The organism is Pedobacter alluvionis (assembly GCF_003664035.1).
GTDB lineage: Bacteria > Bacteroidota > Bacteroidia > Sphingobacteriales > Sphingobacteriaceae > Pedobacter > Pedobacter alluvionis.
Genome location: NZ_RCCK01000015.1, coordinates 1 through 443,026 on the forward strand (window position 1 = coordinate 1; position 443,026 = coordinate 443,026).

373 protein-coding genes, 4 tRNA genes, 2 rRNA genes and 1 pseudogene are annotated in these 443,026 nt (G+C 38.4%); 217 read left to right on the forward strand and 163 right to left on the reverse strand.

The features are described 5' to 3' along the window. Both rrf (BCL90_RS26320) and rrf (BCL90_RS22065) read left to right on the forward strand, forming a co-directional pair. Positions 1-74: ribosomal RNA gene (rrf, locus tag BCL90_RS26320) — 5S ribosomal RNA — on the forward strand; the annotation flags it as partial. A 178-nt stretch (positions 75-252) separates the two neighbouring features. Continuing rightward, positions 253-364 (forward strand): 5S ribosomal RNA (gene rrf, locus BCL90_RS22065). A 451-nt stretch (positions 365-815) separates the two neighbouring features. Here rrf (BCL90_RS22065) and rlmN read toward each other — a convergent pair. The 6 genes from rlmN to BCL90_RS22095 all read right to left on the reverse strand — a co-directional run bounded on the left by rlmN (position 816) and on the right by BCL90_RS22095 (position 4,928). Beyond that, positions 816-1,871, reverse strand: a complete 1,056-nt coding sequence (gene rlmN, locus BCL90_RS22070) for a 23S rRNA (adenine(2503)-C(2))-methyltransferase RlmN (RefSeq protein WP_121287348.1) — start codon at positions 1,869-1,871, stop codon at positions 816-818. A gap of 90 nt (positions 1,872-1,961) precedes the next feature. Beyond that, on the reverse strand, positions 1,962-2,936 hold the full coding sequence (gene rluF / locus BCL90_RS22075) for a 23S rRNA pseudouridine(2604) synthase RluF (RefSeq protein WP_121287350.1): 975 nt from the start codon (positions 2,934-2,936) through the stop codon (positions 1,962-1,964). A 27-nt stretch (positions 2,937-2,963) separates the two neighbouring features. Continuing rightward, complete coding sequence (locus BCL90_RS22080) at positions 2,964-3,218, reverse strand: hypothetical protein (protein WP_121287352.1); 255 nt, start codon at positions 3,216-3,218, stop codon at positions 2,964-2,966. Continuing rightward, positions 3,200-3,487 (reverse strand): NADPH-dependent FMN reductase, encoded by a 288-nt coding sequence (locus tag BCL90_RS22085; RefSeq protein WP_121287354.1) that lies wholly within the window; start codon positions 3,485-3,487, stop codon positions 3,200-3,202. The genes BCL90_RS22080 and BCL90_RS22085 overlap by 19 nt, the downstream gene beginning before the upstream one ends. A gap of 118 nt (positions 3,488-3,605) precedes the next feature. Next, positions 3,606-4,142, reverse strand: coding sequence for a DinB family protein (locus BCL90_RS22090; RefSeq protein WP_244095117.1), 537 nt, complete (start codon positions 4,140-4,142; stop codon positions 3,606-3,608). A 96-nt stretch (positions 4,143-4,238) separates the two neighbouring features. Next, positions 4,239-4,928, reverse strand: a complete 690-nt coding sequence (locus BCL90_RS22095) for a helix-turn-helix transcriptional regulator (RefSeq protein WP_121287358.1) — start codon at positions 4,926-4,928, stop codon at positions 4,239-4,241. A 132-nt stretch (positions 4,929-5,060) separates the two neighbouring features. Between BCL90_RS22095 and BCL90_RS22100 the strand changes: the two genes are divergently transcribed. Further along, positions 5,061-7,538 carry a hybrid sensor histidine kinase/response regulator gene (locus BCL90_RS22100; protein WP_121287359.1) on the forward strand — a complete coding sequence of 826 codons (2,478 nt, stop codon included), beginning with the start codon at positions 5,061-5,063 and terminating at the stop codon, positions 7,536-7,538. Here the strand turns inward: BCL90_RS22100 and BCL90_RS22105 are convergent, their stop codons facing one another. The 5 genes from BCL90_RS22105 to BCL90_RS22125 all read right to left on the reverse strand — a co-directional run bounded on the left by BCL90_RS22105 (position 7,539) and on the right by BCL90_RS22125 (position 10,435). Beyond that, positions 7,539-8,870 carry a sigma-54-dependent transcriptional regulator gene (locus BCL90_RS22105; RefSeq protein WP_121287361.1) on the reverse strand — a complete coding sequence of 444 codons (1,332 nt, stop codon included), beginning with the start codon at positions 8,868-8,870 and terminating at the stop codon, positions 7,539-7,541. 69 nt (positions 8,871-8,939) lie between these two features. After that, positions 8,940-9,254: a hypothetical protein gene (locus BCL90_RS22110; protein ID WP_057931901.1), complete on the reverse strand. Its 315-nt coding sequence runs from the start codon at positions 9,252-9,254 to the stop codon at positions 8,940-8,942. Between the two features lie 79 nt (positions 9,255-9,333). Continuing rightward, positions 9,334-9,648, reverse strand: coding sequence for a hypothetical protein (locus tag BCL90_RS22115; protein WP_121287363.1), 315 nt, complete (start codon positions 9,646-9,648; stop codon positions 9,334-9,336). 79 nt (positions 9,649-9,727) lie between these two features. After that, entirely contained in the window at positions 9,728-10,039 is a 312-nt protein-coding gene (locus tag BCL90_RS22120) for a hypothetical protein (protein WP_121287365.1), read from the reverse strand. 81 nt (positions 10,040-10,120) lie between these two features. Then, positions 10,121-10,435, reverse strand: a complete 315-nt coding sequence (locus tag BCL90_RS22125) for a hypothetical protein (RefSeq protein ID WP_121287367.1) — start codon at positions 10,433-10,435, stop codon at positions 10,121-10,123. Positions 10,436-10,823: 388 nt separating this feature from the next. Here BCL90_RS22125 and BCL90_RS22130 point away from each other — a divergent pair. The 4 genes from BCL90_RS22130 (at position 10,824) to BCL90_RS22145 (ending at position 14,525) form a co-directional block, all read left to right on the forward strand. After that, positions 10,824-10,896 (forward strand) — tRNA-Thr (locus BCL90_RS22130). A 121-nt stretch (positions 10,897-11,017) separates the two neighbouring features. Next, positions 11,018-12,184, forward strand: coding sequence for an amidohydrolase family protein (locus BCL90_RS22135; protein ID WP_121287370.1), 1,167 nt, complete (start codon positions 11,018-11,020; stop codon positions 12,182-12,184). Between the two features lie 218 nt (positions 12,185-12,402). Beyond that, the gene (locus BCL90_RS22140; RefSeq protein WP_121287372.1) at positions 12,403-13,524 is read left to right on the forward strand and encodes a Fic family protein; all 1,122 of its coding nucleotides are present in this window, start codon (positions 12,403-12,405) and stop codon (positions 13,522-13,524) included. 44 nt (positions 13,525-13,568) lie between these two features. Further along, positions 13,569-14,525 carry an NAD(P)H-dependent flavin oxidoreductase gene (locus BCL90_RS22145; RefSeq protein WP_121287374.1) on the forward strand — a complete coding sequence of 319 codons (957 nt, stop codon included), beginning with the start codon at positions 13,569-13,571 and terminating at the stop codon, positions 14,523-14,525. Between the two features lie 82 nt (positions 14,526-14,607). On the opposite strand, the gene BCL90_RS22150 is transcribed toward BCL90_RS22145, so the two are convergent. From BCL90_RS22150 to BCL90_RS22160, 3 genes are all read right to left on the reverse strand, one after another. Further along, entirely contained in the window at positions 14,608-15,762 is a 1,155-nt protein-coding gene (locus tag BCL90_RS22150; RefSeq protein ID WP_121287375.1) for an acyltransferase family protein, read from the reverse strand. A gap of 117 nt (positions 15,763-15,879) precedes the next feature. Then, a complete protein-coding gene (locus BCL90_RS22155) occupies positions 15,880-16,794 on the reverse strand; it encodes a LytTR family DNA-binding domain-containing protein (protein WP_121287377.1) in 915 nt (304 codons plus the stop codon). Between the two features lie 325 nt (positions 16,795-17,119). Continuing rightward, positions 17,120-17,485: a hypothetical protein gene (locus BCL90_RS22160; RefSeq protein WP_121287379.1), complete on the reverse strand. Its 366-nt coding sequence runs from the start codon at positions 17,483-17,485 to the stop codon at positions 17,120-17,122. A 370-nt stretch (positions 17,486-17,855) separates the two neighbouring features. Here BCL90_RS22160 and BCL90_RS22165 point away from each other — a divergent pair, with 370 nt between their 5' ends. The 20 genes from BCL90_RS22165 (at position 17,856) to feoB (ending at position 49,560) form a co-directional block, all read left to right on the forward strand. Continuing rightward, positions 17,856-18,128 (forward strand): acylphosphatase, encoded by a 273-nt coding sequence (locus tag BCL90_RS22165; RefSeq protein ID WP_121287381.1) that lies wholly within the window; start codon positions 17,856-17,858, stop codon positions 18,126-18,128. 76 nt (positions 18,129-18,204) lie between these two features. Next, positions 18,205-19,686, forward strand: coding sequence for a lipopolysaccharide biosynthesis protein (locus BCL90_RS22170; RefSeq protein WP_121287383.1), 1,482 nt, complete (start codon positions 18,205-18,207; stop codon positions 19,684-19,686). A 79-nt stretch (positions 19,687-19,765) separates the two neighbouring features. After that, positions 19,766-20,197, forward strand: a complete 432-nt coding sequence (dut, locus tag BCL90_RS22175) for a dUTP diphosphatase (protein ID WP_121287385.1) — start codon at positions 19,766-19,768, stop codon at positions 20,195-20,197. Positions 20,198-20,257: 60 nt separating this feature from the next. Further along, positions 20,258-21,955 carry a tetratricopeptide repeat protein gene (locus tag BCL90_RS22180; protein WP_121287387.1) on the forward strand — a complete coding sequence of 566 codons (1,698 nt, stop codon included), beginning with the start codon at positions 20,258-20,260 and terminating at the stop codon, positions 21,953-21,955. Continuing rightward, complete coding sequence (locus tag BCL90_RS22185; protein WP_121287389.1) at positions 21,933-22,724, forward strand: DUF4292 domain-containing protein; 792 nt, start codon at positions 21,933-21,935, stop codon at positions 22,722-22,724. Before BCL90_RS22180 ends, BCL90_RS22185 begins: the two co-directional genes overlap by 23 nt. A 181-nt stretch (positions 22,725-22,905) precedes the next feature. Then, entirely contained in the window at positions 22,906-24,201 is a 1,296-nt protein-coding gene (locus BCL90_RS22190) for a murein hydrolase activator EnvC family protein (protein WP_121287391.1), read from the forward strand. A 47-nt stretch (positions 24,202-24,248) separates the two neighbouring features. Beyond that, complete coding sequence (locus tag BCL90_RS22195) at positions 24,249-24,608, forward strand: Sec-independent protein translocase subunit TatA/TatB (RefSeq protein WP_121287392.1); 360 nt, start codon at positions 24,249-24,251, stop codon at positions 24,606-24,608. A gap of 11 nt (positions 24,609-24,619) precedes the next feature. Continuing rightward, positions 24,620-24,820, forward strand: coding sequence for a Sec-independent protein translocase subunit TatA/TatB (locus tag BCL90_RS22200; RefSeq protein WP_029287719.1), 201 nt, complete (start codon positions 24,620-24,622; stop codon positions 24,818-24,820). Between the two features lie 18 nt (positions 24,821-24,838). Continuing rightward, positions 24,839-26,257, forward strand: a complete 1,419-nt coding sequence (gene gatA, locus BCL90_RS22205) for an Asp-tRNA(Asn)/Glu-tRNA(Gln) amidotransferase subunit GatA (protein WP_121287394.1) — start codon at positions 24,839-24,841, stop codon at positions 26,255-26,257. Between the two features lie 206 nt (positions 26,258-26,463). Further along, a complete protein-coding gene (locus BCL90_RS22210; RefSeq protein WP_121287396.1) occupies positions 26,464-27,867 on the forward strand; it encodes a lytic transglycosylase domain-containing protein in 1,404 nt (467 codons plus the stop codon). Between the two features lie 185 nt (positions 27,868-28,052). Then, positions 28,053-30,374, forward strand: a complete 2,322-nt coding sequence (locus BCL90_RS22215; protein WP_121287398.1) for an NADP-dependent malic enzyme — start codon at positions 28,053-28,055, stop codon at positions 30,372-30,374. Between the two features lie 6 nt (positions 30,375-30,380). Beyond that, positions 30,381-30,965: a Holliday junction branch migration protein RuvA gene (ruvA, locus tag BCL90_RS22220; protein ID WP_121287400.1), complete on the forward strand. Its 585-nt coding sequence runs from the start codon at positions 30,381-30,383 to the stop codon at positions 30,963-30,965. An 11-nt stretch (positions 30,966-30,976) separates the two neighbouring features. After that, entirely contained in the window at positions 30,977-38,176 is a 7,200-nt protein-coding gene (sov, locus tag BCL90_RS22225) for a T9SS outer membrane translocon Sov/SprA (protein WP_121287402.1), read from the forward strand. A 219-nt stretch (positions 38,177-38,395) separates the two neighbouring features. Next, entirely contained in the window at positions 38,396-38,776 is a 381-nt protein-coding gene (gene gcvH / locus BCL90_RS22230) for a glycine cleavage system protein GcvH (protein ID WP_121287404.1), read from the forward strand. 10 nt (positions 38,777-38,786) lie between these two features. Beyond that, positions 38,787-39,188 carry a VanZ family protein gene (locus BCL90_RS22235; protein ID WP_121287405.1) on the forward strand — a complete coding sequence of 134 codons (402 nt, stop codon included), beginning with the start codon at positions 38,787-38,789 and terminating at the stop codon, positions 39,186-39,188. Between the two features lie 262 nt (positions 39,189-39,450). Next, a complete protein-coding gene (locus BCL90_RS22240) occupies positions 39,451-42,258 on the forward strand; it encodes an outer membrane beta-barrel protein (protein ID WP_121287407.1) in 2,808 nt (935 codons plus the stop codon). A gap of 274 nt (positions 42,259-42,532) precedes the next feature. Then, entirely contained in the window at positions 42,533-45,268 is a 2,736-nt protein-coding gene (locus BCL90_RS22245; RefSeq protein WP_121287409.1) for a TonB-dependent receptor domain-containing protein, read from the forward strand. Between the two features lie 338 nt (positions 45,269-45,606). Further along, positions 45,607-47,094, forward strand: a complete 1,488-nt coding sequence (locus BCL90_RS22250) for an alpha/beta hydrolase-fold protein (RefSeq protein WP_121287411.1) — start codon at positions 45,607-45,609, stop codon at positions 47,092-47,094. A gap of 130 nt (positions 47,095-47,224) precedes the next feature. Next, positions 47,225-47,440 carry a FeoA family protein gene (locus BCL90_RS22255; RefSeq protein ID WP_055913318.1) on the forward strand — a complete coding sequence of 72 codons (216 nt, stop codon included), beginning with the start codon at positions 47,225-47,227 and terminating at the stop codon, positions 47,438-47,440. A gap of 11 nt (positions 47,441-47,451) precedes the next feature. After that, on the forward strand, positions 47,452-49,560 hold the full coding sequence (feoB, locus tag BCL90_RS22260; protein ID WP_121287413.1) for a ferrous iron transport protein B: 2,109 nt from the start codon (positions 47,452-47,454) through the stop codon (positions 49,558-49,560). A 537-nt stretch (positions 49,561-50,097) separates the two neighbouring features. Here the strand turns inward: feoB and BCL90_RS22265 are convergent. Then, positions 50,098-50,574 (reverse strand): Lrp/AsnC ligand binding domain-containing protein, encoded by a 477-nt coding sequence (locus BCL90_RS22265; RefSeq protein ID WP_025145395.1) that lies wholly within the window; start codon positions 50,572-50,574, stop codon positions 50,098-50,100. Between the two features lie 345 nt (positions 50,575-50,919). Here BCL90_RS22265 and BCL90_RS25820 point away from each other — a divergent pair. After that, positions 50,920-51,064, forward strand: a tRNA-Asp gene (locus tag BCL90_RS25820). Between the two features lie 136 nt (positions 51,065-51,200). Further along, entirely contained in the window at positions 51,201-52,214 is a 1,014-nt protein-coding gene (locus BCL90_RS22270; protein ID WP_121287826.1) for a LacI family DNA-binding transcriptional regulator, read from the forward strand. Positions 52,215-52,272: 58 nt separating this feature from the next. Here the strand turns inward: BCL90_RS22270 and frr are convergent, their stop codons facing one another. From frr to pnuC, 13 genes and pseudogenes are all read right to left on the reverse strand, one after another. Beyond that, the gene (frr, locus tag BCL90_RS22275) at positions 52,273-52,836 is read right to left on the reverse strand and encodes a ribosome recycling factor (protein WP_121287415.1); all 564 of its coding nucleotides are present in this window, start codon (positions 52,834-52,836) and stop codon (positions 52,273-52,275) included. A 39-nt stretch (positions 52,837-52,875) separates the two neighbouring features. Then, the gene (pyrH, locus tag BCL90_RS22280) at positions 52,876-53,580 is read right to left on the reverse strand and encodes a UMP kinase (RefSeq protein WP_086548079.1); all 705 of its coding nucleotides are present in this window, start codon (positions 53,578-53,580) and stop codon (positions 52,876-52,878) included. A gap of 132 nt (positions 53,581-53,712) precedes the next feature. Next, a complete protein-coding gene (locus BCL90_RS22285) occupies positions 53,713-55,338 on the reverse strand; it encodes a hypothetical protein (RefSeq protein ID WP_208529911.1) in 1,626 nt (541 codons plus the stop codon). Positions 55,339-55,484: 146 nt separating this feature from the next. Next, entirely contained in the window at positions 55,485-58,757 is a 3,273-nt protein-coding gene (locus BCL90_RS22290; protein ID WP_121287417.1) for a TonB-dependent receptor, read from the reverse strand. Between the two features lie 55 nt (positions 58,758-58,812). Further along, entirely contained in the window at positions 58,813-59,775 is a 963-nt protein-coding gene (locus BCL90_RS22295) for an MBL fold metallo-hydrolase (RefSeq protein WP_121287419.1), read from the reverse strand. A 9-nt stretch (positions 59,776-59,784) separates the two neighbouring features. After that, positions 59,785-60,876, reverse strand: a complete 1,092-nt coding sequence (gene nagA / locus BCL90_RS22300; protein ID WP_121287421.1) for an N-acetylglucosamine-6-phosphate deacetylase — start codon at positions 60,874-60,876, stop codon at positions 59,785-59,787. Between the two features lie 400 nt (positions 60,877-61,276). Then, entirely contained in the window at positions 61,277-62,122 is an 846-nt protein-coding gene (gene tsf, locus BCL90_RS22305) for a translation elongation factor Ts (RefSeq protein WP_121287423.1), read from the reverse strand. A gap of 129 nt (positions 62,123-62,251) precedes the next feature. Then, the gene (gene rpsB / locus BCL90_RS22310; protein ID WP_121287425.1) at positions 62,252-63,112 is read right to left on the reverse strand and encodes a 30S ribosomal protein S2; all 861 of its coding nucleotides are present in this window, start codon (positions 63,110-63,112) and stop codon (positions 62,252-62,254) included. An 18-nt stretch (positions 63,113-63,130) separates the two neighbouring features. Then, positions 63,131-63,517 (reverse strand): 30S ribosomal protein S9, encoded by a 387-nt coding sequence (rpsI, locus tag BCL90_RS22315; protein WP_025145383.1) that lies wholly within the window; start codon positions 63,515-63,517, stop codon positions 63,131-63,133. A 3-nt stretch (positions 63,518-63,520) separates the two neighbouring features. Beyond that, a complete protein-coding gene (gene rplM / locus BCL90_RS22320) occupies positions 63,521-63,964 on the reverse strand; it encodes a 50S ribosomal protein L13 (protein ID WP_116248884.1) in 444 nt (147 codons plus the stop codon). Positions 63,965-64,450: 486 nt separating this feature from the next. After that, a pseudogene (locus BCL90_RS26305) lies at positions 64,451-64,960 on the reverse strand (ORF6N domain-containing protein). 40 nt (positions 64,961-65,000) lie between these two features. Further along, entirely contained in the window at positions 65,001-65,966 is a 966-nt protein-coding gene (locus BCL90_RS22330) for an AAA family ATPase (protein ID WP_121287427.1), read from the reverse strand. Further along, a complete protein-coding gene (gene pnuC, locus BCL90_RS22335) occupies positions 65,963-66,574 on the reverse strand; it encodes a nicotinamide riboside transporter PnuC (protein ID WP_244095120.1) in 612 nt (203 codons plus the stop codon). The genes BCL90_RS22330 and pnuC overlap by 4 nt, the downstream gene beginning before the upstream one ends. A gap of 200 nt (positions 66,575-66,774) precedes the next feature. On the opposite strand from pnuC, the gene BCL90_RS22340 reads away from it, so the two are divergent. Further along, entirely contained in the window at positions 66,775-67,854 is a 1,080-nt protein-coding gene (locus BCL90_RS22340; protein WP_121287431.1) for a mechanosensitive ion channel family protein, read from the forward strand. A gap of 381 nt (positions 67,855-68,235) precedes the next feature. Continuing rightward, on the forward strand, positions 68,236-68,691 hold the full coding sequence (locus BCL90_RS22345) for a hypothetical protein (protein WP_121287433.1): 456 nt from the start codon (positions 68,236-68,238) through the stop codon (positions 68,689-68,691). A gap of 71 nt (positions 68,692-68,762) precedes the next feature. Here the strand turns inward: BCL90_RS22345 and BCL90_RS22350 are convergent, their stop codons facing one another. From BCL90_RS22350 to BCL90_RS22375, 6 genes are all read right to left on the reverse strand, one after another. Next, positions 68,763-71,054: a Tex family protein gene (locus BCL90_RS22350; protein WP_121287435.1), complete on the reverse strand. Its 2,292-nt coding sequence runs from the start codon at positions 71,052-71,054 to the stop codon at positions 68,763-68,765. A gap of 61 nt (positions 71,055-71,115) precedes the next feature. Continuing rightward, positions 71,116-72,519 carry a DUF4419 domain-containing protein gene (locus BCL90_RS22355; protein ID WP_121287437.1) on the reverse strand — a complete coding sequence of 468 codons (1,404 nt, stop codon included), beginning with the start codon at positions 72,517-72,519 and terminating at the stop codon, positions 71,116-71,118. 100 nt (positions 72,520-72,619) lie between these two features. Continuing rightward, a complete protein-coding gene (locus BCL90_RS22360) occupies positions 72,620-72,994 on the reverse strand; it encodes an iron chaperone (protein WP_121287439.1) in 375 nt (124 codons plus the stop codon). Between the two features lie 43 nt (positions 72,995-73,037). Beyond that, positions 73,038-73,610 carry a pentapeptide repeat-containing protein gene (locus BCL90_RS22365; RefSeq protein ID WP_121287441.1) on the reverse strand — a complete coding sequence of 191 codons (573 nt, stop codon included), beginning with the start codon at positions 73,608-73,610 and terminating at the stop codon, positions 73,038-73,040. Between the two features lie 432 nt (positions 73,611-74,042). Further along, positions 74,043-75,029 (reverse strand): pyruvate dehydrogenase complex E1 component subunit beta, encoded by a 987-nt coding sequence (locus BCL90_RS22370; RefSeq protein ID WP_121287443.1) that lies wholly within the window; start codon positions 75,027-75,029, stop codon positions 74,043-74,045. A 254-nt stretch (positions 75,030-75,283) separates the two neighbouring features. Continuing rightward, positions 75,284-75,841, reverse strand: coding sequence for a GNAT family N-acetyltransferase (locus BCL90_RS22375; RefSeq protein ID WP_121287445.1), 558 nt, complete (start codon positions 75,839-75,841; stop codon positions 75,284-75,286). A gap of 194 nt (positions 75,842-76,035) precedes the next feature. Here BCL90_RS22375 and BCL90_RS22380 point away from each other — a divergent pair, with 194 nt between their 5' ends. After that, positions 76,036-77,157 carry an ATP-binding protein gene (locus tag BCL90_RS22380; RefSeq protein ID WP_121287447.1) on the forward strand — a complete coding sequence of 374 codons (1,122 nt, stop codon included), beginning with the start codon at positions 76,036-76,038 and terminating at the stop codon, positions 77,155-77,157. A 105-nt stretch (positions 77,158-77,262) separates the two neighbouring features. Here BCL90_RS22380 and BCL90_RS22385 read toward each other — a convergent pair whose 3' ends face one another. The 4 genes from BCL90_RS22385 to BCL90_RS22400 all read right to left on the reverse strand — a co-directional run bounded on the left by BCL90_RS22385 (position 77,263) and on the right by BCL90_RS22400 (position 85,091). After that, the gene (locus BCL90_RS22385) at positions 77,263-80,118 is read right to left on the reverse strand and encodes a PD-(D/E)XK nuclease family protein (protein ID WP_121287827.1); all 2,856 of its coding nucleotides are present in this window, start codon (positions 80,116-80,118) and stop codon (positions 77,263-77,265) included. Positions 80,119-80,125: 7 nt separating this feature from the next. Beyond that, entirely contained in the window at positions 80,126-83,344 is a 3,219-nt protein-coding gene (locus tag BCL90_RS22390; RefSeq protein ID WP_121287449.1) for a UvrD-helicase domain-containing protein, read from the reverse strand. A gap of 128 nt (positions 83,345-83,472) precedes the next feature. Next, positions 83,473-84,276 (reverse strand): tRNA threonylcarbamoyladenosine dehydratase, encoded by an 804-nt coding sequence (locus tag BCL90_RS22395; RefSeq protein ID WP_121287451.1) that lies wholly within the window; start codon positions 84,274-84,276, stop codon positions 83,473-83,475. Positions 84,277-84,437: 161 nt separating this feature from the next. Continuing rightward, entirely contained in the window at positions 84,438-85,091 is a 654-nt protein-coding gene (locus tag BCL90_RS22400; RefSeq protein WP_121287453.1) for a TatD family hydrolase, read from the reverse strand. A 202-nt stretch (positions 85,092-85,293) separates the two neighbouring features. On the opposite strand from BCL90_RS22400, the gene BCL90_RS22405 reads away from it, so the two are divergent. Beyond that, a complete protein-coding gene (locus BCL90_RS22405; protein WP_121287455.1) occupies positions 85,294-85,827 on the forward strand; it encodes a thioredoxin family protein in 534 nt (177 codons plus the stop codon). A gap of 86 nt (positions 85,828-85,913) precedes the next feature. On the opposite strand, the gene BCL90_RS22410 is transcribed toward BCL90_RS22405, so the two are convergent. The 6 genes from BCL90_RS22410 to BCL90_RS22435 all read right to left on the reverse strand — a co-directional run bounded on the left by BCL90_RS22410 (position 85,914) and on the right by BCL90_RS22435 (position 90,584). After that, the gene (locus tag BCL90_RS22410) at positions 85,914-86,123 is read right to left on the reverse strand and encodes a hypothetical protein (RefSeq protein ID WP_121287457.1); all 210 of its coding nucleotides are present in this window, start codon (positions 86,121-86,123) and stop codon (positions 85,914-85,916) included. 203 nt (positions 86,124-86,326) lie between these two features. Next, complete coding sequence (locus BCL90_RS22415; RefSeq protein WP_121287459.1) at positions 86,327-88,027, reverse strand: glycoside hydrolase family 3 protein; 1,701 nt, start codon at positions 88,025-88,027, stop codon at positions 86,327-86,329. A gap of 136 nt (positions 88,028-88,163) precedes the next feature. Beyond that, positions 88,164-88,766, reverse strand: a complete 603-nt coding sequence (gene nadD, locus BCL90_RS22420) for a nicotinate (nicotinamide) nucleotide adenylyltransferase (RefSeq protein WP_121287461.1) — start codon at positions 88,764-88,766, stop codon at positions 88,164-88,166. 101 nt (positions 88,767-88,867) lie between these two features. Further along, positions 88,868-89,059, reverse strand: a complete 192-nt coding sequence (gene vapB, locus BCL90_RS22425; protein ID WP_121287463.1) for a type II toxin-antitoxin system VapB family antitoxin — start codon at positions 89,057-89,059, stop codon at positions 88,868-88,870. A gap of 36 nt (positions 89,060-89,095) precedes the next feature. Next, positions 89,096-89,662, reverse strand: coding sequence for a guanylate kinase (gmk, locus tag BCL90_RS22430; RefSeq protein ID WP_121287465.1), 567 nt, complete (start codon positions 89,660-89,662; stop codon positions 89,096-89,098). 58 nt (positions 89,663-89,720) lie between these two features. Beyond that, positions 89,721-90,584 (reverse strand): YicC/YloC family endoribonuclease, encoded by an 864-nt coding sequence (locus BCL90_RS22435; protein WP_121287467.1) that lies wholly within the window; start codon positions 90,582-90,584, stop codon positions 89,721-89,723. Between the two features lie 567 nt (positions 90,585-91,151). Between BCL90_RS22435 and BCL90_RS22440 the strand changes: the two genes are divergently transcribed. From BCL90_RS22440 to BCL90_RS22450, 3 genes are read left to right on the forward strand one after another with little or no spacing between them, the layout of a single operon-like run. Further along, positions 91,152-91,865 carry a hypothetical protein gene (locus BCL90_RS22440; RefSeq protein ID WP_121287469.1) on the forward strand — a complete coding sequence of 238 codons (714 nt, stop codon included), beginning with the start codon at positions 91,152-91,154 and terminating at the stop codon, positions 91,863-91,865. Positions 91,866-91,868: 3 nt separating this feature from the next. After that, a complete protein-coding gene (locus tag BCL90_RS22445) occupies positions 91,869-92,585 on the forward strand; it encodes a hypothetical protein (RefSeq protein ID WP_121287471.1) in 717 nt (238 codons plus the stop codon). A 6-nt stretch (positions 92,586-92,591) separates the two neighbouring features. Beyond that, positions 92,592-93,302, forward strand: coding sequence for a hypothetical protein (locus BCL90_RS22450; RefSeq protein ID WP_121287473.1), 711 nt, complete (start codon positions 92,592-92,594; stop codon positions 93,300-93,302). Positions 93,303-93,526: 224 nt separating this feature from the next. Here the strand turns inward: BCL90_RS22450 and rnc are convergent, their stop codons facing one another. From rnc to BCL90_RS22465, 3 genes are all read right to left on the reverse strand, one after another. Next, positions 93,527-94,255 carry a ribonuclease III gene (gene rnc / locus BCL90_RS22455; RefSeq protein WP_121287475.1) on the reverse strand — a complete coding sequence of 243 codons (729 nt, stop codon included), beginning with the start codon at positions 94,253-94,255 and terminating at the stop codon, positions 93,527-93,529. A 95-nt stretch (positions 94,256-94,350) separates the two neighbouring features. Beyond that, on the reverse strand, positions 94,351-95,604 hold the full coding sequence (gene fabF / locus BCL90_RS22460; protein ID WP_121287478.1) for a beta-ketoacyl-ACP synthase II: 1,254 nt from the start codon (positions 95,602-95,604) through the stop codon (positions 94,351-94,353). 21 nt (positions 95,605-95,625) lie between these two features. Next, entirely contained in the window at positions 95,626-95,862 is a 237-nt protein-coding gene (locus BCL90_RS22465; protein WP_008508386.1) for an acyl carrier protein, read from the reverse strand. 158 nt (positions 95,863-96,020) lie between these two features. Here BCL90_RS22465 and BCL90_RS22470 point away from each other — a divergent pair, with 158 nt between their 5' ends. The 9 genes from BCL90_RS22470 to BCL90_RS22520 all read left to right on the forward strand — a co-directional run bounded on the left by BCL90_RS22470 (position 96,021) and on the right by BCL90_RS22520 (position 109,803). Further along, positions 96,021-96,440 (forward strand): IPExxxVDY family protein, encoded by a 420-nt coding sequence (locus BCL90_RS22470; RefSeq protein ID WP_121287480.1) that lies wholly within the window; start codon positions 96,021-96,023, stop codon positions 96,438-96,440. 147 nt (positions 96,441-96,587) lie between these two features. After that, complete coding sequence (gene pyk, locus BCL90_RS22475) at positions 96,588-98,018, forward strand: pyruvate kinase (protein WP_121287482.1); 1,431 nt, start codon at positions 96,588-96,590, stop codon at positions 98,016-98,018. Between the two features lie 89 nt (positions 98,019-98,107). Continuing rightward, positions 98,108-98,192 (forward strand) — tRNA-Ser (locus BCL90_RS22480). Between the two features lie 949 nt (positions 98,193-99,141). Then, complete coding sequence (locus BCL90_RS22490; RefSeq protein WP_121287484.1) at positions 99,142-100,203, forward strand: helix-turn-helix domain-containing protein; 1,062 nt, start codon at positions 99,142-99,144, stop codon at positions 100,201-100,203. A gap of 209 nt (positions 100,204-100,412) precedes the next feature. Next, positions 100,413-100,982, forward strand: coding sequence for a hypothetical protein (locus BCL90_RS22495; protein WP_121287486.1), 570 nt, complete (start codon positions 100,413-100,415; stop codon positions 100,980-100,982). 1,102 nt (positions 100,983-102,084) lie between these two features. Continuing rightward, complete coding sequence (locus BCL90_RS22505) at positions 102,085-104,220, forward strand: S9 family peptidase (RefSeq protein ID WP_244095122.1); 2,136 nt, start codon at positions 102,085-102,087, stop codon at positions 104,218-104,220. A gap of 554 nt (positions 104,221-104,774) precedes the next feature. Continuing rightward, entirely contained in the window at positions 104,775-105,140 is a 366-nt protein-coding gene (locus tag BCL90_RS22510) for a hypothetical protein (protein ID WP_121287491.1), read from the forward strand. A gap of 109 nt (positions 105,141-105,249) precedes the next feature. Then, positions 105,250-108,276 carry a SusC/RagA family TonB-linked outer membrane protein gene (locus tag BCL90_RS22515; RefSeq protein WP_244095123.1) on the forward strand — a complete coding sequence of 1,009 codons (3,027 nt, stop codon included), beginning with the start codon at positions 105,250-105,252 and terminating at the stop codon, positions 108,274-108,276. Between the two features lie 18 nt (positions 108,277-108,294). Beyond that, positions 108,295-109,803 (forward strand): RagB/SusD family nutrient uptake outer membrane protein, encoded by a 1,509-nt coding sequence (locus BCL90_RS22520; RefSeq protein WP_121287495.1) that lies wholly within the window; start codon positions 108,295-108,297, stop codon positions 109,801-109,803. Positions 109,804-109,933: 130 nt separating this feature from the next. On the opposite strand, the gene treF is transcribed toward BCL90_RS22520, so the two are convergent. Further along, positions 109,934-111,544, reverse strand: a complete 1,611-nt coding sequence (gene treF, locus BCL90_RS22525; RefSeq protein ID WP_244095124.1) for an alpha,alpha-trehalase TreF — start codon at positions 111,542-111,544, stop codon at positions 109,934-109,936. 103 nt (positions 111,545-111,647) lie between these two features. Here treF and BCL90_RS22530 point away from each other — a divergent pair, with 103 nt between their 5' ends. Continuing rightward, complete coding sequence (locus BCL90_RS22530) at positions 111,648-112,319, forward strand: NAD-dependent epimerase/dehydratase family protein (protein WP_121287830.1); 672 nt, start codon at positions 111,648-111,650, stop codon at positions 112,317-112,319. An 89-nt stretch (positions 112,320-112,408) separates the two neighbouring features. Here the strand turns inward: BCL90_RS22530 and BCL90_RS22535 are convergent, their stop codons facing one another. Beyond that, positions 112,409-113,167, reverse strand: coding sequence for a M57 family metalloprotease (locus BCL90_RS22535; protein WP_121287497.1), 759 nt, complete (start codon positions 113,165-113,167; stop codon positions 112,409-112,411). A 306-nt stretch (positions 113,168-113,473) separates the two neighbouring features. On the opposite strand from BCL90_RS22535, the gene BCL90_RS22540 reads away from it, so the two are divergent. Further along, positions 113,474-113,791 (forward strand): hypothetical protein, encoded by a 318-nt coding sequence (locus tag BCL90_RS22540; RefSeq protein WP_121287499.1) that lies wholly within the window; start codon positions 113,474-113,476, stop codon positions 113,789-113,791. 270 nt (positions 113,792-114,061) lie between these two features. Here BCL90_RS22540 and BCL90_RS22545 read toward each other — a convergent pair whose 3' ends face one another. Continuing rightward, positions 114,062-114,241, reverse strand: a complete 180-nt coding sequence (locus BCL90_RS22545; protein WP_090765130.1) for a hypothetical protein — start codon at positions 114,239-114,241, stop codon at positions 114,062-114,064. Positions 114,242-114,497: 256 nt separating this feature from the next. Next, the gene (locus tag BCL90_RS22550; protein ID WP_121287502.1) at positions 114,498-115,199 is read right to left on the reverse strand and encodes an SAM-dependent methyltransferase; all 702 of its coding nucleotides are present in this window, start codon (positions 115,197-115,199) and stop codon (positions 114,498-114,500) included. Between the two features lie 278 nt (positions 115,200-115,477). Between BCL90_RS22550 and BCL90_RS22555 the strand changes: the two genes are divergently transcribed. Next, positions 115,478-117,127, forward strand: coding sequence for a DUF6600 domain-containing protein (locus BCL90_RS22555; protein WP_121287504.1), 1,650 nt, complete (start codon positions 115,478-115,480; stop codon positions 117,125-117,127). Positions 117,128-117,387: 260 nt separating this feature from the next. Here BCL90_RS22555 and BCL90_RS22560 read toward each other — a convergent pair whose 3' ends face one another. After that, a complete protein-coding gene (locus tag BCL90_RS22560; protein ID WP_166792247.1) occupies positions 117,388-118,032 on the reverse strand; it encodes an HAD family hydrolase in 645 nt (214 codons plus the stop codon). 79 nt (positions 118,033-118,111) lie between these two features. Here BCL90_RS22560 and BCL90_RS22565 point away from each other — a divergent pair, with 79 nt between their 5' ends. The 3 genes from BCL90_RS22565 (at position 118,112) to BCL90_RS22575 (ending at position 120,782) form a co-directional block, all read left to right on the forward strand. After that, a complete protein-coding gene (locus BCL90_RS22565) occupies positions 118,112-118,339 on the forward strand; it encodes a YtxH domain-containing protein (protein ID WP_121287508.1) in 228 nt (75 codons plus the stop codon). 63 nt (positions 118,340-118,402) lie between these two features. Continuing rightward, positions 118,403-119,818, forward strand: coding sequence for an MBL fold metallo-hydrolase RNA specificity domain-containing protein (locus tag BCL90_RS22570; RefSeq protein WP_121287510.1), 1,416 nt, complete (start codon positions 118,403-118,405; stop codon positions 119,816-119,818). Between the two features lie 223 nt (positions 119,819-120,041). Further along, the gene (locus BCL90_RS22575; protein ID WP_317126843.1) at positions 120,042-120,782 is read left to right on the forward strand and encodes a class I SAM-dependent methyltransferase; all 741 of its coding nucleotides are present in this window, start codon (positions 120,042-120,044) and stop codon (positions 120,780-120,782) included. 90 nt (positions 120,783-120,872) lie between these two features. On the opposite strand, the gene BCL90_RS22580 is transcribed toward BCL90_RS22575, so the two are convergent. The 6 genes from BCL90_RS22580 to BCL90_RS22610 form a co-directional block, all read right to left on the reverse strand. Next, the gene (locus BCL90_RS22580) at positions 120,873-122,012 is read right to left on the reverse strand and encodes a M28 family metallopeptidase (RefSeq protein ID WP_121287514.1); all 1,140 of its coding nucleotides are present in this window, start codon (positions 122,010-122,012) and stop codon (positions 120,873-120,875) included. Between the two features lie 566 nt (positions 122,013-122,578). Then, the gene (locus BCL90_RS22590; RefSeq protein WP_121287518.1) at positions 122,579-123,517 is read right to left on the reverse strand and encodes a DUF6607 family protein; all 939 of its coding nucleotides are present in this window, start codon (positions 123,515-123,517) and stop codon (positions 122,579-122,581) included. 23 nt (positions 123,518-123,540) lie between these two features. Continuing rightward, positions 123,541-124,746: a PepSY-associated TM helix domain-containing protein gene (locus tag BCL90_RS22595; RefSeq protein ID WP_121287520.1), complete on the reverse strand. Its 1,206-nt coding sequence runs from the start codon at positions 124,744-124,746 to the stop codon at positions 123,541-123,543. Positions 124,747-124,818: 72 nt separating this feature from the next. After that, positions 124,819-125,529: a DUF4198 domain-containing protein gene (locus BCL90_RS22600; protein WP_121287522.1), complete on the reverse strand. Its 711-nt coding sequence runs from the start codon at positions 125,527-125,529 to the stop codon at positions 124,819-124,821. Positions 125,530-125,595: 66 nt separating this feature from the next. Further along, positions 125,596-128,013, reverse strand: coding sequence for a TonB-dependent receptor (locus BCL90_RS22605; protein ID WP_121287524.1), 2,418 nt, complete (start codon positions 128,011-128,013; stop codon positions 125,596-125,598). A gap of 24 nt (positions 128,014-128,037) precedes the next feature. Further along, a complete protein-coding gene (locus BCL90_RS22610) occupies positions 128,038-130,476 on the reverse strand; it encodes a TonB-dependent receptor (RefSeq protein WP_121287526.1) in 2,439 nt (812 codons plus the stop codon). Positions 130,477-130,886: 410 nt separating this feature from the next. Between BCL90_RS22610 and BCL90_RS22615 the strand changes: the two genes are divergently transcribed. The 7 genes from BCL90_RS22615 to BCL90_RS22645 all read left to right on the forward strand — a co-directional run bounded on the left by BCL90_RS22615 (position 130,887) and on the right by BCL90_RS22645 (position 140,127). Continuing rightward, entirely contained in the window at positions 130,887-131,357 is a 471-nt protein-coding gene (locus tag BCL90_RS22615; RefSeq protein WP_134380739.1) for a hypothetical protein, read from the forward strand. 9 nt (positions 131,358-131,366) lie between these two features. Next, positions 131,367-132,593: a DUF4221 family protein gene (locus BCL90_RS22620; protein ID WP_121287530.1), complete on the forward strand. Its 1,227-nt coding sequence runs from the start codon at positions 131,367-131,369 to the stop codon at positions 132,591-132,593. A 59-nt stretch (positions 132,594-132,652) separates the two neighbouring features. Beyond that, positions 132,653-133,060 carry a hypothetical protein gene (locus tag BCL90_RS22625; protein WP_134380742.1) on the forward strand — a complete coding sequence of 136 codons (408 nt, stop codon included), beginning with the start codon at positions 132,653-132,655 and terminating at the stop codon, positions 133,058-133,060. Between the two features lie 610 nt (positions 133,061-133,670). Continuing rightward, on the forward strand, positions 133,671-136,880 hold the full coding sequence (locus tag BCL90_RS22630) for a SusC/RagA family TonB-linked outer membrane protein (protein WP_121287534.1): 3,210 nt from the start codon (positions 133,671-133,673) through the stop codon (positions 136,878-136,880). A gap of 12 nt (positions 136,881-136,892) precedes the next feature. Continuing rightward, positions 136,893-138,410, forward strand: a complete 1,518-nt coding sequence (locus tag BCL90_RS22635; RefSeq protein WP_121287536.1) for a RagB/SusD family nutrient uptake outer membrane protein — start codon at positions 136,893-136,895, stop codon at positions 138,408-138,410. A 29-nt stretch (positions 138,411-138,439) separates the two neighbouring features. Continuing rightward, the gene (locus BCL90_RS22640) at positions 138,440-139,126 is read left to right on the forward strand and encodes a hypothetical protein (RefSeq protein WP_121287538.1); all 687 of its coding nucleotides are present in this window, start codon (positions 138,440-138,442) and stop codon (positions 139,124-139,126) included. 17 nt (positions 139,127-139,143) lie between these two features. Further along, positions 139,144-140,127 (forward strand): DUF5007 domain-containing protein, encoded by a 984-nt coding sequence (locus BCL90_RS22645; protein WP_121287540.1) that lies wholly within the window; start codon positions 139,144-139,146, stop codon positions 140,125-140,127. 113 nt (positions 140,128-140,240) lie between these two features. Here the strand turns inward: BCL90_RS22645 and BCL90_RS22650 are convergent, their stop codons facing one another. Further along, positions 140,241-140,942 carry a DUF4397 domain-containing protein gene (locus BCL90_RS22650; protein ID WP_121287542.1) on the reverse strand — a complete coding sequence of 234 codons (702 nt, stop codon included), beginning with the start codon at positions 140,940-140,942 and terminating at the stop codon, positions 140,241-140,243. Between the two features lie 570 nt (positions 140,943-141,512). On the opposite strand from BCL90_RS22650, the gene BCL90_RS22655 reads away from it, so the two are divergent. From BCL90_RS22655 to BCL90_RS22740, 18 genes are all read left to right on the forward strand, one after another. Then, positions 141,513-142,214, forward strand: coding sequence for a GNAT family N-acetyltransferase (locus BCL90_RS22655; protein WP_121287544.1), 702 nt, complete (start codon positions 141,513-141,515; stop codon positions 142,212-142,214). Between the two features lies 1 nt (position 142,215). Then, positions 142,216-143,406: an argininosuccinate synthase gene (gene argG / locus BCL90_RS22660; protein WP_121287546.1), complete on the forward strand. Its 1,191-nt coding sequence runs from the start codon at positions 142,216-142,218 to the stop codon at positions 143,404-143,406. A gap of 83 nt (positions 143,407-143,489) precedes the next feature. Further along, on the forward strand, positions 143,490-143,840 hold the full coding sequence (locus tag BCL90_RS22665; protein WP_121287548.1) for a cupin domain-containing protein: 351 nt from the start codon (positions 143,490-143,492) through the stop codon (positions 143,838-143,840). Further along, positions 143,833-144,303, forward strand: coding sequence for a GNAT family N-acetyltransferase (locus BCL90_RS22670; protein ID WP_244095125.1), 471 nt, complete (start codon positions 143,833-143,835; stop codon positions 144,301-144,303). The genes BCL90_RS22665 and BCL90_RS22670 overlap by 8 nt, the downstream gene beginning before the upstream one ends. Before the next feature lie 2 nt (positions 144,304-144,305). Further along, positions 144,306-145,289, forward strand: coding sequence for an N-acetyl-gamma-glutamyl-phosphate reductase (gene argC, locus BCL90_RS22675; RefSeq protein WP_121287552.1), 984 nt, complete (start codon positions 144,306-144,308; stop codon positions 145,287-145,289). Positions 145,290-145,359: 70 nt separating this feature from the next. Then, positions 145,360-145,716, forward strand: coding sequence for a four helix bundle protein (locus BCL90_RS22680; protein ID WP_121287554.1), 357 nt, complete (start codon positions 145,360-145,362; stop codon positions 145,714-145,716). Positions 145,717-145,810: 94 nt separating this feature from the next. Further along, positions 145,811-146,941, forward strand: coding sequence for an aspartate aminotransferase family protein (locus tag BCL90_RS22685; protein WP_121287556.1), 1,131 nt, complete (start codon positions 145,811-145,813; stop codon positions 146,939-146,941). 209 nt (positions 146,942-147,150) lie between these two features. Beyond that, entirely contained in the window at positions 147,151-148,122 is a 972-nt protein-coding gene (locus tag BCL90_RS22690) for a Rossmann-fold NAD(P)-binding domain-containing protein (RefSeq protein ID WP_121287558.1), read from the forward strand. A gap of 13 nt (positions 148,123-148,135) precedes the next feature. Then, on the forward strand, positions 148,136-148,615 hold the full coding sequence (locus tag BCL90_RS22695) for a DUF1016 N-terminal domain-containing protein (RefSeq protein WP_121287560.1): 480 nt from the start codon (positions 148,136-148,138) through the stop codon (positions 148,613-148,615). Between the two features lie 45 nt (positions 148,616-148,660). Further along, positions 148,661-149,491 carry an acetylglutamate kinase gene (argB, locus tag BCL90_RS22700; RefSeq protein ID WP_121287562.1) on the forward strand — a complete coding sequence of 277 codons (831 nt, stop codon included), beginning with the start codon at positions 148,661-148,663 and terminating at the stop codon, positions 149,489-149,491. Between the two features lie 487 nt (positions 149,492-149,978). After that, positions 149,979-150,791 carry a pyrroline-5-carboxylate reductase gene (gene proC, locus BCL90_RS22705; RefSeq protein WP_121287564.1) on the forward strand — a complete coding sequence of 271 codons (813 nt, stop codon included), beginning with the start codon at positions 149,979-149,981 and terminating at the stop codon, positions 150,789-150,791. Between the two features lie 87 nt (positions 150,792-150,878). Then, positions 150,879-151,946 (forward strand): M20 family metallo-hydrolase, encoded by a 1,068-nt coding sequence (locus BCL90_RS22710; protein WP_121287566.1) that lies wholly within the window; start codon positions 150,879-150,881, stop codon positions 151,944-151,946. A 173-nt stretch (positions 151,947-152,119) separates the two neighbouring features. Next, positions 152,120-153,451: an argininosuccinate lyase gene (argH, locus tag BCL90_RS22715; RefSeq protein WP_121287568.1), complete on the forward strand. Its 1,332-nt coding sequence runs from the start codon at positions 152,120-152,122 to the stop codon at positions 153,449-153,451. 20 nt (positions 153,452-153,471) lie between these two features. Next, entirely contained in the window at positions 153,472-153,660 is a 189-nt protein-coding gene (locus tag BCL90_RS22720) for a hypothetical protein (RefSeq protein WP_121287570.1), read from the forward strand. Next, positions 153,660-153,992: a type II toxin-antitoxin system RelE/ParE family toxin gene (locus tag BCL90_RS22725; protein WP_121287572.1), complete on the forward strand. Its 333-nt coding sequence runs from the start codon at positions 153,660-153,662 to the stop codon at positions 153,990-153,992. Before BCL90_RS22720 ends, BCL90_RS22725 begins: the two co-directional genes overlap by 1 nt. A 105-nt stretch (positions 153,993-154,097) precedes the next feature. Next, on the forward strand, positions 154,098-155,351 hold the full coding sequence (locus tag BCL90_RS22730; RefSeq protein WP_121287574.1) for a pyridoxal phosphate-dependent aminotransferase: 1,254 nt from the start codon (positions 154,098-154,100) through the stop codon (positions 155,349-155,351). A gap of 137 nt (positions 155,352-155,488) precedes the next feature. Beyond that, positions 155,489-155,695 (forward strand): DUF2683 family protein, encoded by a 207-nt coding sequence (locus tag BCL90_RS22735; RefSeq protein WP_121287576.1) that lies wholly within the window; start codon positions 155,489-155,491, stop codon positions 155,693-155,695. Then, a complete protein-coding gene (locus tag BCL90_RS22740) occupies positions 155,695-155,988 on the forward strand; it encodes a type II toxin-antitoxin system RelE/ParE family toxin (RefSeq protein ID WP_121287578.1) in 294 nt (97 codons plus the stop codon). The genes BCL90_RS22735 and BCL90_RS22740 overlap by 1 nt, the downstream gene beginning before the upstream one ends. Positions 155,989-156,099: 111 nt before the next feature. Here BCL90_RS22740 and BCL90_RS22745 read toward each other — a convergent pair whose 3' ends face one another. The 3 genes from BCL90_RS22745 to BCL90_RS22755 form a co-directional block, all read right to left on the reverse strand. Beyond that, complete coding sequence (locus BCL90_RS22745) at positions 156,100-157,524, reverse strand: RtcB family protein (protein ID WP_121287580.1); 1,425 nt, start codon at positions 157,522-157,524, stop codon at positions 156,100-156,102. Positions 157,525-157,556: 32 nt separating this feature from the next. After that, positions 157,557-158,294 carry a hypothetical protein gene (locus BCL90_RS22750; protein WP_134380745.1) on the reverse strand — a complete coding sequence of 246 codons (738 nt, stop codon included), beginning with the start codon at positions 158,292-158,294 and terminating at the stop codon, positions 157,557-157,559. 89 nt (positions 158,295-158,383) lie between these two features. Then, positions 158,384-159,481: a slipin family protein gene (locus BCL90_RS22755; RefSeq protein ID WP_121287584.1), complete on the reverse strand. Its 1,098-nt coding sequence runs from the start codon at positions 159,479-159,481 to the stop codon at positions 158,384-158,386. A gap of 1,025 nt (positions 159,482-160,506) precedes the next feature. Here BCL90_RS22755 and BCL90_RS22760 point away from each other — a divergent pair. Further along, positions 160,507-161,538, forward strand: coding sequence for a helix-turn-helix transcriptional regulator (locus tag BCL90_RS22760; RefSeq protein WP_121287586.1), 1,032 nt, complete (start codon positions 160,507-160,509; stop codon positions 161,536-161,538). A gap of 35 nt (positions 161,539-161,573) precedes the next feature. Here the strand turns inward: BCL90_RS22760 and BCL90_RS22765 are convergent, their stop codons facing one another. Both BCL90_RS22765 and BCL90_RS22770 read right to left on the reverse strand, forming a co-directional pair. Further along, entirely contained in the window at positions 161,574-162,548 is a 975-nt protein-coding gene (locus BCL90_RS22765) for a thiol-activated cytolysin family protein (protein ID WP_121287589.1), read from the reverse strand. A gap of 159 nt (positions 162,549-162,707) precedes the next feature. Next, a complete protein-coding gene (locus tag BCL90_RS22770; RefSeq protein ID WP_121287591.1) occupies positions 162,708-164,291 on the reverse strand; it encodes a peptide chain release factor 3 in 1,584 nt (527 codons plus the stop codon). 831 nt (positions 164,292-165,122) lie between these two features. Between BCL90_RS22770 and BCL90_RS26155 the strand changes: the two genes are divergently transcribed. From BCL90_RS26155 to BCL90_RS22785, 3 genes are all read left to right on the forward strand, one after another. Continuing rightward, the gene (locus tag BCL90_RS26155) at positions 165,123-167,390 is read left to right on the forward strand and encodes a helix-turn-helix domain-containing protein (RefSeq protein ID WP_121287593.1); all 2,268 of its coding nucleotides are present in this window, start codon (positions 165,123-165,125) and stop codon (positions 167,388-167,390) included. A gap of 43 nt (positions 167,391-167,433) precedes the next feature. Next, entirely contained in the window at positions 167,434-167,841 is a 408-nt protein-coding gene (locus BCL90_RS22780; protein WP_121287595.1) for a GxxExxY protein, read from the forward strand. A 78-nt stretch (positions 167,842-167,919) separates the two neighbouring features. Continuing rightward, positions 167,920-168,528: a SprT-like domain-containing protein gene (locus BCL90_RS22785; protein ID WP_208529913.1), complete on the forward strand. Its 609-nt coding sequence runs from the start codon at positions 167,920-167,922 to the stop codon at positions 168,526-168,528. Positions 168,529-168,683: 155 nt separating this feature from the next. On the opposite strand, the gene ade is transcribed toward BCL90_RS22785, so the two are convergent. The 16 genes from ade to pdxA all read right to left on the reverse strand — a co-directional run bounded on the left by ade (position 168,684) and on the right by pdxA (position 186,327). Then, positions 168,684-170,321: an adenine deaminase gene (gene ade / locus BCL90_RS22790; RefSeq protein WP_121287599.1), complete on the reverse strand. Its 1,638-nt coding sequence runs from the start codon at positions 170,319-170,321 to the stop codon at positions 168,684-168,686. Positions 170,322-170,414: 93 nt separating this feature from the next. Continuing rightward, the gene (locus BCL90_RS22795) at positions 170,415-172,391 is read right to left on the reverse strand and encodes an alpha-ketoacid dehydrogenase subunit alpha/beta (protein ID WP_121287601.1); all 1,977 of its coding nucleotides are present in this window, start codon (positions 172,389-172,391) and stop codon (positions 170,415-170,417) included. A gap of 44 nt (positions 172,392-172,435) precedes the next feature. Then, entirely contained in the window at positions 172,436-173,824 is a 1,389-nt protein-coding gene (locus BCL90_RS22800; RefSeq protein WP_121287831.1) for a LutB/LldF family L-lactate oxidation iron-sulfur protein, read from the reverse strand. Positions 173,825-173,956: 132 nt separating this feature from the next. Then, positions 173,957-174,163 carry a type II toxin-antitoxin system VapB family antitoxin gene (gene vapB / locus BCL90_RS22805; protein ID WP_121287603.1) on the reverse strand — a complete coding sequence of 69 codons (207 nt, stop codon included), beginning with the start codon at positions 174,161-174,163 and terminating at the stop codon, positions 173,957-173,959. A gap of 107 nt (positions 174,164-174,270) precedes the next feature. Continuing rightward, complete coding sequence (locus BCL90_RS22810; RefSeq protein WP_121287605.1) at positions 174,271-175,905, reverse strand: M28 family peptidase; 1,635 nt, start codon at positions 175,903-175,905, stop codon at positions 174,271-174,273. A gap of 27 nt (positions 175,906-175,932) precedes the next feature. Continuing rightward, the gene (gene rpiB / locus BCL90_RS22815; RefSeq protein WP_121287607.1) at positions 175,933-176,370 is read right to left on the reverse strand and encodes a ribose 5-phosphate isomerase B; all 438 of its coding nucleotides are present in this window, start codon (positions 176,368-176,370) and stop codon (positions 175,933-175,935) included. 45 nt (positions 176,371-176,415) lie between these two features. Beyond that, the gene (gene tatC / locus BCL90_RS22820) at positions 176,416-177,297 is read right to left on the reverse strand and encodes a twin-arginine translocase subunit TatC (RefSeq protein WP_121287609.1); all 882 of its coding nucleotides are present in this window, start codon (positions 177,295-177,297) and stop codon (positions 176,416-176,418) included. A gap of 318 nt (positions 177,298-177,615) precedes the next feature. After that, the gene (accC, locus tag BCL90_RS22825; protein ID WP_121287611.1) at positions 177,616-178,956 is read right to left on the reverse strand and encodes an acetyl-CoA carboxylase biotin carboxylase subunit; all 1,341 of its coding nucleotides are present in this window, start codon (positions 178,954-178,956) and stop codon (positions 177,616-177,618) included. 217 nt (positions 178,957-179,173) lie between these two features. Continuing rightward, the gene (gene accB, locus BCL90_RS22830) at positions 179,174-179,650 is read right to left on the reverse strand and encodes an acetyl-CoA carboxylase biotin carboxyl carrier protein (protein WP_121287613.1); all 477 of its coding nucleotides are present in this window, start codon (positions 179,648-179,650) and stop codon (positions 179,174-179,176) included. A 116-nt stretch (positions 179,651-179,766) separates the two neighbouring features. Continuing rightward, the gene (locus BCL90_RS22835; RefSeq protein WP_121287615.1) at positions 179,767-180,765 is read right to left on the reverse strand and encodes a beta-ketoacyl-ACP synthase III; all 999 of its coding nucleotides are present in this window, start codon (positions 180,763-180,765) and stop codon (positions 179,767-179,769) included. An 18-nt stretch (positions 180,766-180,783) separates the two neighbouring features. Then, a complete protein-coding gene (gene plsX, locus BCL90_RS22840; RefSeq protein ID WP_121287617.1) occupies positions 180,784-181,722 on the reverse strand; it encodes a phosphate acyltransferase PlsX in 939 nt (312 codons plus the stop codon). A 101-nt stretch (positions 181,723-181,823) separates the two neighbouring features. Next, positions 181,824-182,015 carry a 50S ribosomal protein L32 gene (gene rpmF, locus BCL90_RS22845; protein WP_025143959.1) on the reverse strand — a complete coding sequence of 64 codons (192 nt, stop codon included), beginning with the start codon at positions 182,013-182,015 and terminating at the stop codon, positions 181,824-181,826. A gap of 15 nt (positions 182,016-182,030) precedes the next feature. Then, a complete protein-coding gene (locus BCL90_RS22850) occupies positions 182,031-182,561 on the reverse strand; it encodes a YceD family protein (RefSeq protein WP_121287619.1) in 531 nt (176 codons plus the stop codon). 159 nt (positions 182,562-182,720) lie between these two features. Beyond that, a complete protein-coding gene (locus BCL90_RS22855) occupies positions 182,721-183,560 on the reverse strand; it encodes a sulfurtransferase (protein WP_121287621.1) in 840 nt (279 codons plus the stop codon). 198 nt (positions 183,561-183,758) lie between these two features. Next, positions 183,759-184,931, reverse strand: coding sequence for an MFS transporter (locus BCL90_RS22865; protein ID WP_121287625.1), 1,173 nt, complete (start codon positions 184,929-184,931; stop codon positions 183,759-183,761). 316 nt (positions 184,932-185,247) lie between these two features. Further along, positions 185,248-186,327 carry a 4-hydroxythreonine-4-phosphate dehydrogenase PdxA gene (gene pdxA, locus BCL90_RS22870; protein ID WP_121287627.1) on the reverse strand — a complete coding sequence of 360 codons (1,080 nt, stop codon included), beginning with the start codon at positions 186,325-186,327 and terminating at the stop codon, positions 185,248-185,250. 172 nt (positions 186,328-186,499) lie between these two features. Between pdxA and rsmA the strand changes: the two genes are divergently transcribed. Both rsmA and BCL90_RS22880 read left to right on the forward strand, forming a co-directional pair. After that, positions 186,500-187,285, forward strand: coding sequence for a 16S rRNA (adenine(1518)-N(6)/adenine(1519)-N(6))-dimethyltransferase RsmA (rsmA, locus tag BCL90_RS22875; protein ID WP_121287629.1), 786 nt, complete (start codon positions 186,500-186,502; stop codon positions 187,283-187,285). A gap of 194 nt (positions 187,286-187,479) precedes the next feature. After that, positions 187,480-188,079 carry a thioredoxin family protein gene (locus BCL90_RS22880; RefSeq protein WP_121287630.1) on the forward strand — a complete coding sequence of 200 codons (600 nt, stop codon included), beginning with the start codon at positions 187,480-187,482 and terminating at the stop codon, positions 188,077-188,079. A 132-nt stretch (positions 188,080-188,211) separates the two neighbouring features. Here the strand turns inward: BCL90_RS22880 and BCL90_RS22885 are convergent, their stop codons facing one another. Then, positions 188,212-188,493, reverse strand: a complete 282-nt coding sequence (locus tag BCL90_RS22885; protein WP_029274160.1) for an ATP-dependent Clp protease adaptor ClpS — start codon at positions 188,491-188,493, stop codon at positions 188,212-188,214. Positions 188,494-188,663: 170 nt separating this feature from the next. On the opposite strand from BCL90_RS22885, the gene BCL90_RS22890 reads away from it, so the two are divergent. Then, positions 188,664-189,710, forward strand: coding sequence for a 3-oxoacyl-ACP synthase III family protein (locus BCL90_RS22890; protein ID WP_121287632.1), 1,047 nt, complete (start codon positions 188,664-188,666; stop codon positions 189,708-189,710). Positions 189,711-190,142: 432 nt separating this feature from the next. Then, complete coding sequence (locus BCL90_RS22895; RefSeq protein WP_121287633.1) at positions 190,143-190,703, forward strand: DUF4256 domain-containing protein; 561 nt, start codon at positions 190,143-190,145, stop codon at positions 190,701-190,703. Positions 190,704-190,710: 7 nt separating this feature from the next. Here the strand turns inward: BCL90_RS22895 and BCL90_RS22900 are convergent, their stop codons facing one another. After that, entirely contained in the window at positions 190,711-191,211 is a 501-nt protein-coding gene (locus tag BCL90_RS22900; protein WP_121287634.1) for a GNAT family N-acetyltransferase, read from the reverse strand. A gap of 345 nt (positions 191,212-191,556) precedes the next feature. Between BCL90_RS22900 and BCL90_RS22905 the strand changes: the two genes are divergently transcribed. The 12 genes from BCL90_RS22905 to BCL90_RS22960 all read left to right on the forward strand — a co-directional run bounded on the left by BCL90_RS22905 (position 191,557) and on the right by BCL90_RS22960 (position 207,344). Further along, positions 191,557-194,814, forward strand: coding sequence for a TonB-dependent receptor (locus BCL90_RS22905; protein WP_121287635.1), 3,258 nt, complete (start codon positions 191,557-191,559; stop codon positions 194,812-194,814). 212 nt (positions 194,815-195,026) lie between these two features. Continuing rightward, positions 195,027-195,185 carry a hypothetical protein gene (locus BCL90_RS25830; RefSeq protein ID WP_166792248.1) on the forward strand — a complete coding sequence of 53 codons (159 nt, stop codon included), beginning with the start codon at positions 195,027-195,029 and terminating at the stop codon, positions 195,183-195,185. Positions 195,186-195,782: 597 nt separating this feature from the next. Beyond that, positions 195,783-195,859: transfer RNA gene (locus BCL90_RS22910), tRNA-Asn, on the forward strand. A 1,087-nt stretch (positions 195,860-196,946) separates the two neighbouring features. Beyond that, entirely contained in the window at positions 196,947-198,065 is a 1,119-nt protein-coding gene (locus tag BCL90_RS22920) for a TlpA disulfide reductase family protein (RefSeq protein ID WP_166792249.1), read from the forward strand. Between the two features lie 114 nt (positions 198,066-198,179). Continuing rightward, positions 198,180-198,770, forward strand: a complete 591-nt coding sequence (locus BCL90_RS22925) for an RNA polymerase sigma factor (RefSeq protein ID WP_121287638.1) — start codon at positions 198,180-198,182, stop codon at positions 198,768-198,770. A 144-nt stretch (positions 198,771-198,914) separates the two neighbouring features. After that, positions 198,915-200,090: a FecR family protein gene (locus BCL90_RS22930; RefSeq protein WP_121287639.1), complete on the forward strand. Its 1,176-nt coding sequence runs from the start codon at positions 198,915-198,917 to the stop codon at positions 200,088-200,090. Positions 200,091-200,355: 265 nt separating this feature from the next. Continuing rightward, on the forward strand, positions 200,356-203,847 hold the full coding sequence (locus tag BCL90_RS22935; protein ID WP_166792250.1) for a SusC/RagA family TonB-linked outer membrane protein: 3,492 nt from the start codon (positions 200,356-200,358) through the stop codon (positions 203,845-203,847). Positions 203,848-203,868: 21 nt separating this feature from the next. Then, entirely contained in the window at positions 203,869-205,353 is a 1,485-nt protein-coding gene (locus BCL90_RS22940; RefSeq protein WP_121287641.1) for a RagB/SusD family nutrient uptake outer membrane protein, read from the forward strand. Positions 205,354-205,429: 76 nt separating this feature from the next. After that, entirely contained in the window at positions 205,430-206,140 is a 711-nt protein-coding gene (locus BCL90_RS22945) for a DUF4369 domain-containing protein (protein WP_121287642.1), read from the forward strand. A 9-nt stretch (positions 206,141-206,149) separates the two neighbouring features. Then, a complete protein-coding gene (locus tag BCL90_RS22950) occupies positions 206,150-206,668 on the forward strand; it encodes a TlpA family protein disulfide reductase (RefSeq protein ID WP_121287643.1) in 519 nt (172 codons plus the stop codon). Between the two features lie 71 nt (positions 206,669-206,739). Next, positions 206,740-206,871 carry a hypothetical protein gene (locus BCL90_RS26125; RefSeq protein WP_262707555.1) on the forward strand — a complete coding sequence of 44 codons (132 nt, stop codon included), beginning with the start codon at positions 206,740-206,742 and terminating at the stop codon, positions 206,869-206,871. A 20-nt stretch (positions 206,872-206,891) separates the two neighbouring features. Continuing rightward, a complete protein-coding gene (locus BCL90_RS22960) occupies positions 206,892-207,344 on the forward strand; it encodes a protein-disulfide reductase DsbD domain-containing protein (RefSeq protein WP_121287645.1) in 453 nt (150 codons plus the stop codon). A 244-nt stretch (positions 207,345-207,588) separates the two neighbouring features. On the opposite strand, the gene BCL90_RS22965 is transcribed toward BCL90_RS22960, so the two are convergent. The 5 genes from BCL90_RS22965 to BCL90_RS22985 form a co-directional block, all read right to left on the reverse strand. Further along, positions 207,589-208,137, reverse strand: coding sequence for a hypothetical protein (locus BCL90_RS22965; protein WP_121287646.1), 549 nt, complete (start codon positions 208,135-208,137; stop codon positions 207,589-207,591). Positions 208,138-208,551: 414 nt separating this feature from the next. Continuing rightward, the gene (locus BCL90_RS22970) at positions 208,552-209,415 is read right to left on the reverse strand and encodes a helix-turn-helix domain-containing protein (RefSeq protein ID WP_121287647.1); all 864 of its coding nucleotides are present in this window, start codon (positions 209,413-209,415) and stop codon (positions 208,552-208,554) included. A 330-nt stretch (positions 209,416-209,745) separates the two neighbouring features. Beyond that, the gene (locus BCL90_RS22975) at positions 209,746-211,044 is read right to left on the reverse strand and encodes a TolC family protein (RefSeq protein WP_166792251.1); all 1,299 of its coding nucleotides are present in this window, start codon (positions 211,042-211,044) and stop codon (positions 209,746-209,748) included. A gap of 10 nt (positions 211,045-211,054) precedes the next feature. Next, positions 211,055-214,186 (reverse strand): efflux RND transporter permease subunit, encoded by a 3,132-nt coding sequence (locus tag BCL90_RS22980; protein ID WP_208529914.1) that lies wholly within the window; start codon positions 214,184-214,186, stop codon positions 211,055-211,057. 59 nt (positions 214,187-214,245) lie between these two features. Beyond that, positions 214,246-215,277 carry an efflux RND transporter periplasmic adaptor subunit gene (locus tag BCL90_RS22985; protein WP_121287649.1) on the reverse strand — a complete coding sequence of 344 codons (1,032 nt, stop codon included), beginning with the start codon at positions 215,275-215,277 and terminating at the stop codon, positions 214,246-214,248. Positions 215,278-215,657: 380 nt separating this feature from the next. On the opposite strand from BCL90_RS22985, the gene BCL90_RS22990 reads away from it, so the two are divergent. The 8 genes from BCL90_RS22990 to BCL90_RS23025 all read left to right on the forward strand — a co-directional run bounded on the left by BCL90_RS22990 (position 215,658) and on the right by BCL90_RS23025 (position 224,487). Next, on the forward strand, positions 215,658-216,518 hold the full coding sequence (locus BCL90_RS22990; protein ID WP_121287650.1) for an AraC family transcriptional regulator: 861 nt from the start codon (positions 215,658-215,660) through the stop codon (positions 216,516-216,518). A 131-nt stretch (positions 216,519-216,649) separates the two neighbouring features. Then, complete coding sequence (locus BCL90_RS22995; protein WP_121287651.1) at positions 216,650-217,072, forward strand: hypothetical protein; 423 nt, start codon at positions 216,650-216,652, stop codon at positions 217,070-217,072. Positions 217,073-217,173: 101 nt separating this feature from the next. Beyond that, positions 217,174-218,040, forward strand: a complete 867-nt coding sequence (locus tag BCL90_RS23000) for an AraC family transcriptional regulator (protein ID WP_166792252.1) — start codon at positions 217,174-217,176, stop codon at positions 218,038-218,040. Positions 218,041-218,136: 96 nt separating this feature from the next. Then, positions 218,137-219,012: a cation diffusion facilitator family transporter gene (locus tag BCL90_RS23005; RefSeq protein ID WP_166792253.1), complete on the forward strand. Its 876-nt coding sequence runs from the start codon at positions 218,137-218,139 to the stop codon at positions 219,010-219,012. Between the two features lie 11 nt (positions 219,013-219,023). Next, the gene (locus BCL90_RS23010; RefSeq protein WP_166792254.1) at positions 219,024-219,521 is read left to right on the forward strand and encodes a Fur family transcriptional regulator; all 498 of its coding nucleotides are present in this window, start codon (positions 219,024-219,026) and stop codon (positions 219,519-219,521) included. A gap of 376 nt (positions 219,522-219,897) precedes the next feature. After that, positions 219,898-222,276: a TonB-dependent receptor gene (locus BCL90_RS23015; protein WP_244095126.1), complete on the forward strand. Its 2,379-nt coding sequence runs from the start codon at positions 219,898-219,900 to the stop codon at positions 222,274-222,276. A 45-nt stretch (positions 222,277-222,321) separates the two neighbouring features. Then, the gene (locus tag BCL90_RS23020) at positions 222,322-223,536 is read left to right on the forward strand and encodes a DUF4374 domain-containing protein (protein ID WP_121287656.1); all 1,215 of its coding nucleotides are present in this window, start codon (positions 222,322-222,324) and stop codon (positions 223,534-223,536) included. A gap of 21 nt (positions 223,537-223,557) precedes the next feature. Next, a complete protein-coding gene (locus BCL90_RS23025; RefSeq protein WP_166792255.1) occupies positions 223,558-224,487 on the forward strand; it encodes a siderophore ABC transporter substrate-binding protein in 930 nt (309 codons plus the stop codon). Between the two features lie 1,042 nt (positions 224,488-225,529). On the opposite strand, the gene galB is transcribed toward BCL90_RS23025, so the two are convergent. Next, positions 225,530-227,953, reverse strand: a complete 2,424-nt coding sequence (gene galB / locus BCL90_RS23030) for a beta-galactosidase GalB (RefSeq protein ID WP_121287658.1) — start codon at positions 227,951-227,953, stop codon at positions 225,530-225,532. Between the two features lie 334 nt (positions 227,954-228,287). Here galB and BCL90_RS23035 point away from each other — a divergent pair, with 334 nt between their 5' ends. Then, positions 228,288-228,740 carry a hypothetical protein gene (locus BCL90_RS23035; RefSeq protein ID WP_121287659.1) on the forward strand — a complete coding sequence of 151 codons (453 nt, stop codon included), beginning with the start codon at positions 228,288-228,290 and terminating at the stop codon, positions 228,738-228,740. A gap of 488 nt (positions 228,741-229,228) precedes the next feature. Here BCL90_RS23035 and BCL90_RS23040 read toward each other — a convergent pair whose 3' ends face one another. The 14 genes from BCL90_RS23040 to BCL90_RS23110 all read right to left on the reverse strand — a co-directional run bounded on the left by BCL90_RS23040 (position 229,229) and on the right by BCL90_RS23110 (position 246,151). Next, a complete protein-coding gene (locus BCL90_RS23040) occupies positions 229,229-229,534 on the reverse strand; it encodes a hypothetical protein (protein ID WP_166792256.1) in 306 nt (101 codons plus the stop codon). 477 nt (positions 229,535-230,011) lie between these two features. Further along, positions 230,012-231,226, reverse strand: a complete 1,215-nt coding sequence (locus BCL90_RS23050) for a hypothetical protein (protein WP_121287662.1) — start codon at positions 231,224-231,226, stop codon at positions 230,012-230,014. Positions 231,227-231,354: 128 nt separating this feature from the next. Next, on the reverse strand, positions 231,355-231,672 hold the full coding sequence (locus BCL90_RS23055) for a hypothetical protein (RefSeq protein ID WP_121287663.1): 318 nt from the start codon (positions 231,670-231,672) through the stop codon (positions 231,355-231,357). A 147-nt stretch (positions 231,673-231,819) separates the two neighbouring features. Continuing rightward, positions 231,820-232,401 (reverse strand): Crp/Fnr family transcriptional regulator, encoded by a 582-nt coding sequence (locus BCL90_RS23060; RefSeq protein ID WP_121287664.1) that lies wholly within the window; start codon positions 232,399-232,401, stop codon positions 231,820-231,822. A 259-nt stretch (positions 232,402-232,660) separates the two neighbouring features. After that, the gene (locus BCL90_RS23065; RefSeq protein ID WP_121287665.1) at positions 232,661-233,560 is read right to left on the reverse strand and encodes a S1 family peptidase; all 900 of its coding nucleotides are present in this window, start codon (positions 233,558-233,560) and stop codon (positions 232,661-232,663) included. Between the two features lie 10 nt (positions 233,561-233,570). Continuing rightward, positions 233,571-234,662, reverse strand: a complete 1,092-nt coding sequence (locus tag BCL90_RS23070; protein WP_121287666.1) for a thioredoxin family protein — start codon at positions 234,660-234,662, stop codon at positions 233,571-233,573. An 18-nt stretch (positions 234,663-234,680) separates the two neighbouring features. After that, positions 234,681-236,027: a TlpA family protein disulfide reductase gene (locus BCL90_RS23075; RefSeq protein ID WP_121287667.1), complete on the reverse strand. Its 1,347-nt coding sequence runs from the start codon at positions 236,025-236,027 to the stop codon at positions 234,681-234,683. A 57-nt stretch (positions 236,028-236,084) separates the two neighbouring features. Then, on the reverse strand, positions 236,085-237,002 hold the full coding sequence (locus tag BCL90_RS23080; RefSeq protein ID WP_121287668.1) for a hypothetical protein: 918 nt from the start codon (positions 237,000-237,002) through the stop codon (positions 236,085-236,087). Between the two features lie 11 nt (positions 237,003-237,013). Further along, entirely contained in the window at positions 237,014-238,594 is a 1,581-nt protein-coding gene (locus BCL90_RS23085) for a RagB/SusD family nutrient uptake outer membrane protein (protein ID WP_121287669.1), read from the reverse strand. Between the two features lie 11 nt (positions 238,595-238,605). Then, complete coding sequence (locus tag BCL90_RS23090; RefSeq protein WP_121287670.1) at positions 238,606-242,265, reverse strand: SusC/RagA family TonB-linked outer membrane protein; 3,660 nt, start codon at positions 242,263-242,265, stop codon at positions 238,606-238,608. Between the two features lie 133 nt (positions 242,266-242,398). Further along, the gene (locus BCL90_RS23095) at positions 242,399-243,556 is read right to left on the reverse strand and encodes a FecR family protein (protein WP_121287671.1); all 1,158 of its coding nucleotides are present in this window, start codon (positions 243,554-243,556) and stop codon (positions 242,399-242,401) included. Positions 243,557-243,624: 68 nt separating this feature from the next. Continuing rightward, positions 243,625-244,218, reverse strand: coding sequence for an RNA polymerase sigma factor (locus BCL90_RS23100; protein ID WP_166792257.1), 594 nt, complete (start codon positions 244,216-244,218; stop codon positions 243,625-243,627). 677 nt (positions 244,219-244,895) lie between these two features. Then, positions 244,896-245,309: a VOC family protein gene (locus tag BCL90_RS23105; RefSeq protein ID WP_121287673.1), complete on the reverse strand. Its 414-nt coding sequence runs from the start codon at positions 245,307-245,309 to the stop codon at positions 244,896-244,898. A gap of 227 nt (positions 245,310-245,536) precedes the next feature. Beyond that, positions 245,537-246,151 carry a hypothetical protein gene (locus BCL90_RS23110; protein WP_121287674.1) on the reverse strand — a complete coding sequence of 205 codons (615 nt, stop codon included), beginning with the start codon at positions 246,149-246,151 and terminating at the stop codon, positions 245,537-245,539. Positions 246,152-246,464: 313 nt separating this feature from the next. On the opposite strand from BCL90_RS23110, the gene BCL90_RS23115 reads away from it, so the two are divergent. The 16 genes from BCL90_RS23115 to BCL90_RS23195 all read left to right on the forward strand — a co-directional run bounded on the left by BCL90_RS23115 (position 246,465) and on the right by BCL90_RS23195 (position 273,244). Further along, positions 246,465-247,469, forward strand: a complete 1,005-nt coding sequence (locus BCL90_RS23115; protein WP_134380748.1) for a sensor histidine kinase — start codon at positions 246,465-246,467, stop codon at positions 247,467-247,469. Next, positions 247,466-248,158: a LytR/AlgR family response regulator transcription factor gene (locus BCL90_RS23120; RefSeq protein ID WP_121287676.1), complete on the forward strand. Its 693-nt coding sequence runs from the start codon at positions 247,466-247,468 to the stop codon at positions 248,156-248,158. Before BCL90_RS23115 ends, BCL90_RS23120 begins: the two co-directional genes overlap by 4 nt. A 17-nt stretch (positions 248,159-248,175) precedes the next feature. Further along, entirely contained in the window at positions 248,176-249,933 is a 1,758-nt protein-coding gene (locus tag BCL90_RS23125) for a CocE/NonD family hydrolase (protein WP_121287677.1), read from the forward strand. Positions 249,934-250,524: 591 nt separating this feature from the next. Further along, positions 250,525-252,060 (forward strand): SulP family inorganic anion transporter, encoded by a 1,536-nt coding sequence (locus tag BCL90_RS23135; protein ID WP_121287679.1) that lies wholly within the window; start codon positions 250,525-250,527, stop codon positions 252,058-252,060. A gap of 589 nt (positions 252,061-252,649) precedes the next feature. Continuing rightward, positions 252,650-255,595, forward strand: coding sequence for a SusC/RagA family TonB-linked outer membrane protein (locus tag BCL90_RS23140; RefSeq protein ID WP_244095127.1), 2,946 nt, complete (start codon positions 252,650-252,652; stop codon positions 255,593-255,595). Positions 255,596-255,629: 34 nt separating this feature from the next. After that, positions 255,630-257,147, forward strand: coding sequence for a RagB/SusD family nutrient uptake outer membrane protein (locus tag BCL90_RS23145; RefSeq protein WP_244095128.1), 1,518 nt, complete (start codon positions 255,630-255,632; stop codon positions 257,145-257,147). Between the two features lie 11 nt (positions 257,148-257,158). Then, the gene (locus tag BCL90_RS23150; protein WP_244095129.1) at positions 257,159-258,268 is read left to right on the forward strand and encodes a discoidin domain-containing protein; all 1,110 of its coding nucleotides are present in this window, start codon (positions 257,159-257,161) and stop codon (positions 258,266-258,268) included. A gap of 36 nt (positions 258,269-258,304) precedes the next feature. Further along, a complete protein-coding gene (locus BCL90_RS23155) occupies positions 258,305-259,396 on the forward strand; it encodes a DUF5007 domain-containing protein (RefSeq protein ID WP_121287681.1) in 1,092 nt (363 codons plus the stop codon). A gap of 21 nt (positions 259,397-259,417) precedes the next feature. Further along, on the forward strand, positions 259,418-262,564 hold the full coding sequence (locus BCL90_RS23160; protein ID WP_121287682.1) for a SusC/RagA family TonB-linked outer membrane protein: 3,147 nt from the start codon (positions 259,418-259,420) through the stop codon (positions 262,562-262,564). 11 nt (positions 262,565-262,575) lie between these two features. Beyond that, complete coding sequence (locus tag BCL90_RS23165; RefSeq protein ID WP_121287683.1) at positions 262,576-264,096, forward strand: RagB/SusD family nutrient uptake outer membrane protein; 1,521 nt, start codon at positions 262,576-262,578, stop codon at positions 264,094-264,096. Positions 264,097-264,115: 19 nt separating this feature from the next. Beyond that, positions 264,116-264,856: a class I SAM-dependent methyltransferase gene (locus BCL90_RS23170; protein ID WP_134380751.1), complete on the forward strand. Its 741-nt coding sequence runs from the start codon at positions 264,116-264,118 to the stop codon at positions 264,854-264,856. A 34-nt stretch (positions 264,857-264,890) separates the two neighbouring features. Next, positions 264,891-266,510: a DUF5008 domain-containing protein gene (locus BCL90_RS23175; RefSeq protein WP_121287685.1), complete on the forward strand. Its 1,620-nt coding sequence runs from the start codon at positions 264,891-264,893 to the stop codon at positions 266,508-266,510. 36 nt (positions 266,511-266,546) lie between these two features. Further along, positions 266,547-268,244: a DUF4983 domain-containing protein gene (locus BCL90_RS23180; RefSeq protein WP_166792259.1), complete on the forward strand. Its 1,698-nt coding sequence runs from the start codon at positions 266,547-266,549 to the stop codon at positions 268,242-268,244. A 31-nt stretch (positions 268,245-268,275) separates the two neighbouring features. After that, positions 268,276-269,712 (forward strand): PA14 domain-containing protein, encoded by a 1,437-nt coding sequence (locus BCL90_RS23185; protein WP_121287687.1) that lies wholly within the window; start codon positions 268,276-268,278, stop codon positions 269,710-269,712. Between the two features lie 13 nt (positions 269,713-269,725). Then, positions 269,726-270,559, forward strand: a complete 834-nt coding sequence (locus BCL90_RS23190) for a PKD domain-containing protein (protein ID WP_121287688.1) — start codon at positions 269,726-269,728, stop codon at positions 270,557-270,559. Between the two features lie 210 nt (positions 270,560-270,769). Further along, complete coding sequence (locus tag BCL90_RS23195; RefSeq protein ID WP_121287689.1) at positions 270,770-273,244, forward strand: glutaminase family protein; 2,475 nt, start codon at positions 270,770-270,772, stop codon at positions 273,242-273,244. Positions 273,245-273,969: 725 nt separating this feature from the next. Here the strand turns inward: BCL90_RS23195 and dinB are convergent. Next, positions 273,970-275,070: a DNA polymerase IV gene (gene dinB, locus BCL90_RS23200; protein WP_121287690.1), complete on the reverse strand. Its 1,101-nt coding sequence runs from the start codon at positions 275,068-275,070 to the stop codon at positions 273,970-273,972. Between the two features lie 238 nt (positions 275,071-275,308). Continuing rightward, positions 275,309-275,668 (reverse strand): response regulator, encoded by a 360-nt coding sequence (locus tag BCL90_RS23205; RefSeq protein ID WP_121287691.1) that lies wholly within the window; start codon positions 275,666-275,668, stop codon positions 275,309-275,311. A 287-nt stretch (positions 275,669-275,955) separates the two neighbouring features. Here BCL90_RS23205 and BCL90_RS23210 point away from each other — a divergent pair, with 287 nt between their 5' ends. From BCL90_RS23210 to BCL90_RS23265, 12 genes are all read left to right on the forward strand, one after another. Beyond that, positions 275,956-276,969: a LacI family DNA-binding transcriptional regulator gene (locus BCL90_RS23210; protein WP_121287692.1), complete on the forward strand. Its 1,014-nt coding sequence runs from the start codon at positions 275,956-275,958 to the stop codon at positions 276,967-276,969. A 433-nt stretch (positions 276,970-277,402) separates the two neighbouring features. Continuing rightward, complete coding sequence (locus tag BCL90_RS23215; RefSeq protein ID WP_121287693.1) at positions 277,403-280,390, forward strand: SusC/RagA family TonB-linked outer membrane protein; 2,988 nt, start codon at positions 277,403-277,405, stop codon at positions 280,388-280,390. Positions 280,391-280,405: 15 nt separating this feature from the next. Beyond that, positions 280,406-281,989: a RagB/SusD family nutrient uptake outer membrane protein gene (locus BCL90_RS23220; RefSeq protein WP_121287694.1), complete on the forward strand. Its 1,584-nt coding sequence runs from the start codon at positions 280,406-280,408 to the stop codon at positions 281,987-281,989. Between the two features lie 17 nt (positions 281,990-282,006). Then, on the forward strand, positions 282,007-283,017 hold the full coding sequence (locus BCL90_RS23225) for a SusE domain-containing protein (RefSeq protein WP_121287695.1): 1,011 nt from the start codon (positions 282,007-282,009) through the stop codon (positions 283,015-283,017). A 73-nt stretch (positions 283,018-283,090) separates the two neighbouring features. Beyond that, on the forward strand, positions 283,091-285,028 hold the full coding sequence (locus BCL90_RS23230; RefSeq protein WP_121287835.1) for a glycoside hydrolase family 13 protein: 1,938 nt from the start codon (positions 283,091-283,093) through the stop codon (positions 285,026-285,028). Positions 285,029-285,116: 88 nt separating this feature from the next. Next, entirely contained in the window at positions 285,117-285,815 is a 699-nt protein-coding gene (gene pgmB / locus BCL90_RS23235) for a beta-phosphoglucomutase (protein ID WP_121287696.1), read from the forward strand. Positions 285,816-285,916: 101 nt separating this feature from the next. Continuing rightward, positions 285,917-288,235: a glycoside hydrolase family 65 protein gene (locus BCL90_RS23240; RefSeq protein WP_121287697.1), complete on the forward strand. Its 2,319-nt coding sequence runs from the start codon at positions 285,917-285,919 to the stop codon at positions 288,233-288,235. After that, positions 288,232-290,076 carry an alpha-amylase family protein gene (locus BCL90_RS23245; RefSeq protein WP_121287698.1) on the forward strand — a complete coding sequence of 615 codons (1,845 nt, stop codon included), beginning with the start codon at positions 288,232-288,234 and terminating at the stop codon, positions 290,074-290,076. The genes BCL90_RS23240 and BCL90_RS23245 overlap by 4 nt, the downstream gene beginning before the upstream one ends. Positions 290,077-290,309: 233 nt before the next feature. Further along, the gene (locus tag BCL90_RS23250; RefSeq protein ID WP_121287699.1) at positions 290,310-291,686 is read left to right on the forward strand and encodes an MFS transporter; all 1,377 of its coding nucleotides are present in this window, start codon (positions 290,310-290,312) and stop codon (positions 291,684-291,686) included. A gap of 104 nt (positions 291,687-291,790) precedes the next feature. Continuing rightward, on the forward strand, positions 291,791-292,030 hold the full coding sequence (locus BCL90_RS23255) for a hypothetical protein (protein ID WP_121287700.1): 240 nt from the start codon (positions 291,791-291,793) through the stop codon (positions 292,028-292,030). Positions 292,031-292,249: 219 nt separating this feature from the next. Continuing rightward, positions 292,250-293,809 carry a S10 family peptidase gene (locus BCL90_RS23260; RefSeq protein ID WP_121287701.1) on the forward strand — a complete coding sequence of 520 codons (1,560 nt, stop codon included), beginning with the start codon at positions 292,250-292,252 and terminating at the stop codon, positions 293,807-293,809. Between the two features lie 587 nt (positions 293,810-294,396). Next, positions 294,397-295,359 (forward strand): acetyl-CoA carboxylase carboxyltransferase subunit alpha, encoded by a 963-nt coding sequence (locus BCL90_RS23265; RefSeq protein WP_121287702.1) that lies wholly within the window; start codon positions 294,397-294,399, stop codon positions 295,357-295,359. A 288-nt stretch (positions 295,360-295,647) separates the two neighbouring features. Here the strand turns inward: BCL90_RS23265 and BCL90_RS23270 are convergent, their stop codons facing one another. After that, positions 295,648-298,686: a glycosyltransferase family 117 protein gene (locus BCL90_RS23270; RefSeq protein ID WP_121287703.1), complete on the reverse strand. Its 3,039-nt coding sequence runs from the start codon at positions 298,684-298,686 to the stop codon at positions 295,648-295,650. Between the two features lie 216 nt (positions 298,687-298,902). Then, positions 298,903-301,929 carry a glycosyltransferase family 117 protein gene (locus tag BCL90_RS23275; protein ID WP_121287704.1) on the reverse strand — a complete coding sequence of 1,009 codons (3,027 nt, stop codon included), beginning with the start codon at positions 301,927-301,929 and terminating at the stop codon, positions 298,903-298,905. Between the two features lie 370 nt (positions 301,930-302,299). Between BCL90_RS23275 and BCL90_RS23285 the strand changes: the two genes are divergently transcribed. From BCL90_RS23285 to BCL90_RS26130, 4 genes are all read left to right on the forward strand, one after another. Beyond that, positions 302,300-303,241 (forward strand): ribose-phosphate pyrophosphokinase, encoded by a 942-nt coding sequence (locus BCL90_RS23285; RefSeq protein WP_029278327.1) that lies wholly within the window; start codon positions 302,300-302,302, stop codon positions 303,239-303,241. Between the two features lie 126 nt (positions 303,242-303,367). Further along, a complete protein-coding gene (locus tag BCL90_RS23290; RefSeq protein WP_121287705.1) occupies positions 303,368-303,952 on the forward strand; it encodes a 50S ribosomal protein L25/general stress protein Ctc in 585 nt (194 codons plus the stop codon). 206 nt (positions 303,953-304,158) lie between these two features. Further along, positions 304,159-304,719 (forward strand): aminoacyl-tRNA hydrolase, encoded by a 561-nt coding sequence (pth, locus tag BCL90_RS23295; protein ID WP_121287706.1) that lies wholly within the window; start codon positions 304,159-304,161, stop codon positions 304,717-304,719. A 469-nt stretch (positions 304,720-305,188) separates the two neighbouring features. Further along, positions 305,189-305,320: a hypothetical protein gene (locus tag BCL90_RS26130; RefSeq protein WP_262707557.1), complete on the forward strand. Its 132-nt coding sequence runs from the start codon at positions 305,189-305,191 to the stop codon at positions 305,318-305,320. A gap of 157 nt (positions 305,321-305,477) precedes the next feature. On the opposite strand, the gene BCL90_RS23300 is transcribed toward BCL90_RS26130, so the two are convergent. Further along, a complete protein-coding gene (locus BCL90_RS23300; protein WP_121287707.1) occupies positions 305,478-306,143 on the reverse strand; it encodes a tetratricopeptide repeat protein in 666 nt (221 codons plus the stop codon). 123 nt (positions 306,144-306,266) lie between these two features. Continuing rightward, a complete protein-coding gene (locus tag BCL90_RS23305; RefSeq protein ID WP_121287708.1) occupies positions 306,267-306,674 on the reverse strand; it encodes a hypothetical protein in 408 nt (135 codons plus the stop codon). Positions 306,675-306,779: 105 nt separating this feature from the next. On the opposite strand from BCL90_RS23305, the gene recF reads away from it, so the two are divergent. Both recF and BCL90_RS23315 read left to right on the forward strand, forming a co-directional pair. Next, positions 306,780-307,883 (forward strand): DNA replication/repair protein RecF, encoded by a 1,104-nt coding sequence (recF, locus tag BCL90_RS23310; RefSeq protein WP_121287709.1) that lies wholly within the window; start codon positions 306,780-306,782, stop codon positions 307,881-307,883. Continuing rightward, positions 307,876-308,166, forward strand: a complete 291-nt coding sequence (locus BCL90_RS23315) for a DUF721 domain-containing protein (RefSeq protein ID WP_121287710.1) — start codon at positions 307,876-307,878, stop codon at positions 308,164-308,166. Before recF ends, BCL90_RS23315 begins: the two co-directional genes overlap by 8 nt. A 98-nt stretch (positions 308,167-308,264) precedes the next feature. On the opposite strand, the gene BCL90_RS23320 is transcribed toward BCL90_RS23315, so the two are convergent. From BCL90_RS23320 to BCL90_RS23330, 3 genes are all read right to left on the reverse strand, one after another. Further along, entirely contained in the window at positions 308,265-308,438 is a 174-nt protein-coding gene (locus BCL90_RS23320; protein WP_244095130.1) for a hypothetical protein, read from the reverse strand. Positions 308,439-308,707: 269 nt separating this feature from the next. Next, a complete protein-coding gene (locus BCL90_RS23325; protein WP_121287712.1) occupies positions 308,708-309,478 on the reverse strand; it encodes an FKBP-type peptidyl-prolyl cis-trans isomerase in 771 nt (256 codons plus the stop codon). A 134-nt stretch (positions 309,479-309,612) separates the two neighbouring features. Next, positions 309,613-310,032 carry a nucleoside-diphosphate kinase gene (locus BCL90_RS23330; protein ID WP_025144153.1) on the reverse strand — a complete coding sequence of 140 codons (420 nt, stop codon included), beginning with the start codon at positions 310,030-310,032 and terminating at the stop codon, positions 309,613-309,615. A gap of 245 nt (positions 310,033-310,277) precedes the next feature. Here BCL90_RS23330 and BCL90_RS23335 point away from each other — a divergent pair, with 245 nt between their 5' ends. The 3 genes from BCL90_RS23335 to BCL90_RS23345 all read left to right on the forward strand — a co-directional run bounded on the left by BCL90_RS23335 (position 310,278) and on the right by BCL90_RS23345 (position 313,496). After that, positions 310,278-311,288 carry a DHH family phosphoesterase gene (locus tag BCL90_RS23335; protein WP_121287713.1) on the forward strand — a complete coding sequence of 337 codons (1,011 nt, stop codon included), beginning with the start codon at positions 310,278-310,280 and terminating at the stop codon, positions 311,286-311,288. Positions 311,289-311,334: 46 nt separating this feature from the next. Further along, on the forward strand, positions 311,335-312,330 hold the full coding sequence (locus BCL90_RS23340) for an FKBP-type peptidyl-prolyl cis-trans isomerase (protein ID WP_121287714.1): 996 nt from the start codon (positions 311,335-311,337) through the stop codon (positions 312,328-312,330). A gap of 197 nt (positions 312,331-312,527) precedes the next feature. After that, a complete protein-coding gene (locus BCL90_RS23345) occupies positions 312,528-313,496 on the forward strand; it encodes an FKBP-type peptidyl-prolyl cis-trans isomerase (RefSeq protein WP_121287715.1) in 969 nt (322 codons plus the stop codon). 294 nt (positions 313,497-313,790) lie between these two features. On the opposite strand, the gene BCL90_RS23350 is transcribed toward BCL90_RS23345, so the two are convergent. The 8 genes from BCL90_RS23350 to eat form a co-directional block, all read right to left on the reverse strand. Beyond that, positions 313,791-314,261, reverse strand: a complete 471-nt coding sequence (locus BCL90_RS23350; protein ID WP_121287716.1) for a CYTH domain-containing protein — start codon at positions 314,259-314,261, stop codon at positions 313,791-313,793. 50 nt (positions 314,262-314,311) lie between these two features. Next, a complete protein-coding gene (locus BCL90_RS23355) occupies positions 314,312-316,261 on the reverse strand; it encodes a beta-N-acetylhexosaminidase (RefSeq protein WP_121287717.1) in 1,950 nt (649 codons plus the stop codon). Between the two features lie 949 nt (positions 316,262-317,210). Next, positions 317,211-317,600, reverse strand: a complete 390-nt coding sequence (locus tag BCL90_RS23360; protein ID WP_121287718.1) for a SpoIIAA family protein — start codon at positions 317,598-317,600, stop codon at positions 317,211-317,213. A 3-nt stretch (positions 317,601-317,603) separates the two neighbouring features. Beyond that, positions 317,604-318,968: an aldehyde dehydrogenase family protein gene (locus BCL90_RS23365; protein ID WP_121287719.1), complete on the reverse strand. Its 1,365-nt coding sequence runs from the start codon at positions 318,966-318,968 to the stop codon at positions 317,604-317,606. 28 nt (positions 318,969-318,996) lie between these two features. Next, positions 318,997-319,716: a gamma-glutamyl-gamma-aminobutyrate hydrolase family protein gene (locus BCL90_RS23370; RefSeq protein WP_121287720.1), complete on the reverse strand. Its 720-nt coding sequence runs from the start codon at positions 319,714-319,716 to the stop codon at positions 318,997-318,999. 109 nt (positions 319,717-319,825) lie between these two features. Continuing rightward, entirely contained in the window at positions 319,826-320,974 is a 1,149-nt protein-coding gene (locus tag BCL90_RS23375; protein ID WP_121287721.1) for an iron-containing alcohol dehydrogenase, read from the reverse strand. 84 nt (positions 320,975-321,058) lie between these two features. Continuing rightward, complete coding sequence (locus BCL90_RS23380) at positions 321,059-322,420, reverse strand: glutamine synthetase family protein (RefSeq protein ID WP_121287722.1); 1,362 nt, start codon at positions 322,418-322,420, stop codon at positions 321,059-321,061. Next, entirely contained in the window at positions 322,420-323,733 is a 1,314-nt protein-coding gene (gene eat, locus BCL90_RS23385) for an ethanolamine permease (RefSeq protein WP_121287723.1), read from the reverse strand. The genes BCL90_RS23380 and eat overlap by 1 nt, the downstream gene beginning before the upstream one ends. A 252-nt stretch (positions 323,734-323,985) precedes the next feature. Here eat and BCL90_RS23390 point away from each other — a divergent pair, with 252 nt between their 5' ends. Further along, the gene (locus tag BCL90_RS23390) at positions 323,986-326,016 is read left to right on the forward strand and encodes a M48 family metallopeptidase (protein WP_166792260.1); all 2,031 of its coding nucleotides are present in this window, start codon (positions 323,986-323,988) and stop codon (positions 326,014-326,016) included. Positions 326,017-326,053: 37 nt separating this feature from the next. Here BCL90_RS23390 and yiaA read toward each other — a convergent pair whose 3' ends face one another. Beyond that, positions 326,054-326,461: an inner membrane protein YiaA gene (gene yiaA / locus BCL90_RS23395; RefSeq protein ID WP_121287725.1), complete on the reverse strand. Its 408-nt coding sequence runs from the start codon at positions 326,459-326,461 to the stop codon at positions 326,054-326,056. Positions 326,462-326,782: 321 nt separating this feature from the next. On the opposite strand from yiaA, the gene BCL90_RS23400 reads away from it, so the two are divergent. Together BCL90_RS23400 and BCL90_RS23405 are read left to right on the forward strand one after the other, a co-directional pair. Beyond that, the gene (locus BCL90_RS23400; RefSeq protein ID WP_244095131.1) at positions 326,783-328,279 is read left to right on the forward strand and encodes an NAD(P)H-hydrate dehydratase; all 1,497 of its coding nucleotides are present in this window, start codon (positions 326,783-326,785) and stop codon (positions 328,277-328,279) included. A 128-nt stretch (positions 328,280-328,407) separates the two neighbouring features. Beyond that, positions 328,408-329,109, forward strand: coding sequence for an AIM24 family protein (locus tag BCL90_RS23405; RefSeq protein ID WP_121287726.1), 702 nt, complete (start codon positions 328,408-328,410; stop codon positions 329,107-329,109). Positions 329,110-330,274: 1,165 nt separating this feature from the next. Here the strand turns inward: BCL90_RS23405 and BCL90_RS23410 are convergent. The 4 genes from BCL90_RS23410 to BCL90_RS23425 form a co-directional block, all read right to left on the reverse strand. Continuing rightward, positions 330,275-331,132: an anti-sigma factor gene (locus BCL90_RS23410; RefSeq protein WP_121287727.1), complete on the reverse strand. Its 858-nt coding sequence runs from the start codon at positions 331,130-331,132 to the stop codon at positions 330,275-330,277. A gap of 2 nt (positions 331,133-331,134) precedes the next feature. Further along, the gene (locus BCL90_RS23415) at positions 331,135-331,686 is read right to left on the reverse strand and encodes an RNA polymerase sigma factor (protein ID WP_121287728.1); all 552 of its coding nucleotides are present in this window, start codon (positions 331,684-331,686) and stop codon (positions 331,135-331,137) included. 114 nt (positions 331,687-331,800) lie between these two features. Continuing rightward, on the reverse strand, positions 331,801-332,694 hold the full coding sequence (lipA, locus tag BCL90_RS23420) for a lipoyl synthase (protein WP_025144173.1): 894 nt from the start codon (positions 332,692-332,694) through the stop codon (positions 331,801-331,803). Positions 332,695-332,885: 191 nt separating this feature from the next. Beyond that, a complete protein-coding gene (locus BCL90_RS23425; protein ID WP_121287729.1) occupies positions 332,886-333,317 on the reverse strand; it encodes a GNAT family N-acetyltransferase in 432 nt (143 codons plus the stop codon). A 438-nt stretch (positions 333,318-333,755) separates the two neighbouring features. On the opposite strand from BCL90_RS23425, the gene cysS reads away from it, so the two are divergent. From cysS to BCL90_RS23450, 5 genes are all read left to right on the forward strand, one after another. Then, positions 333,756-335,216 (forward strand): cysteine--tRNA ligase, encoded by a 1,461-nt coding sequence (cysS, locus tag BCL90_RS23430; protein ID WP_121287730.1) that lies wholly within the window; start codon positions 333,756-333,758, stop codon positions 335,214-335,216. 44 nt (positions 335,217-335,260) lie between these two features. Next, positions 335,261-335,941 (forward strand): aspartate/glutamate racemase family protein, encoded by a 681-nt coding sequence (locus tag BCL90_RS23435; RefSeq protein ID WP_121287731.1) that lies wholly within the window; start codon positions 335,261-335,263, stop codon positions 335,939-335,941. Positions 335,942-336,079: 138 nt separating this feature from the next. After that, on the forward strand, positions 336,080-337,060 hold the full coding sequence (locus BCL90_RS23440; protein WP_121287732.1) for a M28 family peptidase: 981 nt from the start codon (positions 336,080-336,082) through the stop codon (positions 337,058-337,060). An 89-nt stretch (positions 337,061-337,149) separates the two neighbouring features. Further along, positions 337,150-338,007: a nuclear transport factor 2 family protein gene (locus BCL90_RS23445; RefSeq protein WP_121287733.1), complete on the forward strand. Its 858-nt coding sequence runs from the start codon at positions 337,150-337,152 to the stop codon at positions 338,005-338,007. Between the two features lie 233 nt (positions 338,008-338,240). Then, positions 338,241-339,128 carry a glycerophosphodiester phosphodiesterase family protein gene (locus BCL90_RS23450; protein WP_121287734.1) on the forward strand — a complete coding sequence of 296 codons (888 nt, stop codon included), beginning with the start codon at positions 338,241-338,243 and terminating at the stop codon, positions 339,126-339,128. A gap of 68 nt (positions 339,129-339,196) precedes the next feature. On the opposite strand, the gene BCL90_RS23455 is transcribed toward BCL90_RS23450, so the two are convergent. The 5 genes from BCL90_RS23455 to BCL90_RS23480 all read right to left on the reverse strand — a co-directional run bounded on the left by BCL90_RS23455 (position 339,197) and on the right by BCL90_RS23480 (position 343,685). Next, the gene (locus BCL90_RS23455) at positions 339,197-339,385 is read right to left on the reverse strand and encodes a hypothetical protein (RefSeq protein WP_090502258.1); all 189 of its coding nucleotides are present in this window, start codon (positions 339,383-339,385) and stop codon (positions 339,197-339,199) included. A gap of 144 nt (positions 339,386-339,529) precedes the next feature. After that, positions 339,530-340,048, reverse strand: coding sequence for a hypothetical protein (locus BCL90_RS23460; protein WP_121287735.1), 519 nt, complete (start codon positions 340,046-340,048; stop codon positions 339,530-339,532). A gap of 731 nt (positions 340,049-340,779) precedes the next feature. Further along, entirely contained in the window at positions 340,780-341,742 is a 963-nt protein-coding gene (locus BCL90_RS23470; protein ID WP_121287736.1) for an AAA family ATPase, read from the reverse strand. 5 nt (positions 341,743-341,747) lie between these two features. Then, the gene (locus BCL90_RS23475) at positions 341,748-343,106 is read right to left on the reverse strand and encodes a peptidylprolyl isomerase (protein ID WP_121287737.1); all 1,359 of its coding nucleotides are present in this window, start codon (positions 343,104-343,106) and stop codon (positions 341,748-341,750) included. 54 nt (positions 343,107-343,160) lie between these two features. Beyond that, a complete protein-coding gene (locus BCL90_RS23480) occupies positions 343,161-343,685 on the reverse strand; it encodes a hypothetical protein (RefSeq protein WP_244095132.1) in 525 nt (174 codons plus the stop codon). Between the two features lie 167 nt (positions 343,686-343,852). Between BCL90_RS23480 and BCL90_RS23485 the strand changes: the two genes are divergently transcribed. Continuing rightward, a complete protein-coding gene (locus tag BCL90_RS23485; protein WP_121287739.1) occupies positions 343,853-344,506 on the forward strand; it encodes a hypothetical protein in 654 nt (217 codons plus the stop codon). 115 nt (positions 344,507-344,621) lie between these two features. Then, positions 344,622-345,200 (forward strand): non-canonical purine NTP diphosphatase, encoded by a 579-nt coding sequence (locus BCL90_RS23490; RefSeq protein WP_121287740.1) that lies wholly within the window; start codon positions 344,622-344,624, stop codon positions 345,198-345,200. Here the strand turns inward: BCL90_RS23490 and BCL90_RS23495 are convergent. From BCL90_RS23495 to BCL90_RS23510, 4 genes are all read right to left on the reverse strand, one after another. Next, positions 345,195-345,497, reverse strand: a complete 303-nt coding sequence (locus BCL90_RS23495) for a type II toxin-antitoxin system RelE/ParE family toxin (RefSeq protein ID WP_121287741.1) — start codon at positions 345,495-345,497, stop codon at positions 345,195-345,197. The two genes, BCL90_RS23490 and BCL90_RS23495, sit on opposite strands and share 6 nt — an antisense overlap. Next, positions 345,497-345,718: a hypothetical protein gene (locus tag BCL90_RS23500; RefSeq protein ID WP_121287742.1), complete on the reverse strand. Its 222-nt coding sequence runs from the start codon at positions 345,716-345,718 to the stop codon at positions 345,497-345,499. Before BCL90_RS23500 ends, BCL90_RS23495 begins: the two co-directional genes overlap by 1 nt. Before the next feature lie 37 nt (positions 345,719-345,755). Continuing rightward, the gene (locus BCL90_RS23505) at positions 345,756-348,206 is read right to left on the reverse strand and encodes an OstA-like protein (RefSeq protein WP_121287743.1); all 2,451 of its coding nucleotides are present in this window, start codon (positions 348,204-348,206) and stop codon (positions 345,756-345,758) included. 102 nt (positions 348,207-348,308) lie between these two features. After that, the gene (locus BCL90_RS23510; RefSeq protein ID WP_121287744.1) at positions 348,309-348,620 is read right to left on the reverse strand and encodes a hypothetical protein; all 312 of its coding nucleotides are present in this window, start codon (positions 348,618-348,620) and stop codon (positions 348,309-348,311) included. Here BCL90_RS23510 and tilS point away from each other — a divergent pair. The 4 genes from tilS to BCL90_RS23530 all read left to right on the forward strand — a co-directional run bounded on the left by tilS (position 348,610) and on the right by BCL90_RS23530 (position 352,471). Then, positions 348,610-349,941 carry a tRNA lysidine(34) synthetase TilS gene (gene tilS / locus BCL90_RS23515; protein WP_121287745.1) on the forward strand — a complete coding sequence of 444 codons (1,332 nt, stop codon included), beginning with the start codon at positions 348,610-348,612 and terminating at the stop codon, positions 349,939-349,941. The genes BCL90_RS23510 and tilS overlap by 11 nt on opposite strands. Then, complete coding sequence (locus BCL90_RS23520) at positions 349,942-350,430, forward strand: hypothetical protein (RefSeq protein WP_029282618.1); 489 nt, start codon at positions 349,942-349,944, stop codon at positions 350,428-350,430. A gap of 189 nt (positions 350,431-350,619) precedes the next feature. Continuing rightward, entirely contained in the window at positions 350,620-351,762 is a 1,143-nt protein-coding gene (bshA, locus tag BCL90_RS23525; RefSeq protein WP_121287746.1) for an N-acetyl-alpha-D-glucosaminyl L-malate synthase BshA, read from the forward strand. Between the two features lie 262 nt (positions 351,763-352,024). Next, complete coding sequence (locus BCL90_RS23530; RefSeq protein WP_029279950.1) at positions 352,025-352,471, forward strand: KTSC domain-containing protein; 447 nt, start codon at positions 352,025-352,027, stop codon at positions 352,469-352,471. A gap of 285 nt (positions 352,472-352,756) precedes the next feature. On the opposite strand, the gene BCL90_RS23535 is transcribed toward BCL90_RS23530, so the two are convergent. The 4 genes from BCL90_RS23535 to BCL90_RS23550 form a co-directional block, all read right to left on the reverse strand. Then, positions 352,757-353,488 (reverse strand): phytanoyl-CoA dioxygenase family protein, encoded by a 732-nt coding sequence (locus tag BCL90_RS23535; protein ID WP_121287747.1) that lies wholly within the window; start codon positions 353,486-353,488, stop codon positions 352,757-352,759. A 4-nt stretch (positions 353,489-353,492) separates the two neighbouring features. Further along, positions 353,493-353,987, reverse strand: coding sequence for an SRPBCC family protein (locus tag BCL90_RS23540; RefSeq protein WP_121287748.1), 495 nt, complete (start codon positions 353,985-353,987; stop codon positions 353,493-353,495). An 18-nt stretch (positions 353,988-354,005) separates the two neighbouring features. After that, positions 354,006-355,115 (reverse strand): lactonase family protein, encoded by a 1,110-nt coding sequence (locus BCL90_RS23545; protein WP_121287749.1) that lies wholly within the window; start codon positions 355,113-355,115, stop codon positions 354,006-354,008. Between the two features lie 287 nt (positions 355,116-355,402). Next, positions 355,403-356,986, reverse strand: coding sequence for a pseudouridine synthase (locus BCL90_RS23550; protein WP_121287750.1), 1,584 nt, complete (start codon positions 356,984-356,986; stop codon positions 355,403-355,405). A 263-nt stretch (positions 356,987-357,249) separates the two neighbouring features. Between BCL90_RS23550 and BCL90_RS23555 the strand changes: the two genes are divergently transcribed. Then, positions 357,250-358,032: a lytic transglycosylase domain-containing protein gene (locus BCL90_RS23555; RefSeq protein ID WP_121287751.1), complete on the forward strand. Its 783-nt coding sequence runs from the start codon at positions 357,250-357,252 to the stop codon at positions 358,030-358,032. Between the two features lie 349 nt (positions 358,033-358,381). Further along, the gene (locus BCL90_RS23560) at positions 358,382-359,422 is read left to right on the forward strand and encodes a ferredoxin--NADP reductase (RefSeq protein WP_121287752.1); all 1,041 of its coding nucleotides are present in this window, start codon (positions 358,382-358,384) and stop codon (positions 359,420-359,422) included. 242 nt (positions 359,423-359,664) lie between these two features. Here BCL90_RS23560 and BCL90_RS23565 read toward each other — a convergent pair whose 3' ends face one another. Beyond that, the gene (locus BCL90_RS23565) at positions 359,665-359,901 is read right to left on the reverse strand and encodes a hypothetical protein (protein ID WP_208529916.1); all 237 of its coding nucleotides are present in this window, start codon (positions 359,899-359,901) and stop codon (positions 359,665-359,667) included. A 206-nt stretch (positions 359,902-360,107) separates the two neighbouring features. Here BCL90_RS23565 and BCL90_RS23570 point away from each other — a divergent pair, with 206 nt between their 5' ends. The 6 genes from BCL90_RS23570 to BCL90_RS23595 all read left to right on the forward strand — a co-directional run bounded on the left by BCL90_RS23570 (position 360,108) and on the right by BCL90_RS23595 (position 369,250). Further along, positions 360,108-361,067: a hypothetical protein gene (locus BCL90_RS23570; protein WP_121287753.1), complete on the forward strand. Its 960-nt coding sequence runs from the start codon at positions 360,108-360,110 to the stop codon at positions 361,065-361,067. A gap of 112 nt (positions 361,068-361,179) precedes the next feature. Beyond that, positions 361,180-364,104: an excinuclease ABC subunit UvrA gene (gene uvrA, locus BCL90_RS23575; protein ID WP_121287754.1), complete on the forward strand. Its 2,925-nt coding sequence runs from the start codon at positions 361,180-361,182 to the stop codon at positions 364,102-364,104. Between the two features lie 77 nt (positions 364,105-364,181). After that, the gene (locus BCL90_RS23580) at positions 364,182-364,949 is read left to right on the forward strand and encodes a TatD family hydrolase (RefSeq protein ID WP_121287755.1); all 768 of its coding nucleotides are present in this window, start codon (positions 364,182-364,184) and stop codon (positions 364,947-364,949) included. 424 nt (positions 364,950-365,373) lie between these two features. After that, positions 365,374-366,393, forward strand: coding sequence for an asparaginase (locus BCL90_RS23585; RefSeq protein WP_121287756.1), 1,020 nt, complete (start codon positions 365,374-365,376; stop codon positions 366,391-366,393). A gap of 373 nt (positions 366,394-366,766) precedes the next feature. After that, positions 366,767-368,179, forward strand: coding sequence for an MBL fold metallo-hydrolase (locus BCL90_RS23590; protein ID WP_121287757.1), 1,413 nt, complete (start codon positions 366,767-366,769; stop codon positions 368,177-368,179). 105 nt (positions 368,180-368,284) lie between these two features. After that, positions 368,285-369,250 (forward strand): YpdA family putative bacillithiol disulfide reductase, encoded by a 966-nt coding sequence (locus BCL90_RS23595; protein ID WP_121287758.1) that lies wholly within the window; start codon positions 368,285-368,287, stop codon positions 369,248-369,250. A 207-nt stretch (positions 369,251-369,457) separates the two neighbouring features. On the opposite strand, the gene BCL90_RS23600 is transcribed toward BCL90_RS23595, so the two are convergent. Further along, positions 369,458-370,450: an alpha/beta hydrolase gene (locus BCL90_RS23600; RefSeq protein WP_121287759.1), complete on the reverse strand. Its 993-nt coding sequence runs from the start codon at positions 370,448-370,450 to the stop codon at positions 369,458-369,460. Positions 370,451-370,740: 290 nt separating this feature from the next. Between BCL90_RS23600 and BCL90_RS23605 the strand changes: the two genes are divergently transcribed. From BCL90_RS23605 to BCL90_RS23615, 3 genes are all read left to right on the forward strand, one after another. Beyond that, positions 370,741-371,712 (forward strand): polyprenyl synthetase family protein, encoded by a 972-nt coding sequence (locus tag BCL90_RS23605; protein WP_121287837.1) that lies wholly within the window; start codon positions 370,741-370,743, stop codon positions 371,710-371,712. Further along, positions 371,712-372,767 (forward strand): TerC family protein, encoded by a 1,056-nt coding sequence (locus BCL90_RS23610; RefSeq protein ID WP_121287760.1) that lies wholly within the window; start codon positions 371,712-371,714, stop codon positions 372,765-372,767. The genes BCL90_RS23605 and BCL90_RS23610 overlap by 1 nt, the downstream gene beginning before the upstream one ends. A 188-nt stretch (positions 372,768-372,955) precedes the next feature. Beyond that, complete coding sequence (locus BCL90_RS23615) at positions 372,956-374,404, forward strand: M20/M25/M40 family metallo-hydrolase (RefSeq protein WP_121287761.1); 1,449 nt, start codon at positions 372,956-372,958, stop codon at positions 374,402-374,404. 220 nt (positions 374,405-374,624) lie between these two features. Here the strand turns inward: BCL90_RS23615 and BCL90_RS23620 are convergent, their stop codons facing one another. Beyond that, the gene (locus BCL90_RS23620) at positions 374,625-375,053 is read right to left on the reverse strand and encodes a CBS domain-containing protein (RefSeq protein ID WP_121287762.1); all 429 of its coding nucleotides are present in this window, start codon (positions 375,051-375,053) and stop codon (positions 374,625-374,627) included. A 418-nt stretch (positions 375,054-375,471) separates the two neighbouring features. On the opposite strand from BCL90_RS23620, the gene ahcY reads away from it, so the two are divergent. Both ahcY and BCL90_RS23630 read left to right on the forward strand, forming a co-directional pair. Then, positions 375,472-376,788 (forward strand): adenosylhomocysteinase, encoded by a 1,317-nt coding sequence (gene ahcY, locus BCL90_RS23625; RefSeq protein WP_121287763.1) that lies wholly within the window; start codon positions 375,472-375,474, stop codon positions 376,786-376,788. Between the two features lie 309 nt (positions 376,789-377,097). Further along, complete coding sequence (locus BCL90_RS23630; RefSeq protein WP_121287764.1) at positions 377,098-377,439, forward strand: DUF6370 family protein; 342 nt, start codon at positions 377,098-377,100, stop codon at positions 377,437-377,439. A gap of 169 nt (positions 377,440-377,608) precedes the next feature. Here BCL90_RS23630 and BCL90_RS23635 read toward each other — a convergent pair whose 3' ends face one another. Next, a complete protein-coding gene (locus tag BCL90_RS23635) occupies positions 377,609-378,589 on the reverse strand; it encodes a polysaccharide deacetylase family protein (RefSeq protein WP_121287765.1) in 981 nt (326 codons plus the stop codon). Positions 378,590-378,649: 60 nt separating this feature from the next. On the opposite strand from BCL90_RS23635, the gene BCL90_RS26135 reads away from it, so the two are divergent. Continuing rightward, positions 378,650-378,772, forward strand: coding sequence for a hypothetical protein (locus BCL90_RS26135; RefSeq protein ID WP_255512138.1), 123 nt, complete (start codon positions 378,650-378,652; stop codon positions 378,770-378,772). A gap of 123 nt (positions 378,773-378,895) precedes the next feature. Here BCL90_RS26135 and BCL90_RS23640 read toward each other — a convergent pair whose 3' ends face one another. Both BCL90_RS23640 and BCL90_RS23645 read right to left on the reverse strand, forming a co-directional pair. After that, entirely contained in the window at positions 378,896-379,276 is a 381-nt protein-coding gene (locus BCL90_RS23640) for a GtrA family protein (RefSeq protein WP_121287766.1), read from the reverse strand. 1 nt (position 379,277) lies between these two features. Further along, positions 379,278-380,918, reverse strand: a complete 1,641-nt coding sequence (locus tag BCL90_RS23645) for an ArnT family glycosyltransferase (protein WP_121287767.1) — start codon at positions 380,916-380,918, stop codon at positions 379,278-379,280. 83 nt (positions 380,919-381,001) lie between these two features. Between BCL90_RS23645 and BCL90_RS23650 the strand changes: the two genes are divergently transcribed. From BCL90_RS23650 to BCL90_RS23660, 3 genes are all read left to right on the forward strand, one after another. After that, on the forward strand, positions 381,002-381,718 hold the full coding sequence (locus BCL90_RS23650) for a pyridoxine 5'-phosphate synthase (protein WP_121287768.1): 717 nt from the start codon (positions 381,002-381,004) through the stop codon (positions 381,716-381,718). A gap of 128 nt (positions 381,719-381,846) precedes the next feature. Next, positions 381,847-382,743: an EamA family transporter gene (locus BCL90_RS23655; RefSeq protein WP_121287769.1), complete on the forward strand. Its 897-nt coding sequence runs from the start codon at positions 381,847-381,849 to the stop codon at positions 382,741-382,743. 115 nt (positions 382,744-382,858) lie between these two features. Beyond that, positions 382,859-383,422 (forward strand): hypothetical protein, encoded by a 564-nt coding sequence (locus BCL90_RS23660; protein ID WP_121287770.1) that lies wholly within the window; start codon positions 382,859-382,861, stop codon positions 383,420-383,422. 297 nt (positions 383,423-383,719) lie between these two features. Here the strand turns inward: BCL90_RS23660 and BCL90_RS23665 are convergent, their stop codons facing one another. Then, positions 383,720-384,571, reverse strand: a complete 852-nt coding sequence (locus tag BCL90_RS23665) for a hypothetical protein (protein ID WP_121287771.1) — start codon at positions 384,569-384,571, stop codon at positions 383,720-383,722. Positions 384,572-384,918: 347 nt separating this feature from the next. On the opposite strand from BCL90_RS23665, the gene gcvP reads away from it, so the two are divergent. From gcvP to BCL90_RS23680, 3 genes are all read left to right on the forward strand, one after another. After that, positions 384,919-387,795 carry an aminomethyl-transferring glycine dehydrogenase gene (gcvP, locus tag BCL90_RS23670; RefSeq protein WP_121287772.1) on the forward strand — a complete coding sequence of 959 codons (2,877 nt, stop codon included), beginning with the start codon at positions 384,919-384,921 and terminating at the stop codon, positions 387,793-387,795. Positions 387,796-388,271: 476 nt separating this feature from the next. Continuing rightward, the gene (locus BCL90_RS23675) at positions 388,272-388,484 is read left to right on the forward strand and encodes a helix-turn-helix transcriptional regulator (RefSeq protein WP_121287773.1); all 213 of its coding nucleotides are present in this window, start codon (positions 388,272-388,274) and stop codon (positions 388,482-388,484) included. A 242-nt stretch (positions 388,485-388,726) separates the two neighbouring features. After that, a complete protein-coding gene (locus BCL90_RS23680; RefSeq protein ID WP_121287774.1) occupies positions 388,727-389,314 on the forward strand; it encodes a YceI family protein in 588 nt (195 codons plus the stop codon). A 438-nt stretch (positions 389,315-389,752) separates the two neighbouring features. Here the strand turns inward: BCL90_RS23680 and BCL90_RS23685 are convergent, their stop codons facing one another. Continuing rightward, positions 389,753-390,520, reverse strand: a complete 768-nt coding sequence (locus BCL90_RS23685) for an MBL fold metallo-hydrolase (RefSeq protein WP_208529917.1) — start codon at positions 390,518-390,520, stop codon at positions 389,753-389,755. A 279-nt stretch (positions 390,521-390,799) separates the two neighbouring features. Between BCL90_RS23685 and recJ the strand changes: the two genes are divergently transcribed. The 10 genes from recJ (at position 390,800) to BCL90_RS23735 (ending at position 398,964) form a co-directional block, all read left to right on the forward strand. After that, positions 390,800-392,500, forward strand: a complete 1,701-nt coding sequence (gene recJ, locus BCL90_RS23690; protein WP_121287776.1) for a single-stranded-DNA-specific exonuclease RecJ — start codon at positions 390,800-390,802, stop codon at positions 392,498-392,500. An 82-nt stretch (positions 392,501-392,582) separates the two neighbouring features. Continuing rightward, the gene (gene lptB / locus BCL90_RS23695; protein WP_090502159.1) at positions 392,583-393,323 is read left to right on the forward strand and encodes an LPS export ABC transporter ATP-binding protein; all 741 of its coding nucleotides are present in this window, start codon (positions 392,583-392,585) and stop codon (positions 393,321-393,323) included. Between the two features lie 168 nt (positions 393,324-393,491). Further along, positions 393,492-395,009, forward strand: a complete 1,518-nt coding sequence (locus tag BCL90_RS23700; protein WP_121287777.1) for a GH3 auxin-responsive promoter family protein — start codon at positions 393,492-393,494, stop codon at positions 395,007-395,009. Positions 395,010-395,266: 257 nt separating this feature from the next. Then, positions 395,267-395,671 carry a hypothetical protein gene (locus BCL90_RS23705; RefSeq protein ID WP_121287778.1) on the forward strand — a complete coding sequence of 135 codons (405 nt, stop codon included), beginning with the start codon at positions 395,267-395,269 and terminating at the stop codon, positions 395,669-395,671. Next, positions 395,672-396,298: a DUF2306 domain-containing protein gene (locus BCL90_RS23710; RefSeq protein ID WP_244095133.1), complete on the forward strand. Its 627-nt coding sequence runs from the start codon at positions 395,672-395,674 to the stop codon at positions 396,296-396,298. 17 nt (positions 396,299-396,315) lie between these two features. After that, positions 396,316-397,200 (forward strand): YARHG domain-containing protein, encoded by an 885-nt coding sequence (locus tag BCL90_RS23715; RefSeq protein WP_121287779.1) that lies wholly within the window; start codon positions 396,316-396,318, stop codon positions 397,198-397,200. A 17-nt stretch (positions 397,201-397,217) separates the two neighbouring features. Beyond that, positions 397,218-397,646, forward strand: coding sequence for a YkvA family protein (locus tag BCL90_RS23720; protein WP_121287780.1), 429 nt, complete (start codon positions 397,218-397,220; stop codon positions 397,644-397,646). Continuing rightward, positions 397,630-397,950 (forward strand): DUF2752 domain-containing protein, encoded by a 321-nt coding sequence (locus tag BCL90_RS23725; protein WP_121287781.1) that lies wholly within the window; start codon positions 397,630-397,632, stop codon positions 397,948-397,950. Before BCL90_RS23720 ends, BCL90_RS23725 begins: the two co-directional genes overlap by 17 nt. 8 nt (positions 397,951-397,958) lie before the next feature. Further along, complete coding sequence (locus BCL90_RS25950) at positions 397,959-398,456, forward strand: CCC motif membrane protein (protein ID WP_207908514.1); 498 nt, start codon at positions 397,959-397,961, stop codon at positions 398,454-398,456. Positions 398,457-398,553: 97 nt separating this feature from the next. After that, complete coding sequence (locus tag BCL90_RS23735; RefSeq protein WP_121287782.1) at positions 398,554-398,964, forward strand: BrxA/BrxB family bacilliredoxin; 411 nt, start codon at positions 398,554-398,556, stop codon at positions 398,962-398,964. Between the two features lie 329 nt (positions 398,965-399,293). Here BCL90_RS23735 and cdaA read toward each other — a convergent pair whose 3' ends face one another. Then, the gene (cdaA, locus tag BCL90_RS23740; RefSeq protein WP_121287783.1) at positions 399,294-400,085 is read right to left on the reverse strand and encodes a diadenylate cyclase CdaA; all 792 of its coding nucleotides are present in this window, start codon (positions 400,083-400,085) and stop codon (positions 399,294-399,296) included. 119 nt (positions 400,086-400,204) lie between these two features. Next, positions 400,205-401,056: a dihydropteroate synthase gene (gene folP / locus BCL90_RS23745; RefSeq protein WP_121287784.1), complete on the reverse strand. Its 852-nt coding sequence runs from the start codon at positions 401,054-401,056 to the stop codon at positions 400,205-400,207. 99 nt (positions 401,057-401,155) lie between these two features. Between folP and BCL90_RS23750 the strand changes: the two genes are divergently transcribed. From BCL90_RS23750 to BCL90_RS23770, 5 genes are read left to right on the forward strand one after another with little or no spacing between them, the layout of a single operon-like run. After that, positions 401,156-401,701, forward strand: a complete 546-nt coding sequence (locus tag BCL90_RS23750; RefSeq protein WP_121287840.1) for a DUF1599 domain-containing protein — start codon at positions 401,156-401,158, stop codon at positions 401,699-401,701. A gap of 32 nt (positions 401,702-401,733) precedes the next feature. Then, positions 401,734-402,885 (forward strand): BT_3928 family protein, encoded by a 1,152-nt coding sequence (locus BCL90_RS23755; RefSeq protein ID WP_121287785.1) that lies wholly within the window; start codon positions 401,734-401,736, stop codon positions 402,883-402,885. A 2-nt stretch (positions 402,886-402,887) separates the two neighbouring features. Further along, positions 402,888-403,943 (forward strand): ABC transporter permease, encoded by a 1,056-nt coding sequence (locus tag BCL90_RS23760; RefSeq protein ID WP_121287786.1) that lies wholly within the window; start codon positions 402,888-402,890, stop codon positions 403,941-403,943. Between the two features lie 3 nt (positions 403,944-403,946). Then, positions 403,947-404,393 carry a DinB family protein gene (locus tag BCL90_RS23765; RefSeq protein ID WP_121287787.1) on the forward strand — a complete coding sequence of 149 codons (447 nt, stop codon included), beginning with the start codon at positions 403,947-403,949 and terminating at the stop codon, positions 404,391-404,393. 20 nt (positions 404,394-404,413) lie between these two features. Next, positions 404,414-404,917, forward strand: a complete 504-nt coding sequence (locus tag BCL90_RS23770) for a shikimate kinase (protein ID WP_121287788.1) — start codon at positions 404,414-404,416, stop codon at positions 404,915-404,917. Positions 404,918-405,163: 246 nt separating this feature from the next. Here BCL90_RS23770 and crtD read toward each other — a convergent pair whose 3' ends face one another. Then, positions 405,164-406,651, reverse strand: coding sequence for a 1-hydroxycarotenoid 3,4-desaturase CrtD (crtD, locus tag BCL90_RS23775; RefSeq protein WP_121287789.1), 1,488 nt, complete (start codon positions 406,649-406,651; stop codon positions 405,164-405,166). 39 nt (positions 406,652-406,690) lie between these two features. On the opposite strand from crtD, the gene BCL90_RS23780 reads away from it, so the two are divergent. Then, positions 406,691-407,026: a virulence RhuM family protein gene (locus BCL90_RS23780; protein WP_121287790.1), complete on the forward strand. Its 336-nt coding sequence runs from the start codon at positions 406,691-406,693 to the stop codon at positions 407,024-407,026. Between the two features lie 325 nt (positions 407,027-407,351). Here BCL90_RS23780 and BCL90_RS25845 read toward each other — a convergent pair whose 3' ends face one another. Further along, a complete protein-coding gene (locus tag BCL90_RS25845) occupies positions 407,352-407,618 on the reverse strand; it encodes a hypothetical protein (RefSeq protein ID WP_134380754.1) in 267 nt (88 codons plus the stop codon). A gap of 306 nt (positions 407,619-407,924) precedes the next feature. On the opposite strand from BCL90_RS25845, the gene BCL90_RS23785 reads away from it, so the two are divergent. The 4 genes from BCL90_RS23785 (at position 407,925) to BCL90_RS23800 (ending at position 411,494) form a co-directional block, all read left to right on the forward strand. Beyond that, entirely contained in the window at positions 407,925-408,986 is a 1,062-nt protein-coding gene (locus tag BCL90_RS23785) for a serine hydrolase domain-containing protein (protein ID WP_166792262.1), read from the forward strand. A 301-nt stretch (positions 408,987-409,287) separates the two neighbouring features. Continuing rightward, complete coding sequence (locus tag BCL90_RS23790) at positions 409,288-409,398, forward strand: hypothetical protein (protein WP_025145553.1); 111 nt, start codon at positions 409,288-409,290, stop codon at positions 409,396-409,398. Between the two features lie 172 nt (positions 409,399-409,570). Then, positions 409,571-410,980, forward strand: a complete 1,410-nt coding sequence (gene rlmD / locus BCL90_RS23795; RefSeq protein WP_121287792.1) for a 23S rRNA (uracil(1939)-C(5))-methyltransferase RlmD — start codon at positions 409,571-409,573, stop codon at positions 410,978-410,980. Positions 410,981-411,080: 100 nt separating this feature from the next. Continuing rightward, positions 411,081-411,494, forward strand: coding sequence for a hypothetical protein (locus tag BCL90_RS23800; protein ID WP_121287793.1), 414 nt, complete (start codon positions 411,081-411,083; stop codon positions 411,492-411,494). Between the two features lie 14 nt (positions 411,495-411,508). Here BCL90_RS23800 and BCL90_RS23805 read toward each other — a convergent pair whose 3' ends face one another. The 3 genes from BCL90_RS23805 to BCL90_RS23815 all read right to left on the reverse strand — a co-directional run bounded on the left by BCL90_RS23805 (position 411,509) and on the right by BCL90_RS23815 (position 415,491). After that, positions 411,509-413,185, reverse strand: coding sequence for a serine hydrolase domain-containing protein (locus tag BCL90_RS23805; protein WP_166792263.1), 1,677 nt, complete (start codon positions 413,183-413,185; stop codon positions 411,509-411,511). A gap of 121 nt (positions 413,186-413,306) precedes the next feature. After that, positions 413,307-414,011: a head GIN domain-containing protein gene (locus BCL90_RS23810; RefSeq protein ID WP_121287795.1), complete on the reverse strand. Its 705-nt coding sequence runs from the start codon at positions 414,009-414,011 to the stop codon at positions 413,307-413,309. A gap of 175 nt (positions 414,012-414,186) precedes the next feature. Then, entirely contained in the window at positions 414,187-415,491 is a 1,305-nt protein-coding gene (locus tag BCL90_RS23815; RefSeq protein WP_166792264.1) for a serine hydrolase, read from the reverse strand. Between the two features lie 222 nt (positions 415,492-415,713). On the opposite strand from BCL90_RS23815, the gene BCL90_RS23820 reads away from it, so the two are divergent. Next, entirely contained in the window at positions 415,714-416,220 is a 507-nt protein-coding gene (locus tag BCL90_RS23820) for a phosphoribosyltransferase family protein (protein ID WP_090502125.1), read from the forward strand. A gap of 253 nt (positions 416,221-416,473) precedes the next feature. Here BCL90_RS23820 and BCL90_RS23825 read toward each other — a convergent pair whose 3' ends face one another. Continuing rightward, positions 416,474-417,019 (reverse strand): REP-associated tyrosine transposase, encoded by a 546-nt coding sequence (locus BCL90_RS23825; RefSeq protein ID WP_121287797.1) that lies wholly within the window; start codon positions 417,017-417,019, stop codon positions 416,474-416,476. 371 nt (positions 417,020-417,390) lie between these two features. On the opposite strand from BCL90_RS23825, the gene BCL90_RS23830 reads away from it, so the two are divergent. From BCL90_RS23830 to BCL90_RS23865, 8 genes are all read left to right on the forward strand, one after another. Then, positions 417,391-418,014: a 1-acyl-sn-glycerol-3-phosphate acyltransferase gene (locus BCL90_RS23830; RefSeq protein ID WP_121287798.1), complete on the forward strand. Its 624-nt coding sequence runs from the start codon at positions 417,391-417,393 to the stop codon at positions 418,012-418,014. Further along, positions 418,011-419,108, forward strand: coding sequence for a glycosyltransferase (locus BCL90_RS23835; RefSeq protein WP_121287799.1), 1,098 nt, complete (start codon positions 418,011-418,013; stop codon positions 419,106-419,108). The genes BCL90_RS23830 and BCL90_RS23835 overlap by 4 nt, the downstream gene beginning before the upstream one ends. Beyond that, positions 419,078-419,752, forward strand: a complete 675-nt coding sequence (locus BCL90_RS23840; RefSeq protein WP_121287800.1) for a carotenoid biosynthesis protein — start codon at positions 419,078-419,080, stop codon at positions 419,750-419,752. The genes BCL90_RS23835 and BCL90_RS23840 overlap by 31 nt, the downstream gene beginning before the upstream one ends. Before the next feature lie 12 nt (positions 419,753-419,764). Continuing rightward, positions 419,765-420,613, forward strand: a complete 849-nt coding sequence (locus BCL90_RS23845) for a 4-hydroxy-3-methylbut-2-enyl diphosphate reductase (protein WP_121287801.1) — start codon at positions 419,765-419,767, stop codon at positions 420,611-420,613. A 37-nt stretch (positions 420,614-420,650) separates the two neighbouring features. Continuing rightward, a complete protein-coding gene (locus tag BCL90_RS23850) occupies positions 420,651-421,193 on the forward strand; it encodes an isochorismatase family protein (protein ID WP_121287802.1) in 543 nt (180 codons plus the stop codon). Between the two features lie 49 nt (positions 421,194-421,242). Then, a complete protein-coding gene (locus BCL90_RS23855; protein WP_244095134.1) occupies positions 421,243-421,917 on the forward strand; it encodes a fatty acid desaturase in 675 nt (224 codons plus the stop codon). A gap of 428 nt (positions 421,918-422,345) precedes the next feature. Further along, positions 422,346-423,356: a ferrochelatase gene (hemH, locus tag BCL90_RS23860; protein WP_121287804.1), complete on the forward strand. Its 1,011-nt coding sequence runs from the start codon at positions 422,346-422,348 to the stop codon at positions 423,354-423,356. Positions 423,357-423,370: 14 nt separating this feature from the next. Next, on the forward strand, positions 423,371-423,877 hold the full coding sequence (locus BCL90_RS23865) for a gluconokinase (RefSeq protein ID WP_121287805.1): 507 nt from the start codon (positions 423,371-423,373) through the stop codon (positions 423,875-423,877). Here the strand turns inward: BCL90_RS23865 and BCL90_RS23870 are convergent. Further along, positions 423,855-425,087, reverse strand: a complete 1,233-nt coding sequence (locus tag BCL90_RS23870) for a 3-deoxy-D-manno-octulosonic acid transferase (RefSeq protein WP_121287806.1) — start codon at positions 425,085-425,087, stop codon at positions 423,855-423,857. The genes BCL90_RS23865 and BCL90_RS23870 overlap by 23 nt on opposite strands. 274 nt (positions 425,088-425,361) lie before the next feature. On the opposite strand from BCL90_RS23870, the gene galE reads away from it, so the two are divergent. Genes galE through BCL90_RS23890 form a run of 4 tightly spaced genes read left to right on the forward strand, consistent with a single transcriptional unit; the run spans position 425,362 to position 427,892 of the window. After that, the gene (galE, locus tag BCL90_RS23875) at positions 425,362-426,384 is read left to right on the forward strand and encodes a UDP-glucose 4-epimerase GalE (protein WP_121287807.1); all 1,023 of its coding nucleotides are present in this window, start codon (positions 425,362-425,364) and stop codon (positions 426,382-426,384) included. Then, on the forward strand, positions 426,385-426,942 hold the full coding sequence (locus tag BCL90_RS23880; RefSeq protein WP_121287808.1) for a hypothetical protein: 558 nt from the start codon (positions 426,385-426,387) through the stop codon (positions 426,940-426,942). Positions 426,943-426,958: 16 nt separating this feature from the next. Next, positions 426,959-427,147, forward strand: a complete 189-nt coding sequence (locus BCL90_RS23885; RefSeq protein WP_121287809.1) for a hypothetical protein — start codon at positions 426,959-426,961, stop codon at positions 427,145-427,147. A 7-nt stretch (positions 427,148-427,154) separates the two neighbouring features. Next, positions 427,155-427,892: a tyrosine-protein phosphatase gene (locus tag BCL90_RS23890; RefSeq protein WP_121287810.1), complete on the forward strand. Its 738-nt coding sequence runs from the start codon at positions 427,155-427,157 to the stop codon at positions 427,890-427,892. A gap of 166 nt (positions 427,893-428,058) precedes the next feature. On the opposite strand, the gene BCL90_RS23895 is transcribed toward BCL90_RS23890, so the two are convergent. Both BCL90_RS23895 and BCL90_RS23900 read right to left on the reverse strand, forming a co-directional pair. After that, positions 428,059-429,288, reverse strand: coding sequence for an ABC transporter permease (locus tag BCL90_RS23895; RefSeq protein ID WP_121287811.1), 1,230 nt, complete (start codon positions 429,286-429,288; stop codon positions 428,059-428,061). 102 nt (positions 429,289-429,390) lie between these two features. After that, positions 429,391-429,744: a HesB/IscA family protein gene (locus BCL90_RS23900; protein ID WP_121287812.1), complete on the reverse strand. Its 354-nt coding sequence runs from the start codon at positions 429,742-429,744 to the stop codon at positions 429,391-429,393. A 91-nt stretch (positions 429,745-429,835) separates the two neighbouring features. Here BCL90_RS23900 and BCL90_RS23905 point away from each other — a divergent pair, with 91 nt between their 5' ends. The 3 genes from BCL90_RS23905 (at position 429,836) to dnaA (ending at position 434,052) form a co-directional block, all read left to right on the forward strand. Further along, positions 429,836-430,366, forward strand: a complete 531-nt coding sequence (locus BCL90_RS23905) for a DUF7935 family protein (protein ID WP_121287813.1) — start codon at positions 429,836-429,838, stop codon at positions 430,364-430,366. Positions 430,367-430,519: 153 nt separating this feature from the next. Next, positions 430,520-432,067 carry an acyl-CoA mutase large subunit family protein gene (locus BCL90_RS23910; protein ID WP_121287814.1) on the forward strand — a complete coding sequence of 516 codons (1,548 nt, stop codon included), beginning with the start codon at positions 430,520-430,522 and terminating at the stop codon, positions 432,065-432,067. A gap of 554 nt (positions 432,068-432,621) precedes the next feature. Then, positions 432,622-434,052 (forward strand): chromosomal replication initiator protein DnaA, encoded by a 1,431-nt coding sequence (dnaA, locus tag BCL90_RS23915; protein ID WP_121287815.1) that lies wholly within the window; start codon positions 432,622-432,624, stop codon positions 434,050-434,052. 158 nt (positions 434,053-434,210) lie between these two features. Here the strand turns inward: dnaA and BCL90_RS23920 are convergent, their stop codons facing one another. The 5 genes from BCL90_RS23920 to BCL90_RS23940 form a co-directional block, all read right to left on the reverse strand. Then, positions 434,211-434,759 (reverse strand): NUDIX hydrolase, encoded by a 549-nt coding sequence (locus BCL90_RS23920; RefSeq protein WP_208529919.1) that lies wholly within the window; start codon positions 434,757-434,759, stop codon positions 434,211-434,213. Positions 434,760-434,801: 42 nt separating this feature from the next. After that, complete coding sequence (locus BCL90_RS23925; RefSeq protein WP_121287816.1) at positions 434,802-435,191, reverse strand: hypothetical protein; 390 nt, start codon at positions 435,189-435,191, stop codon at positions 434,802-434,804. Between the two features lie 177 nt (positions 435,192-435,368). Continuing rightward, positions 435,369-436,145 carry a TPM domain-containing protein gene (locus BCL90_RS23930; protein WP_121287817.1) on the reverse strand — a complete coding sequence of 259 codons (777 nt, stop codon included), beginning with the start codon at positions 436,143-436,145 and terminating at the stop codon, positions 435,369-435,371. Between the two features lie 3 nt (positions 436,146-436,148). Next, positions 436,149-436,592 carry a TPM domain-containing protein gene (locus BCL90_RS23935; RefSeq protein WP_121287818.1) on the reverse strand — a complete coding sequence of 148 codons (444 nt, stop codon included), beginning with the start codon at positions 436,590-436,592 and terminating at the stop codon, positions 436,149-436,151. A gap of 82 nt (positions 436,593-436,674) precedes the next feature. Continuing rightward, a complete protein-coding gene (locus BCL90_RS23940) occupies positions 436,675-437,256 on the reverse strand; it encodes a LemA family protein (RefSeq protein WP_121287819.1) in 582 nt (193 codons plus the stop codon). 605 nt (positions 437,257-437,861) lie between these two features. On the opposite strand from BCL90_RS23940, the gene BCL90_RS23950 reads away from it, so the two are divergent. Genes BCL90_RS23950 through BCL90_RS23960 form a run of 3 tightly spaced genes read left to right on the forward strand, consistent with a single transcriptional unit; the run spans position 437,862 to position 440,280 of the window. Then, complete coding sequence (locus tag BCL90_RS23950; protein WP_121287821.1) at positions 437,862-439,403, forward strand: NAD(P)/FAD-dependent oxidoreductase; 1,542 nt, start codon at positions 437,862-437,864, stop codon at positions 439,401-439,403. 33 nt (positions 439,404-439,436) lie between these two features. Then, positions 439,437-439,904, forward strand: coding sequence for a DinB family protein (locus BCL90_RS23955; protein WP_121287822.1), 468 nt, complete (start codon positions 439,437-439,439; stop codon positions 439,902-439,904). Between the two features lie 16 nt (positions 439,905-439,920). Then, positions 439,921-440,280, forward strand: coding sequence for a CoA-binding protein (locus BCL90_RS23960; protein ID WP_121287823.1), 360 nt, complete (start codon positions 439,921-439,923; stop codon positions 440,278-440,280). Here BCL90_RS23960 and BCL90_RS23965 read toward each other — a convergent pair. After that, positions 440,277-441,386, reverse strand: a complete 1,110-nt coding sequence (locus BCL90_RS23965; RefSeq protein WP_121287824.1) for an acyloxyacyl hydrolase — start codon at positions 441,384-441,386, stop codon at positions 440,277-440,279. The two genes, BCL90_RS23960 and BCL90_RS23965, sit on opposite strands and share 4 nt — an antisense overlap. Beyond that, positions 441,386-442,342, reverse strand: a complete 957-nt coding sequence (locus BCL90_RS23970; RefSeq protein ID WP_166792265.1) for a lipid A deacylase LpxR family protein — start codon at positions 442,340-442,342, stop codon at positions 441,386-441,388. The genes BCL90_RS23965 and BCL90_RS23970 overlap by 1 nt, the downstream gene beginning before the upstream one ends. Positions 442,343-442,488: 146 nt before the next feature. On the opposite strand from BCL90_RS23970, the gene BCL90_RS26140 reads away from it, so the two are divergent. Both BCL90_RS26140 and BCL90_RS25455 read left to right on the forward strand, forming a co-directional pair. After that, positions 442,489-442,614 carry a hypothetical protein gene (locus tag BCL90_RS26140; RefSeq protein WP_262707559.1) on the forward strand — a complete coding sequence of 42 codons (126 nt, stop codon included), beginning with the start codon at positions 442,489-442,491 and terminating at the stop codon, positions 442,612-442,614. A 161-nt stretch (positions 442,615-442,775) separates the two neighbouring features. Further along, on the forward strand, positions 442,776-442,955 hold the full coding sequence (locus BCL90_RS25455; protein WP_134380757.1) for a hypothetical protein: 180 nt from the start codon (positions 442,776-442,778) through the stop codon (positions 442,953-442,955). Positions 442,956-443,026: the final 71 nt, after the last annotated feature.

Consider the following 443,026-nt stretch of genomic DNA (forward strand, 5'->3'; position numbering starts at 1 on the left):
CCGAACAGAGAAGTTAAGCCCACCAGAGCCGATGGTACTGCGGTAACACGTGGGAGAGTAGGTCGGTGCCAGATCTTAAAAAGAAACCCCTCAACAGAAATGTTGAAGGGTTTTCTTGGTTATATACAAGGCCTTGTGTTTTAAGGCCAGCGAAATTGAAATACTGAAAGGCTAAAAGCTGAGAGACCAAAGACCAAAGGCGTATTACGCTTTAGTCTTTAAGCTTTCTTCTTTAGTCTTGAATGAAAATATTCAGGTGCCTATATCGGTGGTGTCCACCTCTTCCCATTCCGAACAGAGAAGTTAAGCCCACCAGAGCCGATGGTACTGCGGTAACACGTGGGAGAGTAGGTCGGTGCCAGATCTTAAAAGAAACCCTTCAGCAGAAATGTTGAAGGGTTTTCTTGGTTTAAAGGCGTTTGAATTACAGTATTTCCTGGCGTTAAAAAGTGGTTCAGATAATTTCAATCCTATATCTTAATGTTCTTAATCTCTTAATGGTAAAGGGATCCATAACTTTTTCTCGCCATTAAGGAGTTAAGCAAGGTTAAGGGTTTGTTCCCGCAGATCACGCTGATCTTCGCAGAGGCCATTCCATCATCCGTTTTACATCTTACTTGTTTTTTCTTCTTCTTCCCCAGCTTAAATAGCCCTGATGGAAGCGGTATCCCTTTTGGGAAAAGATTGATTGCTTATGTTAGAATGGTTTTCCAAAAGGATTGAGCGTACAGCAGGACCGAACGCAACCTAAATGCACAGGAAACTGCGCTCCAAAAAATGAAAGAGATTGTATTAAGAATATTATAGTAGAGGGCTTAAGCGTTCGCTTCTTCCTTAACGGCCAATTGCCCGCAAGCTGCATCAATATCTTTACCACGGCTACGGCGGATATTGGTATTAATCCCCTGGCTTTTTAAATAATTAGAAAAAGCATCGATCTTATCGCCTTCTGCATTGGTAAAATCGGCGAAAGAAATGGGGTTGTATTCGATCAGGTTTACTTTGCAGGGTATATGTTTACAGAATTTAGCTAAATCCATTGCATCAGAGATTTCATCATTAAAGTGATTAAAAACAATGTATTCGTAAGTTACCGGATTTTTCGTTTTTGCAAAATAGTATTTAAGTGCATCTGCCAATGCTTTTAACGAGTTCGCTTCATTAATGGGCATAATCTCATTACGCTTTTTATCATCAGCAGCATGCAGGGATAATGCAAGATTAAATTTCGCACCATCATCACCTAATTTCTTGATCATTTTAGCAATACCGGCAGTAGAAACTGTAATACGCTTGTAGCTCATGTTTAAGCCATCAGGAGCGGTAATGCGCTCAATCGACTTCAATACATTGGCATAATTTAACAGCGGCTCTCCCATACCCATATACACAATATTGGTAAGGGGATTGTTATAATTCTGCTTCGCTTGTTTATCAATTAATACTACCTGGTCATAAATCTCATCAGCGTTTAAATTACGCTTACGGTCCATATAGCCGGTTGCACAAAACTTACAGGTTAAACTGCAGCCAACCTGCGAACTCACACAAGCAGTCATGCGATCTTCCAGGGGAATTAAAACCCCCTCTACAATATTACCATCTGCTAATCTGAATGTATTTTTAATAGTATGGTCGTTACTGAACTGAGAGTTGTTAACCTGAACGGCATTAATGGCGAAAGAATCGTCTAAAGCCTTGCGAAGATCTTTAGATAGATTACTCATCTGCTCGAAACTCGTAGCCGATTTTTCCCAAAGCCACTGATATATCTGCTTTGCCCTGAATGCAGGCTGTTGCATCGCTACAAGGTGTTGTTGCAATTGGGGAAGATCTAATGCACGGATATCGGTTTTTTTTGCTGTTACCATTTGTTGCAAAGGTACTTAAAAAAGGTGTAAGGCAGAAAGGTAGAAGGTTGAGGGTGCTTGCAAGGTGCCAAATTTTACAATTAATTAGCTTTATCTTCCTCTGCCTCTAGCGTTTGGCTTACTTACAGGCTTACCTTTTGATGGTTTAGAATTTCTATTTGTGCTATTACTTTTGCCAGTAGGTTTTGATCCTGAGTGACCTGTCGGTTTTTTGCCTGAAGATTTTTGACCTGAAGATTTCGGTTTGAATGCTTTTTGGGGCTGTTCTTCTCTAAGTTCATGGATTTCCTCCCAGGCATTGGTTTTTTTCTTGCTGGCGCTCTTTGTTTTGGGTTTAGCTTCAGAAGACGAATGTTCGACACTTTTGGTAATCGCTTTCATCTCTTCTTCGGTAAGTTCCCTAAATTCTCCCGTTGGGATACCTTTAAGGCTAATATTCATGATGCGTGTTCGCTCTAGTTTGGTTACTTCGTAACCAAAATGCTCACACATTCTTCTAATTTGCCTGTTTAATCCTTGAATTAATATGATATTGAAAACAAAGGTACTGATCTGGCGTACTTTGCACTTGCGAGTATTTACGCCTAAGATTGGAACTCCGTTACTCATTTCGAAAATAAAATCTTCGGTAATGGGTTTATTAACGGTAACCAAGTATTCCTTTTCGTGTTTATTCCCTGCCCTTAAAATTTTGTTAACAATATCTCCATTGTTAGTGAGGAAAATCAGTCCTGACGAATCTTTATCTAATCGGCCAATGGGGAATATCCTTTCACTGTGGTTGACATAATCTACAATATTATCGCGGATACTACCTTCTGTAGTGCTGGTAATCCCGACAGGCTTGTTAAAGGCCAATAGGATGAAATTACTTTCTTCTTTTGGTTCGATATTATGGCCGTTAACCATCACTTTATCTCCTGCCAAAACCTGATCGCCAACTTTAGCCCTTTTTCCATTGATGAAAACTGTACCCTTTTCGATATAACGGTCTGCTTCACGGCGTGAACATAATCCGCTTTCGCTGATGAATTTATTTAAACGGGTGGCAGAATTATTGTTCATGCTGCAATTTTACGGAAATAAATTGTGTTATCCATTCTCAACAGTAGCAACAAATGCATTAACAGTACTTTTAAGCTTTGTTAAAGTTTCGTGATCTGTAATTTCTGCATCAGGATTAATCTTCGCTTTTGCAAATGAGATAAGCTGAGGCGATACCCTCGCTTCAATTACGGTTAAAATATCTATTATGGACTGATAGGCTTTCTCGCCCTGAGTTGAAGCAACAAGTGCTAAAACTGGTTTGCCCGAAAATGATGCTGAGCTTACCGTCCAATCAAGCAAGGTTTTTTAATGAGCCTGGTAAGCCCATTGCGTATTCTGGTGTAGAGATAAATGATTCCATCTGCTTTTTTGATGGTTGAGCGAAGCGCTTCAACAGCCTGTGGTGGATTTTCCTGGTCTAAATCAGGATTGAAATGTGGAATGAACGCGATGGATGAAAAGTTGATTACCTCGAACTCTTTGCTCAAAAGCCTTGAGATAGCAGTGATGTAAAGTGCATTGGTTGATACTGCTTTCGTGCTTCCGGAGATTGCCAATATTTTTTTCATTGTTAAAAGTAGCAAAGCACAGATTGAAAATTAAGGTCGTGTGGTAATCGCGAAGTCATTTCAAAACAGGCTATCGAAGTGCAGCAGGTTTCGATAGCTTATTCTGAATGATTAAAAACTAAAAATTTTGGTCATCTGCACTTGGTCCGTAACTGCCAGGGATAGGAATATCAAGTAATCTTAAATAAACGCCCAGCTGTGCCCTGTGGTGACTGGTTTGGCTAAGTGAATGGCGGATGGTTTCATATTTAGAATAATCGGCCAAAACCTGTTTGCCCATACTCAATACCCAGCGGCCATTTAAATCTTGCTCCGTTGCTTTTTCTAATTCTGCTTTTCCCAGCGCATAATTTTTCTCCAGGATTTTAACCAGATCATCCGCATTTTCTACAGGTTGTTCTACATAAGGTGCTGTTTCAAAATCCAGTCCCTCAGTAGTTAAAGCCATTGAAACCCAGCTCGGCAAATCGGCAATATGAACGGCGAGCGATTTCATTTTCATACTTTTTTCGTGCGGTGCCCAGTCAAATTTTTCTACCGGTACAATAGCCAGGAATTTTTTTGTCGTATTAAATTCATCTGCTAATTCTTTCAATAATAATTTAATAATGTCCATATTTTTCAGGTTTGTTTTTTCTATTGTGTGTAATTCCATAAGTAATAGGTTAGCGATGCTCATGATTTTTGGTGTTTGTTTACACAAAGGAAATATTGGTCACTGACAACCCTATGGCAGCGTAAAAATATTTTTTTAATAAGTTACAGGAAGCAGATGCATGTAATCGCTCAGCGGCATGTGCTGCATTTTTTTAAAAGGAATGCCCAGGTTTTTAAGGCAGATAATCCGGGTAAGATTAAAATCACGGTATTCATTCCGGTAATGGCACCAGGCAATTAAATGCCAGCTAAAAGCATAGAAAATTAGCCCGATTGGCTCTACTTCTCTTTTGCTTATCTCGTCTTTATTGTTTTTATAATCGAGCTCGATCAGGTTTTTTTCAGCAATAGCGTGTTGAATAAGCGACAGGTACTCGAAGTTAAAATTTAGCCTTTTCGGGATTTGCAATTTAATATGCTGATTTAAGGTTTCGAGTTTTTCTTTCTGACCCGTTTTTAATACTGCCTTTACTTTGGTCAAAGCTGAAGAATAATGCATGCGAATAGAATTGTCAGCAAATCCATTCACTAAACTTTCAACCAGCAGCAGCGCATTGGCTTCGTCCATATTAAAAGAAACAGGCGGCAGAAAATAGCCTTGCACCAGGTAATAACCCTTATGCTGCTCAAAACTTACCGGTATCCCTTGTTCGCCCAATGCTTTAATATCACGATAAACTGTGCGTATGCTCATGTTAAATCTTTCTGCAATTTTTTCTGCGGTAATGTATTTTCTAGATTGAAGCAGAGTTAAAATTCCGAAAAGTCGGTCGATACGATTCATAGTTTGTTTTTTGAGGTGATTAAAATTAAAGTTTTTTAATCTATTTTTCTTGTGGTACGTTATTTGTAAATGATAAACAGATACCAATTATAAACCGTTATTATAATGGTTTAAGGTAATAATCTGAATTAAATGGCGGCTGTTATTCAAAAGCGTTTCTTCCGGGCAATAAAAAGTAAAGTGATCATAGGTTTTCTGTTCGCCTGTTTTGCGCTGCTATTGGCATGGGGTATCAGCAAGTTTGCTTTTACCAGGATGCTGAATACTGTGGAAGAAATTTCTGCGCCAAACGACCGGTTAAGGATCGTTAATGATCTTTCGCATAAGATAGCCAGGTTGGATCAATTGCAACGTGATGAAGCTTTTAATAAACAGGGCACCTATAGCTTTCTTAAGGAATCACGTAAATTAAGATCAAGTTTAGATACGCTGCGTAAATTATATCGTGGAGACTCTGCGCAATTGTCGAGGATAAAATCGATCAAAAATTTACTTTCCGATCGCGATAAACAATTTGTGAACTACCTTAAAGTAAGGGAAACACTGGTAAATACCAAATCTTTCTCTGACGAGGTTCAGAAGCTGAATGAGCTGGTGGCTACACGCAGCAGGCAAACAGATAGCGCAGTATTAACTACCGAAACGACCACATCAACCACTACGGTTGCACCTGAAGAAGAACAAAAATCGAGGGGTTTCCTGAGTAAACTTTTTGGGAAAAAGAAATCCGATGTTTATAAAATCATCAACGAAGAATTTAAGGTTAAGCGCGATACTTTAAACGCAAAGGCAGAAGATAGTATTATGAAAAGTATGACGGGTTCGTTAAAAAATATCGAACTGGAGCAACGTCAGAAAAGCCAGAAATTTTTAAAAAGGGAGGCTGAATTATCAAGTGCAAGTAATGCCTTAACAGCTAAAATGCTGCAGATTTTAAGGGAGGTTGAAGGCGAAGCGGTAGCCCAGGTAGATTTGAATGGTATACAGGCTAAAGAAGTGGTTAACGATGGAATTACGCAGATCACCACAATTATCATTATCTTTTTTCTGTTAACGGTTATTCTGCTGTATTTAATTTTAGCAGATATCACCAAAAGCAACAGGTATAGAAAGGCTTTGGAGCTGGCTAAAGATGAAGCAGAATACCATGGTAAAGCGAAGCAGCGGTTCCTTTCAAATATGAGCCACGAGATCAGAACCCCGCTACAGTCTATTTTAGGCTACGCCGAACTGATTACCCAGCAGGATGTGCCCAATAAAAAAGATGTAGATGCCATCTATCAGTCTTCCATCCATTTACTTCAGATTGTTAACGAGGTATTAGATTATAACCGGATTATTTCAGGAGAGTTTAGCTTCAATAATCAGGTATTTAATATCAAAAAAGCCCTAGATGAAGTAGTTTCAGTAATGCGGCCATTGGCGGAACAGAAATCACTTCAATTAAATACAGCACTTGATCTTGCCGATTTGGAGTTTGTAAAGGGGGATGCTTTTAGACTAAAGCAAATTTTATTTAACTTATTGGGTAACGCTGTAAAATTTACCCTTAAAGGTGAAATTAAACTTGCTGTATCTTACAAAAAACAAGGTGAGGATCTGCATTTTCATTTTAACATAAAGGATACCGGAATAGGGTTTGATGAAAAAGATATTCCTAAAATATTTAATGAATTTGAGCAGATAGAATCTCCTGAAAAATATATTATTAACCCGGCCGGTACAGGTTTGGGCCTGCCTATTGTTAAATCTTTGATTGAAACTCAGGGAGGAAGAATTTATGTGAAAAGTAAACCGGGCATTGGTACCACATTTAATATTTACATGAAATATGAAAATACCACTGAGCGTGTAAATGATGCTTTAGATTTAGAGCACTATGCAATTGTAAACCCGGGAACGGTTTGGGTGATTGATGATGATAAACTAATTCTCGATTTATGTGGAATGATTTTTCAAAAAAACAAAATCCCTTATAGGAGTTTTACCCAGGTAGCAAATATTTTAAATACTGAACCGGACCCCGATTTAAGGTATGTTTTGGTTGATATGCGTATGCCTGAAATGACAGGTTTCGAACTTTGCCATTTATTAAAAAAGAAACTGCCGCAAAATATTAAATTCTATGCCATCACTGCACAGGTTTTGCCCGAAGAGCGTGAGATGGTTTTGAGTGAGGGTTTTGATGGTTTAATTATGAAACCGTTTAGGGCGGTCGATATCCTATCTATATTTGATAAAACAGAAGTATTAATAGAGCAACCCGAATTTGATTTTTCTTCCATAGAAAAAATGACTTTTGGCGATCAGGAGATGCTAGAAAAAATCTTAAACCGCTTTAAGCAAGATTCGATCGATGATGCTGCCGAACTCAAAAAACACCTTGACGAAAATGACCAGGATAAAAGCAGGTTATTGGTTCATCGCCTTGCAGGGCGTACGGCACAGATGGGTTCGAAGACATTGGCCAATGCCTTTAGAGTTTTAGAAATAGAAATAGCCGAAAAAGGGTTAACGGAGAACACTAAATCTGAAGTGCTGTTACAGATCAGAAAGCTGAATAATTTAATTGCCTTTATGGAAAAAATGGACTATGCTAATGCCGGGTAACTACTCTATCCTGTAACGTTCCATTTTGGCATAGAGTGTTTTACGGTCAATGTTTAAGATTTTAGCAGCTTTTGATTTGTTATGCCTTACTTTGATTAACGTTTCTGTAATCAATGCTTTTTCATTCTGTTCGTTAACTGCTTTCAGATCAGATGAATTGCCTGGAGCTGATTGCTGATGGACAGAAATCATCATTTCATCAGGTAATGCACTAATCTGGGCAATATCGCCCGGGCTCAATAAAACCATTCGTTTAATTACATTGCTAAGTTCGCGCAGGTTTCCTGGCCAATCATAGCTCAACAACAATGCTTTCGCTTCAGCAGATACACTTTTAACATTCCGGTCTAAATCGCGGTTTGATAACTGTATAAAGTGATTGATAAACAGTTCTAAATCTCCACCCCTCTCTCTCAACGGCGGAAGCTGGATTTTGAATTCATTTAAACGATGATATAAATCTTCTCTAAATTCTCCCTGTTGCATGCTGTTGGCCAGATCATCATTGGTAGCCGTGATGATGCGAACATTAACTGGAATCTGTTTGGTACTACCTAAAGGCTGGATTATCCTTTCCTGTAAAGCCCTAAGCAATTTAATCTGCACTTCGTAACTCAGGTTACCCACTTCATCTAAAAATAACGTTCCTCCATTGGCAGCCTCAAATTGACCTTTTTTGTCATTCAGCGCCCCTGTAAACGCCCCTTTTACGTGACCGAATAATTCGCTCGCAGCTAAATCTTTTGATAAAGCACCGCAATCTATGGCAACGAAAGGTTTATCAGCACGTTTACTCTGTTGATGCAGGGTTCTGGCAGCAAATTCTTTCCCTGTGCCGCTTTCACCCTGTATAATTACCGACATGTCTGTAGGAGCTACCAAATTAATGTGTTCATACAGTTTATCTGCAATTGCACTTTTCCCTTTTATAAAATCGCTGTTTATTTCTTTTGGTTCAACACTTTTTAAATCCTTTTTAGTTAAAGAATTTTTGATCACCATTAATAACTCATCTGGATTAACTGGCTTGGTAATGTAATCAAACGCACCCAATTGGATAGATTTTACCGCTGTGCGGACATCATTAAAACTGGTCATGATGATTACTGGAATGGAAAGACCGAGATCACGAAGATGAGTAAGCACTTCAAATCCGGTTCCGTCTGGCAGGCGGTAATCGATTAAAAGTAAATCGAATGTATTGGTTTCAACTTGCTTAAATGATTGTTTTACTTGGGTTACGAGGGTAATTTCGTGACCGTTTTTGGTTAAAAAACCATCAAGTAATTGAGCAAATGTGGTATCGTCTTCTAAAATCAGGATTCTCGCCATGTAACAAAAATAAGAAAAGCCGGACATAATCCGGCTTTCTTATCATAGGTAGATGTAATTATTTGGGTTTTATTGTACGGGCTTACCGTCTTTATCAATTTTAACAGAACCAGTTTCTGCTTCTTTTTTAACATTAATCAAGTAATATTCCTTTGTTCCTTCTTTAACAGACCAGGCTTCTGTAGCGGTCCATCCTTTGTAGGCATCAGATTTTAATGCTGTTGTAACCGGGGCTGGAAGTTCTTCCAATTTAACCGGAGTTTTCACTGCACTGTCCTGAACTGCAACAATAGCAGCATTTTTAATTGTATTTACTTCACTTGCCTGTACTGCTGAGAATCCTGCAAAAGCTAAGAACGCAGCTGATAAAATTAATTTTTTCATGGTATATATATTTTTAGTGATGCGCAACCCGAAGGCTGCGCTTATATTGATTATGCCTGTATGGCGTATTTATTTCTGATTATTGAACTGGTTTACCGTCTTTATCAAATTTAAGTGAACCTGTTTCTGCTTCTTTTTTAACATTTACTAAATAATACTCTTTAGTACCTTCTTTAACTGTGAAAGCTTCAGTTGCTGTCCAACCTTTGTAGGTGTCAGATTTTAATGCTGTTGTAATCGGTTCAGGAAGCTCTTCCAATTTAATTGGCGTTTTTACTGCACTATCTTGAACTGCAACAATTGCAGCGTTTTTAATTGTATTTACTTCACTTGCCTGTACTGCTGAGAATCCTGCAAAAGCTAAGAACGCAGCTGATAAAATTAATTTTTTCATGGTATATATATTTTTAGTGATGCGCAACCCGAAGGCTGCGCTTATATTGATTATGCCTGTATGGCGTATCTATTTTAAATTATTGAACTGGTTTACCGTCTTTATCAAATTTAAGTGAACCTGTTTCTGTTTCTTTTTTAACATTTACTAAATAATACTCTTTAGTACCTTCTTTAACAGAGAAAGCTTCAGTTGCTGTCCAACCTTTGTAGGTGTCAGATTTTAATGCTGTTGTAATCGGCTCAGGAAGTTCTTCCAATTTAACTGGCGTTTTCACTGCACTATCTTGAACTGCAACAATTGCAGCATTTTTGATTGTATTTACTTCGTTTGCTTGTACTGCTGTGAATCCTGCGAATGCTAAAGTAGCGGCTAAAATGATCTTTTTCATGATGTTATGTTTTAAATATGATTGGTAACTTTCGTTACTGTTTAAATACTTGTTAATTATGTAGCGTTAATTTTGTATTGATTATTGAACTGGTTTACCGTCTTTATCGATTTTTACCGAACCGGTTTCAGTTTCTTTTTTTACGTTAATTAAATAATACTCTTTAGTACCTTCTTTAACCGACCAAGCTTCTGTAGCGGTCCAGCCTTTGTAGGCATCAGATTTTAATGCGGTTGTTACTGGCTCAGGAAGTTCTTCCAATTTAACCGGAGTTTTCACTGCGCTATCTTGAACTGCAACAATTGCATTAGTTTTAAAATCGTTTACTTCACTTGCTTTTACTGTTGAGAATCCTGCTAATGCTAATACTGTAGCTGCTAAAACGAACTTTTTCATAGTATATATTTTAAAATTTAATTTGTGTAACAATACTTGCTAATGTTTCATAATAGTGCCAAACGTAATTTTTTATTTAAATAATTGATTTACAGTTTTTTAATGTTGTGCCAAAGTTTTGATGTTGTGGAGTTTGTCCACACTTTGTGGTGAATGACTACAAGTTTTGCGGCCATTTGTTATTACTCGGTAGTGTGCTGTTGTTCTTTTGCAGTCAAATGTTCCCATCTGACGGATTTTAAAAATCCTTTGGAGTGGAATTTCAAACTATTGCAACAAAAGAGTTCCTTTAGCTGTCAGATGGTAACATCTGACAGCACGTCGGGAAAAAAATAAATTTGAGTTTTTAAAAATAAATTTTTTTTTCTATCATTGCAGCCCGATTAAAGCCTCCTTAGCTCAGCTGGTAGAGCAACTGACTTGTAATCAGTAGGTCATTGGTTCGATTCCGATAGGAGGCTCTTTTCTTTCTCACATTCTAACCTCTTTAGAATAGTAATTTTCAAAAATGATTTTATTGTCAAAATAGGGTAGCCATAGAAAAACATTTCATTTGCTCCGCTTATTCCGCTAATTTGCGATATGTTAAAATATTTTTCAGCTGATTGGATTTTTCCTGTTTCATCTCCACCAATCAAAAACGGAGTGGTAGTTGTAAATTCAGATGGCGAAATTGAAGAAGTGTTAACCAGGGAACATGCCGAAAACCTTGATTTGGATATCATAAAGTATAAAGGGGCAATCGTTCCAGGCTTTATTAATACTCATTGCCATTTAGAATTATCGCACATGTTGAATCAAATCCCTGCGCAAACGGGTTTGGTAGAATTTGTACAACATATAATTAAAAGTAGACAGGGTGATATAGCGGAGATTAAACAGGCAATGTATGCGGCCGACCAGGAAATGTTCGAAAACGGGATTGTAGCCGTTGGCGATATTTCCAATCAAATTTCATCTAAAGAAGTCAAAGAGAAGAGTAAAATCTATTACCACACCTTTATAGAGGCCATGGGTTTTAATCCTGATAGGGCCGTTGCCATAATGGATAATGTGAAGAGAATTAAACATGATTTTAAACCTCTAAAAACATCTATTGTTCCGCATGCGCCTTATTCAGTATCTTCAGAATTGTTCGAATTGATTAAAGGGGAAGCCGAAAAGGATAATACCTTTATTAGTGTTCACAATCAGGAAACCAAAGATGAAAATACTTTTTTCGAAAATAAAACAGGTGGATTTTTGGACCTCTATCAATTTTTAGGACTGGACATCACTTTCTGCGAGCCAACCCATAAAACATCATTACAGAGTTGGCTACCTTATATTAATAAACAGAAAACTTTATTGGTGCACAATACCGTTTCAAACAAAGCCGACATTACATTTGCGAAATTGAATAACCCGAATTTATACTGGTGCCTTTGCCCTCAGGCCAATTTGTATATCGAAAATGCTTTACCTGATGTTGATCTGTTAATGGATGAAAACGTAAAGATTACCTTGGGAACAGACAGTTTGGCCAGCAACCATCAACTTAATATTCTATCAGAAATGCTCACCTTGCAAAAATGTAAACAGGTTTCTTTTGAAAAACTGTTGAGTTGGGCAACAATAAACGGAGCCGAATTTTTGGAGCTTGATCAACAAATTGGAACAATAGAGGTTGGTAAAAAGCCAGGGTTGAATTTAATCCAGCTATCCGTTGATTTTAAAATTGAAAGCGACCAAGCAAAGCGGTTAATTTAATAGTACTTGATATACGTGTTATCTCTTTTGTCCGCCTTAAAAAGTGCCTTTTTTAAGGTATGATATGGTCTTGTCGAAAACTTTAATGTCATTTAATTTTCATACATTAAAAATGCTAATTTTTAATGTATGAAATGTTAGTTTCAATTCGTTTAATGCGATTTTGTGCTTTGACATTAAAATTTTAAAATTTTAATGTCAAAGTGCTATATTTGAAAATGGCAATTATGATAAACCCGGATCGTACGAAACCCTGGAATTCACTTCCTGAGCTACCGATTGATCAAAATATCTATCTTGACGTTGATATTCTTTTGCAACTCGGCAATAGCAAAGCGGCCCTGGCACGTTTGCAGGGAAGGAGTATTGCAATTCCAAATCAGGGCTTGCTGATTAATTCGATAAGTTTGCAAGAGGCCAAAGCATCTAGCGCAATTGAAAATATTTTCACTACAGATGATGAACTTTATAAAGCATGTAGTGAAGAAAATGTTGGACAAGTAAATGGACCTGCAAAGGAAATTCTCTACTATAGAGAGGCATTATGGGAAGGCCATCAATATCTTCAGGAAGATAGAGCTATTGATATAGAATACTTTGTGAAGATGTACCGCATTGTTAGTCAATTCAATGATAGCATTCGGCCTCCAGTTGCTCAGGTTGTAATTAAAGAAGGAGGAAGTGGGCCTAACGCAGGAAAAGTGTTTTATACCCCTCCAAGAGGCGCAGGGATAATTGAAGCCAAAATGAATAATTTGATAACGTTTCTTAATGATGAGGTTAATTTTCCATTAGATCCATTACTTAAGATGGCCATTGGCCATTATCAATTCGAAGCAATACATCCATTTAGGGATGGCAACGGTAGAACAGGAAGGATTTTTAATATAAATTATCTAACAAAAAAAGGGTTGCTCGACTATCCGATACTTTTTCTGAGTAAATATATTATGCAAAATAAAGAAGAGTACTATGCTGGACTCGCAGGGATTACTCAGCGGGGAAGTTGGAAAAACTGGTTACTTTATATGCTTAAAGCAGTTGAAGTAACAGCAAATATTACCTATGATAAAATCAACGACATTATTACAGCTAAAGAAGCAATTATGGAGGCAGTTATGGCAGATACAGATATTCAGCGACCTGATTCCTTAATAAGTTCAATTTTTACTCAACCTTTTACCCGGGTTCAGCATTTAGTTAAAGCTGGTATTTACTCAGAAAATACTGCAAGAAAATATCTAGATCTACTAACAAAGATGGGGGTTCTTGAAAAGAGGACCGTTGGTAAAGGGCATTATTTTCTTAATTTAGAATTGTACAGAATACTCTCAGAATAATAGATGCTTCTGATTTGCCAACCATTTGTAAAGTAAATTTCCTCATGAATCCAATCTGTAAACTTTTCAATATTAAATACCCGATTATTCAGGCTGGAATGGTTTGGTGCAGTGGCTGGAGACTGGCTTCAGCGGTTTCTAATGCAGGTGGCCTGGGCATTATTGGAGCAGGCTCAATGTATCCTGAAGTCTTAAGATCGCATATTCAAAAATGCAAATTGGCAACTCACCAGCCATTTGGTGTCAATATTCCATTGCTTTATCCTAATATTCAGGAAATTATAGATGTAGTAATTGAAGAGAAGGTAAAAATTGTATTTTCTTCTGCCGGTAACCCTGCAACATGGACTAGTTTTTTAAAAGAAAAAGGTGTTACCGTGGTTCATGTAATTGCGAATACAAAATTTGCCATAAAAGCTCAGGAAGCCGGTGTTGATGCAATTGTTGCCGAAGGCTTTGAGGCGGGTGGGCATAACGGGAGGGAAGAAACTACCACCATGTGTTTAATCCCGATAATAAAAGAGGCTGTAAAAATTCCGGTAATCGCAGCTGGTGGCATCGGGAGTGGTAAAGCCATGCTGGCTGCTTTTGCCCTAGGTGCTGATGCTGTTCAAATCGGTTCAGCTTTTGCCGTGGCTGAAGAATCGTCTGCTCATCCGGCTTTTAAGCATAAAATTATTGCCGCTAATGAGGGCGATACTAAACTAGCGATGAAAAAACTGGTACCGGTAAGATTACTGAAGAATGAATTTGCCGATGCTATTGCCAATGCTGAAGCGGATGGAGCAAGCCGGAATGAACTGGCTGATCTTTTGGGCCATGCCAGGGCCAAACTGGGAATGTTTGAAGGCGATATGGAAAATGGTGAACTCGAAATCGGTCAGGTTTCGGCAATGCTGAAAGAAATTAGGCCTGCAAGCGTTATCCTTGAAGAAATATGGCAGGAATTCAAAGTAAAAATAGCCGAGCTAATACAACTGCAAAATAAATTGGATATTTAAATCAACATAGCATTTTGCAATTACAAGGCTTATATCACACATCTAAGCTATTTCAAATGCCTCTCTGTTTCCAGCCTGGTGATCAGATAATCCTTTTTACACCAGGAATTATTAGCATAATTGAGCCTAATAAAAAGCTTCCCATTACTATAAATGGGGACAGAACTAAAAATTTGATAGCCGGATCTGCCAACCAGTATTTAAATGTAAGAGAAACTCCTGTAATTACCAATGGATGGAAAATATAAGTCGAAAAGGCACATCTGGATAGTTTACTCAATAATGGCGATGATTGATTCCACGAATTTTTGCCCAAGCTCAATAATGCTGTCAGAATCGAAAATCCTATGCATTGCTCCCAAACAGCATAAAGCAGCGATTGCCAGTGAAAACCGCCTGAATACCAGGTGATAGGCATATTTAGCTTAGCCCTGATTAGAAAGAACAAAGGAAAAAACAACAAACCTATCCATGCAGATCGCTTGAGGCTTTTACCGGTTTTTACAGATAAACCATTAAACCATTGATTTTTATATGCCAATAAACCTATAATAAACATAACAATGTATTGTGGAAAGTGGCCTAGCTGAAATCCAAATGGTTTAAGGACCCAACCAACCGGAAATACAATCCTAACTAAAAAGGTGAGAACCCCCAATAAAACAGCAAAAAGTAAAATAGTGCCAGTACCAGGTGCTGGTATAGGATTTTTAAATTTAATGGTAATGAGGTGTTTCGCCCCAACATAAAGTAGTGTAAACAGCAATAGGGCAGCAACAAACCAAAGTACTCCAAAATCAATCCAGCTGTGGTAGCCTGAAAGATATTGCAGATAGGTAATGTGATTACCCTCTGAAAAATAATAAACGAGGTAACTTAGTAATGGTGACAGCACAAAAGAATAAAACAACAATGGGGTGCCGAGCCTGATGAGGCGGTCTCCTAAAAATTGCCAGCTGCCTTTTCTATCATAAGATGGTGCCGTAAAGTATCCCGCCAGTAGGAAAAAAAAGCCCATAAAAAACGATTGGTTTAAGCTTACAAAAATTGTTGATGGTACAATGGCAGCCATTTGGGTTGTTTTTTCGGTATAGTACCATCCACCTGGAGCGCAATACACGATAATAGTATGATGTAATATGACCAACGCCGTTAGAAATACCTTAAGGTTATCAATATAAAATAGTTTGCTGGCTTTTTCTGGAGTGATTTGTTGAAGTAATATTTTTGGTGACATAACAGATGTGTTTCTTGGTTGATCAGGTTTGGTTAACCCAGTACTTACGCAAACATACAATGGAAACGACGTAGCTTATTGTCGATGTTACCAGCAGCAAATCTTTGTGATTAACAACTAGGCTAGGTGCTTTGGGGGAGGAAGGAGTTCTTGGTAAAGTGCATTAAACGCAATAAGCTGCGACCTTGAAACGGGTACCTGATCAACAGTATGATCAAAGGAAAGCATGTAGCCCTGCGAGTTTCCCGTGACGTTTTTTATATAATGCATGTTTATCAGGAAGGTTCTGTGGCAGCGGAAGAAATTACGATTTGGTAAAAGCTGTGATTCAAATTGTGTCAAGGAAATTCTTTTTAGTTCTATATTTAGTCGGTTATTATTGCAAGTTGTTATGTTGATGTAATTCCCTTCTGCTTTAGCAAAAAGTAAATCGTTTAGATCTAAGCTGAAATCATCTTGCCTGACTTGGGTTTTGATGTGAATTAAGGTATTGGTCGTATTATTTTCTAATTGAGGAGGTAGCGGTGTAAACTGGAAAATTAGGGAAGAGTCTTTTTTTGAATCAAAATAGAATATCGCCTGCCTCATAAAAAAGTACAAAAGTATACCTGCTACAAAACAGTTTCTCACTTCTTCCCATAAATAACGCCATGTCCAATTATTTGGATTTAAGTAAATCAGATCGCGGATCAGGAAATTACATATCCCTGTGGAAAGAAGTAAAATGCCAATATGTGCGTATTCCCATATCAAAGACCAGCTTTCATTTTCAGAATCCTTGGCCCGTAAATGATTTAATGCAGTAAAATAAAAATACAGGATTATTGCAGGCAATAATGCATGGAAGCAGCATATTATAATATAGTTAACTTTCTGTTGCGATGTACTAACCTCAAAAGGCTTCAGGAGGATTAAAAATCCGAGGATAACACCAAAAATAACGGAAACGGTTTTAAAAAGATTTTTCTTGCAGTAGCGATTTGGGTAATCAATTTCTTTAAATAAATGCTTTCGGTTGAAATAAATCTTCATTGTCAAAGTCCGTTTTCAGACTCATCAAATTTATGGAATTTTATGTAAGGTAGATTTGAGAAGGGGTAAAAGCTTCAATTGGTGAAGGACTTCATTTATTAAAATACTTAAAATAATGGATAATTGATCTGGGAATTGGCATATCAGGCTCGAAATGTTTGTTTGTACAAAGTGGTTTTGTGCAATATACTGATCGTGTAAATAAGGCCAAGTCGAAAATAGGTAATTGTAAACTTAGATCTTGGGGCAAATGGTTGATTGGTATTGTTGTCGTTTATTTGAATGACATATATGCGATAACAACAGCTTGCTTTACCTTTCAAAATTAGCGGTACTGTACTTTTTCAAGTAAAGAAACAGTGTGTGAGAGGTTTTGGATTATTTTATCCTTAAGTTCGATGGTTTTATTTTTCTCACTTAGCAGGCTTTTAAGCCTTTTGATCTCTTCTGTTGATGATTGTGTTTCCTTTTTACTGAGCTCGGAAAATAATTTACCCTTTTCGTAATAGCTGAAAAAATTGTAGCCCAGTATTTCACTCACATTGGCCAGCAAGGAAACATCAAGGGTAGAACTATTGATGATTTCCTGCGCCTTGATTTTGCTAATGGCCATCTTTTCTGCAAAGATGGAAACAGGAATCTCTTTGGTTTTCATTTCCTTCCAGATCATCAATCCTATATGTACACTCATTATCATCTCCGTTTTAAAATTCAAATTACCTAAATCTTAGCCTATTCCGGAAAAATTAGTGTTAATGATAACCAGTCTAATTATAGTTTTTGGTTTTGCAGATAATTCACCTGTTTTTTTATAAAGATTCTGATTGTAAAAAGCAAAGCCAGTATGCAAAAGAGTATTGGCAAATAGTTTCAACTTTATTTATAATTCATACCCGCAGACGGGGTAGTTCTAAGATAAAACGTGATGGATTTTATAATACTTAGCCGAATAATCTCCTATAGCTTCGTTAAGTCAGTTCGGTGCCATTATTCATGTATTAAAGAATTGTGATAATTCATTTACCTTTGCACCGTTAAACATTTCAACTTTACAACAATAAATGAAACACATCAATATAAAAGTAACAGGTAAAGTGCAGGGCGTTGGCTTTAGAGAAACGACTAAAATTATCGCCAACCAAATGATGGTAAATGGTTTTGTAAGGAACGAAAAAGACGGATCTGTTTATATAGAAGCAGAAGGTGAAGAAATCTTTTTGGAGGAATTTGTAAACTGGTGCAATGAAGGGCCGGACCGCTCACGTGTAGAAAATGTAGAGGTAAGCGATGGCGAAGTGAAAAACTATCGTAATTTTGAAATCTTTAAAAAGTAACAAGTATTCTGTATCAAGTAGCAAGATCGCTATCCTTGTATAATCTTGATACCTGATACTTTTATCTCGATACTAAATGTCTGTATATAAAAAGTTTCTTGGGCAAACCATGATTTATGGTATCAGTACCATTTTTTCGCGGTTGTTCAATTTTATTTTAACGCCTGTTTACACGGGTGTTTTCGCTCCTGGTGTTTATGGTGTTTTTACCAAAATGTTCAGTTATGTGTCCATCATCAATCCAATATTGGCTTTTGGGATGGAAACTACCTTTTTCAGGTATTTAAATAAACATGAAGATCGGAAGCAGGAAGTGTACAACAACAGCTTTTTGGTAATCGCTTTTATATCAACCCTATTTTTAATCACCGCATTAATTTTTTCCGATTACCTGGCCAGGTATACTTTAGATGGAAACATCGCCGAATTGGCCGATCAAAAATCTTACATACATTATTTCGCATGGATTTTATTTGTAGATGCCATCAGTGTAATTCCATTTGCCAAATTAAGGGCCGATGGAAAGCCATTTAAATATAGCTTAATCAAGTTTCTCAACATAGGCACATTTGTGGGCTTAAATCTGGTCTTCATTTACGTGATCCCATTCCTCATCAAGCACGATATAATGAGCGGATGGTTTACTTCATGGTATAAAGTCCGGTGGGTGGGTTATGTATTCGTAGCCAATTTAATCGCTAGTATTGTTACGCTACTCATGCTGATTCCACAGTTTTTAGAAATCCAGTTTAAGTTTAGTAAAAGCTTATTTAATAATATGCTGGGCTATAGCTGGCCTGTTCTGGTGGCCAATTTATCGTTTATTATCAATGAAAATTTAGACAAAATTTTATTGGGTAAATACCTGCCGGAAAGTATTGCCAATCATGATGTTGGTATTTATGGAGCCGTATGTAAGCTGGCCATCTTCATTAGTATTTTTAATACGGCTTTTAGGTTAGGTGCCGAACCATTTTTCTTTAGCCATGCTAAAAATGCAAATGCAAAACAAACTTACGCCAACATTTTATATTACTTTGTACTCGCTTTATCCATCCTTTTTGTAGGCTTAACAGCCAATATAGAAATCATCAAATATTTTATCAATTCAAGGTACTGGGTGGGGCTCAACGCAGTACCATTTTTGTTGTTCGGTTATGTTTGTTTAGGTATTTATATGAATTTATCAGTCTGGTACCGTTTATCTGATCAAACCAGGTACGGCTTATATATTTCTTTGGTTGGCGCTGTTTTCACCATCATCATGAACATTATCCTGATTCCTAAATTCAGTTATATGGGCTCAGCATGGGTATCAATGTTTGCCTATCTCATCATTATGGTTATTTCTTATGTACTTGGACAAAAGCATTACCCCATACCTTATAAACTCAAAGCAATGAGTGTCTATATATTGGTTTCTATTGTTATGGTGTACTTATCTTTTTGGGTTTTTAAACGCAATATTTATATTGGAAACGGAATTTTGGTGCTATTTCTCCTGGGTATTTTCTATTTTGAGAAGAATAATGTAATGAAAATGCTGAAGAAGGGTTAAAAAATATTTATAGGGTAATGGTACATGGCCATTAACTATGAACTATTAACCATCAACATAAAGCATCAACTATAAAAAAATGGAAATAAAAATTATCAATACATCCGAACATCCTCTTCCACAATATGAAACTGCACATGCGGCAGGAATGGATTTAAGGGCAGCCATCACAGAAGAGATAATCCTTAAGCCTTTACAGCGCCTATTGGTGCCAACGGGTTTGTTTATTGAATTGCCAATTGGTTATGAAGCGCAGATCAGGCCAAGAAGCGGCCTGGCCTATAAGCACGGTATTAGCATTGTAAATTCACCAGGCACAATTGATGCCGATTACCGTGGCGAAATAAAAGTTTTATTGGTAAATTTATCAGATACAGATTTTAAAATTGTTGACGGCGATAGGATTGCCCAAATGGTAGTGGCCAAACACGAAACTGTGAGCTGGCAGCCTGTTACAGAACTAGGCGAAACAGCACGCGGCGAAGGTGGTTACGGACATACAGGGAAATAGTCCACAGTCTTAAGTCAAAAGTCCTTAGGTTGGAGTGAATTATTTGGATTGATAAATGAGATGAAATACAAATTACATTTTCTTGTTGGCGCTACTTTATTGAGCTTCCAGGTTTTTGGGCAGGGAACGGGTATGCCGGTTGTCAATCGCGACAGCAATATGGTAAAGCAATTGTTTTTTGCAGGCCTGCGGGAGAAAATGTCTGAAAATTATGTCGTTGCTGCTACCAATTTTAATAAAATTATTGGGTTGGACCCTACTAACCATGCTGCCTATTTTGAACTGGCCAATGCAGACCTGCGTTTAGATAAACTCCCGGAAGCTGAACAGCACATCAAACAGGCAATTAAAATAAATACTGGTAATTTGTGGTACTGGCGTTTACTTGGAGAGATCTATAAACGCACCAATAAAATGCCCGAACTGATTGAGGTATTTAACCAGTTGATCCGTCTCGATCCTGAAAATGATGCCTATTATTTTGACAAAGCCAATGCGCAGTTTTTAGCCAATCAGTTAGATGCAGCAAAAAAGACTTATGATGAAATACAGGTTAAATTCGGCGATTCAAGAGATCTGACGAATGCCAGAAAACGTTTTCAGGCAAATGGAAATGCTACAGAAAGTGATATTGTAAAATTATTGGAAGGCAACCAGGCCGATGTAAAGAACTATTTATATGCTGCAGGCTTGCTTTTGCAGAAGGGAAATGATCCGGAAGCATTAAAGGTGTTAACCAAAGCACAGCAGTTGGAACCCAATAATTTTGAGATTAACCTGGCTTTGGCTGATATTTACCGCAAGCAGAAAAACGACCAGGCCGCATTTTCTTCCTTAAAATTGGCATTTGAAAGCAGTGAAATGCCGCTTAGCGAAAAATTGAAGATCATCGCTGCACTTTTTCCTAATCTTAACCAGGCCCTTGTAGCCAAAAATGTAACTGAACTGAGTAAACTGGTAGCCGAAAAAAATCCCGCTGATGCAAAGGCATTGGCGCTTTATGGCGATGTGCTTTATCAGCAGAATAACCTCAAAGAAGCATTGGCTCAATATCAGGCTGCTTTAAAACTTAACGAACAGGTTTATGTCGTTTGGGAACAGGTAATCAATATTCAAACCCTGCTAGGGCAATATGAGGAAGCGATAAAGGTTAGCGATGAGGCTTTAAGCATATATCCCAATCAGGCCAGCTTATATTATTATGTAGCTTACGCACTATTTAAAACCGGTAAATATGAGCCTGCTCAAAACCATTTGAAAACGTCCTTACAGCTGGATGTGGATAATACAAGCCTGCAGGCGCAAATTTATGCACTTCAGGGCGATATCTACATCAATCAGAATAATTTTCCCCTGGCTAAAACAGCTTTCGAAAAAGCCATATCATTGGAGCCCGATAATTACCTCATTATGAATAACTACGCCTTCTATCTGGCGTTAAGAAATGACGAGCTAACAAAAGCGGCGAAATATGCGGAAACAGCTGCCAATGCAATGCCCAATAATCCCTCAATTGCAGATACTTATGCCTTCATTCTGTTTAAGCAGCAAAAGTACGACCTGGCAAAAACCTGGATCGAAAAGGCTTTGCAAAACAATAGCAGTAAAAATGGTGTTTATCTGGAGCGATATGGCGATATACTTTTTATGAAAGGTGAAAAGGATGCTGCATTAATCCAATGGCAAAAAGCAAAAGAGGCCGGAAACGGATCAGAAGTATTAATTAAAAAGATAAATGAAAAGAAATATTTTAAATAGTGCAGTCCTGTTAGGAGCTGTAATTTTTGTTTCAGCATGTAAACCTAAAAAAGAAATTGTGGTGGCTCCCCCTACCAAAACGGAAACCAAAACAGATAATTCTAAAGCAGAAGCCTTAACCTTATTAAATAGCAAACAACTTAAATTTAATACACTTTCTTTAAAAGCAAAAGCAACTTTAGATATTGGCGGCGATGCAAATGACGTTACCATGAATTTCAAAATGAAAGACAAGGAAACCATTTGGGTAAGCATTACGGCCTTGGGTGGAATGGCAGAGGTAGCGAGGGCTTTGATTACGCCTGATAGCATCAAGATCATGAACCGGATAAAAAGCGAATACCTCAAAAAGCCGTTTAGTTATATTTACAATTTTACCAACAAACAGGTGAATTTTAATACGCTCCAGGCCATTTTAACGGGTAATGCGATGGGTGAGTTTTTAACCGCACAATCGGATGTTAAGCAGGAAAATGGTGTTTGGGTTGTTTCTGGAAGTAAATCGGAGTTAGATTACAAACTGCTTTTTAACACGCTGTTCAAAGTATCTGAAACTAATTTAAATGATGTTAGAAACGGACAGGCATTAAAAGTTGCTTATACGGATTATCAAAAATTAAACGAATCTTTATTTCCCAGTGCCCTGCAGATCAAAACGCTATCTAAAGCAAAAAAAATAAATATCGACCTTCAATTTGTAAAAATTGATGGCAATGTTCCTGTCGATTTTCCGTTTAATGTACCAAAGAGATTTACGGTAGTAAAATAACACTTCAATTACAGTTAAATGTAATGGTTTGCCAAATGGATCTGCTGCATTGCAACAGTCTGTTTGGCAATCTTTGTATTATATGAAGATTAAGTGAAGACGGTTCTGTAATAAGTGATTATGACCTTAGTATCTCAATTTTAAATACTTTTTACTGTAAAATTTTTATACTTTTGGCTTAATGAAGCTACAAAAACTCCTATTTATCCTTTTTTTAAGCGTGTTAACTCTTTCGGCAGTTGCACAAACTGAAAGCCAGCTCAGAAGGAAAAAAGAAGCTATCCAACGTGAAATCGAACAGCTTCAAAAGAATTTGAATAAAACTGCCAGTGGTAAAAAGCTTACTATACAGCAGATTAATACCATCAATGCCCAGATTAGGTTGCGCCAGGATAAAATTGGTACGATTAACTCTGAAATAAAAAATCTGGATAACCAAATCTCTCAGAACACAAATACCGTACATACATTACAAGGTCAGTTAGGCGATCTTAAAAAAGAGTATGCGGGCATGATCCGATTTGCCCAGCGCAACAGAAATTCGTACGATAAAATGATGTTCATTTTTGCAGCGAAGGATTTTAACCAGGCATATAAAAGGATTAAATATTTACAGCAGTTTAGCCAATACCGAAAAAAACAGGCTGGATACATTGAAAATACACAACAGGACCTGAACGGCAAGATTAAAGTTTTGGATAAAACGCTTAGGGAAAAAAGTGATTTATTAAAGGAACAGGAAAGAGAACGTGAACGTTTAGGTAAAGATAAAAGTGAACAATCTGTCGTGTTGAAGAAACTCAGCAAGGACGAAAAACAGTATAAGCAAGACATTACCAGCCGTAAAAAACAGCAGGCGCAGATAGACAGGGCCATTAGAGCAGCAATCCAGCGGGCTATTGAAGAAGCGAGAAGAAAGGCTGCCGAAGAGGCCAGAAGAAAAGCGGCTGAAGAAGCAAGGATTGCGGCAGCAAAAGCCAAGGCAGAAAATAAACCGGTACCAACTGCTCCGGCTGCACCTGCAGCCAAAGCGAAATCAACTGGAGAATTGCTTACCGCAACACCAGAGGCAGCGAGATTGTCGGCAGGTTTTGAAAATAACAGGGGAAGGTTACCTTGGCCTGTAGCTACAGGAACAATAACAGAAAGGTTTGGTATGCATAAAATAGACCAGGCAAGTTATACCAACGACGGGGTAGACATTACTACTACCGATGGGGCACCGGTTAGGGCTGTGTTTGCAGGTAAGGTTGCTGCAGTTCAGGTAATGATGGGCAGAACGGTGGTTTTAATTAACCACGGTGAATACTTTACAGTATATCAGAACCTGAGATCGGTTAGCGTGAGTGTAGGTAATTCTGTAGATACCAAACAAACCATTGGGGTTGTTGCCAATACTGGTGATGATGCGGTTCTGAAGTTTCAGATCAGAAGGGGACAGGCAGCATTAAACCCTGAAGCCTGGATTAGTAAATAAACTTAAGACAAGTTAAAATGTCTATATTTGTATAAATTATATTAGTGATGTATCAAGGCACGTTATTAGAGTTTTTAAATATGGGTGGATCGGAGATCGTACTCATTTTAGTGGTAGTTCTATTGTTGTTCGGAGGTAAAAAATTACCTGAACTTGCAAGGGGATTAGGGAAAGGGATCAGAGAATTCAAAGATGCCTCTGATGGTGTTAAGCGTGAAATCCATAGGAATATAAATGCAATGGATTTAGATAAAGAAGAAGCAGAAGAAACAGCGGTAAACCATAGTCAACGCCATCATCCAGCAGAAGAGCCTTCTGTTGATGAAAAGGTTGAGTCAAGTGTGCCACATATCGATTTGGCAAAGCCTACGGACGAAAAAATTATAACTGACAAAGAAAAAGTTTAAACAAAAAGGTTATGTTAAATACAACAATAGCAGCAATGCTTGGAACACCAGAAATTATCATTATTGCGGTAGTGGTATTGTTATTATTTGGTGGTAAAAAAATTCCTGAACTGATGAGAGGTTTAGGTAAAGGTGTTAAAGAATTTAAAGATGGTAAAGATGGCGTTGATGGTGAGCAAGTAGATCCGTCTAACCGTGATAAAACTGTTTAATTGCAATAATTTTTAGTTTTGAAGAAATACAGCTCTCTTAAGGAGATTCAAACACTCATTTCGCAAAAGCAATTAACTTTACCCGATTTATTAGCTTATTATTTTAAGCAAATTGAACAAAATGAACACCTCAATGCATTTAATGAGGTGTTTTTTTTATCGGCCGAAGTTCAGGCGAAAGCGATACAGCAGAAAATAGAAGATGGTACTGCGGGTAAACTCGCTGGGATGGTAATTGGTATTAAGGATAATATTTGTTATGAAGGCCATATCGTTACGGCATCATCAAAGATGCTCGAAGGCTTTGTATCTCCATATTCTTCTACAGTTGTGCAACGTTTGTTACAGGAAGATGCCGTTATTATCGGCCGCTTAAACTGTGATGAATTCGCTATGGGCGGCTCCAATGAAACGTCATATTATGGGGTTGCTAAAAATGCGGCAAATCCCGAACTTGTTCCGGGTGGATCTTCAGGCGGCTCTGCTGTTGCCGTTCAGGCCGATATGTGTTTGTCTGCCCTGGGTACCGATACTGGTGGTTCGGTAAGACAACCGGCTGCTTTTTGTGGACAAATAGGACTTAAACCGACCTACGGACGTATTTCAAGGTATGGCGTTATTGCTTATGCTTCCTCTTTCGATCAGGTTGGTCCCATTACATCTTCAGTAGAAGATGCTGCTTTGCTCTTACAGGTTTTAGCTGGTGCTGACGATTATGATTCTACAGTTTCTCCTGTTGCAGTACCCGATTATCCTGCCCATTTGAATGAGCGTAAAAAACAAAAAATAGCAGTATTAAAGGAAACTATTGAGAGCGAAGCCCTTAATCCCGAAATCAAATCTGCTATTTTAAAATCAATCGAACAGCTTAAGGCTGATGGTCACTCTGTTGAGTATGTTTCTTTTGATCTGTTGGATTATCTGGTTCCTGCCTATTATATTTTAACAACGGCCGAAGCTTCTTCCAACCTTTCGCGTTATGATGGTGTTCATTACGGACATCGTAATATGGAAGCAAAATCCCTGAATGAACTTTATAAATTATCGCGTGCCGAAGGCTTTGGCGAAGAAGTAAAACGCCGCATCCTTTTGGGTACTTTTGTTTTAAGTGCAGGGTATTACGATGCATATTATCAAAAAGCACAACAGGTTCGTCGATTGATTAGAGAAAAAATGGATCTTCTGTTTCAGGATTACGATCTTATTCTGTCTCCTGTGGCGCCAACAGCAGCTTTTAAAATTGGTGATCATGTTCAGGATGCAATTGTGATGTACATGGCCGATATTTTTACCGTATTACCTTCTTTAAGCGGCAATCCGGCAATTGCTTTGCCAATAGGCAATAATGCGGCAGGTTTACCGTTAAGTATACAATTTACAGCCAAACATTTTGAGGAAGATAAGCTTCTGGCTTTTTCTCAGGCATTTTTATCATAGTTTTATCGTCATTGCGGGTTACGAAGCAATTTTAATGCAAAAGGCATTATAGTAAGTATGGCAATGGCATTTTATTAACTGTTTTCCAGGCGTAGTCTGGAAGGTTCGTAGATTGTTAACTTTCCTTATTGTGGGAGAAAAAGGAATCTGTTTAAAGGTTTGTGAAAACACAAACTACGGTTAATGAAAATTTGAACCAATAGCCCATGATTAAAAAATTACTTTTTGCTTCAATTTGTGCTTGTTTAGGATACGTTTCTTCCTCTTCTGCGCAACAAACACTCAAACTGGATAGTCTTCCGAAGATTTATAACAACATCTTTATCAATACCGATACTGTAGCTGTACCAGTTGTTTCTGAAAACCCATTAACCATGGGACAGAACTTTATCTACAAGCTCAGGCTGGATTCTATTGCTAAAACGGTACCCCTTCCATACAACGAATACGTTCAGCAGTATATCGATATTTATGCCAAGCGCAAAGATATGTTCGGTAAAATGATCGGCTTATCAAGTTATTACTTTCCGATTTTTGATAAGGCTTTAAAAGACTATAACATTCCGCAGGAAATAAAATATTTAACTATCGTCGAATCGCAGATGAATCCGCATGCGATTTCGAGAGTAGGGGCAACGGGTATCTGGCAGTTTATGTTTGGTACTGGAAAGGCCTATGGGCTTAAGATGGATAATTTTGTAGATGAGCGCAAAGACCCTATCCAGGCCAGTTATGCTGCGGCAGCCTATTTTAGAGATGCTTTTGAAGAACTTGGCGATTGGTTGTTGGCCATTGCTGCTTATAACTGCGGAAAAGGGAACGTTAATCGTGCTATTGAAAAAGCTGGATCAAGGGATTTTTGGGTAATCAGACAGTTTTTGCCTAAGGAAACCAGAAACTATGTACCGGCATTTATTGCTGCGGTTTATGTGATGAACTATTCCCACAAACATCAGATTACGGCACAGGCTTCGAACATGTTCTTAAAAACTGATACCGTTCAAACTACCCGTTTTGTTTCGCTATCTACACTTGCAAAAGTGTTGAATATTGATGAGACGGCGATTATAGCCTTAAATCCATCCTACAAGAAAAAGATTGTAAACGGTACAGATGATGAGCCAAAGCGTATTGTAATGCCAAAGTTAAGGGATATCGACTATGCCGGTATTTATGATGTGTTAAACAATCAGGAAGTGGATGTAAACATGAAAGTGGTGGCTGCCAGTACCGACGATGTAAGGGATTTAAGAAAGAAAAAAACTAAAAGTATAGCTACATCGGCTGTAGTTTATCATAAAGTTACCTCAGGACAAAGTTTAACAGCCATTGCCGAAAAATATGGTGTAGAAGTACAGGATTTAAGGGTTTGGAACGGTTTAAAAAGCAAAACGCTGGTGCCAGGACAAAGATTAAAGATCTACGCCAAAAGCCGTACGCCATTAAAAGTACCACCATCATTTTTAAGTTACAAGGTTAAAACCGGCGATACCCTGTCTGAAATTGCAGAGAAATTTGAGGGTGCAACCGTTCAAAGTATCAGAAGAGACAACCGTTTATCAAAAGCAGGGTTGCAAGTTGGAATGATATTGAAGATTACTAAGGGATAATACCTTAAACTGAACCATGATTTCTTATTGGTCAAGTATTCTGAAATCGCCTGGTAACAATTGGTTTAATCTATTTGGCGTTACCAGCAGATTAGTTTCGCATCTGGTTTAATTTATGAACAGCTTTTTATTTTAAGCCTCATAAAAAGAATTGTACCTTTGCGGCGTCACTAATAAGTTACTTAATGAGTAATACGAATAGAAAGCAAGATGCGTTGGATTACCACTCGCAGGGCCGTCCCGGAAAGATACAAGTAGTACCTACTAAACCAACAACATCGCAAAGGGATTTAACCCTGGCATACTCTCCAGGAGTTGCAGAGCCTTGTTTAAAAATAGCAAATAATACAGAGGATGTTTACAAATATACCGCTAAAGGTAATTTAGTTGCAGTAATCAGTAACGGAACAGCCGTTTTGGGGCTGGGCAACATCGGTCCTGAAGCAAGTAAACCGGTAATGGAAGGCAAAGGTCTTCTATTTAAAATATTCTCCGACATCGATGTATTTGATTTGGAACTGGATACCGAAAATGTAGATGATTTTGTAAAAATCGTTAAAGCTTTGGAGCCAACTTTTGGGGGGATTAATCTGGAAGATATTAAGGCCCCGGAGTGTTTTGAGATTGAACGCCGTTTAAAACAGGAGATGAATATTCCTGTAATGCACGATGATCAACATGGAACAGCCATTATTTCTGGTGCAGCATTATTAAATGCCTGCGAAATTCAAAAAAAGAAAATAGATAAAATCCAGGTTGTGGTGAGTGGTGCTGGTGCTGCTGCAGTTTCCTGCTCTAAAATGTACCTGAGTTTAGGGGTTAAAAAAGAGAATTTGGTGATGTTCGATATCAATGGATTAATTGATATCCACCGTACCGATCTGGATGATATCCGCATGAGCTTTGCGACCACCAGAAAAGGTATTTCTAATATCGGGGAGGCCATGAAAGGGGCTGATGTTTTTATTGGACTTTCAGCAGCAAATGTCATTTCTCCGGATATGTTGGTGGGGATGGCCAAAAACCCAATTGTTTTCGCAATGGCGAATCCAAATCCTGAAATTGCCTATGAAGTGGCAATTAAAACCCGTAAGGATCTGATCATGGCGACAGGTCGTTCTGATTATCCGAACCAGGTGAATAATGTACTGGGTTTTCCTTACATTTTCCGTGGAGCGCTTGATGTTAGGGCAACCAGTATCAATGAAGCCATGAAAATTGCTGCGGTAAGGGCAATTGCCGAACTGGCTAAAAAATCGGTTCCAGAAGCCGTTAACCTGGCCTATAATGCGCGTAATTTAAAATTTGGGCGTGATTATATCATTCCAAAACCTGTTGATTTCAGGTTAATTACCGAAGTATCAACTGCAGTAGCAAAAGCTGCAATTGAAAGTGGCGTAGCCAGAAAAATTATTACCGATTGGGATGCCTACAATGAAGAATTAAGGAAACGTTTAGGTTTGGATGATGCCATCATGAGGGCGGTAACGACCAAAGCGAAGATGGATCCTAAACGTGTGGTATTTGCAGAGGCTGATAACTATAAAATTTTAAAAGCTGCCCAGATTGTAAAAGATGAAAATATCGCCATTCCCATTCTTTTGGGGAATAAAGAGAAGATACAAGCCATTATTGATGAGCATGCGCTTGAACTTGGGGGAGTAGAGATCATCGATCAGATGCAGAATCCTGAAAAAACCCAGCAATACGCAGAAGCACTTTTCAAAAAACGCCAACGCAAGGGAGTTTCTTCGATGCGTGATGCTACAAAACTATTGAGAGACCGTAACTATTATGGCGCTTCGATGGTTGAATTTGGCGAGGCCGATGCCATGATTTCTGGTCTGACCAAAAATTATGGTGCTACTATTAAACCTGCCCTGCAGGTGATCGGTGTAGAACCAGGCGTTAAGCGCGTTGCAGGTATGTACATGATGATGACCAAAAAAGGTCCTGTTTTCTTTGGCGATACCACTGTAAACGTAGATCCAACTGCAGAAGAGCTGGTTGATATCACGCTGTTGATTGATAAATCTGTTAAACAGTTTAACATCAAACCGCGTATTGCCTTATTATCATATTCAAACTTTGGTTCTAACGATGGGGTAACCCCAAACAAAGTAAGGGAAACGGTAAGGCTTCTTCACCAAAATCACCCTGAAATTGTGGTAGATGGAGAAATGCAGGGAAACTTTGCAATCAACAACGAACTATTACAAGATAATTTCCCATTTAGCACTTTGGCAGATGCCCCGGCCAACACTTTAGTGTTTCCAAATCTGGAGGCGGGAAACATTGCATACAAATTGTTACAAGAGCTTGGTGGTGCCGAAGCAGTTGGTCCGATCCTGTTAGGATTGAATAAACCTGTTCATATTGTTCAATTAGGTAGTTCTGTACGTGAAATCGTTAATATGGTTACCATAGCTGTTGTAGATGTGCAGGCAAAAGAAGAAATTGCAACATCGAAACGAAAAGGTATATTTGGAAAAACAACTAAAAAGTAATATTACATGTACGCCTATATTGATGGTAGATTGACATTTAAAAACCCAGCCTATGTTGTGGTTGAAGCCGGAGGTATAGGCTATCATATAAACATTTCATTAAATACATACAGCGCTTTAGGCGATGCAGAAAGGTGCAAATTATATACCTGGCTGCATGTAAAAGAAGATGCACATACATTATACGGCTTCGCTGATGAAGGCGAACGCCGTTTATTTTTACATTTAATTTCGGTATCGGGTATCGGACCTAATACGGGCAGGATGATTTTATCCTCCATTACCCCCGTTGAGATTCAAACTGCAATTGTTAAGGCGGATTTGCCACTCATACAGCGGATTAAGGGTTTAGGTGCAAAAACCGCACAACGCCTGGTTTTGGAACTGCAGGATAAGTTAAAAAAAGAAGGTGCTGACTCATTAATTTCTATGCCTCAGTACAATACTGTTAAAGATGAGGCGTTATCAGCATTGGTAATGCTCGGATTCGCCAAACAAACCGCCGAAAAAACTATAGATCAGATATTAAAAGTGACAGAGGGAAGTCTTTCGGTAGAGCAACTAATTAAACAAGCTTTGAAAACTTTATAGATTTAACGCCTTTGAATAGAATATCTAGATTTCTGTTTCTCATTCCTCTTTTTTTAATTGCTTCTCAAACCACTTATGCTCAAGTTGTTCCAGGCAAAACGGATACTATTACCCCAAAAAACAATTTTAGTCTACGGGAAAAAGAACGTTTAGGGCTTAGTCCGGCAGTTAATCCATTTTATCCATCACCTGGTAATTTAAAGCGTGTTGTAGAATACGATGCAAAAAACAGGCGTTATGTTGTTAAAGAACTCATCGGCGAAAACTTCGTTCTCAACACCCAATACCTTACCATTGATGAGTACCAAAGGCTGGTAAACAGTGAAATAAAAAGGGGTAACTGGCGTAGCATTTCTAATGCTGAAGTGAGCGACTATAGAAGCACCGGTATTATTCCGCAGATTCAGGTAAACAGTAAAGCCTTTGAAAAACTATTTGGAGGCACAACGATTGATATTCAGCCGCGTGGTGAGGCCGAGCTTACTTTTTTAGGAAGGGTAAATAAAAATGAAAACCCGCTTTTTAACGAAAGACAAAGGGTACAAACCAATTTTGATTTTAACCAAAGGATCCAGATGGACCTGGTTGGAAATATTGGAACCAAGCTAAAAATAAAAAGTAACTATAATACAGAAGCGCAGTTTGATTTTGAAAACCAAATCAAACTGGATTATACAGGCGGTGTAGATGACATTATTCAAAAAATAGAAGCCGGGAATGTGAGTTTGCCTTTAAATACCTCATTGATTACTGGAACACAGGCACTTTTTGGGATAAAAACACAGCTAAAATTCGGGCGTTTAAACGTAACGAGTGTTTATACCCAACAAAAATCTCAATCCAGAGAGATTAAAATTACCAATGGGGCACAGCAAAATACCACTACGGTAAATATCGATAGCTACGAAGCCAATAAACATTATTTCCTGTCGCAATATTTTAGAAATAACTATAACAAAAACCTGGCTAACGCACCAATTATTACCTCTCCGATCCAGATTACCAAAATTGAGGTTTGGATTACCAATAAAGCAGGAAATACCACCGACTCCAGAGATGTATTGGGTTTGATGGATTTGGGTGAAAACGTTCCTTTTAACAATAATTTAATTACCGGAGGTACTTCTGGTCTGCCGGCAGGAACTACCGCTACTGGTTTTCCACAGCAATCAAACAACTTGATCTCGCAATTAAATGCTTATCAGGGTGGTGCTATCAGGCAGACAAATTCTAATGCTGTTCTTTCTTTCTTCCAAACAACGCCAGCTAACAGTAGCAATACCGATAATTTTGCTAAATTGGTTTATGCTAGAAAGTTAACAGATCGCGAATTTACTTTTCAGCCACAACTGGGTTATTTATCGTTAAATAATCCGCTAAATGCCGACGAAGTTTTAGCAGTTGCCTATCGCTATACCTATAACGGGGTGGAGTATCAGGTGGGTGAGTTTTCTACCGATGTTTCTTTTGATGCGGCTAATCCAAAAGTACTTTATGCCAAATTACTAAAGAACGAAACCACTAAGATCCAGCTTCCAACATGGGATCTGATGATGAAAAATATTTACTCTATCGGCGGATATCAGATCAGCAGTCAGAATTTTAAACTTGATATTTACCGTATCGATAACGAAACAGGGGTGGACAATCCGGTAATGACAGAAGGTCAGAATACCGCTAATAAACAGTGGATTGCCCTGACCGAATTCGATCGCTTAAATCAGCAGAATGAGCGGAGACCAGATGGAGTTTTCGATTTTGTAGCTGCAAATAATGCTTTTGGTTCTTATTCTACGGCAAGTAATGCTAACCAGGCCAGTATGTTTGGTGTAGGTAGCAATGGGCAAACCTCATTGGTTACCAATACCAATTCGGGTTATATCACTATCGATCCGGCAAACGGGAGGATTATTTTTCCTGTGATTGAACCCTTTGGTAAAGATTTGGCTGCAAAGTTTTTGCCGGGCGAACAGGCATTGATCAATAAATATACGTTTACTGCACTTTACGATTCAACACAAACCATCGCGAGGCAGCTGTTTCAAAACCAAAACAGGTATACCATTAAGGTAAATTACCAGTCTGATATTTCTTCTGAGTTCAGCTTAAACGCCATTAATGTTCCGGAAGGATCGGTAAAGGTTTTTGCAGGAACAATGCCGCTGACCGAAGGAGTAGATTTTACGGTCGATTATCAGGGTGGACGTGTAAGTATCATCAACCAGGCACTTTTGGTATCTGGTCAACCCATTAGAATCACCACAGAAAATAGTGAAACCTTTGGTCTGCAACAGCGGTCGCTTTTCGGAACCCGTTTAGATTATCGTGTAAACAATAAACTAAACCTGGGGGGTACGATTATGAACCTGACCGAAAAACCTTTAACCCAAAAGGTAAACATCGGCGAAGAACCCATCTCGAATACCATTTGGGGAGCAGATATTAACTATAGTTCACCTTCGCGGTTTTTAACAAAACTGGTTGATAAACTTCCTTTCATTTCAACTAAAGCACCGTCAAGTGTAACGTTTTACGGTGAATTTGCTCAACTGATACCAGGTCACCCAAGGGCGCTGAATTTTGCCGGTAGTAAAAACGGGGTAAGTTATTTAGATGATTTTGAAGCATCGAGATCGGTAATCGATTTAAAGAGTGCCATTGCCTGGCAGCTGTCTGGTACGCCACAGCTTTTCTCAGAGTTTGATAAATCCAATGATTTATCTTATGGTTACAATAGGGCAAGAATTGCATTTTATAACATCGACCCAACTTTTTATAATTCTGCGGCATCTACCACTCCGACCAATATCAGGGGCAACCAGGGAGAACTTTCCAATCACTATGTGAGAGAGGTAATTGAGCAGGAGGTTTTTCCTTTTAAGGAAACGGCAACCGGGCAGGCCTTAAACCTTACCACTTTGGATGTAGCCTTTTATCCAACCGTTAGGGGACCTTATAATTTCCGTACCACTGATTTTAGGCCAGATGGAAGTTTGTTGCAACCCAGAAATAATTGGGGAGGTTTTCAGCGAAAGATTGAAACAAACGATTTTGAAGCGCTAAATGTTGGCTTTATCGAATTTTGGGTAATGGACCCATTTATTTATAAGCCAAATTCGGCAGGTGGAGATATCTATTTCAATCTGGGAAATATTTCGGAAGATATTCTTAAAGATGGAAGAAAATCTTTAGAAAATGGTTTGCCTGCAACAAACGATCCGGGCAAATACGATGAAACCGTTTGGGGACGCGTGCCGAAATTACAACCCGTTGTGCAGGCTTTCGATAACAATGCCAATTCTCGCAGAGCACAGGATGTAGGTTTGGACGGATTATCTGATGCTGATGAAAAAGTAAAATTTGCTTCAGCAATTACTCAGATCAAATCGCAGCTAAATGCAACAGCTTCAACTGCTCTTGATGCCGATCCATCATCAGATAATTATACTTATTTCAGGGGCCCGGCATTAGATCAGATTAATGCAGGTATTCTTAAACGCTATGAAAAATATAACGGAACTGAAGGGAACTCTAAAACTTCGCAGCAATCGCAGGAAGAATTAGGGCTTGAAAATTCTGCTTCCACTTCTTTACCCGATGGGGAAGACATCAACCGCGATAATAACATGACGCAAAGTGATGAGTATTTTCAGTATAAAGTGTCGATGCGCCCGGGAGATTTAAATGTTGGACAGAATTTTATTACAGATAAAGTAACCTCGCAGGTAAAACTGGCCAATGGAAATACGCAGGCCGTTTCATGGTATCAGTTCAGAATCCCGATTAGCGAGTACCAGGATCGGGTAGGTGGTATTCAGGATTTTAAATCTATCCGTTTCTTTAGGATGTTTATGACCAATTTTGCTGATACTGCTGTAATGCGTTTCGCGAAGTTACAATTGATCCGCGGGGAATGGAGAGGGTACAATGCTTTGAACCAGGCCGCACAAGTAATCATCGATCCATCTTTGCCTGCACTTACACCTGATAATTCTACTATTGAAGTATCAACAGTAAACATTGAAGAAAATGGAAAACGGTCACCAATTCCTTATGTTACCCCTCCAGGCATTCTCCGCGAACGCGACTATAGCAATTATCGTGGCGACACGCGTTTAAATGAGCAATCACTATCCGTTATCGTAAAATCGTTAAGAGATGGTTATGGTAGGGCTGCATTTAAAACAGCTTACAGCGATTTCAGATCTTACAAACACTTGGAAATGTTTATTCATGCCGAGGCGGTTAATAACCAGATTTTAAATGATAATGACGTCGCTGCATTCTTAAGAATCGGAACCGATAACCAGGATAATTATTATGAATATGTAATCCCGTTAAAGGTAACCAATCCAGGTACAAGCGATCCTGATGCCATTTGGCCGGAAGCCAACAGAATGGATATTGATTTAATTCTTTTTCAAAATGCAAAGTTAGCCCGTAACGTTGCCAGGCAAGCTAACGGACAACCATGGCCTACAAATGTACCATTTACCTATACCGACGGAACGAGAACAATCATCGTTAAAGGGCAACCTGATATGAGCAAAGTTAGGGTATATATGGTGGGTGTTAAAAATCCGCTCCGTGCCGCCAATGATGAACGTAATGATGATGGCCTTGATAAAAATGCGCTGGTTTGGTTTAACGAATTAAGATTAACTGAATTCGACGAAAGAGGTGGTTGGGCAGCTACCGGAAGATTGAACTTAAAATTAGCCGATTTTGCCGATGTAAATATTTCCGGAAGTAAATCTACCATCGGTTTTGGATCTATTGATTCGAAAGTGAGCGAGCGGAACCGTGCAGATAATGTATTGCTTGATGTTTCTTCTGCAATGGAATTAGGCAAGTTTTTGCCGCAAAAATCAGGCGTGAAAATTCCGATGTTTGTGAGTTACTCTAAACAGGTTTCTACTCCGCAATACAATCCAAGGACACCAGATATTGAGCTTAAAAATGCCTTGGAGCAATCTACAAAAGAACAAAAAGATTCGATTTTAAATTTTGCACAGGATTATACCGTTCGAAGAGGGATAAACTTTACCAATGTTAGAAAAGAACGGACCAATAACAATAAACCTGTCCGCCTTTGGGATATTGAGAATTTTGCGGCAAGTTATGCTTATACCCAATATAATCATCGCGATTTTATTAATCAAAGCAGTATTCAGAATACCTATAGGGCATCGTTGCAGTACAGCTATAGTAAAGAAGCGAAAACGATAGCGCCGTTTGAAAAGATCATAAAATCCAACATGCTGGCCTTATTAAAGGATTTTAACTTCAGTATTTTTCCAAGTGCGATTAATTTCAGGATTGATGTAGACCGCTTATATTCAGAAAATACCTTACGGAATAACGATCCGAATAACACCATCGGGCTTTACCAGAGTGGTTATGGTACTACCTTTAACAAAAACTTTACCATGAGCCGGGTTTATGGTATCGCATGGAACCTTACCCGTTCGCTACAGTTAGATTTTAATGCCACAAATTATTCGATCATTGATGAACCGGATGGACGAATTGACGGCATGAAACGCGATACTGTTTGGCAAAACTTAAAACGCTTGGGACGTACAACCGATTATAACCACAATTTAAACGTTACCTATAATTTACCAATTGATAAAATACCAGGGCTAAACTGGGTTACTGTAAAAACCCGTTATGGTACCAACTTTAACTGGCAAACGGAACCGCTTTCTACCTTACTGGATCCCAATATTAACTTGGGTAATACCGTACAAAACAGCAGGACTGTACAGGTTAATCCAACGTTAAACCTGACTACGTTGTACAACAAATTTGGCTTTATCAGGAATGCTGGTAATGATCAGGACGGTAGTAAAGTGAAGAACTTTTTTGTCAACATTTTAACCAGTTTAAAAAACGTTAATGCCAGTTTCGTACAAACTAAAGGTATTTTTCTCCCGGGTTATTTGCCAACCACGAAGTATTTCGGTATCGACAATGCAACGGGCGCACCAGGTTTAGGTTTTGCATTTGGTAGTCAGCGGGATATCAGGGATATGGCCCTGAATAATGGCTGGTTAACAACCGATACTTTACAGAACCAATTGTATGTAAATACTTTAAGAGAGGATTTTCAATTTACCGGTTTACTAGAGCCTTTTAGAGATCTACGGATTACGTTAAAAGCCAATAAAGCACAAACAAGAAACTTTTCTACAAATTTCAGATACGTGGCCAGCGTATCCTCGTTCGAGAATCTGAGTGCAATTACCACGGGAGATTATAGCGTATCGTACATCGCTTTGGGTACGGCATTTAAAGAAAGCAACTCTACCGTTATTTCAGGACTATTTAATCAGTTTATGGCCAATAGGATAATTATTTCCAGAAGGCTGGGCGCTGAAAATCCAAATTCGGGAGGCATCAATGGAGGTTATGCTGATGGTTACAGTAAGGAGAGCCAGGACGTAATTATCTCTGCTTTTATGGCTGCTTATTCAGGTAAAGATGCAGATAAAACCAAAATGAATGCTTTCCCTAAAATACCGCTTCCAAACTGGAGTTTCACTTATAGCGGTTTGACACGTATTCCTTTTATCGCCGATAAGTTTTCATCTGTCGATATCCGTCATGGCTATCGTTCGGCCTATAATATTAATGGCTTTAATTCATTATTGCGTTACCAGGAAACTAATGGTGCCGTGAGTAGTAGGGATGTAAATAATAACTTTTTACCAGAATACCAGTTTGCTCAGGTAACCATTTCAGAATATTTTTCTCCCTTGGTTGGCGTTGATACGAGGTTTAAAAATAACCTGACCGCTTCTTTCGAATTAAACCGCTCACGTTTGTTGGGACTTAGCTTATCAAACAGTCAGTTAGCACAATTATCAGAAAATAACATGGTTTTGGGATTGGGTTACCGTACCAACAAATTCCGTTTCCCGTTCGGATGGTTTAAAAGCCTGAAAATGGATAACAATATGGATTTTAAGTTAGATGTAGCTATCCGCGATAATAAAACGGTGATTTACCGTGCCGATGTTACCGAAGCTGAGGTTTCTTCAGGGGCAAAAAACATTACGCTTAGGCCAAGTGTAGATTATGTGTTAAACCAGAAGTTTAATGTCAAGTTATTTTACGATTCGAATATTACCAAACCTTATACCTCACAAACTTTTAATACCTCATTTAGTAATTTCGGTTTTAGTTTAAGGTTTACACTGAATTAATAAATAAGTGGCTTAGACAGGTAGAGCCTGATTGGTAAGCTATGAACGAAAAGCAGGAGTGAATCTTTTATGGAAGTTAATTTGCCAGGCATTGCGATATGTGAAAGTAAATCGTATTTTTGGAGTGTAAACGATAGAAATGCTTAAATTTTTGCAGCTATGCCTGCAAGCCTGATAAAGCAACGAACTTAAATAACTTATTTCAAAACATATAAAATAATGAATTTTCCATCAGAATTAAAGTACACTAAAGACCACGAGTGGGTTAGAGTTGAAGGTAATGAAGCTTATATTGGCGTAACTGATTTTGCGCAACGCGAATTGGGTGATATCGTTTATGTTGATATTAACACTGTAGGTAGCGAGGTAGCTAAAGAAGAAGTTTTTGGTACTGTAGAAGCTGTTAAAACGGTATCTGATTTATATATGCCAGTTACCGGAACAGTATTGGAAGTTAATGCTGAATTAAACGATAACCCAGAATTGGTTAACTCTGATCCTTATGGACAAGGATGGATGGTAAAAGTATCTTTAGCTGATTTAGCTGAAGTAGATGGTTTATTAACAGCAGCAGCTTACCAGGAATTGGTAGGAGCCTAATCTTAATATTTTGTACAAAACACTAAAACAGCAAAAGTGGGCCATTCTTTGGACAGTTGTTGTTTTGGTGTTTTGTAATATGCACATTTCCGATTCCGTTGGAAAAAGTGGCTTTTTCTTTGAAGGTTTTGATAAGATGACCCATATGGGCTTTTTCTTTGTTTTATCTATCCTACTTTTCTATGGTAAAATAAAATATCAGCATACCTACGCTTTCAGCACCCTAACCATTTTTAAGGTTTTACTGGTCAGCGCCATCATCGGCGGCGGAATTGAACTATTACAATGGAAAGTTTTTACCTATCGCTCTGCAGAATGGTGGGATTTTGGCTGTGATATGTTAGGCGCATCAATGGCAGTTTTTAGTTATGTATTGCTCCATAAGTTAAACTTCAATGATAAGAAAAGTTAGTATCATCTGTGTTGTAATCGCGGCTATAGGTTTAAGCGGCTGCAGTATTTTTAAAAAGAACTGTAATTGCCCGAAAGTGTATTATAACAGCTATCCTTCGACGCAAAAATAATCCTCTTACTGATCAATCTTCCTGTTTGATCTGATTACCTTCCTCAGGCTGTATTTAAAATGTTACCAAGCTTTTAACACACCTTAACAAACCTTTCTGCTTTTCTACAGTCTGATAGCTTAGTTTATATTATAATATCTAATTTTTTTGATGAAAAGAAACGTTCAGCGGGCAATATTCATTGTTCTTCTATTTTGTGGTTACATCGCCCAGGCTCAAAATACTGGTTCGATAAGCGGAAAAGTAATTAACGCGAAAGATAAAAAGCCGGTTGATTTTGCTACAATCGCAATTAAGAGTTTAAAAGATTCCAGTGTTGTGGCATCTGGTCAAACCAATCCTGATGGGAGTTTTAGCTTCAAGGCCATAGCTCCGGGTAAGTATAGGATTTATTCCGCCTTTTTAGGTTTAAAAACAGCAACCAAAGATATAGAAGTGGCTAAGGCAGCAGTAAATGCCGGCGAAATTGCCATGGGTGATGATGGAGTTGACTTAAATACAGTTAACGTGACCGCTACTATCCCGATTGTGGTAAAGAAAGATACTTTAGAGTTTGATGCCAAATCGATTAAAGTGCGCGAAAATGCCGTGGTAGAAGATCTCTTGAAAAAGGTGCCAGGGGTTGAGGTAGCAAAAGATGGTAGTGTTAAAGCCCAGGGCGAAACCATTACCAAAGTAAAGATTGATGGTAAAGAATTTTTTGGCAATGATCCATTATTGGCGACTAAAAATCTTCCGGCTGATATGGTTGATAAGATCCAGGTAATTGATGAACTTTCTGAACAGGCCCAGTTTACCGGTATTGATGATGGAACAAGAAACAAGATCTTAAACATCACTACTAAAAATGGCATGAAACATGGTTATTTTGGTAACAGTACAGTAGGTTATGGTTCTAACGATCGTTATGATGCCAGCTTGAACGTAAACAAATTTGATGATGATAGGCAGATTAGCTTTATTGGTCAGTTTAACAATGTGAATAAGCAGAACTTTGGCCAGGGTGGGGGTGTAGGTAATGGATTTGGAGGTGGTGGCGGAGGCCGTGGTGGATTTGGTGGTGGAGGTGGAGCAAGTTCAGGCGGCGGAAATGGTGGGATCACCACGACCAATGCAGCAGGTTTAAACTTTGCCGACACCTATAAAGACGGCACCCAGTTTCAGGCCAGTTATTTCTTTAATAAAGCAATTTCTGAAAATATCCAGAACTCCAACACCCAAAACCTTGCAGGAGGTACGAATAACATAGCTGAAGCTATAAATAATACTTCCAACAGGATTAACCATCGCTTCAATTTCATGGTCGATACCAAGATAAATCCATCTTTGTCTATTAAAATACAGCCCAACGTGGCTTATACCGAAACAGATGGGAGCAATTTGAATGAATATACGAGAACGCTTGATGATGGCTCAACCGTTGGTACGCAGCGCAATACGACAACTTCTACTACGCCTACAATGAGTAATAATTTATTAATCCGCAAAAGTTTTAAGCGGAGAGGTCGCACACTTTCCTTAAATGTAAATACAAATATAAATGATAACGACGGTACGAACCTTAACTACAGGAACGACAAAATTACGGAGGGAATAACAACAAGAGACACCATTACCAATCAGTTGAATAATACAAACAGCCATTCCATAAATAATACCACAAGGCTTGTTTATACTGAACCAATAAATAAAACCCTAAGCGTAGAGGTTAACTATCAGAATGGTTATTCAAATAGCGATTCGCATAGAGATGTGTTTAACTATAATCCACTCACCATGCAATTTGATGTGATAGATGATGAGTTTTCAAATATTTATAATAACCGTACATTAACCAATGCGGCCGGGCTAAGCCTCACCACAACTGAGAAAAAATACAACTGGAATATCGGCGTGGCCGCACAACAAACCAACAGGGTAAATACCAATTTAACCACAGGTTTAAAACGTATGCAGAATTTTATCAATATTACGCCATCAGCGCAGTTCAGGTATAATTTTAGTAACCGGAAACGTTTGTTTGTTAACTATAGAGGCTCTACCTCACAACCAAGTATCGATCAGATCCAGCCGATTCCGGATAATACTAACTCCCAAACACGTTATGTTGGTAATCCGGCATTAAAACCTTCATTCAATAACCAGTTGAGGATCAACTTTAATAATTTTAATATTGAAAGCGGCCGGTTTTTCTTTGCGGGTTTAAATCTTACTCAAACCTTTAATGCCATTGGAAATACTGTAGTGCCTTTATCAGGTGGTGTTCAACAGGTAAGTTACATCAATGTGGATGGCGTTTATGCTGGTAATGCCAATGCCACTTGGTCCTTACCATTAATGGCAGAGCGTAAGCTAACGCTGAACATTTCTGGAAACGGCTCGTATAACAGAAATGTGAATTTTATTGCAGGACAAGGAATTTCCGATCTGGTAAAAAATGTAACCAATAGTTATACCATTTCAAACGGGTATAAATTGGTAACCAACGTTGATAAATTCGATTTAACTGGAGGTATAACCGGAAGCTATACCAATTCTACGTTTTCTGCAAGGCCATCATCCAATACGCAGTATTATACCATCAATCCAAGTTTTGATGTCAGTTATGTATTGCCAGCCAATATCAGGTTAGCAATAGATATCGATTATTTCAGGAATTTTGGTGGTGGTGATTTATTTAACCAGGAATACACCATTCTTAATCCTTACATCAGCCGTCAGTTTTTTAAAAACAGAGGTACATTTAAATTTTCTATAAATGATGCACTTAACCAGAACACCGGTGTAAGCAGAACTGCTACCGGGACTTCGATAGTTGATTTAACTACCAATGTATTAAGACGTTATTATATGTTCTCATTCACCTACTCGTTAACGCGTATAGGTGGTAGAAACATAAGTGGCGATATGCAGATGCCAGGCCAACGCGGTAATGGTGGTGGTCGCCCAAGAATGTAATACTTGCTGTAATCTATCATTCTTCGATATATCGTCATTTCGACCGTAGTGGAGAAATCTAAAAGGATGCTTAAGATTTCTCCATTTCGTTGCAATCCAGTCGAAATGACGATTTTACTTTAGAAAGTTCCGGTTTATCCGGGACTTTTCTTTTATTGCCACAGTGTTTTATGATTAAATGTACAATTGACATTTATGTATTTCAAATGTTACCCAAGGCAAATAAACCTTTATAAAAGTATGCTGTCTCTATGTTATAAGGCAAACTAACCGAATGAAACACATTTTTACGCTCCTTCTTATTTTATCATCTTTTTATGTTTATGCCCAGAAAACGGGTTCAGTTAATGGAAGGGTTATTCAATCAAAGGATAAAAAACCAATTGATTATGCTTCTTTGGCTGTTAGAAATCTGGCAGACTCGAGCATGGTAGGCGCTGTAAGTACCACAGAAGATGGGAAGTTTGTTTTTAAAGATTTAAAACCTGGTGCTTACAGGTTGTACGCTGCATTTTTGGGCTTAAAAAATACCACTAAAGATTTTACCATCTCAGCAGATAAACCTGATGTCATCCTGGGCGATATTGTTTTAGAAGGAGGAGCAATCGATCTTCAAACGGTAGATATTAAAGCAGAAATTCCACCAATTGTGGTAAAAAAGGATACGCTTGAGTTTAATGCAAGTTCCTTTAAAGTAGTAGAGAATGCTGTAGTAGAAGATTTGTTAAAGAAATTGCCAGGAGTAGAGGTAGATAAAGCCGGTACAGTAAAAGCCCAGGGCGAAACCATTACCAAAGTTAAGGTAGACGGAAAAGAGTTTTTTGGGAATGATCCTTTACTGGCCACTAAAAACCTGCCTGCCGATATGATCGATAAAATTCAGATTATCGATGAGCTTTCCGATCAGGCACAGTTTACCGGAATTGATGATGGCTCAAGAACCAAAATCATCAATATCACCACCAGAAAGGAAAAGAAAAACGGCTATTTCGGGAACAGTTCTGGAGGTTATGGATCTAACGATCATTACGATGTAAATGCAAACATTAATCATTTTAATCAGGATAAACGATTGAGTGTAATTGCCCAGTTCAATAATGTAAATAAACAAAATTTTGGTGGCGGCCTGGGCGGTAGCAATGGCGGTCTTGGTGGAATTACCGATACCAAAGCCGGTGGATTTAATTTCTCGGATGTGTATGCAGACCAGACGGAAGTGAATTTGAGTTATTTTGTGAATAAATCTGATAACCTGACCCTCAGGAACAGCGTAACCCAAAACCTGTTGGGCGATGTAACAACGATTTTTAATAATAACCAGACCAATACTTCCGATCGTTTAAACCACCGCTTAAACTTTATGATCGATACCAAAATCGATTCGCTAACCTCACTTAAAGTACAACCCAATTTAAGTTATACTGATAACGAGAGTTTAAACAATAGTATATATACCCGCGATTTTGGCACCTATAACACAAGCGGAACACAGCGATTAACCAATCACAATACAGCGCCCGCCATCAGTAATAATATTTTGTTGCGTAAAAAGTTTATGCGCCGCGGAAGAACATTGTCGCTTAATTTTAATACGAACATTAATAATAATGACGCTGATAATTATAATTACAATTCCGAAACGCGTGAAAAAGACAGTGTTAAAACGGTAAAGATTATTAACCAGCTCAATGATCAGGTAAGCGAATCTATTAGTCAAAATACCCGGTTGGTTTATACAGAGCCTCTAAATAAAACCCTGAGCCTTGAGTTTAATTACCAGAACGGCTATAGCCATAATACTTCTGATCGTTTTACTTACGACTTTAACCCGGCTACGCTGAACTATGATTTGTTAAATGATTCATTAAGTAACGTTTACGAAAATACCACCTTAACCAATACAGCTGGTTTCAGTTTTAATAAAATAGCCAAAAAATACAACTGGAATGTGGGGGTGGCCGTTCAGAATACCGATCGTAAAAACAATAATATTACCCAGGGATTCGTATTAAAACAGAACGTATTTAACTATACACCTTCTGCCATGTTCAGGTATAATTTTAGCAATAGCAAGCGTTTGGTCTTCAATTATCGGGGTAGTACCAATCAGCCTACCATACAACAATTGCAGCCCATTCCCAATAATACCAATACACAAAGTATCCCACTGGGAAATCCCAATTTAAAACCCGAATTTAACAATACCCTGCGTATTGCATACAACACTTTTACTGTTGGAAAAAACACGTCGTTATTTGTTAATATAAACCTGACCCAGACTTCCAATAAAATTGCAAATAGCAGCAGTTTAATCGAAAGCGGGGTTAACCAGGGTAAATTTGCAGTACTGCCCGTAAACGTAAGTGGTGTTTACTCTGGTTCGCTATCCTCCTCATTAAGTTTGCCCATCATGGCAGAAAATAAGCTTAATTTTCACATCAACATCAGTAGCAACTATGATCGGGATGTAAATTTTACCAATACCTTGAAAAATATCACCAATAGCTGGTCGATTAACAATGGTTACCGTTTGGTTTCCAATTTGGATAAGCTCGATTTAACCGCAGGTGTTAGTGCCTCAATTAACCGGGCAACTTACTCGGTTCAACCTAATTCTAATACGCGCTATTATACTTTTAGTCCCAATATCAGTATCAGCTATATGTTTCCCGGCGATATCCGCTGGTCAGTAGATGCAGATTACAACCAGAACACAGGTAGGGGAGAGAATTTCGATACCCACTTTACTTTAGTTAATTCGTACCTGAGTAAACAATTTTTTAAAAACCGTGGCACTTTCAAAGCTGCTGTAAACGATTTGCTGAACGAAAATCAGGGTGTAAGTCGTACGGCCAACAACAACACGATCCGTGATGAAAGCTACAACGTATTGCAACGTTATTTTATGTTTTCTTTTACCTATTCTTTAAACCGTATGGGTGGTAAAAACCGCATAAGAGGAAGCGAGGAAGGCGGCAGAGGCCGTGGTGGCGGTAGGCAGAGAAATTAAATCATAGCAAGTTAATATTAATTTTCTGTAGCGTCGGGATATGCCTTTTGTTGCAAGTAAGTAGCCAGAGCCTTTCAAAGCGCTAGATAAAACCACCAGATTTTTTTGTCATGTTGTAAGTGCTGGGTTTAATAGACGCCATTGAATAAGTCGCATAATCGAACCAATAAAAAGCCTTAACTAATGGCCATGCTGATTATTGATAACTCCTTTGTAAACCATTCTGTCGCTCGCTTTATTAGATTATAATCAACCGCTGCTAGACGGGATTTATTTGAATTTTATTCATACCTTAAAGGCTTAAACAAGCTCATTAACAATCATATTAGTCTCGCAAAATGTTAAGCATTATACGTGTGTTTATTGTGTCTATATCCTTATTTATAGGGTGCGTACATGCACAATCTAATTTTAATCAAAAAGATTCAATTTTTTCTTCTTCATTGCAGGAGACACGTAAGATCGAGGTTATATTACCAAAAAATTATGATGCAAAAATCAAAGATGTATATGATGTTCTCTATGTTCTTGATGGAGAATGGTATACAGAATTACTTCCTAATGCTTATAACTTTGCAAAATCAGCTGGTTTTGTGCCAAATACCATTATAGTTTTAATTCCTAACATTTATATCAAAGGTATTAATCAAAGAAATCGTGATTTTGAGCCTTTCAACAAAAATAATGGTGCCGGTTATGCAGCCTTTTTATCCTTCTTAGAAAAGGAACTTTTTATATTTATAGATAAACAATATCCTAATAGTGGTAAAAGGAGCCTATTAGGGAGTTCTCTTGGTGGATTATTTACTGTTTATACTTTCTTAACAAATCCTGATATTTTTAAGGCTTATCTTGCTTGTGACCCAAATTTAGATTGGAATGAAGAATACCTGTCAAAATTGGCCGTCAAAAGGTTGCCAGAATTTAAAAATAAAAAAAGTATTTTATTCATTGCCACTAATGACTATTCTTTTAAAGCCAACGGTGGATATAATTTTAGACAAACTTTAACCGCAAAAGCTCCAGAATCTTTACACTGGCAGGTAAATACATATCAAAATGAAACACACTACAGTTTACAATATAAAGCCTTCTACGATGCTTTGAGATATAGCTATTCAGGATTTTGCCTTGAAAAGTTCGATTTGATCCCCAAAGATGCGCTTATCGAGCTAAATAAACCACTTAGATTATATATTTCTAATAAAAATCCTACGGTTCGTTTTACTATAGATGGAAAAGAGCCAACTATGAAATCTTCAAGGTTATCACCAGATGAGTCTATTGTTATTAACCGAAAAACTATTGTAAAAGTTAAAAATTTAGCTACTCGTGAGCAATATGCTGATTCAATGAATTTGTTTTTTAATCTAACCGATCGTAGTAAAGAAATGAAAACTGAACAAATGGGAGATACTTCAACGGTTCATTTTGTTTCTCTGGGAATGTGGATGGAGCTGCCATCATTAAAAAATATTGAATCCATATCTTCCACACAAACAGATAGCATTAATACTAAAGCCAATAATTACACAAGTAAAATTTATTTCACCAGGAAAAAAATTAAAGTAAACCAAGATGGTTATTACGTTTTTGTTGCAGATGCTCCTGATGGATCAAGACTTTATTTAGGGGATAAGTTGCTTATAAATCATCCAGGTAAGCCCAAATTTGGAATACAAAGTTTTGCGGTGTATTTAAAACGAGGTTATTATACTGTAAAATCGCAATTATTGCAAATAGGAGACGCAAAAAAACCGATATTAAGGGTATTTAAAACTACAAAACTGAACGACAAGTGGTGGGAAAATGAAATACAATTATAGCTCCAGTGAATAACAGCATATCGCATTATGCCTTATCCTGAATGAAGGTTTCAAGTAAATTGACTGAGATATGGGATTTGGTTATTTGGAATAAATCTAAAGAAAGGTTAACTTGCACCAAATTTAGCACATGAAGCTGTCGCACCTAAAAGTTGGAGAAAAAGGAACAATTGTAGCTTTTACAGATTTAGATATGTCTGTAAAGTTAATGGAGATGGGTTGTTTGCCAGGTGAGGTGGTAGAGGTAGAGCGTTTTGCTCCTCTGGGCGACCCTATGGCAATCCGTGTAGCTGGTTATCAGCTTTGCTTGCGTAAAAGCGAAGCCGATGTTATCATTATACAATAAATAAGCTGGGTTTGGATATTAAAGTTGCGTTAGTTGGTAATCCCAATACAGGTAAATCTACTTTATTTAATCGTTTAACAGGGTTAAATCAAAAAATTGGAAATTTCCCAGGCATCACTGTCGATAAGAAAACAGGTTTTACAAAACTTGCTGATGGTAAAGAAGCAGAGATTATTGATTTACCAGGAACATATAGCTTATATCCGAAAAGTGCTGATGAAAGCATCGTTTTTCAGGTGCTTGCCGATAAAAAAAACAATAGCCATCCTGATGTTATTGTGCTCATTGCCGATGCTTCTAATTTAAAGCGCAATATGCTTTTATATTCGCAAGTAGCAGATTTAGGTATCCCAATGATTTTGGCCCTGAACATGATAGACCTTTCTACGAAGCAGGGGATTGAGATTAATCTGGATAAACTGGCTGAAAAACTGGGCATTCAGGTGGTTTCCATTTCCGCAAGAAACAATATCGGAATTGATAAACTGAAACAGGCCATTGCCAATACAAATAAAATTGCCACACAGTTTCAGGATATTGATGTGAATTTTCTGGCTCCGGAAGCGATTAACGCCATAAAATCGAAGCTAAATTCTGACAACGATTATTATGCGCTGCAGGTACTGCATCAGCATGAACACTTAACTTTCTTTACCGAAAAGGAACAAGAAGAAATTGAACAGATAGAACAATCTCACCATTTCGAATCTTCGAAGGTTCAGGCCGCAGAAACTATAGCCAGGTATAAACAGCTCAGCACGATTTTATCTGATGTGGTTATTGACAGGGGGACAGAAAAGAAATTTTCTTTCAGTGATAAATTAGATGCTATTCTAACCCATAAAATATGGGGATTTGCCATTTTCCTGCTTATTCTTTTTGTAATTTTTAATGCCATATTTGCCTGGTCTTCCTATCCAATGGACTGGATTGAGACTGGTTTTGGTTTTATTACCAGCGTTGGGCACGAATATTTGCCGGCAGGCATGCTTACTGATTTGTTATTGGATGGTATAATTGCAGGTTTAGGTGGTATTTTTGTTTTTATTCCACAGATTGCAATTCTATTCGCATTCATATCCATTTTAGAAGATACAGGTTATATGGCCCGTGTTACCTTTATGATGGATAAAATTATGAGCAAGGTTGGCCTTAACGGTAAATCGGTAGTACCGATGATCGGTGGTTTAGCCTGTGCTGTTCCATCTATTATGGCTGCCCGGAATATCGAAAACTGGAAGGATAGAATGATTACCATTATGGTTACCCCATTGGTAAGCTGCTCGGCAAGGCTTCCGGTATATATCCTGATTATTTCCTTAATTATCCCTTCGCAAACGGTTTTTGGCGTTTTTAACTTACAGGGCTTAGCATTGATGGTAATGTACCTGGTGGGCATTCTTGCTGCGGTATTGGTGGCCTGGGTAATGAAATTCATTATCAAAACCAAAGAAAGATCTTATTTCATCATGGAACTTCCGGTGTACCGCATGCCAAGATGGAAAAATGTGTTTTATACCATGTACGAAAAATCGAAAACATTTGTTTTTGAAGCCGGTAAGGTTATCATCGCCATTTCGATTATTCTTTGGGTAATGGCCTCTTTCGGACCCGGAGACCGTTTTGAAAGTATTGATAAAAAATACGAATCTGTTCTAACTGATACGACAAAAAATACAGATCATATTAAAGCCCTGGTGGCTACCGAGAAATTGGAAAACTCCTATGTGGGTATTCTTGGTCATTGGATCGAGCCTGCTATCCGCCCTTTGGGTTACGACTGGAAGATTGGTATTGGTTTAATTACCTCGTTTGCTGCCCGCGAAGCCTTTGTGGGTACAATGGCCACTATTTATAGTGTTGATGGAGGTGATGAAGATACCTCGACCATTAGAGAACGCATGTCGGCTTCGGTTAATAACCGCACTGGTTTGCCTGTTTACACTTTTGCTACAGGTATTTCTTTAATGCTTTTTTATGCTTTTGCTATGCAATGTATGAGCACAGTCGCTATAGTTTACCGCGAAACCAAAGGCTGGAAATGGCCGGTAATCCAATTGGCTTACATGACGGCTATGGCCTATGTTGCCGCGCTGGTTGCTTATCAGCTATTAAAATAAGAATTTCGTCATTTCGAGCGGAGTGCAACGCAGTCGAGAAATCTATCGATAGCTCTCTCGACTAAATGTAAATTTCACTGGAGCTTAGAAGGCGACTATATTAGTAGCGTAACTCTAGCGTTTGTCACCCCTGAGCGTATTCGAAGGGCCTCGTTATAATATAATTATTAAGATTAGGAGAGCAAGGCCTGTATAATTATTTGAGTTGCTCCCGCTTTCCGTTTTACTTATCCCGATGAAATATCGGGATTGCGTGTTCACTGCAATCGGGTCTAGGTGGCCAATAGGTGATACTATTTAATGGCTGGGTGTTTAGCTGCACAAATCTTTGTTTCTAAACCCGGTAGTAGCGGCAGCCCCAGATTCTTCATCGGGGCTATAGCGAATAACGGGGCTGCTGTTCCCGAAACCCTACTGAACGTTCATTTTCCAATAAATCACTAAAGGTTTTTACCATATAAGACATATAAGGTCATCCAGGCTCAGGTGTGATTACACAGATTGAGGCCTTTCACCTTTAATCTTTAATCTTTCCGCTTACCCTAATTCAATCTGCCGCTTGATGCTTTCCTCTAATGATATTAAAGTCTCCGTACGTTGAATACCGTTCACGGCCTGTATTTCTTCGTTTAAAACATGGCGTAAATGATTGGTGTCTCTGCAAATAATTTTGGCAAACATACTGTAGGCACCGGTAGTATAATGCAATTCTACCACCTCTTTAATTTTGCTCAATTGCGCAACTGCATCTTTATACTGGATTCCTTTCTCCAGGTAAATGCCCAAAAAGGCGCAAATATCATATCCGGCCTTTTGCGGATCAATGATGAGATGAGAGCCCTTAATAATGCCCATTTCCTGCAGTTTCTTCATTCTGACGTGTATCGTTCCACCTGAAACAATGAGGTCTTTAGCGATTTCTGTATAGGGTTTAGTGGCATCCTGCATCAATTGCTTCAGTATATCGATGTCGAGGTTGTCAATTTCTAAATTGGAATTGTCTTTTTTAAGCATATTTTTGAATTATGATAAGCGAATTTACAAATATTTATCAATATTATAAAAATTAAATTAAATGTTTAAAATATTTGCAAGGTATTGGTTGTTCCTTTACATTTGTATCAAGCAATTAACAAAAAGGAAACGTTCTTTCAGAATTGCATAACATAATGTAGGGTGGTGAAACAGGCAGACACACCTCCTTGTCTCGGTGGCGGAGAATAATGGGAATATACCGGTTTCGGTACTAACCACTCCTTGAAGGTTCGATTCCTTCCCCTACAGCGGCTTTAGTCCTAAGTCAAGAGTCGATAGTCTTTAGTAGACTTACGACTGCAGACTTTGGACTAAGGACTATAATGTTGGGTGGTGAAATTGGCAGACACGCCTCCTTGTCTCGGTGGTGGGGAATAATGGGACAAACGCAGTTTATTGGGTTGACCACAAATTAATTTTTTGAACTGTAGCTAACTACCCCTTGAAGGTTCGACTCCTTCCCCAACAGCATTTTTTATGAATAATAAGTTAGTTAATTGAGCAATCCTGGATAGGTTGCTCTTTTTCTTTTTAAGGCCTTTACATTTTAATAGATATATTCCTATATTACCAGTTCAATTTATTCTAACTGTGTAATGCCTGTAATGAAAAAACGAGTATCCATAAAAGATATCGCTAAACAATTAAATATTTCCATTACAACCGTATCGTTTGTAATTAATGGGAAAGCAAGAGAAAAAAATATCAGCGAATCGCTTACCAAAAAAGTTTTAGAACTGGTTGCTGAATTAAATTATCAGCCCAATACCCTTGCTACAAGTTTAAGAACAGGCAAAACAAAAATTATAGGTTTTTTGGTTGATGACATTTCTGAACCTTTTTTCTCTGGTATTGCACGCCAAATTGATGAAATTGCTTCGAGTCTTGGTTATAAAATCCTTTTTAGCAGCACCAGAAACGATACTGAGAAGGCAATAGAACTGTTGCAGATTTTTAAAGACAGGCATGTTGATGGCTATATTATGGCTTTGCCTGAAGGATTGGAAGAAGAAGTTAAAAAATTGATTCAAACAGATGCTCCGGTAGTACTTTTCGATCGGTATGTACCGGATGTTAAAACAGATTATGTAATAATTGATAATTTAAACAGTACCTACGAAGCTACTGAACACCTCATTGAAAATAATTACAAAAAAATAGGGTTTGTAACCATTGATACCTTACAGCAACAGATGGTAGACCGTTTGGCTGGTTACGAAAGTGCTGTTGAAAAATATAACCTGCCGGTAATTGTCAAGAAGATAAAATATGTAAACTCTGCTGAATCAATTGAGGAGATGATCAAGTTTTTTAAAGAGAAACAACTTGATGCGGTAGTTTTTGCGGCTAACTATATTTGCCTGGATGGTTTAAGAACTTTTAGAAAATTAGGTATTCAGATCCATAAAGATATAGCTGTTGTTTCTTTTGATGATTTCGAAATCCTGGAGTTTTGTGAGCCTCCGGTTACGGCAATTGCACAGCCTCTTGAAGCCATTGCAGAAAACGTAATGAAAATTTTAATAAACAAGCTTAAAAGAGCTGGAAAGCCTGTTGAAAACATGCAAGTATCGTTACCTACCATCTTAAACGTTAGAGGCTCAAGCGCAAAGAAATAAAGCAATAAAAAAGGGAATAGATTAAGTCTATTCCCGCTCTGATTGTATTTTGTACAGATTAAACTGTCATTACATCTTTTTCTTTAGCTTCGGCATGTTTGTCAACCTTGATGATATAGGCATCGGTTAATTTTTGTACTTCGCCTTCACCGGTTTTAATCTCGTCATCAGAAACACCTTCACCTTTCAGTTTTTGGATTTTGGTATTGGCATCCTTACGGATGTTACGAACGGTAATGCGGCCTCTTTCGGCTTCCTCCTTAACTTTTTTCACGAGGTCTTTTCTCCGCTCTTCTGTTAAAGGTGGTACAACCAGGCGGATAACAATACCATCATTTTGCGGATTGATACCAATATTAGCTACCTGAATAGCTTTTTCGATTGCAGTTAAAAGTGATTTTTCCCAGGGTTGGATTACGATTGTTCTGGCATCAGGTGTATTAATACTGGATACTTGTGATAGTGCTGTAGCTGCGCCATAATAATCTACGAAAATACCATCCAACATTCCAGCTGATGCTTTTCCAGCTCTGATTTTAGTTAATTCAGATTCACAATGATCGATTGCTCTATCCATTGCAGATTGAGCATCCATTAATTGTAATTGTATGAGGTCGTTCATAATTGTGTGTATTTCTACAAAAATAATAATTTTTATTCCTTATTTAACCAGGGTTCCAATAGGTTCGCCATTAGCGATTTTCATGAAATTGCCATGTTTGTTCATATCAAACACAATAATCGGCACTTGGTTTTCTTCGCAAAGGGTAAAGGCTGTCATATCCATTACATTAAGGCCTTTATCATAAACTTCTCTGAAAGAAATTTCTTCGTATTTAGTGGCTAACGGATCTTTTTCAGGATCTGCAGTATAAATTCCATCAACACGTGTTCCTTTTAAAACAACATCAGCTTTGATTTCGATAGCACGTAAAGCTGCAGCAGAATCGGTGGTGAAGTATGGGTTTCCGGTTCCTGCACCAAAAATAACCACACGGCCTTTTTCTAAATGCCGAACAGCTCTTCTGCGAATAAATGGTTCGCAAATCTGTTCCATTTTAATGGCAGTAAGTAAACGTGTTTTAATACCCACTTTTTCTAACGCATCTTGCAAGGCCATAGAGTTGATAACTGTTGCCAACATGCCCATATAATCGGCCTGTGCCCTGTCCATCCCACTTTTTTCTGCGCTTAAGCCCCTAAAAATATTCCCTCCTCCAATTACGATTGCGATTTCTAAACCTTTATCGTGTACAGCTTTGATATCTTCAGCGTATTGTTTAACGCGTTCATTATCAATTCCATATTGTTTGTCGCCCATTAGCGATTCTCCGCTAAGCTTTAATAGGATGCGTTTGTATTTCATGACCTCAAAAATATTAACAATTTTTTACTTACGGGCTATCGTTTTAATATTTGATGTAAATATTTAATTAGGTTGGGTATATAAATAAAAAAAGGCGATATGAATATATCGCCCTTTCTGTTATTGGATTAATTATTGCGCTTTAGCAAGCCATAATGATGCATTTAAATGCAAAGCCGGATGGGAGGTATATCCAGATGGCACATCACCAGACCAACCATTAAATAAATTATCGTTTGTATCACCTGTTCCGTCATCAGAGGGTGAACTATCGCCAACAAAGGCTACCCTTCCACTTCCATAAGTCGAAATTAATGCCATTACACCATTATTACTTCCTAATGTGCTGCTCATTCTCCAAAATAATCCTTGTACTGTGGAATTTTGTGTTGGAAACAGGGTTGCCGTTGTACCATTATAGAAAGCTAATTTTGACGCATTTCCTGCAGCACCATTTAAAATCAGATTGGCACTGGTACTTGTTCCGGAGTAAACTTTTGTACTTGGTTTTTCGCTAATGTCAACATAATCTACATTAAAGCCGAAAGGTTTGTTGTTGTTAATGCCATTGTTGCTCATTAAATCATTCCAAACTCTTGGCGAATCGTAACCATCGCCATCTCTGTCTGAAGGATTGTAACCATTCGCATCTGTTCCGGCTGTACTTGCAGCAGTATGATCGGCCACCATCATTAAACCGCCGCCATTGGCCACAAAATTCATAATTGCCGTTTTTTCAGCGGCTGTAAATAATTTATTCGGTTCAATAACCACGTAAACATCGTAATTTTTTAAATCCTGAGGATTAGAGGTATTACCATAAGTAATGGCAGTACCACCTGGCAAAGTTTCTACCAGCTCGCCACGTTTTACCAATTCTACAGCCCAGGCAGACATGGCACCTTTCCAGTAGGTTTCAGGAGTTGAAGCAGTTATGCCGGTATAGGAAGGAGTAGGGAATCTTTGTGCTTTAAGTTCAACAGAGGTTCCTCCTTGATAACCTGGAACGCTTTCGGTCCCATCTGCATCTATCTGCCAATCGGCACTACCTGCATTTTCCAGTTTTGAAGCATCAAATAAAAACTTCTTACCCGTAAGTACAGGATTTGTACCTGGATCGGTACCACCGCCGTTATCATTAATGGTAATATCGTCAAAGTTAATTCTGTTTGAAGCACCAGAAAGTTTTCTGATTTCTAAACGGATATTTCCGGTAAGATTTAGGTTGAAAGATTGTGTTTGTAAGGTTGATGTGCTGGTTATATTGCTGCCCGACTGAGTCCAGCTACTTCCACCATTGGTTGAATACCATAAGCCCCATTGACTAGCGGCATCTGTGCCGTAAGTAGCATGTTGAACGCTTACTGTATTAATGCCGCTTGTAAGATCAAACTGCATAGTAATTTTCCCTGAGTTACGGATACGGGCAGACCACGAACCATTTTTTTTATCTGCAGCAAGATTTCCAATTAACGCGTCGAAAAAATTCCATGATTTTCCATTTAGTGTAATGTCATCTCCGCCCGCTGAGCCGGAAGGAGAAACATCATAAGCTGTTTTAGGACTGGTTGAACCTACTTCAAAGTTCTCTAAAGTTTGTGCCGTAAGTGTAGCATTCGAAGCATTGAAGGCTGATAATTTTGCTTTAGCTAAAGCGTTTGGGCTGGTTTCATTTTCTTGTTTTTTACAAGCGCTAAAGCTTAATAATGTAGCAAACGCTATTAAAGCGAAGCCCGTTAATTTAAATTGTTTTTTCATATTATTGGTAGATTGAAGATATTTAAACCTACTTTAATTATGTTAAGCAGCTGTTGCCTTCTTGTTACATTTACGTTATCCCTTTTTATAAAAAATGGCTGAATCGTTATCCAATCCAGCCATTTTTATTTTTTAATTCTAAAAAATTATTGATTAAACCTATATCTTAATCCGAATTGGATTCTCCAACGGGCAGTTTCATCAATATTGCTTGAAAATGTATTAACCAAAGGCACGCTGTTATCCGCATTTAAGTAAGGGAAAGAAAATGTAGGTTTACCCGATGTTGCATCCACTCCTTTAAAGTTAAGAAGTCCGTTAGCCCTGTTGGCAAATTTTGGAACTCCCCAGGTTTTATTAATCATATTCCCGAAATTGAAAATATCAAAAGTAAGTTGAAGAGAATGCTTTTTACCTTTCAGGTTTGCGAATAAATCTTGTGCCAGTCGAATATCAAGCGTACCGATTACATTACCAACAAGACCATTTCTTTCTGCATACTGACCTCTTTTTTTGTTCAGGTAATTGTCTTGGCTGATATAGCTGTTTAATTGACCCCAAAGCTGGTCAGGTGTACGGGTATCGCCAGCATTTTCTGGTACCAAAACAATATCAGATTTATTAGCCGGAACATAAATCAAATCGTTCCCGCTCAAACCATCATTGTTTAAGTCGTTTCCATAAGTATAAGAATATCTGAAACCATCTTGTAGTTGATAGAACATAGAGAATGTTGTACCTAAGTGGTTAATGTATTCTTTTCTATAAACAACAGAGGCAATGAAGCGGTTTTTAACCATATAGCTAGAATAAGAAAGTGCATCTGTATTCGGGCTGCCAGAAACCTGACGGTCTCTCCACATACTTTGGGCAATAGAACCACCATCATTAACTGATCTCGAATCGGTATAAGTATAACCTGCGGTTGCAAAAAGACCACCTGCAAACTCTTTCGATAATGTTCCTGTAATTGCTAAACTATGGCCTTTATTGGTATTGGTCATTACAATTGCATCAGAAATGTTTGGGTTTGCCGGAGTAGGGGTTGCTGACCCGTAAATTCTTGAACTGGTGTATCTCGGACGGTTATCAGCGCCTTTTAAAAGGGTATATGCCGAAGTGTTTAAATTCACATTGCGGAAATAAACAGAATTAATATCTTTTGAGTATAAGGCTTCGATTGTTCCGGTTACACCGCCAGGCAATTTCTGGTCAACCGCTAAATTAGAACGCCAAACTTGCATAAATTTAAAATCCTGTTGGGTTACAGCAAGATTGTAAGCTGTATTGTTTGCTGCTGTAGCTTTATTTACATTTCTATAAGCATCAACGTTGGGGGTAAATGGTCTGTTGGTTGGGTTATTAATCGATTCAGAACCAAATTGAACACCGTTATTGCTGGCCTGGTTAGATATCCAAACCAATGGAGGTCTTCCGGTAAACAGCCCTGTACCACCTCTTACCTGTGTTTTTCCGGCATGGTTTACATCCCAGTTAAAGCCTAAACGTGGCGACCATAAAATAGAACTTTTAGGAAATCTGCCCACATCAATTTTTTGATCATTTTCGAAAGTCAACTTTTCTACATTTGGATTGCTTAGTGAAGCTGGTGAAGAAACGCTGGTTAAATCGGCACGTAAGCCAAGCGTTAATTTTAACTCATCGTTAACCGTAAAAGCATCCTGAGCGTACAAGCCATACATATTCGACTGGATTTCTGCATAAGGAAATGATCCATCAGGCATAACCGAGTATTGAACCTGGTATTTGGTTGCATTTGATACGCCATTATTGGCGCTGTTATAAAAATCGGCAAGGCTGTTAAAGGTATAGGCACCATAATAGTTAGGAGCGAAACCGTTAAGCGTTCTGTAGCCTTCGTAATTTGCGCCCAATGTTATTTCATGGCGGCCCGCATAGATATTAAAGTTATCTGTAATCTGGTAAACCTTAGTTTTTAACGTGTTAAAGGCAGTAAAAGGTTCGTAGCCGAAAGCAGTATACGAACTTCCATCAGGATTCATAATATCAACAAGTGGAAAAGGCTTGTTACCCTTTGATTCTCTGAAATCGTTCATGCTATTGTAACCAACTGTTAATTGATTAGAGAATTTATTGTTAAAACGTGTTCTGAACTCAAGGTTAACGTTATCCATATTGTTGTTTATGCCATATCCTGCCGATTGGAAAGGAAGCCCCAGCTGTGATGGCTGACGGTTATTTTTAGGAGCACCACTATTACTTGGTAAAATATCCTTATAAGATCTGAAATAGAAATATTTTAAACTTAAAGTATTTTTATCATCAATATTATAGTCTAATTTGGCAGATAGTTTATCGCTCCTGGTTTTTAAGGCATAATTTTCGTAAGCCCCTGGATCGTAGCCAAGCGTTTGTAAAAAAGAACCTAACTTATCTAAGTCTTCGCCTTTTGCCTGAGATATATTTGGTCCCGTGCTTCCAGCCCTTGAAGCTGAAAATCCAGTTCCCGGATCTGATCTTCTTTCCAATTCTCCGCTGGCAAAAAAGAATAATTTATTTTTAATAATCGGTCCGCCTAAGGTAAAGCCATAACCTTTAAGGCTAAAATTGGTTACCGGCACTTTTAATCCAGCATAATTGTAATCACTTACCAGGTCCTGGTCTCTGTAGTAAGTATTTAAAGAGCCCTGAAATTCATTTGTACCACTTCTGGTTACTGCATTTATTGCAGCACCTGTAAAACCACTTTGACGAATATCGTATGGAGCAATGTTTACTGTAATTTCTTCGAAGGCATCCATGTTAATCGGTTGAGAACTTGTTTGACTTCCAATGGTACCCTGTAAGCCGAATGCATTATTAAACAGCGCTCCATCAACCGTAAAATTGTTGGCCAGGTTACTTCTTCCTGCAATACTTGGGCTACCAAACTGTAAAGAGAACTGAGGGGTAAGCTTTACGAAATCGGTAAAGCTCCTATTTAAAGTTGGCAAATTTTGTATTGCTGTTCTCGAAATATTCTGCGATGCACCTGTTCTTCCCGAGTTAAAAACTTTACTTTGTTTTCCTGATACCGTAACTTCTGATAAATTACTGGCGTCTTCACTTAAGGATACATTTAAAGTAGAACTTTGGCCAAGGGCCAATTTTTCAATACGTTGTGTTTGATTTTTAAAACCAATAAAAGAAACGGTAATGGAATAAGGACCACCAATACGCATCGCTGGTAAATTATAACGGCCGTCCGATCTGGTAGAAGTGGCATATCTCGAACCTGATGGTTCGTGTATGGCAATCACTGTAGCCCCGCTAATTGGTCCTTTAGTATCGACAACCATTCCATTTATAGAGGCAGTTGTTTCATTTTGTGCAACAGCATCTATTTTTAAGAATATTAAAAGTAGAAATGTTGTAAATAGAAGTAAAGTTTTTTTCATGAGTAATTTTTAAGCAAAAATACTCCGACTTACTATAGCTAATGTTGTATTTATATTAATTAATTGTTAACAGTTTTCCTTGCTTAGGAAATATTAAGTTTAAATCAAGTGTATTTTCTGTAAGTAATTGATGTTTTATTTTTTCGGCACTATGTTGCGGAGGTTTAATATGGGTTACAATGAAAGAAACTTTTTTAATGGTATCACCATCCGTTAAGCTTTTAAGTTTGCCAATTTCACTAAAAAAAAGCTTTGGTGTAAGGTGCCCGAATAATTGTTTATCGGGCTGTTCGTTCGGGAAAGAAACCTCTAAAAAGATGGCTTTTAGCTGGCCGGCATTAATCAGCGGTGCTATATTTTGCCACAGGCTGGCGAGTTTATCTGATTTTTCAACTTCATCAGCGCCAGTATCTCCCAGATAAAGAACATAACTATCATTGTGGCTGATTAGAAAAGCAGTACTTTTATAAGGATTGCCATGGCTCAGTTCAAAGGCTTTTACTTTCATTTCTGTGCCTTCAAGAGGATAAGTATTGCCTTCAATCAATGGGAAATACGTATACTTTTTTAGCTGTGGTTTTTCACCTTCGTTGGCAAAATTAGCCCAGGCGTCCCAGGTAAAATATTTATCCCTTAAAATATTCAGGACAGATGGCAGGCCGTAGATGTTTTTGGATGTATCTGCGGGCGAATTGATGATCAGGCCAGCTAAATGGTCTAAATGTCCATGAGATATCAGATAACCTTTAATCTGCTTACGCTGTATCTCTTCGCTATTGCCCTTTAGTGATTTAAAATCGATTGCTTTTTGGATGCCTGCGTTTATTGTACCCGCATCAAGGCAAACATATTTGTCGCTTCCTTTTGGTGTTATCATGTACGATGATAAATTGCTCTCATCATCGCCGCCTTTTACACCAAGTGGAATGATGGTAAATGCAGACCCCTTTTCCTGCGCCCTAGAATTATCAGCACACATGAATAGAAAAATAATTACTGGAAGAATTCTGTTAAACATATTGGTTGATTATATCGTTTTACCCTTAAAAATAATCTCTTTTAAATTTAGCGCATCATCAAGCACGACTAAATTTGCCTGCTCACCAGCTGCGATATTTGCTGTTAAGTTTTCAATTCCGATTAGTTTGGCAGGATAACTTGTTCCCATTTTAATTGCATCATTTAAGCTGATGCCACAGTGTGTTACACAGTTTTTAACAGCTTTTAACATGGTTAAAGATGAACCAGAAAGCGTTCCATCAGGCATTACATATTTATTTCCTTTTTGGATATGCTGATAAGGACCAGTTGAACAGGCCGTAACGGCATCGGTGATGAGGAATAAACGCTCTTTTAATAGTTTCTGCGCAAATTTAACCACCTCAAAATCTACATGTTGCCCATCGGCGATAATACTGGCCATCGCCTTAGCGTGACTAAAAACAGCTGTGGGTATTCCAGATTCCCGATGGTGGATGGGGCTCATGGCATTAAAGAGGTGGGTAGTGGTTTGGATGCCTTTATTATACGCCGCAGTAGCTTCCTCAAAAGTTGCATTGCTATGTCCTAATGAAACCACAACACCTTGATCTAGTAAGTATTGTATTACCTCATCATCCTGGATTTCCGGTGCTATTGTCATCAATTTAATTACACCATCTCCAAAATCGATTAATTTCTTAATTTCGTTTAAGGATGCCTTTCGCACAAAGGCAGGTACGTGCGCGCCTAAACGTTTTGGATTTAAAAATGGACCTTCTAAGTGCAAACCCAGGCAATTCCTGGCTATTGAGCGATGTGCTTTAGCTACTTTGATACATTCATTAAAAACTTCGGGAGAGTTTGTTGCCATGCAGGCCAAAAAACCAGTCGTTCCTTTTTTGAGCAGGTCATCTTCTATAATGCTTAACGATTCGATGCTTGGCTCGGCAGAAAATAACCTGTCGCCTGCTCCATAAATCTGCAGATCTATAAAACCTGGAACAACAATCGAATGGCTGGTTTCTTTATGATCACTTTCTTTAATAGCTGAAATGATATCACCATCGATAATGATGTCTTGGTTCTTTTTTAAATCGTTGCCCTGAAAATAGGAGGTGTTGGAAATTACTTTAGGCATATCAAACGTTGAGTAAATTTAATCTTAAACGGTCAAAGTTAAATATTGTGACTATATATTTGGATAATAAGATGAAATAACCAAATGAATGAAAGTCAGCCCGGTAGAAGAAGTTTTTTAAAGCCGAGTGCGGCTACTTTGAGCGCTCCAAAATGATGCATGTTGACCGAAACACTGTACCCCAAACTGTTCGAACCTTGTTGACTCAGGAAAAAGGTTGGAAGTAGGGAAATGCAATCGTCATGCTGACCTGTAGCGCAGCAGAAAGCTAAGCGGTAAATTATTTAGCATCATTCTCAATAAATTAGACCCTGAAAATTTCAGGGAGACGAACAAGAATATAAAGGCATAAAAAAAGCTCCTGATTTTCACCAGGAGCTTTTAATTATTTTAGAAATGCTTATGCACCTAATTGTACACGTTTGAAAGCAGATACTGTTAAACCTTTAGAAGTGTTATCTAAATATTTACGCACATCCATAGAGCTATCTTTAACAAACTCCTGGTTTAATAAAGTACTGTCTTTGTAAAATTTATTCAATTTACCAGCAGCGATTTTCTCAACCATTTCCTCTGGTTTACCTTCTTGACGGATAACGTCTTTAGCAATCTCGATTTCACGTTCAATTGTAGCGGGATCAACACCGTCTTTATCAACAGCAACTGGGTTCATTGCAGCAATTTGCATTGCAACATCTTTACCAGCTTCAGTAATATCTGCGCCATTAGTGTTTTCAAATACCACTAAAACACCCATTTTACCATTAGAGTGGATATAAGAAACGATTTTTTCACCAGATACATTTGCGTACTCCTGAATAACGATTTTCTCTCCGATTTTACCGGTTAGTTCAGTTATTGTTTCGGCAACTGTACGTCCATCTTCCAAAGTAATCGCTGATAATTCTTCAGCAGAAGCAGGATTGTTGGCAACTGCTGCAGCTAAAACGGCCTGAGCTAGATTACGGAAATCTTCAACTTTAGAAACTGGTTCAGTTTCACAAGCTAAAGCAACTAATTTACCATTAGTTCCATCAGCTGAAATATTGATTGATACCAGACCTTCAGAAGTAGCATTACCAGAACGAGCGGCAGATACTTTTTGACCTTTTTTGCGCAACAAATCAACAGCAGCTTCGAAATCGCCATTAGCTTCAACTAAAGCTTTTTTGCAATCCATCATACCAGCGCCAGTTTGTTGGCGTAATTTGTTTACATCTGCGGCAGTAATTTGTACTGTAGACATTTTATTTCTTTTTTTAAATTTTACAATCTTGTTATAACAATTACAGGTTACAAGTTACAAGCGCTAAGTTAAACTCATGTTAAGCCAACTTAAAACCTGAAACCAGTAACCTGCAATTAAAAAATATTACTATTCTTCTGTTTTAGTTTCTTCTGATGAAGGAGCTTCAACTTCCGCTTCAGCAGTTGCCTTTTTAGTTGTTGGTCTTTTTTCACCAGCTCCTCTTGGCTCTTTTGCTTCAGGAGCATCAGCTGCAACTTTTGCTGCTACTGCTTCTTTTTCAGCCTCATCATCTTTTTCGCGTTTACGCTCATCTAAACCTTCTTCAATAGCTTTGATAATTACATCAGTAATTAAAGAGATTGATTTTGTAGCATCATCATTCGCTGGAATAGGGAAATCGATGTTAGAAGGATCAGAGTTAGTATCAACCATCGCAAAAGTAGGGATGTTTAATTTTAACGCTTCAGTAACTGCAATATGTTCTTTCTTAACATCAATTAAGAATAAAGCTGCAGGTAAACGGTTTAAATCAGCGATACCACCTAAAAGTGATTCTAATTTAATACGCTCACGTTGAATCATTAAACGCTCTTTTTTAGATAAGATCGAATAAGTACCGTCTTTAGTCATTTTATCGATGTTAGACATCTTTTTGATTGACTTACGAACAGTAGCAAAGTTAGTTAACATACCACCTAACCAACGTTCAGTTACGAAAGGCATGTTTACTTTTTTAGCTTGTTCAGCTACGATTCCTTTTGCTTGTTTTTTTGTTGAAACAAACAATACTTTACGTCCTGATTTTACGATTTGTTTAATCGCCGCCGCAGCTTCTTCAGTTTTAGTTAAAGTTTTATTTAAATCTATAATGTGAATTCCATTACGCTCCATGAAAATATAAGGAGCCATTTTTGGATTCCATTTACGGGTAAGGTGACCAAAGTGTACACCTGCATCCAATAAGTCTTGATAAGTTGTTCTTGCCATTGTCTTTGCCTCCTGTGATTAACGTTTACTGAATTGGAATTTCTTACGGGCTTTAGCACGTCCTGGTTTCTTACGCTCAACCATACGGTTATCACGTGTCATTAAACCTTTAGCACGTAAAGCAGGTTTTTTCTCCGCATCTAGTTCAACAATCGCTTTAGCAATAGCCAAACGAACAGCTTCTGCTTGTCCTTTTACTCCACCACCTTGTACATTTACAGTGATATCATAACGGCCGGTAAGTTCAGAAACTTCTAAACTTTGGTTTACGATATATTGCAAAGGTAAAGTAGGGAAATATACTTTGTGATCTTTACCGTTAACGGTAATTGCGCCAGCACCATCTTTTAAGTAGATGCGTGCAACAGCTGTTTTTCTTCTTCCTGAAGTGTTAGTAACTGACATTTCTTAAAGTTTAATGGTTTTTGGAGATTGAGCCGAATGCGGATGAGTTTCACCAGCATACACAAAAAGATTGGTATACAATTTTTTGCCCAATTTAGTTTTCGGTAACATACCACGTACCGCTTTCTCGATTACACGTTGAGGGTGTTTCGCCATTAACTCTTTAGGAGAAATAAAACGTTGACCACCTGGATAACCAGTATAAGAAACATATTGCTTTTCGCTGAATTTGTTTCCTGTCAATTTAACCTTGTCTGCATTGATAACAATTACGTTATCTCCGCAATCTACGTGTGGGGTGTACTCAGGCTTGTTTTTACCACGGATGATCATAGCGATCTTCGATGACAAGCGCCCCAAAATCTCGCCTTGCGCATCAACAACAATCCACTGTTTGTTAACAGTTTTCGCATTGGCCGAGACAGTTTTGTAACTTAACGTATTCACTTGCTTGTATTTAATTTATTAAACAATTTATTATTCCCATTAAATTTGGGACTGCAAAGATAGATAGAATACTTTTATTATCAAATAGTTGATTGAAAATAGTTTTGCATTTTTACCTCGCGATCGTCATGCTGAATTTATTTAAGCATCTAATATGCCGTATCGTTTTTGAGGTTGTGAAAAACAAAACCAGAAATTCTTTGATTGGTTCCAGCCGGGCTTACACTAAATCTTTTAAGTAGGTTTTGTCATTCTGAGGTACGAAGAATCTGTTTCATCGGTTGCAGATTCTTCGTACCTCAGAATGACATAGTAAATGAAGCCGTTGCAAATTTGAAAAGATGCCGCTGCAATCCGTTTAGAAATTTAAGTATAATGATAAACTTACGGCGCCATTTCTCTGGTCAATCTTGAGGTTGCTATTTGTGACTTCAAGATTTTTAATGTTCATTAAAATTATAAATCATCAGGCATGTAGCCAATTCTCTACCTTGGTCCAATTTTCTTATCGATAAGTCTATCCAGGTAGGTAAAAACCAACTCGATATTTTTATCATGATTATTCAACGTCTTTTTAATTTCTTCTATTTCAAGCTTGAACTCGCCATTATCAACAATAAATTGACGGATACGGGAGAAAATTCTTACAATTTGAATATTCACTTGAATCGCTGGCTTACTATTCAATACACTCGATAGCATTAATATGCCATGTTCGGTAAAAACATTGGGTAAATAAGTCCTTCCACCTCTTTTAGCTTTTGAGGTCACAATTTGTGACCTCAAAGATTCCCATTATTCACCGGTCAGTTGGAACATGAAATCATCGGGAAAACGTTCTATGTTTCGGCGGATACTTTGATTTAAAACCTTAGTCTCTACACCATAAAGCTCTGCCAGGTCACTATCGAGCATCACTTTGAGGCCCCTTAGCTCGTAAATTTTATTAACTACAGTATTGTCAGGGATGATAGGAAGCACTTGTTTAGCTGTCATATCATTTTGAATTGAATCTAAAGATAAAAAAATGATTTATTTAAACCAAAATCGAATCTATAATTTTCCTGATCTTTTCTTCCCGAGTTTTATAATCCCCGCTGATCTGAATGTAGGCTATTCCACGCTTTTCAAGCTCACTCTTAAACAGATTAAACATTTCAAGCCGCCTATCTCCAAAATCACGGAGATGATCAGCAACCCATTCCACATCAATATCCAATAGGAAATATAAATCATAACAGATTTCTTTTTCAAGATCATTCAGGATCTGTGGAATTTCGTTCAGGTAATATTGCGAATAAATTTTTGTGGTAATTAAATCGGTATCACAGAAAACAAGCTTGTTGGCGCTGTTTGTTTTTTCCTTAACTCTTTCGGTTTGTGCTGTCCCGATTTTGATAATGTCATCAATTGTGATATCGTTCGAGTCGATTAATTCGCGCGCAACTTCTGGAACAAAGGTCGTTTGATAGTGTAAGGCCATTTTTTCAGCCATGGTCGATTTTCCTGTACTCTCTGGTCCATAGAAACAAATTTTCTTTACAAAATATGGGCGGACTTCTTTTGGAATAAATTCCCAATATTGAAAAGGATGATTCCTGATTAGGGTTGCCGAAACGGGGATTGATTTTCTCGGCTCGTCAAATAAGCTGTGTTCAGCTTTTAAATTGAAGGCAAATGGTGCTCCATAAAACTCGGAGCTAAAAAGAATATCAATTTTTGGATATACCTCCTGCATCCTGATTGCCCAAATATTTGTCCTTTCATTCAATGGCAGTGTTTCATCATCGAAATCATCAGGTATAAGAGCGGGTTTGACCTTGGATTGATCCTTAAAAATCTCTTTGATCCATTCAAAACGTAAAACAGGATTAATCTTGTCCGCAGGAGTGAAACTCATTGATACAATCAGTTCGTCGCATTGCGAAGCCGCAAAATTAATAAGCGCAATATGCCCATTATGAATGGGCATAAATTTGCCAATCACTAAACCTCTTTTCATGCCGTTTTAGCGTAGCTTCTATATTCTTTTATCCAATGCCACAATGCAAAAGCAGCAATAATGGTGAAAATGAAATATTCGACCCCCATAAACTTGATGCCTTTTAAGAAGTACAGGTAAGTGGCTACAATATCTATAATCAGCCAGATAATCCAACATTCTACTCTTTTCTGGATCATTAGAAAAGTCGTGATCACACTCATCACAAAAATAAAAGAATCAATAAAAGGATAAGCGCTGGGTAAATTAAATAATAGCGGCAACCAGTTATGAAGTTGACTGGCCAATGTACCCATTAATAATGTGCCAATAATACCAATAACCAATAAAATTAAAAATTGCCTTACAGGCATAAAGCTGATTTTGAGTTCTTTATTTTTATCTTCTTCTCCAGGCTTTGGATTTGTCCATCGCCACCAGCCCATGATGTTGGTTATAAAAAAGAAAACCATTAAAAACATATCGGGATAAAGCTGGCTTTGATAATATAGAAAGGCTGATAAGAATACATTGACAATACCCATGGGCCAACTCCAAACGCTGGCTTTTGCTGAAAGTATAACGGAAATAATCCCGGTAATTACAGCAAAAAATTCTAAATAGCTCATTTTATAGCCAAGGACTGTGAAAAATATACTATGGGTATCGAAAAAATCCATCTTTTTCTTTTTTTGAAATCTACAAAATGCTAATGTAAATAATTTTATTTGTGGCAATTGGTTTTCTATTGGCAAACAATCCAAAAATATAGCTGTTATAAGAACATCTAATGGCTAATCGCCGTATTTATTAACCAGCAGATTCTTTTATGCAATTTCTCGATCAGGTTTTCGGTTACCCTATCCCTTTGTTTTTTAAGAACCTAATCATTGGTTTGATAGCGGTATCTCTTGGTATTTTAATCAAGTTTGTCATTCACAAAACTTTTATCCTGCTTTCGCGTTGGTGGGATTTTATCATTATAAAATCTACAGTAAAGCATTTGAGGAGGCCTGTAGCTATTTTTATTCCCCTGTTGTTCCTTAACTTCTCCTTAACGCTGATGGAGATGGCGCCAACATATCGTCTTCCTATGGCCAAAATATTAGAAATTGCCCTGACCATTACTTTTGCGCTTATTTTGGTAAGGGCGATTAACGTTTTGGAAGATTATTTCTATCTTAAATATGATCTAAACAAAGAAAACAACCTGAAAGAGCGCAAAATCAGAACGCAGTTGGAGTTTGTTAGAAAGTTTATTGTTTCGCTTATTATTTTAATTACTGCTGCTATTATTTTATTGAGTTTTGAAAGTATGCGTAAAATCGGGGCGGGGCTCCTTACCGGAGTTGGAATAGGCGGGATTATCATCGGTTTTGCAGCGCAAAAATCGCTTGGGAATTTATTAGCAGGTTTCCAGATTGCCTTTACCCAGCCGATCAGGATTGATGATGTTGTAATTGTAGAAGGCGAATGGGGTAAGGTAGAAGAAATTACCCTAACGTATGTGGTAATCAATATTTGGGATCAACGACGGTTAATTCTGCCAATTACTTATTTTATCGAAAAGCCCTTCCAAAACTGGACGCGTGTTTCGGCTGATTTGCTTGGAACGGTATTTTTATATCTTGACTATACCATCCCAATCGAACCGATGAGGCAGGAATTAACCCGGCTTTTAAATGCTGATCCGCTTTGGGATAAGCGCGTAAATGTAGTACAAGTTACAGACAGCACAAAAGATGGTGTTATTGAAGTGCGTTTTTTAATGAGTGCTTCAAGTTCTTCCAGGGCTTTTGATTTACGTTGCCATGTAAGAGAAGCGATGATTGCTTTTATCCAGAATAATTATCCTGATAGTTTACCTAAAACAAGATTACAACATCGGGATAAGTTAGCGGGTTTGTAGTTTTACAAGCTAAGACTAAATAAGTTATTTCCTCTGGTCACTATTTTCAGAAGCTAAAAGGTAGATTTTACCTTTAAGAGTTTAATATTTCAGAAAGTGACCCGCAAACTGTCCGAGAATTAAAAGCAGATGGTTTAAAGGTTTTTAATCGGAGAACGTTCTGAAACCTGATCATCCCGATGCTGCGATAAGGGAATTTGTGTCGCAGATATAGGCCTCTTAACGGGATAATTTTTAGCATACCAGCTATCAAAACAAATAAAGCATTCTAAAACTACCTAAAAACAGGTAGTTCTTTTTACCCGAAATATAGTATTTTAAGTATAACAACAGGTTTTGGCATTTTTTTGGTTCTTGTAATAATAAAACAACTAAAAATCTATGAAAAACAGATCAAAATTATTATCTCTTGCGCTTATTCTGACGTTATTATTCTCTTGTAAAAAAGATTCAGACACTACTCCTGCAACAAGCGGTAAAACTGCAAAGTTTACCATCACCGCAAACGGTGTGAATTCATCTGATGACTACGTTTCTTTCGTGATTGTAGGTGGTGATACTAAAGGCACTAAAACCATCTGGAAGGTAAATGGCGTGACCAGAAATAATGAAGCCGCTATTTCTTTAGGGAAAGACGATTTCACTGGAAGTACCAAAACCTATGTAATTGAGACTGTATTACCAGTTGATGTAATTACTACCAGCGTGCAGTGCATTAACTTTAATGCCAGTTATCAAATCAGCTATAAAGCGGAGATAGATGGCAAAGTGATCACCAATGATGATGGTGTTACAGTAGATGTTAATAAAGATTATACCCATCAATTCGACTATTAATCGCTCATAATTAAATCCCCGTACTGAACGGCACAGGCCAAGCTCTGTGTCGTTCAGTAACTATGGAATTACTATTTGAACATTCCTTTTAGTTTTGCTAATTTCTCTTGTAAATCGCCATCCGCATCTTTTGGCTCATTACGAGGCTTGAAGTTTTGTTTATTGTTGTTCGATTTGAAATCTGGCTTAGGTTTCTGCTCCCTGGACTCCCGACTGCGGACTTCCGACTTCGGATTAACTTCTGTTTTCATTGATAAGGAAATCCGTTTGCGGGCAGCATCAACTTCCATTACCGTTACTTCTACTTTTTGATGTACTTTAACAATGTCATTTGGGTTCGCTACAAAACGATTTGCAAGTTGACTGGTATGCACCAAACCATCCTGATGGACACCAATGTCTACAAAGGCACCGAAATTGGTAATGTTGGTTACAATTCCAGGAAGTTTCATACCCACTCTTAAATCGGCAATTTCATTTACACCATCAGTAAAACTAAAAGCCTCAAATTGCTCTCTCGGGTCGCGACCCGGTTTAGCCAATTCCTTTAAAATATCATTCAAAGTTGGCAGACCGATTTCATCTGTAACATATTGTTGTGGCTTAATCTGCTTTTGCAACTGTGTATCTTTCATTAAAGCAGAAACGGTAGTGCCAAGATCTTTTGCCATTTTATCTACTACCGCATAACGTTCAGGGTGAACACCACTGGTATCTAAAACATTTTCCGCATTACGGATACGTAAGAAACCTGCCGCCTGTTCGTAAGCCTTGTCGCCTAAACGAGGTACTTTTTTCAAGCTTTCACGGTTTTTAAAAGCACCGTTTGTATTGCGGTAATCAACAATATTTTGCGCTAAAGTAGGGCCTAAGCCAGAAACGTAGGCCAGGATTTGTTTTGAGGCGGTATTTAATTCTACACCTACAGCATTTACCGCACTGACTACGGTGTCATCTAAACTTGCCTGTAATTTATTTTGATCAACATCGTGCTGGTATTGACCAACGCCGATAGATTTTGGGTCGATTTTCACCAATTCGGCCAATGGATCCATTAAACGGCGACCGATTGAAACTGCTCCACGCACGGTAATGTCCTGGGTAGGAAATTCCTCTCTGGCTACTTCCGATGCTGAATAAATCGAAGCGCCACTTTCGTTAACCATTACTATTGTAATGTGCGGTAAATTCAATGCCCTAACAAATGTTTCGGTTTCTCTACCTGCAGTTCCATTGCCTATTGCAATGGCTTCAACATTATGTTTTTCACAAAGCTGTTGGATCGTAAATTCGGCATTTTTAACATTTCCTTGTCCGGTATGCGGATAAATGGCAGTGTTTTCTAACAACTGGCCTTGTTTATCTAAACAAACCACTTTACAGCCAGTACGGAAACCAGGATCGATTGCCAATACATTTTTTTGCCCCATTGGAGCTGCCAACAACAATTGACGTGCATTTTCGGCAAAAACCCGGATGGCTTCCTCATCTGCTTTTTGTTTGGTGAAAACCCGAAGTTCGGTTTCCATAGCTGGTTCCAACAAGCGTTTATAACCATCTTCTAAAGCTTGCTGAACTTGCTTTGAAGCGGTATTATTGCCTAAAATAAACTGGTTCTCTAAAATTGCAATGGCATCTTCTGCTGGTGGAAGTGCATCTAATCTTAAAATCAGTTCCTTTTCGCCACGGCGCATAGCCAAAACACGGTGTGATGCAGCTGTTTTAACCGGCTCGCTCCATTCAAAATAATCTTTATATTTAATGCCTTCTTCTTCTTTTCCTTTAATCACTTCTGATTTAAAAACAGCTTTTTCCTGAAAATAAGTACGCATTTTAGTGCGCGCATCAGCATTTTCAGAAATCATCTCGGCAATAATATCCCTTGCGCCAGCTAAGGCATCATCAAATGAGTTTACTCCCTTTTCGACATTGACAAATTTGCCTGCTTCAGCATTTAAGTCAAAAGTATTCTGTTCAAATATCTGCAGGGCCAAAGGTTCTAATCCTTTTTCTTTTGCAACCGAGGCACGTGTTTTACGCTTAGGTTTAAACGGGAGATAAATGTCTTCTAAGAGTGAAATGGTTTCTGCTTCGTTGATCTTTTTTTCCAGTTCCGGTGTTAGCTTACCAAGTTCGGTCATCGATTTTAAAATCGCTTCACGGCGTTTATCTAAATCGCGCAATTGTAAAACCCGATCGCGGATTGCTGCTACCTCAACTTCGTCTAAACTGCCCGTCGCCTCCTTACGGTAGCGCGATATAAAGGGTACTGTTGCACCTTCATCTAACAAATTTATGGTTGCTGTTACTTGCTTTTCTGCAACTTTTAATTCGGCTGCAATTATTTTATGGTAGGTTAACATATCCTAAAGGTAAAAATTAAAAGAAGCAAAGCTAATCAGGATTTGCGGGATTTAATTATTTTTAGAATGAAGTTATCCACCGAAATTTGTGAGTAAGTTTTTGAAAAGGGGAATGATTACCTTTACTGCGTTCGATCATTTTTCCATTTATAACCAGCCAGCTATTGGGGAAGAGCTTTATAAGCCTTTGCTTTTCAGCTTCTGTAATCTGTCCGATAAGTTCTAATCTTCCAATCTGAATTTTACCCAGCTCGTCGGGAACAGCAACGTTTTTAGTGAATTTGATCCTCAGCGTGCCTATGCTTTTTAATGTATAAAGCTCTTTTGGAATTTCGTTAATGTTACTCATTGAAAGATCACCGGCGCTGGTTTTATTGCTGAAAACAGAAGTTTCGGATGGTGCACTGTCTTTATTTACTATAGCCCAGCTCATTTCCGGTTTCATAGTGAAATCTTTGCTGTTTTGAGATAAACCGATAAATCCTGCCCAAATTTCCATGTTATGTTTTGTATGAGCTTGCGCATTTTCCAGAATAAAAGGAACTTTTACAATCTCTGAAGCCAGATTGTTTACACTGGTAATTGGTTTTAAATCTGTTTTGTTTCCTTCTTTTGTATAAGGGAACAATTTTACGATCCAACCGTCGATTGTATTTGTCGTTCCACATTTCTTTTCCGTATGGTACTTTACCATGTTCATCCAGAAATTCTTATTCACTTTTCCTTTCTTAGCCGCTATAATTTCTTCTATGATCGGAATGAGTTCGCTTGTCCACCAGTCTAATTTGTAACGGGAGAGATATTTTGTTTTCTCCAATAATTTTTTCCAATCTCTATTTGTGCCTTCGATGGTGATTTTTGGGATGCCGCAGCCAATAATAATCACCTTAAATTCGAAATAAGATTTTACGGTTTCCATAATCGTAACCTGGCTCACAATCTTTGAGGTAGGGGTGGTGGTGCTGAAATCGGAAGTTAAAATGCCGACTAGTTTTTTGCCGGTATAATCATTAATCTGCTCATTAAACTGCGGAAAAATTGAAGCCCAATCGGATTTTGGTTCACCAAGTGCGATTTTATCAGAAACGACGGTTAAGGTTTTCCTGCCTTCAAAGTCGACCATTTGCGACCTAAGTTCTTCCGCATTTTGAGTGATATGCCTGGCAAAACCCTGATTGATGAGCAACCAGAAAATATCAGGAGAGATCACAAATGGCCTGTGATCTATATATGAATTTAAAATACCTGTTAAAAAAGGATGCTCTCCATAATAAACCAAACTGTCGGGTAGATTTTCGACGTTTTTTTCAACATCCGACTTAAGCACTTTAAGTATTTCCTGGGTGGGAACAACAGGAATAAGCTTTGCTGGTTTAGAAAGTGTTTCAATTTCTATAACTGTTGCTTTCTGGCAAAATGATTTGGTAGAAATAAAAATGGTTAGCAGTAAAAGTATTTTTTTCATCTGGTTGGCGTCGATTTATGAAGGTTTTATTAAATCGATGCTTTTTTAAACTGTTTTCCATAAAATACAACTCCATTTCTCAGGTGGAAAACCAGAAATATTATGATTTTTTCTTTTTGGCTTTCTCCAAATCTCTTTCTGCTTTAAATTTGGTGATTCTGGTGATCAGATCCAGGGGCAAAGGTTTGTCTAAAGGAAACCGGACAGCCCCTTTACTCCATTTATATCGGGCAAATTCTTCTTTAAATGCTTCAATTCCTGAACCGGTTGGATAAAATCCAATATGTTTAGTATAACATGCAAAGTAAACCAGTACCGTGTTTTGTTTAAAGGCAGGCATGCCATAACTGATTATTTCTTTGGCTTCAGGTACGGCTTTGTTTATAGTTTCACGGATTTGCTGTAACAGTTTTTGTGTTTCAACAGGGAAAGTCGCAATGTATTGATCGATGTTCTCTGGTTTTGGCTGTTCCATATCAGTCGCTTTTATAAGCTGAATTTACAAAATTTATCAGAAGTTATTCGCTGATTAGGATGTCGTGTTTATGCAATAAGCCAGCAAGGCCGGATTTTGAAAATTTTGCTTTTTTGATCCTGTTGTTATCAGGGTCTATGGAGTAATTGTAGGCCGTTTTAAAATCTGCCTTTTCTAGTATTGTTCTATCAAAAGTAGCATTTAATAAATCGCAATTGCATAATACTGCGCTGCTTAAGTCACATTCAGAGAAGTCGACTTCATGTAACTGTGAGTTTTTGAAACTGGTTTTTTTTAATTTTAATTTATAAAACGAGGAATGATCTAATTTGCAGTTGGTAAAACTAAATGCGAGGCCGAAATCGTTACAGTTATCAAACCTTAAACCAAGCATTTTACAATCCTGGAAATCAGCATCGATAAAGGACGTTTTTGTTAAACCCGCCAAACTTAAATTGCAGGAAATGAATTGACAGTCTAAAAATTTTACACCGCTTAAATCTGAACTGGAGAAATCGCAATTGATGAATTTACAGTTTTCATATTCTGCTTTTGGAAGTGAGCGTATGGTAAAATCAGTCTTTTCGAAGATTTGATCGGCTATGTATTCAGGCATGAACTGGAATTTAGGTTTAGCGAAGATAAAATAATTGTATGGTTTTTTGGCTCTAAGCAAGAAAATGCATTGTTTTTCTTGTGCAGAAATGGGATAACTGGACCCGGCAAAAGTGGAGATATTTTTTGATTAGCAGCACCTTAAATATACTGTCATGCTGAGGTACGAAGCATCTGTTTCATAGCAGCAGATGCTTCGTGCCTCAGCATGACATTTCGTTAAAAAGATTGCAATGAATGCCTGTGCTGGTGGAACCAAATAATTACTAATGTTAATTTCAATAATTATTTACTAAAATTATAAGATACTTATTTTACGACACCGCGCCCTTCGGACTCCTTTCTGAAAGAGGGGAATAAAAAAAATCCCCCAAATTGCTTTGGAGGATTTATATGTTTTGGTCTTCGGCTAAACTAAGACTACAATTTGTAATTACTTTTTAACGTACATTACTTCTTTTACCGCTTTAACTACACGCTCTGCATTTGGTAAGCTTGCTGCAATTAAAGTTGGTGAATATGGAAGTGGAACATCTGCACAAGTGATACGTAAAACCGGTGCATCTAAATAATCGAATGCATGTTTTTGTACCATGAAAGCAATCTCTCCGGAAAGAGATGCCAATGGCCAGGCCTCTTCTACCACAACCAAACGGTTTGTTTTTTTAACGGATGCAATAATGGTATCATAATCGATAGGACGTACAGTACGTAAATCAATAACTTCTACATTAATCCCTTCTTTAGTTAACTCTTCTACCGCAGGGTTTACAACACGTGTTAACATTTTACCAAAAGTTACGATGGTTACATCAGTACCTTCTTTAGTTACTTTAGCTTTACCAAGTTCGATATAGTATTCCTCTGCAGGAACATCACCTTTATCACCGTACATTACTTCAGATTCCATGAAAATAACCGGATCCTGATCTATAATTGATTGTTTTAATAATCCTTTTGCATCGTAAGGTGTAGCTGGAACTACTACTTTTAGTCCTGGTGTATTTGCAAACCAGTTTTCGAAGTTTTGAGAGTGTTGTGCACCTAATTGACCTGCGTTACCTGTTGGGCCGCGGAAAACCATAGGGCATGAGAACTGACCACCACTCATTGATAAAATTTTAGCAGCTCCATTGATAATCTGATCGATAGCTACTAATGAGAAGTTAAAGGTCATAAATTCCACAATTGGAATAAGGCCTGCTGTTGCTGCACCAGTTGCAATACCTGCGAAACCTAATTCGGCAATCGGGGTATCGATAATGCGTTTCGCACCAAATTCATCAAGCATACCCTGACTTACTTTGTACGCACCGTTATATTCTGCTACTTCTTCACCTAATAAAAAAACGCGGTCATCTTTACGCATTTCTTCGCTCATGGCTTCGCGTAGTGCTTCTCTAAATTGGATTTCTCTCATTGTAAATTTTAATAACGGTGGCAAATATAATTATTAATCGCTTTGAAACCAAAGGCTATAATAGCTATGTTTTGTAATAATTATAGGTAATTCTGTTAATTATTTAGCCTTTTTGAAGCGGTGTTTTTTGTTTATTTGTCAAAAGAAGAAATAATATTGGGCGATTGTGTTTTTGATAAGCTTATTGTATCAAAGCTTTTGCTTTTTCCGAAATATCTTTATCAAAAACATTTGGTTCCGATTATAATCTAAACTTAATGATTAGGATTTAATAATCCATAAATTTCACTATCAAGAAATTGGCCCCTAAAATAATAATCCTGTTTAAACAGGGCCTCTTTTACAAAGCCATGTTTGAGCAGCATCTGTCTTGAAGCATCGTTTTCTACATTAATGTTTGCACTGATGGTATGCAAATTCACTTCTTCGAAACCAAAAGCAATTGATTTTTTCAGTGCTTCGGAAATAATTCCTTGTCGCCAATAATTTGGGTGCAGCATGTAACCGATCTCGGCACGGTGGTTGGCAAAATCGGTGCGCCAATAACCAACAGAACCGATCATTTCTTTGGGATTTTCTTTTAAAGCAATTACCCAGGCCAGGTTATCTCCATTTTCATAACCATTTCTGAAACGGGATATAAAGTCTTTGATCTCGAAAATGTCTTTGGGTCTTTCCCTGTCGATGTATTTCATTACCGTTTCGTTGGTACGCATGGCAAAAAGTGCTTCGGCATCAGCAAGATCATGTTCTCGGAGGATTAAACGTTCGGTTTCAAGAACCGGGAATTTTGTGAAATTTAAGGTTAGCATTTTTAAAGATAAGCTTAGAGATAAAGGCAATTTTTTTTTGCAACGAAAATTATAAATGTCTTTTATTTATTAAATAACATATTCTTTTATTATCACTGATTTTACATTTGAATTAAATTAATTTATTCCCCAAATATAGCTATTTTTAGGGATTGTATTCCCTGAAAATAGCTATATTTGGGGAATTGAGGTTTATGATTAAAAGAGCATTACAGCCAACTTTAGAAAGCAAGGTTGATTTTAAAAAAGCAATAGTTGTACTTGGTCCAAGACAGGCAGGTAAAACTACGTTGATTAATAAAATCGCTGGCTCTTTAACTAGTGATTATCTCTACATCAATGGAGATGACCCTGGCGTAAGACTATTATGGAACAATCCAACACAAGCCTTTATTAATACTTTTATCGGCGAGGCTAAGGTTGTTGTATTTGATGAGGCACAGCGACTTGAAAATATAGGTTTAACTGCAAAGATGATCATTGACGCTAACAAAGATGTTCAGCTCTTCATATCTGGTTCTTCAGCGTTGGAAATTGCAAGTCAGATTAATGAACCTCTTACAGGTCGTAAGTGGGAGTACAGATTATATCCTTTGTCTTGGCGGGAATTGAAGGATCAATATTCCTTTGCCAAAATTCACCCACGTTTGGAGGATTTTTTGATAACTGGCATGTATCCTGACGTAATTAATCATAGCGAAAATGCGATAGAAATATTAAATAATCTTGCTGGAAGTTATCTATATAAGGATATTTTAGAAGCGGGTGGTATTCGTCGACCGGATGCGCTTTTAAAACTTTTGCAGGCCCTTGCCTGGCAGGTTGGAAATGAGGTTTCTTATAATGAGCTTGCCCAAACTGTAGGTATTGACAAGGCAACGGTTAACAATTACATAGATCTGCTTGAAAAATCATTTGTGGTCTTTCGCTTAAATCCTTTGGCTCGAAATTTAAGAAATGAGATTAGCTCTTCCCGGAAAATCTATTTTTATGATAATGGGATCAGAAACAGCATCATTAATAATTTTTCGCCGATTGCTCAACGTAATGATATCGGTGCCTTGTGGGAAAACTTTATTATAAGTGAACGGAAAAAAAAACTGGCCTATAGTGGCTTTTATGGCAATACTTATTTTTGGCGAACCGTAAGTAAAACAGAAATAGATTATATTGAGGAACAGGATAACAAAATAACAGTTTTTGAGCTAAAATGGAATCCTAAAGTAAAAGTAAAGTTTCCTAATGCTTTTATGGGAAAATATGTTCCTGAGGTAGCACATATTATCAATAGGGATAATTACTGGGAATTTTTATAAACCAGCATGCCATTTAAAAATATCCCCTTATTTAAATAAACTACTTACGTTCCTGCCAGTAAGATGTTGAAAAAAGTTCTATTTAGACAATTTTTTTGCTTTTAATTATTTCCCAAATAAAGTTTTATAAATAGAGTATTTGTAGTTATCCTCAACTGCGCTGGCCAAAAAATAAGGCGCTTCAAAAAGTTCGGTCAGTTTTTTTCTTAATTCGGAAAGAAATTCTGGTTTGATTTCTTCTAAATAGGCTCCCGATAGATTTTGCCTGCCCGATTTAAACCAAACGCCATCTGCGCTCATGGTTTTTACTACATATAAATTTGGCTCTACAAAACTTTTGCCCGAAAATTGTTCGTAAGCATAAGTATATAATAAGGTTTGGATCAACGCTTTATTAATATGTTTGCCGTCAGAGTTGAATAACTCTGGAATATCTTTAAAAGTTAACTTGTCACTACCGGTTTTATAATCAATAATTTTAGTAACGCCGTCTTTAACATCAACACGATCGATAAAGCCAAAAATTTTAACGCTGGCTTCATTCCCTCTTAACGGAAAACTGATTTCAGCCTCTACCTTTTGTTCCAGACTAATAATATTAAAAGGGGTTTGTGCTTCATCCTGATTTAAAATGATATTCACATACGCATCTACAATGGATAAAATAACCTTTTGCATGCCTTTGTATTCCATTATCATATCTGGATTTTTGAACATCACAGCATTAAAGGCTTTTTGTATCAGATTAGGAATCTGTTTGCGTTTCTCTTTAATACGTTCGGCAGTAATTTCAGCAGACCTTAAATCCTCGTAAAAATACTCCATCACTTTGTGCAGGATTGAACCAATTTCGTTGGCCTCTACCACTGCACTGATCTCTTTAGGTTCCTTAATACCTGCAATATAATTGAAAAAGAAATCTATCGGGTTGGAAATGTATTGAGTGAGTGCCGAAGGCGAAAGTACCTTCTTTTTATCAAGGTATTTTTGAAGTGTTTCCTGGATAAAGGCATTATTGGTCTTTTCGATCTTTACTTCTTTAAAAGGCTCGGTTTTTACCTCCAGATTAAGTTCATTATAGGCAAAATCGAAACCGCTTTCGTACTCAAGCTGCTTTAAAATTCTGCTGGCTTCACCTGAAGTAGATTCGTCGGTTAGGCTGTTATAGACAAAATTGATATTCTTTGCTCGTTGTAATAGACGGTACACCATGTATGAGGAAATGGCGTCAAGATTTTCAAGAACAGGAAGGCCGTAAACACGACGGATGGAATCGGGAATAAAACTATTGCCAATGGATGATTTTGGAATAATACCTTCATTAAAGCCTAAAATTACCACCTTATCAAAGTTTAAATTCCGGGTTTCAAGTAATCCCATCACCTGAATGCCATTCAGCGGATCGCCTGAAAGCGGTACAGCGATGGCCTGAAGCGATTTTTGGACGAGGTAAATTACAAAAGGGATTTCTTCTTTACCGATGTGGTTACTAAAGGTATCGTGCAAACGGTTTAACTCCTGTATGGTTTTTACAAACAGTTCTGCATCGATTTTTTTAAGTGTTTTTGCATTTGATAACCGGGTTAACACATAATCCAGTACATCCAGTAAATTAGTAACCACATGCTGCGGATCATCGATTTTCTTATAAAAAGTTTCAAACAGTCCGCTTTGCCTTAACAGGCGTTTATGATCGATCTCCACTTTGTTTTCTTCCAACAGTGCGGTTAAAATTTTATCCCGCATTTTCTGGGTAAGGCCAGTTAAAGGATGCGTTAAAAAAGCTTCTACATTTTTATAACTTACTTTGTCCCGCTGTAAAATTTCCAGCTGACTCCCTAACCATAAATCAACCAGGCCAAAAATACTTGAGGTTGATAAAGCAAAACCCATGGTTACGTTGAGGTCGATTTCTTTTCCATTCAGGTTAGTTGGAATCGTTTGTAGCGTGGGGATCAACAGGTTTTCATCTGCCAAAACTACTACTGTTTTCCCAATAGTTTCGGCTGCTGTATAATCTTCCTCTAAAATATTGTTCAGGATTTTGGCCTGTGCAGATTGTCCCTGAACCTTAAAAACATTGACCTGGTGTGGGACAGATTTCATTAAACTTTCCTGTCCTGCAAATTCATTTTTCAATCCAAGCTGGTTGATGTTTTTACGTAAAAACAAACCTGCTTCCTGCGAAACATCATCTAAATAATAGGTATCGGCATCAAAATAAAATAATGCCTTTTCAGCATCTTGTAGCTGGGTAAATATTTTAGCCTCGGCCCTGCTTAATGCATTAAACCCCACAAAAATGATCTTACCTTTATTGAAATTCGAAATAAATTCCTGGTGATTCGTAATATCATCAGCCAGATGGCGGTAAACGGAACCATTAGTTAAATATCCCTGTTCTTTGAGCGTTGCATGGAATTTATGGTAAAGTTTGGGCATCCTTCGCCACATCTTGATGAAAAGCTCCTGTTGTTTTTTATGTTTTCCTTCTGAATAGGAAGTCCAGAACTGGGAAAGAAATTCATATTGTTCCGGACTTAAATAATCGAAATCCTTGTTTATAACCGATATATCTTCCAGATCGCGGTATAATTTTTCAGCATCAACCAGATCGGCATCAATCTGATTAAAATCGCTTAAGATGATCTTTGCTAAGGGAAAAAATTTGTGACTTGATATGTTTTCGAGCTTCTCTTCGGCGAGCAGTTGGTTATAAATTCGGTGAAGGGTAAAAAACTGCAGGTAAAAATCTGCTATTTTATAACTGGTAGAACTGGCAAAGAATTCCTGTATGGTAAAAAATGACGGACTGAAAAATGGTTTCCCGATGATATCAGCAAAGTGTTTCTGCAAATACGCAGATGGACGTTTGTTGTTGAAAACGATCGCACAGTTTTCCAGCTGATTTCCAAACCGGGCAACTAAATCTTCGGCAACTTCCTGTAAAAATGGTTTCATCTGCATATTATACTAATTTCAATTTGCCTTTAACTGCGTAGAAAAGATAGGTTTTGATATTCTGATAACCCATTTCACTAAGTAAGGTTCTGTAATTATTTACCTGTTCAATGTGTTTATCGCTTTCTTCCAAAGTAAATTTATAATCAAGGATAATTACTTCATCGGCGTTGATCAATACCCGATCAGGACGGTGTAGTTTTCCATTGGCGTCAATAATATTTTTTTCTACAATGCTTTCGCTTGCGTTAGCAAAAATGGCCTGCAGTTCGGGATTGTTCAATACTTCCAGTGCAGAATCGGTTAATTTCTGCTTTTCTTCTTCTTTGATAATGCCCTGCAAAACCAGGTTTGTGGTGTAATCTTCTACTTCATTTGTATTACTTGCACTGGCTAGAATATCGTGTAATAAGGATCCCTTTCTGCCTGATTTTTCAATGTTAACCAGGTGTTTTAAATGTTTTTCTGCTGAGGGAACATAAAGTTCCGATAAACGGGTTGTGGTTGGATAACTAGTTAAGTTGATGAAATTCGAATCTTCCGCCTTACTTTCAACAATTACAGGTTCTACAATTTCGTACACACCGTTTTCATCAAACTGCTCATCAAAAGTGAAATTGATTACATCACCCATGTTGGATAATTTCAATTCCTTTTTAGCCATTGTAGCAATGTATAGATAATCTTTGGATCGTGTGGTAGCCACATAAAGCATGTTGAGCGCATCCATATTATTATAAAGAAGCTCTTCGTAATATGCCTTTGCAATTGCCGAATCAGCCAATGCTTCATTGTATTTTAAAGGAATGCCTTTCAATTCTTTATAAACCGTTTCTTCTGATGAAACCCAAAAAGTGCTATTGGGTTTACCTTTAATTTCCCAGTTGCAAAAAGGTACAAAAACGGCCCTAAAGGCTAAACCTTTTGATTTGTGGATAGTAATAATCTGTATCGCATCAGCACCTTCAGGCGATGGTAATGATTTTTTAATGCCGTCTTCTTCCCACCAGGTTAAAAATGAAATGATGCCCTTTTCGCCAAGTTTTGCAGCAGAAGCTGTCAGATCTCTAAATGCAAGTAAATAGGGAAGGTTGGCAGTTAAGTTTTTCAACCTATAACTTTCAATTAATATCTCTACAAGCTCGGGAAGTGGAAATTGTAGCCAACTTTGCCAGTTTTCGCATAGCTCAACCGGTAAAACCGTGGTAAGTGTACTTAAAGGTTTATTGCTAAGGTTTAGGTAATAATTGGCATCAATCTCTTTTTCGTGCAGAGAATGATAAAGTGCAATACAATTTGCTTTATATAATGCTGTTTGTGCTTCTAAACCAATAAGTACTTTTAAAGTGTTAATAATGAGCTGTATGGCTGAGTTGTTGGAAATCAATAATGCATCGCCAGACAAAACGGGCAAGCTATGTTCCATTAATTTTTTAACAGTTAATAAAGCTTCGCTGTTCGAACGAACTAAAATGGCAATATCTTTTAGCGCATACTGCTGTTCGTTTTTGAGGTAATTTATTTCTTCAACAATATCATCTAAGGCTATATCTCTAAAAACAGTTTCTGTAAACCGGGCTTCATGAGGTGCATGATCTTTACCAAACTTTTTAATCTTAATCGTTCCTCCTTTTAAGGTATTGGTAGCAAAGTTTTGGGTAGAGCCACCGTAAATATCGGTAATAATTTGTTGGTAGTGTTGTTCTTGCCACCAATTGGAAATGCTTTCGGGTTTGGTCGCCAGGTTTTCGTTCAGTTCGTTCTGCAACGTTAATGGGATAGCCTTATAAAGAAAATTATTGAAAGTGATGATGTTTTCAGCACTCCTGTAATTTTCTTCTAAACTTTCTTCCAATACATTTTCAGCACCGACATCTAACTTGGCATGTTTATGCAGAATGTTCCAATCTCCATTGCGCCAGCGGTAAATAGACTGTTTTGTGTCGCCAACAATCAAGTGATCAATTAAATCCTGACTAGGCGTAGCCATCGCATTTGTCAAGAGCGATTTAAAACTTCCCCACTGACTGGTAGAAGTATCCTGAAATTCATCGAATAAAAAATTGCGGTAGCGGTTGCCGACTTTCTCCCAGATAAAAGAAGGATTGTCGCCGGCATCTTCTGTAATTCCGGATATCAGTTTTTGTGCATCACTGATCAGCAGGTTATCATTTTCGGCCCGGTATTCTTTCAATAACACAGCGATTTCCTGCATCAACCTTAAATAATAAAGGTTTTTATTAAAAGCGATAGCCAAACTGTAGTTCGGTAAATGCGTTAAATAATGCGCTTTTAACTTTTGCAGTATCGGATTTACCGTGTCATAAGCTTCAGGAAAATTTGCATTCTTTTGAAACCATTCCTCAGGCTCATCAATTAAATTGAAAAGTGGTTCAATCTTTGAAAAATCGCCCCTGGCAACCAGAATAATTTTAGCCAGCGGACTTCTAGATTTCCCTTTTAGGTGTTCAGTTTCTACCCCGATTACATTTAAAGCTTCGTTGGCTTCTGTTGCCAGCGAAACCAGTTCATCTTCAAAGTTCTTGATTTCTGCCTTGGTAATACTGATGTATTTTTTAAATAACTCGTCGATGTTTTCTAAACCTAAAGCGCTAACCGCATCTTCAAAAATCTGGAAACGTTCCGAAAATATTTCGCCGATCAGGTTATAGAGTTCGAATTTATAATTCCAGCTTTTATTGTCGCTGATACGTTCTATGGCCAGGTCGATAATCCATTGCAAAAGTTGTTTATTATGATCTAAAGCTTCATCCAGTTTATTTACGAGATCGTCTTTCACCTTATCATAATTCATTTCTAAATTATAATCGGCATTAAGGCCCAGTTCGAAAGCAAAACCCCGAATTACTTTTTGCACAAAACCATCAATGGTGCTCACCGAAAAACGGCTGTAATCGTGCAAAATTTTGCGATAAATTTTGTCTGCTTTAAACTGCAGTTCCTGAGGACTTAATATCGGATAGGCGAGTAAAATGATTTTCCGATAATCTTCGATTTTTTTTGATGGATTGCCCTTTGCCAACCCTAACAATACCTCTAAAATCCGGGTTTTCATTTCCTCCGTGGCCTTGTTGGTAAAGGTTACCGCTAAAATTTCGCGGTATTTATTGTCGCCGCTGAAAAGCAACGTGAGATAATGTGCAGTTAAACTGAACGTTTTACCAGAACCTGCGGAGGCTTGAAGAATTTTGAGGGGTTGGGGCATATTGTTTTTCTAATTCCCTCCTTTGGAGGGGGGGTACCCATAGGGCGGGGTGGCTACTATAGACTCATTATTATTTTACCCTAACTTACAACAATTTAAAATCTGCACGAAATCAGGATATCAATAATTTAACTTCTATTTGGATTTTTATTTTTCCTTTTATTAAGTGTTTTATGACTGATCCTTGCCGGACGTTCGGCCATTTCGATGGGCAGGCCGAGCAAATCGCGGATCACCACCGATGCACATGCACCACCAAATGCTGCGGGCAGATAAGAAACTGTGCCATAAGCAGAACGTTTGAAATTACTTCCATCCGTCATAATCATAGAATTTTTATCCATTTCTTCTGTAGAAAAAACTGCCTTTATTTTTGCTGCGTTAGGAAGTTTATTCAACCTTTTGCGCACATAACTTGCGAATACACATTGATAAGTATCAGGAAGAAGTGTAATTCTCAACCGTGTTGGATCCATTTTACCACCAGCACCCATCGAACTCACGATTGGAATGTTTTTTTCTAATGCAGTTCCCAACAAAGTAATTTTAGGCATCACACTATCAATACAATCCATAATGTAATCGAATTTCGATTCTAAAATTTCCCTGCATTTTTCAGGCGTTAGGAAGGTATTTACCACATGAAGCTTTAATTCAGGGTTAATAGCAAGTAAACGTTCCTGCATAATTGCGGCTTTACTTACACCATGATTGGTTGCCAAAGCGGGTAGCTGCCTGTTTCGGTTGGTTGGATCTACCACGTCACCATCAACAATAGTCATTTCTCCAATTCCTGAGCGGCAAATAAATTCGGCAGCAAAAGAACCCACTCCACCTAAACCGATTACCAAAACATGTTTCGATTGGAGTTTATCTATTCCATCATTCCCAAGAAGAAGGGCAGAGCGTGAAAGCCAGCTAACATCAGACATATCAATTTTTATATTAGCCACAGATGAAAAGGATGAACACAGATTTTCGGTTTTTGCCTGTATTGATCTGTGCTAATCTGTGGTTAGTTTTTTACTACATTTTGTCACGGAGACAAGGATTAACGCGGAAATATTTTCTCACGTGGTTTCTATCTCAGTGGTTAACTTTTTAAGTTGTTCCAGTCTGCAAAAATACGAGCTTTAAGTTCATCAACTGTACATTTTTTTAAAATGGCTGCGGCCTGGTAAATTTCTTCAATCGAAATATCAGCATCATCTGTTTCCAGGAAAAAATTATTGGTACTTTGAATCAGTTTAGCTGCACCAGAATTCTCTTTTAAAGCGGCAATTCCAAAAGATAAAAGGAATCCTTTATCTAATAATTGTTTGCCAAGCTCTTCGTTTTTATTAAAGCCGTGAATAACCATGGGCGCTTTAACTTTTAATCGTTCTTTAATGGCAATTAACTCTGAAAAGCATTTAACACAGTGTAAAATCAGTGGTTTATTGATTTTTTCTGCCAATTCGATTTGTTTTTCTAGGATAATGAGTTGATTTTCCAGATTTTCACCCCTTAACCGATCTAAGCCACACTCTCCAATCTGTTTTACATTTGTTTGATTCGCCACAACCTTCAGGTATTTCATCTGCAGTTCCAGGTGATCAATTTTCGCAAACCAGGGATGAAGTCCAACAGAAATTGGCTTGGTTTTGGGCATCGCTAAAAAGATATCGCTGGTTAACGACAAACTTTGAATGCTGATTACCCCAGGCTGGGTGGCAACTTTGTGGGTATGTACGTCTAAAAAATCCATTACAAGGTAAAGATAAGTAAAAATGGAGATGGAAAATGTGAGACGGATGAGGCGAAATTGTTCATAGATCATGGTTGGAGGCCATTGGGCATAAAACCATCAACTAGAATAGCTATTGAATATGGATAATATGTAAAGAATTTGCTAATCATCTACAAAATTGCTAGCCTTTATTACATTTGATTATTATTCATCGAAAATCATGAAAAAATTAATCATTTTATTAACTGCCGTGCTGATTTCGACTGCGGCATTTAGTCAGGCGAAAAAAGAAGGCGTTCATATTTATAACCCACAGGCCAATGCCAGGGCGGAAATTGCTGCTGCTGTTGCAAAAGCTGCTAAAGAAAATAAACATGTTTTATTGCAGGTTGGAGGCAATTGGTGTACATGGTGCATCGCGTTCCATAACCTGGTTGACAGCACCGCTACATTGAAAAAATACATCAACAATAATTTTGAAACCGTTTTGGTTAATTACAGTCCCGAGAATAAAAACGAAAGCATTTTGGCTAGCCTGGGTTACCCACAACGTTTTGGTTTTCCCGTATTTTTAATTTTAGACGGCAAAGGAAAAGTATTACATATTGAAAATTCTTCTTATTTAGAAACGGATGAAGTTGCGGCCAATGGTAAAAAGAAAGTTGGACATGACGTTAAAAAAATTACTTCATTTTTAAAGGGCTGGACCACAACGGCGGTAAATCCTGAAACTTATAAGCTAAAGGCTAAGTAGGTTTAAGGTAACAGGTGTAGGGTTTATGTAAACCTGGCAAGAACATAAAAAGCCGTTCTGATGTAAAAATCGGAACGGCTTTCTTGTTAATCGTTTAGCTCATCTTCGTCTACTTTATCATCGAGGTTTAGTTCATAAGAGGCTCTGGAAGCTTCATCAGCTTGCTCCAGTAGGTCTTTATCATGCTCAATACTGGCATCATCGCCACTAATTTCGTTGATATTTTCTACGTCGTCTTCTCTGCGTAAAGCATCGTTTGGATCATTTGAATAATTGTCGTCTTCTGGATCTATCATAACATTGAAGTTTTATCATTAAATAATCGTTTTGAAAGCGAAATTGTTTTGGGAAAAGGCTGAAAAGCATAAGTCCAAAGACTAAAGAAAAGTATATTCCTTGCAAATTTACGCATCCTTGGCTAACATGCCTGTTCTTTTAAAGATTCTTCGCTGCGCTCAGAATGAAAATGTTAAGCCCTCTTTTTTAGAAGAGGGAGGGGTTAAAGACCTTCCCCAAATTTATAAAATGGAGCAACACTTACTGGTAATTTACCTGTTGGTACTAATCTATTATTAATTACTGCTGCTGCAGAAATCTGCATGAAATCTTCTTTCTGATAGGCTACCACTAAACCTTTGCTATTTTCTAGTCCAGATAAGCCAGCGAGGTTATATGGATTTGCAAACAAGGCAAAAACAGCATTTTTAGCTGATAATTCTTTAATAAAATTCTTTACACCTGCATTTAGAGGCATGTTATTAGCAGGTCTTGATCTGTTATCGTGAATGCCTACAATCACCTGATCAAATGCGCCGATTTCACGGGCAATGTTCGAAATCTGTGTGGCACTGGCATCTTTATCCAATACATAATAAACAGAGTTGTAATATCCTTTCGAAACCTCTTTTTGGAAAGTGGTAACCGAAGGCACGCCAATGCTGATAATGGCCGTTCTTCTGATCGGGATGAGGCGTTTGATATAATCTTTACCTTTTAACAGCGTTACTGATGCATTGGCCAGTTCCTGTACCAAAGCATTGCTTGTGTTGCGGTTTACACCAGCAACAATACCTTGGGTTACGATGGTATCGCGCTTGGCTAAGCCAGCCCAATATTTTGCAGTTAGGATCTTACGTACACTTTGATCAATTTCGGCCATACTTACGCGATTCTGCCTTACAGCTTTACGCACCAGTTTGATGGCTCTATCGCTATTTTCTGATAGTTCTATGATGTCGTTACCGGCAATAATGCCCATTAAATCAGCTTCGCCATCTTTAAAGTATTTTACCACACCTTTCATATCCATTGCATCCGAAATGATCAGCCCTTTAAAACCTAATTTCTGCTTTAAAATACCCGTTACAATCGGCTTGGAAAGTGTAGAAGGTAAATTTGGCGTGTTATCTAATGAGGGAATGTTCATGTGTGCAATCATTACTCCCGAAGCACCTTGTTTAATCAGCTCTTTAAAAGGATACATTTCTAAAGTATCCAGGCGTGTAGCGGAGAAAGTAAGCTGCGGTAAATCATAATGCGAATCTACATCAGTATCGCCATGACCAGGGAAATGTTTCAACGTGGTTAATAAACCACCATCCTGCATGCCTTTCATATAAGCGGCAACCTTATTGGCCACATTATATTTGTTTTCGCCGAAAGAACGGTAATTGATTACGGGGTTTTTAGGGTTATTATTGATATCTGCATCAGGAGCTAAATTCATCTGCATCCCCATCCGCTTGTAATCTTTGGCCACTTCAAGACCCATTTTATACAATAACTCTTTGTTTTGAATGGCACCCAAAGTCATTTGATAAGGATAAGAAATGGTACTATCCAAACGCATGCCCAAGCCCCATTCTCCATCGTTTGCTACAATAAGTGGCACTCTACTTAGTTTCTGATAGGCATTGGTGGCTAAAACTTGTCGGCCAGGACCTCCCTGAAAAAAGATCACTCCGCCCAATTGTTCTTTTTTAATTACCTGACCAACAGAATCGGTATATTTTTTCCCCAGATTGGTATGTGCCCTAACGAAGAACATCTGCGCAATACGCTCTCTGCGATTAAGTCTGTTAAAAACCGAATCAACCCATTTCGGTTGGTTGGCCAATAATTCTAAATAGGTTTTTTGTTGCGCACTTACAGAAAATGCAGTGCCGAAAAGGGCAATAAGTATAAATAAATTTTTTCTCACGTGTTTGTTGTATCAGCCGCTAAATTAATCATCAAAAGGTGAATTAAACAAAAACCAATCCAAGTAATCGATTTAATACAATATGTTGTAAGTTGTTGCTTTTAGCTGTGGTAAAGTTTAGAATTATTGATGTCCGTTATTTGTACATTCCTTTTCCTTCGATGAAATCGATCACCTTATCGGGTAGGAAAAATTGGATATTCTTTTTCTCCTTTATGGCCTTGCGGATAAAGGTGGAGGATATTTCCATTAAAGGGGTATTGGTAAAAGTAATTGCAGGATGGTTTTCCCATTCGCTAACATTTGCTCCAGGACGGGGATACACATAAATCTGGTAGTTTTTTAACAATACTTCGTAGTTTTTCCATTTTTTAAATGAAACAAGGTTATCGGCACCCATAATCAATACAAATTCTTTTTCAGGGTATTTTTCGTGGAGATAAATAAGTGTATCAATAGTGTAAGAAGGTTGCGGTAATGAAAATTCAATATCACTTACGCGGATATGTTCTGCATTTTCAGTAGCCAGTTTGGCCATTTCCAAGCGATCATACATATTGGTTAAACCACTTTTATCTTTCAAAGGGTTATGGGGAGATACCACCAGCCATATTTCATCAAGTGTCGTGTGGTTGGCCATGTAATTGGCAATAATTAAATGCCCGGTATGGATGGGGTTATATGAACCAAAGAAAAGACCAGTTTTCAGTTTATAATTTTCAGTATTATTGATCGTCATTGCGAGGCTGTGTTGAGGGAGCCGAAGCAATCTACCTGTAAAAGATTGCTTCACCCTTATACGCTTTTCCATCGCTGCAGTTCGCAATGACGGATTTATTTTTAAATCAAATTTAATGGTTCATCAAAATCAGCATTCATTTTAAAGAAATCTTTGGCATAGCCAAATTGTCTTTCTTTCAGTTTCTTACTGTCTTTCGACTTTTTCTTTAGGGATGAGACAAAATCAGACACTTGCTTCTTCAAGTCTGAAGGCAATGAAGATATTTGGCTATATAATTGAATATCAGTCATCACTCAAATATAAAGATTTCTACTTTCTTTAGAAAACTATTTCTTCAAAAAATCTCCGACCAACTTCTCCGCTTCTGCACAAGCTGTACTCAGATCGTAATTTTTTAAAATCACATCAAACTTATCTGCATAAAGCAGTTCTTTTTCAGCTTTAATAAAACGTTCCTGTAATTTCTCCGGACTATCTGTTCCGCGACCACTTAAACGTTCTTTTAAAACATCTAGTGAGGGTGGTTGAACAAAAATGGCTAAAGCATCTTCTTCATATTTTCTTTTCAAACGGATACCGCCTTCTACATCAATATCGAAAATCACATGTTTTCCATCATTCCAGATACGCTCGATTTCGGAGCGTAAGGTGCCATAAAAAGTTCCGTTATAAACCTCTTCAAACTCCACAAATTCCTGGCGGGCTACTTTGTGTAAAAACTCTTCCTTGCTAATAAAATAATAATCGTTTTCATGTGTTTCAGCACCTCTCAATTCGCGGGTAGTCGCAGAAATAGAGAAGCTCAGCTCAGGAAATTTCGTTAATAAATGATGTACTATAGTGGTTTTACCTGCTCCTGATGGTGCCGAAAATATGATTAATTTGCCTTGCATTTTTTAAAGTTTTGCGATTGGCGTCTGGCGTTAAGCGCTTGTCGCTTTCCGCCTAACGCTACAACACATTCAGTAATTGTTCTTTTATCTTCTCTAATTCTTCTTTCATACCTACAACAAACTGTTGCATTTGGGCATCATTTGCTTTTGCTCCCATAGTATTAATCTCACGTCCAATTTCCTGAGAAATGAACCCCATTTTTTTACCATTTGCCTCTTTGCTTGCCAAAGTTTGCAAGAAATAATCGCAGTGGCTTTTTAAACGTGTTTTTTCTTCAGTGATGTCGATTTTATCGATGTAATAAATCAATTCCTGTTCGAAACGGTTCTGATCGATATTTACTTTGCCTACGGCATCGTCTAAAAACTGAGTAAATTTATCGCGGATTGCAGTAATCCTTTTAGGTTCTAATTCCTCAACTGATTTGAAATATGAAAGAATGTTTTTAATTCTCAGTTCTAAATCGGCTTTTAAAACTGAGCCTTCATCTTCTCTGAATTTGTTAAAATTAGCCAAAGCCGAGTTGAAAATCTGAAATAAATTGTTCCACTCATCTTCACTTACACTTTCTTCCTTGTAACTGATTACATCAGGAAAAGTTAATGCAGTTTGCAACAAGTTACTGCTGTCAGCCCCTAATTCGTTGTTAACGGCAATAAGCTGTTTGTAGTAATGACTTAATAGTGCGGTATTGATGGTCGCACCTGTAACTTCGCCATTGGTGCGTTCTACATTGATGCTTAAACTTACTTTTCCTCTTTCGATATCTTTACTACAGATGTTGCGCAGAATCAACTCTTTATCAGAAAAAGCTTTAGGATATTTTAAATTCAGCTCCAGAAATTTACTGTTGAGCGATTTGATTTCGACACTATACTTTGCGTTTGCATAATCGGCTGTTGCTAAGCCGTATCCTGTCATGGATTTTATCATGCGCAAAGATAGGGTTTTAAGCCGAAAGGAGAAATAATAATGGGAAAGGAGCGGAGCTATAGCTCGTATAATAAAACATTTTTTATTTAGAAAATCAGCGTTTAGTGTTTCTTTGAGAAATTGCAGCCCCGCTTTATGCTTTATCCCAATGTCATTAAGTTAAGGGTTTTTAGCCACAGATGAGCACAGATAAACACGGATTTTCATATCTGTGCGTGCATCCTTCCTATCTGTGATTAAATTATTTTCTTATGCCTAATGTCTTAACTTAATGACATTGCACTTTACACCGATGAAAAATCTGGATGCCCGCTGCATCCGATAGTTATCAATCGGGTTATGTACAATGTGGAGTAGTTTTTGGCAGGAGCCTGTTACCTACAGGGTATAGAACCTTTGTCCATAAATTAGGGAAAACGATAAGCATGAGCATCAAGAATATAATGCCGAATACAGTAGATAAAATCCGCCAATAATTTTCTCATAGGCATTAACGTTTCTTTAACAGTTTGCAAGGTTAACAAATGTTAATTTTACAAAAAATATCTTATAGATATGAAAGCATTTTTGATCATGTTATCACTTTCATTGCTATTGTTCATTTTACCTAAAAAAACGCTCGCTCAAATTACATCAGCAAAAGGAGTTATTTTAGAAAAAGGAACCCAGATCCGTATTGCTTTAGCTGTAGTGACCAATATTAATAATAAACAAGCTGTAGGAAGTAACGATATGGGGTTCTTTCAGGTAAAAGCCAAACCAGGCGATACCCTATTGATTACAAAAAGGCATTTCGATAATATTTATGTGGTCGTGCCTGGCAATCAGGATTTGGTTATTAACTTGGTTAGAGCCGATATGCTGCTGGATGATGTAACAATTAAGGCAGAAAACAAACAACAAAACCTATCAGCTGTTAGGTTAGAACACCGTAAGAAAACTTATTTTTATGGTAAAAAGAAAAACCCGCTTTATTATGTGCGTTACCCGTTGGCTGCAATAATGGAGCTGTTTAGCACAGAACGGAAAAATGCAAAACGTTTTGATCGTTATTATGATAACGAGACAAAAGAGTTAGAAATAGACCGGTTTTTCAATGTTAGTCTGGTTAAAAACAACACCAGTTTAACAGGAAAGCAAATGAATAAGTTTATGTTAGATTATAGACCGAAGCATAAACAGATTAAAAACTGGAACACCTACGATGCAGCTGATTACATCAAAAGATCTGCAAAACAGTATTTAGATACTTTAAACACCTCATTATAATAAATGAAATATTTAAAATCTATTCTGTTACTCATTATTTTATTGCAAGGCTTAGCCGTCACGGCACAGGATTTTGTGCTGAAAGGTGTCGTGATTGAAAAAGGTTCAAATGTGCGGATTGCTCTGGCCAGTATTACGAACATCCGCAGTAAGACGGGCGCAACCAGTAACGATATTGGCATATTTCAGTTAAATGCCCGGATTGGAGATACACTGTTCATTCAAAAAAGAAATCTGAATGAGCAAAAAATAGTGGTTAAAACAAATGATGACCTGGTTGTTTATCTGATCAGGGGAAGTACCATGCTAGATGAGGTTACAGTTAAAGGGCAGACCAAAAAACAAGAAATGGAGAGCATAAAAATAGACCTTAGAAGAAATGGTTCATTTTATGCCGGTAAACCACCATTAATTCTGCTAAACCCATTTGGAGGAAATCCGATAACATTTTTTTATGAGCTTTTTGGAAAAACGCCAACCAGAGCACGTAATTTTAACCGTTATTATAAAAAAGAGCTAAGTTTGATCGAGGTAGACAAATTTTTCAATAAAAGTTTGGTGACGAATAATACTTCCTTAACCGGGAAAGATCTGGACAAGTTTTTGCTTGATTATTACCCAACACGCAGCATGACTCTTAATTGGAGCAATTACGATGCTGTTAAATATATCAAAGAATCGGCTAAGAAATATACAGATACTTTGAAACACACAAATTAACACACCATGAAAAATTTTAAATTTTCCGTTATACTCTTCGTTTTTACCTCAGTCAGTTTCTTCGCAAACGCGCAGGATTTTATTGCGAAAGGTGTGGTAATCGAAAAAGGTTCAAATATCAGAATTGCATTATCAGAAATTACAAACCTGCGGACGGGAATAGGTGTAGGAAGCAATGATATTGGTCTGTTTCAGTTAAAAGCGAGAATCGGCGATACGTTGCTGGTAATTAAACGCGACCTAATCGATCAGCGTGTGGTAGTAAACAGCGAAAAAGATCTGGTAGTTTACCTGGTTAGAGGAAGTACCACCCTGGATGATGTAACTATCAGGGGAAATACCAAAAAACAGGATTTGGATGAAATTAAGCAGGAGTTTAAAAACAAGGGGGTTTACAACGGCGGAAAAACAACGGTTTTGTCTGCCATATTTAGCCCCTTAAATGCTTTGTATAACCTCCTTGGTAGCGATCCTAAAAATGCACGGAGATTTGGCAGGTATGCCGATAATGAAATCAAGCAATCGCAGATTGATGTGTATTTTAATCAGAGCATTATTAAAAACAATACAGAGTTAAGAGGCGATACCTTAGAAAAGTACATGCTAAACTGCCGGCCTGAATTTGATAAAGCGCAATACTGGAACAGTTACGATTATATTAAATACATTAAAGAATCATCAAAGAAATTTACAGATACGCTGGGGAAAGGAAAGTAGGGATTAGCCCTGAGTTTTGAGTTGGGCATTTGGAGTCGCGGATGTTGATTGAAGATAAAATGTCGATATGTCTGAGATCAGGTATCTGATGTTTAAGCTGTGAAGAACAATTCAATAATTTAGTCAATAGGCAATTAATCAACTATCCTGACAATTTAAACAATCCCAGCAATTAAGTTTAAGATCGTAAACAGATAAACTAATGGCAAGTGACCAGTGAAATTTTATATACTCAATGTTTCGCAAGCTTTTTCAGCTGCTAATTTTTCAGCGTTTTTCTTATTGTAATCTCTTCCAGTACCCACTTTTTCGCCTTCTACTACCGCGCTAATGGTAAATAGTTTGGCACTTTCGCCTTCACCATTTTCTGCCAGTTCGAACAATACATCCTTACCATGGCGTTGGCACCACTCAATTAATTTACTTTTAAAATTGGTTTCAGTAAGTTCAAGGGTATGAATATCGATATGTGGTTTTACAATTCTGCGCAATAAAAATTCTTTGGTAAAATTGTACCCTTTATCCATATAAATGGCACCTATAATGGCTTCAAAAGCATCGCCCAACATCGAATTGTGTTTGGTTTGTATACTAACCGATCGTTGATCAAACTGAATAAGTTTATCAAAACCAATTTTTTTCGCCAGCTGGTTTAAATTAGCCCGGTTTACAATCTTCGAGCGCATTTCGGTTAAAAAACCTTCTTCTTTATAGGGGTAATGTTTAAAAAGCAGCTCTGCTATTACCGAACCCAGGACAGCATCGCCTAAAAATTCCAGGCGCTCGTTGCTGCTCCTGCTTCCATTTTTTAGGATTTTTGCTGCAGAACGATGCCTGAACGCCATTTTATAGAGCGTAACATTGCCTGGAACAAAACCTAAAATGTTTTTCAGCTTTTTAACAAACTCCTTTTCAGGAGAGAGATAAAGTTTATATAATTTTAATATCGGCATTAAATAAATAACACAATTAACGGCTAATCAGCATATTTAACTAAGTTATCTATTTTTAATTAGCATACAAAATTATATAGCAGTGCTGTTCTAAATTAATCTTCGTATTTCTTGAAAATAACAGAAGCATTATGGCCACCAAAACCGAATGTATTACTTAAAGCAGCTCTAACAGTACGTTTTTGTGCTTTGTTAAAAGTAAAATTCAATTTAGGATCAAATGCAGGATCATCTGTAAAGTGATTGATTGTTGGAGGAACAATGTCATTTTTAACAGAAAGAATTGCTGCAATAGCCTCAATAGCTCCGGCAGCACCCAAAAGGTGGCCAGTCATTGATTTGGTTGAGCTGATGTTTAAACGATAAGCATCCTCACCAAATAATGTACCAATGGCTTTGGTTTCACTAATATCACCTAGTGGTGTAGAAGTGCCGTGTACATTGATATAATCTATATCAGCAGTTGTTAAACCAGCATCTTTCAGTGCATTAGTCATTACCATTCTAGCGCCCAAACCTTCAGGATGAGGTGCTGTGATGTGATTTGCATCTGCACTCATTCCACCGCCTACAAGTTCTGCATAAATTTTTGCACCCCTTGCTTTTGCATGTTCAAGTTCTTCTAAAATAATGGTTCCTGCACCTTCACCAGCTACGAAGCCATCACGGTCTTTATCAAAAGGGCGTGATGCCGTTGCCGGATCTTCATTACGTGTTGATAATGCGTGCATGGCATTAAAACCACCCATACCTGCCTCATTGATGATTGCTTCAGAACCACCACTGATAATTACATCAGCCATACCCAAACGGATATAGTTGAATGCATCTATCATTGCGTTTGTTGAAGAAGCACATGCCGAAACAGTTGCAAAATTTGGCCCACGCAGGCCGTATTTGATTGAAATATGCCCTGGGGCAATGTCCACGATCATTTTAGGGATAAAAAATGGATTGTATCTTGGCGTACCATCTCCTTTGGCGAAATTCGAAATCTCATCCAAAAAAGTTTTCAATCCACCTATGCCCGCGCCCCATATTACTCCGATCCGGTTGGTATCTAATTTTTCAAAATCAAAACCACCATCTTTCACAGCTTCATCTGTTGCTACAAGAGCATATTGTACAAACGGATCTAGCTTGCGGGCTTCTTTTTTCTCCAGAAAATCTTCAGGATTAAAATTTTTAACCTCACATGCGAATTTGGTCTTGAACTTTTCAGTGTCAAAACCCTTAATAGGAGCAGCGCCACTCACCCCGTTAGTCAATCCTTCCCAAAAATCAGGAACATTATTGCCTATAGGAGTGAGCGCACCCAACCCTGTTACTACTACTCTTTTTAATTCCATTTATACTGAAAAAGCGTAATTCTATTTAACGTTTTTTTCCAAATAAGCAATCGCCTGGCCAACTGTACCGATGGTTTCAGCCTGATCATCAGGAATAGCTACATTGAATTCTTTTTCAAATTCCATAATCAACTCTACGGTATCTAAAGAATCTGCACCTAAATCGTTGGTGAATGAAGCCTCTGGCGTAACTTCGCTTTCGTCAACACCTAGTTTTTCTACGATAATAGCCTTAACTCTTGAAGCAATATCAGACATAATTTTATAATTTAATGGTTAAATAATTCTGTGCAAAGAAAAATAAATTCTTACAATTTTCAAATGTTTTTATTTCGATACGTAATTTTGGTACCTCAATAACACAGCGAATATAGAATTAGTTTTTTAATTTCGTTCTGTAAATAATTTATTTCGCTTTGAATAAGACTTACCTAAAACTTACCTTAGACCTTGATTTTATACTAATTGCGATCACAGCACCCCTAAAAGACTATGTGCTTTGCCACAAAATTAATACCCGGTTAAATACACAATTTGAAAAAATAGAAGACCACGAAATATTTTTTAATATCGACGAACCGGCCTGGTCTTTCTCTAAATACTACTTTTTTGTAGAGCAAGGTGAGGTAGAATACTACTTAATTTGCAATAAAAGCAGCGATGGTTTTCTAATTCCGGAGATGAGCAAAGTTGATTTTTTTATTATTATTAAAGAATTTATTGATAAGGAAGATTTGGATTATTTAATTAATGGATTGAATAAACTGCCTGATATACAGGTGGCTGCAAAGATAGATCCGACTAAATTAAAGAACCGTGAGAATTTGGTAATATAAAAATTATATACATGGTGTATTAAATACACTATATTTGACGGTTACAAACAAAGAACAAAAAAACAAAATATATAAAATTTAATGCAGTTTGATTATTTTAGATAATAATTTGCTTTCTTAAACTGCATTGCTAAAATCAATTAATAAATGAAACCTTTTCATTCGAGAACTAAAATTGTTGCCACGCTTGGGCCTGCATCAGCAAAACCAGATGTATTATATAGTATGTTTAACGCAGGTTTAGACGTTTGCCGTCTAAATTTTTCACACGGATCACAGGCAGATCATCAAGCGGTTTTGGATACTATCCGCGATTTAAATAAAAAATACGAATATAATGTAGGTATTCTTGCCGATTTACAGGGACCTAAAATCCGTATTGGTTTAGTGAAAGAAGGTGGTATTAACCTGATTAATGGAAAAACTACCGTGATTACCACTACCGAATGTGTAGGTAACGAAGAACGGATTTACATCACTTATCAAAGCTTTCCTCAGGATGTTCAGGCTGGTGAAATTATTCTTTTGGATGATGGAAAGCTTCAAATGAAAGTAATTTCTACCAACTTAAAGGATGAAGTAGTTTGCGAGATTGTTCATGGTGGTATTTTAACTTCAAGAAAAGGTGTTAACCTGCCAAATACTAAGGTTTCTATTCCTTCTTTAACTCCGGAAGACCGCGAAAACTTAGAATTTGTACTGGAAAACGATGTAGAATGGATCGGTTTATCTTTCGTGCGTAAGGCTGATGACATTATCGAACTTAAAAAGATTATTGCGGAGCGTGGCAAAACTGCCCGTGTAATTGCTAAAATAGAAAAACCGGAAGCTATCGCTAACATTGATGAAATTATCGCTGTTTCTGATGGTATTATGGTTGCCCGTGGTGATTTAGGTGTTGAATGTCCGATGGAAGAAGTTCCATTGTTACAAAAAATGATTGTTGCTAAATGTAGAGCAGCTTCTAAACCAGTAATTGTGGCTACCCAGATGTTAGAAAGTATGATCACTACACCCCGGCCAACACGTGCAGAGGTAAATGATGTAGCTAACTCTGTTCTGGATGGTGCTGATGCGGTAATGTTAAGTGGAGAAACTTCAGTTGGTGAATTCCCGCTGATTGTTATCGAAACCATGCAAAAAATTATCCAGAACATTGAGCAAAACAATTATCCTTTCAATCCTGATAAGTTTTTAAAACCAAAATCACCATCTTTCTTAAGCGACGCGATTTGCGATTCGGCTTGTTTCTTAGCGAAACAGACCAATGCCGTAGGTATTGTGTCGATGACTTTAAGCGGTTATACTGCTTTCGAAATTTCGAGTCACCGTCCGGAGGCTTTAACCTTTATTTTTACCAGTAACAGGGCCTTATTAAATGCAGTAAGTTTGCTTTGGGGCGTTAGAGGTTTCTACTACGATAAATGGGAAAGCACCGATAACACCATTATTGAGGTGAACGAATTCTTAAAAAGCAAAAAAATGGTTAAACAAGGCGATATCGTAATCAATACCGCTGCTATTCCGATGGAAGCAAAAGGAAAGACCAATATGTTAAAAATTACAGTTATAGATTAGTTTTTCTAACATCATACGTAAAATGCTCCCGATTTTTAACCGGGAGCATTTTTTTTATCAATAAAAAATATACTTTTGCAATCCAACACGGAGAGGTGTCAGAGTGGTCGATCGAGCACGCTTGGAAAGCGTGTGTACTGCAAGGTACCGCGGGTTCGAATCCCGCCCTCTCCGCAAATGTATAATCAAAATAGACAAAAATGATTTAGACTTTATGTTTAAGGCTTTTGGCGGCACTTTCAATTAAGGCTTTTAGGCAGGGTGAGGGTTTTGATGCGTTGTATGATATATACAGAAACGGGTATTTTTAGCTGCCTTCTATTGGAAAAATTAAGTTTTCGTCTGATTTTTAATTAGTTTGGTTGTTAAACGATTTATTCATTATTACCGGGCAATAATAATCGTCTTCTTTATCATTTCTCAAAATTTTGCTTCTTTTTTTTCTGATTTCCTCTCTGCATGATTCCTTAGATAGGAAATTGTTAGTGGCCTGATTGTATTTAAAATCTGATCATTTCCCAAGAATGTGCAAATTCAAGGTAAAATAATATTTATGCTTTATTATTTTAATTTAATGTAATCAATTTAGTAAGTTTTATTTGATTATATTTATGAAGGCTATTGATCGTTATCAACAATTTCTTTGATATAAGTCAATATCTATTTGTCTTTTATTGACAACCTTTGAGAATAACTATCATTAAAACTGAGTTAACCAAATGGATAGTCTAAAGAAAATAGCTCCACATCAAAAAAATAAGTTATCAAATGCGCGCCAGTCAAGATAGACAGATAGTCTTTAACTCCGATTTTTAGCCTACCCCGTCAAAGACACTTCTCAATGGAGTTAAATGCCCAAATTTTCACATCAAAAGTGCATATTGTAGGCCTGCAATGTTAGATTGTCTAAAGTCGTTTAAAGAAGTCCTATCATCACGCCAGGCTTATTAAAGTGAGTTGTTTTGATACTGAAAGGAGTAGTTCTGTTAGGATTTTACCAATTCAAAGGAACTTTGCTGTCGTCGGCAAAAAAAAAGCTCTTCATCAGGTAGTTTTGATCAGTAATAAACAATCACCGATATCGCAAAGTGATTGGCGGTCAAAAGATAAAAAAATATATTGAATGGAAGGATCCAAGATATTGATTATTCTCAAAGATTCTGGGCTAAGGTCCAAAATTTCAGACATACTGCTGTTCAGTAAGTATGTAGTTGAATTAACCGATAGTGGAAAGCAAGCGATGGAGATAGTTAAAAGCCACCGTGTCGACTTAATTATCTGTGGAATTGAGTTATATGGAATTGATGGATATGGGGTGGTGAGGATGTTAAACAAATTTGTGGACACTGCTGGGATTGGGCTGATTATGTTATTAGAAACTGGGGATCAGGCCGCATTACGAAGGGCAATGGAAATCGGTGCAGATGGTTATCTGTCAACTAGTTTTGATGATGCTGAACTTTTGAACCAGGTGGAGGTAAGGTTAAAGAAAAAGAGATTTCAGCAAGAACTTTTTTTAAAACAGCATTTTCAGGAAAGAAGCATGATCGAATCCAGCAACGAAATGTTTTGGCTGGATGAGAAATTAGACCGGCTGAAGGCTCGCTTCTTTAGAAAGAACCAGACTATTTATTATCAGGGGGAACATCAGTCAGGTCTTTACTATCTGGTATCTGGCAATGTTAAGACATTTATCTCAGATAGCTCAGGAAATCTCTTAATCACCGACATCTATGGGCCTGGGGAGTATTTTGGACTTCAGGATTTTGCTCTTGGTTCTCATGCTTTTCACACCTCAAAGGCGATATCAGACGCTGAAGTTATCGCAATTCCACTGAAAGATGTTAATGAGCTTATCGTTGAATATCCGGATATACTAAGAGTTTTTGTTAAAAAACTTGCAAAGTCGGTAAGGGATATGGAAGAAAAGGCAATGGCACTTGCTCATGCCTCGGTGCGAGAGCGGGTGGCGGCTGCCATTATCAGACTTGCAAAGCAGGGGAAGAACTCTTCAGATAAAATTCGTGTCAGTCTCCCCAGAGCTGATCTGGCAAATATCGTTGGCATAGCTTCAGAGACTTTGAGTAGAATCCTTAGTGATTTTGTAAGGGATGGACTGATAGAAAAGGATGGGAATGACATTCTTCTTAATAGTATAGAGAAACTTCGGAAAGTAAATAGGTAGTAAAATCATGATGTATTTACAGGTTTTAATCAAAATTTTCCAGGCAGGTATAATTCTGAAAAAAATCAAGGTTTCAATTGTCGACGGTCATGTTATCACCTTTGCCAGATAAGGAACTTAGATTAATTGACTTAAAGCCCCATAGATATTGAAAGGCAAGAGAATTGTTTTTGCAGTTGTTGAGCATATTAACAGATAGGTTAAATACAATGAAAATAAAATCAATAAAAGAAATTAAATTATTCCTCAATTTTTTTCTGCCAATTATAAACAATACCAACCGCCATGCATTACGTTATGTTTTCAGGCATTCTATCTTTGAAGAGATTCCGAGCGGTAATAAAATTTCCGTAGATACCTTTTTTGGTTATTCAGATAGCTTTATTCTCGTATTACAGGGATTTGTGAGTGGATATATTCTTGAATGTCCGATGCCAAGACGTGATGTTTGGTTGGGAGTATCCGGTAGTGTATACTTTAACGAAAGCGTGGTAAACGAAGCTAAGGGATTCAATCTTGAGGCTCTGGAAGATTCCTGGGTATTGATAATACCCCGCAAAGAACTTGAAAAGGGCTGTGATGATTACCCAATACTAAACCGCCTTTTTAGTCATTTGCTATTTCCAAATGCAATAAGAGATCTCAACAGCATAACACTGCTCTCTAAACTGGATGGCTCCGCAAACAAGTTAAGGTATTTCAAAACGATTTACCCTAAGGTCTGGAAGCAGGTGCCTGAAAGGATTTATAGAACTTACCTCATTCAGCCAGACTTTTAGTCGTGAGTCTGGAAAAAGCAAATTTGATTCTTTATACGCCATGACAATTTTACTTTGTTAATGGCTATTAACATAACCTGAATACTTCCAGTAATCGATATATCTAATATGACCCGGCTATTCCTTACTTATCTTTTTTTATACATAGTGTTTTTGGCTTCACTAAATTTTTATGGAGAGTTACATTATTTCCGAAGTTTTAAAATCGACATTCTAGGTTTCGCCGACACCATTGATCTTTTGATCTCTGAAAGGGTTTTCTCCATAACAAAAGAATTAGCAATTTCGTTTTTAATGCCCTTAGTTATTTGTTTGATATTTATTGGCTGCAGTTGGGCTAAAGACACATGCTCTGAACGGATTTTTAGAAATTTATGCTTAATTATCGGACTTGTTCCATTTATACTTTTTTTCTGCTTTTCCTTTCAGTCTGATTTTGAAAAGATTTTAGTTCCATTCCTTATTACCTTGGTGTTATTCTTGTTTTTGTGGATTGTTTTATTTCATGTAAGGCTATTTCAACTGAAATGTGTTTGCATACACCTATTTTTGAGCTCATGTATTTTTGTGGGATTTTTTAAAATTGCCAGTATTGACAGGCATATCAGCACCAAAATGACTTCAACAAAAGTATCTCTGCCATTTAATGATATGGTTACGGCTGAATTTTACAAACACTCGATTTTTTTGGGAAGTACTGAGGAATTTGATTTTTATTACGATATAAGTAATGGAAGGGGAATAATTGAACCAAAAAGCAATATGTAGCCAGGAGTTTTGTGCAGCATCTTTTTTGATATCACTTGTCCACATTGTAACCGGAATGAGAGTTCGGTTGTCGAACATCTGGATTCATATTGCTTGTATTTCAAATAAATTTTAATGATCAATATTGTTGTTATCGCTAAATTACCAATGTTTTCTTAGGCAACATATAGTTAAAAAGAGAAATTGTAGATTAGTATCAGGTCGGGTGTCCAAAAGTCTGAAGTAATTTGTCTGGCTATTTACGCTTTCCTCCAAGCCTTATGCCCATTTTGTATCACGATTAATACCAGTCGTTTGCCAAAACAGTATTATTTTTATCGCAAGATTAACTAACATGATGAATAAATATTGGCTTACCGTAACGGCTTGTACTTTGGCCATTACAGCAAATGCTCAACAGAAAGCTTTAACCGTTAAAGATTACGAAAGAGCGGAAAGTTTTATGAGCTATAACACAGCAAAGTATATCGACCATGCCAACGTACAGCCGAACTGGCTCGAAGGCGATAAATTTTGGTATAGCACAAAAAACAATGGTGCCGAACAGACTTTTCTGGTAGATCCTGCAAAAAAAACCAAAACAGCCACTACGGATTATAAAGGTGGCGAAATGCCATCGCGACGCATGAGTGGCGGCAACGAGGTGTTATCTCCAGATAGAAAAAAAGCGATTTTAATTAAAGATTATAATCTTTTTGTGAAAGATGTGGCCTCTGGCAAATTAACACAGCTCACCACCGATGGCATTAAAGACTATGGTTATGCTACTGATAACGCAGGTTGGAAACACAGTGATGCCCCAATTTTACGTTGGTCGCCCGATTCAAAAAAGATAGCGACCTTTCAGCAAGATCAAAGAAATTCACAAGATATGTACCTCGTAACTACTAATGTGGGTGCACCGGAACTAAAAGCCTGGAAATATCCCTTGCCTGGTGATAAGCAGATTGCAACCATCCGTAGAGTGGTTATCGATGTAGAAAACCCGAAGGTAATTTCGCTTAACATTCCTGCAGATCAACATCGGGCAACTTTGAGTGATGATATATCAAGCAGTGGTACTTTTGACGATATCGACTGGAAAGCAGATGGATCGGAAGTTGCTTTCGTGTCGACTTCACGAGATCATAAAAACGAAAAGTTCCGTATTGCCAATACCACAACAGGTGCTGTCCGCGAAGTTTTTGAAGAAACAGTAAAAACACAGTACGAATCTGGGCAGGGTGCCATCAACTGGCGTTATCTTCCTGCTTCAAAAGAAATCATCTGGTATTCGGAAAGAGATAACTGGGGACATTTGTATTTATACGATTCAAGTAAGGGAAAATTGAAAAACCAGATTACTAAAGGCGATTTCGTAGTTTCTCGTTTGATTAAAGTTGATGAAAAGGCACGTACACTTTACTTTTCTGCAAACGGACGTGAGAAAGGAAATCCTTATTTCAGTTACCTGTATAAAATTGGTTTCGACGGAAAAAATTTAACCAACCTCACTCCTGAAGTAGGAAATCATATTGTATCACTATCTCCTTCAGAAAAATATTTTATCGATAGCTATTCGCAGCCTGATGTACCAACAGTTACCGTTTTGAGAAGCATTGACGGAAAACTGATCAATACTTTAGAAAAAACAGATGTTTCGAGATTAATCGCTACAGGTTGGAAAGCGCCAACTCCGGTTTCGGTGAAAGCCAAAGATGGTAAAACCGATATTTATGGTCTGGTTTTTACACCAACAAAAATGGATGCCAACCAAAAATATCCCGTTATCGATTATATTTATCCTGGTCCACAGGGTGGTAGTGTAGGCAGCTGGGCATTTGCAGCTTCGCGTGGCGATAACCAGGCCCTGGCCGAACTGGGTTTTATTGTTGTGGTAATAGAGGGAACCAGTAACCCCGACCGCTCTAAAAGTTTCCACGATATGAGCTATGGCAACATGGCAGAGAACACCTTGCCTGATCAGATTGCGGCCATCAGACAACTTTCAGCAAAATATCCTATCGATACGACAAAAGTAGGTATTTGGGGGCATTCTGGCGGTGGTTTTGCTACTGCTGCGGCAATGTTCCGTTATCCGGATTTCTTTAAAGTGGGTATTTCTGAATCAGGAAACCACGACAACAGAAATTACGAGGACGATTGGGGCGAACGCTATAACGGCCTGGTAGAAAATTCAGATTACGAAGCTCAGGCGAATCAAAATTATGCTAAAAATTTAAAAGGTAAATTGATGCTGGTTCATGGATTGATGGATGATAACGTGCCACCATACAATACGTTATTGGTAGTAGAGGCGCTTGAAAAAGCAAACAAATCATTCGATCTCGTTATTTTTCCAAACAGTGCACATGGTTACGGTGCTTACTCACCTTATATGATGCGCCGCCGCTGGGATTACTTTGTACAAAACCTTTTAGGTGCAGAACCACCTAAAGATTACCAGATGAAAGGCCCAACAGCAAGATAATTTTTTTGAGGCTATATGTAACTACATATAGCCTCAATGTTTTTTAACATCACCCAAATCCGCTCCCCACTAAAACAGATTCTTCAGTTATGTTTTCATGAAACAAAATTTCTGAAATATAACCATCGCCTTTTAAAGGGCCATTTATAAGTTAAATGCTCAATTAAAGAGATTATCCCAAATCCCCTCAATTAGGCCAATTGGCATACTCTCCTTTCCCAATCATCTATTAATAGATATTTCTCAAATTGTAGTTTTAAATAGTTCTATATATATCGTTTAACTGTTTTTTCCGCTAAAAACAGGTGTCTTGTTGCAATCCCTACATCAGTTTCTTGCGGGCCGTAAGGAATAAATTATGCGATTTATAGCTACTAATAATTTAAATTTTATGGTTTTATATGATTTATGAGTTATATTCATACTATAAATTTGACATTTCGGGTAAGTTTAACTGCTCGCTTTTGACGATTAATCATTACTAACCTGGTACTAAACTAAATGACAATAGCTTTGGATCCATTATATGGACCGGACTTATTGTATCAAAAATTATGGGACAACAAGAACTGTTTATCATTTTATATCCCCCATTCTATGTCGTTACCGGACAGCTGCAGATCATAGCCAGAAATATAGTATATACAAAAACAAAAATACCAGCCTGGCAGAAAGATGCCATAATTTATTGCCTTAACAAGATAAGTTTTAAACGCCATCGAAATTGTGTTAACGATTACCATAATATGTTCGCTGAGGCCTATTCGACCATAAATAGGGATAAATATGAGTTAAAAACAGCTTATTGTTTTGATGTCATAAATGTCGGGAACGATCCCAGAAATTTTGAACTACCCAATCAAGAGCGGGCATTTATCAATGGAGTTGTTCATTGGCACCAGTTATCAATTGCAGGATAATCAAGTAAATATCAATATAAAACTGAAAACCATGAAAAAGAGTCCGCCCTAAGTTCCAGTACTAAAAGCTCTTAAAAACCTAATTTCTAACCAATTATAATAAATCACTATGAACATCACTTTACCAGGCAATTGGTCTGTTTTGTCTTTGAAACAGAAATTGTATTCACTAAAGAAACTCATCAGTTTAAGTCTCTTAATCTTTTTATCCAGTATGGCAGCCTTTGCCCAGATCACTGTAAAAGGTATGATATACGATACTGATAAAACGCCTTTAGCCGGCGCAACCTTGCAAATAACGGGTACAAACACCAGAACGCAAAGCGATGCAGAGGGTAAGTACCAGATCACTGCCCCAAACGGAACAAGCCGGCTAACGGTAAGCTTTGTAGGTTACGAATCGCAAACAGTAAGTATCAACAATCAAACCCTGCTTAACATTACCTTAAGTTCGCTCAATAACCTCGACGCTGTTGTGATTATCGGTTATGCATCCGTGAGAAAAAATGATTTAACAGGTGCCGCAACAACCGTATCGGCCAAAGATTTTAATAAAGGCCCGCTAAATGCGCCCGATCAATTGATACAGGGTAAAGTTGCAGGTGTACAGATGATCAATAACAGTGGACAACCAGGTGGTGCCTCTACTGTTCGGATAAGGGGTAATTCTGCCATTACCGGAACAGGGCAGCCCCTTTATGTAGTAGATGGGGTAGCACTTGACGGAAGATCGGCGAGGCCATCAACAAGTGCGGGTATCGGTACAGCACCTGATGGCAATCCTTTAAACTTTATCAATCCGGCCGATATCGAGTCGATGGAGATATTGAAAGATGCATCGGCTACGGCAATTTATGGTTCGCGTGCTGCCTATGGTGTGGTTTTAATTACTACTAAAAGAGGAAAATCTGGTGAGACTAAAATCGATGTAAGTGCATCTGCAGGCGTAAGTAACATTGCAAGGCGGGTTGATGTTTTAACGGGTGATGAATACCGTGCAGCACTGCAGAAATACAGTCTTACAACCGGTGATTTCGGGAGCAGCGTTGACGCTTTGGATGCAATTACCAGAACAGCGTATAACCAAAATTACTCAATTGGTATTAGTGGCGGTACCAATGGTAATACTTTTCGTGTTTCACTTGGCTACCAGGATCAACAGGGGATCATCAAAACAACCGATTTTAAAAAATACAGTGCTGGCTTTAATGGTAATTTCAAATTTCTGGAAAGTAAAAAGCTGGGAGTGGACATTAACATGATCAGCAACCAGTACCTGGAAAGTGTAGCGCCAATTACCACCGATGCGGGGTTTACAGGAAGCTTAATTTCGCAGGCATTATCTTGGAATCCCACCCAATCTTTCTATAATCCCGATGGCAGTTTATTTATAGATTACGGTTCTACCACCATCAATCCTTTAGCTGCCCTGGCTGCAAATAACGATAAATCGAAAGTGTCTACCATTTTGGGCAGCGTTTCTCCATATTACAAAATTACGCCCTGGTTAGAGTACCGCATGCTTGCCAGTGTAAATTATAGCACAGGTATCAGAAGGGCATCTACCAGGAGTACTTTAAACCTGCAGGGCATCCAACCATCCGGAACCTTTCTTGGCGGTTATGCCAGCTACTCCAACAACGAATTGATTACCCAACAGTTTACCAATACCTTAAACTTTAATAAAGAAATTGCAAGCAAGCTAAACCTGAACGCGATTTTAGGTTATGAGTATTCAAACTTTATCAACAAAGGGGCAACCAATACTGCAACTGGTTTTGGCGATATCGCTGCCGATTATACGGATGCTTTTCAAACCACGGCACCAGCTAACCGTACATTTTCTACCTTTAATAACCCTGCAACAGAATTACAATCTTATTTTGCAAGGGCAATTTTTAATTATGATAACAGGTATATCTTAACTGCCACTTTCAGGGCAGATGGTTCTACCAAATTTGGTAAATCTAACCGTTATGGTTATTTCCCTTCTTTTGCCGCAGCCTGGGATATCAGAAAGGAAAGTTTCATGTCTGATATCCAATGGTTAGATCAGTTAAAATTACGTTTAGGTTATGGTAAAACAGGTAATCAGGACTTTCCATCTGGTTCTGCACAGCTCCGTTACGATTTTGGAAATGCGAACGGTTCGCCTATCCTAACGCCAATCAATAATGAAAATGCAGATTTAAAGTGGCAATCGGATAAACAGGCCAACGTGGGTATAGACTTCGGACTGTTTAAAAACAGGTTAACGGGATCAATAGATTATTTTAATAAAAAAACCAACGATTTATTGTTCCCGCAAATTGCATTTTCTCCTGCAGTTGGTGGTAATGTGCCTACCTGGGTAAATTTACCGGGCCAGATCATCAATAAGGGATTGGAGTTAACTTTAAATGGTACAATTATCGATAAAGATAACTTTACATGGTCTTTAGGCGGTAATGCCACTTTTATCAACAATAAAGTTCAGAACATAAATGGCATTATTAAAACAGGTTCGCTAAACGGCCAGGGTTTAAGTGGTGTCACAACCGAAGTGATCCAAAATGGTTTACCACTTTTTGCCATGGTTACCCGCCAGTATAATGGTTTGGATGCGAGTGGCTTTTCGCAATATACCGATGATGGCTTTACCGCTTATTATGTAGGTAATCCCAATCCGAAAGTGATTTTAGGTTTAAGTACCAATTTAAGGTATAAGAAATTCTCGTTCACGGCAAACTTTAATGGTTCATTTGGTCAGGATATTTACAATAACACCGCAAATTCTGTATTGGCTATTTCCAACCTTGGTGCCCAGCGGAATATTTCTGCCGCCTTGGTTAACGCACCTATTCAAGAGTCGCTTGCAAATCCAATTGCGGCTTCATCAAGGTATATCGAAAAAGGTAATTACCTAAAGTTGGCCAATGCCACCCTTAACTACAATATCGGGAATATCGGTAAATCAATAAAATCTTTAAACGTTTATGTTAACGGCCAAAACCTATTTGTAATTACAAAATACACCGGTTTTGATCCAGAGGTGAATGTAAACAAAGGTGTTAGCGGGGTTCCTTCTGCCGGGATAGATTATACAGCTTACCCAACAGCAAGGACCTTCAATTTTGGTGTTAATTTTTCCCTTTAATCTTTTAACTATAATAACATGAAAAATAAATATATTTTCAGTTTCGCTGTGGTTGCCCTAAGTTTTTCAGGCTGTACCAAGCTGGATGAAAACCTGAATGGCCAGGTTGGTAGTGGAGCAGTATCATCAAATAATGTTGCCGGGGTATTGGGTGCCACATACGCCGCAATGATCGGTCCTTACCAGGCACCATGGAATTGGGCCGCTTTGCAGGAAGTAACGTCTGACGAAATTATAGTGCCCACACGTGCAGGCGATTGGGACGATAATGGGGCATGGCGTGCATTACATTTACATAAATGGGCACCAGATCATGCCCGGATTTCGGACGTGTTCAGAGATTTAAATAGTATTTCTTATGTGGCTACAAGTGTTTTAAATGCAAGTCCAAATGCAGGGCAGGCCGCGCAGGCGCGTTTTTTACGTGCATTTGCCCAATTTTCTGTGCTTGATGGCTGGGGGCAGGTGCCTTATAGGGATCCCGGTGAAGGCGTTACCAAACCATCCCGTGTAAGAAATGCAGCAGATGAAATTACCTACCTCATTAGCGAGTTAACGGCAATCATTCCCGATCTGCCTGCCGGACCCGCAAATGTTGCCAATAAAAATGCGGCCAGAACACTTTTAATGAAACTTTATCTTAACAAAGGAGCTTTCCTGAATCGCAATACACCAACTTTTGATGCTGCAGATATGGCCAGGGTAATTTCGCTTGCCGATGAAATAGCAGCCGGAGGTTATGTACTCACGCCAAACTACTTCGATAATTTCGCTCCTACGAATGATCTGCTTTCAACTGAAAACATTTTTACCGCACAAAATTTAGGTGGTGTAAATGGCAGCGATCTGGATGGTCAGTGGAAATGTACCACACACTATAACCAGGACCCGAGTGGTTACAACGGTTTTTCGACACTATCAAACTTCTATGCAAAATTTGAAGCTGATGATAAACGAAGAGGCGGATCTTATGCTGGCCAAACCAATGTTGCAGGTGTTAGGGTAGGGTTTTTGGTTGGTCAACAGGTAAATCAGAATGGGGTGGCTTTAAAAGATAGAAAAGGCAATCCATTGGCATTTACGCCAGAGGTAAGCATTATAGAAAGAGACCCTAACCATTTGGAAGTGGCAGGTATCCGCGTGATCAAATACCCAATTGACTATGCGAATGCAGGTTCAAGAAAACCGGACAACGACTGGGTTTATTTCCGTTATGCCGACGTATTATTGATGAAAGCCGAAGCCCTGTTAAGAACATCGCAGCCAGCAGCTGCCTTAACCATTGTAAATTCGATCAGAACGGTTAGAGGTGCTTCAATTTTACCAAATTTAACATTGGATATATTACTGGATGAGCGTGGCCGTGAGTTATATTGGGAAAGTTTTAGGAGACAGGATTTAATCCGTTTTGGTAAATTCCTTGCTGCATGGCAAGAAAAACCGGCAAGTGAGGCTAAATACTTACTTTTTCCTATTCCCGATAATCAGCTTGGTAATCCAAATCTTATACAAAATCCAGGATATTAAAATTTAGCAGACACCGAGGGGGCCGAACCGTTAACAGGCTAATTATTTCTGTTAAGGGTTCGGCCTCTTTTTTATTAAAACCGATTGTATTCATCAAAATGGATGAGAAGAGGAATTCTCATCTCAATAGTTATTTTTTCATCAGTTTTAAAAGTACACCATTTGTCCAGCCAAAACCATCCTGTAGCGGATATTCGCCACCACCACCTTTACTATCCGTTTCTACCACATTATACTTTTCCATTAATTTTCCGGTTTCTTTAAATACCGAAATATTAAGGCTTATCCACCTTGTACTTATGGTATCGGCCAGTTTATCATAGCCATAATTGCGCAACCCCATAATACTGATATATTGCAGCGGTGCCCAAGCATTTGGTGCATCCCACTGTTGTTTTGTTGTGGTTAAGGTTGTAATTAAACCACCGGTTTTAAAAAAATCCTTTGCTAACTTCTCTTTAACAGCTTTCGCCTGTGCGTTTGTTGCCAGCTTAAAATAAAGAGGAAAAGCTGCTGCAAGCGTAAGCTGATTGGATAAAGAGCGTTTTTTCCAGTTATAGTCGGTAAAAAAGCCCTGGTTTTTGTTCCAGAAATATTTAAGGATAGCTGCCTTACGCTTAACTGCCTTTTTGGCAAATACTGCGGCCTTTGCATTATTGCCTGCCTCTTTGTTTGCCGCCGAAATTGTAGTTTCCAGATTGTATAATAATGTATTTAAATCAACAGGAAGCAGATCTGTAGTAATAATCTGGCTATAGTTTTTACCGTCGGCAAACCACCTGCTGCTAAAATCCCAACCCGATTCTGCAGCAGAACGTACATTTCTCAGAAATGTGGATGGAACTTGCTTTGTTGATTTTGCTGCTTCAAAATCTTCCCTGTACGATTCTTCACGTGGCTGATCGCTGGCATCGTAATAGCGGTTTAAAATGGTGCCATCTGTTAATCTTACCAGATGGTTAATGGCTTTTCCATTACCTATATTACTGGCACCTTTCATCCAGAAATTGTACTCTTTCTCCAATGCATCCCTATAATCCCGAAGTTTTACATCCTTACTATGCTGGGTTAGCAATTGAACCATAGCAGCAAAAAACGGAGGTTGCGAGCGTGTTAAGTAATACGTTCGGTTCCCATTCGGGATAAAACCGTATTTATTGATGAGGAAGGCAAAATTATCAACCATATCTTTTATGGTTTCTGTTTTATCTGCCTTTTGCAGGCCCAACATGGTGAAATAAGAATCCCAATAATAAACCTCCCTAAAACGGCCACCCGGAACAATGTAGGATTTTGGTAATGTCAGTAACGAAGTTTGATAAGAGGAAACTGTATCCGGATTTCTTTTTAAAACCGTCCACAGCGTGTCTAAATGTTTTTCGATACCTGCTTTGATATCCGAATGGTAAGCTGCGTGATGGTTTTCAGGCAGGATAAAGTATTCGCTTACAAATGCCTTTAAATCAAAATTTTTGTCTTTTTTGTGCGTGATATAAGCGTTCATGATTTCTGAAGGCTTCCTTTTTGGGATCGCATCCACGAAAGATTTACTATCAGGATAAATTCCTGCCATCTGAACTTGCTCAAATAAATTAGGATAGGTTTGCCTCGGACTCAATTCCTGTTGTGCAAATAACTGACAGGAAATGAATAATAAGCAAGGAAGCATCATTATTTTAATGCAAGAAAGGTTCTGACTCTTCATGTGGCTGGTGTTCTTAAAAATAATTAATTTAATCATAAAAATATCTCTTTTTTGGCATAACCAGGTGAAAAGAATCTATCTGGATCTCATTAGCAAACAAAGATTAACTTACATTCGTTTTAATATTAAACAGACTTCCATGGGAAAAACCAGAGATCAAAATAATGTTATCATTACCGGTGCTACCGGAATGGTTGGTGAAGGGGTATTGATGCGGTGCTTAAATAGCCCTGAAATAGATGGGGTTTTAGTCATTAATCGCAAACCTTCTGGCTATAGCCATGCAAAGCTGAAAGAGATTATCCACGCTGATTTTTTCGATTTCTCGGCGATAGAAAGTCAGTTAAAAGGCTATAATGCCTGTTTCTTCTGTTTAGGCATTACTTCAGTAGGTGCTGATCAGGAAACCTATTATAAAATGACTTATACACTTACCATGCATGTTGCGCAAACATTAAGCAAACTCAATAGCGATATGACTTTTTGTTATGTTTCTGGTGGAGGAACCAATGCGCATAGCCGTTTAAAATGGGCACAGGTAAAAGGCAAAACGGAAAGCGATTTAACAAAATTACCTTTCGAACAGGTTTTTAATTTCCGTCCGGGTTTTATTAAACCATTGCCAGGTCAGAAATATGCACATAAATTTTATACCTATATCAATTGGTTATTTCCGCTTGGAAGGGCTATTTATCCAGGTGGATTTTGCACGATGGCTGAACTGGGCGATGCGATGATCAATACTTTGAGCCACACTAATGAGCGGCGGATTTTAGAAGGAAAAGACATTATTGCCTTATCAAAAGAATAAGCCCGGGTGCTACAATGGGCTCCCGGGCTTAATTAATTATCAGCACCTTCCAGATCGGTTTAGGTTTATTTAGTTGTTTTTAGCAAATTTTAATATAATACAGCGGTAGCATTTTTATCTTTTTGTGATAATACTGTAGCACCTGAGCCACATTGGCCACCATTCATAAGTGATAGGGCATCTGTTCCGGTAACACCAGGAACATTAGTAGCAGTAGATTCGCCCTGAGCTGCCCAATTGGTATGTCTGAAAGAAATACAGTGACCGAATTCATGGCATATTGTTCTGGCACGTTGTGCAAAAGAATTACCGGCAATATAATTTTTATTGATTTTAACCAAAGCACCTGCACTTCCTCCCGAAGGGAACTGTCCCTGGCCGCAAACACCATTTCCTAAATTTTCATTTTTGATCAGAATGTCATAAGGTGCTGTTCTTACAACGCTAAAGCGTAAGGTCGAATTTGGAACAGCATTCCATTGCGCAATGGCACTATTGATCTCACTGCTCATTGAGGTCATAGATGCATCTACAAAAATCCTGATATTCAATTTTTTCGTTGCATTTACGATACTTCCGGTGTAATACTGTTCGGTTTTTAGCCCCGTATTAGCAGGGATTTCCATGTTTTTAGGAAATATAATATCTTCCTCAACAACATATTCATTTCCATTATCAACAATACTCGATTCGGGGAAGCCTAAATTTTTAATGTGCTGTAAAACCTTATCGGTATTTTTTACAGTTTCTTGTGGTTCTGATGTTAATGTTTCCTGGTTTTTTTTACATGCTGCAATTACTACTGCAACCATCGCTACGATCGCGATTCTTTTTAGGTTTTTTTTCATGGGATATTGGTTAGTTAATCCTTAAGAGCTGATAAACAAATGTAAAAGAACGTGTTACATTATTTTTTACCTGTCGGATAATTTTACACCAAGACTTAATCAATATGCTTTGTAATGTTTTAAAGTTGTATTTGTATTTAAAAATTTACACAAACAGTCTATTTTATGTGTTGTTTCTTGATTTAAATAAGAGTTTTGAAGAAAAAAATAGTTAATTCCATATTGCTCACCAATTAAAAAAGGGTACTACCAGTTTATTCTTCTTACCTTACCAAATTATGGCCAAGAAGGCCCAAATTTTATAGTATGCAAAATGAGAGTATAGCCTTACAGGCGAAAGTGTTTTTATATCATTTAAATAATGCTAACAACGAAAATGGTTTTCGGGCTTCAGAATCGTGGATATTTAGCCAGGTAAGTGAGCAGGGAAAGGCCGCAATCGAGCATGATTTCTTTCCTACAGTTTCTGTTCATGTAGATTCGAAAAAGATACATGATTTTACAGCCAGTGTATTATCGCAGCTTAAAGAGCAGCCCAAAATTAATGTGCCCAATCTTAATGTTAGTATCCAAACCGGGTCTGAATATTTTATTGCCTTTTCTCCTGACAGGGTGATTAGATAAGATTGGTATTGTGCAAAGTAGATTAGCGTATTCTTTTAAAGAATATATCTTCAATTGCAGGAAATTTAGCTAGTGAATAATATTTTCAGCTAAGTTTTTACGCTACCATAACATTGTCAGTGAGCTGTGTTTAGTTTGTTAACTAAAACAGAAAAGATAAGATATAGGAACAATTATTCGCAGAAACAAAGGAAGAAACTTCTCTTGTGGATTAGGGATTTATGATTAACAAAAAAGGTGATGATCTTGAAAGACCATCACCTTTTTTCATTATTTCTTATTATCGTATTTCCGCTGATTGTCCTTGTTCGAAGTCTGATCAGATCGTTGTCCGCCACCGTTGGTAATGCCCTGGATTTTTTTATCGGTTTTAACATCATGATTTGCCCGATCTGCTATTGAACTGCCCTGAACTGTGGGGTTGTTTTTTGGTGTGCCCGTATTTTTCATAATTATAAAATTTAGTGAATAATATTACAGAACGCTACATTAACAACCAATCTGGTGCGGGATATGTTTTGATTTTTTTGAGTTATTGTACTTCGATTAGTAGTCATTTCGAACAGAATGCATTTCAGCTGAGAAATCTAAGAAGAATAGATCTCTCCATTTCGCTACGCTTCAGTCGAGATGACGACGATTTGAAAGGCATATGTGACCAATGTCAATCACCAATGAACCAATGGCTACTGAATGAATGAACAACTTAGTACAATAAAAATATAGTTGGCTGTTTATGCAGGTCTATTTCCTCTTTTCGCCAGTTGTAAACACTTTGGGTTTTAATAAATTCATCTGTTGCAGTAAGGTTGCTGGCTACACATACCTGTGTATTGGGCTTGCAACTTTTCAGCACTTCTTCAAAAAGCTGGTTATTGCGGAAAGGTGTTTCGATGAATATCTGTGTTTGTTTGTAGCGGCTGGCCGATAAATCTAAATCTTTAATCCTTTTGGTGCGCTGCTCTTTATCGATTGGCAAATAACCCCAAAAGGCGAAACTTTGTCCGTTAAAACCCGATGCCATTAAGGCCAGTAAAATCGAGCTAGGCCCTACTAATGGTACCACTTTAATACCGCGTTTATGTGCTTCGGCAACAATATCGGCTCCTGGATCGGCAATGCCAGGGCACCCCGCTTCGCTCATCAAACCTACATCTTTACCCGCATTAAGCTCCGCAAAAAACTGACCTAAATCGGTGCGGTTATGTTTACCGTAATCGTGTACGATCAGATCTTTTTGAGGGGTTTTTAGTCCAGCCTCCTTTAAAAACTTACGGGCTGTTTTACTGTTTTCGACAATGTAGGTATCAATCTGGTTAATGGTATCAACCAAATAAGGAGTAAACGTTTTGTGTGCTACCTCTTCAGCCAATGGTACGGGAATAAGGTATAAAGTGCCTTTTTGCATGCTACAAAAATACTCACAATAAATAGAATTTAAGTTCTAAAGTTTGCTGTATTAGCAATATAATCTCTTTTGTAAGCAAAGGTGTAGCAAATTTTATTTCTAACTGACTAATTTTCTGCACAATTAAACTTCACTTAAAACGTTAAATATTAGTTAAATATGCCCTGCAACGCAATATTTGAAGGAAAACGCTAAAACTATGCTTGCATATTAAACCTTCTTTAATTTTGGTTCTCTAATTGATACACACACATTAGGTTATTAAAATAAACACACAAATGAAAACACTGAAATCTACGGCACTTGTGCTGGGGCTCTTTGCGCTCCTTGCCGGAACCACAACCCTTGTCAGGGCACAAGACTATCAAAACGATTACCAGAATGATGGTTACAGTACTGGCAACATCTCTTTACAGACTTTTTACGACGAACTTTCGCCCTATGGTACCTGGATTCAGGATCCACAATATGGTTATGTTTGGCGACCAGATGTAGATCAAAACGAATTTCGCCCATATTACACAAACGGGCGTTGGGCAATGACAGAATATGGCAATACCTGGGTTTCTAATTACGATTGGGGCTGGGCACCTTTCCACTATGGCCGTTGGGTAATTAACAGTTACAGGCAGTGGATCTGGTTACCTGATACCAATTGGGGACCAGCCTGGGTAGATTGGAGAAGTGGTGATGGTTATTACGGATGGGCGCCTATGGCACCAAGTATCAGTATTAATTTAAGCTTTGGCCGCCGTTATGCGGTACCGGAATTTTGCTGGAACTTTATTCCACAACGTAATATTTATATCAATACTTTCCCAAGATATGATTACGGTCGCAATAATGTATACATCCGCAACACCACAATCATCAATAATACTTATGTATATAATAGAAGAACTTATTATGGCGGTCCAAGGGTTGAAGATATCAGACGTGCAACCAATAGAGATGTAACAGTTTACCGTTATGCACAAAGTTCAAGACCGGGCGCAAGCAGGGTTGGTGGTAGAGAGGTTTCTATTTACAGACCAAGACCTGAACGTAATGCGGTAGATAATCGTAATGCTGCACCAAGAAGATTTGAACAAGGTAATGCTGGTATTAGCAGAGGCGGAAGAAACGAAGGGTATACCAATCGCGATCAAAGAGGCGGTAATCCAGGCAATAACGACAACCGTTTTGGATCTAGAGATAATCGTACTTCTACACAACCAGATAGAAATAATAACAATCAGCCAAATAACAGGGGCGAGGCTTATAACAGGGATGCAAACGGACGTATTAGTCGTGGTGGCACTAACGGAATTGATAACGGGAACAGGCAGGAAAATGCAAATCGTGGCCAGGATCAACAACGTTTAGATCAGATCAGACAACAGCGTAATCAAGATCGCATGAGCACAGATCAACAACGTAACCAACGTAATATGCAGCCACAACAGCCAGTCCAGAATGATCAGCAACGCGCTCAAATGGATCAACAAAGAGCACAACGTAATGAACAGATGCAACAGCAACGTGCGCAACAAGTGCAGCAGCAACAGCAGGAAAGAACCCAACGCGATGCACAGGCTCAACAGCAACGTAACGAGCAAATGCAACAGCAGCGTGTGCAACAAGCCCAGCAGCAACAGCAAGAAAGGACTCAACGCGATGCTCAAGCTCAGCAACAGCGTAATGAGCAAATGCAACAGCAGCGTGTGCAACAAGCCCAGCAGCAACAACAAGAAAGAGCACAACGCGATGCACAGGCTCAACAGCAACGTGCCCAGCAAGCGCAACAAGAGCGTGCACAACGTGATGCTCAGGCTCAACAACAAAGAGCTCAGCAGCAGCAACAAAGACAAGAACAAAGAAGAGAAGCTCCACCACAACAAAGAGGTGGTGGTGAAAGTGGAAGACCATCAAGAGGTGGCAGAGGATAAATGGAAAGTCCCGATGAAAATCGGGACTTTTTTATTGATGAACTTTTATAAAGTGTGCTTAGGTGCCTAAGGTGGTCATAACAATTGGGGAAACTGTTTAGTAATATCTGGTTTTTAACTATTTCATTTTAATGTTGACCACCTGAGTCACCTTAGAACATTTAAGCTTTTTAAGTGCAATCGTCATCCTTAGAATACAGCTTAATGAGGGATTTATATAAGTTAGCTTCGATATTTAGATTTCTCGGCTACGTTGCACTTCACTCGACAGGACGTAACGAAGCTTGCCCCGCTGCTATATGCAAATTACTCAAATCATTCCCCCTAAAAGTGCTTTCGGCATTTGGGTGCAGGTTTTCAGGATCGAGTAAAAAAGTAGTTATTCCCAGTTCCAGTCCGAATTTAATTTCCGATTCGGCATCATCGCCAATAATTAAAATGTCATTTTTGTCAAGGTGATGCTGATCGATCAATTTTTCAAAAGTTTTTTTCTTGTTAGCTATAGAAACATCAACTACATGCACTTCTTCAAAATCATCTGCGATGCCCAGCATCTTTACTTTTGAAAGCTGTTGTTTTGGAAAACCGGCCGTTACAATAAATTTCCGTCCGATTAAACTTTTGATGTGGTGATAATCGTCGCTCGGCTTTAAAGGCTTGGTTACTTCTCTGTTTTGGAGATAAGAAATCACGTCAGGCATTACTTCTTCTTTAAAACCGTATTTTTTAGCCACTTTCAGAAAAGGCGTTTTTAACATTTCCTGCTTGGCAAGTTGAAAATCTTCTTTGCTGATTCCTAAATCCATACTTTCCAAGAAACGGTATAATTCGCCCATCAACTGTTCTTCGTTCGCTTTGGTAAAATAAATGGTATTGTCCAGGTCTATAAAAAATATTCGCTTCATTGTGGATTGGTTTTTGTAAGATGAAAAAAATAAAAACACCTGTGGGTTAAATATGTTTAATAAGTAAATCACTAAGATCATGAAAAAAGAGACAAAAATTATAGTAGGCGTATTAGCCGGAGCAGCATTAGGAGCAACCATCGCATTGGCATTATCGTCAGATTCGACCAGCGATCTGAAAAGTAAAGTATCAGATTTTTTTGCTGATCTTTTAGATGCTTCTAAAGATAAATTAGCAGGTTTGGCAGATAAAGCCACAAGCGTTGCAGATAAGGTTAAAGATAAAGTAGCAGAAATAAATGCATAACGAATTGGAAGTGCCGGAAATATCCGGCATTTTTATTCTATATATTTTCTAACCAACATCTTGATGAACATTGCTTTTCATGGTGCCGCCCGTACGGTTACGGGGAGTAAGCACCTTATTACCTTAAAAAACGGTACCCGGATATTATTAGATTGTGGCTTATTCCAGGGAATGGGTCATGTTACCGATAAATTAAACGATTACTTTGGTTTCGATGCCAAAAAAGTTACTTATCTCGTTTTATCACACGCCCATATTGATCATTGCGGTTTATTACCCAAATTGATTGCCGAAGGTTTTGAAGGTAAGATTTTCTGTACCCCGGCCACTATGGATCTTGCCCGCATTTTAATGATGGATTCTGCCAAAATCCAGATGCAGGACGCTGAATATGCAAACCGCCACCTCCGCAACGGCGAAGAAATGGAAGAAGCACTTTATACAGAAGAAGATGTTATCAAAACACTTAGTCTGATGAAGATTGTGGAGTATGAAGAAGATTTTGAAATTGAACAGGAAATACGCTTGAAATTTACAGATGCTGGTCATATTTTGGGCAGTGCTGCAGTACACCTTACCATTACGGAAGAGGGAAAACCAACCCGGATTACTTTCTCTGGCGATGTTGGTCGTTATGGTGACCTGCTTTTAAAAAGTCCCCAGCAGTTTGACCAGGCCGATTACATCTTAATGGAGTCAACCTACGGCGATTCGCTACATAAAGATCTCGATCCGATCGAAGATCTGCTTTTGGAAATCATTAATAATACCTGCAAAGTAAAAAAAGGTAAAGTAATTATTCCGGCTTTTGCTGTTGGCCGTACACAGGAACTGCTTTATGCTTTAAACGGATTGGAACTAAAAGGTAAATTACCTGATGTTCCTTACTATGTAGATAGTCCGTTATCATCAAAAGCAACCGAAATTCTTAAGAATCACCCAGAAGTGTATAATAATGGGGTTAAAGAAACCTTAAAAATAGACCATGATGTGTTTGGATTTAAGGGCTTGCGCTTTATTGAGAGTGTGGAGGAATCGAAAGCTTTAAATGAAGATCCAAGGCCATCTGTAATTATTTCGGCATCGGGTATGGCGGAGGCTGGTCGGGTAAAGCACCACATCAGAAACAATATTAGTAACCAGAAAAATACGATTTTAATGGTGGGTTATTGTGAGCCAAATTCACTCGGTGGCAGGTTAATTGCCGGACAAAAAGTTGTTGAAATTTTCCGTGATGAATATGATGTTAAAGCTGAAGTACAATTGATAAAATCGATGAGTGCACATGGCGATTATGAGGATTTATTACAGTTTTTATCTTGCCAGGATCCGGCGAAAGTGAAACAATTGTTTCTGGTTCATGGGGAGTATGAGGTGCAACAGCATTTTGCCACGAGGTTAAAAGATAATGGTTTTAAACATGTAGCCATACCAGAATACCATCAAGTGTTTGAGTTTGGAGTAACTATATTTTTTTAGCTTTATTTTTAAGAATTAAGCGTTGGTCTGGATTTGAGACCCATACCCTTATCCTCCATTTCAGTTTGATTTTATTAGGATTACAAATCCTTAGCTCTTTTAGACGGGATTGCAAATCCCGACCAGCAGCGTAACGATTAAGCGTTGGTCTGGATTTATAATCCAGACCGTTGTTTGATTCTCTTAGTCGGGATTACAAATCCCGACCAGCACAATGCACAGCATGGCCATTTTCCATCTTACCTCATACCTCTTCCATTTTCCCTATCTTTGCCCCATGGATGTTTTTGGTAAAGCGCTAACAGATATTTATAGAACGGGAGAGGCAGAAACTCTTTGGCTGCACAATTCGTATGGTGAGCCAGAAGAAATGCCATTAGAATTTTTCTTTCGTGATGATGAAGATATGCCTGTTTTAGAACTTCAGGCTTTGCATTTATGTAGTGGCAAGGTGTTGGATATTGGTGCTGGTGTAGGTAGTCATGCATTGCTTCTACAAGCATTTAATATTGATGTTACGGCTATTGATATTTCTGAAGCAGCAGTGAACATTATGAAAGACCGTGGTGTGAAAAAAGCATTCGTACAGGATGTTTTTACCTATGAGGAGAAATTCGATACCATTATTATGCTGATGAACGGTATCGGTTTAACAGGAAATTTGCCCGGTTTTAAAGATTTTCTGATCAAGTTAAAAGACCTGATCAATCCTGAAGGGCAGGTAATTTTCGATTCTTCTGATATTGCTTATTTATATGAAGATATGCCCAAGCCGCAAAACCAATACTATGGTGAAGTATCTTACCAGTATGAATATAAGGGAGAAAAAGGGAATTGGTTCAACTGGATTTATATAGATGAGGAAACTATCAAACGTACCGCTAAAGAAACAGGATGGGACACAGAAATGATTTTTGATGATGGAGAAGATCAGTATTTGGTAAAGCTAACTTTAAAGGCATAATCAAAAAAACTAATTCTTTAGGTGTTAAAAATGCTTTAGGCTTCTGCAGATACTAAAAGAGAAATTACATGGACTAGTCATAAAGGGCAGCTATTCCATCAGTTTTTGATTAAAGCCAACAATTAATTTGAACAGATCTTTGTACTTGGTAAGGGGTAATGTTTCAGGTTTATCGAATACATCGTGGTAGGCAGAGGGGCCACCCTGGGTATAAATGAAAAATGCTGGAACACCTTTTTCAGTAAAGAAATAATGATCACTGTTGGCTGCTTTACCTCTCGGGTTTATTTTTGAGATATACAGATTTTTATTGTTAATGGCGTTGAGCATAGCAAATGCTTTAGGGTAAACAGATGCATTAACCACGGTCATCCCGGCTTCGCCAGTTCCAACCAGATCGAGGTTAAGGAGGAATTTTATATTACTTAAAGGAACCAAAGGGTTCTCTACAAAATATCTTGATCCTAATAATCCGGCTTCTTCAGCTGCAAAACAGATGAAACCAATGGAGTAGGGTTGAGGATGGGCAGCATAATATTTGGCTAAACTTAATAGGGTAGCCACGCCAGCCGCGTTATCATTTGCTCCAGGGAAAAAGGTATCAGCCCCCATACCACCCAGATGGTCGTAATGTGCGGTAATGATTAAAATGGAATCGGGAAATTTAGTGCCCTTTACTAAACCGCAAACGTTTGCCGCCTCAAAGTTAGGAATGAATTTGTTTTCAATATCAACACTGATTTTTTTTGGTATTGCGGTAAAATTCTTTTTATTTAGCTGGATGGTGGTTACTTCTCCAACTTCAGTAGCTACTGACCAGGTTAATTTATCTTTTAGTGAAACATTTAATGAAGGTGTAGCCTGGTAATTAAGACTATCAATCGGAGTTAAACGTGTCGTTTGTTTAATACCCGGACTCTCATTATTTACAATGAAATCTTTACCCGGAACAAGTTTTTGTCCATTGATGGCTACCATCATTTTTCCCGGGAAGGTGTTTACAGGGAAATTAAAAGGCTGCGGATAAGAATTACCCATTGGCAGCAGACCAATTTTTTGATATTCTACCGCAAGATATTCTGCTGCTTTTTTCATCCCATCTTTGGTATAACCTCTACCCCATAATTCTTTTGAGGTAAGGGTATTTACTACATTTCTGGTATAGGTAGAATCTTGAGCGAAACTGTACTTTAAAAATAGAAAAAATACAATTAAGAAGAAAAATCTCATATCAAATATTGAATCGTATTGGGGTATTACTCTGTTTTGGGTAATTGTTTTGGTTGATCAAACAACCTGAAAATAGCATATGAAAGCGGAATAATAAGTGTTATGGTAATTTCCTTTGCCTGGAAGTTAAAATTTAAAAATAGAATTGACAATGCACATAGTGTCCAAACAATACCAGCAGCCAGAAAATAGTTTTTAAAAAAGTTCATGAGATTAACATTAGATATTTGCTAAATATAGAGCATAATTGAGATTTTTACAAGCCTTCTGGCTTTATGATAGGTAAAACATGCTTATAAAGCTCGACTAACATGGTGTGTTTAGCACCAAGAATTACTAGACCTAAGTTAATAAACCTGATCAAGCGTAAAGCCCGGAACGAGGCACGTGAGGACTTGCAGCGATAGCAGGACTTTAGCAACCGAAGTGTGCCAGACTTTGATTTTCATATTAATATTACCTACACACCCAAGTGATAAGGCATGGTTAAACATAAAATGGTTGACAGTTAACAGACCATTGCCGTTAACCATCAACCATCAACCATTCGTTATAATTTGACTGCTTTACTTTACCAAATAAGGCTGTAAAGCGGTTTTAATTTTTTCTTTGTTCTGGTTTGCTGACCATTTTTCTTTAATAGATTGATCGCCCAAGCTAAAAAGTGTTTCGTAAAGCAACTTGCCATTGGCCATGGTTTGTACTTTGAAGGTGTTTTGAGATCCGATGATATCTGTCCAAACGCCACGTACATCAGCCCAGTAAGATTTTTGGCTGTCCCACCATTTTTGTGCATTGGCAAAAGTTTTAGGGTCTATTTTCGTAAATTCCTCATAACCTTTTTCAACGGCTAAAAGTTTATCGCCACTGGCAGAGCGCACAATTTTTTTATTGTCCTGCTCAAACATCCAACCATCTTTAGTAATGGTTATTCTGCTGCCGCGGTTTAATACATTGTAATCTTTACGTACAGTAGATTCTCTTCTCGGAAGTGGAGAATCGGTTTCGCTAGACCAGGAATCGTGACCGCCAACATGGCTCCAGGTACCGTAACCCTGGTAACGTGGACTATCATCAACCTGATACACTTTTTGGGTCCATTTGCCTTTTACATCTGCTGGTGTTAAATTGCCTTTTTTCCATGCATTACCTTCTGTATAAAGCATAATGTTGGTGTCTTCATAAGTCCAGTCCTGACGCCAGTGTTTAATAACCGTAGTATCGTTAATGGCCAGCATGTGTTGTATCACAATTCTTTTAGGCTCATCAACAATAATTTCGGCCCATTCGTTGCCATGGCTTTCGTAAGGTTTGCTGAATTTGTAATTTGGATCAGGTGCGGTTACTTCGCCATAATTGAAATTCACCTCATAAAAACCGGCTAAAGATTTTATTGCTTTCCGATCCTTCTCTAGCTTTTCTTCCGGCGAGTCAACTTTTGTTTGCGCATTAGCATTAAGGGTAATTAAACCGCTTAAGACTAAAAATAGATTTAAAAATTTCATGTTTATTATTAATTAGGATGTACTTATTTTTCCGCCATTGCGGGATTTTTTTTCTTTTTTCCTTTTCCCCACCAGATAATAAATCCGGTTATAGGTAAACTTGCTGCAATAAGACTGGCGAAAAATGCCATTATTTTTCCGGGAAGGCCTAAAATAGCTCCAACGTGGATATCGTAGTTCATGCCAATTACAGTTTCACCTCCGTTTTTTTCTGATTGGTTTGTTCTATGTAATAATTTGCCCGAGTACTGATCGAACTGTAAAATATCATAATTCCAGTAAGTTTCTTCACCACGGTAACCTGTGGCATAAATAGTTGCTGTCCCGCCTCCCGCTGGTGACATACCAATACGATCTTCGTTTTTAAAAATCTTTTTGGCCTGATCAAAGGCAATATTGAATGGAACGGCATTACTGGTTTTTGTTGAGTCAGATTTTATTTCTACCACTTTTGGTGGGGTAGTGGTTCCTGATGCGACAACATAAACTGCTCCCTGAAACCATTGAAAAGCCCACACCAAGCCCGTTAAAGCCAGCATCAGGCATATAATCATGACATAAAAACCCAGTACATTGTGCATGTCGTAATTAATACGTTTAAATTTGGCTTTCCATTTTACTTTAAAACTCTTATCAAAGTTTGATTTCTTGAGATTTTTAGGCCACCACATTACCATACCTGAAATGAGCAGGAACACAAAAATAAAAGTAGACCAACCGATAACCTGTTGACCAATGGGATGATTGATCAGCAAACTCCAATGAATCATTTTAACCACTGCAAAAAAATCATATTTATGATCGGCCACCAGTGTTACTTTTCCTGTGTAAGGATTTACCAGTACCAGATCGTAATAATCAACTGAATCGAAGTACCAGAAGGCTTTAGGATTACCAGCTTTATAAGTGCCAAATTCCCATGCCCTCTCCGGCGCTTTATAAGTAGAAATAAAATCAATTTTCTTTTTATTTCCCAATGCTTTTTCAGCATTGGTTTTCAGCAAACTTAATGGCAAGGTTTTAAGGTTTGATGGCACATCAACAAAATATGCTTTGCGGTGAATCAACTCAGTAATTTCCTTTTGAAAAACATATATACATCCGGTAATGCCCAACATCAATACGATCAGGCCCGATACGATACCTAACCACAGGTGCAGCCAGTCACTAATCCGTCGTAGTCGCGATTTTTTGTTCTTTGATTTTATTGATGTTTTTGTTAGTGTCATTAGCAAGCTGAATAAAAGAACCAATTAGGCTTTTTCGAGACGAATTGGCTTTAAATTTTGTAAAATTTACGACTACTTAACCTCAGTAGTATAAGTCACTAAATGCCAAACTTTGTCGTAATCTTTTCCATTTAATTTTCCAGGTGTTTTATCTTCTGTAAAGGCTTCCAGGAAATAGTTTCCTTTTTGTTCTGGCTTGAAAGTGAATTTTCCTTCTGCATCGGTTTCGGTAGGCTGTGCTTTTCTTTCAGCATTTACAACCGTTAACTTCTGCTTTGCAAAAGGTGTTTTGTTGTAAATTACCTGATGAATTGATGTTTCGCCTACACTTAAAGAATGTTTATCTGGTCTGATGGTTAGTGCTGCGGTAGCTGGGAAAGCGGTGTTAATTTTTGCGTTTCCTACGGCAACATCTGCAAAAGCATAATATTCAATTTTAGCTTTCTCATAAATGTCAGCAACTTCATGAACCACAGAAAGTTTATAAGTGCCTTCCTGATCTGGAGTGAAGCTTGCTTTAAAGAAACTTACATCGGCAGCAGTAGCTAAAACTTTCGTTGTTCCGTTTGGAGCAGTTAGAGCCAGTTTAAATTCTTTTAAGTTGCTAAACCATTTTGCGGCAGAATCAGGTTCGTTGCTTTCGTATTCTCCGAAGAAAACTTTCACTTCCTGTGCTTTCCCTTTTTTGCCTGTTGAAGCTGTTTCTATCCATAAAGCATGTGCAAATGCACTCGAAATGCTAAGGGCTAGAAATAAAAATAGTAATGAGATTTTAGTTTTCATGTTTTCTGGTTGGGTTTTAAAACCAGGAGAAATTGATCTGATCCAGCTTCTCCTGATTAATTTAATTTAAAATTTATAGGCTACGCTTACTCTGTAGTTTCTTGGTGCTTCGGCCTGCCATGAGTAAACCGGTTGGTTGTAAGTTGGGGCGTTCCAATAGTTGGTATAATACGCTCCGCTGTATAAATACTTATCCAAAATGTTAAATGCATTTGCCGTGACTTTTATTTTTTTATTCGACCAGAATAAACCTCCATCAAGTTTAAAATAGTCGGGAAGATTTTCATTTGCATTTTCTCCACTGTAGGTGCCAACAGCCCTGTCGACAAGATAGGTAAAGCCTCCTGAGATGCCGAATCCTTTAAGCACTCCGTTCTGTAATGAGTAGGTTAACCATGCGTTAGTGGTATGTTTTGAAAAACCCGGTACCACCTGACCAACAAAAACGCCTTCAACTCCATCTGCTACCTTTGTTACTTTCGCATCGGTATAGGCATAGTTTGCAATTAAGTTTAATCCTTTGGCCAATTCGCCACGAACATCAAACTCTACGCCCTGTGCTCTTTTTTCGCCAATTACGATGCTAAAAGTTTCTCCTGCCTTATTGGTAGGATCCCCGGTAATCTCGTTTTGTTTGGTAATCCTGTAAAGGGATAGGGTGGTGTTCCAACGGCCATCAAACCAGTCTTTTTTGATGCCAAATTCTTTATTGTTACCGGTAATGGGTTTTGCGGTACCACCATCGCGGAAAAAGCCGGTTTGTGGAGTAAAGGCTTCGTCATAAACCGCGTAAACAGAGGTGTTTTTATCAACTGATACACTTAAACCTACCCTTGGGGTAACATGCTTTGCTTTATCTGCCGGGCTTCCGTATGCCGATTGGTTAACATAGGTATAACGGCCTGCAAGGGTTAAACGAAGAATGTTATCGAAAAATCCTAATTCATCCTGCACATAACCACTCAGGTATTTTTGATCCATTAAACCGCCTGCTGCAATTGCCCTTTCTTCTAAAGGAGTAACACGGTCGAAATTTGGATACCCGTTTGATGGAAAGCCATAATCAGGGTTATATACATTAAATGGAGAACTGGCCAGGTCTAAATCGTGAGATTGACCCCAATCGGCTATATAATTTTTCTTACCCCCATCAAAACCAGCTAAAATCCGGTGTGTAATACCGCCGGTTTTAACCGTTCCGTTCACAAACAACTGTGCTAATTTCATGCTGCTTTCAGCATCCCATATCCCAACATTACGAATGATGGTGCCATTTGGATATACCGCCGATGGCCATGAGCTTGAGCCATTTTGTAAATATTTATAATAAGCTGTCTGAGCAGTTAATTTCCAATTTTGACCTAGTTGTTGTGTTAGGTTCAATGTTATACTATGATCGTTGATTCGGGTAGGTTGTACCCCAGGTTGCGTTAAGGTAAATTCTCTTGGTAAGCTGGCATACCCGGCGGTATTAAAAATGTAATAAGAACCCACTTCAGTCATTTTTGCATTTTGCAAAGTATATTCTGCTGTTAGTTTAGTGCTTGGCGTGATCTGATAGCTCAGTACAGGTGCAAAACTGTAACGGTCATTTTTTTCGTATGGCCTGAAGGATGCCTTATTTTGTGCAGCAGCATTTAGCCGGAATAAGAATTTGCCATCTGCTGTTAGCTTATGGTCAAGATCAATTGTTGTACGGTATAAATCGAAGCTTCCGGCAGTAAACGAAACCTCTCCCTGGTTTAAACCAGTAGGCTTTTTGGTTACCACATTATACATTCCGCTTGGATCGCCATTGCCCAGCATAAATCCGGCAGGACCTTTAACAAACTCAATATGGTCAACAAAACTCATGTCTTCCGTCAGCGGTCCCCAGGAAGAAGAAACTACATTAAAACCATTACGCATGGCCTGAATTTGCGATCCGCGCATTAAAATATTGGTGTACATATCTCCCCAGTGTTCAAGGCGAACTGCACCACTTACATTTCTAATCAATCCATCACTCATGCTAATAATCTGCTGGTCTTTAAGGATTTGATTACTTACGATCTGAATGTTTTGTGGTGCCTCCAGTAATGGCTCGTTTAACCTAAGTGTAGCAGAAGGTAAACTCACTTTGTATTTTTGATTAATACCTGCTATTGTAATTTCCTCCAGCGCCTGATCATTTTCTTTCAAAACGAAATCGATAACTTTTGTTTCTCCTGCAGCGATTGTAACGCTTTTTTCTGAGGCATCGATACCAACTGCAGAAGCTTTAATTGTATAAGTACCGGCTTTAACACGGTGAATGGTATATAAACCATTATCATCTGATGTAGTGCCTTGACCCTTGCCCTTTAATCCAATTGAAATATAGGCCGCTGGTTTTCCGTTAGAAGTGGTAACCTTTCCCTTTATTGTTCCAAATTGTTGTGCAAATGAAAATAAGCTAAAGAGAGAGAGTAAGAACGTTAAGCCAATAGGTTTAATTTTATTCATTTTTTAATTTTATTGTTGTTTTTATTAAAATTTATAAGTCATGCTACCGGTAAAGGTTCTTAAATCCTGTGGATTCATTGTGCTGTAGCCTGTCCAGTATTTTTGGTTGGTAAAGTTGTCTACTTTGGCACCAATCCTGAATCTTGGGTGATCATAGAATACTGATGCATTAAAGACTTCGTAAGCTGGCAATATAAATACACCCTGACTTACGCTGTTTACAATTTTGTTATTGCTGGCGTAGTTACCACCGGCACCTAAACCAAAGCCTCTTAGCGAACCTGCAGCAAATTTATAACTGATCCATAAGTTTGCGGAGTATGGCGAAGCTGAATAAGCATCTCGTCTTCCTTCAACATCCGCAGAAGCATTTTGTAAGTGGTTATCGTTATAGGCAAAACCTGCAATAATGTTTAAACCATTTAAAGGATTGGCTACAATTTCGGCTTCTACACCTTTGCTGATTTTGTTACCATCCTGGATTTGAGCATTGGGGTTACTGGCATCTTGATTATAACCCCTTACAATATCTTTTACTTTGATGTAATAATAAGATACCGATCCTGTCAGCCTACCATTAAACAGGTTGCTTTTAACACCGCCTTCTATCTGATTAGCTTGCTCTGGCCTAAACGCATCACCTTTATAATCTATGCCGTTAATGTTGTTAAAGCCGTTTTGGTAGTTAGCAAATAACGATAACTGATCTTTGATCGGTTGAAATACCAAACCGAATTTTGGCGAGAAAACGGTCTGTTTATAGGCACCCACTGGTGCAGCACCCGCTCGGTTTGAATTTCCTTTGTTATCAAAACGGTCTACCCTTAAAGCCGCCAAAGCAATTAACCTGTCTGTTAAATTAATCACATCAGAAGCATAAGCACTGTAAGTGTTCGATTTAAAATTAACCGGATATTTAGAATAAGCATTAGCTGCATAAAAAGCAGCTAAATTATGCTCGGTGAAATTATTATAGTTGGCGCCGGTTCCGTTTTTGTTGGTTAGATCGAAAGTATCGATCGAGTAAAATAACTGATCAGAATTTTGGCGTAAATAATCCAAGCCCAAAACTAGTCTGTTCTTGATTGAGCCCAGGTTAAAAGTACCATTAAAGTTTTGTTGGATTTCGTAAGTATAAGCCTTACTGTTGTCGGTAGATTGATCTGCCCTTGATATTAAATCGGCACCGGGAGCAGCTGTTGGATTGCCCAGTGGAGGATAATTGTTTGGAACTAAGAACAGATAAGTACCACGGCCGTTAGAAAAACTATAGCTTGATGAAAAACTGGTGTGTGATGACCAGTTGTCGTTAAATTTATAATTGGCCTGGCCAAAGAAATTTGAGCTATTGTATTTTTGCTTCATCGCATCACCGGTGAAGGATTTATCGTAAGGTATGCCAGATTGATCAGCCCGATCAAATCCCAGGTCTTTTACCGGGAAATAGAAGAATACAAATGGTTTTAAGGTGTTTTTACCATTTGCAATTTCGGCATCAAAAGTGAAATCTAACTTATCGTTTACCTTGTAGGCTAAACTTGGTGCAACAAAGAAACCCCTGTCGAATACGTTTTGCTGAAAAGAGCCTTTGTAATTGTAAGAAGCGTTTATACGTGCGTAAATGTGGTTGGCTTTATCAACCGGGAAATTGAAATCGGTACTAACCCTGTTTAAATCATAGCTGCCAGCCGAATAGGTTACCTCTCCGCCCAATCCTTCAAAAGGTTTTTTGGTGATGCGGTTAATCAAACCTCCGTAAGAAGTTAGCGTACTGCCGAATAAGGTTGCAGAGGGACCTTTAATTACTTCAACACTTTCAATGTTTGCCGCATCGTTACGGCTGGTTACGTTACCTGCAATTCCGTTTCTCAGTTTCGATTGAACAATAAAGCCCCTTGATGCATAGTATGCGCCACCGTCACCTCCACGGCCGGTTGATTCCCACATCTTTTGGATTCCTACTGCGTTACGTGTTGCATCGTCGACCGAGAATATCAATTGGTCGTTAAATGTTTCTTTAGTAATGGTGGTATAAACCTGTGGGTTTTCTAAATTGCTTATCGGCATTTTAGATACGTAATCACTCTTTTGAGCGCCATATTTATTGGCTTTACCTTTATTGATATTGACCTCGCTAAGCTGATTGGAATTTTGGCTGATCACAAAATCAATTGTTTTGTTTTCTCCTGGGGTTATTATAACTGATTTTTCTATACTCTGAATGCCAACACCTGATGCACGAATGATGTAAGAACCTGGTTTAACTCTTTGTATTTCGAAGATACCTTTATCATTGGTAACATTTCCAAGGCCTTTCCCTTTTAAACCTACCGAGATATAAGCAGCTGGTTTTCCATCAGAAGTGGTAACTGTACCGCTAATGGTCGAAAACTGCTGGGCGAAGGAAATTATGCTGGTAAAGGTTAATAGAAATGTTAAACTGGATAGTTTGATTTTAAACATGGTAATATTTATTTGGATTAATTCTAAACAGTTGCAAAATAACGTTAGAAAATCGTATAATCCAAATTATTTTGAACTATTCTAAATAAGAGGGTGGTTTAAAATTCAGAGGTATGGATCTGATACTATCTTTAAACTTTGGAATGAAAATATGTAACTTTTATGGTTCATAAAAATACAGCTGTCAAGTTACTAAGCTTGTAGTATATTAAAATTATTTTTGGTTAAAATACTGTGATTAATTGTTAAAATGTGGGCATAAAATATGGATATATGTGTGTTTATTTGTTTTATTAGCTTGGTTAATATAGAAATTATTTACAACTCTAAATTAAAAATGCTAAGCATCTACACGAATTAATTATCCCAATTAATTAAAGGTATTAATATGTTCTCCTAATTAAAGTTTTATGAAACTGAAATCTATTATTTTGCTTCTCTCAATGATTATTGTATTCTTTTCATGTAAAAAAGAAAATGATGTGAATTACAAAGTTACAGAAGCAGTATCACTGTTCCAAAACACGAAATCACTTGATAAGGTTGCTAGTGGCACTACTGGGAACTATGTGAAAGATTGTCCAGGTGGTTATGCAGGCTGTGGGGCTACGGCTGGGATTCCTTGTCTTCCACCTCAAGAGCCATGTAAACCGCCAACACAACCTATATTGCGCTTATATCCTTGTCCTGGATCAAATACTATGGGTTGTAAGTCTGGTATTCAATCAGGTTTTACTTGCACAAGTCAGCAATCATGCCCAGGAGAAAACCATCCTATACCATGCAATTTTGGAAGTATCGCTTTTGGTTGTTTTCCCGGATCACCGGCCGGCGGACCAAGTTGCGGCACATTAGTTAATTGTCAAACGCCACCAGACTAAATAATTTTTATGTTTAAATATTTATTGTTTGTCTTTTGCCTATTCTGTTTTATCTGTATTTGTTTCATTTCTTGTAAAAACAGTGATCAAGATAAATACATAATTAAATCAAAATTCGCAGAAGATGCATTGGAGTATGAAGTAAAATTAGATTCTATCCATATACCTATAAAGCAAGAGGATGTTAGTATATATTTTACATATACTCAATACAGTGAAAATAATGTAGATTACCTTTTAGGATATAGTCCAACAACGTCCAGCATCGATGTTTTCGACTTAACAAACAGGACCGTGCATAAGCGGTTGAGCCTGCTAAGTGAAAATTTGTCATTTAAAAATCTAGATAAGAAAGATTTAGACAAGAGTAGAAGTGTAACTGATATAAGTATTATTAACTTTAATTCTATAATACTAAATTATGGAAATGATAGATTAATCATTATAGATACAAATCTTCGGAAAAAGCAAGAAATTTCATTATATGGTATCTCAGTTAAAAATAATATGCCAGGGAGGCTAATTTCTTATAGTCATGAGTTTAAAATGTTTTTTTACGATGGTCAGCTTATACTGAATCAAGTATATTACGATTTTGACTGGGTCAAGAAGGTGCCAGCTTTTGCTTCTCTAAATTTACTTAATGGAAATTTGCATTTTTTGCCAATTTCATATTCTGATTATTTGTATAAGATTAAAGGTAGCGCGGGTTTCCTAACATCGATCGTTACAAGTGAACATCAAAAAACTGGATTTTTAACATATAGTTATTTATATGAATCAAATATTTACCAGTATGACCCAAAAAATTCTACAATTACTAGTTTTGGAGCTACTCCTTCAAAGGGTAAGAATATCGTGGATTCAATATCGTATATTAATGGAGATGACCCAAAAAAATGGGTGACTCATCATATTGAAAATAGTCAGTTTTTTAATGTGATGTATGATCAATATAGACATGTCTATTATCGGTTCAGTTTGCGGAATATAATTCAAAAGGATGGTAAATATTTTAAGACCATTTTAGATAAACCATTAGTTTTAATGATTTTTAATGAAAAATTTGAAATTATTAAAGAAATTGAATTACCAATGTATAAATATTCCCCAAATACATGGTTTATAACCAAAGAAGGTTTATTTATCTCTCCGACACATCGAAAAAATAAATTTATTGATCCTTTACATTTAAGATTTGATATCATAAAAGTTTATAAAAATAAGTCATCATGAGGAGGTATTTTATTATTCTAATCGTTTTTTTTACAATTACTTCATGTTACAAGCATAAAGTGTCAGAAGAAGAAGAACACCTCAATATGTATTTCAAAGAAAAGCAAAACATAGATTTATCAAAATTGGATAATTATTTTATTATTGTGATATCAGGTAATTGCGGATCTTGTACTGAAAAAACGATCAAATTCTTAAAACAATTGGGGAACAAACGGGATACTAAATTTAGTGATTATAAGAAAATTGTAGTAATCCCTAGTAATAATGCCGAAGTTTTAGATTCAATAAAAAATTCTAATATCCAATTCATTGTAGACGAAGGATTTGAAATGGAGAAATTCGGAGTTAACTTTCAACGCAATGCTTTCTTTGAATTTAAGAACTCAAGACTATTTTATAAGGATTGGTTATACCTTGATAATGTTGATAGTATTGCAAAAAAGTATGGATATCCTCTTAAATAATATATAGTTATTACACGATTAATAAGTAGGCTTATTTTAGCTTATCAAATTAATTTCTTTTACTCTTATATTATGGATAAATTTGATATCCATTTATTCTTTGTCTAAACTATTTTTCTATAGATCCTTTTAGAATCGCTTAACAAGCATAATTTAGATATCGTTTAATCATTATAATTTTTGGATTAAAAATATAACATCCTATTTAAGCAAATTGCGTTATAGCTTAGATAGGAAAAAATTATATGCGCTTATCTAAAATTTGATTTATAGTGATTGATGTATTAAAAAGTTAGTTTAACGTTTTAGCTGCATTCTCCGAAGATTTTCCTCGATATTTCTTTATTAAAATCTATCTGCTACGTAATTAGTTTCCACTATTCTAAAAAGGGCTGAAAATGTGACTTTATTTGATTTAAATATGCCGTTTGGTGCAATAGCGCCATGTTTTAAATTGCAAAAGTCAGGTGTTGAAGAGTTAAATGTTAATTAATGTTAATTTTTTAAGTTAAAATATGGTTTTAGTTAGCTAAAAAGTAGCTAAATACGAGGTAAAAATGTTGATACTTTTAGATTATAGTCAAACCAACTAACTACTAACTAATCATCAATGGAAAAAACTTCTACAAAACATTGCTATGTGAAATTTTTAACGGCAACATTATTTTATCTACTCATCCCCTGGCTGGCCTTCGCCCAGAAAACCATTAAGGGAACAGTTGTAGATCAAACCAACAAACCCATACCGGGGGTTTCGATCATCGAAAAAGGTACAAAGAATGGTACCGCAACCAATGCTGATGGAAAATTTACCTTGACGGTACAAAAAGATAACGCGATAATCATGGCCAGGATTGTAGGTTATCGTTCACTGGAAAAACCAGCATCCGCAAGCGGTACATTAAACTTTTCTCTGGAAGAGGATAATAATACACTGAATGAAGTGGTTACGATCGGTTATCAAAAAATTACCAGAAAAAAAACTACAGCTGCGATTTCCAGCATTTCAGGTAAGGAACTGGCCAACTTACCTGCGGCAAGTTTTGATCAGTTGTTGCAAGGTCGTTTGTCCGGAGTAAACGTTCAAAACTTTACTGGTCAGCCGGGGGTGGCGCCTACAGTATCAGTAAGGGGTAACTCTACAGGTAGCACAGGTTATGATCAATATAATGTAGTGAGATCACCGCTTTATGTGGTAGATGGTGTTCCTCAATCATCTGACGATTATGTTCCGCCAGGAACCGGTACAGGAACCAACTACATGGCCGGACTCAATCCGAGTGATATTGAATCTATTGACGTATTAAAGGATGCTTCAGCAGCAGCTATTTATGGTTCAAGAGCAGCCAATGGTGTAATTTTAATTACTACAAAAAAAGGTGTTGGCGGTGATACAAAAGTAAGTTTTAACTCATATTACGGTATGGTGCAACGCCCTAACCTAAGGCAGGCTACCATGGGGACTACAGAACGCAGGCAAAAAATGGAGGTGCTTCAAAGACAGCTTAGTTACGATCAGCGTGTGCAACTGCCTTATATACTCACAGATAGCTTAAATCCGGCTTTTAATGGCCATACCGATTGGCAGGATTTATTTTTTCAGACCGGTAAAATAAACGATAATAACCTGAGTATAAGCGGTGGTAGCGATAATGGAACAACTTATCGCTTTAGTGGAGGTTATTACAATGAAGATGGTATTGTAAAAGGAACGGGATATACACGTTACACCACACGCTTAAACCTTACCTCAAGAGCAATGAATAAAAAATTGATGATCAACCCAATATTTTATTATTCAAGTTCCAGCAGGGGTAGAGGAAATGAAGATCCAAACGATCCTTCCAAGCCTACTAAAATTGGTTCCGGGAATTTACCTTCCTCGCTTTTCAGCATATCTCCGGAAAAATTGGATTATTATGTAAGTAAAGATGGTGAAAACCTAAATAAAAATGTGGCAAACCAGTTTGGTGTAAATCTGAATTTATCCTATGAGTTTAATAAAAATTTCACTCTAAATTCACAATCTTCTTACACTAATGACAACACCCGTAGAGATGTGAGCATGAGTAATTTGCTGAACAGTGGTTTTGGCAACAGTTCTTCCAGCTTCTCTTCGAGTGCCATGGGCTTGAGAACATCGAATTATCTGGCGTATAATGGTTCTATCAAAAAACATTCTTTTAGTGCGGTAGCCGGTCAGGACATTGAGTATAATTTGTTTCAAACTACCCAGGCCAGTGGCTACGGTGGTGCATCAGATAATATTCAGACGGTTACGGGTTTTAAACAGGAGAATATTTTCGGATTTTCAAGTTATGCGGCACATGGACTGGTAGCTTATTATGGTCGTTTTAATTATGATTATGATGGCAAGTATCTTTTATCCGGAACGATACGGACGGATGGTTCATCTGGTTTTGGTGAAAATAATAAATATGGGGTGTTTCCTTCCATTTCAGCAGGCTGGCTTCTTTCAGAAGAAAATTTTATGAAAAACTTATCCAATAACCCTTTCACACTAATTAAAATTAGAGGAAGTTATGGGGCCACAGGTAACGAAGATCGCAGAAATGCTTATGTACAATACAACCGCTATCTTGTAAATAATGGTGGATTTGAGGGAAATGGGACTGCTAACGGTGTGTTCTACGGCATTTCGGGAGCTACTTCTTACAACGGTGTTACCGCTATCACTCCTAATTTTGTAAATGGTGTAGCACAAAAGGATTTAAGCTGGGAGAAATCGACCCAATGGAATATCGGTACCGATCTGGAAATTGACAACGGAAGGTACGCTATTTCATTCGATGTGTACAATAAAGAAGTAAAACAAAAGCTTTTTAATGTTGATTTGCCGGTTACATCAGGTTATAACAGTGCCTACACCAATGCTTTTGCAGTACGTAATGCCGGTATGGATTTAACTTTAACTGCTAATCCTATCCGCAAGGAATTCAAATGGTTTAGTACTTTAAATATTTCTTACGTTAAAAACCAAATCATGAGTTTACCCAATGGTGGCCGTGATATTATTTTGAGTGGAGATCGTTTTGATAAAAACCACGTGCTTTCTGTAGGTAGTCCAATCAATGCTTTCTATTTATATCGTACAAAAGGCGTATTTTCTACTTCAGCAGATATTCCTCAGAATCCTTATACGGGAGAACTATATAGAAATAGTAACGGAACGTTTAATGCAGGAGATTTTTATCTTGCTGATTTGGATGGAGATTATTTTCTGGATGTTTTTAACGATGGTATTAATCCGGATAAAGCTCCAATTGGCGATCCTAACCCACGTTTTACCGGTGGTTGGACCAATAACTTCTCTTACAAAAACTTTAGCTTAAGTATTTTTGTCAACTTCACATTTAAACGTGACGTACTAAATCTATTTGATTCAGATCGTTTTGCAAATTCTCAGGCTGGTGGAGCAGTAAACAATTTTGCCTACTTCTCAACACCGGATTTGGATCGCTTGAATATCTGGAGAAACCCTGGAGATCAGGCTGAATATGCGAAGTTCGATTTGGGTACTTATCGTTACTACTACACAGGCGCACAAACCTTCTTCCTGGAAAAAGGTGGTTATGCAAGGATCAGAAGCATCAATCTTGGTTATGATTTTAGCCCTAAACTTGTAAGGAAATTGGGTTTAAGTCAGCTGAAATTATACGCAATTGCTGATAACGTATATATGTTCCAGCAATCAAAAAAATTACCAGATGCGGAAGCTGTAAATGGGTACGGGGAGTATAATGGAACTGGATATCCTATCCCAAGAAAATATACTTTAGGTGTACAAGTTCAATTTTAATATCGTCAATAAATGAAAAATATAATCACAAAAATCGGTGTACTTATTACAATAGCTACGATGGTTACCGTAAGTTCCTGTAAAAAGTTATTGTATGAAGAACCTAAAGATGCACCTTATGAGCAAACATTCTGGCAATCATCCAGGGACGTGAGAAGTGCCATCGCCGGTAATTATGCAATAATGCGTAGTGCTATTACCAGTAAAAACAATCGTTATTTTATGTATGGTGATGCTGTTGCCAAAAACTATTTTACGATACAATATGGAGGAGACGGCTTAGAAGGGATTCAGGGCGGCGATTTTACCTTTCAATACAATATCAATACGCTGGCAAATTATACCTTGTACTATAAAAGTATTGCCATGTCTAATCTGATTTTGAAGAAAGTTAATGCTATGAGCGATGCGCAGTTGTCAACTGAAGACGATCCTGCTCAATTCAGAAATTCGGCGATTGGTCAGGCATATTTCCTTCGTGCATTAAGTTACTTTATGATGATAAGGGTATGGGGTGATGTACCGTTGGTTACAGAGGTTTATGAAGATCCGATCAATGCGCCTCAATTGCCAAGAAGTCCGAAAGCTGAGATCATGAAATTGATTGAAAATGATTGCCACAAAGCTATTAATCTGTTAAGCTGGAATTATGAGAATACTGGAGATGCAAAAGTTACTGCAAATAAAGGTTCGGTATATGCCCTTTTAGCGCATTTGTACCTTTGGAGAGCAACAATGTCTGATGTTTCAGTTGATGCCCCTAATTTGACGGATGTAAATAATGCTGATACGACCATAAATACATTAATTAATAAAGGAGGTTATGCTTTAACAGATACGGCTAATTATAAAAATACTTTTGTTGGTCGATCTTCAGAAGGAATATTTGAAATTAACATTAGTGAGAATACATTAGAAGGTTCTAATAGTTCTATAGGATCGTATTTTTTAAATGAGAATTATATTAAAGGTTATGGAAACAACCCACGTTTTTATACCAATCCTTCGTATCTTAAAGATCATTTCGAAACAACTACCGATATACGTTATAAAAAGGGCTTTGACTTAACTAATCCGGATAAGCCAATGAGTGTAAAATACAGTAATGTAACGTACAGAAATCCTGGACAGAAGTTAAACCCTTATCTGAGTAATAACATTATCATTTTCAGATTGAGCGATATGAAACTGCTTAAGGCAGAGATTGCACTTTACAAAAATGATGCGGCTACAGCAGCTGGTATTATTAATGATTTCAGAAAAAGAAATGACCCAAATCCGGTATTAATTCCTGCTGGGAGCTCTGTAGATCAGGTAATGGATGAATATGCTTATGAGCGTGGTAAAGAAATGTACCTGGAAGGGCATCTGTTTTATGATTTGCTTAGGACCAGAAGATATACCCTCATTGTGGATTGGCTTACAGAAAGCAGGTTCAGAAGAGAAGGTTTTTACTGGCCTGTAGATCCTGCATTGTTTAGAAACAATACCTTATTGAAACAAACACCATATTGGTTGGGGAAAGTATAAGTTGTTTTTATTAGAGATTAAAAAAAAATATGAAAAATAATATATTAGTATATCTTTCATTACTATTACTGGCGCTAACGGCTTGTAAAAAAAATGATTATAAAAGGGATGGCGGCCCAAGTGATCCCAAAGTAAACTTAAGTACTTACGATTACTTAAAGTCTAACCGCAATTTCGATTCCTTAGTGAAAGTGATAGACAGGGCAGGTTTAAAAGAAGCTGTAAATGGTGATGTAACCTTTTTTGCAACAACAAATTACGGAATAGCAGAGTATGTAAAAGCCAAAAAATATCAGAAATCGATCGAACTTGGAGAGGAAAATTTTGATTTTGGTATCAAAGACATTCCAGTACAGGAACTGAATGATTCGTTGAAGACCTATTTATTTGCGGGTAAGATCAACAGAGACCAGATGACAGTTGGTGGTAAACTTTACAATAGTTTATTGGGGACTGTTCCAAATGTTCAATACATGATTAAATTGAGACGTTCTTACGACTACACAGAGATTGTTAATTATGTAGATTATGTAACTTATACTAAAGTAATCGGAACCCGTGATGATAAGGAAACAGATCAAAGTGCTATTCCCGACTCAGAAAAAGACAAGGCTGTGGATTGCCAGACATCAGGAATCATAACAACCACTGGCATTGTCCATGTATTAAATGGATATCACAGGCTGTTTTTTAATGCACAATCGTTGGGCAATTAATTTAATCGCAATTAATTATGAAAATTAGATATATTTTAGGCTTGTTACTCTTATCATTAAGTGTAATAGCATGTAAAAAAATAGTAAATGGCTTTCTAAGTGATTCCATTCGATATAAAGACAACAATATTTACGCAAAGAGAGGATTGCCTCTTTTTCAATCAGATAGAATTAATGCAGATGGTTCTACGCCACCGTTTACCTATAAATTGCTCAATTTGAGAAACGAAGATGGTTCCCCTGCACCAGCAGAGTTCTCTAAAGAATACGAAATCACTGTTTTTAAAACTGGCGCCAATTTTGATCCTGAAACTGATGTAACCCTGGAGTTGTTGAATAAGAAAAGAGAGGTAGTTAAAAAGAAACCAATGGAGTTTAATGAATTGAGTGGTCAGCTTACCTTTAACAAAGCGTCTGGTTTCTTACCCTTGGGAAGATATGTATATGATGTAGAAATGACGAATGGTACTGGTACTAAGTTGTTTCCTAAGCTAGCGACTATTAACGTGGTGGAGCCCACAATAGATGATTTATTCGAAATTACTGATAATGTTTCTAATGCATTTGATGATGTTACTGGTGTAGCAACACTCATGAAAAGGCCAACCATTACCTGTACAAAAATTTCATCTGCAGGTGCAAGAGCTATATTGAAAATGGTAGATAAGAACGGAAAAGTATTTAATCCGAAAGCAGGAGAAATCATACAAAGAGGTGATCGACCGGTTTTTGAAAACTATGCAAAGTTTAACCCGGTTATCAAAACGGATACAGCAATGATCTGTGATTTTGAATTAGCGCCTTTTCCACTTACAAAATATGTAACACCAACAACAGATTGGGGATTTTTAATGTATTACCGTATTCCAAGCCAATTTGTAACTGTTGATGGTTTTCCTTCATCGCCAGGTTTTTCTGTAAACCCAAGGTGGTCTTGGAGACTTAAAATGGAAGGTACTTATATTGTAGAAGTTAAATTCCCTGATGTAACTAAAAAATAGAGAAGAATACCATTTTCCTGAAAGGAAGATAGTTCCTATTTAATACAACTAAAAACGGCAATTTTCGATTTGAAAATTGCCGTTTTTATGAAAGGCGAATACTACAAATTATTTTATTTGATCGGAATAACCTGTAAACTTAGTGGTCGTTCTGTATCATTTGCAGGTGCTACCAAACCACCACAAATAATGTCATAATGATACCCTGCTGTAAAACTGGTACTCTCGGAAGTAGCTTTAACTGCTCCCGATGAAGTTTCTTTTGCATCCAATGTGTAAGTTCCGGCATCTACAGCAATAAAACCACTTGCGTTTTTGTAGGTTTTATTGGTAACCAGCATGGTCGTTGCGCTGGTTTTTGCCAGATCCAGAGCAGGGGCATCAGGCGATAAGTTAATAAAACGGATGTAAGCTTTATCAGTTGATGGGATAGAAAGGTCATCACTAATGGTATAAACATCCAATGCAGCAGGTTTATTAATCAAATAAGAAGAGTAATAGGTGCTTGCATTCAAGGTAATCGTTTTGGTTAATAAGCTCTCGGTACTGCTGGCCGTTGTAAATTTTAAACTGTAAGCTTCAGGTGCGTAGGAAACATAATTAACCGTGCCTCCAAATGGTAAAGCTGCTGAATTAACCATATTACCGTTAAAATAAGCATTGTATGTTGCCAAAGATGGTGATGCATTGATTATCCTTAAATAAGAGATGATAGGATCGGCAGTTTCGGTTTTTTTACATGAAGTTAGTGCTGTGAAAGCAATTAGAACAAATAAAGTGATCGGTTTGAAATGAAATGTGGTAAAATTCTTCATTGGTTTAAATTTTATTTAATATTTAAGGAGTACCCATAAAACGAAATTCAGATCGCATTCGCGACAGGCATGTAAATATTGGATTTAAGCGGCATAGAAGGTTGTTAAATGTTGTTAAGCAGATGTTAAATGTTATCACCTGTTTTTAACAATGTTAAAAATAGCGCGGGTATCTATAACTGAAAAGTTTAATATCCGAATGTTTTAGCTTTATAAGCAGCTTGTTTAAGTCAGATTAGTTCAATAAAACCAAAAGCTTAACATAAAAAAATCACTATATTATTGTGTAACTCGATTTTTATTTAAACCTTTGCACCTCAATAGAGTTAAAGCCGTTTTAATACGCAAGAAATGATTAAACAGATTTTACATAAACTTTCAGTTTCCTCAACACAAATGGTGTCTGGGAAAGGTTTGTTTATTAATCATTTTCAACCCGTATTTTATTGTCCCACAAGCCGGCAAAATTTCACTCCACGTATTTAGTACCTACGCTAAACGTAACGAGGAATTGATCCTCTCTAAAAACCCAATTAACAAGAATACTTATAATTTTTCGTTAGAAAACGAATGGATATTAACGAATTTATAGTGCAGGTTGCACTTCCTGAACATCGTGTATTTGCAGAAGAAATAGTAACCGAGATGGCCGAATCGGCAAAAGCTCGCGGAACAGGCATTGCTAAGCGTTCGCCTGAATACATTTCCAATAAAATGCAAGAAGGTAAATCGGTTATTGCTTTCAACAAAGATGGTTCATGGGCAGGATTTTGCTATATCGAAACCTGGAGCCACGGCCAGTTTGTAGCCAATAGTGGTTTGGTAGTAAGCCCTAAATACCGTAAAGCCGGATTAGCAAAAGCCATTAAAAATGAAATTTTCGGTTTATCAAGAAAGTTGTATCCCAAGGCAAAAATCTTTGGTTTAACGACTGGTTTAGCGGTAATGAAAATAAATTCAGACCTGGGTTACGAACCAGTAACTTACAGCGAACTTACCCAGGATGAAGAGTTTTGGAAAGGCTGCCAGAGTTGCGTAAACTTCGAAATTTTAAAAATGAAAGAACGTAAAAACTGCATGTGTACTGCCATGCTTTACGATCCGGCTGAGAAAAAACACGAAGTAGCCAAGCAATTTGCCGAAGAACTGCAAAAGAAACCCAAATTATACGAGCGCTTTATGCGCATTAAACAACGTTTAGTTGTTAAACCTAAGCCCAAAACAGGCTTAAAAGCCCTTTTATTTTTATTTACCTTTTTATTTAATAAATAGCATGAAAAAAGTTGTTTTAGCATTTAGCGGAGGATTGGATACCTCATTTTGTTGTATTTACCTGGCACAGGATCGCGGATTAGAAGTTCACTCGGTAATCGTAAACACCGGTGGTTTCTCTGATGAAGAATTGCAGGAAATAGAGAAAAGAGCCTATGCTTTGGGCGTAAAATCGCATGCTGTTGTAGATGAAACTGAAAGTTATTATGAAGGTTGTATTAAATACCTGGTTTTTGGTAACGTATTAAAAAATGCAACTTATCCATTATCTGTTAGTGCAGAGCGCGTAAGCCAGGCTACTGCAATTGCCAATTATGTGAAAAAAATTGGTGCAGATTATGTGGCTCATGGTAGTACAGGTGCAGGTAACGACCAGGTACGTTTCGATATGATTTTCAATATCCTTATTCCAGAGGTAGAAATCATTACGCCAATCAGAGATTTAAAATTATCCCGCGAAGCAGAAATTGAATATTTAGCACAACATGGGGTAGAATATAGCGCTGAAAAAGCAAGATACTCGATAAACAAAGGTTTATGGGGAACTTCAGTAGGAGGAAAAGAAACTTTAACTTCTCATGAAACGTTGCCGGAAAGTGCCTGGCCAACCCAGGTTTCTGAAACCGAATCGCGTAAAATTGAACTTACTTTCGAAAAAGGTGAACTGGTAGCGATTGATGGTGAAACATTGGCACCTGTAAGGGCAATTCAAAAATTACAGGCCATTGCTCAACCTTTTGGCATTGGTCGTGATATCCACGTGGGTGATACCATCATTGGTATTAAAGGTCGCGTAGGTTTTGAGGCTGCTGGCCCCATTATCATTATCAAAGCTCACCATACGTTAGAAAAACATACCTTAACCAAATGGCAGTTAAGCTGGAAAGAACAATTATCATCTTTCTATGGTAACTGGTTACACGAAGGTCAGTTTCACGATCCGATTATGCGGAATATTGAGGCTTTTTTAGCTGATACCCAAAAATTTGTGAGTGGTAAAGTGTTTGTAGAGTTGTTGCCGTACCGTTTCCAGATTATTGGTATTGAATCTAACCACGATTTAATGAGCAATAAGTTCGGTAGCTACGGCGAAATGAACAACGCCTGGAGCGGAGAAGATGTTAAAGGTTTCTCTAAAATATTCGGTAACCAGGTAATGATCTGGCACAAGGTGAATGGTGAAGAAGCCTAGTTTTATGTAAGATGTATGATGGAAGAGGTAAAATGTAAGTTTTATCCTCTCTTGATACTTGGTACTAACTAATTGATACTTAAATGAGCGAAATCCTTTCAAAAGATAATTGTTTAAGCCACTATAAATGGGGCGATAACTGTGACGGATGGAATTTTGTAAGCAAACCTGAGGCAGTAATTAAACAGGAGTTAATGCCTGCTCAAACTGCTGAGAAATTACATTTTCATACTTATGCAGAACAATTTTTCTTCATATTAAAAGGACAGGCGACATTTTTAATCGAAGCTGAAACATTTACTGTTGATACCAAAAAAGGTTTACAGATTAAAGCTGGCGATAAACATAAAATTATGAATAGTGGTGTTGATGATTTAGAATTTATTCTTTTCTCCTATCCATCAACCCAAAACGACAGAACTGATTGTGAATAATATAACGATAAAACAAATAGGATTAACAGAAGCTCATTTTGTAGTTGGCCTGTTTAACCAATATCGCATGTTTTATAACCAGTTTTCGGATATCGGGATGGCTAAGGCTTTCATTGATGAACGTTTGCAGCATAACGAATCTATCATATTTTTAGCCGTTGATCAAGATACAGAACAACCAGTTGGTTTCACACAGTTATATCCTAAATACTCATCGGTAAGGTTAATTAAAAACTGGATTTTGAACGATCTGTATGTTAATGAAGCTTACCGCAAACAGGGCATAGGCGAAAAATTAATTAAAACCGCCATGGATTTTGCCAAAGCCAATGGATCTACGTTTGTACAATTGGAAACTGCTGTAGATAATTATACCGCACAGCATTTGTATGAGAACATAGGCTTTGTAAAACAGGCAAACGACGAAGATTTTTTTCTTTATAAAATAGTACTAAACTCATAGTGATGAATAAAATTAAAGCAGGAATAATTGGCGGAGCGGGTTACACTGGCGGCGAAATGCTGCGTATTTTGGTTAACCATCCAAATGTTGAAATTGCTTTCGTAAATAGCACAAGTAACGCCGGAAACCTGATCTCAGATGTACATACTGACTTGATCGGTGATACAGATTTAAGATTTGTAAGCGATATTCCACAAGATATTGACGTATTGTTTTTATGCGTTGGCCATGGTGATGCTAAGAAGTTTTTGGCTGCTAACCCAATCAACGAAAGCATTAAAATTATAGATTTATCTCAGGATTTTAGGTTACATGAAAAAGTTAAATTCGAAAACCGCGAATTTGTTTATGGATTGCCAGAACTGAACCGTGATAAAATTAAAGCAGCTAAAAATATTGCAAACCCTGGTTGTTTTGCAACTTGTATCCAATTGGGCTTGTTGCCATTGGCCGCTAAAGGGTTAATTCGAAATGAGGTTCACATCAATGCTACTACCGGATCTACCGGTGCGGGACAGAGTTTATCTACTACTTCGCACTTCAGCTGGAGAAATAATAACCTTTCTGTTTATAAGGCTTTTGAGCATCAGCATTTAAACGAAATCAGCGAGAGTTTGTTGCAGTTGCAACCCTCACTATCTGAAGCTTTAAATTTTATCCCACAGCGTGGTGCATTTACCAGAGGTATTTTAGCTGCCATGTACCTGGAAAGTGATTTAAGTTTAGAAGAAGCGCAAAACATTTACGAAGACTATTATAGTGCTCATCCCTTTACACATGTAAGCCGGAAAAACATCGATTTAAAACAGGTTGTAAATACCAACAAGGCATTGGTACATATCGAAAAACATGGTGGTAAATTATTTATCATTAGTATTATTGATAACCTGTTAAAAGGCGCCAGCGGACAAGCGGTTCAGAATATGAACTTAATGTTCGGCTTGGATGAAACAGCGGGACTTAAGTTAAAGGCCGCCAACTTTTAGGCAGAAGAGACCAAAGCTGAAAGACTAAAGTCTAAAGCGAAGGTAGCATGAAGAATAACTAAAACATCAAATGAGAGACTATCAAAAATTAGACGTTTGGAAAAAATCACATTTAATGGTTTTACATGTCTATAAATTTATTTTGCCCGATTTTCCTGCTCATGAGAAATATGATTTGCAAAGTCAGGTAAAAAGGGCGGCTTATTCTGTTCCCTTAAATATTGTTGAAGGAGCAGGGCGGCGGACCGAAAATGATTTTGCTCACTTTCTTGACAATGCATTGGGCTCAGTACAAGAAATGGAATATGCTTGTTTTCTTGCAAAAGATTTAGATTATCTTGAAGAAAGCAAATATTTAGAAATTTATAAAATGGCTGGTGAAGTTAAAGCAATGTTAATTGGCTTAATTAAACACCTTCGACAATAACCAAGATTAAATGCTATTGGATTTTGGCTTACTGCTATGTGAAATGTTACAGGAAGCTTTGGTCTTTGGTCTTTAGTCTTTAACCTTATTAAATATGCAACTATTCGACGTTTACCCACTTAATGATATAGAAATTACTAAAGCAGCCGGCAGCAATGTTTGGGATGCTAACGGACAACAATATTTAGATTTATATGGCGGTCATGCTGTAATTTCAATCGGGCATACTAACCCGCATTATGTAAACCGTTTAACTGATCAGTTAAATAAAGTTGGTTTTTATTCAAATTCAGTAAAAATTCCTTTGCAGGTACAACTGGCACAGAAACTGGGCGAAGTATCAGGCAAAAAAGATTTCCAATTGTTCCTATGTAATTCGGGAGCTGAGGCAAATGAAAATGCTTTAAAACTGGCTTCATTTTACAATGGAAGAAAAAAGGTAATTGCTTTTACAGGCGCTTTCCACGGACGTACCTCTTTAGCGGTTGCCGTAACCGACAATCCTAAAATTGTAGCACCGGTTAATCAAAATGAAAATGTAATCTTTTTACCTTTCAATAATGAAGTTGCTTTAGAAGAAACTTTCAAATCACAGGGTAATGATATTTCTGCTGTTATTATTGAAGGTATTCAAGGTGTTGGCGGCATTAAAGAAGCCTCTAAAAGTTTCCTGCAAAAAATACGTTCGCTTTGTGATGAATATAATGCAGTTTATATTGCCGATAGTGTACAGTGCGGTTACGGACGTACCGGGTCGTTTTACTCGCATGATTACTCGGGAGTTGAAGCAGATGTGTATACGATGGCAAAAGGAATGGGTAATGGATTTCCGGTAGCGGGAATCTCAATTGCACCGAAATTTAAACCTTGGCATGGAGAGTTAGGTACAACTTTTGGTGGTAACCATTTAGCGTGCGCCGCGGCTTTAGCTGTTTTGGAAGTGATGGAAAAAGATAACCTGATCAAAAATGCTGAAGAAGTTGGGAACTATCTGCTTACTGAATTAAAGAAATTTGAGCAGGTGAAAGAAGTTCGTGGACGTGGGCTAATGATCGGTATCGAATTGCCAGAAGAACTTGCCCATGTTAAAAAGGAGCTTTTGTTTAAGCATTTTATTTTTACTGGTGAGGCAAAACCCAACGTTATCCGTTTATTGCCAGCATTAAATTTAACTAAAGCACATGCTGATGAGTTTTTGGCAGCTTTTAAACAATTGGTAAAATAATAAAGAACCACTCATTGCGGAGAATCGCTTATCTGGCTTAAGGCAAGTTATTTTCGCTATGAAAAATTATAATAATGAAGTTAAGGCAATGCTTATAGGCTTGCTGAAACGGTTACGACCATAAACTGATTAAAGTTTAGACTTTGCATCCTGTTTTAAACCTCACAGGAAGCTATGGTGTTTAAGCTTTAGTCTTTAAGCTTTACAAAATGAAACTTTTCACTTCCGTACACGATGTTCCAAACATCAAGCAATTTGTAACTGATGCATTGGCATTGAAGGCTAATCCTTATGCACACCAGGATTTAGGTAAGAACAAAACCTTGGGTTTAGTTTTTATGAACCCCAGTTTACGTACCCGTTTAAGTACGCAAAAAGCGGCCCTAAACCTGGGTATGAATGTGATGGTAATGAACATGGATAAAGAAGGTTGGGCGTTAGAAACGCAGGATGGAGTGGTAATGAATGGTTCTACCGTTGAGCATATTCGTGAAGCTGCTGCGGTAATGGGCCAGTATTGCGATATTTTGGGCTTGCGTTCTTTTCCAAAACTGAATAACCGTGAAGAGGATTATAGCGAAGATTTCTTCAATAAATTTGTGAAATATTGTGCAGTACCTGTGGTGAGTTTAGAAAGCGCAACACGTCACCCTTTACAAAGCTTCGCCGATATTATTACCATTCACGAAACCTGGACAAAGAAACCTGATGGCCGAAAACCTAAAGTAGTTTTAGCCTGGGCACCCCACGTTAAGGCATTACCTCAGGCGGTACCAAATTCTTTTGCAGAGTGGATGTGCAAAGCCCAGGCAGAAGGTATGATCGATTTTACCATTGCGCAACCTGAGGGTTACGAGCTTTCGGAAGATTTTACACCAAATGCCGATATTCAATATAATTTAGAAGAAGCTTTGGCCGGAGCGGATTACGTGTATGTGAAAAACTGGAGCAGTTATAAAGAATACGGTAAAGTATTAACTTACCCAGATGGCTGGATGATGAACAACGAAAAGTTGAAATTTACCAACGATGCCAAAGTAATGCACTGTTTACCGGTTCGTCGTGATCTGGAATTATCATCAGAAATTTTAGATGGACCAAACTCCTTAGTAATACATGAGGCCGGCAACCGTTTATGGGCAGCACAGGCGGTAATAAAAGCGATGCTGGAAAAGTTGTAATTATTATTACTAAATGAATAAGCCAATAAAAAGTATAATATCAGATTTTGAGCAGGTCATTTTGCTTATTACTGAAGCCCGGAATAGGTTCTACAGTAAAGCAAATGCAGAACTCGTAATGTTATATTTTAGTGTTGGACAAATTGTTTCCGAAAAAGTTGCGAACGGCAAATGGGGTGATGGAACTGTAGATGACTTAGCTAATTATATTGCTGAGAAACAACCTTTGTTAAAAGGATTTAACCGTCGTGGACTTTATAGAATGAAACAATTTTATGAAGTTTATAGTGATAAGGAAATCGTGACAACATTGTTGGCACAATTTCAAGATGCTGATAATGAGTTTGGTAAATTTGTGACAACAGTGTTGACACAAATACCGTGGTCTTCTCATTTACACATTTTAAACAAAACCAAAACTATAGAGGAAAAGCTATTTTATATCCATACTTCCTTCGCCTTGGTTCGTGTCCTCACGAACCGAAATTATTAACTATTAATAGGTTCGTGGAGACACGAACTATGGTAACAATAAAGTATGAAACAACTCACAATCATAAAAATCGGTGGAAATGTAATCGATAATTCAGAAAACCTTCATCAGTTTTTGCTGGACTTTACTGCATTGCCGGGAGATAAAATTCTGGTACACGGTGGAGGTAAAATTGCAACTGAACTGGGCGAATCTTTAGGCATTGAAGCCAAAATGGTTGAGGGCAGAAGAATCACGGATATCGAAACACTTCGGATTGTAACTATGGTTTATGCCGGTTTGATCAATAAAAATATGGTTGCCCAGTTACAGGCTAAAGGTAGCAATGCCATTGGTTTAAGTGGTGCTGATGGTAATGTGATCAAAGCAAAAAAAAGGCCGGTTAGTACCAAAACTTATGGTGCAGATGCTGGACCAATGGCAGGAGCTTTAATTGATTATGGCTTTGTGGGCGATCTGGATGAAAATTCTGTTTCTTCAACAACTTTAGATAGTTTGCTGAAGGCCGGATTGGTTCCTGTTTTATGTGCCATTACACACGACGGTGCTACACAACTTTTAAATACCAATGCTGATACTATTGCATCTTCTGTTGCGGTGGCCATGTCTGCTTTATACGAAACACGTTTGGTATATTGCTTTGAGAAAAAAGGTGTGCTTAAAGATGTGAATGATAACGGTTCTGTAGTGAGAGAAATCAAAGCTGATGAATTTGAGGGTTTAAAAGCAGATGGAACGGTGCAGGGTGGAATGATCCCAAAATTACACAATGCTTTTGAAGCAATTAAAAAAGGAGTTTCGGCAGTATACATCGGTAAAGCCGATGAACTTTCTGAACTTGCAGAGGGCACATTTGGAACCAAGATGCTGAAATAAGGTGGAAGAGGTTAAAGGTAGGAAGGCTGAGGGTGTAAGGTTTTTGGCGAGGTGTATAAACTCATCGCTAAAAGATTTTAACCAAGATACAAAGACACCGAATTGCATTGTAATTCTTTGTTTTGCTAGGTTTATGAATGTAGATTTATAGGCATTTAGAGGGGGAAAAGAAACCAATTAACCACTGCTTATGCAAACTAAACCTAATAGAAACGGAAATACTTTTTATGTTCAAAACGAGAAAGATTACTACGTTGTTCCTCCTCGCAATGACGATAAATAGATGGAATGGCTGAAGTTAAAAAAGATTGAAATGAATAGCAGGACTGAAACATCAATAGAATTACTGAAATTGCTTTTCAAAAACCGCAGAAAGAAATATAAATCTGCGTAATCATGTAATCTGTGTAATCAACCCGCAGGAAAAGAAAATGAATTTTTGTAATCAAGTAATCTGTGCAATCAAACCGCAGGAAAATTAGTAATCATGACAAAAAAAATAGCCATAATTGGTAGCGGAAATATTGGTTTATCTTTAGCAAAAGGTTTGGTGAAGGCCGACTTTGCTCAAGCAGGCGACATTACGCTTACCCGTAGAAATACCGATCATTTAAAATCATTTGCAGAAGCGGGTTTTAATATCAGCAATAACAATAAACAAGCCGTTGTTGATGCTGATGTTGTAATTTTAGCCGTTCTACCCCAACAATTAAATACGGTTTTAGACGAAATTCAGCCTTCAATTATTCCCGCTAAACATTTGGTTATTTCGGTAATTTCGGGTGTAAGCTGCGCTGCAGTTAGGGAAAAATTGGGCGAAAATGTTGAAGTGATTCGTGTAATGCCGAATACGGCAATTGCCATCGGGCAATCCATGACTTGTATGGCCAGCGATAATGCTTCAGCAGAGCATATTGCAGATGTGACGAAAATGTTTGAAACGGTTGGTTCTGTTGTTAGAATTAATGAAGATTTAATGACTTCTGCAACGGCATTATGTGCTTGTGGGATCGCATTTTTCTTAAGGGCAATCAGAGCCGCATCACAAGGTGGCGTTGAAATTGGTTTCCATGCCGATGAGGCTTTGAAAATGGCCGTTCAAACGGCTAAAGGAGCAGCCGATTTGCTTTTATTGCACGGAACACACCCGGAATCAGAAATAGATAAGGTAACTTCGCCGAAAGGTTGTACCATTGCCGGCTTAAACGAAATGGAACACAATGGTTTTAGTTCCTCATTAATAAAGGGTATTAAACTTTCAGCTTTAAAAGCAGGAAATTTATACACTAAAGAGAGCTGAAAGCGGAAAGACCAAAGCTAAAAGCAATAAAAAGTAGCAAGTTTGAGATGAAATTGTCTTGATACTTGCTACTAATTACTTGATACTATGTTACTAGAAAATATACAAAAAGAAAGTCTGGATTTATTGCGACAGTTGATCCGTATCCAGTCTTTTAGTAAAGAAGAAGATCGGACGGCGAATTTAATTGCCCAGTTTTTGGAGGAGAGAGGGGTTAAGACCCAGCGTAAAATGAACAACGTCTGGGCCTATAACAAACATTTCGATGCGGCTAAACCGACTTTACTTTTAAACTCGCATCACGATACGGTAAAGCCTAATTCAGGGTATACCCGCGATCCTTATGATGCTGCAATTGAAGGCGATAAATTATTTGGTTTGGGCAGTAATGATGCAGGTGGTTGCCTGGTTTCGTTAATTGGTACATTTTTATACTACTACGCGCACGAAAATTTAAAATATAACATCTGTTTGGCCGCAACGGCGGAAGAAGAGATTTCTGGTAACAATGGATTAGAATTGGTTCTGCCCGATTTAGGTGAGCTTGAGTTTGGTATCGTTGGTGAACCAACAGAAATGAATTTAGCCATTGCTGAACGGGGTTTGCTGGTCTTGGATTGCGTATCGCATGGTAAAGCGGGGCATGCTGCCCGTGAAGAAGGCGAAAATGCCATTTACAAAGCATTAAAAGATATCGAATGGTTCAGAAATTATCAGTTTCCTAAAGTATCTGAGGTTTTTGGTCCGTTGAAAATGACGGTAACGATTATTAATGCAGGTTCGCAACATAATGTTGTACCTGCAAACTGTACTTTCACAGTTGATGTACGTGTAACCGATGCTTACACCAACGAAGAAGTTTTAGAAATTATTCGGGCAAATGTTGATTGCGATGTTACCCCACGTTCTATTCGCTTAAAACCATCGTCGATTGATAAAAACCACCCGGTCGTTCAGGCTGGTGTTGCTTTGGGAAGAACCACTTATGGTTCGCCAACTACATCCGATCAAGCTTTGTTGGATATTCCTTCAGTAAAATGTGGGCCGGGTTTTTCTGGCCGCTCGCACATGGCTGATGAGTTTTTATATGTACGCGAGGTTGCAGAAGGCGTTGAAGGATATATTAACATGTTGAAACCAGTAATTCAAGGTTAAACTAAACTAAAGCATCATTGCGAGGCACGAAGCAATCTAATTTGCAAATGTTAAGCTTTGAGTTTTAAAACCAAAAGGATTGCTTCGTACCCTGTAATAACGGAGTTGAATTATAAAAGAGCTTTGTGTGCTTTGCGAAAAACTTAGCGCCCTTCGCGGTTAAATAGATTATAATGAAGATTTGGCAAAAAAATATTGATGTAAATCAGTTTGTAGAAAGTTTTACGGTAGGTAAAGACCGTGAACTCGATCTGCAAATGGCAAAGTTCGATGTGCTGGGCTCGCTGGCACATACTGAAATGTTGGAAACGATAAATTTGCTTACGGCAGATGAATTAAAAACCATTCAGCAGGAACTTAAAAACATTTACGCTGAAATTGAAGCCGGTAATTTTACTATCGAAGACAGTGTAGAAGATGTACACTCGCAGGTAGAATGGCTGCTTACCCAACGCATTGGCGAGGCAGGCAAAAAAATTCACAGTGGCCGTTCGCGTAATGATCAGGTTTTGGTTGATTTAAAATTGTTCTTTAGAGCCTGTATCGAAGATATGGTTAACCAAACTTCAACTTTGTTTAACCAATTGATAGAGCTGAGCAATACACATAAAGACAAATTAGTACCGGGTTATACGCATTTGCAGATTGCCATGCCATCATCTTTCGGTTTGTGGTTCGGTGCTTATGCCGAAAGCCTCGCAGATGATATGGAACTGATGCTTGCCGCCTGGAAAATCACCAATAAAAATCCCTTGGGTTCTGCTGCGGGTTATGGCTCATCATTTCCGCTAAACAGAACTTTAACAACCGAATTATTGGGCTTTGAAAGTTTAAACTACAATGTGGTTTATGCACAGATGGGCCGTGGCAAAACCGAAAGGATTTTGGCGCAGGCGATGAGTGCTGTAGCTGCAACGCTAGCTAAAATGGCGATGGATGTTTGTTTATTCATCAATCAGAATTTTGGCTTCATCAGTTTTCCGGCAGAACTTACCACAGGTTCGAGCATTATGCCGCACAAAAAAAATCCGGATGTTTTCGAGCTGATCCGTTCGCGTTGTAATAAAATTCAGGCTTTGCCAAATGAAATAGCCATGATGATTACCAATTTGCCGTCGGGTTATCACCGCGATTTACAACTGTTAAAAGAAAATTTGTTCCCGGCGATTACTTCTTTAAACGAATGTTTAGAAATCGCCACTTTTATGTTCCAGAACATCACCATTAAGGATGATATTTTGAAAGATAAAAAATATGATTACCTGTTTAGCGTTGAAGTAGTGAACGACCTGGCGTTGCAAGGTGTTCCATTCAGAGAGGCTTATAAAATTGTTGGTGAACAGATAGAAAATGGTACTTTTGCTCCATCTGGCCAGATACATCATACACACGAAGGGAGCATTGGCAACCTTTGTAATGAGCAAATTGCTGCAGCAATGCAGGATGTTTTATCGCAATTTGGTTTTGGGAAGGTGAATAAAGCAATAGAAGATTTGGTTAAATAAATTTTGCTAATTTTGTAATTATGACAACTTTAACAATAGAAATTAAAGATAAAGACGCAGGTTTCGTAAAAGAGTTCCTAAGCAAAATTGGCGCTAAAGTTAAAGTAGAACCAACAAGTCAGATTACTTCTGAAATTGCACAAGCCCTCAACGAAATTAAGGAGATGCAGCAAGGAAAACGGAAGCCTTTAGGTTTAAAAGATATTTGATGGCTAATGAGGTTATCTATTCCGCCGTTTTTATCAAAAAAGCCAAAATTTACAAAAAGAAATATCTTTCTTTAGTAGACGATCTCTACGAACTGGAAGAAAAACTTTTGGAAAATCCTGAACAGGGAAATGATCTGGGCGCAGGTTTGTACAAAATTAGACTTGCTGTAAAAAGCAAAGGAAAAGGTAAAAGCGGAGGATTTAGGATAATAACTTATTTAGTTTCAAATACTGCTGATGGTATCATTATCAATATGCTTACCCTATATGATAAATCAGAAGAAAGCACTATTGATAAAAAAGAACTTCAGAAAATAATTAAAGCCTTATAAATCTGCTAATAGCAGTTTTAATATATATGAAACCATCATGATATCCACAAGGAATAATTGACAAATCATGATCGTTTCGTCACCAGAGAAATAAAATATAAACAAATGAAAGTTTCAGTATTGGCCAGTTCATTAATCGGCTCAGAAATTATAAAAATTGGAAACGAGGTTAACGAAATGAAGCGCAAAGGCGCTTCAATCGCCAACTTAACCATCGGCGATTTTGATGCAAACATTTACCCAATTCCAACCGAATTAAAGGCTGGAATCGTTGATGCTTACAATGCCAACCAAACCAATTATCCACCAGCTGACGGTGTTTTGCCTTTACGCGAAACGGTGTCAGAATTATTGAAGGATAGATTTGGATTGGAGTACAACACCAATAGCATTTTAGTTTCTGGTGGTTCGCGCCCTTTAATTTATGCTACTTATCTGGCGTTAGTTGATCCGGGAGATACCGTGGTTTTTCCTGCTCCATCCTGGAACAACAACCATTATTCTCATTTAACATCTGCCAAAACCATCGCAGTAGAAACCGATGCTGCGCATAATTTTATGCCAACAGCTGTGCAATTGAAACCGCATTTAAAGGGAGCAACTTTATTGGCTTTATGTTCGCCATTAAATCCAACCGGAACCATGTTCGATGCTGATTCGCTGGCTGAAATCTGTGATGCGGTATTAGCAGAAAATGCTTCGCGTGGTGCCGATGAAAAGCCATTGTACATGATGTACGATCAGATTTATTCGCTTTTAACTTTCGGAAAAGAGCATGTAAATCCAGTTTCTTTGCGCCCGGAGATGAGACCATTTACCGTTTTTGTTGATGGCAGTTCGAAATGTTTAGCTGCAACGGGTGTGCGTGTGGGTTGGGGTTTTGGTCCGGAGGATATTATCAATAGAATGAAAGCTTTGGTTGGACACATGGGTGCCTGGGCGCCAAAAGCAGAGCAGGTTGCCATGTCTAATTATTTTAACGATAAAGCACAGGTTGATACTTTTTTAACCAGCTTTAAAGCACAAATCCAGGATAGCTTAAATGCACTTTATAATGGTTTTAATGAATTAAAAGCTGAGGGTTTTAATGTTGATGCTGTAGAACCAATGGGTGCTATTTATCTGACCATTAAAATCGATTATATCGGAAAAACTACTGAAGATGGTCAGCTTTTAAAAGACAGTGCGGATGTTAATTTCTACCTGATCAAAGAAGCAGGAGCAGCTTTGGTACCTTTCTCTGCTTTCGGAAATGAAGACAGTATGCCTTGGTTCAGGGCATCAGTAGGGGCTTGTACTTTACAAGATATTAAAGATATGTTACCAAGGATTAAAACCGCTCTGAGTAAATTGAAATAAGATTATAATTATATCAGAAAACCTCTTCAGTTGGTTTGAAGAGGTTTTTTGTTTAAATCTTTTGCTAAACACTATTTATTTTGATGGGGTTATTTAATAATCTTTAAATTTGTACATTAGTTTAAAATCACATTGATATGGAAACTTACCTTGTACACCCGGATAAAATACAAGAAAAGGCTTTAAAGGCATTTCTTAAAGCTTTTGATGTTCCTTATGAAATAAAAAAGAACGATGCCTTGCCTGAGCATGTTAAGTCAGGAATAAGGCAAGGACAAGATGATATCAAAGCAGGAAAAAGCTTTTCTTTAGCAGAATTTAAAGAGAAAATCTCTACAATCTAATGGCGCCTCTGCCTGTAGTCATATCAGAAACAGCATTAAAAACTTTTGAGTCAATATGTGCTCAGATAAATGAAAGACTGGGGACAAAAGCATTAAGTGATTTTAAAAAGAATACCATTAAAACATTGGAGTTAATTGGCAATTCGCCATTCATCTATAAAGAGACTGAATTTGATCCTAATATCCGACAAGGATTAATTAAAAAGCTTTCTTCTGTGTTTTATGAGGTTAAACCCGATAGGATTGAAGTTCTTTTCTTTTGGGACAATAGGCAAGAACCGATGTTTTTCTAATTTTTTTATTCGAAATAACATAAAAACCTCGCAGGTTTTAAAACCAACGAGGTTAATTTAGAATTTTGACTAAGGACTAAGGACTAAGGACTAAGGACTCAACACTCCCAACTAATCCTCCCTGCTTCCATCATCAGCCATCCTCACCATTTTAGGCTCAAATTTGGCCACAACATCAACGAGTTCAGTTTGTGCCGCCATTACTTTGTTAATGTCTTTATAGGCCATTGGTGCCTCATCTAAGCCGGCTCCAATTAAAGTAACATTGTGATCCTTTAAAATGGCTTTCATATCCGATTTCGTAATTGATTGAATCGCTTTGGTTCGGCTCATTTGTCTACCCGCACCATGTGATGCTGAATTGATCGAGCTCATTTCACCTTTTCCCCTAACCAGAAATCCTGGGGCTGTCATACTGCCGGGGATAATCCCCATTACGCCTTTACCAGCCGGTGTAGCTCCTTTACGGTGAACAATCACTTCTTCACCATTAAACATTTCTTTCCAGGCAAAATTATGGTGGTTTTCTACTTTGGCCAAAACTTTAGCACCAATGGCTTTAGTCAACCTTTTATGGATCACTTCATGACAGGCAGAAGCATAATCACCAGCTAAATTCATGGCAATCCAATACTCTTGTCCCTCGGCAGAATTTAAATCCAAATAAGCCAGGTTTGCAGCCTCTTTAGGAAGTTTACAGATATCTTTTGCCAGCTTGGTATAATGTCCTGCAACAGTAGCACCAAATCCACGGGAACCAGAGTGGGTTAATAAAGCCACATAACGGCCCTTATCGATATTTAAAATCTCGTCACGTTCTGAGAAATCAATAATTCCCCATTCTACAAAATGGTTACCCCCACCTGAAGTACCCAATTGTGCCCAGGCTTTTCCGTGTAAGTTTTTAAGAAAAGGAGTGGAATTGAAAGCTTCGTTTTCTAAAACCTCATGATCAGCTTTTTCATTACCTGTAAAATTTTGACCTGCACCAAATTTGGTAAAGGCAATCAATTCGCGTTTGTACATTGCATCCTTCCCGAAATAATGTTTCTCTGGAATATCGAAAATACTCAAAGCCATTCGGCAACCGATATCTACCCCAACACCGTAGGGGATAATCGCATTTCTGGTAGCCAATACGCCGCCGATGGGCAAACCATAACCTTGGTGGGCATCAGGCATTAATGCACCTGCTACCGTAACTGGTAATTTCATGGCAATATTCATTTGGTTTCTTGCCCCTTCTTCAATGTAATCAGGGCCAAATACCGCGTAGGGTTTTACATGGTTTAACAGTTTGATAGTTTCATCTTTTGGTGCATTGGCTTCTTCAATCACAGCAGTTGCAAGTGGGTTTAATACTTCGTCATCCAAAAAACTTTCCGGATAATCTTTTACTTTTTTAAATAAGGCCAATAATTCTTTTTCTTCGATCTCCGTGAAATTTTCTTTCAGGATGTCTAAAGCTAAGCCTACTATTTTTCCTTCTGTATAACCTATTTCGATCAGGTTATTACCTGTTATGTTGTTGTTCATTGTTAATTTTGTTTATTTTCAGAAATCTTTAATCACAACCCTCTACATAATGTATCTCTGGTCATAGAATGAATACAATTAAAATAGAAAGCAACTTCTTTCAATGCATCTCTTACGTCTGATAAAACATTTTCCTCGTGCTTAAATGCTTCTATAATATTATCTTCATCATCAACAAAAAGAGTAGTAAAAGATTCACTATTTGTATCTGATTTTTGTCTTTTAATTTCTTCTACGAATGATTGTAAATTTTGGGAGGGATTGAACTTTTGCATTGTAAATTTCTTATTATCATAAAGAGCATTTTTAGTTATTGGATAACGAAAATATGCGCTATCTTGATCGTACTTTGTAATGATTGCTAGCAATTCAGTAACTCTAACAGTTTCTATCCATTCTCCTCTAGGCGCAAGCTTGTTTAGTGTTTCGATATTAGTTAATAATATTTTATTTAACCAATATTCATAAAGTTCGTTTACATGGTGACAAGTATAAAGCTTTTTCCATTTTCCTTTGCTAAAAATCTCTGGATGATCGCTATCAAAAGGCACAGTTCCGTATTCTATTTTTAGTGTTTTATGAAAAATAACGATTATTGATTTTAAATATAATTCAATAGCATGCCTGTAAAGGAAATTTTGAGGCATTTCAGCTTGCTGTGTAACATTATAATATTCAAATGGATTGGTGGTTAAATGCTCTGCACTTTTATAATATGCGTTAGCAGTTATTCCAAATCCTTTATCAAGATGATGTTCTATAGGGTTCATTAAGTATTGCATGCTTTCTTATAATTATTGTTCCTTAATTAATCCCCCGCAGGCAACATTCACCTGACCGAGGGGTTTCTAAATTTAGTTTATTTTACGAAGATCTGTTTCAATTGATCTACAATTTGTCCACTGCCAGATAAGCTGATGTTATTGATTTTCTCCGCGATTTTCTCAACGTATTCCATCTCTTTCAACTTATACAACATGGCATTGTCTTCCATTAATTTAGCGGTGTTCAGCAAACTTCTGGTAGAGGCCGTTTCTTCTCTTCGGGTAATGATATTGGCTTGTGCCCTTTTTTCGGCAACCAAAACCTGGTTCATAATCTCCTTAACGTCACCAGGTAAAACAATATCTTTAACACCACAGTTCGTTAATTTTACACCCAGGTTTTCAACCTTATCCAAGGTGATGGCCATTACCATTTCGGCAATTTTTTCTTTGCTTTCCATCAATTCGTCAAAAGTCATAAGGCCAATAGATTCTCTTAACGCTAATTGCATGGTGATATACAATTGTTTTTCGAATTCTTTGTTCTCCAATAAGGCTTTGATGATGTCATCAACTTTATATTGAGTGCTGAAATTCACCCTCAATTGTGCTTTATCTTTGGTTAAGATTTCTTGTCCGATGATTTCCATATTCAATTGCCTCATATCGGTTTTTAAAACTTGAATGGTGGTACTGTTTTTCCAGTAAACATAGTTTCCCGCCTCCAATATACTTTCAAATTTACCATCGATAAATAACAAGGCCTTTTCGAAAGATTCTACCTTATAGGCCCTGATGTAATTTAATAAGGGGGCTTTCTCCAACAAGTTTTTATCAATTGCTTGGTCAATATTAATGTTACTGATGTCTACCTTAACAAAATCATATGTTGACAAACCTTTCCAGATGGCATGTCTGCCAGCGGTTAAAACAGATTTGAAATTTTTGTTTTGATAAACCAAGACCAATTCGTTGTCGGCAACGCTTACTAAGTGAATCAAATTCACAAAATCAGCATTTTCCAGCAAAATATCCAATTCGGCAACTGAGTAGTAGTACTCTTTAGCCATATCGTATAATGTCATACTTTCGCTAAAACCTAACCAGTAAGTTCCAGCTGTTAAAACGTTTTTTAATTTTCCTTTTTTAAACACCAATCCAACATAATTGGTGTTAATAGTTACTCTTTTCATGTTTTTTGATGTTAAGATTTATAATTATTTGATTTTTCTTTACAAAGCATTGCAAAAGCGCATTCATTTGTTTCTTGCGGAAGTAAGAAGAATCATGATGTTTTTAAGAATGAAATCAAGCTTTATTAAGTAGGTAAATCCGAGGATTTAAATAAATTTTTCGGCGAGATTTGATTTTAAATCAGCTCTTTCATCGTTTTTACTCACAAAGCAAAAGGCAAATTGCGTTTCAGATTTATCAAAAATCTTAAAGCCGAATGCGGTTTTACAATGCTGTTCTTTCGAGCGATTTTAAAAGTTGCTCCTCTTTTTGTTTTGGAGTTTAAGTCCTAAACGCTTACCAATTAGCTATTCCAAGTGACGGTTGGAAGCAGGATTCGAACCTGCATGGTTTGGTTGTTATTCTACCCCTGAATTATTCCGATTGCTCGGAAGTGGGATTCGAACCCACGACACACAACGTGTTTAGACAGTCTATCATAATTCTTGTCAGCATATTCTACGCAAATTGCCCGAATACTTTGGGGCTATTCTGAAACCCACAACAATGGATAAGTTTTATTTAGTATTGCCATTCCGATTATTCATCGGAATTTCATTATATATATATTGATTTACCTAAACTGTTTAATTGCTGCCATTAACCCTATTCCGCATATCCGGAACAGGGGCTTCATATTTTGCTGTTCTAATTGATCAGCATGGCGGAGAGCGCGTATTATTGAAACAGTTTAATTGTATTGTAAATCAGTTATTTATTATTGATATTTTTCAAAGAACTCAATTATCGACTGGCGACATTACAAAGATGCCACTACCACTACGCGGCTGATTTGCGTAGTAAAATTTATTTTTCCTATAATGAATCAATTGGCTGATAATTAGGGTGATAATTTTAACTTTTCCATTATGTTATTTCTTTTATCCTCCAATTACGCAGTTGTGTTGCGTAGATGATAAATGCTTTGCTATATTTAATTAAGTTTTCCATCTGATTTTTAGCTTGAAATGGAAATTGATTAAAAATGGCAGTAAATAAATTAGCACTGATTAGGTATAAAACCATCGACGATTGTTTAAAAAATCGTTTCCGTAAATGGACATTGGAGGACCTTATAGAAAAAGTGTCTACAACCCTGTATGAACTCGAAGGCATTACCTCAGGAGTAAGCAAGCGGACCATCCAGGCGGATATTCAACTGATGCGAAGTGACAAATTAGGATATAATGCACCAATCGTAGTGAAAGATAAACGCTTTTATGCTTACGAGGATCCAGCATTCAGTATAACCAAAGCACCTATCAATAACGCTGATGTAGATAAGATGAAAGAAATTGTTGGTGTACTGAAGCAATTTAATGCTTTTAATTATTTCGACGAAATGAGCGATATGATTGCCCGTTTGGAAAATAACCTCTACAAATCAACCAAACAAAGCGGTAATAACATCCAGTTGGAAAGTAATAAGTTGGTAAAAGGATTGGAATGTATTCCACCATTGTACCAGGCGGTTTTAAATAAGCGTTCGTTATTGATTGAATATAAATCGTTCAAGGCGCAACAATCGCAACAGGGGATTTATTTTCCGTATCTGTTAAAAGAGTACAGAAACAGATGGTTTTTGATCTGTAAAGCAAAAAAAAGAGCAGGAATCTTAAACTTAGCTTTAGATCGAATCATAGAATTTCAGGAATTACCCAACGAAGAATTCATTGCTTACCAGGGGGTAGATTTCGACCGCTATTACGATGATTTAATCGGGGTAACCAAAAATGAAAGCGACCGGGCTCAAAAAGTCATTCTGGAATTTACCAATGACCATGCACCTTATGTGGTTACCAAGCCTTTACATTCTTCGCAAGTGGTGTTAAGTAAAAACGACAAAACAACAACGTTTAGGATTGATGTGGTTTTGAACTATGAACTGGAGCGTGAAATTTTAGGCTTTGGTGAGTGTGTTAAGGTGCTTTCCCCAAGATTGTTGATTTCGAAAATTAAAAGAAGATTGGCGCAAACTTATAAGCAATATGAAATAGAAAAAAATGCAGACGCTTAAATATTAGCTCCTAAACCTGGCCAATTGACGCATTACTAGTGAATCATATTAACCTTTACTTCATGTTCAAACAAACTGAAATTCTTTACCGAGCGCAGTGAGTATGAAACAGGATAAGAAATGGCTGTATTATTAAAGATTTCAAATTCTTTTGTTACAGCTTTTATTTCGTCTAAAGTATTAGCAGTCTTGATAAAAGACTTTTCGCTTCCTCCCCTGGCATAAAAAGTAACTTTTGCTGTGCTTAAAGATTGAATTTGTGCAGATGTTAACTCCTGTTTTAAAAGCACGGCTTTTAGTGCAGTTTTTAATATTGCATAATCGGTATCGGCTTCTGCTAAAATCAAGGTATTATTGCCATACTTAACACTATTGATATATGCACTATTAGTGGTGTTTATCTTCTCTACATCCGCTATTGATATTAATTCACTTTTAGTGGGTAGGTTCATGTCGAGCGAAAACTTAACATTATTGGAGAAAAAATATACAGCGTGTTTTTTGGTGATCCTTGTAGATGTTTTAATTCCAATTTTTTCAAATATTGAATTTACATCATCATTGTTCGATAAATAATATTTTAGTACGTTGTAATCCTTAAACTCATCTTCTGAATAGGCCGAGCTTTCATTATTGTTTTTAATCTGTAAGTTTTTGGCATAAGCAATAATTTTTTCGAAAGATGGAATATCATTAAAGATTTTATTGCCCTCACCAACAAGAGAAGTTGAAGCAGTAATGGGCAATGGCGTATACTTATCTTTTAAAGAAACCAATTTAAGATCATTCCCATTCTCTGTAATGGTGAAGATTGCTCCTGGAAAAACTTGTGTTACGTTACCATCATCAACAATAAAGGAATCGAATTTCCAGGTTAGCAATTCTGTTTTATCTATTTCGGTAGGGATGATGACAGGCTCAGGAACTGGTAACGGACCGTTGTTTTTTTTACAGGAAACAGCAAGTAAAAGCGTAGAGACAATCAAAAAGTAATTTATTTTATTTTTCATTCAAGGTAAGTGTAAATGCCCGAATCTACATAGTTTTTAGATTCGGAAAGTTGTTTTTAGGTTATGATTGTGTTCCCATTGCGTAAACAAATAAACCTTGCTGGTTTTGAAAAACCAGCAAGGTTTATTTGTTATTAAAAGCCTTACGGCAGTTTGGGATTAGCTCTTAAACTCGCTCGTTTTATGGAATTCGATATCAGGATAATCCTGTTTTGTTAAATTAATCATATACTCACTATCGGCCAGATAAACCGGATTGGCTTCTTTATCAAAACCGATATGCTGTTGTTTACGTTTCACAAATTCATCCAGTTTCTTTCTGTCGGTAGAGGTTACCCAGCTCGAACGTGTATAACTCAAGGTACGGAAACGACATTTTGCACCATACTCATGCTCTAACCTGAAATTGATTACCTCAAACTGAAGCTCACCAACTGCACCAATCACTTTTCGGTTTCCAGGTTGCATAACAAATAACTGTGCAACTCCTTCATCGGTTAGCTGTTCAATACCCTTTTCCAACTGTTTGGTACGCATTGGGTCCATATTTTCTACTTCTTTGAAGATAGATGGAGAGAAACTAGGGATTCCTTTAAACTGCAGTTTTTCACCTTCGGTTAAAGTATCGCCAATTTTAAAGTTGCCACTATCGTATAAACCCACTACGTCGCCCGGCCAGGCCTCTTCAACAATACTTTTTTCGTTAGCCATAAAATCCATCGGATTAGAGAATTTTAATTTCTTATCCTGACGGGTATGGTAATAGAATTTATTGCGTTCAAACTTGCCGGAACAGATCCTTAAGAAAGCAATTCTGTCGCGGTGTTTTGGGTCTAAGTTGGCGTGGATCTTAAACACAAATCCACTGAAATTTTTCTCATCTACCAGTACATCACGTTCTTCCGCTTCTCTATGACGTGGACTTGGCGCAATATCGATAAATGTATCTAGAAGTTCTTTTATCCCGAAGTTGTTAATCGCACTGCCAAAAAATACGGGTGCAACCAAACCATCGGTATATAAATCTTTATCAATTTTGCCGTAAATGCCGTCAACGAGTTCCACGTCGTCTTTCAACGTATTGATCTCGTTTTCTTTTAAATAATTCAATAAAGATGGATCATTTAAATCGCTTGCCGCCACAACCGAATCGGTTACTTTAGTTTTGTCGGAATTGAATAAATTTAAATGTTTGTTGTAAATGCTGTAAACGCCTTTAAAAGTATGTCCTTGGCCAATTGGCCATGAAAGCGGGCATAGGCTGATGTTTAGTTTTTCTTCAATTTCATCCAATAAATCGTAAGCCTCTTTACCTTCACGGTCCATTTTGTTGATGAAAATGATTACCGGAGTATTACGCATCCGGCAAACCGACATCAGTTTTTCAGTCTGTTCCTCCACACCCTTTACACAGTCTACCACCAAAATCACACTATCCACTGCCGATAAAGTTCTGTAAGTATCTTCCGCGAAATCCTTGTGACCAGGCGTATCCAGAATGTTAATACGTTTGCCGCTATATTCGAAACCCATCACCGAAGTTGCTACCGAGATCCCACGTTGCTTTTCAATCTCCATAAAATCGGAAGTATTACTCTGGTTCGCTTTATTCCTTTTTACCGCACCAGCAGTGTTAATGGCACCACCAAAAAGCAGAAATTTTTCTGTCAGCGTGGTTTTACCTGCATCGGGGTGACTAATAATGGCAAAGGTTTTACGTTTTTCTATTTCAGGGTTAAGCATAATAAAATTTTGGGTGTAAAAGATGATGAAACCTGGTTAAAGGAATTTAACAGCGATAAGATTTGAATATTGTTGTTTCATCAGGACGCAAAGATAATAAAAAGCTTTATCATTAATTGTTAGGTTGTTGTATTGTTTTATATTTGAGGTGAATAGATTTAAAGAATGATTTGGAAAAGTAGTGACAGTTGTTCTTTCGTTATTGCAGTCCTGCCATACACTATAATCCGACCTTTCTTCCTTCTTTGTGACCCCATCTTTTTAAGGCGTTACGCTAGCTTGCTTTGAAAGTAAACAGGTTTTACCGAAGAACGCCCGTCAATCCCAAGAGCCGGGAAATCAAAAAAACAGTAGCAAGACAGTACAAATGGCACTATCAAACCTCAAACGCAGTGGTTTTGTGTTTCATGTTTTCAAAACCTTTCACCTCCCCCGTAACTAACAAAACAAAGTGCCACTGTTTTTTGATGTGCATGGGATTGTGCAAAAGGCTCATTGCTGGATTGACAAAGCGCTTTGGGTACTTTGGCGCTCCAAAGTACCATGCCTCCGCGGCGTAGAGCGGCAGAAAAATATTAATTACTTGTGTCCACACGATAGAATTTTACATCGGGAGCTGCCGTTCCTGTCCCTTAGGTTTAGGTTGCTTCTGCAGTAATTCTATTAAGGTTTTTTATTTCGCTAATCAAGAAATTATTGATTAAATAAAGTTGGTGACCAAAAAATATCCACTTAAAATTAAAATTTCTCATCAATCATTCTTTAGTTTTGTGCTAAAATGTTTAGCTTTATTCGTCCCTCCGTTTATTGCTAACTAAAATTTTACTGCCGATGCCTACTTTGGAAGAAACTTCTATGCCCGCAGAAATTGCGGCTAAATTTGTTAATTATACCTCGAAACATGTTTTTTTGACCGGAAAAGCCGGAACAGGTAAAACAACTTTTTTGCGGAAACTGATCCAGCTTACGCATAAAAAGGCTTTAATTGTGGCGCCTACGGGTATTGCAGCCATTAATGCTGCTGGAGTAACTATCCACTCGCTTTTTCAGCTTCCTTTTGGAGCATTTTTCCCTGATGCTGCGGGAGCGCTGATTAACGAAAATATTAATTTCAACTTTAATACGCCCAAAACTTTAGTAAAACACTTAAACATGCAGGGCAATAAACGCCGCATGTTGCAGGAACTGGAATTGCTGGTAATCGACGAGGTGAGTATGCTACGTGCCGATATGCTCGATGCCATCGATTTCGCTTTGCGTTATGTACGGCGGAACAGGAACCTACCGTTCGGCGGAGTACAACTATTGTTTATCGGCGATCTGCACCAGTTGCCACCCGTGGTGAAAAATGATGAATGGCGCATTATGGCCAAATTTTATAAAAGCATTTATTTCTTCGATGCCTTGGCCCTGCAGGATAATCCACCGGTTTATATCGAACTGGATAAAATTTACCGTCAGGATGATTCGGTTTTTATTGATCTGCTGAACAACCTGCGAAACAATAAAATTACTGCTGAAGATACCGCATTGCTCAGGCAACATTTTAAGCAGGATTTTAAACCTTCTGCCGATGAAAATTACATCACTTTAACCACCCATAACAATAAAGCAGATAACATTAACCGTGAAAGGTTGACCCAACTGAAAACAAAATCATATTTTTTCGAAGCAAAAGTTCAGGGAGAGTTTAATGAATATGCTTATCCAAATGATAAAAGTTTAGAGCTAAAGGTTGGCGCGCAGGTAATGTTTATTAAAAATGATATGACAGCCGAGAAAAGGTATTACAACGGTAAAATCGGTGTGGTACATCATATCGAAAAAGATGTAATTGAAATTGAATTACCAGAGGATAAGGTTGTAATCCAGATTTCGCCCTACACCTGGGAGAACGTAAAATATAAACTGGACGAAGCAACCAACGAGATCAAAGAAAATGTTGCCGGTTCATTTATCCAATATCCCATTAAACTGGCCTGGGCCATCACCGTGCATAAAAGTCAGGGTTTGACTTTCGATAAGGCCATTATTGATGTAGGTGATGCTTTTGCACCTGGTCAGGCTTATGTGGCCTTGTCGCGTTTACGCTCATTAAAGGGTTTGGTTTTAACTTCTCATCTTCGCGATAGTGGTTTGCAACAGGATCAGAATGTACATTACTTTTCTAAAACAAAACAACCTTCGGAAGTACTGAACGAGCAGATTAGCATAGAAAGTTATACGTTTATCCGCAGTTATCTGCTTGCTGCATTCGATCTGAACCTGATCCGCTACTACTTAAAAGAACACCGTCAGACCTTTGATAAAAGCGAAAAATCGGCCAAACAAAGGCACGAAGAGTGGACCGATACTGTTTATACGGATTTTCAAAAAATTACTGCTACGGCCGATACATTCGTTAATCAGCTGAAAAATCTTTTCGCACAGCAAACCGAACATACTTTATTTAATGTATCGAAAAGAGTAGAGGCTGCCTTAAAATATTTTAATCCACTGGTTAGAGAGATTTCAGACCGTTTTCTGGCTCAAATCGAAGTGATAAAAGAAGAAAAGCAAATTAAAACCTATGTTACAGAGCTGTTAGAACTCGAAATTTTAGTGTATGAGCAATTGAAAAAAATGCATAAAAGTAAGGCATTGTTGCAGGCGCTCATTGCGGGGAAAGAATTTAGCAAAGCAGATACCGATGCGCTGTTAAATACGGTTGAAAGAAACAACCAACTCCAAAAAGCAATCCAGTTAAAAGGAGAAACACTTAAGGTGAAATCAGCAGCTGAGAAGAAGAAAAAAGAGCCAAAAATCGACACAAAGCTGGTCAGCTTCGAACTTTATGAGCAGGGCAAAACCATTGAAGAAATTGCAAAGGAGCGAGGCTTTTCTGTTGGTACAATTGAAGGCCATTTAGCCTATTATGTTTCTACACAACAATTAGACGTGACTAAACTGGTAAAAGCCAATAAGATCAGAAACATCAGTGATGCGGTGGAAAGCCAAAAAACAAAGTCGATGGCTACGATAAGGGAGTTTTTGGGGAAAGATTACTCATTCGGCGAGATCAAGCTCGTATTGGCATCGTTGTTCCCGTCGGAGGAATAGGTTTATGCATTAACCATATAAGACATATAAGAACATATTAGCCATGGTGAATAAAGAATATCTAAAGTCGTTAATTTATAAAATTAACGGAGCAGCAATTGAAGTTCATAAAACACTTGGACCAGGTTTATTGGAAAGTGTTTATCATAAATGTTTGAAACATGAAATGGATATTCGTGGAATAAGTTACAAATCTGAAATGTTAGTGCCGGTTTACTATAAGGAAATTTTAGTTGAGGCAGAATTATGGTGTGATTTGTTTGTGGAAAATAGTGTAGTTGTTGAGTTAAAGGCTGTCGAGAGGATATTGCCTATCCATGAAGCACAAATTTTAACCTATATGAAACTTTTAAACGTACCAATGGGATTGATAATTAATTTCAACTGTTTGAATATTTATGAAAGCGGACAAAAAACATATGTAAATGACCTCTACAGATTTTTACATTAGCATCGTATCTGTAATCTCAAATGCTCTTATATGTCTTATATGGTTAAAAAGATTTAGCAAATTGTTACCTTAGCAATCGTGGAGAAAGTTAAAGTTTTAGCGCAGTATATGCCAGAACCAGCGGCACCGCTAATTGCCAAGTGGATTGATTATTTTCAGTGCGAATTTAAAATCGCTAAAACCCGTTCTACCAAACTGGGCGATTACCGCCATCCTTATCAGGGCAAAGGGCATCGCATTTCGGTTAATTTTAACCTGAATCATTATGCTTTCCTGGTTACTACTGTCCACGAATTTGCACATTTACTCACCTGGAACGATTTTAAAAATAAAGTAAAACCACATGGATCAGAATGGAAAAAGAATTTCCAACGGATGATGGTTCCCTTTTTTGAGCTGAATATCTTTCCAGATGATATTCATAAAGCAATTGATAATTATATGTCTAATCCGGCGGCCTCGAGCTGTTCTGATCTACACTTATCACGTGCCTTAAAAAAATACGACAGTAATAAAACGGAGACTTTGCATTTAGAGCAGCTTCCCATTAATACCAATTTTAAAATTAAAGATGGCAGACGTTTTACCAAAGGCGAGCAAATTAGGAAACGGTACCGTTGTGTTTGTTTAGATGATAAGGGGTTGTATCTGTTTAATCCTTTGGCCGAGGTTTTTGTGGTAGAATAAGATTAATTTGCTGTCATTCTGAATGCAATGAAGAATCTTTTGCAACATAGCTCTGCAATTACATTTTGCGTTTGAAGATACCTTAGATAATTAGGTTAACGCCATTTGAAGTGTCAATAGTAAACAGATTCTTCGCTGCGCTCAGGACAAATCAGCTACACAAACTTAAACTCATCGCCATCAAATAAGCCTTTATCGCTTAACTTTAATCGTGGGATCACCAATAAAGCCATAAAAGAAAGTGTCATGAAGGGAGCAAGTAAAGTAGAACCTAAATCTTTCGCAAACTGATCTATTAAGGTATAGCTTTCCGCAACTTTATAACCATTATGGTTGCTCATTAAGCCTGCTACCGGTAAAGCTAAAACTTCTTGTTTTCCATTCCCCAGTGCCACTACACCACCGGTTTCATTAATCACCAGATTTACGGCTTCACAGATGCTTTTATCATCTATGCCAACCGCAATAATGTTATGACTATCATGTGCAACACTTGAGGCAATTGCGCCATGTTTTAAACCAAAGTTTTTTACGAAGGATATTGCAATAGGAGCATCATGATAACGGTTTACGACTACTATTTTCAAAACATCGTTTTCCAGATCACTAATGATATTCTGATTTAGAACTTTCGGTTTGGAAGATATTCTGTTCGTAATCAATTGCCCGTCTAACGCTTCAATAACTGGAATTTCTTTTTGTCCGGTGAATGGATAAACAAAATCTTCTTCCTTTTTCAAACTGCAATCGAAATGATTTACGGATTGGCGATCTTCTATGTGTTTTACCCAATCTCCAACTGTTTTGCCATTTTCGGCAAGCAACAGTCCATCAATATAGGTTTGTTTAATTTTGAAGTTTTTTAGATCCTCGATTATAATAAAATCTGCCGGATCGTTATGTTGTAATGTTCCAACATCTAATTTATAGTGACGAATAGGATTGATGCAGGCAGCTTGTAGTATATTGAAAATATCAATTCCCTTTTCTACTGCTCTTGCACAAAGCTGATTGATGTGGCTTTCTACTAAACTGTCGGGATGTTTATCATCACTGCAAAACATCATCATTTCTGGCCAATCGTTCAGCAAATGGATCAGTGCTTCAAAATTTTTTGCTGCACTTCCTTCACGGATGAGGATTTTCATGCCACGTTGCAATTTATCCAGCGCTTCTTCGGAAGTAAAACATTCGTGATCAGTAGAAATTCCAGCATCTATATATTGCTGAACCATATCACCGCGTAAACCCGGAGCATGCCCATCAACAGGTTTACCGAGCGCGTGAGCCGCAGCAATCTTTTTCAAAACCTCTTCATCTTTATAAAGTACGCCGGGGAAATTCATCATTTCGCTCAGGTATTTTATTTCCGGACGCTCTAAAAGTGATTTTACATCATCATGATCCAATTCAGCTCCTGCGGTTTCAAAAATGGTAGCAGGGACACAGCTTGGAGCGCCAAAATTGAATTTAAAAGGAACGGTATTTCCGTTTTCGATCATAAATTCAACGCCTTTCATACCACATACGTTGGCAATTTCGTGTGGATCGCTGATCGTAGAAACCGTTCCATGAACAACCGCTAATCGTGCAAATTCACTTGGAATTAACATACTGCTTTCGATGTGCACATGGCTATCGATAAAACCTGGTGAGATAAAATGTACTCCTTCTTTCTGTTCAGAAATTTTTGAGATAGATTTTATTTTTCCATCTTCAATCTCTACCTCGCCAAAGAAAATATTCTGCTTTGTGATGTTGATGATATTCCCTTCGACTTTGAAATTGCTCATGCTGTTTATATAAATTAGCCACGGAAACACGGATTGGCACTGAATTAATAATTAATGTTCTCTGCGATTTCTGTGTCTCCGTGGCAAAGCTATTTAATATTTCAATAATTTATCAATCGTTTCTGCTAATCTTGCTTTAGCCAAAAAATCTTCTTCTAATACTTTATTCATTGGAATGGCGGTATCCAAACTTGCACAGCGCATTACCGGGGCATCCAGATGCGAAAAGCAATGTTCTCCAATCCAGGCAGATAGTTCGGCGCCAAAACCATTTGTTAACGTATCTTCATGCAAAATTAAAACCCTTCCTGTTGCTTTAACCGCTGTCCTTACAGCTTCTTTATCCCATGGTTGGAGCGTGCGCAGATCAATTAAGGTTGCCTCACTTTCTGGATATTGCTTCAGGTAATCTAACGCCCAGTGTACACCTAATCCATAGGTAATGATCGCAAACTTGCTTCCTTCGGCAAGTGTGACTGCTTTACCGATTTCTGTAGTGTAATAGCCATCCGGAACAGGAGCTGTTAAACTTCGGTAGAGGTATTTATGCTCAAAATATAATACAGGATTTGGATCTTCAATCGCCGCCAATAGCAAACCTTTTGCATCTTCAGGGAAAGCCGGATAAACGATTTTAAGTCCGGGGGTTTTCGTAAACCAGGCTTCATTACTTTGCGAGTGGAATGGCCCGGCACCCGTACCTGCACCTGTAGGCATACGCACCACTACATCAGCCTTTTCGCCCCAACGGTAATGCGTTTTGGCCAGGTTGTTTACAATCTGATTAAAGCCTACCGTCACAAAATCTGCAAATTGCATCTCTACCACAGCTTTATAACCATTTATGGATAGGCCCAAGCCTGCACCCACGATGGCTGATTCGCAAATAGGCGTATTACGCACTCTGCCTTTGCCATATTTAGCGGTAAAGCCATCTGTAATTTTAAAAGCCCCGCCATAATCGGCAATATCCTGCCCCATTAAAACCAGGTTAGGATACTTTTGCATGGCTAAATCAAGTGCATCGCTGATGGTATCTAAATATCGTTTTTCGGTTGAAGATTCATTGGCTTGAGTAACCTGTTGCGTATAAGGGAAATACATATCGGCTTCCTCCTGATCTGCATTAGCCTCTGGTTCAGCTTCATTAAATGCTTCTTCAACTTCCAGTTCAATATCTCTTTTAATTTGAATTTTAATGTCGATAATCGTATCAGAAGTTAAAATACCCTGCTCAATTAAATAGGTTTCGTAATTACTTAGCGGATCTTTCTTTTCCCACTCATCAAAAAGTTCTTGCGGAACATATTTAGTTCCGGATGCTTCTTCATGACCACGCATCCTGAAAGTTAGGCACTCTACCAAAACGGGTCTGGGATCTTTTCTGATTTCCTTCGCCAGTTGATCAATGGTATTATAAACTTCCAAAATATTATTTCCATCTATCTGAATGCCTTCCACGCCGTAACCAATGGCTTTATCCACCAGGTTTTTACATCTGAACTGCTCAGTTTTTGGAGTGGAAAGGCCATAACCATTATTTTCGATCAGAAAAATAACAGGCAGATTCCAAACTGCCGCAACATTTACTGCTTCGTGGAAATCGCCTTCACTGGTTGCCCCTTCTCCGGTGTAAACTAATGTGGCGTGCTGTTTGTTCGCTAAAACATTAGCCAAAGCAATGCCATCAGCCAAGGCCATCTGTGGGCCAAGGTGGGAAATCATCCCCACAATTTTATAATCTTGTGTGCCGAAATGAAAAGAGCGGTCGCGGCCTTTGGTGAAGCCGGTAATTTTGCCCTGCCATTGGGCCATTAATTTTTTTAAAGGAATATCGCGGGAGGTAAAAACGCCCAGATTGCGATGCATAGGCAAAATATACTCGTCGCTTTGCATGGCTAAGGTGCTGCCAACCGCAATGGCTTCCTGGCCAATGCCCGAAAACCATTTGCCAATTCTACCTTGACGCAGCAGCTTGAGCATTTTGTCTTCAACCATCCGGGGGTAAAGCAATCTTTTGTATAAATTCAATAAGAATTTGTCGTCTTTATCACCTCTGTTAAATTGCATATCTGGTTATTTTGACTAGTGACTCTGGACTCTGGACTCAGGACTCAGGACTCCCGACTTTTCTTCAGCTCTTCCCACTGTTTAGCAAAAGATTTATCGGCAACTTTAGGCATCTCCCGGTATTTGCCCCAGCTTTTTTTGAAAAAACTTTTGAGCATAAAGTTTTTAAACTTTCCACCGAAGAAATCCATCCATTTGCGTTTTTGCATCATTTTGCTGAACATGCTCCAGCCAATTTCTTCTTTTTTGCCATTTTCGTGACCTGCAGCGGCATCTCTACGGTTAAGTAAGAGCATTTTATGAATATCGATTTTTACCGGGCAAACCTCCGAGCATTTACCGCAAAGACTGGAAGCATAACTTAAGTGTTTAAACTCTTCCATGCCCTTTAAATGAGGCGTAATTACCGAGCCGATTGGGCCACTATAGGTGGTGTTATAAGTATGACCGCCAATGTTTTTATAAACCGGGCAAGCATTTAAACAGGCACCACAACGGATGCAGTATAAGCCTTGTCTCTGGTCTTTTTGTGCCAATAAATTGGTGCGGCCATTATCTAATAAAATCACATACATTTCCTCAGGTCCATCCGTTTCATTTGCTTGGCGTGGACCACTTAAAATGGTATTATAAACCGTTAAGTTTTGTCCGGTTCCATGCGATGCCAGTAAAGGCCAGAACAGATCAAGATCTGCCATAGAAGGAATTACCTTTTCGATACCTACGATAGCAATGTGGATTTTAGGAAAAGTAGTACTTAAACGTGCGTTACCTTCGTTTTCCGTTAAGGCGATACTTCCGGTATCGGCAATTAGGAAATTCCCGCCACTAATGCCAATATCAGCATTCAGGTATTTGTCGCGAAGTAATTCTCTTGCTTTTTGTACCAGCTGCGGAGGAGTGGCATCGATAGGCGTGCCAAATTTATCGTGAAATAACTGCGCTATATCTGTTGCACTTAGGTGCATGGCTGGGGTAACAATATGGTATGGCGCCTGACCAAGCAATTGAACAATATACTCACCCAGATCACTTTCTAAAGATTCGATGTTGTTCTTTTCCAGGAAATCGTTTAGATGGATTTCCTCGGTGGTCATCGATTTTGATTTGATAACTGTTTTGCCGTTGTTTCTTTTGATGATATTGAGGATTTCCTGTTGGGCTTCTTCAGCATCATTGGCCCAGATTACCTTACCGCCACGGCGTTGAAAATTTGATTCGAACTCGGGTAAGAACTTATCAAGATTTTCCATCACACGCCATTTAATTACATGCGCCTTTTTTTTCGAGGCTTCGAGGTTTTCGAATTTTGATAAACCGCGTTCAACTGCCGCATTGTATTTACCAATATTATAATTTATGGTTTTACGGTGCGGTAAATCGAAAGCTTTCTCATCAGACTTCTCTAAAAATTCCTCGGCAGTTTTCATCAATGGCAATTTCATTATAGGGGTAACGAAGAATAGCTGCTTTTAGTTTCAGGCTACTCTGTTAAAAACCAAAGATAGGAAACCCTGTTGAGTTTATTTTTGGAAAATTGAAAATTGACTATCAGGCAATTATTTTTATTGCATATAATCCTTGAAATCATCCAATGGTGCATTAAAATCATCACTCATCTTCCCCTTAAGTAAACCGAGTTTTCTGGGGCTATTTTCCTCATCTTTTTTATTTACTTTCTTTTGTAAAATAAAATCAATAAAGTCTTCTACCTCTTGCTGGTACGCAACAGGGATCATTTTAATTTTTTTTAAAATATTCAACTGATCCATAAACACGCTTTTATCAAAAATAACATTTTAATCTTGAAATATAAAGTTGCAAATCACTGTGCATAAAAAAAGTCCCGGTGTAAAACCGGGACCATATATTTTAATCATTATTTCTTTGGATTTCCTTTTCCGTCCATATCTACTGCCGGGCGTTTAGCTCTGTTAGCCAGTTCCCATGCAGTAAAGTAGGTTAGCTTTGCTCTTTTAGCCAAAAGTGGGAAGTTAATTTTGCTTACTTCATCACCAGGTTTGTGGTAGTCTTGTTGTAACATGCCATCATAATAGAAGATGATCGGAATGCCTAATTTAGCAAAGTTATAATGATCTGAACGGTAATAGATCTGCTCAGGGTCTTTTGGATCATCATATTTATAATCCAGTTTCATTTTTGTATAAGTCGCATTAACCTGCTCGCTTAAATTAGCCAGATCGCTGCTTAACATTCTAGAACCCACTGAGTAAATGTAGTTTGCCGAATCTGGTGTACCCAAATACTCTTCACCAGTACGGCCAATCATATCGGTATTTAAATCAGCAATGGTGTTGGCCACCGGGAAAACAGGATGCTCAGAGTACCATTCAGAACCCCAAAGGCCTTTTTCTTCTCCAACTACCGTCATAAATAAGATACTGCGTTTAGCACCCTTACCTGCTTTTTTGGCGTCGGTAAAGGCTTTTGCCATTAATAATACACCAGTAGTACCCGATCCATCGTCATCTGCCCCATTGTTTATTTTGTCTTTTGCGTTTGGATCAGTTTCTAAACCAATATGATCGTAGTGACCAGTTAAAATTAATACTTCTTTTTTAAGTACCGGATCAGAACCTTCTAAATAACCCAAAACATTTTCACACCTAACTGATGCCTCATTTTTAGCGGCACTTGCTGAAAAAGGAACATCTACTATTTGCGAAGCAGGGGTAAGGCTTTCCGTAATTTTCTTTTGCAAATCGACTACGGTAGTATTGGCTGATTTTAACAGATCGTTTGCCAATGCTACAGAGATTGAAATGCGCGGAATTTCATTTTGCTTCTGAGCCTCAATAGCTGCATTGGTTTTTACCATTACACGACCATTATTTTGAGCTTGTTTGCTATTTTCGGTAATTCTATCAACACTTGGATCGATCAGGATAATGGCTTTAACATTATTCTCTGCGAAATATTTTGCTCTTCCTTCCAACATAGCGCGGTAAGCTGCCCTGTCAATTCTGGTACCTGGTTTAATAGTCGGATCGCCGCCGTTAAACATCATGACTACTTTGCCTTTAATATCAGTTCCGGCAAAATCGTTGTAATTGTCTTTTTTGATTCCGTAACCAATAAATACAATCTGATCGGTAGAAAAAGTGAAACCCTTATCGCTGATTAAGCTTGGTAAAACGATATAATCCTTCTGGTATTCTTTCGGCTGACCGTTAACCGTTACATGGCTCTCTTTTAGCGTAACATTAACAAGGTCGATCTTTTGGAAATAGCTGCCATTTACAGGTGCTTTTAGGCCTAAAGATTTGAAATAGTCCCGGATATAATCTGCTGCCATCCAGGCACCTTTAGTACCTGTTTCGCGGCCTTCATATTCATCAGAAGCCAATACAGAAAGGTGTTTGTAAGCATTTTCCGGACTAATCGCCTTGCTGAATTTTATGGCATCCTTATTCGGTATAAGGGGCTTTATTTGGCTAAAGCAACTTGCGGAAACAAGTGATACCAAACCAAGGGTTAAAAACTTTTTGTTCATTATGATAATAGTTAGTTGAGTTTGTTGTTAACACGAAATTTTTTCAACCCTGTTCTGATGGCGACCGCCTTCAAATTCAGTGGCTAAAAAAGTTGTCGTTATTTCTTTTGCCAGTTCTTCTGAAACAAACCTTGCTGGAATACACAACACATTGGCATTATTATGCTTGCGTACCAAAGAGGCAACTTCATTTTCCCAGCATAAACCTGCTCTGATATGCTGATGTTTGTTCGCGGTGATGGCTACACCGTTTGCCGATCCACAAAGTAAAATACCATAGGTAAATTCTCCACTTTCAACAGCGCTGGCAACAGGATGTGCAAAATCAGGATAATCAACAGAATTTTCTGAGTAAGTACCAAAATCTTTTACTTCGTAATCCTGTAAAAAATCTTTTAATATTTCTTTGTATTCAAACCCAGCGTGATCCGCTCCAATAGCAATTTTAATTTTTGTATCAGACATTGTCAAATTTATGGAGAATTATAAAATCTATTCGTAATGTTTTTGTTAGTTAGCGTAGAAAGCAGCATCAGCCTTTTTCTTCTTTTTTTCGATGTAGGCCGATACAAAAATACTCAGCTCATAAAGCAAGAACAATGGCGTAGCTACAATCAGCATCGTCATAATATCAGGTGTTGGCGTAACAATAGCAGCAATAATTAGAATAATAACCGCGGCATACCTTCTGCTCGATCTCATTAGCTTTGGCGTCATCAATCCAAGTTTCGAAAGGATGAAAATAATAACGGGAAGTTCGAAGATAATACCTGTGCCTAAAGTTAAAGTTGCCACAGATGACAGATATGAGTCGACTGTGAAGGTATTTTTGATTTCGGCACTTACGGTATAACCCGTTAAGAAGTTAACCGATAGTGGACATACTACAAAGTATCCGAAAAAGATACCAATAATGAAAAGTACCGAAGCGAAGAATACAAATCCACTTGCTGATTTGCGCTCATTTTCGTGTAGTGCTGGCTTAATAAAACGCCAGATTTCCCATAATAAATAAGGGAAACCCACCACAATACCACACATTACACAAACATTTAATTGTAGGTTAAACTGTCCAGCCATTTCGGTATTAATAATTTCACCATTGATCTTGGTGATGCACATATCCTTACCCAATGATGGAAAATGCTCTACCAGTTTACACATCATGCGGTAGGTCCAGAAATCTGGTTTTTTAGGGCCAAAGATTATTTTATCAAGGATTTCCTCGTTAAAATAAAAAGCGATACCCGTAAAAACGGCAATGGCAATTACGGCTCTGATTAAATGTTTACGGAGAACATCCAGGTGATCGAAGAAAGACATTTCTGCCTCTAATGTGGTGCTCTTTTGCCCGATAGCTTTTGTAAGTAGATTTTTTTTAGTGTCGCTCATGTTGAAAACAAAAATACCATTCTATTTGAATAGAATGGTATTTACGTGTTAAATATAGAAATAGTTTATATTATTATGAGAAATGCTTTAATATATAGTGTAGATCAATATGTTAATTATTTATAATGTCCTCTTAGGGAATGAATTTTAATAATTTGCTCAGCTTCCATAACCTGATAGATAATTCTGTGCAATTTATCCTCCTTGATCACATCCCTTTCCATAATTCATTTACTGAAATAATTCTAAAATTTTTAATAAAGAAAAATCCCATTCTGTTTTACCAAAATGGGATTTAAATTTTTATAATCGTTTATATTATTCTGTGAATTCAAACGTTTCCATAAACTTAGTGGTGAAGTTTCCTGCCCTGAAGTTAGGATCTTTCATCAATTGTAAATGGAAAGGAATGGTCGTTTTAATACCTTCAATTACGAATTCGCTTAATGCACGCTCCATCGTACAAATAGCCTCTTCTCTCGTCTGCGCTACACAGATCAACTTGGCGATCATTGAATCGTAGTTAGAAGGAATCGAATATCCTGCATAAACATGCGTGTCAACACGAACACCATGGCCACCCGGAGAGTGGAAATTAGTAATTCTACCTGGTGAAGGACGGAAGTTGTTCGCTGGATCTTCTGCATTGATACGACACTCAATGGCATGCATTTCCGGCGTATAGTTTTTGCCCGAAATCGGGATTCCCGCAGCAACTTTAATTTGTTCTTTAATTAAATCGAAGTTGATTACCTCTTCAGTAACCGGGTGCTCTACCTGGATACGGGTATTCATTTCCATGAAGTAGAAATTACGGTGTTTATCAACCAAAAATTCGATGGTACCTGCTCCTTCATAATTTACAGCCATAGCGCCTTTAATGGCGGCTTCACCCATTCTAACACGAAGTTCATCGGTCATAAATGGAGAAGGAGATTCCTCAACCAATTTCTGGTGGCGACGTTGAATTGAACAATCGCGTTCCGATAAGTGGCAGGCTTTACCAAACTGGTCTCCTATAATCTGGATTTCAATGTGGCGTGGATCTTCAATGTATTTTTCTAAATATAAACCATCATTACCAAAAGCAGCACCAGATTCCTGACGTGCACTATCCCAGGCATTTTCGAAATCTTCATCTTTCCAAACTACCCGCATACCACGACCACCACCACCGGCAGTTGCTTTTAGGATGACAGGGTAGCCCATTTCATTGGCGATTGAAATACCTTCTTTAACACTGTTAAGTAAGCCTTCAGATCCCGGGATGGTTGGAACACCCGCAATTTTCATGGTTTCTTTTGCCGAAGCTTTATCGCCCATGCCATTAATCTGCTCTGGGGTAGCACCAATAAATTTGATGTTGTACTCGCGGCAAATGTTAGAAAACTTAGCGTTTTCTGATAAAAAACCATAACCTGGGTGTATGGCATCGGCGTTAGTTAATTCTGCAGCCGAGATAATATTTGGGATATTTAAATAAGAATCTTTACTAGGTGGGGGGCCAATACAAACAGCCTCATCAGCAAAACGTACATGTAAACTCTCGCGATCTGCGGTAGAGTAAACAGCAACCGTTTTGATGCCCATTTCCTTACAGGTACGGATAATACGCAAAGCGATTTCACCCCTGTTGGCAATTAGTATTTTTTTAAACATAATTTTTTAATTGATGATTACACCGATGATATGATTACACTGATCATTTAGCGTAATGTAAACCGATATAATCAAATTTTAAATTAAATGCCATGGTTCGTGTCGCCACGAACCATTTATATTTTTCAGTTTGTTAAATGCAAAACTGAAGATCATCATAATTTTACGGTATTCCGGTCAGTGAGCACACAGACCGAGGCGTAAGTTAACGTTATTATTAAATAGGTTCTACTAAAAATAACGGTTGGTCGTATTCTACAGGTGATGCATTATCAACCAATATTTTGACAATACGGCCTGAAACTTCACTTTCAATCTCGTTAAAAAGTTTCATTGCCTCAATAATACAAACTACTTTACCTGTGCTAACCTCATCGCCAACGTTAACAAACATTGGTTTTTCCGGACTAGCTGAACGATAGAAAGTACCGATCATTGGGGATTTAATAGTAATGTATTTTGAAGTGTCTTCTGCAGCAGGTACAGCAGGTGTTGCTGCATTTGGAGCAGTAGGAGCTGTTGCAACAGGGGCAGCAGCCTGTACAAGCGGAGCTTGCGGTACGGTAGCATGCACAACTGTTGGTGCCTGGTTTGTTTTGATCGTGATTTTGAAGTTTTCCTGCTCAATAGCAACTTCATTTACTCCAGAACGAGAAACAAATTTAATCAGTTCCTGTATTTGTTTGATATCCATTTTTTAGGCTTTTATGTAAAAAATAGTGTTTATTGAATTAACTAAGTTATACTTTTTTTGTTTTATTTTTTATCTGAGTCATCTATGACATCTGACTCCCGACTAAAGACTTCTGACTAATTTGTATCGTAAGCCCATTTAAGGTACACTGAACCCCAGGTAAAGCCGCCACCGAATGCAGCTAAAACGATGTTGTCACCTTTTTTTAACCTGCTTTCCCATTCCCATAAACATAAAGGAATAGTTCCGTTGGTTGTATTTCCGTAACGTTCGATGTTGATCATCACCTTATCCGTTGTAACGCCCATGCGGTTTGCAGTAGCGTCAATAATGCGTTTGTTGGCCTGGTGCGGTACTAACCATGCCACATCATCAGCGGTCAGGCCATTGCGTTCCATAATTTCGGCAGCTACATCAGCCATATTGGTTACGGCAAATTTAAATACCGTTGGTCCTTCCTGGTGTGCAAAATGCTCTCTGGCATCAATGGACTCGTGTGTTGCAGGTTTAACCGAACCACCAGCTTTCATGCCTAAGAAATCTCTACCCGAACCATCTGTTCTTAAAATAGAATCCTGAATGCCCAATCCTTCTTCATTTGGTTCTAATAGAGCACAACCACAACCATCACCAAAAATGATGCAGGTTGTACGGTCTTCATAGTTAATAATTGACGACATTTTATCGCCACCAACTACTAAAACTTTTTTATGTCTACCTGATTCGATGAATGATGCACCTGTAGCAAGTCCGAAAATAAAGCCCGAACAAGCGGCCTGTAAATCATATCCCCATGCGTTTTTAGCTCCGATTTTATCTGCTAAAACGTTTGCTGTTGCAGGGAAAGTAAAATCAGGAGTAGTGGTGCAAAAGATAATCAGTTCAATTTCACTTGCATCAATTCCCCTCTTTTTAAGTAAGCCATTTACAGCATGAACAGCCATATCAGAAGTACCTAAACCTTCTCCCTTTAAAATTCTACGTTCTTTAATTCCCGTTCTGCTGGTAATCCATTCATCCGAAGTATCAACCATGGTTTCTAACTCTGTGTTTGTAAGCACATAGTCGGGAACGTAACCATTTACTGCTGTAATAGCAGCGTGAATTTTACTCATTTTAAGAATTTTAATAAATTATTTAAATGCCATTCTAATTTTTTCTACCAATCCGGTAGTAATCATTTCCCTGGATTGGAGAACCATATTTTTAACAGCTAGCGGACTGGAAATCCCATGTCCGATAACAACGGGAGCGTTAACACCCAGAACCGGGCTTCCACCGTATTGTTCATAGTTAAAACGATCGAAGAACTCATCTTTAAGTCCTTTTTTGATGGTAAGTACGTAAAACGATTCTGCTAATTTTAGCATTATATTTCCGGTAAAACCATCGCAAACAATCACATCGGCTTTATCATTAAATAAATCCCTACCTTCCACATTTCCAACAAAGTTGAACAGGCTGGTTTCTTTCATTAACGGGAAAGTAGCCATGCTTAGCATATTTCCTTTTTCATCTTCTTCGCCAATATTTATCAGGGCAACTTTCGGGTCATTGATCTGCAACAAATTTTCTGCATATAAACTGCCCAAAACGCCAAATTGTAATAAAATATCAGGTTTACAGTCGGCATTTGCACCTACATCTAACAGTAAGCCAGTGCCGCCTTTAATTTTTGGAAGAATTGTACATAAACAAGGTCGGATAATGCCGGGAATTGTTTTAACGCTAAAGACTGCGCCAACCAACATGGCTCCAGAGTTACCAGCACTTGCGAAAGAATCGATTTTACCTTCTTTTAAAAGGTTAAAACCAACAGCTATGCTCGAATTCGGTTTCTGAACGATTGCTTTGGTGGGATGTTCGCCCATACCAATTACTTCATCAGTATGAACGTATTCAAAATGATCTGGATTAAAACCTTCTTCTGCAAGAATGGGTTTAATCTGTTCGGTATCGCCAATAAGAACTAAATGCTCTCCAGCGTTAAGCGATTGATGAGCAGCTATTGCTCCCAAAACAATTGCTTTGGGAGCATAGTCTCCGCCCATTATGTCGAGGCCTATTTTCATAGAAAAAATCTGTTTGTGTTAAGTCAGGTGTAATCCTGAATTTTTCAGTTGACTAAGGTATGACTAAAGCCGCTGAAAACACAAACAATTTTTTAAGAAAATTACCCTATCTGAGTATTTTCGATAACCAGTTTGCCGTTGTAGTATAAGTTACCATCAACGTTGTAAGCACGGTGAGGTACGTGGATAGCACCTGTTGCCGAGCATGTTGCTAAAGAAGGAGTAACAGCTTTATAGTGCGTTCTTCTTTTATTTTTTCTCTGTTTCGAGATTTTCCGTTTTGGATGTGCCATTGCTGTATAATCTAATTATTTTTTTAACTTATTAAGGGCTTCCCAACGTGGGTCGCTTGTTTGTTCATTTTCTTCAGCCTGCTTTTGGATAGATAACTGATTTAAGCGATCAATCATTTCCTGATCGCAATCTTTACCTGCCTGTTCGCAGTTTTTGATATAAGGTACCGCTACGTTAATCATTTCGTATAAAGGGCCCGATATATCAATCTCGGTATCTTTACGGCTTAATGAGATAATTTCTTCATCATCACTTTCCATTTCGGCTTCTGCAAACTTTACGATCTGACGTTCGTAAAGATTTACCGGGAATGAAAATTCAGATAAACATTTATCGCAATCTAAATTTACGGTACCAATAACTTTGAATTTTAGAAGCAACATGGTCTCTTGTTTATCAAGTTCCAAGTCTACTTTTAAATTTCCACTTTTAATTAACGAATACTCAAATGCATTAAAAAAGGTGTCATCAAGCTCATAATCAAACTGATGGGTTCCCAATTTTAATCCGGTAAACGGTAATGAAAATTGTTTTAGTGGGTTCAAAGTACTGTAAAATTTTAGCCTGCAAATGTAGGGATAAAAAAATTAGATTAAAAATATTTTTTAAAAATTGTTGGCGTTAATCGGACAGGTTTTCAGAAAGTTAATCCAAATACTGAGAGACCTTACAGGTTTTCGAAACCTGTAAGGTCTGTAAGATGGCTAGTTTGCCAAAACCATTTCCTTATTACTCCTGCTCCATTCACTCCATGAGCCTACATAAAGTTTTGGAATAGGCAGGCCTGCATAATCCATAGCCAGTAGCGTATGGCAGGCGGTAATGCCCGAGCCACAGTGAACAATTACATTTTCGGGTTTTACATGGGCAAGAGCTTCTTCGTATTTTTCTTTCAATATTTCGGGGGACAGGAAAGTACCGTTTGCGTCTAAATTTTCGGTATAAGGAATATTTGCCGCACCAGGAATGTGGCCTGCAATTAAGTCAATAGGCTCGGTTAGACCAGCAAAACGGTTGGCATCACGTACGTCAATCACAATGTAATCGTCGGTTTTGGCTACTTGTTCCACTTCGTTGATATCTGATAACGGTAAGTTCCATACTGTGATTTCATATTTTTCGACAGATTTTGGGATTTCTACTTTATCAGTGGTTGGGAAACCTGCTTTAACAGCCGCCTGAAATCCGCCATCAATTACCTGTACTTTTTCATGACCAATAGCTCTTAGCATCCACCAAAGCCTTGCCGCTGCGTTACCGCCGTTTTTATCATCGTAAACAATAACATGACTATGCTTTGTAACTCCGAGTTTTTGCAATACGGAGGAAAACTGTTCTGAAGTTGGTAAAGGATGACGTCCGCCAATTGCAAAATCGCCAATGTTGGCTAAATCACTGTTTACATCAGCAAAAAGTGCACCTGCCAAATGTTGTTCATCGTATCTCGGTTTTGAGCCTGCACTGGCATCTATAATTACGATTTCGTCATCCTGGTTTAACCAGGTTAATTCTTCGGGTTTTATAATTGGGGATAGTGATTTCATTTTATTTTTTTTATTATTCTTGCAATTATAGTAAGGATGGTTCCAATAATCAAAACAGGAAGCCATAAAACAATTGAGTATTCTCCTAGATCTTTTAAAATGAAGCTTAAGTCTCCCTTGTAGCTAAATAATGAGATGCCGTAAATAAACATTATAATGCCAATTATAATTAAGGATATTCCAAATTTTAAAAGCATGTTATTTTGTTTTTAATGCCCACAATCCCAAAACTGGGCCAACAGCTAAAACCATATAAAGATAATGCGAATTCATCTCTTTAGCTAAAAGATTAATCACCTGGATGCTAATAATCGTAATGGCAAAGCCGATACAATTGACCAGTGTTAACGAAGTACCTCTCAGACTTTCTGGTGCATGCTTGGCAATTAAGGAAGAAAATAGTGGCGAATCGGCCGTTCCGGCCAAACCCCAGCAAAATAAAAAGATAAGAAAAGGATAAACAGAACTGCTGAATAGAAAAAGCGGCGAGAGGAGACAGCATAACCCCGAAATGGAAAGGGCAATGGTGGCAACTCGTTTTACACCAAATTTTTGTGAGAGCAAACCACCGATCATGCAAGATAAACCTCCGGATGCGATAATTAAGAACGAAAACAGCGGTACATTTAAAGTTGCCTGTGCATGTTTAGTATTGTAAAGCAGCAGCATGCCGGGTAAAAAAGCCCAAAAGGTATAAAGTTCCCACATGTGCCCGAAATAGCCGAAAGCAGCAGATCGAAAATCGGGATTTTTAAAGCCGTTAAAACAAGAACGGAAATCAAATTTTTGTCCGGCAGTTCTAAATGGACCGTTTGGCACAAATAATAAAATAGCAATTGCTCCAGTTAGAGATAAACCCGAAGTAGCAAATATTACATATTGCCAGGCAAAATTTGCTGTAAATGTTTTTAATAAATGAGGGAAAGCAGTACCCAAAACCAAAGCACCAACTAAAAAACCTAATGATTTTCCCAGCCCATCTTTAAAGTAATCGGATGCTATTTTCATGCCGACAGGGTAAATTCCAGCCAGCATAAAACCAGTTAAAAAGCGAAAAAGCAGTAATAAATAGACATCGGGTAGTTCTAAACAGACACCAAGATTAAACAAGGCAGCTGCAATTCCACAGATAAAGAACACTTTTGAGGGTGAAAAAATATCAGAAATGGCAAAAAAGGCAAATACTAAAGTTCCGCTAATAAAACCGAACTGCACCATACTGGTGAGATTGGCCAAAAGGTTGGTTTCAGTTGGGAAGTTTTTAACAATGTCGGGTAATACCGCATTGCCAGCAAACCACAAAGACGTACAGAGAAACTGCGCAATGACAATTGTAGGGAGAATGGAATTGGTTTTTTTAGTGCCGCTCATTTTTAATTTGATGCACAATTTTAACTAAAATAAACCTGATTGGACGAAAAGCCCCAATTCTTCATTGGGCTTGTAGGAAAAGCAGGACTTTCGGAACCGATGGAACACAAGGCCTTGCTTTGCAAAAAAAAATGTAACCACCTAAGCCACCTTAGTCCACCTGAGTTTAATGCATCTTTGGTCTTTCAGCTTTAGTCTTTCTACTCCTTTTAAGTCCGGGGTCGGGTGTCCGAAGACATGGTTATTATATCCTAACTTTTTTTTGCTTTGGTCTTTCAGCTAACCTTCCACCTTTCTACCCTCAACCTTCTACCCCTTAAGAAGCATCATCTTTAATGTCAAACTGTGTTTCAACCACTTTTCCACCTGTGCGTAATTGGTTGCTCAGCATTTCCTCTTGTTCGCGACGGTTTTTTACAATGTGGATGGCTGAAAACAAAGCCTCGGTAAATGAAGTGGAATCCGCTAAATCTTTACCTGCAATATCGTAGCCTGTTCCATGGTCTGGAGAGGTACGCACGAAGTTTAATCCAGCGGTATAGTTTACGCCATTGTGAAAAGCTAATGTTTTAAAAGGAATTAAACCCTGATCGTGGTACATGGCTAAAACGGCATCAAACTGTTTGTAGCTGCCATTGCCGAAAAAGCCATCAGCAGGGTATGGTCCAAAACAAACAATGCCTTTATCGTAGGCTTCCTGAATGGCTGGTGTAATAATCTCAGCCTCTTCGGCGCCTAATAAACCATTGTCGCTGGCGTGTGGATTTAAACCCAGAACGGCAATTTTTGGTTTTTCTATCCAGAAATCTTTTTTCAGACTTTCATTAATCAGCTTTAATTTACTGATGATTTTCTCTTTTGTAATCGAGGTTGGAACATCTTTTACAGGAATGTGGCCAGTAACCACACCAACCCTTAAATTTTCGCTGATCAAAAACATCAGCACATCTTTACTTCCGCTTTTTTCCTGAAGATATTCTGTATGTCCCGGAAAAGCAAAAGTTTCTGATTGAATGTTGTGTTTATTGATTGGCGCAGTAACCAAGGCATCGATATCGCCGTTTACCAGATCGGCTGTTGCGCGCTCCAGTGATAAAAGGGCATATTTTCCGCCTGTAGCCGTAACCTGACCCAATTCGATTTTTACATCTTCTTCCCAGCAATTAATCATGTTTGCCTTTTTTGGCAGTGCCTGGTTGGCATGGTTAACTACATTAAAACTGAAATCGCCCAAATTATTCGCTTTTCTGTGAAAAGATGAAACCTTGGTGTGGCCATAAACAATTGGAGTGCAATAATTTAAAATAGCAGGGTTGGATAATGTTTTAATGATTACCTCTAAACCTATGCCGTTTACGTCGCCTATACTGATACCAATTTTAAGTTTATCGCTCATAATTACTGGAAAATTTTAGCGCAAATTACTGATTTTCGTTTAAAGACTTTAAAAAAAATGAAACCTCAAAGAACAGAGATTGATTCGCAAAGAAATAATAAGTCTATCTTTGCGTTCATAGCGCCGAATCTTAGCACCCTTTGCGGTTAAAATATTCGATTAATTTTAAGGTATGAGTTTAGTAAAAGCGAAAAAACATTTAGGGCAACATTTTTTAACCGATAAAGGCATTGCCAACCGCATTGTAGAGGCTTTGGTAAATACCAATAAATATAATCAGGTTTTAGAGGTTGGGCCGGGAATGGGAATTCTATCTGATTTTTTGCTGCAGCGTACAGACCTGGAGACCTATCTTATTGATATAGATACAGAATCTTTCCATTTTTTAAATGAAAAATATCCTCAGCTTGGCGATCGGTTGATTAATGGCGATTTTCTGAAACTTGATTTCGATGCTATTTTTCCTGGCCAGTTCGCCATTATCGGTAACTTTCCATATAATATCTCATCACAGATTTTATTTAAAATATTAGACAACCGCAACAAGGTTGTAGAAATGGTTGGGATGTTTCAGAAGGAAGTAGCCCAACGTTGTGCCTCGCCTGCAGGAACCAAAGACTATGGGATTTTAAGTGTATTTCTTCAGGCCTATTATAAAATTGAATACCTGTTTACGGTTAAACCAGGTACATTTAACCCACCGCCAAAAGTACACTCTGCAGTGATCCGTTTAACCAGAAATGAGGTGGAGACTTTAGAATGTGATGAAAAATTATTCTGGCGTGTGGTTAAGGCAGGTTTCAACCAAAGGAGAAAAACTTTGCGTAATGCTGTTTCTGCAGTGATGCCTAAAGATAAAATGGACGATCACATCTACTTCGAGAAACGTGCCGAGCAGCTAACCGTAGCAGATTTTGTGGCACTAACACAGCATCTGAGTAAGTTGATGCAAGCTTAGCGATTTTTTTGTCATGTTGAAGCACGAAGCATCTGTTTCATCGGATGCAGATGCTTCGTGCCTCAGCATGACAGGAGTGAAAAAATATCACTGTAATCCTAAAATCTGTGTAATTATCCGCGAAGCGATTCTTGCAAATCCGTGATTATTTTCATTGAATTTCTCCTTTCCTTTGCGACATAATTTTAAACATCATGGTTAATTACAGCGAAATTTTCAGCGAGCAAGGTATGGATTATCAAACCTATCGTGCATTGATTGATCAACTTCTGTTAGAGGGAAAAGCTACAGGTGATGTAACTTACGATTTGCACTATACTAAAATGAATGTGCAAAGAATGAGTCGTGTGGATAAAACAGTTAGCTTAACTGATGAGTTGACTTCAACCATTGATCATCTTAAAGAAAATTATAAATTTTTAGTGATTACTGAGGGATGGTGTGGCGATGCCGCCCAGATTGTTCCGGTATTCAATAAAATTGCTACTGCATCATTAGGTAAAATTGATTTGAAGTTTGTGCTTAGAGATAAAAATTTTCCCTTAATTGATGCGCATTTAACTAATGGAGGACGAGCAATTCCTGTTCTTTTAATTTTAAATGAAACTGGCGATAAAGTTCTGGTGAGTTGGGGTCCAAGACCACAAATTTTGCAGGAACTTTTAAAAGAATGGAGAAAAGAAAGTACTGAAATGCCAGTTTTAGCGGAAAAACTTCATGGCTGGTACGCTAAAGATAAAACACAGACTACACAGGCCGGGTTAAATGAGCTTTTGAAAAGATTAGGGAGTTAATTTTACAGAATAAGTCGTCATCTCGACTGTAGTGAAGCGAAATGGAGAGACCTGCCTAGATAGATTTCTCGACTGCGTTGCACTCCGCTCGAAATGACGTTGTTGCGAGGATTGTTCGTGCAAGAAGTAGCCTTAATCAACAGAAACAGTTAAGCCTTCTTGCTGTAAAATTTTACGATAAACTTCCATTTCGGTAAATGAGCCTTCTAAAACCGGACATTTCCCATCATTATGCACTTTCCAGGCAATTTTTTCAGCCTGCGATTCGTTATAATCAAGATATTTCATCATGCAATAAATCACATGATCAAAAGTATTGATATCATCATTCCACAAAATAAGGCGATGTACAGTTTTTAGGGAAGTTAAAATTTCTTCGAGCGTAAAGGTCTCTTCTTTGGTTTCTGTAGACATGGTGCAAAAATAACTATTTTTATGGAAGATGTAATATGTTAAATGGAAGATGGTTGTGATTATTTTGGACTATAGAAGTAGACTTTTTGGCCTTTGCATCACATTTTCCATCTTACCTCATACATCTTACATCCCTTTTAATACATTTGTTAACCAAATAATATACGAGTATGCACCAGTCTAAAATAGCCGGAATAGGTTACTACGTTCCGAAAAATGTATATACCAACGATGATTTAAGCCGTTTTATGGATACCAACGATGCGTGGATCCAGGAGCGTACCGGTATTAAAGAGCGTCGCTTTGCCGATCGCAACGAGGAAACCACGACTACAATGGGCATTGAAGCAGCAAAAATCGCAATCGAAAGAGCGGGAATTACCGCCAGAGATGTAGATTTTATTGTTTTTGCTACGTTAAGTCCGGATTATTATTTTCCGGGTTGTGGCGTGTTGTTGCAGCGTGAAATGGGCATGGGCGAGATTGGTGCTTTGGATATCCGGAATCAATGTTCGGGTTTTGTTTATGCACTTTCGGTGGCTGATCAGTTTGTAAAAACGGGCATGTATAAAAATGTTTTGGTAGTGGGAAGCGAAAAACACTCATTTGCGATGGATTTCGAAACCCGGAGCCGTAATGTATCAGTGATTTTCGGTGATGGTGCAGGAGCTGTGGTATTGCAGCCTACAGATGAACCGGGGAAAGGGATTTTAAGTACACATTTACATAGTGATGGCGCTGATGCCGAAATTCTGGCTATGTATTATCCAGGTTCCCATGCCAATAAATGGTTGAAAGATAAACCTGCCTATCCTGAACAGGAACTTGGCGGTTTGTTTATGACACAGGAAATTTTAGAAAGTGGTGCTGCTTTGCCTTACATGGATGGGCCATCGGTTTTCAAAAAGGCAGTGGTGAAATTTCCTGAAGTAATTAAAGAAGCTTTAGCTGCAAATAATTTAACAGAAAAAGATATTGATATGTTAGTACCTCATCAGGCAAACTTGCGTATCAGTCAGTATGTACAGCAGTTGTTGGGCTTAAACGACGACCAGGTTTTTAATAATATCCAGAAGTATGGCAATACTACAGCGGCTTCTGTTCCTATTGCCTTATGCGAAGCCTGGGAAGCAGGTAAAATTAAAGATGGCGATCTGGTTTGCCTTGCAGCATTCGGATCGGGCTTTACCTGGGCTAGTGCACTGATTAGGTGGTAGGATTGGGGAGCTCGAATTTTGGTTGATGATACACTAATTCAGTTTAAAAAGTAAAGTTGGATTAGGAGATTTGAACAAATATAAGCTTATACGGTCCCTATTTTTCCTTTAGTTTTTATTGAAAATGAGTGGTTTTGTGGTTCTTGGATGGCTTTAGTCCCGCCATTCGCTGTAGCTCCGATAGAAAAAATCGGAGGCTGCCGCTGTTGTCGGGTTTAGGAACAAGGGTTGGTGCACCCTGCAACCTCAAAAATGAAAGACTGTTTTAGCCTATTAGCCCCGGTTGAAGCGTTACCCTGCAGCAACGAGGTACGAGGAAGCGAAGCGTAAAAGCAAAAAACGGGAAGAAGCTTTTTGTTTATTACAAGCCTTGCGCTCCAAATATAAATTGGTATTTTTAAAACTAAGAAACTATTCGATTGAAGCTATAATATGAGCAAAAAAGAACTATCTGTAGCACAAACGCATGAATTGCTGAATACATTGAAAACCCGTTTCGAGAAAAACATGGAGCGTCATAAAGGTATCGAATGGGATAAAGTACAGGCAAAACTGGAAGCGAATGCTGACAAACTCTGGGTACTTGATGAAATGGAAGTAACCGGGGGCGAACCCGACATTGTGGATTATGATGAAAAAACAGGCGAATATATTTTTTACGATTGTTCGGCAGAGAGTCCTAAAGGCCGTAGGAGTATTTGTTATGATTTGGAAGGACTAGAATCAAGAAAGGAGCATCAGCCAGAAAATAATGCTATTGATATGGCTGCTGCAATGGGTATTGAGCTGTTAACAGAAGAGCAATATCGCTTTTTGCAGCAACTCGGCCGGTTCGATACGAAAACATCCAGTTGGATTGTTACTCCTCCCGGAATCAGAAAATTAGGAGGTGCTCTTTTTGGTGATCGGCGCTACGATCATGTTTTTGTGTACCACAATGGCGCACAATCGTATTATGCTGCAAGGGCATTTCGTGGTTTGTTAAGCGTGTAACTAAGGGTTACAACAGTTTTTGATAACAAAAGAAACGTAGTCCGGGGCGCTTGGCCAGGTTAATTTCGCCACTAAACTGATAACCAAGTTTTGGGAAAAGCGCTTGTGTGGCCATATTTTTACTGTTGGTGTCTACTCTTAAGATGGAGATTCCCGAAGCTTTTGCTACCTGCTCGGCCTGGTTCATCAAAGCTTTGGCAATGCCCTTGCCCTGGCAATCCGGATCTACGGCTAAACGGTGCGTAACAATGGCTTTTTCCGTAATGTCCCAACCAGCATCGGCATATTCGGGATCCTGATCTGTCGTAATTGCTGAAATACCAACAATTTCATCTTCCATTTCAACTACCCATAGCTGGCCAATCGTAATATCGTTGGTAAATACTTCAGGGTTCGGATAATCATCTCCCCACTGAAAATTTCCTGCAGCACGCATCAAGGGCACAACCTTGCGTACAAGTTGCATAATTAGTGGTATATCTTCTGTAACGGCTAATCTTATTGTCATGGATACAAAGATAATAGATGGGTTTATTCGTTCAGTTGTTTGTTGGTCATTTGTTTGTTTGTATCATTTTAGGGAGTTTGAGTGGCCGTCAACTGAAAATTGGCTTCAGACCTCCGACTAAAGACTTCGGACTTTTTAAATCTTCACCAAATCTTCATCTTTCAATCTGATATTTGAGCATATTGCTCTTCATCATATTCCGGCTTCCAAAAAGCTGTTAAGGAATTGTTTTTCTATTGTTTAATTCTGATTTTCAAATTGTTAAGTTAATGTTAAACTTAATTTAATATTAATATTGAGTTAATATTAAGACTGTTGTTTTGTGCCAAAATAAAATAACAGAAAATGAAATCACGTATACTATCGCTAGTAAGTATTCTTGTACTCCTGGTCACGTTTGCGCAGGCGCAGGTTACAACGTCTAGTATTAATGGAAAGATTAAGGATAACAAAGGTATCATCCCTGGTGCAACCATCGTTATGGTACACGTTCCTACAGGAACAGTATCCAAAGGTTCGTCAAACGAATCCGGGCTTTACCGTATTGGCAACTTAAATCCTGGTGGACCATACAAAATCACCGTAACTTTTGTAGGTTATAGTCCAGTAGTAAAAGAAAACATTTATTTAACTCTTGGCTCAGACCTAAAACTTGATCTGGATCTTCAGGAGCAGGGCAATCAACTGGCCGATGTAAGTATTAAGGGCCAAAAGGGCGGAACAAAATCTGGTGCAGGTACCAGTATTGGCGAAGGTCAGATTAAAACCTTACCTACCATGAACCGCAGTTTGCAGGATGTTACCCGTGTAACGCCTCAAGGCAGTAAAGATAATACCTTTGGCGGTACTAACTTCAGGTATAACAACGTAACCATTGATGGTGCGGTTAACAACGATGCCATTGGTTTCAGTCCCTCATTGGGTGGCCAGAGCGGAAGTTCAGGCATGCCGGGAAGTAGTACACGTACCAACCCGGTTTCGCTTGATGCGATCCAGGATGTGACCGTTTTACTTTCTCCTTACGATGTTAAAGTAGGTAACTTTTTAGGTGGTAGTATTAATGCTGTTACGCGTGGTGGTACCAACGAGGTAGTAGGATCGGTTTATGGTTATGGCCGTAACGCTTCATTGATCGGTAGAAATAAAATCGGCGATAATGCAAAAGAGCCTTCTGCCTTTCACGATTATCAAACCGGTTTCCGTGTTGGTTTCCCGATTATAAAAGATAAGTTATTCTTCTTTACCAACGAGGAGATTACCCGCCGTCAGGACCCTGTTATTTTAGGTGCAGGTTCTCCGCAGGGTATTATTTCATTGTCTCAGGCCCAACAAATTTCAGATCGCATGAAAAATGCTTATGGTTTAGATGCTGGTGCTTATGGTGATTATAATATCTACTCTCAGTCTAATAAGTTTTTTAATCGATTAGATTGGAACATCAGTGAAAGTACACAGTTAACCATCAGAAACAATACCATCGTTTCAAAGGCTACTAACTTAGAAAGAGACCAGTCTAACTTCAGGTTTGGTGGTATTGATTTTAAACAGAATAACAACCAATCGTCTACCGTTGCCGATCTGAAAACCCGTTTCGGAAATTCAGCTACAAATAACCTGATTTTAGGTTACTCAACTGTACACGATTTCCGTACACCTCTTTCTGATCCTGCTATCCCACAAATTGAAATTGGCTCTAGTGGTGGTACTATTTTCCTAGGTACAGATAGAGAAGCAAGTATTTTTAATATGAAGCAAAATACTTTTGAGCTAACGGATAACTATTCATTCAGCAAAGGCATACATAATTTTACAGTAGGTACCCACAATGAATTTTATAAAATCAATTATGGTTTTGTGAATTCCTGGAACGGTAGGGTAGCTTATGATAGTGTTGATGACTTCTTAAACAACAAGCCAAAAAGGGTACGCACAAGTTTTGATTATGCTGATAATACCCGCGATAATATTATTGCGAATCCGACAGCTAAATTCAATGTTAATCTTTATAGTGCTTACGGGCAGGATGAAATGCGTTTGAGCGATAAATTTAAACTGACATTAGGTTTGCGTTTCGATATGGCTGATTTACCAACCATGCCAACTTTGAGTAGTAAAACAACTAACTCACCAGTTGATCCTAACTATGGTACAACATATACCTATACCCAACCTTCAAACATTAATAATAAGTTTTTAAATAAAGTTCAGATTTCACCAAGATTAGGTTTTAATTTCGATGCATTGGGTGATCAAAGTTTGATTATACGCGGTGGTAGTGGTTTATTTACCAGTCGTGTACCTTTTGCCTGGTTAGGTTATGCGTATTACAATAATGGTGTAAACTATGGTTCTTATGATCTTAAACCTGCAACAGGAAACAAGGTTGTGACGCAAGTACCGGGTAGCGATCCAATTAAAGATGCATTAGGTGGAAATGGCGAAGCAGGGTACGCAGCTAAACAAGGCGTAAACATTAACGATGCAAATGGCGCAACACAAGTAGATTTAGTGGATAATAATTTTAAAATGCCAAAAGCATGGAGAAGTAACCTGGGCTTTGATTTCAAAACACAGGATAACTGGAAATTTACTGTAGAGGGTATTTATAGCAAGGTTATTAAGGATGTTGCTTTTCAGCAAATTAACTATGTAGATAATCCAAAATACATGGTTTATGATACACAGCAGCAACAACCAATTTATAGTACATCTTCTGGAGCGTACGGAAATGGAAAGATTAATAACAAGTATACAAATGCTTATTTATTATCAAATACCGATCAGGGATATAAATATTCCTTAACAGGACAGGTGAGTAAATCTTTACCGTTTGGTTTAGATGTAATGGTGGCTTATACTTATGGTCAGTCAAAAGATATTGCAAATGGTATCCGGAACTCGATGGAATCTAACTGGCAGTTAAACCAGGCGCTTAACCCAAATAACCCAGGTTTGGCTTATTCTAACTTCGATATCCGCAACAGGATTATCTCTACCATCAATTATAGGTTAGATTGGGCTAAAAATGGTAAATACGTCTCTAACTTCTCTTTGTTCTTCAGTGGACAATCAGGTTCTCCTTATTCATTGGGTTTGGTGAACAGTACAATCAATGGAACCGGACAAACCGTAAGTTTAATGTATGTTCCGGCAGCTGGCGAAACACAGAAATTTTTTGCCAATACAGCAGATGGAATTGCACAGGCAGCAGCGTTTGATAGCTACGTCAATAGTGATAAATACCTAAGCAGCCGTCGTGGCAATTTTACAGAACGTAATGGCGCACGTACCCCTTGGAATGTTCAGGCTGATTTCCGTTTCTCTCAGGATATTCAGGTTGCAAAAGGAAAACATCCACACGTACTTACTTTAACTTACGATATCATTAACCTCACTAATTTGCTAAATAAAGATTGGGGTATTCAGTATTTTTCTCCTAATACATTCAACTCGATGGCTAGTATGGGTATCAAAGTTGGAACTGGGGGAACACCAACTGCTTACCCGGTTTATACTTTTGCACAAAAAGATGTAACCTCTTATTCAAAAGATTTCTTTGCCTCACGTTACCAGATGCAGTTGGGAGCGAGATATAGTTTCTAATCTTTTTTTAAACTAATATATAGCGGTCTGGCCTAAATAAGGTCAGGCCGTTTTTTATTTAGTGGTCGGTCGCCACCCTGATTTGACAGCTATCGGATCAGCATGACGCATCTTTTTTAGGTAAAACCAATTAAACCTTTACTATGCTCTGTCCGTCAAAATAAAACACAGTATAAAGCTTGAATTTATTTTTCAATTTAAAAGGTTACGTTATGAAAAGGATTGTAAATGTATTGCTCTTGTTGGTTATGGCGGTTAATTTTAGTGCATGCGTAGTAAGCGCGCGTGTACCAAGGGCACATTGGGTACGTGGGCATTATAATGTTGGCCCTTATGGTGGTCGGTATTGGGTGCCAGGACATTACCGTTAAGCAAATTATTACCATCGCCGCCATAAAAATATGACGGCGATTTGTTTTATAGCCTTGCCATAAAATGTGAACACATAATTTAAGCGATTGCTGATTTAGATTACAGGAATAGAAATGATGCATTAGGGTGCTATTAATCCCCAATTTAGCATATAAAACGAGATCACTTTACAGATCAGCGTTAAATTAAAGAAAGACGTAAAGCGTTGGGCATTACTGTTTAAACGTTTAAAGATAAAGCAGAGGTTAGTAAAGATCTGATTTTCTGGATTGAAAACATCAACACTACCCATCTTTAATGGTGCTGATGGATATTATTAAAAGTTTTCAGATAGGGTCTAAACAGCTTTTTTTAAGGGCATTAATTTTTATAAAGATGGTACAATAGATTGTAAATCTTAATTTTTAAAGGTTTGATATTCAGTTTTAAACATGTAAAACAGTCCTCCGCTGTAAAGGAAGGATTGTTTTCTTAAATAATAATTGAATTAATTTTTGCATAAATAGTTTAAAAGCGCTAATATTGCACTCCCAAAACGAGCAATGGTATTTAGCTGCAAAGTGTAAATAACCGCCGTTTTAGGAAACGACCAGTACTCCTTCTTAGCTCAGCTGGTTAGAGCATCTGACTGTTAATCAGAGGGTCGCTGGTTCGAGCCCAGCAGAGGGAGCCAAAACCCACGACGAAAGTTGTGGGTTTTTTGCGTTTAGGGCTGGGCGAGAAGTTTATCTTGAGCGCACACGAAGGGAGCCCAGCAGAGGGAGCAAAGATTTTCAAGTCTGAAAATCACATAAAAACCCCATTTCTAGCGATGGAATGGAGTTTTTTATTTTCATAACAAGAAGTTTCTTACTCCAACTTGTCTTTCAATAGCCAAATAATGTTAAGTTTTACAGGAAAAACTGTCGAATTTAACGTATGACTTTTACAAATATTTAACAAAGAAAATCCCGCGATTTAGGACTTCCGGTATCCGTAAACGCATTTTTTTTCAAGTTAAATTGGCAACAGTTGATGCAAAAATCTACTTTCACCATTACAAAAATGATGGTAAGTGCAATGTAAAGATCAGAATTTACCACAAAAACCAGCAGAGGTTCATCGAAACGACACACATTCTCTGCGACAAACAGTTAAAAAGGCATCCCGAAAACAAGCGGGAGTTCTTAGTCAAAGATCAGTTTTTTAAAACACTGATCAATTCCGAATTGGACAGCTGTAGATTGGCCATTAGCAACCTTTTAAGCGTGTTTTTGGCCAAACACAGAGTAGAAGACTCATAATCTTTTGGTCTATAAGTTTGTCAGGTTTTTCTGTTAAACTTGACGATTTTCGATGAGAAATTAATACTCATGTCAGATCTGGGTGCTATTGAATTGAGGGCCATTTGTTGACAATATTTATTAATCTGAAAGAATTGAATCTGTGATATTTGAAAAATATAGATTAATTGCCAGAAGCCTTTTTAATGATGATGGGGTAACCTAATAGACAAACATTTTCATGGAAAAGAAATCGAACAAAATGCGCTCGGCATTTTAGGAATAATACGCAGGGTAATACTTCAAAATGTTTATGCCTCTGTAAAACATTTTTAATTTTTTATATCCCGATTTTTCAACTGTTACGTCTTTATGAAATATAAACCTGAGCTTGCTTTCAACGAATTAATGGTTTAGCAGACAATCCGTAATCGATATAACCAGGCGAAAGGCGATTTAAACTACCATTCGCCAGGAAAATAAATGAAAATAAATACAATGAGACAATACAGCATACTAGCCATTTTAGTCCTCACTTTAAATCTAGCATCCGCACAGGATAAATCCTATCTGGTTCACGGAACAGTTAATGGTGCAATTAAGGATGGAAAAAAAATATATTCTTACTATGTCAACGGACAGGATGTGGTAATGGATTCTACAACGGTAGTAAATGGGGCTTACACTTTGAAAGGTACAGTTCCCGGCCAGGTCCTTCTTCATCTTGGAGGACGCAGACTTGGAGGTGATGCCAAGATATTCGTTAGTCCATCATCAAAAATTGAGGTAATCCATAACAAAACCTTAAAAGATGTGACCGCTTCAGGGTCATTATCTAATACAGAATACAATAAAGTGCGAACGGCATTGAATGTTTATTATAAGCAAATGGAGGATTTTGATGTGTTGAATATCGCCGCCAGAAAAGCTAAAGATACCGCCAGGGTTAAGTCGATACGGGCTGACAGTAAAAAGGTTTATGATAGTATGATCGAGGAGGTCTATCCAAATTACATCAAACGCAATACAAATTCCCCAATTGCGCTCGCTATGCTTGATGAATATCTGGGCGGTAGTGTAGATGCAGGCAAACTGGAACCATTATTTCTTCCGCTTTCCAAACAAATCAAGAGCACTCCGGAAGGAAAGCGATGGGCAGAAATATTGCGCAGATCAAACACGACCGCGCTGGGAAAAAAAGCACCGGATTTCGTACAAACTGATACGGCCTCTAATCCTATAAAGCTTTCATCATTTAGAGGTAAGTATGTATTAGTTGATTTCTGGGCAAGCTGGTGCGGGCCATGTAGAGCTGAAAATCCGAATGTTTTACGAGCCTACCAAAAACTTAAGGATAAAAAATTTACTGTTATTGGCGTATCGATAGACGATAATAAAAGTGCCTGGCTTAAGGCTATAAAACAAGACAGAATGCCTTGGACGCAAGTTAGCGACCTCAAGGGAAAAAAGAATGAGGCCGCAATCTTATATGGTGTAGATGCCATTCCTCAAAATTGGTTACTAGATCCAAACGGTATTGTTTTGGGAATTAATCTTCGGGGAGCGCATCTGACTGAGCAGATCGAAAAACTAATTGAAACAGCCAAGACCAAATAAGAGCAATAGAATAACATAAGAAAAAATGAATTTTTGGATAATGCGATCTCCCCTTAAGCCATTTAGTGCACATTCTTTTTCAATTTGTATATTTGGCAAAAGTATACGTCGAAAATGGCAATCAAGCCCCTTCCTAACGAAAAAGATTTGCTGCAAAGAATTGCGGAAGGGGATGACCGGGCCTTTGTTGAACTATTCCATGCTTATCATGAGCCCTTGGCGAAGTATGTGTACACACTTTTAGAGTCAGTGCAAATGTGTGAGGAGATTGTGCAAGATGTTTTCGTAAAGATTTGGGAAAACAGGGAAGCGCTCCCGAAGTTGGACAAGTTCACGTCTTATTTATTTATCCTGACAAGAAATTACACTATAAATTGCCTCAGAAAGATTATAAAGGACAGAAAGCACGGACAGTTATATGTAGATGATATTCTTCATTCGGGTGATGATACAGGCATGTTCAAGTTGGACGACGAATATCAAGATGTCCTCAATCGTGCAGTTGCACAGCTTCCGCAATCTCAACAAAAAGTACTTATGCTGAGACAGCAAGGATTAAAGACCAGAGAAATTGCTGAACAAATGGGTATATCTACCGACTCGGTCAAAAAATACCAACAATGGGCAGCCAGTTCGGTTTCTAAGTTCATCAAATCACATACCGCCTTAGGAGTTTTATTGGCTATCATCAAATATCAGCAATAATTGTTCACTCATTTTGTGCTGAATTTCGATTATAAATAAATTTCATTATTTTTTTCAAATTCTATATCCCGATTTTGAAATCTATGTGTCTTTAAAGGAGAGTGGACTTGGGTTACTTAGGTCTTCAATTAGAATAGAAAAAAAGTGGACGAAAGACTAAATTATTTATTCAGGAAGCAGTTAGCTGACGAATGCTCTACGCAAGAGCGGCAGGAATTAATCCTGTTGCTTGCCGACCAGGGCAATGATCTTCAGGCCAAGGATCTGTTAAAGGATTATTGGGAAACATTTGATGAAACAATTCACCCAAGCGTGTTCGAAAGCGGTCAAGGAGATCGGATGATAAATAATATATTAACAGATTACGTTTATACCACATCGAAACCAGTAAAAACCTTTAGCCTTTGGCCACGCATTGCAATTGCTGCCGCAGTTATGATTGTGGTTTCTATTGCAGGACTTTATTTCTATAATAATAACAAGTCTGAACAGGTTGTTTCTAATTTAGGGCAGAACATTTTTCCTGCTAATAATGGAGCTACCCTTACTTTGGCTAACGGAAAAAAAATTAACCTTTCGGGTGCAGGTAGTGGGGAACTTGCAAAAGAGGGCAGTGTTATCATAACTAAAACCGCAAATGGGAAATTGATTTATCAGGTTAGTGGGGAAACAAATCAAGCTAATTCCATAAATACGATATCTACCCCTAAAGGAGAAACTTACCAGGTGGGTTTGCCCGACGGTTCTATGGTTTGGCTTAACGCTGCTTCTTCATTAACCTATTCAGCTAAACTGGTAGTTGATGGTAAACGGAGCGTGAAACTTGATGGCGAAGCTTATTTTGAGGTAGCAAAAGATAGGCGTCATCCATTTGTGGTACAAAGTAAAGGGCAAGAAGTGGAGGTTTTGGGTACACATTTCAATATTAACTCTTATGCTGATGAGCCTAATGTGTCAACGACATTATTAGAAGGTTCCGTTCAGGTGAGCAGTGGGAAAGATCAAAAGAAAATCAAACCTGGAGAGCAAGCAACTTCTAATGGTGCAGCGATTGCAGTCGCACCAGCGAATGTAGAGCAAGTTGTAAGTTGGACAAAAGGAGATTTTCATTTAAATCATGTGAATTTCAAAACAGCAATGCGGGAAATTGCCAGATGGTATGATGTGGAGGTTATTTACGACGCCTCTGTGCCAAATGACATGGTATCTGGCGGATGGATATCAAGAGATCAACCACTTTCGGCAGTTCTGAGATCTATCGAATCCTCAGGTCTTGTTAAGTTTAAAGTGAAGGATCGAAAAATTTACGTCACGCAATAATATAGAACCAAATCAATCAACTATATCAATAACCTAAAACCAAACCAACATGAAGAAAAATCTACAAAATCAGACTTAGAAACAGAAAAAACCAGCCCTAACATTGTTAGCACTGGTTCAGCTTGGAATTAACTTATCGTTTATCACAGCATCCTTCTCCGTCGAAAGTTGGGGATGTCTGTAAAACCAACCTAAACAAATGTATAGAATTTATACTATATGTACAGCTGTTTCTAAACCTCTGTATTCAAAAATTATGCTAATTATGCGATTAACTACCGTTATACTTCTAGCATCTCTCTTACAGGTCAGTGCAGCAACATTTGGCCAGAAAGTTACGCTAAACAAAAAAAATGCCCCGTTAGAATCTGTATTACGAGAGATCAGAACTCAAACTGGTTATGACTTCTTTTACGATGCTAAAATCCTTCCTAAGGATAAAAAAATTGATGTTGCCGTAAAAGATGCGACTATCGATGAAGTACTAAGATCTATTTTAACAGGTATCCCGCTTAGTTATACGATTGATGGTACAATTATCTCCATAAAAAAGCCTGAAGAGCCTTCGTTTATAGAAAGGCTTCGTTCCAAATTTGCAGAGATTGATGTCCGGGGACGAGTTGTCGACGAAAATGGAAATCCAATGCAAGGGGCTTCAATCTCCCTCAAAATCAACCCTAGAAAAGCAGTCACAAATGAAAAAGGAGAATTCTATCTACAGGGTATTGATGAAAAAGAGATTATCATTATTGTTTTTGTAGGTTACGAACCAATTGAAGTAGCTGCTAAACGGGATATTGGAACCATCCGACTAGTTCCGTCAAATACCGAACTTTCCGGAGTAGAAGTTAAATATAATACTGGCTATCAGCAGGTGTCCAGAGATCGCAGCGCCGGATCATTTGCTAAGCCTGATTTAAAAGTGATGCTAAATAGAACAAGTACAGCCAATATCATTACGCGACTTGAAGGTTTAGTTCCCGGTTTAACTACCCGGGGGCCTGCGGGCGTATTAGTCCGTGGACAAAGTTCACTTAATGCAGGGACAGCCCCTTTGATAGTAATTGATGGGATTGAGTTCGATGGAACTATTGATCAGTTAACCAGGTTGAATGCCCAGGATGTAGAAGACATTAACATTCTTAAGGACGCTACTTCTGCTTCGATTTGGGGAGCAAAAGCAGCCAACGGGGTTATCGTAATTACCACAAAAAAAGGTAAGGCAGGTGATAAACTAAAAATCGACTATGATGGTTATTTCGCCTTTCAGGGTCGGCCAGATCTTGATTATGTTCAAAGACTAAATTCTCAGCAGTTTATCTCCGTAGCTCGCGAACTGTTTCCACAATATTATCCAACTAATAGTAGATACACCGGAGTTACTTCAGTTTTTAATAGCCTTCCCCATCTGCAGATCCAATATGATCTTGTTAGAAAAAAAATTACAAAGGGACAGGCTGATTTCAAATTGGACAGTTTAGCTAACCTGTCAAATACGAATCAGATTGCCGATCTGTTTGTTCGTGACGCGTCTTCGCTAAACCAAACAATTTCAGTTTCCGGTGGCGGCAAAGCACACACTTTTTATGGATCTTTAAATCATATCGGAACCCAAAATAATACTCCTGGCACACAGAACAATCAATATAAAATAAATTTAAACAACAATTTTGTCTTTGGTAAACGGATTACAGCTTCTGTTAATGCCGATTTAACAAATAGTGTTGTAAGAACTGGAAATACGTATAATCCAAACCGTACAATTGTTCCCTATCAAATGTTTCAGGATGCTAATGGTAATCCTTTAAACGTTAATTATTTAGGTAGTTTACCGAACGGTAACGCATTTCCAGATTCGCTCAGGACTATTTATCAATCAAGAAGCAGACTCGATTTGAATTACAACCCTGTTCTGGAGCAAGATAGAGCATATAGTACAATTAATGGCTTATATGCCAGGTTGGTAGGTAGCGTCAACGTAAATATTCTAAAAGGACTTGATTTTCAGGGCACATATGGTTACAACGTTAGTAATGTAAACACAAGAGATGTGCTCAATGAGAATAGTTACGCTATGAGGATGCAGGTAATGCAATTCACAGTGGCCGCTAATCCTACAGTAACACCAGTTTATAATATACCTGCCATTGGCGGAAGATTAAATACGTCGACAAATACCTCAAATGCATGGACATTAAGGAATCAATTGGTTTATAACCGAGATTGGAATAAACACCAGTTATCAATAATGGCCGGTCAACAGGCAACCAGTAGTACGCCAGTAAGTACTACAGCCGTGTATTATGGATGGGATGACCAACTTCAAACTTCAAGGCCGGTAGATTTGGCTAGATTGGCGGCAGGAGTTAGTGGTGCTATAGCGGGAACCGCTACACTTGCTGGAAATAATGTTGGCGGTGGAGAGGGACGGGTTGCCAGAACCACTTCTTACTTCGCTAACCTCGGTTATACTTTTGATAGAAAATATACGCTAAACGCAAGTTGGAGAATTGATGAAAGTAATTTGTTCGGAAGGGATAAATCCGCACAGAACAGACCTGTATATAGTGTCGGTGGTAAATGGGCTCTGGGTAGAGAAAATTTTATGAAGCTGGTGAATTGGTTAGATCAACTTGATTTCCGTTTAACCTATGGTATTACCGGAAATGCACCAACAGTTGGGGCTGCGGCATCTTATGATATTTTAACAGCATCAAATGATGTGAACTATGTTACGGGCGCAGGATTTTTATTGTCATCGCCAGCTAATTCCAAGCTAACCTGGGAAGGAACCAAAGTGTTCAATGCGGGGATAGATTTTGCTATATTTAAAAATAGATTGAGCGGATCTATAGAAGGCTACATTAAAAAGACGCAAGATCTGATCGGCGACCTGTCTACCTCACCATTTACTGGTTACGAATTTGTTATTGGCAACTATGGCAATCTCGAGAATAAAGGGATTGATATCGGCCTGAATTCCAATAATATCAGGACCAGGGATTTCACGTGGAGCAGTGGCTTTACCTTTAGCTATAATAAAAATAAGCTAACACAATTGCGTGGAAACGCACCTGCAACTGGTGCTGCTTTGGTGAGTACCAACAGACTTGTTGGCTATCCGTTAAATACCCGTTTTGCTTATAATTACGGGGGCTTGAATTCGGTTGGTGATCCACAGTTTATACGAGCTGATGGAAGTATGTCTGCAGCAATTAATGTTGCCACACCTGATGATATCCTTTATATGGGAACTTCGCAACCCGTTTGGTCTGGCGGCTTACAAAATAGTTTTAGATACAAATCTATTGAATTAAGCGCAAGTATTATCTACAATGGGGGTTACGTAGTACGTAGCAACGTCAATCCGACTACCAACGAACAGGTAATTGCAACCAATAACTTGCAATTAGGATTCTTAGACCGTTGGAAAGTTCCTGGCGATGAGCTCAGAACAGATATTCCCAGATATGCACCGTCTGCAGCGATTGCCAATGCCCGTAATTTAAGTTACTATATCAGCTCTCAGCAGTTTTTTTTAGATGGTGCTTACGCTAAGCTTCGAGATGTGACGCTAGCTTACAGCCTTCCTCAAACAGTGGCGAAACACATCAATGCTCAGGCAATTTCCTTTAGGATTCAAGTAAATAACATATTGCTGTGGACCGCAAATGGTCAAGGTATGGACCCGGAATTTACAGGAACCATTCGCGACGCTCAAGGTACGGTAAGTTTAGGTGCTCATATTACCTTTTAATTATTAATAAAATTGATAGATATGAAAATTTTCAAAAAATATATAATAGGGTCATTATTGCTTTTTTCGATTTTATCGCAGGTTTCCTGTAAAAAGGAATTTTTAGAAATTATACCCAAAGGGCAAACGATTGCCGTTACTACCGGAGATTATGAAAAGATCTTGAATGCTAATTTCATTGCAACCAGCTTCGAGCCCAGTGTATATAGGGGAGACGAGATGGCTGGATTAAATCCCTTTTTTAACAATTTGAGTGGAGCTGTTTTACTCCGTCAACAGCGTTTGTTTAGATATGAAGACCGGGTCTATGATAATGATCAACTACCAAATGAAATTACAAACGTAAACGGCTATATCCGCAAACTTTATCTCTTCAATAAAGTAATCAATGAAGTAATGGATTCGAAAGAGGGTACGGAAGGACAAAAGCTGGCATTATTGGCTGAAGCGAAAGTAGGCAGGGCAATTTGTAATTTCATGTTCCTTTCTGATTTTACGAAACCCTATAATGCTACAACGTCCGGTACTGATCTGGGAATTCCAAATCTAACTTCGGCAGATGTTAACCAAAAAGATTTTGAACGTGGAACTTTACAGGAAGGTTATAATCTGGTGATTAAGGATTTAACCGATGCCCTGCCTAATTTGGGAGCAATTACGCATCGTCGTAAAATTTCCAAACTAGTGGCTGAATTTTATCTTTCCAGGGTTTACATGGCCATGAACAATTACACTGCAGCTAGGCCGCATATAGATGCTGCTTTCATAGAAATTGCAAAAACAACAATTCCACTGGGGTTTTACGACTTTACAGTAGTATTAAATCCTGATAACCAGACTGCACCCGGTTCATGGTTTCCTGATAGCGGATTTGGCCTTGACAATGAGCCGCTAGCAGCTAACAATACGGAAGTAATTTATAATATAACGGCTGGATGGCGCCAGCTTTCAGCTATTGATGCATTCGTTTTTAGCCCGCAAACGGCCAGCTTGTATACTTCAACCGACCGACGGCTAAGTTTATTTACGCCTTTTCAAATATCCACGACTTCGCCTAAGCCGCTCGGGATGAGGCGAAGAGCGTCCTTTTTTGATGGAGTTAACGTGGGCCCTTCGCTTCCTGATATGTATTTAATGCGTGCTGAAATAAAAGCGAGGGCGAATGATTTAGCAGGTGCTGTGGCAGATTTGGAAGTCCTTAGAGCAAAAAGAATTGCAGGAACTGCATTCAAAGTCCCTGCAAATGTGGGATCTGATCAGCAGGCGTTGGTGCGGTTTATTTTAGATGAACGTATTAGAGAATTTGCCATTACTGGCCTTCGTTGGTTAGATATGCGTCGCTTGTCTCAGGATCCGATTTACAACAACCATGTTGATTATACGCACGAAATTTATAATGCCGATGGAACTGTGGCATCCACCTACGAGCTTAAACCAGAAAGATTTGTGTTGAAGTTTGGCGAGCGGATGCTTAATGAAAGTAATGGCCTGATAGATAATCCATAATAGTGTGCTGACGAACTGCAATCCTAATTGCGGTTCGTCTAAATTGATTAAATTTTGACTGATTAACAATATATAAATGAAATACTTCATATTAAACGCTCTACTGTTTTCTACACTTTTTGTCAGTGCACAAGAACTAGAGTTTACGGGGAAGCTTATTGGTTTGCAAAACAATACAAAAGTAATTTTGAGCGACCTGCGGTCCAGGCCATCTGGAAAAAGATTTCATGATACAGCATCGGTGAGCAACGGTGTATTTAAGTTTAAAACAGTACTACCTGGTGCCGGAACATACGCACTTCGGGTAGCACTTATAGGGCAAAACCCTGAGCATCGCAAACTATATCTCGATGGAGGGAAAGTGCAGTTACAGGGAAAGCGTGGTGAGCTAAAAAAAGCAAAAGTATCAAGTGATGCGCCTTACATGATGGATTATATCCTATTTACTGAGTTGATGGAAAGCCAGGATGTTTTTGCGAGAAAAAAATTACTTATTGATACTTCTATGATGCGTATGGCCGAAACAGGATCTTACGATGGACTTCTCAAAGCACCGGGTCTTTTAGATCGAATGATGAAGGTAGAAAAAGAAGCTAAGGCTAAAGAGACCGAGCTCGCGAAGAAATGGTTGGTAGAAAACCCAAACTCCGATATTAATGCCTATATCATAAAAACTTATTTGCGGAGTAAAATCAATGAAAGCCCAGTTAAGGAAGCTATAATCAAACTCAGTCCTGCTGCTCGCAGATCTTTTCCCGGAATAATTTTAACAAGTACATCAAAATAAAGACAAACTATGAAAGCAAAATTAGCAATTACATTAATTGTAGTTTCGTTCGCAAGTCATCTGTACGGGCAATCAAAAACAAATGCCACTGTCAAGGAAAAGTCGGACCTTTCGATAGGAGGATTAGCAATAGGAACAAAAGCGCCAGCTATTAACGCCGTAGAATGGCTATCTGAAGTTCCGGATTTCACTGGAAAGTTTGTTGTACTAGATTTCTGGGGCACAAGTTGCAAGCCTTGTATTTCTGGCTTTGCCCACGTTAACGAACTTCATCGAAAGTATAAAAACAAAGCAGTCTTTATAGCGGCCACAACAGATGAATCTGCAGAAGAAATTTATGCATTTGATGGTCCACCAGTTGAGTTTTATAGCATGATGCAAAAGCCGAGCACCTGGAAAGATTTTAATATTCAGGGCATTCCCCAGATGATTGTAATTGATCCCAAAGGAATCGTTCGATTTTCTGGAAATGGAATTGATGTGAATGATAAAATGCTTCTTGATCTTTTTGCGAAATACGGCAAGTAATAACAATTAGGAAAATGAGCCATACGAAGCTTACAATACAAGCAACTCCCACTAAAATTTTTTTAGATTCAATGAGCAATATCAGGTTTTATGGTGTGGGTTACGCAGGTTTTACAGATAGAGATTACTGTAAGTTAAAAGCTATGTTAGAATTCCCGAAACTAGAGGTAATACAACACAAACCGGAAAATAAAAACGATTAATTTAAGGTAAAAACAAATACATGAGAAAGATATTATTCTTATGGTGTATATCTATGGTATACATTTCTAATGCCCATAGCCAGATATTAGAACCTGTAAAGTGGAGCTATTCGGCTAAAAAGACGAGTGGTACAACAGCTATTATTTACATCAAGGCAACAATTGACAAGGGCTGGCATTTATATTCACAAACGCCTAGTGATGGCGGCCCCACTGCAACACAGTTTACATTTTTTACATCAAAGAGCTTTAGTAAAATTGGTAAAACAATAGAGCCAAAACCAATTACGAAGTTTGAGCCTGCATTTTTTATGGAGATAAGCTATTTTGAAAATTCCGTTATATTTCAGCAAAAGGTGATGCTATTGGCTAAAGATGTTGTAATCAAATGTAATGTAGAATTTATGGCATGTAATGACAAAAAGTGTCTTCCACCCTCGGTAAAAGAATTTCGCGTTCCCGTAAAACGCTAAACGAGTCGAAAGCAAGTCCGTCACCTTCAATTTGCTCTAACAACTGCCTATTACCGCAGTAAAGGTATTGTTGGCTCTAGACGAATCTCAAGCAAACAACAACATGAATAAGCTAAAACTGGGCCTACCCGGTGTTTTTTGTCTTATCTTCTTTAATGGATATAGTAAAGGTAACCCAGAAGCTAAAAAAATCGAGGACTAATCACCAATTGTATAAACAAAGCGATAGAAAAGATATTTGTGCTCAAGCGTTACTTATTTGATCGGTACAGCTATCCTTTTCGATGGGCCTGAAAACAATCACATGTGCCAGTTCTTTTTTATCAGCATAAGCGAACTTTACTTTCATATTGTAATATATCTTTTCATCAAGGAACTTTACCGCGTACTGCTCTCTAAGTTGTGGTCTATTGATAATACCCATCGAAAGGCCCATATATTGCTCGGCAGTCTGATCAAACTTATTATTTACTGCAATAATTTTCATTTTGCACATTAGGCGACAGGCAAAATCCTCAGAAGGAATGGCCCTGAAATATTGGTCTGTATGATAGTATAATAATCTTTCCCGTTTATATGCTGCTGGAGAAAGATAGATTGCAACCAGATGGGCGTAACTTAAAATTTCACGCTGAAATTCTGCTGTTAAGATAAAATCCTTTTTAAGCTGCGGTATGGGGCTGGAAAAAATTGAGAAGGGCAACGTTGACTTATTGTTTAATGCTTTGGTAAAGATCTGGCTCAACCAGCCTGAACTAATAGTGTCGGCATCCTGTTTAAAATTGTTGTTCATGGTTGATTAATGATTTAGAATTGGCAATGATACAGTTGGAAATGAGTGATTTTAATCAAAAAATTACGGAACTGTCAAAAATGGTGTCTCAACCATATTTATAGAAAACTGAAGTGTAGCGTTTTTACATCTAGACAGACAGACTATGGATTGTTTTTCCATTCCTCAATAAAAACCGTTACTTAGCTGCAAATGGTTTCTAATGAATATTTCCTACAAGGACAGTGGCGGTGCGTAATTCATACCATTTTTTGGACTAATTGATTGAAATTTGATTTTTTTTCGAAAATTCTAATTAAATGAGGATTGCAATATTGTATTGGTGCTATTGCAATTTCTCGGCAAAAACTGTAACAAATACGTACGGAGCAAAAGCGCAAAGATCTACAAGCATCACCAAAAAAGCATGGATATCTATCGAACGGAACTCCCCCGAAAGGAACCCGGAGATTGTCCGGATGTCTTATTGAAGACACGATGAAAATAGCTATAGTCGTTGAATCCCAATCGGTCTGCGACTTCTTTCAAGGGTAGGTTCGAATAGACCATTAGCCGCTGGGCTTCCTTGATCACTTCCCCATGTATTAAATCTGTTACGGAAAACCCTGTCACTCTTTTTACCACATCGTTGAGATAACCGGTGGTGATGTTCATTTCAGAGGCAAAATCGGATGGCTTTTTCATGACAGTATCCCGTCGTAACAGTTGCCAAAATGTTTTGGCAATTTCTTTATGCCGTGGTGAATACTCAATGAGTTCCTTGTTTTCCTTTAATTCATATACCGAGGAAATCTGATAAACATAAGCCATAAGCAATGCCTGTATGGTTTGTTTTCTAAAAATATCTGTTCTCCCTTCATGATAGACCGTATTCATAGTATCAAGCATATTTCTTATTAGTGCTGCCTGACTGGTGGACAGATTCATTGGTATCGTTTCGGACAGGAATTGGTCGAGCAATGTTCTGGCTTGTTCACTGATAAGCGCATGCTCAAAAAAGAGCACCCATCCCAGGCAATCTTTTTTTGACAATAACTGAAGTACCTGCCCCGGATAGGATAGGAACAAAGTATTTTCCTTGAGGGTCACTTTGTTGAAATCGATCAGAAATTCCATCTCTCCGTTTTCGAGCAGGATACAGAAATAATGGCCATGTCTATGCGGAAGCGAAATATCGTGTGGCGTCACTAAAGATTCTTCAGGTTCAATTTTCACGATGTTCATTCCTGAAACAGATTCGGTGACCGAATGGGTCGGAATCTTCTTGTTTTTAGCCATTTCTATCGATCTTAATTGTCTGTAACAAATGCTGATTTTGTGAATATGCAAATATACTTTATGGTACGATCTTTCCGTCAGTAATAACCCGGTCAAAGTTAGATGTTTCCATTGGGAAACCAGACGGCGAACAGTAGTGATGTCCAATGCTATAAACAGCTGTCTAAGCTCCCATTCTGTTATGCCGCCAGGCAATGTAAATGCCTGGCGGTTCGTTTCAGGGAAACATTAAATATAATGATAATTTATTGTTTCCTGTTAATGCTTTTCCCTGGTATGGATCGTTTTTTCGGTATTTACATGGCATATATTATTTAGACAATATTGACTTTAGCGTTCTATTGAACCAGTTGCTTTCTGGTATGCGGCCGCATCAATTTTATATTGAACCTTTGCTTCCAGCAGGTTACTCTTTGCCTGCTGCCAGATTGTTAGTGCTTCCAATACGTCCTTGCCTACGATCGTTCCGGCCTTGAAACGGTCGTTACTTAGTTTAAGGTTTTCCTCTGCCTGGCTTAGTGATAAATCAGAAAGTCCTATCCGTTTTACACTCTGGCCAAGTTGCAAAAATGCTTGCTGTACTTCAAGAGTAACCTGTTCTTCCCGTTCCTTTAACTGATAGCGTTGTGAGGAAACTTTGAACTGTTGCTCCTGTATTTTTTTTCTTTTTCTACCCCAGTCGAAAACAGGAATATTTATGTTAAGCATACTGTAATATGAAGCCATGAAATTATCTTTATTAGTGGGATTGATCCCGCTTTTGCCAAAGGCTGTTATCCCGTTCAATGCCAGACTCACACCAGGCCTAAGATCAGCCGCCAACATTTTTTGTTGCAGCTCTTCTGTCGATACCGACGTTTGAAGGATCTTTATTTCCGAACGATTGGTTGGCGCCTTTTGCATCGGGGAATTATCTATTACAGTATTTATTGGCGCGTCCAGGAAATCCGCAACTGTAAAACCCGTGCTGTCTGTCAATCCCGTAACCTGGGCCAGGTATAGCTTGGCCATGGTCAGGTTGTCCTCTGCACGTGAGATGTCAAGCTCGTTTGCATTTTGTTGTACCTGAGCCTGCAGTACGTCATTTTTATAGGTAGTCCCGGCAGTGAAATGGTTATTGAGGTCGGTATAAAGGGCAGCCAATTGTTTTTTAGTTTGCAGGGCGAGTTTGATCCGTTCCATGGCAGATACCACCAGCCAATAGGCTCTTTCGGTGGTGAAGAGCACCTCAGTTGTAACAAGAACTTTCTGCTCCTGCTGTATCTCTACACCATTTGCTGCAATCTCCTTGCCAAGCCTAACCTTGCCACCTGTATAGATTGGCTGAGTGATCCCCAGGCCAGAGCTTAGCCCATATTCAGGAATAATAGTATTTAATGGTTTCCCGAAATAAAAACCGGTTATCGAGCCATCCACGGAGGGCCTGCCACCAACATCCTGTTGTGCCTTTTGCGCCCTTGCAGCATTGATGTCTTCCATTGCCGCCTTGATGTTATTGTTCCTTTCCAGGGCCATCTGCCTGCAGCGTTCCAGTGTCAGAACCTGCTGCGCCCTTGTTATTTGCGGGAGTACGAAGCCGATAAACAGCAGGGGCATATAGGCTAATATTTTCTTTATCTTGAATTTCATTTTATTATTTTTAATGATGTGCCGGTTTATACTGTATGTGTTCATCTGCATCAGGTTGTCCATCTTCTTCGTGTGCCTTTACCGGTTTGATGAATTTATAATAAAGCACCGGAACAATGAAAAGCGTCATGACCATAGAAACGATCACACCGACAGCCAGCACACTGCCAAGTGGTGCCCACATTGGTGATTGGCTTGCGATCATCGGTATAAGGCCAATGGCAGCAGCAGAAGAGGTAAGGAAGATTGGGCGCATTCTTCTTTTTGCAGCAGATAAGGCAGCGGCCTTTATTGTATAACCATGTTCAAGTATGAGCTCATCTGTATAATCCACCAGAATAATACCGTTGCGGACCACGATACCCATCAGGCTGATGATTCCCATGAATGCAAAGAAGCCCATAGAGTTGCCCGTTAGATACAGTCCCAGCATGGCACCCAAAAGACTCAGCGGAAAGGTGGAAAGTACGATTAGTACTTTGCCCATGCTCTTGAACTGGAATAATAGCACCAGAAAGATCATGATCAGACTGATCATAAGGGAGGTACCCATATCAGGTCCACTCTCCTGGGAGGCTTCGTCTTCTCCACCATAACTGATCCTGATGCCTTCGGGCAGCTTCAATTTGTCTATTTGAGGACGTATTGACGCGATAATGGCACTGGCCTTTACACCCATCTGTGATTCTGAGGAAACAGTAAGGGTACGCAGCCCATTTCGGTGAGCAATAGCACCGGTGTGCCAGGATGGCTGAAGGTCAACTACCTCTTTCAGTGGTATCTTGGTATTGTATCTGGAGGTGAGGCTCAACTGTTCCAGAGAGCCAAAGTCCGATCTGTTGCTGGCATCCAGTCGCAGTAGTATATCTACAGGTTTGTCTCCTTCCCATAATCTGGATACCGGGTAACCGTTTATTTCGGCACCCAGGGTTTGGGTAATCAGCGCCTTACTGATGCCGAGCCTGCTAGCCTGGTCTTCCTTGATGCGCGCATTGATACCGAAATAGTCACGTTGGTAATCTGTCCTGATCCAGTTTGTACCCTTAGCGTTGGATAGGATGGCCTTGACCTGAAGTGCAACTTTTTTCTGGTCGGCCAAATCCTCACCGATGATACGTATCTCGACTGGTGCCGGCTGTTCTTTGATCGATAACTGGCGTACGCGCACATAACCATTCGGCAGGAAGTTCCCGAATTTCCTGAGATATTCTTTGATCATCTCTTCAGTTGCATCTTCACTTACCGTATTGATGAAGATCTGCGCATAGTTTTCTCTGGCTGGTTCCGGTGCATAGGTCGAATAGAAACGCGGCGAGGATGTGCCAATAAAACTTGCGGTCGTCACGATACGTTTATCCCCCTTTATAGCAGCCTCAACCTTTTGGACCGCTTTCTCCGTTTCAAGGACACTGGTTCCATTCTGCATCCATAATTCGAGGTTGAACTGGTTCCTTTCTACGATGGGAAAGAACTCGGTTTGTACATGTCCACCGATAAAGAAAGCAAGGAAGACTGAAAGAACCCCTGCTGTCAGCGTACTTTTTGGCCAGTACATACAGAATTCCACGGCCTTGTTATATCCGTCTTGTAAACGATCCAGTATATTCTTTTTTAAAGGACGTTCACTCATCTTGTGTTTGAGCCCCTTCTTCAAAAAGATATAACACAGGTAAGGAGTCAGGAAAATTGCCACCAAAAATGACGCGGTTAGTGCTACACCGATGGCAACAGGCAGTGCCTGGATGAATTCTTTCGACATGCCATGCAGGCAGATCGCTAGCGGGGCAAAGGCAAAGATAATGGCCGCCGTGGCTGTAAATACGGGCACCATTAACTGGGTAGCACTTTGCCAGGCAGCTGTCCATGAAGCTACACCCTCATCAAGCTTTTCGATATAATTATCTACAATAACGATGGCATCGTCTACAACCATACCCAGTACAATAATTAATGCTGCAAGCGTAACCTGGTGTAGTTCAATGCCGATTATGTTAAGCACAGCAAATGTAATCGCTATAGAAACAGGTGCCGCAATGGCAGAGATCGCGGCAACACGTAGTGGCAGCAGCAGCATTACAACCAATATCACGGATAGGATGGCGATGCCAAACTCCAACATGAAATGGCCAAGGCGCTCTTTGACCACCGTAGGCTGGTCCACAATTGTCTTTACACTGACATCACCAGGAAGGTTGCTTCTTATTTCAGCGACCTTTTGCTCCAGTTGCTTCCCCAGTTCCACGATGTTGCTTCCAGGCTGCATTTCCACAGTCAGCATCATCACATCGTTGTTGCCAACTTTGATCTTGTTTTTGAGTTCCTCATAACGGCGTTCGATCCTGGCTACATCTTTTAGCCTTACCACGATTCCCGCAGGTGTACTGTATATGATCTGGTCGCCGATAGCAGTTTCGTTTTTGAAACGACTGCCTGCAAAAATAGGTATCTTGCTCGCTTCCAGGGTAAGGTCGCCAGTAACCTGGGTCACATTTTGCGCCTGTAAAACCGTTGCTATAGTATGCAGGTCAAAACCATACTGCCGTAACTTTTCATCCTGTACCGTGATGTATATCTGTTGCCGCTGTCCGCCATAACGTTTGATCTTGGACACTGCCGGTATCGTTTTGATACCATCCTCCAACCGGTCAAGATATTTTTCAATATCGGCATAAGAGCGCCCTGGGGCAGTGACGGTTATCATCTGGGCGACCACATCTCCAAAATCACTGTTGACTATGGGACCAAGTACCCCCTCGGGTAGTACGCCCCTCATATTCATGTTGAGGCCATGCTGCAAGGTACTCCAGAACTTTTTAGTGTCTTTTACATTGTCGTTCAACTCCGCGGTAATGATCACCTGACCTTCCTTCGTTTCAGACTTGGTCTTACTTTTTCTGATTTCCTCGAAACTAAAAAGATATTGCTCTATTTTGTTGGTCACTTCTTTCTCCATCTGGATCTCATCTGCTCCAGGGTAGGCAGCTATGACAAGCGCTTGCCGGACAGTAATCCTGGGATCTTCGCTACGGGGCATGGTAAATAGGGCAATGACACCTGCCATAACCAGTATTGCTGTTATTGCTAACGTTATCTGAGGATAACGCATAGCCGCCTCGATAACATTTATTCTTCTTTTCTTCATTTTAATGAGCTACAATTGATGTGAACTGGTGAATATGTCCTTGTTGTATCCGATAATTTTTAAAGGTCAACTTTCTGGCCGTCTTTGATATTGTCCTGACCTGACACGATGATACGATCGCCGGCCTGAAGCCCGTTGGTCACCAGAATGGAACGATCTGATAATCCCCCTGTGCCGATACGTTTACGGATCGCCCTGTTCTGGCCGTTCACTGTGAAAACATAGGCAAGGTTGTCGGCGTCGTGTACAACTGATTCTATTGGGATGGTAATTGCGTTGGTCTTGCGGGAAGTGCCGATACTGATATCAGCAATCATTCCCGGCAACAATGTGCCCTTTGGATTATCAAGCCTTATCTTGACGGAAAAGGTTTTTGATGCTGGATCTGCAAGCGGATTGATGATGGTGATACTACCGTTGAGCTGCTGGTTCAGTGTCGGGATAGTAATCTTTGCGGTCATCCCGTTTTTCATTGCACCCACTTCGCTTTCCGGTACGGAAATCCTCGCATAGACCTGATCCGTCCTGACAATAGTAAACGCTGGGACACCCGGTGCGGCAGCGCTCCCTTTTTCGATCATTTTTGCTGCGATGATACCGGTCATAGGTGAATAGAGCCTGCTGTCGGCAATATGCTTTTCGTTTATCCCTTTGTTGGCCTTAGCCTGGGCTAGTCTGGTCTTGATATCCATATAGTCCTTTTCCGGAAGGCTGCCTTTTTTATATAGCTCATCGAACCTTCTGTATAGATCTTCGGTCTGTTCAAGGCCAGCTTTAGCTATGGATAACGCGTAGGTATATTCCGTAGCATCAATACCGGCCAACAGCTGGCCTTTAAGTACGTGCTGTCCTTCGTTTACCATGATTCGGTTGACGGTTCCGGCTACAGAAAAGCCAACCTGAGCGGTGTTGTCTGGTTCGATTGTTCCCGAATAGCTTAGCGTTTGCTGGCTGCCGATTGAAGCTACAGTCTTGACTGTTACTTTGGCAGGGATTGTCGTTTGCTTTAACTCGTTTTTTTGTGTACAACCAAATAGAGTAATCAGTCCGGCAGACAACATCCCCAGGCAGGCATGGTTTGTAATTTTCATTTTGTGATTTGATTAATTAAAATTTTATAGCAGATTTTCATCCCGGCAATCAAGTATTGTTAAGCTTTGCAGGGGAAGCGGGTTTAAAAAAAATGCTGTTTTGACCCGGGCAAAGGTCATGTTTGATTTTGTAAGATTTGGTGATAATCACGGGCATTCTATGGACGAATCACGTTTTTTTTATACCTGGTGGAGATAAGGATTACACATCAGGGAGTATAAATCATAGGTATGACAGGGTTTCAGTCGACTGGGAAGGGAGGGAGAATTAGGTTGGGTGCGGTAAAGAAGCATACGGACGACCGACAGATTTTGGATCGTCTGGTATAATGAATAAATAACAAAATCGAAAAAACTATCTTTGTGTAGTGATTAGAAAAATGAGTAAAAAGACAACATCCATCCCTGTACATTCTTTGCCCAAAGAATATCAGGAAGATTTTGTTTTTAAACAAGTAACGCCTGACGATTTAAATGCCCTTAATGAAACAGAACATGCACACAGGCACGATTATCATATCTTTTCGTTAGTACGAACAGGAACTTTCCATATTGAAATCGATTTTGAGCAGTATCAAATACAAGCACCTGCGGTACTTTACATTCATCCCAGCCAGATTCATCGCATCATAAAGATTGAAAAAGCGGACGTTTTTCTTCTTGGAATGAATAGTGAGAACCTGAATCCCGATTATTTAAGAAAATTGGAACAAGTTATTCTACATGCAAGGTCATTGCCGGTAAAATCCGCTATTTATACAATTTTAGACCAAACCCTCATCTTATGTGCAAGCCTTTTTGAACGGAAAACAGACAAATTATATGCTTCCGTACTAAAAGATTGCTTTAATGCTTTTGTAGGTTTGATAGTTTCACAGTATCTGGAGCAAATAGAGGGTACAGACAACCTTTCACGTTATGACATCCTTACCAAAAAATTTAAACTATTATTGGAACGAGATTTTATCCTGATTAAACAACCCTCGGATTATGCTGACGCCCTGAATATCTCTACATCTTACCTTAATGAATGCGTCCGCAATGCCACAGGATTACCCGTTTCCCATCATATCCATCAACGCATCATTTTAGAGGCCAAACGATTACTTTATTATTCCGATAAATCGGTTAAAGAAATCGCGGCCGAATTGGGTTACGACGATTACCCCTACTTTTGCCGGATTTTTGCTAAGATAACAGGAACAACGGCTTTGGCCTTTCGAAACAAAATAACTCATTAGGGAATAAATAGCGTTCTCCACAATATACATTTTGTGCAAAACCGCTATTCGTCCAATACAAACACCGTTTCGTCTATCTTTCACTATTTATATTCATTCTAAATTTGTAATCAGTTAGAGATTATAAAATTATGATTATAGACGATTCAAAATTCCCGGTTGTTTTTGTGAACTTTCAGCACAGCCACTCAGTAGATGAAGCCCATGGCCACGAGGGTGGCATTGCGGCATTTACCCGCCTTTTCGAGCGGAAAAAACCTTTTGTGATGATCAGCACCGGTGAGACACCCGAAGAAAAGCACAAACCTTCACGGGAGGAAACCAAACAGGTAAATGCCTGGAGGAAAATCCATAAGGAAGACCTCAAATATACAAAGGCGACCATACAGGTTGAGCCGAGCATAGTAAAGCGTATGGGTATGAGACTTTTTTCAAATGTATATGAGAAATTTTGGAGAAATCCACTTCTTTTTGCCGAAACAAAAGCAAAAGCAATTGAAAAGGCCGAACAAATACTAAGGGAAGTTTCTACCGGCAAATCGGAAGCAATATAACTTTTGTTTAAATGGAAAGAGCAGCAAAATGGGTACCCAATGCGATGAAGACTTTTATGATTTCCTAAATGCCAGTGAGGACGATAACGAAGGAATTGAAGATGAAAAATTCACCAACTATACCGAAACACGATCATGACCGCATTGGCATCCGAATAGAACCAATAGACGACAGTATCATTAATACACCCTCAGATTTCCATCAACCGCACCGGCATGAACATTATATTTGCATTCTGGTAGAAAAGGGTTCTATAGAGAACTCAGTTGATTTCAGAAAAACCATTGTCCGTAAAAACTCGCTCTTCGTTTCCTATCCCGGACAGGTACACCAGTTGGTAAAATCAACGGGTGTTACGGGCTGGGTGCTTGCTATAGACAACAAGCTCGTGGACGATACCGTAAGTTCAATATTGCAACAATCGCTTTCAGAAGTCATCAACCTGGAGCTAGGGCCCGGAGAATCGAGATGGTTTAAAAACATCCTGGGATTAATAGCAGGTACTGCTTCAAAAGACCTTGGTATGGTCATTAATTCTCAGGCACAGGTCACGCTGGCAACTGCTTTTATACAGCAGGTGGCTTTCGTTTACCAGGGAAGGGAACAGCGCTTTACGTTACATCATTCCGCAAACAGCATCTATATTGCCAAAAAGTTTAAACAGGTGCTGAAACAACAATTCAAGGCATTAAAGCGTCCCGGCGACTATGCCGAAATTTTGAACCTTTCGGTAAGCCACCTGAATGACACGGTAAAAGCTGTGACAGGTTTTTCGTTGACCTACCTTATACAGCAGGAAGTGCTACGGGAGGCACAACGGTTATTATACCATTCCCATTTCAGCGTAAAAGAAATAGCGGTTTCGCTGGGATATGAGGATTATAAGTATTTCAACCGCCTGTTCGGCAAGGTTGCCGGGATTTCGCCCGGAGCCTTTCGGAAACAGGAAATAAATAGGACAAAATAGTAAATAAAAATCATGAAAGAAACAGGACACAACCACGAGCATAGCCACAGTCACGAACATGGACACGAAGACGGCCATCACCATCACGCAGGAGGCATGCATGTACACCCCATTGTTAAGAACATGCGTATTGCTTTACTGCTCAATGTGTCATTTACCATCATTGAGTTTGTCGGGGGGATAATGACGAATTCGATGGCTATATTATCTGATGCTATCCACGACCTGGGCGATAGTATTGCCATCGTATGCTCATTGGTACTGGAAAAGAAATCCACAGGCGGAAGAACCCAACTGTTCACTTACGGAAAAAGGAGACTTTCGGTACTGGCCGCATTTTTTACCTCTCTGATACTGATTGCAGGTTCGGTAGTTATCCTCACGCAGGCCATTCCCCGTTTCTTCCATCCGGAAAGCGTGAATACGGGGGGCGTATTATGGCTGGCGGTACTCGGTGTGATATTCAACGGGCTGGCATTCTTCAGACTGTTCAAAGGGAAAAGCAAATCCGTTAACCAAAGAGCGGTAATGATGCATTTGATGGAAGATGCGCTGGGCTGGATTGTTGTACTGGTCGGCGGGTTTATCATGTATTTTACCTCCTGGATGTGGATAGACCCTTTATTGTCCGTAGGCGTAGCCGTCTTTATCCTCTACAATGCAATACGAAACATCATGCAGACGCTAAAAATATTGTTGCAGGTAAAACCCGACAACTTTAACGACGAGGAAATAAAGGCCGCATTGCTTAAAATACCAGGTATAACCAATATACATGACCTGCATGCCTGGACAATGGACGGGGAGTACAATGTGCTGACTACTCATTTGGTACTAAATAGCGATGCTAATATGGAAGACATGCGCAAGGTGAGAAACGAGGCATATCATTTACTTTCCCATTTAGAGATACATCATCCCACCCTACAATTTGAATTTGAGGGAGAATCATGTGCCTTGATACACTGCTAAAAATATATCGTATGAATACAGGAGAAAAAACATTGGCAGAAATGAGTGAAATCCTTGAAGCATATTTAATCAAGAACAACTATCGGAAAACCCCCGAACGTTTTTCAATACTGGAAGCGATCTATTATTTCAACAAACGTTTTGATGCAGAAATACTCTACATCGACATGATAAACAAAAAATACAGGGTGAGTAGGGCAACCATATACAATACACTTGAAATCCTGGTTGCCTGTAACCTGATTGTGGAGTTGCATTTCAACAAAAATATGGCTGAATATGAACATGCTACACGAAAAGGGGAGCATTGCCACATCGTTTGCCTTGATTGCCATGAGGTAATGGATATTAATGAGGAGTTTCCCCGCTTAAGCGCTGAAGAAAAACAGGTACCCCGGTTTGGGTTTGAGATACAACAACAGGTACTTAATATTTTTGGCAAATGTATGAGCCATGCAAACGGCTTCTGCGATAAAAAAAGCAGAGACCTGAAAATGCCTTTGGCATAGTATAAATTGCTGTTTTTATCCACGCATCTTCCAAGGCCTTAAGAACCTTTATTTGCCCCTTTGTTGTTGTATCCCACGTTGTTTTTGCTTCCATAGGAAACAACTGCCATTTGTCCTACTTATCCCGTGATTGGTGAGATGAAAAAAGGAAAGTAGACCTATATATTTGCGTCGTATTTATATTAAGTCTAAATAAATATAAAAAGCAATTGTAAAAACTTTACCATTTCTAATCATAATGTGGAATATACAAAAAAAGCAAGGCAGTATCATTATAAAATGCACAATAGAAAGCAGTGTATATTGTGATGATACTGTCCGGGGGAAAAATTGGGTTAAGAAAATAAACAGCATAATACTTTTCTTTACGTTGTTCATGTTGTTTACAGCACAATATGCTGTTGCACAGAACAAAACTTCCATTACGGGAAAAATAACCGGCATTTCGGGAGAAGCAGTACCGGGTATTAACATAAGGATTAAGGGCCGTGAGGTTAGAACTCTGTCGAAGGAAGATGGAACTTTTGAGCTGAACAATCTGAAACCCGGCAATTATGAATTGCTGTTCCATGGATTGGGTTATAAGCCACATAGTCAAAAAATAAGCCTGTCCGCCGGACAATTCATAAAAGTAGAGGTAAGACTAACCGAAATATCTACTGTTTTGGAATCGGTAACCGTAGCTGGCAAAACGCAGGCTGCAGAGATAAGACAGCAGGCCTATAACGTGGCCGCCATTGATGCCCGCAAACTTCATAATACCACTTATGACTTGAACCAGGCGCTGAACAAAGTTTCCGGCGTAAGGATAAGGGAAAGCGGCGGGCTTGGCTCTGCTTTTAATTTTTCCCTGAACGGTTTTACCGGAAACCAGGTCAAATTTTTTCTGGACGGCATCCCTATGGACAACTTCGGAACATCCCTCCAGATGAACAATATCCCCATCAATATGGCAGACCGAATCGAAGTGTATAAAGGGGTCGTTCCGGTATGGCTGGGTGCCGATGCACTTGGTGGTGCTATCAACATTGTAACCAACACCAACCAAAGGGATTACCTCGATGTATCCTATTCCTATGGTTCGTTTAACACGCACAAGTCCGCCGTTAATGCGGGATATACTGCCAAATCTGGCTTTACCGTGCAGGTGAACGCCTTTCAGAATTATTCAGACAATAATTACAAGGTGGATGTGGACGTAGCTAACCTGACCACCGGGGTTTACACGCCCATGCGGGTACGCCGCTTCCACGACACTTACAGAAATGAGACCGTCATTGCCAACATAGGTGTTACAGGAAAACGATATGCCGACAAACTCCTTTTGGGTATTACCCTTGGCCAAAACAAAGCCGATATTCAGACGGGTAACCGGATGTTCGACGTGTATGGTGCGCGGAAACGGAACGGCGATATCATAATGCCCTCCTTAAAATACCTGAAAAACAACCTTTTTATAAAAGACCTTAACCTGAGCCTCAACGCAAATTATAATCTTGGCCATGAACAATTGGTGGATACCGTTTTTAAGCAATATAACTGGTTGGGGGAATCCAGGGATAAGTCTACAGACCCCGATGCAGTTGGAGGCGAACTCAGACGAACTTTGTACAAGTATAAAAACAACAATGCCAATATTACCGCCAACCTTGGCTATAAATTTTTAGACAAACATTCCTTAGCATTAAATAACACCTTTTTAGGCTTCAACCGAAGAGGAAAGGACGAGTTGGACCCGGACAATAAACTGAACATGCAGCCGAGAGAAAACTTTAAAAACATTTTGGGCCTGGGCTACCGTTACGACATGAATGAACGTTTCAATGCTTCCGTATTCCTGAAAAATTACAACCAATCCACAACCGCATTCCAAAGCTATACATCACCGAATGCGCCCTGGGGTACGCTCCCCAATTACACCAAACAAAAAAAATCCGTAAATAAAAGCGGCTATGGGGCGGCGGCTTCCTATTTTTTGAATACCGGCTTACAGGCAAAAGCCTCTTACGAAAAGACTTACCGTTTACCCGAAAACGATGAGCTATTCGGTAATCCGACCATAGACCGGATTGAAAACTTTTCACTTCGCCCGGAAAGTTCTGAAAATGCGAATCTGGGGCTGGCCTATCAGTTTATACTTGTTAAAGAGCATAAGCTCCATATAGAGTCCAATTTCATTTATCGCAACTCGAAGGATTTTATCCGGCCAAACCTGACCTCTGTAGGTGGTGTTGCCATGATACAGATGCTCAACCAACAGGATGTAAGGACAACGGGAATTGATGGAGAAATCCGGTACACGTTCAAGGATGCCCTGGTTGTGGGAGTGAATATGACCTGGCAGAACATCCGTAACCAGACAAAATATGAAGCTAATGAGACACAGGTCAGCCAGATATACAAGGACAGGATACCCAATATGCCCTACCTCTATGGAAATGCGAATGCGCAATATTCCATCAAAGGGTTGGGGATTGCCACCAATGTGCTGAATATTGGTTACAACCTGACGTATGTGCATGAGTATTACCTGAACTGGCCCAGCCAGGGGTCAACCGGTAGCAAGCTGAATATTCCTGAACAATTCCAGCACGATGTCAATGCTGTATATAGCATAAAAGACGGACGGTATAACATTGGCCTGGAATGCAGAAACCTCTTTGATGCAAAAATATACGACAATTTCAGCTTGCAAAAACCGGGCAGGTCAATCAATATCAAGTTGCGGTATTTTATTGCCGGAAATCAAAAATAACGAAAGCATTTTATCAAATTTTTTAATCCATAAATATCAAACAATATGAATAGATTTAATTTTCTCCTGCTTGCAGGATTGTTCCTTGGCCTGGCAATGACCGGGTGCAGTAAAGATGATGATAACAATTCACCAGATCCCGAACCGGTTGGCAATGCTAAGTATGTACTGGCCGTAACGACAACTGCCGGAGGCGCCACCACTTATCTGCTCACTACTGATAATCTTTCAAAAGGTACCGCATCAACGACCGGCAATGGTACAGAGACGGACGACTACGGCTATATTGCGCAAAACAACACCTTGTTCGGCCAGGTTTACGGTTTTAGCAATCAGGGTCCGGTAACGGCTTTTAAACTTAATAATCAAGGACATATCGTAAAGGGAGCCACCCTCAACATGATGACAACCCATGCCATGGCAACTGTTAATAACGACGATATACTGTTTGCAAATATACCCAGAGATATTAACAGCCCAACGGCCACCTTTACGGTAGTCAATGCAGTAAACCCCCAGATAAAAAGTAGCGGCAGCGTTAACCTAAAAACAGTAGCAAACAATGGCGAACTGGCTTACTTTACTCATTTAGTACAAATTGGCAATAAGATATATGCTCCCTTTATGAGCATTAAAGGGACTACCGGCAATACTTTTACGTCGGATTACCTTGACAATAGCTGGGTTGCCGTGTTCAGCTATCCTTCCATGGTGCTTGAAAAGGTCTTCAAGGATAACCGCACAAGCTACATTGGTTCCTATTCTGGAATGAACGGGCTTAACAAGATTGACAATGGCGAGGTCTATGCCTTTTCCACCGCAATAACAGGTTCTACCAAACATTCTGCCGGACTTAAAATAAATACCAATTCGCAAGAGTTTGATCAGAGTTATTTCTTCGATATAGAAACAGCTTCTGGTGGGCATAAATACGCCAGGAGTACTTATGTGGGCGGTACTCGTTTCCTTGCTGAAATGTATACTGAAGCAGGTGCATCAACAGGTACGGTAAAGCTCGCTATATTGGATGTGGCTGCAAAAACGGTAACCTGGGTTACCAATTCGCCAATTTATACACCATCTCTTTTCTCTACACCCACTTACGTAGAAGGTGACAAGAATACCGTTAATATCCCGATAAAAGATGCAACCGGACAGGTCGCCATCTATCAGGTTAACGGTTCCAACGCTACAATAACAAAAGGACTTGTGGTAAACGGCGCAGCAGATGTTTATGCCATTAATAAACTCACCTATTAGGGTGTAAATTATATGCAACAGATGAAAAAAATATTCAGGACAGTAACTTTTGCCTTGCTAGCCTTTTTTGCAGGTGGTGCGCTTTCCATGGCACAAACGACAACTGAGAAAATAAGCATTGCACATTCGTTAGGTACAACGGAAGTTTCCATAAAACCGAAGCGCATCGTGGTACTGGATTTTGGCGCACTGGAAACACTCAATGACCTGGGCGAAGGCAACAACATAGTAGGCATAGCCAAGCCCGGATTGCCGGATTACCTCAAGCAATACCAATCGGAAAAATATGCCGATGTTGGAAACCTCATGGTGGTTGACAATGAAAAAATAAAAGCCCTTAAACCCGATCTGATTATCAGTTCCGCACGCCTGGAAAAAGCTTATCCGGACTTATCGAAAATAGCACCTACCATTTATCCTGGCTTTGATTACGAGTTCTATTGGGAATCATTTAAAAAAAACCAAAGGAACTATGGGCTGATTTTCAATAAGGAGAAGCAGGTGGAAAAAATACTGAATACCCTTTCACAAAAAATGGAACACGTGAGAGCCAAAGCGATTGCATCCGGTAAAAATACCTTGCTTATTATGCTGTTCCACGACGGCCGTATGGTGGCATTAAAAAATCACTCTTACTTCGGTTTTATTTTTGATGTTTTGGGGATAAAGCAGGCAGCTAACATTCCTGCGAATGCGCCATTTGGACAACCGCTAACAATCGAGGATATCCTGAAATATAATCCGGATATGATTTTCGTGATAGACAGGGGAGCCGTGGTAGAAAATATTCCGGTGGACAAATCGAAACTGGAAACCGATTTGATACGGCAGACCCGAGCCTATAAAAATGGAAATTTCATTTATCTCGATCCGGTGGCCTGGTATGTTTCAGGTGGTGGCACCACCTCTGTAAATAAAATGATTGATGAGATTGATGCAGCCTTCAAATAACGTTATATAAAAATAAAACCTGTCAAACAAACAAACCAAATATAACGCAGGGAATATTGAAAATAAATTGATGAAATATCTACTCCGATATTCCCCACATGAATGGGCTGGCGATAGATTGATGATTAATTGTGCAATTTTCTATCTAGTTTTCTTTTGTTAGATATGGTTAAAAAGACTAAATCATCGCCCCTAATACTTTAATAGCTCACTTTTACAACCATCAATCGATTTAAACTTTTTGTGTTCTTTTCTTAATATAGTATTATCAAGGCATTGTCTTTGCTTCCAATTTTGCGTAGTATTTATGTTGGTCTATGGAAAAAATTAAAAGCAGGCACGATGTGTTGGAAAAAAAGTTAAATTTGAGTTGATAAAAAAACCGTTACCAATACATTACGGGATTTCTTTGAAGTATTGTAACTAATTGATAGACATATTATTAGAAATGGGTAGCGTCCGTCTGTTAATCAGAGGGTCGCTGGTTCGAGCCCAGCAGAGGGAGCCAAAACCTACAACGAAAGTTGTAGGTTTTTTGCGTTTAAGGGTTGGGCGAGAAGTTTATCTTGAGCGTAGACGAAAGGAGCCCAGCAGAGGGAGCCAAATAGGTTAAATAGAAGAAATTCTCGTTTGCTCTTTCTTTTTGAGATCCTAATTGAATGATAATTAATAACATGCTGATCAAGCAAAAAGTTGGGGATTAATTCCAGACATAAATTTTAGCTAATCTGAATAAGAAGGATTTACATCTTTCACTCCCCTGAACTGTGCCCTGAATTTAGCCAGAACAAGGGTCAGATGAGTAAGAATGATGTAGGACTGGCATTGAACCACGTAGCTCGTGGACGAAAAACAACTGACTGTGTAAAACTAAAACCGCATGCCTAATCCCAGATCATGCGGCGTTATTGTGTAATCGAAAACCTTAAATTTGAATATCAAAAAAAGCAGATTTTGTTTCTCCTAACTGTCCACTGTTATTTTCTGAACCTTGCTCTGTCTTGGCTGTGGCAGGTAGAAAGTATTTGCATAACCAATTGGTTTATTTAATAGTAATTGGCAATGATGCGGAAGCTAAGCCATCGGCTGTTGCTGTTATCGTTACTGTACCCGGTTTGTTTTTAGCGCCAATAATTGCCAGGGCCAGACCATTGAATGCTTTACGATGATCGGCTTTGAACGATTCGTGGCTGGTTTGGCTTCCATTATCAACACCTGCCAGGAAGCTATCGGCACCTGATAATTTGAATTTGACATCATTATCAGCATTAGGTACCATTATACCGTTCTTATCTACAATTTTAACCGTTATAAAAGAAAGATCATGATCGTTTGAAAGTATGGTACTCCTGTCGGCACTTAATTCTATCCTGGCTGGCACGCCTGCAGTTTTAACTTCGGTAGTTTTCACCACTTTGCCATTTTTGCGCGATATGGCCTTTAAGGTACCCGGCTCATAGTTTACTTTCCAGGCAATGTGCAGACTGTCGCCCTGTTTTGATTTTGTACCTAATGATTTGCCGTTTAAAAACAGTTCAACCTCATCGGCATTACTGTAATAGGCCCAAACATCAACTATTTTACCAGCTTGCCAGTTCCAGTGCGGCAATATGTGGAGCACTGTTTTATTGGTCCATTCGCCCTGGTACAGATAATAAACATCTTTAGGGAAGCCAGCCAGATCTATTATCCCGAAGTATGAACTGCGGGATGGCCATTGGTAAGGCCATGGTTCGCCTATATAATCAAACCCGGTCCAGACGAACTGACCTGATAGAAAAGCATGTTTTTTATATATTTTCAAGGTTTCCTCGTGGGTATGACCCCAGGGTGCCGAAATATTATCATAGGCATTAACGGTATGATCAGCATTCATTTTCCAACTTACCCTTTTGCCATTAACTACCCCGCCTCCCGGCCACCGTTTAATGGTATCGGGCGAAGTATTGTAAACACCGCGGCTTTCCAGCGCCGAAGCAGTTTCCGTACCAATGAATTTTTTACCGGGGTAATCCTTCTGAAAATTGGCCAGTTTATCGTTATGATAATTATAACCTAACAGGTCAACAGCTCCAGATTCAACAATTTTATTGCCCGGGCCAGGTTCGTTATTGCCTGTAGTGATTGGCCTTGTGGTATCCAGTTGGTGGATAATACCGGCTAGCTCACGGGCTATACGTGTCGCGCTGGTATCTCTTTGCTCCGGTATTTCATTTCCAATACTCCATATCATCACCGAAGGATGGTTCCTGTCGCGCAGTACCTGATCTGTCAGGTCGCGCTTGTGCCATTCCTTAAAGAAAAGATGTGAGTCAAACTGAGGCCTTTTATGAACCTGCCATACATCAAATGCTTCGTCCATAATAATAAGGCCCATGCGGTCTGCCAGGTCTAAAAACTCTGGTGCGGGTGGGTTGTGCGAGGTGCGTATCGCATTTACGCCCATTTCCTTTAATATTTTAAACTGTCTTTCCAGTGCATGTACATTAAATGCTGTGCCCAGCGCGCCCAGGTCATGGTGTTGACAAACGCCATTTATTTTCATGGAAACACCGTTCAGGCTGAAACCTTTATCCGCATCAAAATTGAAATAACGGATACCTAGTGGTGTTTCATACTGATCAACAACGACATTATCCACAAATATTTTAGTTTGTACTTTATACAGGAATGGTTTGTTAACCGACCATAATACCGGGTTATTAACACCGAAATTTTGGCTTACTGTAGTAACCGTATCCTTTAAACTAACGCCGGTAAGTGTTTTACTTGCTACTACTTTGCCATTGGCATAAATGCTGCTGATAATAGTGGCAGGTTTAGCATTGCCTGCCGCATTTTTTATGCTAACGCTCAGGTTAACATCGGCATAGCTTGCGCTTACCTTTGGTGTGGTTACAAAAGTACCCCAATTGTTAACGGCAATTTTGTTGGTGCTGATCAGCCAAACATGGCGGTAAATACCAGAACCGGAATACCAGCGTGAATTTGGCTGCAAAGAATTATCAACCTTTACACTTATCACATTTTTTTTACCGTCATAATTTAAATACGGCGTAAGCTCATATCTGAAACTGATATAACCATTTGGTCTGTAACCTAAATGATGGCCGTTGATCCAAACATCGCTTTTTTGATAAACACCGTCAAATGTAATATAGATCAGTTTGCCTTTATCAGTTCGCGGTATGGTGAAGGTTTTACGGTACCAGCCTATACCGCCCGGTAAAGCGCCACCTTCCACAGTGGCGGGGTGTTCTTTTTTAAATTCGCCCTCTATGCCCCAATCATGAGGTAAATTTAATTTTCGCCAGCTGGCATCATTAAAACCAACATTTTGGCCGTTGGGTACGTCGCCCAGGTTAAACGTCCAGTTTTGATCAAAATCTACAACCGACCGCCCACTTTGCGCATGCACAATAGCTGATAAACTGATCAGGATAAACAGATATAATAATTTTTTCATCTTGGTTAGAAATAATTATTAAATGTATCTATAACGTTTATTTATAGCAAGTAATTTAGCGTAAATTATGTGTTATATTAGATTCACGCCTCTTGACCACCATGTTCCGAGAAATAGAATGCCGATTCCGCAGCGGGGAAAATACCCCTGACATTAAAAATGATAGTCATATCACTTTCTGTAATTATAAAGCATTAGCTTGGATAGGCCTTATATATACCGAAGCCTAGCAGAAATTTAAGGAAATGACTGGTGAAAACAGTGATAGCCAGAGTTCGAAAATATCTTTAATACAACAAGGAAACAGTTAACGCATATAGTTAATTTATAGACTATGAAATACTTAATCATTCTAATCATTATAATTTCAACCCACTTCACAGCAGATGGACAAGAGAAAGAGAATATATATTTTCTCCTAAAAAGTGGAAAATACACAAAGGCTAACTTGACCAGATATGTTACCATCAAGACCCGAAGGCTTGACACCGCTTACTCGTTTACCATGCCCTGTAATTGTAAGCCACAATCCTTACATTTTTATCATAACACCAATCCGGAATCCGGAAATGTGAATCAGAAAATTTACACGATAAGGAGGAAAACTTTAAGAAAAATCCACTTTGTAAACCTTGAAACATTAATAGACATCATCAAAAAAAACGACACCTATTTCAGTAGAAAATTTAATCTTTTTCTGGTGGAACCTGGCGATATTATAACTGTCTTTCCGGTATTCAAAGTCACATCATTCGGAGATTACGCCGATGATGTAGTAGGACCATGATCATAAATTTAAATTTGGTTTCACCCTGTGAATAGGTAAAAAAACAGATTTCAATAACAGGTTATACTTATGCAGTGAATCATTTCCCCAAAAAAAACCAGTATTATTATACCTAACAATGTATTTTTAGGGAAATAATTGACCTACTAACAATGCTTCGATATGAATTTTAATTAAATCTGTTTAGTCACCAAGAGAAGCTAATTTCGATAGTGAGGCCATAATTTGGTTCGAGAATTGCCCATTAAGGGGAGCAAAGATCTTTAAGTCTGAAAATCACATAAAACCTCATTTCTAGCTAATAGGATAAGCAAATTTGCTAAACTTGAAATAGCGAAAAATCCAGTAATGGATTAACAGTTAGCTGGCTGGAACAACCTAAATAATTGAGGAACTTAATCTTTGAGGTAACTTAGGAATTTTGGTGCTATGGCCAAAATTCCTAAGTTTTACCAGACAACAGTGATTAAATATTAATCGAACTCAGATTATGACTTCTTATATGGTAGTTTATACCTATCATCTTTAGTGTTGAAATAAGTATGCCAAGGCCAGAAAGCGATAGGATTCTTCCAGAAAGTTCTATATAAAACAGTATCTGCTTCCTTAACTTTTTTGCTTTTAACATACTCTTTAAAGGATTCTTTTATACCTGTTACATTATTGCCACTTCTATCGATCACGTCGAAATTTCCCGAATCATTACTATATCTATAATGCTTTTCATCTAAAGAGTAGTCGCATATATAGCTCACTGGCGGAATATTGCTTAGAATAATTGTTATACCGGTCAATTTTATTAAAACATATTTCTTTTTCATGCATGTCTTTTCCTCAAATTTTGACTATCGTGAGAGATAATTGGCACGGCATTTCAACTATTGTTATTAATTCTATTGACTATTATTAAAATAATCCATACAATTAAATATGGAACTAAAATAAAAGCAAATAGTGTCAGGTACCAAGAAGCTAATATGCCAAATAATAAAGGTATGTATATGATAAGCTTTCTGTTCTTCAGTTTATTATGAATAAACGGCAATAAAAGCAGTGCTACATTTGTTGTGAATTGTAGTATCCAATGTATAAACATTAGCCAAACCAATTGATGACGGATGATATCAAAATAAAACATTTTTGGAGCGGCGAAAAATGTGTATTGATACAAAAAGCTATATTCCCCATTTATCCTTATCCCTGTAAATAAACTAAGTAACCCAAGAATAACGAGTAACGAAGTAATCTTAAAATTTTTCATATGATTTTTTTTAATTGCAAGGACCTTTTCCAACTGTACCCGGACTTGACGTTTTATTTGCACCAGGTAATGATCCTAAGATTTGCCCAAAACTTCCCGGTGTGTTTCTAAATAATCCAGTTGTAGAGTCGGTGAATTTAGCACCTGCTGCATTCATCCAACTGATCGCCGCGTCTGTGCAATTATATTCATTGAGAAAAGCATTTGTAAGAACGTAATCTCTGTTTGCGAAATCATATTCAACTTTTTCTAGGCCTTTATTAAATTGTTGCGCAGTAACATTGATTGTGTAACTTACATCAGCAGCATGTCCACTGTTGTCTACCATCGTACCTCTACCGGCTAGTGAGCTTTCGGATGGATAAAATCCCAATGTCTGTTTAACACTAGTACCATCTGAGTTATTTTTTTCAAAAGTCACGAAACTATGTCCGACATCAAAATTATTTCCATTTATAGTCGAGAATATGATTCCCGTAGGAATATTGTAGGGATTATTTGTAACAACGCCACCAGTTGGAAGTATTATATTGTACCAATCACCTTCACCCTTTACAGGTTGATCAACAAAAATTGTCATTTTGTAAGTTGCCGCTTTACCGTCTGCAAAGCATTTGGTGTATTTTTTAATGTCTTGAATTTTAGGTGTATTATTCACAACAGGTATCGCTCCCTGTAGCTCTTCTGTAGTGATCGTAGGTGTGGGTGTACCCGGAGTGCCTCCACCACCACCGCCACTGACTCCGCATGTCGAATAAAGCACGTCATAGTAATAATAGCTAGCATCGGACTCTAATAAATTATAATATTCTTTGGTAGCGTTTGCTGCATGCTCAAGTGCTATGCGAATCATATTTCCTAGTTGATCATTATCTGTTATATTGTAAAAAACCATGTCGTTTTTGTATCCATACATCGGCATTTCATAATCTAAATACATCCCATATTTCATATATGAAAACACATTACTTCTGAAATAATTAGCGATTTGATCACTATATTTCTTAACATCCCATTCATTCCACGGATATCCAGAAAATTGATAATAAAAGTCAAAAGTTATTGCAGTTTCACAGCTTCTGATAGACTGTGTTACTGACGAGCCGGCTCTATCTTTTGTAAGCGACATCTTTTGATTTTTTACCGATGCTATATTCTTTTGCTTCAACTCTTTTTGGATCGTCTTTTCTCGATTAATCACGGTTTGAGGTATGGTCAGACCCATTGTCGAGAAATTGTAAAGTATGGTTTGCAACCTACGCGTTTCTGAAGAGCTGCCAGCCGTAGCAGATGTGGTAATATAAGTCCTCACAATAGCCTGAAAAATGTTTTTTTCGGTACCAAAGGATAATTCTAAGGCTTTGTTGCAAGGCTGGTTGTCTTTAGAATCGGTATATAGTAATTGATACTGCGTTTGGCATCAGATGAAATCCTAAGTACAATTTTCTCCCAATCCAATTTTTCATTTGGCTTTAGCGAAGCCTCATCGGGATGGTCTTTGGTGTAACTGACCCATTGTGTATAGAGTTCCTTAACAAAGGGGGAGGTTGACTGATCGGGTGGCGGAACATCAACAAGACGCGTCTCTTTTTTGCACGAAATGGCTACGACTGCGATAAGCAATAAATAATAACGATAAAATCGCTGGATGGAGGTTAAGGTGTGCGTCATTTTAAATGTCTAATAGTGGTCAATTTGTTGATTTTAATAAAAGTAAGTTTGCTTTTAAGAAAGCATCTTCTCACTATATTAAGTTATACTCCAAAAATATGAGATCACTCTTTGAGATTTTTTGACAAAAGTCACAAACTGAAACGCTTACTTTTTTCTTATTCGACTTAAAGTTTCTCTGCTTATACCCAAATAGGAAGAGATATGACTCAGAGAAATTCGGTTCAAAAGTTGGGGTTGGTTTTGAATCAACTGCTCATAACGTTGTTTAGCGGAAAACATACGCAGCGAATTTGCCTGCGCTTCATTACGTATATAGTATAATTCCGTAAGCCTTCTTCCAATAATATTAAATTCAACGAAACGCTCATAAAGCCAATCCAGCTTATCCTTCCTGAGAACAATAAAAACACTGTCTTCCAATGTCTCAATATATTCAAAACCAGGCTGTGAAGTAAAAAAGCTGTATACTGAGATGACAAGTTCGTTTTCAAACAAAAACCACGTATTTGTTTCAATGCCCTCTTTGTTCAGGTAAAACACCCTAACGGCACCACTCACGATGAAATAAATACGATCACTTTTTTCCCCTTCACTTAACACCTTTTGGTTCTTATCCAAACTCATGACCTTACTCTGCTCAATGATAGCTTCTTTCAATGTGATGGATAGCTCGCCCAATTTTGAGAATACCCCAAACAATTGGTCATAAGGTGTTAATTTTTGCATTAAAAAGATTTTCAGATAATTTAGAAATTATAAAAGTTATTTAATAACCTCAGTATTAAACTAAAAGTTAGGTACCTATAAATCCGCCACTAACAATACGCAGACCATACAGCGCAATGCCGGCCTTAATTATTTAATTAAGTTAAACATTTCAAAATGTAATAGCGCTATTAGCAAAAATCCAAAAAGAGAAATACCATTTCAAGGCATTTCTCTTTTTGGATTTAACTGTAACGGGTTACTCATGGAAAGCGCTATTTTAAGGCTTTATAAGTTTGTACAAAGATTCCACCGGCACCGTATTCTTCAATACCATCTGCAATCCCGGATTCATCTCACTATGTATTAATGGATGTGTATTAGAAACGGTAGCAACAACATCACCATATTCATTCATCACCGGACCTCCGCTGGATCCTGTTGCATAATCTGCTGAAATCACGACCATTTCACGAAAGAACCTATGATTTGGATCTCCCGCTTCCTCCAGGTATTTATCCATTACGTTACCTTGTGAAAAGAAATAATGCATCCCTTTTGGATGTCCTAATACAAACACCTTTTCGCCCACTTTTGCACCTTCCGCAAGCGGCAAGGCTGGCAGCAGGTCGCCATTTGTTTCCAGTTGAAGTACGGCCAAATCATTTTCTTTTGAGGATGTCAATACTGATTTCACAGCATAAGTACGTCCATTGGCCATCCTTACAACGAAACCTAAAGGTTTATTTCCGTCAGTCATATTCGCATAAGTAGCGACCACATGGTAATTCGTAACCATGATCCCTTTGGGGTCAATAATGTACCCTGAAGATTCGCTGATGTGTGCATTAGAACACCTGGGGCATAAATAAACGCAACCTGTAATTACAGTAGCCGCTTTTGCACGTTCGTAGATGGCATTGGCGGTTAAAACTTTTTTAGAAGGTTTAACGATTCCAACAGCAGCTGATTGAGGTGGATTAGCCAGCATCTGTTTGGCATCCTCTAAAGTAACCGTCTTCGTTTTTAAAAGCAAAGAATCTACAGATTTCTGATAATCGACGGCTATTTTGGCATCATTGGTAAATCCTTGCGCCATTGTAAGAGTAGAAATTAAAATAAAACTCAACAGCATTATAACGACCTTTTTACAGGCCAACTTCTCTGAAAATATATTCATTTAAATCTTATTAATTAGTAAAGCCAATCATGCTACGATAACCTTTGGCTTCTTTCTCTAAGCTCTCCACCCTGGTCTTAAAATAGTCTTTAATGGCTCCTTTCTGTGCATCATTTGCTTTAGCCATCTGCCCCATTAAAATTCCGTCCAGTATTCCCTTGTAAACATCTGTCGGAGGCATTATCCAGATATAACGCTTATAATAGCTGATCAAACCATCTACATCTTTATTAGTTACGTAAAGCGCAATCTTACAAATGTGTGTTTCTGCCTGATCTGGTCGTAACTTTAGCAAACCAATAATATAAGCAACCTCTTCAACCTCCTTAGAGGTGTAAAATATGTTGTAACGTGCTGCGCTACCTGCGGCAATGCAATACATGTCTTTTCGCACTTTGTCGAAAATAATGCGGTTGATAACATCAGTACCCATCGCCTGATCCATATCGCCCTTATACATCAAAAGCTTATGAAAAAAAGGACTGCCAAACTTCACGGTACCTAATGCCAGTTGAAGATAATCAGGGCTAAATCTTTCATAATCTAAAAGGTGGTCAAATACATCTTCCAAAACTGGTGAAGGATCCTGAGAGTTTTGGTACAGTGCAAGGGCGTAAGGCATTCCAGTCTGCATGCCTTTCTGTGCTTCATAAGCTGCTTTCAGGCCTTTCAGAGAATTCTTCGGATCTAAGGCAGCCTTTACTTTTTCCACAAATTCATCGGCAGTCGACTTTCCAACTACCCTATTGATTTCCTGCCCCTGAGCATTCAGAATTAAAAAAGTTGGGTAAGCACTGACGTTGTATTTTTTAGCAAGCTCTTTTCCCTCTCCCTTTTCCATGTCGAATTTTACAGAAACGAACTTTGGGTTGAAATAATCGCCCATTACCTTTTTGGGAAATTCCATTTTCGCCATCTCAATACATGGAATACACCAGCTGGTATAACAATCCATAAAGATCAGTTTAGGGTTGGCAGGATCAGAAGCTTTAGCCATCGCCCCACTCATTGTCAGCTCCTCAAACTTTATCCCCTGGCCAAAGGTGGCAGTATGGCACATCGTAATTACTCCAATCCATACGGAAATTAAAAATATTCTCATGTTTGTCCTTGGGAAATATTAAAGTTTTGACTCAATTAAAGCTTTCAATTTAGTATCTGAGGGTCTAGGAGCATCAAATGACACCATTTTTCCCTCTTTATCAATTAAAATGTATCTTGGAATCTCGGTAACATCATAATCTGTTACAATCGGGCCTTTGTTATTTGTGAATAAATGTACACCAGATAGTTTCTTTTTCTCTACCATATCTTTCCACTTAGCTTTATCTGTATCAATAGAAAGACTGATAAATACCACATTCTTACCTTCAAAAGACTTTTCGAGCGTTTCAAGCGCAGGTTGTTCGGCAATACATGGTGCACACCAGGTAGCCCAAACATCTAATAAAACTACTTTGCCACGATAATCAGAAAGACTACTGGTTTTGCCGTTGATATCTGGGTATGAAAAATTGATTGTTTGACCACCTGCCACTTTTAATTTTGCGCGGTCGGCTAAGATGTTCATCTTTTTCTTCTGCGCGTCAGTTAACATATATTTCTGGTTATTTGTAGTAAATGCAACCAAATCCATAGATAATCCCTTCTCTGCTGCCTTTAAAGCCACTTCCGCAAGTAATTCTTTATTTGAGATTTCCGGAAGGACCAACTCACTGGCCATACCATTCTCCGAATTATAAATGATGTGTTTGGCGAAACTCAACATCTGAATGTAGTCAAAGCCAAACGGAAGTGTCCAGACCGCTTTGTCAGTATATTTTTCATTTTTAAAAAGATCAGTGAAATACACTGGATACTCATCTTTTCGTCCAAAATTAATTCCTGAAGCAAATGGCAGCAATGCATCATATCTCACACTGTAAGGGAGCATAAATTTCACATATTTATCGAATGCCTCGTTACCCGTTTTTATACTTTTAACAAAAGCATCCACCGGGGCTGCTAGTGAATCAAGTGTTGCCGTAAGTCGCTCGGTGGGTATGGTATATCCTTTGTTGCTATGTCCAAACTTTTGTAGTGGAAGAACAAGTTTATACCAGTCTGCAAATACCTTATTCTCCTTACTCAGGTTACCCGAATAAACGACGTTTCCGTCAAACGCATCAATAGTTAGTTCTTCGCCGGCACGCATGTAAACGGGATATTGATCTGCATTAAAGCCCAGGTAACGAATTGCATTCAGGTCACTGGCGGGAATTTGGATAGTAAACGATTGGTCCTGTCTGGCAACCAGGGCCATTGAAATGGGGCTTACGCCACCTGCTTCCTGTTTGGAAAAAATAACTCGATCCGCTTTGAGATTTTGGGGAAGGATCTTTGTGAATTTTCCTTTGATGACCGCATTCTGTGCAAATGAAGTTAGCGACATCGTCGCCATTAAAATAGCAATAATTGATTTTTTCATGTAATTTATTTTTGAATAGGATGGGTATGGCGTACATTCGCCATACCCGTTAAGTTTTTATTGATTTGGAATGCCTAAATCTGTTAGGATCTGGCGTATTAAATTATATTTGATCATGATTACAGGATTTGAGTCATACAAAGCTTTAAATTCTGCATCCGTACGCCCAAGTATAGCCTCCAGGTACATATTTGCATCCATAGAAGGCGTTGCGGGCGTTAAATATGGATTGGTTGGCTCAGCACCAAGAAAACCTATGGCCTGCAATGTCGGGCTTACACCAGCGGGTAAACCTGTTACCCTATTGAGATAATAAGTAGATATATTGTATGTATCACCCGTAGTGATAAACTTGCGGGTAGCATTGGCAAATTTGTCCAGTATGTCGGCGTATTTGGGCCTGAGCATGGCACTTGTAAGCATGGCCCGCAAGATTTCTCCTTTATACTGTACTTTTGTAGTTTGATCCATGGTAGGAATGTTCGCAATCTGACCGATAACTATGGTATTTAAACCCTTAAAAGCATACTTAAAACCATTGGTATTCAGGTTGGCGACCAATAAAATACTGGGCACATAAATACCTTTCGGTAACACTGGCAAAATTTCGCTCTTTAAATAGGCAAGTGCAGCAGGTACATCCGCTTTATTGCAATAACTGAAAGAATAAACAAGGGGTGGCGCTCCAGCCTGGAGACCACCAATGGAGTAACTTAAAGACAGTTTCTCATAATGGGTAAAATTCCGCCCAAAAACATCTGTCCGGGCTTGTGTACCAATTGTATCATTAACGTAAACCGGAATACCAGTCTCTTTAAAAAAGAGGTAATTGCCATGAATGGTGGCGTCGTTGGGATTGTCGTCTACAACCAGCCAGTTTTTGTCGTAATCCGGGAAAACGGTTACCTCCTCCTTCCGGCATGCAGTTGCCAATAAAACAAGGAATATGCCTGCGACATAAATTTTATGATTCATATTAAATGGATTTATAAAGGTTGAACAGTTCGTACACTTCTAACAGGATTAGTTAATGAACCCCTGTTGAATTCTATGGCATAATTTGGAATAGGAACTTGCCAGCCCGCCGCATCCTGTGCAAAAGACTTCAATACATAATTACCGATAGGTGTGTTTGCATTAGTTTGCGCATTATAGCTGTAAGCCGGGTGCCTGATGGTAAAATCCTGTGGAAGCGGGTATCTGGAGTTTACCGCATACCGCCTCAAATCGAACCACCTGTGCCCTTCAAAACATAATTCCCGTCTGCGTTCTGCCCTGATAAATTCTACCAGTTCCTGATTGCCAGCGGGTATTTGATCTATTGTGGCGTTTTTAAACCGCTTTACCCTTAGCTTCTGGATTTCATTTCTCGCTTCATCATTTGCTCCGGTCATTGCCAGGGCCTCTGCGTTGTTTAAAATTACTTCTGCATAACGGAAAGAAAAAATGCAGGATACCTGTTCCGGGTCATTATAGGTTTGCCAGCTGCGGTATTTCGCCGGTAACCATGATTTAGTTTTAGCAGACCTTTGAAAGAAAGCATTAAGCCTCAAATCATCTGAAGCATAGCTACTCATTAAAGTGCTTGAGGCTTTAAAAGACGAGGCCAGGCGATCATTACCGCTATAATTAGCGGTAGAATCATTTATAAATACGGCAGGTACTGCATTCGCCCCCATGGTAAAAATGGATTCATTCGAACTCCGGTAAGTAAAATTCGTATTTGGTGAATATAAATTCAGATCATTAAGCGTATAGCCCATCGCACCAAGACTTTTACCTGCGGCTATCGCTTTGTCATATTGCTCCGTATACAAGTATACACGGCTTTGCAGGATTTTCACCGCTGCAATCCCAACCCGTATTTTTGTATTCGGGTTATAGCCCTGTAAGTATTGTTCGGCCTGATCAAGATCTGCAACAATTTGTTTATAAACTTTATCATTGTTGTCTCTTTTAAAATAATTGTCTTCTACTTTTTCTGAGATCTTCACTGGAACACCTTCGTCTGTAGCAGCTGAATTGACACGGTATGGACTGCCATAAACATTTTGCAATAGGAAATAATAGTAAGCCCTTAAGAAATAGGCTTCACCACGAATGTGTTGTAAGGTTGAATTATCAGCCGTTTCTGCTATTTTTGAAGCCTCAAACAAAATGGCGTTTATAGCCCCCACACGCTTATAAATCTTTCTCCACAGAATTTCATCCCAGGAAAGATTCAAGACATTTAATGCAGGCGTTTGGCTCCAGTTATGGAATCCTGATAATTTATAAAGCGGGGTAGACTTGTCGGTTTCTGCGAAGCCAAGTGCAAACTGTTCAGAATCGTCGTCCATAACATGAAGCCATGGCGCGGTTAGACCGGTTTCTGAAAGGTCGCCCATGGTCTCCTGATTGCTGTAAGCCGAAAGGGAAACACTGTTTATGAATGCTTCTCCGATCATCAGTTTGTTCAGATCATCTGTGTTTTGAACATATTTCAGATCAGTTGAGTATTCATCCAGAAATTTACTGCACGATGAAAAGAGCAACAATACCGGTAAAAAAATATAGATGTATTTCATGATGCTTTAGTTTAAAATGAAACATTGATGCTACCTGAATAAGTAGGGGTTAGTGAAAGGTTGACGTTTGGTGTTGAACCCGACTGTGTTGGGTCCTGTCCTTTCAGCATTTTACTGCTTATAATGAAAAGATTGGTTCCGGTTACGCTGACATACGCTGAACTCAGGCCAAGTTTGTGAACGAGTTTTTCTGCAAAGTTATATCGGAAAGAGGTGGACTGCAGTTTCAAATAATCTCCGCTAACCAGTCTGATGTCCGAATTGTCATACAGCTCATAGATACTTCCTCCAAATTTATATGCTGATGCTGCAGATTGTGTCCACCAGGGCGAATTTAAATTGTTGTCTGACTGCAATCCGGGTATGTTGGTATAAGCTTCATCTCCGGGTCTGCGCCAGCGGTCTACAAACTCTTTACGAAGGTTTTGCTGTGGATAGGCAATTGCGGTTCCATATCCTGAAGCGATCTTCATCAATCGGATCTTGTTGCCCAAAGAGTAGGTCAAGTTGAACGATAAACCAAAGTTTCTCCAGCCGAAATAATTGGATAAACCACCTTGAATAAAAGGTTCACGACGCCCTGATTCACTCATTACCTCTAAAAAAACGTCCTCTGCTTTCATTGAACCATATTTTTGCTGATAAGCAGCTGCCTGTTCCGCTTCTGTTCCGTAAAAAATCGGAGAACCGTCTACCGGGCTCAGTCCCTTAAACTTGTAAGAGTAAAATGTATTTAGTGGCTTACCGGCAAGCTGAACAGTTCCCGCCAAAAAGTCTGTGTATTTTAAGTTATCAACCAAAACATTGTTTCTATTGTTAATTGTACGATTTAAAACTTTGTTCAACACCTGACCAAGCTGTGGGTCAAAGTGCCATGTGAATCCACGTTTTGAACCTTTTGCGCCCACATTGTCGATCGCTCTAATACTTAAACTTACCTCGATACCCTTGTTTTCCAATGTACCGCTATTGATTACATACTTTTCTACCCCATTAATCTCTGAAACCGTTTTATCAAGAAATGCATCTTCAGTCTTTTTATAGAAGTAGCCCAGCGATCCGCTTATTTTATTTCCGAACAAAGAGAAGTCCATTGCAACGTTAGAGGAAGAAGTCCGTTCCCATTTCAAATCCGGATTAGGAAAATTTGCAATTGTTGAATACTGTGAATTGTAATAAAGGTCTGAAGTTGGTTTTTGCTGAATGACCATGTTGGCAGATTGTCCCGGCAACATATTTCCCTGCCAACCCCATGAGGCTCTCATCGCTAGATCATTTACCCACGACACATTTTTCACCAAATCGTCTTTCATATTCCATCGGCCGGAAACGGCCCATATTGGCAGGAATCTGTTGTTTGCTCTTGCTCCGAATAAGTTCGACTGCTCACCCCGGATATGTACATTCACCATGTAACGGTTATTCCAGGAATAACCCGTGGTACCGTACCAGGCCAGGGTATTTGTCAATTGACGGTTATAGGAGCCCAGGGCTTCTATTCTAGCCATCCATTGCTGGTAATAACCGGTATTGGTTGTGGGTACAACATCAAAATAACCACCCATTTCAGGAAAATAACCTCTCCTGGTGATGTTAAAACCTTTATATTCTGAAGATATAGCTTCCATGCCGGCACTTGCATTGATGGAATGTTTATCATCTTTCCCAAAATAGGTGGTATAATTGGCCTGTACACGAGCCGTATACCCATTGTTATGCGTTTCACTTCTCTGAAGTTCACCACCAACCGGGGCAAGATCAAATCTGGGGTCCCTATTCCCTCTTAGTTGATAAATGTAGTAAGTGTCTTTCGTATAATATACTTCTCTATTGTTGCTGCTTGCATTGTAAGCAAATGTACCATCTACATCCAGGCCAGTCATTACCCTATATTTTATTAATGCCCTGATGTTGGCTGAAATAAGGTCGGTACGATCTCCCGAATTCTCTTTTTCTTTAAGAATATTATAGTTATAAATCGGAGATCCGTTAATCACCTTCGGATAGAAAAAATAACTGCCGTCTGCATTGAAAGCCGGGATCGTTCTGCTGGTGTTGTACGCATAGTTCATCACGCCTAAATCTTGTGGGGTATAATCTCTGGTCGAATAGTTACCTGTAAATGAGATTTGAGCCATAAATTTTTTATAATCTGCAGTGATGCTCATGAGCGATGAATAGCGTTTATTATTTTCACCTTTTATTGCGCCATTTTCATTCTGATAGCCTAAAGAGGAATAATATTTGATTCCATTGGCGCCACCGGAAAGACTTAGATTATGATTCTGAGAGATGGCATCCTGGGTGACAAGTCCCATCCAGTCGGTATTTACATTTGCATAATAATCAGTTAACCGCTTAAATTCATCGTACTTGATATTACCTGCATAATAGTCTTGAAGTGCTTTTTCGTAACCGGTAAACTGCGTTACATTATTGTACTGCATCCCTCGTTCGATCATCTCTTTAGAGACATCCATACGTTCCTGCGAGTTCATCATGTACATACTTTTATCCGAGTACCTTGGGTGCCTGGAGAAGCTGGTTGTACCCATGTAAGAGATTACAGGTCTGCCAACTTTACCCTTTCTTGTTGTGATTACAATTACGCCGTTACCTGCTTTTGCACCATAAAGTGCCGTCGCAGATGCATCTTTAAGTACATCGATTTGTTCAATATCCTGAGGATTCAGTCCCGCAATTGCATTACCTAATAAATTTACAAAGTCCAGATCATTGATATCTTTTGGATTAACATTAACAGGATCCGTCAATACAATTCCGTCTAAGACCCATAGCGGCTCTCTGTTTCCCAAAACCGTTGATGTACCCCGAATCCTTAATCTGGGTGCGGCACCCACCTGACCAGAGTTTTCCATAAAGATCATCCCGGGAACCCTACCTTCTAATAATTTGTCAATGGTATTGATCCCCGGGGTGATTATACTGTCCATTTTAATGGTAGTTACTGCACTTGTCAGCTTTCTGCTGTCAATCTTCTCATAACCAGTATTAACAATCGTTACTTCATTCAGTTCTGAGGAGGTAAGTGCCAGTGTAACCGTTCTGGCCCGTATTGCATTGACTTCCAATTTGGCGTAGCCCAGGTGATGGATCTCAAGAGTGGAGTTGGCATACTGGGTAGGAATTACAAATTTCCCATTTTCGTCTGTTCTGGTTGAAAAATTTGAACCTTTAACTTTAATTGTAGCCCCGTCCAACGGTTTACCGTCCTCTGTAGTCACTCTACCATCTACCGGAGTCTCCATCAAATCAGAAGGAGCAGATGCGTTCTTATCCAGTATGATAATTATACGGTCTTTGATTTCATAAGTAAGAGGTTGTTCAGTGAACAATTTCCGTAATGCATTGATTAACGGTTCGTTAACAAGCTTCAAGGTTACCGGTCTGGCTTTTTTTAAAATCCGGTCGTTGTATGAGAAATCATATTTCGTTTGCTTACTGATGGCCTCAGCTGCTTGTACAAAAGGTGCATTTTTTAAATTAATGGAAACCGTTTGCGCACTTAATTTACTACTGAGTTGTAGTGCAAAAAAAGCCAGGAAGATGAGAATAAATTTAAATGGTGATGTGCTGCTGTTGGTTACAGTATCGCCTGGTTCAGACGGCACACGCCTCCCTTTGTCCTTGTGGATAAGGAAATAGTTCATATTTTTGTAAGGTTAGTTAGTTTGTTTGAATGGTTTGTTGATTATTTCTCTGAATCGGATCTATCTATCACAGCTGATGGTGTGCCCACACCGTCAGCCTTTTTAACAGACGCCGAAAATTACATGGTAAATTCTAGCGCATAAGCTTTACACTCCTTCCTTTGATATCAAATTTTAAATCTGTTATTTTTTCGAGTGCGTGTAATACGGTAGATAATTTTTTATCCCTGCTGATTGATGCATGAATCTGGATGTCAGCAGGAATTCCGGTGTAATCGACGTCCAGGTTATACCAACGTTCAACCTGCCGCATCACTTCGGTTAATGGGGTTGCTTTAAAACGGAACTGACCATCTTTCCAGGCAACAAACAGGCTTGCGTCAACTTCTGCGATTTCGAAACCAGCGCCTGCGAGTACAGACTGTTCTCCGGGATGCAGTTGCGGTGCCTCATTATTGCCTTCTCTGCTAAGTTGTACGCGACCATTGACCAAAGTGGTAACTGTTTTATTTTCATCCTGATAAGCGTTGACGTTAAAACTGGTTCCTAAAACCCTTATTTGCTGCCCCATGGTGCTCACAATAAATGGCAGGCTGGCATTATGATGTACTTCAAAATAAGCTTCACCAACAAGTTCTACCCTTCTTTCTTTACCTGAAAAAGTTGCCGGATAAGACAATGATGAAGCTGCATTAAGCCATACTTTGGTGCCATCACTTAAGGTGACACAATATTGCCCGCCCTTGGGAGTACTTAAGGTAAGATTTTGATTTAACTCTTCATTCTCCACCAGTGTCCCGTCTTTATAGCGGACAATTCCATTTTCGGTAATAATCTCTTGTTTTTCGCCGTTCAACTGATATACGGTACCTTTCGATGAAATTAAAGATGCACGGTTGGTTCCGGGTTGTATATCAGTAATGTTCTTTGAGGTTAGCTTACCAGCCGGATCATTTTTTAAAATAAAATATATTGATACCGATAAGGATACAAAAATAAGCACTGCAGCGGCTACTTTAGTGATCCAGGAAATTCTGCCCATCAATGTGGGTTTTTTCAAGCCTATGTTATGTTGAATTTCAATCCAGGCCAAATCCGCTACTTCGGCAGATTTTTCATTAAGTATATTTGAAGGAACTTCAGATGCAAAATGCGCTTGAAGTAATCTGTTTAATTGCTCCTCGTTATTTCCGGTCTGAAAAAATGAGTGTAATTGAAATAATTCCTCATCATTGATGGTATTATTTATATGTTTTTCAAATAAAAGTTCAACTTTAATCTTTTCGTTCATCTAAATAGGCTGTTTTATCCACAGCATATAATGAATACACACGAAAAATAAAAAATAGCACCCCTAAATCAATTATTTTTGAAAAAAATTGGAAGTAAACACAATAAAAGTTCAAAATGCTTAGATTTTAGCGCAAGCCTCACCCTTTTATTAGCCTCCTGGATATGATGATTGATAGCAGATGCGCTAATCTTCAACTCATCACTAATTTCCTGATAACTCCGTCCTTCTAACTTATGCATGACATAAACCTTTCGCTGTCGCTCCGTCAGTTTACTCAAAGCCATGTCTAGCAATGCTCTAGTTTGCGATGCATCATCTGCATCATCCATAGGATTGTAACCTACATCCGGATCAATTTCACTCCGCATAAGCTGGTCATATATATTTCTCCTGAAAGCATTTTTTGAAAGATTTGCTGCCATTTTATACAGCAATGCGCCAAAACTAAGTTCGGGATCTATTGTTTTACGAATTTCCCATATCTTCATGAAGATGTCCTGGAGGATATCTTTAGCTATTTCTTCTGATTTTAAAATCTGAATCAATTTTGAAACCAGGCGCTGTGCATAACATTTATATATTTCTTTAAATGCAGATTCGTCCCCATCCCGCAACTTTCGCAGCAGTTCCTTTTCATCGGTGATGGCTATTTTTTTCAAGAAAATCAGAAGTTAGTTGAAATCGAAGGTAACAAAAAAGTAACTTAAACACAATAACCTGGCTTAACACCCGAAGCAGGCAGTTAGTGTATAGCGAAACGGCTCGTTATTCGTTTCGCGTAGAGAAGACAAGTGACCGCATACAGAACAGTTCAAACAAAAAAAGCAAACCCGGTAAAATCCGTTGCTTGTTTTTATACTTAAAGCCTGTTTAAAATTAAAATAAAATTTATTTCATATGTCAGTCTGAGCGTAGTCGAAGACCATTTCAACACATTAATAAAGCAATCGACTACGCTATTATTGACGTTGTTTTGCAAATTATTATTAATCAGTACTTTAGCTGCTTCGGTATTTCCGCCCAGCTAGGCCATAGCACGATATCCCCGTTCTGCTGAAATCCGGCCTAACAAATTTTTCGGGTTGCACTGCCTAAGCCAACCTACCAGCTTCGAAAGAAAAATTTTCAGCCGGTGTTTTTTGTTTCTTTTTGACACCAAAAAGAAAGAGCCCTTCGGCGGCGGCGAGCCGAGGCAAGACTGCGCCGTAGGACAAGGGAAACGATTGTACGTCACTCATATTGATTTCTATACAATAAATTACCCCTCAGTGTGACAGCAAAAGGCTATTGATATTTGTTATAAAAATTTAAACAGGCTCTTAAAGTCATATCTAAATTAACCCTGCTGTTCAGGCATGCCGTTCGGGTCCATCCATACATATTCCCAATGGTGACCATCAAGATCATCAAAACTATGCTGATACATAAAACCATAATCGGTAGCCGGATTAGGTATCGTCGCGCCAGCTGCTACCGCTTTGTCTACCATTTCGTTAACCGCATCTTTACTATCGGCCGATATGGCAATGGAAGTTTCTATTGTTTTGTGTGCATCTATAATTTCTTTTTCGGTAAACGTCTGGAAAAATGTTCTGGTCAGCAGCATGATATAAATAGTATCGCTGATGATCATGCAGGTTGCTTTCTCATTGGTAAATTTGGGATTAAAAGTATATCCGAGTTTGGTGAAAAATTCCACCGATTTGCCGAGGTCGTTAACAGCCAGGTTTACAAAAATTTGAGTTGCCATATAGTTTTTATGCTTTAGTATATTCAAAGATATACTAAAGCTACATGGAAATTAACGTGCAAAAACGACAAGTTAAGGGGTAAAACGCGACTTATTGATGGCTTGCTAATTAACCGCAAAGACCGCTAAGTAAAGGCGCAAAGCACGCAGAGTTGCCTGGCTAGCGTATAGTATCGGCTTTACGTCCATCTTATATCATCCATTTCACCTCAGGTCTATATTTTTTGTTAATTAATAAATTGTATCTGTTGTACCAAATAGGCCTTCCCAAATTGCTGCGGATCGTGTACCACTGTAGCTTTAATGGCCTTCCATTTTGGCCTTTGTCCATTTTGCCAGTTCGTACGGATTTCCTGTGCATTCAACCAGATTTCCTCCAGCTCATTCTGAATGGTACTGTTTGCATAAGTGAGCTGTAACTTACCTGGAATCATATAATATTCAGTTCCTGTTTTGCTGAGCCTAATATTTGGTCCGCCAACGAGGTAATTGGTAATGAGCTGCACAGTAAAAGACTCATTTCCTTTATACTGCTCTTTACTATTGATCTTTTCGAAAAAAAAATAGTACGATGACGCATCTTGAGGCGGATTTTCATTATACTTAAATGTAGCTTTAACACGGTAAGTATAACCAGGTTCCCGCTGATCAAAACCCGAAAGCGAAGCGCCGGCATCTACATTACCGGGCAATTTTAATAGCTGATCATTATCCGCACCGTAGCGATGGCTTACCAGTAGTTCAACTTCCTGTCCATTTTTTAAGTTCAGCGGACCATATCTTTCTGATTTTTTACAAGAAACAAATGCGAAAATGATGAATAAAAGGAGTAGGTTTTTCATAGAGATGCTATTTTTTAGATAATGTCTACTCCTAAAACGTAAAGGTGCCGACAGACGCTACACCAGATTGATCATTTTGTTTCTCCCGCAGATTTAAAAGATTAACGCAGAGCGCACCAGGATATTTTTTGTTTCTTTTGTGAAATAGATTTCGGACTTCAGCCTAAAAAACACTTATCCCCCAAAAGCCTACGCTCGTGTACTTTGTCTTCTTTCTTAAAATTAGTTTTCGTTGCTTTGTTCAGCGCAGAAAATTTTGGTAAGGAAATCCTACATATCGCTTTATTGGAAATGTCAGCTAATTGGCTGGTCGGTGGCGGCTTTATATTGGACATTCCAGGGCTGGTCTGCTGCAGGCAATTTTAGATTCGATTTGGCTGTTGTGCAGTTTGTTTCGGATGTGCTGATGTACATTTTGATTACCCATTTGTACCGTAATTTTGCAAACAAAAACCGTTGGCAGGATCTTTCACTCGAGAAACTAATCTGGCGAATGTTAATTGTTATCCCGGCGATGGGTATTTTTTATCTGCTGGTTACCATTGGAAAATTGTATCTGGTGAGGCTGTTGTTTCTGAGTCATCCACCACAGTCGTTTTCCGATTTTTTTAGTGTAAATGCTCTTGGTATTTTTGTAGCTGGCATCCGCTTAATGGCCATATGGCTTTTGGCTTATCATCTTTACCATTACGCAAAAAGAGAAATCAGGTTATCGGTAGAAAATGCGAGACTGGAGCTTAGCTTTAAACAATCGCAGTTGGACAATCTTTCTTCTCAGTTAAACCCCCATTTTCTATTCAATGCACTCAATAATATAAAATCTTTGGTGTACACCCGCCCCGATGCTGCAGGCAGGGCAATTGATCTGTTAAGCGAACTGTTGCGCAGCGGATTATATAAGGGTAGTGCCATGCTCATCAGGTTAAATGAAGAAGTAGACCTGATTAGAGATTACCTGGAGCTGGAAGGTTTGAGGATGGAAGAAAGATTGCAATACAATTTGGATATCGATATTTCGCTCTCTGGTCTGATGGTGCCACGTTTGTGCATTCAAACATTAGTCGAAAATGCGGTAAAACATGGGGTTGCCTTAGAAAAACAAGGTGGAAAGATTGAAGTAATAATTAACGAACATGATGGATTTGTAAATATCCGTGTCTTAAACCCGGGCAAATTGGAACAGGATAAAACGACTACAGGAATCGGACTTCATAACCTGAAAGAAAGACTCGATCTCAGTTATCATCACCGTGCTTCTTTCAGCCTGTATGAAATGGAGCAAAAAGTTTGCGCCGAAATTAAAATTCCGATCAGATGAGAAATATTAGGACGCTAATCATCGACGATGAACGTGGCGCAAGGCAGGAGCTGATGAGGATGTTAAAAAGCTATCCTCAGATTACCGTATTGGGAGAGGCTACTAATGCTGATGAAGCTGAACAGCTCATCGGACTTTTAAAACCCGAACTGATTTTTTTGGATATACAGATGCCTGGTCGTTCGGGTTTCGATCTGTTAGAAAATCTTGTACATGTGCCACAGGTGATTTTTGTAACCGCTTTCGACAGTTATGCGGTGCAGGCTTTTGAAGTAAGCGCCATGGATTATCTGATGAAACCTGTACGTGATGAACGTTTTAAAAGTGCAATTGATAAAGCCATAGAAAAGATGAGCGTAGGTGATGCCACAGCTATTTTTGTGAAAGACAGGGGCAAACATCATCTCATAAAGTGGAAAGAAGTGCATTTGATCGAGTCGGTAGAAAATTATGCACGACTCTTTTTCGGCAAGGAGCAGGTATTGCTCAAAACCTCATTAAATAAATTGGAAGAAAAGCCCGATTGCCAAAGGTTTTTTAGGGCAAGCAGAAGTATATTATTTAACCTCGACTACATCAGTTCAATAAAAAAAGATGATGGGGGGATGTTTGTAGAACTTAAGACGGGAAATTTAATCAGAATCTCAGAACGGCAGGCTGTTAAATTAAGAAGCCTCATTAAAATATAAACTTTAATTTTTTGATCATGAAAATAAACTTAGTAAAACTGGGTGTGGCTGTGCTATGCCTCATCATTGGAGTGGAAACTTTTGCACAACAAAAACTAACCTTACCCGATAGCAGTAATTACATCATTAACGATAGTGTGATGATTAAAACAAAATATGGGATTACTTTATCTGCCGTGGTGGTGAGGAAAAAAGGTATGCCGCAGAAATTGCCTGCTGCACTCTTTTATTTTATCTATTCCAATACCAATAGAAGTTTGATGGAAGCCAGGTATGCAGCCGATCATGGTTATGTTGGCATTGTTGCCGATGCCAGAGGAAAACGGCTCAGTCCCGATATGCCGGTGCCTTACGAATATGAAACCAAAGATGTAAATGCAGTGATCGATTGGATCACCCAACAATCATGGAGCGATGGCAGGGTGGGGATGTATGGCGGAAGTTATTCAGGTTTTGCACAATGGGCAGCGGCTAAACACCTGCATCCGGCATTAAAAACCATTGTGCCCTATGTTGCAGCTATTCCAGGGCTTGGCTTGCCCATGGAAAATAATGTTTTTTTAACTGCCAATTACCAGTGGGCCTTTTATATTACCAACAATAAATATACTGATGATGAGGTAAATAACGACAAGGTCCGCTGGCGCAACATGAGGTTTAATTGGTGGGATAGCGGGGCTGCTTATAATAAGATCGATAGCGTTGATGGCACACCAAATCCATTGTTGCAGAAATGGCTTAGCCACCCTGATTATGATACCTACTGGCAGTCGATGGTACCCTATGGTAGCGATTTTAAACACATCAATATTCCGGTGCTCAGCATTACCGGGTATTACGATGATGGACAGGTTTCGGCATTAGAATATCTCCGCGAACATTATAAGTATAATCCGTCAGCTGAACATTATTTAATTATAGGTCCTTATGATCATTTTGGATCGCAGATAGGTGGATTAGCCAGGCTAAGAGGTTATGAGGTAGATTCAATAGCGCTAATCAATACCCGTGAAATGACTTTCCAGTGGCTCGACTATATTCTTAAAGGCGGAAAGAAACCCGCATTGTTAAAAGATAAGATCAATTTTGAGGTAATGGGCGCAAATAAATGGAATCATGCTTCTTCATTGGCAAAGATGGAGGATTACCACATCCGCTTTTATCTGGACAGCACTAAAAACGGGATGATGTTGTCGGAGCAAAAGCCAGTCAAAAAAGTTTTCATGCATCAGCAGGTTGATCTGGCCGATAGAACCAAGTTCTACAACGATTATTATCCTGATCCGATCATCAAAAAGGAGATCGACAGATCAAATGGATTGTTTTTTATCACGAAGCCAATTAATCAAGCCGTTTCAGTGTCAGGTGCACTAGAAGGGCAGCTCAAAGCCATCATCAACAAAAAGGATATGGATGTTGGCCTCATTCTGTACGAAATTACTCCATCAGGCAAATATTTTCAGCTCTCTTATTATTTAGGAAGGGCAAGCTATGCACACGACATGAGCAAAAGGACATTACTTAAGCCTGGCAAATTAGAAACCATACCTTTTTATAGGTCGAGGGTTTTTAGTAAGCAGCTTCAAAAAGGCAGCAGGTTGCTTTTGGTGCTTAATATTGATAAAAATCCTTTTGCACAGATCAATTATGGAACCGGTAAGGATGTGAGTAAAGAAACGATAAAAGATGCAGGCCCTCCACTTGAAATTAAATGGTCGACACAGAGTTTTATTGAGCTTGGTCTTTCGGCGGATGTTGAAGGTTTGTTTAAATAAATATTACCGCTTGTTGTAGGCTATATCATATTTGTAATTCCATTCGAATTTGTTCACGTTGAGCTTGTCGAAAACGCCTTTCTATATATTTAAACAGGTCCTTCGACAGGCTACCATTGACGTTGCTTTACAAATTACTATTAATCAACACTTTAATTGCTTTAGTGTTTCCGCCCAGCTAGGCCATAGGACGATATCCCCGTTCTACTTAAATCCGGCCTAACAAATTTTTCGGGCTGCTCTGTCCAAGCCACCCTACTAGCTTCGAAAGAAAAATTTTCAGCCGGCAGTTTTTGTTTCTTTTTGATGCCAAAAAGAAAGAGCCCTTCGGCGGCGGCGAGCCGAGGCAAGACCGCGCCCTGGGAAAAGAAAAAACAATTATACGTCACTCATATTGATTTTAAACAATTAATTAACCCTCAGGATGACAATTCTATATTTATGATACAGTCTCTTGAGCGCTACGGATTTATAATCAATTTATAAATATTTATTAGCCCCACCGATTCTGAACTTATTCAACATCCATAGTTTATTATAGCACTATTGTTCTCATAATTTAGATATTTGCAGCTGCTAATAATTTTACTGATGAAGCCTTACCTGCAACTATTCGATTTTTCAAAGAAAATAAATTACAGAACTGAAATTCTTGCAGGTTTAACGGTAGCCATGACCATGATTCCCGAATCTTTATCATTTGCTATTCTTGCAGGTTTCCCTCCCTTAACAGGTTTATACGCAGCCTTTATTATGGGCTTGATTACGGCCGTTTTAGGTGGCAGACCAGGTTTGGTTTCCGGTGGGGCAGGCGCAACGGTAATTGTGCTCATTGCTTTAATGAAAAGCCAGGGAATAGAATATGTTTTTGCAGCAGTGGCTTTGGCAGGCGCAATCCAAATCATAGTGGGATTGTTTAAACTTGGGAAATTCGTCAGGCTTGTTCCACAACCCGTAATGTTCGGTTTTGTTAACGGTTTGGCCGTAATTATTTTTATGTCGCAGCTGGAGCAATTCAAAACGCTTGTTAACGGCAGGGTAGAATGGCTGAGCGGTACGCCTTTATATATTATGTTGGCGCTGGTATTGCTCACCGTTGCCATAGTGGTTATTCTTCCTAAAATAACCAAAGCCATTCCATCCTCACTAGTAGCCATTATTGTGGTTTTCCTCGTTGTTTTATGTTTTGGAATTGATACCAAACTGGTTAAAAATATTGCTTCAGTAAATGGTGGTTTTCCGCCCTTTCATATTCCGAAAGTACCGCTGAATCTGGATATGCTCAAGATCATTTTCCCCTATTCACTTATTATGGCAGGTGTGGGCTTAACAGAAGGCTTGCTTACGTTGAATTTGGTTGATGAAATTACAGAAACCAAAGGCAATGGGAACCGGGAGAGTATTGCACAGGGAATTGGCAATATTGCCAATGGTTTTTTTACCGGGATGGGCGGTTGCCCGATGATTGCACAAACGTTGGTTAATCTTTCGGCAGGAGCGAGGGCAAGGTTATCGGGCATTATTGCGGCCTTAACCATATTGCTCATTATTTTAATCGGTGCCCCGGTTATCGATCGTGTGCCTATGGCCGCGCTGGTTGGTGTAATGATGATGGTAGCCATTGGCACTTTTGAATGGATGAGTTTTAAGGTGATTAATAAAATGCCTGTGCAGGATATTATTATAGGTATAATGGTGGCTGTAATTACGATTTGGCTGCATAACCTGGCACTTGCCGTATTAATAGGAGTAATTATTTCGGCGCTTGTTTTCGCCTGGGAAAGTTCTAAACGGATACGTGCCAGCAAACATATCGATGTTGATGGTGTAAAAACCTATGAAATATTTGGTCCCTTGTTTTTCGGATCGATTGCCAATTTTAATGAGCTGTTTGATGTAGCCAATGATCCTCAGCATATCATTATTGATTTTAAGCATAGCCGCGTTTTTGACATGTCGGGCATTGATGCGCTGAATAAATTAACTGAACGCTACCGTTCTGTTGATAAGAAACTCCAATTAAAGCATTTGAGTAACGACTGTAAACGCTTGCTGAAAAATGCTGATCAGATTATAACAGTAAACATTATAGAAGATCCTACTTATCGGGTGGCCACTGAACAATAAATTAAGTTAAGTTTTTGTTTAAGGTATACCACCATTGTAACCATACTAACTGCAGAATATAATAGGATAATTACTGTGCACGGACCAAAACTATTGCTGGTAGTTTAATGGTAATGCTTTGTCCATAATTAAATTTTCACTAAAACGTTTAAGTATTTTAAGGAATTGTAACATAAAATTGCTCGGATTATTGTTGGAAAACACCCTTATATGCTGTTTTATAGGATGTTAATTTTTTAAATTATTTTAATAATATTTATTTTTTACTTGTCTGGTTGACAGTTATTTTAGTAGAATTAAATATTATTGCGCTGTTTAATAAAAATTTCATAAAAATGACAATTTATTGTTAAAACGTTTTAGTATATTATATATTTGAGTTAACCAAATACTAAATTTTATGAGAATCCCTAACTATTATTACCAGAATTCCTGTCTTTTTAACCTGGGACATATCTTGCCGTTTCCGAAAAAATAAGTTTTAGAAATCATTTTTTTACCAATTAAAGATCCATTAACTATGCGATACTTATGGGCGTGCCTTGTTTTTTTTGCCGCGTTTACATTAAACGTTTTACCGGTTTTTTCGGTGGGTAAAAAAAATCATAAAGGCCTAACGATTAATTATTTGATCCTTCAGGATACGACGAAAATTAAGATCGTATCGGCTAAAGATTCTTTGCGAAAAGATAGTCTTGAACAGATCAGGAAAAAAACACTTTACAACAAAATGGCTGGCGGTGTACAAAAAGACACCAGAGATTTATCACTCTTCCCTGCCATTTCATTACAGCAAAATTTAAAGGGCAATTTTGCTGGTCTTTATGTTCAGGAACCCTCAGGCGAACCAGGTTCTATTCAGAACATGTTTATTAGAGGGGCTGCAATGCCGCTATTATCTAAAAAGGATTTGTACGATGCTCAGCCTCTGGTGGTTCTAGATGGAATCCCCTTGGTGCGGGAGCATCCTTTTGCTTTTGACATACAACAATTCGATTTTAATAGAATTGGTCCTGCAACTAATTTATTGGCCGGTATTGATATGAATAATATTGCATCGGTAGAGGTACTTAAAGATTTAGGTTCCACTTCTGTTTACGGACCAAGGGGTGTTAATGGGGTAATTGTTTTAACCTCAAAAACAGCAGTGGGTAAATACCGCGCTATATCTTTCAACTCGTATATAGGTATGGTACAAAAACCATTTGTAAATACCATCAATGGTAAATATGAGAATGAGTTCAGGCAGCGCTTTTATGATGTATATACCACAAATGGCAGGTATTCTGATGATGAAGAGTATCCGGTATATTTAAGCGATTCGCTAAATAATGTGTACAGTGGAAAATCAGACTGGACAGATTTATACTATAAAAATGCGCTGGTATATGGCATTAATTTCTCACTTGCCGGCGGTACAGATAGGGCTAACTTTAGGTTTGCATTGGGTAATACCAAAAGTGAAGGTGTAGCAGATCAAACGGGTATAGACCGTTATAGCGCCACTTTCAATATTAATATGAAGCCAACCAAATGGTTGTTGTTTTCGACTATGATTAATGCGAACCGTTTAAACCGCGATAGAAATAAAACCTTGCGCGACCGCTTTGCACAACTTAATTATTTTCCTGATTTAAGCGCGCCTCTGCCTCCAAATAAAGATTTCTATGGTTCATACCTGCAAGAATATAAGAAAGGTTTTGATGATAACAAAACAAACTCTATTCAGGGGTATGCCAAATTAGAAGGAATTTTTGGACGGTTTAAGGTGGTATCATCTTTTAATGCTGATTACAGCGAGGGCTATAGAGATGTTTTTTATGCCAGAACGCTTTTGCAGGGAAACAGTTATGCATCCAATTATTATGGCTTTAGCCAAAGATTAATGATGGATAACAAAGTAACTTACGATTTGAACCTGAATAAGGTTCACGATTTTCATTTTGCATTAGGGCAATCCATGCAATGGGATATCTATAAATACAGTAACGCCTACGCTTATAAAGGTGTTAATGATTATATTAAAATCAATTTGCTGGATTCTAAACCTAAAAATGACGATGGTTCGGACAATGGAGGTTATTTAACACCAGTTGCCTTTCCAAGAGAATTGACTTACCGGTTTTTAGATAAAACAGAAGATAACTTATTGTCTTTTTATGGAAAAGCCGACTACTCATTTAGCGATAAATACTTCTTATCAGCCATATTACGTTTAGATGGCTCTTCAAACGCACAACCAACAAGCCGTTGGTTTTATTCGCCGACTATTTCTGCCGCCTGGAATATCAAAAACGAGTTTTTGAAAGATAACAGCTCAGTTGATGATTTAGTATTGCGTGCAAGTGTTGGTAGAATGGGGCGCACCTTTAGTTACGATAATTATACACAGGGGCCACAATATACCGCCTCAGTTGGCTATACTGGTAACTTAACGGTGCCGGGATATAATGCATTCGGTGTTTTAACACGCCCTTATCAATTTGGCTGGGTAGGTTATGGTGTGCCCTGGTCGTACTCAGATCAACTTAATGTTGGTGCTGATGTGGCAATGTTGAAAAACCGTCTTCACGTCTCCGTTGACCTTTATAGCAAAACCGATAAAAACCAATTAATTGGCATCCCTGCTTATGCCGAATATGGTTATAAACAATCTATCGAAAGCGGAATGTCTGTTAACAACATGGGTATCGATTTTACAGTAAGTGCTCAGATCATCGCAAAAAGTAAATTCTCATGGAATTCGGCCTTAAACTTCAATCATAATGTCAACGAATTGAAAGCATTGCCAAGAGGATTGGATCAGTTGGTAGTAGGGAACAGATTTTTAAAAGTTGGCCAGCCGGTAGATCAATATTGGTTATTGGAGAATAATGGCATTTATACTTCAGATGCTGATGTGCCAGCGGTTAACGGACAAAAATTAAAATATAAGGGAATTGTTTTAAAAGCTGGCGATCCACGTTGGAAAGACCAAAACGGAGATAATACCATTGATGATAACGATAAAGTATTAAAAGGCCATTCATTACCAACCCTTGCAGGTGGTTTCGATAACAATTTTAGATATGGCAATTGGAGTCTGGCTACAAGTCTCTACTTTAATTTAGGAAGAAAGCTAATCAACCAGGAGATGGCTAATCATTTTGATTTTGTTAACCGCGAAGGCAATACTGATATCAGTTCTGTTAAAGAAATTACTTTCTGGGAGAAACGTGGCGATTACTCAAAATATCCACTTTACAATCCCTGGAGTACGGTAATCCCATACCGTGCAGATCAGGATCTTTTTTTAGAGAATGCTTCATTCTTAAAATTAAGACAGGTTTCATTAGGTTACGAACTGGGTAATTTGCTCAATAGGAGGAACATCAAAATCAACAAATTCTTCGTATACGGTGCAGTGAGTAATATTTTCACCATCACGCCTTACACCGGTCAGGATCCTGAATTGGTGAGCTACGATGGCGTTGATACAGGTTATGGCCAACCGATTCCGAGAACATATACCCTGGGTGTTAAAATGGAGCTTTAAGATGAAAACAAGAACTAACAAAACATCAAGTAAGATGAAAAATATATTATACACACTTCTGGTTTCGATAATTGCCTTTTCGAGTTGTAATAAAGCTTTAGAAACCGATTCTACCAGGGTTGTAGGCGAAAAAAATGCCTGGAATACAGTAGAGGATGCCCGATCGGGAATTTTGGGGGTTTATGCTTTAACACGGGCTGCTTTATCAGACAACAACAGCCACTGGATTTATGGTGATGTAAGAACGGGAGAGTTTTTAAGTCCGAAAAGACAGGATTTAAAGGCTGTAATCGGCAATAATTTAAACGCAGCATATCCCGTAATGGAGGCGTTATCTGATTGGACAAGGTTTTATGCTATTGTAAACGGCGCCAACGTTTTCTTAGAAAACATTGGGCATGTAAAAGAAACAGATAAACGATACACGAGCAATAACATGACCGTGGATATTGCGCAAGCCAGGTTTTTAAGGGCTTTTGCCTATTTCTACATGGTTAGAATCTGGGGCGATGTACCATTTATTACCTCATCAGACGAAGGTAAATTTACCAATAAACCCCGCGAAAGCCAGGCCAGGATTTTAGCATGGGCAGAACAGGAAATTTTAAAAGCAGCAGCTGATCTGCCATTTATTTACAGTGGTGGCGACGTGCAACAGCCAACTGATTATTACAATGAAAGTTCGGGAAGATGGGGTGGGGCTTTGGCAACAAAAGTTACGGCATACGCTATTTTAGCTCATTTGGCAGCCTGGAACGGCGATTATACTAACGTTGCTAAATATGCCAAATTTGTGGAAGATAATTATGGCAGAAGTGCCGGCGGTTTTACAGCAAGTGCTGATTTATCAAATTCCAATGGGTTTTTCTACAATAAAAACACCAGGCAGATGTTCGGTTTTAACTCCGATTATGGTCACGTAGATGGTTCATCTACCGGGCATATTGAAGAGTTAACTTTAGCTGAACCGGTTATGACCAAGTCAGTTCCGGATATTTATCTTCCGAAAGATTCGATTCTGAAATATTTCAATGTTGCCAAAGATCAAAGGTTTGCAGTTGATACATTAGGTCAGGCAAAATATGATGGAAGATATTTTACGAACATAAACGGTAAGTATCCCATTTTCAGCAAAATAAAAGTGATTCAGGGCGGAGGAACAGATCCGAACTTCAGGTATTTTACCAGTGCTTTGGTTTTTACCCGCTTAGAAGATATCGTGTTATTAAGAGCAGAAGCTTTATCTGTTTTGGGCGACCAAAATGGTGCTTTAAATGAATTACTTGTTGTTCAGAGCAGAAGATTTGAGGATCCTACAGCCCTGGCGATTTCACTTAACACAGACGGCGTCATAAAATTAATCTTCGAAGAGCGCCACCGCGAATTGTTGGGTGAGGGTTCAAGGTGGTATGATTTGATCCGCTACAACAAAATCAAACAGAACGATGCCAAATTTATGAATCTCATCAATTCTGGTGGGATTTACTGGCCTATATCAAGAAAGCTGATTGCTCAGAATAGTTTATTAACCCAAAATGCTTACTGGCGCTAATGATAACGGATATGAAAAATTCAATAAAATATATGGGCGCGCTGGCAATCTTATCGTTGCTAACGCTAATTAATTCTGCCTGCAAAAAGAATGGAGGTTTTTACGATGCGACAGACCAGAATGTAACCTTTGCCGGCAATACTTACGATTATTTGAAAAGCAAACCAGGTGTTTTCGATTCGCTTATTGTAGCGATTGACAGGATGGGCTTGAAAAAGACATTAACCGATAGTAATGTTACGTTATTTGCAGTCAGTAATCCGAGCTTCCAACTGGCTTTACGGAACTTAAATACATTAAGGAAACTATCTGATAAAGACCCGCTTTTTTTGGCCAATATTGATGCCGTTCAGTTAGATACGATGACCTCGTACTACATTATCAGAGGTAAAAAAACAACCGATTCATTAAAACTTCAGGACGGTTTAGACTTGAAAAGTGTAAATATTGGTTATCCAATGCATGCGAGTATAACCAAGATATCGGCTTCTGGTCAGGTTGGTGCGGGCCCGGAGGTTATTAATTTTGATAATACTAAAAAAAGCAAATTCGTTCGCAACTGGGCAACCAGTACAACCTCATCAAATAACATTAAAACCAAAAATGGGATCGTACATGTAATCAGTGCCGATCACGTATTCGGCTTTAACGAATTCGTTACCCGGTTAACTTTTGTGCCACCACCACCAAACCTTTACCTGGAAATTGGCGGTATATTTTCATCAAACCGCGAAAATGGCGGAGGTATAACCAGTGGAGAAAATTCGCGAAAAGTAATCGATGGTGATGATCACACCAAATTCCTGGCCGACTTACAAGGTGAACTATGGATGAGGTTTGAACTTAAAACACCTGCTGTTTCATCGGTATATACCTTAACCTCTGCAAATGATGCCAACGAAAGAGATCCAAAAGCATGGACTTATGAAGGCTCTATGGATGGTTCAAACTGGGTAGAACTGGATAGAAGGTCTAACTTTTTCTTTGAAGAAAGATATCAGCAAAAAGTATTCAGGTGTACCAATACGGTTGCCTACAAATTTTACCGCATTGTGATTACCGAGCTCAGAAACAGTGGCACATTCCAGTTGGCTGAGTTTACCATAAACAAAACAAAATAAGTGATGCGAAATAGAAACATTAAAATAAATAGCCCGATGAAATCGATCATATATAAATATTTTGCGCTCCTTTTACTTGCTTTAACCGTTTGTAGTAGCTGTAAAAAGATTTTCGATTTACCAGATGAGAAAGATTATATCAGCAATAATGTGAATTTTAGCAATAAAATTCTGGAGCCAATAATCGGAAGAACCAATCTTATCGGTGGCTTTAACAGTGATAACTCAACCAATCCCATTACGTTCGAAATTGTAAACGTCAGGTTTGGGGATGGAAAGCCGGTAAGCGATCTTTTTACAACGGCACCAACTTACGTATGGACAGCCCCTTACACCGGTTTGGAAAAAAGCCTGGCTGAAATTGAGGCAAAAAGGAAAATTGAAACACATCCGATATTCGAAATACGTTCATCAGGCGAATTCATTTTATGGCCATCAGCAACCAACCAGATATTGAAACCGCGTCCGACGGATAGTACCAACTTTTCGCAGGATACACGCTTTTTTGATGTAAAGGTTAAAAATACCGGTGGCGAGCGCCTGATCAGGGATTTTCAGATCAGACCTTTTAGAGAGCGTCCTTACGAGCCATCGAATGATTTTAATGCTTATACAGGTTTGCCTGCCCCTGATCCAAAATTTCCGTTAGACAAAAAACTGAGAGATTATATCCGTCCTTATCTGAATAATGTTATCGGTGCTACTTCTAATTTAAACTTGGTGAGCAACAATGATAAAAAGGATGCAATTGTTTACATCCGTCCACTAACATCAGGAGGTAATGGCCATTCGTTACGCATTGTGGTTTTGGGTAAAGATTCTTTACCGATCGATCCTAAGTTTTTCAATGAAACGGTTTGGGATAAAATGATCCATGGTTTCAATATCCAAAAAACCGATCAATATGTTCAGTATGATGTTGCTTATCCAATTCCATTGGTAGAAATCCCTACATCTTACGCTAAAGGCGGATCGAGGGCAAAAGCAGAGTTGAGTTACTCCCGGATTGGCTTTGGGGGTGCACGTACAGTGGCCAATTTCGGTGTCGATTTCGCTATTTATAAGGCTGGTGACTGGGAAATCGTCTTTTATTTCAAAAATGAGAACCCAAAATTTGCAAACGAATAGTTGATCAATAAAGCTAATATTATGAAAAGAAATATACTTTTATATACATTACTTATTGTATGTATAATCTATTGTACGAATGCCTATTCGCAAGAAAAAAATATTATTGTAAATGGCAGGGTTCTGGACAAAGAGACCAAACAAGGGGTGCCAGGCGTATCTGTTGTTTTGCAAAGCACCAATAAAGGCTTAACGCAAACCAATGGGGATGGAAAGTTTTCGGTTAACGTACCTGTTGGAGGAACACTTTTATTTAAATTCTTAGGGTACAATACCTCATCAGTTAAAATTACCAATCAAACCAATATTACAGTAACCATTAGCGAGGATCGTAAAGATCTGAATGATGTTATTATTGTAGCCTACCAAAACAGACCAAAAGAAACAACTGCCGGATCGGTAACGGTGCTTAGCGGTAAGGATGTATCCGATATCCCGGTATCAAACATTGAAACCCTTTTACAGGGTAAAGTACCAGGATTAAATATCCAGAACAATACCGGAGCCCCTGGCTTTAGAGGATCAGTACAGCTTCGTGGTTTATCAAGTTTAAGTATTTCTGGCAGTGGTAACGATTCATTTTTACAACCTACATCGCCATTATATATTATTGATGGTGTGCCTTTAGATGCAGATAAGGCAGCAGAGTTTGGTTTTCAAACACAAGGTCCCGGGGTGAGTCCACTTTCGCTAATCCCTCAGGAGGATATCGAAAATATCCAAATCCTGAAAGATGCGCAGGCAACTTCCATGTATGGATCCAGAGGTGCTTATGGGGTAATCATTATCACCACAAAAAGAGGTAATTCTAAAGTGCCGCGTATTAAATACGTATCGAACTTTTTCGTTAATGCTCCACCTAAATTACGCGAAACATTGGGCGGTAATTCAGAACGCCAGTTAAAAATCCAGCAAATTATTTTAAACGCAGAAACCATTAATCAGATCAGGGGAATTAGCAATACACCTTTTCTTGCTGATAGTTTAAATGCGTATTACAATAACTCTACCGATTGGCAGGATGTATTTTATCAAACTACCTTTAACCAGAGTCATAACCTGGCTTTAGATGGTGGTGACCAAAAATTTAATTACAAAGCCAATATGGGCTATTATGCCGAAAAGGGTGTAATTAAAAACACGGGTTATAACCGTTACAATTTAAACATGAATATGGAGTTTAAACCGAATGATAAATTTAGATTTTTCGGTTTCGTTAATGGTTCGGTAGGTAAGCAGAATAAAGGTAACGGTGCGGGCTTACTTCAATCAGGCGTGGCTTCAAACGGTCAGGCATCAACACTTTTGCCTCCTCCGTCTTTTTATCAGGCATCTGGTGGGGTATTATCTGCTTTGCAAACCCTAAACGATAATAATTCCAGAAATTTAAGAGCAAATATCGATGCCCGTTACGAATTTATCCCAGGCTTCGCAGCATCTTCTACCTTAAGTTATGATTATACCTCAGATACTGAAACTACATTTACACCAGCTGCGGCCAATGGATCATTTGCCAAGCTTTATGATTATAATGGCAGAAATTTCCAGTTATACAATAGAAATGCAATCACTTACGCCAAAACACTAGGTGAAAAGCATAATTTTTTTATCAATACATTTAACGAAATTTATAAACAGGGTTCCCAATCGTCAATAAGCCGGCAGGAAAGAATTCCAAACGATCAGCTTCAGGGACCAGTTGGGTTTGATGGTTATTACTCAAGAGGTGGAGGGGTTTTAAGTAGCTATAAAAATGCTACAATTGCCTCTTTCGCCGGATCGCTATCTTACGATTACGATAAAAAATACGTAGCTGAGTTCTCTTACCGTTTAGATGGTACCTCATCAAGTGGTTTGGAAAATCCATATTCTAAAAACTCTTCAATAGGTTTAAGATGGAATTTCAACAAAGAAAACTGGTTAACCGATCAAAAATGGTTAGACTATGGTAGTTTAAGGTTAACGTGGGGCCAAAATATTGTCCCAACAGGTAATCTTCAAAGTATTTACGGTATTTATAACCTGAATGGAAATTACAACAATACGCAAACCATTGGTATCAATTACGATTTAATTCCAAATCCGGCTTTAAAGCCAACCACTACAAGTCAGTATAACCTTGGTTTTGACATTGGTTTCTTAAACAGATTCTCGATTGTTGTGGATAGTTATTTTAAAAAGGTAGATAATTTACTGTTCGATCGTATTTTATCAAATACTACAGGCTTTAATAAACTATCGAGTAACGATTTGGGTATCGCCAACTATGGTACCGAGATCAACTTAATTGTAAAAGCCGTTACCAGTAAGGATTTTGATTTATCTTTTTCGATAAACGGCGCTTATAACCGCGATGTGCTGTTAAAATTACCTGAAGAGTATAACGGGCAATATATCCGCTTTGATGGTTCTGGTTATCTGCAGCATAATGTTTTCCGTGTAGGCAGAAATACCCTGTCAAACTATTTAAGAATTAACCAGGGGGTTTACAAAACAGATGCGGATGTACCTGTGGATCCCGTTACCGGAAAAAGGTACCAAACAAACAATACCTTCTTTTACGGGGGAGACCCAATCTTAAAAGATGTAAATGGCGATTATATTCTGGATGGCAGAGATTACGAAATTACCGGAAACTCACAACCATTAATAACAGGTGGTTTATCGATCACCATGAGGTATAAAAAATGGGGCCTGAATATGTACGCCAGTTATACAGCCGATAGAACAATCTTAAATAATGCGCTTGCAGATCGTATTGCCATCATGAGAGATCCTTATGCACTAAATGCCGTAGTGCCATTAGGCGATTTAAATATCTGGCAGAGACCCGGCGATGTGGCTAAATATCCATATCCTTATGATTTTAGCCGTTATGGAAATATCCAACCATTAAGAGCCGATCAAACCTTATGGCAGGAGAGCGGTACGTATCTGAAAATTAACAACTTAACGCTTTCATATATGTTCGATAAGAAGTTGATACGCAGATTCGGACTGGCTAATTTAAGGATATTTGGTTCTACCAATAACCTGATTACATTTTCTAAGTATACTGGCCCTAATCCAGAAAACGTAACCGCATTAGGTCGCGATATTTCTAACGGTTATCCTGTGCCACGTACCTATAACATTGGTTTAAACCTGGAACTTAATACAGGCAATTAAAAATATTGATTATGAAAAAAGTTATTATTTACACTTTGGTTATTTCAGCATCTTTTTGCTTGCCTTCATGTAAAAAGTTTTTAAACGTACAGCCTTTAGATAAACTAACAGGGAACAACTTTTTCCAGACTAAAGAAGACGTTGTGGCCAATATTTATGATTTGTCGAGGATTGTTTTTAGCAAAATAAACGAAACACATTATGTTGGTGCGGTTGGAGAATACAGATCAGGTGAGGTATTACACGAAAGCCAGTCTGACAATGCCGCCTCACGCGAATATGTGGAGTTCTTAGGTCGGAATGATTTATTAAACCTGATCAGAAGAGGGCAGCCCTGGGACTATTATAATTTTGACAGAATAACAGATTGGACTGGTTATTACAGGGCAATTCAAGGAGCCAATATCCTGATCGCGAAATTAGATGAGGGTGTTCCAGGTGTTTCTGAAACTGAAAAAGGGCAGTTTAAGGCTGAAGCCGCATTTATTCGCTCACTTTGTTACTTTACCATGGTGCGGTTATTTGGCGATGTAGTGTATTATACCGATGCATTTCATTCTACATCCTTACCCCGCGAAAATTTTGTTTCTGTATTAAATAAATGTATTGCCGATTTAAATGGTTATAAAAATCAAATTCCATTTACCTATAGCGATCCTGCTTTAAAGGGCGTTCGGGCAAGTAGAGGCAGCATCATTGCTTTAATGATGGAGATGAATATGTGGAATGCAGGTTTTGACGGCGCTAACGCAAGAAAATATTATCAGGCTACTGCAGATCTGGGTAAAGAATTGGTTGCAAGTAATGCCTACCGGTTATTGCCGCTTTCAGATTGGTCCACTGTGATCAAGGGCCGTTCGGATGAAAGTTTGTTCGAATTTTATCAAAGTATCAATTATGGAGATGCCGTACTGAATGTTGCACCAATTGCCGATATGTTTTTGCATTACCCTTACAAAAGACCTGAATATACCCACCGCGTAAGTTTTGCTTATTACAGGGGCGAATACATGCAGAAACTCTTTCAGGATGGGGGCGACAAAAGGATCACCACCTGGTTTAATGAAGATATTTTTGCAGACAATGGTAAGTTCATGTTATTAAAATATGCGAAGAACTCTTTCATTGTTGGTGAGGAAGATGCCAATCCGGATAATACTTTTATGATTTTTAGGTACGGTGGAGAACTCCTGCTGGCGGCAGAAGCGCTTGCAAATATAGATGAAGATACCGAAGCCATAAAACTGGTAAATATGGTAAGGAACCGTGCAGGAGCGTCTCCATATACGTCTTCAAATGGAGATCTTAAAGAATTTATTTTTTACGAACGTTCAAGGGAACTTATCGGCGAGGGGCACCATTACTTCGATTTGGTTAGGACGAAGAGAATTTTAAATAGCCAGTATTCCTACAACGTGCTTACATCCGATAAATTTAGTCGTGGTGCCTGGACCTGGCCAATTAACTCAGGTGCACTAAACAACAACCCATTTATGAAATTGAATGATTACTGGGTAAATGGTGGTAATTAATTTTTATAATAAAAGATATATGAAAAAGCTAATTTTTGCTTGTGCTGCTGTACTGCTGATATTAAATGCTTGTAAACGTGATGAGTACTACCGTGATGGAGGCTTGGCTAACCCTAACTTTGAAGGCAATATGCTTCAATATTTGCAGGCTAAAAAAGTACCTTTTGATACCATAGCCCAAATTGTAAAGCTGGCGGGTATGGAAAGTGCCTTTTCTAATGAAGACTTTACTTTTTTTGCGCCCGATGATGAGGTAATTAAAAAAACAATCGGAACAGTTAAAACCGATGGATTAAATAATTTTCTTTTTTATTCTGGAAAAGATACCGTTAAAACGCTGGATCAGATTAGTCCGGTAATCTGGAGGAGATATCTGCAACGCTACATGTTTAAGGGTGTGAATAGATTAAAGGACTATCAGCAAATCGATTTCGATGTTAAGAGTGTTTATCCGGGCGGTTTGTATTATTCTCTTGGTGGTAATATCTCAAATATTGGGGTAACCTATGGTACTGCCAATAACATCAAATATATTGGGTACCGCCAATTGGTTTTAACCTACATTCCGGATGCCTCAAAACCAAATGACAATTGGTACATCAATAAGGTATCATCATCTGATATAAAACCTACCAATGGTGTAGTACATGCTCTGGCCTTTAACGATTTGGCAGGTGGTGCTTATTTTGGATTTAACCCAAATGATTTTTTTAGTGATGTGTATTACAGTGGGTTAACGCCTTCTGATTCTTCGAAATAAAATCACATCCGGTGTTACCTCAAGAAATTAAACGATGAAAAAAATTAAATTAATATTCGCAATAATCACTTTGGTTGCTTTTAGCTTTCAGGGATGTAAAAAGGCAGATGATATAATCCCTGATCCTTATGCTGATGCTAAATCACCTTTAGGTGTGGCCATTTCACAAACTGACGTACCTGTTCCTGCTGTTGGAATTGTAGGTACATCTGTAGTCATCAAAGCTTCGGGCTTTGATAAATATAAAAATCAATTAACATTTATGTTTAACGGCGAAAAGGCTGAGGTAGTTAATGTAACTGCCACAGAAATTACGGTTAAAGTTCCGGAAACCGGAAGTACGGGTGTAACATCAATTGCTATTGGCGACCAGTTATTTATTGGCCCAACCTTTACCGTAACGGGGCTGATTCAGATCGATCCTACTTTCAAAGCCATAGCAGGTACCAACGGGTTTGTCAGTCAGGTGTACGAAATGCTTGATGGAAGGGATATTGTGGTTGGTAATTTTACAAATTTTGATAACAAAGGAGGTGTGGTTCCCATCAATAGGATCGCAAGAACATCATTAGACGGAGAATATGATCGTACTTTCCGTACAGGAAGAGGATCCAATGGTGGCTTAGCCAGTATTGTAGAAATTGGTAACCGTTTTATTATAGCAGGTGGCTTTTCAGGATTTAACCAACGGACTGAAAACATCAGCAACATTACCAGTTTGTTTACCAGCGGAGCAATTGACACTGTAAAAATTCAGACAAAAAGAAAGCCAACGGTCACTGACACTGTTACGCAAAAATGGTTTCCAAGGTTTAACGGTGGTACAAATGGTTTTATTGACCATGTATACGCCCACCAGGGAAAAATTTTAGCAACCGGCGATTTTAGGTTTTATGTAAAAAGAACTTACGATAAGTTTAATTACGATTTATCAAGGGATACTGTAATATTGGACAGTACAGAAATCCGACAGATTTTACGCTTTAATTTAGATGGCAGTCTTGATAAAACATTCCGTTTTAACACTGCTACCAATAAAGGAAAAGAAAGTGCAAACGGACGTGCATATACTTACATGCATACCGAGGCAGAGAAGCTGGAAAAACTGGTTGTGTTTGGTAATTTTACCACTTTCGATGGTCAGCAAGCTAACCGCATTGTGAGGTTAAATGTTGATGGTAGCATCGATCCTACTTTTACACCAGGTACAGGCGCCGATAATGCCATATATTCTTGTACTTATAATGTAACAACAAAAAAATATGTGATTACCGGAAGTTTTACCCGTTATAATGGTAAAGCAGCAGTAGGTGTTGCGGTTTTAAATGATAACGGAACTTTAGATGAATCATTCGCATCGCTCGCCTTCGAAGGTGGGCAAGCTAATTTTGCCAAACAGCTTAATAATGGGTTAATTGTAGTAAGCGGGTATTTTATTAAATACAATGGCATCACCAGAAATGGGTTTATGGTTTTAACCCCAACAGGAACATTGGCAAAAGGATACAATTCTACCGGGCCTTTTAATGGTAGCCTATCTGATGTAATCGAAACCAAATCGGCAGATGGTAAAAAAGCACTATTGCTAATCGGTGGTTTTAGTCGTTTCGATAATTTACCATTATACAACATTATTAGAGTAACGATCGAATAATAGATTAAGCTAACCAGGATATAAATTAAGATGAGTATGATGAAAAAATATAAATTATTGATTGGCTTAATCGCAACAATAATGATTACGGCCATATTTTCTTGTAATAAAGAATTCGAAAGAACAATTGAAGATAAGAATGCCAGCGACACAACAACTGTTAAATACGGAAACCGTAAGATACTTTATTTAGTTGTTGACGGAGCAAGGGGGCAATCGGTTTTAGATGCCAATACGCCAAATATTGATGCGATTTTGCCGCATGCTATCTACACATGGGTAGGTTTAAGTGATCCTGAAGCAACCGAAAATGCAACCAATTGGGCAGACATGTTAACCGGCGTTAAAAAAGATAAACATAAAGTTAGTACTGATGCATTAACGAATAACAATTTGCAGAATTACCCAATTATCTTTAACAGGATTAAAGAGGCAAGTGGAAAATCGAAAATTGTTACCTATACCTCATCAGCGGTTTTTAAATCGTTAAATACAGGAGCCGATGTGAGTAGCCTGGTGGCAGATGATGATGCGGTCAAAGCCGGATTGATCAGCAATTTAACTAGTGATACTGCAACGGTTGTTGTAGGCCATTTTACAGGGGTTAATGCGGCAGGTGCAGCATCCGGATATGATGTTTCTTTTCCGGCCTATAAAGCAGCTATCGAAAAATTCGATACTTCTGTAGGTGAAATCCTCGCCGCACTAAAAAAACGTCCTGATTATAACAATGAGCAATGGATGGTTGTTATTGCATCAAGTGCAGGTGGGCAATATACATTACCCTCAAATGCCGATGACCAGACTATTTTTAGCCAGCCAAAAGTAAATTCATTTGTAATTTATTATGCGCCAACTTACAACAAACGAATTTTAACAAAGCCATTTACCGGTAACAGGTATTTAGGCAAAACAATCCGTTTTAAAGGGGAAGATGTGAGGGCACAGGTTGATGCTGCTGACGCAGATGTTTACAATATAGATGACACTACAAAAGTGACCATAGAACTTAAGGTTAAAAAGAACGAAGACAAATTTTTCTGGCCAAGTGTTTTAGGTAAACGTAACGAGTGGTCCAGTGGACACCCGAGTGTAGGCTGGGTTATTTATTTAGAAGAAGACTATTGGTATTTTGAGTGGCGGGGTACTAAAGATGTAGATTACCACCAATGTAGGGGGGGAAGTTTTACCAAGGGGAAATGGACAAATTTAACAGCGAAAATAGAGGTGCGTAATGGACAAAGGTTTGTTCGTACCTATACCAATGGCAGCTTTAATAATGAGCTCGAAATTACAGGTTCAGGTTCGCTGGCAAATTCGAATCCTTTAAAATTGGGGTTTTTAAACGGAAATGGACACGGAGTACCAGATGTATATGTAAGTGACATCCGCTTTTTTAAATTTTCTGTTCCGGATGGAATGATCGGCAACTATGCCTGTCAAACTTCGATCGATCAAAGTCATCCGTACTTTAATTTTCTGGTTGGGTATTGGCCTGCAACAGATGGTAATGGGAATATTATGGCAGATATAAGTTCTCAGGCACATGATTTTAAATTTCAGGGAACATACGCTTGGGAGAGTTTCAACGATTTAATATGCCCTCCGGCACCAGAAACACTGGCCATATTTGTTCCCCAAACATCAGATATACCTGCACAGATTATAAACTGGTTAAAGATTGCCAATAAACAAACATGGGGGCTTGATGGCCGGGTTTGGTTAGATCAATAACAGATTTTCTGATCATTTAAAATATCATAAAATGAAAAAAATTATATATATCGCATTGATAAGTTTAGCCATCATTGGTGTTTATTCTTGTCGCAAGTCACAAATAGATGATTTAAAATTGCCGGATCCCAATACCAGAAGTGTAACAGGAGAAGGTATTGTTGCAGGAAACGTTTCCATAGATAACGAATACATTAAAGTTCCTTTTAAAATTTCTTTAACAGGCGTTGCAGAAGAGGCTTTTCAGGTAGGTTTAACTTTAAATAACGATACCGTTACGCAGTTAATTAATAATGGAACCATTACAAATGCAATTCTAATGCCATCTGCTGGGGTAGAATATCCCAATGTGATCAACGTTGCTTATGGCACCGATAACAGCGAAGGTATTGCTATTGTTCGCCGGTCAGTATTGGAGCGTAATTATGGTAAAAAAGTTGTTTTCGCCCTAAAGCTTTCCGCTCCCGGTAAAGGAAATAAGATTGCAGCCGGCAAATCTACCATCATGGTTATTATTAATACTGCCGATCTGTTAAAACCTACCGATCTACATTATTTGACTTTAAATGGCGGTGGTACCTATAATGTAGTGTACCAGGGCGATTATATTGTAGGTCCTGCCGGGGTAACGATTCCGCTTATTGTAAGTTTAGAAAACCAACCATCAACAGCTTTCAATATTAAAATCAAAGAAAACATAGATACCATTGCTACTTTAGTTGGCAGTGGAACTTTACCCGCAGATGCAATACACCTGGATGCCAAAGATTATAGCGTTGATACTTTGGTTAGGTTTGCTACAGGGGCTTCGAGTGCGATCGTCAGACTTCAGATTCCATGGCCGGTTTTCGACGCCAACATTGTTGCAAATAAAAAATTTGCATTCGCCTTCAGTATTAGTGAGGCCAGCAATCATGTAATTCACCCGACTAATAGTAAATTAATAGTGATTATAGATCCTAATGTAAATCTGGATAATAACTCCTACATCACCGGAAACGGTACTGGTTTAACAGCAAAATATTATACCAATACCCAATTAGACCCTGATGATGGACGTGCGCCATTTGTAACCAGAGTTGATGAGACAATTAATTTTAGTGGCGATGGATGGCCAGACAATGTGAAAAATGCAGCTGGAACTCAATTAAGCAGGGATAACTTTGCCAGTAGATGGAAAGGCGAATTTTTGGCACCAGTGCGCGGTACCTATACTTTTTATCAAACCCGCTGGGATGATGGCTCGAGACTATATGTTAATGGTGTGCCGTTAGTAGACGATTATACTACCCAATGGGATAAAGATACACGTAAGGGCACCATATTTTTAGAACGCGGAAAACGGTATACCATTGAAGCACATCACCGCGAAAATGTAGGCGGGCAGCAGGCTTATCTGGAAATTGAAGTGCCGAATATTTTATCAAAAAGGGTAATCCCAAAATCTCAATTATTTCCAATGCCTTAAATATTAATCAGATATGAAAAATAACGTAAAAAGATTATTCAGTATTCTATCTCTTTTAATACTTATTGTAATTACAACAGTAAAGTGTAAGAAAGATGCAGAAGAGATTGTTCCTGTGGTAGACGAACCTAAACCAACAGCAGGTTTTGATTATGCCGTAGCCAGTCCGACAAAGTTTTTAGAATACCAGTTTACGGGTACTTCTACAAACTATAAAACTTTGTTATGGCAATTTGGCGATGACAGCACGTCTGTAGCGGTTAATCCAAAACACGTGTATCGTTTTCCAGGTAAATATAAAGTTACTTTAACTACCAGAAACAGCCAGGGCTATTCGGCTGCAAAAGAAGTGCTTTTAAATATTGTAGATCCTAATTTCGATCCAACAAAAATTGGTGAGAATTATATGCAAACTATCGGTGGAATATTCTCTGTAAATCTGGAGGCTGGTGCCGGACCTAATTCTGATGAGGGATCAAAAAAACTGGTTGATGGCGACATCACAACCAAATTTTTGCAGGCAGGTTTTGATGGTACGCAAAGATGTACTTTCGAACTTGCAACACCACAGGTAGTTGGGGCCTATACCCTAACTTCAGGAAACGATGCTGAAGATAGGGATCCCAGGTATTGGATTTTACAGGGGTCATTAGATGGAATTCAATATACTGACCTGCATACCGTAACCACTTGTCCATGGCCAGCCCAGGGAGAGAGGCGTGTGACCAAAAGGTATTATTTCGACAACTTTGTTGCTTATAAATTTTACCGTCTTTATATCAAAGCAAACAGGGGAAGCCGTATATTTCAGTTATCTGAGTGGACTATCAATAAAAAACAACCTTAAGTAATAAGCGCTCCACACAATTTGAAGAATACATGAGGCTTAACAACTTCATGTATTTTTTTGATGATTTGTTTTAAATGTCACCTAGACAATTAAAAAATGGGTTGTCTTGCAAAAAGTAAATTATATTTTATACATTAGTAAAACGTTTAACTAAGCGTTGCATCTAACCAGAATATAACATCAGATTTCAATACACACACACAAATTATGAACAAAACCAACACTTTAAAATTCTTAGGCATACTGGGCTGCATGTTCGTAGGCAGTTTGCTAAAGGCGCAGGAGCGGAAGGCTCCGGCTTATCCCCTAATTACACACAATACCTATTTCAGTATCTGGTCTAACACAGATAAATTAAATGAGTCTTCTACTCAACATTGGACAGGTGCCGATCATTCTCTTTTAGGAATGATTAATGTTGATGGAGGTATTTATCGCTTTTTAGGTAAAGAAACCACTACCTATAAAACGGTTGTACCTGCTTCAGATGAAAAAGCTTACGAAGTAAAATATACAGAAACTGAACCTCAGGGCGATTGGAAAGCTGCGAACTACGTGGCCAGCACCTGGCAAACAGGTCAGGCACCAATAGGAGATGATGCCAAAAATGTAAAAACATTGTGGAAATCGCACGATATATGGGTGAGGAGAACCTTTAACGTCGCTAACCCGGCATCAATAAACGAACTGTTTTTAAAGATCAACCATGATGATAATATTGAGGTTTACCTGAATGGAAAGAAAATCTACACCAAAGAAGGCTGGACCAATAGTTTTCAATACATTGCCTTTAGCAATAGCGATAAAAGTGCGTTAAAATCCGGATCTAATGTAATCGCCATCCACCTCATTAACACCGCCGGTGGCCGTTTCCTGGATTTTGGTCTGGTAGAAAAGCTTAAAGACAATGCCGAAAAGGTGCAGCTGGCTAAACAAAAAAGTGTTGATATCAATGCCACGCAAACCATTTATAACTTTACCTGCGGTAAGATCGATTTAAAATTAACTTTTACCTCGCCGTTGTTGATGAACGATTTGGGTTTATTTGCACGCCCGGTTTCTTATGTTTCCTATCAGGTAAAAGCAAATGACGGTAAAACGCACCAGGTGAAAGTATACCTGAGTGCTTCTTCCAACATCGCAGTTTATCGCCCTGCGCAAGAAGTTACGGCGAGCAAATACAACACCGCTAAATTATCAGTATTAAAAACGGGTACCGTAGAACAACCAATTTTGCAAAAGGCAAGTGATGATATGCGCATTGATTGGGGTTACTTTTATGTGGCAGCGCCAAAAGCAAGCAATGCCATCCAGTTTGTAACGGCCGAGAAAGATGCAGCCGATGCTTTTAGAAAAGGCAATTCTGCTTCAACAGCTAAACAAGGCAAAATGCTTGCATTAAATACCGTTATTCCTTTTGGTACAGTAGGTAAGGCTGCAGTAGAAAAATATGTTGAACTGGGCTATGATGAAATTTATTCGGTTCAATATTTTAATAAAAATTTAAGGCCATGGTGGAATACCTCAGGTAAAGAAACCATCGAGGCACAACTAACCGCTGCGGCTGATGCGTACAAAACTGTGATTCAGAAATGCGAGACATTTAACAAAAATTTATATGCCGATGCCCTAAAATCTGGCGGTAAAGAATATGCCGATTTGTGCGTTTTAGGTTACCGTCAGAGCATTGCCGCTCATACGTTGGTAAAGAGCCCGCAAGGTGAGATTTTATGGTTATCTAAAGAAAACAACAGTGGTGGTTTCATTAACACCGTTGATGTAACTTACCCTTCGGCACCATTATACCTGATTTACAATCCTGAATTATTACAGGGCATGTTGAACGGCATTTTCTATTTTAGCGAAAGCGGAAAATACCCTCATCCCTGGGCGGCACACGATTTAGGTACTTACCCCTTGGCCAATGGCCAAACCTATGGCGAACCCATGCCGGTTGAGGAATCGGGCAACATGATTATTTTAACCGCAGCAATTGCCAAAGCACAGGGGAATGCCAACTACGCCAAAGCACATTGGAAAACCTTAACCACCTGGGTTGATTATTTAACCAAAGAGGGTCTGGATCCGAAAACGCAGTTATGTACCGATGATTTTGCTGGTCACTTGGCCCGTAATGCCAACTTATCGGTAAAAGCGATTGTAGGTATAGCCTGTTATGCCCAAATAGCGCAGACATTAGGTTATAATGATGTAGCTAAAAAATATAGGGATATTGCTGAAAGTATGGTTCCAAAATGGATAGAAATGGCTGATGCCGGCGACCATTATGCCTTAACTTTTGATAATAAAAACACCTGGAGCCAAAAATATAACCTGGTTTGGGATAAGGTTTTGAATTTAAATTTGTTCCCTCAAAAAATATATGATACCGAAACCAAATATTACCTGACGAAACAAAATAAATACGGTATCCCATTAGATAGCAGAAAAGCCTATACTAAAAACGACTGGATTTTGTGGACCGCTACTTTTGCACCAACACAAAAAGAATTCGAAGCTTTGGTGCATCCCGTTTACAAGCATGCCATCGAAACCGAATCAAGAGTGCCTTTGAACGATTTTTACGATTCGAACACCGGTATCCGCGATAACTTTAAAGCGCGTAGTGTAGTTGGCGGTTTTTATATGAAAATGCTTGCCGATAAATTAAATAGTAAATAAGATCTCACCCCTCCCTTTAAATTAACAATCAAAGGTTCTGCATTAATTTGCAGGACCTTTTTTGTTTCCCTCTTTTAGAGGGTGTCCGCAGGACGGGGTGTTTGAATCATGCAATTAAACTACTAATCTTCATTGCATGCGATAGATCATCCTTTCGACCGCAGTGGAGAAATCTACAAGACTGGTTTAATAAAATTAAAAGATTTCCCCATTTCGCTGCGCTTCAGTCGAAAGGACGACGTTTCTGGTTCTGCGATACATGAGCTTATATGTTTCTTAAATGCCTTATATGGTCAAAAAACTACTGTAGTTATCAATTTATGATGAATCCTATTCCTTGGTCTGTGTCCTCACAGACTGAATAGATAGCTTTATGTATGCAGGCAAAAAGCTATTTGAGTAGTTATTAGCATTAGGAAATGAGCGTTTAGTGGTTCCTGGTGGCGCTCAGTCCCGCCATTCGCTACTTCCGATGAAGGATCGGAACCGCTGCTGTCGGGTTTAGGCACAAAGGCTGGTGCAAAATGCAACCCCGAAAATGAAATACTGTTTTTTCCCAATAGCCCCGGTTGAAGTGATACCCTGCAGCAACGAGGTACGAGGCAGCGAAGCGTATAAGCGTAAAACGGGAAGAAACTGACTGTTTAGTACAGGTATTGCGCTCCAAATGGAAATTAGTATATTATCTTTTCTGTTTTTGTACTGGCCTTACGCTTATGTTTTCATCAAAACTCAAATTCCAGCTGATTACTTTCTGGCTTTTCGATTTCCACATCATCATAAAACCGCGATAAGGTAATACCTAAAAGCCTCACCTGTGTTGTACCGATAGCGGCCTCTTCCAAAAGTTTAATCGCCTCTGCATAAATTACCTCAGCTTTGTTTATCGGTATAGCAAAAGAACGGCTACGCGTAATCAGTTTAAAATCGGCGAACTTGATTTTTAGGGTTACTGTTTTTCCGCTTAGCTGGTATTTTTCCAAACGTTTAGCTACGGTTTCACTGATCTGTTTCAGCAGATCGTGCATCACCGAATCTTCATTGGTATCTTCTGAAAAGGTATCTTCTGCGCCTACCGATTTGGTTTCGCGATTCGACTGAACGGGGCGTTCATCAATACCACGCACAATTTTATAATAAAACATTCCCGATTTCCCGAATTGGGCAACAAGCTGGGCTTCAGTTAATTTTTTTAAATCTGCACCCGTATTAATCTGCATGGCCTTCATTTTGGCGCCGGTAACTTTACCTACCCCAAAGAATTTTTCTACCGGAAGTTTTTCCATAAAAGCTTCAATCTTCGATGGGCCAATAAAAGTTAAACCATCAGGTTTGTTCATATCTGAAGCTACTTTGGCCACAAATTTATTGATCGATACGCCTGCCGAAGCGGTTAAGTTTAACTCATTTTTAATGGCATCTTTAATCGATTGTGCAATATCAATAGCCGACCCAATTCCGAGTTTATCTTCTGTTACATCGAGGTAAGCTTCATCCAATGAAAGGGGTTCTATACTATCGGTGTACCGGCTAAAAATTTCTCTAAGCGCTTTCGAAACAGCGGTGTAGGCATCAAAACGGGGGTAGACGAAAATTGCTGTCGGGCAAAGCTGGTAAGCTTTACTGCTCGGCATTGCAGAGCGGATTCCATATTGCCGTGCTTCGTAACTGGCTGTAGAAACCACACCACGGCTATCCGGTTTGCCACCAACCACTAAAGGCTTTCCACGGTATTCAGGAAAATCGCGTTGTTCTACAGATGCGTAAAAAGCATCCATATCAATATGAATTATTTTTCTTAAAACCGGTGGATCTAAATCAGACATGTAATGATCTAAATTTCGTGATTTTTATCAGGATTATTGATTTAGATTTTTTTTCTTTACAAAATATGGAGAGAGTATCGACTTTGTTTTAAGTAATTGCCCGAACGGTTTTATTTTAAGGAGATTGAATAATAAGATTTGAGCGAAGCTAAATTTATGAAGGCAGATCTCTCCGTTCTGCTGCGCGCCAGTCGAGATGACAATCGTTTCGAAAAGCCATACACCTTAAACCTTTTATCTAGTCCAACAATACCTCTACCTTATTCAGCAGCGAATCCATCTCGAATGGTTTCTCCATAAAATCATTAGCACCTGCATCGAGTGCAGATTGCCTGATGTCTCTACTGGCGGAGATCATTAAAATTGGAATTTTACTAAATTCCGGGTCGTTTTTAAGTTGTCTGCATATATCCCTGCCATCATATCCACTCATCCATATATCGAGCATAATCAGGTCTGGCTTGTTTTTTACCGCATCTATTACTGCCCCACCATCATATGTAAATTCAACATTATAGCCCATTACTTCCAAAATCATCGTCACAGCGTCAACAATTCCTTCGTCATCATCGGCGATGAATATTTTCTTATTTCCCATTTTGTAATTTTATTTCATCTGGTTTTGTTTTGCAATAGGTTAAATGAGAAGGTGATTAATAGCGTATATTAATTAATGCAGTAAAGATGCTTTTTGTTTTAAAAAAAATGAATATTTATTTAAAGAATTTTATGGTGAATATTGACTAATGTCAATTGATAAAGTATAGCTGTTTTATTCCCGCACTAGTGAATTAACTGATAATTTATTTTACATGGCAGATATTCGTGCATTAATATTTTATATTTACAGCGTTTATTCGACTTAATTGGGTTTAACAGCCAAAAATGGATAGTATTAATATAAAGAAGTTAGCAGAAGCATTAAATTTATCTACTTCTACAATTTCGAGGGCTTTTAGGGATAATAGTGACATTAATCATGTTACCAAAGAGCGTATACTGACCAAGGCGAAAGAATTAAACTACCAGCCCAACCATTACGCCAGTAATTTAAGGGAGCAAAAAAGTAAAACCATTGCCGTCATTGTACCCGAATTAGCAAATAATTATTTTTCGCAGGCCATTCACGGTATTGAGCGCGTAGCCAGAGAAAATGGTTACCATATCCTGATTTATGTTACTGATGATGATTATCAAAAGGAAGTAACTTTCATTCGCCACTTACACAATGGCAGGGCCGATGGCATTATTATGTCCGTTTCCGGAGAAGCCAACGATCATAATTACCTCAATAAATTTGGCACTAAAAGGCTGCCTCTGGTATTTTTCGATCGTATTTACGAAGACATTGATACGCCAAGGGTAATTACAAATGATTATAACAGTAGTTTTCTGGCAACAGAACATTTAATAGAGCAGGGTTGTACAAGAATTGCTTACCTGGTGGTGAATAAAAGTTTATCTATAGGTAAAACCCGTATGCAAGGCTATCTTGATGCACTGGCCAAACACCAGATTCCTTTCCAGGAAAATTTGATTGTAGATTGCAGTAACAGTTACGAAGAAAATAGTGTGATCATTAAAGAGGCTTTAATGCAATTAAAACCCGATGGTGTTTTTACCTCGGTAGAGCGCTTGGCTTTTGCCACCTATTATGCTTGTTACGATCTCAATATTAACATTCCCAAAGATTTAAAGGTGATCAGTTTCTCCAGTTTGGAAATAGCCCCTTTGTTAAATCCTTCCCTTACTACCATCACCCAACCGGCTACCGAAATAGGGGAAGAAGCGGCTAAATTGTTGTTTACTATTTTAGATGATCATGCCGATAAGAACCTGCCAAACGAGGTGGTTTTAGAATCTAAAATTATCAAGCGGAATTCGACTGTAAATGGGTAAATAAAGCCCCCCAAAATGGCCTCATTTTTAGTCTGAAATTTTCAAAAATTTTCTTCACTTAGTGTAAAATACGCAGAATTTAGACCGATTTTCGGGAACGTTCCCGAAAACAATAAGAATTTTGGCTCAATTTTTTCGGGAACGTTCCCGAAAAAAGCACTAAAAATAACTTAGTGTAATTATTACACTTTAAATTAAAATTTTTAAATTATAAAAATCTGATATTCAATTAATTAAAAATTTAACAATTGTTTGTAGTAGACTTTTTCCTGTATTAAAAAACTATTTTTTATGCTGATTTTATTGTTGATGTTTTAGCCAGAAATATATTTTTTAAATAAATTTTGAAATATCATTAACAGCTGTAAATTAGGCCAATGTGTAAATCACTATAATATTTAACCAAATTTTTATACTTAAACGAGCTTCAAATATGAGAGTATTTTACCTGTTAAAACAGGGGTTTTTGGTGCTGTTGGTTTTTTCAGCATTAATGGTAAAAGCACAAACCGGATCTGTATCTGGTAAGGTGCTTGATGAAACCGGCCTACCATTACCCGGCGCTTCTGTAATTGTTAAAGGAACAACAAGAAGTACGTCAACCGATGCTGATGGTAACTTTAAACTGGCAGGATTATCGAATGGTTCGGTAACGTTATCTGCAAGTTTTATCGGCTATCAAACCCTTGATAAAGCCGTAAGCATTTCAACAAATGCTACTGTTAATTTTCAATTGGTGCCTGATGCACAAAAACTGAATGAAGTTGTGGTAATCGGTTATGGTACTGCCGAAAAAAAGAATCTAACCGGGTCAATCACTACGGTAGGTGCTAAAGATTTCCAAAAAGGAACGATCACAACGCCTGAACAACTCATTCAAGGTAAAGTGGCAGGGGTTAACATTATTAGCAGTAGTGGTCAGCCAGGTGTTGGTAGTCAGATCCGCATCCGTGGCGGAGCCTCATTAAATGCAAGTAACGACCCTTTAATTGTTATTGATGGAGTTCCTTTCAGTGGAAAATCAATCGATAATGCACCTAGTCCTCTATCATTGATCAACCCGAACGACATCGAGACCTTTACCGTGTTGAAAGATGCAAATGCTACAGCAATTTATGGTTCCAGAGCATCCAATGGCGTAATCTTAATTACCACTAAAAAAGGGGGTACAGGTGCGCCGGTAATTAATTTCAGTACCAATAATTCTGTTGCAACCATTGCAAAAAAGGTAGATGTGCTCTCGGCAGATCAAATCCGTACTTTTGTAAATGCCAATCCAACCGCTGCCTATGATGTAGGCAAAACATTTGTTTCGCTTTTAGGAAAAGCAAACACTGATTGGCAGAATGAAATCTTTCAAAATGCTTTTGCAAGTGATAATAACCTTAGTATTGCGGGTAAGTTTCACGGTGTTCCTTATCGTGTATCAGCAGGTTATTTAGATCAGCAAGGTTTGTTAATTACTGATAGGTTTAACCGGGCAACAGGAGCCATTACAGTTTCACCAAGATTATTCACCGATCACTTAAAAATTGATTTAAGCCTTAAAGGGACATTAACCGAATCACACTTTGCCAATGATAACAATAATGCCATTGCAAATGCCATTCAGTTTGATCCTACGCAACCGGTTACCGCAACTAATCAGTTTGGAAATTATTTCGAATGGTTAAGAGCAGATGGATCCTTGAATCCCAACGCACCAAGAAATCCGGTAGCGCAGATCATGTTAAGAAATAATAATGGAAACGCCGCCCGAAGCTTTGGAAATGTAAGATTCGACTATTCTTTCCACTTTTTGCCAGAATTGCATGCTAACTTAAATTTAGGTTACGATGTTTCTAAAGGCACAGGACGTATTTTTGTTCCGGCATTTGCCGCCACAAGCTTTTCAACTAACGGATCTTCTACTCAATCGCTGAATACATCCAATAATAAGGTATCTGAGTTTTATTTAAATTATGCCAAAGATGTGGCCAGCATCAGAAGTCGTTTTGATGCAACCGCGGGTTATGGGTATTATGATAATGCGAAAACAAACTTCAGCTTTAACGAATATAGTGCAACAGGGGTATTAAGAACTACGCCTAAGTTTCCATTCTCTGTTGACCGCAACAAATTGTTATCCTACTACGGAAGGTTAGTTTACACCTTAGCCGATAAATACATCCTTTCAGGAACCATGCGTGCAGATGCGTCATCAAGGTTCGCCGAGGAAAACCGTTGGGGTTATTTCCCTTCAGTTGGTTTTACCTGGAGAATTGCAGGCGAAAACTTCTTAAAGGAAAGTAAAGCCGTTTCAGATTTAAAACTGAGGTTAAGTTACGGTGAAACGGGTAATAAAGATGGAGATACCGTAGGCGATTACAGTTATTTAGCTAAATATTATTCAAACAGTAACACAGGCCAATACCAGATAGGCGATACTTTTTACGATTATTACGCACCTTCTGCCTATGATCCGGATTTAAAATGGGAAACCACCACCACCTATAATGCTGGTTTAGATTATGGCTTTTTCAAAGGAAGAATCTACGGGGCAATAGACGTTTACTATAAAAAGACAAAAGATTTATTGGCTACGGTGAACATTCCTGTAGGAACAAACTTTAACAATAATTTGATTACCAATGTGGGTAATATGGATGTAAGAGGAGCTGAGTTTAGCTTAAATTTTGCAGCTATCAAAACGGAAAACGTTTCATGGGATTTTGGCTTCAATGCAGCTTATAACAAAAGAAAAGTAACCAATTTAACCTTAAATCCTGATCCGGGAAGTAAGCAAGGTGCAGGCGACATTACTGGTGGAACAGGGGTTACCATTAAATACAATGCTGTAAATCAACTTCCTGGTGCCTTCTACGTTTACAAACAGGTTTATAACAGTGCCGGAAAGCCACTGGAAGGTGTATATGAAGATTCAAATGGCGATGGTGTAGTGAACTCAAGTGATCAGTATTTTTATAAGTCGCCAGATCCTAAAATTACTTTGGGGTTCAATACTGCTTTCAGTTATAAAAAATGGACCATTAGTACGGTATTGAGAGCTAACTTAGGCAATTATGTTTATGATAACGTATCATCAAACTTTGGTATTAGAAACAATATCCTTAGCTCAGCGGGCTTAATTAACAATGCTGCTGTAGATTTCTTAAACACCAACTTCACTACAAGTCAGTATTTAAGTGATTACTATGTTAAAAATGCTTCCTTCTTAAAAATGGATAACCTTGGCCTGGCTTATGACGCCGGTAAGTTATTTAAAAATAGCAACACCAGTTTAAGAATTACGGCCAATTGCCAGAATGTGTTTGTAATCTCTAAATATAAAGGGCTGGATCCTGAGTTAACAGATGGTATCGACTTTAAGTTATATCCCAGACCAAGGACATACACTTTAGGTTTAAATGTTGGTTTTTAATAAAGATAAAGAGAAATGAAAAATTCGTTTAAAATAATATTGGCAACCACAGGTTTATTACTTTCTTTAAATTCTTGTAAGAAAGATGCCTTAAATTTAAAGCCTACGAATGATGTAACTGCCGACGTGGTATATGCTACGCCTGCGGGATACAAACAAGAGCTGGTAAAATTGTACGCTACTTATGCATTAACCAGTCCAACAGGATCAGATAATAGTGATATTGGTGGCTTAAACGCAGGATTTGCAGATTTCTTCCGGTTATTCTGGACTTCACAGGAGCTGGTAACCGATGAAGCAATTTGTGCCTGGGGAGATACAGGTATTCCGGAATTAGATTATGCTACCTGGAATAGCGATAATCAATTTTTAAGGGGTTTATATTCTAAAAGCATTTTGCAGATTACGATTTGCAATGAGTTTCTTCGCGAAAGCACACCAGAGAAGTTGGCAAGTCGCAATATTACCGGTTCCGATGCTTCAGCCATTCAACGTTACCGTGCCGAAGCCCGCTTCTTAAGAGCATTTCAATATTGGGTTTTATTAGATGGTTTCGGAAATCCTCCATTCGTAACAGAAGAGGATGCGATTGGCAAAACCAATCCTAAACAAATTCAAAGAGCAGCTTTGTTCGCTTATGTAGAATCAGAATTAAAAGCGATTGAAGGCGATTTGGCCGATCCCCGTACCAATGATTATGGTCGTGCAGATAAAGGAGCAGACTGGGCTTTGTTAGCCAGATTATATTTAAATGCCCAGGTTTACACCGGAACAGCAAAATATACAGAAGCCATTACCTACTCAACTAAGGTGATCAACTCTGGTTATTCATTAAAAGCCAATTACAGAGATTTATTTTTGGCCGATAATAATGTAAATAATACAGAAAACATTTTAACCATTAATTACGATGGTGTAAGAGGAACAAATTTCGGAGGAACTACCTTTTTGGTTAATGCTGCAATTAATGCAGACATGAGCCCTGCATCTTATGGAGTACCTTCAGGTGGCTGGGGTGGTAACAGAACCCGTCAGAACTTACCGGCATTATTTCCTGATCCTAACGGAACGGCAGATAAACGCGGTATATTTTTTGGAACAAAAAGCAACGTAGATGACATTGGTGTATTTACAGATGGATTAAGGGTAACCAAATTTAAAAACGTTACTTCCGGAGGAGTTACACCTGCATCGTTAAATGGCACATTCAGTTCATTGGATTTTGCATTATTCCGTTTAGCAGAGCAATACTTAATTTATGGTGAAGCCGTAATGCGTGGTGGTTCAGGCGGGAGTACTGCACAAGCACTTACCTATGTGAATAACTTGCGTCGCCGTGCTTATGGTAACAACAGTGGCGATGTAAGCACCCTCTCTGTAGACTTCTTTTTAGATGAACGTGCGCGTGAATTGTATTGGGAAGCGCACCGTCGTACCGATCTAATCCGTTATGGCAAATTTACTGGTTCCACTTATTTATGGCCATTTAAAGGTGGCGTTAAAGCAGGCGCAAGTTTACCGGCTTACCGTAACTTATATCCAATTCCGACAGCAGATTTAATTGCCAATCCAAATCTGGTTCAGAACACAGGTTATTAATCTTAATATTTATAAAGATGAAATCAATATTCTTTAAATCCTTAGCCTTTAGCTTTATCACGCTCTCGCTATGGTCATGCAAAAAGGACGAAACCCGTGCCATAGCCAATGCAGGCACCGGAGGTTCTTTAAAAAGTTCGGCTACATCGGTAGTTTTGGATAAAAGCATGCTCACTACCAATGTGGTTACTTTTACTTTAAGCAATGCTAATTTTGGTTATCAGGCAGCTGTTACCAATACTTTACAGTTATCTCCAAAAGGAGCAAATTTTGCAGCAGATAAAACAAAAGAAGTAATTTTTGATCCAAATGTGACTACTAAAAGTTATAATGGATTGGATTTTAACAATTTACTGCTTTCTTTAAATTTATCTACTGCTGTAAATTCTGATGTAGAAATCAGGGTAAAAGCGGCCATCTCCAATGCGATAGCTCCGGTTTACAGTAACGTAGTTTCTATAAGTGCAAAGCCATTCCCTTTAACTTCCTGGGTGTACGTACCGGGGGCATATCAGGGATGGAATCCACTAACAGCTGATAGCTTAGTTTCTGTCGTCGGCAATGGCATTTATACCGGAATTATCAAGTTCGATGGTGGTAATTTTAAGATTACTGCTGCGAAGAAATTTGACTTAGCTTATGGCGATGCAGGAGGTGGTAAACTCAGTACTTCCGGTGGTGATATCAGCTCCATCTCGGCAGGTTTTAAACTGCTAACTGTCGATCTTAATGCGAATGTTTACACCATTGCCGATGCAGATTACTGGTCAATTATTGGTAATGCCATTCCGGGAAGTAACTGGTCTGTTGATACCGACCTTAGTCCGGTAAATGATGGTAAAAATACATGGACTGCAACAGTTGCTTTAACTCCTGGTGCCTTTAAGTTCAGAAGAAATCACGATTGGGGAACCAGTATTGGTGATAATGGTGGAGATGTTAATGTTACTGTAGCTGGTACATATAAGCTGATCTTAACACTTAATGCCGATGGTAAAACAGGTGCTTACACCATGGTTAAAATTTAATTATTAACTATACTATTCCTGTAGAGATCTTTTGATCTCTGCAGGATTTTTAAAAACATTAAAAAGTTTTAGCATGATCAAATCGCTTACTTCAGTAGTTACTGTCCAGTCCCTTAATTCTTCTGTTTTAAATGCTCAAACTAAAATCCATGCAAATGCGTGGAGATTTAAAAAAACGCTGACTATTCTTATTGTACTGTTTAGCAGCATCAATCTTTTTGCCCAAAAGTTAGAGCGGGTAGAACCGATGTTCTGGTTTACAGGTATGCACAATCCTATATTGCAATTGCTTGTTCATGGTGAAAACATTGCTTCAAGCTCGGTTTCATTAGCTTATCCAGGGGTAAAACTCGCAAAGGTTAACAAAGTTGAAAACCCGAATTATTTATTTCTCGACTTAACAATTGCTCCATCAGCCAAGGCCGGCAAATTCCCGATTAACTTTGCCTTTAACGGAAAAAACACATTTACTTACACCTATGAATTAAAAAACCGCGATAAAAGTGCGGGCAGGATTCAAGGCGTAACCAACAAAGATTTTATTTACCTGCTCATGCCCGATCGTTTTTCGAACGGCGATAAAAGCAACGATGTTATTCAGGGTTTAACCGAAACCTCATTAAACCGCGATAGCATGTACTACCGCCATGGCGGTGATATCCAGGGAGTAATTAACCATCTTGATTACCTGAAAGATCTAGGCGTAACTACAGTTTGGATGACACCAGAGGTAGAAAATGATATGCCACAAGCTTCATATCATGGCTACGCAGTAACCGATCATTATAAAATTGATCCACGTTATGGCACAAATGCACTTTATAAAAAGTATGTAGAGATTGCCCATGCCAAAGGATTAAAAGTGATTAAAGATATTGTACACAACCACATTGGTACCCAACATTGGTTTTATAAAGATTTACCGATGAAAAGCTGGTTAAACCAATGGCCGAAATACACGCAAACGAGTTATCGCGATCAGACCTTAATGGATGTACATGCATCAGCAGCCGACCGCAAGCAGATGCTGGATGGCTGGTTTGTACCTTCAATGCCCGATTTAAACCAACGGAATCCTTATGTACAAAATTACCTGACTCAAAACCACATCTGGTGGATTGAATATGCAGGTATTGATGGTTTACGCCTGGATACCTACGGTTACAACGATCCGGTTTATATGGCCGATTGGGCTTTAAAAGTGCAGGCAGAATTTCCGCACTTATCCGTTTTCGGAGAAACATTGGTAACCGCAGTGGCCAATCAGGCTTTTTTTACGGGTGGTAATACTGTTAACCGTGGTTTCGATACCCATTTACAAGGCATTACCGATGCTACTTTAAAAGATGCGATTTATGAAGGAATAAATGGCAAGAATGGTTGGGTAGACGGAATTAACCGTTTGTATGCAACCTTAGCGCATGATTTTCTTTACAAAAACCCAAATACCAATTGCATATTTTTAGATAACCATGATTTGAGCCGCTTTTACTCAATGGTTGGTGAAGATTTCGACAAATACAAAATGGGAATGAGTATCTTGTTAACCATGCGGGGCATTCCGCAGATGTATTACGGAACTGAAATTTTAATGAAAAATTTCTCCAATCCAGATGGATTGATCCGTTCTGATTTTCCTGGTGGATGGGAAGGTGATAAAAAAGATAAATTTATTGCCGATGGACGTACAAACAAAGAGAATGAAGCGTTCAACTTTGTAAAAACCTTAGCTAATTTTCGCAAAAACAGTCCGGCATTGCAAACAGGTAAACTGATGCAGTTTGTACCGCAAGATGATATTTATGTTTATTTCCGCTACAATGTAGAACCAAAAGGCACTGTAATGGTTATTGTAAACAATACTGATAAAGAAAAAACATTAAATACCGATCGCTTTGCAGAAAGAACAGCAGGAATTACAACTGCTAAAAATGTAATTACTGACGAAAACATCGAATTCAAAAACATTAAAGTACCCGCTAAGACCACTTTGGTGCTCGAATTAAGGTAGAAGGTTAAACGGTATAGGGTTTAAAATGCAAGGCTTTACATCTCGATACCTGATACTCACTACCTGATACAAAAAAATATAATAAAAGATGCAAAATAATAGTCATATAGGACCTTCTACCTTCAACCTTACGCCTTCTGCCTCAATAAAGGCTTGTCTTTTCGACCTCGATGGTGTGCTGGTAGATACTGCGGTTTACCATTATAAAGCCTGGAAACGTTTGGCCAATGCTATGGGTTTCGATTTTACCGAGGAGCAGAATGAGCAGTTAAAAGGCGTTAGCCGCGTAGAAAGTTTGAACAAGATTTTGGCCTGGGGCGGCGTAGAGAAAACCGATGCCGAAAAAGAAGAACTGGCCAGTTTAAAAAACGGCTGGTATGTAGATATGATTACCAAAATGACACCTGCTGAAGTTTTGCCTGGAACAGTTGATTTCTTGACAGAAATACATAAAGCAGGCTATAAACTGGCATTAGGCTCAGCCAGCAAAAACTCAGGGATCATTTTAGAAAAAACAAATTTGGCCCATTTCTTCGATGAAATTGTGGATGGCAATATGGTAACCAAATCAAAACCAGATCCCGAGGTATTTTTAAAAGGAGCAGAACTTTTAGGCTTTAAACCTGATGAATGTGTGGTTTTTGAAGATGCCGTTGCAGGCGTAGAAGCAGCAAAGAGAGGCGGAATGAAAGCCATCGGTATCGGCGAAAAAAGCGTACTTACCCAGGCAGATGTGGTAGTAAGCGGATTAGATAAATTAACAGTTAGAGATTTAGAAGAGTTGTAAAGGAGTAGCAAGTATTAAGTAGTGAGTATCAAGTAGTGGATTTATCTTGATACCCAATACTAATCACTTGATACTAGTAACTCGCTACTTGATACTAGAATATGAGAAACTACATTAAAGCAGATGAGTGGAATATTATCGAAGAAGGCTTTGATCCACATTTAAATAAAATTTCGGAAAGTATTTTCAGTTTGGGTAATGGACGTATGGGCCAGCGCGCCAATTTTGAAGAAACTTATACCGGAGAAACCCTACCTGGAAATTACGTTGCAGGTGTTTATTACCCAGATAAAACACGCGTGGGGTGGTGGAAAAACGGTTACCCGGAATATTTTGCGAAAGTATTAAACGCGGCAAACTGGATAGGTATCCAAGTAAAAATCGATGATGAAATCCTTGATCTGGCAACAGCTGAGGTAAACGGTTTTAAACGTGTACTGAACATGCATGCGGGATATCTGGAGCGTACCTTCACGGCAAAGTTAAAAAGCGGTAAAACCCTAAAAGTTAAATCAACCCGTTTTTGCAGCATCGCTGATGATGAAGTTGGTGCGATCTGTTATAGCATTACCCCATTAAATTTCGATGGGAGATTAACCTTGATGCCTTTTATTGATGGCGATATTAAAAATCAGGACAGCAACTATGACGAAAAATTCTGGGATAAAATTGCAGATGAAATTTCGGGAACAGAAGCTTATATCAAACTAAGAACAAAGAAAACTGAATTTGAAGTTTGCACCGGGAGTAATATCGAACTGTATAAAAATGCTGAGAAATTAGATATCAATCCAGAGGCTGTTCGTAAAGAGAAATTTGTGGGACAAACTTTTTCTCTTGAGGTAAAAGCAAACGAAGAGATCACGCTGGTTAAAATCGCGGCGAATTTATCTTCAGAAAATTACCCAAAAGAGTCACTTTTAAAAAAAACAAAATCAGTAATTGCCAAAGCATCTGCTAAAGGATTCGATACCTTGTTAAAGGAACAAACCGAAGCATGGGCAAGCAAGTGGGAAGAAAGTGATATCATTATCGAAGGCGATGTTTCTGCTCAGCAGGCTATTCGTTTCAATATTTTTCAGCTTTTTCAAACCTACACCGGTAAAGATGATCGATTGAATATTGGTCCGAAAGGTTTTACTGGCGAAAAATATGGTGGTTCAACCTATTGGGATACTGAGGCTTATTGCGTGCCTTTTTACCTGGCAACTGCTCCACAGGAAGTAAGTAAAAATTTGTTAGTGTATCGACATAAACAATTGGGTAAAGCTATTGAAAACGCCGCGAAATTAGGTTTTAAAGATGGTGCAGCATTGTATCCAATGGTAACGATGAACGGTGAGGAATGCCATAACGAGTGGGAAATTACTTTTGAAGAAATCCACCGTAATGGCGCTATCGCTTTTGCCATTTTTAATTATATCCGTTATACAGGGGATGAAAGTTATCTTTCTGACTTTGGTTTAGAAGTATTGATCGGTATTGCTCGTTTTTGGAAACAACGCGTTAACTGGAGCAATGACAAACAGCAATATGTAATGCTTGGGGTAACCGGACCAAACGAATATGAGAACAATGTAAACAACAACTGGTACACCAACATTTTGGCAACCTGGTGCATGAAATATGCAACGGAAGCCGCTGAAATTGTAAAAGCACAGCAGCCAGAGAAATATAACAGCTTATTAAAAAACTTAGATTTCGATCAAAATGAATTTACTGATTGGGCTGATATTATCGAAAAGATGTATTATCCACAAGATGAAAAATTGGGCATTTTCTTACAGCAAGATGGATATTTAGATAAAGAACAAATTTTGGTGAAAGATCTTCCTGCCAGCGAACGTCCGATTAATCAAAAATGGAGCTGGGACAGGATTTTACGCTCGTGCTTCATTAAACAGGCCGATGTCTTACAGGGCTTATATTTCTTTGAAGAAGATTACGATCAGGATACATTAAAACGCAACTTTGACTTTTATGAGCCCCGTACCGTGCACGAAAGTTCATTGTCGCCTTGTGTACACAGTATTTTAGCAGCAAAATTAAATGACGAAGCACGTGCATACGAATTCTACTTACGTACCGCCCGTTTAGATCTGGATGATTATAACAACGATACAGAAGATGGTTTGCACATCACTTCGATGGCAGGAACCTGGATGAGTGTGGTAGAAGGTTTTGCAGGCATGCGTGTGCGCGATGGTAAATTGCAGTTTAATCCTTTCTTGCCAGGCAAATGGAAATCTTTTTCATTTACTATCGGCTTTAGAGGAACTACCTTAAAAATTAATATCACCGAGAGCGGTATCAATATTAAAAATAATGCCGCTGTTGATTTAGAAATTGGTATCAGGAATCAGTTTTATAAATTGGCCGGAAATACTGAAATTGAAGTAAACAACACAGCGTTGGTATGATTGTAGAGGTAAAATGTAAAATGGAAAACGGACGGAGATTTGCCTCGACTGATCGTCATTGCGAGGAACGAAGCAATCTTAATGCGGTAGCCTATATTGTGGCAATTTTCTTTTTACTTATTTCATCATCATCCTTTGCACAAAAACAAAGTAAAAAAATGAACGATAAGCAGATCGTTATTTACCAGTTATTGCCCCGCTTATTTGGGAATAAAAATACCACCAATATCCCTTACGGAACCATCGAACAAAATGGTTCGGGTAAGTTTAACGATATTACCGATAAAGCCTTATATGGCATAAAAGAACTCAGCGTAAATTATGTTTGGTATACCGGTGCACTTGCCCATGCAAGTTTAACTGATTATTCTGCATACGGAATTAAACCTGATGACGCCGATGTGGTAAAAGGAAGAGCAGGTTCTCCCTACGCCATTCGCGATTATTACGATGTAGATCCTGATTTGGCTGTTGATATTAATAACAGAATGAAGGAGTTTGAAGCGCTGGTGAAAAGAACACATGCTAAAAACTTAAAAGTGCTGATCGATTTTGTACCCAATCATGTTGCCAGGAGCTATCATTCTCATGCAAAACCAAAAAATGTAATCGATTTTGGTGCCCAGGATGATGTAACAAAAGCATTTAGTGCTCAGAACGATTTTTATTATACTCCTGGTCAGCCGTTTGCCCCGCCAACTGGTGGTGCAAAGCAAACACCAATTACGAGTTTGCAGGATGGGAAATTTGATGAAAATCCTGCTAAAGCAACAGGGAACAATGTGTTTTCGGCGCAGCCTAAATACGACGATTGGTACGAAACCATTAAGTTAAATTACGGCGTAGATTATCAGAACGGCGAAAAACAATATTTTGACCCCATTCCGCCAGTCTGGCTGAAAATGCGCGATGTTTTAACCTATTGGACCAATAAAGGAGTAGACGGTTTTAGATGCGATATGGCCGAAATGGTACCCATTGCTTTTTGGAACTGGGTCATTCCACAGGTTAAAAAAGTGAATCCTGATTTAATTTTTATCGGAGAGGCCTATAATCCAAAAGTTTATAAACAATATTTAGATGAAGGCAAATTTGATTACCTATACGATAAAGTGGGTTTATATGATGGTTTAAAAAGATTGATCAGGAATGAATCAAATGCAGATGTAAAAGATATCCGTTTCGTTTGGCAGAAAGAGAGTGCTGGTTTTGGCCACCGGATGTTACGCTTTTTAGAAAATCACGATGAAGAACGCATTGCATCTGCCGGATTTGCAGGCAAGGCCGAACTAGCGCTACCCGCAATGGTAGTTTCGGCAACTTTAGGTGGCGGTCCGGTGATGCTTTATTTTGGTCAGGAAGTAGGCGAACCGGGTAAAGGGCAGGAAGGTTTTGGCGAAGATGATAACCGGACCACCATATTCGATTATTGGGGTGTGCCGAGCCACCAGAAATGGATGAACGGCGGATTGTTTGATGGAGGGAAATTAAGCACTTCCCAACAAAATTTAAGGGCTTATTATCAACAACTGCTAAAAGTAACTTCAACAAGTGATGCCGTAGTTAACGGCGAAATTTATGAAGTGCCTGTTGCTGGGAACATGAACAACCGCATGTATGCTTTTATCCGTTACTCGGGTAAACAGCGTTTATTGGTAGTGGCTAATTTCGATCGGACAGAAACTTTAACCGCCAATATTGAAATCCCAGATCAGATTTTAAAAGTTAAACATTCATCGCCGGTTAAGGATCTGTTAACAGACAAAAAATTAAATATTCCCGCAGGAACAAGTATTCCAGTAATCTTGGCGCCGGTTAGTGCACAGGTGATAGAATTTTAAAGATTTTTGCTATGCGTCTTGCGTTACGCGCTTAGCGAAAAAACTAAAACTAACCACAGAGCACACAAAGTAACAGTACAGAGAAACACGAAGGATATTTATTCTCGGTGAACGCTGTGTCAAAACTCTGCGTTCTCTGTGGTGAAAAATGAGGCACTAGTTAGCGTAGAATTTATTAATTGCAATAGAAAATAACGCCATGCACCCAACGCTGAGCGCTTAAACTAAACAAAATGAGCTTAAAAACAATATTCGAGAATCCCAAATTAACACTTGCACAGATCATTAACATGAGCGTTGGTTTTTTCGGGATTCAGTTCGGTTGGGATTTACAAAGGGCCAACATGGGTCGTATTTACGAAAATCTGGGCGCCAATCCCGATCAGGTTCCATTGTTGTTTTTGGCAGCACCTTTAACCGGATTACTGGTTCAGCCGGTAATAGGTTACCTGAGCGATCGTACCTGGCATCCAAAATGGGGTAGAAGAAGGCCTTATTTTATGCTTGGGGCCATTGTGAGTAGTATTGCTTTAATCTTTATGCCGCACAGTAGTGTGCTTTGGATGGCAGCCGGACTGCTTTGGGTTTTAGATGTTTTTGGAAACATTGCAATGGAACCTTTCCGCGCTTTTGTTACCGATAAATTGCCCGATAGTCAGGTTAACCGCGGTTTCATTATGCAGAGTATGATGATTGGTTTGGGTGGCAGTGTGGCTTCGGCCTTACCGTGGATCATGAATAATATCTTCCACTTAACCAATACAGCAGAAAAAGGGAGTATTCCGGAAAACGTGAAGTTTTCTTTTTACATCGGTGCCTTTTTCTTTTTCGCAGCAGTACTGTGGACAGTGCTTACTACTAAAGAATACCCTCCGCAGGATGTAGATTTTAAAGAAAAGTTAAAAGAAAGCAATAAAGGTTTTGGCGGTGGTGCCAGGGAAATTTTTCATGCCTTAAGGAATATGCCCAAAAGAATGCAGATTGTTTCCTTGGTTCAGTTTTTTACCTGGCCAGGTTTGTTTTTAATGTGGTTTTATTATACCACGGCAGTGGCTGTGAATGTTTTTGGGGGTAAAGATGCTGCTGATCCGGTTTATGCACATGGTGCAGATTTTGGCAGTTTAACCCTCGCTTATTACAGTGTTATTACCTTTCTGTTTGCACTGGTACTACCAAAAATTGCCGATGCATTGGGCCGTAAAACTACACATGCCATTTGTTTAGTCTGTGGAGCCATAGGTTTAATCAGCGTAGCCTGGGTGCACGATAAAAATATGCTGTATTTATGCATGACAGGAGTAGGCATTGCCTGGGCGAGTATCCTTTCTATGCCTTATGCCATGTTAAGCGGCTCGCTGCCCAAAAATAAAATAGGGATTTACATGGGTATCTTCAACTTCTTTATTGTATTACCCGAAATTATTGCCTCCCTTGGTTTTGGCTGGCTCATGCGCAATGTACTCAATAACGACAGGCTTTTGGCCGTACAACTAGGCGGTGGATTGATGATTTTAGCAGCTATAATCTGTTATATATTTATCCGTGAACCAAAGAAAACAGATGAGGTTCTGACTGCTAAACTGGGAGTAGAAGAGAATAGATCTATATAAGGATTCCGTGGTCTGTGTCCTCACAGGCCAGTATTGAGATTTCGGTCTGTGGGGACACAGACCGAGGCAGATGCAATGAAAAAAAATATTTACCGCCTTGGTTCATGTCTGCAAGGAACGAAAAAGGCAAAAACATCCTTTATCTGTTTCTCTTGTTAACAGTGTTTACTACCGCATGTAAAAAAGCATCGACTGATGAAGATATAGCGGCAAATATCGATTTCGGATCGGCTGGAACCTGGATCGATGCGGTTAACGCCGGTATTAATTTAGGTACCGGTATTTACTCACAAACTTTAGCTCCTGGCGAATACCATATTTTTAGTAAAATGGCTTTAAAGTAATTTAATTTACAAATAGATGCTGCATCATAATCATAAGTATAGAATTATCATCCTGTGTAGTTTAAGCGTAACGTTAAATAAAGACTTTACTGCAGTATTACTGCATGTTTTTGAAGAATCGGTATACCAAAAGCAGTGCTGGCTTTTATGGTAACATTTCTAATGCGCTTTTTGATTAACGCTGCAATAGTTTGATATTTAGCAACCAAACCAAACTAGATGAAATTCAGATTTATACTCGCTACATTTTTAAGCACGGGCATTTTTGCGTATGCACAACAAGGACCAAGAAAAGGCCAATCAAAAGAAACCATAACCACTACGCAGGTTACCGTTAAAGACGAAGCTAAATCCTCTACAAACGAACGGAATATTAATGTAGAGAGCTCTGTAATTACCAATCATTCGGTAAATATTAATGGCAAAGCTGTTCCGTATAAAGCCACTACAGGTACATTACCAGTTTGGGATGAAGATGGAAAACCGATTGCTGGTTTGTTTTATACTTACTACGAACGGAGCGACGTGCAAAATCGGGACGGACGGCCTTTAGTGATTTCTTTTAACGGAGGTCCGGGCTCAGCTTCAGTTTGGATGCACATTGCCTATACCGGTCCGGTAGTGCTGAATATTGATGATGAAGGTTATCCCGTACAGCCTTATGGTTATAAAGAAAATCCATATTCTATTTTGGATATGGCCGATATTGTATATATAGATCCGGTTAACACAGGTTATTCCAGAGCGGTGAGCAAAGATATTCCAACCAATAAATTTTTTGGTGTCCGTGCCGATATTAAATACCTTGCCGAGTGGATCAATACTTTTGTAACCCGTAATAACCGATGGGCTTCGCCAAAGTTTTTAATTGGCGAAAGCTATGGCACTACACGTGTTTCAGGCTTAGCTTTAGAGCTGCAAAACAGTCAATGGATGTATTTAAATGGTGTGGTATTGGTTTCGCCAACCGAACTCGGTATTGAGCGTAGCGGTCCTGTTGATGCCGCTTTGCGTTTACCGTATTTTGCGGCTACCGCATGGTACCATAAAGCTTTATCAGAAGATTTACAGGGCAAAGATTTAACGGATATGCTTCCTGAAGTAGAAGGTTTTACCATTAATGAGTTAATTCCTGCTATTTCGCAGGGTGGGATGCTGAGTGCTGATAAAAAGAAGGCCATTGCCGTAAAAATGGCACGTTACTCCGGTCTTTCAGAAAAAGTGATATTAGATTATAACCTCAACGTACCGACTGATTTCTTCTGGAAAGAGCTGTTGAGAGATAAAGGTTTTACCGTTGGCAGGCTAGATTCTCGTTATCGTGGCATAGATAAAATGAGTGCAGGTGAAGGACCCGATTATAATGCAGAGCTAACTTCCTGGCTGCATTCCTTTACGCCAGCTATCAATATGTATATCCGCAACGAATTGAATTATAAAACCGATTTGAAGTACAATATGTTTGGTTCCGTTTACCCATGGGATAAAAGTGGCGATCAGACCGGAGATAATCTGCGTCAAGCCATGGCGCAGAATCCATATCTGCATTTATTGGTGCAGTCGGGCTATTACGATGGAGCCTGCGATTATTTTAATGCCAAATATAGCATGTGGCAGTTGGATGCCGCCGGTAAATTGCAAGACCGCATGAGCTGGGAAGGTTACCGGAGTGGGCACATGATGTATTTACGTAAAGATGATCTGAAAACGGCCAATAACCATATCCGTGAGTTTATCAAAAAAGCATTACCAAAAGCAGGCGAGGCTGCTAAGTTCTAAAATTTTAGCGTTGAAAAATTCCTGTGCACGTTGCAATTAAATCTGTCAACCCTTTTAGGTTTATTGAAGCGCAGTTGCAGTATAATGATTATTGTTCGTCCTGCTTTGCGCTATATCTTTTTTATTGTTCATGTCATGCTGAGGCACGAAGCATCTCACCCCGATGAAACAGATGCTTCGTTCCTCAGCATGACAGCAATTTGAAGGTAGTGCTGTAAAAAAGTATGCCGCTCCAATCAGGGCTAGCTAGGTTAGGACGGTGGCACGGAAACCCGGCATAGTTGCACAGGCAGGTGTAAAATAAACCCGACTTAGTGGATGCTCCCGATTTAATCACTTATTTTTGTTGTTTTTATGGTTTGATTGCTTGTTTCACAGGTTTCATCGGAGCAGAAACGGGGGCGGGACAGAACCAAACCAAAGCACTACTGCAATTGCTTTTCAAATCCTGAAGAATAAAAAGAATAGTAAAAGACTATTTACGATGCTATTTTCCTTTATGCTAACGCGATTTACTCCGGCAAAAAAGCAAACAAAAAACTGTTCACTGCAAACTAAAAATAATTACTTATTTTTGTGGTTCAATTATGCAGCAAATAAAAACATCATTCGATTTTGAAAAACCTATTGCCGATTTAGTTCAGCAGATAGAAAAGGTTAAGCAAGTTGCCGAAAAAACTAAGGTAGATATGTCTGCCACTTTAGACGAGCTTGATGGTAAATTAGATGAAACTACCAATAACTTATATAAAAATTTAACCGGTTGGAACAAGGTTCAGATGAGCCGTCACCCAGATCGTCCACAAACTCTTGATTACATTAACATGATCTGCGATGATTTTATCGAGATGCATGGTGATAGAACGGTTAAGGATGACAAAGCGATTATCGGTGGTTTTGCTTCCATCAATGGTCAAACGGTAATGGTTATCGGTCATCAAAAAGGTAAAAATACCAAAGAGCGTCAGTTTCGCAATTTCGGTATGGCCAACCCGGAAGGTTATCGTAAAGCTTTGCGTTTAATGCGTTTGGCTGAAAAGTTTAATAAACCGGTTGTCTCTTTTATCGATACAATGGGTGCTTACCCTGGTTTAGAGGCAGAAGAGCGTGGACAAGGTGAAGCTATTGCCAGAAACTTATTGGAAATGTCTATCCTTCGCGTGCCGATTATTTGTGTTGTAGTAGGTGAAGGTGCTTCCGGAGGTGCTTTGGGCATCGGTATCGGTGATAAGGTATATATGTTAGAACACACCTGGTACTCGGTAATCTCTCCTGAATCTTGCTCATCTATTTTGTGGAGAAGCTGGGATTTTAAAGAGAAAGCTGCTGAATGTTTGAAATTGACTTCCGATGATATGTTTGGCAACAAATTAATCGATGGCATTATCCCAGAACCCCTTGGTGGCGCTCACCAGGATCCGGAGTTAATGGGTAAAACTTTAAAAGATTACCTAATTAAAGATTTAGCTGCTTTAGGTAAACTAAAAACAGATAAACTGATCGAACAACGAATTGATAAATTCTGTGCGATGGGTGTTGTAAACGAGTAATCATTAACTAAAATAAATTTGAATCCTGTTTGGCAATGCTAAACGGGATTTTTTTGTGGTTAACCCGATGGGTTTATTACGGGGCGCCCTAGACTTCTCGTCATCTCGACTGAAGCGCAGCGAACGGAGAGATCTATCTTGATAGATTTCTCGGCTACGTTGCACTCCGCTCGAAATGACGCTCTGTTTAAACCTCGCAGGTTTTTAAAACCTGCGAGGTTTGTTCAATAAAAAAAGCAGCTGCAAATTAATGCAGCTGCTTTGTAAACTTATTTTCAGATCCGCTTGTTATTGTGGACCCTGTTGCGGGAAGAACATTGATAAACGGCCTTCGAGGTTGTTGAATGTTTTCTGCAGCTTATCACTCAATTTATCCTGACCTGCAGCTTTACTCGTTTTAATCATTCGGTCCAGATAATATAAGCCGGTTTGAATATTCTGCGATCCGGTTAAACCTTTCGATTGTGAAATATCAGCCAGATAGTTTAATTCCTTATTGATATAATCGCCAGATTTGTCTAAAATATCATTTGCTCTGGTAGTTTCACCTAGTTTATATAAGTTTTCAGCCATATAGAATTTCACTACAACGGTACGGATGCCGAAGAATTTATCAGGCATTACCGCGAAATATTTATCTACTACTTTTTTAGCTTCAGTAGTTTTACCTTCTTTAATTAAGCTGTTGGTTAAGCTACTGAAGAGATTCGTGAAAATGAAAGTATCATCTGATGATTGCGGATCTAAATATTTAGCGGTTTTCATATTTCCCCACTTAAATTTAGTCATCACGTTATTATACAAAATTGGGGTATTCAATTGCTCTGGTCTATCCTCAGATGCTGTAGTGTCAGCTTTAAGCGGCAATAAACGCATGGCCAAACCTTCGCTGTATAAATACTTGTCTAAACCGTTATATTGCTCTGAAGGAACGGTAGACGCGAAATAAATCGGACGTTTCCAGTTGTTATGTGCAAGGATATCGAACATTGCCAAAGTTCCTTTAGTAACGTAACCTTTATTAAATTTCCAATCCATGGTGGTGGTAATTTTTGAAGCATCAGCTGCAGGCACTGTTCCTGTGCTGATTACCTGTTGTGGATCTACCGTAATTTTAAGGTTTTTAGTTGGCAGGAAGTTAGATTTTGATCCATCCTGCATGGCTACTTTATCGCTTTCATCGTTTGATAACAATAAATCAACTACATTTTTAAGCTCAACATTACCTGCAATTTTATAATCATCATACGGCATTACATCTCTTTCACCCTGTACATATTGTTCAGGTTTCATGGTAATAGGCAATGGCGCCGATTCATTTTGTTTTTGTCTTAAACCATTGATGTACCAATCTGTATCAAATAAACTTAAGTTTACAATACGCACATCAGGCCGCACATTTTCTACTTCCTGGATATACCAGAGCGGGTAGGTATCATTATCGCCATAAGTAAATAAGATGGCATTTGGTGCACAGGATTGTAAGTAATCCAGTGCAATATCATGAGGAACCATTTTGGTAGAGCGGTCATGGTCATCCCATCCCTGCTCGGCCATAATTACCGGTGCAGCCAATAAACCAATCACAGTTGCACCAATGGCACCGGCAGTTGGGGTTAATTTTTTAAAAAGCCATTCTTTAATGGCGAGTGCCCCGAGCCCTATCCATATCGCAAAGGCATAAAAAGATCCTACATAAGCATAATCCCTTTCACGCGGCTCCATGGGCTTTTGGTTTAAGTATAATACAATGGCAATACCGGTAAAGAAGAATAACAAAGCCACAACGCCAGCATCTTTCTGGTTGCGTTTAAAGTGCCAAAGTGCGCCGATTATTCCCATAATCAACGGTAAAAAGAAAAAACGGTTGTATGCTTTATTATCAACTGTTGATGGCGGTAAATGACTTTGATCGCCTTGACGCAATGCATCTATTGGTTTAATGCCGCTAATCCACGAACCCTCAAATCCACTACCTTGGCCTTGCTCGTCATTCTGGCGACCAACAAAATTCCACATGAAATAACGCATGTACATATAGCCAATCTGATAGCTGAACAAGAAACCAACATTATCTACAAGATTAGGATTTTTAGTATCATCTAAGCGCATCCATTCTTTATAAAAAGCCGCATGTTTAGGATCATCGCTATACATACGTGGCAGTAAAGTATTGTTGTTATACTCGTAATCGGTTTTTTTACCCGCTACTTCATATTTTTCTTTTCCTTTTCTCCAGATGGTTTTTCCTTCTGTTACACCTGTTCTTTCAGAGTTATAATTAGGGCCGTAACCCAATGGCCTATCACCATATTGCTCACGGTTCAGGTAGCTTAAGAAAGAGAAAGCATCTTTCGGTGCGCTGTTATTTAAGTTCGGATCTGCTTTTGCCCTGATGATGATCATAGAGAAAGATGCGTAACCGAAAATGATTAATACGGTAGAGATTAAACCTAAGTTTAATAATTTCTTTTGATGCTTGATCGAATAACGGATTCCCCAAACCAGGGCGCCGATTAATAAAATGGCAAAGAATAAAACGCCTGTTCCAAAACCAAGACCCAATGTATTCACAAAGAACAGATCGAAATAAGCACCGAATGAAACCAGGTATTGGATAATACCATACTGGATTACCGCTAAGATTAAAATACCAACAATAAGGGTTTTAATAATTCCCGATGTTGTTGCTTTATCTGTTCTTTTGAAATAATAAATGAAGGCAAGTGCAGGGATGGTTAACAGGTTTAATAAGTGGATGCCAATTGATAAACCCATAATATAGGCAATAAACAATAACCAACGATCGGCACGTGGCTCATCGGCATGTGCTTCCCATTTAAGAATAGCCCAGAATACAATCGCGGTGAATAAAGAGGATTGTGCATAAACCTCAGATTCTACTGCCGAAAACCAGAAACTATCAGAGAAAGTATAAGCCAAAGCACCAACGGCACCTGCACCCATAATGCTGATCAATTTTCCTGTAGTTAATTCTTCACCAGCTTTTAATACTGTTTTTTTAGCCAATGCAGTGATGGTCCAAAATAAGAATAAGATAGTTGCCCCGCTTGAAACAGCCGAACCAACGTTCATCCAGTAAGCGATTTTAGTTAAATCTCCAGCTGCGAAAATGGAGAAAAAACGTTGGATCATTAAGAATAATGGTGCACCAGGCTGGTGAACAACCTGCATTCTGAATGCTGATGCGATAAATTCACCGCAATCCCAAAAACTGGCAGAAGGCTCTAAGGTTAAAACGTAAGTTAGTGTAGCAATTAAAAAGCAGATCCAGCCTACTATATTATTAACTTTTGAATAATTCATTGGTTTATTTAATGATATTAAAAATTGTTTTCACATAAAAATGCTGCCGAAATTAACTATTCTAGTCGATAAAACAGGTAAATTTTTGGATTGATTTAACAATTTTTAACGGCTTAAGGCCTTTAGCATAAAGGATTTTAATTTATTGGAGAAGCAAAAACCCATAGGCGGAAAGGTGAAATCTGCCTATGGGTTAAAATTTAGAATGTTTTTTGACTAACCCGTTGCAAACGGCGTAAACCTGGTGATCAGGTCGTTATATTGTTTTTCGAGATTTTTACTTAACGCACCTTGCTTAAAAGCCTCAGTTAATTTTACCATTTGTCCCAAATAACCAAGGTAGAAACGAACATCCTGCTCTGATGACAACTGATTTTTGCTTTCCGAAACATCAGCCAGATGAGTGAGTTCCTTGCCTACATAGTCAGCAGTTTTTTTGATCATTGCATTTGCACGGTTTAAATCATTTAACCGATACAGGTTTTCAGTAAAATAATAGGTGCTCATTACCTGGCGCATACTGTAAAATTTAGCCGGAATTACCTCAGAATATTTATTTGCCACTTTTTTACTCTCCGCAATTTTACCTTCGTTGATCAAGCCAGTTAATAAACCATTAAACATATTCGATAACATGGTCACATCATCAGCAGATTGCCTGTCTAAATGATTGGCATTTTTGATATTACCAAAACCATACACATTCATCAGGTTGTTATACAAAGGTTTAATGTTGATGCGCTCATAATCTTCTATAATGGCTGTATCGGGTTTTAACGGAAGCAGTCTTTTGTTCAATCCTTCCGAATAAAGGTATTTGTTCAATCCTACGTATTGCTCATCGGGCATGCCTCCGGTAAAATAAATCGGTCGTTTCCAATTGTTATGCGCCAAAATATCAAATAAAGCCAGCGTGCCTTTGGTTACATAATTCTGGTTAAATGTCCATTCCATACTGCTTGCTATTTTACCGGCATCCTCCTTGGGTACGGTTCCGGTATCCAAAACCTGTTGCGGATTCACCGCCAGTTTAAGATTTTTGGCTGGCAGCACATTGTATTTAGAGCCATCTGTCATGGTTACTTTATCTTCGTCGTGATCGGATAAAAGCACATCTAAAATTTCCTGTAACTCAATATGCTGTGCAATCTTATAATCCTGATAGTACATAATATCCCTCGTGCCTTCAACGTATTGCTCATGCTTTAGCGTAATAGGCAGGGGTGCTGATTCATTTTGCTTTCTGCGCATGCCATCAATATACCAATCGGCAGTAAATAAACTCAGGTTTACCACCCGCACATCCGGGCGTACATTTTCCACCTCCTGTGCATACCAAACCGGATAAGTATCGTTATCGCCATAAGTAAATAAGATGGCATTGGGTGCACACGATTTTAGGTAATTGACAGACATATCTCTCGCTACGTGACTATCAGAACGGTCATGGTCATCCCAGCCCTGGTTTGCCATTAGAATTGGGGCTCCAAATAAGGCAATAACTGATGCGAAAATACTTGCGCGTGCAGGCGTTAGTTTCTGGAAAATAAAATCCTTTAATCCAAATACACCTAAACCGATCCAGATAGCAAAAGCATAAAAAGAGCCTACATAGGCATAATCCCTTTCACGCGGCTCAATAGGAACAGAGTTTAGGTAAACTACAATAGCCACACCAGTAAAAACGAAGAGTAAGCCGATAATGCCCGCATCCTTTTGATTGCGTTTGAAATGCCAAACGGCACCAATTAAGCCGATAATTAATGGCAAGAAGAAGAATCTATTGTATGCTTTATTTTCTACAATTGATGGTGGAAGGTTTTTTTGATTGCCAAGTCTGATTGCATCCAATGGTTTTACACCGCTAAGCCAATTGCCATCTTTTCCGCCAAACTGTCCATCTTCATTGTCCTGTCTGCCTGCAAAATTCCACATAAAATAACGCACATACATCTGTCCGGTTTGGAAAGAAAATAGATATTTTAAATTATCGATAAGTGTAGGTTTATGTTCATCATCAAAACCCATATAACTTTTGTAAAATCTCACATGTTCGGGTTTATCGCTGTACATCCGTGGCATTAAAGTTTTATCAGCAAAAACATAAGCTGATTTTGTTCCTGCCGATTCATATTTTTTGTCGCCTTTACGGATAATTTTGCCCGTTTCTTTAATATCGATTTTTTCTGAATTGTAATTCTCCCCATAAAGTAAAGGCCTGTCCCCATACTGGTCGCGGCCCAGGTACCTCGAAAGTGAGAATACATTATCCACATTATAATTGTTCAGGTTAGGTTTGGCCTGTGCCCTGATAACCAATAACGCAAAAGAACTGTATCCAAATAAAAGCAGTACAGTGAATAACAGGATCAGGTTTAAAGCCCTTTTGTTTTTAAGGATGGAATAACGGATGCCATAAACTAAGCTTCCGATCAATAAAACAGCAAAAAATAATATCCCAGAACCAAAGCCAAGGTTCATGGTATTCACAAAAAAGTAATCGAAGCTTGCAGCAAGTGATACCACGTATTGGATGATGCCAAATTGCACAACGGCTAAAATAGCAATGGAAACAAAAAATATTTTTAAAACACTTTGCCAGCTGGGCGCTGGATTCTTTTTAAAATAATAAACAAATATTAATGCAGGAATGGTAAGCAGGTTTAAAATATGCACACCGATAGAAAGCCCCATTATATAAGCTACAAAAAGTAACCAGCGGTCTGCTTTTGGTTCATCAGCCTGCGATTCCCATTTTAAGATACCCCAAAATACAATTGCACTGCAAAGCGATGACATGGCGTAAACCTCAGCCTCTACAGCAGAAAACCAGAAACTATCAGAAAATGCATAAGCCAAAGCCCCAACCAAACCGGCGCCCATAATGCCAATGATTTGCTGTTTGCTGATTTCTTCACCTTTTTTAATTACTGTTTTTTTTGCTAAAGCCGTAATAGTCCAGAATAAAAATAAAATGGTTCCTGCGCTTGCAAGGGCCGAAGCAATATTGATAAAGTAGGCTACTTTGGTTTTATCGCCAAAAGCGAATACCGAAAATAACCTTTGAATCATGGAAACTATTGGAGCACCGGGCTGGTGAACAACTTCCATTCGGAAGGCGGAAGAAATGAATTCGCCACAATCCCAGAAACTTACAGACTGATCTAAAGTTAAGATATACGTTAGTGAGGCAACGATAAAACAGAGCCAGCCTCCAATAGTGTTGATCCTTGAATAATTCATAGTTTAATTTTAGTCTTTGATAATAAATGATTTAAGTGGTTCGCAGTAAAAAAAGTCGTAGAAAAAAATAAAATGTTGCACGCTATATGATGATTTTTTTATCTTTGCATCGCAAACAAAGAACAGCAGGAAAGAAATTAAAAATATTTTAAAATCGCTCTTGCATATTTAAAATAAGGTTCCTACATTTGCATTCCCTTTCGAGGAGAATATCCTTGAGAAGTTTTTGTCCGATAGTATAAGGGTAGTACAACGGTTTTTGGTACCGTTTGTCTTGGTTCGAATCCAGGTCGGACAACGAAAATTTAATAACGGATCATGTTTTAAATAGACATGATCCGATTTTTTTTAACCGTAACTACACGAACCCATGCCATTGCAGTTTAACCCGGTAAAGCTTTTTTCCGGAACAGGTTCTAAGGGATTATCACTTAAGATTGCCGAGCACTACGGCAAGCCACTTGGTAGCGTAACCATTCACAAATTTAGTGATGGAGAGTTTCAGCCTTCCTTTGATGAGTCAATCCGTGGTAGTGATGTTTTTCTAATCCAGTCTACTTATCAGCCAAGCGATAATTTAATGGAGCTTTTGCTAATGGTTGATGCTGCTAAAAGAGCATCAGCACATTATATTACAGCAGTTGTTCCTTATTATGGTTTAGCCCGTCAGGATAGAAAAGATAAACCGCGTGTAGCAATCGGTGCCAAATTGGTGGCTAACTTATTAAAATCAGCAGGTATTCACCGCATCATGACGATGGATCTACATGCTGCTCAGATACAGGGCTTCTTTGATATTCCGGTTGATCACTTAGATGGATCGGTAATTTTTGTACCTTATATCAAAAGCCTGGGCTTAAAAAACTTAACTATTGCATCGCCAGATATGGGCGGTTCATATAGAGCACGTACTTTTGCAAAGTTTTTTAACGCTGAAGTAATTATTTGCGATAAACGCCGTAAACGTGCCAACGAGATCGAATCAATGTCGATTATTGGTGATGTGACCGGACAGGATGTAGTATTAATCGATGATATTTGCGATACTGCCGGAACCTTATCTAAAGCTGCGGCCTTGATTATGGAAAACGGTGCAGCAAGTGTTAGGGCGGTTTGTACACACGCTGTACTATCAGGCAAAGCAATAGAAACGGTAGAAAATTCGGTATTAACCGAACTGATCGTTACGGATACAATTCCATTAAAACAGGAAAGTCCGAAAATCAGGGTGCTAAGCACAGCCAGTTTATTTGCAAGAGCAATTGCCAATGTAAACGAACACGGTTCGATTAGTGATCTGTTTAGAGTTTAGTGCAAAGCGGTTAAAACGCGAAGCGATAAAAAGAGTTTAAATAAGGTTGAAGGTAGAGGGTTGAAGGCTTAAGGTCTTAATACTCGATACTTAATACTGACTACTAATAAATAAATATAAATAAAAATGAAAACAATCGCAATTAGCGGTTCTCCAAGAGAGAACGTAGGGAAACGCGATGCCAAGGAACTTCGTTACGAAGGTAAAGTTCCGGCGGTATTGTATGGTGGAAAAGAGCAACAACACTTTGCTGTAGTAATTGCTGACTTAAGAGATGTTATTTATACCCCGGATGTAAACTTTGTGGAGATTGATGTTAACGGTACTAAAACTAAAGCTATCGTAAAAGATACTCAATTTCACCCACTTACCGACGTATTAATGCACATCGATTTTCTTCAGTTATTTGACGAGAAAGAAATCGTTATGGAGATCCCGGTTAAATTAACAGGAACTTCTCCAGGTGTTAAAATGGGGGGTAAATTAATCCAGAAATTACGTAAACTACGTGTTAAAGCATTACCAGCTAACATGCCACAAAACGTAGAAGTAAGCTTAGAGAAATTAGAAGTTGGTAGTTTATCTCGTGTTCGTGACCTTAAAGGTGATAAATACGTAATCACTAACACTCCTGAAGATACTATCGTTTCTGTTGCAATGTCTAGAGCATTAAAACAAGCAGAAACTGAAGCTGCTAAAGGTAAAAAATAGTACAAGGATTTCACAGATCGATGTGATTTCACAGATTTTAGAGCGGTGCAAAAGCAATTTTGCACCGCTTTTTTGTTTACATCAAATTTAATAGACTAAACGCTCCTATATTCATTAGGAAGCTATTTGAAGTGAATTAGTTAAATTCGTGTTATACACTCCCGACTTCGGACTCCTGACTTCGGACTTTTTTTTATCTTTGCCCCATGAAATATCTTATAGTTGGCTTAGGGAATATCGGACCGGATTATGCGCACACCAGGCATAATATTGGTTTTGATATTGCTGATGAACTGGTTAAAGGTTTAGGTGGTAGTTTCGATAATATCCGTTTGGCCTATTATGCTGAGGTGGGCTTTAAAGGCAAAAAACTGCACGTAATTAAGCCTACTACTTTTATGAACCTGAGCGGTAAGGCCGTTAACTATTGGATGAAGGAGCTGAAAATAGCACCAGAAAATGTACTCGTTATTGTTGATGACCTTGCATTGCCTCTGGGAAAGCTAAGATTAAAACTGCAAGGCTCAAGCGCTGGCCACAATGGCTTAAAAAGTATCGAAGAAGTTTGTGGTGGGCAAAACTACGCACGTCTTCGCTTTGGCATTGGTAACGATTATCCGAAAGGCAGGCAGGTAGATTTCGTTTTGGGTTTGTTTGATAAAAATGAGCAATTAGAACTTCCTGCATTGATTGATAAAAGTGTAGAATTGATTAAAAGTTTTGTTACGGTTGGACCCGCTCATACTATGACGGCTTTTAATAAATAGATGGTTAATTGTGTAAATCATGCTGTCATCCTGGGCGCAGCGAAGGATCTTTTATAATTTAAATCTGTTCAATAGGAGTGTGGTCAAAAAGATTGTTTGAAGAGCAATTGCAGAAGCTCTTTTTAATGTTCGTCCTGCTTTACATTACAAGTCCTCGCTGCGCTGTGGGCTTTCCATTTCAATCAGGTCTAAAACGCAGGGCCTCTACTGCTATTGTTGGTAGAATACATCGTTTTATATAGATTTCCTTTCCTAGTTAATTACCTATATCCTCACAGCATCTTGACTGATTTAAAACATCTTATATGAAAAAGATATCACGGATCAAGCTGCTGTCATCCTGAGTTTAACGAAGGATCTTTTATAGCTGAGGATATATAACCATATAAGAAATATTAGAACATTTAAGCTTATATGCCCTTAACTGCCTTATATGGTAAATAAATAGGCAACTGCCTCTCTCTACACGATGCAACCCAAAATAGTATTGCTGGCTGCGCCACCTAAACCTGATCGCAGTGGTTCCGATGCTTTTTCGATATTTGTTTTCGAAACTAAATTAGCATCGGAAGGAACGGAGAGCGGGGCAGCAACAACCTAAACGCATCTGTACCTGATTTCCAAAGAAAAGAAATGAATAAGTTTTTTTACTGTTTGGTGAGCGACCAAACATGGAGTTGTCGAGATAGCAGAGGGGACTAAACAAAAAAAAGACCACCTTTCGATGATCTTTCCTGTAAATATGTTTTAGTTAGTGTTTATTTAACTTGTTCTTGAGCCCTTGCAATGTAAGCATCAATTAACTGTGCTTCTGCGCTCTCAGGATATTGAGTTTTAACTTTAGTATAAGCATCAACTGCACCTTTAAAATCTTTCAGGTTTTCATTCACTAAACCTAATTTCTTTAAAAACATTGGTGAAGTAAATTTACTCGCTTTATCAGCTGCTTTTTTATAATACGTAGAAGCTTGTTTGTAGTCTTTCAACTCGCTATAGGCATCACCTAATAAACCTAAAGCCAATGGGTCCGCAACCGGGCTACCAGTAGCACTATATTTGTTTAATGATTCTATAGCTTGTTTATATTCGCCCTTACGTAAGTAAATGCCACCCAAATAAAGATTAGCTAAGTTTGCCGATTTTGTGTTATCGTACTCTTTAGCAATCTGTTCTAAGCCTGGGTAACCACCTTCGCCTTTAACAGCTCTGTTCGATAGCGAATCTACTCCAACAGATTGTTCTGCTTTGTACATTTTGCTAGCGGCTTCTTCAGCACGACCTTTTAAATACACGCCTTGATACCAAAGATATATTAAAACTAATAAAACTACAGCGCCTGCAATAAACAGTAAGCTTTTATTATTCTCTTGTAAAAATGAACCTTTTTTAGTTGGTTGAATTGTCTGGTTATCTGTTGTAGACATGTTTGTTTAAAAAATTTAAGATTGCAAAAATACATTTTTCAATCAAAGTATCAACCTTTATTTTGAAGTATTTGATTAAACATTAGTTATTTAGGCCTGCAGATCGTAAAATGATTAAGATCATTAGCGCAACAAGCTAATTAGTGTATTAAACCAGGTTTGGTTATCGCTAAAAATACCGGTGTGGTTAATCACCAGGTATACGGTTTGACTTTCCGATCGGCTCACAGTCGATCTAATTCTAATGGGTTGCCAGAATGCACCGAAATTTTTTGCAGATGAAGCTGGGAATAAATCGTCGAAACCCATGTAAACCTCTTCTATATGTGATAGTGGAAGTTCCAATTGTTCATCTCCGGTAATAAAAAGGCCATTGGAGGCCAACAAAATATCGCCCTCGTGATTGTGAACTGGCTTTAAAAATGAAAATAAACCTGCGATTTTTTTAATCCAGTTCGAACTTTTATCATTGGTCAGTTCGTGATCGTAAGACCATAGAACATTCCCTTCTAACATTTTTTGTGCAACCATTTATTTTTCCTTGGGATGAAAGTACAGTTTTTTTAAATGTTATTGACGTTTATTTTAAACAATGAATGTTAAGAGGCTAAAAAAGGGTAAATTTGTGACATATTTATGTGGTTAAAAAATATTACCCTTCTAAATTTTAAGAACTATACCGATGCAGATCTCCATTTCTCGGAAACTGTGAATGTTTTTACGGGTAATAATGGCTCCGGAAAGACGAATATGCTCGATGCGATTCACTACCTCTGCCTATGTAAAAGTTACTTTAATCCTATCGATAGCCAGCAGATCAAAACCAATGAAGAGGTTTTTATGATCCAGGGCGATTTTGACCGTAACGAAAAAAACGAAAAAATTTCCTGCGGTGTAAAACGCAATCAGAAAAAGCAATTCAAGCGCAATAAAAAAGAATACGAGAAATTGGCCGATCATATAGGCCTTTTTCCGGTTGTAATGGTTTCTCCCTATGATGTGAACCTCATTATGGAAGGTAGTGAAGAGCGAAGAAAGTTTATCGATAATGTGATTTCGCAGACTGATGCACATTACCTGGATCAGTTGATTACCTATAACCGCATTTTGTTAAACCGGAATGCTTTGCTAAAGCAGATCGCCATTACCAGAAAGTATGATCCTACGCTGCTCGAAATTTTGGACGAACAATTGGTTATAGCCGGCAATAGAATATTCGCCATCCGAAAAGCTTTTATGGATGAGTTTATTCCATTGTTTAATCAATATTATACCTACCTTACCGAAAATAAGGAAATCGTTGAGTTGAATTATCAATCGCAATTGAACGATGCGGCTTTTGAGGAACTATTGAAAAAATCAGTAGAAAAAGACCGTGTGCTGGAGCGGACCACAACTGGTATTCATAAAGATGAACTGGCTTTTATCATCAGCGGAATGCCTTTAAAAAAGTTTGGCTCACAAGGACAGCAAAAGTCTTTTTTAATTGCCTTAAAACTTGCACAATACGCTTATCTCGCTAAAAACAAAGGATTTAAGCCGTTGCTTTTATTGGATGATATTTTTGACAAGTTAGATGATAACCGTGTTCAAAAATTAATGCAAATGGTTTCTCACCACGATTTTGGGCAGATATTTATTACAGATACAGGAAGAGAAAGAGTGAAATCAATTTTTGAAAAAATAGAAGTTGATGTAACTTTGTTCGAAGTAGATAACGGAACGATACAAAATGCGTAAACCCAATGATGTTACCGTAAAAGATGCCATCAGCAAAATGCTGGATGTATATCGTTTGCGCCGTAAGTTTGATGAAACTTCAGTCTTGTCTATCTGGCCAGAGATTATGGGCACTGCAATTGCCAACCGCACCAAACAGATTTATATTCACGATAAAAAATTGTTTCTGAGGATAGAATCTTCTGTGATCAAAAATGAATTGGTTATGGTGCGACAAGGAATAATCCAGAAATTAAATGAGCACGCCGGCAGCGAGGTCATTACCGAAATGGTGTTTTTGTAAGGCATAATAAAAGGGCAAAAATTTTAAAATAATGCCCTTTATATTTTACCAGGGATTAAAGCCGACTAAAGACTGTTAACTTCGGACTCAAGACTAAACTAGCCCCTTCCGCCAAATATCTTAGACAAAATCCAGATCACTAGCGCAACCACTACTACAACTACGATTACGCCTACCCAAACGCCAGCTTTAAATATACCTTCTACCAGTTCACAACTGCTTAAGGTGGTGCATAAAAATGCAATCAGTACTAATGGAAATGCTCTTTTCATATTCATGTTAATTTGTAATAGCTAACATCGAATAGCCAAGAAAGTTTTAATTGTGGGCTTATTTAGCCCGATTCTAAAGAAATTCCTGTTTAGTGATGTCAGATGTTACCATCTGACACATTATCCATCATTTTTTTGATAGGATTATTCAATAAAAAAACAGTCAGATGGTAACATCTGACTGCACATTAAAATGATGACTTTAATTATTTTATTAAGATGGTTTACCTTGACTCTTCCGTTGCCCATTCTCCATCTTACATTACAATTTATTTCCCGTTAACCTTCAGCAGCTCAACTTCGAAAATCAAAGTGCTATAAGGAGGAATGTCTGCTCCTGCACCGCGTTCACCATAAGCCAGGTTGTAAGGGATAAAGAATTTATATTTTGAACCTGCTGGCATTAATTGTACCCCTTCTGTCCAGCCCGGAATCACACGGTTTAGTGGAAAAGAAATCGGCTCACCTCTGTCGTAAGAGCTGTCAAATTGTTTTCCATTTAATAATGTTCCTTTGTAGTGTACCAGTACCGAGTCCGTTGCCAGTGGTTTAACGCCAGTACCCGCGGTTAAAACTTCGTATTGTAGGCCACTTGCAGTTGTTTGTACACCTGCGCGTTTTTTGTTCTGTTCTAAGAAATCTTGTCCTTCTTTCATAATTGGTGCGTATTTAATTTTATTTGCTGCTTCTTCAGCTTTGTTTTTTACTGATGATGCCTTTGCTAAGGCATCATTTATGCATTGTTGGGCCTGTTGTTGGGTTAAAATAACTTTTCCACCGGTAAATGCATCTTTCAGTCCTTTTAACAATACTTCGTAATTTAAGGTAGAAAGGCCTGTTGTTTTTAAGCTGGAGCCTATTGAAGTACCAAAAGCATAACTGGTAGAGTCTAAAGTAGATTTTAAACCGATGGTAGGAACTGATTTTTTACTGGTTGTCGTAGGTTTTTTTGCAACTGTTTTTTTTGCTGCTGTTTTGGTTTGTGCATAAGATGCAACAGCGATACCAGACAAGCATACCGCTAAGAAAATTCGTTTCATTATTTATGTTATGGAGTAATTAATTCCAACAGGTTTAAATGGTGGATTATATTTAAGGCCGAAAGATACAAAATAGATAAAACAATAAAACCCCGAATATTCGGGGTTTTATTGTAATTTTTTTGTGTTGTAAACTAGAAACGTTCGTCTGCTTTGAAGAAGAAATTACCTTCAATTTCTGCATTTTCATCAGAATCTGAACCGTGAACTGCATTTGCATCGATCGATTTTGCGTATTTCTGGCGGATTGTACCTTCTGCAGCTTCAGCCGGGTTAGTAGCACCGATCAATTTTCTGAAATCTTCAATCGCATTGTCTTTTTCTAAAATAGCAGCAACAATAGGTCCTGAAGACATAAAGCTTACTAAATCTTTGTAAAAAGGACGCTCAGCGTGAACAGCATAGAACTGACCAGCAGTTTCATCTGTAAGTTTAGTATATTTTAATGCAATGATTTTGAAACCAGCATTAGTAATGTCGTTAATGATTGATCCGATATGGCCGTTTGCTACTGCATCAGGCTTGATCATGGTAAAAGTTCTGTTAGTGCTCATTGTGCTTTTGATATCAATTTTTTTTGCAAAATTACGTTTTAATTGATGAATAATCAATACAACTCGTTTTTCAGTTGCGAATGGATGATGATAAAGATCAAAATAGCCAATCAACCTTGTTTTGATCCCTAATCTTACTAGCTATATATCAATGTCTTTTAAACTAAAATCCTGCTCATTCTAAAATCTTTAAATCCTAATCAATCCTAATCTAAATTTACTTAGCTTTGCTGCGCAAAAAATATATGCTTACATTAACTGAATTAAAAACATTATTGGCTACGCCACAACGAATTGTGATCACTACGCATCACAAACCTGATGGCGATGCAATGGGATCATCTCTGGGTTTATATGGATATTTAATTCAAAAAGGCCACCATGTTAAGGTAATCACCCCAACCGATTACCCTACTTTTTTGCATTGGATGCCGAACAATAGCGACGTAATTATTTTTACAGAAGCGCAGGAAAAGGCGGCACAATTGGTTGATGAAGCCTCACTCATATTTTGCCTTGATTTTAATACCCTAAGCCGTATAAATGAATTGGGCGAATTGGTTAGAGGTGCAGGGGCTAAAAAGATCATGATCGATCATCACCTCGAACCAGAAGATTTTGACGATTACCGCCATTGGGATATCAATGCCTGTGCTGCTGCGCAATTGGTTTATGATTTTATTGTAAATCAGTTACAGGATGGCGAGTTGATCAATAAAGACGTGGCCTCTTGCCTTTACACCGGTATAATGACTGATTCCGGATCTTTCCGTTTCTCATCAGCAACCTCGGAAGTATACCGTATTGCCGCAAACCTGATCGATTTAGGGGCCGACCAATCGAAAATCCACGAACTGGTATACGATAACTCGAGCGAAAACCGACTACGCTTTTTAGGCTACTGCCTATCTAATAAACTAGAAGTTTTAAGAGATTACAATACAGCCATCATTTCGGTTACCAAAGAAGAATTGGCGCAGTACAACAGCATTACCGGCGATACAGAAGGAGTGGTAAACTATGCGCTTTCCATCAATGGGATCCGTTTAGCCGCTTTAATTATAGAACGTACCGATAAAGTTAAATTATCTGTTCGGTCTACGGGCGATTTTCCGGCTAACGAAATCTGTAAAAAATATTTTAATGGTGGCGGGCACAGAAATGCTGCTGGCGGAGCAGCAGAAAAACCTTTAGCTGATGTAGTAAACGAATTTAAATCGATATTAGCAGAATATAAAGAACAATTGATAGCTTAGAAAAAAGAAATAAAACAATAAAAATTTAAAAAAGTCAAATTAATAAATGAAAAAGGGAATTATTATTCTAGCAGCAGCCACTTTAGGTTTAGCAGCATGTAAACAAGAGAAAAAGGGAGCTGGTGGCTTACTATATACCATTCACCACTCTGCAGGTAACGAAAAAATCAAAGAAGGTGATATCGTTAAAATGAATTTTATTCAGAAAAACGATAAAGATTCAGTTTTATCAAGCACTTTCGACAGCGAAACGCCAGCAGTATTTCCTGCTCAGAAAAAAATGTATGCTGGTGATATGAACGATGTTTTAACATTGTTTGGAGAAGGCGATAGCGCTACTTTTAAGGTAAATTTAGATACTATGGCATTTCATAGTAAACAACCTAAACCAGAGCAGTTCAAAAATGATAAATACATCACTTTCACGGTAAAAATCGAGAAAGTATTCAAGAAAAAAGCTGGCGAAGCTGACTCTACTTTTAACAAAAGAGCTCAGGAGTTTTTCCAGGCTGATTATAAAGCTACTTCAGAAAAAAAGAAAGCCGCTGAACCTGCTAAGTTAAAAGCTTATTTAGATGATACTAAACTGGCAACCAAAACTACTGCAAGTGGTTTACACTACATTATCGAAAACGCTGGTAGTGCAGAAAAACCAGCTTTAGGCGATACCGTACTAATCGAGTATACTGGTAGAGTAACTAAAAAAGGTAAAGATGGTAAATACAAAATCTTCGATACAAGTGATGAGAAACTGGCTAAAGCAGAAAACGAATTTAAGGCAGGTAAACCTTACGGTCCTCAGAAAATGCCTGTTGGCGGAACAATTCCAGGATTTACTGAAGCTTTACAGTTAATCGGTAAAGGCGGTAAAATTAAAGTAATTATTCCTTCTAACTTAGGTTACGGCGAGCAAGGTGCACCACAAGTTGGTATTATGCCTTTCAGCCCAATTGCTTTCGATTTAGAAATTAAAGATATTATTAAAGGAAAACCAGGTGCAGCAGCTCCAGTGCAAATGCCTGCTCCGGTAGTTAAAAAATAATTCTTTTAAGATATTTTGAGGTCCTGCTTATTCATTTAAGCAGGATTTTTTTTTGCTCAGCTTTTTATTAATTCATCAAGAAATAAAACATTCCAAAGATTTATAAAAACTTATTATAACCTATCTTTGTAGTGATCTAATAAAACAGTATACATTTTGAAATAGGATCTGCAGACTGTTTTTTAATAAATAACTAAATGAAAAAAGGAATAATTATTCTCTTGGCAGCAGCATTAGGACTAGGTGCCTGTAACAAATTCGAAAAGGGTGAAGGAGATATGACTTACAAGATCTATAAAAGTGAAGGTAAGCCAAAAATTCAAGACGGCGATTATGTAAAATTAAACGGCGTTCAAACGGTAGAAACCAATACCAATCCCGATTCGGTAATGGTAAATACCTACGACAATGAACGTCCTGCTTTTTTTGCCATTAGCAAATCGATGTTTAAAGGCGATTTAGCCTCTGGATTGAAATTACTTGGTGAAGGTGATAGTGCCGTTTTTAAATTGAACCTCGATTCGATGGAGAAATATTCAGGTCAGCCAAAACCAAAAGGACTAAAATCGAATATTGCTTCTTTCACTATCAAAATTGAGAAAGTATTGCATAAAGGGAAAGATCCCGATTCTATTTTCGAAGCGAAGAAACGTCTTTTTTTTGAATCGGAATATAAAGCGCTAAATGAAAAAAATAAAATCGTAGAACCTGCTAAAATTGCAAAATACGTTGCTGAGAATGATTTGAAGGTAACTACTGCGCCATCAGGACTACAATATGTAATTTTTGCACCCGGCAATTCAGAAAGAGCAACTTTAACGGATACGGTATTAATGGACTATACAGGCCAGTTTACCAATAAAAAATCAAACGGAAAATTAAATGTTTTTGATACTTCGGATGCTAAAATTGCTAGAGAAGCTGGGATTTTCTCAGAAAGCGTACAATACGTACCGCGCAGCTTACCTTTAGGGCAATTACCGCAAGGGGTTATTCAGGGCATTCAGCTGATCGGTGTTGGCGGTAAGATTAAAATGATTTTGCCATCAAAACTGGGTTTCGGCGAAAACGGAGGTGGGCCAATTAATCCGTTTACGCCATTGGTTTTTGATGTGGAGCTGAAAGGTATTATTAAACCAGGTGCAGGTTTGCCATTGGCGAAATAAAGTTGATCATATCTTATAGGTTTCCGAAACCATTAGACCTCGCAGGTTTTTAAACGGCATCGCCCTCAATAAGGCCGCTAAAAAATAATATAAACTACAAGCTAAACCTGCGAGGTTTGCAAAAGAACTGATTACTGAAAATTGTAAACTGATAACTGATTTGGGCGTTACCCAAGCTGCGCAAGGGGCGGGCTTTTCAGGGCTACGCTTCGCTCCGGTACCAATGAAGGATTGGTACTGAACCCTTACAATCCCTAACGCAAACCTAACTTTTATAAAACTGAGTTCGAAAACTTAAACCCAATCTTTAAAAGGCTTAACCGTTAAATTAGAGTTATAATATTTTTCTTCTTCGGTAACTTCTTTACCTATCCAATCGGGCAAATCGAAATTTTCTTCTTCGCTTTCCAGCTCAATTTCTGCAACAATCAAACCCAGGTTGTCACCAGAAAATACATCCACCTCCCAAAGCTTATCGTTAAATTTAATTTCATAACGTGTTTTCGAAAGTTCAGAAACAGCAAAATTGTCTAATAATTCTGTTGCTTCAGTTACCGGAATTTCATATTCATATTCTAACCGTGTTGCGCCAATGGTTTGACCTTTTATGGTTAAAAAACCTTTAGTTTTTGTAGCCCTTACCCGTATCGTTTTATCTTTATCAGTGAGTAAATAGCCCTGTCTAAAAAGTTTTCCTTCCGGTTTGTTAAGGTTGTCCCACTTATGGTGATCAATTAAAAATTTGCGCTCTATTTCTTTGCCCATTGTAGATATTTCGTCTTTCCCGCGAAAACGGGAATCTTAATGCTGATTGGTTAACGTGCTCTTTTTTGTAAATCTGCAACAGGCATACTAATTAATCTTCCGATAGGCTGTTTGCCACGATAGGTAATTACGCGCAACATACTCGCATCTTTAGGTGCCTGTAATGCTGCTGTATATTTGGGATAAAAACGGTCGGGAGTAGAGTTGTCAAAGCTATAGTAGATATCCAAACCATCTATTTCTGGAGTTAATTCGATCATTAACTGTTTATCTGCGCTACGTTTTACGGTAAAAATAGGGTCGTAAATAGCTGGTGAGTATTTAACCTCTGCAAAATCTAAACGTTTGAAATGCTGTTGCGTACGATCAACAAAATTTGTCCAGTTTTTCTTTTCAATTGGGCTCCATATCGATTCGGCAATCGCAAAAGCACGTGGATAAACCATATATTCTACCTGGCGGAATGTGAAAATCTGTTCTGTCCAAAGGTTGGCTTGTGCACCAATCACATACTGTGCATTTACGCCAGCCGGAACAGGGTTAAACTGATAAGCTTTGTTTAACCTTAACGAAGCATAAACCTTTGGTTCGGTAATCGGATCCGCCTGCATATAATCTAAATAGGCAAAATCGGTTGGGCTCATCACCACATTGTGTTTTTCGTTAGCGGCCTGGATGCCATATTTCATTCCCCTCCAGCTCATCACTGCCGCTGTTGGCGATACGCCTCCTTCAAGAATTTCATCCCAGCCCATAAATTTTTTACCTTTCGAAATCACGATCTGTTCTACACGTTTTTCAAAATAGGCCTGAACTTGCGGAATGGTTTTTAAGCCTTCGCGAAGCATTAAAGCTTTAACCTGATCGTTCTTTTCCCAAAAATTATGAGGGGCTTCATCGCCACCCATGTGAATGTAATCGAAGGGGAAAAGTTTAGCTACCTGTGTAAGTACCGAATCTAAAAATACATACACTTTCTCGTTTGCCGGGCAAAGCGTATTATCAACCAAAGCTGTTGGTGGCGCGCCACGGCTCCAATCCATAATTTTTTCGCCAGAGCGAACTTTATAATTCACAGCATCTGGTGTACATGACAATTCAGGATAAGAAGCGATAATGGCTAAACTGTGCCCCGGAACATCAATTTCGGGTAAAATGTTCACGAAACGTTCTTGTGCATATTGCACCAACTCTTTTATATCTTCCTGTGTATAAAAACCACCATAGGTACGGGGTTCGTCAGGGGTTGGTGGGGTGAAATCGCCAAAAGTTCCGGTTTTTTTAACGCTCCAGGCACCAACTTCAGTTAATTTAGGCAAGCCTTTAATTTCGATTCTCCAGCCTTCATCGTCCGCTAAGTGCAAATGCAGTAAGTTAAATTTATAACGAACCATGTCGTCTATAAACTGTTTTACTTCCTGTTTAGTGAAAAAGTGGCGGGCTACATCGAACATTAAACCTCTCCAGCCCAATTTCGGATAATCTACCACATCAACGCAGGGTGCTTTCCATTTAATATCTTTCACCAGTTCTTTGCTTTCTATTTCGGCAGGGAAAAGCTGAAGCAAGGATTGAACGCCATAAAAAATCCCAGCTGGCTGGTTTGCTGTGATGACAACCTGGGTGGGGTTAACATTTAGTTTATAACCTTCTTTACCGAGTTGAGTATCTTCCTGTGTATTTAAAATCAGTTTAATTGTTGGGTGATTGGAATTACTCACTGTGCTTACAAATTTCCCTGTAGAGGTGGTAATCCGGTCTGATAAATAAGCGATGGATTGTTTTAATTCTCCACTTCTAACTGCTTGTAGAATTACATTTTCGGGTAAGGTAAAGCTTCCGGCTTTTTTTACCAATGAAACTGGCTCTGGGATAATAGCAATTGGTGTTTGTACAGCAGCACCTTCTGAGTCGCCGATTTCAGTTTCTGTAATGATAGATTGAGCGAAAGTATTGGCTGTAAAGAAACAGCAGGAGATAATCAGAAATAATTTTTTCATTAAAATAATTAAAACGGTTTAACCGGATAAGTATAATCCGCAATTTATTAAAAAAGATTTTAATCAATGGTATTTATGCGAAAGGAAATGTACAAGAAGTAAAGCGCGGAGCGTATGGCGGTTGGAGTTGGATAAAATCGCTCGTCATTTCGACTGAAGCGCAGCGAAATGGAGAAATCTATCTAGGCAGATTTCTCGACTGCGTTGCACTCCGCTCGAAATGACGGTAACTCAAAGATTTTTAGCCATAGATTAATTGCTGTCATTCATTATTTTACGCAATAAATTATACCTATCAAAGACAGAATCCTATAGTACGTCCATCATTCCTGCGCAGGAGCTATCGTGTGGACACATCTTTTTTAAATTTAGTTTAGGCGTTTTGCTAACCAACTTTAATAAAGCACGGATTTTAACCAAGGACGCTGTCAATCCCAAGAGCCGGAGAAATCAAAAAAACAGGTGCACGAAAGTAAAAATGGTAGTAACAAACCTGAAACGCAGTGGTTTTGTGTTCATAACCGATGATTTTATTTTAAAAAATATTGAACACAAAACGAAGTGTCGCTGTTTTTTTGATGCGTGTGAGATTGTGCAAAGGCTCATTGCTGGATTGGCAAAGCGCTTTGGGTACTTTGGCGCTCCAAAGTACCATGCCCCGCGGCATAGAGCGTAAAAAAACATTTATCTCTAAAGTATAGTTTTAAGATATCAAAGCTTGCTATTAGCAGGAAAGATGCTGAAATAAATTCAGCATGACGATCGACCTAGGTAACCACGCTAAAAACAAATGTAAATTAACAGAGATATGTTCACACGATAGGCGCAGGCCGGAATCTTAAAGTGCCTGCATTACGATTCCTCGCAGCCCAAGATTGGTAAAAAACTATCATTTATATCGGTTTACGCAATAAGTTTAACCCTCACGATGATATCTTTTTGATTTAAACTACAAAAACTGCGTTAACCATGCCCTGGCTTTCTGATCATCCGTAAATGATTTTATTGGGATAGGCGGGGTTTGAAACTTAAACAGGATTTTCATAATCAATTGTGATAAACCAGGTTTCGAAACCATTGCCATAGCAGTATAAATTTGAGACAACTGCTCTGTTGAAAATTTTCGTGTTTCTTTGTCCGGAACAGGAGAATTTTTTAAGTAAATTAACAATGGAACTTTCTTGTTATTGGTGATTTTCTTCACCAGCGCAACATTGGCCGAAATATTTTCTACAGTACGTAAAATGCTTTTGCCGTACGAAATCAGCATTCCGGTATCTGTTAATAAATAATCGGCAATCTCGCCTTCGATAAGGTTGTTATCTCTATCATTACCCATATTTTATCCCCTTAAATGATAACCTTTTGGTTTGGTAAAAGCCCTTAATCCCTGGTGGGATAAAGTAGCACCGATACCTGAATACTTTCTTCCGCTCCAGGGCAAGGCTGCACTCACCCGATCGCAGCAATTCCAATAACCCGAACCTGCATCAATCTGAGACAGTATTTTTTCAGCCCTTTCCTGATTGGCTGAATAAACCGATGCCGTCAAGCCATAATCGGTATCTTTCATCATTTTAACGGCTTCAATATCGTCTTTTACCTTCATAATGCCGATAATCGGGCCGAAACTTTCCTCCTGCATCACCAGCATATCATTGGTAACGTCCGTTAAAACTGTTGGCTCAAAATAATAACCTTTTCCTACAAGCGCTTTGCCTCCTGTTAACAATTTAGCACCTTTATCTAAAGCATCTTCCACCTGTTTTTTCAAGACCGCTATTTGTTCTTTCCTCGTTAAAGGGCCAATATAAGTGCCGTCGGCTGTGGGTGAACCACTTTTCCAGCTTTTAACTTCGGTAACAAAGGCATTTAAATAATCGTCGTAATTTTTCTCATGGACATAAATGCGCTCAACGGAACAACAACTTTGGCCATTATTGTAAAAAGCGCCATCAGCTGTACCAACCGCTGCAGCGACTACATCGGCCACATCATCAGCAATATACAAGGGATCTTTGCCGCCTAACTCCAACTGACAGGGAACCATTTTTGAAGCTGCTTTTTCGTAGATGAATTTTCCTGTTGTATAGGATCCTGTAAAAAAATAACCATCGAAGTTCATTTCTAATAGAGCTGCGCCTGTTTCTTTAGCACCAATGGCGATTTGGAAAACATCATCAGGTACACCTGCTTTTTTTAACAGTTTTTCGATCTTTAGTCCGGTTAAAGTAGCATATTCTGATGGTTTGTACATCACTGCATTACCACTTAAAAGTGCCGGAATAAAAACATTTACACCAACCAGGTAAGGATAATTCCATGCCGAAATGTTGCAGACCACACCTAAAGGTTCATATTTAATAACCTCTTTCAAACCCGGTTCCTCAACCATCACCTCATCAGCCAGATATTTTTCGGCATTAGCCAGCATCCATTTAATGCGTGCCCTTGCGCCGTTAATTTCATTACGCGATTGTTGTAAAGGTTTGCCTACTTCACTGGTTAATACCGAGGCCAGTTCTTCTATCTCAATTTCCAATAAATCAGTGAACTTAGCGATCACTAAAATTCTTTCCTGAAGGGTTTTATTTGCCCATAGGGGCTGCGCTTCTTTTAAAGCATCAAATTTTAGCTGAAGTGTAGATAAATTATCCTCCTCCAAACTGGTAATGATTTCTTCTGTTGCTGGGTTGATGATTTGCATATTATATATGATTTGCAGATTAAAGCGATTACACAGATTGAAGTTTTATTTGCGAATTGATTGCATGAATAAAAGCCTCATGTATATTTTTGCTAAATGGACTGTGCTGATCTTTCAAACGCTCGGGATGCCATTGCACAAATAACAAAAATGATTTTCCTTCCGGTTCCAATCGTTCCATGGCTTCGGTAACCCCATCAGGAGAAATTGCACTCACCACAAGCCCTTTTCCAGTTTTATCGGTGCTTTGGTGGTGGTTGCTATTTACCAATCCTTTATTGGTATTTACAATCTGATTGAGCCATGAAGATGGATTCACCAAAATTTCATGGTAGCGGTCCGATTTATCGTGCATTTTAGAATGATCGAATTTTCCCCATGATGGAATATCAGGGATCAAAGTTCCGCCAAAAAATACGTTGCCCACCTGCATGCCGCGGCATATACCTAAAACCGGGATTGAATGAGCTTCCGTATAGGTTAAAACTTTAAATTCGAACTCATCGCGTTTTTCATCGATATCATCCTCGTAGCAATAAGGATAATATTCAGGCTGGTTATAAAATCTCGGATGCACATCTTCACCACCGGTTAAAACAATACCATCGCATTTTTTGATCTCATCGAAATTGTTAAGCTTGTATCCGAGCTGGATTACTTCTAAATTTTTATTGTAAGATAATACCCAGTCGCGGTAAATGGCATACTTGCTGCAATCGGTAACGCCAATAGTTATTTTATCAGACATAGTCTTTTATGTTTTAGCCACAGATTTTCACAGATGAGCACAGATTTGGATTGCGATCTATACCACCTTTTATCTGTGCTCATCCTCTTTATCTGTGGTTAATGATTACTTAAAGAGCACTTAAGTACAATTGTTTAAAATCTTCTCTGCTTACCGGTTTAGGATTGTTTGGATGTGCAAAATCTGCAAAGGCTAAATCGGCAAGTGTTTCAATGTGTTCATTTTTAACGCCAATATCACTCAATTTATGCGGAATATTTACTTTCGTATTTAAATCGAACAGATATTTTACAACAGCTTCGCCATTTTCATCTTTAAGGTCCAAAGTCCGGGCAATTTTTTTAAACCGGTCTTCAAATCCCGCAATGTTGAACTGCATACCGTAAGGAATATTCACAGCATTTGCCAGGCCATGGTGGGTATCTAAAAGAGAAGAAAGAGGATGCGCCAGCGAGTGGACTACGCCTAAACCTTTTTGAAAGGCAATGGCGCCCATCATCGAAGCCATTAACATTTTGCTACGGCTTTCTAAATCGGGCTTATTGGTGGCGCGTTCCAATGAATCTTTGATCAACGAAATACCTTCTAAGGCAATTCCATCACACATCGGGTGGAAGTTTTTGGCCAGATAAGCTTCCATATTGTGGGTTAGGGCATCCATCCCTGTTGCCGCCGTTATAAAAGGTGGTAAATCCATGGTTAACTCTGGATCTGCAAAAACGATCTGCGCCATTAATTTGGGCGAGAAAAGGATTTTCTTTTGGTGGGTTTCATCATCGGCAATAATGGCACTGCGGCCCACCTCACTTCCCGTACCTGATGTGGTTGGAATGGTAATAAAATGAGGAACATCGTTGGTTACATAAATATCGCCGCCGATTAAATCATCATATTTAAATAAATCTTCTCGGTGGTTAACACGCAATACAATGGCACGGGCAACATCCAATGCTGCACCACCTCCAATACCTATAATGCTATCGCGATGGGTAGCATCCCAGGCATCGGTACCTTTGTAAACATCGCTTTTTACCGGATTTTTGTGTATGTCGCTAAAAACCTCAACAGAAATATTTTTTGACTTTAAATCTTCTACAATGCTTTTAAAAAACGGAAGCTGGGCAATGGTAGGATCGGTAACAATTAAGGGAGCTTTTAAATTGTTCTTAATTAAGTAGGCTGGCAATTCTTTTACCGCACCTGCACCAAAACGGATGGTTGTAGGGAAATTAAACTGATGTATTTTATCAAATATCATGATAGTGGCTTATCTTTTGTTTTTTCCGAGTTCGCGTCATGCCGAATTTATTTCAGCATCTATTTTACATAACGACTCTATTAGTTAAATAATTTCTAAATACCTTTTCAACTCCCAATCGGTTACCACTTTGGCGTATTGCTTACATTCCCATTCCCGTGTCATCGTAAAATGATCAACGAAATTTTCTCCCAATAATGTTTTGGCCAGATCAGAATTTTTCATCTTTTGTGTGGCCTCAAATAAATTACGGGATAATACACCGTTTGATAGATCGGTATATCCGTTTCCTTTGGTCGCAGGCTGTTCCAGTTTAAGCTTGTTTTTAACACCATACATTCCGGCGGCTAAACAAGCAGAAAGTGCCAAATATGGATTGGTATCTGATCCCACAATCCGCGTTTCCAACCGTGAGGCTTTTTTACTTCCCGGCAAAGCGCGCAATGCCGTAGTGCGGTTGTCGATGCCCCAGGTTACGGTGGTTGGTGCCCATGCACCTTCGACCAAACGTTTATAGCTGTTTATGGTAGGGGCAATCATCGGCAAAAGGTGCGGTAGGCAATGCAGCTGACCAGCGATATAACTTTTCATGGTTTCGCTCATTTTATTCGGATCCTTTTCCTCATAAAACAGGTTGGATTTATTTTTGCTATCCCACAGGCTTTGATGCACATGTCCGCTGCAGCCAGGTAAGTTTTCGCTTATTTTAGCCATGAAAGTGGCAAGGATTCCATGTTTGTAGGCAATTTCCTTTACGGCTGTTTTAAATAAAATCGCTTGATCGGCAGCTTGTAAAGCCGGAGCATATTTGATGGCAGCTTCGTAAACCCCTGGTCCTGTTTCCGTATGCAAGCCTTCAATCGGGATGTCGAATTTATTCAGCAGTTCGAACAGGTCGCCCATAAATTCATTCCGGTAAGTGCTTCTTAAAATAGAATAGCCAAACATGCCCGGGCTTAGAGGTTTTAAGTTGGTAAAACCTTTCTCATGAATGGTTTCTGGCGTTTCCGAAAAATTGAACCATTCAAATTCCTGTGCAAAAAGAGGTGAGAAGCCTTCATTTTCACATTCTGTGATCAGTTTTTTTAGCAGCTGTCTCGGGCAAACAAAATTTGGTTGATCCTGGTCATCAATAAAATCGCCCAAAAAGAATGGCACCTCATTTTCCCATGGGATTTTTCGAAAGGTGTTTAGGTCGATTTTCACCTGAGCATCCGGATAACCTGTATGCCAACCCGTGTATTTTCCATTTTCGTAAGCCAGATCACCTGCATCCCAGCCGAAAGTAACATCACAGAAACCCAGTCGGCCTTCAACCAGCGAAGTAAACTTTTCGGCAGCGACATATTTCCCTCTTAGAATGCCGTCGATATCAGCAACAGCCAATTTAACTTTTCCAGAATTATGATTTTTTACGTAATCAAGTATTTCTTTGCTCTTACTCATTAATCTGCCTTTTTAAAAATTTTATATAGAAGAAATATGCCTAAAACAATGCTTGAGTAAATTAAACCTAATTTAAGATTATAAATCAGCATTGCGATGAAAGAAACACAGGAAATAATTAATGCGATGATGGGAAATAATGGATAAAACGGTGTTTTAAAAGGCCTCGCCATTTCCGGACTGTTTTTTCTGAGCACCATTACCGAAATCATCGAAATAATATACAACGTTAATGCGCCAAACACCGAAATGATAATAATTTCGGCAGTTTTACCAGATAAAAGAGCAATGATGCCGATTACCATATTGCCAATTAATGCATTTGCCGGGGTTTGAAATTTCGGTGAGATTTTCCCCAATATTGCGGGGATACTTTTTACCCTGCCCATTTCATAAGTAGACCTGCCCGCTGCTAAAACCAATCCATGGAAGGAGGCTACCAATCCAAATAGGCCAACCGTAATGAGTAAGTGGTACATTAAATGATTATCGCCGGTTATCATCGAAAGGGCGAGGGGTAAAGGTGAATCGGAAGTCTCGCCCGATTTCCCGTTTTTATATACAATGGCTTCCCAGCCACCAATACCAATGGTGGAGATAAAAACAAGGACGCATAAAACAACCAAAGTAAATATACCCCAGCCAAAACCTTTGCTGATATCGCGCTGTGGGTTCTTGGTTTCCTCGGCTACATTGGCAACCCCCTCAATACCGAGGAAAAACCAGATAGCAAAGGGAATAGCCGCAAAAACACCACTCCAGCCATTTGGAAAGTTGTTCTGCACCAGGTTTTCAGCATGAAATTTGGGTAAGGTAATGCCTGAAAACAGCAACAGCTCGCCAACAGCCAAAATGGTGATAATGACTTCGAACGAAGCAGCAGCCTTTATACCATAAACATTTAAAGCCGTAAAAATGAAGTACACCGCAATTGCACTGGTAAGAATGGGTACCTGCGGGAAAAATGCATTAAAATAAGCGCCTATGGCGAAAGCAATGGCAGGCGGCGCAAATATAAATTCGACCATTTGGGCAATACCCGCAATAAAACCAATGTTTTTGCCCAACGCTGTATTGGCATAATCGAAAACACCTCCAGCTTTTGGTATGGCGCAGGCCAGTTCGGCATAACTCAAACTAAAGGTAATATACATCACCATGATGGCAACCGTAGCAATAGCCATACCCAGGGTGCCACCTTTTTCGAGGCCTAAATTCCAGCCGAAATACATCCCCGAAATTACATAACCCACGCCGAGCCCCCAAAGCATAAAGGGAGTAAGCGTTTTCTTTAAGCCATCTTTTTGTTCCATGGGTAGGATTTACAAGATTTAAATAGGTTTATAAAATTTGCTCGAAAATGATAAACTATTAGCCTCGGTATCTGATGTTTAAAGTAGTAATTATTTTCGAATCATTTCACTATCACTCGTAATTGCTGCAATAATTTATTGTTAATTTTTTTTAAAGCGCTTTTGGGCATTTACCAGTTTTGCTACCTTGCATTACCAAACAATATCTTTATGCACGAAAACGCTCTTCGGCCTTCTGAAAATTTTAAAAAGATGGCAGCCAAGTCTGTACAGGCTATTACCTTATTTGTTGCCACCTATATAGTATTAATAATATTTACATTGGCGCTAACCGCAGTTTCCTGTTATTTGGGGATAAAGCTCATGGAATACATCAGCTCTTCCGTTACTTTTATTTTGGGCATTGGTTTGATAGGTTTTGGTTTTATGATCCTGTTTTTTCTGGTCAAGTTTATGTTTAAGAGCAATAAGCTGGACAGGTCTCATTTATTGGAAATTACCAGGGCCGATCAGCCTGAAATCTTTAAAATGATTGATGAAATTGTTTTAAGTGTACAAACAGATTTTCCGAAAAAAGTATACCTATCTAATGAGGTTAATGCTGCAGTTTTTTACGATTCGAACTTTTGGAGCATGTTTTTCCCAGTGCGTAAAAACCTGATGATCGGATTTGGTCTGATTAATACCACCACTGCTGATGAACTGCGTGCAATATTAGCCCATGAGTTTGGCCACTTTTCGCAAAAGAGCATGAAGGTTGGTATTTATGTATACCAATTTAACAAGATTATTTACGATATGCTTTATGAAAATGAAAGTTATGATAAAGTAACGCGTGGCATAGCGAACGCAAGTTCTTATATTGGTATTTTTGTGCTGATTTCTGATAAGATAATCGGTTTAATGCAACAGATTCTAGTGCGTGTTTATCAGGTTTTAAGTGAGAGTTATAGCAAACTTTCGCACGAAATGGAATTTCATGCCGATGCAGTTGCTGCAGTTACCGTAGGTTCTAAACCCCTTGTTGATTCGTTATTGCGCATGCAGCTCGCAAGCCGTTCTGTAGATATTATCTATAACTATTACGAAAGAAAAATCGATGATTGTGTTATTTCGGCAAATATTTTTCCACAACAGATTTTGGTAATGAATTTTTTGGCTCAAAGGAATAAACTGCCTTTCGAAAATGGATTCCCGCAGGTGAGCATTGGTTATTATAACCGCTTTAACAAATCAAAAATATCCTTTTCCAATCAATATAGTTCACATCCAGAAACCGATGAGCGTATTAAAAGATTAAATGACCTCAGAATTCCTGTTGGAAAACCATACAATGAGATGGCGAACACACTACTTGTAGATCAGGAAAGAATAGCTGAAAAATTTACAGCACAGATATTCCAGCGTGCAGTTTACCGAGAGCAACCATCGGTACAGCACTTAAGTGACTTTGAAGTAGATTTTTTGAAAGAAAATGATCAAAATTCTTATCCAGATATTTTTAATGGTTATTTCGATTATAGAAATCCCTATCATCAGTTTAATATAGATTCATTTGATCTGCCAACAATTCCATCTGAATTGAGCGTTGAAGAGTTTTTTGATGATACCAACTTAAGCGTAATGTATGAGTTGAAGGCATTGGAATCAGACCTGGCTACAATAGATAATATAGATTCACAGGTGATCAATGTTAAAACATTTAATTACGATGGTAAAAAGTATTCGCTGGCTGATTGTAGGGCAATGATTGATTATTTGAAGGGTGAAATAAGCAAGAAAAATGGGCAATTGGCTCTGCTCGATGTAAAGGTTTTTGAATATTTCAGGTTTTTGGCAAAAGAAAATCAAATTGAAGCAACATTTAAATCGCTTTCGATCAAATATAAGCAGGTAGCCGAAGAATTTACGGTTCAAGAGAATGCTTATTTAGATCTGGCCAATGCAACAAGATTTATGCATACATCAGCATCCAAGGAAATGATCAAAAGAAAGATGGTGGTGGTTAAAAAAGAAGAGAAAAAATTTAAGGATTGTTTGATTGCAATCGTTAATGATGATGCGTATGCCAGTTTAATAACAGAAGAGGCAAAAACAGTCCTCACTGAGTACTTAAAACACAATTACAAGTATTTTGGAGCAGATCTTTATTTTGATGAAGAGCTTAAGGACTTATTTTTTGCCATGAATTTTTTTGGAGGAGTTATATCCGAAAGGCATTTTCTCACCAAAAAAGAACTTCTGGCGTTTAGCGCAAAATTAGCAAATCCGATGTTTAGCTGAATAAAAAAGCCAGTAGTTAATACCACTGGCTTAAATCTTACTCCGAATCTCGGTTTTTATTCACAATCTGACTGTCCCTCGTATTCTTCTGCACTGTTATAGCGCCGAAAAGCGAGAGTAAAAAGGCAAAGGCATAAAAACCCTTTTCGCTGGGTAATAAAGTGGCATTCCACAAACCGATTACTAGTAAAGTGATGGTGAGCAGGGTAGAAAACCAGCTAAGGCCATAATAAATTTCGGTAACAGGAATGCCTTCCAGTTTATCGCGAACAGCTTTTTGTAAAGAAATTACGGCGAAAAGGCCAAACATTAATACGGTGAAATAATATCCTTTTTCATTGAGAAGCATATCAGAACGCCACAGACCTACAATAAAGCCGATCATTCCGATACCTAATGCCATCCAGGCAGCTGCTATAAATGCATTTGATGGTTTTTGATTCATTGTTTTGAGATTTAATTTAATTCAATAGTCAACGCTAAAGATTGGTAAAAGGTATAAAAATTAAAAGAGAGTATTTTAAATTATTTTTGAATACTGAGCCTGGGAGATAATTATTATGGGATTGGGCTATCTCACATCAATAAAATAATCTGGGTAAAGATAGAAGGGGTGTACAGGTGGAATAGAATATAAAATCTGTGTTTATCTGTGTGCATCTGTGGTTGAAAATTCTTGATGGATTTAATTACAATGCATTATGGAAAGAAAATCAAACAAAATCCTATCTTTTGCATTATAGCTGTATAATCTTATCTTAGTTATATGCGAACATTGCTTACTTCTGCTCAAATGCGCAGTGCTGATCAGTTTACGATTGCCAATAAACCCATTGCTTCTATCGATCTGATGGAAAAAGCGGCGAGGGCTTTTGTTCAAGCTTTTTTAAGAGACGAGTTCGATCCCAATAAAAGCGTAGCTATAATCTGCGGAAAGGGAAATAATGGGGGAGACGGATTGGCTATTGCACATTTGCTTATCGCTAATGGATATGAGAATTTAAAAGTCTACATCATTAACTTCAATGAAAAGCAGAGCGACGATTTTGCAATCAACCTGCAACGGATTGAGGAAACACGCTGTAAAAAAACGATCATTAATCAGGCTTCTGATCTAAAGCATCTGAAAGCCGATTTAATTATTGATGCCATTCTAGGCTCAGGCTTAAATAAGCCTTTGAGTGGAGAATTTGAAGCGCTTGTGCAGGCCATAAACAAGCTGAATAAAAAAGTGTATGCGGTTGATGTACCAACAGGTTTTTTTGCTGAAGGTAAACTCCCGAAAGATTATAATGGTATAAAAGCCTACAAAACAATTTGTTTCCAAAGGCCGAAAATTAATTTTTTCTTCCCTGAGTCGGCCTTGGCGACTGAAAAATATGAAGTGGTAGATATTGATCTGGATGAGGCTTTTATCCAAAAACAAGATGCTGATTTCTATTTAGTGGAAGAAAGTGACATTGAGAAAATCCTGCAGCCCCGAAAATTGTTCAGCCATAAAGGTACTTATGGTCACGCACTGGTTATTGCAGGAAATACCAATACCATGGGCGCGGCTTTGCTTTCTTCTATGGCTTGTTTACACACAGGTGCGGGATTAACCACGGCTTCTATTCCACAGAGTGGCTTAGCCGCCTTAAATACTACTTTGCCAGAAGTCATGGCGCTGCCAAGAGATGAATACACAAGAATAGAGAACCTAAAGAAATATCAGGCCATTGCTATAGGTCCAGGTTTAGGTACTGAAGCAGAAAATGAAAAACTGCTCGAAAGCCTGATTTTGGCTAACCAGATGTTGATCATTGATGCAGACGCTTTAAATATTTTAGGTGAAAGGCCCGATCTGATCGATAAACTCGCCGCAAATACCATCATCACCCCACACGTGAAAGAGTTCGATCGCTTATTTGGTGAACATGATAATTGGTGGGATAGGGTGCAAACAGCTAAAGAACAGGCCTTAAAACAAAAGATCGTTATCACTCTTAAAAACCAGTATACTTTTATTTGCCTTCCAAAAGGCAAGGTACTCATCAATCCCACAGGAAATCCGGCGATGGCGCAAGGCGGAATGGGTGATATTCTCACCGGTATTATTGCAGGTTTTGTAGCGCAGAAATATTCGGCAACAGATGCCGCTATTCTGGCCTGCTACATTCATGGGAAAGCAGGCGATTATCTAGCGCAGGAACAATTTGTGGTTACTGCATCGCATCTTACCGCCAGGATATCAAAAGAAATTAAAGCACTCATCTCAACCTAGTTTGTGATGTGCTTAGCCACAATTGTGGAAAAAAAACCTTTACTAAACTACTATTTTTTTAGTTTATAATTGATAGTTTACACAATATTTAAATAACAGATACTTTAAAAACGGAAAACAAAATTATTATGGCACAAAAAGAGTACACGCTGAACGAACTCATTAAGGAATCAGCAGAAAACCCGGCAGAAAACGATTTTTTTGAACTGGAAAAACCGGCCATGCTGGAGGTAAACTTAAAAAATCAAAAAATCCTGGCAAAAGCAGGTTCGATGGTTGCTTACATCGGAAATATCGATTTTAAAAGAGAAGGGCTGTTGAGCAAAGGTTTGGGCGGTTTGTTAAAAAAAGCCATATCAGGTGAAGGTACTTCACTAATGCACGCTACCGGAACTGGCAAACTATATCTGGCCGATGAAGGGAAGAAAGTAAAGATCATCAAACTCCAAAACGAGTCAGTTTTTGTTAATGGTAATGATGTATTGGCTCTGGAAGAGAATATTAAAAACGAAATAAAAATGCTAAAAAGCATCGCAGGGATGATGAGTGGTGGTTTATTTCAGGTTAAACTTTCGGGCAGTGGCTACATTGCCATAACCACACATGGCGAACCAATTTTATTAAGGGTTACCGCCAATCAGCCTGTGTACACCGATCCGAATGCTACAGTAGCCTGGTCTGAGAATTTAACGCCTAACATTAAAACCAATTTAACTTTCGGTTCCTTCATTGGAAGGGGAAGTGGCGAATCTTTCCAATTAGAGTTTTTTGGCGAGGGATGGGTATTGGTACAGCCTTACGAAGAAGTGAAGTACGCAGCTAAGTCTTAATAGTAGAATCGTCCTCTCAACCGCGGTGGAGAGATCTTAATCGATAAGGTTTCTCCATTTCGTTCACTCGGGTCAACATGGTTTATACATTAAGAGCCTGTTTAAATTTTTATAGCAAATATTACAAAGCATTTTGCTGTCACGCTAAGCGTAATGGATTGCTTTTATTAATGTGTTGAAAGGGTCTTCGACTACGCTACCATTGACGTTATTTTACAAATTATTATTAATCAGTATTTTAATTACTTTAGTATTCCCAACCAGCTAGGCCATAGCACGATATCCCCGTTCTGCTTAAATCCCGCCTAACAAATTTTTCGGGTTGCACTGCCAAAGCCAACCTACTAGCTTCGAAAGAAAAATTTTCAGACGGCATTTTTTGTTTCTTTTTGATGCCAAAAAGAAAGAGCCCTTCGGCGGCGGCGAGCCGAGGCAGGACTGCGCCCTAGGGCGAAAGAAATAAATTAAACGTTACTCATATTGATTTTAAACAATTAATTAACAATCAGACTGACATACGAATTAATTTTTTTGGTCACAATTGTTAGTTAAAACTATGCACTTTAGTGCAAGACTTTCAGTTTCTAAAAATTTTATTATTTGTTCTCTATAGATTAAAATTATGCTTTTTCCGCCTGGAGTGGAGGAAAGAATTTCATTCTTTCTTTACCAAACCTATGCACTTTCAGTGCATAGTGGTTTAGTTATTTTTTAAACAGCCTCTAAATATATAGGCGATTTTTTTGGAAAGCAGTTGCAAAAGCATTTGGGTTTAGGCAGTCCTGCCATTCGCTTTATCCCGATGAAAAATCGGGATGCCCGCTCCTGTCAGGTTTAGGTGGCGTGGGCATTCATTCTATTTAAGGTTGTAAGGAGCAAAAAACCTTTAGCTTAAACGGTTTTCCTCCAATTTAACAGACATAATGGGTGTTGGTGCAGCCTTGTGAAGAAGTGAAATATGCAACTAAATATTATATTTTAATCGTCATCTCGACTGAAGCGCAGCGGAATGGAGAGATCTATCCAGACAGATTTTGCTTCGCAGAGCCTTCGGGTTCTCGACTTCGTTTCACTCGCTCGAAATGACGATTCTTTAGTTAAAAAACAGAAAATCCCGGCATTTTATCGATGTCGGGATTTTATATATTGATTAAATAATTTCTATCTACACACCGCCCATTACGGTTAACTTATCCATTGTAGGGTTAACGCTTCCGCCCATAGGTTCTAAGGTTACGGCAAATGCCTGTGCTTCCTGAATGGTCTGCATTTTTACCAGTGCCTCATTATTAGTCGAATCGGTTTTTCCAAAAACACCCAAGCTTACCGGTTTACCATTTACCAAGGCCCACAACTGATATTGATGTTCGGCATCGGTTTTTGGTAAATCCATAGCCACATAGTTAATCAGCACACTTTTATCTTTTTTGTTCCAGTAAACCTTCATTTTAGAAGCTGGACTAAATGCCTGCCCTGCCATACGGATGGTTGCCCACTCTTTGCTATCTGCCATGGCTGCCATATTATCTAAGCCCTGGTTCTCAAACTCCAGTTTGCTTACTATCCCGGCAAACTTTTGTTTATCCAGGTTTAAACTTGCAATCTGGTCATGCGCAGCGTTCAGTTTGTTATAAGTAATAAATAATGCCGCGGTACTTACTACCAATAAAGCTATACAGGCAACTAAGGCGTACCGTAAAGTTCTCACTTTCGCATCGCTTCCATCCAAACGTATAATTCTTGGTTCTTCTGTATAAATTGGTTCGGGTTGAACATTCACATTCTCTTCAACCTCACTTAACCCCAATTTTTCGAATAATCTTGTTTCTATATCTGCAGATGGTTCTATCGCATTTTGAACAGCATATTGCTCCATAGCTTGCTCAATGGCCGCTATTTCATCTCTTACCTCAGGGTTTTGAGATGCCATTTCCTCAACCTGCAACGTTTCTTCAGGTGATAAATCACCTAAAACGTACAGCTCAAGTACTCCGGATTCGATATATGCTTTTAAATTTTCCACGCTCAATTAAAATTCCTTCTCAATTCAATAATAGCCAACCGGATCCGGGTTTTCACCGTACCTAATGGCAGATCTAACTTTTCTGCGGCCTCCACATGTGTGAAACCCTTGTAATAAACTAAATCAAGAACTGCTTGTAAATCCGGTTTAAGGTTATCTACAAGTTGCTTAACACCAAGAACATCGGGGTTAAACGTAACCTTGTTTTGTTCATCAACGAAACTTACGTTATTTTCTATATCTTGGTTTTTGAGTGAATTCTTAAAGTCTTTAGAACGAAGTTTATCGATCGATAAATTGCGGGCAATATTCATCATCCAAGTAAACAAACGTCCTTTTGTATGATCATAGTGTGCTGCAGACTGCCAGATTTTTACGAAAGTTTCCTGTAAAACATCTTCTGCAAGCTCTGTGTGGGTAATAATGCGTGAAATAACGCCGTAAAGCGCCGAAGAATACATGCTGTACAGCGTTTTTAGTACCGCTTGATCTTTCGATTGCAGTGCTTGAACGAGTTCAGGTTCGGTTAGGGTTAATTTTTTTAATGCAGTCACTATTGATCACTAAGATACAATACAGAACACTAAAAGCAAAAAAATGTTTTAAAAATGCATTCCGCTTAGGAGTGCGATTTTTAAAACATTACTAGTCTATTTCTTAAAATATAATTATGCTATCCCTTCAATAGGGAAAAGGTGTTTTTCAGCATGGTAAGATGAACGTACCAGCGGGCCGCTTTCTACATATTTTAAGCCTTTTGCCAAGCCGGCTTCTTTGTACATCGCAAAAGTATCCGGATGGATCCAATCAACCACAGGATGGTGATTACGGGTTGGCTGTAAATATTGTCCTAAAGTTAGGATGTGAACGCCATTGGCCACTAAATCGTCCATGGCTTCGAAAATATCTTCTTCGGTTTCGCCCAAGCCAAGCATAATACCTGTTTTTGTTCTTAAACCAAATTCCGAAATTCTTTTTAAAGCTTCCAGGCTTCTGTCGTACTTCGCCTGGATGCGTACCTGCCTGGTTAAACGCTTAACGGTTTCCATATTGTGCGAAACCACTTCCGGACGTTCTTCTAAAACACGGTATAAATTATCCCATTGACCTTTAAAATCAGGGATTAAAGTTTCTAAGGTAGTAATCGGGCTTTCTCTGCGGATAGCCTGTAAGGTTTCTGCCCAGATAATTGAACCGCCATCTTTTAAATCATCACGGTCTACCGAAGTAATTACGCAATGTTTAACGCCCATTAACCTTACAGAATCAGCAATACGGTTAGGTTCGTCAACATCAACAGCCAATGGCCTGCCTGTAGCAACCGCACAGAAAGAGCAACTGCGGGTACAGATGTTTCCTAAAATCATGAATGTTGCCGTACCTGCGCCCCAACATTCGCCCATATTCGGGCAATTGCCGCTTTCGCAGATGGTATGCAGCTTATGCGTGTCTACTAAACTGCGAACTTGTGCATATTCTTTACCAACGGGTAATTTTACACGTAACCAATCTGGTTTACGTTTAACTTCAGTTACAGCAGGTACTACCGGTAAATCAATCATGTTACAAAGTTAATGAATAGGATTGAAATGTTACAACGTAGAAATGTTTGAAGGTTGTAATAATTGGGGTGATTGTTAATTGCGGGTTAGCTAACTTGCGAAGTCTGGCAGGGCAGGGGGCGGAGCTAGACTTCGCAAGTTTAGCAAGGACCTGCCTGTAGTGTCAGATATTTTTATCTGACACTAAAAATTTAATCTAAATCAATTTCAAAAGCAATCTGCCGTTTATTCTCTTTAAAGCCTACCCGTTCGTAAAATTGATGACTTTCAATACGTTTGGTGTTGCACCTTACCTTTAGTTTTTTCACCTGATGCTGTTCTGCCCAAAGTTTTACGCGTTCAATTAATTGTTTTCCAATTTTTAAATTGCGGTAAGTTTCATCCACTATCAAGCCTCCAATTTCGACAAACGGATCAGATTCTATTCTTAAGGTATAAAAACCATGGATCCAGCCTACTACTTTGTCGTCAACTAAAGCAACAAATGCACAGTTGTCGTTACTGTTATTAATGTGTTTAATTCTGGCTGATGTTTGCTTAATGTCATTCTCGTAACCCAATTGTGTGGACAGCCAGGTCACACTTTCTGCATCTTCTTTGGTTATTACTCTGATTTCGACCATCGTTAATAAGGTATTATGTTGAACTAAATTAGGATTAAAAAATTATTCTCCCATCAGATGGTATTATTTGACGGAATGCATGCCAGGCGCTGGCCAACTTACGAAGTTGCATGGGCAGGCGCTAGGGCTAACTTCGTAAGTTTACGGTCCCAAAAGCATCAAGCTGTGCCTCCTAAACCCTATTGAAGCGGCAGCCTGAGCCTCCTTGGCGAAGCTACAGCGGAAAGAGGGACTGCTGTTGCCGATAAGCAGTAATATACCTTTACTAATATTTGGGAAAAACCGATATTACAATCTTAATAATTAAAATTTTGTTTTACTGTCAGATGATAACATCTGACAGCACGGATACCGTTTATAAATGTTAGTTAAAAATCATAAGCTAAACAATGCAACTTTAAACGTTTTAACTTTCTAACTTAATATTACATTTGCAATATGAATACTGGCTTACTGCTATATAATACGCTTTCGCGCAAAAAAGAACTTTTTCAACCCTTAAATGCACCCAACGTTGGGATGTATGTTTGCGGTCCTACTGTTTATAGTGATGTGCACCTGGGTAATTGCCGCACGTTTATTTCTTTCGATTTAATTTTCAGGTACCTTAAATATACTGGTTATAAAGTACGTTATGTACGTAATATTACCGATGCAGGTCACTTAGAAGGCGATAGGGACGAGGGCGATGATAAATTTGCAAAACGTGCGAAATTGGAGCAGCTTGAGCCAATGGAAATTGTACAGAAATATACTTTGGGTTTCCATGATGTAATGCGCATGTTCAACACGCAGCCGCCAAGTATCGAGCCTACAGCTACCGGACATATTATTGAGCAGATTGAAATGATTAAGGTAATTATAACCAATGGTTATGGTTACGAAGTTGACGGCAATGTATATTTTGATGTAGAAAAATATAGCAAGGAATACAACTACACTATTTTAACCAACCGCAATCTCGAAGACATGCTGAACAATACCCGTGAACTGGGTGGCCAGGATGAGAAACACGGGAGGTTGGACTTTGCCTTATGGATAAAAGCAAAGCCAGAAACCTTAATGCAATGGCAATCGCCATGGGGCATGGGCTTTCCGGGCTGGCATATCGAGTGTTCGGCCATGAGCGCCAAATATTTGGGTGCTGAATTTGATATTCATGGTGGTGGAATGGATTTAGCAGCAACGCACCACACCAATGAAATTGCACAATCTGAAGCTTGCAGCCATAAACAACCTGCCCGCTATTGGATGCACACCAATATGCTTACAGTAAACGGTACGCGCATGTCTAAATCTGCAGGCAATGGTTTCCTTCCTTTAGAATTGTTTACTGGTGACCACCCTTTACTGAAAAAAGGCTTTAGCCCGATGACGGTGAAGTTTTTTATGTTACAGGCGCACTACCGGAGTACATTAGATTTTTCTAATGAAGCTTTAGATGCCTCGGAGAAAGGTTTTCGCCGCTTAATGGCTGCGATTGGCTTGTTAGATAAGTTAACAGTTTCTGAACAGAACGATTTCGATATTGATGCATTGAAAGAAAAATGTATTAATGCGATGAATGATGACTTTAACAGTCCGATTTTAGTCGCAGAGTTATTTGAAGCAGTTCGGATTATCAATACCGTGTACGATGGTAAAGGGAAAATCTCTGCAGAAGCACTGGAAAAGTTAAAGCAACTGATTAACGATTTCGTTTTCGATATATTAGGACTGAAAGATGAGGATGCCGGGGGTAACGACTTAAACGGCGTTTTAGATATGGTGATTAACTTAAGAACGGAAGCAAAAGCGAATAAAGATTATGCCACTTCTGACCGTATCCGTATTGGCTTACAAGAATTGGGAATCCAGCTTAAAGACGGCAAAGAGGGAACCACCTGGAGTAAGGCTTAGTTGGTACTAAGTCTACAGTCCAGAGTCATGAGTCGATTTTAGCAATGAAAAAAATTGGTTTGGTAGGTGGTATCAGTTGGGTATCTACTATAGATTATTATCGTTTTATAAATGAGGGTGTAAATGAGCGTTTGGGTGGGTTAAATTTCGCTGAATGTTTAATTTACTCCCTTAATTTTGGCGATGTTCAGGATAAAACCTGGGAAGGATCGTTTGATCTTTTACTCAATGCCTGCGAAAGTTTAAAACAGAGTGGGGCAGAAGCAATTGTACTCTGCGCCAATACAGCACATCTTTTTGCCGATCAGTTACAAGAAAAAATAGCTCTGCCTATTATCCATATCGGTACCGAAACCGCTAAAGCCATAAATGCTACTGGAATTAAAAATATAGGACTCTTAGGTACTGTATTTACTATGGAAAAGGACTTTTATATTAAAAAGCTCGAAGACCATGGGTTAAATGTTTTGGTGCCTTCTAAGAAAGAAACCCGCGATTATATACAGTTTACCCTTAAAGAAGAATTAGGTAGAGGAGTAATATTGGAAGAAACAAAGGCACAATATATCCAGATAATTAATGATCTGATCAAGGAAGGAGCTGAGGGGATAATTCTGGGATGTACCGAAATCCCTATGCTGATCAATCAGGATGACTTTGAGATTCCGGTATTTGATACTACCAAAATCCATTGCGAGGCGATCGTGGATTACATGCTTTCTTAGACCACACTTTAATATACTAGGGCTGAAAACAAATCTCATAAGTTTTCAGGCTCACCAAGAATTTGTTCCCCTTTGAGGGGGGCAGGGGGGATGAGAGATAATTACACTACTTTAAACAATTTTCCGTTAGATTAAACAATGAATAAAAAACTTTTAATACTGCCTTTATTCGCATTAATTGCATTTTATGCTTGTCAGAACAAAACAAACCGAAATGTTGATGAAAATGTAGAAAAGGCAACAGGTTTAGTTTCTCCTGATTTTAATGCCGATAGTGCTTATGCTTATACCAAAGCTCAGGTTGACTTTGGGCCAAGGATTCCAGGCACCACCGCTCATCAAAAATGTGCAGATTATTTGGTGGTAAAATTAAGGACGTTCGGTGCAGAAGTAAGTATCCAGGGTGAGCAAACGCAAACTTATGATAGGAAAAGCTTTCAACTGAAAAATATTGTCGCCATTTTTAATCCAGGTCAAAAAAAGAGGATTTTAATTACGGCACACTGGGATGCCCGTCCATTTTCTGATCAGGATACCGATCCTGCAAATCATGCAAAACCTTTTGATGCGGCAAATGATGGTGCAAGCGGGGTGGCGGTGATTTTGGAAATGGCACGTCAGATTCAACAGAAACAGCCAGATGTTGGAGTCGATTTTGTATTGTGGGATTTAGAAGACTATGGCAAGGCCAATGATGAAACGCCAGATGAAACTACCTGGTGTTTAGGTTCTCAATACTGGGCTAAAAAAGCAAATGCGAAAGGGTATAAAGCTTTGTACGGCATTAACCTCGATATGGTTGGTGGCGGTAACGCACAGTTTACTCAGGATGAAATCTCCCGTCAGGCTGCTCCAAATGTAGTGAACAAGGTTTGGAACATTGGTAATGAAATTGGCTATGCCTCTTACTTCACGAAAATTCCGAGTGGGAAATTGGTTGATGATCATCTTTGGATGAACAAAGCAGGTATTCCATCTATCGATATTATCCATTACAATGACAACAGTGGTTTTTATATCAATTGGCACACGCAATTGGATAACTTAGCCAATATTGATAAAAATACGTTGAAGGCCACCGGGCAAACTGTTTTAGAAGTCATATATAGAGAAAAATAACTGTCCTTAATGTGTAATTGTTAATTACTTTTAAGGTCATACATTAAAGAAAATTCTATATTCGCCAAACAATATTATCTTAATTAATAATGAAACAATTATTTTCAACTGCAATAGCTTCGCTTTTCGCCCTGGGTGCTTTTGCCCAAAAAAGCGACGGAACAACCAAATCTTTAGTAAATGCTGAAAAGGATTTTGCTAAGTCAATTGCCAAAAATGGAGATAAAGAAGCTTTTACAGACTATTCAACAACAAGCACTTTAGTGTTTAGGCCAAACCCAGTTAATGCTAAAACTTTTTATGCTGGCAAAGCAGATGCTGAAAAGGATGTAACATGGACGCCAAACTTGGCAAAGGTATCACGCAGTGGCGATTTAGGTTTTACCACAGGGCCGTATGAAGTTGGAACTTCGGAGAAAAAATACGGTCAATATCTATCAATCTGGAAACCGGAAAACGGCAGATGGAAACTAGCTATTGATTTAGGAACAGAAAGTAATAAACCTTTGGCTAAAGTTTCGCCACAGTTTATCGAGCCTAAAGATCATGTTGCACCAAAGTTTTTAAATGAAAAGGAAATTAAGGCTGGGAAGGATATTATCTTAACTACTGAAAAAACATTAAATACCTTGTTAAAAACCCATGGAATTGCAGCATTTGGAGGCTTTTTAACCAACGATGCACGTTTACTTTTCCCAGGTAACGAAGCCATTGATGGAAAAGGAAAAATTATTTCTTTTTATAATGGAATGATTAGCAAAATCAATTTGAAAACAACAGGGGTAGATAAGGCAATCGGTAGTGATTTGGCCTATACTTATGGTGTGGCTACTATTGATTACAAAGCCGATTTACGTGAAAGTTTTAACTATGTTTTCGTTTATGAAAAAGCAGCAGACGCAAGCTGGAACTTAATTGTACAGGCTTTCGTACCTGCAGAAAGATAAATAACAAATGTGAATTAAAGAGGGCTCTCCGTAAAAAGAAGCCCTTTTTTTATTTCAGAGATTTATCTTTTTTCCGCACTCAAGGTCGGTTTAGCCCCGATTGAAGCGGCATCCTTGGAGCATAGCGGAAAGATATAGCGAAAAGCGGGAACAAACATTAAAAATAGCACAGTTTTTGCGCTTCAAAACAAGGATAATTACAAATAAAACAACCTTTTTTACGTTTAGAATTCATGCACAAAAAGTTACTTCTACTCTCCACGCTTACTTTACTTTTCTTAAACGTTTCTGCTCAAAAGAAAAAATTTGATGTACAGGGTAAAGCTGGTGCACGCGGTATTATGCCCGAAAATACCATTGAGGGAATGTTAAAAGCTATCGATTTAGGTGTTAACACCTTAGAGATGGATGCAGTAATCTCAAAAGATAAACAGGTCGTGCTTTCACAAGAGCCTTATTTCAATAACGAGATTTCTTTACAACCCAACGGTAAGGCGATTACTTTAAAAGACCAAAAGAATTATAACATCTATAAAATGGATTATGAGGAGGTTAAAAAGTTTGATGTAGGGAGTAAAGTCCATAGCCGCTTTCCCGGACAGATGAAGTTTAAAGCTTACAAACCGCTACTCTCTGAAACTATAGATGCAGTTGATGCTTACGTTAAGGAACACAAACTAGCCAAACCGGTTTATAGTATCGAAACGAAAACGATTAAAAATGGCGACAATGAATTTCATCCGGAACCTGCAGAATTTGTAGAGTTGATTATGGATATCGTTAATTCGAAAAAAATTGCTAAAAGGGTTATTATCGAATCGTTTGATATGCGAACGCTACAATACCTGCACGAGAAATATCCAAAAATACAAACTTCATTATTGATTGATGAAAAAGAACCCTTTGAAGATTATATTGAGAAATTAGGTTTTAAACCTACCATTTATAGTCCCTATTCCGTTCTGGTTGGTAAAGGCCTGGTAGACCGCTGTCATAAAATGGGGATCAAAATTATCCCCTGGACAGTTAATACGGTGAAAGAAGTGAATTATTTTATGAGTTTGGGGGTAGATGGCATCATTACCGATTTCCCAAACATTATGGGGCAACTCAAAAAATAAAGAAGTATAAAAAAAGCGTTCAGATTTTAAATCGGAACGCTTTTTTTATGCTTCCTGAAAAGAAGGCCCTAATGGTGTGCTTCTGGTTTTTCGTGCGCTGCTTCAGTTTTTTCATGATGAGCAGATGCTTCTTCGTGGTTAAAGATTGGTCTGGTGAAATAGACACACAGTAATAAAACCAGAATCCATGCAGCCAATGGTAAAGCCCAAATGCCTTTTGTTTGCTGAGCCGGTGCGTGTGAATCGTGAGCTGACATATCGAATATTTTTGATTTAAAAATTTATGCTTTGTAATTGTGTGGTAAAGATAGTAACAAAATTAAAATAATAAGAGCAATTTGGCGAATAGTATTTGAAGGTCATCCAGCGTATTAAAAAGTGATAAAAGGCACTGCCTTTTATCACTGTAAGTCGTAAATCATTGCTTTTGTGCTATTCATTTTGCCTTTAATACGGTTTTGATGCTCCTGTAAAGTGCTTTGTTCATCCTGAACGGCATTAAACAGTTCGGCTTTTTTGAAATGGTTTGCCGCTTCTGCAAAATTTTGCTGTTGCTCAGCATGTAGGCCCAAACATTCGTATATATGTGCTTCGCAAACACCAGGAACAAGTAAAGCTTTCTCTGCAACCTGTTTCACCAGCTTGTGCATTTTAAGCGTAATAACAAGTTCCAGATAGGGTTTATATACTTCTGGAAAATCAGAATCTAGCTCAATGCAGCGTTTGTAATAATAACCTGCGGTTTTGTAATCTTTAAAGTGGTTTTGATAAATATCGCCCAATTGAAAATATGCTCTTGCATAATCAGGGTCGAAAACAATAATTTCGTTAAAATACTGAAGTGCCTTGGGTAATTCGCCCCAGTGCAGTTCTTCAATGGCCTGTAGATATTTTTCTTCTACAGTGGTATAAATGTCCATAACGGATATAATTAATTTTAATAAGCGATTAATGCTTAGCAAATGCGTAATAAATGATTTTAAATTTTGGTTTTATGCTATAACGGCAAAAACGCTAAGGGTTGGGAAGGAAATTTAAGTCAATACCCAAGCCCTTTATGCCACAAGACGGGCTAAAGCTTAATTGTTGGATATGTAGTTGACGTAGCATTTCTATAAATTATGATGCAAAGATATTTATTTTCAGTGAATTGCAAATTATTTTTTTTTCGATCGATGAGCTTTTCATATTGACCAGCGCATTTTTAATCTGTCTCCTATGCCTTAAAATATGAACAATGGCATGTTCGAGCATCTGTTCTACATCGTATTGTTGTCCCCACTTTGTGTTGATCTTTTTCGATTGATCGAACTCTTCCATGGTGATGTCTGGATTTCTGTTGAAAAAGTCCTGGTTATACTTAAATGCTTCCCGGAGTCTTGAGATATAAGGTATGATCTGGTCAAACTGCCACTCATTCGTTTCTCTGAATATTTACACGAATATAGCTTGTAGAGTTGACAACTTTAATAGCAAAGAGGCAATAAAGTTGTCAACTCTTGCATTAATTTCTAATATTTTGAAATAGGATTTTATGTTGGTCGAGATTTGCAATCTCGACCTGCTGTATTGTGGATTTGTAATCCACTAATAGAAGTTAAAAATTCTGGCTCATCAGACTGGATTACAAATCCCGACTAGCTTAATGCTACTACAATAAATCTTTAATGATTTTTTCGATTGATAAACCTTCAGCTTCTGCGCGGTAGTTCCGCACAATACGGTGACGTAAAATAGGCTCGGCTACGGCTTTTACATCTTCAATATCTGGTGAATATTTTCCGGTTACAGCGGCATGGCATTTTGCGCCCAGCACTAAAAATTGCGAAGCACGCGGACCTGCACCCCAGCTAATATATTTATTAACGGCATCAGTCGCAAACTCACTATTTGGACGGGTTTTAGCAGCTAGTTTAACGGCATATTCCAAAACGTTATCGGTAATTGGAATATCGCGGATCAGTTTCTGGAAATATTGGATATCATCTGCATGGATAATTTTCTGCAGTTGAGTGGTTTTATTGCTTGTGGTGTTTTTTACGATGTTCAATTCATCTGCAAAGGCAGGATAATTTAATTGAATGTTGAACATGAACCGATCCAATTGAGCTTCGGGTAGGGGATAAGTTCCTTCCTGTTCAATTGGATTTTGTGTGGCCAAAACAAAGAATGGTTTTGGTAAAGTATGCGTTTGTCCGCCTGCAGTGACCGATTTTTCCTGCATGGCTTCCAATAAAGCCGCCTGGGTTTTTGGCGGTGTACGGTTAATCTCATCAGCTAGGATAATATTAGAAAAAACAGGCCCTTTTATAAATTTAAAATGCCTGTCTTCTCCTAAAATCTCTGCGCCAATAATATCGCTGGGCATTAAATCGGGTGTAAACTGGATCCGGTTAAAATCGAGGTCCAAAACAGATGCAACTGTTTGTACAAGTAAAGTTTTAGCCAACCCTGGTACGCCAACCAACAAGCAGTGTCCGTTGCTAAAAATGGCGATTAAAACAGATTTTATGATGTCATCTTGTCCAACTACTACTTTGCTTATTTCGGCTTTGATGTTGTTGAAAGATTGATGAAGTGCATCAACAGCTTCTACTTCGTTCTTGTACTGCATTGGTATTATTTTGCGGCTGTGGTTTTAGTCCAGATTTTTAGTTCATCACAGGTATTAAATTCGTCGTCGATTTTAATGTAGGTGCTTTCGCGACGTTTTTCAAACCATTCGCTTAAAGTACGATTAATTTTATCACTTTGTGCGGCATCTCTGATTTTTGGGAAATCTTGAGCTAAGTTTGCTTTGTGCGGTGGAATTTTAGATTTTAAATATAAAATGCGGTACCCTTGTTTTCCATCAGCTGCCGTAAATAAATCTGGTTTGGAAATACCACCGATTTTCATACTATCGATTACCAGAAACACAGAAGGATCTAATTTATCAACAGGAATAAAGGTACTTCTTGCCTGAACATTTTCTGCATTAAGCATCATACCACCATTGTATTTGCTCTCTTTATTATCTGAATAAAGGTTTGCTGCAGCAGCGAAGCTTATTTTTTTACCAATAATGTTATTGTAAATGCTATCTGCATGTAATTTTAAACGAGTCAAACTTTCTGGTGTAGTTTTAGGCGTAATTAAAATATGTCTAACGTGTACCTGCTCACCTCTGCGCTCTAAAACCTGTAAAAAGTGGAAACCATAATCTGTTTCGAATACGGGCGAAATTTCTCCGGCTTTTAGTTTAAATGCCCAGGCCGTAAATTCTTTAACCATGGTGTTCCTGTCGATAAAACCGTAATCACCACCATCGGCAGCAGAACCTGGATCTTCAGAATAAGTTTTTGCTAAAACACCCATATCCTCGCCACTTTTAACCCTTAAACGAAGGGCTTCAATTTTATCGCGGAATTTCTGTTTTTCTGCTCTGGTTAACTGTGGATTTAAAATCACTTCACCAACTTCAACTTCGGTATTAAATTCCGGAACACTATCACCCAAAGATTTGAAATACTTTTCAACCTCCATTGGCGTAACATTAATGTTTTCGGTGATTTTTTGCTGCATTTTCTGTGCAATCAATTCATCTTTTACCGATGGTCTGATTTCATCTTTGTACTGCAAAACAGATTTGTTCAAGAATTGCTCTAAACGCTCCTGGCCACCTGCACGCTGCATACTGTAACGCATGCGCTTGTTAACCTCATCATCAACGGCACCGTCCTCAACCATTACTGAATCGATTTCAGCCTGTTGTTTAAGCAGCTTTTGGGTTAAGGTTTGTTGTAAAATTTTACATTTAATCTCACTGTTAGGCTGGTTACCCTGATAAAGATATTGTGTGTATTGTTGGTTTAAATCTGATAGCAGGATAATATTATTTCCTACAACAGCAGCAACTTTATCTACAGTATGCTTTTGAGCGAAACTGTTTAAAAACAGGCAAATTAAAGCGGTTGCTACTAAAAAAACTTTCTTCATTCTATTTATTATATTTTGCAAATTTAATACTTATGGTCAAAAAAAACAGGTTGGTTATAACTTGGCAAGCTTCTTCAACTCGTTTTCGTTAATTTTAATCTGATATTTTTGTTTTAGGCCTTTAAGCCATTTTTCTTCTAAACTTAGTTGGTAATCGGCAATTACCTCTCCTCTAACTTCGCTTAAAGGTTTATCGTAATTTTGTTTGTTTTTCGTATAAAATTCATTTATCGCCTGCTCGTCTTCCTGCGCCTTGTTCCATATTTTTTGTTCAGAAACATTAAACATTAAAACACCTTCGCGGTATTCGTTCAGCAGGAAATCGTGATCTTTGCTACTCACCCCAACTTTTTTATGTGTGGTCAATGCATCCTCATAAGTTTTAATTTCTTCCTGGTAACCTGCGTTTTTGTCCAATCCCATTTCGCGGGCATCTAAAACCTTAAGCTTAAAATTTATGTACAAGTTTAAATAGGCCTGTAAAGTATTGTACGCAGCACTAACGTTTCCATTATGGCTTTTTTTGTATGCCCACATAAATTCTTTAGCACTTATTGATTTACCGTTTATAACAGCCACGTTTTGTGCAAACGAAATGCTATAAATAAAGCTGAAAACAAATAGGCAATAAGCTTTCCTCACGCAGGGCACTCTATAAATTTTAAGGGATAAAAGTAACAATTAGCGACGCTATTATAAGATATTTAACTAATTTTAACAGAAATTATTATCCAACAAAAATACGAATGGAAAACCAGGTTACCAACAATGCGAATGCTTTACGTTTATTTTTTACTGAAGAGGTTTTTTTGGTAAAGGATGAAAGTGTAGAAATTCTGCCTTTGCGTAATCCAGAGGCAGTTTTGGCTGTCGAAAAAGTTTCCGTTAATGAAGTAAAAGAACCTGTTTTTAAAGTAGAAATAGCACAAATTCCTGGGATTAATCCTACAAATTCTCCTAAAGTTTATCCGCAAGCACCTGAAATTCCGCATATTGTGGCCGAACCAGCACCTGAAAAAACGTTTAAATTTTTGGGTGGAAATAAAAAATCAGTACTCATTTTAGTTAATGATAGTGAGCATGATGTAAGTACCGAACAAGGCAGAGAACTGTTGCGGAAAATTGTTAAAGCTATAGATTTAGGTACCCCCGATTTTGCCATACTAAATTATTCGAATTATAAGGGAACAGATTTCGTAGAATTACGCCGGTTTTTTAAACCTGCCATCATGTTATCTTTCGGAGTAGCGTTTGCCGACTTGCGACTGGACCTTACCTGGCAGAATGAAATCATCGTTCACGAAACCACCAGAATTATCTTTGCGCCTAACCTCCATCATCTCGATAGTGATTTAACCGCTAAAAAAACACTTTGGGGGCATCTGCAGAAAATTAAATAGCGATTTCGCAAGCGTATCAAGTATTGAGAATCAAGTATCAAGTGCCGAGATATGGCATTTTAATCCGACTCGAAAAATCTTAAACCCTATACCTTAAACCTTTTACCTTCCTAAAATGAAAAAACTTGTATTCGCCACCAATAACCAACACAAAACTGAAGAAATACGCGCTGCACTTGAAGGTAAATATGAAGTATTGAATTTAGAAGATATTGGTTGTTTGGTTGATATTCCTGAAACTGCTGATACTTTTGAAGGCAATGCAACTTTAAAAAGCAGTTATGTGGCTGAACATTTTAATTTAGACTGTTTTGCCGACGATAGTGGCTTAGAGGTAGATGCTTTGAACAACGAGCCGGGTGTTTATTCCGCCCGATATTCTGGAAGTCGTGATAGCCTGGAAAATATTCAACTGGTTTTAACTAAGCTTGAGGAGAACCCAAATAGAAAAGCAAGGTTTAAAACGGTGATCTCGTTAATGCAGGATGGTAAAAATCACATTTTTGAAGGTACAATAGAAGGTACAATCAGAACAGCATTATCAGGTTCGAAGGGTTTTGGTTATGATCCCATTTTTCAGCCGGATGGTTACGATATTACTTTTGCTGAAATGGATATGGCAGAAAAGAATAAAATCAGTCACAGGGCTATTGCACTAAAAAAGATGTTGGATTTTTTGAGGGGAAAATCATAAAAATCTTTTTTTCTTTTTACCACTTTGTCGATTGTCTATAAATGTTACAATCTCTAAAGTGTTGCTTTTCTGTTTAATTCGGTATACAACTGATACGTGCGGAATGATCACGCCAATATGAGTATTCTTTGTTTTATAAGTTTTTCTAGAGATTAATGGTTCTTCAGATAGTGTTTCGAGATAAGTAAAAACCCTGGTGATGAACTTTTTCAATTCTACTTCTGTCCAGTTTTCTTTTAGATAATCAATGTTTTTTTGGAAAGTCTCACCAGCTCTTTTAGACCAGATGATATTCATTACACGCTAAACCTTTTTTTTGCCTCTTCATGGCTAAAACTTTCACCCCGATCAAGTTGGTTTATGCCTTCCAGAATATCGTCTTGTTGGCTGTTGTTTAATCCATCAAACCAATCAAAGTCCCTTGCAGTAATTAATGATTTAATATCTCTGATTAAACTTTCATCATTCGAATTAATGATCTGTTGAAGTACACTTAGTTTTTCTGATTGTAAATCCATACATAAATTTAACCATTAATTTGATGAATAGCAAAAACTACATTTTACCAACTGCCTTTTTCACTTGAGCAGAATCTTTTTTCACTTGTACTGAGTCCTTTTTTGGTAGAATCGGTTTAATGCCAAAGTTGGTTGTGTCGGATGGTTTAACTTGAGGCAATTTCTTATCTATATTTAAGCTGTCTTTTCCCAAAGCGCTTTTCGGTTTAACGACAGGTGTTGTTGTTGATGGTTTGCCTGCCGTGGTTGTGGTTTTAGCACCAGCCACAGTTTTACCTGCAATTGCTTTCGCCTTTGCTTTGGGCTTAGTTTTACCCGAAGAGCCTATGGCATCTTTTTTTGATTTCGGACGTTCAGTCGGTTTCCATGAAAATCCTTTTAAAACATGATCTTTTGCAATCGTATTTTCGGGATTCAAAGCCCCTTCTATCCCCTTGATATAAACAATTTCTTCAATGGCATTTTCCTTATCTTTAAAAATGAATTTTATCCTGCTGCTTAGGGTTTGGTTCATTTCTTTATACACCTTGGTGCTGTCATCCTGGGTATAATAAATACTTTCGGCATTACCATCTACATAAAGGGTCTTAAATTTTCCATTCGTAAAGAAACCCGTCATTAACCTTCCTTTTATTTGATTAAATCTTAATGAATCTTTTGGCGTATTTACTAAAAATGCATTCCTAAATGCCTGTAAGTTATTCAGTTTTTTATTCTTGAACTGTACAAATATCGTGTCGCCAACTTGCTGAGAGCCTTCAGACCAGAGGATAGGGTTGCTGTAGCAACGTAAAGTAGAATCGGCACTGGTGTAAAACAGACTATCTGTTTTGGCCTGTATATTCGTTTTGAAAATCTTAACGCCATGGTAAGCCTTAATAATACGCGTTTGAACAGTGTCGGCTGGGTTAAATTTGGTCGTGTCAGTGTTTAATGCTCCGGCTTTTAACTTTCCCAGAACTTTTGTTAAGCTATCTTTAGCGCCGTATTTTGTGAGCTTCTTTTGCTGGCTATCGATTTTTGTTTTTGAAATTTCCTTTACAATTGGAGAAGCCCCGTTGATAATCTTTTTTTGCAAACTATCGATTGTGCTTTTCGATACATTCTTTGTAATCGCATTAGCTTTATCAGCCAGCCTTTTTATACTATCAGTTTTAAGTTTAGGCAGGTTTTTGATAATAGAATCGGCCTTGTTCTTTAAAAGATTATTTTTCTGCAAACTATCGGGATTAAGCTTGGGTAGTCCTTTGCTAAGTGAGTCTACTTTCGATTTTAAACTGTCAACGCTTTTATCCTTCAGGTTCAGCTGTTCCTCTGTTTCGGCATCGCCTTTGTTCTTTTTCTTTTTGTCAGCTTTGCTATTTCTGGCATTACGTTTATTTCTGTCTTCTTTTTGAGTTGATTCAGCCTCTGGTTTAAATTTTGGCTCCCCTTTTCCTTTCTTTTCGCCGGTATCTTCATCGTCTTCACCAACCTGGTTATCGGCTTTGATTGAAATTTTAGGGATTAACTTTAAGGTTTTTTGTAACACCATTTGTGTTTCCAGCGTATCTGCACCCATCCATAAACTATCAGGCCTTTTTTTATTCTTCACCATGATCGAATCTTCCGTGCCAATACCCAGATATGCATTGCGGGTGACTAATGTTCTCTGATCTATTTTATAGTAATAACCCAAATCACCGAACATTTTCATTTTATCTTTCGTGTCAGAAAAAACAATGTTTTTCACAGCTTTACCAACCCCTTTTTTTCCGAAATAATACAAACTATCACCTTTTAGCGATCTGGTGCCTTGTGTATATAGGTTTTTCTTTCCGAAAAAAGCATCCTCGGTCATGGTATTGTATTGGCCATTTTCGGTATACAGATTATCATCTTTTCCTTTGATATTAGTTGGGCCGTAAAAGTAAGTCCATTTATTTTTAGTGTTGTAGCTCATCGTATCCGATTTGATGGTGGCTTGTGGTGTAAGCACTACTACATCATATCTGAAATACGCATCACTGCCTTCACGGCTGTAGCCCTGACTAAAATAATAGCCATTTTTACTTGTTACTGTTACTTGTTGATTTACGATTTTTCCTCCACTGGTATAAGTGCCTATCTTGCTGAAGGTATTGTAATCTAAAATATTGGTGGTTAAGGTAGATGTTGGGTCTCTCATTACCACATTTCCCGTTAAATGTGCCTGCTTTTTATTTCCATCGTATTCGAGCTGATCGGAATAGATATCAGTAGTAAGCTGGTTGATGTGCACGTTTTTATAAGCTTCAAAATAATTTCTTTCGCTGTAAAATACAGCGCTATCACATGCTAAAGTGGCATTGTCTTGTTGGAAAACCGGGTTTTTTAAAAGTGTTTTGTTTTCCTTAGTAATAACAAAAACTTTTGCGAAAGAGATAACTTTAATTTTACTCCCCTGTTTTTGGGCTAAAAGAATTACGGGGGAAAATATAAAAAATGTAAAAATAAATAGTTTTTGCACCCTGCAAAGTTAGTTTTTTATATAGAAAAATAAATCCATGATGCATTAATATATTGTAAATGCTCTGTATAATATTTATTATTCAGAGCATTTAGATTTTCTTTAGTTAGGTACCGGAGGAGGGGGAGATGGTAATTGATCACATTGATATTGTCCTGAGCAATTTGCATTTACCCAATTAATTGAAGCTTGCGCACTCCATAAAATACCGACTTTGCCGTCACATTGGCACAGGTAATCTCCACTTCCACTACCAGAACCTCCCATAACTTTTTTCAGTTGGGTTCTTGTTAATACTTCTCCTTTGTTAAAGGCATTTGATTTTAATTTTTTCATTTTTATAGATTTATGTTTATTAAAAATAACATTAATTTTTGTTATTAAAATTAAATATTTTTGATGGATGTTACCCATAAGCCAATTTCAAGATTTTATTGAACAGCAGCAGCTGTTTGTTCGGGCTAACAAGATCCTTTTGGCCGTTAGCGGAGGAAAAGACTCGGTATTAATGTTGCATTTGTTTAAAGCAATAGGCATCGATGTTGGTGTGGCACATTGTAATTTCAATTTACGGGCTGATGAAGCACAACGCGACGAAAGTTTTGTTGCACTATTGGCCAAAAATTTGGGATTACCTTTTTATGTAACGCATTTTGATACCAAAAAATATGCGGCCGAAAATAAAATTTCTACCCAAATGGCCGCACGCGATCTCCGTTATAATTGGTTTGAAGGAATTAGAAGTAAAGAAGGCTACGATTACATTGCCCTGGCACAACACCAGAACGATGCGGTAGAAACAGTACTCATTAATCTTACCCGTGGTACCGGTATAAGTGGGTTGCACGGTATTTTGCCTAAGCGGGATTTACTGATCAGGCCCTTGCTCTTTTTAAACCGGCAGCAGATTGATGAGTTGGTAAAGGTTAATAATTTAGATTTTGTAGAAGACAGCTCGAACGCAAGTATAAAATACACCAGGAATAAAATCAGACTACAGGTAGTACCGCATTTGCAGGAAATCAACCCAAATCTCGAAAAAACATTTGCTGAAAATATTGCACGCTTTGCTGAGCTGGAGACTTTTTTAAATATCCAGGTCCAGAAACTTGCACATAAAATTCTAAATAAAATAAATGATGGCATTTATATACCTTTAGAAGAGGTTTCGAAATTAAATCCGCAAAAGCTCTTGCTTTACGAGTTGCTTAAGCCTTTTAATTTTGGTGAAAATGTAGTGCAGGAAATTTTAGATAGTTTAAAGGCTTTAAGTGGTACACATTTTTTTAGCGCTACCCATCAGGCTATTATCAATAGAAATGATCTGGTTATTGTTGAAAAAAATATATCGGTCACTGCTAATCAATTTATCCATCCAACAACAGAAAACATTGCTTTTGCCAATGATGAAATTTCGCTGACATTTACAGATGAGGTGAAATTCGAAATTAATTCGAATAAAGCGTTTGTTAATGCCGATAAATTAATTTTTCCTTTGGTACTAAGGAATTGGCAAAATGGAGATAAATTTATTCCACTGGGCATGCGTAATCTTAAAAAGGTAAGTGATTATTTTATCGACGAGAAAGTTCCCCTGCATTTGAAAAGCGTCACCCCGATTCTGGTTAACGGGAACGGTGAAATTGTTTGGATTGCAGGTATGCGGCAAGACAACCGATATAAATTAACTACAGCAACAAAAAAAGTTGCTATATTCGAACTCAAAATTAAATAAGTGGAAAGCAAATACGCCTATATCGAAAAACAATACATCGGCCGCGATTATGTGCGCATTTTCATCAGGCTAATTATGGCTGCTTTCTGTTTTGCCGCTTATGTTTACGAGCGCGATCGTGACAATACGCAAGATTTGTTCCTCGTTGTAGGCTTCGGAATCATTGGGGTTTCTATGCTTTTGCTTTTCCTTATTCAGTACAAAATTGTGGTAGATAATGGTAGTATGATCCTGGATGGCCTTTGGACAACCAAGCGTGTTAAGATAGATCTAAATAGCATTGTTGATGTGCGTAAGGCAACTTATAGTCGTTATTTTTTTAATAATCCGGTTTACAACCTGCATACAAAAGGTACAATCCGCTTTTATTCATCGGGCAAGGATGCAGTGGTTTTAACCGATAGGGATGGCCTGGAGTATTTTATTGGTACCCAAAGGCCAAATGAACTCTTCCTTGTTATAAAAGAAGAAATGCGCAATCTTAAATAACTTTATTTCATTTCCCATCTACTCATTTTTATATAATTGTTTCTGGTTTTAGCCCTGATGTGATAGCTATCTGATGTGTCGCATTGTGAAGGAAAATTAATAATTGCATCTTATTGCATTATTGCAATAAACCGACACGCATTATAGATTAAAATCGGCTACATTTGCGGTAACAACAATACATTTACGATGAAGATAGGAATTGTTTGCTACCCCACTTTTGGCGGTAGTGGAGTAGTTGCAACAGAACTTGGTAAAGCACTAGCTAACGAGGGACACCAGGTTCACTTTATTACTTATAGTCAGCCCGCGAGGCTCGATTTCTTTTCTTCCAATCTGTTTTATCACGAGGTATCAGTAAGGGATTATCCCCTTTTTGATTACGCCCCATACGAATCGGCGCTGGCCAGCAAACTGGTAGATGTTGTTCGGTTTGAACAATTGGATGTGTTACACGTTCATTATGCCATTCCGCATGCATCTGCAGCTTTTATGGCGAAGCAGATTTTGGCGAGTTATGGCCTTCATATTCCGGTAGTGACCACTTTGCATGGTACAGATATTACTTTAGTGGGTAAAGATCCAACCTATAAACCTGTGGTTACTTTTTCTATTAATCAAAGCGATGGTGTAACTACAGTGTCGGAAGATTTGAAAGAAGATACTTATAACCATTTTGAGATTACAAAAGAAATTAAAGTAATACCAAATTTTATAGATTTTTCGCGATTCAGTTTACAGGCAAAAGGACACTTTAAAAAAGCGATTGCACCAAATAATGAACGCATTTTAATCCATACCAGTAATTTCAGAAAAGTGAAACGTACTGCTGATGTGATCAGGATTTTCGAAAAAGTACAGGCAGTTATTCCGTCAAAACTATTAATGGTAGGGGATGGACCCGAACGCGCCTACAATGAGCAGCTTTGCAGATCGTTAAATATTGGTGAAAATGTAAGGTTTTTAGGTAAGCAAGATGCCGTAGAAGAAATCCTGTCGGTTTCAGATCTTTTCTTAATGCCGTCAGAATCTGAAAGTTTTGGTTTGGCAGCATTAGAAGCAATGGCTTGTAAAGTGCCCGCAATTACCACCAATGCCGGCGGTTTACCAGAACTTAATATTGATGGCTTTTGTGGTTACATGAGCAATGTTGGTGATGTAGAATCGATGGCGGCCCATGCGATTGAAATTTTAAAAGATGATGAAACACTTAACCGTTTTAAAGAAAACGCGTTTAAAAGGGCACAAGATTTTGATCTGAAAAAAATCCTGCCCGTTTATGTTAGCTATTATAAAGAAGTAATTGAAAACTCTTTGCAAGCTAAATATTAACAATAAGGCTCATATAATATTTATCCACAGATAAAAAGGATGCATACAGATGATAAATCCGCGTTATCTGTGTGCATCTGTGGTTAAAAACTTAAGTATGGTATTTGGAATTCCCTGGCTGATGATCCATATCAGTAATATTTAATAAAAGTAAACTTTCTCTAAATCAAATGATTATAAATCGTATCTTTGCAGCCTGAAACGGTTTGGAGGATAAAGATTCGTAAATCATTTCAGCAAAATTAAAAAGAGGTTATCCCAAATGAAGAAAATAGTTGATTACAGAAAGCTTTTGAGCGTAGATAAAAATGCTGAGTTAAAAGAGCTTAAGTCTGTGTACCGTACATTGATGAAAGATTGTCACCCTGATAAATTTCAGCAGGAAGAAGAGAAATTAGATGCAGAAGCAAGAAGTAAAGAGATTATCGAAGCTTATCATTTCCTGGTAAGTATTGCGCCAGAAACACGCGAACAGAATATCGAAACGTACACACAAACAACTACTTTGTCGAATATTCAGGATTTCGAATACAAACAGCAGGTTTTAAATATCCAGTTTTTTGATGGAAGTGCTTACGAATATTTCGACGTGCCAAAAGCAATTTATGTGAAATTGGTTAATGCCGATTCACCAGGTCGTTTTGCTCGCAGGCATATCTTTAATGAATTCCCATATCGGAATGTAGCCAGAGTTGCAGAACCGGCATAATAAGCGATATTTATAATATTTAAGTGGTCCCAATGAAAATCGGGACCATTTTTTTATTCCTTAATAGCCGATAATATTAGTTTTCTATATCGTTTGGTGCTATAAAGATATTGAGCTAAACTACCATTGACAGGTCGGTAGAACGGTCGTCATCTCGACTGGAGTGTAACGGAATGGAGAGATCTTTGAAGCCAGTTAATTTAAAAGATTTCTCCACTGCGGTCGAAATGACGATTTATCTTAACCTTTCATTCCAGGCTCCTTGTTTTTTCTAAAACTGAATTCTCATGATGACGTGCGATCAAAATTAAGATATTCCGACCATTGTAATTCTTTGGGCAGCGTCTGATTGCTAAATTCAAGATGGATTACCCTTCTTTTTTGATTGTTGGTTGTTCGGCTTGAACTGTGCAGCAGCAACGGCTTCATAATCATTACAGCGCCCCGCGCTACATTGCAGCTAACTTCTTTTTCGATGCTCCAGTCGATCGTTTCGGGGCGGTAAATGCCTTTACTGTGTGAATTGGTAATTACTTTGAGTGCACCATTCTCTTCATTGGTATGATCAAGGTGGATGCGGATGGTGAAATTGTTTTCGAGAATATGAAGTGGCGGTTGAACAGCGAACTGATCGTTTTTCTTGGTGTAAGGGCCAAATCCCGGAATTTCTACTTTCTCGTTAACCGAAATGGTCAAATCCTGATGATAAGAAACAAACCAATTAGAATTTTCGGGTTTGTCGAAGTAGATTGATTTAACAAGAAAATAATCTTTGCCAAAAATCTCTTGTATGATGGCTTTTAGTTTTTTATTGAAAATTAGCCCAATGGTATCCGGAACTTCTTTTAAAAGCCGGCGTATCGCAAAAAGATCGTCTGATTTCCTAAAGGTTTCTTTTGTGGTATCTGCCCTGTTAATTGCCGTCAGGATATCTTCTATTTCCTGATCTGTAAATACATCATCAATCACGGAAAATCCTGATTCCTGAATTTCTTTTTCCTTAACCGTTAAATCCATCACCTCAATTATTCAACATGGGTTTAAAGCGGTTATCTTTATTTCTCAGATCCAAGCCGCCTTCATAAACTGATTTTAAATTAATCAGGTAAAAACTCCAACCATTATGACAACCCAGGCGGATGTTCTGTTTTGAATGGTCATCATCAGGGATATTCTTTTGGGTTAATTCAACAACTGTATATTCAAATTCTTCACGCAGTTTGATCTCAACCAAACAAGCTCCGGCAAAAGTGAACTGAAAATAATCTGTGCCGTTTGCTTCGGTTACCGTTCCACTTTCGATATCATCATACAGGTACCAGATCCATTTATACCGATCGCCTTTAAGTGCGTTCTGCGTTTTACTGAGCAATACTTTATTCTCGTCAGTAAACGATGCATTGCTTAAAAACCATTTTTCAATTTCGCTGGCCTCTGTCCATGCATTATAGATGTCCTCAAGTTTTGCTTTAACGGCTATCCTGATGGTGAATTTGGTCCAATCGAAGTTCTCCATTGGCTGAATTTTGTATGATTAATTAAAAACTAAACAAACCGGAGCACCAACATCGATCCTTTTGCCGCTATCTGTTAATTTACCCGTTATTTTGTTGCGGTTAAAAATAACAATGTTGTTGGTATACTGGTGTCCGATCAATAAGAATTTTCCGGTCGGATCAATGGTGAAATTTCTTGGTCCTTTGCCCAATGTACTTACTGTTTCAATAAATTTCAACTTTCCGGTAGATAAAATAGAGAATGCAGAAATACTATTCGCATCGCCACGGTTGGTTTCATAAAGAAATTTTCCATCAGCCGAAACATGGATATCTGCCCCGTCAACCTTGCCGGTAAAATCTTTCGACGTGGTGCCGATCTCCTGAATTTTGGTCAAACTTCCATCTGCGTAAGCAAAAACTGTTATGCTACCGTTAAATTCGTGCGCCAAATAGGTAAATTTTCCATTCGGACTAAAAGTAATGTGCCTCGGGCCAGTACCTGCATTGGTTTTTAGCACTGATTTTACTGTTAATATTTTTTCTTTCGCGGTTGGATTATAATTGTAAATATAAGTTTGATCTTCGCCCAGGTCGTTAACAATTAGGTATTTATGATCTGGTGTAAATTTTGTCATGTGTACATGAGCGCTTTCTTGTCTGCCTTTCGGATCGATGCTTTTTCCGGTATGTTTGATGATTTGCAAGGCTTCTGTTAAAGACCCATCAGCTTTTCGTGAAAATACCGCTAAACTGCCACCACTATAATTCGCTACAATTACATTTTTGGCATCAACGGTAATAAAACAAGGGTCAGCACCATGGCTATCAACTTTATTTAAAAAAGTTAAATCGCCTGTTTTGGCATCATATTTAAATGCGCTTACCGTACTGGTAGCTCCGGTTTCGTTAACGGCATAAACAAATTTGTTATCAGGTGAAACGGCTACGTAACTTGGATTAGCCGTGTTTTTCGCAATGTTTTTTATGCTTGTAACTCCCGTTAAAGCATTAAAGTTATAAGTATAAATTCCTTCGCTTTTTCCTGGTGCGGTATAGGTGCCGACAATGAGATTATAGTTGGTTTTTTGAGCGAAACTAAGGGTCGATAGCATAGAAAGGATAAGCAATGAACTGAGTTTTTTCATGAAACGATGATGTTGATTTAGCAAATATAAATAAAGTTGGTCACGGAGGCATAGAAAACACGGAAGATGTTTCTTGGTTATCGTCCTCGTTTGTAACGAGGATGAGTGAGAGGTGCATTTTTAATGCATGTTATTGCTGGACGATACAATCGTCTTTCTCCTGCATCCTCTTACAGACTAGGACGATGGGAGGTAGAATCCAACTCTGTGAACGCTGTGCTTTCTCTGTGCGCTTTGTGGTGAAAAATAGCAATACAAAAAAAGGCAACCATTGGTTGCCTTGTATATTATTTTATTAAATGTTTAATCTGGATCAGTTCATGTTCTTCAAGATAGCGCCATCTGCCACGTGGTAGGTCTTTCTTGGTTAAATTGCCATAAACTACACGGTCTAATTTTTCTACATTATAACCTAAGTGTTCAAAAATACGGCGAACAATCCTGTTTTTACCACTGTGAATCTGGATACCGATTTCTTTTTTGGTTCCACCTGCAACGTAAGAAATGTTATCTGGTTTAATCAGACCATCTTCCAGCTCTAAACCAAAAGCAATTTTGTTCAAATCGCCTTGTGATAAAGATTTATCCAGTTCAACATTGTAAATTTTAGTGATACCGTTTTTAGGGTGTGATAATTTATCAGCCAAATCACCATCGTTTGTCATTAACAACAAACCTGTGGTATTTCTGTCTAAACGTCCAACTGGATAAATGCGCTCGCGGCTGGCTTTATCAACCAACTGCATTACCGTACGGCGTTCCTGTGGATCATCAGTAGTGGTGATGTAATCTTTTGGTTTGTTCAATAAAACGTAAACCTTTTTCTCACGTTTTAATAATTCGCCGTTGTAACGAACCAAATCCTTTGCAGGGTCTACTTTATGTCCGAGTTCAGTAACAGCTTCACCATTTACGGTAATAATGCCGGCAATAATTAACTCATCGGCTTTACGACGAGAGCAGATGCCTGCATTTGAAATATATCTGTTTAGACGGATTAGACCTTTATCTTCGTTTGTTTTACGGCCCTGGGTAATTACAGTGCGCTCCGGGCGGTTAAATTCTGTATCTCTTGGCTGTGCATCCTCGCGTTTTCTAAACGGGCGGGTGTCGCCTTCCCTTGGCTCTCTGGGTTTTACATCTCTTGAACTTCCAGCACTTGGCTTGAAATCGTCTGATTTGCCTCTTGATTTGTAATCTTTATATCCGCCCTCTCTTGGTTTGTAATCCCTCGGTCCATCATCCTTAGATTTGAAATCACGTTCACCTGTTCTCGGTTTGTAATCTCTCGATCCACCTTCTCTTGGTTTAAAGTCGCGGTCGCCAGTTCTCGGTTTAAAATCTCTCGAATCTCCATCCTTAGATTTGAAATCACGTTCTCCTGTTCTTGGCTTATAATCTCTTGCACCACCTTCTCTTGGTTTAAAATCCCTGTCTCCTGTTCTTGGTTTGTAGTCTCTTGATCCACCTTCTCTCGGTTTGAAATCACGGTCGCCGGTTCTTGGCTTGTAATCTCTCGATTTACCTTCTCTTGGTTTGAAACCACGGTCTTCTGCTCCTGAATCTTTAGATTTAAACTCACGGTCGCCGAATTTGAAACTCTGTGGTTCCGAATCTTTCGATTTGAAATCACGTCCGCCTGATCTTGGTTTGAAATCTTTTTTGTCTCCGAAAGATTTTGATTTGAAATCTTTACTGTCTGCGCTTCTAGGTCTGAAGCCTTCTTTTGAATCGGATGATTTTTTGAATTTGCTGTCTTTGTTGTCTGATCTTTTTCTGTCAGACCCGGCCGAACTACTTCTGCCTTCTGTTCTCCGACTGTCTGATTTGGACTTGTCATCCCGACTGTTCCTGTTGTTTTTATTTATCATGATACGCTTTTAACCGCATTAAAAATGCGGGCTGCAAATTTATGAAAAAATGATGAACATAACAATTCTAAGAGCTGAAAAATTAGATAAAAAAATAGCCTCTAATATAGGGAAAATTGCCTGAAAAACAAAAATTAAAATCCACGTTTAAAGCACTTTAAAGGTCGATTTTTGGGCTTATTTTTGTAACTGTTTGATAATGTGCTTATTATTTTTTACCTTTGCCAGCGTTTTTATATAAGTTCACCAAAAAAAGGAGGAAAATGTTAAAGAAACACATCGTACCATTTGCGGTAGTGGCAACACTATTTATCTTGGCAAAAGTGTTCGCTTACCAAATGCCCTTAGCACAAAAAAGTCTTTTAAAAGAAGAAAAATTAAACACTACAATACCCAAATCTGATAGCCTGAAAGTAGAAAAAGAGGAAGCCCCTCAATCTTTAATGGCACAGTTGAATTTCGCGGAAGAAACCCTGCCATTAGGCGATAAAAAGGTAGAACGCAAAATGAAAAAAATTCTTGCAGCACACACTTACAGAAATACCCAAACCAATCGCCTGCATGCAAAAGCAGCAAAATGGTTTCCTGTAATTGAGCCCATTCTCGCTGCTTACGGGATCCCGAACGATTTTAAGTATTTGGCTTTGGTCGAATCTGGAATGGCGGAAGGGGTTTCCCCAAAAGGTGCAGCCGGAATCTGGCAGTTTATGCCTGGCACAGCCCGTACCTATGGATTAAGAGTAAATGGGAATGTTGATGAACGCTATAATTTGCGCAAATCGACCATTGCAGCCTGCAAATACATTAAAGAAATGTATAAAGGTTTAGAAAGCTGGACATTGGTAGCTGCTGCTTACAATGTTGGCGACGGACGCTTACGCAGGCAGATCAATAATCAAAATCAGGATAATTACTACAAAATGAGGCTTAACCGTGAAACCGGTGGCTATGTTTATAAGGTGATTTCTATGAAACAGATTATGGAACATCCGAAACGTTACGGTTACGCAAAACCGCGCGTATTGTTGGCCTACAACGCCGAATAATATAATTAAGATAAAGACAAGCATTTGGTAAGGCGTCCCGGTTTTTAATCGGGACGTTTTTTTTGGAAAATGATTTCACAGCTTATTGGATTACACCGATTTGTTTTGCTGATCAATGTTTTGCTTACCACAAAGTCACGAAGGCACAAAGTTATTTTTATGCGTCATGCTAACAAATTAACCAATGGCCAATGAACCAGTGAACATTTTACAGTTGGCAATTTGCAGTCACCAATTAACCAATGGCCAATGAACCAATTAACATTTTACAGTTGGCAATTTGCAGTCACAATGAACTAATGACCAATGAACGATTGAACTATTGAAACCAATTTCCTTTCTTTGCACTATGTTCAAACTGCGCATTAATAAAATCATCAATCAGCCCGGCGATAATATTACTTTTCAATTTGAAGATTTGGATCAGTACCCTACGTATTTAGCAGGACAGTTTTTATCGTTGGTTTTTCAGGGAAAACATAAGGAAATAAGGAGATCGTATTCTTTTAATAGCTCGCCGGATGTGGATGAGCCCTTGGCAATTACCGTGAAACGCGTGGAGAATGGGGAAATTTCGAGATTTTTACACCATAAAACTTTGGTAAACAATATTCTTTTGGCTCAGGAGCCACAGGGTTTGTTCAGTTATTTACCTGAAGAAAATCTGGAGCGCGATCTTTTTCTTTTTGCTGCAGGGGTTGGCATTACCCCATTGTTTTCGATTATGAAAACGGCATTGGTGCGCGAGAAAAAATCGTTGATCACACTTATATATAGCAACAGATCGAAAGAAGAAACACTATTTTACGATGAACTGATCGAATGGCAACAGGAATATCCCAATAGGTTAAAAATTGTCTGGATTTTCAGCAACAGCAAAAACTTAATGACGGCCAGGCTCAATAAGTTTTATATTGAAAAACTGATTAAAGAACATCTATATTTCGAACGGGATAAAGCACTTTTTTACAGTTGTGGACCGGTTATCTACATGGATTTATGTCGGATTACCTTATTGGGTATGGGTTTCGATATTAAACAGATTAAAAGGGAGACTTTTGTGCTGCCAGAAGATGAGGTTGATGAGGACGATAGTTCTGAAAAAGTAGTCGATAAAAATACCTATTCGGTAATTTTAAATTTTAAAGGCGAATTATATAATCTCGAAGTGCCCTGGCCAAAGCGGATTTTAGATGTCGCGCTCGAAAATAAAATTAAACTTCCTTATAGTTGTCGTGGCGGCGTATGTAGCACTTGTGTTGCCAATTGTACCAAAGGAAACGTAAGGATGGATTATAACGAAGTGCTTACCGATGATGAATTGGAAAGGGGCCGGGTACTGGTTTGTACCGGACATCCGACAGAGAATGGAACGACGATAGAGTGGTAGGATTGAGAAATTGAATTTATGCCATAGGTGTTTGGTATAGTATTTTACTGGTGGAACTTTGAGTAATAAATATTGCGCGTTCTGAATTCATAGGCTCTTTATTGCATTTTTCGCATGCTCAAAGCATTGGTGTTTTGCTTTTTCCTGTTTGTTACATGTACTAATTTGGCATTGACTATTTTTTTAATCTTTTGGCAGTGGTATCTATTTGTTTAATAAAATCTTTCTCCGCTTTTGAAAGTTCATTTTTCGTTTGTTCTTCGAGAAAAATCGGAATTTCCGATTTTTCTCGAAGAAGCATCTTTTTCTAGTTCTCCTTCTTTGTAAATGTTTATAATATGCTCGTTAATGGTTGATTTTGCTTTTTGGAACAACTCGGCCATTTGCTCAATAGTCAGCCAAACGGTTTCATCCTCTAAGCGAGTTTGAATTTTGGTTTGCCCATCTTCTGTTTGATATATGATTAATTCAGAATTCATTTTTTTAATGTTTTTTCTCTTTCCTTTAAATTCATACGTTTCTATTTTTTGTTTGGTTTAGAAATATAGCATGTAACGTCTCGGGAGTATGCGAAGATGGCGATTTTTAATATAAAAGTTGATGTGGAGAACTAATGTTTGATTAACCGCAAAACCATTTCTCTAAAAACACAAAACCGTTGCTTTATTTACAGCGTTTATGAAGTATGACAAAAATTTTTTTTACGCTTATCATCTGCCTCATCTGTTTAGAATCCTTTGCTCAAGATTCAATAGCCGTAAAAAGAGAGTTTGCGAATAAAGAATATATCCATCTGTATAAAGAAAATGCTGATTTAGCTTATACGGCACCGGGTGGAGAATTGGGTGCACCTTCAAAATATGTAATCAACGGTAGGCTTACCACTACTTATATGCTTTTGGGTAGTTATAAATCGCCAATTGCCTTTGCCATTATCCCTGATTTTACGGTACGTGTGCGGACTGAATTTTCTGCTGCTGTACGAACACCGAGCTACCGTTTGGGCGGAGCGCTTTATGCAAGATTAAATCCCGATCCCGAACATTATAAATATGCTGAACTGGCTTTTACACACCATTCAAATGGTCAGGACCAGAGCGCATTTAATCCTGATGGGACAATTAATACCCGAACAGGAAATTTTAACGCTAATTATTTAACGCTTTCTTACCGTTTTGGAGATTTAACATCGGTTAATTTAGATCAGAGTTATTATTCCTTCAATCATCGGCTTGGTTTACAGTGGTATAAATTCTTCAGGTACGAACCTGCACTTAATGAAGGTTTTGGATTTACAAGGGTGTTGTATGGTTTCTCCTGGCGCAGATATGATGAAATCGAAAAAAACGCGTGGAATAAACAGAAAGTTAAAAGTGAAAAAGAGACCTGGCGTTTAAATGCCGAGTTATCTTATGCCGTAAATAAAATTCCATCCAAAAATTTTGCCAATATACAAAAGAGGTTAAATGCCGAAATCAACTTCAATTACAGTTTTCCATTTATGAACAATGTGTTTTTGATGGCTGCGGTTGGTTATTATGGCGAAGATAATTACAACATCTATTTTCAGGATCATTACGGTTATCTGCGCTTTGGCTTATCATCTGGTTTCCTTAGAAATAGAAGCCGACATTATGACAATTAATAGGTAATACAGATTGGTTTTGACTTTCTTTTTGATAAAATTTTTAGCATTTTTGCGGATTGAAATCTGGTCTTTTTTAAGGCCCGGTTTTGCCCCCAACTTTAAATAAAATATGAGCAATAAATCTATCGACCTCGGCGAGCAAAAAGATGTAGAAGTATATGGTGCGAGGGTACATAATTTAAAGAATATAGACGTTAGTTTTCCGCGCAACCAACTGGTTGTAATTACTGGTTTAAGTGGCAGCGGTAAATCTTCGTTGGCTTTTGATACCATTTATGCGGAAGGACAGCGCCGTTACATGGAAACATTCAGTGCCTATAGCCGCCAGTTTATGGGTGGTATGGAGCGGCCCGATGTAGATAAAGTTTCGGGATTAAGCCCCGTTATTGCCATTGAGCAGAAAACTACCAGTAAAAATCCACGCTCAACCGTAGGTACCATTACCGAAATTTACGATTTTATGCGTTTGCTTTATGCACGTGTTGCCGATGCCTATTCGTACAATACCGGTGAGAAAATGGAGCGCATGAGCGAAGACCAGATCCTGCAGAATATCTTTAATAAGTTTGATGGTCTTGCTGTGAATATCTTAGCCCCTGTGGTTAAAGGTAGAAAGGGGCATTACCGCGAACTTTTTGAGCAGATCCGTAAACAGGGTTATGTGAAAGTGCGCGTAGATGGGGAAATTAAGGATATTGCTGCTAAAATGCAGGTAGACCGTTATAAAATCCATGATATTGAAGTGGTGATCGACCGCCTGATTATTGATGTGAAAGATAAAAAACGCCTCCTCGATTCATTGCAAATCGCAATGAAAATGGGTAAAGGGGTAATTAAAATCAGTGATAAAGATAATAATGTAGCGCATTTTAGTAAGTTTTTGATGTGCCCAACCACGGGTATTTCTTATGACGAACCACAGCCAAATAGTTTTTCATTCAATTCGCCTTATGGCGCCTGTGAGCGTTGCGATGGTTTGGGTTATATTTTTGTAGTTGATAAAGATTCGGTTATCCCAAATCCAAAACTGAGTATTTTGAATGGTGGTTTGGCTCCATTGGGCGAATATCGCGACATCTGGATGTTCCAGGTATTAAAAGCTTTGGCCAAAAAATACAGCTTCTCGCTTTCTACGCCCATTGAAAAATTAAGCGATGAAGTAATCAACATCATTTTAAGCGGTTCACCCGACCTGATTAAGGTTGAGGTAGAATACAATAAATGGAACGTTCAGAATTATAACATCACATTTGATGGGATAATTAAAATGCTCGAAGAGCAGAACGAAAAAAGAAGTGAATCAGCATCAGATGATATGGACGAATTCAGGAAACTGAAAACCTGTCCGGAGTGTCACGGTGCCCGTTTGAAAAAAGAAAGTCTGCACTTCAAAGTTGATGGCAAAAACATTTTCGAACTTTCATCAATGGATATCAACAACCTTCATCAATGGTTCGAAAAGGTTGATGAGCGTTTGTCCGACCGCCAGAATATTATTGCCAAAGAAATTTTAAAGGAAATTAAAGCGAGGATCGGCTTTTTAACCGATGTAGGCTTAACTTATTTAACTTTAGACCGGACTGCACGTACACTTTCGGGTGGCGAGGCACAGCGTATCCGTTTGGCTACGCAGATCGGTTCGCAGCTGATGAATGTGATGTACATCCTAGATGAGCCAAGTATCGGTTTACACCAACGTGATAACGAAAGGCTGATCAATGCACTAAAAAATCTCCGTGATCTTGGAAACACCGTTTTGGTGGTCGAGCACGATAAGGATATGATTTTGGAGGCCGATTGGGTAATTGATGTGGGGCCAGGTGCCGGTATTCATGGAGGTACCGTTGTAGCCGAAGGAACAGCCGCACAGATTCTGAAATCGAATACCTTAACTGCTGATTATTTGAATGGCAAAAGGCAGATTGAAACACCAAAAGTCCGCAGGAAAGGTAACGGACATAAATTGTCGATTGTTAAAGCTACAGGCCATAATTTAAAAGAGGTTTCAGTAGATTTTCCTTTGGGTAAATTTATTGCAGTAACCGGAGTTTCGGGTAGTGGTAAATCGAGTTTAATTACAGAAACTTTATATCCTATTTTAAACCATCATTTCTTCAGGGCCAAAAAAACACCTTTGCCTTACGAAAAAATCAATGGTTTAAAAGAAATAGATAAGGTAATCGAGATTGATCAGGCACCGATTGGCAGAACGCCACGTTCAAATCCTTCTACCTATACCGGCGTTTTTTCTGATATCAGGAATTTGTTCGTTCAGTTGCCTGAAGCAAAAATCCGTGGATACAAACCCGGCCGTTTTTCTTTCAACGTAAAAGGTGGCCGTTGCGAAACCTGTCAGGGTGCTGGTTTGAAGGTAATCGAAATGAACTTTCTACCAGATGTGCAGGTGCCTTGCGAAGAGTGCGGCGGAAGAAGGTATAACAGGGAGACTTTAGAGGTCCGTTTCCGTGGAAAATCGATCAGCGATGTGTTGGATATGAGTATCGAAGATGCCTGTACTTTCTTCGAAAATATTCCAATCATCTATAGAAAGATCAAAACCTTAAAAGATGTTGGTTTAGGTTATATTACTTTGGGCCAATCGTCAGTCACTTTATCAGGAGGGGAGGCACAGCGTGTAAAACTGGCCACAGAACTTTCTAAAAAAGATACCGGAAAAACCTTCTATATTTTAGATGAGCCTACAACAGGACTTCACTTTGAAGATATTAACGTGCTTTTGGGCGTATTGCAGGAGCTGGTTGATAAAGGAAATACCATTTTGGTGATCGAACATAATTTAGACGTGGTTAAAGTTGCCGATTGGGTGATTGATTTAGGAGAAGAAGGCGGTGCTGGCGGCGGAAGAATTTTATTCGAAGGTACGCCAGAAGGTTTGATCCAGAACCCGATTAGCCTTACCGGAAAATTTTTGAAAAAGGAAATGGAATGGAATCCTCAGAATGGAAAGTCTGAAGTCGGAAGTCCGGAGTCCAAAGTCAAAGCACCGAAAAAAAGCAAAGCTGAAAAGAAATAGAATTCCTTGTACAGGTATCAAGAATCAGCAAATCCATCTTGATGCCTGATACTTATTACTTGATATTATAACAAAACATGATCTTCACTGATACCCATACCCATTTATATTACGAACAGGATGCCGAGAAACAGGCCCAGTTAATGGAGCGTTGTTTTGAAAGCGATGTGAACCGTTTGTTTTTGCCCAATGTTGACGTAAAATCAATCGCGATGATTGATGACCTGGTGGCGAAATACCCTGAAAACTGTTTTGCAATGGCCGGTCTCCATCCCTGTGATGTAAAAGAAGATTACCTGGCGCTGTTGGATGAAATCTATAAAAGCATTGCCGGGCGGAAAATTTATGCCATTGGCGAAATCGGGATCGATTTATATTGGGATAAAACCACTTTAGCTATCCAGCAAGATGCTTTTCGCAAGCAGATTGGCTGGGCAAAAGCATTGGGCTTACCGATTGTAATCCATTGCAGAGAGGCTTTTGACGAAGTTTTTGAAGTACTGGAAAGTGAAAGAGATGAAAAATTGCGTGGTATATTCCATTGTTTCACCGGGAATTTGGCTCAGGCAAAACAGGCTATTGATCTTAATTTTTATTTAGGTATTGGTGGTGTGGTCACGTATAAAAAAGCAGGTTTGGATCTGGTATTGGCAGATATTCCTTTAATCAACCTGGTTTTAGAAACCGATTCGCCTTACCTGGCGCCGGTTCCTTTCCGGGGTAAACCCAACGAGAGCAGTTACCTGGTTTATATCGCACAAAAACTTGCGGATATTTATGGCGTTTCTATTGAAGAAATAGCGGATGTAACTACAGAAAATTCGAAAAAGATTTTTGGAGTTTAATCAATTCGTCATTGCGAGAAGGCTTTTCAGCCGACGAAGCAATCCATTTTACTAGATTTAGCGATAGCTTCATTTCGAGCGAAGTACAACGCATTCGAGAACCCGCAGGCTCAGCGAAGCTAAATCTATCGAAGTAGATCTCTCCGTTCGCTGCGCATCAGTCGAGATGACGCCCCATCTTTGGAATTTTTGAATGATTGCGGAGCGTAGCGTAATAGAGAAATCTGTTTCACAGGATTCAGTAATTGATTTTTGAGAATACGCCGCGTGGCTAAATTATCAATTTGATATGTATTTTCTGTTTAAAATGCTAAAATGTCAATTTTTATGAACTAATCAGTCTTTTTATTGCTAATTTAAAAATATCGTCCGATCATTTGTAAATTTTTAGTTTCTTTGCGTTGAGCAACCTTCACTAAACCAAATGACCAAAATACTTATAATTTATACCGGCGGCACCATCGGTATGGTTAACGATCCTACAAACGGGATGTTGATTCCGTTTGATTTTCAGCAGATAAAAGAAAATGTTCCGGAACTGGGCCGTTTAGATTACCAGTTGGATGTACACTCTTTCAATCCGGTTTTAGATTCATCAAATATGGATCCTGAAATATGGAAAACATTGGCCGAACTGGTTTACAATAAATATGATCAGTACGATGGTTTTGTGATCCTGCACGGATCGGATACCATGGCTTTCACTGCTTCGGCACTGAGTTTCATGCTCGAAAACCTCGATAAACCTGTTGTTTTAACCGGATCGCAATTGCCTATTGGAGAAATCAGGACAGACGCCAAAGAAAATTTGATTACCGCGTTAGAAATTGCTGCCACTAAAGAAGATGGCAAAGCATTATTTCCAGAGGTTTGCATTTATTTCGATGCACAATTATTTAGGGGTAACCGCTCTATTAAATACAACAGCGAGAAGTTTGAAGCGTTTCGTTCGCCGAATTACCCGGTACTTGCAGAGGCCGGAGTACATTTACAGTTTCACAGAAATTACATTTTAAAAGCTACCGGCGGTGAGTTAAAATTACATACCAATTTTAATTCTAACATTGGTGTGCTTAAATTATACCCGGGAATTACACCACAAGCCGTTCAGGCCATTACCGATTCTAAGGTAGATGCTATCATTTTAGAAACTTTTGGTTCTGGTAATACCTCCACCGCACAATGGTTTTTAGATAGTTTGCGCCAGGCTATTTTAAATGGAAAAATCATTATTGATATCTCTCAGTGTAAAAAAGGATCAGTGCAGCTTGGTCGCTATGAAACCAGTAGGGAATTGTTAAAAATGGGCATTGTAAGCGGCTACGATTTAACTTTCGAAGCTACGGTAACCAAACTGATGTTCGTAATGGGTTTGGGGCTATCTGTTGAAGAAAGCCGTAAATTGATGGATGAATCGTTGCGGGGTGAGTTGACTAAAGATTAATGTCGCAATCCCGAGAGGTGTTGGAAATATCTAGAAAGCGTAAATTTTCAATTGCAAACTGATTTGGGCGTTACCCAAGCTACGCAAGGGTCGGGCTTTTCAGGGCTACGCTCCGCTCCGGTGCCGATAAAGGATCGGCACTGAACCCTTACAATCCCTAACGCAAAACCCACCTTTTCAAAACCTTACAGGCTTCCGAGATCTAAGAGGTCTATACTGGAATAAGTAAAACTTCTGCAATTATGACTAACATCATTTCGGTTATAAGTATTTAGCCCTATTTTTGCTGTAATAGATCCGTCATGCTGAACTTGTTTCAGCATCTTTTTGGTAAGACCCTGAAATAAATTCAGGGTGACGTTGCGAAGAAAACATGAAAATAGAACAGATATATACAGGTTGCCTGGCAGAAGCCGCTTATTACATTGAAAGTGATGGCGAAGCTGCAATTATTGATCCTTTAAGAGAAGTTGCTACCTATTTAAAGAAAGCAGAAAAAGCTGGTGCTACCATTAAATATATTTTTGAAACGCATTTTCATGCAGATTTTGTTTCCGGTCACGTAGATTTGGCAGAAAAATCGGGTGCTGAAATTATCTACGGTCCAACTGCCAAAACCGAATTTAAATCGCATATCGCCAAAGATGGTGATCAATTTAAAATTGGTAAGCTAACCATAACGGCATTACACACTCCTGGCCATACCTTAGAATCGACTACTTATTTATTGACCGATGAAAATGGAAAAGACCATTGCATTTTTAGTGGCGACACCTTATTTATCGGTGATGTTGGCCGTCCGGATTTAGCGCAAAAAGGTAATTTAACGATGGAAGATTTAGCAGGAATGCTTTACGATTCGTTAAACGAAAAGATAAAACCTTTGGCTGATGATGTAATTGTTTATCCTGCTCACGGTGCTGGTTCGGCCTGTGGGAAAAGCATGAGTAAAGAAACTTTTGATATCTTAGGACATCAGAAACAAGTTAATTACGCTTTAAAGGCTGAAACAAAAGAACAATTTATTGCCGAGGTAACGGATGGTATTATGCCTCCGCCACAATATTTTGCTAAAAATGCCGCAATTAATAAAGGTGGTGTAGAAAGCATTGATCATGTTTATGAAAAAGGCTTAAATGCTTTAACCCCGCAACAATTTGAGGATCTGGCCAACCAAACTGGCGCGATTATGCTCGATACCCGCGATCCGCAGGTTTTTGCAAAAGGTTTTATCCCGAATTCGATCAATATTGGTTTAAACGGTCAGTTTGCACCATGGGTTGGGGCTTTGATTACCGATTTACAACAACCAATTTTATTAATTACCGACCAGGGGAAAGAAGAAGAAACGATTACCCGTTTAACCCGCGTGGGTTATGATAGTACCATTGGTTATTTGGATGGTGGTTTCCAAAACTGGACAGCAACAGGCAAAGAAATCGATACTATTGAATCTATTTCGGCAGAAGCTTTTGAGGAGGCGGCATCAAATGGAGAAATTACTGCGCTTGATGTGCGTAAACCAGGCGAGTACGAATCAGAACATTTGGAATTTACGCTTAGCCGTCCTCTGGATTTTATTAACGAATGGACTGGTGAGATCAATCCAAAAGATACCTATTTTATTCATTGTGCAGGTGGTTACCGCTCCATGATTGCAGCTTCTATTTTAAAATCGCGTGGGGTAGAAAACGTGATTGATGTAGCCGGCGGTTATGGTGCGATAAAAAATACCGGTTTAAAAAGAACCGATTTCGCATGCCCAATTAAAGCAATGAAAGTTTAATAAAAGCAATTGTCACATTGAGCTTCCCGATGAATCGGGACATGTAGTCGAAATGCAATTAAGGTTCTTTGACAGGCTCAGAATGACAACCTAAGATATAATCATTTGGCAAATCAAAATCATTACGACGTATTAATTATAGGTGCCGGCCCGATAGGCATGGCCTGTGCAATTGAAGCCAAAAAAGCAAACCTAAGCTATGTTATTATAGAAAAAGGTGCTTTGGTGAACAGTTTGTTCAACTACCCGGTATTTATGACCTTCTTTTCTACTTCGCAAAAGTTAGAGATTGGGGGGGTGCCTTTTGTAACCATTAATCCGAAACCGAATAGGAATGAAGCGGTTGAATATTATCGTCGTGTCGCCGAAAAGTTTGATTTAAAGATCAATCTTTTCGAGCGGGTGCAACAGGTGGTTAAAAATGAAGCTGATGTTTTCGAAATCAAGACTTCTAAAACAGATTATACGGCTGGGAATGTAATTGTGGCAACTGGTTTTTATGATGTGCCTTTATTGATGAATGTTCCGGGAGAAGATTTACCAAAAGTAACACATTATTATAAAGACCCACATTTATATGCCTTTCAGAATGTAGTGGTAGTTGGTGCCAATAACTCGGGTGTTGATGCCGCTTTAGAAACCTACCGCAAGGGTGCAAATGTAACCATGGTTGTTCGTAGTGGTGAACTTGGTCCGCATGTTAAATATTGGGTCCGCCCTGATATACAGAACAGGATTAAAGAAGGTGAAGTTGCTGCCCTTTTCGATTCTGAACTTGTTGAAATAAGGGAGGGTGAAGTGGATATTAAAACTCCAGAAGGGATAAAGACCATCCCAAATGATTTCGTAATTGCAATGACGGGTTACCAGCCAGATTTTTCGATGTTAAGAAAATTTGGTATTGACCTGCCTGAAAGCCTTTGCCCAGCTTACAGCGAAGAAACCATGGAAACCAACGTAAAAGGTTTATATCTGGCTGGTGTGGTTTGCGGTGGATTAGATACGCACAAACTATTTATCGAAAACTCGAGGGTGCACGCCGAAATGATTGTGAGGAATATTTTGGGCTAGTGCCTTACGAAGTTTAACCAGGGGATTAGATTAATATTTAGTAGGCATTGCAGCGTATCTTCATTTCGAGAGGAGTGCAACGCAGTCGAGAACCCGAAGGCTCTGCGAAGCAAAATCTGTTTAAATAGATCTCTACATTTCGCTGTGCTACATCAGATAGCTATCGGATCGAGATGACGACTACTCTTTTAGAATTATAAATCATTATCAATAAACAGGTAACTTCAGAGTACTCTCCACAAAACTTTCAATAGCTTCTTCTACTCCTGGCAAATCTTTCGAAGTAATATAAGATCCCATTACATGGTTTCCTGCATTGGGTATAGCTAATTTTCTCTTTAAATTATTAGGCGTCCCCAATTCATCGAACATTTTCAGCATGGCATCTACCCGGACTACAGGATCCTGTTCCAACTCATTTTTATAATAATAAAGCAATAAAACGGGTTGTTTTACCTTTTTAAAGGTTGGTTTCAGCATGCTGCTTTCAATAAATTCTTCCAGCTCTACCAGCGATTCCAACCGGTAATTGGTGTACCAGTATTTTTTGTATTCGTCGGTGCGGTCGTCTACTTTACGTTCATCGCCACCTACTACTTTACGGGCAATCTGTAAGCCCCAGGGATTGTTCAGGAGCCAGGCATTTTTATCGTTGATGGCTACATTTGGCGACATTAAAATTAAACTGTTAATTTCTGGATAGGTTGCCGCTAATTTTAAAGCCACCGTTCCGCCGGTAGAGGTACCCACTAAAATTATTTTTTTGCCTAGTTTTTTACCAATGGCATAGGCCTGTTTGCTGGTTTCCCAAAGGCGGTCGGCTGTAAAGTATTGCATGGGTGCCAGGGTATCAATTCCGTGATCGGCCAGACGGGCGAGGTATAAATTGGCGTGTAATTGCTTGGCTAAATTTAAGTGTACCGGGTTGCCTTCTGTTTTTGATGCCGAAAAACCATGTAAATACACAACGGCATATTCGGTTTGCTGGTGGAGGCTATCAGCCCATACAATTTCAGCTTCGTTGCCGGGTTTTATTTTATGCATGGATTCGATACTGGCTACATAACTGTCCAGGTCTTCCAGATCGGGTACTTTGGTCAGTTCCTCACTAAATACCGGTTTTTTGGGTTTTGGTCCTAACAAATAACCCGCAATAATGAATGCCGAAAGGCCTATAATTACTTTGTAGCGTTTTTTCATGCCATTAAATATTAGTTTAAATGTAAAATTTGAATTTAAATAAAGCTAATTTTTAGGGGAATTAATTATCGCTTTGAGGGGTCTTTTTACCTGCACTGCCCCATCATGTTAAACCTGATAGCGCCAAATAGCCCACAGCCCGAAGCATGAGGGCGAGGACTATGGGCAATAGCAGGAGCAAAGATGTTAAAGATTGCTATCCTTTGCTTTTCAAATCCTTAATAATAAGATTGCAGATTACCTTTTTATGGGAAATTAGCTTAAGTTTGCAATCAAAATTTTTCGACTTAATGCCGGGAATCGAACAGATAAAAACACCTATAGCTGCTGATATTAAAGCGTTTGAAAAGACCTTTAAAGAATCTATGCATAGCGACGCACCGTTGCTGGATAGGATTACCCATTATATTGTAAAGCAAAAAGGCAAACAAATGCGGCCGATGTTCGTATTTTTTGCGGCTAAACTATGCGGTGGAATTACAGAATCAACTCATCGCGGAGCTGCTTTGGTAGAGCTTTTACATACAGCCACTTTGGTGCATGATGATGTGGTAGACAATGCTTATGAACGCCGTGGCTTTTTCTCCATCAACGCTTTATGGAAAAATAAAATTGCCGTTTTGGTTGGAGATTACTTATTGGCTAAAGGATTATTACTTTCGGTAAACAATAACGAACACCGTTTGTTACAAATTGTATCGGAAGCGGTGAAACAGATGAGTGAAGGCGAACTGCTGCAGGTAGAAAAGGTACGGAGAATGGACATTTCGGAAGATTTATATTTTGATGTGATCCGCCAGAAAACTGCTTCTTTAATCGCTTCTTGTTGTGCTGCGGGTGCTGCTTCGGCAGGTGCGAATGATGAAACGATAGAAAAAATGCGTCTGTTTGGCGAAAAAGTTGGGATTGCCTTTCAGATTAAGGACGATACCTTCGATTTTGGAACTGATGATGTTGGTAAACCTTTGGGTATTGATATTAAGGAGAAGAAAGTAACCTTGCCTTTAATTTATGCCTTAAATAAAGCCGATAAAACTGAGCGTAAAAAAATGATCAACCTGGTGAAAAACCATCAGGACGATCCGGTTAAGATACAACAGATTATTGATTTTGTAAATTCGCACCAGGGTGTGTATTATGCCAATGAGAAAATGTTGGAGTACCAGAATCAAGCATTTGATATTCTGCATAGTTTTGATGCAGGTGAGGCCAGAACAGGTTTAGAACAACTTGTACTCTATACCACTGAACGTAAAAAATAATGGGTAACGAATTACTTTTTAGCTTAGGTTTTCTTCTTTTTATTGTACTGATTCTTGCTTTGGACCTTGGTCTTTTTAGCAGGAAAGAGCATGTAGTGAGTTTAAAACAAGCGGGGATAATGAGTTTGATTATGGTGGCCCTGGCCGTCGGCTTTTATTTTATCCTGCTAACTGAAGGGCACCAGCTACATGGAATTAAAGATTTTGCCCACCTGCAAGAGATTGTAACCAAACACCAGCACCACATAAAATTAATTCCGGGAGATTTTGAAGGAAGTTTGGCGGTTTATAAACAAAACCTCGGACTGGAGTTTTTAACGGGTTATGTAATTGAGTATGCACTTTCGGTAGATAATATATTTGTTATTGTGCTCATTTTCTCTGCATTTGCGGTTGAAGAAAAATATTATCACAGGGTATTGTTCTGGGGGATATTGGGCGCCATCATTATGCGTTTCATCTTCATTTTTGTAGGCGCTGCATTAATTACAAAATTTGCCTGGATACTTTACATTTTCGGTGCTTTCCTGGTGTTTACAGGAATAAAGATGTTTTTCAGCAAGGAAGGAGATGATAAAATTGATCCGGAAAACCACCCTGTGGTGAAATGGGCTTCGAAAATATTTTCCATTCACCCAAAATACGAGGGTAAGAACTTCTTTGTTAAAATAGACCATAAAAGAATGGTTACGCCATTGTTTTTGGTGTTGTTGATTGTCGAATTTACCGATCTTTTATTTGCTGTGGATTCTATCCCGGCTATTTTTGCAGTAACTAAAGATCCTTATATTGTATTTTTCTCTAATATTTTTGCCATCATGGGCTTGCGATCTATGTTCTTTTTACTGGTAAATATTATTCATAAATTCCATTATTTAAAAACCGGATTAGCATTTTTACTGGCTTTTATTGGTGTAAAAATGCTAGGACATACTTATCTGGAGAAATGGGGTTTCACCACTGAGCATTCACTGATTGTGATTTTAAGCATCCTCGTGATCAGCATTGTTGCTTCTTTGGTTTTTCCGAAGAAAAAGGTACATGTAAAACCTTAGTTTTATAGTTTTTGTCATTCTGAGCGCAGCGAAGAATCTTTGACTACTATAGAAAGGTGTTTCGCAGGTTGCAGATGCTTCGTGCCTCAGCATGACAGCATGTTATAGGTTACTCAAAAGCAAAATAAACGTTACAGCTGGCAATCTCTATCTAAAATTTGTACTTTCAGCAGATATAACTAAACCTAATGAAATACCTTTTCTCCACCGTCCTTCTTTGCACCACTTTGTTTGCCAATGCACAAGATAAATTTGGCGATGTTTTTGCCAAAATCAATACTGATGTACAACAAAACTCAAGAGCTTATCAAACCTTAAAATATGAAACCGAAACCATCGGTCACCGTTTAACAGGCTCTGCAAACGGGGCAAAGGCTGAGCAATATGTTTTCGATTTATTAAAATCTTATGGTTGCGAGGTGAAATTTCAACCATTTGAAGTAGAAAGCTGGGCAAGAAAAACGATCAATGTAGAAATTGGTGCTGATAAAAATAGTCTGACCAAAATGAAGGCCGTTACACTGGCGCATTCGCCGGTAAGTGCGGATGTTACAGGTGAAATTGTAGACGCTGGTAACGGATTGGAAGCAGATTATCAGGCCAGTCCTGAAAAATTTAAAGGTAAAATTGCTTTGATTTATCTGGGTGTGTTACCAGGCTCTCCTGCAGGAACGAAATCATTACACCGCTCTGAAAAAACTGCTATTGCCACAAAATATGGTGCCATTGGTGTAATTATTATCAATACGGTAAAAGATGGTGTGCTTTTAACCGGAACTGCTTCGGTAACGGGTAAACTGATTCCAATACCTGCGGTTTGTATCGGTTTGGAAGATGGAATGGCTTTGAAAGAGAAAATTAAATCGCAGTCGCAAATGGCGCATATTGCCATGACGAATTTTTCGGGTTTGATCAAAGCCCGCAATGTAGTGGCTACCTTTAAAGGAACTGAACTGCCAAAAGATAAAATTGTAGTTGGTGGGCATTTAGATAGCTGGGATTTGGCAACTGGTGCTATCGACAATGGGATCGGCTCTTTCGCCATTTTGGATATGGCACGAACGTTTAAAAAACTGAATTTAAAAACCAAGCGTACTGTAGAGTTTGTATTGTTTATGGGCGAGGAGCAAGGTTTGCTGGGTTCTAAAGCCTATATCGACCAGGCTAAAAAAGAGGGAACCTTAAATCAGGTAAAGTTTATGCTGAACTACGATATGACCAACGATCCGAAAGGTTTCTCTACTTCACGTGCTGAAATGAAAGACCTTTTTACATCTTGGGGAGCTGATATTGTAAAGATTGATACAGGCTTTAAAAACCTGTTTAATGCTGGTGCAGGTTTACACAGCGATCATCAGCCGTTTATGCTAGCAGGTATTCCTACCGGAGGTGGTTTTGGAGGCAAATTGCCAAATAATTCCGGACCCTTTTACCATTCAGATGGCGATAGCTTTAAACTAGTTGATGAGCAGGAACTTAAAAATACGGTACGCTATAGTGCCATGTTAACTTATGCATTAGCCAATACACCGAAAATCCCGGTAGGTGTTCAAGACGAGGAAGAGTTGAGGGCTTTCTTAGAATCGCAGAACCTAAAGGAACCTTTGAGTATTGCTGGTGAGTGGAGGTGGAAATAATGATTTGATGGATTCGCTTCGCGGGTGATTACACAGATTAAGAGATTGCACAGATTTTATAAAGTTAATTCACGTAAGACAATTCGTCGTTTCGACCGTAGTGTTCTGTTCCAAAGGAACTCCTTCGGAGGAGAAGTCTTTACGAGAACTGCCTTAAAAGATTTCCCGGCTGAATCCTGGCGCAAAAAGATTTAATACAAGAGGATTGTACAAATCAGTACTACCCACTAATATAACTTTCCAGTTGCGAAATGGTCTGTTTTTGATCGGCAATGATAAACTTTACCACATCGCCGATGGAAACCATTCCTTTTACTTCGTCGTTTTCTACAATTGGTAAATGACGGATGTGTTTATCCGTCATCAGTTCCATGCAATGATCAATACTGTCGCTAAACTTGATGGTAATGGGGTTAGCTGTCATGGCTTCTTTAATCAGGGTATCTTTTGATGATTTGCCTTGCAGGATGATTTTTCGGGCATAATCGCGTTCCGTAAAAATGCCCCTAAGTTGTTCGTATTCTATTACCAATACAGCACTGATATTTTTTTCTGTCATTACTTTTAAGGCATCCAGAACAGAAATGTTTTCTGATACGGAGATGATGATGGCCTGCTTGGTGTCCAGTAAATGTTTTACGCTTTTCATAATTGTTAATTTGGTTATAACAATTTAAGAAATAATTAGCTGGATATCAAAGTTTTATTTCATGTTTTGGAGGCTTTAAAAGAAGTCAAGTTTTTAATATGCACCTTGCCATGTCAAACTTGACTTCTTTGGGAACACATACCACAGGACCTGATTAATCTAAACCTGACAGGAATGGCAGCCTCCGTCCCGATTTTACATCGGGAATTCGTCGGAGCTATAATGTATGGCAGGGCCGAAGCTGAGCTAAGAATTACAGGACTTGCTTTTCAAAAAATAGTTAAGCCATGAAATATTGAAACTTGGATGTGAAAATCGGTCTTCTATTTTTACAATCCTCCAACCCACCCACACTTTAATTATTTGGCTTTCACAAAGGGATGCCGTAACTTTGCATCACATTTAAAAACAAATAATTATGTCATCAGTAGAGACAACCTATATCCCTTACAAAGTTAAGGACATTTCACTGGCAGAATGGGGCCGTAAAGAAATCGGATTAGCCGAAGCAGAAATGCCAGGTTTAATGAGTTTACGTAAAGAATTCGGTCCAACTCAACCCTTAAAAGGTGCGCGTATTGCAGGCTGTCTGCACATGACGATCCAAACGGCTGTTTTAATCGAAACATTAACTGCACTGGGTGCTGAAGTTACCTGGTCATCTTGCAATATTTTTTCTACTCAGGATCACGCTGCTGCTGCAATTGCTGCAGCTGGTATTCAGGTTTATGCCTGGAAAGGTTTAAACGAAGAAGAATTCGATTGGTGTATTGAGCAAACTTTACATTTCGGTCCGGAGCAACAACCATTAAACATGATTTTGGATGATGGTGGCGATTTAACCAATATGGTTTTTGATAAATATCCTGAGCTAATTGCAGCTATTAAAGGTTTATCAGAAGAAACCACTACTGGTGTTCACCGTTTGTACGAAAGAATGAAAAACGGAACATTGCACTTACCTGCAATTAACGTTAATGATTCAGTTACCAAATCTAAATTTGATAACAAATACGGATGTCGTGAATCATTGGTTGATGCGATCCGTCGTGCTACCGATGTAATGATGGCTGGTAAAGTGGCTGTTGTTTGTGGTTATGGCGATGTGGGTAAAGGTTCTGCAGAATCGTTAAGCTCACAAGGTGTACGTGTTATTGTAACTGAAATTGACCCAATCTGTGCTTTACAGGCTGCAATGGAAGGTTACGAAGTTAAAAAATTAGCTACAGCGATTAAAGAAGCTGATATCGTGGTAACTACTACAGGTAACTGTGATATCGTTCGCGAGCAACATTTCAGGGCATTAAAAGATAAAGCGATTGTTTGTAACATCGGTCACTTCGATAACGAAATTGATATGGCTTGGTTAAACGGTGCTTATGGCGATACCAAAGTTGAAATTAAACCTCAGGTTGATAAATATACTATTGACGGTAAAGATGTAATCATCTTAGCTGAAGGTCGTTTAGTTAACTTAGGTTGTGCAACTGGTCACCCAAGTTTTGTAATGAGTAACTCATTCACAAACCAAACTTTGGCTCAATTAGAGCTTTGGACAAACACTGGTGCTTACGAAAACAAAGTATATACTTTGCCTAAACATTTAGATGAAAAAGTTGCCCGTTTACACTTAGAAAAAATCGGTGTAGAATTAGATGTTTTGGATCAACACCAGGCTGATTATATCGGCGTACCGGTTGAAGGTCCTTTCAAAGCAGATACATACAGGTACTAGTCCTGAGTCTTTAGTCGAGAGTCTGAAGTCGATAATATGAAGAGGGATGTGCAGATTTGCATATCCCTTTTTTTATTCCCCTCTCCCAGAATGGTGCCTTTAAGGCGGGGTGTTTTTAGGTGTTTTTTTGAAAACGTACGTTCAGTGCTCTTGGCAGGCATCAGCCCTGCTATTCATTCCAATCTTTTTGTTGTTCTTCGACTACGCTCAGAATGACAACAAAAAGGATTTCCATTTCTATCAGGTTTATTTTACAAAGTGTGTGGCTCTTTTAACGCTGAAATTCTAAATTTGATAAAAATTCAAATAATGAAAAAGTTAATATTTGCCCTTGTACTTGGTGTGTTTTCAGTTGCTGTAAATGCCCAAACCACACCTCAAAAAGCTGCAATAGCGAAAGTAATTACCAAACAGGTGGTCGATATTGCCTGTGGCGAATGCCAGTTTAAAATGAAAGGTAAAGATTGTGAGTTAGCAGTTAAAATTGACGGTAAACCTTATTTTGTAGATGGTAAAGGTATTGATGACTTTGGCGATGCACATGGCAAACACGGTTTTTGCAATGCGGTAAGCAAAGCAGAAGTTACCGGCGAAATCGTAAACAACCGTTTTAAGGCGAAAGAAATAAAATTATTGCCAGTTAAGAAATAGTGGGTTTACCGCAAAGAACGCAAAGCTTTTCGCAAAGTGCCGCTAAGTCTGATTTAAAAACGGTCTGAACCCAACTTTGTGTTCTTTGTGCCTTTGTGGTCAATTTATTGCGCGATCTCTGTGCTCTGCGCCTTTTCTCCGTATTCTATGCGGTTAAAAAAGCAATAAATTATTCAAATTCCTTTTCCAAACCCTCTCTCAAATCGAAAAGCAACCATTGTTTATTCTTCACATCAGCTTGTTTCGTTTTTAATAACTGGATAAAATCTTTTACACCTATTTCTTCATTTCCGTTGCCATGGATCAGTACAATGCTGCCCGCGTTAGGCTGTTGTCCTTTGGCCAGCCAGGCATCGCTTCCCACAGGAATTAATCCGTAACCCTCAATTTTTCCGACTATCGCTTTGTCTGATACCAATCCCGGAAACCGGAAAAATACCGAAGGGATTAAACCGTTTTTTAACATTAGTTTTTCGTTTTCCAGTACTTCTATGTCCAAATTGGTCCCGGGAGCCAACAGAAAATTTTCGTCTAATGGCAGTTTGTTTACCTGATGGTTATAAGTATGGTTTACCCATGTAATATTCAATTCTTTTTTCTCTACCAAACCTTTCAACCAGTTCAGGTCATCCTGATGTTTAAGCATCCATTTGCCAGAAACCGAAATCGCGAGGGGTGCAGGCTGCTCTATCTTTTTAAATTCATCAAAAACAGATTGGAAGATAATCCGGTCTAAAGCCTTATGCGATGGGCAAAGATCGATCGTTAAAGTAATGCCTTTTTCATTCGGAATGGCATGATCGATCCCCGCGTTTTGCAACTGCAGATCTTTAGCTGCCGCGGCTTCTATTGATTTTATATAAGCCGTGTTTTTAAAAATCGCCAATACATTCTGGAACTGTAAGCTGCTTGTGGCATATTTACTGGACAAATCTACTTTAGTATCTAAAGTTTCAGGATTTACCAGCAATAAATATTTCTGGTTATTTGCCGAAAAACTTCTGAGCGCAATCAGCTTCTGATTAGCACCTGTTGCCAAGGCAAAACTTACTTTATAGCGTTTAATATCTTCAAAATTTTGCGCAAAAATTTGAATGCAAAAAAAGCAGCTGCAAAAAATAGTGATGGGCAAACGTTTAGATAATTTCATATTTCCTTATTTAAAATCTTTCTAATTTAATGCAAATCCATTATCTTTACACACATCGCCATGAACAAAGAAAAAGCAAAATTATGGTTTAAGCGGGTGGGGCTGGTTGGATTTTTATTCTTCCTGATTAAAGGATTAATATGGCTTGTTGTGATATATTTTGTCGGTAAAAACGTTACTTAAATTGGTTTATTTGTTCACTGGTCATTTGTTCATTAGTCGGTGCAAGTTGCATAATTAAGTCTTCTAAGTCAAACGTCATCCTGAACTTGTTTCAGGATCTATTTCGAAAGTATTCCAAAACTTTTACCTAAAAGTAAATAACATATTCGCCAAAAAATTCCAAACAAAAACAATTACAATCGCAAAAAACTTCGCCACATAAAAGTTGGTTCCGTTTTTTCTTTGATGGAATAGGTAAATGATGAAGGTGTTTAAACCCAAGCCGATTAAACTCACCACTAAAAATTTGCTAAACTCAGTTCCCCAATGACTATTTGTGCTCTGGAATGTCCATATCCGGTTAATGAGATAATTATTGGTTACGGCTAAAGTAAAACCAATGGCATTAGCAATGTATTTATTGATCTTGATTTTCTCTTTGCACAGCCATGTCGCGCCGAAATCTATCGCCATCCCGAGGAAACCCGTTAATCCAAATTTTAAGATGCGGAAGAATAAATCCATGTTAATGTATTTTAACCAGATAAAAATTTTCTAAAACCTGTGGACGTGTTTTGGCATTTAAAAATTTACCCGTCAGTTTCGTAGTATGAAAGTATTCAAACGATTTTAAAATTTCAGCATTGTACTCGCTTTTTAGTTTTGCCAATTCCTGTTCCGGAATGTATATAACCAAGTCTTTTAGATGCTTTGATTTGTCGAGATCACTATAATTATGCAGGTATTTTACTTCTCCCGGGGCATAAAAATCAAAAGAAAATGCATCTATATAATTTAATACTGCAGGTTTAGCGGTAGGATAATTTTGCTTTAACCAATTACCGGCCTGCATACCCGATTGATATTTTAAAAGAGCAGGGTAGAAAAAAATGAATAGAAATATCATTAATCCGACAGATAAAAATGCACTTCTGGCAATGATGGTTTCCAACAAAATGCCTTTAAATAGTAAGAAAGAGATGGCAAAAATAACAATCAGGATTCCGATAATTATATATGGATTTTCAAAACCAAAGAAATAAGCAAGCGCAGAAAGCAGAGCAATAACCAAAATGAAAATGATATTCTGTATAATGAAGAAAATTTTTAAACCTTTGGTGTCAAGCTCCCTTAAGTACAAGGCAGTTATGATCGAAAACTGGGGAAAGATAATCAGGATGTAATGCGGCAACTGAAATTTAGAAAGAGAAAAGATCAGAAAAGTAACCGCTGCACTTGCCCAGATCATAATGCTTTCGGGAGCTAAAGCAATTCTATTTTTTCTTTTAAACAGATTTACTACTGCCGTATAAAATAGTACAGACCAGGGAAGGAATGCCCAAAGGGTAGTGTGTAGAAAAAACGAAATATCCCCTTTGCCTTTAATTGGCCCGTTGTTGAAAAACCTTCCAAACTGACTGTCCCAAAAGAAAAACTTTAACCCAGAAACACCTGTCCTTTCAAAAACAATTTTTTCGGGATGCAGATCGAATTGCGTGTAAAGCGAATACAACTCAGGGGTAATAAAAACAAAAATCAAAAGGATGGCGATATACCATTTTGGTTTTAAAAGCTGACGGTACTGTTTTGTAAGCAACCAGTAGATAATAAAACCGGCAAATACAGGAATCAATACAAAAATTCCTTTGATTAATATTGCACAGGCCGCAAAAAATGAACCTGCTACAATGCGCCAGAAAGAATTTTGATGTGCCTTATAGTAATGGTAAATAGATGCTAACGTGAAAGTTGTAATATAAATTTCGGCCCTAACATCAAAAGTAGAGGTGATGATATGTAAGGCACTCAGAAAAATTACCGCACTGATTAACCCGGTTTTTTCATCGTATATATCTTTAGCTAACTTGTATAAATACCATGCACCCAATAAACCGAATAGAAATGATGGTAATTTATAGGCAAAGGACGATATTCCGAAAATTTTAAAGGACGCGGCAGAAATCCAAAAAGTGAGGTGGGGTTTATCCAGCCAGTCGGCCCCGCGACCGTAAAGATTAAACCAATCTTTAAACAGAATGATGTTTTTAGACATCGAAGCATACAATGCTCCATCAGGCTCCATCACGCCGCCAAAAAGTGCTGGTATACTCGCAATTGCAAGTAAAACGATCAGGAATTTATATAGGGTTGTATCTTTTAAGTTCATTTACAAGAAGCAAATATGAGCAAAAAAAAGTCAAATTTTTTTAAGGTTTAAGATTAACAAAGGCAAAGCCTTATCTTTGCTTCATGACAAAGTTATCGGTTAATATCAATAAAATTGCTACACTTCGCAACAGTCGCGGAGGTAATAATCCTGATCTGGTTAAGGTTGCATTAGATTGCGAACGTTACGGTGCGCAGGGAATTACGGTACACCCACGCCCTGATGAACGCCATATCCGCTATCAGGATGTATACGATTTAAAAGCCGTTATTGCGACAGAATTTAATATTGAAGGAAATTGCAAAGAAGATAAATTTGTTGATCTGGTTTTGGCCAACAAGCCTGCCCAGGTTACTTTGGTACCCGATGCGGAGGGTCAGATTACTTCGAACCATGGTTGGGATACCATCAAACATAAAGATTACCTGAAAGAAATGGTAGCTGTTTTTCAAAAGGAAGGCATCCGTGTTTCTATTTTTGTTGATCCGGTTGTAGAAATGGTTGAAGGGGCGGCAGAAACCGGAACAGACCGTATCGAATTATACACAGAGGCTTATGCCCATAACTATTTTGCCGACCGCGAAAAGGCCGTGGTGAATTATATTGCTGCAGCACACCACGCCAATAAATTAGGTTTAGGAATTAATGCGGGGCATGATCTCGACCTACACAACCTACATTATTTTGCACAAAGCATCCCAGGTTTGCTGGAAGTTTCTATCGGCCATGCTTTAATTAGCGATGCACTTTATTTAGGTTTAGAAACTACCGTTCAGAAATATTTACAGCAATTGGCTTAGTTTTTTAACCGCCAAGACTGCAAAGAAAAGGAACGCAAAGAAACGCGAAGTAGGCTGTATAGATTTTAGTTAATCTTGCGCTGCTTTGCGGAAAGTTCTGTGTCCTTTGCGGTTAAATATTGAATTTTATGTTAAAAGGAATTCTCCTTGTTTTTTTTGGTGCCTGTAGTTTTGGTATCCTGTCTACTTTTGTAAAACTCGCTTACCACGAAGGCTATACTTTGGGTGATGTTACCGGTGCCCAGGCTTTTTTCGGCGCCTTAATTTTATGGGTGTTGTTTTTCTTTCAAAGTAGAACAGCAGCTTATAAGGCTAAAGTGGTTCCGGCTAAAACACCTTGGTGGAAAATGATAATCGCAGGAACCTGTACGGGCTTGGTGAGTATCTTTTATTATCAGTGTGTAAAGCTGGTACCCAATTCGGTAGCGATTATTTTATTGATGCAGTTTATCTGGATGAGTATTTTAATGGAATACCTCATTTTTAAAAAGAAACCTACTGGCTTACAATTAGCCGCTATTTTATTGGTTCTTGGTGGTACAGTTTTAGCCAGTGGAATGGTAGAAACCAGTATCGGAAGTATGGATTTAAAAGGGATTGGTTTCGGTTTATTGGCTGCACTTTGTTATGCGGGCTTTTTATTATTAAGCGGTAGAATCGGAAATGAATATGCTCCTCTAAAGAAAAGTGCACTAATGATTACCGGCGCCTGTATATTGATCTTCATTATTTTTCCGCCAACATTCTTATTTAATGGTGCTTTGGGTGGAAGTTTATTGAAATGGGGATTGATTATCTCAGTTTTCGGTACGGTTATTCCCCCTTTATTTTACGCAGAAGGCGTGCCCAGAATTGGTACTGCCATAAGTTCGATATTAAGTGCAGCAGAGTTACCTGTTGCCGTAATGATGGCTGGTTTTGTGCTGCAAGAGCAGGTGTCGTTTTTAAGGTGGGTTGGTGTGGTGGTAATTTTATCAGCGATGGTTTTACCGAATCTGAAGTACCTTAAAAAAGGTAGAGGCTAGGAAGGTTGAAGGTGTAAGGTTAAAATACGCGATAAATAATCTTCCGACTTTCGGACCTCGGACACCCGACTTATTGAAAAATTAAATACCTTTAAAAAGCATAAAACATATACACATGAAAAAACTTACTATTTATATTTTATCTTTTATCATCATTGGTTTCGTAGGATGTAAAACCAAAACCACCATTAATCAGGATGAGGCTGCTGAAGTGATCACCAGCTACTTAAAAGCTAATCCCGAATATAAAACCACGAGGTTTAAATTTGGGGAGATGAAATTTAACAGTACAAATGATATGTTCGAGCTGGGAAAATATAAATCTTTGGCGAGCAAAGGTTTGGTTACCCTAAGCTTAAAAGAAGCCAAAAAGAAATTCCTTTCAAAAGATAGCAGTTACGTTTATCAGATTACTTTAACTGATAAAGCAAGTCCGTTGGTATTGAAACAGGATGCCGACAGGGCCACTGTAAAAGTGGTAGAATATGTTTTATCAGACGAGAAACCAGTCGATTTTGCTCAGGTAAACTCAAGTACAGCAAAGGTTACCGTATCACTTAAAATGACCACTACTGATTTTGAACCTTTTGATAAGGACGCAAACAAAAACAGCAACTTCATTACTAAAACGTATAAATTAAAGTTGAGTAAAGATGAGGGATGGAAAGTGCAGAAGTAAGAAAAAGACTAAAGCTAAAAGATCAAAGATAAAAACGGAATGCATATTGCGGCCCTGCAACCTCTGTTTCTTGTAGTGCCTTCGTTTTTAAACCCGACAGAAGCGAAAATCCTTCTTGTTTACAGCAACCTTGAATATTGCTGTCATGCTGAGGCACGAAGCATCTGCAGGCTATGAAACAGATGCTTCGTGCCTCAGCATGACAGGAGAGTGGCAAAAAGATTGAAGCGAATGGCGGGAGCAGACTTAAATTTTAGCACAGCCACTGCTTTCCAAAATCTTAATGGATATAAAAAGTTAACTGCCCAGGCTTTTTTGAATAAAGGTTTTAAGTTTCTTAAACAAATCCTCTTTTTTTGGCCTTTCATTACCATTATGGGTTAAATCATTGTCGTAATGCTTTTGCATCTCTTCAGCGTAGTCTTTTTGAGGTTGGCTACCCAACTTTAACACCTCGATAAACCGGACGGCATTGTTATTTAAGGTGCTGTTAAATGAAACTGCGTAGTACTCGCTCCGTTCTGATGGATTTCTATTGTTGTTGTTTTCCTCTGCTCCGTTTTCTGCAAAATAATCGACATGAAGAATAAGCGGGTTTAATTTTTTCAATCTCTTAGTGCCTTTACGCTCATTCCTCCAGGGATGTTCTTTTTTATAAAGTTGAGCGAGCAGGAAATCCTTTTTCCAAAGCGTAATCTGGTGCGACATTAAATAATTTGACGCCTCGTTATCGATCTCTGCAATATTAAATCCTTCAATAAAATTAGTGGTTTCTTTAGTTTTGTAAACACCAGAACTATGGAGTTTAACCTGTTGCCAATCGTTTTCAATTGCCTGTTCGAACAGTGCTGTAAAGAACTTAGGATTTACAGGTTTGCTCAACCACATATCTTCCTGGAAGTAGAGTATATACTCTTCATCTAAATTGCTTAAAAGCGTTACCAGGCGATCAGCCCATTCGCCTTTGCCCGATTTGATGTTTGCGAAGCCGCTCACATCTGCAGTTCTTTCTTCTGTAGCGAAATAATAATTGCATGGTATTTTAAAATCCCAGTTTTCTGAGAACGTGTAATCAAAACCTTTATAAAGAAATTCATAACTATCGCAGGCATGAACTAAAAGTGCGACGTTATTTTTGCAAGTTGACATAAAAGGGTATAGGGTAGGTAAATGCTTTTCAAATTTAAGAAAATGCTTTTTTCGTTTGCTTTGGTAGCTAATATTTTACGTTGCAGCTGCTTATTGATTCGGATCAACGGATGCGAGAAGATTGGAGTTAACCATGGCGACAAAATAAATTTTAGCATAGCCACAGCTTTCCAGATAATCAAAATATTGGCTTGAAATTGAATAAACGTTTGTCCTGGTTTTTGCTAATAAAATCTATCTATTTTGTAGCTTTTAAGTATAAATAAGACGCCTTTTTTATACTGATTGATAGTGAAATACAGCTTCGTTTTTGCTACCTTTGCACGCAAATTTATTATTCATATCGCATGAGCTTAAATATCCACTACAAGGAAGATTTTCAAAATCGTCATATTGCACCAAATGAGGCAGATACAGCTGAAATGTTGCAAACTGTTGGCGTAAATTCTATTGATGAGCTGATTGAACAAACTGTCCCGACGGCAATCAGATTAAAACAGCCATTAAATTTGCCTGCAGCAAAATCAGAAATTGAATATCTTGGTGCTTTAAAACAAACTTCATTGTTGAATAAAGTTTTCAAAAGCTTTATCGGTCAGGGTTATTATGATACCATTACTCCGGGTGTAATTTTGCGTAACGTATTCGAAAATCCGGGATGGTACACACAATATACGCCATATCAGGCAGAAATTGCGCAGGGACGTTTACAGGCTTTGTTAAATTTCCAAACCATGGTTATCGATTTAACAGGAATGGAAATTGCCAATGCATCTTTATTGGATGAAGGTACTGCTGCTGCTGAAGCCATGTTTATGCAATACAGCTTGCGTAAAAACCAGGCGGCTAAAAAATTCTTCGTTTCCGAACTTGTTTTTCCTCAAACGATCGATATTTTAAAAACACGTGCTAATCCTTATGGTATTGAACTGGTTATCGGAAGTCATTTAGATTTCACTGCTACCGAAGAATTTTTCGGCGCAATTGTTCAATATCCGGCAGGAAACGGTGAAGTTTTTGATTATGCAGCCTTCGCATCGGCATTACACAGCCAAAATATTAAATTAACCGTAGTTGCCGATATTTTAAGCTTAACCTTATTAACGCCTCCGGGCGAGTGGGGAGCTGATGTGGTAGTAGGTACTACACAGCGTTTGGGTATCCCAATGGGCTTCGGTGGGCCGCACGCAGCATTTTTTGCAACTAAAGAAGAATATAAACGTAACATCCCAGGCCGTATTATCGGTGTAACCATCGATAGCCATGGCGATTACGCTTTACGTATGGCTTTGCAAACCCGCGAGCAGCACATCCGTAGAGATAAAGCAACATCAAACATCTGTACCGCACAGGCATTATTGGCCATTATGGCTGGTTTTTATGCTGCTTACCACGGTCCAAAAGGATTAAAAGCAATTGCAGAACGTACACACGGTTTAGCCATCAGTTTAGCCTCTACTTTAAAAGGCTTAGGTTTTGAACAGTTAAACTCCGCTTATTTCGATACCATCCGTTTTGATTTAGGCGATTTAAAAGGTGGCATCCATTCGGGATGTATCGATAACGAAATCAACTTAAACTATGTTGGTAACGTTGCAACTATTTCGTTCGACGAAACCAGCACTTTCGAAGATGTAGCTTTAATTGCTAAAATCTTTGCAAAGGTTAAAGCTATCGCAGCAGATCAGGTTGAGGTTGTAGAAAATGTAGAAACCGTTATTCCGGCTGCCTTACAACGTACTTCCGCTTATTTAACACACCCAATTTTTAACTCGCACCACTCAGAACACGAGATGTTGCGTTATATCAAATCATTAGAAGCAAAAGATTTATCGCTTTGCCACTCTATGATTGCTTTGGGTAGCTGTACCATGAAATTAAATGCGACAGCAGAGATGATCCCGGTTACCTGGTCTCACTTTGGCCGCATTCACCCATTTGCTCCTGCTGATCAAGTATTGGGTTACTATTCGGTTTTTAATGAACTGGATAAATGGTTAAGCGAAATCACTGGTTTTGCGGCCATGAGTTTACAGCCAAATGCTGGTGCTCAGGGTGAATATGCTGGTTTAATGGTTATCCGTGCTTATCACCACGATAGAGGCGATTTCCATCGTAACGTAGCATTGATTCCTGCTTCGGCACACGGAACCAATCCTGCTTCTGCTGCAATGGCCGATATGAAAATTGTGGTAGTTAAATCTTTAGAAAACGGTAACATTGATGTAGAAGATTTAAAAGCTAAAGCCGAATTACATAAAGATAACCTGTCGTGTTTAATGGTAACTTATCCATCTACACACGGGGTGTTCGAAGAAAGCATTATTGAAATCTGCGAAACCATCCACGCTAACGGCGGACAGGTTTATATGGATGGTGCAAATATGAATGCACAGGTTGGTTTAACAAGTCCGGCCAATATTGGTGCGGATGTTTGTCACTTAAACTTACACAAAACTTTCTGTATCCCTCACGGTGGTGGTGGTCCTGGTATGGGTCCAATCGGTGTGGCTAAACACCTGGTTCCTTATCTTCCAGGTCATGCTGTGGTTGATATTGATAAAGGAAAATCTATTTCTGCAGTTTCATCTGCACCATGGGGTTCGGCTTCTATCCTGATCATTTCTCACGCTTATATTGCGATGATGGGTGCTGATGGTTTAACCAATGCTACCAAATATGCTATTTTAAACGCAAACTACATGAAAGCGCGTTTAGAGCAGCACTATCCGGTACTTTATTCAGGTGCTCAGGGTCGTTGTGCACACGAGATGATTTTAGATTGCCGTTCGTTCAAGGCTTTTGGAATCGAGGTGACTGATATTGCAAAACGTTTAATGGATTATGGTTTTCACGCACCAACAGTTTCGTTCCCGGTTGCGGGTACTTTGATGGTTGAACCAACAGAATCAGAGCCTAAACATGAGTTAGACCGTTTCTGTGATGCTTTGATTGCGATTAAAAACGAAATTACTTCGGTAGAAAACGGAACTTTAGATAAAACAGATAATCCTTTAAAAAATGCACCACATACCGTTTCGGTAATTACTGCTAACGAATGGGATCATGCTTACAGCCGTCAAACCGCTGCATTCCCGCTTCCTTATGTGTTAGAGCGTAAGTTCTGGCCATCGGTTGGTCGTGTTAACGATAGTCACGGCGATAGATCATTGATCTGTGCCTGTCCACCGGTAGAGAGTTATTTGGAAGAAATCGTTCCTTAGTAAGGTAGAAGGCGGGAAGGCAGAGGGTTTAAGGTTTTCCTTTCCACTGCCTTAAGTTCTCTTTTCGTCATTGCGAGGAGGAACGACGTGGCAATCTATTTAGATAAATTTTGAGCCCAAGCTCGTGCCCTCACGAACATATTGATCTGCAAGTCTTATAAATTCATTTTATAAAACTTGCAGATTTTTTTTTGGAAATGAATGTTAGGTTTTCATAGGGGAGTACAGTCCTGCCATTCGCTTCAATCTTTTTGTAGTGTCTGTCATGCTGAGGCACGAAGCATCTGTTTCATAGGTTGCAGATGCTTCGTGCCTCAGCATGACAGCATATTCAAGGTTGCTGCAAACAAAAAGGATTTCCGCTGCTATCAGGTTTAGGAATGAAAGGTTGTAAGTAAAACTAATATTGCAGTTGTTAACTCTTTTGCACCTGTAGATAACTGGCATAAATATTATATTTGGGTTACCTATCAATTATGACCAAAATCAACTATAATAGAATAAAGGCCGCTCTAGCTGAAAAAGGGATTACCAATAAAGAATTGGCTGATGCACTAAAAATTGCACCGGAGACCGTATCAAGCTGGTGTACCAATACGGCTCAGCCTTCAATTAAAAGGCTGTTTGATGTAGCAACATTTTTGGATGTTGAAGCAGGCGAGCTATTGGTTAGCTGGAGAAAGAGATGATATTTAGAGGTTAGAACAACTTTCCATCCTATGCCTTTTTAGGTTTAGCACAAAAACCCTCTACCTTAAACCTTCCGCCTTTCTATTCACATAAAAAATAAACGGATTAAACCTTAACCTAATACTACAGTCAATAGAATGATTTTAAATAAATCGATTTTTTTTGAAAAAACTTAACATAGGTCAATAGCAATAGATTGCTAGTTCATCTATATTTGTATCAAATTTTAAAAAACCAGAAAATGAAATTAAAAATTAGCTCAATTTTTTTATTAGTGGCAGTAGTAGCATTGTCAGCCTTTAAAAACCCAACCAAACCAGTAACTTATACTGTTGATGCAGCAAAATCGACCATCACCTGGATTGGTAAAAAAGTAACAGGTTCTCACAATGGAACAGTAGCTTTACAATCAGGTACATTAGCCGTTAGTGGTAAAAGTGTAACTGGTGGTACTTTTGTTATCGATATGACTTCAATTAAAGATGCTGATGGCAGCGCAAAATTAGAAGGACACTTAAAAGCAGACGATTTCTTCGGTACAACTAAATTCCCAACTTCAACTTTCGTAATTACTAAAGTTGCTGGTTCAGGTGCTAACGTAACGGTAACAGGTAATTTAACCATCAAAGGTATCACTAAACCATTAAGCTTCCCTGCAACTGTAACGGTAAATGCAGATGGAACAGCTTCAGCTTTAGCTGGTAAAATCATTGTAGACAGAACTAAATATGACATCAAATACGGTTCGAAATCTTTCTTCGATAGCATTGGCGACAAAGCAATTGATGATAACTTCGAATTGACAGTTAAATTGGTAGCTAAGAAATAATTATTTCCGTCTCGGAAAAAGGAAAGCCTCGACATTTGTCGGGGCTTTTTTTGTTTAACCGCAAAGAGCGCTAAGCTTGACGCGAAGGTGCGCTAAGTTTTTACCACAGAGTGCATTGAGTTTTACACTGAGGAACACAGAGTTTAAATATAGATATGCACCCAGCTCTGTGTACTTTGTGCCTTTCTCCGTGGCCTTTGTGGTGAAAAAGATGATTTTGTTTAACCGCAAAGAGCGCTAAGCTTGACGCGAAGTGGCGCTAAGTCTTTAACAACCGAGTGCATTGAGTTTTACACAGAGGAACACAGAGATTCTATAACTATAAGTACCCAGCTCTGTGAACTTTTTGCCTTTTCTCTATGATCTTTGTGGTAAAAAAGCAACTCTGCGCGCTTTGAGCTTCTTCTTTGCGCGCTTTGCGGTAAAAAACGAGTTGGCTTATCTAATCTTAAACCCGCCCTCAACAACATCAACAAAACCAGTTGCTGCGCTTTTACCATGGTAGAACAAACATTCCCAGTTTTCTTCTGCGGCTCTCTTTCCAAATTCTTTTCTTAATTCCATCGCCTTGCGACCGTCGAAATCGTATTTGGCAATAAAGTTTTTAACAAGTTCTTCAGGTTCAGGCAAAACATCGCCACCAAAAAATACCTTTTGATTACCTTCTGTTAAAAGAAAAACCTGGTGGTTCGGACAATGTGCCCCTGTAAATTCGTAAGCAATAGTTTCATCCAATGCTCCATCGCCCTCCACGAACTTCAATTGCGCGTTACGTTGAACAAAATCGAAAATATCGGTGTGGTAAGACGAAGACGTGCTGCTAAATGCCGTTTCCCATTCACCACGGTTAATTACATATTCTGCATCAGGGAAACTTAATTCAACTTTATCATTTCCTTGCTTGTGGATCATGCCACCAGAATGGTCATAATGTAAGTGAGACATTAAAACTTTAGTTATATCAGTAGGATCGAAACCTGCATTACGGATATTTTTATGTAAAATCAGTTCGCCGTGGTCATCACTAAAACCTAAACCCGTATCAAAAAGTACGAGATCGTTTTTCAACTCAACCAAAAAAGGCTGAACATTGATGAATAATGAAGCAGGTCTGTCTTTATAACTATGAATAGCTGGGTCGAAAGGTACAAATTTCTTTGACGCATCAACTGAGTAGGTTCCTTCGAAGAGGGTGTGTACTTGCAAAATATGAATCTTTTAATGTTTATACAAAGGTAACAATCTAAACCTGAGTATTTGTTTTGGTAAAAGCTTGGATACTTCCTTTTTTTGTAAAATAGCATATTTAAATTTCTCTCTTGAACCTCTGAATTATAATTTCCCATTCGCTATTCTCATTTGCAAAAAGGTATTTCTAAGTAAAACCTAACTTTTTGTATTTAAATGTTTTGTACAATAGCCCATTAAAGTTTACCACTAGCGTATCCAATTAAAATGTATATTTACTGTTCGGAGACAAAATAAATGGAAAAAAGATGGGTACTGGCATCAGATTGTAATGATGATACGGTAGCAAAAATAGCAGAACAACTTAACATTGACCGATCACTTGCACAGATCCTCGTGCAGCGGAATATCTGTGATTTTGATCAGGCGAAAGATTTCTTCAGACCTGATCTCGATCACCTTCATGATCCTTTTTTAATGAAGGATATGGATGTTGCAATCGCCCGTATCGAAACTGCATTGGCAACACATGAAAAAATATTGATCTATGGCGATTACGATGTGGATGGTACAACTTCGGTAGCACTGGCCTTCAGTTTCTTTTCGCAGCTCACTAAAAATATAGAATATTATATCCCCGATCGCTACCTGGAAGGTTATGGCATTTCTACTGCTGGAATTGACTACGCTAGCGAAAATGGATTCTCATTAATTATAGCGTTAGATTGTGGAATAAAATCGATCGATAAAATTGATTATGCTAATACTTTAGGCGTCGATTTCATTATCTGTGACCACCATTTACCTGGAGATGAACTGCCTCAGGCCATTGCCGTTTTAGATCCTAAACGTTCAGACTGTCCATATCCTTTTAAAGAACTTGCCGGCTGTGGGATCGGTTTTAAACTTGCACAGGCCTATGCGCAAAAACATGGACTAGCAAAAGAAACTTACCTCCAGTATCTGGATTTAGTAATGGTGAGCATCGCAGCAGATATTGTTCCCGTAGTAGGGGAGAACAGAATTTTAGCTTATTATGGGCTGAAAAAACTCAACTCCAATCCTTGCGAAGGCTTACGCGCCTTAATGGAAGTTTCAGGCAAAACCGAAAATTATACCATTACTGATGTGGTTTTCACATTAGGTCCGCGGATTAATGCCGCTGGCAGAATAGACCACGCCAAACATGCCGTTGCTATGCTGCTCTGCCAGGTAGATAGTAATTCATTGGAGCAAAGCGAACTCATCAACCTTAAAAATACAGAACGCAAAACCTACGATCAGGACATTACCCGTGAAGCTTTGGCTTTAATTGGCGAAAGTGATATCCTGATCAACAAAAAAACGACTGTCGTTTTTAACGAGAACTGGCATAAAGGGGTTATCGGGATTGTAGCTTCGCGTTTAACTGAAAAGTACTATCGCCCAACGATTGTATTAACAAAGTCTAACGGACATGTAGCAGGTTCTTGCCGGTCGGTAGTTGGTTTTGATTTATACGAGGCCTTAAGTGGTTGCGCTCATTTATTAGATCAGTATGGCGGGCATAAATTTGCTGCAGGCTTAACCATGCAACAACACAATGTAGATGCCTTTGCTGATAAGTTTGAAGAAATTGTGGCAGCAAGCATCACAGAAGAGCTGCTTACACCAATGATCAGGATTGACGCCGAAATTGAACTGGCGCAGATAGATGGCAAGTTTTACAGGGTTTTATCACAGATGGGGCCATTCGGGCCAGAAAATATGGCACCTATATTTGTTACCCATAACGTATATCTCGCACAGCATGCCATGGCAGTTGGCCAAAATCATTTAAAAATTAATATAAAACAACAAAATTCGCCTATTTTTGAAGGCATTGCTTTCGGGCTGGCCGAATTTCAAAACCTTTTACAACCAAAAGTACCTTTTTCGGTTTGTTATACGTTAGAAGAAAACGTATGGAAAGATAAGAAGCGTTTGCAGTTAAATATTAAAGGAATAAAAGTTAATTAAATATTTCTAAGGTGTCATCCTGAGCCTGTCGAAGGACATTTCGACAAGCTCAATGTTACAGCCGAAGAATATCGATAGATATATGATATTAAAAGCCGAAAATCTGGTCAAAAAATATAAACAGCGTACTGTTGTAAACAACGTTTCCTTTAACGTAAGTCAAGGAGAAATTGTTGGACTTTTAGGCCCGAATGGAGCAGGGAAAACAACTTCCTTTTACATGATCGTAGGTTTGATCAAACCAAATGAAGGCCGCATTTTCTTAGAGGAAGAAGACATTACCGAAGATCCGATGTACCGCAGGGCGCAAAAAGGAATTGGTTATTTAGCTCAGGAAGCATCTGTTTTTAGAAAACTTACCGTAGAAGATAATATCCTGGCCATTTTGGAAATGAGCAAATTGACGAAGGAAGAACAGCGTGACAAACTCGAAGAGCTAATCAATGAGTTTAGCTTACACAAAGTGCGTAAAAACCGTGGCGATTTATTGTCAGGAGGTGAGCGCCGTCGCACGGAAATTGCCCGTGCTCTGGCGGCAAATCCTAATTTTATTTTATTGGATGAACCATTTGCAGGGGTAGATCCAATTGCTGTAGAAGAAATTCAGAGTATTGTCGCCAAACTGAAACATAAAAATATTGGAATCTTAATTACCGATCACAACGTACAGGAAACACTGTCGATTACCGATAGGGCATACTTGCTTTTTGAAGGGAAAATTTTAGAACAAGGTGTTCCTGAAGTTTTGGCCGAAAACGAAATGGTTAGAAAAGTATATTTAGGATCGAATTTCGTATTGAAACGTAAGAAATTTGATGTTTAATAATATTCAACAAACAATATTTAAATTAGAGTGTTGCCTATTTGCGACGTTAAACCAAAAGCTATAAAATTTTACTGTGTATAAAAATCTCTGTTTATCCCCGTTAAACCAAGGGGCAGATGTGAAAATCTGTGGCAACATGATGCCAGTTAATTCTAACATTTAAAGATGGCATTTGTAAATTCAATTTTTACCTGGTTAATGAAAAAGCGGATCCACCAGATCGAACTTTTTATGAAATATCCCCATGATGTTCAGGAAGAGTGGTTCCATAATTTGATTGATAGTGCCGAAAATACCGAATGGGGCAAGTTGTACGATTATAAATCGATCTTAACTCCACAACAATACCAGGAGCGTGTTCCGATTCAAAACTACGATACCTTAAAGCCTTACATTGAGCGCATGCTTAATGGCGAACAGAACATCCTATGGCCATCTGATGTCAAATGGTTTGCAAAATCATCAGGTACCACGAGTGATAGAAGTAAATTTATCCCGGTTTCTCCGGAATCTTTGGAAGAATGCCATTTTAAAGGTGGCAAGGACATGCTTTCCATTTATTGCAATAACCGCCCGGATAACCAGATGTTTACCGGAAAAGGTTTGGTTTTAGGTGGCAGCCATCAGGTTAACCAGTTAAACGAAGATTGTTTTTATGGCGATTTATCGGCTGTACTGATTAAAAATCTGCCAATTTGGGCTGAATATTACCGTACGCCTGATATGTCTATCGCTTTGATGGACAATTACGAAATCAAGATGGATAGAATGGCTGAAGCCACCATAAATGAAAATGTGACCAGTATTTCGGGCGTACCCACCTGGACTATCGTACTGGCTAAAAAAGTGCTGGAACTTACCGGAAAGCAGAATTTATTGGAGGTTTGGCCAAATTTAGAATTATATATCCACGGAGCAGTAAACTTCGCACCTTATCGTGAACAGTTTAAACAGCTGATTCCGTCCGCCGACATGTATTATCTGGAAACTTACAATGCGTCCGAAGGATTTTTCGGTATTCAGGACCAGGATAACTCAGAAGAAATGTTGCTGATGCTGGATTACGGTATTTTCTACGAATTTGTTCCGATGGAAAACATTGGAGAAGAGAATCCTAAGGCTTTGTTACTGGGCGAAGTAGAACTGCATAAAAACTACGCCATTGTGATTTCTACCAATGGTGGCTTATGGCGTTACATGATCGGCGATACCATTCAATTTACTTCTCTTTCTCCCTACCGCATTAAAATTACCGGACGTACCAAACACTTTATCAATGCTTTTGGCGAAGAAGTGATTATTGATAATGCAGAACAGGCCCTAACCAAAGCCTGCCAGGAAACTGGTGCCGAAATAAAAGATTATACCGCCGGACCAATCTATTTTAAAGGAGAAAAAGCCGGAGGGCATGAGTGGATCATCGAATTTGATAAACAGCCTAGTGATTTTGAAAAGTTCGTTGATATTATGGACAATACACTCCGCGAAGTAAACTCCGATTATGATGCCAAACGCTTTAAGGATATGGCACTGGCCCGTCCTAAAGTACATAATGCGCCAGCAAATACTTTCTATAATTGGTTAAAAGCAAAAGATAAACTAGGCGGACAGCATAAAGTACCACGTTTAGCTAATGAGCGAAAATATGTTGATGATATTTTGGAGATGATGAAATCATCTTAAATTGAATGACAGATAGATAAAGAAGGTGAATGGACTCGAAATATCGTCATTTCGACCGCAGTAGAGAAATCTTTTAAATTTGATTTCAATAACCTTTGGTAAATAGATCTCTCCATTTCGCTGCGCTACATCCGATAGCTATCGGATCGAGATGACGACTATTCTATTGGAGTCTGTTAATGATAGCCTGTCGAGGACTTTTAAGGCAATTTGTAAGTTCAGTTTGATATTTTTATATTTATTAACGTTACTCGATCATGAAAAATTTACTCTTTTTTTTTATTCTGACATCATTAATATATCAGGTAAAGGCCCAGGTAAAGGAAAGCTACAAAGCACAGGTTGCCTATAAAATTGTAGAAACCTCACCACGCTGCAAACAGCTTACCAAAGGCTTGTACGAAAGGATTGTTAAAAATGGTGGCACATCTTATGGTATTATGCTCGAGAGTAGCCCTAACCCTAAAACCGATCCATCGCAGGAATACTCAAAAACCTATAATTTTAACCTTCACGAAAGTTACTCGGATAGGATGCCTGTTATCGCCAGGTTTGTGTTCGATCCTAAAAAGCAGCAGCTTTATGAAGATGACGTGGTAAACGCACAGTTGGTTGCCATTCCATTCGATAAAAAATTACTTTTGCTTTTTAATCAAAAATAAATGAAAAGCATCAGCTATAAACAGGTGGCCTGGCTATTGTTTTTTGCCTATTTTTTTATGCTGATGGTGCAGATTACTTTGCGTTACATTCCGCTGAGTAGTGAAGTATCTTTTCTGCAAATTAAACAAACCGAAGTATCAAACATCAAGGCTTACCTCCCTATATTTTATGTGCACGTTTACAGTGCTATATTTGTATTATTGGCTGGTTTTACGCAGTTTAATCCTAAAATTTTATCCAGGTATCCGAAGATACATAAATGGTTAGGCTATTTATACGCAGGTTTTGTGTTGTTCCTTGCTGCACCATCTGGCATTTTTATAGGCTGTTTTGCAAATGGGGGCTTAATGGCTAAAACCTCATTTGTTATTTTGGGTGTTTTATGGCTCTGGTTTACGTTGAAGGCCATTTTGCTTATCTTGAAAAGAAAAGTAACGGTCCATAAAAAGTTTATGTACCGCAGTTTTGCCCTGGCAGCTTCAGCCATCACTTTAAGGTTGTGGAAAGTTGTTTTAGTATATTTATTCCATCCGGCGCCGATGGATGTTTATCAGATTATTGCCTGGCTCGGCTGGATCCCCAATTTATTGATCGCCGAATGGTTGATTAAAAAGAAAATTCTTTAACCTATTAAAAAAAATAAATGAAAAAAATCTTATTACTCGCGCTGATCCCTTTTTTGATGTTATCCTGTAGAGATACTAAGAAAACCAATACTACAAAAAATACTACGGTAGCCCAACAGGAAATACATAAAGAACTTTATGGTTTTTGGGTCGGCGATTTTTACACTAAAGAAGAGCTGGAATATGAGGGCGATATGCAAGGTTCTTTTGATAAACTGAATATCAACATTAAAAAAATTACTAAGGATACCGTAATTGCACAGAGCGTTGTGGCGGGGAACAGCCGGCCATTATTGGGTAAACTATCAGAAGATGGAGGTAAAATCACTTTTATTTTAGATGAACCCGGTAGCCATAAATATGATGGAAAGTTTGAAGTTGCCTTGGTTGGCGATACCCTAATCGGCAAATGGAATGCCTATGATAAGGAGCTTAAATGGCCTGAAAAAGAATTTAAATTATTAAAAAAGAAATTCGAATACAATGCAAGTTTGATGTTGCCCACAGAAGCGAGCTACGTAGATTGGAGCGAGCATAAAATGATAAAAAGAGTGGATACAGCAGAAGATGGAAGAGTAGATACGCTCGAGGCCAATCCTTTTTACAGAAGTGCTTCCGATCAGATTTTTAAATTAAATGCTTCTACCAATCTGCTTAAAGAAGACGATGTAAAGAATTTAAGGAAATTAGACTTACAGATTATTAAAAATACCATTTTCGCCAGACATGGTTACGTCTTTAAAAAACCAACTTTTAGAAATTTTTTCGATCCTGTAGAATGGTATGTCCCTGTTAAAAACAACGTTGATGATGATTTAACGTCGATAGAAAATAAAAATATCAAGTTATTAGATCGCTTTACCAAATACGCGGAAGACAATTATGATGCTTTTGGCCGTTAATTTGTAAAGCATTAATTATGAAACTAAATAGGGATAAAATACTCGGATTTTTTAAGAAATCGCAAAACAAGGCCTCGGTAATCTTAAGTGATAAAACCAAAGCCAGCAATACGATTAAGGATGCACTTGGCAAGGCGGTAACCAATAAAGGTGACTTGGAAGGGGTTTGGACCAAACTGGTATTGTTGTTTGCAGTGTCTAAAGATTATGTGAATGGCGATTATACCGAAATCCCTAAAAGATCAATTATTGCCATTTTAGGAGGACTGATTTATTTCTTATCTCCTATTGATGTGATTCCGGATTTTGTACCTGTTTTAGGTTTCATTGATGACATCTATATCTTAAATCTGGTGTATAGGCAGGTGCTCAAAGATCTGGAAAAATATAAAGTCTGGAAAGATGCCCAGGGAAAAATAATAGATTTAGATGGCTCAACCACATAAAAGTTTTTTAGACTGGTTGGGCGAGCATCTTTTCAGTTGTCCGTTTAAAACCCATTTCGGGATCGATTGTCCGGGTTGTGGCTTGCAACGCTCAGTTTTAGCATTATTTCGTGGCGATTTAATCGCATCATTCAAGTTTTACCCTGCAACAATTCCCCTCATTTTTTTAGTGATATTTACCATTGTGCATCTTAAGGTTGATTTTAAGTTTGGTGCACAGCTGATAAAAATCGTTTTTGCAGGGGTTGCAGTAATTATTTTAATCAATTACATTTACAAAATATACACTCACCAATTTATCTAAATATACCTATGTCAGAAGAACAGGAAAATCCTCAAGAAAATAGACCTATAGATCTTTCAAAGAATCAAAATCCCGAACCAGCCCCTTTTCAGCCACTTGATCAGGGACCTGCAACGCCACCACCTTTCCAACAACCGCCGCCATTCCAGCAGCCACCACCGTTTGGCCAGTTTGGAGGAGGAGGTTTTGGTCAGCAGAACTTACCAAATGCTACAGCTTCTCTTGTGTTGGGTATTTTAGCGATCCCAGCTTGTTGTTTCTATGGGATATTTGGAGTGATATTTGGTGTAATTGCCTGGATATTAGGTGCTGGTGATATGAAAAAATATCAGCTTAACCCGGGTTTATATACAGAATCATCATATAAAAATGCAAAAGCAGGTAAAATCTGCGGAATGATTGCTACTATTTTAAGTGTATTATTTATCGTGATCGTTGTATTAATGATAGCTGGAGCAATTACTAATCCTCAAATGTTTGATAACTTTATCAAAGGTTTGAAATAGATCATTAATTTTACCTTAAAAATATAAATCGGATGGTGCATGCCATTCGATTTTCTTATTTTTGTACTATTGATATTGTAAAATAAAAACTAAGATAATGTATCCAGAATATTTAGTAGAGCCAATGCGTAAGGAATTAACTAACGTTGGTTTTCAAGAGTTAAAAAATGCATCAGACGTAGATCAGGCTATTAAAGGCGAAGGAACTGTGTTGGTTGTGGTGAACTCAGTTTGTGGTTGCGCAGCAGCAAATGCGCGTCCGGCAGCTCGCGCAGCAGCCGCACACGAAAAACATCCTGATAAATTGGTTACTGTTTTTGCAGGCATGGAAAAAGAAGCGGTAGATCAGGCTAGAAATTATATGATGCCTTTTCCTCCATCATCTCCGGCAATGGCTTTGTTTAAAGATGGTAAATTGGTTCATATGATCGAGCGCCACCAGATTGAAGGCAGACCAGCACAGATGATTGCGGATAACCTGATCGGTGCTTTTGAACAATATTGTTAAAATTGATTATACAGATTATTGGATTACACCGATAGGTGATTCTTAAAATTATATTGGAATGGTGAATGGAAACATTCACCATTTTGCGTTTAATCTATTTTGGTTGCTATTTAGTGTTAATTTGCAAAATCTGCTAGTGTAATTTTTGCCACGGAAACACAGAAAGTACGGAATATTCCCTTCGGTTTGTCATCCTGAGCGTTAGTCGACTGATCTTTATTGTACTTATTCCGCTAATCGAAAGTTCTGTATTTTAAGGTGAGGGATCCTTCGTTGCACTCAGGATGACAATTACCCAAACCTATGTAATCCCCTAAAATCTGTGTTTACTAAAAATCTTTATTTAGCAATTTCTCCAGTTCCCCGAAAGAAACATTCATTCTTACCCTTCCTTGTTTGGCATATGAGATTTCTCCGGTTTCTTCTGATATAATTACCGCAACAGCATCGGTCGTTTCCGAAACACCAATACCTGCACGGTGTCTTAATCCAAATTGGGAAGGTAACTGGTCGTTATCTGTTAAAGGTAAAATACAGCTGGCACTTTTAATTCTGTTTTCAGAGATCACTACGGCGCCATCATGCAGCGGACTGTTTTTCTGGAAGATACTTTCCAGCAAACGTTTCGATATTTTGGAGTCAACAAATTCGCAGCTATTGGCAAAAAACTGTTCGTCATAAAATTTAACGAATACGATTAATGCTCCTGTACGCGTTTTCTTCATGCTTTTACAGGCGTCGATAATTGGTTTTATCCGGGTTAGATTATTCCTTTCAATTTCTTTCCTGCCAAATAAATAACCCCACCACGCTTTGTTTTTTTGTAGAAAAGCATTTTTCCCGATCAGTAAAAGGAAGCGCCTGATCTCCGGATGGAAAATTACGATCAATGCAATAATCCCCACGCTCATAAACTTTTCTATGATTGCGGTCAATAACTCCATGTGTAAAGCCTTTACTATCCAGTAAAAAACTGTAATAATAAACATCCCAACAAGCAGGTTAACAGCTAGTGTATTGCGGATTAGGGTATAAACATAATAAATTAATAGGGCCACCAAAATAATATCAACGATATCAGTTGGCGATACTTTAAGGAAGTCAAAATCAAAACCTTTCATTAGTGGCAAGATAGCAAAACGGATTTCAGTTTACAATATTAGGTTAATTGTTTAAAGCTGTTAATTGTAGATAAAATATTATAGATGTACAAAAGCGCTAACCGCTATGCGCCAGCCGCTCAACCCAACCTCTCCACCAACCGCACACACTCTACTGCTTCCTTAACATCATGTACCCTTAAAATACCTGCACCTTTTTGCAGCGCAATGGTATTGAGTACGGAAGTTCCGTTCAGGGCCTCTGCTGCCGTAGTTCCAAGCGTTTTATAAATCATTCCCTTACGCGAGAAACCCACCAAAATAGGCAGCTTGAATATTTTAAAGGCCTCCATCTGCCTGAGCAACTCGTAATTATGTTCGGTCGTTTTTCCGAAGCCAAAACCAGGATCTATGATTATATCATGGATGTGCAGGGCCTTAAGTGCCGCAACTTTTTTCGCCAGGTAATCGATTACTTCCAGTAATACATTGGTATAAACCGGATTTTGATGCATATTTTGAGGAGTACCCTGCATGTGCATCATCATGTAAGGTACCTGTAGCTTAGCTACTGTCTCGAACATCTGCTCATCCATATCGCCAGCGGCAATGTCATTGATGATATGTGCACCGGACGAAATGGTTTCCTGAGCAACTTTTGACCTGAAAGTATCGATAGAAATGACTGCTTCCGGAAATGTTTTTACCAAACTTTCCACCACGGGCACCACACGGTCTATTTCTTCATTGATTGAAATGTCCTTTGCGCCTGGTCTGGATGAGTATCCTCCTATATCAATAAATGTAGCACCTTCGTTAAGAAACCGGGCTGCTTTGATTAAAGCCTCGTCTATTGATTTTGTGCGGCTATTGTCGTAAAAAGAATCGGGGGTTATATTTAAAATACCCATTACTTTTGGGCTGCTTAAATCAATAAGTCTACCCTTAATATTTAAGCTTTTTTTGGGCTCAAAAAAGTTTTTTTCTGCCATAATAAACCCTTTCGGGATTTGGGTTTCGCTTTAAAAATGTATCTTTAGCTTTTGTTTTTTCAGAACAAAAATACACTAAAAACTAAATAATTATTGGCTTTGACACAAACAAATACCTCTACCGAGTTCGATGAAGTGATTGCAGTTTGCAGATCATTATTTTTAAAAAAAACTAAAGATTACGGCACTGCTTGGCGGATTTTAAGGCCAAGTTCGATCACTGACCAGATTTTTATCAAAGCACAACGCATTCGTACCCTGGAAGAAAAAAAAGTAAGTAAGGTGGGAGAGGGTGTGATTTCTGAATACATTGGGATTATTAATTATTGTGTTATTGCCATGATGCAGCTGGAATTGACCGAAAGCGATCCCAATGAAATGCCTTATGATGAAGTTGAAAAAAGGTTTGTAGAAAAGGTAACGGAAACCAAAGATTTAATGTTTGCTAAAAACCACGATTATGGTGAGGCCTGGCGCGATATGCGCATTAGTTCATTAACCGACCTGATTTTAATGAAAATATTTAGGGTTAAACAGATAGAGGATAACGAAGGACAAACACTGGCTTCAGAGGGAGTTAATGCGAATTATCAGGATATGTTGAACTATTCGGTTTTCGCGCTGATCAAACTCGGCGTTAAATAAAATAGCATTATAGCCATAAAAAATAAATATAGATGCGAAATTTACTTTTAAGATTCTCCAGGATTTTTGTCGGTGCTTTATTCATATTTTCAGGATTAATCAAAGCCAACGATCCGCTTGGCTTTGGCTATAAACTGCAGGAATATTTTGAAGTTTTTCACATGAATTTCCTCAGCGGTATGGCCACAGGTATTGCCATTTTGCTCTGTACTTTGGAAATCGTGCTGGGTGCGTTATTGTTGTTGGGTTTCTGGAGTAAAAAAGTAGCCTGGGGTTTATTGTTATTGATTATCTTCTTCACGCTGTTAACATTTATTTCTGCTGCATTTAAAGTGGTTACCAGCTGCGGTTGTTTTGGCGATGCCATTCCGCTTACCCCGTGGCAGTCGTTTACCAAGGATCTGATCCTTTTGGCGCTGATCATTGTGATTTTCTTAAATAAAAACCTCATTCAGCCATTATTTAAAAAAGAAGCTACACAAAGAAATATTGCCATCACAGTAACGCTTGTATCCTTAGGTTTTGGGTTATATACTTACAATGTTTTGCCGGTTATTGACTTCCTGCCTTATAAAGTCGGGGCACATCTTCCTTCATTAATGGTGATCCCTCCGGGAGAAAAGCCTGATGAATTTGAAATCATGTATCACCTGAAGAACAAAAAAACCAAAGAGGAGAAAGATATGAGCGATAAAGCCTATCTTAAAACTGAGATCTGGAAGGATAACAATTGGGAAATTATTGGCGAACCGGCAAAAAGACTGCTTAAAAAAGGCTTTGAGCCTAAAATCAAAGATTTGAACATTACCGATGCTTCAGGCACTGATTATACCAGGGAACTGATCGAAAATCCATACTATAATCTGATTTTTGTGGCGTACGATCTTCATAGTACAAATGAGGCAGCTATTGGTAAATTAAATGCACTGGCCATTAATGCTACACAACAATTTAATATCCGTACGGTTTTGCTTACTTCCAATTCAGCACAGGACGCTCAGGCGTTTATCAAAAAGAATAACTTGTTTTCTGAAGTGTTTTATGCAGATGCAGTGCCTTTAAAAAGTATGGTAAGGGCAAATCCTGGTGTTTTGTTAATGAAAAATGGTGTTGTGATTAATAAATGGCATTTTCATAATGTGCCGACTTTTGACCAGTTAAGCAGAAAATATTTCGATAAATAAATATGATCGGATACGCACTGAAAAAACTGATGTATGGACTACTGGTAATGGGTGGTGTAATATTGGTTGTTTTTGTGCTGTTTAATATTTTGCCCGGCGATCCTGCAAGGATGACAATGGGGCAGCGAGCCGATGTTCAGTCACTTGAAGCAGTTCGCAAAGAATTTGGTTTAGACCGATCAAAGCCTGTGCAGTTTATTTTATATATTAACGATTTATCTCCAATCAGCATTGTGGATAACGATAGTACCAGTCAGCAGAAATACCATTACGCAAAACTGATTGCTTTTGATAAAAAAGTACTGGTGTTAAAATGGCCCTACCTGCGGAGCTCATACCAGACCAAACGCGATGTAACTGCAATCCTTTCTGAAACCGTACCAAATACCTTCATCCTTGCTTTAACGGCAATGATTTTTGCCACCATCATCGGTGTGTTTTTGGGTGTGCTATCAGCGGTTTATAAAGATTCATGGATTGATAAATCAGCAAATGCATTTGCCATTCTGGGAATATCTGCACCTTCTTTTTTTGCGGGAATTATTATTGCCTGGCTTTTCGGATTTGTGCTGAGCAACTACACAGGTTTAAAAATGAGTGGTAGCTTATATTCTTACGATCCGTTTAATGGTGAGGTATTGACCCTGAGAAATTTATGGTTACCAATGATAACGCTCGGTTTAAGGCCATTGGCCATTATCGTGCAGCTTACCAGAAGCGCCATGCTGGATGTTTTGGCGCAGGATTATATCAGGACTGCAAGGGCCAAAGGCTTAAGTAGAAATGCCATAATTTATAAACACGCTTTAAAAAACGCCATGAACCCGGTTATTACCGCTATTTCAGGATGGTTTGCCTCTTTATTGGCGGGTTCTTTTTTTGTAGAGTACATTTTCGGCTATAACGGCTTAGGAAGAACAACGGTAACCGCTTTAGAAATGTCCGATTTTCCGGTTGTAATGGGTTCAATTCTTTTTATCGCTTTCGTATTTGTAGTCATTAATATCCTCGTTGATATTTTATATGCTTATGTCGATCCAAGAGTTAAATTAAGTTAGGTTATGCGCGAGGAAGAAATTATAAATTATACTGAGCTTGCCGATGCCCATATCATCGAAATATTTAAATCGGCAACCATTGAATTGCCTGATGCAGTACGTTTGTTCAGTCACGTGCTTAATGCACAGCATATTTGGGCGCAACGGATTTCTGGCAAAACACCATTCTATGGGGTTTGGGATATCCACTTAACAAAAGATTTTGAAAGCCTTTCTTTGGAAAATTTCAGGCTGATCAGGGAAGCATTGAATAATCATCCTTTAGATAAACGGGTTTTATATACTAATACAAGAGGCGATCAATATGAAAACTGCATAGACGAAATTTTATTTCATTTATTTAATCATTCTACTTATCATCGCGGACAGGTTGTAACTTTATTAAAAAAGGCAGGTTTTACACCACCTGTAACCGATTATATTATGTTAAAACGCGACCATTTATTATAGGTCGGCTATAAGAACTTCAGATGAAAATTTTCCTTATCGGATATATGGGCTGCGGCAAAAGCACCAAAGCGAAACAATTGGCACACCGTTTAGATTGCCCGGTAATAGATCTTGATGCTGAAATTGTTTCAAAAACAGGTAAAAGTATCGCCGAATATTTTGCAGAATTTGGAGAAGGCGGTTTTAGGGATTACGAAAGTGAAATGCTTAAAACATACGATTATCCCGAAACCTGTGTGGTGGCTACGGGAGGCGGATTGCCTTGTTTCTTCGATAATATGGAATGGATGAACGCCAATGGCGAAACGGTTTACCTGCAAATGGATCCTGCTGCTTTGGTTTCACGTTTACATAACCGCCAAAAGCGTCCGTTGATTAAAGATTTAGATGATGAACAACTCTTGGTATTCATTAAAGAAAAACTTCAGGAGCGCGATCCTTTTTATACAAAAGCGAAGATAATTGTAGATGCATTTGATCTTGATGGAGAGAAGTTAGAGGAAGCACTTAAGGGAAATAGTTAGTCGGCAGTCCAGAGTATTTAGTCGGTTGGCGCTCGCTGAGTTTGGTGTTTGGAGTCAATTCACCGATTAAAACAATTCACCATAGAATAGTCAGAAGTATGAAGTTCATAGCCAATAAACGGTTTGCCTATAGTTTGACCATTAAGAAGTTAAGAAAAATTAAGGTCTAAGGATGCTTCAAGTATGACTATTGAACTAATAGCTATCAACCATGAACCAACAAACTATTGACCAATCAACCAATGACTAATGAACAACTGAACTAATATCATCATCAATTATCTTCGCCGATAACAATGCCAAAGGAATTCCTCCGCCCGGATGTACACTTCCTCCACAGAAATATAAATTTTTAACCTTAGAACTGAAGTTGGGATGTCGTAAAAAAGCAGAAAACTGATTATTGGAGCTGTTGCCATACAAAGAACCCTGATACGATCCCGTTTTGCTTTCAATACTCCGGGGATCCAGGATCTGTTCGCAAATGATATCCTTCTCAATATTCCTGTTCAGGATACGGCTGATTTTTTTGATAATATTTGTCCTTGACTCCTTAATCAATTGATCCCAATTTTGTCCCGTATTAGCAGGTACATTAATCATCACAAACCAATTTTCAGCATTTGCAGGCGCATCGCCTCTGAGGTGTTTAGCACTGATATTTACGTAAACAGTAGGGTCATTGCAGATGGTTTTTTCTTTCCAGATGGCATTAAATTCATTTTGGTAGTCTTCAGTAAAGAAAATATTATGTAAGCCTAAATCGCTGTAGTTCCCATCCATACCCCAGTAAAAAATCAATGCTGAACTGCTGCGTTCCTGGGTTAATAATTTTTTAGGTTCAGCTATGCCTTTAAGTAAATTTTTGTAAGTAAACCAGATATCAAGATTAGAGATCACTACCTCTGCTTTGTAGGTTTTATCGTTAACTTTTACCCCGTTTATTTTAGGTTTGTTTTCATTGGTGTATAATATTTCTTCGACTTTTTGGCTGTAATGAAACCGGATGCCCAGTTCTTCAGCCAGTTTAATCAAAGCCTTAACAATACCATACATGCCATCTTTTGGAATAAAAGCGCCAAAATGATACTCAAAATGTGGAATTACATTCAATGTAGCCGGCGCCTGGTATGGATTTGAGCCATTATAGGTAGCATAACGGTTAAAAAGCTGCGTGATCCGCTCATCTTTAAAAAATGATTGATTAGCGCTGGCCTGTGTTCTAAAGGCATCAATCTGGCCAAAACGGAATATTGATTTTAAAGTATCCCAATGCAGGTAGCTTTTAAGTTTATGCAAACTCCTTTCTAAAAATACACGATGAGTAACCTCGTAGATTGTCTCGCTCTTTTTAAAAAAATGCTCGACTTCTGCTGCGGTCGAATTGGTTTTTTCTTCTATATCCCTTGCAAATTTATCAAGATCGGAGGTGGCGTTTAACCTTAAACCATCTTCGTAAAAGTAACGGCAAACTTCTTTTAGTTTAATGTACTTAAAATAATCTTCAGGATTTTTTCCAGCAAGTTTAAAAAGCTCATCCACATATTGCGGCATAGTAAAAAGACTTGGGCCGGCATCAAACCTGAAACCATTCATTTTTATTTCCCCTAGTTTACCTCCGGGTTTCGAATTGGCTTCAAAAACTTCAACATCATACCCCTTTATAGAGAGGTGAATGGCAGATGCAATTCCCGCAATTCCGGCACCGATAACTATGGCTTTTGGTTTAGGCATAATGCGAAAATAGAATAAATATTTTACTAACTTAAGGCAATGACTAAGGATGAAATTATAATTTATAAAAATGAAGAGGGACTGCCTATTATAGAGGTGGCAATTAAGAATGAAACTCTTTGGTTAACCCAGAAACAGATTGCTGATATTTTTGGCACTCAGGTTCCGGCGATTAATAAACACATCAAGAATATATATCAAGATAAAGAGTTGGATAAAACAACTATTTCCAAAATGGAAATAGTTCGCATTGAAGGCGTAAGACAGGTGAAAAGAACTGTTGATATTTATAGTCTTGATATGGTATTATCAATAGGTTATAGGGTAAATTCAATTAAAGCAACGCAATTCAGGATATGGGCCAACCAGATTTAAAAAGATTATCTACTAAATGGGTATGCCTTAAATTATAAAAAATTACAAGAACAAACATTAATTTGATCAACTATAAAAATTAACCTACTTCAATTCGGCTAAATACACTTTTGTTTGTTTTTCGATCTCGGTGGTCGCAGATTTAATGGCAGAACTTACTTTTGTGGTTCCTGCACTGGCATTTTATTGATTGTTGCCAGTGCTTCAATATACCATTTGCACCAAAGCATTGCTTTTGAATCTTTTTATCAATTTAAACAGGTATGTGTGCAAATATAATATTATGTGTTGCATTGCATACATGATGATCCGAAGTTTAGAGCTATTACTTAAAGAAGCTTTGGAGCGTAGCATGATCAAAATACCGCCAACCAAATGTGCAACGGTAACAACGTGAATCGCTACACTGATTCCGTACGCCCGAAAAACCAAATACGTTGTTTGGTGTAATCATATTCTGGACTGCGGATGTGTCGCTAATGAAAGAAACACCTTTTCCAAAAATGATCAGGCCAAGTACAATCCGAAGATAATCCAGCCATTTTGAGTGATGAACATCTGCCCAATGTTCAATTTTACGAATAACGTTCATAATGAACCTCCATTTTTATGTGAATGATATATCAAGTTTCGGATTTGTATTGTCAAATAATGCGCTGAAAATCAAAGTATAGCATGCTAAACAAAAAGTGATTTTTTTGAGATTGCTAGATGTTAACGAGATCATATGTGATTTTCCGTTTCAGAAAAACCGTCCGTTTTGTTTAATATGAGAACGTCCCCATTGAACTCATTATATTAATCAATATAAGTAAGTTCAACTTACTTATTTCTCTTAAATAGCTGTAACACAATGCGAAGCAAATGCGTCTTACTAAAAAACTTAATGATGAAGAGTATGTTTATTGCACTTTTGTTGTCAACTACAGGTCTTTTTGCAACTGCACAATCTTCTACTGTTAGCTCTTTTATAGAAAGTTATATCCACCAGCATAGCTTCAGCGGTACTGTGCTTATCCAAAAAGATTCAGAGGTACTGTACCATGCCAGCTTTGGACTTGCAAATCGAGAATTTAAAATTCCATTTAATGATGATACAAAATACAAGATTTGTTCAATAACTAAATCCTTCACTGCTACTTTAATACTACAACTTTATGAGCAAGGTAAGATTGACTTGAATGCGAAAATTTCTGCTTATTTGCCAGACTATGCTGGAGAAGGTGCAACGCGTGTATCAATTCATCAATTATTGAATCATACTTCGGGACTTGCTAATACAGATACTGTTAAAAGCCTGGAAAATGCTTTAAAGTATGGTATTGGATTCTATAACAAGCCATATACATCTGATCAATTAGTGAAAAATTTTTGTTCTAACCAGTTGGTTAATGAGCCTGGTAAGAAATTTGATTATAATAATGGCGATTACATTATTCTAGGTAAAATTTTAGAAAGAATATATCATAAGTCGTATGAAAAAATTTTAACGGATCAAATATTAACCCCGTTACATATGTACCATTCTGGATTACTTTCTCAAGATAAAATTGTTGACAGTCTCTCCAATACTTATTTTTTAAGGACTGACCTTAATCAAATAGTTCCAGATCTTCCAATGTATAATCAGGACTGGTATGCGGCTGGGGCAATGTATTCAAATACCAAAGACCTGCTAAAATTTTTCAATGCGCTATTTGATTTAAAACTTATTAAAAAGGAAACTTTAGCGCTAATGCTCAAGCCCGGTTTAGATAATTACGGTTATAGTGTGTGGATCAGGGATTATAAGGGAGCCAATATAAAATATAAGCGAATAGAGCGATATGGTAGTATTTTAGGGGCAAATGCAGTTGTATTTCGTTACTTGAATGAGAACGTTACCGTAATTGTTTTAAGCAATACTAATCTAACAGATTTAGGTGACTTTGCTTTACAGATAGGAAGAAGCATTTTTTAACTTGGAAGATAGTACCTTGTTTAACTTAAGAGCGGAAAATTCTTGATAAAGAATATCAACTATTCACCTAAAATCTCACATAAAGAGCATAACCTTTTTTGTTAAGCCGTGACAGGGATTAACTTTAAGCTTTTAAGCATATTTTGCATGAGTGGAGGTGTAATGATTTGAACATAAATTAGTTATGACTTAACTTTGCAGTTTTAACCATTTGATGTAAAATTAACATAAAATTAATTTATACCGTTTTGGTTTTTGGTATGAATTTGGTATTATTGCTTAAATAGATAGGTTTTTTATCATGAGCAAAGAAATATTAGAGTTTTCTGTACAGGTAGATGAAAAATTTGACCTAAAATTTAACTGGTTAGATGGCTTTTGGGGAGCTGCATTTAAATTTTTTGGAAAATAATTTTTAAATCGGTGGTTTAATTGACTGGTATTTCTTGCCTGCCTGGAACTTTAGTGCCTAATTTTTCTTGTTTCCTTGATTTTATTCACATTTCGCGTAAATTATTTGTATTCATTCTGACCTTAGCTTTCTACTTTAGTCTTTCAGCCTTTTGCCTTATCTTTGCAAAATAATGAGTAGAAGAAAACCCGGTACGGTAACAGTAGTTCCAAACGTACATATAATTGATATCGCTGAAGAAGGAAAAGGTGTTGGCAAGGCCGAAGAATTGGTCATTTTTGTTGACAAAGCTGTTCCTGGCGATGTGGTAGATGTGCGGTTGACCAAAAAGAAAAAGAATTTTGCAGAAGCAATCATCGAGCAACTGCACAAAAAATCGGAACTTCGTACAGATCCTTTTTGTCCTCATTTTGGAACCTGTGGTGGTTGCAAATGGCAACACATGGGTTACGATGCGCAATTGAAGTTTAAGCAGAAAAATGTTGAGGCTGCTTTACAACGCTTAGGTAAAATAGATACCTCAGGAACTGAACCTATTCTTGGTTCAGCAAAAAACAGGTATTACCGTAATAAACTCGAGTTTACTTTTTCGAATAAACGTTGGTTAGAAAAAACCGATATGGAACGAGAAGAGGATTTTGATATGAATGCACTCGGTTTTCACGTACCCTTGCGTTTTGATAAAATTTTAGACATCGAACACTGTTACCTGCAGGATGAGCCTTCTAATTCGATCAGGAATTCGGTGCGTAAATATGCTTCTGATCATGGTTTGTCTTTTTACGATCTACGTAACCATGAAGGCGCTTTACGTAACCTGATTATCCGCACTTCTACTACCGGAGAGGTAATGGTAGCGGTCGTTTTCGCTTATCCGGAGCAAGAGCAGGTTGATGGTTTGATGGGTTTTCTTCAAAATGAATTTCCACAGATTACTTCTTTGCTATATATCGTTAACCAAAAGAAAAACGATACCATTTTTGATCAGGATGTGGTGGTTTTCTATGGTCGCGATCATATTTTCGAAGAAATGGACGGCATCCGTTTTAAAATTGGGGTGAAATCTTTTTACCAGACCAATTCTGAGCAAGCTTTTGAATTATATAAAATCACCAGGGATTTCGCCAGTTTTAAAGGTGATGAACTTGTTTATGATTTATATACTGGTGCAGGTACCATCGCGAATTTTATTGCAAAAAACGTGAAGCAGGTAGTAGGCGTAGAATATGTGCCAACCGCAATTGAAGATGCAAAGTTTAACTCCGAATTAAACGGGATCGATAATACAATCTTCTATGCTGGCGATATGAAAGATATCCTGACTTCAGAATTTATATTGGCACATGGTAAACCAGATGTGGTTATTACCGATCCTCCACGTGCCGGGATGCATGCAGATGTAGTACAAAGGTTGCTGGAAATGGAATCTGAAAAAATTGTTTATGTAAGCTGTAATGCGGCCACGCAAGCAAGAGATTTAGAGTTACTGAAAGAGAAATACGATGTGGTGCGCATTAAACCTGTAGATATGTTTCCGCATACGCAGCACGTAGAAAATGTAGTATTGTTAAGGTTAAAGTAATAGAATTGATTGAATGAGTAAAGGATTGAGTGAGAGAATGGGGCAATTGGGCTTTAACATTCAACAATTCACTCAATCAAAATTCAATTAGTAGTTAGGTATGGATAGAGAAGAATTATTAGGCGCAACGCCCGAGGAGAACGGAGCACCACAAAAGAAGCAGGAAAGTCCGCTGGTAAGCTTAGAAAAAGACCTGGAGTTTTATGCTGATGCGATTAAAGAAGTAGCCATCGAAATTATGGTTGAAGGCATTTCAGCCCACCCTATTTTTATTGCGCACCAACATGAGGTGAACATTGGCGAACTTATCTTAAACAAAGAAGAACTTAATACCGATTGGACGATACAAGCTTCTACTTTAGAAGAGTTTGTAGAAAAAGGAATCATCAGTAAGGAGAAAAAAGAACCCTTCTTAAAAGTGTATAAAAAACCGGAAGATTTTATGTGCGTATTCGTAATTGTTCCTGAAGGTGCCAACTTTATTTATTATCCCTATAAGAAGGGAAGAGGATAAAAAATACTAATATTTTAGTTGCTCACTTTACTGAACTGTAAATTTTTTACCCTGACGTGATTTAGTGTAAAACCTGTAATTTTATCATTTGCGTATTTAAATGTGATGTCAGTTGTTCCTGCTTCCCAGACTCTATACTTGTTTTTTTGGAGTAATACCAGGTTTAATCTGCCATTTGGCATAACCAATTGAAAATCGTTATTTTTTTGAATGATTTTGTAATATGAGTTAATTTCATTGTTATAGAAACTCATTTCACTGTTATTAAATGGGGTTGTTTCGGTGGTTGTTATTCGTGCTGCTCTAGTCGTTTTTCCATTTTGTATAATCTCTAATCTATTCATCTTGCCACCGATAGCTTTCTTAAATTGAAATGTAATATCGATAGTTTTATCAATATAATATAGCGAATCATTTAAGGGTATGATTGGATAATTAATTTCATTCCAGCCCTGTAAAATGGTCAATTTTCTGCTGTTGCCAGATACATAGAAAAGCTTGGTACTGTCATTTTCAAGTTTATAATGGCCTGTATAGCTTAGCGTATCTTGGTTTTTCTTGGGATATGGTGTTTCCGCATTATTTTTAGCTATGTCTTCTAACTTATCATTTCCTGGATAGATTTCTCCCAAAATTTTATCTGAAATATCATCAGGGCCAAAATTGTTTTCAGGACTAATAGTATCATTGTTAGTGAAAACAACAATGCCTAAATCTTCATCTGGAAAGTAACGCATGGAAGAGTGATATCCGTATAAATCTCCGCCATGAGCTATTAATCTTTTATTTTTATTAGTTGTTACAAACAATCCGCCAGCGTAAACAGTAGATTTACCATCGTTTGTTTTACCAATCTTAAGCATATTTTTCCAAACGCTATCTCCAAGGATGCTGTGCAGTTTCATCTCTGCAAACCACTTATCCCAGTCGCTGATTTTACTATAAACATTTCCTTGGCCTATGGTTTTTGTGTGGAGTATATTTTCAACAAAATTTTTATTTTCTAATACATAGCCATTAGCTTTTCCCAGAACTTGATGCGTTCTCGAAAAAGTAGTGTTATTCATCTTTAATGGTTTGAAAATGTACTTATCGGCATATTGAACTAAATCCATGCCTGATACTTTTTTAACCATTAAGGAAAGTAAAAAATAACCTGAATTACTATAGCTAAATTGATCGCCTGGAATAAAGTTTAATGAATGTTGACTGGCTATTATTTGATAAGCATTCTCGTCATCAATTAAAGTGTTTTCATCAAAATTTACCAACCAGATTAGTGTATCGTAATCTCTCAACCCACTTTGATGATGTATTAAGTGGTCTATAGAAATGCTATCAGCATATTTTGGTAAATCTTTGAAATATTTTGAAATTTTGTCGCTGGTTTTTAGTTTGCCCTGTGCCTGAAGAAGATAAATGCAGGCAGCAGTAAATTTTTTACCATCAGACGCAATATTAAAAGATGTTTCAGCTGTATTTTTTCTATTGGTTTTTAAATCAGCCAAGCCAAAACCTTTCTTGTATATAAACTGACCATTTTTTACAACCCCAACTGCAAAACCAGGTTCGTTGGGTTTTATGATACCAGACAATACACGGTCAATTCTTTTTGATAATGGGGTTTGCCCATAACACAGGGTGCTTAATAAGAGAGTGTTAAAGAGAATAATTGAGATTTTGCTTTTCATACGGTTAAATGTATGATTATAGACGATAGGAAATGCTAAAGGGTTGCATTCCGCTAATTTTAAATAAAAAACGCCGCTTTGCATCCACAAAGCAGCGATTATTATTAACTAAACTAAACTTTTAATTTACATGGTGTACATCTCCACTTTTTGAGCTTGATGTTTTTTTAAGTGAAGCGTTTCCTTTATAACTCACGTCTCCACCGCCACTCGCACTGGCCTCCAAGCCTTTATTTACATAAAGACTTACATCAGAACCACCAGAAGCCTGCACCTTTGCATAATCTGTAATCAATTCATAAGCGTCGATATCACTCCCTCCACTTGATTGTATGGTCATATTTTCTGCTTTGCCTTTTAAATCGATATCACTACCGCCGCTTGACTGGATGGATAAGTCGTTACAAACCACCGTTAATTTTAAGTCTGACCCACCAGATGAGCGAATAGCAAGTTTATCGGTTTTGATCTGATTTTGTGTAAAAACATCCGATCCGCCTGATGCTGCAATAGCATTTAGGCTTTTGAAACTTACATAAGCTTTAATGGTACGGTTTTTAAACATACCGCTCCAGTTGATGCCGTCTTTAAATTTTATGATAACATTACTGCCGCTTTGCTCAACAATAATATCTTTTAATGTTTCCGAATCTGATTTTATGCTCACACTCTCACTGCCACCTTGGGTTAGGTACAAGTCGATTCCACTGCTTACGCCAATACTATTGAAATTTTTAACCGTGAAATTTTTAGTTTCCTGTGCCTTAGCGATGTAGCTGGTTAACACTATAAATAAAATGGCGGATGATTTGATAAGGATTTTCATAGTCGTTTTGTTAAATGATTCTGAAGCTTCATTACGCAATATTGTGCAATAAGGACTTCGTTTTTGTGTTTTGGTTATAGGTATTAGACGCATCTCTGATGAAAACGTTGCAAGCAGTCGAAATTATTTTTCAAATAGTTGAAAAACCTGAATGGTCTTCTTATGAACTTTAAAACTATTTATCCATTTTAGTGCATTTTAGAATATTATCTCCGTCTTTAATTAAAAGGGTATCAACAATACCTTTTTCATTTTTTGTAAAAATTATCTTTGGATCAAAATCCCAAAGAAAAAATATTTCCTGTGTTTGCGGGAACAGATTGAAAGTTGGTAAACCAATGGTTTTTAAGATTAAATTCTTATCCTTTTTATAAATATTTACCACTTCGCCATCTGGCCTCATGTATTTGCCTGTATAGGTATTTAATATATCATCGCTTATATTAAAAACTTTATGGATGTCATTTAGTGGCGTACTTTTGAGGGCTTTATGTATAATTTCTGTTCCTTCAGGCCAAAAAGACCTGACAATGTTATTGCAAATGATTTGTCCATTGTCTCCATTGGTTAATACAATTATGCCACGTTTTGATTTTGGAAGCAATACGATAATCGCCGCTACGCCTGCATCATTACCTCCATGTTCCATTGCATATTCATGATTGGGTAAATCTTTAATTAGTCGCCAACCTAGTCCCTGCATTAAATTCTGATTAATTTTAGCCTGTCCTTTAATTATTTTATTAAATAATTGCTTAGAAATATGGAGACCATTTAAAGTTTCAATGCCAAATTTACTAAGGTCAATAACTGTTGTAATCAGATCATCTGCAGCACTTGGTTCGGAAGCATAATTACTTTTGGTGTATTCTTTTCCATTTGCATCGTACCACCTGCTAAATCTTTTTAAATCTTGCTTACCATCCCATTCATGTTTGGTGTCGATCATACCGAATGGTTTAAATAAAATCGAGTCTGAAAGTTGAACTAAAGATTTATGAAATTTATGCTCTATGGCTTTTTTGAGATACTCCATTCCTTCTCCCGAATAATTAAATTTGGTTCCTGGCGCAAATTCAAATTGAAGTTTCCCTGATGCATTCATCCATCTCCAATTGCTAAATCCTGATTGATGACTTAAGATATGGCGGGTTGTTAGTTTTTTTGATAATGAATCGGATGCAATATCAGGATCGGTATAGTAATGATATAGTGGTTCATCTAATTGCCAATCGCCATTATCAATTAGTTTTAGTACAAGCGTTGAAAATACCACTTTAGTTACCGATGCTACATTGAAAAGTGTATTGACTGGTTTTAGAGATCCAGTAGAATCCTTGCCATATACTTTTGCATGTATTAACTTTCCATCTTGTATTATGCCAAGGCCTACATTTGGGACATTTAAATCTTTTTGCCAGGCAGCTAATTGATCTTCCAAAAGTTTGATTTTTTCTTCAGATCGATTGTGTTTGAGCATTTTACTACGACTATTATTCTGAGCGTAATTGATAGTCGGACTTAATAGAAATAAAAAAAGATAAAAAATTATTTTGTTCGAATGTTTCATTTTCCCTGCGTGTTCTATTGGATTATCAGACGGTGAGGAGGAGAAAACGTTGCAAGCAGTCGAAATTATTTTTCAAATAGTTTGAATTTCACCCTTAAAATCGTTCTTTTTGTATTCAATCCTTTTTATACAATGGCATCGCAATTACTTATTCTTAACAAGAAACAGATTCAGCAGAAAATAGACCGTATCGCTTATCAGATTTTGGAAGATAACCTGAATGAGAAAGAAATTGTATTGGCGGGTATCTGGGACCGCGGCTACAAATTGGCATTGAGATTGGAAAAGGTACTAAAAAAAATCTCTGGCTTTAAATTAACCTTACTACGCATTGATTTGCAAAAGGAGAGCAGCAAATTGGTTGCCTCAACCGATCTCGATGAAAGCCATTGGAAAAATAAAGTAATCATTATCGTAGATGATGTATTGAACAGCGGTAAAACACTAGCTTATGGTTTAGGCGTTTTCTTAAATACGCCACATAAAAAAATCCGAACCGTAGTTTTAGTTGATCGAAGTCACAAAATTTTCCCTATTGCTACCGATTTTGTTGGTCTGGAACTGGCTACCATTTTAAAAGAACATGTAGATGTGGTGATGGATGTAGAAGGTGAAGAAGATCGGGTTTATTTGAGCTAGGGTGGATGTAAGATGGAAGAGGTGATGGTGGGGGATGGAACGTAATAGTTTATATTGTCCTCGTTTGTAACGAGGATGTATGAGAACAGCGATTGTATCGCTGATTAAACGTTGTTAATAATTTGCATCACATTACAAATGTGGATCTCGCTGATCCTCGTTACAAACGAGGACCATGATTTATCTTTAAATCAAACTTGACTTTTATCAACTTAATGTCGCCGTTGTTACAAATGAGGAAGATGATTATCTTTTAAATCAGCTCAATTTTTAGCAGTCCTCCAATTCCCGCATAATCTCTTGCGCTGCTATAAATATAATGCTCTGGAATTTCTATAATAGCAGCTTTAACAGGGTTATCATGTATGTATTCTAGTTTTTGATAAGCATCTATTTCTTGTAGATCTATGGGATGGTTATCGTCTTGCCAGATTTTATAATTCTCGGCCCGATTGGTTCTTCTGGCTTCAAAATTAAACTTATCTAAAAGCCAATCTCTTCTACTTTCAGGTATTTCTTTAATTACAGCAATAAGTTTCTTAGATGTGAATTTTTTAAAATCCCTTAAAAAATCCGACATTTTGTGCGGCTCTTCACATCTTCCAATAAAATGAATGTGATTCGTCATCAGAACCCAGCCATTTATTATTAAACCTTTATTCTCGATACAATGAGTTAATGAGTCAATAATAATGTTTTTGTATTCAAATCTAGTAAATAAATCGATCCAGCCAACTACTGTGCAGGTTATAAAATAAGTTTGATTCTGATCAGTAATGATATATCTGCTTCCTCCCATAATGATAAGATATTTAAATACTTAATAAAATTATACCAACGATAATTGGTGTTTGGGAGATTTATGATGAATATAAGTAAATATTTGTTTATACCATAATGCGATTATCGTCCTCGTTTGTAACGAGGATGTATGAGAATAGCGATTTCATCGCTGATTAAAGTGTTGTTTTAAAATTTCGCGCCACATTACAAATGTGGATCTCGCTGATCCTCGTTGCAAACGAGGACCATAATTTCATGGCTGATTAAAGCGTTGTTTTAAGAATTTTGTACTACATTATAAATGTTGATCTAGCCGATCCTCGTTTGTAATGATTGCTATAACTACGAAAATTTGCAATTCACCTCATTTTTTTGCAATTTTCCGAAATGTATCAGCCCAGAAAAAATAATTTGATCTTCAGCTTTTTCTCCTGGTACATTCAGTTTATCATCAAAAAAGATTTTGCAGCATTTCAGTATGATCAAATGGAGGTTAAGCCGGACGCTTCTATGTTGGTTTTAGCCAATCATTTCAGTTGGTGGGATGGTTTCTTCCTCTTTTATATCAACAAAAAAGTATTTAAGAAACAATTTCATGTTTTGGTAAATGCCGAAAACTATAATAAGGTTGGTTTCTTGAAATATCTTGGTGCTTTTGCTGCCGAAAATAAAGGTAAAGATGTTTTAGAAACGCTTAATTATGCAGGCAAACTGTTAGATAATCCTGCAAATCTGGTACTTGTATTCCCCCAGGGCAAATTGTATTCAAATCACTTGAAAAATATCAATTTCGAAAAGGGAGTAATGCAAATGATTAATGCGAGTCAGAAAAAAATCAATATTATTTTTGCCGCTACCTTTATCGATTATTTCGCGAAAAGAAAGCCCTCAGCCTATACTTATCTACAGCATTGGGAAAATGAGGAGTATGTGAGTTTACAATTACTAAAAAGCGCCTACAATAAACATTACGATCAATCGGTTGTTAAACAAAATCAGCTAATTGAATGACAATTTTTATTTACGCCGTTTTAATTTTTCTGGTGATCCGGTTTTCGGTTACTGTTTTCAACTTCCTCTCTAACCCGAAGTTGCCCAGAGTGGTTAAAGACTACCATGATAAGGTTTCGATCTTAATACCTGCGAGAAATGAAGCAGAGAATATTTTGGAATTACTTGTTTCAATAAAAAATCAGGATTATATCAATTATGAGGTTATTGTTTTGGATGATAACAGCAGTGATAGTACTTTCGGTATAGTTGAGGAATTTTGTTTTTCAAATCCGCAATTCAAAGTGTTAAGCGGTAAAGAGCTACCTCAAAACTGGCTTGGAAAAAACTATGCGTGCCATCAGCTTAGCGAGTTGGCTACCGGTAAGTATCTTCTATTTATTGATGCAGATGAATCAATCAAAAGAGGGCTAATCAATAGTCTCATTAGCCGAATGGAAATTGGAAACCTGGCCTTGCTGAGCGTTTTTACAAACCAAACTATAAAATCGATAGGCGAGTGGTTAACTGTGCCCTTAATGCATTTTATCTTGTTAAATTTATTGCCTTTGCGTTTGGTTAAGCTTTCGAAAAATCCCGCATTTGCAGCAGCAAGCGGGCAATGTATGTTCTTTAATGCCAATAATTACAAAGAAAACCATTGGCATGAGCGGGTTAAACACCAGGTTATAGAAGATGTGGAGATTATGAAGCTGGTAAAACAAGAAAAATTTAATGCAGAAGCGCTATTAGCCAACGGACTGATTTATTGCAGGATGTACAAAAATTTAGGCGAAAGCTTAAATGGTTTCAGTAAAAATTTACTGGCAGGTTTTGGTAATAACATCATAATATTATTACTTTACCAGCTTTTGGTAACCATAGGGCCGGTAATTTTAATTTTAAACTTTAATGTTGCTTTACTTGTATTACCATTAACTTTAATAGTGTTAAGTAGAATAATGATCTCCTATTTATCTGGACAGCATGTTTTGATAAATTTGATTTTACATCCCTTGCAGATGTTGTTCTTCTTAATCATATCATTTATTTCTATAAAGAAACATATTTTTAAAAAGAGTACATGGAAGGGCAGAACGATCAAAACGATTTAAAGATTAAGAGGATTGCAGTTGCAATAATTGTCGTTTTTCATGTGGTTGGCTTGTTTGGCTTCTTAATTCCAGCTGCACAGCCTTATTTTATCAAACTGGTTCCCTTTCATCTATTGCTGATGTTTGCCGTAATTGTTTTTTCGTACAATGCAGATGTGAAACGATTGTTGTTGCTGGTTTCGGGTGTATTTCTCTGTGGCTTTTTAGTCGAGGTATTGGGCGTGCACACCGGAAAAATATTTGGAAGCTATTATTATGGCGATACGTTGGGATACAAAGTTGCTGCGGTTCCATTACTCATGGGCGTAAATTGGGTAATCCTTATTTTCAGCATTGGGCAAATGATGAAAAGTATGAAAATCAGGAATAGTATTCTGGCTTCTGTACTCGGCGCTTTTATACTGGTTGGTTTTGATTTCTTTTTGGAACCTGTAGCCATGAAATTTAACTATTGGCAGTGGGACTGGCATGAAATTCCGGTTCAAAATTATGTAGCCTGGTTTATCGTTTCGGTAATTTTATTGAAGTTTTATTATGCTTTAGGTTTAAAACAACAGAAATATATCGGTACAGCCATGTTTGCTTCACAGTTAATCTTTTTTGTTGTCTTATACATGACAACCGGAACAAATATTTTTGCTTAATTTTGTATCACAATGGGTTACAACTTACAGGTCAACATCGATAAATCATCAGGCTTTTGCTTTGGGGTAGTATATGCCATAGAAATGGCCGAAGATATTTTGGATAATGAAGGTTATTTATACTGCCTTGGCGATATCGTTCATAATGATGAAGAAGTGGAGCGTTTAACCAATCGTGGATTAAAAATCATCGATCACGAAGTTTTAAAAAACTTAAGGGATGAAAAGGTTTTGATCAGGGCGCATGGCGAAGCACCTTCAACCTATCAACTGGCTTTAGAAAATAACCTGACTTTAATTGATGCTTCTTGCCCGGTAGTGTTGAAATTGCAGAACAGGATTAAAAATTCCCATGATGACGATGAGCAGGTACTTATTTTTGGGAAACACGGTCACGCTGAAGTAATAGGTCTCCAAGGTCAAACAGATGGTAAAGCCATTGTTTTTCAAGATTTAGCTGAATTAGATAACGTTGAGCTTCCTGCTAAATTTACATTATATAGCCAAACCACTAAAAGCACCGATAAATTCTACCACATTAAAGATGAATTATTAAGCCGCGGTTACGAAGTAAAAGCTAATGATACGATCTGCAGGCAAGTATCTAACCGGTACGAAGAACTCGAAGATTTTGTAGGTCATTACGATAAAATCGTTTTCGTTTCTGGTAAAAAATCATCTAATGGAAAAGTGCTTTATGATGTTTGTAAAAAACACAATGACAATTCTTACTTTATTTCTAACGTAGAAGAATTAGATCAGGCCTGGTTTAATGAAAATGATAAAGTAGGCATCTGTGGAGCCACTTCTACACCGATGTGGTTAATGGAGAAGGTGAAGGCTGCATTAGAAAAATACTAATTATAAGAAGAGCTAATCAATTAATATTTATTATTTAATGAAAGCCTTGTTGATAATAGATATGCAGATTGGTAGTTTTAAACCTTACACTTTGCGTTATGATACTTTAGGTGTAATTGAGAGGATAAATAAATTGGCACATTATTTTAGAATGAATAATTATAAAGTGATTTTTGTCCAACATGATGGTAATAAAGAAAATATATTTTTACCAAATACCTTTGATTGGGAACTCTTGCCAGAATTAGTCACCAGTCCTGCTGATGATATAGTTTCAAAATCAGCTAACGATGCATTTTATAATACAAATTTGCATTATCTTTTAGCTAAAAGTAATATTACAGAATTATTTGTTACTGGCTGTGCGACCGATTTTTGTATCGATGCAACTGTTAAATCGGCCGTTAGTAGAGATTATGAAGTAACTGTTGTAGAAGATGCCCATACAACTGCAGACCGACCACATTTAACTGCTCCTAAAGTAATTGAACATTATAATTGGATGTGGAGTGAAATGACTCCAACAAACTTTAAAATTCAAGTTATAAGAACTAAAGATCTACTTACTTTGTTTGCTTAGGAGTAATATGCCAATTGAACAGGGATTTTTAAATCTACAAAACCATAAATTGAAAGCTATAAACCCATATACCGGAATTTTGGTTGCGTTAACCGTAATTATCTGTTGGTTTGTTTCTCTTTATTTCTTGCTTACATGGGATTTTGCCTGGAACAATTCTTTAGTTTATCTGATGGTTTTCGTTCAGATGCATTTCTACACCGGTTTGTTTATTACCGCTCATGATGCTATGCACGGAACAATATCACCGAACCAAAAGGCCAATAATTTTATTGGCTATCTTTCCGTTTTTCTTTATGCTGGTTTTTTTTATAACCGTTTGTACACAAAACATCACCAGCACCACCGCCATGTACATACTGAAAATGATCCGGATTTTGCGCCACATGGCTTTTGGAAATGGTATTTCAGTTTTATGCTAAATTATGTTACGGTAATTCAATTGGTGATTATGGCCATAGCCTTTAATGTTTTGAAAATCTGGGTTGATGAAAAGAATCTGCTGTTATTTTGGGTATTGCCATCCTTATTAAGCACTTTTCAACTGTTTTATTTCGGAACCTATTTACCTCACAAAGGTGAACACGATAACGAATACCATTCTTCTTCATTGCAGAAAAACCATTTTGTTGCATTTATTACCTGTTACTTTTTTGGTTATCATTTGGAACACCATCAAAAACCAGCTATGCCCTGGTGGCAACTATATAAAACGAAAGGATAATATCATTAGTTGTGGTGTCAAATGTTGCCATCTGATACTAAATTAATCATCTTTTGATTCCCTAATGATCTTTTGTTTATTCTAACTATCAGATGGAAACATCTGACAGCACCATTGATGGTACCCCAAAAACAACACATTTAAATGGGGGCTAAAAACGTTAAAAACCTGCACAAAACCAGGTTCATAAACCTGACTGTACGAAAATCCTTTTTGTGGTATAAACGATTAAAAATACATTAATGACCACAAAAAGATTGTAGGGAAGGCAGGACTACGCTTAAATAGACTTGCTGCATTTGCTTTTCTAATCAATAAGAAACAAATACAATATATTTTGACCGAAAAATGTCGGCCATTACATTTTTAACATAGGTAAAAAACAATAAAAAGGCGATATTTGCGCCACAAAACATATTCTTGTATACATGAGCAAAAAGGGAATTTTACTGGTAAATTTAGGAACGCCTGATAGTCCGGCAACGGCTGACGTTAGAAAATACTTAGACCAATTTTTAATGGACGAAAGGGTAATCGATATTCCGAAGCTGAACAGAACATTATTGGTTAAAGGTATTATTGTTCCCTTCCGTAGTCCTAAAACTGCAAAATTATACAAAGAAATCTGGAACGAGAATGGTTCACCATTGTTGTTTTACAGCAGGTTGCAGGCTAAAATGCTTCAGGAAAGATTAGGTGAGGACTACCATGTCGAGTTGGCTATGCGCTACCAAAGCCCATCAATTGCATCGGCGCTGGCAAACTTAAAAGCAGGTTTGGTAGAAAGTATACAGGTTATACCAATGTTTCCACAATATGCTTCTGCCAGTACCGGTTCGGTAATGCAACTGGTAATGGAATTGGTGAGCAAATGGCAAACCGTACCGCCGATTTCGTTTGTGAATTCATTTCATGATAACGAATTGATGATTAAAGTTTTTGCAGAAAATGCTAAAAAGCATCATGTAGAAAATTATGATCACGTGTTGTTCAGTTTCCACGGATTGCCGGAACGTCAGTTGTTAAAGTGCGATCATACCGGAAGTTACTGTTTGAAAAGTGCCGATTGCTGCCAGACATTAAACGATACCAATAAATTTTGTTATTCTGCACAGGGGCATGATACGGCCAGGTTAATTGCCAAAGAATTAAACCTATCGAGAGATCAATATACCGTTTGTTTCCAATCGCGTTTAGGTAAAGAGCCATGGGTGCAGCCTTACACTACAGATGTATTAAAAAAATTAGCTGGCGAAGGCAAAAAGCGTCTTTTGGTTTTTAGTCCTGCTTTTGTGGCCGATTGCTTAGAAACGCTTTATGAAATCACGGTAGAATACCATGAAGAGTTTAAGGCCTTGGGTGGCGAACATGTTCAGTTGGTAGAAAGTTTAAACGATAGCCCCGTTTTTATTGAGGCACTTGCCGGAATGGTTAAATAGTTTTAAATTTAAAGATGGTGAACTTTATCATTTTAATGGGGGTATCTGGAAGTGGTAAAACGGTTATCGGAAAGGCTTTGGCACCAAGAATAAATGCTGAATTTATAGATGGCGATAATCTGCATTCGCAGCGGAATGTAGATAAAATGGCTTCGGGGATTCCCTTAACAGATGCCGACCGTTTAGATTGGCTACTGCTGATTGCGAAAGTTGGGCGCGAACATCTGGCCCATGGTACGAGTTGCATTATTGCTTGTTCTGCACTCAAGAAATCGTACCGCAATTTGCTGAGAACAGATAATACCAATATCCGGTTTGTTTATTTAAAAGGAAGTTTCGATTTAATTCACGATCGTATTGTTAAACGTTCTCACCAATATATGCCTTCAACCTTATTAAAAAGCCAGTTTGATACATTAGAAGAACCACTGAGTGATGAGCAGGATGTAGTAACGATTTCAATCGATCAAAGTATTCCCGAAATTGTTGAAGAAATTGCTAAGTCCGATCTGATTTTGTAATCATCGAAATAATCTGATCAGTTGCCCCTTTTTTATTTGCAACATATCTTTTAGCCTGGTCTGCAGCATCTTGATTTTCTACGAAACCTTCAAACGCATTAATTAAATCAGTTGTGGAGCTGATGCTTTTCGCTGCACCAATAGCAATGAGATCTTTTGCTTCCTGAAATTTATCATATTTAGGTCCGAAAATTACAGGTAGACAAAATGCTGCGGCTTCTAAAGTATTATGGATACCTGTTCCAAAACCGCCGCCAATGTAAGCCACTTTTCCGTATTGATATAATGAGGAAAGCATACCGATGTTATCTACGATGAGCGTTTGGTGTTCGGTGTTTGGCGTTTGATTAGACGAACTGAATACTGAAAACCGCACACTGTTAACTGAAAACTGCTTCTCTATACTTTTGATATGGCTTTCGTGAATCTCATGTGGGGCAATAATAAACTTCCAGTTAGGGTATTTTTCTGGTAGGACCGATAATATTTTCTCATCTTCCGGCCAGGTACTTCCGCAAACTAAAGTAGGTGAGTTGCCAATAAAGCCTTCGATAAGGGGAAGCGATTTTGGCGATTGTGCACTTTCGTAAACACGGTCGAAACGGGTATCGCCATTAATGGTTACATTATTTAAACCGATTGATTTTAAAAGGTTTTCACTCTCTTTATTTTGTACGAAAAAGTAAGTAACAGATTTTAAAATATTGCGGTAAAAACCGCCATACCATTTAAAAAATGCCTGACCTTCTCTAAAAATCCCGGAAATTACATATAAAGGTATGCCCTGATCTTTTAATTCCTGAAAATAGAAATGCCAAAATTCGTACTTAGTAAAAATCGCCATTTCAGGATTAATGCTTGCTATAAAAAGTTTAGCATTAGTGGCAGTATCAATGGGGAGATAAAATACGTCTGCCAGAGCATAATTTTTCCTGATTTCATATCCCGAGGGAGAAAAAAAAGTAACTATAATTTTTTTCGCAGGATAAAGGGTTTTTATTTTTTCTAAAACGGGTCTGCCTTGTTCAAATTCGCCTAAAGAAGCAAAATGAAACCATATATGTTTTTCGGCAGGATTAATTTTCCGGGCAATTATGGTAAAGATATTTTTGCGCCCATTGATAAAAAGTTTGGCTTTAGGATTAAATAATGAGAATATCCTGATGAGTAAAGTATATGCCCGGATTCCGATGATGTAAAGTAATTTCATATCTTCGTGCCAAGATAAAACGAATATTTTTAAAAAGCTTAAAAATATATGGACGCCTCGCGATTTTACTTAATATTCAACTGAATAAATAGACTTCGCTGATTGCCATATACTAAACAAAATAAAAAAATATAAGCTAAGGAGATATTGGGCTGGTAACCAAAAAATTGAACGTGCGGAAGGATTAAAATTACATACGAATACTTTAAATCATTGCCTTCAGAGGCATTGTAAAAAATAGAACATAAAGATTTTACCACATTTAACCGTTAAAATGGCAAAAATATTAGTTACTGGTGGAACAGGGTACATAGGTTCGCACACAGCTGTAGAATTACATAACGCAGGATATGAAGTTGTAATTGTAGATAATCTTTCAAACTCGAATATCAAAATTTTAAACCAGCTACATGCCATTACCGGCAAATGGTTCGATTTTCATGAAATTGATCTTCAGGATGAAAAAGCGGTACAGGAATTTGCCGAAAACCACAATGATATCGATGGAATTATCCATTTTGCGGCTTCAAAAGCAGTTGGCGAATCGGTAGAAAAACCATTAAAATATTATAAGAATAACTTTTATGGATTAATTAACCTGCTAATTTCGTTTAACAGGAAAATTAATTTCGTGTTTTCTTCCTCGTGTACCGTTTATGGCCAGCCAGACACTTTACCGGTAACAGAAGCTGCATCGGTTCAGAAAGCAGAATCTCCTTATGGAAATACCAAACAGATCGCTGAAGAAATACTGGCAGAAACTGCTGCGGTAACACCTGATTTAAGTGTAATCGCTTTGCGTTACTTTAATCCGGTTGGTGCCCACGAAACTGCTTTGATCGGTGAGCTGCCAAATGGCATACCGGCAAACCTTGTTCCGTTTATTACTCAATCTGCTATTGGAAAACGTGGTCCGATTACAGTTCACGGAAATGATTACGACACACCAGATGGTTCTGCTATCCGCGATTATATCCATGTGGTTGATCTGGCAAAAGCACACGTTGCCGCTATTAAAAAATTAGAAGATGGAAACCCGAACGGTAACTATGATGTTTTCAATATCGGTACCGGTAAAGGATCGTCAGTTTTAGAGATTATTGCCGCTTTCGAAAAAGTAAATGGCGAAAAACTGGATTATAAAATCGGTCCGAGAAGGGCGGGAGATATTGTTCAGATTTATGGCGATGTACAAAAAGCGAATAACGAACTGGGCTGGAAAGCTAATCTGGATATCAATGAAATGATGCGCTCTGCCTGGGAGTGGGAAAAATACATTAAGACTAACCCTTTTTAAATGAAGTTGTCAGAGCACAAAGACTTAAAAACCGCTATTACCGAACTGCCTGTTAAGGAAAAGGACAAGCTGTTATTGCGCTTGGTAGCTAAAGATAAAGTGCTCACTGAACACCTTCATTATAAATTATTAGAGAATGAAAGCGATTTAGAAGATCGGAAAGAAAGGATTAAAGCTGATGTTGAGGAACAGGTTCAGGAACTGAAAAAGCTAAATGCCAAAGAGGCATTGGTAAAAGTAAGGAAAATGATCACAGCGGTTAACCACTTTTATAAGGTGACCAAAGATCCTGTTGGGGAAGTAGAACTTAAACTTTTTATCTTAAATGCTATTCCATTTGATTATAAAAAATCAATTTTTGGTTACCGTGATTTTATGATGCTTTTTAGTATCTATTACATCAAAACAGTTGCGGTAACCATCAATAAATTCAAAAAACTTCACGAAGACCTGCAGTTCGATTTAAGTGAAGATCTTAATCACTTGCTTGGTAAAATCTATTCTTCTAAACTAGCTGGTACAGCAGAGGCCAGTAATCTGCCAAAAGAGATTAGTTAAATACTATATCCCCGTTATGTTAACCGATAAATCTCCAGGATTAAAGAATGCAGTTTTAAATTTACCTCCAAACAAAAAAGATAAATTACTTTTGAAACTCGTTAGTATGGATTTCATATTATTAAGTCAACTAAAACATCAATTGTTAGAAGATGATAGCGATCTGGATGAACGCATCGGACAAATTAAACAGGAAATAGGATAAATAAAATATGTTAGGATTATTTAAAAAGAAAAAAATAGCGCCTAAATTTAATTTCTCTGGTATCGGGACAGATATGCATTCGCATATTATTCCGGGTATTGATGATGGTGCCCGGACCCTGAATGATTCTCTTCTCCTGGCCAAAAAATTTAAAGCTTTAGGTTATAAGAAGCTGATTGCCACTCCGCATATTATGGCTGATTATTTCCGCAATACACCCGATACTATTAACCGTGGCCTGGACACATTGAGAAAAGGCTTGCTGGAAATAGAACTCGATTTGGAAGTTGATGCCGCTGCAGAATATTACCTGGATGAAACTCTTGAAAAAAAGATAAGACAAAAAGAGGTGTTAACTTTTGGGGATAATTATCTTCTGTTTGAATTATCCTATGTAAATGCTCCTCAAAACCTGATTGATTTTATAAGACTGATGCAGGATGCCGGATATAAGCCTGTACTGGCCCATCCTGAGCGTTATCCTTACTACTACAATTCCTTCGAGAGTTATCGTCAGATCAGAGAAACTGGCTGCCTCTTGCAGTTAAATGGTATTGCTTTAACAGGTTATTATGGAACTGGCGCAAAAAAAATAGCAGGCGAAATGGTGGAAAACCAGATGGTCGATTTTCTAGGCAGCGATATGCATCATTTAAAACATGCTGCAGCGCTAGAAGATAGCCTTGGTACGCCATTAATGCAACAACTGCTTGCTCAGGTACAATTGAATAATGCCTCACTATAGTTCATTAATGCATTAGCCATTCATTTATTCTTTTTTGCATGTTGCTAATTGCAAATCACGTCATCCTGAATGATAAACAGTTTACCAATTAAAACTTATTAACGACTGAAGGATTCGCCTTTAATCCTTCAGTCCATTAACTACTAATGGCCGGTAAACCAGTAACCTATTCGTACCTCAACGCCTCTACCGGGTCTAGCTTTGAAGCTTTTTTAGCAGGGTAGTATCCGGAAAGGATTCCTACCAATACACATAATACAAAGCCACCAATAATAAATAGCCAGGGGATCAGGAATGATCCACCCATAGCAAGAGAAATCAGGTTTCCTAAAACTATTCCGAGAAAAATACCTAAGGCGCCCCCCATTAAACAGATTACTACAGCCTCGATTAAAAACTGGCGACGTATGACCTTAGGATTTGCACCGATCGCTTTACGGATACCAATTTCCCGTGTACGTTCGGTAACTGAAACCAGCATGATATTCATTAAGCCTATTGAGGCCCCAATTAAAGTAATAATTCCAATGGCCACACCGCCAATAGCCACAAAGGCCAGGTTCTCGAATAATGTTTGAGCAATGGCATCACTCTTGGTAATCTCGAAATTATTGGTTTCGTTTACCTTTACTTTGCGGATATTTCTGAATAGTGCAGTAGATTCGCCAATAATGTTTTCCTGCATCTCATTACTAGGTACCATTACCGTAATGGTGTAAGATGGGTTGGCATTGGCATTAATCTGATTCGCTTTTAACAGCGGTACGTAAACGGCCCTGTCGCCACTAAAGCCCATGCTCGATCCTTTTTTCTCTAATATGCCAACAATTTTAAAACGATTATTGCCCACATTGATCAGTTTATCCAAAGGGTCTGAGTCTTTGAACAACTTTTCTACTACTTCACCACCAACAATACAAACGTTACTTCCCAACTGTATTTCAGAAACGCTAAAATTTCTTCCTTGCGAGAGATTTAAACCCTGAGAGGCTAATCCATTTTCATCAACCCCCTGAACGTTAATATTTGGGTTGGTTTTTAAACTTCCATACTTTATAGTAGAGCCATTGCTGGCAAAAACACTTACTGCAACAGTAGCAGGAGTATTCAGGCTATCTTTAAATTTAACGGCATCTTCATAACGAATGGCTTTAAAAGGTTTTGGTCTTTTTCCATTTCCAATCCTGATTCCTGTACCACGGTTTCTGATGGTAAATGAGTTGGCCCCCATGCTACTAAAAGCATCTGTCATACTTTTCTTTACAGCATCAAGAGTGGTTAAAATCCCGACTAAAGCCATTAAACCAATAGCGATAATCAAAGCAGTAAGCATGGTACGCAAGCGGTTAGCTTTAATTGATTCTAATGCCAGTCTGATGTTTTCTCTGTAATTCATTTAGTATTGCGGTAAGCGTTTGGCGGGCAAAGCTTGTAAAAATAAAAAAAGTCCCGATGTTTAGACAAGGGGACTGCACTATATGTTACAATAATATTTTATTTATGCCGAGAAACTCGTGCCACAGCCGCAGGTGCTCGTTGCATTAGGGTTAACGAAGGTAAAACCACGAGAATTTAATCCATCCTGCCAATCGATCATCATGCCCATTAAGTACATCTGGTGTGCTTTATTCATGAAAACTTTAATGCCCTCAATAAAATATTCCTGATCGCCATCTTTTTTCTGATCAAAACCTAAAACGTAGTTCATACCAGCGCAACCACCGCCCTCTACGCCAACGCGCAATCCGTAATCCTCACCGATCTCCTGCTGATCTTTTAATTTATATAACTCTTTAGTTGCTCCTTCCGAAAAAGTAACCGGTGCAAATGCTGTATCAACTGTTGTGCTCATGTTATTTAAATTTTATCTGTTACAAATATAAATAATAATGCACATTTTTGCTTTTAACGGTTCGTTAATATTACCGTAATTAAACAATACTATGAATACCCAACAGATTTTGATTGATATAGTGACCTTATTTGCAGGCATTTTTGCTGCTTTAATGGCCGTTTATTATATTTTAAAGAGCGATATTCAACGATTTTTCGACCTCAAAAATATTGAGCTGAACAAAGAAAGCCGGGCGCATATTTTACCCTTACGCTTACAGGCGCACGAACGGTTAATTATATTTATCGATCGTATTAACCCCGCTAATTTGCTTGTTCGCCTGCATCAGCAAGGAATTGCCATAGCTACTTTACAAGCTGGTATTTTAAATGAAATCCGATCGGAGTACCAGCATAACATCACCCAACAGTTATATGTAGATGGTGTTACCTGGGGTGTGGTAAGGAAATTAAAAGACGATACCATTGCCATGATTAATAATGCAGTACAAGGTTTACCAGCCGATGCAAATGGGATTGAGTTGAGTAAAGCTATCTTACAGCACATGGCCAGTATAGATGAAAACCCATACGACTTAACGATCGGGCTGATTAAAAAAGATATCCATAAGCTATTTTAAGGTTGATCGTTTAATTGATTGCGTATTTGCTGGTCATCTGTTCAGTTAACCGATTAACCAGTTTCAATAATTAGCTTTCGAGTACAGTTAACCCAAATACACACCATTACTGGACCAATTAACCAATGGCCACTGAACTAATGAACTAACCAAATGAGCGAGAAAAAGCACACTACTACTTCGGGGATTGAAATAAAGGCGCTTTATACCGAAGCGAAGCCAATGGAAGAACTGCCTGGAGAATTTCCTTTTACCAGAGGGATCCAGAAGGATATGTACCGAGGTCGCTTGTGGACGATGCGGCAGTATGCTGGTTTTTCGACTGCTGAAGAATCAAATAAACGTTATCATTATTTATTGGCTCAGGGAACAACAGGATTATCTGTTGCTTTTGATCTTCCAACGCAAATTGGTTACGACTCCGATCATGAAATGGCTGATGGCGAAGTAGGCAAGGTTGGTGTAGCTATCGACTCGTTAAGGGATATAGAAATTTTATTTGATGGCATTGAGCTGAAAGACATTACAACTTCGATGACGATTAATGCGACAGCTTCGATTTTACTGGCCATGTATATTGCACTCGCCAAAAAACAAGGCGCAGATTTAAAGCAGATTTCGGGTACAATACAAAATGATATCTTAAAAGAGTATGCTGCAAGGGGAACATATATCTATCCGCCAAAGCAATCAATGCGTTTAATTACTGATATTTTTGAGTTTTGTAGCAAAGAAGTGCCGAAATGGAATACCATTTCGATATCTGGCTACCATATTCGTGAGGCTGGCTCTACCGCTGTGCAGGAACTTGCCTTTACATTGGCTAATGGCAAGACCTATCTAAAAGCTGCTTTAGATAAAGGTTTAGATATTAACATCTTTGCGAAACGATTGTCGTTTTTCTTCAACTGCCACAACAATTTCTTTGAAGAAATCGCCAAGTTTAGGGCCGCAAGACGGATGTGGGCGAAAATTACAAAAGATTTGGGCGCTACAGATGAAAAAGCCCAAATGTTAAGGTTTCATACCCAGACCGGAGGCTCGACTTTAACTGCGCAACAACCACTAAATAATGTGATCAGGGTAAGCAATCAGGCCATGGCTGCGGTTTTAGGTGGAACCCAGTCTTTACACACTAATGGCTACGATGAGGCACTTTCACTTCCAACAGAATCTGCAGCAAAGATTGCTTTACGTACCCAGCAGATCATTGCTTTCGAGAGTGGTGTTACCGATACTGTAGATCCATTGGCCGGATCGTTTTTTGTAGAAAGCCTAACAGATGAAGTTGAAGCAGCTGCCTGGATCTATATCGATAGGATAGATGCTATGGGTGGCTCTGTTAATGCCATCGAAAGCAACTATATGCAAAATGAGATTGCTGATGCAGCTTACCAATATCAAAAAGAAATCGAAAACGGCGAAAGGATCTCGGTAGGTGTAAATAAGTTTACACAGAAAGAGGAAGGTTTAACCGAGGTGTTTAATATTGATGATTCGATCCGCAAGCTACAATCTGAAAAGCTTGATGATCTAAAATCAATCCGCGATCAGGTTGCGGTAGAGCAAGCGCTTCAGCAATTGAGTGAAGCTGCAAAAGGTGAAGCCAACCTCATGCCTTTGATTATCGATGCCGTTGAAAAATATGCCACCCTTGGCGAAATTGCAGATGTGTTTAGAAGTACTTTTGGTGTTTATTAGGCAACTGAAATACCCTGAATCTTGTGCTTCATTCATGTTAAAATTTAAAGGTATCCTGCTTTTGGTTATTGATCATAAAAATGAATAGACATTTTGTTTCATTGAAGTTGAAATTGCGTGTTAAACTGTAGTAGAATTCATACAAAAATGAAATATAATGAAATAATACAAAAACAATTTGGGCGATCTACCTCAATTAATATTATTTATTCATCTTATGGCTTTGATTTACAGGTTATTCGGATTAAAAAAGACTAAAACGCTTAACTAGTGCCTAAAATGGCTTGGATTTTGCTTTTTCAACAGCTATTCGAAGTGATGATTGGGGGCATTGATATTAAATGATAGTTAATGTGGATAACCGGTGTTAATAAATAGTTATCAACATAAAAAATTGAGGTTAACTAGGTTACTATATTCCTTATCAGTACGTTACGATTTATTTGAGATTTTTGTTTAAAATGTTGATAATTTTCTCAATATTCGTAGTCCCTAAACGGAGCATCCCTTTAATTCGAATAGGTACTGTAAACCAATAAATTATAGAAATCGCAATGGAAAAAACTTGTACAGAAGTATGGAAGAACTGTCTTCAAATTATTAAGGATAACATTCCGAGCCAAAGTTTCAAAACTTGGTTCGAGCCAATAACGGCTCTTAAATTGGAAGGCAAGGTTTTAACTATACAGGTGCCAAGTTTGTTCTTTTACGAATGGCTTGAAGAACATTATGTGGGCTTGCTGCGCAAGACTGTAAAAAAACAACTTGGAGAGGATGGCAGGTTGGAATATAACATCGTTGTAGATAAATCATCAAACAGCGGTAATCCTTATACTACCAATATGCCCTCAAATGGAAATGGGGCGGAGGCAAAGGTACAATCGATGCCGATTCCGGTTTCCATTAACAAGGATATTAAAAACCCATTTATTATCCCGGGATTAAAAAAATTAAATGTTGATCCACAATTAAACGCTAACTATACTTTCGAAAATTACATTGAGGGAGATTGTAATCGCTTGGCGCGTTCTGCAGGTTACGCTGTAGCAGCTAAACCAGGTGGCACATCTTTTAACCCGCTAATGATTTACGGTGGAGTAGGTTTGGGTAAAACGCACCTGGCACAGGCAATCGGTAACGAGATTAAACGCAGCATGCCAGATAAGTTGGTGATCTACGTAAGTTGTGAGAAATTTTGTCAACAGTTTGTAGATTCCTTAAAAAACAACACCATTAACGATTTCGTTAACTTTTATCAGGCAATGGATGTGATCATCATGGATGATGTGCACAACTTTGCAGGTAAAGAAAAAACACAGGATATTTTCTTCCACATTTTTAATCATCTGCATCAGTCGGGCAAACAGGTAATCTTAACATCTGATAAAGCACCGAAAGATTTAGCTGGTTTGGAAGAGCGTTTATTAAGCCGTTTTAAATGGGGTCTATCCGCAGATTTACAGATTCCTGATCTGGAAACCCGTATCGCTATTTTAAGAAAGAAAATGTATGCTGATGGTATTGAGTTGCCGGGCGAGGTGGTAGAGTATGTTGCACACAACATTGATAACAACGTACGTGAGTTAGAGGGTGCTATGGTATCTCTTTTAGCGCAGGCTACTTTGAACAAGAAGGAAATCGATTTAGCCCTGGCTAAACAGATGTTGAAGAACTTTATCAAAAATACTTCAAAAGAAATTTCAATGGAATACATCCAGAAATTGGTTTGCGAGTATTTTGAGGTTCCTGTTGATATGGTAAAATCGCAAACACGTAAACGCGAAATTGTTCAGGCACGTCAGATTTCGATGTATCTATCTAAAAGTCATACAAAGTCATCATTGAAAACAATTGGTGCTTTCTTTGGTGGACGTGATCATAGTACCGTAATTTATGCTTGCCAAACCGTAGAAGATTTAATCGATACTGATAAGAAGTTTAAAGCTTACGTACACGATATCCAAAAGAAATTAAAAATGAGTTAAAACCAGGTTCAGGAATAGAAAGGTAGAAGGGTTTAAATTAAAACCTTTCGTTCATGTTCAAAGGTTTATGCAAATTAATAAAGGCTAGTTTTTATGTAATGCCCCTGAAAGTCTGACTTTCGGGGCATTGCAATTAAGGGACTTCGTATTTTAAACTTCTAAAGTTTTTCCAGTTCAGCTAATCCGTAGTGTAAAGCAGCAACATGTAATGCCTGGGCGATTTTGTTGTCTTTGATTAGCTGTTTAACTTCATCAACAGTGTATTCCTCAACATTTAAAATTTCGTGTTCATCTAAATGCTGCTCGTGTGTTTTAACACCACCAGTTAAAAAATAAGTAAACGTTCTGTTGTCTGATGTTGCCGGATTGGGATAAAGTTCTGCAATAAACTTACAGGTTTTAAAACTATAGCCAGTTTCTTCTAAAAGTTCACGTTTAACGGCAAACTCGGGAGCCTCATCACCATCAATCACTCCGCCTGGAACTTCAAGTGAAATAATATCAGCTGCATGGCGGTACTGGCGTACCATAATTATTTTTCCTTCTTCTGTTAATGCAATTGCATTTACCCAGTTGGGGTATTCTAAAACATAATAATCGTCTTTTATCACGCCACCAGGAAGTTTCACTTCATCAACGCGTAAAGTAGCCCACTGCTCGCGTACTAAATATTTAGAGGCAAGTTTCTGCCACTTTTCTATAATCATTATTTACGTTGTTTATTTTGTTTAGCGCCATGCGCCTGGCACTTAGCGCAGGTATTGTTGTATTGTTTTTTGGCGGTGCAAGTTTACCAAATGTACAATCTTGTGCTGATCTGAAAGGTATTGATAAACTAAATTAAGTTTTGGTGCAATGCTTTGGTTGCGATCCTGACTCACACCTAACTCATAATACAGAAATTCGCTTAACGAGTCGAGTTTTTCAGGAGGAAGGTTGCCTTCGGTTAACCAGTTTTCAAAAACAGAAAGATCTTCATTTTCAAGAATTTCTTTAGGCAACTGGAAGCCACCTTCCATGGTTTCTTCAAAAAGCTGATTGGCTTCAGCCAATTTGCCTTCTAACTTTAAGCCCATAACACGGGCCAAAATCTGTGCAAGTTTCTGTATTTCAGCTGTGATTAAATCTTTTCTATACATTATTGCTGTAGTGTTTTATCTGTTGGAAAGTTAAAATATTCTGTAACGTTCAAAACAAAATCTTTTCCAATCTATGGACTATGGACTATGGACTATGGACTATGGACTATGGACTATGGACTATGGACTATGGACTATGGACTATTATGGACTATGGACTATGGACTATGGACTAACCTACCAGCTTCCGCTGCTTCCGCCTCCGCCAAAACTTCCTCCGCCAAAACCTCCGAATCCACCTCCGCCACCACCAGAAGAACCACCTCCCCAGCCACCGCTGCTTCGTCCACCGCCACTGCTTCCAAATAACATAGCCCAAAACAGCGCATTAGATGCCCCGCGTCCGCCAATTACTTCGCTTCCGCCTCCTCCACCTTTTCTCATAAAGATGATGATTACGATTACAATAATGATAATAATCACAATACTGCCACCTCCACCACCTTTCTTTGAAGAAGTTTTAGGACTATCATTTTTATATTCGCCTTTGGTATATTTTATAATCGAAGTAGTACCTTCATCCAGGCCGGCATAATAATTTCCGGCTTTAAAATTGGGTTTAATATCGTTATCTATAATACGCTTGGCATAAATATCGGGTAATGCACCTTCTAAGCCATAACCTGTTTGAATAGAGATTTTTCGGTCGCCAACTGCAACAACGATCATAATGCCATTGTTTTTGCCGCTTTGGCCAACACCCCATTTCCTGCCCAGTTCTACAGCATACTCATTAATGTCGTAATCGCCGACTGATTTTAATATCGCTATAGCAATTTGTGTTGATGACGAATCATTAAAGGTTACTAATTTAGTTTCCAGTTGCTGCTTTTGATCGGCTGATAATACATTAGCGTAATCATTAACCAAAGTATTGGGTTTCTCTGGGAAATCCTGTGCAAAGGCGAAAGTGAATAATAAACTCAGTAACGAGAAAAGGAATATTTTCTTCATCGCTTATTTCTGCTCTAGATTGTCCATAAAAACGATATCATTTGGCAATTCATTAATGTCACCTTTTTGGGGCGGGAAGAACAAGGCTAGTTTTTCTCCAGCCAACGCTACGCCTGCAATAATGCCGTCGGCTAAGTTGCCTTTTGCAAAATGTGCAGTCATCGCTATTTTGGTTGTTTCCCAAAAATTTTCAGGTACAACCTGGTTAATGCCCACATCGCCAATAATGGCAAATTTATGATCGGCATGCGCCAGGTAAATCAGTACCCCATTTCTTTTGGCTGTTTTGTCCATATCCAGCTTGGTAAAATACTCGATAGCTTTTTCATATGGATCAACTGCGCAGTGTTTATCAATAGCAATCCTAATTTCTCCAGATGTTGCTTTTTCTGCATCTGAGATCGCGTTTGCTATTCTTTCTTGTTCAATATCTGAAAATAACGACATGTGCTTATTTTATATGAAGTAAAAAGGGTAATAAATGCTTGCTTATAAACACTTACTACCCTTATATATTATGATTTAGATATTAAAATTCTACTTTAGGAGCATCTTTTGCAGAAGCATCGGCCTCGAAATATCCTTTAGGTTTAAATCCGAACATACCAGCTGTTAAATTGGTTGGAAACGACCTTATTTTACCATTATATTCCTGTACTGCATCGTTAAAATCTTTTCGGGCAACGGTGATCCTGTTTTCGGTACTTTCTAATTGTGCCGACAAATCACTGAATTGTTGTGTAGCCCTTAGCTCAGGATAATTCTCGGTAATGGATAATAATTTACCCAATGCCTGACTTAATTCTCCCTGCGCAGCCTGGAATTTTTTGATATTTTCTGGCGAAAGATCATCCGTGTTAACCGTCATCTGCGTGGCTTTCGCACGTGCCTCAGTTACCGCTGTCAATGTACCCTGTTCAAATTTAGCCGCTCCTTTTACGGTTGCTACCAGGTTAGGAATTAAATCTGCCCTTCTCTGATACTGCGTTTGCACAGTTCCCCATTTCGATTTAACGTTCTCATCCAATTTAACCATGCTGTTATAACCGCATGAACTTAAAGTGCTCACTGCAATAACTGCAGCTAAAATTCCAAATATTAATCTTTTCATTTTTATGATTTTTGTCTTTTTAATAGAATTGATTTATGGTCAATTTACGAATTAGATATCAAATTGCATGCCTTTGTTACACTTTGGATGATTATATGACAGGTTGGCAAATTACTTACGGATTTTAATAAAATAAATTAATGAGTTTTGATTGGGCAAATGTTAAAAAAAACTGATGATTTCCGGTCGAATTCTTTTGTTTTGGAGCGCAGGGCTTTTTGCTTTTTTTTGATGTTCTTCCGCTCTTTGCTTTATCCAGATACAAAACCTGTGAAACAAACAAGCACACCAAAATATAACATAAACCGGTGCTTAAATTGGGATGCCCGCTCCGATCGGAGCTAGAAACTTGGGCCTATAGCACGGAAAACCGGCATAGTAGCAGAAAAATAACCTAATTAAACCTGATCGAACGGGTCCCGACTTTACGTCGGGAGAAGGGAGAGCGGGAATGTAGTTTCCTATGAAATACTGCAATTGCTTTCCCAAAAAAACATAAAAGCATTACTTTAGTCTGTTAATGGTTTTTATTCATGTGCTGAAATCATCAAATATGCTATCAGATATCTATCTTTGTACTGTTCGGGATAAAAACCTGACATGATATGCAAAAAGACATCGAAATTACGCTGCTCCCGCACGAGGTAGAGCAAACAGAGATGATTAACCAGAAACTCGCTGAAGCGTTAAAATTACCTGTTTCAAGAATTAAAGGCTATGAGATCTTGAAGCGATCGATAGATGCCCGTTCCAGAAAAGTAATCTTCCGCTTGCAGGTAAAGGTTTTTGTAGATGAGGAAGCCATTCCTGGAGTTTATACCATCAATTATCCTAATGTAAAAGAAGCGAAACCCGTAATTATTATAGGCGCAGGTCCTGCAGGTTTGTTTGCTGCTTTGCAATGCATTGAAAATGGATTAAAGCCTATTATTATCGAACGTGGTAAAGATGTAAAACAACGACGGAGAGATTTGGCTGCTATAAACAAGCAGGGATTAGTAAACACAGAATCTAACTATTGTTATGGAGAAGGCGGTGCCGGAACCTATTCTGACGGGAAATTATATACCCGTTCCAACAAACGGGGCGATATTAATAAGGTGCTCCAGGTTTTTGTAAACCATGGGGCAGAGCCAGATATTGCTATTGACGCCCGTCCACATATCGGTACCAACAAACTGCCGCATATTATCACTTCTATAAAAGATACGATCCTGAATGCCGGGGGAGAAGTGATGTTCGATAGCCGGATGACTGATATTCTGATCGAATTTGGAAAAGTAAAAGGAATTGAGATCAATTTTGAAGAAAAGTTATTCGCTGATCACATTATCCTGGCAACAGGACATTCTGCAAGAGATGTGTACGAATTGTTGAACAGTAAAAATATCCTGATCGAAGCAAAACCTTTCGCTTTAGGGGTCAGGATTGAGCATCCTCAGGAAATTATTGATTCAGCCCAGTATCACTGCGATATCCGATCGGAGTTTTTACCTCCTGCCTATTACAGTTTAGTGGAGCAGGTTGGTGCCCGTGGGGTATTTTCTTTTTGCATGTGTCCGGGTGGGATTATTGCACCTTGTTCTACAGGCGAAAACGAAATCGTGGTAAATGGCTGGTCGCCTTCTAAGCGAAATAACCCGTATGCCAATTCCGGAACGGTAGTTCAGGTGACTTTAAATGATGTTCAGGGTTACGATCCGCTGAGGATGTTGAATTTCCAATCCGAAATAGAAAAAGCTGCCTTTGAAGCTGGTGGAGGAAACCTGGTTGCCCCCGCACAGCGTATGGTCGATTTTGTAAACAACAGATTATCATTGGATCTCCCCAAAAATTCTTATCTGCCCGGTACAAAAAGTTCGATGCTCGATAATATCCTTCCTGAATTTGTATCTGAAAGTTTGCGCGCAGCATTGCCTTTATTTGGTAAAAAAATTAGAGGTTATTACACAAATGAAGCTATTTTGGTAGGCGTAGAGAGCAGAACTTCTTCTCCGGTAAGGATTCCAAGAGATAAAGAGACTTATCAGCACCCTCAGGTAAAAGGTTTATATCCTTGTGCAGAAGGTGCGGGTTATGCGGGTGGAATCGTTTCGGCAGCAATTGATGGAATTAACTGTGCAAATGCAATATTGAATGCATCTTAACAAACTTTATAGTGCACCGGTTGTTGTTTTGGTATGTTTAATATCACGAACGAAATAAAAAAAGCTTTCAATGGTGATGCGTGGCATGGCAATCATGTAATGCAAACATTGAATAATGTAAATCCGGAAAAAGCGTTTAGCCATTTAGTGCCAGGGGCACATTCGATAGCCGAAATTGCACTGCATTTAACAGCATGGACAGAAGAAGTTTCGTCTAGATTAACCGGTAAGCCAGCTGCTGAACCTGCAAGGGGTGATTGGCCCGAGCCTGAAGCAAGAACGCCACAGGCTTGGGAACGCATTATCTTTGATTTTAAGATCGCGAACGAAGAACTGATCCGTGTTTGCGAAAGCCTGAAAGACAACCAATGGAATGATGAAGTAAAGAACGAGCGTAATCCTGCTTTAGGTACAGGGGTAACCAATATTGAATTGGTAAGCGGGCTGGCACAACACCATGCTTACCATTCTGGTCAGATTGCTTTATTGTCTAAATTTTAATTTGTGTAATCGCATTATGAAAAAGACTTTGATTATTGGCGCCTCGCCAGATCCTTCAAGATATTCGTACAAAGCAGCCCACATGCTTAAGCGCTTTAACCATGATATTGTCAACGTTGGCATAAAAAAAGGAGAAGTTGCAGGCATTGAAATTGAAAAGCCTGGAGAAATCCACCATGATATTGATACGATCACCTTATATATTGGTCCTGCTTTACAGCCGCAATACCACGATTATATTCTGGCTACGAAACCAAAGCGGGTAATCTTCAACCCAGGCACAGAGAATTATGAACTGGAGAAACTATTGGATCAGCATGATATAGAACCAGTTGAAGCCTGCACCTTAGTATTGCTAAGTACCGGACAATATTAAAAACGGTATACCACACCCCAATTTACAAAATCAGCCTGGGCAAAATGCATATAGGTTTTTGCCTGTAAACCGATATGTGGTGTAATATTAAATGTAGGTCCAAATGTCCAGTACCAGTTTGCTTTATCCATCAATCTATTGTAGTGGATGTATTTCCCAATCTGTGCTGCAACGGTTATGCGCCATAAGTTAAGATCAGCGCCAATGCTGATTCCGGTTCGCCACTTATCGTATGAAGTACCATAGTTCTGAAAGGTTTGCCCATAATTATCAGGGTCAAATACAGTATAATAATAAACGGCATCAGCACCGGCTTTAAGCGTCATCATATCATTCAGGTAGAAATTATAACCTGCATATAATCCACTTTTGTACAAACTTTTATTTCTATTAGCAAATACGCCTCTTGCACCTAAACCAGCATTCAACTCAATAGAATTTCGCTGTAGCGTGGTATAAGTGCTTTTCCGCTCAGCAGTCAAAGTTTTCGGATTATTTAATTTAAGTCCGACATAAATGTTTCCTGTATTCAAGCCACCATTTGGAATAGTAGCCCCTCCGTTAGATACATGCAGAAAACCGAAACCCATCATTAAGTCGGTATATTTGCTCATGGGCAGTTCAATACCTAAATCTGCTTTAATGGTTTCGTTAACCGGACTTCCCAAAAATCTGTTTTTGGTATTATTATAGTAATACTTGTTTGTATAACCCAAGCCAACACCAGGCGTAAAATTAAATTTCGCTTTTCCTACTTTAAATAATTGAAAATCCATTTGTGCTACTAAGCTGTATATCTGCCCGAAAGCATTGGCTGAAGCATCTTTTGTGCCTTTCAGGTTACTTAGATTTCTAAAAATAAAACCGATCCCGTAAGATTTAGCACCACTAAATCCGATCCATTTATCACTATTCTGGCTAATTTCCTTGAAATAAGCTGCGTCAAACCCTGTAATCTGATCCTGAAACAAGTGGCCCTGATCATTATTGATGTGTGTGCCAAATATAGGCTTAATGATAATGGAATGGTTTTCTGGAGCAATTTGAGCCTCAGCAAACGCACAGCCTGTAATCACGAAAATAAAAGTAAGTAAGTGTTTTTTCATTAGTTTTTACTAAAACGGTAAGCAAGGCTATAAAAGGCATAACGGTAGCCAGTGGCGCTGTTTTTAACTTCGTTAGATGTAAAGGTAGCGGTGTAGTTGGCTGTCCAGCGTGCAATGGCGAAAGTTAATCCCACCTGTGTGGTAAAAACAAAAGGTTTTGGTTTAAAGGTAATCGGTCCCTTATCACTCCTGAATAAACCACCCTGGAGGCTCGAATCAAATGCAACAGCATGTAATTGTGGACTAACCGAAAGAAAAAGTTCGTATTTACGCGTAGCATTATATTTATTGTTATTACTCACCAAACTGTTAAAAGCTGCTGAGCCTTCCATATCGTTAAATCTGCCCAAACGGAATATGGCACCAAGATTTGCCTTTGTAATTACGTTGCCTAGCGCAGCCGAAGCCGTTCCCGTAACATCAAATACCTTATTATTGGTGGTAATTAAAAGTTTGTTGTATTCGGCGCCAAGGTTCAGTGTCGGCTCACTGTTTAAACCGTATTCCCATCCTTCAATCTGGTTTTGACCAACCAGTTTATGAAATGCTTTTTGAAACTTTTCGCCCAAAGCATCTTTCCCGGTAATTCCAATTTGTGCAGAAACCTTTAGCATTTGTTTATTGCTATAAAAACGGCTATAATTTGCTTCGCCATAAAGGTAGGCTGTAAAAGGGCGGTCGTGTAGAGCAGGGTTTGGTACAAAGCTGTAGTAGGGGTTATATATTTTTTGACCAAGCTCAAATCCAATAATCTCTTTGCTTCTCCCGGTTTTCAGGTTTTCACCATTTAAAGCGTGCCTAAATTTAATAAAAGCACCGTTTGTATAATAGCGGTCGCTGGTAATGTCAATATAAGCATCATTCTCAGAGATAATAACAAGCTCATTTTTATAATTTTGCGCGTAACTGATTTCTGCTATGCCGATAAATAGCAGAGAAAAGTATAGTTTAAGCATCAACTTCATTTGTTTGGATGGTTTATAAGGCTATAAAAGTATTAATTATTGTTTAAAATCTCGTCCTTAGTTAAGTTCTGTTATTCCTATAGTATCTAATATGCTATTGTTTTTTAGTAAAGCAGTTCTTGTGCTACTATATAGGTATGTCCCCGCTTTCCGTTTGTAGTGCCGGCGAGAAGCCGGCAGCTACCACTTCAATCGGGTTTAGATGGGCGGGGGCAGGAGTAACTTACGAAGTTTCTAATGGCAGGGAGCAGGGAACTTCGTAAGTTTTTTAGGTCAAACCTCGCAGGTTTTTGAAACCTGCGAGGTTTATAAGGAGCTGTAAACACCTTTCCTTTCAAAAAGTTTTGTCTCAGGCGAATTTTTTCCTGCTGAAAACCATCAACTTACGTTAAATCCTTGGTTATTCCATAAAAAACCTTTGGCGTTGTACAGAATTTTCCTACTTTTGCATCCCGCTTCGGAGGAAGAGGTTTTGATTGAAGGATGGCACAGGGATATGGAGAGCGGGATTTATTTTAAAATAAATATTGCGGGAGAGAAAAAGATTGTTACCTTTGCAGCCCGGTTCGGAAGAACGGGGAGCCAGTTAAGCCTGGCATATTGAAATAAAGGTAGAGAGAAAATAAGGCTTCAAAAAATAAAATTTATTTTATTTGGAAGTTTGGAAAAGTTCCT

What these genes read in the sequence shown, in the direction of transcription:
- BCL90_RS22505 (WP_244095122.1), top strand. Translation starts at nt 102,085, where the DNA reads ATGATGAATAAATATTGGCTTACCGTAACGGCTTGTACTTTGGCCATT.
- BCL90_RS22210 (WP_121287396.1), top strand. Translation starts at nt 26,464, where the DNA reads ATGATTAAAAAATTACTTTTTGCTTCAATTTGTGCTTGTTTAGGATAC.
- BCL90_RS22855 (WP_121287621.1), bottom strand. Translation starts at nt 183,560, where the DNA reads ATGAAATCACTATCCCCAATTATAAAACCCGAAGAATTAACCTGGTTA.
- BCL90_RS22445 (WP_121287471.1), top strand. Translation starts at nt 91,869, where the DNA reads ATGAAATATTTAAAATCTATTCTGTTACTCATTATTTTATTGCAAGGC.
- BCL90_RS22435 (WP_121287467.1), bottom strand. Translation starts at nt 90,584, where the DNA reads ATGACAGGATACGGCTTAGCAACAGCCGATTATGCAAACGCAAAGTAT.
- crtD (WP_121287789.1), bottom strand. Translation starts at nt 406,651, where the DNA reads ATGCCTAAACCAAAAGCCATAGTTATCGGTGCCGGAATTGCGGGAATT.
- BCL90_RS22400 (WP_121287453.1), bottom strand. Translation starts at nt 85,091, where the DNA reads ATGGATTTTTTAGACGTACATACCCACAAAGTTGCCACCCAGCCTGGG.
- BCL90_RS22250 (WP_121287411.1), top strand. Translation starts at nt 45,607, where the DNA reads ATGTTAAGCATTATACGTGTGTTTATTGTGTCTATATCCTTATTTATA.
- BCL90_RS23400 (WP_244095131.1), top strand. Translation starts at nt 326,783, where the DNA reads ATGCGAACATTGCTTACTTCTGCTCAAATGCGCAGTGCTGATCAGTTT.
- BCL90_RS23450 (WP_121287734.1), top strand. Translation starts at nt 338,241, where the DNA reads ATGCACAAAAAGTTACTTCTACTCTCCACGCTTACTTTACTTTTCTTA.
- pyk (WP_121287482.1), top strand. Translation starts at nt 96,588, where the DNA reads ATGAAACCTTTTCATTCGAGAACTAAAATTGTTGCCACGCTTGGGCCT.
- BCL90_RS23355 (WP_121287717.1), bottom strand. Translation starts at nt 316,261, where the DNA reads ATGAAAAAATTATTTCTGATTATCTCCTGCTGTTTCTTTACAGCCAAT.
- BCL90_RS23785 (WP_166792262.1), top strand. Translation starts at nt 407,925, where the DNA reads ATGTTTATTGCACTTTTGTTGTCAACTACAGGTCTTTTTGCAACTGCA.
- pth (WP_121287706.1), top strand. Translation starts at nt 304,159, where the DNA reads ATGAAATATCTTATAGTTGGCTTAGGGAATATCGGACCGGATTATGCG.
- BCL90_RS22690 (WP_121287558.1), top strand. Translation starts at nt 147,151, where the DNA reads ATGAAACTTTTCACTTCCGTACACGATGTTCCAAACATCAAGCAATTT.
- BCL90_RS23485 (WP_121287739.1), top strand. Translation starts at nt 343,853, where the DNA reads ATGGAAAACCAGGTTACCAACAATGCGAATGCTTTACGTTTATTTTTT.
- BCL90_RS23665 (WP_121287771.1), bottom strand. Translation starts at nt 384,571, where the DNA reads ATGTCAACTTGCAAAAATAACGTCGCACTTTTAGTTCATGCCTGCGAT.
- BCL90_RS23155 (WP_121287681.1), top strand. Translation starts at nt 258,305, where the DNA reads ATGAAATCGATCATATATAAATATTTTGCGCTCCTTTTACTTGCTTTA.
- recJ (WP_121287776.1), top strand. Translation starts at nt 390,800, where the DNA reads ATGGAAAAAAGATGGGTACTGGCATCAGATTGTAATGATGATACGGTA.
- BCL90_RS22710 (WP_121287566.1), top strand. Translation starts at nt 150,879, where the DNA reads ATGTTACTAGAAAATATACAAAAAGAAAGTCTGGATTTATTGCGACAG.
- BCL90_RS22270 (WP_121287826.1), top strand. Translation starts at nt 51,201, where the DNA reads ATGAAAAAACGAGTATCCATAAAAGATATCGCTAAACAATTAAATATT.
- BCL90_RS23650 (WP_121287768.1), top strand. Translation starts at nt 381,002, where the DNA reads ATGACAAAGTTATCGGTTAATATCAATAAAATTGCTACACTTCGCAAC.
- BCL90_RS26130 (WP_262707557.1), top strand. Translation starts at nt 305,189, where the DNA reads ATGCAACCCAAAATAGTATTGCTGGCTGCGCCACCTAAACCTGATCGC.
- BCL90_RS22865 (WP_121287625.1), bottom strand. Translation starts at nt 184,931, where the DNA reads ATGAGCGGCACTAAAAAAACCAATTCCATTCTCCCTACAATTGTCATT.
- BCL90_RS23170 (WP_134380751.1), top strand. Translation starts at nt 264,116, where the DNA reads ATGAAAAAGCTAATTTTTGCTTGTGCTGCTGTACTGCTGATATTAAAT.
- BCL90_RS22650 (WP_121287542.1), bottom strand. Translation starts at nt 140,942, where the DNA reads ATGAAGAATTTTACCACATTTCATTTCAAACCGATCACTTTATTTGTT.
- accB (WP_121287613.1), bottom strand. Translation starts at nt 179,650, where the DNA reads ATGGATATCAAACAAATACAGGAACTGATTAAATTTGTTTCTCGTTCT.
- argB (WP_121287562.1), top strand. Translation starts at nt 148,661, where the DNA reads ATGAAACAACTCACAATCATAAAAATCGGTGGAAATGTAATCGATAAT.
- BCL90_RS22565 (WP_121287508.1), top strand. Translation starts at nt 118,112, where the DNA reads ATGAAAAAAGAGACAAAAATTATAGTAGGCGTATTAGCCGGAGCAGCA.
- BCL90_RS23955 (WP_121287822.1), top strand. Translation starts at nt 439,437, where the DNA reads ATGTTTAATATCACGAACGAAATAAAAAAAGCTTTCAATGGTGATGCG.
- BCL90_RS23260 (WP_121287701.1), top strand. Translation starts at nt 292,250, where the DNA reads ATGAAATTCAGATTTATACTCGCTACATTTTTAAGCACGGGCATTTTT.
- tsf (WP_121287423.1), bottom strand. Translation starts at nt 62,122, where the DNA reads ATGTCTACAGTACAAATTACTGCCGCAGATGTAAACAAATTACGCCAA.
- BCL90_RS22090 (WP_244095117.1), bottom strand. Translation starts at nt 4,142, where the DNA reads ATGGAATTACACACAATAGAAAAAACAAACCTGAAAAATATGGACATT.
- BCL90_RS23885 (WP_121287809.1), top strand. Translation starts at nt 426,959, where the DNA reads ATGTTAACCGATAAATCTCCAGGATTAAAGAATGCAGTTTTAAATTTA.
- BCL90_RS23240 (WP_121287697.1), top strand. Translation starts at nt 285,917, where the DNA reads ATGAGAAACTACATTAAAGCAGATGAGTGGAATATTATCGAAGAAGGC.
- BCL90_RS23620 (WP_121287762.1), bottom strand. Translation starts at nt 375,053, where the DNA reads ATGAAAAGCGTAAAACATTTACTGGACACCAAGCAGGCCATCATCATC.
- BCL90_RS23890 (WP_121287810.1), top strand. Translation starts at nt 427,155, where the DNA reads ATGTTAGGATTATTTAAAAAGAAAAAAATAGCGCCTAAATTTAATTTC.
- BCL90_RS23090 (WP_121287670.1), bottom strand. Translation starts at nt 242,265, where the DNA reads ATGAACTATTTCCTTATCCACAAGGACAAAGGGAGGCGTGTGCCGTCT.
- BCL90_RS22265 (WP_025145395.1), bottom strand. Translation starts at nt 50,574, where the DNA reads ATGCTTAAAAAAGACAATTCCAATTTAGAAATTGACAACCTCGACATC.
- BCL90_RS22905 (WP_121287635.1), top strand. Translation starts at nt 191,557, where the DNA reads ATGAAATCACGTATACTATCGCTAGTAAGTATTCTTGTACTCCTGGTC.
- BCL90_RS23085 (WP_121287669.1), bottom strand. Translation starts at nt 238,594, where the DNA reads ATGAAATACATCTATATTTTTTTACCGGTATTGTTGCTCTTTTCATCG.
- BCL90_RS23805 (WP_166792263.1), bottom strand. Translation starts at nt 413,185, where the DNA reads ATGAAAAGCAAAATCTCAATTATTCTCTTTAACACTCTCTTATTAAGC.
- BCL90_RS23830 (WP_121287798.1), top strand. Translation starts at nt 417,391, where the DNA reads ATGTATCAGCCCAGAAAAAATAATTTGATCTTCAGCTTTTTCTCCTGG.
- BCL90_RS23540 (WP_121287748.1), bottom strand. Translation starts at nt 353,987, where the DNA reads ATGGAGAACTTCGATTGGACCAAATTCACCATCAGGATAGCCGTTAAA.
- BCL90_RS22695 (WP_121287560.1), top strand. Translation starts at nt 148,136, where the DNA reads ATGAATAAGCCAATAAAAAGTATAATATCAGATTTTGAGCAGGTCATT.
- BCL90_RS23050 (WP_121287662.1), bottom strand. Translation starts at nt 231,226, where the DNA reads ATGGGTCTGACCATACCTCAAACCGTGATTAATCGAGAAAAGACGATC.
- BCL90_RS23160 (WP_121287682.1), top strand. Translation starts at nt 259,418, where the DNA reads ATGAAAAGAAATATACTTTTATATACATTACTTATTGTATGTATAATC.
- BCL90_RS23720 (WP_121287780.1), top strand. Translation starts at nt 397,218, where the DNA reads ATGAAACTAAATAGGGATAAAATACTCGGATTTTTTAAGAAATCGCAA.
- BCL90_RS22965 (WP_121287646.1), bottom strand. Translation starts at nt 208,137, where the DNA reads ATGAACAACAATTTTAAACAGGATGCCGACACTATTAGTTCAGGCTGG.
- BCL90_RS23905 (WP_121287813.1), top strand. Translation starts at nt 429,836, where the DNA reads ATGAATACCCAACAGATTTTGATTGATATAGTGACCTTATTTGCAGGC.
- BCL90_RS23490 (WP_121287740.1), top strand. Translation starts at nt 344,622, where the DNA reads ATGAAAAAACTTGTATTCGCCACCAATAACCAACACAAAACTGAAGAA.
- BCL90_RS23735 (WP_121287782.1), top strand. Translation starts at nt 398,554, where the DNA reads ATGTATCCAGAATATTTAGTAGAGCCAATGCGTAAGGAATTAACTAAC.
- BCL90_RS22180 (WP_121287387.1), top strand. Translation starts at nt 20,258, where the DNA reads ATGAAATACAAATTACATTTTCTTGTTGGCGCTACTTTATTGAGCTTC.
- BCL90_RS23125 (WP_121287677.1), top strand. Translation starts at nt 248,176, where the DNA reads ATGAAAATAAACTTAGTAAAACTGGGTGTGGCTGTGCTATGCCTCATC.
- BCL90_RS22945 (WP_121287642.1), top strand. Translation starts at nt 205,430, where the DNA reads ATGAAATACTTCATATTAAACGCTCTACTGTTTTCTACACTTTTTGTC.
- gmk (WP_121287465.1), bottom strand. Translation starts at nt 89,662, where the DNA reads ATGCAAGGCAAATTAATCATATTTTCGGCACCATCAGGAGCAGGTAAA.
- BCL90_RS23835 (WP_121287799.1), top strand. Translation starts at nt 418,011, where the DNA reads ATGACAATTTTTATTTACGCCGTTTTAATTTTTCTGGTGATCCGGTTT.
- BCL90_RS22795 (WP_121287601.1), bottom strand. Translation starts at nt 172,391, where the DNA reads ATGCAATTTAACAGAGGTGATAAAGACGACAAATTCTTATTGAATTTA.
- BCL90_RS23290 (WP_121287705.1), top strand. Translation starts at nt 303,368, where the DNA reads ATGAAAACAATCGCAATTAGCGGTTCTCCAAGAGAGAACGTAGGGAAA.
- BCL90_RS22390 (WP_121287449.1), bottom strand. Translation starts at nt 83,344, where the DNA reads ATGCCCCAACCCCTCAAAATTCTTCAAGCCTCCGCAGGTTCTGGTAAA.
- BCL90_RS22555 (WP_121287504.1), top strand. Translation starts at nt 115,478, where the DNA reads ATGAAAACACTGAAATCTACGGCACTTGTGCTGGGGCTCTTTGCGCTC.
- BCL90_RS22740 (WP_121287578.1), top strand. Translation starts at nt 155,695, where the DNA reads ATGGCGCCTCTGCCTGTAGTCATATCAGAAACAGCATTAAAAACTTTT.
- BCL90_RS23580 (WP_121287755.1), top strand. Translation starts at nt 364,182, where the DNA reads ATGATCTTCACTGATACCCATACCCATTTATATTACGAACAGGATGCC.
- yiaA (WP_121287725.1), bottom strand. Translation starts at nt 326,461, where the DNA reads ATGAATCAAAAACCATCAAATGCATTTATAGCAGCTGCCTGGATGGCA.
- rsmA (WP_121287629.1), top strand. Translation starts at nt 186,500, where the DNA reads ATGAGTTTAGTAAAAGCGAAAAAACATTTAGGGCAACATTTTTTAACC.
- BCL90_RS23510 (WP_121287744.1), bottom strand. Translation starts at nt 348,620, where the DNA reads ATGGGTAACATCCATCAAAAATATTTAATTTTAATAACAAAAATTAAT.
- BCL90_RS23350 (WP_121287716.1), bottom strand. Translation starts at nt 314,261, where the DNA reads ATGGGCAAAGAAATAGAGCGCAAATTTTTAATTGATCACCATAAGTGG.
- BCL90_RS23935 (WP_121287818.1), bottom strand. Translation starts at nt 436,592, where the DNA reads ATGTCGTTATTTTCAGATATTGAACAAGAAAGAATAGCAAACGCGATC.
- BCL90_RS23440 (WP_121287732.1), top strand. Translation starts at nt 336,080, where the DNA reads ATGAATAAAAAACTTTTAATACTGCCTTTATTCGCATTAATTGCATTT.
- BCL90_RS22495 (WP_121287486.1), top strand. Translation starts at nt 100,413, where the DNA reads ATGAAAATAAAATCAATAAAAGAAATTAAATTATTCCTCAATTTTTTT.
- BCL90_RS23340 (WP_121287714.1), top strand. Translation starts at nt 311,335, where the DNA reads ATGAAAAAGGGAATTATTATTCTAGCAGCAGCCACTTTAGGTTTAGCA.
- tatC (WP_121287609.1), bottom strand. Translation starts at nt 177,297, where the DNA reads ATGAGCGACACTAAAAAAAATCTACTTACAAAAGCTATCGGGCAAAAG.
- BCL90_RS22570 (WP_121287510.1), top strand. Translation starts at nt 118,403, where the DNA reads ATGAACATTGCTTTTCATGGTGCCGCCCGTACGGTTACGGGGAGTAAG.
- BCL90_RS23760 (WP_121287786.1), top strand. Translation starts at nt 402,888, where the DNA reads ATGATCGGATACGCACTGAAAAAACTGATGTATGGACTACTGGTAATG.
- BCL90_RS23055 (WP_121287663.1), bottom strand. Translation starts at nt 231,672, where the DNA reads ATGACGCACACCTTAACCTCCATCCAGCGATTTTATCGTTATTATTTA.
- BCL90_RS23325 (WP_121287712.1), bottom strand. Translation starts at nt 309,478, where the DNA reads ATGAAACGAATTTTCTTAGCGGTATGCTTGTCTGGTATCGCTGTTGCA.
- BCL90_RS22685 (WP_121287556.1), top strand. Translation starts at nt 145,811, where the DNA reads ATGCAACTATTCGACGTTTACCCACTTAATGATATAGAAATTACTAAA.
- BCL90_RS23550 (WP_121287750.1), bottom strand. Translation starts at nt 356,986, where the DNA reads ATGATAAATAAAAACAACAGGAACAGTCGGGATGACAAGTCCAAATCA.
- BCL90_RS22440 (WP_121287469.1), top strand. Translation starts at nt 91,152, where the DNA reads ATGAAAGCATTTTTGATCATGTTATCACTTTCATTGCTATTGTTCATT.
- galB (WP_121287658.1), bottom strand. Translation starts at nt 227,953, where the DNA reads ATGAAAAAATTATTATATCTGTTTATCCTGATCAGTTTATCAGCTATT.
- BCL90_RS23305 (WP_121287708.1), bottom strand. Translation starts at nt 306,674, where the DNA reads ATGGTTGCACAAAAAATGTTAGAAGGGAATGTTCTATGGTCTTACGAT.
- BCL90_RS23165 (WP_121287683.1), top strand. Translation starts at nt 262,576, where the DNA reads ATGAAAAAAGTTATTATTTACACTTTGGTTATTTCAGCATCTTTTTGC.
- BCL90_RS23825 (WP_121287797.1), bottom strand. Translation starts at nt 417,019, where the DNA reads ATGGGAGGAAGCAGATATATCATTACTGATCAGAATCAAACTTATTTT.
- BCL90_RS23840 (WP_121287800.1), top strand. Translation starts at nt 419,078, where the DNA reads ATGGAAGGGCAGAACGATCAAAACGATTTAAAGATTAAGAGGATTGCA.
- BCL90_RS22610 (WP_121287526.1), bottom strand. Translation starts at nt 130,476, where the DNA reads ATGTTTAAAATCAAACTATCCAGTTTAACATTTCTATTAACCTTTACC.
- rpsI (WP_025145383.1), bottom strand. Translation starts at nt 63,517, where the DNA reads ATGTCAGTTACTAACACTTCAGGAAGAAGAAAAACAGCTGTTGCACGC.
- BCL90_RS23245 (WP_121287698.1), top strand. Translation starts at nt 288,232, where the DNA reads ATGATTGTAGAGGTAAAATGTAAAATGGAAAACGGACGGAGATTTGCC.
- BCL90_RS23545 (WP_121287749.1), bottom strand. Translation starts at nt 355,115, where the DNA reads ATGAAAAAACTCAGTTCATTGCTTATCCTTTCTATGCTATCGACCCTT.
- BCL90_RS22155 (WP_121287377.1), bottom strand. Translation starts at nt 16,794, where the DNA reads ATGAAGATTTATTTCAACCGAAAGCATTTATTTAAAGAAATTGATTAC.
- BCL90_RS23145 (WP_244095128.1), top strand. Translation starts at nt 255,630, where the DNA reads ATGAAAAATATATTATACACACTTCTGGTTTCGATAATTGCCTTTTCG.
- recF (WP_121287709.1), top strand. Translation starts at nt 306,780, where the DNA reads ATGTGGTTAAAAAATATTACCCTTCTAAATTTTAAGAACTATACCGAT.
- BCL90_RS22095 (WP_121287358.1), bottom strand. Translation starts at nt 4,928, where the DNA reads ATGAATCGTATCGACCGACTTTTCGGAATTTTAACTCTGCTTCAATCT.
- BCL90_RS23005 (WP_166792253.1), top strand. Translation starts at nt 218,137, where the DNA reads ATGCATGTACACCCCATTGTTAAGAACATGCGTATTGCTTTACTGCTC.
- BCL90_RS23605 (WP_121287837.1), top strand. Translation starts at nt 370,741, where the DNA reads ATGCCGGGAATCGAACAGATAAAAACACCTATAGCTGCTGATATTAAA.
- BCL90_RS22550 (WP_121287502.1), bottom strand. Translation starts at nt 115,199, where the DNA reads ATGCAAAAAGGCACTTTATACCTTATTCCCGTACCATTGGCTGAAGAG.
- plsX (WP_121287617.1), bottom strand. Translation starts at nt 181,722, where the DNA reads ATGAAAATAGGCCTCGACATAATGGGCGGAGACTATGCTCCCAAAGCA.
- BCL90_RS23710 (WP_244095133.1), top strand. Translation starts at nt 395,672, where the DNA reads ATGAAAAGCATCAGCTATAAACAGGTGGCCTGGCTATTGTTTTTTGCC.
- BCL90_RS22340 (WP_121287431.1), top strand. Translation starts at nt 66,775, where the DNA reads ATGCAATTTCTCGATCAGGTTTTCGGTTACCCTATCCCTTTGTTTTTT.
- BCL90_RS23910 (WP_121287814.1), top strand. Translation starts at nt 430,520, where the DNA reads ATGAGCGAGAAAAAGCACACTACTACTTCGGGGATTGAAATAAAGGCG.
- BCL90_RS22150 (WP_121287375.1), bottom strand. Translation starts at nt 15,762, where the DNA reads ATGTCACCAAAAATATTACTTCAACAAATCACTCCAGAAAAAGCCAGC.
- BCL90_RS23175 (WP_121287685.1), top strand. Translation starts at nt 264,891, where the DNA reads ATGAAAAAAATTAAATTAATATTCGCAATAATCACTTTGGTTGCTTTT.
- BCL90_RS23370 (WP_121287720.1), bottom strand. Translation starts at nt 319,716, where the DNA reads ATGTCTGATAAAATAACTATTGGCGTTACCGATTGCAGCAAGTATGCC.
- BCL90_RS23660 (WP_121287770.1), top strand. Translation starts at nt 382,859, where the DNA reads ATGAAAAAACTTACTATTTATATTTTATCTTTTATCATCATTGGTTTC.
- BCL90_RS23315 (WP_121287710.1), top strand. Translation starts at nt 307,876, where the DNA reads ATGCGTAAACCCAATGATGTTACCGTAAAAGATGCCATCAGCAAAATG.
- BCL90_RS23895 (WP_121287811.1), bottom strand. Translation starts at nt 429,288, where the DNA reads ATGAATTACAGAGAAAACATCAGACTGGCATTAGAATCAATTAAAGCT.
- pnuC (WP_244095120.1), bottom strand. Translation starts at nt 66,574, where the DNA reads ATGAGCTATTTAGAATTTTTTGCTGTAATTACCGGGATTATTTCCGTT.
- BCL90_RS23265 (WP_121287702.1), top strand. Translation starts at nt 294,397, where the DNA reads ATGCAGCAAATAAAAACATCATTCGATTTTGAAAAACCTATTGCCGAT.
- BCL90_RS23300 (WP_121287707.1), bottom strand. Translation starts at nt 306,143, where the DNA reads ATGTCTACAACAGATAACCAGACAATTCAACCAACTAAAAAAGGTTCA.
- tilS (WP_121287745.1), top strand. Translation starts at nt 348,610, where the DNA reads ATGTTACCCATAAGCCAATTTCAAGATTTTATTGAACAGCAGCAGCTG.
- BCL90_RS23640 (WP_121287766.1), bottom strand. Translation starts at nt 379,276, where the DNA reads ATGGATTTATTCTTCCGCATCTTAAAATTTGGATTAACGGGTTTCCTC.
- rnc (WP_121287475.1), bottom strand. Translation starts at nt 94,255, where the DNA reads ATGCCGATATTAAAATTATATAAACTTTATCTCTCTCCTGAAAAGGAG.
- BCL90_RS23360 (WP_121287718.1), bottom strand. Translation starts at nt 317,600, where the DNA reads ATGGGTAATGATAGAGATAACAACCTTATCGAAGGCGAGATTGCCGAT.
- cdaA (WP_121287783.1), bottom strand. Translation starts at nt 400,085, where the DNA reads ATGAAAGGTTTTGATTTTGACTTCCTTAAAGTATCGCCAACTGATATC.
- BCL90_RS23680 (WP_121287774.1), top strand. Translation starts at nt 388,727, where the DNA reads ATGAAATTAAAAATTAGCTCAATTTTTTTATTAGTGGCAGTAGTAGCA.
- BCL90_RS26155 (WP_121287593.1), top strand. Translation starts at nt 165,123, where the DNA reads ATGCCTACTTTGGAAGAAACTTCTATGCCCGCAGAAATTGCGGCTAAA.
- pdxA (WP_121287627.1), bottom strand. Translation starts at nt 186,327, where the DNA reads ATGAGCGATAAACTTAAAATTGGTATCAGTATAGGCGACGTAAACGGC.
- BCL90_RS23345 (WP_121287715.1), top strand. Translation starts at nt 312,528, where the DNA reads ATGAAAAAAGGAATAATTATTCTCTTGGCAGCAGCATTAGGACTAGGT.
- BCL90_RS22185 (WP_121287389.1), top strand. Translation starts at nt 21,933, where the DNA reads ATGAAAAGAAATATTTTAAATAGTGCAGTCCTGTTAGGAGCTGTAATT.
- BCL90_RS23675 (WP_121287773.1), top strand. Translation starts at nt 388,272, where the DNA reads ATGACCAAAATCAACTATAATAGAATAAAGGCCGCTCTAGCTGAAAAA.
- frr (WP_121287415.1), bottom strand. Translation starts at nt 52,836, where the DNA reads ATGAACGACCTCATACAATTACAATTAATGGATGCTCAATCTGCAATG.
- BCL90_RS22755 (WP_121287584.1), bottom strand. Translation starts at nt 159,481, where the DNA reads ATGAAAAGAGTAACTATTAACACCAATTATGTTGGATTGGTGTTTAAA.
- BCL90_RS23210 (WP_121287692.1), top strand. Translation starts at nt 275,956, where the DNA reads ATGGATAGTATTAATATAAAGAAGTTAGCAGAAGCATTAAATTTATCT.
- BCL90_RS22410 (WP_121287457.1), bottom strand. Translation starts at nt 86,123, where the DNA reads ATGATAGATCCAGAAGACGACAATTATTCAAATGATCCAAACGATGCT.
- BCL90_RS22590 (WP_121287518.1), bottom strand. Translation starts at nt 123,517, where the DNA reads ATGAAATTTTTAAATCTATTTTTAGTCTTAAGCGGTTTAATTACCCTT.
- BCL90_RS23365 (WP_121287719.1), bottom strand. Translation starts at nt 318,968, where the DNA reads ATGCAAATCATCAACCCAGCAACAGAAGAAATCATTACCAGTTTGGAG.
- BCL90_RS23080 (WP_121287668.1), bottom strand. Translation starts at nt 237,002, where the DNA reads ATGAATCATAAAATTTATGTCGCAGGCATATTCCTTGTTTTATTGGCA.
- BCL90_RS22120 (WP_121287365.1), bottom strand. Translation starts at nt 10,039, where the DNA reads ATGAAAAAGATCATTTTAGCCGCTACTTTAGCATTCGCAGGATTCACA.
- rpmF (WP_025143959.1), bottom strand. Translation starts at nt 182,015, where the DNA reads ATGGCACATCCAAAACGGAAAATCTCGAAACAGAGAAAAAATAAAAGA.
- nadD (WP_121287461.1), bottom strand. Translation starts at nt 88,766, where the DNA reads ATGACGATCAATAATACTGAAAATTATAAACTGAAAACTGGTCTTTTC.
- BCL90_RS23725 (WP_121287781.1), top strand. Translation starts at nt 397,630, where the DNA reads ATGGCTCAACCACATAAAAGTTTTTTAGACTGGTTGGGCGAGCATCTT.
- BCL90_RS23655 (WP_121287769.1), top strand. Translation starts at nt 381,847, where the DNA reads ATGTTAAAAGGAATTCTCCTTGTTTTTTTTGGTGCCTGTAGTTTTGGT.
- BCL90_RS22160 (WP_121287379.1), bottom strand. Translation starts at nt 17,485, where the DNA reads ATGAGTGTACATATAGGATTGATGATCTGGAAGGAAATGAAAACCAAA.
- BCL90_RS23180 (WP_166792259.1), top strand. Translation starts at nt 266,547, where the DNA reads ATGATGAAAAAATATAAATTATTGATTGGCTTAATCGCAACAATAATG.
- BCL90_RS22085 (WP_121287354.1), bottom strand. Translation starts at nt 3,487, where the DNA reads ATGAAAAAAATATTGGCAATCTCCGGAAGCACGAAAGCAGTATCAACC.
- ade (WP_121287599.1), bottom strand. Translation starts at nt 170,321, where the DNA reads ATGAGCAATTTCAAAGTCGAAGGGAATATCATCAACATCACAAAGCAG.
- BCL90_RS22385 (WP_121287827.1), bottom strand. Translation starts at nt 80,118, where the DNA reads ATGAAACCATTTTTACAGGAAGTTGCCGAAGATTTAGTTGCCCGGTTT.
- BCL90_RS22770 (WP_121287591.1), bottom strand. Translation starts at nt 164,291, where the DNA reads ATGCTTAACCCTGAAATAGAAAAACGTAAAACCTTTGCCATTATTAGT.
- BCL90_RS23920 (WP_208529919.1), bottom strand. Translation starts at nt 434,759, where the DNA reads ATGATTATAGAAAAGTGGCAGAAACTTGCCTCTAAATATTTAGTACGC.
- BCL90_RS22835 (WP_121287615.1), bottom strand. Translation starts at nt 180,765, where the DNA reads ATGAGTAAAATTCACGCTGCTATTACAGCAGTAAATGGTTACGTTCCC.
- BCL90_RS22760 (WP_121287586.1), top strand. Translation starts at nt 160,507, where the DNA reads ATGGCAGTAAATAAATTAGCACTGATTAGGTATAAAACCATCGACGAT.
- BCL90_RS23065 (WP_121287665.1), bottom strand. Translation starts at nt 233,560, where the DNA reads ATGAATATATTTTCAGAGAAGTTGGCCTGTAAAAAGGTCGTTATAATG.
- BCL90_RS22540 (WP_121287499.1), top strand. Translation starts at nt 113,474, where the DNA reads ATGCAAAATGAGAGTATAGCCTTACAGGCGAAAGTGTTTTTATATCAT.
- pyrH (WP_086548079.1), bottom strand. Translation starts at nt 53,580, where the DNA reads ATGAAATACAAACGCATCCTATTAAAGCTTAGCGGAGAATCGCTAATG.
- BCL90_RS23275 (WP_121287704.1), bottom strand. Translation starts at nt 301,929, where the DNA reads ATGAATTATTCAAGGATCAACACTATTGGAGGCTGGCTCTGTTTTATC.
- BCL90_RS22520 (WP_121287495.1), top strand. Translation starts at nt 108,295, where the DNA reads ATGAAAAATAAATATATTTTCAGTTTCGCTGTGGTTGCCCTAAGTTTT.
- BCL90_RS23215 (WP_121287693.1), top strand. Translation starts at nt 277,403, where the DNA reads ATGAGAGTATTTTACCTGTTAAAACAGGGGTTTTTGGTGCTGTTGGTT.
- BCL90_RS23865 (WP_121287805.1), top strand. Translation starts at nt 423,371, where the DNA reads ATGGTGAACTTTATCATTTTAATGGGGGTATCTGGAAGTGGTAAAACG.
- BCL90_RS22890 (WP_121287632.1), top strand. Translation starts at nt 188,664, where the DNA reads ATGCACCAGTCTAAAATAGCCGGAATAGGTTACTACGTTCCGAAAAAT.
- BCL90_RS22725 (WP_121287572.1), top strand. Translation starts at nt 153,660, where the DNA reads ATGGCTAATGAGGTTATCTATTCCGCCGTTTTTATCAAAAAAGCCAAA.
- BCL90_RS26135 (WP_255512138.1), top strand. Translation starts at nt 378,650, where the DNA reads ATGAACAAAGAAAAAGCAAAATTATGGTTTAAGCGGGTGGGGCTGGTT.
- gcvH (WP_121287404.1), top strand. Translation starts at nt 38,396, where the DNA reads ATGAATTTTCCATCAGAATTAAAGTACACTAAAGACCACGAGTGGGTT.
- BCL90_RS23600 (WP_121287759.1), bottom strand. Translation starts at nt 370,450, where the DNA reads ATGAAAAAACGCTACAAAGTAATTATAGGCCTTTCGGCATTCATTATT.
- hemH (WP_121287804.1), top strand. Translation starts at nt 422,346, where the DNA reads ATGAGCAAAAAGGGAATTTTACTGGTAAATTTAGGAACGCCTGATAGT.
- BCL90_RS22170 (WP_121287383.1), top strand. Translation starts at nt 18,205, where the DNA reads ATGTCTGTATATAAAAAGTTTCTTGGGCAAACCATGATTTATGGTATC.
- BCL90_RS22395 (WP_121287451.1), bottom strand. Translation starts at nt 84,276, where the DNA reads ATGTCTGATGTTAGCTGGCTTTCACGCTCTGCCCTTCTTCTTGGGAAT.
- BCL90_RS22960 (WP_121287645.1), top strand. Translation starts at nt 206,892, where the DNA reads ATGAGAAAGATATTATTCTTATGGTGTATATCTATGGTATACATTTCT.
- argG (WP_121287546.1), top strand. Translation starts at nt 142,216, where the DNA reads ATGAAAAAAGTTGTTTTAGCATTTAGCGGAGGATTGGATACCTCATTT.
- BCL90_RS23000 (WP_166792252.1), top strand. Translation starts at nt 217,174, where the DNA reads ATGAAAAATTCACCAACTATACCGAAACACGATCATGACCGCATTGGC.
- BCL90_RS23925 (WP_121287816.1), bottom strand. Translation starts at nt 435,191, where the DNA reads ATGTATAGAAAAGATTTAATCACAGCTGAAATACAGAAACTTGCACAG.
- BCL90_RS22615 (WP_134380739.1), top strand. Translation starts at nt 130,887, where the DNA reads ATGAAACTGAAATCTATTATTTTGCTTCTCTCAATGATTATTGTATTC.
- BCL90_RS22925 (WP_121287638.1), top strand. Translation starts at nt 198,180, where the DNA reads ATGGCAATCAAGCCCCTTCCTAACGAAAAAGATTTGCTGCAAAGAATT.
- BCL90_RS22355 (WP_121287437.1), bottom strand. Translation starts at nt 72,519, where the DNA reads ATGAAAAAAATACTTTTACTGCTAACCATTTTTATTTCTACCAAATCA.
- BCL90_RS22365 (WP_121287441.1), bottom strand. Translation starts at nt 73,610, where the DNA reads ATGCCTGAATACATAGCCGATCAAATCTTCGAAAAGACTGATTTTACC.
- BCL90_RS23475 (WP_121287737.1), bottom strand. Translation starts at nt 343,106, where the DNA reads ATGAAGAAAGTTTTTTTAGTAGCAACCGCTTTAATTTGCCTGTTTTTA.
- lptB (WP_090502159.1), top strand. Translation starts at nt 392,583, where the DNA reads ATGATATTAAAAGCCGAAAATCTGGTCAAAAAATATAAACAGCGTACT.
- BCL90_RS22645 (WP_121287540.1), top strand. Translation starts at nt 139,144, where the DNA reads ATGAAAATTAGATATATTTTAGGCTTGTTACTCTTATCATTAAGTGTA.
- BCL90_RS23635 (WP_121287765.1), bottom strand. Translation starts at nt 378,589, where the DNA reads ATGAAATTATCTAAACGTTTGCCCATCACTATTTTTTGCAGCTGCTTT.
- BCL90_RS23950 (WP_121287821.1), top strand. Translation starts at nt 437,862, where the DNA reads ATGCAAAAAGACATCGAAATTACGCTGCTCCCGCACGAGGTAGAGCAA.
- BCL90_RS23630 (WP_121287764.1), top strand. Translation starts at nt 377,098, where the DNA reads ATGAAAAAGTTAATATTTGCCCTTGTACTTGGTGTGTTTTCAGTTGCT.
- BCL90_RS23815 (WP_166792264.1), bottom strand. Translation starts at nt 415,491, where the DNA reads ATGCTCAAACACAATCGATCTGAAGAAAAAATCAAACTTTTGGAAGAT.
- BCL90_RS23110 (WP_121287674.1), bottom strand. Translation starts at nt 246,151, where the DNA reads ATGAAAAACCTACTCCTTTTATTCATCATTTTCGCATTTGTTTCTTGT.
- BCL90_RS23610 (WP_121287760.1), top strand. Translation starts at nt 371,712, where the DNA reads ATGGGTAACGAATTACTTTTTAGCTTAGGTTTTCTTCTTTTTATTGTA.
- BCL90_RS23970 (WP_166792265.1), bottom strand. Translation starts at nt 442,342, where the DNA reads ATGCTTAAACTATACTTTTCTCTGCTATTTATCGGCATAGCAGAAATC.
- BCL90_RS22630 (WP_121287534.1), top strand. Translation starts at nt 133,671, where the DNA reads ATGGAAAAAACTTCTACAAAACATTGCTATGTGAAATTTTTAACGGCA.
- BCL90_RS23715 (WP_121287779.1), top strand. Translation starts at nt 396,316, where the DNA reads ATGAAAAAAATCTTATTACTCGCGCTGATCCCTTTTTTGATGTTATCC.
- BCL90_RS22240 (WP_121287407.1), top strand. Translation starts at nt 39,451, where the DNA reads ATGAAAAGAAACGTTCAGCGGGCAATATTCATTGTTCTTCTATTTTGT.
- BCL90_RS23930 (WP_121287817.1), bottom strand. Translation starts at nt 436,145, where the DNA reads ATGAAGAAAATATTCCTTTTCTCGTTACTGAGTTTATTATTCACTTTC.
- BCL90_RS23800 (WP_121287793.1), top strand. Translation starts at nt 411,081, where the DNA reads ATGGATAGAGAAGAATTATTAGGCGCAACGCCCGAGGAGAACGGAGCA.
- BCL90_RS23770 (WP_121287788.1), top strand. Translation starts at nt 404,414, where the DNA reads ATGAAAATTTTCCTTATCGGATATATGGGCTGCGGCAAAAGCACCAAA.
- BCL90_RS23880 (WP_121287808.1), top strand. Translation starts at nt 426,385, where the DNA reads ATGAAGTTGTCAGAGCACAAAGACTTAAAAACCGCTATTACCGAACTG.
- pgmB (WP_121287696.1), top strand. Translation starts at nt 285,117, where the DNA reads ATGCAAAATAATAGTCATATAGGACCTTCTACCTTCAACCTTACGCCT.
- BCL90_RS22560 (WP_166792247.1), bottom strand. Translation starts at nt 118,032, where the DNA reads ATGAAGCGAATATTTTTTATAGACCTGGACAATACCATTTATTTTACC.
- BCL90_RS22380 (WP_121287447.1), top strand. Translation starts at nt 76,036, where the DNA reads ATGATTAAAAGAGCATTACAGCCAACTTTAGAAAGCAAGGTTGATTTT.
- BCL90_RS22975 (WP_166792251.1), bottom strand. Translation starts at nt 211,044, where the DNA reads ATGAAATTCAAGATAAAGAAAATATTAGCCTATATGCCCCTGCTGTTT.
- BCL90_RS22730 (WP_121287574.1), top strand. Translation starts at nt 154,098, where the DNA reads ATGAAAGTTTCAGTATTGGCCAGTTCATTAATCGGCTCAGAAATTATA.
- BCL90_RS22640 (WP_121287538.1), top strand. Translation starts at nt 138,440, where the DNA reads ATGAAAAATAATATATTAGTATATCTTTCATTACTATTACTGGCGCTA.
- uvrA (WP_121287754.1), top strand. Translation starts at nt 361,180, where the DNA reads ATGAGCAATAAATCTATCGACCTCGGCGAGCAAAAAGATGTAGAAGTA.
- BCL90_RS23270 (WP_121287703.1), bottom strand. Translation starts at nt 298,686, where the DNA reads ATGAATTATTCAAAAGTTAATAATATAGTAGGCTGGATCTGCTTTTTA.
- BCL90_RS23105 (WP_121287673.1), bottom strand. Translation starts at nt 245,309, where the DNA reads ATGGCAACTCAAATTTTTGTAAACCTGGCTGTTAACGACCTCGGCAAA.
- vapB (WP_121287603.1), bottom strand. Translation starts at nt 174,163, where the DNA reads ATGGATCAGTTGAATATTTTAAAAAAAATTAAAATGATCCCTGTTGCG.
- cysS (WP_121287730.1), top strand. Translation starts at nt 333,756, where the DNA reads ATGAATACTGGCTTACTGCTATATAATACGCTTTCGCGCAAAAAAGAA.
- BCL90_RS25950 (WP_207908514.1), top strand. Translation starts at nt 397,959, where the DNA reads ATGTCAGAAGAACAGGAAAATCCTCAAGAAAATAGACCTATAGATCTT.
- BCL90_RS22990 (WP_121287650.1), top strand. Translation starts at nt 215,658, where the DNA reads ATGAGTAAAAAGACAACATCCATCCCTGTACATTCTTTGCCCAAAGAA.
- treF (WP_244095124.1), bottom strand. Translation starts at nt 111,544, where the DNA reads ATGATTAAATTAATTATTTTTAAGAACACCAGCCACATGAAGAGTCAG.
- BCL90_RS22190 (WP_121287391.1), top strand. Translation starts at nt 22,906, where the DNA reads ATGAAGCTACAAAAACTCCTATTTATCCTTTTTTTAAGCGTGTTAACT.
- dnaA (WP_121287815.1), top strand. Translation starts at nt 432,622, where the DNA reads ATGGAAAAAACTTGTACAGAAGTATGGAAGAACTGTCTTCAAATTATT.
- BCL90_RS22810 (WP_121287605.1), bottom strand. Translation starts at nt 175,905, where the DNA reads ATGAACAAAAAGTTTTTAACCCTTGGTTTGGTATCACTTGTTTCCGCA.
- folP (WP_121287784.1), bottom strand. Translation starts at nt 401,056, where the DNA reads ATGGCAGAAAAAAACTTTTTTGAGCCCAAAAAAAGCTTAAATATTAAG.
- BCL90_RS23780 (WP_121287790.1), top strand. Translation starts at nt 406,691, where the DNA reads ATGACTAAGGATGAAATTATAATTTATAAAAATGAAGAGGGACTGCCT.
- rluF (WP_121287350.1), bottom strand. Translation starts at nt 2,936, where the DNA reads ATGAACAATAATTCTGCCACCCGTTTAAATAAATTCATCAGCGAAAGC.
- BCL90_RS22920 (WP_166792249.1), top strand. Translation starts at nt 196,947, where the DNA reads ATGAGACAATACAGCATACTAGCCATTTTAGTCCTCACTTTAAATCTA.
- BCL90_RS23230 (WP_121287835.1), top strand. Translation starts at nt 283,091, where the DNA reads ATGATCAAATCGCTTACTTCAGTAGTTACTGTCCAGTCCCTTAATTCT.
- BCL90_RS23185 (WP_121287687.1), top strand. Translation starts at nt 268,276, where the DNA reads ATGAAAAAAATTATATATATCGCATTGATAAGTTTAGCCATCATTGGT.
- proC (WP_121287564.1), top strand. Translation starts at nt 149,979, where the DNA reads ATGACAAAAAAAATAGCCATAATTGGTAGCGGAAATATTGGTTTATCT.
- BCL90_RS22285 (WP_208529911.1), bottom strand. Translation starts at nt 55,338, where the DNA reads ATGAAAAAACAATTTAAATTAACGGGCTTCGCTTTAATAGCGTTTGCT.
- lipA (WP_025144173.1), bottom strand. Translation starts at nt 332,694, where the DNA reads ATGATTGATTTACCGGTAGTACCTGCTGTAACTGAAGTTAAACGTAAA.
- BCL90_RS22595 (WP_121287520.1), bottom strand. Translation starts at nt 124,746, where the DNA reads ATGACACTAACAAAAACATCAATAAAATCAAAGAACAAAAAATCGCGA.
- BCL90_RS22530 (WP_121287830.1), top strand. Translation starts at nt 111,648, where the DNA reads ATGGGAAAAACCAGAGATCAAAATAATGTTATCATTACCGGTGCTACC.
- BCL90_RS22620 (WP_121287530.1), top strand. Translation starts at nt 131,367, where the DNA reads ATGTTTAAATATTTATTGTTTGTCTTTTGCCTATTCTGTTTTATCTGT.
- BCL90_RS23070 (WP_121287666.1), bottom strand. Translation starts at nt 234,662, where the DNA reads ATGAGAATATTTTTAATTTCCGTATGGATTGGAGTAATTACGATGTGC.
- fabF (WP_121287478.1), bottom strand. Translation starts at nt 95,604, where the DNA reads ATGGAATTAAAAAGAGTAGTAGTAACAGGGTTGGGTGCGCTCACTCCT.
- BCL90_RS22215 (WP_121287398.1), top strand. Translation starts at nt 28,053, where the DNA reads ATGAGTAATACGAATAGAAAGCAAGATGCGTTGGATTACCACTCGCAG.
- BCL90_RS23405 (WP_121287726.1), top strand. Translation starts at nt 328,408, where the DNA reads ATGGCACAAAAAGAGTACACGCTGAACGAACTCATTAAGGAATCAGCA.
- BCL90_RS23020 (WP_121287656.1), top strand. Translation starts at nt 222,322, where the DNA reads ATGAATAGATTTAATTTTCTCCTGCTTGCAGGATTGTTCCTTGGCCTG.
- BCL90_RS22895 (WP_121287633.1), top strand. Translation starts at nt 190,143, where the DNA reads ATGAGCAAAAAAGAACTATCTGTAGCACAAACGCATGAATTGCTGAAT.
- BCL90_RS22750 (WP_134380745.1), bottom strand. Translation starts at nt 158,294, where the DNA reads ATGAACCCTATAGAACATCATCTTGATAAAGGATTTGGAATAACTGCT.
- BCL90_RS23010 (WP_166792254.1), top strand. Translation starts at nt 219,024, where the DNA reads ATGAATACAGGAGAAAAAACATTGGCAGAAATGAGTGAAATCCTTGAA.
- ahcY (WP_121287763.1), top strand. Translation starts at nt 375,472, where the DNA reads ATGTCATCAGTAGAGACAACCTATATCCCTTACAAAGTTAAGGACATT.
- BCL90_RS22780 (WP_121287595.1), top strand. Translation starts at nt 167,434, where the DNA reads ATGGTGAATAAAGAATATCTAAAGTCGTTAATTTATAAAATTAACGGA.
- BCL90_RS23190 (WP_121287688.1), top strand. Translation starts at nt 269,726, where the DNA reads ATGAAAAATAACGTAAAAAGATTATTCAGTATTCTATCTCTTTTAATA.
- BCL90_RS23425 (WP_121287729.1), bottom strand. Translation starts at nt 333,317, where the DNA reads ATGGTCGAAATCAGAGTAATAACCAAAGAAGATGCAGAAAGTGTGACC.
- BCL90_RS22360 (WP_121287439.1), bottom strand. Translation starts at nt 72,994, where the DNA reads ATGGAACAGCCAAAACCAGAGAACATCGATCAATACATTGCGACTTTC.
- BCL90_RS22255 (WP_055913318.1), top strand. Translation starts at nt 47,225, where the DNA reads ATGAAGCTGTCGCACCTAAAAGTTGGAGAAAAAGGAACAATTGTAGCT.
- BCL90_RS23335 (WP_121287713.1), top strand. Translation starts at nt 310,278, where the DNA reads ATGCTTACATTAACTGAATTAAAAACATTATTGGCTACGCCACAACGA.
- BCL90_RS23900 (WP_121287812.1), bottom strand. Translation starts at nt 429,744, where the DNA reads ATGAGCACAACAGTTGATACAGCATTTGCACCGGTTACTTTTTCGGAA.
- BCL90_RS22330 (WP_121287427.1), bottom strand. Translation starts at nt 65,966, where the DNA reads ATGAAAAGAGGTTTAGTGATTGGCAAATTTATGCCCATTCATAATGGG.
- BCL90_RS22145 (WP_121287374.1), top strand. Translation starts at nt 13,569, where the DNA reads ATGAATCCAATCTGTAAACTTTTCAATATTAAATACCCGATTATTCAG.
- BCL90_RS22935 (WP_166792250.1), top strand. Translation starts at nt 200,356, where the DNA reads ATGCGATTAACTACCGTTATACTTCTAGCATCTCTCTTACAGGTCAGT.
- BCL90_RS22545 (WP_090765130.1), bottom strand. Translation starts at nt 114,241, where the DNA reads ATGAAAAATACGGGCACACCAAAAAACAACCCCACAGTTCAGGGCAGT.
- BCL90_RS22510 (WP_121287491.1), top strand. Translation starts at nt 104,775, where the DNA reads ATGGGACAACAAGAACTGTTTATCATTTTATATCCCCCATTCTATGTC.
- BCL90_RS22885 (WP_029274160.1), bottom strand. Translation starts at nt 188,493, where the DNA reads ATGTCTACAGAAACCAAAGAAGAGACCTTTACGCTCGAAGAAATTTTA.
- BCL90_RS22110 (WP_057931901.1), bottom strand. Translation starts at nt 9,254, where the DNA reads ATGAAAAAATTAATTTTATCAGCTGCGTTCTTAGCTTTTGCAGGATTC.
- BCL90_RS23205 (WP_121287691.1), bottom strand. Translation starts at nt 275,668, where the DNA reads ATGGGAAATAAGAAAATATTCATCGCCGATGATGACGAAGGAATTGTT.
- BCL90_RS22720 (WP_121287570.1), top strand. Translation starts at nt 153,472, where the DNA reads ATGACAACTTTAACAATAGAAATTAAAGATAAAGACGCAGGTTTCGTA.
- BCL90_RS23585 (WP_121287756.1), top strand. Translation starts at nt 365,374, where the DNA reads ATGACCAAAATACTTATAATTTATACCGGCGGCACCATCGGTATGGTT.
- BCL90_RS23075 (WP_121287667.1), bottom strand. Translation starts at nt 236,027, where the DNA reads ATGAAAAAATCAATTATTGCTATTTTAATGGCGACGATGTCGCTAACT.
- BCL90_RS23560 (WP_121287752.1), top strand. Translation starts at nt 358,382, where the DNA reads ATGTTCAAACTGCGCATTAATAAAATCATCAATCAGCCCGGCGATAAT.
- BCL90_RS23250 (WP_121287699.1), top strand. Translation starts at nt 290,310, where the DNA reads ATGAGCTTAAAAACAATATTCGAGAATCCCAAATTAACACTTGCACAG.
- BCL90_RS22900 (WP_121287634.1), bottom strand. Translation starts at nt 191,211, where the DNA reads ATGACAATAAGATTAGCCGTTACAGAAGATATACCACTAATTATGCAA.
- BCL90_RS22980 (WP_208529914.1), bottom strand. Translation starts at nt 214,186, where the DNA reads ATGAAGAAAAGAAGAATAAATGTTATCGAGGCGGCTATGCGTTATCCT.
- BCL90_RS22765 (WP_121287589.1), bottom strand. Translation starts at nt 162,548, where the DNA reads ATGAAAAATAAAATAAATTACTTTTTGATTGTCTCTACGCTTTTACTT.
- BCL90_RS23790 (WP_025145553.1), top strand. Translation starts at nt 409,288, where the DNA reads ATGAGCAAAGAAATATTAGAGTTTTCTGTACAGGTAGATGAAAAATTT.
- BCL90_RS23590 (WP_121287757.1), top strand. Translation starts at nt 366,767, where the DNA reads ATGAAAATAGAACAGATATATACAGGTTGCCTGGCAGAAGCCGCTTAT.
- BCL90_RS23615 (WP_121287761.1), top strand. Translation starts at nt 372,956, where the DNA reads ATGAAATACCTTTTCTCCACCGTCCTTCTTTGCACCACTTTGTTTGCC.
- BCL90_RS23135 (WP_121287679.1), top strand. Translation starts at nt 250,525, where the DNA reads ATGAAGCCTTACCTGCAACTATTCGATTTTTCAAAGAAAATAAATTAC.
- BCL90_RS23470 (WP_121287736.1), bottom strand. Translation starts at nt 341,742, where the DNA reads ATGCAGTACAAGAACGAAGTAGAAGCTGTTGATGCACTTCATCAATCT.
- vapB (WP_121287463.1), bottom strand. Translation starts at nt 89,059, where the DNA reads ATGACTGATATTCAATTATATAGCCAAATATCTTCATTGCCTTCAGAC.
- BCL90_RS22940 (WP_121287641.1), top strand. Translation starts at nt 203,869, where the DNA reads ATGAAAATTTTCAAAAAATATATAATAGGGTCATTATTGCTTTTTTCG.
- dinB (WP_121287690.1), bottom strand. Translation starts at nt 275,070, where the DNA reads ATGTCTGATTTAGATCCACCGGTTTTAAGAAAAATAATTCATATTGAT.
- BCL90_RS23700 (WP_121287777.1), top strand. Translation starts at nt 393,492, where the DNA reads ATGGCATTTGTAAATTCAATTTTTACCTGGTTAATGAAAAAGCGGATC.
- ruvA (WP_121287400.1), top strand. Translation starts at nt 30,381, where the DNA reads ATGTACGCCTATATTGATGGTAGATTGACATTTAAAAACCCAGCCTAT.
- BCL90_RS23095 (WP_121287671.1), bottom strand. Translation starts at nt 243,556, where the DNA reads ATGAACGAAAAGATTAAAGTTGAACTTTTATTTGAAAAACATATAAAT.
- galE (WP_121287807.1), top strand. Translation starts at nt 425,362, where the DNA reads ATGGCAAAAATATTAGTTACTGGTGGAACAGGGTACATAGGTTCGCAC.
- rpsB (WP_121287425.1), bottom strand. Translation starts at nt 63,112, where the DNA reads ATGGCAAGAACAACTTATCAAGACTTATTGGATGCAGGTGTACACTTT.
- BCL90_RS22575 (WP_317126843.1), top strand. Translation starts at nt 120,042, where the DNA reads ATGGCCATTTTCCATCTTACCTCATACCTCTTCCATTTTCCCTATCTT.
- BCL90_RS25845 (WP_134380754.1), bottom strand. Translation starts at nt 407,618, where the DNA reads ATGAACGTTATTCGTAAAATTGAACATTGGGCAGATGTTCATCACTCA.
- BCL90_RS23255 (WP_121287700.1), top strand. Translation starts at nt 291,791, where the DNA reads ATGTCTGCAAGGAACGAAAAAGGCAAAAACATCCTTTATCTGTTTCTC.
- BCL90_RS22195 (WP_121287392.1), top strand. Translation starts at nt 24,249, where the DNA reads ATGTATCAAGGCACGTTATTAGAGTTTTTAAATATGGGTGGATCGGAG.
- BCL90_RS23320 (WP_244095130.1), bottom strand. Translation starts at nt 308,438, where the DNA reads ATGAAAAGAGCATTTCCATTAGTACTGATTGCATTTTTATGCACCACC.
- BCL90_RS23390 (WP_166792260.1), top strand. Translation starts at nt 323,986, where the DNA reads ATGGCAGCCAAGTCTGTACAGGCTATTACCTTATTTGTTGCCACCTAT.
- BCL90_RS22290 (WP_121287417.1), bottom strand. Translation starts at nt 58,757, where the DNA reads ATGAAAAAAACTTTACTTCTATTTACAACATTTCTACTTTTAATATTC.
- BCL90_RS22745 (WP_121287580.1), bottom strand. Translation starts at nt 157,524, where the DNA reads ATGAACAACAACATAACAGGTAATAACCTGATCGAAATAGGTTATACA.
- BCL90_RS23500 (WP_121287742.1), bottom strand. Translation starts at nt 345,718, where the DNA reads ATGGATTTACAATCAGAAAAACTAAGTGTACTTCAACAGATCATTAAT.
- BCL90_RS23565 (WP_208529916.1), bottom strand. Translation starts at nt 359,901, where the DNA reads ATGAATTCTGAATTAATCATATATCAAACAGAAGATGGGCAAACCAAA.
- BCL90_RS23435 (WP_121287731.1), top strand. Translation starts at nt 335,261, where the DNA reads ATGAAAAAAATTGGTTTGGTAGGTGGTATCAGTTGGGTATCTACTATA.
- BCL90_RS23810 (WP_121287795.1), bottom strand. Translation starts at nt 414,011, where the DNA reads ATGAAAATCCTTATCAAATCATCCGCCATTTTATTTATAGTGTTAACC.
- BCL90_RS22635 (WP_121287536.1), top strand. Translation starts at nt 136,893, where the DNA reads ATGAAAAATATAATCACAAAAATCGGTGTACTTATTACAATAGCTACG.
- BCL90_RS23455 (WP_090502258.1), bottom strand. Translation starts at nt 339,385, where the DNA reads ATGTCAGCTCACGATTCACACGCACCGGCTCAGCAAACAAAAGGCATT.
- BCL90_RS22135 (WP_121287370.1), top strand. Translation starts at nt 11,018, where the DNA reads ATGTTAAAATATTTTTCAGCTGATTGGATTTTTCCTGTTTCATCTCCA.
- BCL90_RS26140 (WP_262707559.1), top strand. Translation starts at nt 442,489, where the DNA reads ATGTCCCCGCTTTCCGTTTGTAGTGCCGGCGAGAAGCCGGCAGCTACC.
- rlmD (WP_121287792.1), top strand. Translation starts at nt 409,571, where the DNA reads ATGAGTAGAAGAAAACCCGGTACGGTAACAGTAGTTCCAAACGTACAT.
- BCL90_RS22950 (WP_121287643.1), top strand. Translation starts at nt 206,150, where the DNA reads ATGAAAGCAAAATTAGCAATTACATTAATTGTAGTTTCGTTCGCAAGT.
- BCL90_RS22245 (WP_121287409.1), top strand. Translation starts at nt 42,533, where the DNA reads ATGAAACACATTTTTACGCTCCTTCTTATTTTATCATCTTTTTATGTT.
- BCL90_RS22655 (WP_121287544.1), top strand. Translation starts at nt 141,513, where the DNA reads ATGGATATTAACGAATTTATAGTGCAGGTTGCACTTCCTGAACATCGT.
- argH (WP_121287568.1), top strand. Translation starts at nt 152,120, where the DNA reads ATGAAGATTTGGCAAAAAAATATTGATGTAAATCAGTTTGTAGAAAGT.
- BCL90_RS22880 (WP_121287630.1), top strand. Translation starts at nt 187,480, where the DNA reads ATGGTTAATTACAGCGAAATTTTCAGCGAGCAAGGTATGGATTATCAA.
- BCL90_RS23330 (WP_025144153.1), bottom strand. Translation starts at nt 310,032, where the DNA reads ATGAGCACTAACAGAACTTTTACCATGATCAAGCCTGATGCAGTAGCA.
- BCL90_RS22115 (WP_121287363.1), bottom strand. Translation starts at nt 9,648, where the DNA reads ATGAAAAAATTAATTTTATCAGCTGCGTTCTTAGCTTTTGCAGGATTC.
- rlmN (WP_121287348.1), bottom strand. Translation starts at nt 1,871, where the DNA reads ATGGTAACAGCAAAAAAAACCGATATCCGTGCATTAGATCTTCCCCAA.
- BCL90_RS23555 (WP_121287751.1), top strand. Translation starts at nt 357,250, where the DNA reads ATGTTAAAGAAACACATCGTACCATTTGCGGTAGTGGCAACACTATTT.
- BCL90_RS23225 (WP_121287695.1), top strand. Translation starts at nt 282,007, where the DNA reads ATGAAATCAATATTCTTTAAATCCTTAGCCTTTAGCTTTATCACGCTC.
- BCL90_RS22405 (WP_121287455.1), top strand. Translation starts at nt 85,294, where the DNA reads ATGAAAAAATTAATCATTTTATTAACTGCCGTGCTGATTTCGACTGCG.
- BCL90_RS23530 (WP_029279950.1), top strand. Translation starts at nt 352,025, where the DNA reads ATGAAGAAAATAGTTGATTACAGAAAGCTTTTGAGCGTAGATAAAAAT.
- BCL90_RS23755 (WP_121287785.1), top strand. Translation starts at nt 401,734, where the DNA reads ATGCGAAATTTACTTTTAAGATTCTCCAGGATTTTTGTCGGTGCTTTA.
- BCL90_RS23060 (WP_121287664.1), bottom strand. Translation starts at nt 232,401, where the DNA reads ATGCAAAAATTAACACCTTATGACCAATTGTTTGGGGTATTCTCAAAA.
- BCL90_RS23460 (WP_121287735.1), bottom strand. Translation starts at nt 340,048, where the DNA reads ATGGACATTTATACCACTGTAGAAGAAAAATATCTACAGGCCATTGAA.
- BCL90_RS23535 (WP_121287747.1), bottom strand. Translation starts at nt 353,488, where the DNA reads ATGGATTTAACGGTTAAGGAAAAAGAAATTCAGGAATCAGGATTTTCC.
- BCL90_RS22375 (WP_121287445.1), bottom strand. Translation starts at nt 75,841, where the DNA reads ATGCTAACCTTAAATTTCACAAAATTCCCGGTTCTTGAAACCGAACGT.
- BCL90_RS23035 (WP_121287659.1), top strand. Translation starts at nt 228,288, where the DNA reads ATGAAATACTTAATCATTCTAATCATTATAATTTCAACCCACTTCACA.
- BCL90_RS23495 (WP_121287741.1), bottom strand. Translation starts at nt 345,497, where the DNA reads ATGAATATCATCTGGTCTAAAAGAGCTGGTGAGACTTTCCAAAAAAAC.
- BCL90_RS22140 (WP_121287372.1), top strand. Translation starts at nt 12,403, where the DNA reads ATGGCAATTATGATAAACCCGGATCGTACGAAACCCTGGAATTCACTT.
- BCL90_RS23120 (WP_121287676.1), top strand. Translation starts at nt 247,466, where the DNA reads ATGAGAAATATTAGGACGCTAATCATCGACGATGAACGTGGCGCAAGG.
- BCL90_RS26125 (WP_262707555.1), top strand. Translation starts at nt 206,740, where the DNA reads ATGAGCAATATCAGGTTTTATGGTGTGGGTTACGCAGGTTTTACAGAT.
- BCL90_RS25830 (WP_166792248.1), top strand. Translation starts at nt 195,027, where the DNA reads ATGAAAAGGATTGTAAATGTATTGCTCTTGTTGGTTATGGCGGTTAAT.
- BCL90_RS22165 (WP_121287381.1), top strand. Translation starts at nt 17,856, where the DNA reads ATGAAACACATCAATATAAAAGTAACAGGTAAAGTGCAGGGCGTTGGC.
- BCL90_RS22995 (WP_121287651.1), top strand. Translation starts at nt 216,650, where the DNA reads ATGATTATAGACGATTCAAAATTCCCGGTTGTTTTTGTGAACTTTCAG.
- BCL90_RS22735 (WP_121287576.1), top strand. Translation starts at nt 155,489, where the DNA reads ATGGAAACTTACCTTGTACACCCGGATAAAATACAAGAAAAGGCTTTA.
- BCL90_RS22100 (WP_121287359.1), top strand. Translation starts at nt 5,061, where the DNA reads ATGGCGGCTGTTATTCAAAAGCGTTTCTTCCGGGCAATAAAAAGTAAA.
- dut (WP_121287385.1), top strand. Translation starts at nt 19,766, where the DNA reads ATGGAAATAAAAATTATCAATACATCCGAACATCCTCTTCCACAATAT.
- BCL90_RS22535 (WP_121287497.1), bottom strand. Translation starts at nt 113,167, where the DNA reads ATGAAAAAAAACCTAAAAAGAATCGCGATCGTAGCGATGGTTGCAGTA.
- BCL90_RS22490 (WP_121287484.1), top strand. Translation starts at nt 99,142, where the DNA reads ATGGAAGGATCCAAGATATTGATTATTCTCAAAGATTCTGGGCTAAGG.
- BCL90_RS22985 (WP_121287649.1), bottom strand. Translation starts at nt 215,277, where the DNA reads ATGAAAATTACAAACCATGCCTGCCTGGGGATGTTGTCTGCCGGACTG.
- accC (WP_121287611.1), bottom strand. Translation starts at nt 178,956, where the DNA reads ATGTTTAAAAAAATACTAATTGCCAACAGGGGTGAAATCGCTTTGCGT.
- BCL90_RS23285 (WP_029278327.1), top strand. Translation starts at nt 302,300, where the DNA reads ATGCCATTGCAGTTTAACCCGGTAAAGCTTTTTTCCGGAACAGGTTCT.
- BCL90_RS23820 (WP_090502125.1), top strand. Translation starts at nt 415,714, where the DNA reads ATGGCATCGCAATTACTTATTCTTAACAAGAAACAGATTCAGCAGAAA.
- BCL90_RS22970 (WP_121287647.1), bottom strand. Translation starts at nt 209,415, where the DNA reads ATGGCTAAAAACAAGAAGATTCCGACCCATTCGGTCACCGAATCTGTT.
- BCL90_RS22200 (WP_029287719.1), top strand. Translation starts at nt 24,620, where the DNA reads ATGTTAAATACAACAATAGCAGCAATGCTTGGAACACCAGAAATTATC.
- BCL90_RS23940 (WP_121287819.1), bottom strand. Translation starts at nt 437,256, where the DNA reads ATGAAAAGATTAATATTTGGAATTTTAGCTGCAGTTATTGCAGTGAGC.
- argC (WP_121287552.1), top strand. Translation starts at nt 144,306, where the DNA reads ATGAATAAAATTAAAGCAGGAATAATTGGCGGAGCGGGTTACACTGGC.
- BCL90_RS23015 (WP_244095126.1), top strand. Translation starts at nt 219,898, where the DNA reads ATGTTGTTTACAGCACAATATGCTGTTGCACAGAACAAAACTTCCATT.
- BCL90_RS23850 (WP_121287802.1), top strand. Translation starts at nt 420,651, where the DNA reads ATGAAAGCCTTGTTGATAATAGATATGCAGATTGGTAGTTTTAAACCT.
- BCL90_RS23380 (WP_121287722.1), bottom strand. Translation starts at nt 322,420, where the DNA reads ATGAGTAAGAGCAAAGAAATACTTGATTACGTAAAAAATCATAATTCT.
- BCL90_RS23150 (WP_244095129.1), top strand. Translation starts at nt 257,159, where the DNA reads ATGAAAAATTCAATAAAATATATGGGCGCGCTGGCAATCTTATCGTTG.
- BCL90_RS22680 (WP_121287554.1), top strand. Translation starts at nt 145,360, where the DNA reads ATGAGAGACTATCAAAAATTAGACGTTTGGAAAAAATCACATTTAATG.
- BCL90_RS23195 (WP_121287689.1), top strand. Translation starts at nt 270,770, where the DNA reads ATGAACAAAACCAACACTTTAAAATTCTTAGGCATACTGGGCTGCATG.
- BCL90_RS23960 (WP_121287823.1), top strand. Translation starts at nt 439,921, where the DNA reads ATGAAAAAGACTTTGATTATTGGCGCCTCGCCAGATCCTTCAAGATAT.
- BCL90_RS22465 (WP_008508386.1), bottom strand. Translation starts at nt 95,862, where the DNA reads ATGTCTGATATTGCTTCAAGAGTTAAGGCTATTATCGTAGAAAAACTA.
- BCL90_RS22600 (WP_121287522.1), bottom strand. Translation starts at nt 125,529, where the DNA reads ATGAAAACTAAAATCTCATTACTATTTTTATTTCTAGCCCTTAGCATT.
- BCL90_RS23570 (WP_121287753.1), top strand. Translation starts at nt 360,108, where the DNA reads ATGACAAAAATTTTTTTTACGCTTATCATCTGCCTCATCTGTTTAGAA.
- BCL90_RS23765 (WP_121287787.1), top strand. Translation starts at nt 403,947, where the DNA reads ATGCGCGAGGAAGAAATTATAAATTATACTGAGCTTGCCGATGCCCAT.
- BCL90_RS23705 (WP_121287778.1), top strand. Translation starts at nt 395,267, where the DNA reads ATGAAAAATTTACTCTTTTTTTTTATTCTGACATCATTAATATATCAG.
- gcvP (WP_121287772.1), top strand. Translation starts at nt 384,919, where the DNA reads ATGAGCTTAAATATCCACTACAAGGAAGATTTTCAAAATCGTCATATT.
- BCL90_RS23645 (WP_121287767.1), bottom strand. Translation starts at nt 380,918, where the DNA reads ATGAACTTAAAAGATACAACCCTATATAAATTCCTGATCGTTTTACTT.
- BCL90_RS23220 (WP_121287694.1), top strand. Translation starts at nt 280,406, where the DNA reads ATGAAAAATTCGTTTAAAATAATATTGGCAACCACAGGTTTATTACTT.
- BCL90_RS22450 (WP_121287473.1), top strand. Translation starts at nt 92,592, where the DNA reads ATGAAAAATTTTAAATTTTCCGTTATACTCTTCGTTTTTACCTCAGTC.
- BCL90_RS23965 (WP_121287824.1), bottom strand. Translation starts at nt 441,386, where the DNA reads ATGAAAAAACACTTACTTACTTTTATTTTCGTGATTACAGGCTGTGCG.
- BCL90_RS23870 (WP_121287806.1), bottom strand. Translation starts at nt 425,087, where the DNA reads ATGAAATTACTTTACATCATCGGAATCCGGGCATATACTTTACTCATC.
- BCL90_RS22370 (WP_121287443.1), bottom strand. Translation starts at nt 75,029, where the DNA reads ATGAGAGAAATCCAATTTAGAGAAGCACTACGCGAAGCCATGAGCGAA.
- rpiB (WP_121287607.1), bottom strand. Translation starts at nt 176,370, where the DNA reads ATGTCTGATACAAAAATTAAAATTGCTATTGGAGCGGATCACGCTGGG.
- BCL90_RS22515 (WP_244095123.1), top strand. Translation starts at nt 105,250, where the DNA reads ATGAACATCACTTTACCAGGCAATTGGTCTGTTTTGTCTTTGAAACAG.
- eat (WP_121287723.1), bottom strand. Translation starts at nt 323,733, where the DNA reads ATGGAACAAAAAGATGGCTTAAAGAAAACGCTTACTCCCTTTATGCTT.
- nagA (WP_121287421.1), bottom strand. Translation starts at nt 60,876, where the DNA reads ATGCCTAAAGTAATTTCCAACACCTCCTATTTTCAGGGCAACGATTTA.
- BCL90_RS23445 (WP_121287733.1), top strand. Translation starts at nt 337,150, where the DNA reads ATGAAACAATTATTTTCAACTGCAATAGCTTCGCTTTTCGCCCTGGGT.
- BCL90_RS22580 (WP_121287514.1), bottom strand. Translation starts at nt 122,012, where the DNA reads ATGAGATTTTTCTTCTTAATTGTATTTTTTCTATTTTTAAAGTACAGT.
- BCL90_RS23845 (WP_121287801.1), top strand. Translation starts at nt 419,765, where the DNA reads ATGGGTTACAACTTACAGGTCAACATCGATAAATCATCAGGCTTTTGC.
- BCL90_RS22665 (WP_121287548.1), top strand. Translation starts at nt 143,490, where the DNA reads ATGAGCGAAATCCTTTCAAAAGATAATTGTTTAAGCCACTATAAATGG.
- bshA (WP_121287746.1), top strand. Translation starts at nt 350,620, where the DNA reads ATGAAGATAGGAATTGTTTGCTACCCCACTTTTGGCGGTAGTGGAGTA.
- BCL90_RS23375 (WP_121287721.1), bottom strand. Translation starts at nt 320,974, where the DNA reads ATGATATTTGATAAAATACATCAGTTTAATTTCCCTACAACCATCCGT.
- BCL90_RS22295 (WP_121287419.1), bottom strand. Translation starts at nt 59,775, where the DNA reads ATGTTTAACAGAATTCTTCCAGTAATTATTTTTCTATTCATGTGTGCT.
- BCL90_RS22605 (WP_121287524.1), bottom strand. Translation starts at nt 128,013, where the DNA reads ATGAATAAAATTAAACCTATTGGCTTAACGTTCTTACTCTCTCTCTTT.
- BCL90_RS22125 (WP_121287367.1), bottom strand. Translation starts at nt 10,435, where the DNA reads ATGAAAAAGTTCGTTTTAGCAGCTACAGTATTAGCATTAGCAGGATTC.
- BCL90_RS22105 (WP_121287361.1), bottom strand. Translation starts at nt 8,870, where the DNA reads ATGGCGAGAATCCTGATTTTAGAAGACGATACCACATTTGCTCAATTA.
- BCL90_RS23025 (WP_166792255.1), top strand. Translation starts at nt 223,558, where the DNA reads ATGAAAAAAATATTCAGGACAGTAACTTTTGCCTTGCTAGCCTTTTTT.
- BCL90_RS22350 (WP_121287435.1), bottom strand. Translation starts at nt 71,054, where the DNA reads ATGTTAACCTACCATAAAATAATTGCAGCCGAATTAAAAGTTGCAGAA.
- BCL90_RS22345 (WP_121287433.1), top strand. Translation starts at nt 68,236, where the DNA reads ATGAAAAACAGATCAAAATTATTATCTCTTGCGCTTATTCTGACGTTA.